The sequence below is a fragment of the Pseudomonas pseudonitroreducens genome (assembly GCF_021603645.1).
GTDB classification, from domain to species: Bacteria; Pseudomonadota; Gammaproteobacteria; order Pseudomonadales; family Pseudomonadaceae; genus Pseudomonas; species Pseudomonas pseudonitroreducens.
In genome coordinates this window covers 170171-628814 of sequence record NZ_BQHJ01000001.1, presented here as the reverse complement: position 1 = coordinate 628814, position 458644 = coordinate 170171, and the positions used below count along the sequence as shown (strand labels likewise).

At 64.6% G+C, this 458644-nt stretch carries 414 protein-coding genes, 18 tRNA genes and 4 pseudogenes (2 of these 436 cut by a window edge); 171 read left to right on the top strand and 265 right to left on the bottom strand.

Going from position 1 to position 458644, the window contains the following annotated elements; translation table 11 throughout:
- The 4 genes from L6D89_RS02955 to L6D89_RS02940 all read left to right on the top strand — a co-directional run.
- On the top strand, positions 1-953 hold the end of the coding sequence (locus L6D89_RS02955) for an acyl-CoA dehydrogenase (RefSeq protein WP_236198690.1). It extends 1540 nt beyond the left edge of the window; only the last 953 of its 2493 coding nucleotides appear in the window; its start codon lies off the left edge, out of view; its stop codon occupies positions 951-953.
- A 119-nt stretch (positions 954-1072) separates the two neighbouring features.
- Positions 1073-1489: a PA2816 family glutamine-rich protein gene (locus L6D89_RS02950; RefSeq protein WP_236170786.1), complete on the top strand. Its 417-nt coding sequence runs from the start codon at positions 1073-1075 to the stop codon at positions 1487-1489.
- Positions 1490-1560: 71 nt separating this feature from the next.
- Positions 1561-1971 carry a PA2817 family protein gene (locus L6D89_RS02945; protein ID WP_236170787.1) on the top strand — a complete coding sequence of 137 codons (411 nt, stop codon included), beginning with the start codon at positions 1561-1563 and terminating at the stop codon, positions 1969-1971.
- 144 nt (positions 1972-2115) lie between these two features.
- Positions 2116-2637, top strand: a complete 522-nt coding sequence (locus L6D89_RS02940) for a DUF3592 domain-containing protein (protein WP_236170788.1) — start codon at positions 2116-2118, stop codon at positions 2635-2637.
- Positions 2638-2691: 54 nt separating this feature from the next.
- Here the strand turns inward: L6D89_RS02940 and L6D89_RS02935 are convergent, their stop codons facing one another.
- The 6 genes from L6D89_RS02935 to L6D89_RS02910 form a co-directional block, all read right to left on the bottom strand.
- Positions 2692-3726 carry a TerC/Alx family metal homeostasis membrane protein gene (locus tag L6D89_RS02935; RefSeq protein WP_236198689.1) on the bottom strand — a complete coding sequence of 345 codons (1035 nt, stop codon included), beginning with the start codon at positions 3724-3726 and terminating at the stop codon, positions 2692-2694.
- A 33-nt stretch (positions 3727-3759) separates the two neighbouring features.
- The gene (locus L6D89_RS02930; RefSeq protein WP_236198862.1) at positions 3760-4440 is read right to left on the bottom strand and encodes an HAD-IB family phosphatase; all 681 of its coding nucleotides are present in this window, start codon (positions 4438-4440) and stop codon (positions 3760-3762) included.
- Between the two features lie 346 nt (positions 4441-4786).
- A tRNA-Gly gene (locus L6D89_RS02925) sits at positions 4787-4862 on the bottom strand.
- 74 nt (positions 4863-4936) lie between these two features.
- A tRNA-Gly gene (locus L6D89_RS02920) sits at positions 4937-5012 on the bottom strand.
- Between the two features lie 85 nt (positions 5013-5097).
- Positions 5098-5173 (bottom strand) — tRNA-Gly (locus tag L6D89_RS02915).
- A gap of 2 nt (positions 5174-5175) precedes the next feature.
- Positions 5176-5251, bottom strand: a tRNA-Glu gene (locus tag L6D89_RS02910).
- A gap of 215 nt (positions 5252-5466) precedes the next feature.
- On the opposite strand from L6D89_RS02910, the gene L6D89_RS02905 reads away from it, so the two are divergent.
- Together L6D89_RS02905 and L6D89_RS02900 are read left to right on the top strand one after the other, a co-directional pair.
- Entirely contained in the window at positions 5467-6237 is a 771-nt protein-coding gene (locus L6D89_RS02905; RefSeq protein ID WP_236198688.1) for a hypothetical protein, read from the top strand.
- Positions 6238-6276: 39 nt separating this feature from the next.
- A complete protein-coding gene (locus L6D89_RS02900) occupies positions 6277-6939 on the top strand; it encodes a glutathione S-transferase family protein (RefSeq protein ID WP_236198687.1) in 663 nt (220 codons plus the stop codon).
- A 56-nt stretch (positions 6940-6995) separates the two neighbouring features.
- On the opposite strand, the gene L6D89_RS02895 is transcribed toward L6D89_RS02900, so the two are convergent.
- Positions 6996-7478: a GAF domain-containing protein gene (locus L6D89_RS02895; protein WP_236170792.1), complete on the bottom strand. Its 483-nt coding sequence runs from the start codon at positions 7476-7478 to the stop codon at positions 6996-6998.
- Positions 7475-8371, bottom strand: coding sequence for an ATP-binding protein (locus L6D89_RS02890; protein ID WP_236170793.1), 897 nt, complete (start codon positions 8369-8371; stop codon positions 7475-7477). Before L6D89_RS02890 ends, L6D89_RS02895 begins: the two co-directional genes overlap by 4 nt.
- Positions 8372-8464: 93 nt before the next feature.
- On the opposite strand from L6D89_RS02890, the gene L6D89_RS02885 reads away from it, so the two are divergent.
- Positions 8465-10831 (top strand): ATP-binding protein, encoded by a 2367-nt coding sequence (locus L6D89_RS02885; RefSeq protein ID WP_373874922.1) that lies wholly within the window; start codon positions 8465-8467, stop codon positions 10829-10831.
- A gap of 1 nt (position 10832) precedes the next feature.
- Here the strand turns inward: L6D89_RS02885 and L6D89_RS02880 are convergent, their stop codons facing one another.
- The 3 genes from L6D89_RS02880 to msrB all read right to left on the bottom strand — a co-directional run bounded on the left by L6D89_RS02880 (position 10833) and on the right by msrB (position 12425).
- Positions 10833-11303 carry a MarR family winged helix-turn-helix transcriptional regulator gene (locus tag L6D89_RS02880; protein WP_236170795.1) on the bottom strand — a complete coding sequence of 157 codons (471 nt, stop codon included), beginning with the start codon at positions 11301-11303 and terminating at the stop codon, positions 10833-10835.
- The gene (locus L6D89_RS02875; protein ID WP_236170796.1) at positions 11303-11785 is read right to left on the bottom strand and encodes a glutathione peroxidase; all 483 of its coding nucleotides are present in this window, start codon (positions 11783-11785) and stop codon (positions 11303-11305) included. Before L6D89_RS02875 ends, L6D89_RS02880 begins: the two co-directional genes overlap by 1 nt.
- A 244-nt stretch (positions 11786-12029) precedes the next feature.
- The gene (msrB, locus tag L6D89_RS02870) at positions 12030-12425 is read right to left on the bottom strand and encodes a peptide-methionine (R)-S-oxide reductase MsrB (protein ID WP_236170797.1); all 396 of its coding nucleotides are present in this window, start codon (positions 12423-12425) and stop codon (positions 12030-12032) included.
- A 290-nt stretch (positions 12426-12715) separates the two neighbouring features.
- Between msrB and L6D89_RS02865 the strand changes: the two genes are divergently transcribed.
- The 3 genes from L6D89_RS02865 (at position 12716) to htpX (ending at position 15444) form a co-directional block, all read left to right on the top strand.
- The gene (locus L6D89_RS02865) at positions 12716-13927 is read left to right on the top strand and encodes a pyridoxal phosphate-dependent aminotransferase (protein WP_236170798.1); all 1212 of its coding nucleotides are present in this window, start codon (positions 12716-12718) and stop codon (positions 13925-13927) included.
- A gap of 28 nt (positions 13928-13955) precedes the next feature.
- On the top strand, positions 13956-14396 hold the full coding sequence (locus tag L6D89_RS02860) for a hypothetical protein (RefSeq protein WP_236198685.1): 441 nt from the start codon (positions 13956-13958) through the stop codon (positions 14394-14396).
- A 172-nt stretch (positions 14397-14568) separates the two neighbouring features.
- Positions 14569-15444 (top strand): protease HtpX, encoded by an 876-nt coding sequence (gene htpX, locus L6D89_RS02855; protein WP_236170800.1) that lies wholly within the window; start codon positions 14569-14571, stop codon positions 15442-15444.
- A gap of 56 nt (positions 15445-15500) precedes the next feature.
- On the opposite strand, the gene L6D89_RS02850 is transcribed toward htpX, so the two are convergent.
- Both L6D89_RS02850 and L6D89_RS02845 read right to left on the bottom strand, forming a co-directional pair.
- A complete protein-coding gene (locus L6D89_RS02850; protein ID WP_236198684.1) occupies positions 15501-16157 on the bottom strand; it encodes a thiopurine S-methyltransferase in 657 nt (218 codons plus the stop codon).
- 11 nt (positions 16158-16168) lie between these two features.
- Positions 16169-16363: a hypothetical protein gene (locus L6D89_RS02845; RefSeq protein WP_236198683.1), complete on the bottom strand. Its 195-nt coding sequence runs from the start codon at positions 16361-16363 to the stop codon at positions 16169-16171.
- A gap of 251 nt (positions 16364-16614) precedes the next feature.
- On the opposite strand from L6D89_RS02845, the gene L6D89_RS02840 reads away from it, so the two are divergent.
- Positions 16615-17385: a DODA-type extradiol aromatic ring-opening family dioxygenase gene (locus L6D89_RS02840; protein ID WP_236198682.1), complete on the top strand. Its 771-nt coding sequence runs from the start codon at positions 16615-16617 to the stop codon at positions 17383-17385.
- Between the two features lie 163 nt (positions 17386-17548).
- On the opposite strand, the gene L6D89_RS02835 is transcribed toward L6D89_RS02840, so the two are convergent.
- Positions 17549-19249: a DEAD/DEAH box helicase gene (locus L6D89_RS02835; protein WP_476748341.1), complete on the bottom strand. Its 1701-nt coding sequence runs from the start codon at positions 19247-19249 to the stop codon at positions 17549-17551.
- 338 nt (positions 19250-19587) lie between these two features.
- Here L6D89_RS02835 and L6D89_RS02830 point away from each other — a divergent pair, with 338 nt between their 5' ends.
- The 3 genes from L6D89_RS02830 to L6D89_RS02820 all read left to right on the top strand — a co-directional run bounded on the left by L6D89_RS02830 (position 19588) and on the right by L6D89_RS02820 (position 24032).
- On the top strand, positions 19588-20379 hold the full coding sequence (locus L6D89_RS02830; protein ID WP_236170804.1) for a crotonase/enoyl-CoA hydratase family protein: 792 nt from the start codon (positions 19588-19590) through the stop codon (positions 20377-20379).
- A gap of 257 nt (positions 20380-20636) precedes the next feature.
- Positions 20637-22277 carry a collagen-like triple helix repeat-containing protein gene (locus L6D89_RS32600; RefSeq protein ID WP_276574775.1) on the top strand — a complete coding sequence of 547 codons (1641 nt, stop codon included), beginning with the start codon at positions 20637-20639 and terminating at the stop codon, positions 22275-22277.
- Between the two features lie 87 nt (positions 22278-22364).
- A complete protein-coding gene (locus L6D89_RS02820; RefSeq protein ID WP_236198681.1) occupies positions 22365-24032 on the top strand; it encodes a ShlB/FhaC/HecB family hemolysin secretion/activation protein in 1668 nt (555 codons plus the stop codon).
- A 16-nt stretch (positions 24033-24048) separates the two neighbouring features.
- Here the strand turns inward: L6D89_RS02820 and L6D89_RS02815 are convergent, their stop codons facing one another.
- A complete protein-coding gene (locus L6D89_RS02815) occupies positions 24049-24810 on the bottom strand; it encodes a spermidine synthase (RefSeq protein WP_236198680.1) in 762 nt (253 codons plus the stop codon).
- A 410-nt stretch (positions 24811-25220) separates the two neighbouring features.
- On the opposite strand from L6D89_RS02815, the gene L6D89_RS02810 reads away from it, so the two are divergent.
- Both L6D89_RS02810 and loiP read left to right on the top strand, forming a co-directional pair.
- Complete coding sequence (locus L6D89_RS02810) at positions 25221-26567, top strand: class II 3-deoxy-7-phosphoheptulonate synthase (protein ID WP_236198679.1); 1347 nt, start codon at positions 25221-25223, stop codon at positions 26565-26567.
- A 129-nt stretch (positions 26568-26696) separates the two neighbouring features.
- Positions 26697-27458, top strand: a complete 762-nt coding sequence (gene loiP, locus L6D89_RS02805; protein WP_236198678.1) for a metalloprotease LoiP — start codon at positions 26697-26699, stop codon at positions 27456-27458.
- Positions 27459-27492: 34 nt separating this feature from the next.
- Here loiP and L6D89_RS02800 read toward each other — a convergent pair whose 3' ends face one another.
- From L6D89_RS02800 to L6D89_RS02790, 3 genes are all read right to left on the bottom strand, one after another.
- The gene (locus tag L6D89_RS02800) at positions 27493-28713 is read right to left on the bottom strand and encodes a winged helix-turn-helix domain-containing protein (protein ID WP_236198677.1); all 1221 of its coding nucleotides are present in this window, start codon (positions 28711-28713) and stop codon (positions 27493-27495) included.
- Between the two features lie 60 nt (positions 28714-28773).
- A complete protein-coding gene (locus tag L6D89_RS02795) occupies positions 28774-29244 on the bottom strand; it encodes a DUF3291 domain-containing protein (RefSeq protein ID WP_236198676.1) in 471 nt (156 codons plus the stop codon).
- 92 nt (positions 29245-29336) lie between these two features.
- The gene (locus L6D89_RS02790; protein WP_236198675.1) at positions 29337-29567 is read right to left on the bottom strand and encodes a DUF1127 domain-containing protein; all 231 of its coding nucleotides are present in this window, start codon (positions 29565-29567) and stop codon (positions 29337-29339) included.
- 96 nt (positions 29568-29663) lie between these two features.
- Between L6D89_RS02790 and L6D89_RS02785 the strand changes: the two genes are divergently transcribed.
- Positions 29664-30515 carry a LysR family transcriptional regulator gene (locus L6D89_RS02785; RefSeq protein ID WP_024764539.1) on the top strand — a complete coding sequence of 284 codons (852 nt, stop codon included), beginning with the start codon at positions 29664-29666 and terminating at the stop codon, positions 30513-30515.
- 3 nt (positions 30516-30518) lie between these two features.
- Here L6D89_RS02785 and L6D89_RS02780 read toward each other — a convergent pair whose 3' ends face one another.
- Positions 30519-31265, bottom strand: a complete 747-nt coding sequence (locus tag L6D89_RS02780) for a sulfite exporter TauE/SafE family protein (RefSeq protein WP_236198674.1) — start codon at positions 31263-31265, stop codon at positions 30519-30521.
- Between the two features lie 115 nt (positions 31266-31380).
- On the opposite strand from L6D89_RS02780, the gene L6D89_RS02775 reads away from it, so the two are divergent.
- From L6D89_RS02775 to L6D89_RS02765, 3 genes are all read left to right on the top strand, one after another.
- Complete coding sequence (locus L6D89_RS02775; protein ID WP_236198673.1) at positions 31381-32337, top strand: LysR family transcriptional regulator; 957 nt, start codon at positions 31381-31383, stop codon at positions 32335-32337.
- 62 nt (positions 32338-32399) lie between these two features.
- Positions 32400-32849: a MarR family winged helix-turn-helix transcriptional regulator gene (locus L6D89_RS02770; RefSeq protein ID WP_236170813.1), complete on the top strand. Its 450-nt coding sequence runs from the start codon at positions 32400-32402 to the stop codon at positions 32847-32849.
- 172 nt (positions 32850-33021) lie between these two features.
- Positions 33022-33450, top strand: coding sequence for an organic hydroperoxide resistance protein (locus tag L6D89_RS02765; RefSeq protein ID WP_236170814.1), 429 nt, complete (start codon positions 33022-33024; stop codon positions 33448-33450).
- Between the two features lie 78 nt (positions 33451-33528).
- Here L6D89_RS02765 and efp read toward each other — a convergent pair whose 3' ends face one another.
- Both efp and earP read right to left on the bottom strand, forming a co-directional pair.
- Positions 33529-34095 (bottom strand): elongation factor P, encoded by a 567-nt coding sequence (efp, locus tag L6D89_RS02760; RefSeq protein WP_045211459.1) that lies wholly within the window; start codon positions 34093-34095, stop codon positions 33529-33531.
- A gap of 42 nt (positions 34096-34137) precedes the next feature.
- The gene (earP, locus tag L6D89_RS02755; protein ID WP_236198672.1) at positions 34138-35265 is read right to left on the bottom strand and encodes an elongation factor P maturation arginine rhamnosyltransferase EarP; all 1128 of its coding nucleotides are present in this window, start codon (positions 35263-35265) and stop codon (positions 34138-34140) included.
- 161 nt (positions 35266-35426) lie between these two features.
- Here earP and L6D89_RS02750 point away from each other — a divergent pair.
- Together L6D89_RS02750 and oprI are read left to right on the top strand one after the other, a co-directional pair.
- A tRNA-Ser gene (locus L6D89_RS02750) sits at positions 35427-35516 on the top strand.
- A gap of 412 nt (positions 35517-35928) precedes the next feature.
- Entirely contained in the window at positions 35929-36180 is a 252-nt protein-coding gene (oprI, locus tag L6D89_RS02745; RefSeq protein WP_017517003.1) for an outer membrane lipoprotei OprI, read from the top strand.
- Positions 36181-36297: 117 nt separating this feature from the next.
- Here the strand turns inward: oprI and L6D89_RS02740 are convergent, their stop codons facing one another.
- The 3 genes from L6D89_RS02740 to L6D89_RS02730 all read right to left on the bottom strand — a co-directional run bounded on the left by L6D89_RS02740 (position 36298) and on the right by L6D89_RS02730 (position 38320).
- Positions 36298-37275 (bottom strand): L,D-transpeptidase family protein, encoded by a 978-nt coding sequence (locus tag L6D89_RS02740; protein ID WP_236170816.1) that lies wholly within the window; start codon positions 37273-37275, stop codon positions 36298-36300.
- 73 nt (positions 37276-37348) lie between these two features.
- Positions 37349-37627, bottom strand: coding sequence for a hypothetical protein (locus L6D89_RS02735; protein ID WP_236170817.1), 279 nt, complete (start codon positions 37625-37627; stop codon positions 37349-37351).
- Positions 37628-37714: 87 nt separating this feature from the next.
- Entirely contained in the window at positions 37715-38320 is a 606-nt protein-coding gene (locus L6D89_RS02730) for an arylesterase (protein ID WP_236198671.1), read from the bottom strand.
- Positions 38321-38330: 10 nt separating this feature from the next.
- Here L6D89_RS02730 and L6D89_RS02725 point away from each other — a divergent pair, with 10 nt between their 5' ends.
- From L6D89_RS02725 to greB, 3 genes are read left to right on the top strand one after another with little or no spacing between them, the layout of a single operon-like run.
- Complete coding sequence (locus L6D89_RS02725; protein ID WP_236198670.1) at positions 38331-39014, top strand: ABC transporter ATP-binding protein; 684 nt, start codon at positions 38331-38333, stop codon at positions 39012-39014.
- A 22-nt stretch (positions 39015-39036) separates the two neighbouring features.
- Positions 39037-41529 (top strand): ABC transporter permease, encoded by a 2493-nt coding sequence (locus L6D89_RS02720; protein WP_236198861.1) that lies wholly within the window; start codon positions 39037-39039, stop codon positions 41527-41529.
- A 41-nt stretch (positions 41530-41570) separates the two neighbouring features.
- Positions 41571-42068, top strand: coding sequence for a transcription elongation factor GreB (gene greB / locus L6D89_RS02715; RefSeq protein WP_205336493.1), 498 nt, complete (start codon positions 41571-41573; stop codon positions 42066-42068).
- 114 nt (positions 42069-42182) lie between these two features.
- Here greB and L6D89_RS02710 read toward each other — a convergent pair whose 3' ends face one another.
- Positions 42183-42503 carry a hypothetical protein gene (locus L6D89_RS02710; RefSeq protein WP_275094670.1) on the bottom strand — a complete coding sequence of 107 codons (321 nt, stop codon included), beginning with the start codon at positions 42501-42503 and terminating at the stop codon, positions 42183-42185.
- A gap of 181 nt (positions 42504-42684) precedes the next feature.
- On the opposite strand from L6D89_RS02710, the gene thpR reads away from it, so the two are divergent.
- Positions 42685-43203, top strand: coding sequence for an RNA 2',3'-cyclic phosphodiesterase (thpR, locus tag L6D89_RS02705; protein ID WP_236198669.1), 519 nt, complete (start codon positions 42685-42687; stop codon positions 43201-43203).
- On the opposite strand, the gene L6D89_RS02700 is transcribed toward thpR, so the two are convergent.
- Positions 43189-44088 carry a LysR family transcriptional regulator gene (locus L6D89_RS02700; RefSeq protein ID WP_236198668.1) on the bottom strand — a complete coding sequence of 300 codons (900 nt, stop codon included), beginning with the start codon at positions 44086-44088 and terminating at the stop codon, positions 43189-43191. The genes thpR and L6D89_RS02700 overlap by 15 nt on opposite strands.
- Positions 44089-44181: 93 nt before the next feature.
- On the opposite strand from L6D89_RS02700, the gene L6D89_RS02695 reads away from it, so the two are divergent.
- A complete protein-coding gene (locus L6D89_RS02695) occupies positions 44182-45210 on the top strand; it encodes a YeiH family protein (RefSeq protein ID WP_236198667.1) in 1029 nt (342 codons plus the stop codon).
- Positions 45211-45292: 82 nt separating this feature from the next.
- Here the strand turns inward: L6D89_RS02695 and L6D89_RS02690 are convergent, their stop codons facing one another.
- Together L6D89_RS02690 and L6D89_RS02685 are read right to left on the bottom strand one after the other, a co-directional pair.
- Positions 45293-45727 (bottom strand): DoxX family protein, encoded by a 435-nt coding sequence (locus L6D89_RS02690; protein WP_017517576.1) that lies wholly within the window; start codon positions 45725-45727, stop codon positions 45293-45295.
- 142 nt (positions 45728-45869) lie between these two features.
- Positions 45870-47294: an MltF family protein gene (locus L6D89_RS02685; RefSeq protein ID WP_236198666.1), complete on the bottom strand. Its 1425-nt coding sequence runs from the start codon at positions 47292-47294 to the stop codon at positions 45870-45872.
- 224 nt (positions 47295-47518) lie between these two features.
- Here L6D89_RS02685 and L6D89_RS02680 point away from each other — a divergent pair, with 224 nt between their 5' ends.
- The 5 genes from L6D89_RS02680 to L6D89_RS02660 all read left to right on the top strand — a co-directional run bounded on the left by L6D89_RS02680 (position 47519) and on the right by L6D89_RS02660 (position 52572).
- Positions 47519-48319, top strand: coding sequence for a TatD family hydrolase (locus L6D89_RS02680; RefSeq protein WP_236198665.1), 801 nt, complete (start codon positions 47519-47521; stop codon positions 48317-48319).
- Positions 48320-48455: 136 nt separating this feature from the next.
- Entirely contained in the window at positions 48456-49934 is a 1479-nt protein-coding gene (locus L6D89_RS02675) for a methyl-accepting chemotaxis protein (protein ID WP_236198664.1), read from the top strand.
- 109 nt (positions 49935-50043) lie between these two features.
- Positions 50044-50403, top strand: coding sequence for an Mpo1-like protein (locus L6D89_RS02670; RefSeq protein ID WP_236198663.1), 360 nt, complete (start codon positions 50044-50046; stop codon positions 50401-50403).
- 187 nt (positions 50404-50590) lie between these two features.
- Positions 50591-50995 (top strand): putative pterin-binding protein, encoded by a 405-nt coding sequence (locus L6D89_RS02665; RefSeq protein ID WP_236198662.1) that lies wholly within the window; start codon positions 50591-50593, stop codon positions 50993-50995.
- A complete protein-coding gene (locus tag L6D89_RS02660; RefSeq protein WP_373874926.1) occupies positions 50995-52572 on the top strand; it encodes a GGDEF domain-containing protein in 1578 nt (525 codons plus the stop codon). The genes L6D89_RS02665 and L6D89_RS02660 overlap by 1 nt, the downstream gene beginning before the upstream one ends.
- 5 nt (positions 52573-52577) lie before the next feature.
- On the opposite strand, the gene L6D89_RS02655 is transcribed toward L6D89_RS02660, so the two are convergent.
- The 6 genes from L6D89_RS02655 to L6D89_RS02630 all read right to left on the bottom strand — a co-directional run bounded on the left by L6D89_RS02655 (position 52578) and on the right by L6D89_RS02630 (position 59196).
- Positions 52578-53378, bottom strand: coding sequence for an acyl-CoA thioesterase (locus L6D89_RS02655; protein WP_236198660.1), 801 nt, complete (start codon positions 53376-53378; stop codon positions 52578-52580).
- Between the two features lie 111 nt (positions 53379-53489).
- Positions 53490-54260 (bottom strand): CHAD domain-containing protein, encoded by a 771-nt coding sequence (locus L6D89_RS02650; RefSeq protein WP_236170831.1) that lies wholly within the window; start codon positions 54258-54260, stop codon positions 53490-53492.
- Positions 54261-54329: 69 nt separating this feature from the next.
- Positions 54330-56345 (bottom strand): transglutaminase TgpA family protein, encoded by a 2016-nt coding sequence (locus tag L6D89_RS02645; RefSeq protein WP_236198659.1) that lies wholly within the window; start codon positions 56343-56345, stop codon positions 54330-54332.
- Positions 56342-57295: a DUF58 domain-containing protein gene (locus tag L6D89_RS02640; protein WP_236198658.1), complete on the bottom strand. Its 954-nt coding sequence runs from the start codon at positions 57293-57295 to the stop codon at positions 56342-56344. Before L6D89_RS02640 ends, L6D89_RS02645 begins: the two co-directional genes overlap by 4 nt.
- Positions 57296-57305: 10 nt before the next feature.
- On the bottom strand, positions 57306-58223 hold the full coding sequence (locus L6D89_RS02635; RefSeq protein WP_236198657.1) for an AAA family ATPase: 918 nt from the start codon (positions 58221-58223) through the stop codon (positions 57306-57308).
- A gap of 112 nt (positions 58224-58335) precedes the next feature.
- Positions 58336-59196, bottom strand: coding sequence for a LysR family transcriptional regulator (locus L6D89_RS02630; protein WP_236198860.1), 861 nt, complete (start codon positions 59194-59196; stop codon positions 58336-58338).
- Between the two features lie 132 nt (positions 59197-59328).
- Between L6D89_RS02630 and L6D89_RS02625 the strand changes: the two genes are divergently transcribed.
- A complete protein-coding gene (locus L6D89_RS02625; protein WP_236198656.1) occupies positions 59329-59775 on the top strand; it encodes a multidrug/biocide efflux PACE transporter in 447 nt (148 codons plus the stop codon).
- A 162-nt stretch (positions 59776-59937) separates the two neighbouring features.
- Here L6D89_RS02625 and pyrF read toward each other — a convergent pair whose 3' ends face one another.
- The 3 genes from pyrF to L6D89_RS02610 all read right to left on the bottom strand — a co-directional run bounded on the left by pyrF (position 59938) and on the right by L6D89_RS02610 (position 62964).
- Entirely contained in the window at positions 59938-60636 is a 699-nt protein-coding gene (pyrF, locus tag L6D89_RS02620) for an orotidine-5'-phosphate decarboxylase (RefSeq protein ID WP_236198655.1), read from the bottom strand.
- Between the two features lie 100 nt (positions 60637-60736).
- A complete protein-coding gene (locus tag L6D89_RS02615) occupies positions 60737-61660 on the bottom strand; it encodes a response regulator (protein WP_236198654.1) in 924 nt (307 codons plus the stop codon).
- Positions 61661-61662: 2 nt separating this feature from the next.
- Positions 61663-62964, bottom strand: a complete 1302-nt coding sequence (locus tag L6D89_RS02610) for a sensor histidine kinase (RefSeq protein ID WP_236198653.1) — start codon at positions 62962-62964, stop codon at positions 61663-61665.
- A 316-nt stretch (positions 62965-63280) separates the two neighbouring features.
- Here L6D89_RS02610 and eat point away from each other — a divergent pair, with 316 nt between their 5' ends.
- The 5 genes from eat to L6D89_RS02585 all read left to right on the top strand — a co-directional run bounded on the left by eat (position 63281) and on the right by L6D89_RS02585 (position 67945).
- Positions 63281-64645 carry an ethanolamine permease gene (gene eat, locus L6D89_RS02605; RefSeq protein ID WP_236198652.1) on the top strand — a complete coding sequence of 455 codons (1365 nt, stop codon included), beginning with the start codon at positions 63281-63283 and terminating at the stop codon, positions 64643-64645.
- Positions 64646-64699: 54 nt separating this feature from the next.
- Positions 64700-66073 (top strand): ethanolamine ammonia-lyase subunit EutB, encoded by a 1374-nt coding sequence (locus L6D89_RS02600; RefSeq protein ID WP_236198651.1) that lies wholly within the window; start codon positions 64700-64702, stop codon positions 66071-66073.
- A 12-nt stretch (positions 66074-66085) separates the two neighbouring features.
- Positions 66086-66862 (top strand): ethanolamine ammonia-lyase subunit EutC, encoded by a 777-nt coding sequence (gene eutC, locus L6D89_RS02595; RefSeq protein WP_236198650.1) that lies wholly within the window; start codon positions 66086-66088, stop codon positions 66860-66862.
- Positions 66863-66909: 47 nt separating this feature from the next.
- Complete coding sequence (locus tag L6D89_RS02590; RefSeq protein ID WP_236198649.1) at positions 66910-67080, top strand: DUF2897 family protein; 171 nt, start codon at positions 66910-66912, stop codon at positions 67078-67080.
- A gap of 100 nt (positions 67081-67180) precedes the next feature.
- The gene (locus L6D89_RS02585) at positions 67181-67945 is read left to right on the top strand and encodes a CPBP family intramembrane glutamic endopeptidase (protein WP_236198648.1); all 765 of its coding nucleotides are present in this window, start codon (positions 67181-67183) and stop codon (positions 67943-67945) included.
- Between the two features lie 149 nt (positions 67946-68094).
- Here L6D89_RS02585 and L6D89_RS02580 read toward each other — a convergent pair whose 3' ends face one another.
- The gene (locus L6D89_RS02580; protein ID WP_236198647.1) at positions 68095-68715 is read right to left on the bottom strand and encodes a TetR/AcrR family transcriptional regulator; all 621 of its coding nucleotides are present in this window, start codon (positions 68713-68715) and stop codon (positions 68095-68097) included.
- Between the two features lie 219 nt (positions 68716-68934).
- Here L6D89_RS02580 and L6D89_RS02575 point away from each other — a divergent pair, with 219 nt between their 5' ends.
- From L6D89_RS02575 to L6D89_RS02540, 8 genes are all read left to right on the top strand, one after another.
- On the top strand, positions 68935-70725 hold the full coding sequence (locus tag L6D89_RS02575; RefSeq protein ID WP_236198646.1) for an acyclic terpene utilization AtuA family protein: 1791 nt from the start codon (positions 68935-68937) through the stop codon (positions 70723-70725).
- Positions 70726-70920: 195 nt separating this feature from the next.
- Positions 70921-71796 carry an SDR family oxidoreductase gene (locus L6D89_RS02570; RefSeq protein WP_236170847.1) on the top strand — a complete coding sequence of 292 codons (876 nt, stop codon included), beginning with the start codon at positions 70921-70923 and terminating at the stop codon, positions 71794-71796.
- Positions 71797-71799: 3 nt separating this feature from the next.
- Entirely contained in the window at positions 71800-73416 is a 1617-nt protein-coding gene (gene atuC, locus L6D89_RS02565; protein ID WP_236198645.1) for an acyl-CoA carboxylase subunit beta, read from the top strand.
- A gap of 104 nt (positions 73417-73520) precedes the next feature.
- Positions 73521-74681 carry a citronellyl-CoA dehydrogenase gene (atuD, locus tag L6D89_RS02560; protein ID WP_038803742.1) on the top strand — a complete coding sequence of 387 codons (1161 nt, stop codon included), beginning with the start codon at positions 73521-73523 and terminating at the stop codon, positions 74679-74681.
- Between the two features lie 102 nt (positions 74682-74783).
- The gene (gene atuE / locus L6D89_RS02555) at positions 74784-75581 is read left to right on the top strand and encodes an isohexenylglutaconyl-CoA hydratase (RefSeq protein ID WP_236198644.1); all 798 of its coding nucleotides are present in this window, start codon (positions 74784-74786) and stop codon (positions 75579-75581) included.
- A 67-nt stretch (positions 75582-75648) separates the two neighbouring features.
- Complete coding sequence (gene atuF / locus L6D89_RS02550) at positions 75649-77637, top strand: geranyl-CoA carboxylase subunit apha (RefSeq protein ID WP_236198643.1); 1989 nt, start codon at positions 75649-75651, stop codon at positions 77635-77637.
- A gap of 232 nt (positions 77638-77869) precedes the next feature.
- Positions 77870-78691, top strand: a complete 822-nt coding sequence (locus L6D89_RS02545; protein WP_236198642.1) for an SDR family oxidoreductase — start codon at positions 77870-77872, stop codon at positions 78689-78691.
- A 330-nt stretch (positions 78692-79021) separates the two neighbouring features.
- Positions 79022-80851, top strand: coding sequence for a long-chain-acyl-CoA synthetase (locus tag L6D89_RS02540; RefSeq protein WP_236198641.1), 1830 nt, complete (start codon positions 79022-79024; stop codon positions 80849-80851).
- 93 nt (positions 80852-80944) lie between these two features.
- Here L6D89_RS02540 and L6D89_RS02535 read toward each other — a convergent pair whose 3' ends face one another.
- The 8 genes from L6D89_RS02535 to L6D89_RS02500 all read right to left on the bottom strand — a co-directional run bounded on the left by L6D89_RS02535 (position 80945) and on the right by L6D89_RS02500 (position 87583).
- Positions 80945-81514, bottom strand: a complete 570-nt coding sequence (locus L6D89_RS02535; RefSeq protein ID WP_236198640.1) for a hypothetical protein — start codon at positions 81512-81514, stop codon at positions 80945-80947.
- A gap of 126 nt (positions 81515-81640) precedes the next feature.
- Positions 81641-82354, bottom strand: coding sequence for a hypothetical protein (locus tag L6D89_RS02530; RefSeq protein ID WP_236198639.1), 714 nt, complete (start codon positions 82352-82354; stop codon positions 81641-81643).
- Complete coding sequence (locus L6D89_RS02525) at positions 82351-82944, bottom strand: RNA polymerase sigma factor (protein ID WP_236198638.1); 594 nt, start codon at positions 82942-82944, stop codon at positions 82351-82353. The genes L6D89_RS02530 and L6D89_RS02525 overlap by 4 nt, the downstream gene beginning before the upstream one ends.
- A gap of 280 nt (positions 82945-83224) precedes the next feature.
- Positions 83225-84664 carry an aminotransferase-like domain-containing protein gene (locus L6D89_RS02520; protein ID WP_024764499.1) on the bottom strand — a complete coding sequence of 480 codons (1440 nt, stop codon included), beginning with the start codon at positions 84662-84664 and terminating at the stop codon, positions 83225-83227.
- A 105-nt stretch (positions 84665-84769) separates the two neighbouring features.
- The gene (locus tag L6D89_RS02515) at positions 84770-85405 is read right to left on the bottom strand and encodes a response regulator (RefSeq protein ID WP_236198637.1); all 636 of its coding nucleotides are present in this window, start codon (positions 85403-85405) and stop codon (positions 84770-84772) included.
- A 153-nt stretch (positions 85406-85558) separates the two neighbouring features.
- A complete protein-coding gene (locus L6D89_RS02510) occupies positions 85559-86386 on the bottom strand; it encodes an OmpA family protein (protein ID WP_236198636.1) in 828 nt (275 codons plus the stop codon).
- Entirely contained in the window at positions 86383-86727 is a 345-nt protein-coding gene (locus tag L6D89_RS02505) for a DUF4398 domain-containing protein (protein ID WP_373874925.1), read from the bottom strand. Before L6D89_RS02505 ends, L6D89_RS02510 begins: the two co-directional genes overlap by 4 nt.
- 28 nt (positions 86728-86755) lie before the next feature.
- Entirely contained in the window at positions 86756-87583 is an 828-nt protein-coding gene (locus L6D89_RS02500; RefSeq protein ID WP_236198634.1) for a substrate-binding periplasmic protein, read from the bottom strand.
- 97 nt (positions 87584-87680) lie between these two features.
- Here L6D89_RS02500 and L6D89_RS02495 point away from each other — a divergent pair, with 97 nt between their 5' ends.
- Positions 87681-88631: an alpha/beta fold hydrolase gene (locus L6D89_RS02495; RefSeq protein ID WP_236198633.1), complete on the top strand. Its 951-nt coding sequence runs from the start codon at positions 87681-87683 to the stop codon at positions 88629-88631.
- A gap of 55 nt (positions 88632-88686) precedes the next feature.
- Here L6D89_RS02495 and fabV read toward each other — a convergent pair whose 3' ends face one another.
- The 3 genes from fabV to L6D89_RS02480 form a co-directional block, all read right to left on the bottom strand.
- A complete protein-coding gene (fabV, locus tag L6D89_RS02490) occupies positions 88687-89883 on the bottom strand; it encodes an enoyl-ACP reductase FabV (protein WP_236198632.1) in 1197 nt (398 codons plus the stop codon).
- A 214-nt stretch (positions 89884-90097) separates the two neighbouring features.
- Entirely contained in the window at positions 90098-91027 is a 930-nt protein-coding gene (locus L6D89_RS02485; RefSeq protein ID WP_236170862.1) for an electron transfer flavoprotein subunit alpha/FixB family protein, read from the bottom strand.
- Complete coding sequence (locus L6D89_RS02480; protein ID WP_026078867.1) at positions 91027-91776, bottom strand: electron transfer flavoprotein subunit beta/FixA family protein; 750 nt, start codon at positions 91774-91776, stop codon at positions 91027-91029. The genes L6D89_RS02485 and L6D89_RS02480 overlap by 1 nt, the downstream gene beginning before the upstream one ends.
- A 310-nt stretch (positions 91777-92086) precedes the next feature.
- Here L6D89_RS02480 and L6D89_RS02475 point away from each other — a divergent pair, with 310 nt between their 5' ends.
- A complete protein-coding gene (locus L6D89_RS02475) occupies positions 92087-93775 on the top strand; it encodes an electron transfer flavoprotein-ubiquinone oxidoreductase (RefSeq protein WP_275094671.1) in 1689 nt (562 codons plus the stop codon).
- A 107-nt stretch (positions 93776-93882) separates the two neighbouring features.
- Here the strand turns inward: L6D89_RS02475 and L6D89_RS02470 are convergent, their stop codons facing one another.
- The 5 genes from L6D89_RS02470 to L6D89_RS02450 all read right to left on the bottom strand — a co-directional run bounded on the left by L6D89_RS02470 (position 93883) and on the right by L6D89_RS02450 (position 97755).
- Complete coding sequence (locus tag L6D89_RS02470) at positions 93883-94461, bottom strand: DUF1285 domain-containing protein (protein ID WP_236198631.1); 579 nt, start codon at positions 94459-94461, stop codon at positions 93883-93885.
- The gene (locus tag L6D89_RS02465) at positions 94458-95069 is read right to left on the bottom strand and encodes a DUF4823 domain-containing protein (RefSeq protein WP_236198630.1); all 612 of its coding nucleotides are present in this window, start codon (positions 95067-95069) and stop codon (positions 94458-94460) included. The genes L6D89_RS02470 and L6D89_RS02465 overlap by 4 nt, the downstream gene beginning before the upstream one ends.
- Positions 95070-95133: 64 nt before the next feature.
- Complete coding sequence (locus tag L6D89_RS02460; RefSeq protein ID WP_236198629.1) at positions 95134-96027, bottom strand: radical SAM protein; 894 nt, start codon at positions 96025-96027, stop codon at positions 95134-95136.
- A 26-nt stretch (positions 96028-96053) separates the two neighbouring features.
- Complete coding sequence (locus L6D89_RS02455) at positions 96054-97022, bottom strand: GTP 3',8-cyclase MoaA (protein WP_236198628.1); 969 nt, start codon at positions 97020-97022, stop codon at positions 96054-96056.
- Positions 97023-97116: 94 nt separating this feature from the next.
- Positions 97117-97755 (bottom strand): TetR/AcrR family transcriptional regulator, encoded by a 639-nt coding sequence (locus L6D89_RS02450; RefSeq protein WP_236170868.1) that lies wholly within the window; start codon positions 97753-97755, stop codon positions 97117-97119.
- A gap of 84 nt (positions 97756-97839) precedes the next feature.
- Between L6D89_RS02450 and L6D89_RS02445 the strand changes: the two genes are divergently transcribed.
- Positions 97840-98973 (top strand): aminotransferase class V-fold PLP-dependent enzyme, encoded by a 1134-nt coding sequence (locus L6D89_RS02445; RefSeq protein ID WP_236198627.1) that lies wholly within the window; start codon positions 97840-97842, stop codon positions 98971-98973.
- Between the two features lie 264 nt (positions 98974-99237).
- Here the strand turns inward: L6D89_RS02445 and L6D89_RS02440 are convergent, their stop codons facing one another.
- From L6D89_RS02440 to L6D89_RS02380, 13 genes are all read right to left on the bottom strand, one after another.
- Positions 99238-100014, bottom strand: a complete 777-nt coding sequence (locus tag L6D89_RS02440; protein ID WP_236198626.1) for a TatD family hydrolase — start codon at positions 100012-100014, stop codon at positions 99238-99240.
- A 100-nt stretch (positions 100015-100114) separates the two neighbouring features.
- Positions 100115-100471 (bottom strand): PilZ domain-containing protein, encoded by a 357-nt coding sequence (locus tag L6D89_RS02435; RefSeq protein WP_009621447.1) that lies wholly within the window; start codon positions 100469-100471, stop codon positions 100115-100117.
- Between the two features lie 36 nt (positions 100472-100507).
- Positions 100508-101494, bottom strand: a complete 987-nt coding sequence (locus L6D89_RS02430; protein WP_236198625.1) for a DNA polymerase III subunit delta' — start codon at positions 101492-101494, stop codon at positions 100508-100510.
- Entirely contained in the window at positions 101487-102119 is a 633-nt protein-coding gene (gene tmk / locus L6D89_RS02425) for a dTMP kinase (RefSeq protein ID WP_236170872.1), read from the bottom strand. Before tmk ends, L6D89_RS02430 begins: the two co-directional genes overlap by 8 nt.
- 25 nt (positions 102120-102144) lie before the next feature.
- Entirely contained in the window at positions 102145-103239 is a 1095-nt protein-coding gene (mltG, locus tag L6D89_RS02420) for an endolytic transglycosylase MltG (RefSeq protein ID WP_236198624.1), read from the bottom strand.
- 6 nt (positions 103240-103245) lie between these two features.
- On the bottom strand, positions 103246-104061 hold the full coding sequence (pabC, locus tag L6D89_RS02415) for an aminodeoxychorismate lyase (RefSeq protein WP_236198623.1): 816 nt from the start codon (positions 104059-104061) through the stop codon (positions 103246-103248).
- The gene (gene fabF / locus L6D89_RS02410; protein WP_236198622.1) at positions 104061-105305 is read right to left on the bottom strand and encodes a beta-ketoacyl-ACP synthase II; all 1245 of its coding nucleotides are present in this window, start codon (positions 105303-105305) and stop codon (positions 104061-104063) included. Before fabF ends, pabC begins: the two co-directional genes overlap by 1 nt.
- Before the next feature lie 118 nt (positions 105306-105423).
- Positions 105424-105660 carry an acyl carrier protein gene (acpP, locus tag L6D89_RS02405; RefSeq protein ID WP_015477931.1) on the bottom strand — a complete coding sequence of 79 codons (237 nt, stop codon included), beginning with the start codon at positions 105658-105660 and terminating at the stop codon, positions 105424-105426.
- A gap of 192 nt (positions 105661-105852) precedes the next feature.
- Positions 105853-106596: a 3-oxoacyl-ACP reductase FabG gene (gene fabG, locus L6D89_RS02400; RefSeq protein ID WP_037014455.1), complete on the bottom strand. Its 744-nt coding sequence runs from the start codon at positions 106594-106596 to the stop codon at positions 105853-105855.
- 14 nt (positions 106597-106610) lie between these two features.
- Positions 106611-107549, bottom strand: a complete 939-nt coding sequence (fabD, locus tag L6D89_RS02395; protein ID WP_236198621.1) for an ACP S-malonyltransferase — start codon at positions 107547-107549, stop codon at positions 106611-106613.
- Between the two features lie 104 nt (positions 107550-107653).
- The gene (plsX, locus tag L6D89_RS02390) at positions 107654-108661 is read right to left on the bottom strand and encodes a phosphate acyltransferase PlsX (protein WP_276574774.1); all 1008 of its coding nucleotides are present in this window, start codon (positions 108659-108661) and stop codon (positions 107654-107656) included.
- 3 nt (positions 108662-108664) lie between these two features.
- Entirely contained in the window at positions 108665-108847 is a 183-nt protein-coding gene (rpmF, locus tag L6D89_RS02385) for a 50S ribosomal protein L32 (protein WP_009621425.1), read from the bottom strand.
- A 13-nt stretch (positions 108848-108860) separates the two neighbouring features.
- Positions 108861-109391, bottom strand: a complete 531-nt coding sequence (locus L6D89_RS02380) for a YceD family protein (protein WP_236198620.1) — start codon at positions 109389-109391, stop codon at positions 108861-108863.
- Between the two features lie 112 nt (positions 109392-109503).
- On the opposite strand from L6D89_RS02380, the gene L6D89_RS02375 reads away from it, so the two are divergent.
- Positions 109504-110082 carry a Maf family protein gene (locus tag L6D89_RS02375; RefSeq protein WP_236198619.1) on the top strand — a complete coding sequence of 193 codons (579 nt, stop codon included), beginning with the start codon at positions 109504-109506 and terminating at the stop codon, positions 110080-110082.
- Positions 110083-110164: 82 nt separating this feature from the next.
- Here the strand turns inward: L6D89_RS02375 and sppA are convergent, their stop codons facing one another.
- From sppA to rluC, 3 genes are read right to left on the bottom strand one after another with little or no spacing between them, the layout of a single operon-like run.
- Positions 110165-111160 carry a signal peptide peptidase SppA gene (sppA, locus tag L6D89_RS02370; protein WP_236198618.1) on the bottom strand — a complete coding sequence of 332 codons (996 nt, stop codon included), beginning with the start codon at positions 111158-111160 and terminating at the stop codon, positions 110165-110167.
- Positions 111160-111846: an HAD-IA family hydrolase gene (locus L6D89_RS02365; protein WP_236198617.1), complete on the bottom strand. Its 687-nt coding sequence runs from the start codon at positions 111844-111846 to the stop codon at positions 111160-111162. The genes sppA and L6D89_RS02365 overlap by 1 nt, the downstream gene beginning before the upstream one ends.
- Positions 111839-112795, bottom strand: coding sequence for a 23S rRNA pseudouridine(955/2504/2580) synthase RluC (gene rluC, locus L6D89_RS02360; protein WP_236198616.1), 957 nt, complete (start codon positions 112793-112795; stop codon positions 111839-111841). Before rluC ends, L6D89_RS02365 begins: the two co-directional genes overlap by 8 nt.
- Before the next feature lie 591 nt (positions 112796-113386).
- Between rluC and rne the strand changes: the two genes are divergently transcribed.
- Positions 113387-116584 (top strand): ribonuclease E, encoded by a 3198-nt coding sequence (rne, locus tag L6D89_RS02355; RefSeq protein ID WP_236198615.1) that lies wholly within the window; start codon positions 113387-113389, stop codon positions 116582-116584.
- A gap of 333 nt (positions 116585-116917) precedes the next feature.
- Here the strand turns inward: rne and murB are convergent, their stop codons facing one another.
- From murB to L6D89_RS02315, 8 genes are all read right to left on the bottom strand, one after another.
- Positions 116918-117937, bottom strand: coding sequence for a UDP-N-acetylmuramate dehydrogenase (murB, locus tag L6D89_RS02350; RefSeq protein ID WP_236198614.1), 1020 nt, complete (start codon positions 117935-117937; stop codon positions 116918-116920).
- Positions 117934-118398, bottom strand: coding sequence for a low molecular weight protein-tyrosine-phosphatase (locus tag L6D89_RS02345; protein WP_236198613.1), 465 nt, complete (start codon positions 118396-118398; stop codon positions 117934-117936). The genes murB and L6D89_RS02345 overlap by 4 nt, the downstream gene beginning before the upstream one ends.
- Complete coding sequence (gene kdsB, locus L6D89_RS02340) at positions 118398-119162, bottom strand: 3-deoxy-manno-octulosonate cytidylyltransferase (protein ID WP_236170884.1); 765 nt, start codon at positions 119160-119162, stop codon at positions 118398-118400. The genes L6D89_RS02345 and kdsB overlap by 1 nt, the downstream gene beginning before the upstream one ends.
- Positions 119163-119166: 4 nt before the next feature.
- The gene (locus L6D89_RS02335; RefSeq protein ID WP_009621404.1) at positions 119167-119352 is read right to left on the bottom strand and encodes a Trm112 family protein; all 186 of its coding nucleotides are present in this window, start codon (positions 119350-119352) and stop codon (positions 119167-119169) included.
- A 66-nt stretch (positions 119353-119418) separates the two neighbouring features.
- Positions 119419-120417, bottom strand: coding sequence for a tetraacyldisaccharide 4'-kinase (gene lpxK, locus L6D89_RS02330; RefSeq protein WP_236198612.1), 999 nt, complete (start codon positions 120415-120417; stop codon positions 119419-119421).
- On the bottom strand, positions 120417-120866 hold the full coding sequence (locus L6D89_RS02325; RefSeq protein WP_045211644.1) for an ExbD/TolR family protein: 450 nt from the start codon (positions 120864-120866) through the stop codon (positions 120417-120419). Before L6D89_RS02325 ends, lpxK begins: the two co-directional genes overlap by 1 nt.
- Positions 120863-121498: a MotA/TolQ/ExbB proton channel family protein gene (locus L6D89_RS02320; RefSeq protein ID WP_017519262.1), complete on the bottom strand. Its 636-nt coding sequence runs from the start codon at positions 121496-121498 to the stop codon at positions 120863-120865. The genes L6D89_RS02325 and L6D89_RS02320 overlap by 4 nt, the downstream gene beginning before the upstream one ends.
- Positions 121499-121569: 71 nt before the next feature.
- The gene (locus L6D89_RS02315) at positions 121570-123780 is read right to left on the bottom strand and encodes a DNA internalization-related competence protein ComEC/Rec2 (protein ID WP_236198858.1); all 2211 of its coding nucleotides are present in this window, start codon (positions 123778-123780) and stop codon (positions 121570-121572) included.
- Between the two features lie 152 nt (positions 123781-123932).
- Between L6D89_RS02315 and L6D89_RS02310 the strand changes: the two genes are divergently transcribed.
- A complete protein-coding gene (locus L6D89_RS02310) occupies positions 123933-124463 on the top strand; it encodes a DUF2062 domain-containing protein (RefSeq protein WP_236198611.1) in 531 nt (176 codons plus the stop codon).
- A 135-nt stretch (positions 124464-124598) separates the two neighbouring features.
- On the opposite strand, the gene L6D89_RS02305 is transcribed toward L6D89_RS02310, so the two are convergent.
- The 3 genes from L6D89_RS02305 to L6D89_RS02295 are packed head-to-tail and all read right to left on the bottom strand — an operon-like array spanning position 124599 to position 127802.
- Positions 124599-125846: a lipoprotein-releasing ABC transporter permease subunit gene (locus L6D89_RS02305; protein WP_236198610.1), complete on the bottom strand. Its 1248-nt coding sequence runs from the start codon at positions 125844-125846 to the stop codon at positions 124599-124601.
- 11 nt (positions 125847-125857) lie between these two features.
- Positions 125858-126556, bottom strand: coding sequence for a lipoprotein-releasing ABC transporter ATP-binding protein LolD (gene lolD, locus L6D89_RS02300; protein WP_017519266.1), 699 nt, complete (start codon positions 126554-126556; stop codon positions 125858-125860).
- On the bottom strand, positions 126549-127802 hold the full coding sequence (locus L6D89_RS02295; RefSeq protein WP_236198609.1) for a lipoprotein-releasing ABC transporter permease subunit: 1254 nt from the start codon (positions 127800-127802) through the stop codon (positions 126549-126551). Before L6D89_RS02295 ends, lolD begins: the two co-directional genes overlap by 8 nt.
- Before the next feature lie 124 nt (positions 127803-127926).
- On the opposite strand from L6D89_RS02295, the gene L6D89_RS02290 reads away from it, so the two are divergent.
- The 3 genes from L6D89_RS02290 to L6D89_RS02280 are packed head-to-tail and all read left to right on the top strand — an operon-like array spanning position 127927 to position 129553.
- Positions 127927-128502, top strand: a complete 576-nt coding sequence (locus L6D89_RS02290) for a PilZ domain-containing protein (protein ID WP_236170888.1) — start codon at positions 127927-127929, stop codon at positions 128500-128502.
- A gap of 14 nt (positions 128503-128516) precedes the next feature.
- A complete protein-coding gene (locus L6D89_RS02285; protein ID WP_236198608.1) occupies positions 128517-128834 on the top strand; it encodes a phosphodiesterase in 318 nt (105 codons plus the stop codon).
- Complete coding sequence (locus tag L6D89_RS02280; RefSeq protein ID WP_236170890.1) at positions 128831-129553, top strand: glycerophosphodiester phosphodiesterase; 723 nt, start codon at positions 128831-128833, stop codon at positions 129551-129553. The genes L6D89_RS02285 and L6D89_RS02280 overlap by 4 nt, the downstream gene beginning before the upstream one ends.
- A gap of 42 nt (positions 129554-129595) precedes the next feature.
- Here the strand turns inward: L6D89_RS02280 and sthA are convergent, their stop codons facing one another.
- The 4 genes from sthA to L6D89_RS02260 form a co-directional block, all read right to left on the bottom strand.
- Positions 129596-130990, bottom strand: a complete 1395-nt coding sequence (gene sthA, locus L6D89_RS02275) for a Si-specific NAD(P)(+) transhydrogenase (protein ID WP_236170891.1) — start codon at positions 130988-130990, stop codon at positions 129596-129598.
- A gap of 211 nt (positions 130991-131201) precedes the next feature.
- On the bottom strand, positions 131202-132230 hold the full coding sequence (locus L6D89_RS02270; protein WP_236198607.1) for an FAD:protein FMN transferase: 1029 nt from the start codon (positions 132228-132230) through the stop codon (positions 131202-131204).
- Between the two features lie 114 nt (positions 132231-132344).
- Positions 132345-133745 carry an amino acid permease gene (locus L6D89_RS02265; protein ID WP_236170892.1) on the bottom strand — a complete coding sequence of 467 codons (1401 nt, stop codon included), beginning with the start codon at positions 133743-133745 and terminating at the stop codon, positions 132345-132347.
- A gap of 108 nt (positions 133746-133853) precedes the next feature.
- Complete coding sequence (locus L6D89_RS02260; RefSeq protein WP_236170893.1) at positions 133854-135320, bottom strand: glyceraldehyde-3-phosphate dehydrogenase; 1467 nt, start codon at positions 135318-135320, stop codon at positions 133854-133856.
- Positions 135321-135460: 140 nt separating this feature from the next.
- Here L6D89_RS02260 and mfd point away from each other — a divergent pair, with 140 nt between their 5' ends.
- Together mfd and L6D89_RS02250 are read left to right on the top strand one after the other, a co-directional pair.
- Positions 135461-138925 carry a transcription-repair coupling factor gene (mfd, locus tag L6D89_RS02255; RefSeq protein ID WP_236198606.1) on the top strand — a complete coding sequence of 1155 codons (3465 nt, stop codon included), beginning with the start codon at positions 135461-135463 and terminating at the stop codon, positions 138923-138925.
- A 12-nt stretch (positions 138926-138937) separates the two neighbouring features.
- Entirely contained in the window at positions 138938-139600 is a 663-nt protein-coding gene (locus L6D89_RS02250; protein ID WP_236198605.1) for a CsiV family protein, read from the top strand.
- Positions 139601-139736: 136 nt separating this feature from the next.
- On the opposite strand, the gene L6D89_RS02245 is transcribed toward L6D89_RS02250, so the two are convergent.
- The 4 genes from L6D89_RS02245 to L6D89_RS02230 form a co-directional block, all read right to left on the bottom strand.
- Positions 139737-140474: an S-methyl-5'-thioinosine phosphorylase gene (locus L6D89_RS02245; RefSeq protein WP_236198604.1), complete on the bottom strand. Its 738-nt coding sequence runs from the start codon at positions 140472-140474 to the stop codon at positions 139737-139739.
- Positions 140475-140621: 147 nt separating this feature from the next.
- Positions 140622-141620, bottom strand: a complete 999-nt coding sequence (gene nagZ, locus L6D89_RS02240; RefSeq protein ID WP_236198603.1) for a beta-N-acetylhexosaminidase — start codon at positions 141618-141620, stop codon at positions 140622-140624.
- An 11-nt stretch (positions 141621-141631) separates the two neighbouring features.
- Positions 141632-142156 carry a L,D-transpeptidase gene (locus L6D89_RS02235; RefSeq protein WP_236198602.1) on the bottom strand — a complete coding sequence of 175 codons (525 nt, stop codon included), beginning with the start codon at positions 142154-142156 and terminating at the stop codon, positions 141632-141634.
- Positions 142157-142213: 57 nt separating this feature from the next.
- Positions 142214-142930, bottom strand: a complete 717-nt coding sequence (locus L6D89_RS02230; protein WP_236198601.1) for a TetR/AcrR family transcriptional regulator — start codon at positions 142928-142930, stop codon at positions 142214-142216.
- A gap of 251 nt (positions 142931-143181) precedes the next feature.
- On the opposite strand from L6D89_RS02230, the gene lexA reads away from it, so the two are divergent.
- Positions 143182-143796, top strand: a complete 615-nt coding sequence (lexA, locus tag L6D89_RS02225; RefSeq protein WP_026079098.1) for a transcriptional repressor LexA — start codon at positions 143182-143184, stop codon at positions 143794-143796.
- Positions 143797-143809: 13 nt separating this feature from the next.
- The gene (sulA, locus tag L6D89_RS02220) at positions 143810-144283 is read left to right on the top strand and encodes an SOS-induced cell division inhibitor SulA (protein WP_236170900.1); all 474 of its coding nucleotides are present in this window, start codon (positions 143810-143812) and stop codon (positions 144281-144283) included.
- Between the two features lie 44 nt (positions 144284-144327).
- On the opposite strand, the gene L6D89_RS02215 is transcribed toward sulA, so the two are convergent.
- The 6 genes from L6D89_RS02215 to fadB all read right to left on the bottom strand — a co-directional run bounded on the left by L6D89_RS02215 (position 144328) and on the right by fadB (position 151708).
- Positions 144328-144567 (bottom strand): hypothetical protein, encoded by a 240-nt coding sequence (locus tag L6D89_RS02215; RefSeq protein ID WP_236198600.1) that lies wholly within the window; start codon positions 144565-144567, stop codon positions 144328-144330.
- 112 nt (positions 144568-144679) lie between these two features.
- The gene (locus L6D89_RS02210; RefSeq protein ID WP_236170902.1) at positions 144680-145201 is read right to left on the bottom strand and encodes a DUF6586 family protein; all 522 of its coding nucleotides are present in this window, start codon (positions 145199-145201) and stop codon (positions 144680-144682) included.
- Positions 145202-145268: 67 nt separating this feature from the next.
- Complete coding sequence (gene topA, locus L6D89_RS02205) at positions 145269-147875, bottom strand: type I DNA topoisomerase (protein ID WP_236170903.1); 2607 nt, start codon at positions 147873-147875, stop codon at positions 145269-145271.
- Between the two features lie 92 nt (positions 147876-147967).
- A complete protein-coding gene (locus L6D89_RS02200; protein ID WP_236170904.1) occupies positions 147968-148231 on the bottom strand; it encodes a DUF1653 domain-containing protein in 264 nt (87 codons plus the stop codon).
- Positions 148232-148354: 123 nt separating this feature from the next.
- On the bottom strand, positions 148355-149530 hold the full coding sequence (gene fadA, locus L6D89_RS02195) for an acetyl-CoA C-acyltransferase FadA (RefSeq protein WP_236170905.1): 1176 nt from the start codon (positions 149528-149530) through the stop codon (positions 148355-148357).
- A gap of 30 nt (positions 149531-149560) precedes the next feature.
- Entirely contained in the window at positions 149561-151708 is a 2148-nt protein-coding gene (fadB, locus tag L6D89_RS02190) for a fatty acid oxidation complex subunit alpha FadB (protein ID WP_226045336.1), read from the bottom strand.
- Positions 151709-152183: 475 nt separating this feature from the next.
- Here fadB and L6D89_RS02185 point away from each other — a divergent pair, with 475 nt between their 5' ends.
- The gene (locus L6D89_RS02185) at positions 152184-152990 is read left to right on the top strand and encodes a hypothetical protein (protein WP_236170906.1); all 807 of its coding nucleotides are present in this window, start codon (positions 152184-152186) and stop codon (positions 152988-152990) included.
- Between the two features lie 5 nt (positions 152991-152995).
- Here L6D89_RS02185 and L6D89_RS02180 read toward each other — a convergent pair whose 3' ends face one another.
- Positions 152996-153430, bottom strand: coding sequence for a hypothetical protein (locus L6D89_RS02180; RefSeq protein WP_236198599.1), 435 nt, complete (start codon positions 153428-153430; stop codon positions 152996-152998).
- An 81-nt stretch (positions 153431-153511) separates the two neighbouring features.
- On the opposite strand from L6D89_RS02180, the gene L6D89_RS02175 reads away from it, so the two are divergent.
- A complete protein-coding gene (locus tag L6D89_RS02175; RefSeq protein ID WP_024766849.1) occupies positions 153512-153952 on the top strand; it encodes a universal stress protein in 441 nt (146 codons plus the stop codon).
- Between the two features lie 44 nt (positions 153953-153996).
- Here L6D89_RS02175 and L6D89_RS02170 read toward each other — a convergent pair whose 3' ends face one another.
- Together L6D89_RS02170 and L6D89_RS02165 are read right to left on the bottom strand one after the other, a co-directional pair.
- On the bottom strand, positions 153997-154683 hold the full coding sequence (locus L6D89_RS02170) for a DUF6901 family protein (protein ID WP_236198598.1): 687 nt from the start codon (positions 154681-154683) through the stop codon (positions 153997-153999).
- Positions 154684-154747: 64 nt separating this feature from the next.
- On the bottom strand, positions 154748-156658 hold the full coding sequence (locus L6D89_RS02165) for an ATP-binding cassette domain-containing protein (RefSeq protein WP_236170909.1): 1911 nt from the start codon (positions 156656-156658) through the stop codon (positions 154748-154750).
- Positions 156659-156865: 207 nt separating this feature from the next.
- Between L6D89_RS02165 and L6D89_RS02160 the strand changes: the two genes are divergently transcribed.
- Entirely contained in the window at positions 156866-158791 is a 1926-nt protein-coding gene (locus tag L6D89_RS02160) for a transglycosylase SLT domain-containing protein (protein WP_236170910.1), read from the top strand.
- Positions 158792-158855: 64 nt separating this feature from the next.
- Complete coding sequence (locus L6D89_RS02155; RefSeq protein WP_024766845.1) at positions 158856-159236, top strand: lysozyme inhibitor LprI family protein; 381 nt, start codon at positions 158856-158858, stop codon at positions 159234-159236.
- A 217-nt stretch (positions 159237-159453) separates the two neighbouring features.
- On the opposite strand, the gene L6D89_RS02150 is transcribed toward L6D89_RS02155, so the two are convergent.
- The 6 genes from L6D89_RS02150 to L6D89_RS02125 all read right to left on the bottom strand — a co-directional run bounded on the left by L6D89_RS02150 (position 159454) and on the right by L6D89_RS02125 (position 167231).
- A complete protein-coding gene (locus tag L6D89_RS02150) occupies positions 159454-160263 on the bottom strand; it encodes an MOSC domain-containing protein (RefSeq protein ID WP_236198597.1) in 810 nt (269 codons plus the stop codon).
- A gap of 161 nt (positions 160264-160424) precedes the next feature.
- Positions 160425-161354, bottom strand: a complete 930-nt coding sequence (locus L6D89_RS02145; RefSeq protein ID WP_236198596.1) for a chemotaxis protein CheV — start codon at positions 161352-161354, stop codon at positions 160425-160427.
- A gap of 113 nt (positions 161355-161467) precedes the next feature.
- Positions 161468-162388, bottom strand: a complete 921-nt coding sequence (gene yegS, locus L6D89_RS02140) for a lipid kinase YegS (protein WP_236198595.1) — start codon at positions 162386-162388, stop codon at positions 161468-161470.
- Between the two features lie 79 nt (positions 162389-162467).
- Complete coding sequence (locus L6D89_RS02135) at positions 162468-164027, bottom strand: FGGY-family carbohydrate kinase (RefSeq protein WP_236170915.1); 1560 nt, start codon at positions 164025-164027, stop codon at positions 162468-162470.
- 26 nt (positions 164028-164053) lie between these two features.
- On the bottom strand, positions 164054-165631 hold the full coding sequence (locus L6D89_RS02130) for a glycerol-3-phosphate dehydrogenase/oxidase (protein ID WP_236198594.1): 1578 nt from the start codon (positions 165629-165631) through the stop codon (positions 164054-164056).
- A 4-nt stretch (positions 165632-165635) separates the two neighbouring features.
- Positions 165636-167231: an FAD-binding oxidoreductase gene (locus tag L6D89_RS02125; protein ID WP_236198593.1), complete on the bottom strand. Its 1596-nt coding sequence runs from the start codon at positions 167229-167231 to the stop codon at positions 165636-165638.
- 157 nt (positions 167232-167388) lie between these two features.
- Between L6D89_RS02125 and gliR the strand changes: the two genes are divergently transcribed.
- Complete coding sequence (gene gliR, locus L6D89_RS02120; protein WP_236170918.1) at positions 167389-168417, top strand: AraC family transcriptional regulator GliR; 1029 nt, start codon at positions 167389-167391, stop codon at positions 168415-168417.
- A 245-nt stretch (positions 168418-168662) separates the two neighbouring features.
- On the opposite strand, the gene L6D89_RS02115 is transcribed toward gliR, so the two are convergent.
- Together L6D89_RS02115 and moaB are read right to left on the bottom strand one after the other, a co-directional pair.
- Positions 168663-169877, bottom strand: a complete 1215-nt coding sequence (locus L6D89_RS02115) for a molybdopterin molybdotransferase MoeA (protein ID WP_236198592.1) — start codon at positions 169875-169877, stop codon at positions 168663-168665.
- Entirely contained in the window at positions 169874-170413 is a 540-nt protein-coding gene (gene moaB, locus L6D89_RS02110) for a molybdenum cofactor biosynthesis protein B (RefSeq protein ID WP_081519428.1), read from the bottom strand. Before moaB ends, L6D89_RS02115 begins: the two co-directional genes overlap by 4 nt.
- Positions 170414-170483: 70 nt before the next feature.
- Between moaB and mobA the strand changes: the two genes are divergently transcribed.
- The 3 genes from mobA (at position 170484) to L6D89_RS02095 (ending at position 171605) form a co-directional block, all read left to right on the top strand.
- Positions 170484-171071, top strand: coding sequence for a molybdenum cofactor guanylyltransferase MobA (gene mobA / locus L6D89_RS02105; RefSeq protein WP_236170920.1), 588 nt, complete (start codon positions 170484-170486; stop codon positions 171069-171071).
- 91 nt (positions 171072-171162) lie between these two features.
- On the top strand, positions 171163-171384 hold the full coding sequence (locus tag L6D89_RS02100) for a YgdI/YgdR family lipoprotein (RefSeq protein ID WP_017519306.1): 222 nt from the start codon (positions 171163-171165) through the stop codon (positions 171382-171384).
- 144 nt (positions 171385-171528) lie between these two features.
- Positions 171529-171605: transfer RNA gene (locus L6D89_RS02095), tRNA-Pro, on the top strand.
- Positions 171606-171719: 114 nt separating this feature from the next.
- Here the strand turns inward: L6D89_RS02095 and L6D89_RS02090 are convergent.
- From L6D89_RS02090 to L6D89_RS02080, 3 genes are read right to left on the bottom strand one after another with little or no spacing between them, the layout of a single operon-like run.
- Positions 171720-172595: an NAD(P)-dependent oxidoreductase gene (locus L6D89_RS02090; RefSeq protein WP_236170921.1), complete on the bottom strand. Its 876-nt coding sequence runs from the start codon at positions 172593-172595 to the stop codon at positions 171720-171722.
- Positions 172596-172647: 52 nt separating this feature from the next.
- Positions 172648-172887 (bottom strand): glutaredoxin family protein, encoded by a 240-nt coding sequence (locus tag L6D89_RS02085; protein WP_275094673.1) that lies wholly within the window; start codon positions 172885-172887, stop codon positions 172648-172650.
- A gap of 28 nt (positions 172888-172915) precedes the next feature.
- Complete coding sequence (locus L6D89_RS02080; protein ID WP_236198591.1) at positions 172916-173473, bottom strand: TetR/AcrR family transcriptional regulator; 558 nt, start codon at positions 173471-173473, stop codon at positions 172916-172918.
- 178 nt (positions 173474-173651) lie between these two features.
- Between L6D89_RS02080 and L6D89_RS02075 the strand changes: the two genes are divergently transcribed.
- The 3 genes from L6D89_RS02075 to L6D89_RS02065 all read left to right on the top strand — a co-directional run bounded on the left by L6D89_RS02075 (position 173652) and on the right by L6D89_RS02065 (position 176623).
- Complete coding sequence (locus L6D89_RS02075; RefSeq protein WP_236198590.1) at positions 173652-174248, top strand: glutathione S-transferase family protein; 597 nt, start codon at positions 173652-173654, stop codon at positions 174246-174248.
- A 60-nt stretch (positions 174249-174308) separates the two neighbouring features.
- Positions 174309-175175, top strand: coding sequence for an MBL fold metallo-hydrolase (locus L6D89_RS02070; RefSeq protein ID WP_236198589.1), 867 nt, complete (start codon positions 174309-174311; stop codon positions 175173-175175).
- Between the two features lie 176 nt (positions 175176-175351).
- A complete protein-coding gene (locus L6D89_RS02065) occupies positions 175352-176623 on the top strand; it encodes an OprD family porin (RefSeq protein WP_236198588.1) in 1272 nt (423 codons plus the stop codon).
- 138 nt (positions 176624-176761) lie between these two features.
- On the opposite strand, the gene L6D89_RS02060 is transcribed toward L6D89_RS02065, so the two are convergent.
- Complete coding sequence (locus tag L6D89_RS02060; protein ID WP_236198587.1) at positions 176762-177970, bottom strand: ammonium transporter; 1209 nt, start codon at positions 177968-177970, stop codon at positions 176762-176764.
- Between the two features lie 404 nt (positions 177971-178374).
- On the opposite strand from L6D89_RS02060, the gene L6D89_RS02055 reads away from it, so the two are divergent.
- The 5 genes and pseudogenes from L6D89_RS02055 to dgt all read left to right on the top strand — a co-directional run.
- Positions 178375-178692 carry an ElaB/YgaM/YqjD family protein gene (locus tag L6D89_RS02055; RefSeq protein ID WP_045211754.1) on the top strand — a complete coding sequence of 106 codons (318 nt, stop codon included), beginning with the start codon at positions 178375-178377 and terminating at the stop codon, positions 178690-178692.
- A gap of 15 nt (positions 178693-178707) precedes the next feature.
- Positions 178708-179088: a phage holin family protein gene (locus L6D89_RS02050; protein WP_236170928.1), complete on the top strand. Its 381-nt coding sequence runs from the start codon at positions 178708-178710 to the stop codon at positions 179086-179088.
- Positions 179085-179429, top strand: coding sequence for a hypothetical protein (locus tag L6D89_RS02045; RefSeq protein WP_236198586.1), 345 nt, complete (start codon positions 179085-179087; stop codon positions 179427-179429). Before L6D89_RS02050 ends, L6D89_RS02045 begins: the two co-directional genes overlap by 4 nt.
- Positions 179430-179511: 82 nt before the next feature.
- Positions 179512-180678: an EAL domain-containing protein gene (locus L6D89_RS02040; RefSeq protein ID WP_236198585.1), complete on the top strand. Its 1167-nt coding sequence runs from the start codon at positions 179512-179514 to the stop codon at positions 180676-180678.
- Between the two features lie 69 nt (positions 180679-180747).
- Positions 180748-181371: pseudogene (dgt, locus tag L6D89_RS02035) on the top strand (dGTP triphosphohydrolase); the annotation flags it as partial.
- A gap of 162 nt (positions 181372-181533) precedes the next feature.
- Here dgt and L6D89_RS02030 read toward each other — a convergent pair.
- The 4 genes and pseudogenes from L6D89_RS02030 to L6D89_RS02015 form a co-directional block, all read right to left on the bottom strand.
- On the bottom strand, positions 181534-182898 hold the full coding sequence (locus tag L6D89_RS02030) for a deoxyguanosinetriphosphate triphosphohydrolase (RefSeq protein WP_236198584.1): 1365 nt from the start codon (positions 182896-182898) through the stop codon (positions 181534-181536).
- Positions 182899-182976: 78 nt separating this feature from the next.
- Positions 182977-183408: pseudogene (locus L6D89_RS32735) on the bottom strand (methyl-accepting chemotaxis protein); the annotation flags it as partial.
- Positions 183409-183516: 108 nt separating this feature from the next.
- Positions 183517-184203, bottom strand: a pseudogene (locus L6D89_RS32730) (PAS domain-containing protein); the annotation flags it as partial.
- 120 nt (positions 184204-184323) lie between these two features.
- On the bottom strand, positions 184324-186864 hold the full coding sequence (locus L6D89_RS02015) for an EAL domain-containing protein (protein ID WP_236198583.1): 2541 nt from the start codon (positions 186862-186864) through the stop codon (positions 184324-184326).
- A gap of 290 nt (positions 186865-187154) precedes the next feature.
- Between L6D89_RS02015 and L6D89_RS02010 the strand changes: the two are divergent.
- A pseudogene (locus tag L6D89_RS02010) lies at positions 187155-187889 on the top strand (deoxyguanosinetriphosphate triphosphohydrolase); the annotation flags it as partial.
- 27 nt (positions 187890-187916) lie between these two features.
- Here the strand turns inward: L6D89_RS02010 and L6D89_RS02005 are convergent.
- Entirely contained in the window at positions 187917-191504 is a 3588-nt protein-coding gene (locus tag L6D89_RS02005; protein WP_236198582.1) for a transporter substrate-binding domain-containing protein, read from the bottom strand.
- A gap of 65 nt (positions 191505-191569) precedes the next feature.
- Entirely contained in the window at positions 191570-192196 is a 627-nt protein-coding gene (locus L6D89_RS02000; RefSeq protein WP_236170933.1) for a response regulator transcription factor, read from the bottom strand.
- A gap of 790 nt (positions 192197-192986) precedes the next feature.
- Here L6D89_RS02000 and L6D89_RS01995 point away from each other — a divergent pair.
- Positions 192987-193403, top strand: a complete 417-nt coding sequence (locus tag L6D89_RS01995; protein WP_236198581.1) for a response regulator — start codon at positions 192987-192989, stop codon at positions 193401-193403.
- Here L6D89_RS01995 and L6D89_RS01990 read toward each other — a convergent pair.
- Positions 193384-193731 (bottom strand): YggL 50S ribosome-binding family protein, encoded by a 348-nt coding sequence (locus L6D89_RS01990; protein WP_236170935.1) that lies wholly within the window; start codon positions 193729-193731, stop codon positions 193384-193386. The two genes, L6D89_RS01995 and L6D89_RS01990, sit on opposite strands and share 20 nt — an antisense overlap.
- 255 nt (positions 193732-193986) lie before the next feature.
- On the opposite strand from L6D89_RS01990, the gene dacB reads away from it, so the two are divergent.
- Positions 193987-195423 carry a D-alanyl-D-alanine carboxypeptidase/D-alanyl-D-alanine endopeptidase gene (gene dacB, locus L6D89_RS01985; protein WP_236170936.1) on the top strand — a complete coding sequence of 479 codons (1437 nt, stop codon included), beginning with the start codon at positions 193987-193989 and terminating at the stop codon, positions 195421-195423.
- Between the two features lie 39 nt (positions 195424-195462).
- Here the strand turns inward: dacB and L6D89_RS01980 are convergent, their stop codons facing one another.
- Together L6D89_RS01980 and rlmKL are read right to left on the bottom strand one after the other, a co-directional pair.
- Entirely contained in the window at positions 195463-197874 is a 2412-nt protein-coding gene (locus L6D89_RS01980; protein WP_236198580.1) for a sensor domain-containing diguanylate cyclase, read from the bottom strand.
- 100 nt (positions 197875-197974) lie between these two features.
- The gene (rlmKL, locus tag L6D89_RS01975; protein WP_236170938.1) at positions 197975-200158 is read right to left on the bottom strand and encodes a bifunctional 23S rRNA (guanine(2069)-N(7))-methyltransferase RlmK/23S rRNA (guanine(2445)-N(2))-methyltransferase RlmL; all 2184 of its coding nucleotides are present in this window, start codon (positions 200156-200158) and stop codon (positions 197975-197977) included.
- Between the two features lie 495 nt (positions 200159-200653).
- Here rlmKL and rmf point away from each other — a divergent pair, with 495 nt between their 5' ends.
- A complete protein-coding gene (gene rmf, locus L6D89_RS01970) occupies positions 200654-200872 on the top strand; it encodes a ribosome modulation factor (RefSeq protein ID WP_081519407.1) in 219 nt (72 codons plus the stop codon).
- A gap of 103 nt (positions 200873-200975) precedes the next feature.
- On the opposite strand, the gene L6D89_RS01965 is transcribed toward rmf, so the two are convergent.
- Both L6D89_RS01965 and L6D89_RS01960 read right to left on the bottom strand, forming a co-directional pair.
- A complete protein-coding gene (locus L6D89_RS01965) occupies positions 200976-202001 on the bottom strand; it encodes a quinone-dependent dihydroorotate dehydrogenase (RefSeq protein ID WP_236170939.1) in 1026 nt (341 codons plus the stop codon).
- 53 nt (positions 202002-202054) lie between these two features.
- Positions 202055-202276 (bottom strand): DUF2835 domain-containing protein, encoded by a 222-nt coding sequence (locus tag L6D89_RS01960; RefSeq protein WP_236198579.1) that lies wholly within the window; start codon positions 202274-202276, stop codon positions 202055-202057.
- A 149-nt stretch (positions 202277-202425) separates the two neighbouring features.
- Here L6D89_RS01960 and L6D89_RS01955 point away from each other — a divergent pair, with 149 nt between their 5' ends.
- The gene (locus tag L6D89_RS01955; RefSeq protein WP_236170941.1) at positions 202426-203307 is read left to right on the top strand and encodes a DUF6685 family protein; all 882 of its coding nucleotides are present in this window, start codon (positions 202426-202428) and stop codon (positions 203305-203307) included.
- 6 nt (positions 203308-203313) lie between these two features.
- On the opposite strand, the gene L6D89_RS01950 is transcribed toward L6D89_RS01955, so the two are convergent.
- Complete coding sequence (locus L6D89_RS01950) at positions 203314-203724, bottom strand: helix-turn-helix transcriptional regulator (RefSeq protein ID WP_236170942.1); 411 nt, start codon at positions 203722-203724, stop codon at positions 203314-203316.
- A 124-nt stretch (positions 203725-203848) separates the two neighbouring features.
- Here L6D89_RS01950 and L6D89_RS01945 point away from each other — a divergent pair, with 124 nt between their 5' ends.
- Positions 203849-204061: a helix-turn-helix domain-containing protein gene (locus L6D89_RS01945; RefSeq protein ID WP_236170943.1), complete on the top strand. Its 213-nt coding sequence runs from the start codon at positions 203849-203851 to the stop codon at positions 204059-204061.
- Here L6D89_RS01945 and L6D89_RS01940 read toward each other — a convergent pair.
- Positions 204052-204582, bottom strand: a complete 531-nt coding sequence (locus tag L6D89_RS01940; RefSeq protein ID WP_236170944.1) for a hypothetical protein — start codon at positions 204580-204582, stop codon at positions 204052-204054. The two genes, L6D89_RS01945 and L6D89_RS01940, sit on opposite strands and share 10 nt — an antisense overlap.
- Positions 204583-204784: 202 nt before the next feature.
- Between L6D89_RS01940 and L6D89_RS01935 the strand changes: the two genes are divergently transcribed.
- Positions 204785-205000, top strand: coding sequence for a hypothetical protein (locus tag L6D89_RS01935; protein WP_138525895.1), 216 nt, complete (start codon positions 204785-204787; stop codon positions 204998-205000).
- Positions 205001-205486: 486 nt separating this feature from the next.
- On the opposite strand, the gene L6D89_RS01930 is transcribed toward L6D89_RS01935, so the two are convergent.
- Positions 205487-210349: an NAD-glutamate dehydrogenase gene (locus L6D89_RS01930; RefSeq protein ID WP_236198578.1), complete on the bottom strand. Its 4863-nt coding sequence runs from the start codon at positions 210347-210349 to the stop codon at positions 205487-205489.
- 304 nt (positions 210350-210653) lie between these two features.
- On the opposite strand from L6D89_RS01930, the gene L6D89_RS01925 reads away from it, so the two are divergent.
- The 8 genes from L6D89_RS01925 to L6D89_RS01890 all read left to right on the top strand — a co-directional run bounded on the left by L6D89_RS01925 (position 210654) and on the right by L6D89_RS01890 (position 219552).
- On the top strand, positions 210654-211526 hold the full coding sequence (locus tag L6D89_RS01925; RefSeq protein WP_236198577.1) for a DUF1353 domain-containing protein: 873 nt from the start codon (positions 210654-210656) through the stop codon (positions 211524-211526).
- Positions 211527-211587: 61 nt separating this feature from the next.
- Positions 211588-212547 carry an AAA family ATPase gene (locus tag L6D89_RS01920; protein WP_045211803.1) on the top strand — a complete coding sequence of 320 codons (960 nt, stop codon included), beginning with the start codon at positions 211588-211590 and terminating at the stop codon, positions 212545-212547.
- 1 nt (position 212548) lies between these two features.
- Positions 212549-213493, top strand: a complete 945-nt coding sequence (locus L6D89_RS01915) for a DUF58 domain-containing protein (RefSeq protein WP_236170947.1) — start codon at positions 212549-212551, stop codon at positions 213491-213493.
- Positions 213490-213987 (top strand): DUF4381 domain-containing protein, encoded by a 498-nt coding sequence (locus L6D89_RS01910; protein ID WP_236170948.1) that lies wholly within the window; start codon positions 213490-213492, stop codon positions 213985-213987. The genes L6D89_RS01915 and L6D89_RS01910 overlap by 4 nt, the downstream gene beginning before the upstream one ends.
- Positions 213980-215014, top strand: a complete 1035-nt coding sequence (locus L6D89_RS01905; protein WP_236198576.1) for a vWA domain-containing protein — start codon at positions 213980-213982, stop codon at positions 215012-215014. The genes L6D89_RS01910 and L6D89_RS01905 overlap by 8 nt, the downstream gene beginning before the upstream one ends.
- A complete protein-coding gene (locus L6D89_RS01900; RefSeq protein WP_236198575.1) occupies positions 215011-216771 on the top strand; it encodes a VWA domain-containing protein in 1761 nt (586 codons plus the stop codon). Before L6D89_RS01905 ends, L6D89_RS01900 begins: the two co-directional genes overlap by 4 nt.
- Positions 216768-218414: a BatD family protein gene (locus L6D89_RS01895; protein ID WP_236170951.1), complete on the top strand. Its 1647-nt coding sequence runs from the start codon at positions 216768-216770 to the stop codon at positions 218412-218414. The genes L6D89_RS01900 and L6D89_RS01895 overlap by 4 nt, the downstream gene beginning before the upstream one ends.
- A 37-nt stretch (positions 218415-218451) precedes the next feature.
- A complete protein-coding gene (locus L6D89_RS01890; protein WP_236198574.1) occupies positions 218452-219552 on the top strand; it encodes an alpha/beta hydrolase fold domain-containing protein in 1101 nt (366 codons plus the stop codon).
- 88 nt (positions 219553-219640) lie between these two features.
- Here the strand turns inward: L6D89_RS01890 and L6D89_RS01885 are convergent, their stop codons facing one another.
- Positions 219641-220057: a carboxymuconolactone decarboxylase family protein gene (locus L6D89_RS01885; RefSeq protein ID WP_236198573.1), complete on the bottom strand. Its 417-nt coding sequence runs from the start codon at positions 220055-220057 to the stop codon at positions 219641-219643.
- 114 nt (positions 220058-220171) lie between these two features.
- Here L6D89_RS01885 and L6D89_RS01880 point away from each other — a divergent pair, with 114 nt between their 5' ends.
- A complete protein-coding gene (locus L6D89_RS01880) occupies positions 220172-220969 on the top strand; it encodes a cyclase family protein (protein WP_236198572.1) in 798 nt (265 codons plus the stop codon).
- Positions 220970-221145: 176 nt separating this feature from the next.
- Here L6D89_RS01880 and L6D89_RS01875 read toward each other — a convergent pair whose 3' ends face one another.
- The 10 genes from L6D89_RS01875 to L6D89_RS01830 all read right to left on the bottom strand — a co-directional run bounded on the left by L6D89_RS01875 (position 221146) and on the right by L6D89_RS01830 (position 235675).
- Positions 221146-223527, bottom strand: coding sequence for an efflux RND transporter permease subunit (locus tag L6D89_RS01875; RefSeq protein ID WP_236170955.1), 2382 nt, complete (start codon positions 223525-223527; stop codon positions 221146-221148).
- Between the two features lie 14 nt (positions 223528-223541).
- Positions 223542-224558: a WD40/YVTN/BNR-like repeat-containing protein gene (locus L6D89_RS01870; RefSeq protein ID WP_373874921.1), complete on the bottom strand. Its 1017-nt coding sequence runs from the start codon at positions 224556-224558 to the stop codon at positions 223542-223544.
- 429 nt (positions 224559-224987) lie between these two features.
- The gene (locus tag L6D89_RS01865; protein ID WP_236170957.1) at positions 224988-226355 is read right to left on the bottom strand and encodes a DUF1329 domain-containing protein; all 1368 of its coding nucleotides are present in this window, start codon (positions 226353-226355) and stop codon (positions 224988-224990) included.
- 62 nt (positions 226356-226417) lie between these two features.
- Complete coding sequence (locus L6D89_RS01860; protein ID WP_236198570.1) at positions 226418-228385, bottom strand: DUF1302 domain-containing protein; 1968 nt, start codon at positions 228383-228385, stop codon at positions 226418-226420.
- Positions 228386-228872: 487 nt separating this feature from the next.
- On the bottom strand, positions 228873-231530 hold the full coding sequence (gene pepN, locus L6D89_RS01855) for an aminopeptidase N (RefSeq protein WP_236198569.1): 2658 nt from the start codon (positions 231528-231530) through the stop codon (positions 228873-228875).
- A gap of 149 nt (positions 231531-231679) precedes the next feature.
- Positions 231680-232507: a DUF2797 domain-containing protein gene (locus tag L6D89_RS01850; RefSeq protein WP_236198568.1), complete on the bottom strand. Its 828-nt coding sequence runs from the start codon at positions 232505-232507 to the stop codon at positions 231680-231682.
- The gene (locus L6D89_RS01845) at positions 232507-232767 is read right to left on the bottom strand and encodes a YeaC family protein (RefSeq protein WP_138525879.1); all 261 of its coding nucleotides are present in this window, start codon (positions 232765-232767) and stop codon (positions 232507-232509) included. Before L6D89_RS01845 ends, L6D89_RS01850 begins: the two co-directional genes overlap by 1 nt.
- Positions 232768-232938: 171 nt before the next feature.
- Entirely contained in the window at positions 232939-233811 is an 873-nt protein-coding gene (locus L6D89_RS01840; protein ID WP_236198567.1) for a rhomboid family intramembrane serine protease, read from the bottom strand.
- Entirely contained in the window at positions 233808-234788 is a 981-nt protein-coding gene (locus L6D89_RS01835; protein WP_236198566.1) for a metallophosphoesterase, read from the bottom strand. The genes L6D89_RS01840 and L6D89_RS01835 overlap by 4 nt, the downstream gene beginning before the upstream one ends.
- Positions 234788-235675, bottom strand: a complete 888-nt coding sequence (locus tag L6D89_RS01830; protein ID WP_236170963.1) for an NAD(+) kinase — start codon at positions 235673-235675, stop codon at positions 234788-234790. Before L6D89_RS01830 ends, L6D89_RS01835 begins: the two co-directional genes overlap by 1 nt.
- A gap of 112 nt (positions 235676-235787) precedes the next feature.
- Here L6D89_RS01830 and L6D89_RS01825 point away from each other — a divergent pair, with 112 nt between their 5' ends.
- Positions 235788-236726, top strand: coding sequence for a DUF1853 family protein (locus L6D89_RS01825; protein ID WP_236198565.1), 939 nt, complete (start codon positions 235788-235790; stop codon positions 236724-236726).
- On the opposite strand, the gene L6D89_RS01820 is transcribed toward L6D89_RS01825, so the two are convergent.
- The 3 genes from L6D89_RS01820 to L6D89_RS01810 form a co-directional block, all read right to left on the bottom strand.
- Positions 236714-237625: a 1-aminocyclopropane-1-carboxylate deaminase/D-cysteine desulfhydrase gene (locus L6D89_RS01820; protein WP_236198856.1), complete on the bottom strand. Its 912-nt coding sequence runs from the start codon at positions 237623-237625 to the stop codon at positions 236714-236716. The two genes, L6D89_RS01825 and L6D89_RS01820, sit on opposite strands and share 13 nt — an antisense overlap.
- A 43-nt stretch (positions 237626-237668) precedes the next feature.
- The gene (locus L6D89_RS01815) at positions 237669-239129 is read right to left on the bottom strand and encodes a coiled-coil domain-containing protein (RefSeq protein ID WP_236170966.1); all 1461 of its coding nucleotides are present in this window, start codon (positions 239127-239129) and stop codon (positions 237669-237671) included.
- A gap of 287 nt (positions 239130-239416) precedes the next feature.
- Positions 239417-241450, bottom strand: coding sequence for an NADPH-dependent 2,4-dienoyl-CoA reductase (locus tag L6D89_RS01810; protein ID WP_236198564.1), 2034 nt, complete (start codon positions 241448-241450; stop codon positions 239417-239419).
- Positions 241451-241666: 216 nt separating this feature from the next.
- On the opposite strand from L6D89_RS01810, the gene L6D89_RS01805 reads away from it, so the two are divergent.
- Positions 241667-242785: a carbon-nitrogen hydrolase family protein gene (locus L6D89_RS01805; RefSeq protein ID WP_236198563.1), complete on the top strand. Its 1119-nt coding sequence runs from the start codon at positions 241667-241669 to the stop codon at positions 242783-242785.
- A complete protein-coding gene (locus tag L6D89_RS01800; RefSeq protein ID WP_236198562.1) occupies positions 242782-243819 on the top strand; it encodes an AraC family transcriptional regulator in 1038 nt (345 codons plus the stop codon). The genes L6D89_RS01805 and L6D89_RS01800 overlap by 4 nt, the downstream gene beginning before the upstream one ends.
- Here L6D89_RS01800 and L6D89_RS01795 read toward each other — a convergent pair whose 3' ends face one another.
- From L6D89_RS01795 to leuC, 21 genes are all read right to left on the bottom strand, one after another.
- Complete coding sequence (locus L6D89_RS01795; protein ID WP_236198561.1) at positions 243820-244008, bottom strand: hypothetical protein; 189 nt, start codon at positions 244006-244008, stop codon at positions 243820-243822.
- Between the two features lie 62 nt (positions 244009-244070).
- Positions 244071-244147 (bottom strand) — tRNA-Asp (locus L6D89_RS01790).
- 96 nt (positions 244148-244243) lie between these two features.
- Positions 244244-244320 (bottom strand) — tRNA-Asp (locus L6D89_RS01785).
- Between the two features lie 15 nt (positions 244321-244335).
- Positions 244336-244411: transfer RNA gene (locus L6D89_RS01780), tRNA-Val, on the bottom strand.
- 203 nt (positions 244412-244614) lie between these two features.
- Positions 244615-245376, bottom strand: coding sequence for an SDR family oxidoreductase (locus L6D89_RS01775; RefSeq protein WP_373874920.1), 762 nt, complete (start codon positions 245374-245376; stop codon positions 244615-244617).
- Positions 245377-245378: 2 nt separating this feature from the next.
- Positions 245379-246590 carry an O-succinylhomoserine sulfhydrylase gene (locus tag L6D89_RS01770; RefSeq protein ID WP_236198559.1) on the bottom strand — a complete coding sequence of 404 codons (1212 nt, stop codon included), beginning with the start codon at positions 246588-246590 and terminating at the stop codon, positions 245379-245381.
- A 27-nt stretch (positions 246591-246617) separates the two neighbouring features.
- Positions 246618-248123: an amidophosphoribosyltransferase gene (gene purF, locus L6D89_RS01765; protein WP_236170971.1), complete on the bottom strand. Its 1506-nt coding sequence runs from the start codon at positions 248121-248123 to the stop codon at positions 246618-246620.
- A 106-nt stretch (positions 248124-248229) separates the two neighbouring features.
- Positions 248230-248772, bottom strand: coding sequence for a CvpA family protein (locus L6D89_RS01760; RefSeq protein WP_138525869.1), 543 nt, complete (start codon positions 248770-248772; stop codon positions 248230-248232).
- Positions 248773-248876: 104 nt separating this feature from the next.
- Positions 248877-249533 carry an SPOR domain-containing protein gene (locus L6D89_RS01755; protein WP_236198558.1) on the bottom strand — a complete coding sequence of 219 codons (657 nt, stop codon included), beginning with the start codon at positions 249531-249533 and terminating at the stop codon, positions 248877-248879.
- A 35-nt stretch (positions 249534-249568) separates the two neighbouring features.
- Complete coding sequence (gene folC / locus L6D89_RS01750; protein WP_236198557.1) at positions 249569-250849, bottom strand: bifunctional tetrahydrofolate synthase/dihydrofolate synthase; 1281 nt, start codon at positions 250847-250849, stop codon at positions 249569-249571.
- On the bottom strand, positions 250846-251721 hold the full coding sequence (gene accD, locus L6D89_RS01745) for an acetyl-CoA carboxylase, carboxyltransferase subunit beta (protein WP_038803623.1): 876 nt from the start codon (positions 251719-251721) through the stop codon (positions 250846-250848). Before accD ends, folC begins: the two co-directional genes overlap by 4 nt.
- Positions 251722-251962: 241 nt before the next feature.
- Complete coding sequence (locus L6D89_RS01740) at positions 251963-252586, bottom strand: phosphoribosylanthranilate isomerase (RefSeq protein WP_236198556.1); 624 nt, start codon at positions 252584-252586, stop codon at positions 251963-251965.
- 57 nt (positions 252587-252643) lie between these two features.
- Positions 252644-253501, bottom strand: coding sequence for a tRNA pseudouridine(38-40) synthase TruA (truA, locus tag L6D89_RS01735; protein ID WP_236198555.1), 858 nt, complete (start codon positions 253499-253501; stop codon positions 252644-252646).
- A gap of 19 nt (positions 253502-253520) precedes the next feature.
- Positions 253521-256409, bottom strand: coding sequence for a motility hub landmark protein FimV (locus L6D89_RS01730; RefSeq protein WP_236198554.1), 2889 nt, complete (start codon positions 256407-256409; stop codon positions 253521-253523).
- A 168-nt stretch (positions 256410-256577) separates the two neighbouring features.
- Positions 256578-257588 carry an aspartate-semialdehyde dehydrogenase gene (locus L6D89_RS01725; protein ID WP_236198553.1) on the bottom strand — a complete coding sequence of 337 codons (1011 nt, stop codon included), beginning with the start codon at positions 257586-257588 and terminating at the stop codon, positions 256578-256580.
- Between the two features lie 94 nt (positions 257589-257682).
- Entirely contained in the window at positions 257683-258870 is a 1188-nt protein-coding gene (locus L6D89_RS01720; protein ID WP_236198552.1) for a type IV pilus assembly protein FimV, read from the bottom strand.
- A gap of 257 nt (positions 258871-259127) precedes the next feature.
- Positions 259128-260240: an aspartate-semialdehyde dehydrogenase gene (gene asd / locus L6D89_RS01715; RefSeq protein WP_236170979.1), complete on the bottom strand. Its 1113-nt coding sequence runs from the start codon at positions 260238-260240 to the stop codon at positions 259128-259130.
- An 80-nt stretch (positions 260241-260320) separates the two neighbouring features.
- Positions 260321-261403, bottom strand: coding sequence for a 3-isopropylmalate dehydrogenase (gene leuB, locus L6D89_RS01710; RefSeq protein WP_236198551.1), 1083 nt, complete (start codon positions 261401-261403; stop codon positions 260321-260323).
- A gap of 88 nt (positions 261404-261491) precedes the next feature.
- Positions 261492-262256, bottom strand: coding sequence for a class I SAM-dependent methyltransferase (locus tag L6D89_RS01705; RefSeq protein ID WP_236198550.1), 765 nt, complete (start codon positions 262254-262256; stop codon positions 261492-261494).
- 35 nt (positions 262257-262291) lie between these two features.
- Positions 262292-262936, bottom strand: a complete 645-nt coding sequence (gene leuD / locus L6D89_RS01700; RefSeq protein ID WP_054909166.1) for a 3-isopropylmalate dehydratase small subunit — start codon at positions 262934-262936, stop codon at positions 262292-262294.
- A gap of 11 nt (positions 262937-262947) precedes the next feature.
- Complete coding sequence (leuC, locus tag L6D89_RS01695; protein WP_236198549.1) at positions 262948-264375, bottom strand: 3-isopropylmalate dehydratase large subunit; 1428 nt, start codon at positions 264373-264375, stop codon at positions 262948-262950.
- Between the two features lie 211 nt (positions 264376-264586).
- Between leuC and L6D89_RS01690 the strand changes: the two genes are divergently transcribed.
- Together L6D89_RS01690 and L6D89_RS01685 are read left to right on the top strand one after the other, a co-directional pair.
- Positions 264587-265480: a LysR family transcriptional regulator gene (locus tag L6D89_RS01690; protein ID WP_017520368.1), complete on the top strand. Its 894-nt coding sequence runs from the start codon at positions 264587-264589 to the stop codon at positions 265478-265480.
- A 112-nt stretch (positions 265481-265592) separates the two neighbouring features.
- The gene (locus L6D89_RS01685; protein WP_236198548.1) at positions 265593-268469 is read left to right on the top strand and encodes a sensor domain-containing protein; all 2877 of its coding nucleotides are present in this window, start codon (positions 265593-265595) and stop codon (positions 268467-268469) included.
- Between the two features lie 6 nt (positions 268470-268475).
- On the opposite strand, the gene L6D89_RS01680 is transcribed toward L6D89_RS01685, so the two are convergent.
- Positions 268476-269099, bottom strand: a complete 624-nt coding sequence (locus L6D89_RS01680; RefSeq protein WP_236198547.1) for a helix-turn-helix domain-containing protein — start codon at positions 269097-269099, stop codon at positions 268476-268478.
- Positions 269100-269210: 111 nt separating this feature from the next.
- Here L6D89_RS01680 and L6D89_RS01675 point away from each other — a divergent pair, with 111 nt between their 5' ends.
- The 3 genes from L6D89_RS01675 to L6D89_RS01665 are packed head-to-tail and all read left to right on the top strand — an operon-like array spanning position 269211 to position 271847.
- Positions 269211-270326: an NAD(P)/FAD-dependent oxidoreductase gene (locus L6D89_RS01675; RefSeq protein ID WP_236198546.1), complete on the top strand. Its 1116-nt coding sequence runs from the start codon at positions 269211-269213 to the stop codon at positions 270324-270326.
- Positions 270327-270346: 20 nt separating this feature from the next.
- The gene (locus L6D89_RS01670; protein ID WP_236170987.1) at positions 270347-270721 is read left to right on the top strand and encodes a RidA family protein; all 375 of its coding nucleotides are present in this window, start codon (positions 270347-270349) and stop codon (positions 270719-270721) included.
- Between the two features lie 58 nt (positions 270722-270779).
- The gene (locus L6D89_RS01665; RefSeq protein ID WP_236198545.1) at positions 270780-271847 is read left to right on the top strand and encodes a YkvI family membrane protein; all 1068 of its coding nucleotides are present in this window, start codon (positions 270780-270782) and stop codon (positions 271845-271847) included.
- Positions 271848-271942: 95 nt separating this feature from the next.
- Here the strand turns inward: L6D89_RS01665 and L6D89_RS01660 are convergent, their stop codons facing one another.
- Positions 271943-272389 (bottom strand): Hsp20 family protein, encoded by a 447-nt coding sequence (locus L6D89_RS01660; RefSeq protein WP_236170989.1) that lies wholly within the window; start codon positions 272387-272389, stop codon positions 271943-271945.
- A gap of 147 nt (positions 272390-272536) precedes the next feature.
- On the opposite strand from L6D89_RS01660, the gene L6D89_RS01655 reads away from it, so the two are divergent.
- Positions 272537-273283 (top strand): SDR family oxidoreductase, encoded by a 747-nt coding sequence (locus L6D89_RS01655; protein ID WP_236198544.1) that lies wholly within the window; start codon positions 272537-272539, stop codon positions 273281-273283.
- 116 nt (positions 273284-273399) lie between these two features.
- Here L6D89_RS01655 and L6D89_RS01650 read toward each other — a convergent pair whose 3' ends face one another.
- The 11 genes from L6D89_RS01650 to L6D89_RS01600 form a co-directional block, all read right to left on the bottom strand.
- Positions 273400-274359 (bottom strand): tRNA dihydrouridine synthase, encoded by a 960-nt coding sequence (locus tag L6D89_RS01650; RefSeq protein ID WP_236198543.1) that lies wholly within the window; start codon positions 274357-274359, stop codon positions 273400-273402.
- Positions 274360-274435: 76 nt separating this feature from the next.
- Positions 274436-274891 (bottom strand): acyl-CoA thioesterase, encoded by a 456-nt coding sequence (locus L6D89_RS01645; protein WP_236198542.1) that lies wholly within the window; start codon positions 274889-274891, stop codon positions 274436-274438.
- Entirely contained in the window at positions 274888-275538 is a 651-nt protein-coding gene (locus L6D89_RS01640; protein WP_236170993.1) for a bifunctional 4-hydroxy-2-oxoglutarate aldolase/2-dehydro-3-deoxy-phosphogluconate aldolase, read from the bottom strand. Before L6D89_RS01640 ends, L6D89_RS01645 begins: the two co-directional genes overlap by 4 nt.
- Positions 275539-275705: 167 nt before the next feature.
- Positions 275706-276545, bottom strand: a complete 840-nt coding sequence (locus tag L6D89_RS01635; protein WP_236198541.1) for an alpha/beta fold hydrolase — start codon at positions 276543-276545, stop codon at positions 275706-275708.
- Positions 276546-276557: 12 nt separating this feature from the next.
- Complete coding sequence (locus tag L6D89_RS01630) at positions 276558-277097, bottom strand: TetR/AcrR family transcriptional regulator (protein ID WP_236170995.1); 540 nt, start codon at positions 277095-277097, stop codon at positions 276558-276560.
- 169 nt (positions 277098-277266) lie between these two features.
- Positions 277267-277342: transfer RNA gene (locus tag L6D89_RS01625), tRNA-Glu, on the bottom strand.
- Between the two features lie 58 nt (positions 277343-277400).
- A tRNA-Ala gene (locus tag L6D89_RS01620) sits at positions 277401-277476 on the bottom strand.
- A 44-nt stretch (positions 277477-277520) separates the two neighbouring features.
- Positions 277521-277596, bottom strand: a tRNA-Glu gene (locus L6D89_RS01615).
- Between the two features lie 52 nt (positions 277597-277648).
- Positions 277649-277724 (bottom strand) — tRNA-Ala (locus L6D89_RS01610).
- Positions 277725-278004: 280 nt separating this feature from the next.
- Positions 278005-279489: a glutamate--tRNA ligase gene (gene gltX, locus L6D89_RS01605; protein WP_236198540.1), complete on the bottom strand. Its 1485-nt coding sequence runs from the start codon at positions 279487-279489 to the stop codon at positions 278005-278007.
- Positions 279490-279550: 61 nt separating this feature from the next.
- A complete protein-coding gene (locus L6D89_RS01600) occupies positions 279551-280471 on the bottom strand; it encodes a LysR family transcriptional regulator (RefSeq protein WP_236198539.1) in 921 nt (306 codons plus the stop codon).
- 109 nt (positions 280472-280580) lie between these two features.
- Between L6D89_RS01600 and L6D89_RS01595 the strand changes: the two genes are divergently transcribed.
- Together L6D89_RS01595 and L6D89_RS01590 are read left to right on the top strand one after the other, a co-directional pair.
- Positions 280581-281615: an HlyD family secretion protein gene (locus L6D89_RS01595; protein ID WP_236170998.1), complete on the top strand. Its 1035-nt coding sequence runs from the start codon at positions 280581-280583 to the stop codon at positions 281613-281615.
- The gene (locus tag L6D89_RS01590) at positions 281605-283164 is read left to right on the top strand and encodes an MDR family MFS transporter (protein WP_476748343.1); all 1560 of its coding nucleotides are present in this window, start codon (positions 281605-281607) and stop codon (positions 283162-283164) included. The genes L6D89_RS01595 and L6D89_RS01590 overlap by 11 nt, the downstream gene beginning before the upstream one ends.
- Positions 283165-283273: 109 nt before the next feature.
- On the opposite strand, the gene uvrB is transcribed toward L6D89_RS01590, so the two are convergent.
- Complete coding sequence (gene uvrB / locus L6D89_RS01585; RefSeq protein WP_236170999.1) at positions 283274-285289, bottom strand: excinuclease ABC subunit UvrB; 2016 nt, start codon at positions 285287-285289, stop codon at positions 283274-283276.
- Positions 285290-285473: 184 nt separating this feature from the next.
- Here uvrB and L6D89_RS01580 point away from each other — a divergent pair, with 184 nt between their 5' ends.
- Both L6D89_RS01580 and L6D89_RS01575 read left to right on the top strand, forming a co-directional pair.
- Entirely contained in the window at positions 285474-286670 is a 1197-nt protein-coding gene (locus tag L6D89_RS01580; protein ID WP_236171000.1) for an amino acid aminotransferase, read from the top strand.
- Positions 286671-286739: 69 nt separating this feature from the next.
- Positions 286740-286815 (top strand) — tRNA-Asn (locus L6D89_RS01575).
- 391 nt (positions 286816-287206) lie between these two features.
- Here the strand turns inward: L6D89_RS01575 and L6D89_RS01570 are convergent.
- The 9 genes from L6D89_RS01570 to L6D89_RS01530 form a co-directional block, all read right to left on the bottom strand.
- Positions 287207-287554: a ComEA family DNA-binding protein gene (locus L6D89_RS01570; protein ID WP_236198538.1), complete on the bottom strand. Its 348-nt coding sequence runs from the start codon at positions 287552-287554 to the stop codon at positions 287207-287209.
- A 193-nt stretch (positions 287555-287747) separates the two neighbouring features.
- Complete coding sequence (locus L6D89_RS01565; protein ID WP_236171002.1) at positions 287748-289736, bottom strand: polysaccharide biosynthesis protein; 1989 nt, start codon at positions 289734-289736, stop codon at positions 287748-287750.
- Between the two features lie 73 nt (positions 289737-289809).
- Complete coding sequence (locus tag L6D89_RS01560) at positions 289810-290835, bottom strand: MraY family glycosyltransferase (RefSeq protein ID WP_236171003.1); 1026 nt, start codon at positions 290833-290835, stop codon at positions 289810-289812.
- Positions 290832-291794, bottom strand: a complete 963-nt coding sequence (locus tag L6D89_RS01555) for a UDP-glucose 4-epimerase family protein (RefSeq protein ID WP_236198537.1) — start codon at positions 291792-291794, stop codon at positions 290832-290834. The genes L6D89_RS01560 and L6D89_RS01555 overlap by 4 nt, the downstream gene beginning before the upstream one ends.
- 55 nt (positions 291795-291849) lie before the next feature.
- Positions 291850-293001 carry a tetratricopeptide repeat protein gene (locus L6D89_RS01550; protein ID WP_236198536.1) on the bottom strand — a complete coding sequence of 384 codons (1152 nt, stop codon included), beginning with the start codon at positions 292999-293001 and terminating at the stop codon, positions 291850-291852.
- Complete coding sequence (locus L6D89_RS01545; RefSeq protein ID WP_236198535.1) at positions 292994-293299, bottom strand: lipopolysaccharide assembly protein LapA domain-containing protein; 306 nt, start codon at positions 293297-293299, stop codon at positions 292994-292996. Before L6D89_RS01545 ends, L6D89_RS01550 begins: the two co-directional genes overlap by 8 nt.
- A gap of 33 nt (positions 293300-293332) precedes the next feature.
- Positions 293333-293617: an integration host factor subunit beta gene (gene ihfB, locus L6D89_RS01540; protein ID WP_003091441.1), complete on the bottom strand. Its 285-nt coding sequence runs from the start codon at positions 293615-293617 to the stop codon at positions 293333-293335.
- A 199-nt stretch (positions 293618-293816) separates the two neighbouring features.
- A complete protein-coding gene (locus L6D89_RS01535; protein ID WP_236198534.1) occupies positions 293817-294416 on the bottom strand; it encodes an FMN-dependent NADH-azoreductase in 600 nt (199 codons plus the stop codon).
- 142 nt (positions 294417-294558) lie between these two features.
- Entirely contained in the window at positions 294559-294873 is a 315-nt protein-coding gene (locus L6D89_RS01530; protein WP_236171008.1) for a 3-phosphoglycerate kinase, read from the bottom strand.
- A gap of 55 nt (positions 294874-294928) precedes the next feature.
- Here L6D89_RS01530 and L6D89_RS01525 point away from each other — a divergent pair, with 55 nt between their 5' ends.
- From L6D89_RS01525 to L6D89_RS01510, 4 genes are all read left to right on the top strand, one after another.
- Positions 294929-295855 (top strand): PA3225 family LysR-type transcriptional regulator, encoded by a 927-nt coding sequence (locus L6D89_RS01525; RefSeq protein ID WP_236198533.1) that lies wholly within the window; start codon positions 294929-294931, stop codon positions 295853-295855.
- A 29-nt stretch (positions 295856-295884) separates the two neighbouring features.
- Positions 295885-296676, top strand: a complete 792-nt coding sequence (locus L6D89_RS01520) for an alpha/beta fold hydrolase (RefSeq protein ID WP_236171010.1) — start codon at positions 295885-295887, stop codon at positions 296674-296676.
- Positions 296677-296705: 29 nt separating this feature from the next.
- Positions 296706-297266 carry a peptidylprolyl isomerase gene (locus L6D89_RS01515; RefSeq protein ID WP_236171067.1) on the top strand — a complete coding sequence of 187 codons (561 nt, stop codon included), beginning with the start codon at positions 296706-296708 and terminating at the stop codon, positions 297264-297266.
- A 75-nt stretch (positions 297267-297341) separates the two neighbouring features.
- Positions 297342-299174, top strand: a complete 1833-nt coding sequence (locus L6D89_RS01510) for an ABC transporter ATP-binding protein (protein ID WP_236198532.1) — start codon at positions 297342-297344, stop codon at positions 299172-299174.
- 212 nt (positions 299175-299386) lie between these two features.
- On the opposite strand, the gene L6D89_RS01505 is transcribed toward L6D89_RS01510, so the two are convergent.
- The 3 genes from L6D89_RS01505 to zwf are packed head-to-tail and all read right to left on the bottom strand — an operon-like array spanning position 299387 to position 302224.
- A complete protein-coding gene (locus L6D89_RS01505; RefSeq protein ID WP_236198531.1) occupies positions 299387-300034 on the bottom strand; it encodes a bifunctional 4-hydroxy-2-oxoglutarate aldolase/2-dehydro-3-deoxy-phosphogluconate aldolase in 648 nt (215 codons plus the stop codon).
- Between the two features lie 17 nt (positions 300035-300051).
- Positions 300052-300768 (bottom strand): 6-phosphogluconolactonase, encoded by a 717-nt coding sequence (gene pgl / locus L6D89_RS01500; RefSeq protein WP_236198530.1) that lies wholly within the window; start codon positions 300766-300768, stop codon positions 300052-300054.
- Positions 300755-302224 (bottom strand): glucose-6-phosphate dehydrogenase, encoded by a 1470-nt coding sequence (zwf, locus tag L6D89_RS01495; protein ID WP_236171014.1) that lies wholly within the window; start codon positions 302222-302224, stop codon positions 300755-300757. Before zwf ends, pgl begins: the two co-directional genes overlap by 14 nt.
- A gap of 185 nt (positions 302225-302409) precedes the next feature.
- On the opposite strand from zwf, the gene L6D89_RS01490 reads away from it, so the two are divergent.
- Positions 302410-303267: a MurR/RpiR family transcriptional regulator gene (locus L6D89_RS01490; protein WP_236171015.1), complete on the top strand. Its 858-nt coding sequence runs from the start codon at positions 302410-302412 to the stop codon at positions 303265-303267.
- A 79-nt stretch (positions 303268-303346) separates the two neighbouring features.
- On the opposite strand, the gene L6D89_RS01485 is transcribed toward L6D89_RS01490, so the two are convergent.
- The 3 genes from L6D89_RS01485 to edd form a co-directional block, all read right to left on the bottom strand.
- Positions 303347-304183 carry a D-hexose-6-phosphate mutarotase gene (locus L6D89_RS01485; RefSeq protein ID WP_236171016.1) on the bottom strand — a complete coding sequence of 279 codons (837 nt, stop codon included), beginning with the start codon at positions 304181-304183 and terminating at the stop codon, positions 303347-303349.
- A gap of 239 nt (positions 304184-304422) precedes the next feature.
- Complete coding sequence (locus tag L6D89_RS01480) at positions 304423-305421, bottom strand: glucokinase (RefSeq protein WP_236198529.1); 999 nt, start codon at positions 305419-305421, stop codon at positions 304423-304425.
- 122 nt (positions 305422-305543) lie between these two features.
- On the bottom strand, positions 305544-307370 hold the full coding sequence (edd, locus tag L6D89_RS01475) for a phosphogluconate dehydratase (protein WP_236198528.1): 1827 nt from the start codon (positions 307368-307370) through the stop codon (positions 305544-305546).
- A 128-nt stretch (positions 307371-307498) separates the two neighbouring features.
- Here edd and gap point away from each other — a divergent pair, with 128 nt between their 5' ends.
- Positions 307499-308503 (top strand): type I glyceraldehyde-3-phosphate dehydrogenase, encoded by a 1005-nt coding sequence (gene gap, locus L6D89_RS01470; RefSeq protein ID WP_236198527.1) that lies wholly within the window; start codon positions 307499-307501, stop codon positions 308501-308503.
- 97 nt (positions 308504-308600) lie between these two features.
- On the opposite strand, the gene L6D89_RS01465 is transcribed toward gap, so the two are convergent.
- Complete coding sequence (locus L6D89_RS01465; RefSeq protein WP_024766417.1) at positions 308601-308783, bottom strand: DUF1289 domain-containing protein; 183 nt, start codon at positions 308781-308783, stop codon at positions 308601-308603.
- A gap of 153 nt (positions 308784-308936) precedes the next feature.
- Between L6D89_RS01465 and L6D89_RS01460 the strand changes: the two genes are divergently transcribed.
- Positions 308937-309716: a hypothetical protein gene (locus L6D89_RS01460; RefSeq protein ID WP_236198526.1), complete on the top strand. Its 780-nt coding sequence runs from the start codon at positions 308937-308939 to the stop codon at positions 309714-309716.
- A 61-nt stretch (positions 309717-309777) separates the two neighbouring features.
- Here the strand turns inward: L6D89_RS01460 and bglX are convergent, their stop codons facing one another.
- From bglX to L6D89_RS01430, 6 genes are all read right to left on the bottom strand, one after another.
- Positions 309778-312075: a beta-glucosidase BglX gene (bglX, locus tag L6D89_RS01455; protein ID WP_236198855.1), complete on the bottom strand. Its 2298-nt coding sequence runs from the start codon at positions 312073-312075 to the stop codon at positions 309778-309780.
- Between the two features lie 205 nt (positions 312076-312280).
- Positions 312281-313321, bottom strand: a complete 1041-nt coding sequence (gene scpB / locus L6D89_RS01450; RefSeq protein WP_236198525.1) for an SMC-Scp complex subunit ScpB — start codon at positions 313319-313321, stop codon at positions 312281-312283.
- 83 nt (positions 313322-313404) lie between these two features.
- On the bottom strand, positions 313405-314292 hold the full coding sequence (locus L6D89_RS01445; protein ID WP_373874924.1) for a segregation and condensation protein A: 888 nt from the start codon (positions 314290-314292) through the stop codon (positions 313405-313407).
- Positions 314293-314670: 378 nt separating this feature from the next.
- Positions 314671-315885, bottom strand: a complete 1215-nt coding sequence (locus L6D89_RS01440) for a tryptophan--tRNA ligase (protein WP_275094674.1) — start codon at positions 315883-315885, stop codon at positions 314671-314673.
- 61 nt (positions 315886-315946) lie between these two features.
- Positions 315947-316576 (bottom strand): L-threonylcarbamoyladenylate synthase, encoded by a 630-nt coding sequence (locus L6D89_RS01435; RefSeq protein WP_236171022.1) that lies wholly within the window; start codon positions 316574-316576, stop codon positions 315947-315949.
- A complete protein-coding gene (locus L6D89_RS01430) occupies positions 316573-317448 on the bottom strand; it encodes a PHP domain-containing protein (protein ID WP_236171023.1) in 876 nt (291 codons plus the stop codon). Before L6D89_RS01430 ends, L6D89_RS01435 begins: the two co-directional genes overlap by 4 nt.
- A gap of 169 nt (positions 317449-317617) precedes the next feature.
- Between L6D89_RS01430 and L6D89_RS01425 the strand changes: the two genes are divergently transcribed.
- The 7 genes from L6D89_RS01425 (at position 317618) to L6D89_RS01395 (ending at position 322285) form a co-directional block, all read left to right on the top strand.
- On the top strand, positions 317618-318211 hold the full coding sequence (locus L6D89_RS01425) for a septation protein A (RefSeq protein WP_236171024.1): 594 nt from the start codon (positions 317618-317620) through the stop codon (positions 318209-318211).
- A gap of 1 nt (position 318212) precedes the next feature.
- Positions 318213-318512 (top strand): YciI family protein, encoded by a 300-nt coding sequence (locus L6D89_RS01420; protein ID WP_152224716.1) that lies wholly within the window; start codon positions 318213-318215, stop codon positions 318510-318512.
- Between the two features lie 107 nt (positions 318513-318619).
- Positions 318620-319030, top strand: coding sequence for an SH3 domain-containing protein (locus tag L6D89_RS01415; RefSeq protein ID WP_236171025.1), 411 nt, complete (start codon positions 318620-318622; stop codon positions 319028-319030).
- Between the two features lie 13 nt (positions 319031-319043).
- Entirely contained in the window at positions 319044-319721 is a 678-nt protein-coding gene (locus L6D89_RS01410; RefSeq protein WP_236171026.1) for a response regulator transcription factor, read from the top strand.
- 170 nt (positions 319722-319891) lie between these two features.
- On the top strand, positions 319892-320347 hold the full coding sequence (locus tag L6D89_RS01405; RefSeq protein WP_236171027.1) for a Spy/CpxP family protein refolding chaperone: 456 nt from the start codon (positions 319892-319894) through the stop codon (positions 320345-320347).
- Between the two features lie 94 nt (positions 320348-320441).
- A complete protein-coding gene (locus L6D89_RS01400) occupies positions 320442-321779 on the top strand; it encodes a sensor histidine kinase (protein ID WP_236171028.1) in 1338 nt (445 codons plus the stop codon).
- Between the two features lie 26 nt (positions 321780-321805).
- On the top strand, positions 321806-322285 hold the full coding sequence (locus L6D89_RS01395; protein WP_236198524.1) for a hypothetical protein: 480 nt from the start codon (positions 321806-321808) through the stop codon (positions 322283-322285).
- Here the strand turns inward: L6D89_RS01395 and L6D89_RS01390 are convergent.
- On the bottom strand, positions 322266-322826 hold the full coding sequence (locus L6D89_RS01390) for a nitroreductase family protein (protein WP_236198523.1): 561 nt from the start codon (positions 322824-322826) through the stop codon (positions 322266-322268). The genes L6D89_RS01395 and L6D89_RS01390 overlap by 20 nt on opposite strands.
- A gap of 179 nt (positions 322827-323005) precedes the next feature.
- On the opposite strand from L6D89_RS01390, the gene L6D89_RS01385 reads away from it, so the two are divergent.
- Positions 323006-324460 (top strand): TrkH family potassium uptake protein, encoded by a 1455-nt coding sequence (locus L6D89_RS01385; RefSeq protein ID WP_236171031.1) that lies wholly within the window; start codon positions 323006-323008, stop codon positions 324458-324460.
- A 265-nt stretch (positions 324461-324725) separates the two neighbouring features.
- Here the strand turns inward: L6D89_RS01385 and L6D89_RS01380 are convergent, their stop codons facing one another.
- Positions 324726-325724, bottom strand: coding sequence for an AraC family transcriptional regulator (locus tag L6D89_RS01380; RefSeq protein WP_236171032.1), 999 nt, complete (start codon positions 325722-325724; stop codon positions 324726-324728).
- Between the two features lie 147 nt (positions 325725-325871).
- On the opposite strand from L6D89_RS01380, the gene L6D89_RS01375 reads away from it, so the two are divergent.
- On the top strand, positions 325872-326189 hold the full coding sequence (locus L6D89_RS01375) for an Mpo1-like protein (RefSeq protein WP_045210136.1): 318 nt from the start codon (positions 325872-325874) through the stop codon (positions 326187-326189).
- A 44-nt stretch (positions 326190-326233) separates the two neighbouring features.
- Here L6D89_RS01375 and L6D89_RS01370 read toward each other — a convergent pair whose 3' ends face one another.
- Positions 326234-327754 (bottom strand): glycosyltransferase family 39 protein, encoded by a 1521-nt coding sequence (locus L6D89_RS01370; RefSeq protein ID WP_236198522.1) that lies wholly within the window; start codon positions 327752-327754, stop codon positions 326234-326236.
- A 57-nt stretch (positions 327755-327811) separates the two neighbouring features.
- On the bottom strand, positions 327812-332128 hold the full coding sequence (locus L6D89_RS01365; RefSeq protein ID WP_236198521.1) for a DEAD/DEAH box helicase: 4317 nt from the start codon (positions 332126-332128) through the stop codon (positions 327812-327814).
- Positions 332129-332240: 112 nt separating this feature from the next.
- On the opposite strand from L6D89_RS01365, the gene L6D89_RS01360 reads away from it, so the two are divergent.
- Positions 332241-332609, top strand: a complete 369-nt coding sequence (locus L6D89_RS01360; protein ID WP_236198520.1) for a hypothetical protein — start codon at positions 332241-332243, stop codon at positions 332607-332609.
- A 298-nt stretch (positions 332610-332907) separates the two neighbouring features.
- Here the strand turns inward: L6D89_RS01360 and L6D89_RS01355 are convergent, their stop codons facing one another.
- A complete protein-coding gene (locus tag L6D89_RS01355; RefSeq protein WP_236198519.1) occupies positions 332908-334470 on the bottom strand; it encodes a sigma-54-dependent transcriptional regulator in 1563 nt (520 codons plus the stop codon).
- A 261-nt stretch (positions 334471-334731) separates the two neighbouring features.
- Here L6D89_RS01355 and phhA point away from each other — a divergent pair, with 261 nt between their 5' ends.
- From phhA to L6D89_RS01340, 3 genes are all read left to right on the top strand, one after another.
- A complete protein-coding gene (phhA, locus tag L6D89_RS01350; RefSeq protein WP_236198518.1) occupies positions 334732-335520 on the top strand; it encodes a phenylalanine 4-monooxygenase in 789 nt (262 codons plus the stop codon).
- 105 nt (positions 335521-335625) lie between these two features.
- On the top strand, positions 335626-335982 hold the full coding sequence (locus L6D89_RS01345) for a 4a-hydroxytetrahydrobiopterin dehydratase (protein WP_081518008.1): 357 nt from the start codon (positions 335626-335628) through the stop codon (positions 335980-335982).
- Positions 335979-337175 carry an amino acid aminotransferase gene (locus L6D89_RS01340; RefSeq protein ID WP_236198517.1) on the top strand — a complete coding sequence of 399 codons (1197 nt, stop codon included), beginning with the start codon at positions 335979-335981 and terminating at the stop codon, positions 337173-337175. Before L6D89_RS01345 ends, L6D89_RS01340 begins: the two co-directional genes overlap by 4 nt.
- Positions 337176-337353: 178 nt before the next feature.
- Here the strand turns inward: L6D89_RS01340 and L6D89_RS01335 are convergent, their stop codons facing one another.
- The 6 genes from L6D89_RS01335 to L6D89_RS01310 all read right to left on the bottom strand — a co-directional run bounded on the left by L6D89_RS01335 (position 337354) and on the right by L6D89_RS01310 (position 345365).
- Complete coding sequence (locus L6D89_RS01335; protein ID WP_236198516.1) at positions 337354-338376, bottom strand: transporter; 1023 nt, start codon at positions 338374-338376, stop codon at positions 337354-337356.
- Between the two features lie 185 nt (positions 338377-338561).
- Positions 338562-339692 carry a TIGR03364 family FAD-dependent oxidoreductase gene (locus L6D89_RS01330; RefSeq protein ID WP_236198515.1) on the bottom strand — a complete coding sequence of 377 codons (1131 nt, stop codon included), beginning with the start codon at positions 339690-339692 and terminating at the stop codon, positions 338562-338564.
- Positions 339693-339830: 138 nt separating this feature from the next.
- Positions 339831-340856, bottom strand: a complete 1026-nt coding sequence (locus L6D89_RS01325) for a putative 2-aminoethylphosphonate ABC transporter substrate-binding protein (protein ID WP_037012373.1) — start codon at positions 340854-340856, stop codon at positions 339831-339833.
- Between the two features lie 94 nt (positions 340857-340950).
- Positions 340951-342666 carry a putative 2-aminoethylphosphonate ABC transporter permease subunit gene (locus L6D89_RS01320; protein ID WP_236198514.1) on the bottom strand — a complete coding sequence of 572 codons (1716 nt, stop codon included), beginning with the start codon at positions 342664-342666 and terminating at the stop codon, positions 340951-340953.
- A 1-nt stretch (position 342667) separates the two neighbouring features.
- Positions 342668-343723 carry a putative 2-aminoethylphosphonate ABC transporter ATP-binding protein gene (locus L6D89_RS01315; RefSeq protein ID WP_236198513.1) on the bottom strand — a complete coding sequence of 352 codons (1056 nt, stop codon included), beginning with the start codon at positions 343721-343723 and terminating at the stop codon, positions 342668-342670.
- Positions 343724-344513: 790 nt separating this feature from the next.
- Positions 344514-345365: a LysR family transcriptional regulator gene (locus L6D89_RS01310; RefSeq protein WP_236198512.1), complete on the bottom strand. Its 852-nt coding sequence runs from the start codon at positions 345363-345365 to the stop codon at positions 344514-344516.
- A gap of 256 nt (positions 345366-345621) precedes the next feature.
- On the opposite strand from L6D89_RS01310, the gene wecB reads away from it, so the two are divergent.
- The 9 genes from wecB to L6D89_RS01265 all read left to right on the top strand — a co-directional run bounded on the left by wecB (position 345622) and on the right by L6D89_RS01265 (position 358785).
- Positions 345622-346776, top strand: coding sequence for a non-hydrolyzing UDP-N-acetylglucosamine 2-epimerase (gene wecB / locus L6D89_RS01305; RefSeq protein ID WP_236198511.1), 1155 nt, complete (start codon positions 345622-345624; stop codon positions 346774-346776).
- Positions 346773-348947: a cyclic di-3',5'-guanylate-activated glycosyltransferase NfrB gene (nfrB, locus tag L6D89_RS01300; protein WP_236198510.1), complete on the top strand. Its 2175-nt coding sequence runs from the start codon at positions 346773-346775 to the stop codon at positions 348945-348947. The genes wecB and nfrB overlap by 4 nt, the downstream gene beginning before the upstream one ends.
- Entirely contained in the window at positions 348944-352126 is a 3183-nt protein-coding gene (locus tag L6D89_RS01295; protein ID WP_236198509.1) for an NfrA family protein, read from the top strand. Before nfrB ends, L6D89_RS01295 begins: the two co-directional genes overlap by 4 nt.
- The gene (locus L6D89_RS01290) at positions 352126-353001 is read left to right on the top strand and encodes a DUF4434 family protein (protein WP_236198508.1); all 876 of its coding nucleotides are present in this window, start codon (positions 352126-352128) and stop codon (positions 352999-353001) included. Before L6D89_RS01295 ends, L6D89_RS01290 begins: the two co-directional genes overlap by 1 nt.
- A gap of 96 nt (positions 353002-353097) precedes the next feature.
- Positions 353098-354165 (top strand): GGDEF domain-containing protein, encoded by a 1068-nt coding sequence (locus L6D89_RS01285; protein WP_236198507.1) that lies wholly within the window; start codon positions 353098-353100, stop codon positions 354163-354165.
- A 247-nt stretch (positions 354166-354412) separates the two neighbouring features.
- Positions 354413-355834, top strand: a complete 1422-nt coding sequence (locus L6D89_RS01280) for a tyrosine-type recombinase/integrase (protein WP_057384140.1) — start codon at positions 354413-354415, stop codon at positions 355832-355834.
- A gap of 334 nt (positions 355835-356168) precedes the next feature.
- The gene (locus L6D89_RS01275; RefSeq protein WP_079743238.1) at positions 356169-356354 is read left to right on the top strand and encodes a helix-turn-helix transcriptional regulator; all 186 of its coding nucleotides are present in this window, start codon (positions 356169-356171) and stop codon (positions 356352-356354) included.
- A 2-nt stretch (positions 356355-356356) separates the two neighbouring features.
- Positions 356357-356683: a hypothetical protein gene (locus L6D89_RS01270; RefSeq protein WP_236198506.1), complete on the top strand. Its 327-nt coding sequence runs from the start codon at positions 356357-356359 to the stop codon at positions 356681-356683.
- Positions 356680-358785, top strand: a complete 2106-nt coding sequence (locus L6D89_RS01265) for a VapE domain-containing protein (RefSeq protein WP_236198505.1) — start codon at positions 356680-356682, stop codon at positions 358783-358785. Before L6D89_RS01270 ends, L6D89_RS01265 begins: the two co-directional genes overlap by 4 nt.
- Before the next feature lie 471 nt (positions 358786-359256).
- Here the strand turns inward: L6D89_RS01265 and L6D89_RS01260 are convergent, their stop codons facing one another.
- Entirely contained in the window at positions 359257-359616 is a 360-nt protein-coding gene (locus tag L6D89_RS01260) for a DUF2513 domain-containing protein (RefSeq protein ID WP_057387930.1), read from the bottom strand.
- A gap of 455 nt (positions 359617-360071) precedes the next feature.
- On the opposite strand from L6D89_RS01260, the gene L6D89_RS01255 reads away from it, so the two are divergent.
- The 5 genes from L6D89_RS01255 to L6D89_RS01235 all read left to right on the top strand — a co-directional run bounded on the left by L6D89_RS01255 (position 360072) and on the right by L6D89_RS01235 (position 362343).
- Complete coding sequence (locus L6D89_RS01255; RefSeq protein WP_057384143.1) at positions 360072-360992, top strand: hypothetical protein; 921 nt, start codon at positions 360072-360074, stop codon at positions 360990-360992.
- Entirely contained in the window at positions 360992-361318 is a 327-nt protein-coding gene (locus L6D89_RS01250) for a hypothetical protein (RefSeq protein ID WP_057384144.1), read from the top strand. Before L6D89_RS01255 ends, L6D89_RS01250 begins: the two co-directional genes overlap by 1 nt.
- Positions 361315-361512, top strand: coding sequence for a hypothetical protein (locus L6D89_RS01245; protein WP_236198504.1), 198 nt, complete (start codon positions 361315-361317; stop codon positions 361510-361512). Before L6D89_RS01250 ends, L6D89_RS01245 begins: the two co-directional genes overlap by 4 nt.
- A gap of 232 nt (positions 361513-361744) precedes the next feature.
- A complete protein-coding gene (locus tag L6D89_RS01240) occupies positions 361745-362110 on the top strand; it encodes a hypothetical protein (RefSeq protein ID WP_057384146.1) in 366 nt (121 codons plus the stop codon).
- 38 nt (positions 362111-362148) lie between these two features.
- Positions 362149-362343 (top strand): hypothetical protein, encoded by a 195-nt coding sequence (locus L6D89_RS01235; protein WP_145962118.1) that lies wholly within the window; start codon positions 362149-362151, stop codon positions 362341-362343.
- A gap of 399 nt (positions 362344-362742) precedes the next feature.
- On the opposite strand, the gene L6D89_RS01230 is transcribed toward L6D89_RS01235, so the two are convergent.
- Positions 362743-363177: a hypothetical protein gene (locus tag L6D89_RS01230; RefSeq protein ID WP_057384148.1), complete on the bottom strand. Its 435-nt coding sequence runs from the start codon at positions 363175-363177 to the stop codon at positions 362743-362745.
- 234 nt (positions 363178-363411) lie between these two features.
- Positions 363412-363488 (bottom strand) — tRNA-Arg (locus L6D89_RS01225).
- 92 nt (positions 363489-363580) lie between these two features.
- Here L6D89_RS01225 and L6D89_RS01220 point away from each other — a divergent pair.
- A complete protein-coding gene (locus L6D89_RS01220) occupies positions 363581-364057 on the top strand; it encodes a GNAT family N-acetyltransferase (protein WP_236173016.1) in 477 nt (158 codons plus the stop codon).
- 2 nt (positions 364058-364059) lie between these two features.
- Here L6D89_RS01220 and phnN read toward each other — a convergent pair whose 3' ends face one another.
- Complete coding sequence (gene phnN, locus L6D89_RS01215; RefSeq protein WP_236198503.1) at positions 364060-364623, bottom strand: phosphonate metabolism protein/1,5-bisphosphokinase (PRPP-forming) PhnN; 564 nt, start codon at positions 364621-364623, stop codon at positions 364060-364062.
- Positions 364624-365109: 486 nt separating this feature from the next.
- On the opposite strand from phnN, the gene amrZ reads away from it, so the two are divergent.
- Positions 365110-365442: a transcriptional regulator AmrZ gene (gene amrZ / locus L6D89_RS01210; RefSeq protein WP_017517196.1), complete on the top strand. Its 333-nt coding sequence runs from the start codon at positions 365110-365112 to the stop codon at positions 365440-365442.
- A gap of 129 nt (positions 365443-365571) precedes the next feature.
- Here the strand turns inward: amrZ and mgtE are convergent, their stop codons facing one another.
- Positions 365572-367014 carry a magnesium transporter gene (gene mgtE, locus L6D89_RS01205; protein WP_054907250.1) on the bottom strand — a complete coding sequence of 481 codons (1443 nt, stop codon included), beginning with the start codon at positions 367012-367014 and terminating at the stop codon, positions 365572-365574.
- A gap of 322 nt (positions 367015-367336) precedes the next feature.
- Between mgtE and L6D89_RS01200 the strand changes: the two genes are divergently transcribed.
- Positions 367337-367861 (top strand): DUF4124 domain-containing protein, encoded by a 525-nt coding sequence (locus L6D89_RS01200; protein WP_236198502.1) that lies wholly within the window; start codon positions 367337-367339, stop codon positions 367859-367861.
- Positions 367862-367927: 66 nt separating this feature from the next.
- Here the strand turns inward: L6D89_RS01200 and L6D89_RS01195 are convergent.
- The 25 genes from L6D89_RS01195 to L6D89_RS01075 form a co-directional block, all read right to left on the bottom strand.
- A tRNA-Arg gene (locus tag L6D89_RS01195) sits at positions 367928-368004 on the bottom strand.
- A gap of 98 nt (positions 368005-368102) precedes the next feature.
- Positions 368103-368179: transfer RNA gene (locus L6D89_RS01190), tRNA-Arg, on the bottom strand.
- Positions 368180-368288: 109 nt separating this feature from the next.
- Positions 368289-368379: transfer RNA gene (locus L6D89_RS01185), tRNA-Ser, on the bottom strand.
- 60 nt (positions 368380-368439) lie between these two features.
- Complete coding sequence (csrA, locus tag L6D89_RS01180) at positions 368440-368625, bottom strand: carbon storage regulator CsrA (RefSeq protein WP_003085981.1); 186 nt, start codon at positions 368623-368625, stop codon at positions 368440-368442.
- 186 nt (positions 368626-368811) lie between these two features.
- Complete coding sequence (locus L6D89_RS01175) at positions 368812-370047, bottom strand: aspartate kinase (RefSeq protein WP_054907248.1); 1236 nt, start codon at positions 370045-370047, stop codon at positions 368812-368814.
- A 101-nt stretch (positions 370048-370148) separates the two neighbouring features.
- Positions 370149-372773, bottom strand: coding sequence for an alanine--tRNA ligase (gene alaS / locus L6D89_RS01170; RefSeq protein WP_236173019.1), 2625 nt, complete (start codon positions 372771-372773; stop codon positions 370149-370151).
- Positions 372774-372894: 121 nt separating this feature from the next.
- Positions 372895-373899 carry a low-specificity L-threonine aldolase gene (ltaE, locus tag L6D89_RS01165; RefSeq protein ID WP_236198501.1) on the bottom strand — a complete coding sequence of 335 codons (1005 nt, stop codon included), beginning with the start codon at positions 373897-373899 and terminating at the stop codon, positions 372895-372897.
- Positions 373900-374085: 186 nt separating this feature from the next.
- A complete protein-coding gene (gene astE, locus L6D89_RS01160) occupies positions 374086-375078 on the bottom strand; it encodes a succinylglutamate desuccinylase (protein ID WP_236198500.1) in 993 nt (330 codons plus the stop codon).
- 50 nt (positions 375079-375128) lie between these two features.
- Complete coding sequence (locus L6D89_RS01155; RefSeq protein WP_054907334.1) at positions 375129-375410, bottom strand: hypothetical protein; 282 nt, start codon at positions 375408-375410, stop codon at positions 375129-375131.
- Between the two features lie 9 nt (positions 375411-375419).
- On the bottom strand, positions 375420-376751 hold the full coding sequence (gene astB / locus L6D89_RS01150) for an N-succinylarginine dihydrolase (protein ID WP_236198854.1): 1332 nt from the start codon (positions 376749-376751) through the stop codon (positions 375420-375422).
- 14 nt (positions 376752-376765) lie between these two features.
- Complete coding sequence (gene astD, locus L6D89_RS01145; RefSeq protein ID WP_236198499.1) at positions 376766-378232, bottom strand: succinylglutamate-semialdehyde dehydrogenase; 1467 nt, start codon at positions 378230-378232, stop codon at positions 376766-376768.
- 25 nt (positions 378233-378257) lie between these two features.
- A complete protein-coding gene (gene astA, locus L6D89_RS01140) occupies positions 378258-379277 on the bottom strand; it encodes an arginine N-succinyltransferase (RefSeq protein WP_236173024.1) in 1020 nt (339 codons plus the stop codon).
- Positions 379278-379288: 11 nt separating this feature from the next.
- Positions 379289-380305: an arginine/ornithine succinyltransferase subunit alpha gene (gene aruF, locus L6D89_RS01135; RefSeq protein ID WP_236198498.1), complete on the bottom strand. Its 1017-nt coding sequence runs from the start codon at positions 380303-380305 to the stop codon at positions 379289-379291.
- A gap of 168 nt (positions 380306-380473) precedes the next feature.
- Positions 380474-381694 (bottom strand): aspartate aminotransferase family protein, encoded by a 1221-nt coding sequence (locus L6D89_RS01130; protein ID WP_081517971.1) that lies wholly within the window; start codon positions 381692-381694, stop codon positions 380474-380476.
- 481 nt (positions 381695-382175) lie between these two features.
- Positions 382176-383159: a transcriptional regulator ArgR gene (gene argR / locus L6D89_RS01125; protein ID WP_236198497.1), complete on the bottom strand. Its 984-nt coding sequence runs from the start codon at positions 383157-383159 to the stop codon at positions 382176-382178.
- 37 nt (positions 383160-383196) lie between these two features.
- Entirely contained in the window at positions 383197-383961 is a 765-nt protein-coding gene (gene aotP / locus L6D89_RS01120) for an arginine/ornithine transport ATP-binding protein AotP (RefSeq protein WP_024766334.1), read from the bottom strand.
- Between the two features lie 17 nt (positions 383962-383978).
- Positions 383979-385091, bottom strand: coding sequence for a succinylglutamate desuccinylase/aspartoacylase family protein (locus tag L6D89_RS01115; RefSeq protein WP_236198496.1), 1113 nt, complete (start codon positions 385089-385091; stop codon positions 383979-383981).
- Positions 385092-385101: 10 nt separating this feature from the next.
- The gene (locus L6D89_RS01110) at positions 385102-385800 is read right to left on the bottom strand and encodes an ABC transporter permease (RefSeq protein WP_236173028.1); all 699 of its coding nucleotides are present in this window, start codon (positions 385798-385800) and stop codon (positions 385102-385104) included.
- A gap of 16 nt (positions 385801-385816) precedes the next feature.
- Positions 385817-386506: an ABC transporter permease gene (locus L6D89_RS01105; protein WP_054907238.1), complete on the bottom strand. Its 690-nt coding sequence runs from the start codon at positions 386504-386506 to the stop codon at positions 385817-385819.
- Between the two features lie 140 nt (positions 386507-386646).
- Complete coding sequence (locus L6D89_RS01100) at positions 386647-387426, bottom strand: ABC transporter substrate-binding protein (RefSeq protein WP_184593050.1); 780 nt, start codon at positions 387424-387426, stop codon at positions 386647-386649.
- 725 nt (positions 387427-388151) lie between these two features.
- Positions 388152-390107 (bottom strand): acetate--CoA ligase, encoded by a 1956-nt coding sequence (gene acs, locus L6D89_RS01095; protein ID WP_138522567.1) that lies wholly within the window; start codon positions 390105-390107, stop codon positions 388152-388154.
- Positions 390108-390257: 150 nt separating this feature from the next.
- Positions 390258-391538, bottom strand: coding sequence for a C4-dicarboxylate TRAP transporter large permease protein DctM (gene dctM, locus L6D89_RS01090; RefSeq protein ID WP_054907235.1), 1281 nt, complete (start codon positions 391536-391538; stop codon positions 390258-390260).
- Positions 391535-392173: a TRAP transporter small permease gene (locus tag L6D89_RS01085; protein WP_236198495.1), complete on the bottom strand. Its 639-nt coding sequence runs from the start codon at positions 392171-392173 to the stop codon at positions 391535-391537. Before L6D89_RS01085 ends, dctM begins: the two co-directional genes overlap by 4 nt.
- A gap of 45 nt (positions 392174-392218) precedes the next feature.
- On the bottom strand, positions 392219-393265 hold the full coding sequence (locus tag L6D89_RS01080; RefSeq protein ID WP_236173030.1) for a TRAP transporter substrate-binding protein: 1047 nt from the start codon (positions 393263-393265) through the stop codon (positions 392219-392221).
- Between the two features lie 216 nt (positions 393266-393481).
- A complete protein-coding gene (locus L6D89_RS01075) occupies positions 393482-394429 on the bottom strand; it encodes a LysR family transcriptional regulator (RefSeq protein ID WP_236173031.1) in 948 nt (315 codons plus the stop codon).
- Between the two features lie 344 nt (positions 394430-394773).
- Here L6D89_RS01075 and L6D89_RS01070 point away from each other — a divergent pair, with 344 nt between their 5' ends.
- Together L6D89_RS01070 and L6D89_RS01065 are read left to right on the top strand one after the other, a co-directional pair.
- Positions 394774-396921: an FUSC family protein gene (locus L6D89_RS01070; RefSeq protein ID WP_236198494.1), complete on the top strand. Its 2148-nt coding sequence runs from the start codon at positions 394774-394776 to the stop codon at positions 396919-396921.
- A 673-nt stretch (positions 396922-397594) separates the two neighbouring features.
- Positions 397595-397858, top strand: a complete 264-nt coding sequence (locus L6D89_RS01065; protein WP_024766324.1) for a DUF2790 domain-containing protein — start codon at positions 397595-397597, stop codon at positions 397856-397858.
- A gap of 58 nt (positions 397859-397916) precedes the next feature.
- Here the strand turns inward: L6D89_RS01065 and L6D89_RS01060 are convergent, their stop codons facing one another.
- A complete protein-coding gene (locus L6D89_RS01060; RefSeq protein ID WP_236198493.1) occupies positions 397917-399212 on the bottom strand; it encodes a phospholipase C/P1 nuclease family protein in 1296 nt (431 codons plus the stop codon).
- A gap of 221 nt (positions 399213-399433) precedes the next feature.
- On the opposite strand from L6D89_RS01060, the gene L6D89_RS01055 reads away from it, so the two are divergent.
- Positions 399434-401098 carry an MFS transporter gene (locus tag L6D89_RS01055; RefSeq protein ID WP_236198492.1) on the top strand — a complete coding sequence of 555 codons (1665 nt, stop codon included), beginning with the start codon at positions 399434-399436 and terminating at the stop codon, positions 401096-401098.
- A gap of 60 nt (positions 401099-401158) precedes the next feature.
- Here L6D89_RS01055 and L6D89_RS01050 read toward each other — a convergent pair whose 3' ends face one another.
- The gene (locus L6D89_RS01050) at positions 401159-402496 is read right to left on the bottom strand and encodes a DEAD/DEAH box helicase (protein ID WP_236173180.1); all 1338 of its coding nucleotides are present in this window, start codon (positions 402494-402496) and stop codon (positions 401159-401161) included.
- A 171-nt stretch (positions 402497-402667) separates the two neighbouring features.
- On the opposite strand from L6D89_RS01050, the gene L6D89_RS01045 reads away from it, so the two are divergent.
- The 4 genes from L6D89_RS01045 to L6D89_RS01030 all read left to right on the top strand — a co-directional run bounded on the left by L6D89_RS01045 (position 402668) and on the right by L6D89_RS01030 (position 404563).
- Positions 402668-403213, top strand: a complete 546-nt coding sequence (locus L6D89_RS01045) for a dihydrofolate reductase family protein (RefSeq protein WP_236173035.1) — start codon at positions 402668-402670, stop codon at positions 403211-403213.
- Positions 403210-403614, top strand: coding sequence for an NUDIX hydrolase (locus L6D89_RS01040; protein WP_236198491.1), 405 nt, complete (start codon positions 403210-403212; stop codon positions 403612-403614). The genes L6D89_RS01045 and L6D89_RS01040 overlap by 4 nt, the downstream gene beginning before the upstream one ends.
- A gap of 228 nt (positions 403615-403842) precedes the next feature.
- Positions 403843-404019, top strand: coding sequence for a hypothetical protein (locus L6D89_RS01035; RefSeq protein ID WP_236198872.1), 177 nt, complete (start codon positions 403843-403845; stop codon positions 404017-404019).
- Positions 404006-404563, top strand: coding sequence for a C40 family peptidase (locus L6D89_RS01030; protein WP_373874918.1), 558 nt, complete (start codon positions 404006-404008; stop codon positions 404561-404563). Before L6D89_RS01035 ends, L6D89_RS01030 begins: the two co-directional genes overlap by 14 nt.
- A 53-nt stretch (positions 404564-404616) precedes the next feature.
- Here the strand turns inward: L6D89_RS01030 and rarD are convergent, their stop codons facing one another.
- The 10 genes from rarD to mtnA form a co-directional block, all read right to left on the bottom strand.
- Positions 404617-405513 carry an EamA family transporter RarD gene (gene rarD / locus L6D89_RS01025; protein ID WP_236198489.1) on the bottom strand — a complete coding sequence of 299 codons (897 nt, stop codon included), beginning with the start codon at positions 405511-405513 and terminating at the stop codon, positions 404617-404619.
- Complete coding sequence (locus L6D89_RS01020) at positions 405510-406379, bottom strand: carboxylate/amino acid/amine transporter (RefSeq protein WP_236173039.1); 870 nt, start codon at positions 406377-406379, stop codon at positions 405510-405512. Before L6D89_RS01020 ends, rarD begins: the two co-directional genes overlap by 4 nt.
- A gap of 140 nt (positions 406380-406519) precedes the next feature.
- Complete coding sequence (gene rpsA, locus L6D89_RS01015) at positions 406520-408202, bottom strand: 30S ribosomal protein S1 (RefSeq protein ID WP_038803317.1); 1683 nt, start codon at positions 408200-408202, stop codon at positions 406520-406522.
- Positions 408203-408601: 399 nt separating this feature from the next.
- On the bottom strand, positions 408602-409291 hold the full coding sequence (gene cmk, locus L6D89_RS01010; protein WP_236198488.1) for a (d)CMP kinase: 690 nt from the start codon (positions 409289-409291) through the stop codon (positions 408602-408604).
- The gene (locus L6D89_RS01005; RefSeq protein ID WP_236198487.1) at positions 409291-411516 is read right to left on the bottom strand and encodes a bifunctional prephenate dehydrogenase/3-phosphoshikimate 1-carboxyvinyltransferase; all 2226 of its coding nucleotides are present in this window, start codon (positions 411514-411516) and stop codon (positions 409291-409293) included. The genes cmk and L6D89_RS01005 overlap by 1 nt, the downstream gene beginning before the upstream one ends.
- Entirely contained in the window at positions 411509-412621 is a 1113-nt protein-coding gene (hisC, locus tag L6D89_RS01000; protein WP_236198486.1) for a histidinol-phosphate transaminase, read from the bottom strand. Before hisC ends, L6D89_RS01005 begins: the two co-directional genes overlap by 8 nt.
- 87 nt (positions 412622-412708) lie before the next feature.
- A complete protein-coding gene (gene pheA / locus L6D89_RS00995) occupies positions 412709-413806 on the bottom strand; it encodes a prephenate dehydratase (protein WP_236173043.1) in 1098 nt (365 codons plus the stop codon).
- Positions 413806-414891: a 3-phosphoserine/phosphohydroxythreonine transaminase gene (gene serC, locus L6D89_RS00990; protein ID WP_236198485.1), complete on the bottom strand. Its 1086-nt coding sequence runs from the start codon at positions 414889-414891 to the stop codon at positions 413806-413808. Before serC ends, pheA begins: the two co-directional genes overlap by 1 nt.
- Positions 414892-414905: 14 nt before the next feature.
- Positions 414906-417680, bottom strand: a complete 2775-nt coding sequence (gyrA, locus tag L6D89_RS00985) for a DNA gyrase subunit A (protein ID WP_236198484.1) — start codon at positions 417678-417680, stop codon at positions 414906-414908.
- Positions 417681-417913: 233 nt separating this feature from the next.
- On the bottom strand, positions 417914-418990 hold the full coding sequence (mtnA, locus tag L6D89_RS00980) for an S-methyl-5-thioribose-1-phosphate isomerase (protein WP_236173046.1): 1077 nt from the start codon (positions 418988-418990) through the stop codon (positions 417914-417916).
- 155 nt (positions 418991-419145) lie between these two features.
- Here mtnA and L6D89_RS00975 point away from each other — a divergent pair, with 155 nt between their 5' ends.
- From L6D89_RS00975 to L6D89_RS00955, 5 genes are all read left to right on the top strand, one after another.
- Entirely contained in the window at positions 419146-420471 is a 1326-nt protein-coding gene (locus L6D89_RS00975) for a TRZ/ATZ family hydrolase (protein ID WP_236198483.1), read from the top strand.
- Positions 420472-420603: 132 nt separating this feature from the next.
- On the top strand, positions 420604-421302 hold the full coding sequence (gene ubiG / locus L6D89_RS00970; protein WP_017517979.1) for a bifunctional 2-polyprenyl-6-hydroxyphenol methylase/3-demethylubiquinol 3-O-methyltransferase UbiG: 699 nt from the start codon (positions 420604-420606) through the stop codon (positions 421300-421302).
- Entirely contained in the window at positions 421299-421976 is a 678-nt protein-coding gene (gene mupP / locus L6D89_RS00965) for an N-acetylmuramic acid 6-phosphate phosphatase MupP (protein WP_236173048.1), read from the top strand. The genes ubiG and mupP overlap by 4 nt, the downstream gene beginning before the upstream one ends.
- 118 nt (positions 421977-422094) lie before the next feature.
- Positions 422095-422838, top strand: coding sequence for a YciK family oxidoreductase (locus L6D89_RS00960; RefSeq protein ID WP_236173049.1), 744 nt, complete (start codon positions 422095-422097; stop codon positions 422836-422838).
- 266 nt (positions 422839-423104) lie between these two features.
- Positions 423105-424031, top strand: a complete 927-nt coding sequence (locus tag L6D89_RS00955; RefSeq protein WP_236198482.1) for a GGDEF domain-containing protein — start codon at positions 423105-423107, stop codon at positions 424029-424031.
- A 178-nt stretch (positions 424032-424209) separates the two neighbouring features.
- On the opposite strand, the gene rluB is transcribed toward L6D89_RS00955, so the two are convergent.
- Positions 424210-425631 carry a 23S rRNA pseudouridine(2605) synthase RluB gene (gene rluB, locus L6D89_RS00950; protein WP_236198481.1) on the bottom strand — a complete coding sequence of 474 codons (1422 nt, stop codon included), beginning with the start codon at positions 425629-425631 and terminating at the stop codon, positions 424210-424212.
- 120 nt (positions 425632-425751) lie between these two features.
- Between rluB and L6D89_RS00945 the strand changes: the two genes are divergently transcribed.
- The 4 genes from L6D89_RS00945 (at position 425752) to L6D89_RS00930 (ending at position 428534) form a co-directional block, all read left to right on the top strand.
- Positions 425752-426186 carry an NUDIX hydrolase gene (locus tag L6D89_RS00945; protein ID WP_236198480.1) on the top strand — a complete coding sequence of 145 codons (435 nt, stop codon included), beginning with the start codon at positions 425752-425754 and terminating at the stop codon, positions 426184-426186.
- A 150-nt stretch (positions 426187-426336) separates the two neighbouring features.
- Positions 426337-427764, top strand: coding sequence for a cytochrome-c oxidase, cbb3-type subunit I (gene ccoN, locus L6D89_RS00940; protein WP_169940076.1), 1428 nt, complete (start codon positions 426337-426339; stop codon positions 427762-427764).
- A 1-nt stretch (position 427765) separates the two neighbouring features.
- Positions 427766-427996 (top strand): cbb3-type cytochrome c oxidase subunit 3, encoded by a 231-nt coding sequence (locus tag L6D89_RS00935; protein ID WP_236198479.1) that lies wholly within the window; start codon positions 427766-427768, stop codon positions 427994-427996.
- Positions 427997-428267: 271 nt separating this feature from the next.
- Positions 428268-428534: a DUF2790 domain-containing protein gene (locus tag L6D89_RS00930; protein WP_236173051.1), complete on the top strand. Its 267-nt coding sequence runs from the start codon at positions 428268-428270 to the stop codon at positions 428532-428534.
- Positions 428535-428760: 226 nt separating this feature from the next.
- Here L6D89_RS00930 and L6D89_RS00925 read toward each other — a convergent pair whose 3' ends face one another.
- Positions 428761-430665, bottom strand: coding sequence for a potassium transporter Kup (locus L6D89_RS00925; RefSeq protein WP_236173052.1), 1905 nt, complete (start codon positions 430663-430665; stop codon positions 428761-428763).
- A gap of 244 nt (positions 430666-430909) precedes the next feature.
- On the opposite strand from L6D89_RS00925, the gene rimO reads away from it, so the two are divergent.
- The 3 genes from rimO to L6D89_RS00910 are packed head-to-tail and all read left to right on the top strand — an operon-like array spanning position 430910 to position 433123.
- Positions 430910-432232: a 30S ribosomal protein S12 methylthiotransferase RimO gene (rimO, locus tag L6D89_RS00920; RefSeq protein ID WP_236173053.1), complete on the top strand. Its 1323-nt coding sequence runs from the start codon at positions 430910-430912 to the stop codon at positions 432230-432232.
- A 53-nt stretch (positions 432233-432285) separates the two neighbouring features.
- Entirely contained in the window at positions 432286-432747 is a 462-nt protein-coding gene (locus L6D89_RS00915) for a YehS family protein (RefSeq protein ID WP_236198478.1), read from the top strand.
- 7 nt (positions 432748-432754) lie between these two features.
- A complete protein-coding gene (locus tag L6D89_RS00910; RefSeq protein ID WP_236198477.1) occupies positions 432755-433123 on the top strand; it encodes a DUF2784 domain-containing protein in 369 nt (122 codons plus the stop codon).
- On the opposite strand, the gene L6D89_RS00905 is transcribed toward L6D89_RS00910, so the two are convergent.
- On the bottom strand, positions 433071-434654 hold the full coding sequence (locus L6D89_RS00905; protein WP_236198476.1) for an ArnT family glycosyltransferase: 1584 nt from the start codon (positions 434652-434654) through the stop codon (positions 433071-433073). The two genes, L6D89_RS00910 and L6D89_RS00905, sit on opposite strands and share 53 nt — an antisense overlap.
- A gap of 173 nt (positions 434655-434827) precedes the next feature.
- Here L6D89_RS00905 and L6D89_RS00900 point away from each other — a divergent pair, with 173 nt between their 5' ends.
- Entirely contained in the window at positions 434828-435601 is a 774-nt protein-coding gene (locus L6D89_RS00900; RefSeq protein WP_236198475.1) for an SDR family oxidoreductase, read from the top strand.
- A 57-nt stretch (positions 435602-435658) separates the two neighbouring features.
- Positions 435659-436357 (top strand): tRNA (N6-threonylcarbamoyladenosine(37)-N6)-methyltransferase TrmO, encoded by a 699-nt coding sequence (tsaA, locus tag L6D89_RS00895; protein ID WP_236198474.1) that lies wholly within the window; start codon positions 435659-435661, stop codon positions 436355-436357.
- Positions 436358-436365: 8 nt separating this feature from the next.
- On the opposite strand, the gene L6D89_RS00890 is transcribed toward tsaA, so the two are convergent.
- Entirely contained in the window at positions 436366-436668 is a 303-nt protein-coding gene (locus L6D89_RS00890; protein ID WP_236173058.1) for a heme-binding protein, read from the bottom strand.
- Positions 436669-436728: 60 nt separating this feature from the next.
- Between L6D89_RS00890 and L6D89_RS00885 the strand changes: the two genes are divergently transcribed.
- The gene (locus L6D89_RS00885) at positions 436729-437142 is read left to right on the top strand and encodes a VOC family protein (RefSeq protein WP_169940869.1); all 414 of its coding nucleotides are present in this window, start codon (positions 436729-436731) and stop codon (positions 437140-437142) included.
- A gap of 178 nt (positions 437143-437320) precedes the next feature.
- Here the strand turns inward: L6D89_RS00885 and fpr are convergent, their stop codons facing one another.
- Positions 437321-438097, bottom strand: coding sequence for a ferredoxin-NADP reductase (gene fpr, locus L6D89_RS00880; RefSeq protein WP_045210043.1), 777 nt, complete (start codon positions 438095-438097; stop codon positions 437321-437323).
- Positions 438098-438320: 223 nt separating this feature from the next.
- Here fpr and L6D89_RS00875 point away from each other — a divergent pair, with 223 nt between their 5' ends.
- On the top strand, positions 438321-439247 hold the full coding sequence (locus tag L6D89_RS00875) for a LysR family transcriptional regulator (protein ID WP_236173060.1): 927 nt from the start codon (positions 438321-438323) through the stop codon (positions 439245-439247).
- 92 nt (positions 439248-439339) lie between these two features.
- Here L6D89_RS00875 and L6D89_RS00870 read toward each other — a convergent pair whose 3' ends face one another.
- Complete coding sequence (locus L6D89_RS00870) at positions 439340-439711, bottom strand: diacylglycerol kinase (protein WP_024765290.1); 372 nt, start codon at positions 439709-439711, stop codon at positions 439340-439342.
- Between the two features lie 107 nt (positions 439712-439818).
- Positions 439819-440469 (bottom strand): response regulator transcription factor ErdR, encoded by a 651-nt coding sequence (gene erdR, locus L6D89_RS00865; protein WP_236173061.1) that lies wholly within the window; start codon positions 440467-440469, stop codon positions 439819-439821.
- Positions 440470-440734: 265 nt separating this feature from the next.
- Between erdR and L6D89_RS00860 the strand changes: the two genes are divergently transcribed.
- Complete coding sequence (locus L6D89_RS00860; protein ID WP_236173062.1) at positions 440735-441619, top strand: DMT family transporter; 885 nt, start codon at positions 440735-440737, stop codon at positions 441617-441619.
- Between the two features lie 184 nt (positions 441620-441803).
- On the opposite strand, the gene L6D89_RS00855 is transcribed toward L6D89_RS00860, so the two are convergent.
- The gene (locus L6D89_RS00855) at positions 441804-442520 is read right to left on the bottom strand and encodes a tRNA-uridine aminocarboxypropyltransferase (protein ID WP_236198473.1); all 717 of its coding nucleotides are present in this window, start codon (positions 442518-442520) and stop codon (positions 441804-441806) included.
- Positions 442521-442822: 302 nt separating this feature from the next.
- On the opposite strand from L6D89_RS00855, the gene L6D89_RS00850 reads away from it, so the two are divergent.
- Together L6D89_RS00850 and L6D89_RS00845 are read left to right on the top strand one after the other, a co-directional pair.
- Entirely contained in the window at positions 442823-443230 is a 408-nt protein-coding gene (locus L6D89_RS00850) for a quorum-sensing-regulated virulence factor family protein (protein WP_236173065.1), read from the top strand.
- A 9-nt stretch (positions 443231-443239) separates the two neighbouring features.
- On the top strand, positions 443240-443455 hold the full coding sequence (locus L6D89_RS00845) for a DUF3820 family protein (RefSeq protein ID WP_045210039.1): 216 nt from the start codon (positions 443240-443242) through the stop codon (positions 443453-443455).
- 40 nt (positions 443456-443495) lie between these two features.
- Here L6D89_RS00845 and L6D89_RS00840 read toward each other — a convergent pair whose 3' ends face one another.
- A complete protein-coding gene (locus L6D89_RS00840) occupies positions 443496-445901 on the bottom strand; it encodes a phosphoketolase family protein (protein ID WP_236198472.1) in 2406 nt (801 codons plus the stop codon).
- A gap of 125 nt (positions 445902-446026) precedes the next feature.
- On the opposite strand from L6D89_RS00840, the gene L6D89_RS00835 reads away from it, so the two are divergent.
- Together L6D89_RS00835 and L6D89_RS00830 are read left to right on the top strand one after the other, a co-directional pair.
- Positions 446027-447448 carry an MBL fold metallo-hydrolase RNA specificity domain-containing protein gene (locus tag L6D89_RS00835; RefSeq protein WP_236198471.1) on the top strand — a complete coding sequence of 474 codons (1422 nt, stop codon included), beginning with the start codon at positions 446027-446029 and terminating at the stop codon, positions 447446-447448.
- A gap of 167 nt (positions 447449-447615) precedes the next feature.
- Positions 447616-448689, top strand: coding sequence for an LOG family protein (locus L6D89_RS00830; RefSeq protein WP_236198470.1), 1074 nt, complete (start codon positions 447616-447618; stop codon positions 448687-448689).
- A 51-nt stretch (positions 448690-448740) separates the two neighbouring features.
- On the opposite strand, the gene recX is transcribed toward L6D89_RS00830, so the two are convergent.
- The 3 genes from recX to L6D89_RS00815 all read right to left on the bottom strand — a co-directional run bounded on the left by recX (position 448741) and on the right by L6D89_RS00815 (position 450864).
- The gene (recX, locus tag L6D89_RS00825; RefSeq protein WP_236198469.1) at positions 448741-449205 is read right to left on the bottom strand and encodes a recombination regulator RecX; all 465 of its coding nucleotides are present in this window, start codon (positions 449203-449205) and stop codon (positions 448741-448743) included.
- 5 nt (positions 449206-449210) lie between these two features.
- Positions 449211-450266 (bottom strand): recombinase RecA, encoded by a 1056-nt coding sequence (gene recA, locus L6D89_RS00820; protein WP_236173070.1) that lies wholly within the window; start codon positions 450264-450266, stop codon positions 449211-449213.
- An 85-nt stretch (positions 450267-450351) separates the two neighbouring features.
- The gene (locus L6D89_RS00815) at positions 450352-450864 is read right to left on the bottom strand and encodes a CinA family protein (RefSeq protein ID WP_236198468.1); all 513 of its coding nucleotides are present in this window, start codon (positions 450862-450864) and stop codon (positions 450352-450354) included.
- 82 nt (positions 450865-450946) lie between these two features.
- Here L6D89_RS00815 and mutS point away from each other — a divergent pair, with 82 nt between their 5' ends.
- Both mutS and fdxA read left to right on the top strand, forming a co-directional pair.
- Entirely contained in the window at positions 450947-453520 is a 2574-nt protein-coding gene (mutS, locus tag L6D89_RS00810) for a DNA mismatch repair protein MutS (protein WP_236198467.1), read from the top strand.
- A gap of 65 nt (positions 453521-453585) precedes the next feature.
- Positions 453586-453909 carry a ferredoxin FdxA gene (gene fdxA, locus L6D89_RS00805; protein WP_015476292.1) on the top strand — a complete coding sequence of 108 codons (324 nt, stop codon included), beginning with the start codon at positions 453586-453588 and terminating at the stop codon, positions 453907-453909.
- 434 nt (positions 453910-454343) lie between these two features.
- Here fdxA and rpoS read toward each other — a convergent pair whose 3' ends face one another.
- The 5 genes from rpoS to truD form a co-directional block, all read right to left on the bottom strand.
- Positions 454344-455348 carry an RNA polymerase sigma factor RpoS gene (gene rpoS, locus L6D89_RS00800; RefSeq protein ID WP_236173182.1) on the bottom strand — a complete coding sequence of 335 codons (1005 nt, stop codon included), beginning with the start codon at positions 455346-455348 and terminating at the stop codon, positions 454344-454346.
- Between the two features lie 95 nt (positions 455349-455443).
- Positions 455444-456292: a peptidoglycan DD-metalloendopeptidase family protein gene (locus L6D89_RS00795; RefSeq protein ID WP_445009201.1), complete on the bottom strand. Its 849-nt coding sequence runs from the start codon at positions 456290-456292 to the stop codon at positions 455444-455446.
- Positions 456293-456364: 72 nt separating this feature from the next.
- Entirely contained in the window at positions 456365-457000 is a 636-nt protein-coding gene (locus tag L6D89_RS00790; protein WP_088418250.1) for a protein-L-isoaspartate(D-aspartate) O-methyltransferase, read from the bottom strand.
- Positions 457001-457025: 25 nt separating this feature from the next.
- Complete coding sequence (surE, locus tag L6D89_RS00785; protein WP_236173073.1) at positions 457026-457784, bottom strand: 5'/3'-nucleotidase SurE; 759 nt, start codon at positions 457782-457784, stop codon at positions 457026-457028.
- Positions 457772-458644, bottom strand: partial view of a tRNA pseudouridine(13) synthase TruD gene (truD, locus tag L6D89_RS00780; RefSeq protein WP_236173074.1) — the 3' portion only. 186 nt of this gene lie beyond the right edge of the window; only the last 873 of its 1059 coding nucleotides appear in the window; its start codon lies off the right edge, out of view; its stop codon occupies positions 457772-457774. The genes surE and truD overlap by 13 nt, the downstream gene beginning before the upstream one ends.

Below are 458644 nucleotides of genomic sequence, written 5' to 3'. Positions count from 1 at the left end.
GCGCCATCCGCTGCCATCCGTACGTCCTGAAGGAAATGGAACTGGCCCGCCGCGAGGATCAGGACCAGGCCGAGCGCGAGTTCGACGAACTGCTGCTCGACCATATCGGCTTCGCCGTCAGCAACGCCGCCAGCAGTCTGTTGCTGGGCCTGGGCTTCGGCAGCTTCGACCAGGTGCCGGGCGACCGCGTCAGCCGCCCGTACTACCGCGCGCTGAACCGTCTCGCCGCGTCCTTCGCCCTGCTCGCCGACTTCAGCATGATGATGCTCGGCGGTGAACTGAAGCGCCGCGAGCGCCTGTCGGCGCGCCTGGGCGATGCGCTGAGCCACCTGTACCTCGGCTCTGCCGCGCTCAAGCGCTACCACGACCTGGACAACCCGGATTACCTGCACCCGCTGCTGCACTGGGCCATGGAGGAGAACCTCGAGAAGGCCGAAGCCGCGCTGGCCGACCTGATCGACAACTTCCCCAACCGTGCCTTCGCCGGCCTGCTGCGCGTGCTGGTGCTGCCGCTGGGCCGCCGCCATCGCGGCCCGAGCGATGCGCTGGACGCCGAGATCGCCGACATTCTCGGCCGCCCGCTGAGCGACCCGGCGTTGCAGGCAATCCTGGCCGGCGCCCACCTGCCCACTGGCGCCGATGACCCAGTGGCCAAGCTGACCTTCGCCTATGACCAGCTCAGCGCCGCCGCCCCCTTGCAGAAGAAACTGCACAAGGCGCTCAAGGAGCACGGCGTCGATCCCAAGCCGGGGCAGTCGCCGATCGATGCGGCCGTCGCGGCAGGCGTGCTGGAGGCCGCTGAAGCGCAAACCCTGCATGCCGCCGAGCGCGCACGCCGCGCGGTGATCGACGTGGATGATTTCTCCAAGGAAGAGCTGGCCGGAAAGGCATCGGCCAGCGAGAAATCGGACAAGGAGAAACCAGCCGGCAAGCCGACCGCCACGGCGGAGTGATCCGCGGGCTTCACCCATGAGGGCGCCTTCGGGCGCCCTTTGCTTGTCCGACGCAGAGCAATGCCGGAAACACCGATCGGGTGCACACTGGCAGCATACCCGTCATGGAGAAACCTCCCATGCGCCGCTTGATCCTTCCACTGCTGGCCATCTTCTTCGTCGCAGCCGCCCAGGCCGACCCGTGGCTCTACCCCAGCCGACCTCGCCCGGCGGCCTCGCCCAGTCCGGTGATCGACCCCATCCAGCAACAACAGGACAGCCTGCGGCGCCAGCAGCAGCTGCGGCAGAACCAGCTGGACAGCCAGCGCCTGAACTACGAGGACCAGCGCCTGCAGATGCAGCAGCAGGACCTGCAGCGCCAGCAGGACAACCAGCGGCGCTGGAACGAACAACGCCGGCAGAGCGACCAGATGATCCAGCGGCAGAAAAACGAGCTGCAGCAGGACCAGCTGCAACAGCAGCAACGCCTCCTCGATCAGCAGCGTCAGCAGATCGATAACCAGCGCCGGCAGATCCAGATGCGTCCGCTCCGCTGATCGCCCGGCTGCAGCAGCGGCGAAACCCGATATAATCCCCGGCCGTTTGTACACAGCTCCAGAGGAATCCCATGGCCAGCGCCTATCTCGACCACCACATCGCCCTGCTCAACCACCTGCGCATGATCCTTGGCGCCCTGGGCGAAGCCGAGCAGGTTCCCGAGGACAACCACGGCCTGTTCCTCGAGCGCTTCGACGAGCTGCTGGTGGAACTGCCGCGCGATCCGGAAGGCGCCCAGTACCTGGGCCAGGATCTGATCAGCCAGGTCTTCCACCGCTATCCGCAGATCGCCCACCTGGTGCCACGCGACCTGCTGTGGTTCTTCGGTGGCGACTGCCTGCACTTCATGCCCGACGAAGAGCTGCAGATGTACCAGCAACTCGACGAGCGCCGCTTCGAAGCGGAAGAAAACGGCGAGCCCTTCGACTGGAACCGCGAGAAGCAGGTGCTCGCCCTGCCGGACGACGCGTCCAAGCACTGATGCCCCTCCGGCGCGGTGCCTGCCGCCGCGCCACGGACGTTCTGTCCAGCGCCCCGTCCCATCCGGTTGACAAACTGACAAGGACACCCCCGACGCCCGCCCGTAGCCTTTTGTTACTTTTTCAACACAAAGGCAGGGAACGTCATGCTCAGCTTCAAGATCTCGCAAGGGGCCCACGAAAAGGTCCGCCGCGTCTCCAGCATCATCTGCACCCTCTTCGCCATCGGGTTCGTCCTGGTGATGTGCTTCACCGCGATCGGTGATCACCTGCGCGCCAAGCGCATCCTGGCCGACCACTCGGTGGTCAGCGCACCGCTGGTACTCGACGAAGTCACCGAAGAGCGCGGCCGCCGCGGACGCACCAAGGAGATGTACCACTTCACCTATCAGTTCCAGGTGAAGGGCCAGCCCTACATCGGCCGTTTCGACGTCGCCGGCAGCAATGCCGACAACTACCCCGAAGGTACCGTGCTGCAGATCGCCTACTCCAACGCCAACCCGGCGCACTTCGACCGCCTCGAACGACTGCAGGGGCTGTCCGAAACCGGCGGCCTGTTCACCCGCCTGGGCGTTGGCGTGCTGGGAGCGGCGTTGATCGGCTTCGTCATCCACCTGCTGGCGACCCGACGGCTGTTCGTGCCCCGCGAGGAGCCGGCAGCGGCCTGAGCCGGACAGACAAAAAAGCCCGCGATTCGCGGGCTTTTTCATGGGGCTGTCGAGTCAACTTTCGCCGGTTTCGACCTCTTCCCGAGCCGGGAACAACAGACTGGCCAATATGCCCAGCGCCAGCACCACCAGCACCACGATCAGGCTGGTGTTGGCATCGATGCTGTAACCATGGTGGAACAACTGGTCCGTGGCATTCAGCCCCAGTTTGGCGGCGATGAAGAACAGCAACACCACGACCGATTTTTCCAGGTGAACCAGGTAGCGCTTGAGCGCTTCGAGAACGAAATACAGCGTACGCAGGCCAAGGATGGCGAACAGCATGGCGGAGTAGACGATCAGCGGCTCGCGACTGACGGCAATCACCGCCGGCACCGAATCGAAGGCGAACAGCACGTCCGAGACCTCGACTACCACCAGGCAGAGGAACAACGGCGTAGCGAAGATGGCGCCCTTGGCGGCCAGGCCGATGCCCCGGTTCTCTGGCTTGCGCGCCTCTGCTTCCACCTGTTGGCGCGCTACGAAGAAGCGCCCACCGAGCAGCTTCGGCCAGACCGGAAACAGCTTGCTGGCGAAGCGGTAGGCCAGGTGCCGGGAATAGTCTTCCTCTTCGTCATCATCGCCACCGCCCTTGAGCATCATCACGCCGGTCCAGGCGACGATCAGGCCGAAGAGGATTTCCACCCACGGGCCGAAAGCCAGCAGGCCGGTGCCGATGGCCACGAAGATGGCGCGGAACACGACAGCTCCGATGATGCCCCAGTAGAGCACCCGGTGGCGCAGGCCATCCGGCATCTTGAACCAGGCAAAGATGGCGATGAAGACGAACAGGTTGTCGACGCTCAGGACCTTCTCCAGCGCATAGCCTGTCAGGAACAGGCTGGCCACCTGGGCGCCGTGCTGGATGTAGAGGAAGCCGGCGAAGCCCAGGGAAATCGCGACCCAGAAGATCGACCAGGCCACTGCACCGGTCAGGGAAATGGGCTTGTTGTCCCGATGAGTCACCATGTCCAGCAACAGGGCGGCCAGGGCCAGCCCGACGAAAACCGCCATTGTCAGCGGGGGAAAGCCTATGTGTGTCTGTTCCACGATTGCAGTACTCGAAAAGGAATGTCGATCAGGTCAGGCGGACGGACGGCTCGGGCCGGAGGTGCGTCGCCAACGGGGATGGAAGACCCGCCAATGCGGGTCCTGTGCGGCGCGCAGCAGGGCATGGTCGCCCTGGGTATCGCCCCAGGCGCGCAGCCGGTAGGCGCTCAAGGGGCCGTACTTGGCCTGCAGGCGCAGCACCTTGTTCTCGGCCCGGCAGTTGCCGCCGAGGATGCGGCCGGTCAGCCGGCCATCGACGACTTCCAGCTCGGTGCCGATCAACCCCACGCCCAGGCGCTCTGCAAAGGGAAGCAGCACCAGCGCCGGCGAAGCCGAGCAGAGGGTCACTGCGGCGCCGGAATCCAACTCTGCGGCGACACCGCGCAAACCGCCGGGGCGCAACAGATAGCCCCAGATGAACTGGCAATAGGCCTGCGCGCGGGCCGACAGCCATTTCGCCTCGATGCCCCGCAGAAAAACCCGGATCAGACAGGCCTTGAGCTCATCGCGGCTGATTCGCCGACAAAGGAAAGCCAGGCCCGGCAGGACCATGGCCGGCAGGCGACGGAGGAATCCGAGCGTGCCGAAGGCGAACCACAGGAACGGCAGAAAGCTGTCGTGCCGCGTCAGGGTCCCGTCGAAGTCGAACACCGACAGGACGTTCACGTTGCCGGCACCCGGCAGATGCTCACGGCGATCCAGCCACTCCACCATCCGCGTCACCACCTCACCGGAACGACCAGCAATCCCCGGCCACCTCACCGACAGGCGAGGCGAACGGGCCCTGCTCCATCGCGGCGCGATCGAGCGCAGGCATTCTCGGGTGCCAGCCTGGCCCGACAAACGGGAATCCCCTCAGGGCTGCGTCAGAATCTTCTCCAATGCAGGCGCGCGAATGGGCCCGCAGGCGCCCGCTGGGCGGAAATCAGCGGCGACGGGGAAATCAATGGCGGGAGCGTGCTGGGCTTGCTGCGCGGCATCCGGCCCGGATGAGGCCCGGTGAATGGCACTTTTCGCCGCACAAACGAAAACGCCGCCCTGATGGGCGGCGTTTCGATTCTGGAGCGGGAAACGAGACTCGAACTCGCGACCCCGACCTTGGCAAGGTCGTGCTCTACCAACTGAGCTATTCCCGCATCAACTTGCTGTAACCCTCGGCTTTCGCCGCAGGTTAACGAAAACGCCGCCCTGATGGGCGGCGTTTCGATTTTGGAGCGGGAAACGAGACTCGAACTCGCGACCCCGACCTTGGCAAGGTCGTGCTCTACCAACTGAGCTATTCCCGCAGCAACTTGTTGCAACCTTCAGCTTTCGCCGAAGGGTAACGCCATTTCATCTTTCGGTCACTGCCAGAGGCAATGATCGAGAATCTGGAGCGGGAAACGAGACTCGAACTCGCGACCCCGACCTTGGCAAGGTCGTGCTCTACCAACTGAGCTATTCCCGCAATGGCGTCCCCTAGGGGACTCGAACCCCTGTTACCGCCGTGAAAGGGCGGTGTCCTAGGCCACTAGACGAAGGGGACGCGGCCCGGAACTTAACATCTTTCCGACTTCGTCGTTCCGGCTTATTCAGCGTTTCGCGTCGAAGTGGCGCGCATTCTAGGGAGGCTTTGAAGGGTCGTCAACCCTTCAGAGAAATTATTTTTAAATCAAAGACTTCTGGGCAAAAACCGAGCTGCCGCTATCAGCAGTATCACTAAGACATTACACTCGCGGAAAACATCCGGAGCACTCCACGGTGTCGCCAATCGTCATTACGGTCCTGGTTCTCGTCGGTATCGCCCTGCTGGTCGCCATCGGCTACATCAACTATCTGGTGGAAAACCGCAAGCTGGAGCAGGCGCGCCTGAAGGCCGATCTGTCAGACCGCTGCCGGCGCTGCGGCGATGTTTCCGAGTCCCTGCCCGGCCAGTTCATGTCGCCGGCACTCAAGCTGCTGCTCAGCAACTTCGAGCTGAACCTCAGCGAACGCCTGCTGGCCGTCGACAAACACAACGCCGCACTCAAGCAGCGTCTGGAAGAGTTGCGCAGCCTGGTGGCCAAGGGCGAGTCCATTCCGGTCAGGAATGCACCGCAGCCGATCCTCACCGAAGCCAAGGCCAAGGACGTGCGCTTCCTCTTCGAAGCGCTGCACGCCCAGCTCACCCGCTGCGCCCAGGACAACATGCTGCCGCGGGTGGAAGCGCAGAAATGGGTCAAGGAAATCCGCCACCTGCTCACCCTCCTCCATATAGAGTTCTTCGGCAATCTCGGCCAGCAGGCGCTCCAGCAGGGCCAGCCGCGGCAGGCACGCCTGGCTTTCGAGCGCGGCGCACAGTACCTGCAGAAGCAACCGGAAATCGGCCGCTACCAGGCGCAGCTCAAGCAGATGGAAACCCAGCTGGCCCACGCCAACGCCCTGGTACTGGAAACCTCCCAGCCCGCCGTGGATGAGCAGAGCGAACTGGGCGACGGCCTCAAGGCGCTGGATGAAGACGATATCTGGAAGAAGAAGAACCTTTACGACTGATCGACATCACCCCGGCCACCTTCGCCCCAGGAGCCTTGCATGAGCCTCGTCGTCTTCGGCGCCCCGCTGTCCCCCTTCGTTCGCAAAGTCCGCCTGTTCGCGGCCGAGAAAGGCTTCGACTACCAACTGGAGAACGTCAATCCGTTCAACCAGCCGGACTGGTACCGCGAACTCAACCCGCTGCGCCGCGTGCCGGCGATCCGTGACGGCGACTTCACCCTCGCCGACTCCAGCGTCATCTGCCACTACCTGGAAGACCGCGACCCGCAGCGTGCCCCGCTGTGTGGCAAGGACGCCCAGGCCCGCGCGCGGATCAACTGGCTGGAAAAGTACGCCGACTACGAGTTAGCGCCGCTGACCACCTTCACCGTGTTCCGCAATCGCCTGCTCAAACCGCTGATGGGCAAGGTCTGCGACGAAATGGCAGTAAAAGGCGCCATGCAGGAGAAGCTCCCCGAGCACTTCGACTACCTGGAGAAGTGCCTGGGACAGCAGCAATGGTTCGTCGACGACCGCTTCAGCCTCGCCGACATCGCCATCGCCTGCCAACTGGTGAACCTGCGCCACGGCGAGGAAGAATTGGACTCCCAGCGCTGGCCCAGGCTGGCCGCGCACTTCGAGCGCACGCTGGCCCGCCCTGCCCTCGCCGAGATCGTCCAGGGCGAGCTGCAGATCATCGCCAAGATCATGGCCAAGCGCTGATCTTCCCGCAGGAACGAAAAAGCCCCGCCTAGGCGGGGCTTTTTCATGGGCGCGGATCAGCAGTCGGAGAGGCGCAGGAAAATCTCCACCAGGCGTTCGATGCCGGCCTGATCTTCTTCACTGAAGCGACCGACCTTCGGGCTGTCCAGGTCCAACACGCCGATCAGGCGACCGTCCTTCACCAGCGGTACGACCAGTTCGCTGTTGGAAGCGCTGTCACAGGCGATGTGGCCGGGGAATGCGTGCACATCTTCGACACGCTGGGTTTCCCGAGTACGCGCCGCAGCGCCGCACACGCCCTTGCTGAAGGGAATGCGCACGCAGGCGACCTTGCCCTGGAACGGGCCGAGCACCAGCTCCTCGTTGCGATTCAGATAGAAGCCGGCCCAGTTCAGATCCGCCAGCTCGTTGAACAGGAACGCGGAAAACTGCGCAGCGTTGGCAATGAAATCGCGCTCATCGGCGAACAGCGACTCTGCCTGGGCGGCCAGCAGCGCGTAGCCGCCAAGGCCGGCGCCGGCCTGTTGCAGATCGATCATGGGGTCTCTCCTTCCAGCAATTGTCTGCCCACCCAGTAGCGGGCGAATTGATAGGCACAGCGGCCATTACGGTTGCCGCGCCCGAGCGCCCAGCGGATGGCTTCCTTCTCCAGGGCCTCGTCCCAGGTCCAGGCAGCGAGCCCGGACTTCTGCGCGAGCACCTCGACCCAGTGGCGCACCACGCTGAGGAAGTGCTCCTGGGTGAAGGGATAGAAGGACAGCCACAGGCCGAAACGGTCGGACAGGGCGATCTTGTCCTCGACGGCTTCATTGGGGTGCAACTCGCCGTCGACCATCTTCCAGTTCTCGTTGTCGCTCTGTTTTTCCGAGACCAGGTGACGACGATTGGAGGTGGCATAAAGCAGCACGTTGTCCGGGGCTTGTTCCAGCGAACCATCGAGCACGCTCTTGAGGACGCGGAAATCGCCCTCGCCGGCGTCGAACGACAGGTCGTCACAGAACAGCACGAAGCGCTGCGGCAGCCCCTGGATCTGCTCGACCACACGCGGCAGATCGGCCAGGTGGTCGCGCTCGATTTCGATCAGGCGCAACCCTTCGCCGGCCAGCTCCGCCAGCAACGCGCGCACCAGCGAAGATTTACCAGTGCCGCGGGCACCCCACAGCAACGCATGGTTGGCCGGCTGGCCAGCCACGAACTGGCGGGTATTGCGCGTCAGCTGTTCGCGCTGCTTGTCGACCCCCAACAGGTCATCCAGGCGCAGGTCGAGGCTGACCTTCAGCGGTTGCAGGTAGCCGCTGCGGCCGTCGCGATGCCAGCGCGCCGCCAGGCTGTGCTGCCAGTCCAGCGTTTCGCGCACAGCGGGCAGCAAAGGCTCCAGGCGCGCCATCAGCGCTTCGGCGCGGGCGAGAAAGTCGTTCAGGCGGGAATCCACGCGGGTCTCCATATTCTTCGGCGCGGCTCTTCGGCTCAAGAACCGGCAATTTCTTCGTCTTCGGCCTATCCCGACAGACGGTTCTGATGGGCTATGCTACGCCGCAGGAAAGCTTCTGCGAGGCGACGCTCCGCAACCATGGATATTGCGCTCACACATCGCCTCTCGTTCAAGCAGGCCAGCCTGACGGTGCTGGTGGCGTTCATCCTGGGCACCTTGCTGAGCCTCATCCAGGTAGGCGTCGATTATGCCAGCCAGGACGCCTCCATCAACCGCGAAGTGCGCGCCCTGCTGGACGTCAGCCACAACCCCGCCGCACGCATCGCCTACAACATCGACGCCGAACTGGCCCAGGAACTGGTGGTGGGCCTGCTGCGCTCACCCGCGGTGATCCGCGCCGAGATCATCGACAACGCCAACGTTCCCCTGGCCAGCGCCGACCGGCCGCCGGCGGAAAGCCACCTGCGGGGCCTGAGCGACTTCCTCTTCGGCCAGCAACGCACCTATGAGGAACCACTGTTCGTCGAGCATGCCCCTGCCGAGTCCCTCGGCGTGCTGCGCCTGGAAATCGACACCTTCGTCTTCGGCAACGACTTCCTGCGCCGCGCCGGAATGACCTTCATCTCGGGTTTCGTGCGCAGCCTGATGCTCTCGCTGATCCTGCTGGTGCTCTTCTACGCACTGCTGACCAAGCCGCTGGTGAGCCTGATCGACGCCCTCTCCCGCCACGACCCGCGCTCCCCCTCGCGGCTGCGCCTGCCCTGCCCGCGCGGCCATGAGCGCGACGAGATCGGCGTGCTGGTGGAAGTCACCAATCGCCAGCTCAACCGCATTTCGGTGGAAATGGAGCAGCGCCGCGAAGCCGAAGACCGCCTGACCCAGTACCTGGAAGAACTGGAAAGTATCGTCGCTGCGCGCACCGCCGAGCTGAAGGCGGCCAACGCACGCCTGACCCTGTCCAACCAGGAGCTTGAGCAGGCAAGGCAGACCGCCCTGGCCATGGCCCAGGCTCGCGGCAGCTTCCTGGCCAACATGAGCCACGAGATCCGCACCCCGCTCAACGGCCTGCTCGGCATGCTCGGGCTGGCCCTGGACGGCCCGCTGACCGCCGAGCAGCACCAGCAACTGTCCATTGCCCACGACTCGGGCAAGGTGCTGGTGGAGTTGCTCAATGACGTGCTCGACCTGTCCAAGTTCGAGGCCGGCCAGCTGGAACTGGAGCAGATACCCTTCGACCTCGGCACCCTGGTGGAAGACACCGCCAGCCTGCTGTCACAGAACGCCGGCCCGGCCGTGGAACTCACCTGCCTGATCAGCCCGCAGCTACCGGCGCAGCTCTCCGGCGACCCGACGCGGGTGCGCCAGGTGGTCAGCAACCTGCTGTCCAACGCCCTCAAGTTCACCCGTTTCGGCCGCGTGGATGTTCGCGTCGAGCCACTGGACCACGGTGTGCGCATCAGCGTGCGCGATACCGGTATCGGCGTGGCTCCCGACGCACTGCAGAAGATCTTCCAGCCTTTCACCCAGGCCGACGCCGGCATCGCCCGCCAGTACGGCGGCACCGGGCTGGGCCTGGCACTGACGCGCAAGCTTTGCGAAGCGATGCGGGGCGAACTGAGCGTGACGTCCGAGCCGGGCCGCGGCAGTGAATTCACCGTCACCCTGCCTTTGCCAGCGCTGGAGCCTGCGCCGCCAGCGGCCAGACTGCACGGCAAGCTGATCGTCCAGTGTCCCGCCAGCAGCGGCCTCGCGGCCCTGCTGCAGAACTGGCTACCGGAATGGGGCGTGGACTTCCAGCGCCTGGACATCGACGACAGCCTGGCCGGCGTGGAGCTCGATGCGCTGCTCTCGGACTGCCCGGATTGCCTGATCGTCCTGCGCCAGAACGTCACCAAACCGGTGCTGCTGGTCACGGCCTACGGCAACTTCCTCGAACCCGAACTGGCCCAGCGCCTCGCCCCCCTGCGCCAGCTGGCGCGCCCGCTGTCACGAGCGGTGCTCTACCAGGCCCTGAAACAGGCCTTCGAGCACCAGCCGCTGCCCTCATCGAAAACCCCGGGGGAAACGACGCCGGAGCAATTCTCCGCCCGCGTCCTGCTGGTGGAGGACAACCCCGTCAATCAGTTGGTCGCACGGGGCCTGCTGCAGAAGCTGGGTTGCCAGGTGGGCATCGCCACCAACGGCGAAGACGCACTGAAGCAACTCGCTGGCACCGACTTCGACCTGGTCCTGATGGATTGCAACATGCCGGTGATGGACGGCTACCAGGCCACCCGTGAAATCCGCGCAAGCGGACGCTGGCCGGACCTGCCGGTGATCGCCCTGACCGCCAACGCCCTGCCGGACGAACGCGAGCGCTGCCGTGCCGCCGGCATGGACGATTACCTGGCCAAGCCCTTCCACCGCGACGAGCTGGCGGCCATCCTCGAGCGCTGGGCCGGGCCCCGGCCGCGCGGCTGATTCAGGCGTCCAGCTTCGACAGCTGCAACAGCAGGCTGTCGAGTTGCTCGCGCAGGCCGTCAGTCACGCTCAGATCGATACCGCTGCGGCAGAGCAGCTCTTCACGCAAAGGCAGCACCTTCTCGCGCAGCGCCGCCCCCTGCACGGTCAGCCCCAGGTGCACTTCACGCTCGTCATGCCGCGCACGGCGGCGCTGCACCAGGCCCAGTTGTTCCAGGCGCTTGAGCAGCGGTGTAAGGGTGCCGGAATCGAGCATCAGACGCTCGCCGAGCGCCTTCACCGAAGGCTGCTCCGGCGGCTGGGCCTGCCACTCCCAGAGCACCAGCATGGCCAGGTACTGCGGGTAGGTCAGGCCGAGCGCCTCGAGCATCGGCCGATAACCACGGATCACCGCGCGAGACACGGCGTACAGGCGGAAGCACAGCTGGTTGTCCAGTTGCAGCTCGGACGGCAGGGATACAGCGTCTTTCATCACAGCAGCGCTTCGATCTCGGCGGACAGTTGCTCGGGCTTGGTGGTCGGGGCGAAACGCTTGACCAGTTGGCCGTCCCGGCCGATCAGGAACTTGGTGAAATTCCACTTGATGCCCTGGCTGCCCAGCAGGCCGGGCGCACGTTTCTTCAGTTGCACATACAGCGGATGGGCGTCCGCGCCGTTGACGTCGATCTTCTTGAACAGCGGGAAGCTCACGCCGAAGTTCAGTTCGCAGAACTGGCTGATTTCGCCCTCGCCACCCGGCTCCTGCTTGCCGAACTGGTTGCAGGGGAAGCCGAGCACCACCAGTCCCTTGTCCTTGTACTCACGCCAGAGCTTTTCCAGCCCCTTGTATTGCGGGGTGAAGCCGCACTGGCTGGCGGTGTTCACCACCAGCAGGGCCTTGCCGCCGAAATCGGCCAGGGTCTTCTGTTCACCCTTGATGGTGGTCACGGGAATATTCAGCAGTGCGTCGCTCATGGAACATGGCTCCGGGGGAAGTGGGAGATTGAAGAATAGTGATCAATTAAATTGCGTGCAATTCAATTGATCACGAATCAACCCTTGAATGCCCCGCCATCAGGATTCCCCCGTAGGAGCGAGCTTGCTCGCGAACCCGCCCAGCCCGGTTGCCGCCGGAAAATTCGTTCGCGAGCAAGCTCGCTCCTACAAAAACAAAAAATACAAAAAGCAAAAAAGGCCCGCTCGGTGGCGGGCCTTGAGGTCACTCTTTGGGCACCAGCTTCAACGACGCCGAATTGATGCAGTAACGCAGCCCGGTCGGCCGCGGGCCGTCGGGGAAGACGTGGCCCAGGTGCGCGTCGCACTTGCCGCAGCGCACTTCGATGCGGTGCATGCCGTGGCTGAAGTCTTCCAGTTCCTTGACCACCTCAGCGTCCACCGGCTGGAAGTAGCTCGGCCAGCCACTGCCGGAGTCGTACTTGGCGTCGGAGTCGAACAGCGCCGTGCCGCAGCACACGCAGTGGTAGATGCCAGGGGTCTTGGTGTCGTGATACTCGCCGGTGAAGGCACGCTCGGTGCCACCCAGCCGGCAAACGTGGAACTGCTCGTCGGTGAGCTCGTCACGCCAGGAGTCCAGGGGCTTTTCCAGCTTTTCCATCGATCTGCCTCCATTAATGGAAAAAATGCCCGATGCCTCCTTTTCCGGGAATCGGGCCGCACGTATGATGCGCGTGGTTAACGTCAGGTTCAGAATCTGCCGCACAGCGACATTCTCGCGATAGAAAAGCCTTAAAAACTCTACTTTTTCGAGAAATCCACTGCTTTCCTATCGATTTTCAGGGTCGATACCAGGGAAAAGCACTTCCGAACCCATCATTTGACGCCAGTCTGTCACCCGCGTTACAGCCTGCCAAGTCGCCGGCCGCGGACTATTTCGGAATCCAGAACATGCAGGTCACCAAATCGAACAAGCTCGCCAACGTCTGCTACGACATTCGCGGGCCCGTGCTCAAGCACGCCAAGCGCCTGGAAGAGGAAGGCCACCGCATCCTCAAGCTGAACATCGGCAACCCGGCGCCGTTCGGTTTCGAGGCGCCGGACGAAATCCTCCAGGACGTCATCCGCAACCTGCCCACCGCCCAGGGCTACAGCGACTCGAAAGGCCTGTTCAGCGCGCGCAAGGCAGTGATGCAGTACTACCAGCAGAAGCAGGTGGAAGGCGTCGGCATCGAGGACATCTACCTGGGCAACGGCGTGTCCGAGCTGATCGTCATGGCCCTGCAGGCGCTGCTCAACAATGGTGACGAGGTGCTGATCCCGGCGCCGGACTATCCGCTGTGGACCGCCTCGGTCGCCCTCTCCGGCGGCAAACCGGTGCATTACCTGTGCGACGAGCAGGCCGGCTGGTTCCCCGACGTCGCCGACATGAAGGCGAAGATCACCAGCAATACCAAGGCCCTGGTGCTGATCAACCCGAACAACCCGACCGGCGCGGTCTACTCGAAGGAAGTGCTGCTGGACATCGTCGAACTGGCGCGCCAGCACAACCTGGTGATCTTCTCCGACGAGATCTACGACAAGATCCTCTACGACGAGGCCCAGCACATCTCCACCGCATCGCTGGCGCCGGACGTGCTCTGCCTGACCTTCAACGGCCTGTCCAAGTCGTACCGCGTGGCTGGCTTCCGCTCCGGCTGGATCGCCATTTCCGGCCCCAAGCACAAGGCGCAGAGCTACATCGAGGGCCTGGATATCCTCGCCAACATGCGCCTGTGCGCCAACGTGCCGAGCCAGCACGCGATCCAGACCGCACTGGGCGGCTACCAGAGCATCAACGACCTGGTCCTGCCCGGCGGCCGCCTGCTGGAACAGCGCAACCGCGCCTGGGAACTGCTCAACGACATTCCCGGCGTCAGCTGCGTGAAGCCCATGGGCGCGCTGTATGCCTTCCCGCGCATCGACCCGAAGGTCTGCCCGATCCACAACGACGAGAAATTCGTCCTCGACCTGCTGCTTTCCGAGAAGTTGCTCATCGTTCAGGGCACTGCCTTCAACTGGCCCTGGCCGGATCACTTCCGGGTGGTTACCCTGCCCCGGCTCGATGATCTGGAACAGGCCATCGGGCGCATTGGTAGCTTCCTGAAAACCTATCGCCAATAAATCATCGCCAGTGAATCCCAGCGCATAAATGGATCTGCAGATCGACGACTTCTACAAAGACGCTGCGGCGGGCCTGCTGACGCTCTACCAGGCCTTCCCGCGCAAGATCGGCCTTTACGTCGAGGACCTGATCGGACGCGAAGAGCCCGACGAATTCGGCCTGCCCAGTACTCGCCATCAGAGTTGCCTGGGCGCGCTGCTGTGGCTGGCCGATGAAGGCTACCTGCGCTTCGAGGCAACCATTCGTTACGAAGCGCTGGACCAGGCCGTGCTCAGCGAAAAAGCCTTCATGCGCCTGACCCGCATCGTCCCCCACCCCGTGCGCGACGGCGATGAATTGCCGCCCAGTGTGCGCCGCGACCAGGCCACGCTGGCCAACCAGCTGCGCGAAGCACTGGCGAGCCGGCACGGGGAACGCATCGCGCGGCTGACCCGTCTACTCTTGGAGAGCGACCTGGGGCGCCCTTAACCCGGGCAAGCGACACAAGTTGAAATAGTCCCCGAGTTGAATCGCCTGGGGGCCAACCGTATATACCCCGCATACTATTCAGCGATCCCGTGCCCGACTGTGCCCGGCGATCCGGAAAGCCGCATTCCCATGCGGTTTTCACCCTTGTCACCGTGAGGAGAAGCTTTACGCCATGATGCGCATCCTGTTGTTCCTGGCCACCAACCTGGCAGTTCTGGTGATCGCCAGCATCACCCTGAAACTGTTGGGCGTGGACCGTTTCACCGGCCAGAATTACGGTAGCCTTCTGATTTTCTGTGCCGTATTCGGCTTCGCCGGCTCCCTGGTTTCGCTGTTCATCTCCAAGTGGATGGCGAAGATGAGCACCGGTACCGAGATCATCAGCCAGCCGCGCACCCGCCACGAACAGTGGCTGCTGCAGACCGTGGAAGAGCTGTCCCGCGAAGCCGGCATCAAGATGCCGGAAGTGGGCATCTTCCCCGCCTACGAGGCCAATGCCTTCGCCACCGGCTGGAACAAGAACGACGCACTGGTAGCGGTCAGCCAGGGTCTGCTGGAGCGCTTCTCGCCTGAAGAAGTGAAAGCCGTGCTGGCCCACGAGATCGGCCACGTAGCCAACGGCGACATGGTCACCCTGGCGCTGATCCAGGGCGTGGTGAACACCTTCGTGATGTTCTTCGCACGTATCTTCGGCAACTTCGTCGACAAGGCCATCCTGAAGAACGAAGACGGCCCCGGCATCGGCTACTTCGTCGCGACCATCTTCGCCGAGCTGGTACTGGGGGTGCTCGCCAGCATCATCGTCATGTGGTTCTCGCGCAAACGCGAGTACCGTGCGGACGAAGCCGGCGCTCGCCTGGCCAGCACCGGCGCAATGATCGCCGCCCTGCAACGCCTGCGCGCCGAACAGGGCGTGCCGGTACAGATGCCCGACACGCTGCAGGCCTTCGGCATCAACGGCAACCTCAAGCACGGCCTCGCCGGCCTGTTCATGAGCCACCCGCCGCTGGAAGACCGCATCGAAGCCCTGCGCGCCGCCGGCCGCTAAGTTTCGGCGCGACAAAAAAGGGCGACCCTCGGGTCGCCCTTTTTCATGCCTGAGATTCAGCCACGGCGCAGCGCGAATACCACCTCGTCCAGATGGCTGACCCCGCGCTTGAGGAACTTCGGATTCTCCGCCAGCACGTCGAGACGCTCCACCTCCTCCACGTCCCAGTCTTCGGCGAATAGCCTGTGCACTTCATCCGCCAGCACGGCAAAGGGCGGGCCATCCATTTCAGCCTGAGGGTATTCCAGGCTGACCAGCAAGCCACGCGCCTGCTGCGGCAGGATGCGCTGCAGATGCAGCGCATAGTCGGCACGCAGGTCCGAGGGCAAGGCGATCAGCGCGGCGCGGTCATACAGGGCCGAGCAGCCTGCTACCTGCTCGGCCGTGACGGCAAAGAAGTCACCCTGGAGAATCTCCAGGCGCTCATAGCTGTATCGGCGCAGCGAGCCCTCCTCGGTGACCTGCGGGGTGACACCCAGTTCGGCAAAGAAGTCGACGGCTGCTCGTTCGGCCAGCTCAACCCCCAACACGCGATATCCCCATTGCGCCAGCCAGAGCATGTCCAGGCTCTTGCCGCACAACGGCACCAGAACCTGCGACTCTTCGGGCACTCCGAGGCTCGGCCAGTGCCGCTGCAGCCCGGGGTTCACCGCCTGCTGATGGAAGCCGATTTCATTGCGCGCCCAGCGCGACTGCCAGAACTCATGTTGCATAGATCACCTGTTCAAATACTGCGAAAAGCACGCGGCAGCAACCAACGCCACCAGGCCGCCCGGCGTTCCCGGGCGCGCTCACCGGCTTCGAAAATCTTCAGGCGAACCTGATCGCCACGGACGCGTTGCACACAGATCTCGGTGCCGTCGTCCAGCTGGAGACAGTCACCGATTTCCAGCACCAGGGCTTGATCGACTTGCTGCATGGCCAAATTCGTTATCCGTATAGGAATTTTCCGCAAACTTTAACGCATTGGTTTACCCGCAACTTCAGAAAGCGCCCTATGGCGATTATCTGCAGCAGTCTGCAACTGAGTTCGCAAATCCACCGGTGGCGGTCCAGGCATCGAGAGCTGCACGGAAACATCTTTGAAATCGATCATTCCATTCAAAAACCTATACTGGTTTTCGATTTGTTCGCGCGGGAACATAGAGCCATCACGTAGCGAGGTTCGCCATGCTCCCTGCCCTGTTCATCTCCCACGGCTCCCCCATGCTGGCCCTGGACCCCGGCGCCAGCGATGCTCCGCTGAAGCGCCTGGCCCGCGAGTTGCCGCGCCCCAAGGCGATCCTGGTGGTCTCCGCCCATTGGGAAACCCCCGACCTGCGCATCACCGCATCACCGAAGCCGGACACCTGGCACGACTTCTACGGCTTCCCGCCGGAACTCTATGCCGTGCAGTACCCTGCCGATGGTTCGCCGGAGCTGGCGCAGCGCGTCGCCGAACTGCTGGCCGCGGACGGCCTGCCGGCCATCCTCGACCCGGAGCGCCCGCTGGACCACGGCGCCTGGGTCCCCCTGAGCCTGATGTACCCGGCTGCCGACATTCCCGTCGTGCAGCTGTCCCTGCCCAGCCGCCTCGGCGCGCCCATGCAGCAGCGCATTGGCCACGCCCTGGGTGCGTTGCGCGGGGAAGGCATCCTGCTGATCGGCTCGGGCAGCATCACCCACAACCTCGGCGAACTGGACTGGCATGCCGGCCCCGAGGTCATCACGCCCTGGGCCAAGGCCTTCCGCGACTGGATGGTGGAGCGCCTGGAGGCCGACGACGAATCAGCCTTGCTCGACTATCGCCGGCAGGCGCCCCAGGCGGTGCGCAACCATCCGCGTGACGAGCACCTGCTGCCGCTGTACTTCGCCCGTGGCGCTGGCGGCTCGGCAATGACGGTCGAGCACGCCGGCTTCACCCTTGGCGCGCTGGGGATGGATATCTATCGCTTCGGCTGACTGCTCTTATGCAGGAGCGAGCTTGCTCACGAGTCGCCCGACTGCGACGCTGCCGCGAGAAGTTCGCGAGCAAGCTTGCTCCTACAGGGCATGCATCGACCGATACCGGAAACGAAAAAGCCCCGCCAAGGCGGGGCTTTTTCATGCGCGGGAGACTGACGAATCAGTCTTCGCGGTAACGGCGCAGGCGCAGGGCCTTGCCAGCGACACGGGTGTCCTTGAGCTTGGTCAGCAGGCGCTCGAGGTTCTCTTCCGGCAGCTCGATCAGGCTGAAGGTCTCGCGAATCTGGATGCGACCGATGGCCTCGCGGGACAGGCCACCTTCGTTGAGGATGGCACCCAGCAGGTTCTTTGCCTGTACGCCGTCACGGGCGCCCAGGGCAGTACGGCAACGGGCCTTGCCTTCCGACGGCGGAGCCATCGGGCGGCGCTCGCCGCTGCGCTCCGGACGGTCACCGCGCTCGGGGCGATCGCCACGTTCGCTGCGCTCGTAACGCTCACCGCTGCGCTCGCGCGGGGCGGCCGGGGTCAGCGGTTGTTCGCGACGGACCGATTCCAGGTCCAGTGCCTTGCCTTCGGTCAGCTTGGCCAGCAGTACGGCGGCCAGGGTGTCCATGTCGGTACCCAGGCGACGGCACAGCTCGTCACGCACCGCCCCGCGGCTGGCAACGGCGTTGGCCAGCAACGGTTGCAGGCCGGTGGCCAGGCGGTTCAGGCGCGCTTCGAGAACGGTCTCGGCGTCCGGCAGGCGAACTTCGCCGACCTTCTGCCCGGTCACACGCTCGATCACCTGCAGCATGCGGCGCTCGCGCGGAGTCACCAGCAGCAGGGCGCGGCCTTCACGGCCGGCGCGGCCGGTACGGCCGATACGGTGTACGTAGGATTCCGGATCGTAGGGCATGTCCACGTTCAGTACGTGGGTGATGCGCGCCACATCAAGGCCGCGGGCCGCGACGTCGGTGGCGATGACGATGTCCAGCGAGCCGTCCTTCAGGGACTCGATCACGCGCTCACGCTGGGCCTGCGGCATGTCGCCGTTCAGCGCGGCAGCACGATAGCCCTGGCGCTCGAGCAGCTCGGCGATGTCCAGCGTAGCCTGCTTGGTGCGGACGAAGCCGATCAGCGCGTCGAACTGTTCGACTTCCAGCAGGCGCAGGATCGAGGCCGGCTTCTGGTCGGCGTGAACCATCAGGTGCACCTGCTCGATGCGGGCGACAGTCTGGGTCTTGGCGGCGATGCGGACGTGCTTGGGTTCTTTCAGGTGGCGTTCGGCGATGCTGCGGATCGAGGCCGGCAGAGTCGCGGAGAACAGCACGCTCTGACGGCTGGACGGCATGGCTTCGAAGATCACTTCGAGGTCATCCATGAAGCCGAGCTTGAGCATTTCGTCCGCTTCGTCGAGGACCAGGCTCTTGACGGTGGACAGCAGATTTTCGTCGCGGCGCAGGTGGTCGCACAGGCGGCCCGGGGTGGCGACCACGACCTGGGCGCCCTGGCGCAGGGCCTTGAGCTGCGGGCCCATGGGCGCGCCGCCGTAGACGGCAATCACACCGACGCCCGGCATCTGCTTGGAATAGGTTTCGAAAGCGGTAGCAACCTGCAGGGCCAGCTCGCGGGTCGGCACCAGCACCAGTACCTGCGGTACGCGGCGGCTCGGCTCGATCTGCGACAGCATCGGCAGCGCAAAGGCAGCGGTCTTGCCGGTACCGGTCTGGGCCTGGCCGATCATGTCGTGGCCTTCGAGGATCACCGGGATCGACTGGGCCTGGATCGGCGACGGCTCTTCATAACCGACAGCGGCAATGGCAGCGAGAACATTGGGGTGAAGACCGAGCGCGGCGAAGCCGGCGGTTTCCTGGGTCATGGGTTTTGCCTCTAAGTACATCCGCAAAGACCCAATAGCCGAGCTGCGCATGCCCTGTACGACGATAAAGTCACCCAGGCAGCTGGAAGCGGGGATTTGCGAAATGAAGATTGGAAGAATGCGTCAAGGAAGTCCGCACAGCGGACGCACAGCCCGAGCGTGAAAGCTGCGGAAAAATGCGGGATCCGAAACGAGGCCATCGTTTGGCCGGCGCGTATCATACCGGAAATTCCTGACCGATGTGTTTCTTTTCGGAACGCGACCGGCGAACGGTCGCCCCATAGACAAGGCCGGTGACGCCGGCTATACCGAGCAAGCCTACTCACCGGAGCCCGCCGATGACCGCCAGCAGCCAACCCCGCATCACCGTCGAACGCCATGACCACGTCCTGCTGCTCGGCTTGAACCGGGTGGAAAAGCGCAACGCCTTCGACCTGGACATGCTCACCCAGCTGGTTCTGGCGTTCGGCGAATACGAGCGCGACGACGATCTGCGCTGCGCCCTGGTATACGCCCATGGCGACCATTTCACCGCGGGGCTGGACCTGGCCAATATCGGCGAGACCTTCCGCACCGGCTGGAGCATGCCCGAAGGCTCCGCTGATCCGTGGGGCACTTTCGGCGGCCGGCGCCTGACCAAGCCTTTGCTGGTTGCGGCACAAGGTTACTGTTTCACCCTGGGCATCGAGCTGATGCTCGCCGCCGACATCAACCTGTGCGCCAGCAACGCGCGTTTCGCCCAACTCGAAGTGCAACGCGGCATCTTCCCGTTCGGCGGCGCTACCTTGCGCATGCATCAGGTCGCGGGCTGGGGCAACGCCATGCGCTGGCTGCTCACTGGCGACCCCTTCGATGCCCACGAGGCCTACCGCATCGGCCTGGTTCAGGAAGTCACTGCGCCAGAGGAGTTGATGCCGCGCGCCCTGTGGCTTGCACAGCGAGTGGCCGCCCAGGCGCCGCTGGGCATTCGCGCTACCCTCGCCTCGGCGCGCCGCAGCCTCGATGAAGGCGAGGAAGCGGCGGCGCGACTGCTGCCGGCCATGGCCAGCGAATTGCTCTCCACCGATGACGCAAAGGAGGGTTTGAACGCCATGCTGGAACGTCGCGAAGGCCGATTCCAGGGCAAATGAGTGCGCCCGAAAAATCCAAACCGGAACCATCGTGCGAAAAGCGCTATATCCAAGGTATTAAAAATGCCTGGCAAGTCGCCATAATCCTTTAGTTTTTACTTTAAAATCAAAAGCTTGCCATCCACAAAACGACTATATACAAGTTCCAATTTCGCGCCTGGAAACAAACCTCTAGAACTGACTCCAGAGCAGCTCAGCGACTCGCCGGATACCGACCGGACAGCCCGCTGACTGACGTTCTCATGGAGGAACTTCTCATGTCAGGCCCGATCCGTGTTTTCGCGCTTTCCCTTCTCGTCGTCGCCCTCTCCCTGCAAGGTTGCAGCAGCAAGGGCGGCAGCAGCCATCACTCTTCCGGCAGCAGCTCGGAACAACCCGCGGACAGCGGTTCCGGCGGCGATGGTTCCGGTGGCTCCGGCGGCACAGGCGGCACAGGCGGTACCGACGGCACTGGTGGTACTGGAGGAACCGGTGGCACCGACGGCACCGGAGGAACTGGCGGTACTGGCGGTACTGGCGGTACGGGCGGTACGGGCGGTACGGGCGGTGGCGGCACGGACGGCGGCGGCGGTACTGATGGCGGCGGCACCACTACTCCGCCGGCCAGCACCACCGGCAATATCCTGACCAACACCGGCGAAGCGGTCTCCAATGTCGGCGACACCGTCAGCACCGTAGGGGCGGTAGTGAAAACCGTCGACCTGCCGGTCCTGGGCAACGGCGTCACGCAGAATGCCGGCAGCCTGGTCCAGGAAGTCGGCGCCGGGGTGGACAGCGTCGGCACCGGCGTCACCAATGGCCTCGGCCAACTGGGCAACAACCCCAACGCCGTGGGCACTACCGTGGCAGGCGTAACCGGCCTGGTGAGCCATACCGGCGGCGCCGTGAGCAGCCTGGGCGACACCGTGGCGGCCATCGGCGATGCACCGGTGCTGGCCAACACTCCGCTCAATGGCCTGACCGGCCAGGTGGGCGGCCTGGTGGATGGTGTCGGCGGCAAGATCACCATGCTCGGCGACTCCCTCAGCGGTGCGGTCACCACCGGGCCGCTGAGCCAACTGACCACCCAGCTCAGCGGCACCACCGCCGGCCTGGTCGGCAACATCGAAGGAACCACTCGCGGCGTGGGCGCCGCCACCGGACTGGGAACGCCGGTGAACAACCTGTTGACCACCGTCGGCGGCGTTGTGACCCAGACAGGCAACCAGGTCGCCAGCCAGAATCCGGCGCTGGCCCCGGTCGGCGGAATCGTCAGCAATGCGGGTCAGGCAGTCAGTGCCGCCGGCGGCCTGGTCAACGGCAGCAACCCGGGCGGCGGTCTGCTCGGCGGTGTAACCGGCTCCCTGGGTGGCGCTACCGGTGGCAGTAATCCGGTGGGTGGCCTGGTCGGCGGCGTGACCGGCGCAGTCGGCGGCATCACCGGCTCCCTCGGCGGCGCTGCTGGCGGCAGCAATCCAGTGGGTGGCCTGGTCAGCGGTGTGACCGGCGCAGTCGGCGGTATCACCGGCTCCCTCGGTGGCGCTTCCGGCGGCAGCAATCCGGTGGGTGGCCTGGTCAGCGGCGTGACCGGCGCAGTCGGCGGCATCACCGGCTCCCTCGGCGGCGCAACCGGCGGCAGCAATCCGGTGGGTGGCCTGGTCAACGGTGTGGCTGGCACCCTCGGCGGTGTGACCAGCGGCCTGACCGGTGGCGGCGGCCTGGTCGCCGGGGCAGGCGTGGGCATCGGCAGCAACGCCCAGGGTTCGGGTGTGGCAGTCGGCGCCGGTGCCGGTACGACTGGCGGTACCAGCGGCCAGGGAGGCCTGCTGGGCAACACGCTAGGCGCCGTGGGTGGCGCGCTGGGAGGTGTGACCGGTGGACTGGGCGGTGGATTGGCGATCGGTACGCACAAGCAATAATCCGAATTACGCCCATACTGTAGTAACCAGGAGCCGCCCACGGCTCCTGGTCTTTTAATAAGAAGATCGGTCTCATGGAGGAGCCAGATGCGCCGACTCGCCGTCCTTCCCCTGTTGTTGGCTGCACCCTTCGCCTGGGCCGAGCGCCCGATCCAGCTTCCCGGCTCCGATATCGAACAGACCCTCCCCCGCCCCAATCTTCCCGATGGCGAACTTCGCCCCAAGGCTCCCAAGGTCACCACTCCACAGCCTGCGGCAAGCCAACCGGTGCAGATTCTCCAGCAACACGTGCGCATCAAGCGCATTGAACTGGCCGGCGGCAAGCACTACCCGGTCGCGACCTGGAAGCCACTGCTGGAACCGCTGACCAGACGCACCATCCAGGTCAGCGAACTGGTGGCGGCAGCCAAGGCCATCACCCAGCGTTATCAGGACGACGGTTACTTCATTTCCTTCGCCTATGTACCGAACCAGGACTTCAGCGGTGGCGTTGCGCGCATCGTTCTGGTCGAAGGCCACATCGCCCAGGTCCGCGGCAATGGCGATCTTGGCGTGCACCAGGCGCGGGTGGATCGCTGGATCGACCGGCTCAAGTCCGAGAAACCGCTAACCCGCGAAAGTTTCGAGCGCTTCAGCGTGCTGATGAGCCGGGTACCCGGCCTGCAGATGGCCATGGCGCTCAACCCGCCCACCACCAGCGATGGCGGCGCCGTGCTGGAGCTGGCCGGCAAGCAGAAGCGCTTCGACACCGGCATGAACCTCGACTCACGGCGCAACCAGCAGCGCGGCATCTTCAACGCCGAGGTGATGTCGATGCTCGGCTGGGGCGAGCAACTGCAGTACAGCTACCTGTATCCGCCGGGCGACGACCACGAGTACTACCGCGCCTGGAACTACAGCCAACTGCTGGGGGACAACGGTGTTCAGCTGCAGGCCGGCTACTCCAAGTACAACTCGCGCCCGGGCGACAACCTGCGCCTGGCGAACGGCCTGGAGTTCGAGCGGCACCGGCAGAACGAGCGCGTCAGCGCCGGCCTCGGCCTGCCGCTGATGCTGCGTCGCGACCTCACCTGGGACGTCACCCTGCGCGGCTATACGGTGAACGACTCCAGCCGATACGACCTGGTGTATCCGGATATCCCCTACCGCATCGAGCAGAAGAGCAAGCTGCGGGTGGTCGGCGTCGAGACCGTCGTCCAGCAGTTCGCCGAGAAGCGCGTGCGCGCCGGCAGCATGGCGGTCTACCAGGGGCTCAGCGGCATGGGCGCAGAAACGCCGGAGCCGGTGAAAAAGGACTTCACCCGCCTGCTCGGCTACGGTGCGCAGCAGGACCAGTTCGGCTCCAACTGGCAGGGCGTGGTGACTGCAGCCTTCCAGTGGAGCGACGACGTGCTGCCGGACTCCGAGCAGGTCACCTACGGCGGCGCCAACTTCGGCCGCGGCTACCCCGACGACCAGGCCACCGGCGACAAGGGTTGGGGCGCGTCCTATGAGGTGAACTATTCCTTCCTGCGGCAAAGCACGCTGCTCAGCCAGATCCAGCCCTACGTGGTCGCCGATACCGCCCGCACCCACTACAACCAGGACGGACTGACGGAAGCCAAGCTCGGCTCGGCGGCACTCGGTGTTCGCTTCTCCGACCGCAAGCACTACCTGGTATCGATGGAAGTGGCCAAGCCCTTCGGCGACCGCGCCCTGGACAACAACGAACGCAGCCCGCGGCTGAATTTCGCCTTCAGCTACCAGTTCCCCTGACGCCGACTACATCGAGTCATTGCGCCGGACGCAGTGACTCGATGTAGGTTCGCAGCGAATAGCCCAGCTTGGGTTCGAGCTGGCCAACGCGCTTTTTCAGGCCGCGCAGGTTCAGCTCCTGGTCCAGTTCGGCCGGCACGAAGACGATCACATTGCCCTCCGGCACCGGACACTCCCAGTAATGCCGGTTGAAGCGCCCGCGCAGCAGCGCGGCACCCAGTGGCCGGCCATCGTCGGTGCTCCACTGGTTGATCACCAGCCAGCCGCCCGGCCGCAGCCGCTCGCGGCAGGCGCCGAGGAAATCCCAGCCGATGTGCGCCGGCGCGGGGCCGGTGTCGGTATACAGATCGAGAAAGATCAGGTCCGCCGGCTCGCACTCGGCCAGTTCCTGCACGGCATCGCCGATGCGCAGGTTCAAGCGCTCGTCAGCCACCAGCCCGAGATGCTCACGGGCCAGGCGCGGGATGGACGGGCGCAGCTCGATGGCTTCCACATCATCCAGTGGCAGGTGCTTCAGGCAGGCCTGGGTCAGACTGCCGGCGCCGAAGCCGAGAAACAGCGCGCGGCGTGGGCGCGGATGGCACAGCGCACCGACCAGCATGGCGCGCGAGTAGTCGTACTCCAGCCAGCTCGGGTCACTCACCAGCACGCAGCTCTGCTCGACCTCGTCGCCGAACTCCAGGTAACGGAACGCACCGCTCTCGACGACGCGGATCACGCCGAAGTCATCGCGCTCCTCGACGATCAGCAACTCTTCGCTCAACAGTTCCTCGCTCATCACTGGCTCCGGGAGGAAACAGCCATGGCAATGCGGCTCGCCGGAGACGGCGAACGGCACGGATTGCCATTGAAATACAGGGGCTCGCGCACGCAATAATCCTTCGAATCAAGACGGCCACCCGCGACCGCCAGGTCGGCAAAGCCGCAAGAATAACAGCCCAAGAGGCACAACCGAGCATGCGCCAGCGTAGCGCCCTTCGCGAGTCCGCCAACCGTCACTGTCTTTCGTCGGTATTCCTGCGTCAGCGCACACCTGTGCGCTTCGCGCACGGCTGATCGCCCACCAGTGTTCCCCAGGACAAGGACGTCCCTTCTTTTCCAGCGCAAACCGCCACGGCGACCTCGCGCGGGGCAAATGCCGAGCTGATACCATGGGCGGATACCGTCCACAGCCGTGAAGACCCGCCGATGAGCCTGCCCTGGAGCCCCGATAGCTGGAGAAGCAAGCCGATCCAGCAACAGCCCGCCTACCCCGACGCCAACCGCGTGAGCGAAGTCGAGCGCACCCTCGCCAGCTTCCCGCCGCTGGTGTTCGCCGGCGAGGCGCGCGAGCTGCGTCGGCAGTTCGCCGAGGTCACTGCCGGCCGCGCCTTCCTGCTGCAAGGCGGCGACTGCGCCGAGAGCTTCGCCGAGTTTTCCGCGGCAAAGATCCGCGACACCTTCAAGGTCCTGCTGCAGATGGCCGTGGTAATGACCTTTGCCGCCGGCTGCCCGGTGGTGAAAGTCGGGCGCATGGCCGGGCAGTTCGCCAAGCCACGCTCCGCCACTGACGAAACCATCGACGGGATGACCCTGCCGGCCTACCGCGGCGATATCGTCAACGGCATCGGCTTCGACGAAAAGAGCCGCGTGCCGGACCCGGAACGCCTGCTGCAGGCCTACCACCAGTCCACCGCCTCGCTGAACCTGCTGCGCGCGTTTGCCGGCGGCGGCTTCGCCGACCTGCACCAGGTGCACCAGTGGAACCTGGACTTCATCGCCAACTCGGCGCTGTCCGAGCGCTACCAGCAACTGGCCGCGCGCATCGACGAAACGCTCGCCTTCATGCGCGCCTGCGGCCTGGATAGTGCGCCGCAACTGCGCGAGACCAGTTTCTTCACGGCCCACGAAGCACTGTTGCTGAACTACGAAGAAGCTTTCATTCGCCGCGACAGTCTCACCGGCGGCTGGTACGACTGCTCGGCGCACATGCTGTGGATCGGCGATCGCACCCGCCAACTCGACGGCGCCCACGTGGAAATTCTCCGCGGCGTCGGCAACCCCATCGGCGTGAAAGTCGGCCCGAGCATGGGCAGCGAAGAGCTGATCCGCCTGATCGACATCCTCAACCCGGATAACGATCCCGGCCGCCTCAACCTCATCGTGCGCATGGGTGCAGACAAGGTCGGCGACGGCCTGCCACGACTGATCCGTACCGTGCAACGCGAGGGCAAGCAGGTGCTGTGGAGTTCCGACCCCATGCACGGCAACACCATCAAGGCCTCCAGCGGCTACAAGACCCGCGATTTCGCGCGCATCCTCGCCGAGGTCCGGCAGTTCTTCGAAGTGCACCAGGCAGAAGGCAGCTACGCCGGCGGCATCCACATCGAAATGACCGGGCAGAACGTCACCGAATGCATCGGCGGTGCGCGCCCGATCACCGAGGACGGCCTGAGCGACCGCTACCACACCCACTGCGACCCGCGCCTGAATGCGGACCAGTCGCTGGAGCTGGCCTTCCTGATCGCTGAAACCCTGAAGCAGGTCCGTCGCTGAACCTGACCAGCGTCTCAGCGATCGCCAGAACCCCCTTCGCATAATTGACGATGCCGGGTCGCCTACCTAGAGTGGCGCCCCGCGCGGCAACCGCCACGCCATGGAAACCGTCAACCAAGGAAGATTCCGATGCAACTGCACCGCTCCCTGCTCGCCCTGCTGATCGGCGCCAGCGCCGCCCTTTCCGGCTGCCAGAACATGAACACCGACAGCCTCGTGCAGTCCGGCATGATGGCCATGAAAGCCGCTACCCTGAGCGACGCCGAGATCAAGCAGGTCGCCGACGAAGCCTGCGCCAAGCAGGACGCCGAAGCGCAGATCGCCCCGGCCTCCAACCCCTACGTCCAGCGCCTGGACAAGATCGCCGCCGCCCTGGGCAACCCGCTTGCCGGCACCGCGGTCAACTACAAGGTCTACCTCACCGACGACATCAATGCCTTCGCCATGGCCAACGGCTGCGTGCGCGTCTACTCGGGCCTGATGGACCTGATGAACGACAACGAAGTGGAAGGCGTGCTCGGTCACGAAATCGGCCACGTTGCCCTCGGCCACGTGAAGAAGGCCACCCAGACCGCCTACGCAACCGCCGCAGCCCGTGGTGCCGCCGCGGCCTCGGGCAATGCCACTGTCGCCGCCCTGTCGCAATCGCAACTGGGTGAAATCGGTGAGGCACTGGTCAACGCGCAGTTCTCCCAATCCCAGGAGTCGGCCGCCGATGACTACTCCTTCGACCTGCTGAAAAAGCGCAATATCCCGCTTGAGGGCCTGGCCACCGCCTTCGACAAGCTGGCCAAGCTCAGCGGCGGCAAGGAGAGCAGCATGTTCGACTCGCACCCCGGCTCGCAGCAGCGCGCGGACCACATCCGCAAGCGCATCGCCAGCGGCAAGTGATCCCGGACGGGCCTCTACGCAGGCCCGTTCTTTTTCAGGCCCGCGCCAGCAACACTTGCAGTCGCTCACCGGACGGCCGCCGGCAATTCACCGCCACTCGCTCCAGCCCCAGCCAGTTCGCCATCTCGCCCAGCTGCTGCGCCAAGGCGGCATGCCCCTCCTCGCCCAGGCCCTTTTCCTCTTCGTGGACGGCATGCACCACCAGCTTGCCTGCTGCACGATCTGAGCGCAGGTCGACCCGCGCAGCCAGGCGCTCGTCGAACAGGAATGGCAGCACGTAGTAGCCATACACGCGCTTGTGTTGCGGCGTGTAGATCTCCAGGCGATAGCGGAAGTCGAACAGCCGCTCTGTGCGAGCACGCTCCCAGACCAGCGAGTCGAAAGGTGACAGCAGGGCACTGGCGCGTACCTTGCGCGGAATAGCCGAGTCCGCCAGGCAATACGCCGGTGCCTGCCAGCCCTGGACCTGCACCGGCAACAAGTCACCCGCCTCGACCAGTTCGGCCAGCCGTGCCTTGCTGTCGGCGGGGTCCAGGCGGAAGTAGTCGCGCAGATCCTTCTCGGTGGCCACGCCCAGCGCCTGCGCCGAATGCAGCAGCAATTGTCGCTGCGCTTCGGCCTCGTCCGGCTCCGGCTGCCGCAGCAGGTCGGACGGCAGCACACGCTCCGGCAAGTCGTACAGACGCTCGAAGCCGCGCCGCCCGGCGACCGTCACCTCGCCCGCGGCGAACAACCATTCCAGCGCGTGCTTTTCATCGCTCCAGTCCCACCAGGGGCCGGCACGTTCTTCACGGGTGGTCAGGCTGCCGGCGCCCAGCGCGCCCTGCTCGCGAACGGCATCGAGCACCCGCTGCAGCACCGCCTGCCGCTCACGCCCGAAGCGCGCCAGTTGCTGGTAGATGCCGCGCCCTTCGGCTGCGCGGCGCATGCGCCAGCGCATCAGCGGATACAGTTGCAGTGGCAGCAGCGAGGCTTCGTGCCCCCAGTATTCGAACAGACGACGATGCCGCCCGCCGCTCCAGGCCGCTTCTTCCAGCAGCGTCGGCGAGTAGTTGCCCAGGCGCGAGAACAGCGGCAGGTAATGCGAGCGCACCAGCGCGTTCACCGAGTCGATCTGCAGCACGCCCAGGCGCTCCAGCAGGCTGCGCACATGCCGGCGCTGCACCTCCCCGCCGGGCTTGCGCAGGGTGAAGCCCTGGGCGGCCAAAGCCAGTCTGCGGGCCTGCTTGAGGGACAGGGATTCGACGCTCGGCATCATGAGCTCCAGGTCTGGGCGAGCCCTAGAGCCTAACGCCATTCGCAGCGCCTGGCTGCATCAGACGGATTCACCAAGCCGTTCGGGCATCGGGAAGGGGCGTGCAAAGGTGAAGACATCCGCCGAGGGGCCCTCCAGCCGCAGGCGCTCCAGGCGCTCGCGGGCCATGGACACGTCCGGCAACTCGCCGTCAGGCAGCCACCAGAGCGCCAGGCTGGGCGTACTCAGGCGCTCCATCCAGTCACGCTTGCTGCGCAGCACCTGCAGGTGCTCGCCGCTGTAGACGTACTCCTTCAACGCCTCGACGGACTCCCAGACGGACAGGTTGACGATGATCAGCGGGTCATCGAAGACGCGAATGGACGTGGCATCGCCCTCCTCCGTCTGTAGACGCCAGACGAAACCGGGGCTGCGCTCGGCGAGGGCGTTGATGTGATCGAGCTGGTCGACGAAGCCCTTCATCAGGGGCTGATCCAGTGGTGCGCGGGCCTTGGCGATGTTGACCTGAGCGAGGTGGTAATGGGTGGACATGGGCTTCCTTGTCATGACGCTGATCAGACTTGCAGGAGCGGGCGACACGGTGAGGATCCGTGCCGCCCGGCGGGTTCAACGGCGAACCGAACTCAACGACGAACATAGTCGGCCCAGAACGGGCGTTCGACTTCCTGCTGGATATCGGCGCGGCTCAGGCCGATGTCCTTGAGCGCTTCATCGCTCATGGTCGCCAGCTCACGGCGCTGGCGGGCCAGTTCGTGCCAATGCAGGACACGTTGCACGGCGCGCTTCCACAGCGGTGCGGCCGCAACTTTGTGGACATGGTAGGACGCTGCTACGAAACCGAGTTGACCTTTCATCTTGCTTCCTCCCTGTGGGGTTGGATGCAGTTTCCTGCTCGCGCTAAGATCAATCCAACGAATCATTCTTATGCGATCCATCTCGGAGATTGATGAATGAGCAGCTTCCCCAGTATCGACAGCGAACTGTTGCGCACCTTCGTCGCCATCGCCGACCACGGCGGCTTCACACGCGCGGCCGAGATGGTCAACCGCACCCAGTCGGCGGTGAGCATGCAGATGAAACGCCTGGAGGAAGACGTGCTGGAACGCAGTCTGTTCGAGCGCGACGGCCGCCAGGTGCGCCTGACGCCGGAGGGGCAGATATTGCTGGGCTATGCGCGGCGCATCCTGCGTTTGCAGGGCGAGGTGTTCAATACCTTCCGCCAGCCGCACATGGTCGGCTCGGTGAAGATCGGCACGCCGGACGACTATGTGATGCGCTTCCTGCCCAGCATCCTCTCGCGCTTCGCCGAGGCCTACCCGCTGGTACAGGTGGAAGTGCACTGCGATTCGTCCGCGCAATTGCTGATGCGCAACGACCTCGACTTGTCCATCGTCACCCGCGAGCCGGGTACCGAGATCGGCCAGTTGCTGCGCCAGGAAGACTTCGTCTGGATGGCCGCCGAGAGCTTCTGCCCGCAGGACCAGCGCCCGCTGCCGCTGGCGATGTTCAACACGGCCTGCTTCTGCCGCGCCTGGGCCTGCAACGCGCTGGAGGCAATGGAAGTGGATTACCGTATCGCCTACAGCAGCCCGAGCCTCTCCGCCCTGTTTGCCGTGGCCAACGCCGGGCTGGCGGTGACCGCACAACTGCGCAGCCTGCTCACTGGCAACCTGCGCATCATCGGCGAGGATGAAGGACTGCCGGTACTGCCCAACGCCAGCATCGTGCTGCTGCGCGGGCAGAAGATGACGCCGGTGACCGACAAGCTGGCGGAGTACATCGTCGAAGGCTTCAAATCCTGAGCCCTAGCGCACCGCCAACAGCACCGCACAGACGATCAGGAAAGCGCTGAAGGCCATCCGCAACTGACGCTCGGGTAGCGCGTGCGCCAGGCGCACCCCCGAGGAAATGCTCACCAGGCCGCCCAGTGCCAGCGCGCTGCCCATGCGCCAGTCCACATGGCCATGCACTGCGTAGGTGGCCAGCGCCACACCGGTACTGGGCGCCGCCAGCGCCAGCGCAAGGCCCTGGGCGATCACCTGGGTCAGGCCGAACACCGAGGTCAGCACGGGCGTCGCCAGTACGCCTCCGCCAACACCGAACAAGCCACCCAGGGAACCAGCTCCCAGCCCCAGCACGCCCATCCACGGCAGCCCATAGCGCGGCGTGCTGCCACCCTGCGGCACACGCTGGAACAGGCGCACCAGCAGATACAGCGCCAGCAGCACCAGGAAGACCACGAAAGCCGTGCGCATGCTGCGGGCATCGAGGTTCACCGCGATGCTCGAGGCAAAGAACGCGCAGACCAGGCTGGTCAGCGCGAGCACGCCGGCCTGGGCAAAGTCGATGCGATTGCGCTGGTGATAACGCCAGATCGCCAGCAGCACGTTCGGCACCACCATCACCAGCGCAGTGCCCTGCGCCAGCTGCTGATCCAGCCCGAACAGCACACCCAGCGCCGGAATCGCCAGCAGGCCACCACCGATCCCGAACAGCCCTCCCAGGCTGCCCAGCACGATGCCGAGCAGAAAGTCCACGACCAGATCCCACATGACGCACCTCCACAACAGTGCGCCCATGCTAGAAAACCCCGGCTGGATGGGAAACGCAAAGCGCAGCACAATGGCTGTGCTCTTTTCGCAAAAACAGCCAATAGCCAGCCAGCCCATGAACCCTTCCAGCCTCGAAGATCAGCTCGACCTCTACCTGGACGTCCTCGACCTCGGCAGCTTCTCCGCGGCCGCCCGCCTGCGCCAGCTCACCCCATCCGCCGTGGCCCGGCGCATGGATGCACTGGAGCAGGGGTTGGGCTCGATCCTGCTGGTACGCAGCACCCACAACGTGCGGGCCACGCCGGCCGGCCTGGCCTTCGCCGAGCGGGCACGGCGGATAGCCGGCGAACTGCGCCAGGCTCGAGCTGAAGCGGTGTCGCTGAGTACGGCGCCGGAAGGCCTGATCCGCATTGACGCTCCCGTCCCTTTCGGTCGCCGCCACCTTGCGCCGGCGCTGGCCGACTTCCTCACCGCCAACCCAGGCCTGGACGTGCAACTGCGGCTGATCGACAGCTTCACCGATACCCGCGGGGAAAACCTGGGTCAGGTCGACTTGGTGCTGCGCATCGGCACGCTGCCCGACAGCCGCCTGGTGGCTACCCGCCTGGCGCCCATGCGGCGGATCGTCTGCGCCAGCGCGGCCTACGTGCAGCAGCACGGCCGCCCCGTCTCGCCACTGGAGCTACCGGAGCACATCGGTCTCGACTGGGAAGGCCTCGCGCCACCGCTGGCCTGGCGCTTCCTCATCGACGGCAAACTGCAGCACCTGCGGCCGCGACGCTTGCGCATGACCGCCAACAACGCCGAAACACTGGTGGAAGGGGCGCTGCAGGGTATCGGACTGGCCCACCTGCCCACCTGGCTGTGCAGCGAGTACCTGATCAGCGGCCAACTGCTGCCCCTGTTCTGCGAGACAGGCCTTCCCGAGCCGGAGCCCGGAGTCATCCATGCATTGCGCCTGGAGCGCGGCACTCACCCGCGCAGCGAACGCCTGCTGGCCTTTCTCCTGCAGCGCTTCGGCTTCCCACCGCCCTGGGATGCGGCACTGGAGGAAGCGCTGTTCAGCAATTAACCATCGCGCTAAATTAAGGCGCAATCACTTCCCCGCTTCGAGCGCCCCGCCAGGAGCACGCCATGACCCAGCCAGACCCGACCTGCGAAGCCCTCAAGCTGGATAACCAGCTGTGCTTCGCCCTCTACTCCACGTCCCTGCAGATGACCAAGGTGTACAAGCCCTTGCTGCAGGAACTGGGGCTCACCTACCCGCAGTACATCGCCATGCTGGTGCTGTGGGAAGAAGACGGCATCACCGTGGGCGAGATCAGCTCGCGCATGCTCACCGACCCCGGCTCGCTCACGCCGCTGCTCAAGCGGCTCGAAGCCGAAGGCCTGATCACCCGCACCCGCAGCCAGGCAGACGAGCGCGTCGTGCAGTTGCGCCTGACCGACAAGGGCCGGGAACTGCGCCGACAGGCGGAGCGCATTCCGGCCTGCATCCTGGCCAGCAGCGGTCTAACGTTGGACAGTCTGAAGCGACTCCAGGAGGAGCTCGTGGACCTGCGCGGGCATCTGCAAGCCCCGTAAATCGGGGCTTATGCCCAAGCTGCAGGTCGCTTAGTCAGAAATCTTCCAGCAATTATCTTGCGCACTAAATTAAATAGAACTAACTTTCATCTCACGAACTGCTTAGCGCACAAGATATTAAGCAGCAAGACATTCTCAACCAGACTTACCTGACAGCGAACCGGAGACCACCATGCAAACCATCAAAGCCCTCTACACCGCCACCGCTACCGCCACCGGAGGCCGCGACGGCCGTGCCGTTTCCTCGGACGGCATCCTCGACGTGAAACTGAGCACCCCGCGTGAACTGGGCGGCGCCGGTGGCGAAGCCACCAACCCGGAACAACTGTTCGCCGCCGGCTACTCGGCCTGCTTCATCGGCGCCATCAAGTTCGTCGCCAGCCAGAGCAAGAAGCAGATTCCGGCAGACGCCTCGATTACCGGCAAGGTCGGCATTGGCCAGATTCCCGGCGGCTTCGGCCTGGAAGTGGAGTTGAACATCAATCTGCCGGGCCTGGATCAGGCCGAGGCCGAGGACCTGGTCGCCAAAGCCCACCAGGTCTGCCCCTACTCCAATGCCACCCGCGGCAACATCGAGGTGCGCCTGAACGTCAGCGTCTGACTCCAGCGCCGACAAATCAGAACGGCAGAAACGAAAAAGCCCGGCATCAGCCGGGCTTTTTTGTATCTCGAATCAGGCTCAGGCCTTGACGCGGGACTTGTACTCGCCAGTGCGGGTATCGATTTCGATCGAGTCGCCGATTTCGCAGAAGGCGGAAACCTGGACTTCAGCACCGTTCTTCAGGCGAGCGGTCTTCATCACCTTGCCGGAGGTGTCACCACGGACAGCCGGCTCGGTGTAGACGATTTCGCGAACGATGGTGGTCGGCAGTTCAACGGAGATGACTTTCTCGTTGTAGAAGACAGCTTCGCAGACGTCGGTCATGCCGTCTTCGATGAAGGTCAGCACGCCTTCCAGATCGCCTTTCTCGATTTCGTACTGGTTGAACTCGGTGTCCATGAAGACATACAGAGGGTCCGCGAAGTAGGAGTAGGTCACTTCCTTGCGATCGAGGATGATCGGCTCCAGCTTGTCGTCGGCCTTGAACACGGTCTCGGTGCCGGCACCGGTCAGCAGGTTCTTCAGCTTCATCTTGACGACCGCGGAGTTACGGCCGGACTTGTTGAACTCGGCCTTCTGGATGACCCAGGGGGCGCCATTGATGTTGGCAACCTGGCCAGCGCGGAACTCTTGTGCGGTTTTCATACGATTATCCGATTGGATTGGAGACAAAAATCAGGGGCCATATCATAGCCAATTTGTATAAAAACGCACCAGCCCCGCGGCAAGATCGGTTTGTTCGCTCAGGCGCCGCTGCCAATCGCCAATCCACGCCGACCACTCCGGCAGCCGCTTTTCAAGGTTTTGCCAGGCATCGCCGGCATTACCGCAACCGTTCCAGGCCAACCAGAACTCCCGCAGATCCGACCGCAGCGCCTCATCCATCCCTGCGCCGAACAGAGCCAGGAAAGCTTCCAGCTTCTCCAGGTGAACATCTTCCTCCTGCTGATAGATATGCCAGACGAAAGGCCGCCCGGCCCATTGCGCGCGGACAAAGGAATCCTCGCCACGCACCGCGTTGACGTCGCAGCTCCACAACAGCAGGTCATAGTCTTCCTGGCGCACGAACGGCAGCACCTGCACGCGCAGCGCATCACGCAGGTACTGCTCCCCTGCCGCCAGGCGCTTTCCTGCCCAGCGCTCGACATCGGCAAGCACCCTGCCCTCAGGCACCAGCAGCAAGGTCGCAGCGCCCCCCCTGGCCAGCGAGTCCAGCCAGCCACCCAGCGTGGCATTCTCATAGGCGAACAGGGAGATGCGCCGCTCACGGGCATGCGGCTGCACACCGAGGCTTTCCAGGAAACGCAGGCTGGCCACCGGATCAGCCTGGAAGGCATCGCGTTGCGCGAGCAGATCGGCTTCTCGCAGCAACCCACCGGTGGCGCCGGTGAAGCCGGGGAAATAGAAGTACTTCTGCAGTCCGCTGGCCTGCATCGACGGCAAGCCATGGCAGGACTCCACCCAACTCTCGGCGCTGAGGTACTCCAGATTCAGCCACAGGGTTGGCGTCTGGCGCCGACTCATCGCGTCTATATAGGCAGCCGGCATTTCGCAGGCGAAGGCTTCGATCACCACATCCGCCGCCGCAGTGTCCTGCCAGGGCTTCACCCACAGGCGAACCTCCACGCCGGATTGCTGCTGTAGCGCAGCCGTGGCATCGGCTGCCGGGCAGATGCGTACGAAGGCCGCCAGATCGTCGACCCACAGCCGCACGTGCTGCCTGTGCTCACCTGCCAACTGACGGGCCAACCGCCAGGTGACGCCGATATCGCCATAGTTGTCGACTACGCTGCAGAAGATGTCCCAGCTGGCCATGCGCATTCCCACGGATCCGAAGGCACCAGTGTACCCATGATCCGGGCCGTGCTCCTTAAGCCGATGAATCCCTTGAGAAAAATTTTCAAAAAAGATTTGCCAAGGAGGAAACCTTTGAGTAAAGTGCGCGCCTCGACAGACACAGCGCTGTCGAGAAATCTGGTGAGGTGTCCGAGCGGTTGAAGGAGCACGCCTGGAAAGTGTGTATACGAGAAATCGTATCGAGGGTTCGAATCCCTCCCTCACCGCCAGATTCATGAAAAAGCCCGGCTAAGCAATTAGCCGGGCTTTTTCGTTTTGCACTTCACACTTTCTTCACCTGTTGCGACCTAGTTGCAAGTTGTCTGTTGGACAAATGCACAACGGCGATTAAACAGTTGTTCGACCATTCTCGACAGTCATCTGACAGCCCGGTTCCGCAGGCTGGAAACCAGCCCCAGCCCCCGCCTGACACCTGTTGGAAACACTCCTTTGCCAGATTGGACAGTTTTTGCCCAAATCGGCCTCGGACAACTGCGAAGAGCGACGTAACATGAAAAAAAAGTGCCGTACTTGCGCTTGGTCAGTTTACTTACTACAAGTAATGGGTACTATGTAGTCCGGCTAATTTCCCAGTCATGGGAGATTGCTTTTAATGGAAATGTCCACCTTAAGGGGAACACGATGAACAACGTTCTGAAATTCTCTGCTCTGGCTCTGGCTGCTGTTCTGGCCACCGGTTGCAGCAGCCACTCGAAAGAAACCGAAGCACGTCTGACCGCTACTGAAGACGCCGCTGCTCGCGCTCAAGCCCGTGCCGATGAAGCCTATCGCAAGGCTGACGAAGCTCTGGCCGCCGCTCAGAAAGCCCAGCAGACCGCTGACGAGGCTAACGAGCGCGCCCTGCGTATGCTGGACAAAGCCAGCCGCAAGTAATAGATCTTCGGATCTGTTCGAAAAACCGACCCTTCGGGGTCGGTTTTTTTATGCCCGCAAGAAAGTAGCAGGCAAGAAAAAGCCCGCTCGCGGCGGGCTCTTTCGCTGGTGCAGAAGTTACTGCAGCGGCATCGCGTCCTGGTCGACAGTCGCGGCCACCGGAGCGCCCTGCACTTGCGGCTGGGCGATGGCAACCGGCAGACCATCTTCGGCGGCAACCACTTCACGCACCACGTTCCAGTCCATCTGCATCTGGCTGGCGATGTCTTCGCGCTTGAGCAGGGCGTTGATCACCGCGGTGTGCTTGTCGACCACGGACGGATCACCGTTGTCATCGATCGGCGCGTGAGCCTCGAGATAGATCTTGCCCTCACTGCGACCAAACTTGTACGGCTCGTTGATGATGCGCACCTTGGTGCCTACCGGAATCATCGAGAACAGTTGGGTTACGTCCCAGTTGTACATGCGGAAGCAACCATGGCTGGTACGGGTACCGATACCGAACTTCTTGTTCGAACCGTGGATCAGGTAGCCGTGGAAGCCCAGGCTCATCTTGTACGGGCCAAGCGGGTTGTCCGGGCCCGGCGGCACCACGGACGGCAGTGGATCACCATCGGCGGCGTGCTCGGCGCGGATCGACGCCGGCGGATACCAGGCCGGGTCCTTGGTCTTGGCGATCACACTGGTACTGCCCACCGGGGAACCCCAGCCTTCACGACCGATGCCCAGGGCGTAGGTGTAGACGACGTTCTTGTCCTTGGGGAAGTAGTACAGGCGGTACTCGGCGAGGTTGATTACCACGCCTTCGCGCGGACCGGCCGGCAGCACGAAGCGGGTCGGAATGATGATCTCGGTGCCCACACCCGGCAGCCACGCATCCACGCCCGGGTTGGCGGCAATCATCTCGGAGTAGCCGAGGCCGTATTTCTCGCCGAGGTCGGCGAAGGTGTCTTCGTATTTGGCCTTGATCACCTGGACCTGGCCGACGATATCGTCACCCGGCGCCGGCAGCGGCAATTCAATGGCGGAAACGGGGCCGGCCGAGAGCAGCGCGGCGAGGGACAGCGAGCAGGCGGCAATGACGCGCGACAACATCCGAGGATCCTTGACGTGGGCAATGAGCAAAGGGTGATCAGTTTACCACCGCAAGCCCCGTCAACGGGAGATATCAGACGAGCCAGGAGCTGCGCGCGCCGCGCTTTTCCTCTTCCAGTTGTTTCAGGCAGGCCGCGCAGATGCGCCGATCACGCAGCAACGGCTTCTCGGCGCCACGCCACAGTGGCTGCGCCGGCAGCAGGCTGCCGCAGAGCGTACGGTCGGCCGGGGTGCCCAGCTCCAGTTGGCGCGCGACAAGATGCACCCGGACCTCGCGGCAAGCGAACAGGTCGAGCTGCTCATCAGGCTCGATCAACTGGTAGGCAAAAAGGGTCCAGGTGGGGCGCGACATAGGGGGTTCCAGAAGGGTGCGCAAACATAGCCGAAAGGCCGGGCGCGGGGAAGCCTCGATTCTCTGGTTTATCAATGAAGTAGCGCATCACAGCAGCGGCTTGAGCGTCGGCCACACGTTGTCGAGCAGTTTCACCTGCGCCACCTGCGCCGGGTGGATGCCGTCGGCCTGCATCATATCCTGCACGCCCCCTACCCCTTCGAGGAAGAACGGCACCAGCGCAATCTTCTGCTCGCTCGCCACGCTATCGAAGACCTTGGCAAAAGCATCGGTGTAACGCTGCCCGTAGTTGGGTGGCAGACGCATGCCCAGCAGAATCACCTTGGCGCCCGCCTGACGCGACTGATCCACCATCGAGGCAAGATTCTGTTGCAATTGCGCCGGCGCCATGCCGCGCAGGCCATCGTTGCCGCCCAGCTCGATCACCACCAGCGCCGGTTTCTGCTCCGAAAGCAGCGCCGGCAGCCGCGCGAGGCCCCCCGCCGTGGTGTCGCCGGAGATCGACGCATTCACCACCTTGTAGCCGAAACCCTGCTCCTTCAGACGCTTGTCCAGCAGGCTCACCCAACCCTGGCTGGTATCCAGCCCCAAACCGGCGCTGATACTATCGCCGACGACCAACAGCGTCTGCGCCGCGGCCTGCTGCGTGATCAGAAGCAACGCCAGGCAGCCGCCCATTAGCCATGCACGCATCGGAATCTCCATGAGCGAACGCATTCTTACCGCGCGGAACCTTAGCAAGGTTGTTTCCAGCGCGGAAGGCAAGCTGACCATCCTCCACGACCTTTCCCTCGACCTCGCTCGCGGCGACAGCCTCGCCATCGTCGGCAGCTCCGGCTCGGGCAAGTCCACCCTGCTCGGCCTGCTCGCCGGGCTGGACCTGCCCAGCGGCGGCGATATCGTCCTGCTCGGCCACACCCTGGGCAACCTCGATGAAGACCAGCGCGCACGGGTACGCGCCGCCCACGTCGGTTTCGTCTTCCAGTCCTTCCAGTTGCTCGACAGCCTCAATGCGCTGGAAAACGTCATGCTGCCGCTGGAACTGGATGGCCGCAAAGATGCCGGCCAGCGCGCCCGCGAGTTGCTGGAGCGCGTCGGCCTCGGCCAGCGCCTGACCCATTACCCGCGCCAACTCTCCGGTGGCGAACAGCAGCGGGTCGCCATCGCCCGCGCCTTCGCCGCCGAGCCGGACGTGCTGTTCGCCGACGAACCCACCGGCAACCTCGACACCCACACGGGCGAGCGCATCAGCGACCTGCTCTTCGAGCTGAACCGCGAGCGCGGCACCACCCTGGTACTGGTGACCCACGACGAACGCCTCGCCCACCGCTGCCAACGCCAGATCCGCCTGGAAAGCGGCCACCTGATCGACCACGTCGAACCCTGACGGACGAGAGCCAATGAAGCCACTGTCGCTGTCCAACCTGTTCCGTCTGTCCCTGCGCCAGCTATGGCGCGAAGGGCGCAGCGGCGAACTGCGCGTGCTGTTCTTCGCCCTGCTGGTGGCGGTGGCGGCCAGCTCGGCGATCGGCTATTTCAGCGCACGCCTGAACGGCGCGATGCTGGTGCGCGCCGCCGAGTTTCTCGGCGCGGACCTGGTGCTCAGCGGCACCCAGCCGGCGCGCCAGGAGCAGATCGACAGCGGCCTCAAGCTCGGCCTGCAGCACGCGCAGAGCGTCGAGTTTTCCAGCGTGGTCGCCACCGATAACGGCATCCAGCTGAGCAGTGTGAAGGCCGTCGGCGACAGTTATCCGTTGCGTGGCAAACTGAAAAGCGCACCGGCGCCGCTGCAGCCGGAAGTCGAAGGCGGTCGCCCGGCCCCAGGCGACATCTGGGTCGAGTCGCGCCTGCTGGCGAGCCTCGACCTGAAGATCGGCGACAGCGTCGATATCGGCCGCAAGCCCCTGCGCATTGCCCGCGTACTGACCTATGAACCGGACCGCGCCGGCGACTTCTACAGCCTTACTCCGCGCGTGATGATGAGCCTGCATGACCTGGACGCCACCGGCGTGGTGCAGCCCGGCAGCCGGGTACGTTATCGCGACCTCTGGGGCGGTGCGCACAACGCGCTGCAAACCTACCGGCAGGCAACCCGGGACAACCTTGCCGCCAACCAGGAACTGCAGGATGCCCGCCACGGCAACCGGCAGATCGGCGATGCCCTGGGCCGCGCCGAGCGCTACCTGAATCTCGCCAGTCTCGCCGCGGTGCTGCTCGCCGGCGTGGCCGTAGCGCTATCGGCCAATCGCTTCGCCACCCGCCGCTTCGATGCCAGCGCGCTGCTGCGCTGCCTCGGCCTGTCGCGTCGCGAAGCCCTATTGCTATATGGCAGCCAGTTGCTCGTGCTGGGCCTGCTCGCCAGCGTCTGCGGCGCCTTCCTCGGCTGGCTGGCACAGCTCGGATTGATGCACCTGCTGGGCAACCTGCTGCCGCCGGAAATTCCCAATGCCGGTATCGTCCCCGCACTCGCCGGCATGGCGACCGGACTGGTCGCGCTGGCCGGCTTCGCCCTGCCGCCACTGGCCGCCCTCGGCCGCGTACCGCCCTTGCGGGTGCTGCGCAGCGACCTGCTGCCGGTTCCGATGCGTACCTGGGCCGCCTATGGCTGCGCCCTGCTCGCCCTCGGCCTGATCATGTGGCGGCTGAGCCTGGACCTGAAACTCACCCTCGCCCTGCTTGGCGGCGGCGCCATCGCCGCGGTGATCCTCGGCTTCATCCTGCTGCTCGCCCTGCGCGGCCTGCGCCGCGCATTGCAGGGCGCCAGCCTGTCGTGGCGCCTGGGCCTCGGCCAACTGCTGCGCTACCCACTGGCGGCCGCCGGGCAGAGCCTGGCCTTCGGCCTGATCCTGCTGGCCATGGCGCTGATCGCCCTGCTGCGCGGCGAACTACTGGACACCTGGCATGCACAACTGCCACCCAACGCCCCGAACCACTTCGCGCTGAACATCCTGCCGGCCGAGAAAGACGGCTTCGAGCAGCGCGTAAAGGCCTTGTCGCCCAACGCCGAAGACCTCTACCCGATGGTGCCGGGCCGGCTGGTGGCAGTGAACGGCAAGCCCGTCCACGCGATGAACGAAGACGTCCGCAGCGAGCGCGCCCTACACCGTGATCTCGGCCTGACCTGGTCAGCGCGCCTGCCACTGGGCAACCAGATTGTCGCTGGCGACTGGTGGAAGGCTAGCGACAAGAGCGAGCTGCCGGGCGTCTCGGTGGAAGAGAAGCTCGCCGGAAATCTCGGCCTGAAGGTCGGCGACCACTTGAGCTTCACCGTCGCCGGGCAAACCCGTGAAGCACAAGTCCGTAGCCTGCGCTCGGTGAAATGGGACAACTTCCAGCCCAACTTTTTCATGGTCTTCGAACCCGGCACCCTGACCGACCTGCCGGTGACCTATCTCACCAGTTTCTACCTGCCAGCCAACCAGGAGCGCCAGTTGATCGAACTGGCCCGCGCCTACCCCACCGTCACCCTGCTGCCGGTGGACGCGCTGCTTGCGCAACTGCGCAGCATCCTCGACCAGGTGACACTGGCGGTGGAGTACGTGCTGGTGTTCGTCCTCGCCGCCGGCTTCGTGGTGCTCTTCGCCGGCCTGCAGGCGACGCTCGATGAACGCCTGCGCCAGGGCGCGCTGCTGCGTGCACTGGGCGCCGAGCGCAGCCTGCTGATGCGCACGCGGCGCAGCGAGTTCGCCTTGCTGGGCGCGGTCAGCGGCCTGTTGGCGGCGCTGGGTTGCGAGCTGATCAGCTACCTGCTCTACCGGCTGGTGTTCGACCTGCCGTGGAGCCCGCATCCGTGGCTGCTGTTGCTGCCGGTGCTGGGCGCGCTGCTGGTGGGCGGCGCTGGCTTGCTCGGCACCCGCCGCGCGCTCAACGTGAGCCCGTTGCGCCTGCTGCGCGAGAGCTGATCGGGTAGACTGGCCCGATCACTTTCGTCGCACTGGATGCCATGAGCCGCTATCGTCCGCCCCGCCCCGCCGGTACCCCACTGATCACTCCCGAAGGCGAAGCGCGCCTGCGTGCCGAACTGCATGAGCTGTGGAACGTGCGCCGGCCGCAGGTGACCCAGTCGGTCAGCGAGGCTGCCGCACAGGGCGACCGCTCGGAAAACGCCGAGTACACCTACGGCAAGAAGATGCTGCGGGAAATCGACAGCCGCGTGCGCTTCCTGCGCAAGCGCCTGGAGAACTGCAAGGTGGTCAGCGAACGCCCGGCCAATCCGAACAAGGTCTACTTCGGCGCCTGGGTCACCCTGGAGGACGAGGACGGCGAGCAGGCCCGCTACCGCATCGTCGGCCCGGATGAACTGGACCTGCGCAACAACCACATCAGCATCGACTCGCCGCTGGCCCGCGCCCTGGTGGGCAAGGAGCTCGACGCCGAGGTAATGGTGCGCAGCCCCTCCGGCGAGAAGCTCTGGTTCGTAGTGGAAATCGAGTACCCCTGAGCAACGCAGGCACTGCACTTGTAGGAGCGAGCTTGCTCGCGAACCCGCCCGGCACTGGAGCTGCCGGGAAATCCGTTCGCGAGCAAGCTCGCTCCTACAGGCTTAACCTGGCGCTCAGAGCGACGGCGGGCGCCGGGTGATCAGACCCTGGCGGGCGACGCGGGTCAGCTCGTGGATGGCCGACTCGAGCTGCTCGGCCACCGGCGACTGGACGACAGCAAAGTCGAAACTATCGGAAGGGAAACGCGCGAGGTCGGCAAAGGTCGCGGCGAACTGGATCAGGAAGGTGCGCGAGCCGTTCCAGCGCTTGGGCCAGCCATCGAGGTAACGGACGAGGGTGGGCTGGTGATTGCCGCCCAGCAGAATCTTCGGATTGCGTCGCACCAGGCCCGTGGTGATCGGGGCCAGGCGCACATGCGGGTTGGGACAGGTCATGGTGTCACGTCTCCGCCTCAGGGGTCCTGCTGGACGCGGCGAGAGGCACACCGAACCAGCGCTTTAGCGGTATTTCGATGTCAGCCATCGCTGCATCCGCGCCCCGCAAGTTGCTACTTAAATCGGCGCTGTGCGGCATCCTAGAGAAGCCCCGGCAAAGCTGTCAAGGAGACTTCAGTCGATGACCACACCACCCCTGCGGCTGTTTTTCGCGCTGCCCTGCCCGCCCGAACTGGCGGCACGCATTTGCCTCTGGCGCGACAGCCTGCAGCTCGATGGCCAGCCCGTGGCCCAGGCCAACCTGCATCTGACACTGGCTTTTCTCGGCGCCGTGCCGCGCGGGCGCAAAGCGGAATTGCGCGCCATCGGCGAACGCCTGCCGCACCCGGGCTTCGACCTGGAGCTGGACCACCTCGCGCGCTGGAGCAATGGCATCCTGCACCTGGCGCCCAGCAGCGTGCCGGCGGCCCTGCACGAACTGGTGCACGCCCTGCGCGAAGAGTTGCGAGCAGGAGGGTTCGAGGTTGAACACCGACCGTTCCACCCGCACATCACCCTCGCCCGCCATGCCCGCAGCACGCCCTCCGCCACACCTTCCTTTCGCCTGCCCGCCCAGGCCGTGACGCTGTTCAGCTCGGAAAACAGCCCCACCGGCGTGCGCTACCGCGCCATCGGTGATTGGCCGCTAGACAGCGTCTGAAGCGGTCGCCCAGCCCTGGGCATAATCGAGGAAACGACGCAGGCCCGCCGTGGGGTACTTGTCGACGTGCAGCGCCCGGAAGAAAGTGCGCCGCAGCGGCCCCAGCGGATTATCGAGGCTCACCAGCTCGCCGCGCGCCAGCTCCGCCTGCACCACGCGCTGCGACAGGCAACCGATGCCGAATCCGCTGCCCACCAGATGCTTGATCGCTTCGGCGTTGCTCACCTCCAGGGGCGCGTTGACGCTCCCCAGGCGCGGCAATACCTGCTGCTCGAAGGTCACCCGGGTTCCCGAACCGGCTTCGCGCAGCACCCAGCGTGCGGCTGCCAGATCCTTCAGGCTGACGCGCCCGGCCAGTGCCAGGGGATGATCCGGCGCCACCACCAGTAACAGCTCGTCGGCCATCCAGGGGGTGAGCTGGATCTGTGGATGCTGGATCGGCGCTTCGATGAAAGCCACGTCCAGGCGGAACTCGGCCAGCGCCTCGAGCACTCCGCCGCTGTTGGCGACCTGCAGCTCCAGCCGGCTCTCGGGCAACTCGGCGAGAAACCCCGCCATGACCTGCGGCAGCAGGTAGCCGCCGATACTGCGGCTGGCGCCCAGGCTCAGCTGCACTGGCGCCGCCTCGAACAGGCTCTCCAGCTCGGCGCTCTGTGCCAGCAGCGCACTGGCCTTGGGGTAGAAGGCACGGCCGTTGTCATTCAGCGCCAGGCGCTTGCCACTGCGGTCGAACAGCCGCGTGCCGAGCGCGCGCTCCAGCTCCCGCAGCGCCTGGCTGGCGGCAGACTGTGAAAGCGCGATACGCGCCGCCGCCTGGGTGACGTTGCCCAGTTCGGCGATGGCAGTGAAGGTCGCCAACTGGCGAAGGGTGATGCGCGGGCCCATATCGATAAAACCGGTCAACCCAATAAGAACAATCCGTTTTTACACTAAGCGACGCCGCGGCACCATGGCTTCACCTTACACAAGGAGCCTGCAATGAACGCCCTCCGCCGCCTGCCTTACTTCGTCCCCGGCGCCCTGCTCTGCCTGGCCATCGCCTTCGGCTCGCGCCAGCTCATGGAAATCCCCGCGCTGCAGCATCTGGGGCTCGGCAGCCTGACCCTGGCGATCCTCATCGGTCTGCTGGCTGGCAACCTCGGCCTGGCCCGCTTCGGCAGCATTCGCCCCGGCATCGACCTCTCTCGTCAGCAACTGCTGCGCCTGGGCGTGGTGCTCTACGGTCTGCGCCTGACTTTCCAGGACATTGCCGCGCTCGGCCCGGCCGCGCTGATCATCGACGTGTTGATGGTCGCCAGCACCCTGACCGTTGCCTGGTGGATCGGCGAACGCTGGCTCAAGCTGCCCCGCGAAAGCGCCCTGCTGATCGGCGCCGGCAGCGCCATCTGTGGCGCGGCCGCCGTCATGGCCAGCAGCCCGGTACTCAAGGCACGTGCCGAGCACACCGCCGTAGCAGTGGCCACCGTGGTGCTGTTCGGCACCCTGGCAATGCTCCTGCACCCGATGATCTACGCCGCGCTGCCCAATCTGTTTGGCAGCGAGCAGGCCTTCGGCGTATTCACCGGCTCGACCATCCATGAGGTCGCCCAGGTGGTTGCCGCCGGCCGCGCCATGGACCCGGCCGCCGCGGACGCCGCGCTGATCAGCAAGATGTTGCGGGTCCTGCTGCTGGCCCCGGCCCTGCTGATCCTCGGCCGCGTCGGTTGCGCCGAAGCCGCTGAGCCCGGCGCGCGCCGCAAGCTGCACATTCCCGGTTTCGCCGTATTCTTCCTGCTGGTGACCGGCCTGCGCTCGCTGGGCTGGGTGCCGGAAAGCTGGCTGGCGCCGCTGCAGCAACTGGACGACGTGATGCTCGGTATGGCAATGGCCGCCCTGGGCCTGGCCACCCGCCTGGGTGATCTGCGCAAGGAAGGCCCCAAGCCGCTGCTGCTGGGCGCCGGGCTGTTCGTCTTCCTGCTGGTGGGCGGCGGCCTGATCAATGGCGGCGTGCAATATCTCTTCCACTGAATCGCGCTCCACTGATTCACGCTGACAAACAAAAAGGGCGGACACCTGAGGTGTCCGCCCTTTTTCGTTACCGCCTCGGCACTCAGCTGGACAGCTTGCGATCCAGGGAGAACGGGCCGGCACCGCTGATCAGCAGCGCGACGCTGATCATGATCAGGGTGAAGGCGTACTCGAAGCCGTTGGCGGTGATGAAGAAGCCATTGGCCAGGTGCACGCTGAATACCGCGACCAGCATGGCGACGATCAACGGGATGCTCGCCAGGCGCACCAGCAGGCCGAGGACCAGGGCCAGGCCGCCGAAGAATTCGGCGCTGCCGGCCAGGGCAGCCATCAGGTAGCCAGGAGTCACGCCGAGGGATTCCAGCCAGCCCGCCATGCCTTGCAGACCCGGGCCACCAAAGGCGCCGAAGAGTTTCTGCGAGCCGTGAGCCATGAAGGTCAGGCCAGTGGTGATGCGCAGCACGGCGATGCCGGCGCCAGCGTTGGTGGTCAGAATGGATTTGATCAGCGAGTTCATGGTGCGTCCTTATGCGAGCTCGGGTGGGAGCGAAGGGTTGCGTAGGAAGTTGGTGACAACCGTGGTTGCTTGGCGACCAATATAACCAGTTTTTACGATATCAAAAGCGCAAATTCGCGCTTATAACTATCGAATAAACCGATTATTTCTTGATTGCCGCCACGCTCTCACGTGGCTCGAGGCCATCACGTTCCCGCTGATATGCAAGATAGTACTTGTTGACGCTACTGACGTAGTTCACCACGCCCATCCCCAGTTGCTCGGCCGCCACGCGCTCGACCTGGAAGAACCACTGGTTGGGATTCAGGCCCTGGCGCTTGGCCTCCGCGCGCAGGCTTTGCACCCGCTCGGGACCGGCATTGTAGGCAGCCAGAACGAAGGCCATGCGGTCCCGCTCATTGATCCGCGGGCTGGAGAAGAAGCGCTTGCGCAGCATCGCCATGTACCGGCTGGCGGCCTGCACGTTGTTCTCCTTCTGGTGCACGGTATCCACGCCCACGGCGCGGGCCGCCGCCGGGGTGATCTGCATCAGCCCGGTAGCGCCGCCAGCGCCGCGCGCGCCGGCATTGAGATTGGATTCCTTGAAGCCCACGGCGGCCAGGGCCAGCCAGTCGACCTTGCTCTGCTCCCCGTAGCGCTGCAGGGTCGGGCGCACCGCTTCGAGACGCTTGCGGTCGGGAACCAGCAGCGGGTTACGCACCTGGTAGGCGCGGCGGTACAGGCGCTGGAAAGCTGCGTCCTGGTCCGCCGGGGCGCGATAGTCCTTGAGGAAGCGGTTGACGCTGGCGCGCAGCATCGGCGCATCACGGCGCACGTACCAGGCCATCGGCTCGCTGTTATCCAGCACCAGATGACGGTCGACACGCAGCTTGGTAAAGACCTTGCTCCAGCGCTCGGCGATGGGCTGCTCGACCACGGTGTAGTTGAAGATGCCGGCCTGGACCATCTCCAGCACGTCTTCCACGGCCAGGGACGAGTCGGTCCACTCCAGCACCAGTGGCGCCATGCGCTTCTGCGCCAGGCGCTCGTTGACCTTGCGCACGGCCTCGCCAGCGGCGCTGCCGGCCGGCAGTGTGATGGTGCGGCCGGCGAGTTGCTCCAGGCGCACGAACTTGCGGTTGCCCTGCTTGGTCACCAGCACCAGCGGCACGTCGGCTTTCCACGGCAGGCTGGGGCTGACGTTCTGCCCGTCGCGGGCCAGCAGGACTTCCCCGGGCGCGACCAGATCGCCTTCACCGCGCTGCAGCGCGCCGAGCAATTGATCCTTGGCCTTGGGAATGAACTTGATGGTGAGCGGCTTGCGCCCCGGGGCGCTGTCGTTGAGGTATTGCTCGAAGGCGCGCAGGCGACGGTATTCGACGCCGATCGGTTCGCCCTTGATTTCGCCAGAGCTGTTGCGGCTCTGGTTGACCAGAACCCGCAGGGTACCGCCGGAGCGAATGCTGGCGAGGTCGCGAGCGTCGCTGCTCTCCTGCTCCCAGTTTTCCGGCTGGGCCGTCAGGCGCGCAGCCGCTGGCAGTGGCGTCAGGGCCACGAGGCACAGCAGTAGCAGCAACAGTCGGGTCATCCAGCTCTCCGGGGGCTCGCACTCGGCGGTGGGCCGATTCGAGTGCGGTTTCGGTCGGAAGTTCCCGACCGCCAAGGGCGCGCAAGACTCTCACAGGAGGGGGCCAATACCAACCCGAAACTTCCGATAATTCTTCGGAATACTCCGCAACCTGCTGTTATGTAAGTATTTTCTCCAAAAAAGCGGTATTTGCTATGCTCCGCTTCCGGACAAAAGGAAGAAAAATGCAACTGATCGACATCGGCGTCAACCTCACCCACCCGAGCTTTTTGCCGGAACGTGAAGCCGTCCTCGCTCGCGCGGTGGAGGCCGGCGTCGTGCAGATGGTGCTTACCGGAACCAGCCTGGATGACAGCGAACAGGCCCTGGAACTGTGCCGGCAACTGGACGAAGAACAGCGTCTTTACTGCACCGCCGGTGTCCATCCGCATGAAGCCAGCCACTGGGACAGCAGCAGTGCCAGGGTGCTGCGCGGCCTGCTGGCGGAGGATCGGGTAAAGGCCGTGGGCGAATGCGGGCTGGACTTCAACCGCGACTTTTCGCCACGCCCGCTACAGGAGAAGGCTTTCGAAGAACAGCTAGGCCTGGCGGTGGAACTGCAGTTGCCGGTGTTCATCCACGAGCGCGACGCCGCTGAGCGCCTGCTGGCGATCCTCAAGGACTTCCGCGACCAGTTGCCGGCAGCCGTGGTGCATTGCTTCACCGGCGAGCGCCGCACACTGTATTCCTACCTCGACCTCGATCTGCATATCGGCATCACCGGCTGGATCTGCGATGAACGCCGTGGCACTCACCTGCAGGAACTGGTGCGGGAAATCCCCGAAGGCCGGCTGATGCTGGAAAGCGACGCACCTTATCTATTGCCGCGCACCCTGCGGCCAAAGCCCAAGAGCGGCCGCAACCAGCCGGCCTATCTGCCCGAGGTGCTGGCCTGTGTGGCCCTGCATCGGAGCGAGAGCGCAGAGCAGTTGGCGGCCCATACCACCGCGTGCGCGCGACGCTTCTTTGACCTGCCGGAAATTTGAACCGGCTCTCAAGATTGCCCTTCGTCGGCCGATAAGTCGGGAGCGGAAGGTGGCTTGATTCCCATCAATGGCCACCTTCATCCTTTTCACGACAATAATGGCGCCTTGCCACTATTCGACCGACAAGAAGAGATTTATGGCCGCCTGGATCCGCGATATTTCCCTCAAGTACAAATTCTGGGCCGTCAATGCGGTCGCCTTCATCACCACGCTGCTGCTGGTGCTGTTCGCCATGCACCAGGAGCTCGATGGGCGCAACCAGCAGGCACGCCAGGGTGCCGAAGCCCAGGCCCAGATACTCAAGAGCTGGCCGGCAGGCTCGGCGCTACCGACCTCGCCGACCCTCGTCGGCTTCGCCAGCGGCAGCGCCCCGCAGATCAGTGGAGTCGACGCTTCCATCCTCGCCCGCGCCAATGGTTGGGTCGATCTGCAAAGCGCCCAGACGCGTGCCGGCACGTTGGCCGGCGCCTATGTGCAAGACCTCGGCAACGGCCAGCGGGTTGCCGTGCTGGCTCCCGGAGCCGACTTCTGGAGCGTCTTCGAAGACCGCGCCCTGCCCTTCGCCGGCGCCGTACTGGTGCTGATGCTGGCCCTGCTGGCCGCCTCGCAGCTGCTGATTCGCTTCATCCTCACGCACCTGCTGACCCTGCGCGACGTCATGCTGCACGTGGAGAAGAGCGGCGACCTGGCCGCCCGCGTACCGCTGGAAAGCCGCGACGAAGTCGGCCAGATGGCCACCGCCTTCAATGCCATGCAGGCCGGCTACCAGCGCGTGGTCGGTACCGTTGCCCAGGCCGCCGGGCGCCTCGACGAAGGTGCGCGCAGCCTCGCCAGCAGCATGGGCCAGGTGCGCCAGGGCATGCTCGGCCAGCAAAGCGAGACGGATCAGGCCGCCACCGCGATCAACGAGATGTCCACCACCGTCCACCACATTGCCCAGCACGCCGCCGACACGCGCGACCAGTCGCAGGAAGCCGACCGTCTCGCCGGCAATGGCCAGCAGGTCGTCGGCCGCGTTGGCCAGTCGATCGCCGGCCTGTCCCAGGGCGTGCAGCAGACCGCCGAGATGATCCAGCAACTGGCCCAGGACAGTCACAAGATCAGCAGCGTGGTCAGCGTCATCCACGGCATCGCCGAGCAGACCAACCTGCTCGCCCTCAACGCCGCCATCGAGGCCGCCCGTGCCGGCGAGATGGGCCGCGGCTTCGCCGTGGTCGCCGATGAAGTGCGCAATCTCGCCAAGCGCGTGCAGGACTCCACCGACGAGATCACCCAGATGATCAACGCGTTGCAGTCCGGTACCCGCGACGCCGTGGAATTCATGCAGGAAAGCTCGATCAAGGCCGATGGCTGCGTCGAGGAAGCCCGTGAAGCCGGCGAAGCCCTGGCGGCCATCGCCTCCGCCGTGGCCTTGATGCGCGAGAGCAATACCCAGATTGCCGTGGCCGCCGAGCAACAGAGCCAGGTGGCGGAGGAAATGACCCGTTCGGTGGTTGGCATTCGCGACGTCACCGAGCACACCGTGCAGCAGACCGTCGAGTCGGCCGGCACCAGCCACCAACTGGCCGACCTCGCCGGCGAACTCAGCCGCGCCATCCGCCAACTGCGCCTGTAATCCCTATCACCCGCATAGCCTGTGCCCATTGGCGCAGGCTTCGGGGCAGCACCTAGACTGCTGACATTCCGCCCGCCTGCGCGGGCTTTTCAGTCTCGGGAGCTGCACCATGGGCAAACGTCATCCCAACCTCATCGCCTGGCAGTGGCAGGGCTACGCCGCCAACCACCGCAACCCGACCAACCTGGCGCTGCACATCATCGCCGTGCCGCTGTTCATCCTCGGCGCCCTGACGCTGCTCAGCGGGCTGTTCAGCCTGAGCCTGTCGGCCATTCTCCTGGGGGTGATCGGCATGGTCGCCTCGCTGGCCATCCAGGGCCGCGGGCACAAGCTCGAGGAGCAGCCGCCCGAGCCCTTCAGCGACCGCCAGGACGCCGTGGGCAGGCTGTTGACCGAGCAGTTCATCACCTTCCCGCGCTTCGTCCTGAGCGGCGCCTGGTGGCGCGCCTGGCGTAATCGCCGGCGCTGAGCCCGCCATAACAGCAGGGCGCGGCATTTCGGCCATTCAAGTACCCGGCAGGTTCGCCGATATAATCGACGAGATTTCGTCACGAGCTGTTGAGATGTCGGCTTTTCGCCATTTTATTGGCACTTTTGCCTGCCTGTTTATTGTCACGCCCGCGTACTCGGCCCCGGAATCGGTGGCCGAGCGCTACGTGCTGACGATCACAGTGAAGGACCAGCCGCAGCTCCAGCGCCAGTTCAGCCTGCGCGACCTCGAGGCGCTGCCGCAGACCGAACGTCGCTCCATGCTCCCGGACGAAACCCATGTCTACACCTGGCAGGGCGTGCGCCTGAGCACCCTACTCGACGGCTTCGAGCGCGGCGCGGCCCAACGCCTGCGGATCGAGGCGCTGAACGACTATTCCGCCCTGATTCCGCTGAGCGACCTCGACGCCTTCGACCCGATCCTCGCCTACCGCCGCGATGGCCAGACCATCGGCATTGCCGAGCGCGGCCCGCTGTTCGTCATCTATCCGATGCTCGATCACCCGGAGTTGCGGACCCAGGTCTACTTCAACCGCACCGTCTGGCAGGTCAGCCGCATTACCCTGGAGTGATCGCCGTGCCCCCGCAGCCTCCCAGGCGGCGCTATCGCCGCCTGACCATCATCATCCTCAGCAGCCTGATCGCGGCACTGACCGCCGGTGCCGGCGCGGCGCTGCTGATGGTGCACCAGCACGTTCGCCAACTGGCCCAGCCCGATGCCCACAGCGAGCTGTGGCAGGCCTACCAGTTGCGTGCGGAACTGGGCCGCTCGCTGCACAGTGCCCGCGAGGTGCTCGCCGGCAAAAGCAGCAGCGATGCCCTGGCAACGCGCATCGAAGTGCTCGCCAGCCTCCTGCCGCCGCTGCGCAATACGCCCGTCTACGGTTACCTGGTCGAGCCGCGCCCGGAAGTGCAGGCGACCCTGGAGACGATCCAGCGCCTCAGCGATGCCTGGCTCAAGCGCGCGCCCTGGGGCCAGCCAGCCGCGGCGAAACTCGTGGCCGGCGAGATGCTGCGCGAGCTGCCGCCCCTGCTCGAACCCGCGCACGAACTGGTGGTGGTCACCAATATCGCCCTGACCAACTACATGGACGCCGAGCGCCTGGACCTGCAGCGCGCCTTCAACCTGCTGGCCTGGGTGCTCTGCGGCCTGGGCCTGTGCAGCGTACTGCTGGCCTTGCGGGTGATCGCCAACTCGCGGCGCAAGCTCCTGCTCACCCAGCGTCTGCACGATCTCAACCAGTCGCTGGAGCAACGCGTCGAACAGCGCACCCAGGAATTGAGCGAGCGCAAGTCGCTACTGCGCTACATCCTCGATACCAGCCCCAGCGACGTGGCGCTGCTCAGCGACGAAGACTCCCGCGCCCACTATGTCAGCCCGCGTCTGTTGCAGCGCACCGGCATCCGCCCGCACGAACCCTTCACCCTGCATCGGCTGTTCGACGATCCCGACGAGGAAGCACGCTTCCGCCAGTCGCTGGCCGACCACGGTCAGCTGGACAGCTGGGAAACCCGCCTGGCGGGCAATCCACCCTACTGGGCGATTGTCTGGGCACGCAAGATGGAAGTGGATGGCCGGCCCGCCTCACTGGTGTGGAGCTTCGACATCAACCAGCGCAAGACCATGGAGCAGGAGCTGCGCCTGCTGGCCACCACCGATCCGCTGACCGGCCTGCAGAACCGCCACGCCTTCGTCAAGCGCGGCGTCGCCCTGCTCAAGAGCGCGCAACGCTATGACCGCCAGTGCGCGGCGCTGATGCTGGACATCGATTTCTTCAAGCCGATCAACGACACCCACGGCCACGCTTTCGGCGACGCCGTGCTGCAAGCCGTGGCGAAGGAGCTGATGCACGGGCTGCGCGAAGTGGACCTGCTCGGCCGTCTGGGGGGCGAGGAGTTTGCCGCGATCCTTCCGGAAACCGATCTGCAGCAGGCCTTGCAGGTGGCCGAGCGGGTGCGCAACAGCGTGCAGGCGCTGTCCTTCACCAGCGAAGACGGCAAGCGCGTGCGCCTGACCCTGAGCATTGGCGTGGCCGCCCGCCACGCCGGCGAACTGCGTCTGGAAGACCTGCTCGCCCGCGCCGACCGGGCCCTGTACCGGGCCAAGGCCGGCGGGCGCAATCGTACGGAAACCGCGCCCGGCCTCTAGCGCCGCTAACCGAAGATGGTCACCGTCTGCCGACCGATCGCCAGCAACTGGCCATCCGCCGACCAGGTCTGCGCCGCGATATGCCCGTAGCCGTCGCGGGCATGCTCGATGGTTGCCAGGTACTGGCACCAGCCGTTGGCCGGCATCGACGGCAGTGGCTGGACGAACTCCACGGTCCAGGTCAGCGAACTGGAGGGCGCCGGGGATTTCAGGTGCGGCAGGTTGGCCGGCGGCCAGGCATCGATCAGCGCCAGCAGGTGGCTGATCTCCATCGGCTCGTCGCCCACGTCATCGCCGCGAAAACGCATCCAGCCACCCATGTCGCGCTCGCGGCTGGCCGAGAACGGCATGTGTCCGACGGCCCAGCGCATGGCGATGTTCTGGGTGAAGGCCGGCATCAACTTGCGGATGTAGGGCAACTCCTGGCAGTCCTCGATGGCCTTGAATGCTGGCGGCGGCAGGCCCTCCATCTGCACGGTGGAGTCGCGCGCCACGCCGAAGCTGCCTTGCGCCAGCAGGACCACCTGGCCGTTCTGCACCGCACGGCAGAATACCTGGCTGACCGACTTGCCCTCCCGCAGCACCTCGGCCTCGAAGCTCACCGGCACTTCCACCTCGATCGGCCCGACGAAAGTGATCGCCAGCGAACGCACCGGTCGTCCGGCCTCGGCCACCGCCGCCATGGCCTCATAGGCCAACGCCGCTACCAGGCCGCCGAAGCTGGCGCGGCCCTGGGCCCAGGTGGCGGGGATGACGATGGACAGCGGCGCGGCGCGCACCGCCCGGAGCATTTCGCTGAAGGACATGATCAACTTCCTTGGGGCTTCTGGAGAGAGGGAGCTGGCTGCGATCTTAGGGGCACCACCCGCTCCGGCAAACCATCCAAAGCCTTGTCCCGCGCAGGAAATGCCCCGCCATCAACGGGCTCTATGCAGCGCCTTCTGCAGGGCGTCCAGGCTTTCGTCGGCGAGGCGCTCGGCAAGGTCGTGGCGAGCGTTCCAGTGCGGCTGCAGGGGCATCAGGTCGAGTTCGCGCTCGCTGCGGATCAGCCACTGCTCGTAGTCATGCCACTCGCCCAGCGCCGATTGCGCGTCCTTCAGCGGCGTCAGCAGGCGCTGCGGCACGGCGGATTCCTGCGGATAGGCCTCCAGCGAATAACGCACCCGCTTGATCAGCAGGCGCAGGCGATGGCGATCGTGGCTCGGGTCCTTGAGCGCGTCGCGCAACTTCTGCCATTCCCTGGCCAGGCGCTTCTCCACCTTGCCGTGCAGCCCCTTGAGCACACCATGGCGCTCGGAGGTACGCCAGAGTTGCGGCCAGCCATCCAGGCGCATCATCAGACGTTCCCACTGTGGGCTGGCGAGCAGCGTGGCATAGCCGGACAGCAGCGCCGGCCGACGCAGCGCCGCGGCGCGCTCGTAGCCTTCGGCCTCGAGCACCGGCAGCAGCACCTCCAGGTCACGCAGCGGCCCGCTGAGCCGCCCCATGTCGCCCAGGGCCTGCTCCAGCTCGTCGATCCCGGGCATGCCGCGCACCGGGTGCAGCAGGCTGCGCAGCCGGCGCACGGCGATGCGCAGATCGTGCAGCGCTTCAGGATCGGATTCGGCCTTCAGGCGGGAAGCGGCGGAGAACAGCGCAACCTCCTGCTCGATCAGATGGCTCACCAGGTAATCGCAGAAGGAAGTCACGGCAGGCTCCACTCCAGTGGGGGAAATATCAGGTTAGCCCCGGCCCGCGGAGCGGCAAGGGGCGTGATGTCACGTCGGTTTTCCGCGCCCTGCTCGCAGTCGCCAGGGCAGCTCCCGGCGCAGCCGTGCCAGGTGCGTGCGCAACTCGGCCGGCGACGCAGCCCTGCCACCATAGCGCTGCCTCTCGAAGGCCTCCAGATAACCGCGGATCGCTTGCGCGTGGGCCGGCAGGAGCTTGCTGGCGCGCCGGCAGAAGTCCCGCGCACCCTCGCCGGTTTCACGGTGCACCCCCAGCGGCGCCAGCATTCGCTCGAAGCGCTGGAAGCTGCGCAACTGCATATCAGCGGTGCGCCGCCAGGGCTTGAACAGCAGCAGCGCCAGCAGGCCCAGCAGCAATCCGCCGCCGCCCACCAGCAGTGCGCCGATCCACTCTCGATCCAGCCCACCGAACCAGCGCCGCAACAGGTCGCCCTGCTGTTCGCTCTGGTAGCCGAGCACCGAGGCCTGCCAACTGTAGTTGAGGTTGTCCCAGGCGGCGCGCAGCTCGTTGATGATCGAGATATTGCGATAACGCAGCGGCGAAAACGGGTCCTGCTCGAGAAAACTGCCCTCGCTGCTCATGGCCGCCTCCAGCCCCTGCTCGATGCGCTCGGGTGACACCGCGCCGGTGGGGTCGACCCGTGTCCAGCCTGCTCCATCCTGCCAGTACTCGACCCAGGCATGGGCATCGAACTGCCGCACACTCAGGTAGCTGCCCGACGAGCTCACCTCGCCCCCCTGATAGCCGGTAACCACCCGTGCCGGGATGCCAGCCGAGCGCAAGACGAAGGCCATGGCGCCGGCATAGTGCTCGCAGAAGCCGGCGCGCGTATTGAAGAGGAATCCGTCGATGCGCTCCGCTCCGGTATCCGCTGGCCTGAGGGTGTAGCTGAAGGGCTGTTCGCGGAAATACCGCAGCATCGCCTGAACCAGATCACCCGGCTGGGGGTAGCGCTCGTGCAGTTCCTGCGCCCAGGCGCGGGCCTGCGGATTGCCGGTCTTTGGCAGCGACAGGTTCAGCCGCAGCGCGCGGCTGCCATCGGTGGGTTCGAGCAGGGCCTGCGGCCAGGACGTGGCGCGGTACATGAGTGCCTGGCGTACCGGCGTGCGACGCTCCAGGTGGAAATCACTCATCAGCCGTGCGTCGCCCAACGAACTGCGCGCGACGTCGAGGGCGAACAGCCAGGGGCGGCCGTTGGGCTCCATGATCACCTGGTACTCCACTGCCTCGCCGCGCTCACGCCATTGCGGCGCGACATCACCGCGCTGGAACGCCGTCGTCCAGCGTACGCCGTCGAATCGTTCCAGTGTCAGGGCGCGCCAGTACAGTTGCGAATGCGGCGGCGGCGGCCCCTCGAAACTGGCGCGAAAGGCCAGCGCCGGAGACTGGCTCAGCTCCACCATGTCCCCTGGCGCCATGCTGTCGCTCAGCCCGGTCATGGCCTTATCGCCCGGCAGCGGCAACGACCACAGCGGCCCCATGCGCGGGAACAGCAGGAACATCAGCAACATCAGTGGCAAGGCTTGCAGCAGCAGAGCGGCAGCCAGGCGCAGGGTCGGCATCGGGCGCGCGGCAAAGCCGCTCTGCTGCAGGCCGATGGCCGAGGCCAGCAGCGCCAGCACCGGCAGCAGACTGAAGGCGGCGGCGAGAATGTCGTCCTGGAACAGGTAACTGGTGGTGACCGCGAAGAACCCCAGCAGGATGAGCACCCAGGCGTCGCGGCGAGTCTTGAGCTCCACCAGCTTCACCACGAAGGCCGCGATCAGCAGCACCACGCCGGCATCCAGGCCGATCAGCGAGCCGCGGGAAAACCAGACGCCCAGCCCTGCCGCCACCACGAGCGCCAGCTTGGCGATGCCGCTGGGGTAGTTGGCGCGCATGCGGAACACCTGGATGCGCCACGTCGCGCAGCCCAACCACAGCGCGACGATCCAGGCCGGCAGGTGTTCCAGGTGCGGAATGATCACCACCGCCTGGGCGACCAGCAGCCAGGTCAGCGCTACCCGGGGAATCGGCTGGGCCGCCGTGCCGGCCAGGCTGCTCATCGCTTCGTCCCGTGCAGCGCCAGGGCGCGCAGGCAGGCATCGCGGTGGGCCTCGTCCAGGCCAACCGGAAGCTGCGCATCCGGCAGACGCAGGCCGAAAGGCTGCTGGCGCAGCGACAGTTGCAGGACCCAGAAACACAGCCGTGACAGACGCCCTTCGGTGTCACCTCCGAGGCTGTCGAAATCCAGCCAGACATTGCGCCCGGCCAGCGCGGAGAAGTCCTTCACCAGCAACCCCTGGCCCCGCGAATAGGCCTTCCAGTGCAGGCGCCGGCGCGAATCGCCGGGCTGGTAGGGGCGCAGCCCCTGATAATCGTCGACGCCGCGACCGCTGGGGCGCACGCCCTCTTCATCGTTATCGGCCGGCGCGGCTTCCAGCGGCAAGTCGCCCGGCTGCGGGTGCGGATAGACCAGCACCGACTGGGCCAGATCCACCCAGCTCCAGGCCACCAGCAGGCCCAGCGGGAAACGGCTTTCCACCCGCAGGCGGCCGGGCCGCAGCCAGCCTCGCCGCTCCGCGCTCAGGCTGAGCAGCAATTCCTCGGCGTGCTCTGCCGCGACATCGGCGAACTGCATGCGCTCCGCCTCCCAGCCCAGGCCGATGGCCTGCCGTGCACGCCCCTCGCCTTCCAGGCGCACGCGGAACGCGGCCTGTTCGCCGACGAACACCGGCGCCGCGCCGAGCGCCGTGAGGCGCAGGCCGCCCAGGTTGCGGTAGGTGTGCAGGATGGCGACGATGAACAGCGACAGCAGGAGGAAGGTCAGGCCGTAGGCCAGGCTGTTCTGATAGTTGATTGCCGTGAGCAGCATCAGCAGCAAGGCAACGCCGAAGGCCATGCCCTGCCGGGTCGGGATGATGAAGATACGGCGCTGATTGAGCTGCAGCGATGGTGACGGCGGTATGCGCCGGGCTATCCAGCTCTGCCACAACGGCCTGACCCTGACGAACATTGCCTACTCCTCAGAGAGCCGGGACTTCACGCAGCAACCACTGCACCAGCGCGCCGCCGCCATGGCCGGCCGGGTCGGCCTGGTCACGCAGGCGGTGGCCGGCCACCGAAGGCAGCACGGCCTGCACGTCCTCGGGGATCACATAGTCGCGCCCGGCCAGCAGCGCCCAGGCGCGGGCCGCCGCCAGCAGCGCCAGGCTGCCGCGCGGTGACAGGCCGAGGGCGAAGGCCGGCTGCGTGCGTGTGGCTTCCACCAGGCGCAGCACGTAATCCACCAGGGCGTCGCTGGCCCGCACCGCCAGCACCTCGCCCTGCAGCGCCTGCAACTCCCGCGGGTCGAGCATCGGCTCCAGGCGTGGCAGCAGATCGCGGCGCGCCTCGCCCAGCAGCAGTGCCTTCTCGGCGGCACGGCCGGGGTAGCCCAGGGACAGGCGCATGAGGAAACGGTCGAGCTGGGATTCGGGCAGCGCGAAGGTGCCACCCTGGGTCACCGGGTTCTGCGTGGCGATGACGAAGAACGGCTCGGGCAGCGGGCGGGTCGCCCCCTCGATGGTCACCTGCCCTTCCTCCATGGCCTCGAGCAGCGCGCTCTGGCTCTTCGGCGTGGCGCGGTTGATCTCATCGGCCAGCACCAGTTCGGAGAAGATCGGCCCGGGATGGAAGACGAACTGCCCGGTGTCCTTGTCGAACACCGAGGTGCCCAGCACGTCGCCGGGCAACAGGTCGGAGGTGAACTGGATTCGCTGGAAGCCCAGGCCCAGCACCCGCGCCAGGGCGTGGCTGAGGGTGGTCTTGCCCATGCCGGGCAAGTCTTCGATGAGCAGGTGACCGCGGGCGAGCAGGCAGGTCAGCGCCAGCCTTACCTGAACTTCCTTGCCGAGCAGCACCTGATCGACTGCCTTCAGACAATTCTCCAGCTTGGCGCGCATCCTGACCTCACAATCTAGGAAAACTCCGATCCTACTGGTCCACGACAGAGCATCAAAGGCTTCGACACATTTAGTCCGGAAACTGTGATGTAGAGCTGTGATCCAGAGCGCCTCAGCGCCCCAGCAGACGTTCCGCCAGCCAACTTGCGGCGGGCCCCAGCCGGCGCTGTCGCGACCAGATCACGTCCACCGCCACTCGGCGCGGCCAGCCGGCGACCTTCAGCTCCTGCATACGCCCACTGGCGAAGCGTCCTACCATCCAGCTGGGCAATTCGATCCAGCCGAAGCCCAATACCGCCATGTCCAGCAACAACAGGTAGTTTGGCGCGCTCCAGCAGCGGCCGCCGAGCAGCGGCGCGGCGTCGTCAAGGAAGGTGTTCAGGCGTAGCGCCCGGTAGGCCAGCAGGTCCTCGCGTTCGATTCGCTCGCGGCTGGCCAGCGGATGGTTGCGGCTGACGAAGAGGCCGAACTCGGCCTGCTCGCTCAGGGTCGCCGAACCGATGTCCGGCGCGTACTCCGCCTGCGCTGCCAGCAGGCCGAGGCTGGCCCGGCCCTGAACGACCAGGTCGAGTACGTCGCTGTCTTCGGCGATCAGCCATTCGAACTCCAGGTCCGGATAACGCGCATCGATCTCCGCCAGTCGCGCCTCGAATTCGGCGGACTGATAGGTGTCCGACATCGCCAGGGTCACCCGCGACTCCAGCCCACCGACCAGCTGGTGGGCGAGTTGACCGAGGCGATCATTGGCCATCAGCACTTCCTCCACCCGTCCGAGCAGCGCATGACCGGCCTCGGTGAGCTGTGGCTGGCGGCTGCTGCGGTCGAACAGGGTCAGCCCGAGGTCGATCTCCAGACGGGCGATGGCCTCGCTGACGGTGGACTGGCTCTTGCCCAGCTTGCGTGCGGCGGCGCTGAACGAGCCCAGGCAGGCGGCCTCGGCGAAGGCCTGCAGGGATTCTGGGGAATATTGCATCATGGCGCTCTCTTCCATCGGTTAAGCCGATGGTATCCAACTTAGATCCAGCCGGTCGACCGATGATAATGGCGCCGGACCGACGGAGTCGGCCTTCTCGTGAATTGAGAGCTGCATGCCTGGAGATACCCCATGACACCCACTAAAACCCTGAAAGAGCGGATGTTCCACGCCGGCCTTTTCGAACTGCTGGCGGTCGTCATCTGCGCACCGACCCTGGCCTGGCTGATGGACAAACCGCTGGGCCACATGGGCGCCATGACCCTGATGTTCTCGGCCATCGCCACCGTGTGGAACATGCTGTTCAACGCCGCCTTCGACCGCGCGCAGAACCGCATGGGCTTCAGCCGCACCCTGTCGGTGCGCGTGCTGCACGCCTCGCTGTTCGAGCTGGGCCTGATCATCCTGCTGGTACCGCTGGCCGCCTGGTGGCTGTCGGTGAGCCTGCTGGAAGCCTTCATCCTCGACATCGGCCTGGTGCTGTTCTTCCTGCCCTACGCGCTGGTGTTCAACTGGGTGTACGACGTGCTGCGCGAGCGCTGGTTCGGCCGGGCGCAAATGGCCCAGGCCAACGGCTGACGCCCAGGGGAACACAGCCGTAGGATGGGTGGAGGCCCATCAACAAGGCCAACACGGAAGGCGATGGGTATCGCTTCGCTCCACACCATCCTACGAGGAGCATCCTCAAGGCATGAAAAAGCCCGCATCGCTGCGGGCTTTTTCATGTCCGAAAGAGCGCGATCAGGCCAGGCTGGCGGCGATCTCGGCGAGTGCCTTGGCCGGGTCGGCGGCCTGGCTGATCGGGCGGCCGATCACCAGGTAATCGGAGCCATTGTCCAGCGCCTGGCGCGGGGTGAGGATGCGCCGCTGATCGTCCTGGGCGCTGCCGGCCGGGCGGATGCCGGGGGTGACCAGTTGCAGCGCCGGGTGCGCGGTTTTCAGCGCCGGCGCTTCCTGGGCGGAACACACCAGGCCGTCCATGCCGGCCTTCTGAGCCAGGGCCGCCAACCGCAGCACCTGCTCCTGGGGTTCGACGTCCAGGCCGATGCCGGCCAGGTCCTCGCGCTCCATGCTGGTCAGCACGGTCACGCCGATCAGCAGCGGCGACGGGCCATTGAAGGCGTCCAGGGTCTCGCGGCAGGCACTCATCATGCGCAGGCCGCCGGAGCAATGCACGTTGACCATCCACACGCCCATCTCGGCGGCGGCGCGCACGGCCATCGCGGTGGTGTTGGGAATGTCGTGGAACTTCAGGTCGAGGAAGACTTCGAAGCCGCGGCTGTTCAGGGTCTCGACGATACCGGCGGCACAACTGGTGAACAGTTCCTTGCCCACCTTCACCCGGCACAGCTTCGGATCGAGCTGGTCAGCCAGCGCCAGCGCGGCTTCGCGGGTGGGGAAATCCAGGGCGACGATGATCGGGGTCTGGCAGGCGGACATGGGCTCTCTCGCGGGTATCGAAAAAATCGGCGCGCATTGTCGCAGAAACGCGCCGACTTCCGTAGCCCGCCCGGCAGGAATGCTGCGTCGCCGACGGCGATCAGGCACTCAGCCGCTCGCGCAGACGGCCGAGCATGCCCAGCAGGCTGCCCACTTTTTCCCGCTCACGATCCTCGCGCGGCACCTCGGCGATGCGCGCGACCTTCTGCTCCGGCTGGGCGCGCCAGAGCAGCGCCTGCTCGGCAGCGGCCTTCAGACCCTTCTCGAACAGGCCGCGGCGAATCGGCTTGGGCAGGTAGCGGAAGATCTGCGCCTGGTTGATCAGCGCCAGCAGGTCCTGGGTATCGCGGAACGGCGTGACGACGATGCTCAGCAGGCGCGGGTGGGCCTGGGCCAGGGACTTGAGCAGCGGCGCGGTGTCTTCGCCGGCGAGCTTGAGGTCGCTGACGAGGATGTCGATGGGCTCGCTGTTCAGCCGGAGGATGGCCTCGGCGAGGTTGCGCGCACGGTGTAATTGATGAGTGCCGGCGCTGCAGAACTCGCCGACGCACGCCAGGGTCTCGGCGTCCTCGTCCAGCAGCAGCACGTTGAGCGGCGCGACGACGCGGCTGATCGCCTTGGTATCGATGGGCTCGGCCGGCGCCTGGCGCTGGGCGATCTCGGCCGCCTGACGCAGGGTGAAGGCCATTTCCTGAGGGTCCCAGGGCTTGGTCAGGTAGCGGAAGATGCCGCCGCTGTTGAGCGCATCCACCGCGGCATCGAGGTCCGAATAACCGGTCAGGAGGATGCGCAGGGTGTCCGGGGCGATCTCCTGGGCCTGGGCAAGCAACTCGGCACCGGTCATCTGCGGCATGCGCTGGTCGCTGACGAGGATGTCGATGCGCTCCTCGCGCAGGCGCTGCAGAGCCTTGTGCGGATCGGTTTCCACCAGCACGTCATAGTGACGGCGGAACTGCATCGCGAGGCTGCGCAGGATGCGTTCCTCGTCGTCGACGAAGAGGATGCGGACAGGCTGCTGGCTCATTTTCAGGCGCTCCGTTTCAGTTCGCTGGCCTGCACGAGTGGCAGGCTGATGAGGAATCGCGTGCCGCGCCCCGGTTCGGACGCCACGCGGATACGGCCGCCGTGGTCCTGGACGATCTTGTAGCTGATCGACAGGCCCAGGCCCGTGCCCTGCCCCACCGGCTTGGTGGTGAAGAAGGGGTCGAAGATGCGCGCGCGCACCTCCTCGTCCATGCCCTTGCCGTTGTCCTGCACCGAGAGGTGCACATGGGTTTCGTCCGCCCAGGATTTCACCTGGATCAGGCCGAACTTCTCCATGGCCTGGGCGGCGTTGGTCAGCAGGTTGAGCAGCACCTGGTTGATCTGGCTGGCGGCGCAGGCGACCTTGGGCAGCGCGCCCAGCTGGGTGGCGACCTCGGCCTTTTCCTTGATGCTGTTGCGGGCGATCAGCAGTGCGCTGCGCACGCAGTCGTTGAGGTCGACTTCTTCACTGCGGGCGCGGTCCAGGCGGGCGAAGTCCTTCAGGCCGCCGACCAGTTCGCCGATCTGCGCCAGGCCGAAATCGGTGTCGCCGAACAACTGGTCAAGGTCGCCCACCAGTTGCTCCAGCGCGGCTTCTTCGCGTGCCTGTTCGAAGGCTGAGCGGGCGCGAGCCAGTTGCTCGGAGTCGCAGGCCGGGTCGTCCAGGCATTCGTTGAACAGGGTCTGCGCTTCGGTAAGGCCGAGCAGTGGCACCAGCAGTTCGCGTAGCAGCGCGACGTTGTTCTTCACATAGCCCAGCGGGGTGTTCAGCTCGTGGGCGACGCCGGCGACCATCTGCCCGAGGGAGGCCATCTTCTCCGACTGCACCAACTGCGCCTGGGACTCGCGCAGGTCCTGCAGCGTCTTGTTGAGCACGCGGTTGCGCTGGGCGACGCGCTGCTCCATGGCTTTCAGCAGATCGAGCACCGTGCCCAGGCCAAGGTAGCGTCCCTGCTCGTCCACCAGGATGAAGTCCTCGGTGATCGGGTAACTCAATTGGGCGGTGACCTGTTGCGAGGCTTCTTCGAGGCTCAGGTCGGCGCGCACCTTCAGTGGCTGCGCATTCATCACATCGCTGGCCGGACGGCGGCCCCAGAGGTCGCGGCCGAAGCGCTGCATGAAGATGTCCTGCAGGCCATTGCGGCTGACCAGCCCCAGCGGCATCCCGGCGGCATCCACCACCGGCAGCGAAAGGAAGGCGCGATGCTCGGCATCGAGGAAGCGATCGGCGACATCGCTGATGCTCAGTTCCGGTGCCAAGGGCGCTACCTGGCGCAACAGCTCGTGCAGGGCGCGGGTGGTCATCGGCGAATCTCCGGTCGCTGGAATGGGCGCCAGTAGACCAGCGGCAGATTGCCATCCTGTGACAGCCGTCGCGGCTCCGCGAAGCGTCACGCCGCGGTCATCGCCGTGCAACAAGCGCCGCGACGCGCACCTGAACGAATCGCTGCGCCCCCAATCGAGGCACGCCATGTGCGGCGAATGTTCACGAAACGACGCGAAACCTCGCTTTGCGACCTGATCTCCGGGCATGGCACGGCCACTGCACGAATCAGCGGGTCGTGTTTTTCATCCTCGTTCGGACTTTCTCTTCTCTGACTTTCTCTTCAGGAGACGTCGCATGAGCACGCAACTCAAACCCACCCTCGGCACCCTGCATCTGTGGGGCATCGCCGTGGGCCTGGTGATTTCCGGTGAGTACTTCGGCTGGAGCTACGGCTGGGGCGTGGCCGGCACCCTCGGCTTCCTGGTCACCACGCTGCTGGTGGCGACCATGTACACCTGTTTCATCTTCAGTTTCACCGAGCTGACCACCGCCATTCCCCATGCCGGCGGGCCCTTCGCCTACAGTCGCCGCGCCTTCGGCGAAAAAGGCGGGCTGGTCGCAGGCCTCGCCACGCTGATCGAGTTCGTCTTCGCCCCGCCGGCCATCGCCATGGCCATCGGCGCCTACCTCAACGTGCAGTTCCCCTCGCTCGATCCGAAGCACGCGGCGGTTGGCGCGTACCTGATCTTCATGACCCTGAATATCCTCGGCGTCAGCATCGCGGCGACCTTCGAGCTGATCGTCACCATCCTCGCGGTGGGCGAACTGCTGGTGTTCATGGGCGTGGTCGCGCCGGGCTTCAGCTTCAGCAACTTCGTGCTCAATGGCTGGGCCGGCTCCGACAGCTTCGGCGGCGCAGCGATCAGCGGCATCTTCGCGGCGATTCCCTTCGCCATCTGGTTCTTCCTCGCCATCGAGGGCGCGGCCATGGCCGCCGAGGAAGCGAAAGACCCGAAACGCACGATTCCCAAGGCCTACGTCAGCGGCATCCTCACCCTGGTGGTGCTGGCCATCGGCGTGATGCTGTTTGCCGGCGGCGCCGGCGACTGGAAGGCTCTCTCGGGGATCAACGATCCGCTGCCGCAGGCGATGAAGATGGTGGTCGGCGAGAACTCCGGCTGGCTGCACATGCTGGTGTGGATCGGCCTGTTCGGCCTGGTCGCCAGCTTCCACGGCATCATCCTCGGTTACTCGCGACAGTTCTTCGCCCTCGCCCGCGCCGGCTACCTGCCGCGCGGCCTGGCCAGGCTGTCGCGCTTCCAGACCCCGCACCGGGCGATCATCGCCGGCGGCCTGGTAGGCATCGCGGCGATCTACAGTGACGGCCTGATCGCCCTGCAGGGCATGAGCCTGACCGCGGCGATGATCACCATGAGCGTGTTCGGCGCCATCGTCATGTACATCATGAGCATGCTCAGCCTGTTCAAGCTGCGCCGCAGCGAGCCGAACCTGGAACGCAGCTTCCGCGCACCGGGCTTCCCGGTGGTGCCGGGCATCGCCCTGGCGCTGGCAGTGCTGTGCCTGGCGGCGATGGTCTGGTTCAACCTGCAGATCGCCGGAATCTTCCTGGCCTTCATGGCGGCGGGCTTCGTCTACTTCCAGCTCACTGCCGCCCATCGCGCCAGCGCCCCGGCGGACGCTATGCTGACGGGAGCCTGATCGCCATCCGCGCCCTGCCCCCTGGGCCGGGCGCGGAACAACCGGGACGTTCGCATGACCTACCAGACCACTGTCGGTAGCCTGACCTACCGCTTCGCCGACCTGAAGACGCTGCTCGCCAAGGCCAGCCCGGCGCGCTCCGGCGACTCGCTGGCGGGCCTTGCCGCGGACAGCTACGAAGAACGCATGGCGGCGAAGATCGCCCTCGCCGAGGTGCCGCTCAAACGCTTCCTCGATGAAGCGCTGATCCCCTACGAAGCCGACGAAGTCACCCGGCTGATCATCGACAGCCACGATGCCGCCGCCTTCGCAGCGATCAGCCATCTCACTGTCGGCGACTTCCGCGACTGGCTGCTGCTGGACAGCACCGACAGCGCCACGCTGACCGCCACGGCGCGCGGTATCACGCCGGAGATGGCCGCCGCGGTAAGCAAGCTGATGCGCAACCAGGACCTGATCCTGGCGGCGAAGAAGTGCCGCGTGATCACCCGCTTCCGCAATACCATCGGCCTGTCCGGCCACCTTTCGGTGCGCCTGCAGCCCAACCACCCCACGGACGACGTGCGCGGCATCGCCGCCAGCATGCTCGACGGCCTGCTCTACGGCTCCGGCGATGCGGTGGTGGGCATCAACCCGGCGAGCGACTCGCCAGCCACCCTGATGCAGCTGTGGCGAATGATGGACGAGTTGCGACAGCGCTTCGAGATTCCCCTGCAGAGCTGCGTGCTCACCCACGTCACCTCGCAGATCCAGGCCATCGAGGCCGGCGCGCCGATCGACCTGGTGTTCCAGTCCATCGCCGGCACGCAGAAGACCAACGACAGCTTCGGCATCAACCTCGCCCTGCTGCGCGAGGCCCACGAGGCGGCGCTGTCGCTCAAGCGCGGCACGCTGGGCGACAACGTCATGTACTTCGAGACCGGCCAGGGCAGCGCGCTGTCCGCCGGCGGCCACCATGGCGTCGACCAGCAGACCTGCGAGGCCCGCGCCTATGCCGTGGCCCGCGAGTTCCGCCCGCTGCTGACCAACACCGTGGTCGGCTTCATCGGCCCGGAATACCTCTACGACGGCAAGCAGATCATCCGCGCGGGGCTGGAGGATCACTTCTGCGCCAAGCTGCTGGGCGTACCCATGGGCTGCGACGTCTGCTACACCAACCACGCCGAGGCCGACCAGGACGACATGGACAACCTGCTGACCCTGCTCGGCGCGGCGGGCGTCACCTTCATCATGGGCATCCCCGGCGCCGACGACATCATGCTCAACTACCAGAGCACTTCCTTCCACGACGCCCTCTACCTGCGCAGCACCCTGGGCCTGCAACGTGCGCCGGAGTTCGACGCCTGGCTGGTGAAAATGGCGATTACCGAAGCCTCCGGCCAGTTGCGGCCAATCGGCCGCGGCCACGACCTGCTACGGGCCTTCTGAGGAACTGAAAGCATGGACCTGATCCACAGCGACCCGTGGGACGAACTGCGCGCACATACTTCCGCGCGTATTGCGCTGGGCCGCGTCGGCTCCAGCCTGCCGACCCGCGAAGTGCTGAAGTTCGGCCTGGCCCATGCCCAGGCCCGCGACGCGGTGCACCATCCGCTGGACTTCGCGGCGCTGCAGCAATCGCTGGTCGACGAGGGCTTCCGCGTCCTGCGCGCGCGCAGCGAGGCGCCGGACCGCCAGACCTACCTGCTGCGCCCGGACCTGGGTCGCGCCCTGCATCCGGACAGCCTGTGGCAACTCAAGGGCGAGAAAATCGCCGCGGAACTGGTCGTCGTGATTGCCGACGGGCTTTCCTCCTTCGCTGTCCAGCAACACGCACTGCCACTGCTGAGCGCGCTGCGCGAGCGCTTCGCCACTGACTGGCAGCACACCCCCGTGGTGCTCGCCGAGCAGGGCCGCGTGGCCATCGGCGACGGCATCGGCGCGGCACTGGGAGCGAAGCTCGCACTGGTGCTGATCGGTGAACGCCCCGGCCTCAGCTCACCGGACAGCCTGGGCCTCTACCTCACCTGGCAGCCGCAGGTGGGGCGCATGGACAGCGAGCGCAACTGCATCTCCAACGTGCGCCCCGAGGGCCTGCCCTACGCGCAGGCTGCCCACAAGCTCGCCCATCTGCTGCAACAGTCGCTGCGCATGCGCGTCAGCGGCGTGAAACTCAAGGATGACAGCGACCTGCCCGAAGCGATCAGTCTGAACCGGCGTGCGCCTGACAAGGTCTGAATCACAGCGTATCGTGATATTCCACTGCCACTGTCGGAGACGGGACCATGCCCTGGTATGCCTGGTTGATCATCGCCCTAGCCATGGGCTCCATCGTCGGCGCGCTGATGATGCTGCGCGATACCGCGAAAAAGCTCCCGCTGACCGAGGAGCAGCTCAAGCGTATCCACGAGCGCAACGCCGAGATGGACGCCAAGGAAGCTGAAGATAAACCCTGATAATCGCCTAACTGACTGACGCTTCAGTCAAAAACTGGCCGTAACGATGGTCAGCAGCGGTTGAAATTGCCTAGACTCGCCTCCTTCGATGGAGGAAAGAATGCTCAGGAAACTCCTGCCGCTGCTGCCAGTCGTGTTGTTGCTCTGCGGTTTCGGGCTCGGATTCGTCCAGCCAGTGGGGTTGCTGATCGGCGCTGTCTACATCGCCTGGACCCTCTACGGCGAGGCTCGCCTGCCGCGGCTGCTCTGGTGGCTGGTGTGCCTGGTGCTCAGTATCGCCCTGGCCGCGCACCTGTTGCCGGGCACTACCTCGTGGACGCTCTGGCCAGTGCGCCAGCTCAGCCCGGACGCTCCGGTCTACGCCCTGCACCTGTCCTGGGACAAGGCCCTGGTGGGTATCACCCTGCTCGCCTGGTGGCTGCGCCGCGATCCGGTGCCGATGGAGAAACGCTCCCCGGACTTCGCCGCCATCGTCATCGTCACCACGCTGTTCGCCGTGCCGCTGGTGGCCGTAGCGGGCGGCCTGGTGGTGTGGAACCCGAAATGGCCGCCCGGCTTCTGGCTGTGGATGCTGGTCAACGTCTGCGTGATCTCGCTGACCGAAGAGGCTTTCTTCCGCGGTCTGCTGCAAAGCGAACTAGTGCGCCGCTTCGGCGCCTTCGCCGGAGTGACGACCGCCAGCGTGCTGTTCGGCCTGGTGCACTGGCCGATCAATCCGTTGTTCGCAGTGGTCGCGGGCATCGCGGGCCTGGGCTACGGCCTGGCTTTCCACTTCAGCGGCCGCCTCGCAGTCCCCGTCCTGCTGCATGCCGCGGTGAACTGCCTGCACCTGCTGCTGTTCAGTTATCCGTTGCGGATTATCTGATTAGCTCGGTGCCCGCGTTGAGCGATCGCGGACGGAGTCCGCTCCTACCCAGAGCTCAACGCCGTGCGAGGGTGTCGCCGCAATGCCAATTTCTCCGGCACGCGTAGGAGCGGACTCCGTCCGCGATTGGCATCCCGCCCGCTCCGAACCTACTCGCGCATCACCAACAGCAACGCCTGCTCGGCCAGCTCATCCAGCGTCAGGCTGCCCTCGGGGCGGAACCAGGTGATCGACCAGGACAACGCCCCGGTGAGGAAGCGCCGCAGGATGAACGGGTCGCCCTGGCTAAAGCCGGCCAGGCGCGCCTCTTCCAGCACTTCCAGCCACATCTGCTCGTAGATGTCGCGCAGGCTGAGGATGTAGGCCTGGCCCTCTTCCGACAGCGAGCGCCATTCATAGACCAGCACCGCCATCGCCTCGCCGGTACCACCGGTGATCGACTGCAGCTCGCAGCGGATCAGCGCCAGCAGGCGCTCGCGCAGGGTGGACGCATCGGCCAGGGCGGCGCGCATCAGGGCGGTGTTGTAGAGGATGGTTTCCTCCATCACCGAGCGGAGGATTTCGTCCTTGCTCTTGAAATGGTGGAAGATGCTGCCGGACTGAATCCCCACCGCGCCGGCCAGGTCGCGCACCGTGGTGCGTTCGTAGCCCTTGCTGCGGAACAGATGCGCGGCAGTTTGCAGCAGCTTGCCGCGGGCGCTTTCCGGGTCGGTGATCTGCCCGGTCCCGACCAGCTCCAGCATTACTTCGCGGGCTTTGCGGTCATCCACGCTGTTCTCTCCCCATTGGCCCCATCGGCCGATCTGCTCAGGGCGATTCATCGAAACGCCCTGCAAGTACTTGTGTTGTCTGACGAAATGTAAGCCCGCGAGGACCAACCAAGCAAGCGCTTGGCCATCCAATGGTTGGGGTTGTCGTTCTTTCGGGGCTTTTCAACCAAGCGCTTGCTTGGTAATGTCGATCCATCACTCAGCGTCACGGGCAGAATAATGACCAGAACCGTACGTATCGGCTGCGCCTCCGCCTTCTGGGGCGACACCTCCACCGCCGCCGCCCAACTGGTGCGCGGCGCGCAGTTGGATTACCTGGTGTTCGATTACCTGGCCGAAATCACCATGTCGATCATGGCCGGCGCGCGCCTGAAGAATCCCGAGGCAGGCTACGCCACCGACTTCGTCGAGGTGATGACACCCCTGCTCGGCGACATCGCAGCGAAGAAGGTCCGCGTGATCAGCAACGCCGGCGGGGTCAACCCGCAGGCCTGCGCCAGCGCCCTCGCCGCTGCCTGCGAGAAGGCCGGCGTGGCGCTGAAGATCGCCGTGGTGCACGGCGATAACTTGCAGCCGCGCCTGGGTGAACTGGCGAAGGCCGGCATCCGCGAGATGTTCAGCGACGCGCCGATGCCGCCGATGTGCGTATCGATCAACGCCTACCTCGGTGCCCCCGGCATCGTCCAGGCGCTGAAGGCCGGCGCCGATATCGTCATTACCGGCCGCGTCGTGGATAGCGCAGTGGTCAGCGCCGCGCTGGTCCACGAGTTCGGTTGGGCCTGGAACGACTACGACAAGCTGGCCCAGGCCGCGCTGGCCGGGCACATCATCGAGTGCGGCGCGCAGTGCACCGGCGGCAACTTCACCGACTGGGAAAGCGTGCCGGACTACGAGCACATCGGCTTCCCGCTCGTCGAAGTGCAGGCCTCTGGCGACTTCGTGGTGACCAAGCCGCAAGGTACCGGCGGACTGGTGACGCCGCTGTCGGTGGGCGAGCAGATGCTCTACGAGATCGGCGACCCGCGCGCCTACCTGCTGCCCGATGTGATCTGCGATTTCACCCGGGTCCAACTGGCCCAGGTGGGCGACAACCGCGTGACCGTCAGCGGCGCACGTGGTCTGCCGCCGACCGGGCAGTACAAGGTCAGCGCCACCTACCCGGACGGTTTCCGTTGCACTGCCAGTTGCCTGATCGCCGGCATCGACGCGGTGAAGAAGGCCGAGCGGGTCAGCCAGGCGATCATCGCCAAGACCGAGGAAATCCTCATGGAACGCGGCTGGGGCCCGTACCGCGAGGTCAGCATCGAACTGCTCGGCAGCGAAGCCACCTACGGCCCGCACGGGCGCCGCGAGGACAGCCGCGAAATCGTGGTGAAGCTCGCCGTGCGTCACAGCCGCAAGGAAGCCCTGGTGTTGTTCTCCCGCGAGATCGCCCAGGCCGCCACCGGCATGGCGCCGGGCCTGACCGGCATCGTCGGCGGCCGCCCGACCGTGTACCCGGTGATCCGCCTGTTCTCCTTCCTGATCGACAAGAACGCCTGTGAGTTGACCGTGGAGATCGACGGCGAGCGCCAGCCAGTCGCCCTGCCCGCCATCGACCACTTCGACCCGGCCGCGCTGGCCGACGACATTGCCGTGCCGGCCGCCGAAGGCCCGGCCCAGGCCAGCGTGCCGCTGGTAAAGCTGGCCGTGGCGCGCTCCGGCGACAAGGGCAACCACAGCAACATCGGCGTGATGGCGCGCCGGCCCGAATACCTGCCGTGGATCGCCGAGGCGCTGAGCGAAGGCGCGGTGGCCGAGTGGATGCAGCACGTGCTCGACCCGCAGCTTGGCCGCGTCAGCCGCTGGCACCTGCCGGGCAGCCACAGCCTGAACTTCCTGCTGGAGAACGCCCTGGGCGGCGGCGGTGTGGCGAGCCTGCGTATCGACCCGCAGGGCAAGGCCTTCGCCCAGCAGTTGCTGGAATTCCCGGTGGCGGTGCCGCAAGCCATCGCCGATCAACTCCTGTAGGAGCGAGCTTGCTCGCGACCGCTTTTCGCCGGAGGCAATGACGTCAGGCGGTTCGCGAGCAAGCTCGCTCCTACAAAAGAACAGCGTTAGAAACGTAGGGCGCATAACGCCACCAGCGTTATCCGCCAATCGCAAACGGCGAATGAAGCGTTCCGCTTCATTCGCCCTACGGGATACCTCGGAGTCAGAACAACAATGAGCTACGACTCGATCTTCAAACCCGGCCTGTTCGACGGCCAGACCATCATCGTCACTGGCGGCGGCAGCGGTATCGGCCGTTGCACCGCGCACGAACTGGCAGCCCTCGGCGCCCACGTGGTGCTGGTCGGGCGCAAGGCCGAGAAGCTGGAGAAGACCGCCGGCGAGATCATCGAGGACGGCGGCAGCGCCAGCTGGCACAGCTGCGACATCCGCGACGAGGAAGCGGTGAAGGCACTGGTCGCTCAGGTCATCGCCGAGCGCGGGCCGATCCATCACCTGGTCAACAACGCCGGCGGCCAATACCCCGCGCCGCTCGCCTCGATCAACCTGAAGGGCTTCGAGGCCGTGGTGCGCACCAACCTGGTGGGCGGCTTCCTGATGGCCCGCGAAGTCTTCAACCAGAGCCTGAGCAAGACCGGCGGCAGCATCGTCAACATGCTCGCCGACATGTGGGGCGGCATGCCCGGCATGGGCCATTCCGGCGCCGCCCGCGCCGGCATGGAAAACTTCACCAAGACCGCCGCCATCGAGTGGGGCCACGCCGGCGTGCGAGTCAACGCCGTGGCGCCGGGCTGGGTCGCTTCCAGCGGCATGGACACCTACGAAGGCGCGTTCAAGGCGGTGATCCCGACCCTGCGCGAGCACGTGCCGCTCAAGCGCATCGGGACCGAGTCGGAAGTGGCCGCGGCCATCGTCTTCCTGCTCTCCCCCGGCGCCGCCTTCATCAGCGGCAACACCATCCGCATCGATGGCGCCGCCAGCCAGGGCAGCCGCGCCTTCCCGCTCTCCAAGGTGAAGCCGGGTCAGAGCCGTTCCTACAACGGTTTCCACCGTGCCTATCTTCCCGATGTGCTGAAGGACCAGGAGTAAGCCATGCCGATGATCCAGTCGGAAATCGACGCCCAGGGCGAAGACTTCGCCCGCAACCGCGAGGCCATGCTGGCCGCCGTGGCGAGCTTCCGCGAAGTCGAGCAGAAGGTGCTCGACAAGGCCGCCGAGGCCAAGCCGAAGTTCGACAAGCGCGGCCAGCTGCTGCCGCGCGAACGCCTGAACCTGCTGCTGGACGCTGGCGCGCCGTTCCTCGAGATCGGTTCCCTGGCCGGCTACAAGTTGCATGACGACAAGGACGGCACCCAGGCCGGCGGCGGCATCATCTCCGGCATTGGCTATATCGCCGGGGTGCGCTGCCTGGTGAGCGCCAGCAACAGCGCAATCAAGGGCGGCACCATCTCCCCCACCGGCCTGAAGAAGACCCTGCGCCTGCAGCAGATCGCCTTCGAGAACAAGCTGCCGGTGGTGGCGCTGACCGAGAGCGGCGGCGCCAACCTGAACTACGCGGCGGATATCTTCGTCGAGGGTGCGCGCGGCTTCGCCAACCAGGCGCGCCTGTCGGCGGCGGGCATACCCCAGGTCACCGTGGTGCACGGCTCGTCCACCGCCGGCGGCGCCTATCAACCGGGCCTGTCGGACTACGTGGTGGTGGTGCGCGGCAAGGCCAAGATGTTCCTCGCCGGGCCGCCGCTGCTGAAAGCCGCCACCGGCGAGATTGCCACCGATGAGGAACTGGGCGGCGCCGAACTGCACGCCCAGGTCGCCGGCACCGCCGAGTACCTGGCGGAGAACGACGCCGATGGCGTGCGCCTGGCACGGGAAATCCTCGCCGCGCTGCCATGGAACAACCAGTTGCCAGCCCGCGCCAAACTGACATGGGACGAGCCGCTGTACCCGGCGCAGGAACTGCTCGGCGTGGTCCCGGCGGACGCGAAGAAGCCCTACGACGTGCGCGAGATCGTTGCGCGCATCGCCGACGGCTCGCGCTTCCTCGACTTCAAGAACGAGTTCGACAGCCAGACCGTCTGCGGCCACCTGCACATCGAGGGCCACGCCTGCGGCCTGATCGGCAACAACGGCCCGATCACTCCGCAGGGTGCGGCCAAGGCGGCGCAGTTCATCCAGCTGTGCGAGCAGAGCAACACGCCGATCCTGTTCCTGCACAACACCACCGGCTTCATGGTCGGCACCGAGTCCGAGCGCCTGGGCGTGATCAAGCACGGCTCGAAGATGATCCAGGCCGTGGCCAACGCCACCGTGCCCAAGCTCACCCTGGTCGTCGGCGGCTCCTACGGCGCTGGCAACTACGCCATGTGCGGGCGCGGGCTGGACCCGCGCTTCATCTTCGCCTGGCCCAACAGCCGCACCGCGGTGATGGGCGGTGCCCAGGCCGGCAAGGTGCTACGCATCGTCACCGAGGAAAAGCACGCCAAGGAGGGCAAGGAAGCCGACCCGAAGATGCTCGACATGCTCGAACAGATGACCGCGCAGAAACTCGACGCCCAGTCCACCGCGCTCTACGGCACCGCGAGCCTGTGGGACGACGGGCTGATCGACCCGCGCGACACGCGCCAGTTGCTCGGCTACCTGCTGGATATCTGCGCGGAGGCGGCCGTGCGGCCGCTGAAGAACAACAGTTTCGGTGTTGCACGATTTTGACCATAGGGCGCATGACGCCCCAGGCGTCATGCGCCAAGCCGGCGAGTAAAGCGTTGCGCTTCATTCGCCCAACCTGAATTGAAAGATCCCACGGAGAACAAGAAATGATCTTCACCCAGGAACACGAAGAACTCCGCCGCACCGTGCGCAACTTCGTCGAACGCGAGATCAACCCCTACGTCGACGAGTGGGAAAAGGCCGGGCGCTTCCCGATCCACGAGGTCTTCAAGAAGGCCGGCGACCTAGGCCTGCTGGGCATCTCCAAGCCGGAGAAATTCGGCGGCATGGGCCTGGACTACAGCTACTCGGTGGTCGCTGCCGAGGAATTCGGCACCATCCATTGCGGCGGCGTGCCGATGGCCCTGGGCGTGCAGACCGACATGTGCACACCGGCCCTGGCACGCTTCGGCTCCGATGAGCTGCGCGAGGAATTCCTCCGCCCGGCCATCGCCGGCGAGATGGTCGGCTGCATCGGCGTCTCGGAAGTGGGTGCCGGTTCCGACGTCGCCGGGCTGAAGACCACTGCGCGCAAGGATGGCGACGACTACGTCATCAACGGCAGCAAGATGTGGATCACCAACTCGCCGTCCGCCGACTTCATCTGCCTGCTGGCCAACACCTCCGACGACAAGCCCCACGTCAACAAGTCACTGATCATGGTGCCGATGAAGTCCAAGGGCATCAGCATCAGCCCGCACCTGGACAAGCTCGGCATGCGCAGCTCGGAAACCGCCCAGGTGTTCTTCGACGACGTGCGCGTGCCGCAGCGCTACCGCATCGGCGCCGAGGGTTCGGGCTTCATGATGCAGATGCTGCAGTTCCAGGAGGAACGCCTGTTCGGCGCCGCCAGCGGCATCAAGGGCATGGAGTACTGCGTCAACGCCACCATCGACTACTGCAAGGAGCGCAAGACCTTCGGCCAGGCGCTGATCGACAACCAGGTCATCCACTTCCGCATGGCCGAGCTGATGACCGAGATCGAGTGCCTGCGCGCCCTCACCTATCAGGCCACCGAGCAGTACATCCGTGGCAAGGACGTCACCCGCCTGGCCTCCATGGCCAAACTCAAGGTCGGCCGGCTGTCCCGCGAGGTCACCGACGCCTGCCTGCAGTACTGGGGCGGCCAGGGCTTCATGTGGGAAAACCCGATCGCCCGCGCCTACCGCGACACCCGTCTGGTGTCCATCGGCGGCGGTGCGGACGAAATCATGCTGGGCATCATCTGCAAGCTGATGGGCACCCTGCCGGGCAAGAAGAAGGGCTGAGAGCAGCTACAGGCGGCAGGCTTCAGGCGGCAGGAAGAGCGCCGCTTTTGCCTCCCGCCTGAAGCCTGCCGCCTGTAGCATCTTTAAACGAGGAATTGCGGCATGAGTGAACTGCCGAACTGCGAAACCCTGCTGCTGGAACGTGACGGTGGCGTACTGCACGTCACCCTCAATCGTCCGGACAGCCGCAACGCCATGAGCCTGGCGATGGTCAGCGAACTGCGTGCGGTGCTCGCCGCGGTGCGCGACGACCGTGCCGTGCGCGCCATCGTCCTGCGTGGCGCTGGCGGGCACTTCTGCGCCGGCGGCGACATCAAGGACATGGCCGGCGCCCGCGCTGCCGGTCCCGATGCCTACGCCGCGCTGAACCGCGCCTTCGGCGGCCTGCTGGAGGAAGCCCAGGCGCAACCGCAGGTACTGGTCGCCGCGCTGGAAGGCGCGGTGCTCGGCGGCGGCTTCGGCCTGGCCTGCGTTTCGGACATCGCCATCGCCGCAGCGGACGCGCAGTTCGGTCTGCCGGAAACCAGCCTCGGCATCCTGCCAGCGCAGATCGCGCCCTTCGTGGTGAAACGCATCGGCCTGACCCAGGCCCGCCGCCTGGCCCTCACCGCCGCCCGCTTCGATGGCCGCGAGGCGCTGCGCCTGGGCCTGGTGCATGCCTGCGCGGACAACGCTGAAAGTCTCGGCGAGCAACTGACGGAAGCGCTCGATCAGGTCCGTCGCTGCGCGCCGGGCGCCAATGCCGCCACCAAGGCACTGCTGCTGGCCAGCGAAACCGAAGCCCTCGGCCCGCTGCTGGACAGCGCCGCCCGCCAGTTCGCCGACGCGGTGACCGGCGCGGAAGGCGCCGAAGGCACCATGGCCTTCGTGCAGAAACGCAAACCGAACTGGGCGCAGTGAGCCAACGCGCGCACCGAACAATCCCCTCTCCTTTCAGGGAGAGGGCGGGGAGAGGGAAACAGCCAGCATGCCCAGCTTCGACAAGATCCTGATTGCCAACCGTGGCGAAATCGCCTGCCGGGTGATCCGTACCGCCCACGACCTGGGCTACCGCACCGTGGCCGTGTACAGCCAGGCCGATGCCAACGCCCGCCACGTGCAACTGGCCGACGAAGCCGTGTGCATCGGCCCGGCGCCCGTGGGCCAGTCCTACCTGAAGGCGGAGGCGATTCTGGACGCGGCGAAACGCACCGGCGCCGGCGCCGTCCACCCCGGCTACGGCTTCCTCTCGGAGAACGCCGACTTCGCCCGCGCCTGCGAGGCCGCCGGCATCGTCTTCATCGGTCCCGGCGTGGAAGCCATCCACCTGATGGGCAGCAAGCGCCTGTCGAAGATCGCCATGCTCGAAGCCGGCGTGCCCTGCATCCCCGGCTACGAAGGTGCCGATCAGGATGACGCCACCCTGACCCGCGAGGCGGAACGCATCGGCTACCCGCTGATGATCAAGGCCAGCGCCGGCGGCGGCGGGCGCGGCATGCGCCTGGTGACGCGCGGCGAAGACCTTGCCGAGCAGCTGCGTACCGCTCGCTCGGAGGCGCAGAACGCCTTCGGCAGCGGCGAGCTGATCCTGGAGAAAGCCGTGGTGCAGCCGCGCCATGTGGAAATCCAGGTATTCGGCGACAGCCACGGCAATATCGTCTACCTCGGCGAGCGCGACTGCTCGGTGCAGCGCCGCCACCAGAAGGTCATCGAGGAAGCGCCCTGCCCGGTGCTGACCGAAGACCTGCGCGCCGCCATGGGCAGCGCCGCGGTGAAGGCCGCCGCCTCGGTGAACTACCTGGGCGCCGGCACCGTGGAGTTCCTGCTGGACGCCAGCGGCGCCTTCTACTTCCTGGAAATGAACACCCGCCTGCAGGTGGAGCACCCGGTCACCGAACTGGTCACCGGCCAGGACCTGGTGGCCTGGCAGATTCGCGTCGCCGAAGGCCATCCGCTGCCGCTGACGCAGGAACAGATCCAGCTCAAGGGCCACGCCATCGAGGTGCGCCTGTACGCCGAGGATGCCGGCCATGGGTTCCTCCCGCAGACCGGCCAGGTGCTGCGCTGGACGCCGCCTCAGCTGGACGGTATCCGCATCGATCACGGCCTGCGCGAAGGCCAGCCGGTGACGCCGTTCTACGACCCGATGCTGGCCAAGGTCATTGCCTACGGCGCTACCCGCGACGAGGCCCGGCGCAAGCTGGTGCGCGCCGTCGAGGACTGCGTGCTGCTGGGAGTGACCGGCAACCAGCGCTTCCTCGCCAACCTGCTCAAGCACCCGGAGTTCGCCGCCGGCAAGGCCACCACCGCGTTCATCGGCGAGCAGTTCGCCGGCGACCCGAGCCTGGCCCCGCGCCAGCCGCAACCACTGGAACTGGCCTGTGCCGCCGCCCTGCTCTACCAGGCTTCGGCCAGTGATCGTGCGCACCAGCCGGGGCTGTCCGGTTGGCGTAGCGCGGGCAGCGCTCCGTGGCGTTTCGCACTCAAGCATGGCGAGGAGAAATTCGTCGTCGAACTGGAAGTCCGCGAGCACGGCGTCCAGCCGACATTGCTGGCCCGCATCGGTGAATCCGAAATCGATCTTCGCCTGCTCGGTGCGGAGAACGGCGAGGCGGTTTTCGAAGCCGATGGCGTTCGCCGCCGCCTGCCCTTCCACCAGGAAGGCGCTCGCCTGTGGCTGTATGGCGCGGACGGCAACCTCGAACTGCTGGACGTCACCCATGAACCGGCAGGTGCCGCCGCTGGTGCGGGCTCCGGCACGGTGAAGGCACCGATGGATGGCGCCATCGTCGACGTACTGGTGAGCGAAGGTACGCGCGTCAGCAAGGGTCAACTGCTGCTGGTGCTGGAAGCGATGAAGATGGAGCACCCGCTCAAGGCCGGCGTCGACGGCGTGATCCGCCGCGTGCAGGTATCCAAGGGCGAGCAGGTGAAATCGCGGCAGTTGCTGGTGGAGGTCGAGGCCGAAGACGCCTGAAGCGCTTTTCGCTTTTCGCTTTTCGCTTTTCGCTTTTCGCTTTTCGCTTTTCGCTTTTCGCTTTTCGCTTTTCGCTTTTCGCTTTTCGCTTTTCGCTTTTCGCTTTTCGTAGGAGCGAGCTTGCTCGCGAACCAGGGCCCTGCAACAGGGAATTGTTCGCGAGCAAGCTCGCTCCTACAGACGCCGTCAGCCCCACCGCTGACGACTCATAACAAGAACTAGGAGCCCCCAAATGTCCCTTTCCGGCAAAACCCTCTTCATCACTGGCGCCAGCCGTGGCATCGGCCGCGAAATCGCCCTGCGCGCCGCGCGCGACGGCGCCAACATCGTCATCGCCGCCAAGAGCGCCGAGCCCCACCCGAAACTCGAAGGCACCATCTTCAGCGTCGCCGAGGAAGTCGAAGCCGCCGGCGGCAAGGCCCTCGCGCTGCAACTCGACGTGCGCGACGAGAACGCCGTGCGCGAGGCCATGGCTCGCGCCGCCGAACACTTCGGCGGGATCGACGCGGTGGTGAACAACGCCGGGGCGATCAAGCTGGTCGGTGTGGAACGCCTGGAGCCCAAGCGCTTCGACCTGATGTACCAGATCAACACCCGCGCCGTGATGGTCTGCAGCCAGGCCGCGCTGCCCTACCTGAAACAGAGCAAGGGCCATATCCTCAGCCTGTCGCCGCCGATCAACCTGGCCGGCAAGTGGTTCGCCCAGCACGGCCCCTACACCGTCACGAAGTACGGCATGAGCATGCTCACCCTGGGCATGCACGAGGAGTTCAAGAAGTACGGCATCAGCGTCAACGCACTGTGGCCGAAAACCATGATCGCCACCGCCGCCATCGAGTTCGAGCTGGGCAGCCGCGATGCCTTCAAGCGTGCGCGTACCCCGGCGATCATGGCCGACGCCGCCTACGCCATCCTCTCCAGCCGTGAACGCAGCATCAGCGGGCGCCTGCTGATCGACGAGGACATCCTGCGCGAACAGGGCCAGAGCGACTTCGAGCAGTACCGTTTCGACCCGAACGGCGGCAGCCTGGTACCCGACCTGTTCCTCGACTGAGCACACTCACGGACCTTTTCGTAGGGCGCATAACGCGGAACGCGTTATCCGCCGTTTGCCACACCTAGGCTAACGGCGGATAACCACAAGCGGTTATTCGCCCTACCAACCCTCCCACCATGGGCACCGTGTCGCCATTTACCAATCGACACAATCCCGCCCTGGCCGTCCGGCCATAGCTTCCTAGACTGCGAGGAACGCCTCGCCGGCGTTTGCCGATCTGCCCTGTGCCACGCGCGCATGGGCCATAGGCGGGCGCCGGGCAGCGGCCTAGAGTCGCCCGAAGCGTCTGCACGCCACAGACAACAATGACAACAAGGGCACGCTTCAATGACCCACGCCGACATCATTACCCCGACCCGCTTCCTCGCCCACCTGCCCGCCACCCTCGGCCGCGTGCCGCGCATGCTGCGCGGGCTGTACTACACCGGCATCCGCAACCGCGAGAAGAATCTCTCCCTGGGCTGGGCCCTGGAGCGCGCCGCGCGCCTCTACCCGGACAGCCCGGCGCTGATCGATGAACGCCGGCGCCTGTCCTACGCCCTCTTCAACGGCTGGGCCAACCGCCTGGCGCGGGCCTTCCAGGCCGAGGGCGTGGGCCACGCCAGCGTGGTCGCGGTGATGCTGGAGAACCGCGCCGAACTCATGGTGGTGCTCGCCGCGCTGGCCAAGCTCGGCGCCATCGGCGCGCTGGTCAACACCACCCAGCGCGGCCAGGTGCTCAGCCACAGCCTGAACCTGGTCAAACCAAGCCATTTCGTGGTCGGCGAGGAGCTGCGCGAGGTCTTCGAAGACGTTCGCCCGGCCCTGGAGAACAGCGGCGGGCGCTGCTACTGGATCGCCGACGAAGACGAGTCGCCATCAACCCAGGCACAGGTCCCGGCCGGCTGGCAGGGGCTGATGCGCCTGGCCCAGGAGCAGGACTCGAACAACCTCGCCGAAACCGCGCGAGTGCGTCTGAAGGACGCCTGCTTCTACATCTACACCTCCGGCACCACCGGCCTGCCCAAGGCCTCGATCATGAGCCATGGCAAATGGATCAAGGCCTACGGTGGCTTCGGCCATTCAGGGCTCGGCCTGAGCAACAGCGATGTGCTCTACCTGACCCTGCCCTGCTACCACAACAACGCCGTCACCGTCTGCTGGAGCGCCGTGCTGGCCGGTGGCGCGGCCATCGCCTTGCGTCGCAAATTCTCCGCCAGCGCCTTCTGGAAGGACGTGCAGACCTACCAGGCGACCTGCTTCGGCTACATCGGCGAACTCTGCCGCTACCTGCTCAACCAGCCCGAGTGCGCCGAGGAGCGCGGCAACAGCCTGACCTGCATGATTGGCAACGGCTTGCGCCCGTCGATCTGGAACGAATTCAAGGAACGCTTCGGCATCGAGCGGATCACCGAGTTCTACGCCTCCAGCGAAGGCAATATCGGCTTCACCAACGTATTCAACTTCGACAATACGGTGGGCTACTCGCCGGCAACCTACGCGATCGTCCGTTATGACCTGGAGAACGACCAGCCAGTGCGCAACGCCAGGGGCTTCATGGAAAAGGTCGACAAGGGCGAAGCCGGCCTGCTGATCAGCGAGATCAGCGCCAAGTGGCCCTTCGATGGCTACACCGACCCGGCCAAGAGCGAGGCGGTGATCTACCGCAACGTATTCAAGGAAGGCGATACCTGGTTCAACACCGGCGACCTGATGCGCGACATCGGCTTCAAGCACACCCAGTTCGTCGATCGCCTGGGCGACACCTTCCGCTGGAAGGGCGAGAACGTCTCCACCACCGAGGTGGAAAACGCCCTGGGCGCCTTCCCCGGCGTGGAGGATGCGGTGGTCTACGGCGTGGAGATTCCCGGCACCAACGGTCGCTGCGGCATGGCCGCACTGCGCCTGGCGGACGGCGCCAGCCTGGACACGACAGAGCTGGCGGCGCACCTGGACCGCGAGCTGCCGGCCTACGCCGTGCCGCTGTTCCTGCGCCTGCTGGCCCAGGTGGAGACCACCGGGACCTTCAAGTACAAGAAGACTGACCTCAAGCGCAACGCCTACGACCCTTCAACCGTGACCGAGGCGCTGTTCGTGCGGTTGCCCGGTGAGACCGACTATCGGGAGCTGGATGGGGCGTTGTTCGAGGCGATTCGCGGTGGCGTGCACCGCTTCTGACGACCTCTTCGTGTAGGAGCGAGCTTGCTCGCGAACGAGCCTTCATGAAGAGCGTCACGAGCAAGCTCACTCCTACAAGGGCAGACGCCGCGATCAGTTACGGAACTTGAACTGCAACTCGGCGCCACGGATATCCGAGTGCCAGCTGTCTTCATTGGCCTCGCGCTCATTGGGTTCGCGCTGGATCAGGCGGCCCCCGACTTCGAACGGGCTCTGTCCGGTCTTTTCGCCGAACATGGGCGGCAGGATCGGCTTGTCCTCGGTCACGGTGATCGGATCGTCCGCTTGCAACTCGTGGACGAGGTCCTTGGGCAGGCGCAGGTCGAGCTTCACCGGGGGCAACGGCTGCTTGACCGCCGGATCGACCGGCTTGCGCACCTGCGCCGGGGTCTTCGAAGGCGCCTTAGCCTCGGGCTTGATCGACGCCTCGACGGCCGGCGCCTTGGGCGACGCCACGGCCTTGGCGGCAGCAGGCTTGGCCTCATTTTCGCGCGGCTGCTCAGCGGCTGGCTCGGGCGCGGGCGTGCTGGCCGGGGCCGCTGCTGGGGCAACTGCCGGTGCGGGCGCTGGAGCCGGAGCGGCTACCTTGTCCTTGTGCTCGTCACCACAGGCGGCGAGCAGCAGGGACAAACTGGCGACAACGAGAATTCGATACGTCTTCATGGAGCGGGCCGTCAGAAAAACCGCGCAATGCTGGCGCGAGATGCGTGGCAGAGCAAGTGTCTAGCCATGACAAAGCGTTACTTCATTCAGTCTGACAGACACGGGCTGAACCCGGCCTGTCATTGGTCAAGGGTTGTCAGACAGTTCCTTCAGAGCCTTGTCGATATCCAGCTCCGGGAAGCGCTGCCGCAAGCTCTCGCGCACACGCTCAGCCTCCTCCTTCTGCCCCTTGTCCTGCAAGTCGCGCAGGTGCAACAGGCTGGTACGCGGCTCATCACCCTGCACCGCCAACGCTTGCAGCTTCCCTTGCACCTGCCTGCCTGGCTGGGCCTGGGCATCATGGAGCTCGCGCGCTTCGGCCAGAGGTTCAGCCTGCGCGCTGTCTACCGCCATTTTCTTGCTCATGGGCGCAGGTTTGGCGAGTTCCTCCATCGCCGCCCCAGCAGCGCTATCCATCTGCGGCACAGCCATGCTCGGCGCCGCATAGGGTGCGGCGGCCGGAGCCGCAGGCGGCGCCATGGCCGGTGCGGGAACCGGCGCGCGCAGCATTGCCGGGGAGACCGGTGCATCGAAGCGCTCCGGCGCCTCTTGGTAAGTACGCAGGGTCAGGCTCAGGCCGATTCCCAGAGTCGCCAGGCCGGCCACGGCAACGCCCCAGCGCTGGCGGCTGCCGGCACCCAGCAACCACTGGTGCAGTCGCTGGGCGAAACTCGGGGGCTTCTCCTGCAAGGCGGCGCGAGCGGCAGCCAGGATGCGCGCGTCCACTTGCGCCGACGGCTGCTCTTCGCTGTGCCGGCGGTAGTGCTCAAGCAGGTCCTGCTCGTGCGGATCGCGATTCATCGACTCACCTCCTCGGTCACCGACGGGTCGGACAACAACCGCCGCAATTTCTGCAGGGCGTAGCGAAGTCGGCTCTTCACGGTTTCCGCCGGAGTTTTCGTCAGCTCGGCAATTTCGTTCAGTTCCAGATCGCCATGGGTGCGCAGTAGGAAGACTTCGCGCTGCTCCACCGGCAAAGACTCCAGTGCGCCCTGCAGGCGCTGCTGGTCGCGGGCAAGGCTCAGCTCGCGTTCGGGGTCGGTGCTTTCGCCGTTCAATGCATCGCCATGCAACTGCTCGTCAAAGCTTTCCTGGCGCCCCTGGTGGCGGCCCAGCTTGCGCCAGTGGTCAATCAGGCGGTTACGGCCGATCTGGTACAGCCAGGTCTTGAAGCTGGCGGCGCCGAAGGGCTGGCTGTCGCTGCGGATCAGGCTCAGCCAGGTTTCCTGGAACACTTCTTCGGCCTGGGCATTGTCGCCGCACAGGCCGCAGAGGAAGCGGAACAGGCCTAGGCGATGACGAGCGTAAAGCTCGCCGAACGCTTCGACGTCGCCTTGTCGGTAACGCTGCAGCAGAGCGACGTCGTTTTCATCCGTGAGGGGTCTCTTCAACTCTCTCGATCCGTAGCGTTGCGGGTGGTGGCTGGCTTCTCGCCAGCGACCGAGTATCGCCGATGGCGCAGGCACGGGTGTAACGCAGTGGTCATTCGGCAGCGTGGCGATCGGCACGGCAGCGGTCTCGTCGAGGGTTTCAACTTGCTTGGACGAGACGATGTGGGAAAACGGGTTAACCGCAGAAAAGCTTTACGTAGGAGCGGACTGCGTCCGCGATGGCATCCGGCGCGCAGCGGACCTACGGCGGACAGAGTCCGCTCCTGCGCATGCAGGGCAATTACGCAGCGATCAGTTCTTCCTGACACAGCTGGCACGCCAGCATGCCCAGGGTCATGATCGCCCGCTCCGCCTCGCGGTCCCACGGGATGCCGCAGGTCAGGCGCAGGCAGTTGTTGAACTGCTCGGTGTTACTGAAGATCAGCCCCGGCGCGATGCTGATGCCCTGCTCCAGGGCGCGGACGTGCAGTTCCTTGGTGTTGACCTTGGCCGGCAGGCTGACCCAGAGGATGAAGCCGCCCTTGGGCCGGGTCATCTGCGTGCCCTCCGGGAAGTACTGCTGTACCGCCAACTGGTAGGCCGTCATGTTCTTGCGGTACTCCTGACGGATGTAGCGCAGATGCCGGTCATAACCGCCGTTCTCGAGATACGCCGCCACGCCCATCTGGGTGACGGTGCACGCCGAGTGCGTAGTAAAGGTCTGCAGGCGGCGAATCTCCTCCTGGTAGCGCTCGGCGATGATCCAGCCGATGCGCACGCCAGGGGAGATGGTCTTGGAGAAACTCGAGCAGTACACCACCCGGCCGTCACGGTCATGGGCCTTGAGTGCCTTGGTCTGTCCCTGGTCGAACATCAGCTCGCCGTAGATATCGTCCTCGATCACCCCGATGTTGTGCTCGGCGGTGAGCTTGAGCAGCGCCTTCTGGCGATCCTCCGGGATGGTGCCGCCCAGCGGATTGCTCAGGCGCGCGGTCAGCACCAGCGCCTTGATCGGCCACTGGTTGGCGGCCAGTTGCAAGGCTTCCAGGCTGATGCCGGTGAGCGGGTCACTGGGAATCTCGATGACCTTCAGGCCGAGGATATCGGCCAATTGCAGCAGCCCGTAGTAGCTCGGCGATTCGGTGGCGATCAGATCGCCCGGCCGGGTCATCACGCGCAGGGCCATGTGGATGGCGTCGACGCAGCCGTGGGTGATGGTCACCTGGGTCGGATCGACCACCACACCGGCATCGCGCATGCGGATCGCCACCTGGCGGCGCAGCGGCTCGTAGCCGGGGCTGAACATGTAGCTGAAGGCCCGCGGGCTGGAGAAGCGGGTGACCTTGGCCAACTGCTGGTGCAGCGCGCGGACCGGCAGGTAATCCACATGCGGCACCGCGGCGCCCAGCGGGAACACACCCTCGCGGCGCGCCTCGGCGAGCACCTGGTTGATGATGCTGCTGCGGGTGACCAGACCGGGGCGTTCGACGCGGGCGATGTCCGGCGTCGAGGCAGTCAGTGCCGGTGTGCGATGCACGTAGAAGCCGGACTGCGGACGCGCGCGGATCAGGCCCTGATCCTCGAGGGTGGCGTAGGCCTGGAGCACCGTCGCATGGCTGACGTTGAGCTGGGTGCTCAGCTTGCGCACGGACGGCACGCGCTCGCCCGGCTGGTAGACACCACGACGGATGTCTTCCGCCAGTTGCTGGGCGATGCGCTGGTACAGCAGCAGATTGGACATGACGGCCATCCCTCGGTCATTGAACCGAAACAGTAGCCAAAAAGTGCAAACTGTTCCAGAACAGTCGTCAGCATTCCATCCGATACAGTTGCGCGCCCGCTTGCTTCAGATCTCGCCCAGCCAGTCCAGCAGCCCCGCCACCACCAGTTGCGCATCGGTGGTCAGGCCGAGTTTCTGCATGGCATTGCGCTTGTGGGTGCTGATGGTGGAGACGCTGCGGTTGGTCCGCTCGGCGATTTCCCCCACCGTGGCACCATGGGCCAGGCGGCGGATGATATCGACTTCGGTTGGGCTCAACGGCTTGCCGGTATGACGCGGCGGACGCAGCATCGGGTCGATGTAGGTCTCGCCCTTGCGGATGCGGGCGAAGGCGTCATCCAGCAGGCTCAGCGGATTGCGCTTGCAGACATAGCCCACCGCGCCGCACTTCACCGCTGCGGTCGCCAGTAGTGGCGCCCCCATGACCGAATAGACCAGTACAGGTACATCCGGATGGTGGCGCTGCAACCATTCGATCAGGTGCACGCCATCACGCCCGCGAGCGCCGGGCAGCGCCAGCTCGACGATGGCCAGATCAACCTCGGGATGGGCACTGAGGACGTCCAGCAGGCTGTCGGTGTCGCTGACGAAGGCTTTCACCTGAGCCAGTTCGCGTTCCAGCAGATAGCGTTCCAGGCCCCAACCGATCATCGGTTGCGGGTCCGCCACGATTACATTGAAAAGCTTCTTTTCCAGTGACATCAGATTCTCTCGTTTACGGCTCCCCTTGAGGGGATTAGTCGCACCCGGCCATTTTCGCCAAGCTGCCACTCGAAAGAATTCGAGATGCCCCAGATGAAAAACCCCGGAGCCGAGGCGTCCGGGGTTTTCCTGTGTCGGGATATTGCGCTGCGCTCAGCGTTCGGCGCCGAGTTGGCCCTTCTCGTCGGAGAAGACGATCTCCACTCGGCGGTTCTGCGCACGCCCCAGCGACGAGGCGTTGTCCGACACCGGATATGCCTCGCCGTAGCCCTGCACCTTGACGCGCTTGTCGTCCACGCCCAGGTCAGTCAGCGCATCAGCCACGGCCTGCGCGCGGTCCCGGGACAGTTGCAGGTTCTGCTCGCGATCGCCTTCGGCGTCGGTGTAGCCCTCGATGCGGATGACCCGCCGCGGGTTGAGCTGGAGGAACTGCACCACCTTGAGCACGGTGCGGTTGGCCGCAGGCTTCAGGTCCGCCTCACCGCTGTCGAACAGCACATCGCCGAGCGTCAGCACCAGGCCGCGTTCGGTTTCGTTGGTGGCCAGGCTGACCATCTGCTGCTCCAGCCACTTGCTCTGTTCCTGCACGTTGAGCAGGCGCGCCTCACGCATCGCCAGTTGCAGGCGCTCGCGCTCCAGCTGCTGCTTGCCCAGGCGCTCCTGGTTCAGCGCCAGATTGCTGTGCTCGCGGGCGATCTCGCTGTAGCGCTGGCTGAGGTAGGAGTACTGCAGTACGTCATCGCTGCTGCCCCAGTAGTTGGACAGGCGCTCGGCGCGGGCCAGCGACTCGCCGGCACGGATCACGTCCTTGGGCGCGCTGCGCAGCACCGAGGAGTCTTCCTTCACCGCCTGGAACTGCTGGCGGGCCTGCTCCAGGGATTTCTCGCTGAGCTGGCTGTTGGCACAACCGGCCAGCAGTGCGACGACACCCAAGGCGCCGATCCACGATGCGCCACGGCGCAACAGTTGCACGGAAGTCATTGCACTTCTCCCAACTGTTTGCGCAGGCGATTGATGCTCTTGCTCTGCTCGGACAGTTGTTCGGTGCTCTTGCGCGTCAGCTCCTTGGCCTCGGCCAGGCGCGCATCGAGCTCGGCCTGCTCGGCGAGCTGCCGCGCCTTCTTGTGCGAGCCGACCGCCAGGGCCCCCTTGGCAGCCTGGTACTTGTCCTCGGCGAGCTTGAGCTCGGCGACGTCATCGGTCGCACCTACGGCCTTGGCCTGTTCCAGCGCCTGCTCGGTGAGACGCATCTGTTCGTTGGGTGCCGGGTCGTTCGTCGCACAGCCGGCCAACGCAAACAAAGCCAGGCCGGCGACCATCATCCGTCGATTGATCACGAAATCTATTGTCCTACTCGGTGGGAGTGCTGGCAGGCTGCAGCTGCTGGGCCTTCCAGCGGGCCAGGTTGTCCTGCAGCAGGCGCTGCGGGATTCCGGCGGCCGTCAATTCTGTCATTTTTTTCGCCAGTTGTCCGCGCAGCCACGGGTCGTTGCAGGCCGAGTTGTGCGCGACGGTCAGGTACAGACCCTCGCTGGAGATCGGCGGTTCCAACGGCTGCAGGTCGTCGGCCATGCCGAGGGTATCGGCGACCGCGAGGCCGGGGTAGTGCTCGTAGATCACATAATCCGAGCGCTTGAGCAGCAGTTTCTGGAACGCCTGGGTCAGGCTCGGCACTTCCTCCAGCGTCAGTTGCTCCTTGGCGAAAGTGTCGAAATCCGGGCCGAAGCTGTTGTTCACCAGGGTTCCGCCCTTCAAGCCGCGCAGGTCGTCGCGACCGGCGTAGGGAGTCGCAGCATCCTTGCGCATCCATACCACGTTGTCGGTGGTGAGGAAGGCCGGATGGATGTAGTCCATGGTCTCCAGCCGCGGCGGCGTGAGGAAGGCGCCGGCGATCAGGTCGACCCGGCCCAGCCGCGCCTCTTCCTGCGCACGCGCCCAGGAGCCGGTATAGATCACCCGGATGCTCACCCCGATCGCCTTGCCGATCTGCTCCAACAGGTCGGCATTGGCGCCGATCAGGCGCTCCGGCTGCGCAGGGTCGCGCCACAGGTAGGGCGGGTATTCCGGATTGCCGGTAGCGACCAACCGCTCGCACTTGCCGGCCGCGAACCCACCCAGTGGAATAGAGAAAGTCACCAGCAACAGCGCTGCACGGATCAGCGTGGAGCAATCAGGCATCGGTAGTCTCACTCGCCAGAAGAAAGAACGGCCATGCTTAGAGCCGCAAAATGCTAGCGTAAAGCACACCGACCCGATTTGGTAATAAGGACTTCTCATGAAGAAAGCCCTTCTGGCCCTTCTCCTGGCGCTAGCCGTCGCCGCCGGCGTGCTCTACGCCTTCCCCTCCACCCTGCTGGCGACGGCACAGTACGTCGAAGCCGCCCGCGCCCGGCTGTCGACCAACAGCCTGCAGGTCGACGACCTGGACATCACCTACTACGAGGGCGGCCCGGAAAAAGCCCAGACCATCCTGCTGATCCACGGCTTTGGCGCCGACAAGAGCAATTGGCCCCGCTTCGCCCGCTTCCTGACCAGGGACTACCACGTCATCGCCGTCGACCTGCCCGGCTTTGGCGACAGCAGCCGGCCCGCGAACATCAGCTATGACGTTGGCACGCAGGCCGAACGCCTGGCCGACTTCATGCGCGAACTGGGCATCGGCCGTTTCCACGTGGTCGGCAATTCCATGGGCGGACATATTGCCGCGCTGCTCGCCGCGCGACATCCGCAGGAGGTGCTGTCGGTCGGTCTGTTCGATAACGCCGGGGTCATGGCGCCGCACCAGAGCGAACTGTTCGAGCGCCTGCTCAAGGGTGGCGACAATCCGTTGGTGCTGCGCAGGGTGGAGGACTTCCCCGCCCTGCTCGACTTCGTCTTCGTGCAGAAGCCACCGCTGCCGTCGCGGCTGCGGGACTACCTGGCAGAACGCTCGCTGGAGCGCAGCACGTTCAACGGCATGGTCTTCCAGCAGTTGCGCGAGCGCTACATCCCGCTGGAGCCGGAGCTGCCGAGGATCACCGCGCCAACCCTGCTGCTGTGGGGCGATCGCGACCGCGTACTGGACGTTTCCAGCATCAACGTAATGAAACCGCTGCTGAAGAAGCCCAGCGTTGCCATCCTGCGCGATTGTGGCCACGTGCCGATGATCGAGCGCCCCGAGGAAACCGCTCGCCTTTACCTGGACTTCCTCAAGCAGAGCCACGGGCCGGTCACCGCGGCGAACTGATCGCCGGCGACAAACAAAAACGGCGCCCTCGGGCGCCGTTTCTGCTGGTGCGAACTCAGAGCTGGATCAGATTCGGAATCTGCACATCCGGGTTGACGTCCTGCTCGTAGTCCACGCCGGCGATCTCGAAGCCGAAGAGACGCAGGAACTCGGACTTGTAGCCAGTGAAGTCGGTCAGCTGGTACAGGTTCTCGTTGGTCACCTTGTTCCACAGATCCTTCACGGTGTCCTGCACGTCCGGCTGCAGTTCCTTGTAGTCGGCACGCAGGCGACCGTCGGCGTCCAGGTGCGGCTCGGCGCCGTACAGGCTCTCGCGGAACAGGCCGTCGACCTGCTCGATGCAGCCTTCGTGGGTACCCTTCTCTTTCATCACCTTGAACAGCAGCGACAGGTACAGCGGCATCATCGGAATGGCCGAGCTGGCCTGGGTAACCACCGCCTTAAGTACCGAAACGCGGGCATCACCACCGGTGGCGGCCAGCTTCTCGCGAATGCCCAGGACCTTCTGGTCCAGGTCCTTCTTGGCGGCGCCGATGGAGCCGTTCCAGTACAGATCGTGGGTGATCTCTTCGCCCAGGTAGGTGAAGGCGGTGGTCTTGGCGCCGTCGGCCAGCACACCGGCTTCCTGCAGCGCGTCGATCCACATCTGCCAGTCTTCACCGCCCATCACCGCCACAGTGTTGGCGATCTCGGCCTCGGTGGCCGGCTCCATCACGCTTTCCTTGATCACTTCCTTGTCGGTATCCAGGCCACGGAAGTTGACGCTCTTGCCGACCGGCTTGAGCACGGAGTTGAAGACCTCGCCGGTCTTCGGATGGGTACGGCGCGGCGCGGCCAGGCTGTAGACCACCAGGTCGACCTTGCCCAGGTCCTGCTTGATGGTGTCGATGGTGACTTGCTTCACTTCATCGGAGAAGGCGTCGCCGTTGATGCTGCGTGCATAGAGGCCCTTGGCCTTGGCGAACTTCTCGAAGGCAGCCGAGTTGTACCAGCCGGCGGTACCCGCCTTGGTCTCGCTGCCGGGGCGCTCGAAGAACACGCCCAGGGTGTCGGCGCCGGCGCCAAAGGCGGCGCTGATGCGCGCGGCCAGGCCGTAGCCGGTGGAGGAACCGATGACCAGGACCTTCTTCGGACCGTTGGCGATGGGGCCGTGCGCCTCGACGTACTCGATCTGTTCCTTGACGTTGGCTTCACAGCCGGTCGGGTGGGTAGTGACGCAGATGAAGCCACGCACGCGCGGTTTGATGATCATGAAAACCTCGGTAGCCAGGTGTCGATTGAACACATTCAGGAACTGGAGACGTCGCGCATTGTAGATGAGACACCTTCGCCCGTGGACTTCTGCGCAAAGATTCGTGACCAATGGGTCACCAGCGCGGCGAAGCGACCATTTCCCGAGGAAAATCAGGAACCTGAAATGAAAGAACCCGCCACGGGGGCGGGTTCCTTCACTGAGCGAAAAAGGCTTAGACGGCCTTCTCCAGCTCCGGTACGGCTTCGAACAGGTCGGCGACCAGGCCGTAGTCGGCGACCTGGAAGATCGGCGCCTCTTCGTCCTTGTTGATCGCAACGATCACTTTCGAATCCTTCATGCCCGCCAGGTGCTGGATGGCGCCGGAGATACCAACGGCCACGTACAGCTGCGGAGCAACGATCTTGCCGGTCTGGCCGACCTGCATGTCGTTCGGCACGAAGCCGGCGTCAACGGCAGCGCGGGAAGCACCGACGGCAGCGCCCAGCTTGTCAGCCAGGGAGTAGAGGATCTTGAAGTTGTCGCCATTGCCCATGCCACGGCCGCCGGATACGACGATCTTGGCAGCGGTCAGTTCCGGACGATCGGACTTGGCCAGCTCTTCACCGACGAAGGCGGACTTGCCGGCATCGGCCGGGCCGGAAACGGCTTCAACAGCGGCGGAGCCACCTTCGGCAGCAACTGCGTCGAAGCCGGTGCCACGCACGGTGATGACCTTGACGGCAGCCGAGGACTGCACGGTAGCGATGGCGTTACCGGCATAGATCGGACGCTTGAAGGTGTCGGCGCTGACGACTTCGATGATCTCGGAGATCTGGTCGACATCCAGCAGGGCGGCAACGCGCGGCAGGAAGTTCTTGCCGTTGGTGGTGGCGGCGGCCAGCACGTGGCTGTAGCCCTTGCCCAGCTCAGCGATCAGCGGAGCAACGTTCTCCGGCAGTTGGTGAGCGTAGGCGGCGTTGTCGGCGACCAGCACCTTGGCAACACCAGCGATCTTGGCAGCGGCTTCAGCCACGCCACCGACGTTCTGGCCTGCGACCAGGACGGCGATGTCGCCACCAATCTTCTGCGCCGCAGCGACAGTGTTCAGAGTGGCGGCGCCCAGGGCGCCGTTGTTGTGCTCAGCGATTACCAGGATAGCCATCAGATTACTTTCGCCTCGTTCTTCAGTTTCTCGACCAGTTCGGCAACGGACTTGACCTTGATGCCAGCGCTACGGGCAGCCGGAGCTTCGACTTTCACGGTCTTCACGGTGGAAGCGGTGGAAACGCCCAGGGCGTCCGGGGTCACCACGTCCAGCGGCTTTTTCTTCGCTTTCATGATGTTGGGCAGCGACGCATAGCGCGGCTCGTTCAGGCGCAGGTCGGTGGTGACGATTGCCGGCAGGTTCAGGGCAACGGTCTGCAGGCCGCCGTCGATTTCACGGGTGACGTTGACCTTGTCGCCAGCGACTTCGACCTTGGAGGCGAAGGTGCCTTGCGCGTAGCCGGTCAGCGCAGCCAGCATCTGGCCGGTCTGGTTGTTGTCGCTGTCGATGGCCTGCTTGCCGAGGATGACCAGCTGCGGCTGCTCTTTGTCGACCAGGGCTTTCAGCGACTTGGCGATGGCCAGGGAGCTCAGCTCTTCATTGGTTTCAACGAGGATGGCGCGATCAGCACCCAGAGCCAGCGCGGTACGCAGTTGCTCCTGGGCAGCGGTCGGGCCGACGGAGACCGCAACGATCTCGGTGACGACGCCTTTCTCTTTCAGGCGTACAGCCTCTTCCACGGCGATTTCGCAGAAGGGGTTCATGGACATTTTGACGTTGGCGAGATCGACGCCGGAGTTGTCCGCCTTGACGCGGACCTTGACGTTATAGTCAACCACTCGTTTGACAGCTACAAGAACCTTCATGGATTCCTCGTTTTTCTCCGGTGAATAGGAATGTCGCCAGACAGGCCTGGCCGGTAGTGCACGCCATCTGCGACTACATCCAGCGCAACGCGACCGCAAAACCGCAGGTATCTTGACCGCATCGACCGGGCGGGTCAATACACGAAAATACCCCTTCATAAGCCGCGGACCCCGATTCTATCAGGGTTACGCGCGATTCAAACAAACGTTTGTATTGCCCTCGATAAAGGGTTTAGATATAGCAACAGGTCTAGCTATAATGCGCCCCGCTCTTACTGGGTGGGGGCACGCCCATCCCAATACCTACAAAATGCCCAGAGCCTTGATTCAGGAGAGATCGATAGTGGAACGCGAATTTATGGAATTCGACGTCGTCATCGTCGGCGCCGGCCCTGCCGGTCTGTCCGCCGCTTGCCGACTGAAACAGAAGGCCGCTGACGCCGGTCAGGAAATCAGCGTCTGTGTGGTCGAGAAGGGTTCCGAAGTGGGCGCCCACATCCTCTCGGGCGCCGTGTTCGAGCCCCGCGCGCTGAACGAGCTGTTCCCCAACTGGAAGGAACTCGAAGCGCCGCTGAACACCCCCGTCAAGCGCGACGACATCTATGTGCTGAAGAGCCCGGAAGCGGCGGCCAAGGTGCCGAACTTCTTCGTGCCCAAGACCATGCACAACGAAGGCAACTACATCATCTCCCTGGGCAACCTGTGCCGCTGGCTGGCCCAGCAGGCCGAAGGCCTGGGCGTCGAGATCTACCCAGGCTTCGCCGCCCAGGAAGCGCTGATCGACGAGAACGGCGTAGTGCGCGGCATTGTCACCGGTGACCTGGGCGTCGACCGCGAAGGCAATCCGAAAGAGGGTTACTACACCCCGGGCATGGAACTGCGCGCCAAGTACACCCTGTTCGCCGAAGGCTGCCGTGGCCACATCGGCAAGCAACTGATCAAGAAGTACAAGCTCGACAGCGAAGCCGACGCCCAGCACTACGGCATCGGCATCAAGGAAATCTGGGACATCGATCCGTCCAAGCACGAGCAGGGCCTGGTGGTACACACCGCCGGCTGGCCGCTGAACGATGACAACCCGGGCGGCTCCTTCCTCTATCACCTGGAGAACAACCAGGTGGTGGTCGGCCTGATCATCGACCTGTCCTACACCAACCCGCACCTGTCGCCGTTCGACGAGTTCCAGCGCTACAAGCACCACCCGGTGATCAAGCAGTACCTGGAAGGCGGCAAGCGCGTGGCCTACGGCGCTCGTGCCATCTGCAAGGGCGGCCTGAACTCGCTGCCGAAGATGGTCTTCCCCGGCGGCGCGCTGATCGGCTGCGACCTGGGCACCCTGAACTTCGCCAAGATCAAGGGCAGCCACACCGCGATGAAGTCCGGCATGCTGGCCGCCGACTCGGTTGCCGAAGCCCTGTTCGCCGGCCGCGAAGGCGGCGACGAGCTGAGCAACTACGTCGAGGCCTTCAAGGGCAGCTGGCTGTATGACGAACTGTTCCGCAGCCGCAACTTCGGCCCGGCGATGCACAAGTTCGGCGCCATCGGTGGCGGTGCGTTCAACTTCATCGACCAGAACATCTTTGGCGGCAAGATCCCGTTCACCCTGCACGATACGACCCCGGACTACGCGACCCTGAAGAAGGCCAGCGAAGCGCCGAAGATCGATTACCCGAAGCCGGACGGCAAACTCAGCTTCGACAAGCTCTCCTCGGTGTTCCTCTCCAACACCAACCACGAGGAAGACCAGCCGATCCACCTGAAGCTGACCGACCCGAGCATCCCGGTTGGCAAGAACCTGCCGCTCTACGACGAGCCTGCGCAGCGTTATTGCCCGGCCGGCGTGTACGAAGTGGTGAGCAACGACGACGGCAGCAAGCGCTTCCAGATCAACGCGCAGAACTGCGTACACTGCAAGACCTGCGACATCAAGGACCCGGCCCAGAACATCACCTGGGTAGCCCCGGAAGGCACCGGCGGTCCGAACTACCCCAACATGTAAGGCGTTGGCGGTAACGAAAAAGGCTCCCTCGGGAGCCTTTTTCTTTGCAAGCTAAGTACTTGTAGCGGTGAATCGCGCGGACTACTGTTCGCGTTCAGACCGCCAGGTCACGGCTGCGGCGCGATGGGGAAGAACTCCCCCGAACTCCAGACGCCCAGCCAGTCGACACCGTCGATCTCGCGCGGAACGGCCAGCTCCACCAGCTGGTAGAACACGTTGCGATGGATCAACGCTTCCAGATTCACCCGGACCAGCACGTAGGGCGACGGCTCCTGGGTCTGCGGATCGAGTTCCACGCGAATCGGATGCGCGGCATCGGCCACTACCTCATCCTCGACATTGGTGGTGAAGCGCAGCACCTGCTGCTCGCCCTGCCCTTCGACCGTCAGGGTCACCGCGACGAAAGGCGCGTCATCGACAGTGATCCCGCACCTCTCCACCGGTGTGACCAGGAAGTAATCGTCGCCATCGCGGCGGATGATGGTGGAAAACAGCCGCACCATCGGCTTGCGACCGATCGGCGTGCCCAGGTAATACCAGGTGCCGTCGCGAGCGATGCGCATGTCGATATCGCCGCAGCAATCCGGATTCCACAGATGCACCGGCGGCAGCCCCTTGTCCTTGCTGGCGGGAATCTGCGCCAGCAGGTTGCCGGCCCGGTCCGATTGAGTCTGTGGATCAGTCATTGGTACTCCTCTCGCGTCTTCACCCCCAGCAGGCTGCGGGCATAGTCTTCCAGCGGCCGCCCGATCAGGTCTTCGGGGCTGGCGTCATAGAATGTCAGAAAACCGCCGCGGCTGCGGATAGTCGCACTATCGACCAGGTAGCGGTTGTCGGTCTCGATCAGCATCACCTGGATCACGCTGCGGTCGCGGCCCACGGCGTTGTCGGTGTCCTCATATTCCTCGTAGGTGCCGACATTGTCTTCCCCACGGGCAAAGCGGGTATACAACAGATAATTGGCACCCGCCGCGCGCGCTTCCTGCATCGCCCCCTCCAGCCCCAACGGGCTCTTGGCCCGACGCACCAGCGGGAAGTACTGGACGAAGCCCTTGAACGCCTCCTCCGCCACCACGTTAGGCCGTGCGTAAGGGTGGCCTGGCGGTACGAACGGACCCTGGGCGATATAGATGAAGGAGTCCTGCTGCAGGCGCCAGTTCGAGGTACGGCGGGTCTGGCTGTGATCGAGGAAGCCCGAATCACGCAGGTAATAGTCGGTGCCATCGGCCAGGTCACTGGGATTCATGCAGCCGCCCAGGCTGGCGAAGGCAAGGATCAACATCAGGTAGCGCATGGGAAATCTCCGGAGCCGGCGACGAAAAACCGGCATTCGGACAGGCAATGCAGCTTCCGCGCCATCACAGGCCGCGCTGCCATTCCTGGCGCAGATGCGCGCGCTGCGGCTGCTCGATGGCCTGGCGAACCTGGTCGAGCAACCGAGCCTTGTCCGCTCCCAGCGTGCCCTTGAGCACCAGGTAGTTGGACGCATGATCGCTGCGGAACACCGTGTCGCGCAGCTCCAGCGCACTCAGCAGGCGTTCGACCTCGACGAACAGTTCCGCCTGCGACAGCGGCTGGAAGTCCGGGAAGCCTGCTCGATAACGCTCCTCGCCGGAGGGGAAGCTCACCACCAGGGTGGAGAGGAATTCCGGCTGCGCTTCGTTCATCAGGCGCGCCGAGTTGTCAGCGTGCTGGACGCTCAGCGTACTGCCGCCCAGGCCGTTGAGAATCATCACCGAGCGCTTGATCCCGGCCTCGCCCAGCTTCTGCAGGGCATCCAGCGTGGAGGCATAAGTCTCGCCCTTGTTCACCCGCGCCAGCACTTCGTCGTCGCCGGACTCGGCGCCCACATAGGCCATGCGCAGGCCCGCATCGGCCAGCTCCTTGAGTTCCTCCACCGACTTCTTGCGCAGGTTGCGCGGCAGACAATAGCTGGAGACGCGGTCCACCTCAGGCATGTGCTCACGGATCGCGCGCAGGATGTTGAGCAGGCGCCGTGTCGGCAACACCAGCGCATCGCCGTCGGCGAGGAACACGCGCTGGACGATCAGCCGCTCGCCACAGCGGCGAATCTCCTCCAGCACCTCGGCCTCATCGCGGGCGCGGAATTTCTTCTGAGGTTGCGTGTACATCTCGCAGAAGCCGCACTGGTTCCACGAACAGCCGTTGGTGACGGGAAGAATGAGCGAGTGCGCCTCGCTCGGCGGCCGGAACACCGGCTCGATGTAGGAAATGGGGAATTCGTTGGGCATGGGCTAATCAGGTCTTGAGGGCGATCTCAGCCGCCGATGATCTTCATGATGGTGACGCCACCGGAAAAGGCGACTTCCTGCTTGTCCGCCAGGGCGCTCACCAGCAACCGCTGCAGGGCCGGTAGCGCCTGGTGGCGCGGCTTGTCCAGCAGGTCGCCGATGTAATGGCGATTGCTTGACGACAGGCAGCCATGCAGCCAGCCGGTGGAGGACAGGCGCAGCCGCGAACAGGTCCGGCAGAACGGCACGCTCTCGTTGGCGATCACGCCAAAGAAGCCGCGCCCCGGCACTTCGTAGCGCAGCGCGGTGGCATCCACCGGCGCATCGGCCTGGACGTAGGGATGGCGTTCGCCGATCAGCTCCAGCAGCTCCGGCATGCCGATGAACTGCTGGTTGAAGGCATTGGAATCACGGGCCAGATGGCCCATGCGCATCAGTTCGATGAAGCGCAGCTCGAAGCCGTGCTCCAGGCAGTAGTCCAGCAGCGGCACGACCTGGTCGAGGTTCTGTCCGCGCAGCGGGACCATGTTGAGCTTGATCTTCAGGCCCGCCGCGCGGGCCTCGTCGAGCCCCTTGAGCACCGAGCCCAGATCGCCGCCACGGGCGATGCGCCGGAAAGCGTCGGCATTCAGGGTATCGAGGGAGACATTGAGACGGCGGATGCCGCAGTCCAGCAGCAGCGGCAGCTTCTTCGACAGCAGCTGGCCATTGGTGGTGATGGCAATGTCCTGCAGGCCGAGACGACTGACGCCGTGCAGGAAGGCATCGAGTTTTGGACTGACCAACGGTTCGCCGCCGGTAACGCGCAGGCGCTCGATACCAGCGGCCTCGATCAGAAAGGCAACCCCGCGCACCAAAGACTCCGCCGACAACTCGTCCTGCGCAGCGACCAGACGCTTGCCATCCGGCACACAGTACGTGCAGGCGTAGTTGCAGGCGGCGGTCAGGCTGACGCGAAGATTGCGGAAGCGCCTGCCCTGGCGGTCGACGATCATGCTCGGCTCCGGTGGGTATCACTCATGCAAGTATATCCCCACCCTCACCGACCGCCCTGTCGCACGAACGACGATGGGTGACGCGAATGCCGACTCAGGCGGCAGGTGTATCGCCGTCGCGCTTGCGCTTGTTGCCCATGCGCACGCCGATGTCCATGAGGAACTGGAAGAAGCCCTCCTGGTCCTCCAGCACCTCGCGCCAGAACGGCGAGTGGTACAGCGCCACGGCGCCATGCACCAGCGCCCAGGCTGCACAGTAGTGGAAGTAGGCCGGCACATCTTCCAGCTTGCCCGCCGCGATGCGCTCCTTGATCAGTTGGCTCAGGCGCTCGAAGTTGGACTCGCGGATCTTGTGCAGTTCCTCGATCATCTCCGGGACCTGGCTGGTCTTCACCACCTTCTCTTCCAGGCGGTCGAACAGGCGGTAGCGCTGCGGGTCGCGCATGCGGAACTCGAAGTAGGCGCGCGACAGGCGTTCCTTGTCGCGGGCGACGTCTTCGGAGTGGAACAGGTCGGCCAGATCGCGCTCATAGTCCAGCATCAGGCGCAGGTAGATCTCCGCCTTGGACTTGAAGTGCTTGTAGATGGTGCCTTTGCCGATGCCCACGGCATCGGCGATCATTTCGACCGTGACACTGTCTTCGCCCTGTTCGAGGAACAGCTTGAGGGCGGTGTCGAGGATTTCCTGTTCGCGACGACGGAATTCGCGAACCTTGCGCGGCTCTTTCTGCATAAAAAGACTGTTCGGTCAAAAATAGTCAAAATTCGAAGCCGCGTATTATGCCTATTCAGCGCCAAATTGCACGGATCATCCGACATGATTAGCTTTTCTTCCGAGTTTCCCCAACAAACCGGCCTGCGCTACCTGAACCACGCGGCAGTCGCCCCCTGGCCCCAACGCAGCGCAGACGCCGTCGCCGCGTTCGCCCGGGAGAACATCCTGCTGGGTGCGCGCGACTACCCGCAGTGGCTGACCGTCGAGAAGCGCCTGCGCGAGCGCCTGATGCGCCTGGTGAATGCCCAGACCACCGGTGACATCGCCCTGGTGAAGAACACCTCTGAGGCGCTGTCGTTCGTCGCCTTCGGCCTGGACTGGCGTGCCGGCGACCAGGTAGTGATCAGCGATCAGGAGTTCCCTTCCAACCGCGTTGTCTGGGAAGCGTTGAAACCTCGTGGCGTGGAAGTCATCCAGGTGAGCCTGGACGGCGATGATCCGGAAGGCGCCCTGCTGGCCGCCTGCACCCCGCGCACGCGCCTGCTGTCGATCAGCGCCGTACAGTACGCCAGCGGACTGCGCATGGATCTGGAACGCCTCGGCGCCGGATGCCGCCAGCGCGGCGTGCTGTATTGCATCGATGCCATCCAGCAACTGGGCGCCCTGCCCTTCGACGTCCAGGCCTACGACTGCGCCTTCGCCATGGCCGACGGCCACAAATGGATGCTCGGCCCGGAGGGCCTGGGTGTGTTCTATTGCCGCGCCGCCGAGCGCGAGCAACTGGCACTGCAGGAATACGGCTGGCACATGCTGGAGAACGCCGGTAATTACGACCTGGCCGACTGGCAGCCTGCGCGCAGCGCCCGGCGCTTCGAGTGCGGCAGCCCGAACATGCTCGGGGCAGTGGCGCTGGACGCCAGCCTGAGCCTGCTGGAGGACGTTGGCATGGCGACGGTGGGCGAGCTGGTCCAGGCGCGCGTCCAGCAACTGCACGACGGCCTTGGCCGCATCAGCGGCGCTTCACTGCACAGCCCGCTGGACCCGACCCGGCGCGCCGGCATCCTGACCTTCAGCCTGGCCGGCTGGGACAACACCCGCCTGCTGGAACGCCTGCGCGCCGAGCAGGTGGTGTGCATCCAGCGCGGCGCCGGCATCCGCTTCTCGCCGCACTTCTACACCAGCGAGGCGGTAATCGAGGAAACTCTGGGGTTGATCGGGGTTCTGGCGGGGCAATAACCCAGGCACGGCCGAGAAAGCTGCTCAGCGCAGTGTGATGTATTCCAAATCCGTTTAAAAAACACCCGGCCCCCTGTGGCAGCCGCGGCATCTTGACCAATACTTGTAGATACCGGTGCGCGGCATCTCCCCCCAAGTGCCCCGCCGGTGAAGGTACCGAGGATCGCGTACCTTATTGTTACACTCCTAATGGTCTTGACCCGGATTCATCCCCCAGAACCCGGGTTTTTTTTGCGCGTCATAAAAGTATCGGCGCCGGGGCAATCAACCTGCCAGCGGGAACAGTCGACGGAAGTTGGCGGTGGTCTGCTCGGCGAGGGTCTCGAAACTCACGCCACGCAGTACAGCCAGATACTCGGCCACTTCGCGCACGTACTCGGGCAGGTTCGGCTTGCCGCGGTGAGGAACAGGGGCGAGATAGGGCGAATCGGTCTCCACCAGCAGGCGGTCAACGGGTACCTGACGCGCCACATCGCGCAGCTGTTCGGCATTGCGGAAAGTGACGATGCCCGATAGCGAGATGTAGAAGCCGATATCCAGAGCCGCCTTGGCCATTTCCCAGTTTTCGGTGAAGCAGTGCAGTACGCCGGCCTGCGGCAGCGCTGCCTCGCGCAGCAGTGCCAGAGTATCGGCGCGGGCCTCGCGGGTATGCACGATGACCGGCTTGCCGGTGACCTTGGCGGCCTCCAGGTGCAGGCGGAAGGCTTCCTGCTGCAACTCGGCGGCTTCGGGCTCGTAGTGATAGTCCAGGCCGGTCTCGCCGATGGCCACCACACGCGGGTGGTTCAGCTCGCCCAGCAGCCAGTCCAGCGCCGGTGCGGCACCGGGCTCCAGGTCCAGCGGATGGACGCCCACCGAGCAATGCACATCGGTGTAGCGCTCGGCCAGGTCCTTCACTGCCTTGGCATTGCCCGCACTCACGCCGATACACAGGAACTGGCTGACGCCACGCGCGCGGGCGGCGTCCAGCGCGGCATCCAGCGAGCCGTCGTGGGCGGCAAGATCGAGGCGATCGAGGTGGCAGTGGGAATCGACCAGCATGAAACGTTCTCCGGAAATGACGAAGCGCCCCTGAGGGCGCTTCGTGTTTGCAACCTGTATGGCCTGCCATTCTCGCATGGCATGGGCTACAGGGCATGGGCTACATGGTATGGGTCGGGCGGTCCGACTTCAGCGCGCCGGCGAGGTAGGTCTCGATCTTGTTGCGCGCGGTATTGTCGCCATCGTTGAACTGCACGCCGATACCGGCGGCGCGGTTGCCCTGGGCGCCCTTGGGCGTGATCCAGACCACCTTGCCGGCGACCGGGATCTTCTCCGGCTCATCCATCAGGTTGAGCAGCATGAAGACCTCATCGCCCAGCTTGTAGGTCTTGTTGGTCGGAATGAACAGCCCACCGTTGCGGATGAACGGCATGTAGGCGGCATACAGCACGGATTTGTCCTTGATGGTCAGGGACAGGATTCCGTTACGCGGACCCAGATTTGGTGGCAAGCTCATTCAGCTGTCCTGGCAGATTTTTCCGATGGCCGGATTCTAGCCCGGCCCGGGGAGACTTGCCCACTGTACGAGCAAGGCTTCGAGAAGCAAGGCACGGTTGAGGTTGGCTTTATTGAGGACTTTCTGCCGTTGCAGCAGCAACCAGTCCTGCATTGCCAGCACCTTGGGCTGTGTCGATTTCTCGGCGAGATACTGCACGACCTTGCGCATGTCGGTCAGGCCCAGCCCCTCTTCATCGCGAGCCAGCTGGTAGCGCAGGATCAACAGAGACCAGTCGCAGAACCAGTCGAACAGTAATGGCAAAGGTACAGCATTCCAGCTTTCGGCCAGCTGACCTGGCGCAACCTGCTGCTTGAGCAGCTTCTTCACCCCTTCAACCACCTGTGCGCGTTGCTCGCGTACGCCTTGGCCGTGCAGCCGCAGCGCGGTGAGCGGCGAGCCGCCAGCCAGCACCAGCAGCTCGTCCAACGCCTCCACCGACTCGTCCGGCAGAGAGCCCGCCAGCCACGCTCGAGCCTGCTCGGCAGATGGCTGCGGGCAGGCCTGCTGTACGCAGCGGCTCTTGATGGTCGGCAACAATCGGCTGGGCTGGTGGCTGATCAGCAGCAGCACGGTATCGCCGGACGGCTCCTCAAGGCTTTTCAGCAACGCGTTGGCGGCATTCAGGTTCATCGCCTCGGCCGGTTCCAGCAACACCACTTTGCGCCCACCCAACTGCGCGGTTTGCACCACGAAACCCACCAGTTCACGGACCTGATCGACGCGAATGGGCTTTTCCGCCTCCTCCGGCTCCAGCAGGAAGTAATCCGGGTGGGTGCCGGCCGCGAGCAGCAGGCACGCCTTGCACTGCCCACATGCCTTGCCGCCTTCGGGACGTTGGCAGAGCAGCAGGTGCACGAGGTTCTCGGCCAGCACGCGCTTGCCGATACCGGCCGGGCCATGCAGCAGGTAGGCATGAGCATGCCGTGGACGACCGCTGAGCTGCTGCCAGAGGCCCTGCTGCCAGGGATAGATGTCAGCCATTCAGGCGCTCCAGCAGGGTCGGCAACAGTCCGTCCAGATCACGCTGCACCTCGGCCAGCGACTGCGCGGCATCAAGGATGTGATAGCGCGTCGGCTCGGCGCGGGCGCGCCCCAGGTAGGTATTGCGCACCGCCTCGAAGAAGTCGCGACCTTCCTGCTCGAAGCGGTCCAGCCGGCCACGGGCGGCCGCGCGGGACAGGCCGATTTCCACCGGCAGGTCGAAGACCAGGGTCAGGTCGGGGCGCAGGCCGCCCTGGACAAAGCTTTCCAGTTGCGCGATGCGCTCCACCGGCAGGCCACGGCCGCCGCCCTGGTAGGCGTAGGTGGCGTCCGTGAAACGATCGCAGAGCACGACGGCGCCACGCTCCAGGGCCGGGCGGATTACCTCGGCGATATGCTGCGCACGGGCAGCGAAGACCAGCAGCAGTTCGGTATCCACCGCCATCTTTTCGTCGCTGGGGTCCAGCAGCAGCTCGCGGATGCGCTCTGCCAGCGGCGTGCCACCGGGCTCACGGGTCAGCTGCACTTCGATGCCGCGCTCGCGCAGGCGCTCGGCCAGGTACTCGCGGTTGGTGCTCTTGCCCGCGCCTTCGGGGCCTTCCAGGGTGATGAACAGGCCGGTCACTCGGCTCACTCCTTGTGTTGTCGGGCTACTGCGCCGCAGGCGTCTCTGCGGCGGGAGTGTCTGCGTCCGGCGACTGCGCCGGCTGCGGCACGGGCGCCGGGCTGGAACGGTAGTCGGCGCGACGCTTGATCTGGAACTCCTGGACGGCCTTGTTGTGGTCGTCGAGGTTGTCGGAGAAGGTATGGCTGCCATCGCCGCGGGCGACGAAGTACAGGCTCTGCCCCGCCACCGGGTTGAGCGCTGCATGGATCGCTTCGCGGCCGGGCAGCGCAATAGGCGTCGGCGGCAGGCCGGCAACCACGTAGGTGTTGTAGGGCGTTGGCGCGCGCAGGTCGGCGCGGGTGATCTTGCCGGCGTAACGCTCGCCCATGCCGTAGATGACGGTCGGGTCGGTCTGCAGCAGCATGTTCTTCTGCAGGCGACGCACAAAGACGCCGGCGATCTGGCCGCGCTCCTGGGGCACGCCGGTTTCCTTCTCCACCAGCGAAGCCATGATCAGCGCCTGGTAGGAATCCTTGTAGGGCAGGTCTTCGCTGCGCTTGCCCCACTCTTCGGCAAGGATGCTATCCATGCGCTGATAGGCGTGCTTGAGGATATCGACATCCTTGCTGCCGCGGACGAAGCGGTAGGTATCGGGGAAGAAGCGCCCTTCGGGGAATACCCCGGGCTTGCCCAGCCTGGCCATGACCTCGGCGTCGCTGAGGCCGCTCAGGGTCTGCTCCAGCTTGGGCTGGCGGGCGAGCAGCTCGCGCACCTGGTGGAAGTTCCAGCCCTCGACCAGGGTCAAGCCGTACTGCACGACATCACCCTCTCGCCACAGGTCGAGCAACTGGGCAGCGGTCATGCCGGGCGTCAGGCGGTATTCACCACTGTGCAACGCCTCGCCGGCCAGGTTGAAGCGCCAGTACAGGCGCATCCAGAAACCACCGTGCAGGACGTCTTCGTCCTCCAGGCGGGTCAGCAGGCGACCGGGGGTGGCACCGCTGGGAGCATCGAGCAGACGCTCCTCGGTGAGCTGGAGCGGTTGCTGCAGCGCACGCTGCTGCTCCCAGGCCGCCAGGCCCAGCACAAGCCCGGCCAGCAGCAGGCCGCCTTCCAGCAGCACCAGCAATTTGCGCATCACGTATCAGGAATCCAGAAGTTCGCGGAGTTGGCCCTGCAGTTTACGGGTCAGCGCCCCGACCGGCCAAGCGAACTCGGCCACACCGCGCACCGGCCAGATACCGTAGAGACTGTTGCAGAGAAAGACCTCATCGGCGCGCGCCAGTTCGCTGTACTCGATGTCGCCGACGATAACCGGCAACCCCAGGTCGCGCGCGCGCTCGAGAATCTCCGCGCGCATTACGCCAGCAACGCCGCAGCGGCTGAGCTCGGCGGTGATCAGCTCACTCTGGCGGACCAGGAACAGGTTGCTGAACACGCCTTCGACGATGCGCCCGGAAACATCGCGCATCAAACCTTCGGCGAATGCCGGATCGCTCCATTCGGCGCGAGCCAGGACCTGCTCCAGGCGATTGAGGTGCTTGAGGCCGGCCAGCAGGGGCTGCTCGGCCAGGCGGGTGGCGCAGGAGAAGAGCCTTACGCCCTCCTCCCGGTTCTTCGCCGGGTAAGCCGGTGCGGGCGAGGCCAGCAACAGTCGACGCACCTGGGCGTCGGCCTGTGGCGCGTAGCCGCGCGCGCCTTCGCCGCGGGTCAGCATCAGCTTGGCGACACCATCACCGAGCAGGGCGGAGAAACGCAGGATTTCATCTTCGACGAGATCTAGCGAGACCGGCAGGGACAGGCGCCTGACGCCCTCTTCCAGCCTCGCCCGATGGCGCGCCAGCAGGCGCGGGCGGCCTGCGGACACGCGAATGGTCTCGAACAGCCCGTCGCCGTAGGCTAGTCCGCGATCACGCGCGGACAGCACCTCGGCGCCCTGGCCGTCGATCCAGCTCAGCATCAGCCGTGGAACCGGCGGAACACCAGGGAACCGTTGGTGCCACCGAAGCCGAAGGAGTTGGACAGGGCCACCTCGATCGGACGCTCCTTGGCCTGGTGGGCGACCAGATCGAGGTCGCAGCCTTCGCTGGGGTTGTCCAGGTTGATGGTCGGCGGGGCAACCTGATCACGCAACGCAAGCACGCAGAAGATCGCCTCGACCGCACCGGCAGCACCCAGCAGGTGGCCGGTCATGGACTTGGTCGAGCTCATCGACAGCTGGTAGGCGTGGTCGCCGAAGATCGATTTCACCGCGGCGATTTCCGCGATGTCGCCGGCCGGCGTCGAGGTGCCATGGGCGTTGATGTAGTCGACCTGCTCGGGGTTCAGCCCGGCATCGCGCAGCGCGGCTTTCATGCAGCGGGCAGCACCGGCGCCATCTTCTGGCGGAGCGGTCATGTGGAAGGCGTCACCGCTCATGCCGAAGCCGACGACCTCAGCATAGATGCGCGCGCCACGCGCCTTGGCGTGCTCCAGCTCTTCCAGTACCAGCGCGCCTGCGCCGTCGGAAAGCACGAAGCCGTCGCGATCCTGGTCCCACGGACGGCTGGCCTTGGTCGGCTCGTCGTTGCGAGTGGACAGTGCACGAGCGGCGCCGAAGCCGCCCAGACCGAGACCACAGGCCGCCATTTCGGAGCCGCCGGCAACCATCACGTCAGCGTCACCGTAGGCAATATTGCGCGCGGCCATGCCGATATTGTGGGTGCCGGTGGTGCAGGCGGTGGTGATGGCGTAGTTGGGGCCCTGCAGACCGAGGTTGATCGACAGGAACCCGGAAACCATGTTGATGACCGAGCCAGGGACAAAGAACGGCGAGATGCGCCGCGGGCCCTGTTCGAACAGCGAACGACAGGTGTTTTCGATGTTGGTCAGACCGCCGATGCCCGAACCGATGGCAACGCCGATGCGCTCCCGGTTGGCGTCGGTGACTTCCAGGCCGGAATCGCGCACCGCCTGGTAGCTGGCAGCCAGGCCGTACTGGATGAACAGGTCGAGTTTGCGAGCTTCCTTGGCGGACATGTATTGCTCGACGTCGAACCCTTTCACCGAGCCGCCGAAACGGGTGGCAAAGGCGGACAGATCCATGTGTTCGATCGGGGCGATACCGCTGCGCCCGGCGAGAATGCCTTCCCAACTGCTCGGCACATCCACACCCAGGGGCGACAACATTCCCATGCCAGTGATGACTACGCGTCTACGCGACACTGTGACTTCCTCTCATGTGTTTCACGGCAATAACGCCGGCTGATGCCGGCGTTAAAGAAAAGCCGCACGCCTTTGCAGGCCGTGCGGCTTCTTTCGTCGGGGAACCGACGACTACGTCTTATGCCTGGTGGGCAACGATGTAGTCGATGGCTTCCTGAACGGTGGTGATCTTTTCGGCTTGCTCGTCGGGGATTTCGGTCTCGAATTCCTCTTCCAGAGCCATCACCAGCTCAACGGTGTCAAGGGAGTCGGCGCCCAGGTCTTCGACGAAGGAAGCGCTGTTGGTAACCTCTTCTTCCTTAACGCCGAGTTGCTCAGCAACGATCTTCTTGACGCGTTCTTCGATGGTGCTCATACCTTGTTTTCACTCCTATGGACAATCCGTACAGCTGGGCTGCGGGTAAGTGTATAGAAAGGGTTTTCTGCATTTCAAGCTGAACGCTGACGCCCCTTCCCGGCAATCCAGATGCTCTGTCTATTCCAGCGTCACGACGCTTGGAGAATTTTAGACAGCGCATATGACATCGCCACGAAGGAACTCGTCACATCAGCTCATGTACATTCCGCCATTCACCGGTACCGTGGCACCCGTTACATAAGCTGCGCCCTCGGAAGCGAGGAATGCTACCACTTTGGCGATCTCTTCGGCTTGCCCCAGTCGACCCAGCGGAATCTGGCCGAGCAGTGCTTCACGCTGGGCTTCGGGCAACTCACGAGTCATGTCGGTGTCGATGAAGCCCGGAGCAACCGCGTTGACAGTGATAGCACGGGAACCGACTTCGCGCGCCAGGGCGCGGGTGAAGCCTTCCAGGCCGGCCTTGGCGGCCGCGTAGTTGGTCTGCCCGGCATTGCCCATGGCACCCACGACGGAGCCGATATTGATAATGCGACCCCAGCGCGCCTTGGTCATGCCGCGCAGGACGGCTTTCGACAGACGGTAGAGGCTGTTGAGGTTGGTGTTGACCACATCGAACCACTCATCGTCTTTCATGCGCATCAGCAGGTTATCGCGGGTGATGCCTGCGTTATTGACGACGATGGCCGGGGCACCGGATTCTTTCTGGATGGCTTCGACTACAGCGGTCACGGACTCGTCGTTGGACACATCCAGGACCATGCCCGAACCCTGGATGCCATTTTCCTTGAGGTACTCGGAAATCTTCTGTGCGCCGGATTCGCTGGTGGCAGTGCCGACCACGGTGGCGCCCATGCGGCCCAGTTCCAGTGCGATGGCCTGGCCAATACCACGGCTCGCACCGGTAACCAGGGCAACCTTGCCTTGCAGACTCATGCCTTATCTCCTGTTCAAGCCAGAGCCGCGCGGGCCGCGCCGAAGGCGTCCGCGGAATCCAGGTTGTGGGTGGTCACGCCCTTGGCGCAACGCTTGTTCAAACCAGCCAGCACCTTGCCCGGACCGCATTCGACCAGGTCGGTGACGCCTTTCTCGGCCAGCAACTGGACGCTCTCGACCCAACGGACCGGGCTGTACAGCTGCGCCAACAGGTCGCGCTTGAGCGCAGCCAGATCAGCCGGAACCTGGGCCGTGACGTTCTGCACCAGGGCGATCTGCGGCATCTGCCACTGAACGGCTTCGACAGCCTCGGCAAAGCGCTCGGCAGCCGGGCGCATCAGCTCACAGTGCGACGGCACGCTGACCGGCAGTGCGACAGCGCGCTTGGCGCCGCGAGCCTTGCACGCCTCGATGGCGCGCTCGACGGCCTTGGCCGCCCCCGCGATCACGACCTGACCAGGGGCGTTGAAATTCACGGCACTGACCACTTCACCCTGGGCAGCCTCGGCGCAGGCTGCAAGCACATCAGCGTCTTCCAGACCGAGAATGGCGGCCATGCCGCCGGTACCGGCAGGAACGGCTTCCTGCATCAATTGGCCACGGCGCTCGACCAGCTTCACCGCGTCGGTGAAGGCCAGGCTGCCCGCGGCAACCAGCGCGGAGTACTCACCCAGGCTGTGCCCGGCAACATACGCCGGCTGCACGCCACCTTCGGCCTGCCACAGACGCCACAGGGCGATGGAAGCGGTGAGGATGGCGGGCTGGGTCTTGTCGGTCTGATTCAGGCGCTCTTCGGGGCCTTCCTGTACCAGGGCCCAGAGGTCATAACCCAAAGCAGCGGAAGCTTCGGCAAAGGTATCGCGCACAATGGCGTGCTGGGCACCCAACTCGGCAAGCATGCCGAGCGACTGCGAACCTTGGCCGGGGAATACGAAGGCGAGGGATGCGGACATTGCAACAGGTCCCTTTTGTCTGTGTCGTCAAATGGATAACGCCGGCGAGAGCCTGGCGCACTGAACTGACAGTTGGATGACGGTCTGACGACCGCGGTCACACATTAGAGCAGATGTTCCAGGCGACCATGCAGCCGCTGGGGCAGATTCTCGCGAACTTCAAGCAGCGCCCGGCGCAAGGCGCTCTGGATGCCCTCTTCTTTCGCACTGCCGTGACTCTTCACCACGATACCCTGCAAACCCAGGAAACTCGCACCATTGTGCTGCGAAGGCGTAAGGTCGCCGCGCAGGCGGCGCAGGAAAGGCATCGCCATCAGCCCGACGGCCTTGGCCGGCAGACTGGAGTTGAACAGCTCTTCGAGCCGAGCCGCGACCATCGCAGCCAAACCCTCGCTGGACTTGAGCAGGATGTTGCCGACGAAGCCGTCGCAAACCACCACATCGGCCAGCCCGCGATACAGGCCATCACCTTCTATGTAGCCGATGTAGTTCACCCCTTGCGCCTGCTGCAGAAGACTGGCGGCAAGCTTCACCTGCTGATTGCCCTTGATGTCTTCCGTGCCGACGTTCAGCAGTGCGACCCTGGGATTCTGCTTGCCCAGCGCCTCGGCAGCGACAGCGCCCATTACCGCGAACTGGTAGAGATGCTCGGCGCTGCAGTCGACATTGGCCCCGAGGTCGAGCAGATGGCAATGGCCGGTTTGCGTCGGCACGGCAGTCACCATCGCCGGACGATCGATGCCAGGCAAGGTCTTGAGCAGGTAGCGCGACAGCGCCATCAACGCACCGGTGTTGCCGGCACTGACACACGCATGGGCCTTGCCATCCCGAACCAGTTCGAGGGCAACACGCATGGAGGAGTCGGGCTTGCCACGCAACGCCTGTGACGGACGCTCGTCCATCGTGACAATTTCGCTGGCGTGATGGATATGAAGACACTGGCGCTCGGCCGAGGACAGGCCGCGCAGGTGTTCTTCTATCAGAGGAGCTTGGCCGACGAGGACCAGCTGGAGGGAAGCATACTCGGCCAGAAAGGAAATGCAGGCCGGAACAATGCAGTGGGGACCGTAGTCCCCACCCATTGCATCAATCGCGATGATTGGTGCGGACAAAGATTACTCGTCAGAGCCTTTGTCTACGACCTTGCGGCCGCGATAGAAACCGTCCGGGGAGACGTGGTGGCGCAGGTGAACTTCACCGGTGCTCTTTTCCACGGACAGAGCGTTCGCGTCCAGGGCATCGTGCGAACGACGCATGTCACGAGCGGAACGGGATTTTTTGTTCTGCTGAACAGCCATGATTGATTAACTCCTAAACGTTTGGGTCACGCTTCAACTGCGCCAGTACGCTGAACGGATTGGGCCGCTCTTCGACGTTCTCGCTCGGTTCGGGCGCTGTAGCGTATCCCACCGGCTGCTGGCAATCCTCAGGATCATGGACCGGCACGATGGGCAAGGCGAGCAGCAACTCGTCCTCGGCCAGCGAGGTCAGGTCGATGGGGTCATCCCCCACCTCCAATGCATCGTAGCCACTGGGCAGATCATCGATCGACTTGCCTTCCGGGATGATGACGTAATCGTACTCACCACCCACATGGAAGTTGGCCGCCTCGAGACAGCGCTGGCATACCATGCTCACCTCGGCGTCGAGTTCGACGTGCATGACCGCCAGCTTCTGCTCATCACGGAAGAAGGAAAACTTCGCGTGAATCTTGCCATCACTGCTGGTCAGTTGCTCGTTGAGACGTGGCATCTTGGCGATCGGCAGCTCACCTTCGAGGGTGGCGGCGCGCTCTACCAATTTGCGCGGATCAACGTGAGGTGGTATCGGTCCATTCAACATAAGCGCGCCATTATAGGGATGCACCCGAAGCTGTCAAAGGAAATTAGCCATAAACCGCTGTATGGACAGCCCTTTTCGCTAGAATCGCGGCGACGCTCCGAAGGAATTATCCATGTTACCCCTGATCCTTGCTTCCAGCTCGCCTTACCGCCGCGAACTGCTGCAGCGCCTGCGCCTGCCGTTCGAATGTGCCAGCCCCGACATCGACGAAACAGCCCTGCCCGGCGAAGACGCCGAGCAACTGGTGCGCCGACTGGCGCAAAGCAAAGCGCACGCCCTCGCCCAGCGCTACCCCGCACACCTGATCATCGGCTCGGACCAGGCCGCAGTGAATGGCAGCCGGGTTCTCGGCAAACCGCACGATATCGAGCGCGCCACCGCACAACTGAAGGACGCCAGCGGCAGGAGCGTCAGCTTCCTCACCGGCCTCTGCCTGCTGAACAGCCAGAGCGGCCAGGCCCAGGTCGCCTGCGTGCCGTTTACCGTGCATTTTCGCGAACTCGACGAAGCACGCATCCGCCGCTACCTCGAAGCCGAACAGCCCTTCGACTGCGCCGGCAGCTTCAAGGCCGAAGGCCTGGGCGTCAGCCTGTTCCGCGCCACCGAAGGCGAAGACGCCACCAGCCTGATCGGCCTGCCGCTGATTCGCCTGGTGGACATGCTGCTTGCCGAACAGGTACCCGTGCCCTGAAAAAAAGGCCTGACCCGCAAGGCCGAAACGAAAAGGCCCGGCAATCGCCGGGCCTTTTCCTTCCTTATATAAGGAAGAGCATTCAGCGCAGCGCCGGCCCCTGGAAGCCCATCCACATTGCCAGGCGCTCGGCGACACTGGCGCCCAGCTTCTTGGTAAAGCGATCGAAGGCGGTTTCCTGGACGGTGTAGTCCACGATCTCCTTCTCCTTGATGATCTCGCGCGCCACGTAGCTGGAGCTACCCAGACCATCGATCAGACCCAGTTGCAGCGCCTGCTCGCCAGACCAGATCAGTCCGGAGAACAGCTCCGGATGCTCCTTGTCCTTCAGGCGGTCGCCGCGTCCCTTCTTCACCACATCGATGAACTGCTTGTGAGTGGTGTCCAGCACCTGCTGCCAGAAGGCGGTTTCATCCGCCTTCTGCGGCTGGAAGGGATCGAGGAAAGCCTTGTGCTCGCCCGAGGTATAGATGCGACGATCCACGCCCAGCTTCTCCATGGTGCCAACGAAGCCGAAAGTCGCCGCCGTCACACCGATGGAGCCCACCAGGCTGGCCTTGTCGGCGTAGATCTCGTCGGCCGCACTGGCGATGTAGTAGGCACCAGAAGCCCCCAGATCACTGATGACCGCGTAGACCTTGATATCCGGATGCTCACCGCGCAACCGCTTGATTTCATCGTAGATATAGCCGGACTGTACCGGGCTTCCGCCCGGGCTATTGATACGCAGGACGATACCCTTGGTGCCGGCATCCTCGAACGCGGAACGCAGCGCACCGACGATATTGTCGGCACTGGCCGCCTCGTTGTCGGCGATCATTCCCTTCACCTCGATCAGCGCCGTATGGCTGGCGCTGCGCGACGCGGACTTGGACAAGCCACTGAAGGGACTGAACAGCGCGAGCGCACCGAACAGATAAACGAAGGTCAGCAACTTGAAGAAGATGCCCCAGCGCCGCGACCGGCGCTGCTCCTGGACGCCAGCCAGCACAGCCTTCTCCAGCAGCTTCCAGCTCTTCTCGTCGCTCGCCGCGGTTTGTGCAGCCTTGCTATCGTCCGCCTTCCATTCATCCGACATCAGTTGCCTACCTCGAGCACTGGTTTGACCGAACGCCCGGCGAGCCAGGCGCGCAATTCATTGAAATGATTCACTTCCAGCGCCGGAGCATACTCCCGAAGGATCTCCAGCGACTGAGCACCATAGCCCACCGCCACCGAATCCATGCCAGCGCGGCGCGCCATCTCCAGATCGAAGGGCGAATCGCCCACCATCAGCGCGTCACGGGCATCGACTCGGCAATGCTCGAGAATCTCATGCAGCATGCGTGGATCCGGCTTGCTCGCCGACTCATCGGCAGCACGGGTGATATCGAAGAAGTCCGTCCAGCCCTGCCCCGCCAGCACGCGATCCAGGCCACGGCGATTCTTCCCGGTAGCGACCGCCAACTGGTAGCCCGCATCGCGAAATTCGAGCATGGCCTCGGCAACACCAGGGAACAGCGGAGAAGGCTGCACTTCCAGGCTCAGATAGTGATTGCCGTAATCGAGACGGAAGCGATCCAGCGGCTCGCCTTCCTCTACCTCCGGATACAGCGTCTGGATGGCTTCCGGCAACCCCAGACCAATGATTCCCTTGATCGCCTCCTCGCTGCGTTCGGGCAGAGCGGAATTGACCGCCGCCACGCGCATCGCCTCGACGATACGGCCGATGGAATCCACCAGCGTGCCATCCCAATCGAAGATCAGCAGGGAATACTCACGCATCCAGGCGCTCCACGGTACGCAGCCAGATATCGTCCACCGGCGCCTCCAGCTCAAGCACCGAACCATCAGGCATCGGCACCCGCAGGAACGCGGAATGCAGGAACAGACGCTTGCCGCCCAGCTCGCGGATTTCGCGGGAGAAATCCTCGTCGCCGTACTTGGGATCGCCCGCAATGGAATGGCCGGCATGCTTGGCATGCACACGGATCTGGTGAGTACGGCCGGTAATCGGGCGCGCCTCCACCAATGTGGCAAAGTCACCGAAACGGCGCAGCACCTTGAACTCGGTCAGCGCTTCCTTGCCCTCGGGATTCACTTCCACCACGCGCTCACCGGAGCGCAGATTGTTCTTCAGCAGCGGCACAGCGATCTGCTTCTTCGCCGCCGGCCAGTTGCCGCGCACCAGAGCGTGGTAGCGCTTGTCCACAATACGCTCGCCGCGCAGGGCGTCGTGAAGGTGACGCAACATGCTGCGCTTCTTGGCAATCATCAGCAGGCCGGACGTATCACGGTCCAGGCGATGCACCAGCTCCAGGTCCTTGCACTCCGGGCGCAGTTGACGGAACGCCTCGATGACCCCGTAGTTCAGCCCACTGCCGCCGTGCACGGCGATACCGGTGGGCTTGTTCACCACGATCAGCGCCTTGTCTTCGAAGACAATGGCAGCCTCCAGGCGCTCGAGCAGCCCCTGGGCCAGCGGCACCGGCTCATCACGCTCGGCCAGGCGCAACGGCGGCACGCGCACCACGTCGCCAGCCTGCAGCTTGTACTCGGGCTTGATGCGCCCCTTGTTTACCCGCACTTCACCCTTGCGCAGGATGCGGTAGATCAGCGTCTTGGGCACGCCCTTGAGCTGAGTGCGAAGGAAATTGTCGATTCGTTGGCCGGCATACTCCGGCGCGACCTCAAGCAGCTGAACGCCGGAAGTCGGAGGGGCGGGATTTGTCATCCGGATATAATAACAATTTTTCATTCAATTGAAGCACTTAATCATTGCTGCTATATTCGGGAGGCCGCCAAAAGTGGCCAGGCCTGCGGATGATCGCGTAATCGCCATCCCCAACCGCCTGCAAACACATTGAAAGGACACCAGGCAGTCCCCGGAAGCGTTGCAACGGCCCGAGCGATTCTCGCGCCGACAGCGCCTCGAAACCCAGGCCTTGAGACATGACCACGGCAGCCAAGGTCGCCGTGATAAAAGCCAACCCCGCTCCCGGATTCAGCGAGTGGCACCCGGCTCTTAAGGAAATGTGCAGGGCGGAGATGCACAACTGTCGGATTGCGTTGCGTTCATGCCTTGAACGCCTGCCTTGAACGTAGACGCACTATATCGTCCGCATCTGACAGTCGATTCCTCCTCCTGATGAGTGCTTGTTCTTACACAACAAGCAGGAAACGTAGTCGCGGCACAGCAGATTTATCCTGCTGCCGCTGGACACGGGAATGGTCCGCCGTTCCTGAGTACGTGCCTTAGCACCGACCGTGAGAGTCGTGTGTGCCGATCGCCGTTTCCGGTGGCCCCGGAAACCATTGGTACTACATGAAAAGAATGCTGATCAACGCAACTCAACCCGAAGAGTTGCGTGTAGCGCTGGTAGACGGCCAACGCCTGTTCGACCTGGACATCGAGTCCGGTGCGCGTGAACAGAAGAAGGCCAACATCTACAAAGGCCGTATCACCCGCATCGAGCCGAGCCTCGAGGCCGCATTCGTCGACTTCGGCGCCGAACGCCACGGCTTCCTCCCCCTCAAAGAAATCTCCCGCGAATACTTCAAGAAGAATCCTGAAGGCCGCATCAACATCAAGGACGTCCTGAGCGAAGGCCAGGAAGTCATCGTCCAGGTCGAGAAAGAAGAGCGTGGCAACAAGGGCGCCGCCCTGACCACCTTCATCAGCCTCGCCGGTCGTTACCTGGTACTCATGCCCAACAACCCGCGCGCCGGTGGCATCTCCCGCCGCATCGAGGGTGAAGAGCGCAACGAACTGCGTGAAGCCCTGAACGGCCTGACCGTTCCCGGCGACATGGGCCTGATCGTCCGCACCGCCGGCCTGGGCCGCAGCTCCGAAGAGCTGCAATGGGACCTGGACTACCTGCTGCAACTGTGGGGCGCCATCAAGGAAGCCTCCGGCGAGCGCAGCGGTCCGTTCCTGATCTACCAGGAAAGCAACGTCATCATCCGCGCCATCCGCGACTACCTGCGCCAGGACATCGGCGAAGTGCTGATCGACAGCCTCGACGCCCAGGAAGAAGCCCTCAACTTCATCCAGCAGGTCATGCCGCAGTACGCGAGCAAGGTGAAGCTGTACCAGGACAGCGTTCCGCTGTTCAACCGCTTCCAGATCGAGAGCCAGATCGAAACCGCCTTCCAGCGTGAAGTGAAGCTGCCGTCGGGCGGCTCCATCGTCATCGATCCGACCGAAGCCCTGGTGTCCATCGACATCAACTCGGCGCGCGCCACCAAAGGCGGCGACATCGAGGAAACGGCCCTACAGACCAACCTGGAAGCGGCCGAGGAAATCGCCCGCCAGCTGCGCCTGCGCGACATCGGCGGCCTGATCGTCATCGATTTCATCGACATGACCCCGGCGAAAAACCAGCGCGCCGTGGAAGAACGCGTTCGCGAAGCCCTGGAAGCCGACCGTGCACGCGTGCAGGTTGGCCGTATCTCGCGCTTCGGCCTGCTGGAAATGTCCCGTCAGCGCCTGCGTCCGTCCCTGGGCGAGACCAGCGGCATCGTCTGCCCGCGCTGCAACGGCCAAGGCATCATCCGTGACGTCGAATCGCTGTCCCTGGCCATCCTGCGCCTGATCGAGGAAGAAGCCCTGAAGGACCGCACCGCCGAAGTTCGTGCGCGCGTGCCGTTCCAGGTTGCCGCCTTCCTGCTCAACGAGAAGCGCAACGCCATTACCAAGATCGAGCTGCGTACCCGCGCACGCATCTTCATCCTGCCGGACGACCACCTGGAAACTCCGCACTTTGAAGTTCAGCGCCTGCGCGACGACAACCCCGAACTGCTGTCCGGCCATGCCAGCTACGAGATGGCCCCGGAAGAGCACGAGGAAGTCCAGCCGGTCAGCGCCACCCGCACCCTGGTTCGCCAGGAAGCCGCCGTGAAGACCGTTTCCCCGCAGACGCCCGCTCCGCAGCAGGTAGCTGCAGAAGCACCGGTCGCCGAAGCCGCCAAGCCAATGCCCGAGCCGAGCCTGTTCCAGGGCCTGGTGAAGTCGCTGGTCAGCCTGTTCGCCGGCAGCAAGCCTGAGCAGGCCCCGGTTGCCGCCGCTACCAAGCCGGCCACCGAGCGCAGCGAAAGCCAGGGCGAGCGCCGCAATGGCCGCCAGCAGAACCGTCGCCGCGACGGTCGTGACGGCGGTCGCCGTGATGACGAACGCAAAGAACGCGGTCGTCGCGACGAGCGTGGCGAGCGCACCGAGCGCCCGGCCCGCGAAGAGCGTCAGCCGCGCGAAGACCGTCAACCGCGTGAAGACCGCGCCGAGCGTCAGCCGCGTGAAGAGCGCCAGCCCCGCGAAGAGCGTGCCGAGCGTCAACCGCGTGAGGAACGCCAGCCGCGTGAAGAGCGCGCCGAACGTCAGCCCCGCGAAGAGCGCCAGCCGCGTGAAGAACGCGCCGAGCGCCAACCGCGCGAGGAGCGTCAGCCCCGCGAAGAGCGCGGCGAACGTGCCGAGCGTCAACCGCGTGAAGAACGCCAGCCGCGCGAAGAGCGTCAACCGCGCGGTGAGCGTGGTGAGCGCGCCGAGCGCCAGCCCCGTGAAGAGCGTCAACCGCGTGAAGACCGTCAGGCTCGCGACGCTGCCGCCCTTGAGGCCGAAGAGCTGCCGAACGAGGAACTGCTGGAGCAACAGGATGACGAAGGCTCGGATGACGAGCGTCCGCGTCGCCGCTCCCGTGGCCAGCGTCGCCGCAGCAACCGCCGCGAGCGCCAGCGTGAGGCCGGCGTGGATGGTGTTGAAGGTGAAGTGACTGGCGCCGAAGGCACCGAGCAGGCTGCTTCCGACACTCCGTCGCCCGCCGCCATGGTCGCTGCCGCCGCTACCGCCGTTGCCGTAGCCGAAGCTGCTGGCGAGCAGGAGCAACCGGCCGCCGAAGCCCAGGTCGAGACCGTTGCGGTCGAGTCTGGCGTCGTCGAGGCCGTTCGCACCGAGAGCGCCCTGGAGCAGACCATCGAGTTCCTGGCCAAGCCCAGCGAACAGGCTGTCGAGCCGGTCGAGACCGTTGAAGTGGTGGCTACCGAACCGACCATTGCCGAAGAAGCGCCGACCCCGGCAGCTGAAGCCGTGATCGAAGCCGTCGCTCAACTGGTCGAAGAGCCCAAGGCAGAAGCTCCGGCTGCTGCCGAAGAAGCCCCGGCTGCTGCTCCGGCGCCTGCTGAAGAGGCCGCCCCGGCCGTTCCAGCCAACGCTACTGGCCGTGCTTCCAACGACCCGCGCGAACGCCGCCGTCAGGAGCGCCTGGCCCGCGAAGCCGCCGCTGCTGCAGCTGCCGCACCGCAGGTCGAGCAGGCTCCGACTGTCGAAGCGGTAATCGAGGAAGCTGCCGTCGTCGAAGCTGAAGTCGTGGCCGAACCCGCTGCCGACGTCACTGCCGAGACCGTTGCGGCCGAAGCGGTGAATGAAGCCGAAGCCCAATCCGTGGAGCAGGCCGAGCCGGCTGCCGAACAGGTTGAAGGCGATAAGGCCGAGGAAGAAGCAGGCACCGTGGTTGAGAAACACCACAGCTGATAGCTTCCGAGCATGAAAAAGGGGATGCCTGGGCATCCCCTTTTTTTTGTGCCGGAGGCAGGTTCGCGAGCAAGCTCGCTCCTACAGCGGCGCCTCACACTCATCCTCGAACGAAACTGCTCTTCGTAGGAGCGAGCTTGCTCGCGAACCCCTTGATGCGGTGTTCGCCGGAAATCGATCGCGGACAGAGTCCGCTCCTACGCTCAGTCCGAATCCGCAGCTCGGAGCACACTGCGAACAAGCTCGCTCCTACAAAACGCCGCCCTCTCTTGCGCTGGGGAACAGGCACAAAAAAGGGATGCCGAAGCATCCCTTTTTCCATCTGAAGCCACCTCAGTAGAGATTCGGCTCCATCTCCAGCTCCACACCAAAGCGCTGCCGGATGTCATCCCGGATACGCAGCGCCAGGTCATGCAACTGCGACCCGGTAGCGCCGCCGTAGTTAACCAGGACCAACGCCTGCTGCGCGTGGACGCCAGCAGCACCTTCGCGGAAGCCCTTCCAGCCCGCCTTGTCGATCAGCCAGCCAGCCGCCAGCTTGCTCTGGCCATCACCCTGCGGGTAGGCCACCAGGTCGCTGTAGCGCTGACGCAGAGCCACTGCCTGATCCGCGGAGACCACCGGATTCTTGAAGAAGCTGCCGGCATTGCCCAGCACGGCAGGGTCCGGGAGCTTTTCGCGGCGAATCGTGCTGATCACTCGCGACACGTCAGCCGGCGTCGGCGCAGTAACGCCCTCGTCGGCCAGGCGCTGACGCACCGGTCCGTAGTCCAGGTGCAATTTCGCCGCACGACTCAGAGCGAAGCGCACCCGCAGAATCAGCCAGCGGCCCGGCTCGCGCTTGAAGCGGCTTTCACGGTAGGCGAATGCACAATCCTCCAGGCCGAACTCGCACAGCTCGCCGCCCTGGCGATCCAGCGCGGTCAGGCCGACGAACACGTCCTTGATCTCGACACCATAGGCACCGATGTTCTGCATCGGCGCAGCACCCACGGTGCCGGGGATCAGACTGAGATTTTCCAGCCCGCCAAAACCCTGGGACAGGGTCCAGCGCACGAAGTCGTTCCAGACTTCCCCTGCCTCGGCCTCGACCACCACATGCTCGCCATCGTCGTCGAGGACACGGATGCCGCGAGAAGCCATGCGCAGCACCAGCGCATCGATATCACGGGTCAGCAACAGGTTGCTGCCGCCACCGACGACCATCAATGACAAACCTTTCTCGGCGGCAACCGCGATACTGGCGCGCACCTCGTCATCGTCATGGGCCTGGGCGAACCAGCGCGCAGCGACGTCGACACCAAAGGTATTGTAGGGCTTGAGGGAAACGTGTTCTTGCAGTTGCAGCGTCACAGGCGCCTCTTCACTTCCATGAGCAGCCCGTCGCAGGCCCGCTCCACCAGATCCAGCACCTGCTCGAAGCCATCCTCGCCGCCGTAGTACGGGTCGGGTACTTCATCCATTGCGCCTTCGTAGCGGCGCAGGAACAAATCCACATCAGCCTTGCCGCTGCCGGCCTGCAGGCGTTTCAGATCACGCAGGTTGGCATTGTCCATGGCGAGGACCAGGTCGTAGCGGGCGAAGTCCGCGACGCAGACCTGCCGCGCCCGCAGGCCGGACAGGTCATAGCCGCGGCGCAGCGCGGCGGCGCGAGTACGCGCGTCCGGCGCCTTGCCGACATGCCAGTCGCCAGTGCCGGCCGAGTCGATCTCCACCCGATCCTCAAGGCCCGCTTCAAGGACCTTGTGGCGGAACACGCCCTCGGCAGTGGGAGAACGGCAGATATTGCCCAGGCAGACGAACAGGACCTTCATCAGGCCCCCAGGATGCGCCGCACGCGCTCCAGGTCTTCCTGGGTATCGACGCCGGCCTGCGGCGCTTCCAGGGCGTCGGCCACATGGATGCGCACGCCGTGCCAGAGTGCGCGCAGCTGCTCCAGGCATTCGGTGTCTTCCAGCCAGCACGGGCCCCAGGCCACGAAGTCACGCAGGAAGCGTGCGCGGTAAGCGTAGATGCCGATGTGCCGGCGATATGGCACGTTCGCCGGCAGGCTGTCGCGATCAACCGCGAAGGCATCACGCGCCCACGGCAGTGTGGCACGACTGAAGGTCAGGGCCAGGCCATTCTTGTCGCTGACCACCTTGACGATGTTCGGATTGAACAGCGCCGCCGGATCGTGAATTTCCTCACACAGCGTGGCGATCCCCGCCTCCGGGTGCGCCGCCAGGTTGGCGGCCACCTGGTCGATGATCGACGGCGGCACCAGCGGCTCGTCGCCCTGCACGTTGACCACGATGGCGTCGTCGGCCAGGCCCAGTGCGTCAGCCACTTCCGCCAGGCGGTCGGTGCCGGAGTTATGCTCGGCGCGGGTCAGTACCACCTGAGCGCCAAAGCCCTGGCAGGCATCGAAGATGCGCGCATCGTCGGTGGCGACCACCACCTGGGTGGCAGAGCTCTTGCCGGCCTGCGCCCAGACGTGCTGGATCATCGGCTTGCCGGCGATGTCCTGCAGCGGCTTGCCGGGCAGGCGGGTGGAGGCATAGCGGGCGGGAATGACGACGGTATAGGCCTGGCTCATGGCGTCATTTATCCAGACGTTCATCGACATTCAGGGTACGCGCCTCGCCTTCGAGCATCACCGGGATACCGTCGCGCACCGGGTAGGCCAGGCCGTCCGCCTTGCAGATCAGCTCCGACTTGTCGTCGGTGAGCTTGAGCGGGCCCTTGCACAGCGGACAGGCGAGGATATCGAGGAGTTTCGGGTCCATGGTGCATTCCTTGAACATGAAAGAGTGAAAGGATCGAAAGCAGGCGGCACAGAGGCGACGACTGACTCAGCGGGCGACCAGGCGCTCTAGCTGGGCGTCGAACCAGGCAACGAAGGCCGGCGACGGCCGCGCTTCGACAGCGAGGTACCACCAGTCGGGCGCGGCGAAGGACCGGCACTTCACCGCATCCTTCTCGGTCATGACCAGCGGCAGTTCCGGCGTGAAGCGCAGCTGCTCGGCGGTAAAGGCCGCATGGTCGGGGAAGGGATGCGGAATCGGCCGCCAGTTTAGCGCCTCGAGCGTTGCGAAGAAACGCTGCGGGTTGCCGATCCCGGCCAGGGCATGCAGCGACTGACCGGCGGGGAAATGCTCGACGCCACGGTGTTCGCCGCTGGCCAGGTTGATCAGGGCAGATGGTCGCAGGGCGAAGGCGAAGGCTCCCGGCGGATCGCCAGGCGCGCCGTTGTGCAGCACCGCATCGACTTCTGCCAGCCGCTCGGCGGGTTCGCGCAGCGGCCCGGCAGGCAGGCAGCGACCGTTGCCCAGGCCTCGCGCCGCATCGATCAGCACCAGTTCCAGGTCGCGAGCCAGACGATAATGCTGCAGACCATCATCGCAGAGGATCAGGTCCAATGGCTCTTCGGCCAGCAGCGCGCGCACAGCGCTGGAGCGATCCGGGTCGATCATCAGCGGCACGCCGCAGCGGCGCACGATCATCAGAGGCTCGTCGCCCGCCTCCGCTGCCGACTGCTCGGCACGCACGCGCCAGGGCGTCTGTGGTGGATTGGCACCGTAGCCGCGGCTGACCACGCCGACCTTCAGCCCGCGGGCACGGCAGTGCTCGATCAGCCAGAGGATCATCGGGGTCTTGCCAGTACCACCGACGGTGATGTTGCCGACCACAATGATCGGCACCGGCGCGCGGTAGGCCGGCTTGGCGCCGGAAAGGAAGTCCTGCCGGCGGGCCTGGGCGACTCGCCGGTAGAGCAGTTCGAGGGGCCTGAGCAGGGCAAGGGCCGGGTGGCCCTTGTACCAGGCATCGAGCAGGCGATCGGAGAACGCCATCAGGGGGTCTTCTTGTCCGCCCGGGACTCGATGGTGGTGATGCGCAGGTGGGTGAAGCCCAGCTTGCCCGCGGCATCCATCGCGGTGACCACGGACTGGTAGTCCACCTTGCCATCGGCGGTGATCACCACCGGCAGGCTGTTGTCGCCGGCGGATTCACGCTGCATGGCGTTCATCAGGTTTTCCAGGTCGTCGCGCGCCAGGCTCTGGCCGTTGAGCGCGTAGTGACCTTCGAGGCTGATGGAGATTTCCAGTTGCTTGATCTCGGTGGCTTCGGGCGGCGTGCCGCTGACCGCCTCGGGCAGTTCGACCTTGAGCTGCGACGGCTTGGTGAACGAGGTGGCGACCACGAAGAACAGCAGCAGCACGAAAATCACGTCGATCAGCGACGCCAGGTTGATGAAGACGTCCTCGCGGGCCGCTCCGCCCGCTCTGCGGCGGAATTTCACGCTTTGCCTTCCTCGACGAAATCGACTTCGCGGTCGCCCTGGGTCACTTCCACCAGCTTGATGGCTTCCTGCTCCATGGCGATGACCAGTTCATCGACGCGGCGCAGCAGGTAGCGGTGGAAGAACACTGCAGGGATCGCCACGATCAGGCCGGCCGCGGTGGTGATCAGCGCCTTGGAGATACCGCCGGCAAGCATCGGCGCATTGGCCATGCCGTCGCCCATGAAGGCGCTGAAGATCTGGATCATGCCGAACACGGTGCCCAGCAGCCCGAGCAGAGGCGCCATGGCGGCGATGGTGCCCAGGGCGTTGAGGTAGCGCTCCAGCTCGTGGATCACGCGGGACGCGGCTTCCTCGATGCACTCCTTCATGATCTCGCGACCGTGCTTGGAGTTGGCCAGGCCGGCGGCGAGGATTTCACCCAGCGGGGAAGATGCGCGCAGGTCCTTGAGGGCCTGGCTGTTCATCTTCTTGTCCTTGATCTGCTTCCATACCTGGCCGAGCAGCTGCGGCGGAGCCACACGGCTCAAGCGCAGGGTCCAGAGACGTTCAGCGACGATCGCCATGGCAGCGACGGAGCTCAGCAAGATCGGCAGCATCATCCAGCCGCCAGCTTTGACCAGTTCCCACACAGTGGTGAATCCCCTGAAAAAAAGTGGCGCCACTCTAGCACAGGGGCCGTGGCGAGCCGACCGCCCAGGGCTCAATTTTCCTGCCAGAAATGTGCGCCTTCCCGCACTCCCCGGAGCTCGCCGTGGGTGCCGAGCATCAAGGTCAGCGCCCCCTGCTCGGCAGTATCCTGAATCCGCATGCCCTGCGCGCGGAAGCGCTCGACGACCGATGGATGCGGATGGCCGTAGGAGTTGTTGGCGCCGCGGGAGATGATCGCCGTGGACGCCCGGATGGCTCGTAGGAAGGCCGCCCCGGAAGAGCTGCGGCTGCCATGGTGGCCGGCCAGCAGCCAGTCGATGCGCTCATTCGGATGCTCGGCCAGCCAGGCCAGTTCGGCAGCTTGCGGCAGGTCGCCGGTGAGCAGGATGCGTTCGCCGTTGGCTTCGACCTCCAGCGCGCAGGAGCGATCGTTGCTCTCCCTGGCGCCCGCCCACGCCCAACTCGACAGGCGAATACCATCGATAGCCCAGTCCTCGACGCGACAGGGCCCTGCCTGCAACTCGGGCGCCAGCCTTTCCGGCTCACCGCTGATGACCCGTGTCGGCCGCAGGGCTCGCCTTACTGCCACTGCCCCGCCTGCGTGGTCGTTGTCCGCATGACTGAGCATCAACATGTCCAGACGACCGATGCCCAGGCTCCGCAGCGTCGGCACCACGACGCGCTCGCCGATATCGAAATCACCATTGCGCGCACCGGTGTCGTAGAGCCAGGCCTGGCTGCGAGTGCGGATCAGTACCGAAAGCCCCTGCCCCACGTCCAGCACGCGGATCTCGGCCTGCCCCGGCGCTGGCAGCGGGATTTTCGGCCAGAACACCGGCAGGAACAGCGCCAGGCCCAGGGCGCGTAATGGCAGCCCTGCCGGTGCGAGCAACAGGAGCGCGCCCAGCATTGCCAGCGCCACCGCCCAGACCGGTGCCGCCAGCGGCTGCCAGGCCGGCGCCAGCTCGGCCATCCAGCCCAGCAGGCGGAACAGCAATTCCAGCAGGCCTCCCGCTACCCACAGCAGGGCTTCGCCCACCCACGGAATACCCAGCGCCAGACTCCCCAGCAGGGCCAGCGGCACGACAACCAACTCTACCCAGGGTACCGCCAGCAGATTGGCAACCACACCCGAAACACTCAACGGCAAGCCGAGGGCAATGGACGCAGGCAGCAACCCGACCGCCATCAGCCACTGCGCGCGCAGCCAGGTGCGCCACGCGGTCCAGCGTCCCAGGCGCCCCGAAAAGCCGAAGATGAGCAGCGCCACCGCTGCGTAGGACAGCCAGAAGCCCGGCAACAGCACCACCAGCGGCTCGACCAGCAGCACCGCCAGCAAGGCTCCGCACAAGGGCGCCCATAGGCCCCGGTGGCGGTAGCGCAAGCGCCACAGCAGGACGATGGACACCATGATGCAGGCGCGTTGCAGCGGCACATCGAAACCCGCCATCAGGCTGTAGGCCCAGGCGCCGGCAGCAGCCAGCAGGCAGGCGCTGGGCAGCCAGGGCAGACGCGCGGGCCAGCAGCCGTAGCGGGCCAACCCGGCGACCAGCGCATAGAGCAGGCCGGCAAGCAGTGAGATGTGCGAGCCGGAAATCACCATCAGGTGCAGCGTTCCGGTGTCCTGCAGGATTTGCCAGTCAGCCGTGGTCAGCCCGGAGGCATCACCCAGCACCAGGGCGGCGAGCGCCCCGGAGCGGCCATGGGCATCCACCGCCAGCAGGCGTTGTCGCCAGGCCTCGCGCCAGGCGCTCGGGCCGCTGGACGTTTCCAGGCGCTGCCCGTCCTTGACGCTGCCGGTGGCACCGATCCGCTGGGCGGTAAGCCAGGCCTCGTAGTCGAAGCCCGCGCCGTTGACCATGCCGTGGGGGCGCTTGAGCTTCACTGCCAGCCGCCAGCGCTCGCCGCCTTCCACCGGCGGCCCGCCAAACCAGGACAGGCGCAGCGTGGCGGGGACCGTTGCGCGTGGGCTGGAAACCTCGGCGAGCACGAAGCGAACCGACGCCCCCGAGTTATCCGGAAGCCCCTCTACCCTGCCCTCCAGCCACAGCGTGCGGCCGTCCAGTTCCGGCGCCAGACGGTCGTCCAATGCCCACTGCGCCGACTGGCAGGACCAGGCGAAGCCCAGCAGGAACAGCCCGATGAAATAGCCGCGGGTAAACAGCAGAGGCAGCGCGAATGCAGACAGAAGCAGCAGCACCCAGCCCGGAGGGAGCACCGGCATCCAGCGCAACACCAGCAGCCCGAGCGCCAGCGCGAACATCCCGGTACGAGGCAAAGGACTCCTCCCTGATGCCCCGCGGAACCGCCGATCCGATTGGCCTGTGGCAGTTACACACGGACATAGTTGGCAACGAATGACTGTCACCTAGCTAGGCATAATGGGCCGTCGTCCGTCTGCCAGAGATTTCCTTCATGCCGCGCCGAATCTTCAAGCGCTACATGCCGGATCCGGAGAGCATCAGGAACCACAAGGGCCTGCGCTTTCTCGGACCGCTGATCCAGTCGCCCAACCTCTGGCACCTGAATCGCCGCTCCGTGTCCCGCGCCATGGGCATGGGGCTGTTCGCCGCGTTCATCCCGATCCCGCTGCAGATGCTGCTGGCCGCCTCGCTGGCGGTCTGGGTGCGAGCCAACCTGCCGATCTCGGTGGGGCTGGTCTGGCTGACCAACCCGATCACCATGCCGCCGGTTTTCTACTGCACCTACAAGATGGGCGCCTGGGTCATGGGCATCCCGGCGCGCGCCCTGCCCGAGCACCTGACCTGGGAATGGATCAGCGGCGAGTTGTCGCTGCTCTGGCAGCCCTTCCTGCTGGGCTCGGTGATCTGCGGCATCCTGGTCGGCATCCTCGGTTACCTGCTCACCGAGGGGTACTGGCGCTGGTGGATCGGCCGCAGCTGGCGGCGGCGCCGGGCGCTGCGCAACCTGCAGCGCGAGCTCTAGGCCCGTCCTTGTAGGAGCGAGCTTGCTCGCGAACCGCCCAACGCTGGCCCAGCCGGTCGGATTGTTCGCGAGCAAGCTCGCTCCTACAAAAAGAAAAAGCCGCCCCGAGGGGCGGCTTTTTCATGGGCCGGTGAATCACTCGTAGCGCAGCGATTCCGCCGGCTGGGTCGAGGCCGCGCGCCAGGCCGGGTACAGCGTGGCGAGGAAGCTCATCGACAGCGCCGCGACGCAGATCAGGACGATATCGCTGATCTGCGGGTCGGACGGCAGGTAATTGATGAAGTAGATGTCCGAGTTGAACACATGGGTGCCGGCAATGCGCTCCAGGGTCGAGACGATAGCGGTAACGTTGTAGGCCGCCAGTACGCCCAGCACGCAGCCGATGACGGTGCCGATCAGGCCGATCACCGTGCCCTGCACCATGAAGATCGCCATGATCTGCTTCGGCGTGGCGCCCAGGGTACGCAGGATGGCGATATCCGCGCGCTTGTCGGCCACCACCATGATCAGCGTGGCGATGATGTTGAAGGCAGCGACCGCGACGATCAGCAATAGCAGCAGGCCGATCATGGTCTTTTCCATCTTCATCGCACTGAACAGGCTGCCCTGGGTGTGGGTCCAGTCCACCGAACGGTAGCCCTCGCCCAACTGCTTGGCGATGGATGCGCCGACTTCCGGCGCCTGGAACAGGTCTTTCAGGGCGATGCGCACGCTCTGCACCTGGCCCGGCTGCCAGCGCAGCAGACTGGCGGCGTCGTCCACGTGGATCAGCGCCAGGGTGCTGTCCAACTCGGCGCCGACCTTGAAAATGCCGACCACGTTCAGGCGCTGCATGCGCGGGGTGATGCCGCCGGGGGCGGTGCTCGGCTCGGGGACGATCAGCAGGAGACTATCGCCGACGTTGACGTGGAAGCGCCGCGCGGTGATCTCGCCGATGACCACACCGAACTCGGTGGCCTTGAGATCGTCGAGACTGCCGCGCACCATGTGCTGGCCGATGATCGACACCTGGGTTTCCAGCGCCGGATCGACGCCATCCACCTCGATGGGCTGCATCATTCCTTTATAGGAGAGCATGCCGTCGACTTCGGTATAGGGCACCGCGCCGACGATCTTCGGGTTCTGCTTCGCCACTTCGGCCACGTGCTGCCAGTCGTCCAGCGGGCCGCTGGCCTGCTGCAGCACGGCGTGGGGGACCATGCCGAGGATGCGCGAGCGCATTTCCTTCTGGAAGCCGTTCATCACCGAGAGCACCACGATCATCGCCAGCACGCCCAGGGCGAGGCCGATCATCGAGGTCAGGGAGATGAACGAGATGTAGTGATTGCGTCGCTTGGCCCGGGTGTAGCGGGTGCCGATGAAGACGGACAGGGGTCTGAACATTCCGGTATCCCTCAGGCGGCGACCAGCCGACCCTCCTCCAGGCGCAGCACACGGTCCATCTGCTGGGCGAGGTGGGTGTCGTGGGTCACCACCAGGAAGGCGGTGCGCAGCGACTGCGACAGTTCCAGCATCAATTCCTGGATACCGTGGGCAGTGTGCTGGTCGAGGTTGCCGGTGGGCTCGTCGAGCAGCACCAGCTTGGGCGTATTCACCAGCGCCCGGGCGATGGCCACGCGCTGGCGCTCGCCGCCGGACAGCTCCGACGGCTTGTGGCTCAGGCGATGGCCCAGGCCCACGCGCTCCAGCAGCGCGGTGGCGCGCTGACGTGCTTCGGGGATCGGCGTCTTGCCGATCAGCAGCGGCATGCAGACGTTCTCCAGCGCGGTGAACTCCGGCAGCAGGTGATGGAACTGGTAGACAAAGCCCAGAGCACGATTGCGCAGCAGGCCGCGCTGCTTCTCGTTCAACGCCGACAGTTGCTCGCCAGCCAGCCAGACACTGCCGGTACTGGGTGTATCCAGACCGCCAAGCATGTTCAGCAGAGTACTCTTGCCCGAGCCGGAGCTGCCGACGATGGCGACGCGCTCGCCAGGCAGCAGCTCAAGCTGCACGCCGGAAAGCACTTCGACCGACTGCGGGCCTTCCTCGTAGCGCTTGCCCAGGTCGCGGCAGCTCAGGACGGCCTGGTCGTTGGGGGTCGGCTTACTCATAACGCAGGGCCTCCGCGGGCTGGGTGCGGGCCGCACGCCAGGCCGGATACAGGGTGGCGAAGAAACTCAGGATCAGCGCGGCGCTGCACACCAGGATCACGTCCTCGCTCATCAGTTGCGAAGGCAGGTAATCGATGAAGTAGACGTCCGCGTTGAGGAACTTGTGGCCCAGCAGGCGCTCCAGCAGGGCGATGGCGGAGCTGACGTTGAGCGCCGCGAGGATGCCCAGCAAGCCGCCGATGAAGGTACCGATCACGCCGATCACCGTACCCTGGACCATGAAGGTCGCCATGATCTGCCCCGGCGTGGCGCCCAGGGTGCGCAGGATGGCGATGTCGGCCTTCTTGTCGGTGACGACCATGACCAGCGTGGAAATGATGTTGAACGCGGCGACCGCAACGATCAGCAGCAGCAACAGGCCGATCATGGATTTCTCCATGCGGATCGCCTGGTACAGGTTGCCGTGGCTGCGCGTCCAGTCGCGGGCGAAGTAGTCGTTGCCCTTCAGCGTCCGGGCGATTTCCCAGGCGGTGCGCGGCGCCTGGAACAGGTCGTCGAGCTTCAGGCGCAGGCCTTCGACCTGGCCTTCCTTGAGGCGGCGCATGCGCGCGGCGTCGTCGATGTGGACCATGGCGACGTAGCCGTCCAGCTCACCGGCGCCAACGTGGAAGGTGCCAACCACGGTGAAGCGCTTCATGCGCGGGAACATGCCGGCCGGGGTGACCGAAACTTCGGGGGCGATGAAGGTGACCTTGTCGCCCAGCTTCACGCCGAGGTTCTTCGCCGCCTTGTCGCCGATCAGGATGCCGAACTCGCCGGGCTTGAGGCTCTGCAGCGAACCTTCCTGGAAGAACTGGTCGATGATCGAAACCTTGCTCTCCTCGTTCGGATCGACCGCATTGATCAGCACTTTCTGCACCGTGCCGCCGGCACTGAGCAGGCCCTGCATCTGGATGAAGGGGGCGACCTCCAGCACATTCGGGTGCTGGGTCTTGATCTGCCCGGCGATGCCTTGCCAGTCGGAGATGGGCTGGTAGGACTCGACCGTGGCGTGGGGCACCATGCCCAGCACGCGGGTGCGCATCTCGTGGTCGAAGCCGTTCATCACCGAAAGCACCACGATCATCACCACCACGCCCAGCGCGAGGCCGATCATGGAAGTGAGCGAGATGAAGGAAACGAAGTGGCTGCGGCGTTTGGCGCGTGTGTAGCGCGTTCCGATGTAGACGGAAAGGGGTCTGAACATGTGTGGCCGAATGAGAAGGTGAAGAGTGCGTCGGGCGTCAGTTCCATCTGGCGTGCGACTTCCGTGTGGCGAGGCTCGGCAGGCGGCTTTACACTCAGACCATCACTGCCGCCGTGGGTTCGCCATGTCCACTCCAGACGCGGATGACCGCCGCGAATACTATCGTATTGAAGACACGCTCGCATTGGAATTTCGCCCGCTGCGCGAGGACGAAATCCAGTCGCAAGAAGTGCTTCAGGATGATTCCGCGCTGTTCAATCTGCTCAGCGACCTGCACCTGACCGACTTCGAGTCGCAGCACCTGCTGCGCCATATCAACGAGCGCGATCGCCCGCTGGCCAGCTACCTGAAGGTGATGAACAAGCGCATCGACCTGATCGCCCAGGCCCTGACCCAGAGCCTGCTCAGCGAGATCGGTCCGGCGCGCCAGGTGACGCTGTCCGAAGGCGGCATCAACTTCCGCGATGGGCAGCCGCTGCCCGTGGACCAGTTGCTTGCACTCAAGATCGTCCTGCTGCCGCAGGGATTGGGCCTGCTGCTGCGCGCCAAGGTCACCCACTGCGCGCAACAACCCGAGGGCGACTACGAGATCGGCACCGAATTCGAGATGCTTGGCGACGCCCAGCGCCAGTTGCTAGCCCGTCATATCCTGCAGCGCCAGGCACTGGAACGCCGGCAGGCCAAGGCCCGCGAAGAATGAACCCAGGGAAAACCATGCGCCACCTGTTGCTCCTGTTGAGCCTTGTCACCCCGCTGCCACTGCTGGCGGATACCATCGAAATACCGGTGGGTGCCCAGGGTGACCCGCACATCGTGCTGCCGACCCGTGGTGAGAGCCAGAAGGCCGTGCTGGAACGCTTCGGCTTGCCGGACGAGGAACACCCGGCAGTGGGCAAGCCGCCCATCTCGCGCTGGGACTACCGCGAATTCAGCGTCTATTTCGAAAGCGGAGTGGTGGTCGATGCCGTCCGCCAGCACCGCTCGCATTACATCAAGGACCTTTCACCCCAGACTCCCAAGGAGCCTCAGTGACTCTGATCTATGGCCATCGCGGCGCCAAAGGCGAAGCACCGGAAAATACCCTGAACAGCTTCCTGCGCTGCCTGGAACACGGCGTGAAGCGCTGCGAACTGGACCTGCACCTGTCCCGTGACGGCGAGCTGATGGTGATCCACGACCCGACGCTCAAGCGCACCACCGGCCGCCGCGGCAAGGTCTCCGAGCAACTGGCGGACGATCTGGTGAGCATGGACGCCCGCGAAGGCGGCCCGGGCTGGCTGCGCCCCTGCCCTATCCCGCGCCTGGCAGAGCTGTTCGAGCGCTGCGAGTTCGAGCACTGGCAGCTGGAAGTGAAAAGCGCGTCGAAGGATCGTGCTGGCCGCACCGTGCAGGCAATTCACCAGTTGGTGGGCCGCTTCGGCCTGCGCGACCGCATCACCGTCACCTCGAGTTCGCGCACGGTATTGCGCGCCCTGGAAGAGCTGGCGCCGGACCTGTCACGCGGACTGGTAGCCGAGTACGCCTGGCTCGACCCGTTGAAGGTCGCCGCGCACTACGGCTGTGATCTGCTGGCGCTGAACTGGATGCTGTGCACCCCGGAGCGCTTGCTGAAAGCGCAGAAGCAGGGGCTGCATGTGTCGGTGTGGACGGTCAACGAGCCGGCCCTGATGCGCCGGCTCGCCGATTTTGGCGTGGATAGCCTGATCACAGACTTTCCCGGTTTGGCCACTGCCACGATCGGGAATCGCTGAGCAGGTTCCCCCCGACCGGCTCAGGCCGCCGGTCGGGGTATTTCAAAAAATCCGGTTCAGGCCGTCGAACGCCGCTACGCGGTAGGCTTCGGCCATGGTCGGATAGTTGAAGGTGGTGTTGACGAAGTACTTCAGCGTGTTCAGCTCACCGGGCTGGTTCATGATCGCCTGACCGATGTGGACGATCTCCGAGGCCTGGTCGCCGAAGCAATGCACACCGAGGATTTCCAGAGTCTCGCGGTGGAAGAGAATCTTCAGCATGCCCACCGGCTCGTTGGAGATCTGCGCGCGGGCCATGCCCTTGAAGAAGGCCTTGCCCACTTCGTAGGGAATCTTCGCCGCGGTCAGTTCGCTCTCGTTCTTGCCGATCGAGCTGATCTCCGGAATGGTGTAGATGCCGGTCGGCACGTCGTTGACGAAGCGCCAGCCATCATGCTCGACGATGTTACCGGCAGCCGAACGACCCTGGTCATAGGCGGCACTGGCCAGGCTCGGCCAGCCGATCACGTCGCCGGCGGCGTAGATGTTCGACACGGAGGTACGGTAGTTCTCGTCCGTCTCGATCTGGCCACGGCTGTTGACCTTGATACCGATGTTCTCCAGGCCCAGGCGGTCGGTGTTACCGGTACGACCGTTACACCAGAGCAGGGCATCCGCCTTGATCTTCTTGCCCGACTTCAGGTGCAGGATCACCCCGTTGTCCAGGCCTTCCACGCGCTCGTATTCCTCGTTGTGGCGGATCAGCACGTTGTTGTTGCGCAGGTGATAGCTCAGCGCATCGGAAATCTCGTCGTCGAGGAAGCTCAGCAGTTGGTCGCGGGTGTCGACCAGGTCCACCAGCACGCCCAGGCCACTGAAGATCGAGGCGTACTCGCAGCCGATCACACCAGCTCCGTAGATGATCAGGCGACGCGGGGTGTGGCTCAGCGACAGGATGGTGTCGCTGTCATAGACGCGCGGGTGGTTGAAGTTGATGTCCGACGGACGATACGGGCGCGAGCCGGTAGCGATGACGAACTGGTCGGCCACCAGGCGCTCCACGGCGCCGCTGGGAGTCACGACCTCAACGGTGCGCTCGTCGACGAAGCTGGCGGTGCCGTTGAACATGTCGATGCGGTTGCGCGCGTAGTAGCCGGTGCGCGAGGAAACCTGCTTGGAGATGACCTTCTCGGCGCTTTTCAGCACGTCCGGGAAGGAGAACCAGCGCGGCTCGCCGATCTGGCGGAACATCGGGTTGGTGTTGAACTCGATGATCTGCTTCACCGAGTGACGCAGCGCCTTGGACGGGATGGTGCCCAGGTGCGTGCAGTTGCCGCCGACCACGCGACGGCTGTCCACCACCGCCAGCTTGCGCCCGTACTTGGAAGCGTTCATTGCCGCCCCCTCGCCTGCCGGGCCCGTGCCGAGAATCACCACGTCGTAGTTGTAGACAGCCATGCGTACTCCTTCAGAACAGGCCGGGGCGCCCGCTTGGCGCTCCCGGCGAAGCCCCGGCACCACATGCGCCGAGGCGGATCGAAATCATTGGCGCAGCTTAGCCCTGCGGCAAAAGGCTGCACATTAGCGGTTGGTCGGCAGGTAGGCGAATTTTGCCGCCACTACATGCCTTCATCCTCCCGGCGGACCGCCATCATGCCCGGCGGAGCTTTCATTCAGGCGACGGGAACAGCGCCTCGAAACGCGTCGTCGCGCGGGTCACGAAGCCCTCGCCCTGGCGCACGATGAAGAAAGCCGCCAGACCGTTGCGCTCGGCAAAGGTATAGCCCTCCTCCGGCCCCAGTACCATCAGCAGGGTCGACAGGCCATCCGCGTGCAGGGCCTGCGCATCCGCTACGGTGACTGCCGCCAGCGCATGCCGGACTGGCGTGCCGGTGCGCGGGTCGAAGGTGTGCGAATAGCGCTGCCCGCCCTCTTCGAAATAATTGCGGTAGTCACCGGAGGTGGACAGGCCGATGCCATCCAGCGCCACCGAACGCTCCACTTGCCGCTCGCGCTCGCTGCTGGGAACTTCCAGGGCGATGCGCCAGGGCGTGCCGTCGGGCTTGTGCCCCACAGCCTTGAGCTCCCCGGTGATTTCCACCAGGTAGTCGGTCAGACCCAGCTCGGCCAGGCGCGCGCTCACCTGATCCACCGCATAGCCGGCAACGATGCTGTCGAAGTCCAGCTGCGCATCGACGTCCTTGCACAGCTGATCGCCTTCCAGGCGCACATGCTGATGGCCAACCCGGGCACGTTCGCGCGCCAGCGCCGAGGCGTCCGGAACCTTTTCAGTGCGCGACTGCGGGCCGAATCCCCAGAGGTTCATCAGCGGCTCGACGGTGAGGTCGAAGGCGCCGCCGCTCTGCTGCGCAAGCTGCTCGCCGTAACTCCAGAGCTTGCGCATGTCCACTGGCAAGGCCATGCAACTGCCGGCCGGGCGGGCGTTGAAGCGCGAAATCAGGGAGTCCTCGCGGTAGGTGGAGAACTGTTCGTCCAGCCTCTCCAGAATCGCGTCGACCTCGGCCTTGAGCTTTGCGGTGTCCGGCGCCTTGCCCGTGGTCACGTACTGCACCGTGTAGCTGCTGCCCATGGTCGGGCCGCCAAAGCGTTCGACCGACTGCCCGCACCCCGCCAGGACAGTCACCAGCACCATCAACAGCCAGCCTCCACGCACCACTCGGCACCTCCTGCCGTCCATCATCCACCCGGCGCCGGGCATTCTACCGCAAGCGTTTGGCCGCACTGTTTCCGCTGCGGCAAAGGTGCATTACCAAAAGAAAACGGGAGCCGAAGCTCCCGTTTCTCAACCGGTTCAGGCGTCAGCCTTGACCGGGGCCTTGCGCTTGAAGACGAAATAGCACCCAGCCATCAGTACGATCCACACCGGGATCGCGTACACCGACACGTCGATGCCCGGGATCTGCAGCATGATGCCCAGGATGAACACCACGAAGGCCAGGCACAGCCAGTTGCCGAAGGGGTACCACAGCGCGCGGAAGAATGGCTGCACGCCCTTGGCGACCATGGCCTTGCGGAACTTCATGTGGGCCAGGCTGATCATCGCCCAGTTGATCACCAGGGCGGCGACCACCAGGGACATCAGCAGCTCCAGCGCCTGGTGCGGGATCACGTAGTTGACCACCACGCAGGCCAGGGTGATGAAGGCCGAAACGCCGATGGCCAGCAGCGGTACGCCACGACTATCGACCTTGGCGAAGGCGCGTGGGGCATCGCCCTGCTCGGCCAGGCCGTAGAGCATGCGGCTGTTGCAGTACACGCAGCTGTTGTAGACCGACAGCGCGGCAGTGAGCACCACGAAGTTGAGGATGTTGGCGGCGTACTCGCTGCCCAGCAGCGAGAAGACCTTCACGAACGGGCTGCCGCTGTAGGGATCGCCGGCGCTGTTGATGCTCTGCAGCAGGGCATCCCAGGGGTACAGCGAAAGCAGCACGGCCAGGGCGCCAATGTAGAAGATCAGGATCCGGTAGATGACCTGGTTGATCGCCTTGGGGATCACCTTCTTCGGCTCGGAGGCTTCGGCGGCGGTGATGCCGACCAGCTCCAGGCCACCAAAGGAGAACATGATGATCGCCAGGACCATCACCAGCCCCTTCCAGCCATTGGGGAAGAAGCCGCCGTGGGTCCACAGGTTGCTCACCGAGGCCTGCGGGCCGCCGGTGCCGCTGACCAGCAGCCAGACGCCAAGCAGGATCATGCCGATGATGGCGACGACCTTGATGATCGCAAACCAGAACTCGGTCTCGCCGAAGGCCTTCACGTTGAACAGGTTGATGGCGTTGATCAGCACGAAGAACACTGCCGCCGTCGCCCAGGTCGGGAAGTCCGGCCACCAGAACTGGATGTACTTGCCGACCGCCGTCAGCTCCGACATGCCAACCAGGATGTACAGCACCCAGTAGTTCCAGCCAGACATGAAGCCGGCAAACCCGCCCCAGTACTTGTGCGCGAAGTGGCTGAAAGAACCGGCCACAGGTTCCTCGACGATCATCTCGCCGAGCTGGCGCATGATCAGGAAGGCAATGAAGCCGCCGATGGCATAGCCGAGGATCATCGACGGGCCGGCAGATTGCAGGACGCCGGCAGAGCCCAGGAACAGGCCGGTACCGATGGCGCCGCCGAGGGCGATCAGCTGGATGTGGCGGTTCTTCAGACCGCGCTTCAGCTCGCCTTCATGCAGATGTTGTCCATCCATTTGAAGTCTTTCCAGGTTCAGGAATTGGCAGGTTTTATTGATGTTTATGGTGGAGCCAGTAACGAAAAACGGGAGCCCGAGAGCTCCCGTTTATCTAGACCGCCTGGATCAGCGCGGGAAAGCCGGCGGGTTCACACCAGCCATGTCTTCCATCACGCGGACGACCTGGCAGCTGTAGCCGAACTCGTTGTCGTACCACACATAGAGGACAACGCGGTTGTCGTTGGCAATGGTCGCCTCGGCATCGACGACGCCCGCATGGCGGGAGCCGACGAAGTCGGTGGAAACCACTTCCTGCGAGGAAACGAAATCGATCTGCTTCTGCAGGTCCGAGTGCATGGCCATCTGGCGCAGGTACTCGTTGATCTCTTCGCGGGTGGTGGCCTTTTCCAGGTTCAGGTTGAGGATGGCCATGGAGACGTTCGGCGTCGGAACGCGAATGGCATTGCCGGTCAGCTTGCCTTTCAGAACCGGCAGAGCCTTGGCGGCAGCGGTAGCGGCGCCAGTCTCGGTGATCACCATGTTCAGCGGCGCGGCACGGCCACGACGGCTGCCCTTGTGGAAGTTGTCGATCAGGTTCTGGTCGTTGGTGAACGAGTGAACGGTTTCGACGTGGCCGTTGACGATGCCGTACTGGTCGTTGACAGCCTTCAGCACCGGCACGATGGCGTTGGTGGTGCAGGATGCAGCGGAAACGATCTTGTCGTCAGCGGTGATGTCGCCGTGGTTGATGCCGTGCACGACGTTCTTCAGCGCGCCCTTGCCCGGAGCGGTAAGGATCACGCGGTCGATACCCGGGCACTTCAGGTGCTGGCCCAGGCCTTCGGCGTCACGCCACTTGCCGGTGTTGTCCACCAGCAGGGCTTTCTTGATGCCGTACTGGGTGTAGTCGATCGACGCCGGGTCGTTGGAGTAGATCACCTGGATCAGGTTGCCGTTGGCAGTGATGGTGTTGTGTTCCTCGTCGATGGTGATGGTGCCATCGAACGGGCCATGCACGGAGTCACGGCGCAGCAGGCTGGCGCGCTTGACCAGGTCGTTCTCGGCGCCCTTGCGGACGACGATGGCGCGCAGGCGCAGGCCGTCGCCACCACCGGTCTTCTCGATGAGGATGCGCGCGAGCAGGCGGCCGATACGACCGAAGCCGTACAGGACGACGTCGGTGCCTTCGCGGGCGCCGCCATTCTGCTTGCCGACCACGTCAGCCAGCTCGTCCTTGGTGAACTGCTCGATGCTGCGACCGTTACCTTCGCTCTTGAACTTGGCGACCATCTTGCCCAGGTCGACGGAAGCGGCGCCCAGCTTGAGCTCGCTCATCGCCTTGAGGATCGGGAAAGTGTCGTGAACCGACAGCCCGCCTTCTTCGGCCAGGCGGTGACGGGCGAAACGGTGCGCTTTGAGAATCGCGATCACCGAACGGTTGATCAGGCCACGGCCGTAGATCGAGGTCACCACGTTGTTGTTACGGTAGAGTTGGCCGATCAGCGGAATCATGGCTTCCGCGAGGGCTTCACGATCGATCCACTCACCGAGACACTGGTCGGGCTTCTGGGTCACGGGCAATACCTTCCACATGTAGGAGAAGAAAAAAGGGGCTACATTATGACGGTGTGAACCTTCTCCGGCAATCCGCGACCGTCGCATGACTGACATCCGTCAATCGGGATAGTTACAATCCGGCCGGTCAAATTCCTCGACCGGAGCCACGACTGCCCGTGTCCGTATTGCGCATTCCTACATTGCCGACTGCTGCCGGCAAGCAATCCTGGGGCAACCTCCCCGGGGCCGCCCTGAGCCTGGCCATTGCAGAAGCGGCCGGCCCAGCCAAACGTTTCACCCTGTTGCTGACCGCCGACAGCCAGAGCGCCGAGCGCCTGGAGCAGGAGCTGCGCTTCTTCGCGCCGGACCTGCCAGTGCTGCAACTGCCGGACTGGGAAACCCTGCCCTACGACGTCTTCTCGCCGCACCAGGACATCATCTCCCAGCGCGTCGCTGCCCTTTACCAACTGCCCGAGCTGCGCCGCGGCGTACTGGTGGTGCCCATCACCACCGCTCTGCACCGTCTGGCGCCGGCCAAGTTCCTGCTGGGCAGCAGCCTGGTGCTGGACGTCGGCCAGAAGCTCGACGTCGAGCAGATGCGCAGCCGCTTCGAAGCCGCCGGCTATCGCTGCGTGGATACCGTGTACGAGCACGGCGAGTTCGCCGTGCGCGGCGCGCTGATCGACCTGTTCCCGATGGGCAGCGAACTACCCTACCGAATCGACCTGTTCGACGACGAAATCGAGACACTTCGTACATTCGATCCGGAAACCCAGCGTTCCATCGACAAGGTGGAGAGCATCCGCCTGCTGCCGGCGCGCGAGTTCCCGCTGCGCAAGGAAGCGGTGACCGGCTTCCGCGGTCGCTTCCGCGAGCGCTTCGACGTCGACTACCGCCGCTGCCCGATCTACCAGGACCTGGCCAGTGGCCTGACACCCTCCGGCATCGAGTACTACATCCCGCTGTTCTTCGAAGATGGCGAGACATCGACGCTGTTCGACTACCTGCCACAGGACACCCAGGTGTTCTCCTTGCCGGGCATCGAAACCGCCGCCGAGCAGTTCTGGACCGACGTACGCAACCGCTACGAAGACCGCCGCTACGACCCGGAGCGCCCGCTGCTGCCGCCCGCTGAAGTCTTCCTGCCGGTAGAGGACTGCTTCGCCCGCCTGAAGAACTGGCCGCGTGTGGTGGTCAGCCCCGAGCCCATCGAGACCGGCGTCGGCCGCGAGCGCTTCCCTGCCGAGCCGCTGCCGGAGCTGGCCATCGAGGCCAAGGCCAGCGAGCCGCTGGCGCGCCTGCGGCAGTTCATCGAGCAGTTCGACGGACGCATCCTCTTCACCGCCGAATCTGCCGGTCGCCGCGAGGTGCTGCTGGAACTGCTGGCGCGGCTGAAGCTGCGCCCGGTCGAGGTCGAAGGCTGGCCGGGCTTCCTGGCGCACAAGGACCGCCTGGCGATCACCATCGCACCGATGGACGAAGGCCTGCTGCTGGACGCCGACAAAGGCCAGCCAGGTATCGCCCTGGTGGCCGAGAGCCCGCTGTTCGGCCAGCGCGTCATGCAGCGCCGGCGTCGCGAGAAGACCCGCGACGGTGGCGAGAACGTCATCAAGAATCTCACTGAGCTGCGTGAAGGCGCGCCGGTGGTGCACATCGACCACGGCGTCGGCCGCTACATGGGCCTGATCACCCTGGAGATCGACGGCCAGAACGCCGAATTCCTCGCCCTGCAATACGCCGACGAAGCCAAGCTCTACGTGCCGGTAGCCAACCTGCACCTGATCGCCCGCTACACCGGCAGCGACGACGCCCTGGCACCGCTGCACAAGCTGGGCTCGGAGACCTGGCAGAAGGCCAAGCGCAAGGCCGCCGAACAGGTCCGCGACGTCGCCGCCGAACTGCTCGACATCTATGCCCGCCGCGCCGCGCGCAAGGGCTACGCATTCAAGGACCCGCAGGTCGACTACGCCACCTTCTCCGCCGGCTTCCCCTTCGAGGAAACCCCGGACCAGCAGACCGCCATCGAAGCGGTGGTCGCCGACATGCTCTCGGAAAAGCCGATGGACCGCCTGGTCTGTGGCGACGTGGGCTTCGGCAAGACCGAAGTAGCCATGCGCGCGGCCTTCGTCGCGGTGCACAGCGGCAAGCAGGTCGCCGTGCTGGTGCCGACCACCCTCCTCGCCCAGCAGCACTACAACAGCTTCCGCGACCGCTTCGCCGACTGGCCGGTGACGGTCGAGGTGATGAGCCGCTTCAAGTCTGCCAAGGAAGTCGAAGGAGCCGTGGGTCAGCTCGCCGAGGGCAAGGTCGACATCGTCATCGGCACCCACAAACTGTTGCAGGACGATGTGAAGTTCAAGAACCTCGGCCTGGTGATCATCGACGAAGAGCACCGCTTCGGCGTACGGCAGAAAGAGCAGCTCAAGGCGCTGCGCAGCGAGGTGGACATCCTCACCCTCACCGCCACGCCGATCCCGCGTACCCTGAACATGGCGGTCGCCGGCATGCGCGACCTGTCGATCATCGCCACGCCGCCGGCGCGCCGGTTGTCCGTGCGCACCTTCGTCATGGAAGAGCAGAAGTCGGTGATCAAGGAAGCCCTGCTGCGCGAGCTGCTGCGCGGCGGCCAGGTGTACTTCCTGCATAACGAAGTGAAGACCATCGAGAAGTGCGCCCGCGACCTCGCGGAGCTGGTTCCCGAAGCGCGCATCGGCATCGGCCACGGGCAGATGAACGAGCGCGACCTGGAACGGGTGATGAGCGACTTCTACCACAAGCGCTTCAACGTGCTGGTGGCCTCGACCATCATCGAGACCGGCATCGACGTGCCCAGCGCCAACACCATCCTCATCGAGCGCGCCGACAAGTTCGGCCTGGCCCAGCTGCACCAGCTGCGCGGGCGCGTCGGCCGCAGCCACCACCAGGCCTACGCCTACCTGCTGACCCCGCCGCGCAAGCAGATGACCCCGGATGCCGAAAAGCGCCTGGAAGCCATCGCCAACGCCCAGGACCTTGGCGCCGGCTTCGTGCTGGCCACCCACGACCTGGAAATCCGCGGCGCCGGCGAACTGCTCGGCGATGGTCAGAGCGGGCAGATCCAGGCAGTGGGCTTCACGCTCTATATGGAAATGCTCGAGCGCGCCGTAAAGGCCATCCGCAAGGGCGAGCAGCCGAACCTGGAACAGCCGCTGGGCGGCGGCCCGGACATCAACCTGCGCGTGCCGGCGCTGATCCCGGAAGACTACCTGCCGGACGTCCACGCCCGCCTGATCCTCTACAAGCGTATAGCCAACGCCGCCGACGAAGACGGCCTGCGCGAGCTGCAGGTGGAAATGATCGACCGTTTCGGTCTGCTGCCGGAGCCGGCGAAGAACCTTATCCGTCTGACTTTGCTGAAACTGCAGGCGGAAAAGCTCGGGATCGTCAAGGTAGATGCCGGCCCCCAGGGAGGCCGGGTAGAATTCGCCGCCGATACCTGCGTCGACCCGCTGGTGCTGATCAAGATGATCCAGAGCCAGCCCAATCGGTACAAATTCGAAGGGGCCACCCTCTTCAAATTCCAGGTGCCGATGGAGCGCCCGGAAGAACGCTTCAACACGCTGGAGGCGCTGCTCGAGCGCCTCACGCCACAGACTCACTAAGGATTCCGTGCAATGCGCCTGTTCCAACCCCTGCTGCTGTCGCTGGCACTGCTGTCTCCGGCGGCCTTTGCCGAGCCTTACCAGGTAGAGCTGATCCTCTTCCAGCAGTCCGGCGACGTCGTGCTCGCCAGTCGCCCTGCCCCGGATGACTGGGCCAAGGGCGCGCAACCGCCTGGCCCGGATAGCTCGCGGCCCACAGCTATGGACGCCCAGGTCGCCAAGCTCAAGCAGAACGAAGGCTTCCAGGTGCTGATGCACAAGGCCTGGCGCCAGGAGATCGATGCCAACCCGGTCAAGGTTTCCCTGACCGAGGGCGCCCAGCGTGACGGCCACTTCCCGGTGGAAGGCACCGTCACCCTTAGCCAACAGCGCTTCGTGAACACCCAGACCGACTTCTGGATCAACCAGTTCGGCCAGGACGGTCTGCTCGCCGCCAGCCAGCACATGGTCCAGGAAGCCAGCCTGAAGAACAGCGTGCTGACCTACCTCGATCACCCCAGCCTGGGCATGTTGATCAAGGTCACCCCGCTCAATGCCAAACCCGCCTCCGCCCCGCCGCCCGGCATGGAAGACGAGGCGCCGACCGGCCCTGACGCGCCCCAGCAGCAACAGGCGCCGGCCGCCCCGGCAGATGGCGGTTTCGACGCTCCGCCGCCGGCACAGCCCGCGCAATAACGAAAAAGCCCGGCACTCTGCCGGGCTTTTTACTTTGCTCTTCGTAGGAGCGAGCTTGCTCGCGAATCCGCAAGGCGCGGTGCCAAGCGGTTCGCGAGCAAGAACTAGGCGTCCCCCTCGCTCCTACAGTATTGGCTCAGCTCACCAGCACGCGCCCCAGCACCTCACGCACCTTGCCGATGCCTTCGTGCAGCGCCTGCTCGATTTCGGCCATGGTGATGATGCCGCTGGACTTTCCAGCCGCCGGGTTGACCACCAAGGACAGGCACGCGTATGGCAGGTCCAGCTCACGGGCCAGCGCCGCCTCGGGCATGCCGGTCATGCCGATGATGTCGCAACCGTCGCGCTCCAGCTTGGCGACTTCTGCCACGGTCTCCAGGCGCGGGCCCTGGGTCGCGGCATACACGCCATGGCTGCTGTACGCATAGCCCAACGCCTGCAGGGCGGCGATCAGCTTGAGGCGCAGCGGCTCGTCGTAGGGATGGCTGAAATCGATGTGAGTGACATGCTCGATGTCGCCGGCAAAATAGGTGTGCTCGCGCCCCCAGGTGTAATCGACGATCTGGTGCGGCACACACAGGTGACCACTGCCCATGGCGGCGTGAATGCCGCCCACGGCGTTCACTGCCAGGATGGCTTCGGCACCCGCCTGCTGCAGCGCCCAGAGGTTGGCGCGGTAGTTCACCTGGTGCGGCGGGAAGCGATGCGGATGACCATGACGGGCGAGGAACAGCACCTCGCGCCCGGCAAACTCGCCGCGCTGGATGGCCGCCGAGGGCGCACCGTAGGGCGTGTCCAGCTCGATTGCGTCCTTCAGGGTCAACCCTTCCAGCTGGGTCAGGCCGGTACCGCCGATGATGGCGTAGACAGTCATGCTTCTATCCTCAAATTATCCCTGCGATCGCGCGAGCTAGAGCAGAACAAGGCGGAAGGATGGATCGGACGCGGAGTTGACTTCAGGTCAATGAGCAGTCTGAACCAGCCTTCCAACGCAGTTATGCCGACGCGCAGCAGATCGCTATCAATCGATCAGTTGTGCGGCACGCAGCTCACCTACGGCTTGTTGCCAGCGCGGCAGCTGCTTGTATTCGATGCCCGGCCAGGCTTTGGCACGCATGCGCTCAAGGCGCTGCGGCGCGCTGACCTTCAGGCGTTGCAGGGCGCTCAGGGCCAGTTCGGCGGAGGCGCGGTCATTGCACACCAGCCCCATATCGCAGCCGGCACGCAGGGCGGCCTCGATGCGGTTGGCGGCATCGCCGACCACATGGGCGCCAGCCATGGACAGGTCATCACTGAAGATCACCCCGTCGAAGCCCAGCTCGCCACGCAGAATGTCCTGCAGCCAGCGACGGGAGAAGCCGGCCGGATTCGGATCGACCTGCGGGTAGATCACGTGAGCCGGCATCAGCGCATCCAGCTCGCCGGAAAGACGCTGGAATGGCACCAGGTCGACGGCACGAATCTGCTCCAGCGTGCGCTCGTCCTCGGGGATCCCCACATGGGAGTCGACTTCCGCCCAGCCATGGCCAGGGAAATGCTTGCCGGTAGAGGCCATGCCGGCGGCGCGCATGCCACGGATGAACGCTCCAGCCAGCGCAACGGCACGCTCGGGATTGCCTTCGAAGGCGCGGCTGCCGACCACGGCGCTGCGCTGGTGGTCCAGATCCAGCACCGGAGCGAAGCTCAGGTCGAGCCCCACCGCCAGCACCTCGGTCGCCATCAACCAGCCGCACTGCTCAGCCAGTCGTTCGGCGTTGGGGTTATCGGCGATGGCACGCATTGCTGGCAGACGCAGGAATCCCTGGCGCAGGCGCTGCACCCGACCACCCTCCTGATCCACCGCGAGCAGCAGGTCGGGGCGCACCGCGCGGATGGCGGCCATCAGCTCGCGCACCTGGCGCGGCGACTCGATGTTGCGGGCGAATATGATCAGGCCGCCGACTTCCGGCTGGCGCAGGATCTGGCGGTCCTCGGCAGTGAGCCAGGTGCCGCCGATGTCGAGCATCAGTGAGCCTTGCATGTACATTCCTTTCAATTCAATTGCGCCACGCGCCACTCGGGGCAGGCGGCTTCTTCGATTCGGACCCGGCAATGGAGGGGAACCCTGGGAAAGAGTTCCAGCAGGTCGTCGTTGCGCAGACGGATACAACCGTGGGACAGCGGCGTGCCCATGGGCTCGCAGTCCGGCGTTGCGTGCAGGTAGATGTAGCGGCGGAAGGTATCGACCTCGCCCATCCGGTTGCGGCCCGGCTCACAGCCGCTGAGCCAGAGGATGCGCGAAAGGATCCAGTCGCGGCCGGGAAACTCATCGTGGAGCCCGGCCGTCCAGACCTCGCCGGTCCAGCGTCGCCCTTTCAGCACCGCACCTTTGGGCAGCCCCTCGCCGATGCGCGCGCGAACCTGGTGCAAGCCGCGCGGCGTGCATCCGGAACCATTGCATTCCCCAGCGCCGTTGGCGGCGCTGGATACAGGGAAGCGCACGACAAGACGCCCCGCGGCAAAGCCGTAGAGCATCTGGTCAGCAAGGGAAATATGGAGAGGATCGAGATCAGCCATGGCCGGCTACTGTAGCCGATCAGGCCGATACAGCCCAGCGCAAGGCCGGGCCTAGGTTCAAACCTTGGCGGGTGCGGGCGCGCTGCTGGATTTGCTGCGTGGCTTGAGCTGCGCACCAGCCAGCGAAGGATCACTGACGCCACTGTCGGCACGCATCCCGGCGGCCAGGAACGGCACCATCAGACGCATCACCTGCTCGATGGAAGTGTTCACGCCGAAATCGTTCTCGGCCATGGCGCGCAGGGCCTTGATACCGGACATGCTGAACACCGCGGTACCCAGCATGAAATGCACGCGCCAGAACAACTCCAGCGGCGGCAGGCGCGGGGCCGACTCATTCACCAACAGCATGAAACGGCGGAAAACCTTGCCATAGACTTCTTCAAGGTATTTGCGCAGGTGCCCCTGGCTCTGGCTGAACGCCAACCCCAGCAGGCGCATGAAGATCGACAGGTCATTGCCGCTGCGAGGCTTGACGGCCATGGCCTGGACGACGAGCAGTTCCAGCAGTTCTTCCAGGGTGGCACGCGACGCATCGGGCTTGGCCTGGCGGCGATCCAGCTCCTTTTCGAGGCTGGCGCAGAACGGCCCGAGGAAACGCGAGAAAACCGCCTGAATCAGCGCCTTCTTCGAGCCGAAGTGATAATTCACCGCCGCGAGGTTCACCCCCGCCTTGCTGGTGATCAGACGCAGGGAGGTTTCGGCGAAGCCTTTCTCCGCGAACAGCTGTTCCGCAGCATCCAGGATGCGTTCGACGGTTTCCGACTGGGCCATGGCTACTCCGCCTGACAAACACTTGTTTGAAACATACGTTTCAGCGTCTTGTATTGTCAAGCAAAGTGCGATGGATTGTTACCAATATCATGGCAATGCGACGAGACACCTTATTAGCAGCAAGACGCTTGCCAACGCCCAAAGGTTACATGCACGAACGTCCCACTGACAGCCGCACGCGATAAAAGCATTGCCAGCCCGCCATCACTGTATATAATTCCAGTCACTGTATAAAAAGCCAGAGTATGGACATGCTGAAGCTCACGCCGCGCCAAGCCGAGATCCTCGCCTTCATCAAACGCTGCCTGGAAGCCAACGGCTACCCGCCCACCCGTGCGGAAATCGCCCAGGAACTCGGCTTCAAGTCGCCCAACGCCGCCGAGGAGCACCTGAAGGCCCTCGCCCGCAAAGGCGCCATCGAAATGACCCCGGGCGCCTCCCGCGGCATCCGCATTCCCGGCTTCGAACCCAAGGCTGCTGCCAATGACGATGAACTGCCGATCATCGGCCGCGTCGCCGCTGGCGCCCCGATCCTGGCCGAGCAGAACGTCGACGACACCTGCCGGATCAATCCCACCTTCTTCAACCCGCCAGCCGACTACCTGCTGCGCGTACGCGGCCAGAGCATGAAGGATGTCGGCATCATGGACGGCGACCTGCTCGCCGTGCACGTCACCCGCGAGGCGCGCAATGGCCAGATCGTGGTCGCCCGCCTGGGTGAAGAGGTAACGGTGAAGCGCTTCAAGCGTGAAGGCAGCAAGGTCTGGCTACTCGCCGAAAACCCGGAGTTCGCCCCCATCGAGGTCGACCTCAAGGAACAGGAACTGGTCATCGAAGGCTTGAGCGTCGGCGTGATCCGTCGCTGAACAGGAGACATCCATGCAGTACCCGCAGCCGCAGAACCTGCCGCAACTCCCGCTCTTCCAGGAAGCACTCTGGGCAAGCGGTACTGCTCCCCTGCTCCCGGAGCTGATGGAAGACGAGCCCACCGCCGACGAGAGCGCCTTCAGTGAAATCGCCCTGCGTGGCCTCCCCGGTCAATGCCTGACGCTGCTGGCGCCGATGCTCCGCGAGCTCAGTGAAGAGAGCGACTCGCGCTGGCTGACATTGATCGCCCCACCGTCGAGCCTGACTCCGGATTGGCTGCGCAAGGCAGGCCTGAACCGCCAGGGCATCCTGCTGCTGCCAGCCCGCGATCAGGCCGCCGCCCAGGCGCTGGCCTGCGAGGCGCTGCGCCTGGGCAATAGCCACACCGTGGTGAGCTGGCTGAATCTCAGCGCCAAAGCGCGCACGCAACTATCCCGCGCCGCCGTCGCCGGCCAGGCGCAGAGCCTGAATATTCGTCTGGGATGATCTGATCGGGAAGCTTCGCCGCGAGCGCGGCGAAGCGGCAGAACTCAGTGCAGTACGCGCGGACCTTCGTCGTCCACGCCCATGTCTCCGCCCTCGGCGAGACGGCCAGCCATCTGCACACCGACATTGAACATCGCCTTGGCGATCTCGATATGCTGACCCTGCAGGAAGCCCTTGGCATCGGCGGAGAACTCCAGGGTCACCAGCGCCTCCTCCTCGTCCGCGCGACGCAGCACGATACGCCCGTCAGGCAGCTCGACAATTTCCAGAAATGAGGTTGGCATAGCGACGTTCTCCACAGCAGAACGCGTAGTGTAACAGCCACATCCGCCGCACCCTAGCCAAAGCTTTCACGGACCGACCGGAAGGCCGGCTCCGCGTGAGTCAGGGTGAGGGTCAGAGTTCGGTGAGCGATGCGCGGAAGCGCAGCACCAGTTCCTTCAGGGATTTGCGCCAGGTTTCCAGCTCGTCGTTGCCCAGCTCGATCGGCGCTTCGTCGTCGACATTCACCGCCTGGATCAGCGGCTGGGTCGGATCGACCTTGGCTTTCTTCGGTTCGCTCGGCGGCTGGAACAGCGCGGCATAGGCAGCCAGCAGGCGACCCAGCCAGGCTTCTGGCGACTGCGCCAGCTCGACCATTTCCGCCAGCTCAGGGCTTGGAGCGGCGGCCAGAACCTCGGCGTTCAGCAGCATCTCGACGCGCGGCGCACCGGCCTGAGGTAGGCGGTAGTAACCGGCGATCTCATGGGCCACACCCAGCACGGCACCATAGAGATGGAACAGCGCCGCTTCGCGCTCGGCCTGGATGCGCGCCTGGGCATTCATCGCACGCGCCGTTTCGGCGCTGCGCCAGGCTTCCAGGGCAAGACCGGCGAAGAACAGCTTCTGGTTGGTGCGGGTATAGAGTTCGTTCGCCATGACCGGGCCCTCTGCAGTCGACTTCGGCAGTATAAGCACGCCCCGCCTCGGCGGGGCGCGCCTTCCATCAGCGCTTGTCTTCGACCTTCCACTTGCCGCCGTCGAAGAAAGCACGCCAGCCGGTGGGCTTGCCGTCGACCTCGGACTGCACGTACTGCTCCTTGGTCTTGCGGCTGAAGCGGATCACCGCCGGGCGGCCATCCGGATCTTTTGCCGGCGCGGCGAGCAGGAAGTGGTACTTCGGATCCAGCTCTTCCTTGTGCGGGATCAGCTCGGCCACCAGCGGAGCGCGGGTCTCGCGGTTCTTCGGGAACTGGCTTGCAGCCAGGAACAGGCCGGAAGCGCCGTCACGCAGTACGTAGATGTCGTCCACCTTCTCGCACTTGAGTTCCGGCATGCGGATGGCGTCCATCTTCGGCGGTGCAGGCTCGCCATTCTTCAACAGCTTGCGGGTATTCTTGCAGGTCGGGTTGGTGCAACCGAAGAACTTGCCGAAACGGCCGGTCTTGAGCTGCATCTCGCTGCCGCACTTGTCGCATTCCAGGCTCGGGCCTTCGTAACCCTTGATGCGGTACTGGCCTTCTTCGATCTCGTAGCCGGCGCAATCCGGGTTGTTGCCACAGATGTGCAGCTTGCGCTTCTCGTCGACCAGGTAAGCATCCATCGCGGTGCTGCAGATCGGGCAGCGATGCTTGCCACGCAGCACGCGGGACTCGGACTCGCCCTCGTCATCCGCGGCGATCTCGTCACCCGGAATCAGGTTGACGGTCGCCTTGCAGCGTTCTTTCGGCGGCAGGCTGTAGCCGGAGCAGCCGAGGAATACGCCGGTGGAAGCAGTACGGATCATCATCGGCCGGCCGCACTCGCGGCAGGGGATGTCAGTCAGGGTCGGCTGGTTGGCGCGCATGCCGTCGTTGGCAGCCTCGGCCAGGTCGAGCTTCTTGCGGAAGTCGCCGTAGAACTCGTCCAGCACGTTTTTCCAGTCGCGTTCGCCCTGGGCCACGTCATCGAGGTTCTCTTCCATGCCGGCGGTGAAGCCGTAGTCCATCAGGTTGGAGAAGCTCTCGTTGAGGCGGTCGGTGACGATGTCGCCCATCTTTTCCGCGTAGAAGCGGCGGTTGTGGGTGGTGACGTAGCCGCGCTCCTGGATGGTGGAGATGATCGCCGCATAGGTGGACGGACGGCCGATGCCGCGCTTTTCCAGCTCCTTGACCAGGCTGGCTTCGGAGAAGCGTGCCGGCGGCTTGGTGAAATGCTGGCTCGGGTCGAGCTTGAGCAGCTTCATCGCGTCGCCCTGGTTCATGACCGGCAGGACGTCGTCCTCGCCCGGCTTGCTCTGCTGCGGCAGCACCTTGGTGTAGCCGTCGAACTTGAGGATGCGGCCCTTGGCGCGCAGCTCGAAGTCACCGGCAGCGGCGCTGACGGTGGTGGACAGGTACTCGGCCGGCGGCATCTGGCAGGCCACGAACTGACGCCAGATCAGGTCGTAAAGGCGCTCGGCGTCGCGCTCCATGCCCGACAGCTGGGTCGGACGCAGGTTGACGTCGGAAGGACGAATCGCTTCGTGCGCTTCCTGGGCGCCTTCCTTGCTGGAGTAGAAGTTCGGCTTGGCCGGCAGGTATTTCTTGCCGAACTCGCTGTCGATGAAACCGCGCACCATATCGATGGCGTCGGCCGACAGGTTGGTCGAGTCGGTACGCATATAGGTGATGTAGCCGGCTTCGTAGAGACGCTGGGCCATCATCATGGTCTTCTTCACACCGAAGCCCAGGCGATTGCTCGCGGCCTGCTGCAGGGTGGAAGTGATGAAAGGCGCCGAGGGCTTGCTCGAGGTCGGCTTGTCTTCGCGCTTGGCGATGCTGTAGCTGGAAGCCTTGAGCTTCTCCAGGGCGGCCATGGCCTGCGCTTCATTGAGCGGCTTGAAGGCTTCGCCCTTCTCGCGCACCACCTCGAAGCGGACCTTGTCGTTCTTCGGCGTGCCGAGGTCGGCATGCACTTCCCAGTATTCTTCCGGCACGAAGGCGCGGATCTCGCGCTCACGCTCGACCACCAGCTTCACCGCCACCGACTGCACGCGGCCAGCGGACAGGCCGCGAGCGATCTTGGCCCACAGCAGCGGGGAGACCATGTAGCCCACCACGCGGTCGAGGAAGCGGCGCGCCTGCTGGGCATTCACGCGGTTGATATCCAGCTCGCCGGGCTGGGAGAAGGCCTCCTGAATGGCCTTCTTGGTGATTTCGTTGAAGACCACGCGTTTGTAGCGCGAGTCATCGCCACCGATGGCCTCGCGCAGGTGCCAGGCAATGGCCTCCCCTTCGCGGTCCAAGTCGGTTGCGAGATAGATGGTGTCGGCGTCCTTGGCCAGGCGGCGCAGTTCCTCGATCACCTTTTCCTTGCCGGGAAGGATCTCGTACTTGGCCTTCCAGCCGTGCTCCGGGTCGACGCCCATGCGGGTGACGAGCTGGCGCTTGGCCTTCTCTTTTGGCGACAGGGCCGGCGCTTCGGCAGCCGTCTTGCGTCCTTTGGCCGCAGGCTCCTTCGACGCGGACGAGCCGCTGGTGGGCAGGTCGCGGATGTGGCCGATGCTCGACTTCACCACGTACTGGTTGCCCAGGTACTTGTTGATGGTCTTGGCCTTGGCCGGTGATTCCACGATGACCAGCGATTTACCCATGGATCGGAAGATTCCTGCGTCGAAAAGATGAATTTACAAGGAGGGAGGCGCTTGGAGCGGCACCGCTATATATAGTGGCGGTCGCGCCAAGGTCAAGCTTGGGTTTCGCCGGACGGGCCAGTCTGGAGACCCAGCGGATCGTCTTCGGCATTGACCAGGGCGAATCGCGGAACCTTCTCGCCATTCACTTCCACCGCCTCGGTGAACATGCTCAATGGGCGCACCCAGAGGCCGAACTCGCCATACAGCGCCTGGTAGATCACCAGCTCTTCTTCGGTCTCCGAATGCCGGGCAACGCCGAGCACGCGGTATTGCTGTCCCTTGTAGTGTCGATACAGTCCGGGCTGCAAGTGCATGTCGGTTCTCCCTCGGCCGGCCAAAAGGCGGCGATTGTGCTGATTGCGCGACCGCCGGGCAATCCCCACCCGACAAAAACGAAAGCCGGGGCACAAGGCCCCGGCTCTCCCATCGACGAAAGCTTAGACGCGTTCGAAGACGGTGGTGATGCCCTGACCGAGACCCACACACATGGTGGACACGCCCAGGGTGCCGCTGTTCTGCTTCATCACGTTCAGCAGGGTGCCGGAGATACGCGCACCGGAGCAGCCGAACGGGTGACCCAGGGCGATGGCGCCGCCGTGCAGGTTGACCTTCTCTTCCATCTTGTCGAGCAGCTTGAGGTCCTTCAGCACCGGCAGGGCCTGTGCAGCGAAGGCTTCGTTGAGCTCGAAGAAGTCGATGTCGTTGATGGTCAGGCCGGCGCGCTTGAGCGCCTTGTTGGTCGACGGAACCGGGCCGTAGCCCATGATCGCCGGATCAACGCCCGCCACGGCCATGGCGCGAACCACGGCCATCGGCTGTACACCCAGGTCCTGGGCGCGCTGGGCGCTCATGACGATCATGCAGGAAGCGCCGTCGGTGATCTGCGAGGAAGTACCCGCGGTCACGGTGCCGCCCTTGGGGTTGAACGCCGGTTTCAGGGCGGCCAGGCTTTCCAGGGTGGTTTCCGGACGGATGGTTTCGTCGAAATCGAAGATCTTCAGGAAGCCGTTCTCGTCGTAACCTTCCATCGGGATGATTTCGTCTTTGAACTTGCCTTCCTGGGTCGCTTTCCAGGCCAGCTGGTGCGAACGCACACCGAACTTGTCCTGCGCCTCGCGGGTGATGCCGTGCATCTTGCCCAGCATCTCGGCGGTCAGACCCATCATGCCCGACGCCTTGGCGGCGTACAGGGACATGTGCGGGTTCGGATCGACGCCGTGCATCATGCCGACGTGGCCCATGTGCTCCACGCCGCCGATGACGAAGACGTCACCGTTGCCGGTCTGGATCGCCTGCACGGCGGTGTGCAGGGCGCTCATGGACGAACCGCACAGGCGGCTGACGGTCTGGCCGGCGCTGGTGTGCGGGATCTGGGTCATCAGCGACGCCATGCGCGCGATGTTCCAGCCCTGCTCCAGGGTCTGGTTCACGCAGCCCCAGATCACGTCCTCGACTTCTGCCGGGTCGATCTTCGGGTTGCGCTCCAGCAGCTTGCTGATCAGGTGCGCGGACATGTTCTCCGCGCGGGTGTTGCGGTGCATGCCACCCTTCGAACGGCCCATCGGGGTGCGGCCGAAGTCGACAATGACGGCGTCTCTCGGATTCAGGCTCATAAATTCACTCTCGCTCTATTCGTTGCGCACTCAACCGAAGAACTTCTGGCCGTTCTTGGCCATTTCACGCAGCTTCGCGGTCGGGTGGTACAGCGCACCCAGGTCGGCGTACTGGTCGGCCAGTGCGACGAATTCGGCCACACCGATGGAGTCGATGTAACGCAGGGCACCGCCACGGAAGGGAGGGAAGCCGATGCCGTAGATCAGGCCCATGTCGGCCTCGGCAGCGGTCTCGACGATGCCGTCTTCCAGGCAGCGCACGGTTTCCAGGCACAGCGGGATCATCATGTAGTTGATGATGTCCTCGTCACTCAGCTCACGCTGTTCGGTGACGATGGACTTCAGCAGCTCATAAGCCTGCGGGTCGGTGACTTTCTTCGGCTTGCCGCGCTTGTCGGTCTCGTAGGCGTAGAAGCCCTTGCCGTTCTTCTGGCCCAGGCGGTTGGCGTCGTACATCACGTCGACGGCGGTCTTGCCTTCTACGGCCATGCGGTCCGGGAAGCCTTCAGCCATCACGTCACGGCCGTGGTGGCCGGTGTCGATGCCGACCACGTCGGACAGGTAGGCCGGGCCCATGGGCCAGCCAAACTTCTCCATGATCTTGTCGATACGTACGAAGTCCACACCGAAGCCCAGCAGCTTGGAGAAGCCGCCGAAGTACGGGAACAGCACGCGGTTGACCAGGAAGCCCGGGCAGTCATTCACCACGATCGGGTTCTTGCCCATCTTCTTGGCGTAGGCCACGGTGGTGGCGACGGCGACGTCGCTGGACTTCTCGCCACGGATGACTTCTACCAGCGGCATCATGTGCACCGGGTTGAAGAAGTGCATGCCGACGAAGTTTTCCGGACGCTTGAGTGCCTTGGCCAGCAGGTTGATGGAGATGGTGGAGGTGTTCGACGCGAGGATCGCATCTTCCTTCACTACACCTTCAACTTCAGCCAGAACGATCTGCTTGACCTTCGGATTCTCGACCACGGCTTCGACAACGATGTCGACGTTGCCGAAATCGCCGTAGGACATGGTCGGGCGAATGGCGTTCAGGGCCTCGGCCATTTTCGCCGGGGTCATGCGGCCTTTTTCGACGCGCTTGCCGAGCAGCTTGGAGGCCTCGTTCAGACCCATCTGGATACCCTCTTCGCGGATATCCTTCATCAGGATCGGAGTGCCCTTGGAAGCGGACTGGTAGGCGATGCCGCCACCCATGATGCCGGCGCCGAGTACGGCAGCCAGTTTCACGTCCTTGGCGATCTCGTCGTACTGCTTGGCCTTCTTCTTCAGGTCCTGGTCGTTCAGGAACAGGCCGATCAGGCTCTGCGCGACCGAGGTCTTGGCCAGTTTCACGAAGCCCTGGGCTTCGATTTCCAGCGCCTTGTCACGACCGAAGTTGGCGGCTTTCTGGATCGACTTGATGGCTTCGACCGGAGCCGGGTAGTTCGGGCCGGCCTGGCCAGCAACGAAGCCCTTGGCGGTTTCGAAGGCCATCATCTGCTCGATGGCGTTCAGCTTGAGCTTTTCCAGCTTCGGCTGACGGCGGGCCTTGTGGTCCAGCTCGCCGGCGATGGCGCGCTTGACCAGGTCCAGAGCGGCGGCTTGCAGCTGCTCGGGAGCCACGACGGCGTCGACGGCGCCGACTTTCAGCGCGTCTTCAGCCTTGTTTTCCTTGCCCGAGGCAATCCACTCGACTGCGTTGTCGCAACCGATGATGCGCGGCAGGCGAACGGTGCCGCCGAAGCCCGGGTAGATGCCCAGCTTCACTTCCGGCAGGCCGACCTTGGCGGTGGCGCTCATGACACGGAAGTCGGCAGCCAGGCACATTTCCAGACCACCGCCCAGGGCGATGCCGTTGATCGCGGCTACGGTCGGAACGTTCAGGTCTTCGAAGTCGCTGAAGATCTTGTTGGCTTCGAGGTTGCCCGCCAGCAGCTCTTCGTCAGGCAGCTTGAAGTTGTCGACGAACTCGGTGATGTCGGCGCCGACGATGAACACGCCTTTGCCGCTGGTCACGATCACGCCCTTGACGGACGCATCGGCCTTGATGGTATCCACTGCTTGACGCAGTTCATTCAGGGTGAGTCGGTTGAACTTGTTGACGGACTCGCCCTTGAGGTCGAAATTCAGTTCGACGATGCCGCTCTCAAGAGCCTTAACCGTGATGGCTTTACCTTGGTAAATCATCAACTGATCTCCACGCTAGGGAAGCTTGAAATCACACGTCGGACACCGTGTATCGGGACGGCCCGGCAGTCGCCGAGGATAGTCCCAAAGCTTGCGGCACACCCGCCGACGCGATAGCCGGGGCGTTCTGATCGAGTCACTGCACGGGGCAAACGCTCGATTCATACGCCCGTTTGATTTGGGTGCGCCCACCTTCTAGGAAAAGCCAGGGCTTGTCAATCGGCGAGACGTAACAGTCGCAAAGCGGCCGGGGCGTCTGGCCCGGAGCATTCAGCGCAGCCCTGACGCGCTATTCACCATGCCTATCGTGACAATTGCTACCTGGCACCGTCGTCCCGACAGCCACTGGTCAAACCCCATGGCCCGCGCTAGAGTCGGGCGCAATGGCGATCTGCCTTCTGCCAACGCCGGCAGGCGCCTGGAACCTGTGCAAAACAAAACAACAAGAAGCCCATGGCTCCAAGGAGTTGGAACGATGTCCAGCCGTCCGCTCGTGCGTCTGCTGTCTGCGCTCGCGCTTACCGCCCTGCCCCTCATCGCTGCCGCCGACGCTGCCAGCGACCTGCTCAATGTCCACCAGACCCGCCTCGCCGCCCAGCGCAGCCTTGGCGACTTCTTCATGTTCAACGCGATGGAAGGCGACCAGAAGTACGCCAAGATGGTCGAGGCCTCATCGCAGAGCGCCACGGACGCCCTGGGCCAGCTCGGCGACATGCCCGGCAACGAATCGAAGAAGCTCAAGACTGAACTGCAGGATGAATGGAAGGCCTACGCAGCTCAGTTGCGCACCCTCACCGGCGCGCTGGACAAGAGCGGCTATACCGACCTGCAACCGGTGGCCGACCTCGCCGCGCAGAACCGCAAGCTGCTGGATACCGCCGAGCAGCTCTACGCGAAAATCCAGGAGGAAAGCGGCAGCAAGGTCCCGCCGCTGACCCAGCAGACCCGCGAGCAGAGCCTGCTGATGCAGGACATCGCGGTGGACTACGCCTCGCGCAACGCCTCGGTGGGCGCCAGCTTCTTCGGCGGCGGCGAGGAACGCCCGCTGGATGACCTGGCCAACCGCTTCGCCATCAATCTGGTGAAACTGCAACAGGCGCCGCAGACCACGCCGGAGATCGGCCAGGAGCTGCGCGGCGTGGCGATCAAGTGGCGCTATATCGAAAAATCGCTGCAGAACTACAACCAGAACAGCGTGCCCTTCCTGATCAACAAGTACTCCGACCGCATCATCGAAGACCTGGAAAAGGTTTCCGGCCTCTACGCTGCGCAGCAGAGCTGATCCGCTCAGGCATGCTGCTTGATGAAATCGGCGACCCGCTGCAGGTCGCCGGCATCGCCCCGTTCCCCCCAGTACAGTGCCAGGAACTGCGGCGTCGCCTCGACCATGTAGACGTCCCTGGGCAGGCCGGCCAGCGCCTGGGCCAGCTCGGGCGGAGCACTCGCTTCGCGCCAGCGATCCAGCCATACGCCCGGCTCGCTCTGCCAGTAGCACCAGGCATCCCGGTTCCTGCCCCGGGCCCGGTGGTACTGCGCGCACTGCCGCGGCGGCTGCCGTTCCAGCCAGTGCGGCCAGTCCTGCTGCGCCATCTGCATGGCCAGCCCCAGGCGCCGCGCCTGCAGGCGCAGGTCCATCTGCCCGCGTTGGCCGCGCGACGGGATCAGCCAGGTCAGCGGGCTGAGCACCAATGCGATGAGAAGAATTACCATCCACGTGGTCATATCGGTTATACCGGTCAAACAGGTCAAGCACGGCCATTGGGGCCATACTGATTGATAACGAGTCCCCCGGAGGAGACGCTCATGCCCTACCAACACATTCTGGTCGCCGTCGACCTTACCGAAGAATGCGATCCGGTGATGAAGCGGGCGGTCGCATTGGCCAAGGCCAACGATGCCCGGCTCTCGGCGGTGCATGTGGTCGAGCCCATGGCCATGGCCTTCGGCGGCGACGTGCCGATGGACCTGTCGATGCTGCAACAGCAGCAGTTCGACCAGGCCAAGGAACGCCTGCACCAGTTCACCCTTACCTACGCCGAAATCACCAGCTCCCAGTGCCACCTGGTTTACGGCCAGCCGCGCCAGGAAATCCACCGCCTCGCCGATGAGCAGGACTGCGACCTGATCGTCGTCGGCAGCCACGGCCGCCACGGCCTCGCCCTGCTGCTGGGCTCCACCGCCAACGACGTGCTGCACGGAGCGCCTTGCGACGTTCTCGCTGTGCGCCTGCAGAAAACCAGCTGAGCCAACTCAAGTGAGACAGCGGGCCCTGCGGGGCCCGCCTGGTTTCAGGCGCCGAGCATGTCCCCGCTCATCAGCAGCGGCCGCACCTTCTGCAGTTGCGCCTCCAGCGAATAGCTCATGCTCGATGCCATGGAGAAGAAACTGAGGAAAGCCTTCAGGTTCGAGTCGCCCTCGCAGGTCTCGTGGATTCGCTGCCAGAACGCCTGGTTCACCAGTTGCAACTGCTGGAACTGCTTCACCAGCCCCTTCAGCTCCCAGTCGGCGTGCCGGCCTTCGCGGAAATTGAAGTACTGCCGCATCAGGTAGAGCGACACCGCGCGCAGGATGAACTCCTGGTTACTGGCGAATGGCAGGTGCTGTTGCGCCATCGGCTTGAGCCGGCCCAGCAGCGGACAGGCGCTGGTGGCCATGATCACGCCGAGCAGCGCGCGCAGGCCTTCCTCCAGTCCCGCATGCTTGATGTATTCGCGCTCCGGCGTGCGGACCTGCACCGAGACCTTCTTGAACGCCGGCAGACCGCGGAAATCCTCGATCACCCGGTGCAGATCCACGGCTGCCGGGCAGTGGCTGTACTGCGCCGGGTTCAGTGGGCAATTGCTGCAACGGTTGTTCTCCAGGCGCGTCCAGCGTGGCGTCTGGGCCGCGGCGTGCGGGTCGTACTGGCGCTCCAGTTCGATGCGATAACTGAACTCGTGCTCATCATCCAGGGTGATGCGGTACTCGATTGCCATGCGGCCATTCCTAGCAGTCTTTGATCAGCGATACGCACACGGGCACCTCGCCTGACCGACCGGATTATTCTTCCAGTTCGGCCCAGCGCTCGATCAACCGGTCCAGCTCTTCCTGCAGGGAAGCCAGGCGCGCCAGAGCGGCCTGGGCCTCGTCCTGCGGGCGCTGGTAGAAGTCCGGCGACGCGGTTTCTTCCTGCAGCGCGGCCAGTTGGCCTTCCAGGGCGTCGATCTGCCCGGGGATGGCTTCCAGCTCGCGCTGCAGCTTGTAGCTGAGTTTCTTTTTCGGCGCGGCTTCCGCCGGCGCAGCCACAGCTGCCGGTTGCTCGGGTGCGGGGGCAGCAGCGGGCTTGTCGGCCTTTTCCTCACCCACGCCAAGCAACTTGGGCGAGCCGCCCTGGCGTAGCCAGTCCTGGTAACCGCCGACGAATTCGCGCACGCGTCCTTCACCTTCGAACACCAGGGTGCTGGTGACCACGTTGTCGAGGAAAGCCCGGTCGTGGCTGACCATCAGCACGGTGCCATCGAAGGTCAGCAGCACTTCTTCCAGCAGTTCCAGGGTTTCCACATCCAGGTCGTTGGTCGGTTCGTCCAGCACCAGCAGGTTGGCCGGCTTGCTGAACAACTTCGCCAGCAACAGGCGTGCCCGCTCGCCCCCGGAGAGCGCTTTCACCGGGGTCCGGGCGCGTTGCGGGGAGAACAGGAAATCGCCCAGGTAGCTGAGCACGTGGCGATTCTGCCCGTTGATGGTGATGAATTCGCGACCTTCGGAGATGTTGTCGATAACGGTCTTTTCCGGCTCCAGCTGGTGACGCAACTGGTCGAAATAAGCCACTTCCAGTCGGGTGCCTTCCTTGACGCTGCCGGATGTCGGCTGCAGGTCGCCCAGCAGCAGCTTGAGCAACGTGGTCTTGCCGGTGCCGTTGGCGCCGAGCAGGCCGATACGGTCACCGCGCTGCAGCACCAGGGAGAAATCACGGATCAGCGCCGGGCCGCCCGGATGGGCGAAGCCGGCCTTCTCGACGACGATCACCTGCTTGCCGGACTTCTCGGCCGTCTCCATCTGGAAACTGGCCTTGCCCTGGCGCTCGCGGCGCTCGGCGCGCTCGTTGCGCATGGCCTTGAGCGCGCGTACACGGCCCTCGTTACGGGTACGGCGGGCTTTGATACCCTGGCGAATCCACACTTCTTCCTGGGCCAGGCGCTTATCGAACAGCGCGTTGGCAGCCTCTTCCGCCGCCAGTTCCTGCTCTTTATGGACGAGGAAGCTGGCGTAGTCGCCATTCCAGTCGATCAGGTGGCCGCGGTCCAGTTCGAGGATGCGGGTGGCCACGGCCTGCAGGAAGGAGCGGTCGTGGGTGATGAACAGCACGGCGCCAGGGAAGTCCGCCAGGGCGTTTTCCAGCCAGGCAATGGCGCCGATGTCCAGGTGGTTGGTCGGCTCGTCGAGCAGCAGCAGGTCGGGCTCGGCCACCAGTGCCTGGGCCAGCAGCACGCGGCGACGCCAACCGCCGGAGAGCTCGGCGAGGGTCTTGTCGGCCGGCAGTTGCAGGCGGCTCAGGGTGGTATCCACCAGTTGCCCGAGGCGCCAGCCATCGCGGGCTTCGAGGTCCTGCTGGACGCGTGCCAGCTTGTTCAGGTCCTCTTCGCTTTCGATGTGCATGCTCAGATGGTGATAGCGCGCGAGCAGTTCGCCGACTTCGGCCAGGCCTTCGGCAACCACGTCGTAGACAGTCCGGTCGTCGGCACGTGGCAGTTCCTGCGGCAACTCGCCGATCTTCAGCGCGGGCGCGCGCCAGATGTCGCCGTCGTCGGGCTTCTGCTCGCCCTTGACCAGCTTGAACATGCTCGACTTGCCGGTGCCGTTGCGGCCAATGACGCAAACCCGCTCACCCCGAGCGATCTGCCAGGACACCTTATCCAGCAGCGGAGTGGTGCCAAAGGCGAGGGACACATCGGTGAACTTGAGCAGGGTCATTGGGTATCTCCACAAACAGGGCGCGCAGTTTAAGGGAAAGTGCGCAAAAGTCAGAGGGTCGCACACAATCTCGCAAGGCGAGACTGGCGTCCGCCTTTGTGCGGCGTAACCGTGGCGGCGCTTTCGCCCCCCTCGCGCAACAGGCTAAGCTAGGTGGCAGCGGGCGCGCGTCATCCAGCGCCCACCGATCATCTTCCCGGAAGAGCCATGCGCGGTCGCCTTTTCTCACTGTTTTCCTGCCTGATCCTCAGCCTGTCCGCTTCGACAGCCAACGCAGCGTCCCTGCCCCAGCAGCGCCAGATGTACGACGAGGCGCAGAAGGCACTGGCGCGTGGCGACAGCGGCCCGTATTTCAGCTACCAGTCGGCACTGGCCGATTATCCGCTGCAGCCGTACCTGGCCTACGACGAGCTGACCAACCGCCTGAAAAGCGCCAGCAACGCCGAAATCGAACGTTTCATCGAGCAGCACGGCGACCTGCCGCAGATCAACTGGCTGAAACTGCGCTGGATGCGCCAACTGGCCGATCGCGGCGACTGGAACACGTTCGTCCGTTATTACGACCCGAAGATGAATTTCACCGAGCTGGACTGCCTCTACGGCCAGTACCAGCTGGGCCACGGCAACAAGGCCGAGGGCTACGCCACCGCCGAGAAGCTCTGGCTGGTGGGCAAGCCGCAGCCCGACGCTTGCGACACGACCTTCGCCATGTGGCAGGCCGATGGCCAGCTCACCGAGGAAAAGGTCTGGAAGCGCCTGAAGCTGGCCGCCGAGAAAGGCAACTATAGCCTCGCCACGGTGCTCTCCAAGCGCCTGCCAACCCTGGGCAGCCAGGGCGCGCTGATGGTCAATGTCGCGCAGAACCCGGCGCAGCTGAGCCAGACCACCCGCTTCGGCGCCCGCGACCACGCCACTGCCGACGTGGTCGGCCTCGGCCTGCGCCGCCTGGCCAAGCAGGACCCGGAAAAGGCCATCAACCTGCTGGACTACTACAGCTCGGTGCTGCCCTTCTCCAGCGACGAGAAAGTCTCCATCGCTCGCGAGATCGGCCTGAGCCTGGCGCGTCGCTATGACCCGCGCGCCCTGCCGATGATGGTCAAGTACGACCCGCAACTGCGCGACGACACCGTCACCGAATGGCGCCTGCGCCTGCTGCTGCGCCTGGGTCGCTGGGAAGAAGCCTACGAGCTGACCCGCGCGCTGCCGCCGTCACTGGCCGAGACCAACCGCTGGAAGTACTGGCAGGCGCGCTCGCTGCAACTGGCGCAGCCGCAGAACAAGCAGGCCATCAGCCTGTACCAGCCGGTGGCTGGCGAACGTGACTTCTACGGATTCCTCGCCGCGGACCGGATCAACGCCCCTTACCAGTTGAATAACCGCCCGGTATCGCTGGACGCGGCGACAATGCAGCGCGTACGCAACGCACCGAGCACCCGCCGGGCCCTGGAGTTCTACGCCCGTGGCGAGATCATCAACGCCCGCCGCGAGTGGTACCACGCCGCCCGCCACCTGAGCCACGACGAACTGCTGGCCCAGGCCAAGATCGCCTACGACATGCAGTGGTACTTCCCGGCCATCCGTGCCATCAGCCAGGCCAAGTACTGGGACGACCTGGATATCCGCTTCCCCATGGCCTACCGCAACACCCTGGTGCGCGAGGCACGCAACCGCGGCCTGCACTCCAGCTGGGTGTTCGCCATCACCCGCCAGGAAAGCGCCTTCATGTCCGATGCACGCTCGGGCGTTGGCGCCACCGGCCTGATGCAGCTGATGCCGGCCACCGCCAAGGAAACCTCGCGCAAGTTCGGCATCCCGCTGGCTTCGCCGCAGCAACTGATAGTGCCGGATGTGAACATCCAGCTCGGCGCTGCCTACCTGAGCCAGGTGCACGGCCAGTTCAACGGCAACCGCGTGCTCGCCACCGCCGCCTACAACGCCGGCCCCGGCCGCGTACGCCAGTGGCTGAAGGATGCGCGCCACCTGGCCTTCGACGTCTGGGTCGAGACCATTCCGTTCGATGAGACCCGTTCCTACGTGCAGAACGTGCTGTCCTACGCAGTGATCTACGGGCAGAAGCTCAACGCGCCGCAGCCCATCGTCGACTGGCACGAACGCTTCTTCGACGAACTCTGACATCCTCCACCGCCCGGCACTCGCCGGGCGGCTTTCATCTCCTCAAGGAAAAAAGGAAATTTCCATGCGCAAGACCGTTCTCTCCCTCTCCATGCTTGCCGCCGGCCTGCTCAGCGCCGATCTGGCCCTGGCTGCCTGCGAGAAGCCGCGCAACGCCTTCGACAGCGTGTATTGCCTGAGCACCGAATACGCCCAGGTTGACCGCGAGCTGAACAATGAATTCGGCACCCTGCGCAAGATGCTCAACGACGGCCAGAAGGCCGCGCTGAAGAAGAGCCAGATCGCCTGGATCAAGGATCGCGATGCGCAGTGCAGCTACGAGCGCGACGGCGGCTACTTCGTCAACCTGCAATGCGCCGTGGACAAGACCAACGAGCGCTTGGCCGTGCTGCGCGAGCGTGAGCGCGAGTGCCAGAGCACCGGTTGCGTCGACAGCAAGCTGTAAGGCGCTGACGGCGAACACCCCCTGCAGGAGCGAGCTTGCTCGCGAACAGATTTTCCGGCGGCACAGGCGTCGGGCGAGTTCGCGAGCAAGCTCGCTCCTACAAGTTGGGGCTGCGCACAACCCTAGGCGCGATGTGCCTATGCGCGCTACTCCAGAACTTCCATACCCACATGCAGTTACGTAGGGCGTTCAACGCTCCGCGTCGTACGCCGGTCCGTTATTCCAGCACTTCCACCGGCATGCCCAGCTTGAGCTCACCGCGGTTTTCCGCCAGCAGGTTCTGACCGAACAGCGCCTCGCCATTGACGTTGCGATAGCCCAGCAGGGTCGCCAAAGGCTCGCGGGCGGCATCGCGCTCGCCGGTATGCGGGTCGATGGTGGTGAGGATGCAGCGCGAGCAGGGCTTGGCGACCTTGAAAGTGACATCACCGATGCGGATGCGCTTCCAGCCGTCCTCGGCGAACGGTTCGGCGCCGGCCACCACCAGGTTCGGGCGGAAGCGCAGCATCTCCAGCGGGCGACCAACCTTGGCCGACAGGTCGTCCAGCGAGCCCTGGCCGATCAGCAGCAACGGGAAGCCGTCGGCAAAATGCACGTGTTCGCCAGGCTCGGCGTAGGCGGTATCCACCTGCCGTGCACGCTCCTCGGGAATCTGCACCAGGCGCACATCACGCTGCAGGAAAGTGCTCAGCCACTGCGCCGCCGCATCACCGGCATCGGGCACCTGCAACATGTCGCGCCAGATCAGCACGCCACGCAGGTTGTCATCGCGCCCCGGCACATCCACCAGCAGGTCGTCCATGCCCGGTGCGCGCAGGCGCAATACCTGGAAATCGTCCTGCCAGCGCGCCTCGATACGGCCCATCTGCGGCAGCAGGCGCTGGGTCAGGAAGCGCCCATTGGCAGAGTCGACCACCATCCAGCGTCGATCCCCTTCCAGGCCCAGGGCGTCCAGGCGGACGGACTCCAGAGGCTCATAGGCGGTGGATTTGACCGGGTAGCGGTAGAGCTCGCTGAGGGTGTACATCGGAGGCTTCCTTTCGTGCAGGCGAAAGCGACCTTATACGGTGTGGAACGGGCGTCTAGCAATGGCAACGAACTTGTAGGAGCGAGCTTGCTCGCGAACGCTTTTTTCCGGAGGCAACGGCATCAAGCGGTTCGCGAGCAAGCTCGCTCCTACGAAAGCAGCTAGGCAGGGACTTTCTGCAAGCGACGGCGCACCACTTCGACCAACTGGTCCGGCTGGAACTTGGAGAGGAAATCGTCGCAGCCGACCTTCTTCACCATGGCATCGTTGAAACTGCCCGACAGCGACGTATGCAGCACCACGTAGAGATCGCGCAGGCGCGGATCGCTGCGGATCTCGGTGGTCAACCGATAACCGTCCATCTCCGGCATCTCGGCGTCGGTAAAGACCATCAGCAGCTTCTCGTCCATATCCAGGCCTTCGTCCGCCCAGCGCTTGAGCTGCTGCAGCGCGCGCAGGCCGTCAGTGGCCACGTGCAGGCGCAGGCCGAGCTGGCCGAGCGTATCGCGCAGCTGGGTGATGGCGACGCTCGAGTCATCCACCACCAGCACTTCGCGGCCACGGGTCTGGCTGAGCAGTGTGTCGTCCAGGCGGTCGCTGGAGACACGGGTATTCATCGGCACGATCTCGGCCAGCACCTTCTCGACATCGATGATCTCCACCAGGCGGTCTTCCACCTTGGTGATCGCGGTCAGGTAATGCTGGCGACCGGCGCCACCGGGCGGCGGCTGGATCGACTCCCAGTTGAGGTTGAGGATGCGCTCCACCCCGCCCACCAGGAAGGCCTGCACCGAGCGGTTGTACTCGGTGACGATGATGGTGCTGTTGGCATCCGGGGTCAGCGCGCGCATGCCGATGGCACGCGACAGGTCGATCACCGGCAGGGTCTGGCCACGCAGGTTGATCACCCCGCAGATCATCGGGTGGCGCTGCGGGATCAGGGTCAGACGCGGCAGCTGCAGCACCTCCTGCACCTTGAACACGTTGATCGCGAACTGCTGCCGCCCGGCGAGGCGGAAGACCAGGATTTCCAGGCGGTTCTCGCCTACCAGTTGGGTGCGTTGATCGACAGTGTCGAGAATACCGGCCATGCCTGCTCCAGATTCGAAATGAGTCGTGCGGGAGAGCTATCGGCCGTATCGTTGCCAACAAGATACTGGCCGTGCGCCATCATGCACGACTTGCCCGATCCGGACCAGCGCGATCAGCCCGGCTCAGCGGCCAGGCGCCCAGTGGCGGAAAGCAACGGCGAATCCGCCGGCAGGTGCATCCTGAGCGCTGCCGGGCGTATCTCGAAGCGCAGCTTGCGGCCTTCCAGCGGTTCGCCATCGAGGTTGACGTCCAACCCTTCGCGGGCCTCCACCTCGACCCAGGGCACCCGCGCGCGGACGAATACGTCCTGGGTGCCGAAGCCGCTACCGAGCAGTGCGCCGAGAGTGCCGACCATGTCCTGCGGCGTCGGCAGGATGCTCACATCCAGCAAACCGTCGTCCGCCGTGGCCTGCGGGCAGAGCACGTGTCCGCCGCCGGCCTGGCGGCCATTGCCGATGCCCAGCGCAAGGAATTCTCCCTCCCACTCAAAATCCGGCCCGGTGAAGCGCCCCTGAGCGGCGTGCACCTCGGAAAAGCGCGTCAGCCCCGTGAGCAGGTAGGCAGCCCCGCCGAGCAGCTTCTTCAGGTCTTCCGGGGTGTTGGCGGTAACCTTCGAACCGAAGCCGCCGGTGGCCATGTTGAGGAAGAACTGCCCGTCCACTTCGCCCAGGTCAATGGGCCGCGCCGGTATGTCCAGCAGCGCCAGCGCGGCGGCCGGCTCCAGCGGCACGCCGGCGGCACGGGCAAAATCGTTGGCGGTGCCCAGCGGCAGGATCGCCAGGCTGGCCTTGCCGCCGGCCTGGACCAGCGCTTCGGCGACGTCGCGCACGGTGCCGTCGCCACCGCCGGCGATCAGCGTGGTGTATCCCGCCGCCAGCCCCTCCTCCACCAGGCGCCGGGCGTCGCCGCCTTCCCAGGTCACCCGCACATCCAGTGCTCGCCCCGCTTCGCGCGTGGCCAGCACGGCGGCACGCACCTCTTCGTTGGCGGCTTGCTTGCCGTGCAGGATCAGCAGGGCCTTGGCTTGCGTCATGGCGGGTTTCCTCCCGGTGAGTCCATTGGATATGGACTCAGACTAGCGCGAAGACATTTCCTCCCACTTGATTTGCCGCTCAGGCCGGGTAGCCGGTGATCTCCCGAATGCTCTGATACAGCGGCTTGAGCTGCTTGTACATGCGCTGATAGACCTCGCCGTAGAGCCGCTCGTAGGTACGCTGCGCCTCGGGGCGCGGGTGGAACACGTCGCCAACGCGGGTCATGGCGGCGATGGCGCTGCTGAAGTCCGGATAGAGCTTGAGGCCCACCGCACAATCGATGGCCGCACCCAGGCCGGACGCTTCGTAGACGTGCGGGCGCTCCGCCGGCAGGCCGAAGATGTCGGCGGTGAGCTGCATCGCCGCGTCGCTCTGCGAACCGCCGCCAGCCACGCGCAGACGCTGGATACGGGTACCGGAGCGCTTCTCGATGCGCTCCTTGCCCTGGCGTAGCGCGTAGGCCAGCCCTTCGAGGATGGCGCGATAGATGTGCGCGCGGGTGTGCACGTCACCGAAGCCGATGATCGAGCCCTTGGCTTCCAGGCCCGGCTCGCGGATGCCCGGCGTCCAGTAGGGTTGCAGCATCAGGCCCATGGAGCCGGCGGGCACGCTGTTGACCAGTTCGTCGAAGAGCTTTTCCGGCTCGATGCCCAACGCCTCGGCGCGCTGCATCTCGCGCAGGCCGAACTCGCGCTTGAACCAGCTGACCATCCAGAAGCCGCGGTAGATCATCACTTCGGTGTTGAAGTGATCGGGAATCGCCGCCGGGTAGGGCGGGATCAGCGGGATGGTTTCCAGGTAGCGCGAACGGGTGGTGTTGATGGTCGCGGTGGTGCCATAGGACAGGCAGGCTACGGTCGGATCGATGGCACCCGCACCAAGCACTTCGCAGGCCTTGTCGGCGCCCGCGGCGATCAGCGGCAAGCCTGCGGGAATACCTGTCAGGCGACTGGCCTCGGCGGTGATCTCACCCAGTTTCTCGCCAGGCTTGAACAGCTCCGGCAACTGCTCGCGACGCACGTCCAGCACCTGCCATTTCCAGTCGCGCGGCGCGGCCCATTGCAGCTTCTTGTAGTCGAATGGCAGGTAGGCCACGCTGCAGGCCACCGAATCCACGTAGCGCCCGCACAGGCGCTGGGTGAGGAAGCCGGAAAGCAGCAGCACCTTGTGTGTGCGCTGGTGGATGTCCGGTTGCTGCTGGGCGACCCAGTTCACTTCGGCCTGGGTGCGGAAGTAGTCCACCGCGCCCTGCGCGCCCACCAGTTTGAACAGCCAGCCCCAGGGCCCCTTGATCGACTCGCCCAGTTCGGCGCGACGCTGGTCCAGCCAGATGATCGCCGGGCGCAACGCCTGGCCGGCTTCGTCAACATGGATCACGGTACCGCGCTGGGTCGTCAGCGACACGCCAAGGATGCGGCTGCGGTCGATGTCCACGCTGGCCCACAGGCGCTTGCAGGCCTCGCCCAGCTGTTCCCAGTAGTAGTCCGGGTGCTGCTCGGCCCAGCCGGGCTGCGAGGAAAAATAAGCTTCCAGTTCGACCTTGCCCTTGCCCACCAGGTTGCCCTGGAGATCGAAGAGCAGCGCGCGCACGCTCTGGGTGCCGTTGTCGATGGCCAGCAGGTAGTTGTTGTTATTCATGGGCTCTTGATCAATGAGGGCTTCGGTCAATGCGGAAGGCTGTAGCAGCGACGCCACAGCGCCAGGTAGTCCTGTTCTTCGCGTTTCCAGCGTGCGTCGTCCCAGCCCAGGCGTGGCTGGCACAGGGCACGGATTCCTGGCAGTTCATGGGCGCCGCCGTCGGCCAGCAACAGGCCGATGCGGGTGCGGCGCAACAGCAGATCGTCCAGGTGCAGCACCAGTTCGCCTTCCGCCGCCCAGGCCAGCTCGGCCCAGAGCGAATCGGTGTGGCCGATGCACTCGCTGCCCACGACGCCCAGCACCCGTGCCAGTTCCGGCAGGGCGCGACCATGGCGACCGCGCAGACGGTTTTGCTGGGGAGGCGTCAGGCCAGGCAGGGCGACATTCTCCACCGGCGCGAAGACCTGTTCGCCAGCGGCTTCCAGCGGCCGCGCCAGCATCGGCGCACAGGCCGCGAGCACCTCCAGCGCCAGCAGGCGGAAGGTGGTGAGCTTGCCGCCAGCCAATGTCACGCAACCGGGCTCGACCCACAGCGCATGCTCGCGTTTTTCGTCCGACGGCTTGAGTGACGGCGCGCCATCGCTGACCACCGGGCGCACGCCGGCCCAGGTGGAGCGCACATCTCCGGCAGTGATCTGCGCCGCCGGGAACTGCTGCGCACAGGCCGCCAGCAGGTATTCCACTTCCTCACGGCTGATGGCAGCGTCGTCATCCAGCGTGGCGCGATGATCGAGGTCGGTGGTGCCGACCACAGTCGCGCCTTCCCAGGGGAAGACGAACACCGGGCGCTTGTCCTGGCCATGCATGAAACTGAAGGCGTGGGCGACCGGCAGGCGCCAGGCCGGCAGCAGCAGATGGCTGCCGCGCAGCGGGCGGATGTGCTCGCTACCGTGCTTCTGGCGCAAGGCATCGGCCCAGGCACCGGTGGCCAGCGCCACGGCGCGAGCGCGGAAGGTGAAGCGCTCGCCGCTCTCGCTGTCCTCGGCGACCAGCCCCTGAACACGGTCGTCACGGCGATCGAGCTCGATCACCTTCAGGCCGTTCAGGGCCTCGCCGCCCTCGGCGCGCGCCTCACCGAGCACGCGCATCACCAGGCGCGCGTCGTCGGTCACTGCGTCCTGGAAACGGGTGCCGCCCAGCAACCGGTCCTCCTTCAACCCAGGCGCCAGGTAACGCAGCTCTTCCAGGCGATGGAACAGATGGTTGCGGCGCCCGGCCAGAGCGTCGTACAACGACAGCAAGGTGCCGAACACCCGCGGGCCGGGGAAGCCGCCCTGGTAGTGCGGCATGATGAAGCTCAGCGGATCGACCAGCCCCGGCGCCTCGCCCAACAGGCGCTGGCGTTCGCGCACCGAGTCGCGGGTCAGGCCGAACTGGCCCTTGGCGATATAGCGCAGGCCGCCGTGGACCATCTTCGAGGAGCGGCTGGAGGTGCCCCAGGCGAAATCGCGCTGCTCCACCAGCAGGCAACGCCAGCCGCGTCGCGCGGCTTCACGCAGGATGCCGGCGCCGGTGATGCCGCCACCGACCACGATCAGGTCCCAGTCGCGCGCCGCCAACTCCGGCAGCGCCTGCGCGCGCCAGGATGCGTTCCAGGCAGGCATGGGCTCAGTCCTTGAGCAGCGTGCCGGGGTTCAGCCGGCCGGACGGATCAAAATGCCCGGCCAGCGCCTTGATCGCCGCCATGCCCAGCGGGCCCTTCTCCACCGGCAGGTACGGGGCGTGATCCTTGCCCACGCCGTGCTGGTGGCTGATGGTGCCGCGATTGTGGGCGATGGTCTGGCTGGCGGCGTGCTTGAGCTTGCTCCAGCGTTCGTGAGTCGCCGCGTAGGTCTGCGCCGGGCGGAACACGTAGGTGGTGTAGATGCTCGAACCCTCGCCGTAGACGTGGGACAGGTGGGTGAACACGTGCACGCGCTCGCCCTCGGCGGCCAGGCCTTCGCGCAGGCTGGCCTCGATGCGGTTGAGCAGGTTGTCGACGTTGGACCAGTCGGTGGCGGTTTCCAGGGTGTCCACCACGTAGCCGTTCTCCCACAGCGCCTCGCGCAGGTAGGGGAAGCGGAAGCGGTTCTGCGCCCACTTCTTGCCCAACAGGGTGCCGGTGAACACGCCGCCGAAGCCCTTGAGCAGGCGCCGCGCGGCACGCAGCGAAGTCGCGTTCTGCGCGCGGTCGCCGGTAACGCCGAAGGTCAGCATGCACTTGCCCTCGGCCGCGCCACGCAGCTTCAGGTAGCGCTCCAGCCAGGCGATCTGCCCCGGATGCCCAGCCAACGCGAGCTGGGTAGTCGTTTCAACGGCGTTCGAGAGGCGCAGCATGGACAGCGGCACACGTGCCTGTACCAGGGTGCGGATGCCTTCCAGCGCCTGCTCCCAGGACGGCAGGAACACGGCGTAGAAGCGCTCGTCGTCGGCGATGCGCGTTACCCGCACCTTCACCGAGGAAAGAATGCCGAAGCGGCCTTCGGAACCCATCACCACTTCGCGCAGGTCCGGGCCGGCGGAAGATGCCGGGAAGGTCGGGATCTCCAGGCTGCCGGCGAAGGTTTCCAGGGTGCCGCCGGCGAACAGTTGCTCGATCCGCCCGTAGCGCAGCGACTGCTGGCCACTGGAGCGGCTGGCAACCCAGCCGCCGAGGGTGGAGAGTTCCCAGGACTGTGGGAAGTGGCCGAGGGTATAGCCACGGGCGCGCAGTTGGCTTTCCACCTGCGGGCCATTGGCGCCGGGGCCGAAGGTGGCGATCAGGCTCTGCTCGTCCAGCTCCAGCAGGCGGTTCATGTGTTCCAGGGAAACAGTCAGCACCGCCTTGTCGGACGCCGGCGGGTTGATATGGCCGGCGACCGAGGTGCCGCCGCCGTAGGGGATCACCAGGCAGTCCCAGAGCTCGGCGAACTTCAGCAACTCGCGAATCTGTTCGGCGGTCTGCGGGTAGGCGACGCCATCGGGGAATACGCCGAACTCGCCTTCGCGCATCGCCAGCCAGTCCGGCAGGCTCTGGCCACGGGCGTGCAGCAGGCGGTCGCGAGCTTCGCGCACCACCAGCGGATGCTCGGGCAGGCGCGAGGTTGGCACCTTGGCCAGCACCTGCTCCAGCGTCGCGTCCGGCAGCGTCAGGCCCGGGCCGACCAGTTCGGCGAGAAAAGCGCGTCCGTTGTCGGACAGTTCCACCACCGTCGTTTCTTCACCCCAGCCGTTCCAGCGTCGCATGCCCGCTCCTTTTATTCAGGGTCTTTGTCTGCAATTTCGATTGCTATTTCGGTGCCGCTTGATGGCTGCCTATACTAGCCAGCCGCCCTGCCCTGTCACTGTCGGATCAAGACAGGCGCAGTTGCCGATCGAGACACCCAGAACAAGAACGAACGCCATGCATTCCCTCGGCTATACCTCCGTCCCCGCACTGCTGAAATACCTGCGCCACGCCGAGTCCCTCGGCATGGACCTGGACGTCGCCCTCAAGGCCGCGGGGCTTGAGCGCTCGCAACTGAGCGACAACAGCCAGCGCCTGCCCAGCGAGGCTCACGAACGCCTGCTGCAGCATCTGTGCGCGCATTCCGGCGACCCGCTGTTCGGTCTGCACTCCGCACGCTTCGTGCAGCCGGGCTCGTGGAGCGTGCTGGGCTACATCACCATGAACTGCGCCAACCTGGGCGAAGCCATGGGCCGTATCATTCCCTACGAGAAGCTGGTCGGTGACATGGGCGTCAGCCGCCTGGAACCGGGCGCAGACCATATCAAGCTGATCTGGAACTGCCGCCACGAGGCCGCACAGATCCGCCGGCACATGGTGGAGAACGTGCTGGCGTCCTGGTTGCTGTATGCGCGCTGGATCGCCGACACCAATGGCTCGCCGCAGGAAGTCTGGTTCGAGCACGCGCAGCCCGAAGGCACCGATGTTGCCGAGTACGAGCAGTTGTTCGGCTGCCCGGTGCGCTTCGAACAACCCTTCAGCGCCCTGCTGGTACCCCTGCAACTGCTGAGCTACCCCCTGCGCCAGGCCGACGCCAACCTGCTGCGCACCCTGGAAGAGCACGCCCTGGCGCTGATGGCAGAGCTGGACGACGACGAGCCGCTACCGCTGCGGGTGAAGAACGCCCTGCGCCTGCTGCTCAAGGACGGCCTGCCGCGCAAGGAGCGTGTCGCCGAACGTTTCGAGATGACCGTGCGCACCCTGCAGCGCCACCTGCAGCAGGCCGGCACCAGCTACCAGCAGATCCTCGACGAACTGCGCCAGGAACTGGCCGAGCACTACCTGGTACACAGCGACCTGCCGATCCAGGACATCGCCCAGTACCTGGGCTTCACCGAATCACGCTCGTTCCACCGCAGCTTCAAGGGCTGGACCGACCAGACGCCGGGCGAGTATCGCCAGCAGCATAAAAAAACGCCGGTCTGAAACCGGCGCTCTTCATGGAGCGGGCATGATTCCCTGCGTCCGCACGGTGGGCGGCTTTGCGCAGGAGCGGACTCCGTCCGTGACGGCTGACCGGCCGGCCCTGCCGGCCGAATTGCGGAGGAATCCTCTCCTGCGCCCCCATCGATAATCACCGGAAATCTGTAGGAGCGAGCTTGCTCGCGAACGCTGCCGGACCCCCAGGCATCAGGCGGTTCGCGAGCAAGCTCGCTCCTACAAATACGGGATCAGTCGAAGAGTTCGCTGAACGGAATGAAGGCCAGCCAGTCGCCTTCGGCCACCGTCGTCCCTTCACGCACTTCCGCCAATCCTTCCGCCCAGGCTGCGCTGCGCAGCACGCCGGAGCTCTGGTTGGCATAGGGCACCGCGCGCCCGCCCTCCAGGCGCGCACGCAGGTACTCGCGGCGATTGCCCGGCTTGGTCCAGTTGAACCCGGCGGGCACCTGCAGGCGCAGCGGCTCGACCTTCTGCATACCGAGACGGCGCATCAGGTAAGGCCGCGCCAGCAGCGCGAAAGTCACCAGGGTGGAAGCGGGATTGCCCGGCAGGCCAATCACCGGCACCTGCTGGTAATGCCCAACGGTCAGCGGCTTGCCCGGCTTGATCGCCAGCTTCCACAGCGCCAGCTCACCGGCTTCGCGCAGGGCCGCGCCAAGGAAGTCCGCCTCGCCGACCGACACGCCGCCAGTGGAGAGAATCAGATCGACGTTCGACAGACCGGCCAGTGCGGCACGGGTGCGTTCGAGGTCATCGGGCAGGATGCCGGCGTCCACCACCTCGCAACCGAAGCGCAGCAGCCAGGTGCGCAGCAGATGCCGGTTACTGTTGTAGATCTGCCCCAGCGCCAGCGGTTGGCCCGGTTCGACCAGCTCGTCGCCGGTGGACAGCAGCGCCACGCGCGGGCGGCGGCGCACTGTCAATTCGGCGTGGCCGAGGGACGCGGCCAGACCGATCTCGATGGGGCCGATGCGCGTGCCGGTGGGCAGCACGCAGTCACCCTTGCGGGTTTCCTGGCCTTGCGGGCGGATGTGCTGGCCGATCTCCAGCGCCTCGAGGAAGCGCACACGGCCATCCTCCAGCACCTCGGCGTTTTCCTGCATTTCCACACAGTCGGCGCCTTGCGGCACCGGCGCGCCGGTGAAGATGCGCACGCAGGTGCCCGGTTGCAGCGGTTCACCGGCCTGACCAGCGAATATCTTCTGGCTTACCGGCAGCGCTTTGCCCTGCCAGTCGGACAGGCGCAGCGCGTAGCCGTCCATGGCACTGTTCGGCCAGGGCGGCAGGTCCAGGCCGGCCAGCAGCGGCTCGGCCAACACGCGGCCATCGGCGTCGGCCAACGGCAAGGTTTCGCACTCGGCGATCGGAGACTGTTCGGCCAGCGCCAGCAGGCGCGCCAGGGCGTCTTCGACCGGCAGCAGGCCGGGCTTGTCGCAGCAGCTCATCCGCGGCTCTCGCAGGGCGCCGCCTTCTTCAGGTGCGGAACGAAGTTGCACGGGCGATGGCTGGCATCCAGCTGCTCACCGAGAATGCCGTCCCAGGCTGTGCGGCAGGCATTGGTCGAGCCCGGCAGGCAGCAGACCAGGGTGCCATTGGACAGGCCGGCCAACGCGCGGGACTGCACGGTGGAGGTACCGATGTCAGCCACGGAAATCTGCCGGAACAGTTCGCCGAAGCCATCCACCACCTTGTCCAGCAGGCAGGTCACGGCTTCCGGGGTGCTGTCACGGCCGGTGAAGCCGGTACCGCCGGTCACCAGCACCACCTGCACTTCGTCCTCGGCGATCCAGGTCGCGACCTGGGCGCGGATGCGATAGAGGTCATCCTTGAGCAGGACGCGGGCGGCCAGATTGTGCCCGGCGGCCTTCAGGCGGTCGACGAACAGCTGGCCGGAGGTGTCGGTTTCCAGGGTGCGGGTGTCGCTGACGGTGAGGACGGCGATGTTCAGCGGGACGAATGGCTGCTCGGCCTTGTGGCTCATGATGAGGGCCCTTGCTTGTGAGGTGGGAATGCGCGGTGTTATATCACAGGCCCGCCCCGGAGACCCTGACATGCCACAAGCCCCGCTGCCCCCCTGTTCCGCCCTGATTCTTGCCGGAGGACGCGGCCAGCGCATGGGCGGCCAGGACAAGGGCCTGCTGGAATGGCAGGGCCGCCCGCTGGTGAGTTACGCCGCCGCCCTCGCCCGCCCGTTCAGCGATGACCTGATCATCTCGTGCAACCGCAACGCAGACGTCTATGCAGGTTTCGCCGACCGCCTGGTGCAGGACGACAGCACGGATTTCCCGGGCCCGCTGGCCGGCATCCGCGCGGGCCTGGCCGTCGCTCGCCACAGCCACCTGCTGGTGCTGCCCTGCGACGCGCCACAGCTGGACGCTGAATTGCTCGAGCGTCTGCTGCGCGCATCTGCCGCAGCGCCGGGTGTCGTACACATGCTGCGCTGTGGCGCCCAGTGGGAGCCGTTGTTCAGCATCATCCCGGTGGCCCTGCGCGCACAGATAGAAGACGCCTGGCTTCAGGGGGACCGCAGCCCGCGCCACGTATTCGCGAAGCTGGGCCTGCACGCGGTGGACTGCCCGGCCGGCGACCCGCGCCTGGCCAATCTGAACACCCCGGAGCTGCTCTATCACGCTCGATAGCGACATATTCGGAAATTTTCCGGGAACTATGCCGAGAAGCACCCGGTCAGACTTTTCGTACCTTTATGTTCGCTCATCAGGAGATTCACCAATGAACAAACGGATGCTTCCCGCCTTCCTGCTCGCCCTGGGTTTTGGAGTGCTCGCTGGTTGCTCCACGCCGTCCGTCATCACCCTGAACGATGGTCGCGAGATTCAGTCGGTCGACAAACCCAAGTACGACGAAGAATCCGGCTTCTATGAGTTCGAACAGCTGGATGGCAAAACCGCCCGCGTGAACAAGGATCAGGTACGGACCGTCAAGGACCTCTGATTCGCCCGGTGGTGAAAACGCCCCGCAGCTCCTGACCGGTCTGCGGGGCGTTCGCGTTTTACCGGGAAGCAAAAAATATTTTCAAATATTTTTCGCTAACCCCTTGTGCATCAAAAGTTTTTCGGTAGAATGCGCGCCAACAAACGGAGCGTAGCGCAGCTTGGTAGCGCGTCTCGTTCGGGACGAGAAGGTCGCTGGTTCGAATCCAGTCGCTCCGACCAAATCCCGAAAAACCCGCCTGACGGCGGGTTTTTTATTGCCTGCGATTTTTCATGCAGGCCAATCTTCAGGCACAAAAAAGCCCGTCCAGCCGGACGGGCTTTTTCATGGGCGAATCAGAGCTGCCCAGACTTGCGCAGCGCCACCTGCGACAACGCGCTCCAATCCAGTTCGCCGTCGCCGTGGGCGATGGCTTCCAGCAGGTTATCGCGCAGGATGCTGGCAAACGGCAGCGGCACGTGCTGCTCCTGCCCTGCCGACAGCGCCAGTCCCACGTCCTTCAGACCGAGCACCAGGCGGAACGCCGCCGGATCGAAGCGCTGCTCGGCAATCAGCGCACCGTAGTTGCGGTATACCGGCGCGTTGAACAGGGTATTGCCCATGATCTCCATGAACTCGCCCGGCGCCACGCCGTAGGTCTTCACCAGGGCCGCACTCTCGCCCATCGCCTCGATGGCACTGGCAATCATGAAGTTGCCGGCGATCTTCACCGCCACGGCGCGCAGCGGATCGTCGCCCAGCGGCCAGGTCTTCTGTCCCAGCACGTCGAGCACCGGCTGCGCCTTGGCAATGGCGGCCTCGGGGCCGGCGACCAGGATGTTCAGCTTGCCGGCAGCGGCAACATCGGTGCGCCCGAACACCGGCGCCGCGACGAACTCGACGCCCTGCTCGCGGTGCAATTCGACCAGTTCACCGACGAGGGCGGTAGACAGCGTGGCCATGCTCAGGTGCACCAGCCCGGCCTTGGCCGAGGCCAGGGCGCCACTGTCCAGCAGGACGGCGCGGGTGGAGTTGTCGTCGGCGAGCATGGAAATCACCAGCTCGACGTCGAAAGCCTGCACAGGCGTAGTGGCGGCAACGGCACCCAGCGCCACCAGTGGCTCGGCGGCGCCGGGCGAGCGATTCCAAACGACGACCTGGTGGCCGGCCTTGATGAGGTTGGCAGCCATGGCAGCGCCCATGCCGCCCAGTCCGAGAAATCCGATCTTCATTGCATTGCGCCTCGTATCGGCTGATTGAGGAGAGGGAAAGCCGCCATACGCGTCAGCGGCTGAGGAAAGTAGCGACTTGTTCGGCGTCGAAGGGCCAGTTCAGCTCGGCGCCGGAATCGCAGCGGCGCAGCACGGGAATGCTCAAGCCATATTGCTCGACCCACTCCTCGCGATCGGCGATGTCCACCAGTTCGACCAGCAGGCCGTGTTCGACGAAGGGCATGAGCACCGCTTCGGCCACTTCGCACAGGTGGCAGCCAAGGGTGCCGAAGAGTTGGCATTCGGGGGGCATGTGAGACTCCAGGGGCGATTGCATGGGGTCAGACTCCGGCGTGCTTGAGCAGCGTATCGGCCATGGCGCGGGCTTCTCGCCCCTGCTGCGCCGGGCCCTGCATGTGCGCCATCACCAGCACGCCTTCGAGCAGGTATTGCAGCTGGCGGGCCAGCGCCTGAGGTTGTGCGGCGCCCAGGCGTTCCAGCTGGGTTGTGAAGAAGCGCCCGAGGAAAGCCTTGTGCTCGGCGGCCTGCTGATGGATGGGGTGGCCGCGGTCGTGGAATTCACCGGCCGCATGGATGAAAGCACATCCGCAGAAGTCCGGGCTGTCGAGCACCTCCTGCAGGCCATCGAAGATCGCCAGGATCGCCTCGCGGGGCGCGAGGATGCGTTCGGCCACCTCCATGCGCTCGACCATACGTGCGTGGCGCTCTTCCAGCGCCGCCATGATCAGCTCGTCCTTGGACTTGAAGTGCTTGTACAGCGTCATCTTCGCGACGCCCGACTCGGCAAGGATCCGATCGATGCCGGTGGCGTGGTAGCCCTCGCGGTAGAACAGGACCTGGGCGGTGTTGAGCAGCAGCTCGCGTTTGCTGGATGCCATGGCATTACCTCCTGACCGCACATTATGCGCGAGGCTTGCTGCCCATGGGGAGCCGGACAGTTGCCGGAAGCGGCAGCGCGGATGTCGATTGGCGAGCGGTCATTTTGCTTGAACTATACAGACCTGTCTGTCTAATATCTATCTCGCTGTCCCCACAACAATGCACAGGGCTCTCGCCATGAAACTCCACGACGTCGCGCTTTCCGGTAACTGCTACAAGGTTCGTCTGTTCCTCGGGCTCATCGGCCAGAAGGCTGAATGGGTGCAGGTGGACCTCCAGGGTGGCGCACACAAGCGCCCGGCCTTCCTGGCGATCAATCCGCGCGGCCAGGTGCCAGCACTGGAAGACGGCGAACTGCGCCTGGGCGACTCCCACGCCATCCTGGCCTACCTCGCACGGCAATACGGCGAGCCGCACTGGTCCCCCCAGGACGCCATGACCCAGGGGCGCATCGCCAACTGGCTGAGCTACTCGGCCAACGAGGTACAGCACGGCCTGGCCCTGGCACGGGTGATTCTGCTGTTCAAGCGCCCGGGCGACCTGGGCACAGCCCAGGCCAAGGGCCGTCATGCCCTGGAACTGCTGGATGCGACGCTGGCCGACCACCGCTGGCTGGCGCAGACCGAAAAACCGAGCATCGCCGACATTGCCGTCTATCCCTACGTCGCACTGGCGCCGGAGGGCGGCCTGGAACCGTCCGCCTATCCCTATGTGCAGGATTGGCTGGCACGTGTGCGCGCCCTGCCCGGCTATGTCGCCCAACCCGCACTCTGACCCTGTACGCCGCCGCTCTCGCGGCGGCGCACCTCTGCGCTGCAAGAAAAGGAAATTCCAATGCGTCTGCCATCCCTGCTGCTGGCCGGGCTGTTCGCCCTCGCCGGCCTGACCGCCGAGGCCGCCGAGCTGCGCTTCTCGCTGATCCGCACTTCCGGCGTCACTACCCTGGACGCCTTCACCGTGGCCGGCGGCGACTGGACGCAAAAAGTCCCGCTCAACCACACCGCGGTACTGATCCAGCACCACGCCGCGACGTTGTTGTTCGACACCGGACTGGGCAGCCAGGCAGACGCGCAGTTCAAGCAGGACATGCCCTGGTGGGACAAGCCGCTGTTCCAGTACGAGGGCCTGAAACCCGCACGAGACCAGTTACTGGGCAGCGGCATACGTATCGACCGGATCATCCTGTCCCACGCCCACTGGGACCACGCCTCGGGTCTGGCTGACTTCCCGGACGTGCCGGTGTGGGCAACCTACGAAGAGATCAACTACGCCCACATCGCCCAGCCGCCAGCCGTGTTTCCCAGCCAATTCCGTCATCCGCTGAAGTGGCAGCCGTTCCAGTTCGAGTCCGGCCCCTTCCTGAGCTACGACCGCAGCCTCGATCTGTTCGGCGACGGCAGCCTGGTACTGGTGCCGATGCGCGGCCACACACCCGGTTCGGTTGGCCTGTTCATCACCCTGGATGATGGTCGCCGCTTCTTCTTCAGCGGCGACACCACCTGGCGCCTGTCCGGCTTCACCGGCCCCCACGAGAAGTTCTGGGTCAGTCGCAAACTGGTGGACAGCGACCGCGAGCAGACATTGGCCGAAGTGGCTCGCGTGCACGAACTGATGCTTGCCTATCCAAAGTTGACCGTAGTGCCAGCCCACGACGCGCAGGTGCAGGACAAGCTCGGCTACTACCCCCAGTGGATTCAGTGAAAGCCGCGCCAGTCGCCGCTCAGCGCTTCAATAGCCAGCTCACTAATCAGCGACTAAGGTCTAAGAGTCGTCAACATTCGGTAATGATTTAGTAGATAGGCTGTAACAGATCGACATGCCGGCCTGATCCACCCGGTATCACCGAACTGCCCCAAGCGCTCGAGGAGACAATAACAATGAGCAAGACCCCGATCGCCCGTGCCGTGGCTTTGTCCACGCTGGGTACCAGCTTTATCCTTCCGACACTCGCCCACGCTGACTTCATCAAGGACAGCAAGGCCACCGTCGAACTGCGTAACTTCTACTTCAACCGCGACTTCCGCCAGGACAGCCCGGCCCCGAGCCAGAACAAGGCCGAGGAATGGGCACAAGGCTTCATTCTCAAGTACGAATCGGGCTACACCGACGGCACCATCGGTGTCGGCGTCGACGCCCTGGGCACCCTGGGCCTGAAACTCGACTCCTCGCCGGACCGCAGCGGCACTGGCCTGCTGCAGCGCTCGCGCAGTGACGGTCGTGCTGAAGACAGCTATGGCGACCTGGGCATCACCGCCAAGCTGCGCGCGTCCAAGAGCACCCTGAAGGCCGGCACCCTGCTGCCGAAGATGCCGGTGGTGCAGTACAACGATACCCGCCTGCTGCCGCAGACCTTCAGCGGCTTCGCCCTGAACTCCGCGGAACTCGACGGCCTGACCGTCGATGGCGGCCGCCTCTACCAGGTGAACCAGCGTGACTCCTCCGACTACGAGGACATGACCATTACCGGCGGTGGCAAGCGCAACATCAAGCTCGGCGATGCCACCACCAGCAACAAGTTCCTCTTCGGCGGCCTCACCTACAAGTGGACCGACAGCCTCAGCACCAGCTACCACTACGGCGGCCTGGAAGACATCTACAAGCAGCACTACCTGGGCCTGATCCACGTGCTGCCGATTGCCGACAAGCAGTCGCTGAAGTCCGACATCCGCTGGGCCAAGTCCGACGACGACGGCGGCAGCAACGTCGACAACAAGGCGCTCAACGCCATGTTCACCTATGCCCTGGGCTACCACGCGTTTGGCGTCGGCTACCAGAAGATGAGCGGCGACACCGGCTTCGCCTACATCAACGGCACCGACCCCTACCTGGTGAACTACATCCAGATCGGCGACTTCGCCAACAAGGACGAGAAGTCCTGGCAGGCGCGCTATGACTACAACTTCGCCGGCCTCGGCATCCCCGGCCTGACCTTCATGACCCGCTACGTGAAGGGCGACAACATCGACCTGATCACCACCTCCGGCGAAGGCAAGGAATGGGAACGCGACACCGACATCGCCTATGTCTTCCAGGATGGCCCGCTGAAGAACCTCGGCGTGAAGTGGCGCAACGCAACCATGCGCACCAACTACACCAACGACTACGACGAGAACCGTCTGATCGTCAGCTACACCATGCCGCTCTGGTAACCCGCACTGCATAACGAAAAAGCCCGGCATCCGCCGGGCTTTTTCTTTCTCTTTCGTAGGAGCGAGCTTGCTCGCGAACCTCTCGACCGCCACTCCGGCGCGAAACGTTCGCGAGCAAGCTCGCTCCTACAATATCCTTCAGTCCTGACTGAGCGCCCCGATCTTGTGGATCGACAAGTCGGCGCCGTAGTACTCCTCCTCCTTCGTCAGGCGGATGCCTACCGTCGACTTCACCAGGCCGTACACCAGCAAGCCACCCGCGAAGGCTAGCGTCACCCCGAGCAGCGTGCCGATCGCCTGGCTGGCCAGGCTGACCCCACCCAGGCCACCCAGCGCCTGCTGACCGAAAATACCGCAGGCGATACCGCCCCAGGCGCCACACAGACCGTGCAGCGGCCAGACGCCCAACACGTCGTCGATCTTCCAGCGCACCTGGGTCGCCGTGAAGGCCCAGACGAACAGTGCACCTGCCACCATGCCGGTGGCCAGGGCACCGATGGGGTGCATCAGATCGGAACCCGCGCATACCGCCACCAACCCAGCCAGCGGACCGTTGTGCAGGAAGCCCGGGTCATTGCGGCCGACCAGCAGCGACGCCACGGTGCCGCCGACCATCGCCAGCAGCGAGTTCACCGCCACCAACCCGCTTGCACCTGCCAGGGATTGCGCACTCATCACGTTGAAGCCGAACCAGCCGACGATCAGGATCCAGGAGCCCGCCGCCAGAAACGGAATGTTCGACGGAGCGAAGGCCACCAGTCGCCCCTCGCGATAACGGCCATTGCGCTGACCGAGCAGGACCACCGCCGCCAGCGCCAGCCAGCCGCCAAAGGCGTGCACCACCACGGAGCCGGCGAAATCATGGAAGGCCGCGCCGAACTCGGCCTTCAGCCAGCCCTGAAAACCGTAGTTGCCATTCCAGATCAGCCCTTCGAAGAAGGGATAGACGAAAGCCACGATCAGCGCGGTGGCGACCAACTGCGGGCCGAATTTCGCCCGCTCGGCAATGCCACCCGAAATGATCGCGGGAATCGCCGCGGCGAAGGTCAGCAGGAAGAAGAACTTCACCAGCGCGTAGCCGTTTTCAGTCGTCAGTTGCGCCGCCGGTTGCAGAAAGGTAACGCCATAAGCGATCCAGTAGCCCACGAAGAAGTAGGCCAGAGCCGAAATGGCAAAGTCCGAGAGAATCTTCGACAAGGCGTTGACCTGATTCTTCAGGCGCACCGTGCCCACTTCCAGGAACGCGAAGCCTGCGTGCATGGCCAGCACCATGACCGCGCCCATCAGGAGGAACAGCGTGTTGGAGCCGTGGACCAGCGTCTCTACGGCACTATTGAGGTTTTCCATCGCTACAGGCAGCCCCGGAGGTCAAGGGGAAAGCACCAAAACGGCTCGCGGCCACCCCGCACCGCACCACACTGAAGCAGTGGCGCACCACAGAGGGGCCGAGCGCTGACCCAGAATGGCCCGGAAGCCATTCGAGCAGCGTTGCAATTTCCTGTACTTCCTTATGTTTTTCAGTGGTTTGAGCTTCGATTCCCGGCCTTTCCAGGCATCGGGAACGCCCCGCCGTGGGGCGCTCCGCTCTCCATGCGCACCAGAGAAATGCAAGCGGCATACCACCAGCGAAACCAATAGCAGCTAGGCTTCAACTCTCACGCGAGAGCGGCCCCATGGTGAATTTATGAGAAACTTTCCAGCGAGCCTGGGGCTCGAAAACTAGGAACCTCAACCCGCACAAGGAGCATCACATGCCTCGCAAGACCGCAGTGAACGCCGCCAAGGATGAACTCCTGGCCGAATTCCAGGCCCTCGTCAGCGACACCGAAAAACTCCTGCAGAGCTCGGCCGACCTGGCCGGCGCCGAAGCCGACCAGATGCGCGCGCAGATCCACGAAAGCCTCAAGCGCGCCCGCGACGCCATCTATTCCACCAAGGACTCCGTGCGCGACCAGGGCAAGGCCGCCGTGGACGCCACCGAAGACTACGTCGGCGATCATCCATGGCAAGCCGTGGGCATCGCCGCTGGCGTCGGCTTCCTGCTCGGTCTGCTGGTCAGCCGGCGCTGATCGATGAGCGACGGAATGGACGCCGGACCGAAGTCTTCGGCCAACTCCCCTTCCCCGCGGCGCTTCGGCGCCGCGGTCCTCGGTCTGCTGCACGGGCATGTCGAGCTGCTCGGTGTCGAACTGCAGGAGCAAAAGACCCGCACGGTTCAGATGCTGCTGATGGCCGGACTCGCGCTGGTCTTCGCCCTGCTGCTGCTGGTCGCGCTGTCAGTGCTGGTGCTGATCATCTTCTGGGACAGCTACCGCCTGCAGGCCGCCATCGGCCTTTGCCTCTTCTACATCGGCGGCAGCCTGTTCTGCGCCTGGCGCCTGCACATGCTGGTCAGCGACGAGAGCTCGCCATTCAGCGCCACCCTCGAAGAACTGGCCCGCGATCGGGAGCGCCTGTTGCCATGAGCGAAATGCCGGACGCCCGCAACCTCAGCCGTGCAGAACTGCGCAAGGCCATCATCCGCCTGCGCCTGGAAATGCAGCGCCAGCAAATCCGCCAGGAAGGCGAACTGCTGTTGCAGCCCTTGAAACAGGCGCGCAGCCTCGGCCAGAACCTGCGCAGCGGCCTGAGCGGCAGCACTCCGCTCTGGGGCGCTGGCGGAGCAGCCGCACTGGCATTGCTGCTCGGCCGCAAACGCCGCTGGGTACGCCTGCTGCGTGTCGGCATCGCCCTCGCACCGCTGATCCTGCAAATGCGCAGCAAACCCGAGCCCAAGGACCCGCCCGCGCCCTCGACACCTCTCTGAGGTCTAGACTGGCCACATTCTTGCAAAGTGACAGTGAGCTGCGCTCCAGCGCTTTCCTGTCACGCCACTAAGGATGTGTCCCTTGATCGACGGGCAACCCATCGCCTGCTTCCAGCCCTTCATCGACACCGCGACCGGCCTGATCGCTGGCGTCGAAGCACTGGGCCGGCTGCGCCAGGACAACGGCGACCTGCACTCGGTCGGCCCACTGTTCTTCAACCCGCGAGTCGGCCTGGCCGAACTGCGCCGCCTCGACCGCCAGATCCGCGATGCCGCCCTCGCCCGCATCCATGAGGCCCCCAAGGACTGGTTCCTCAGCCTGAACATCTCTCCACGCTGGATCAGCCGCCTGCGCCCCAATCAACCGCTGCCCAGCCTCAAGCAGCTACAGCAGCAAGGCGTACCTCCGGAGCGTGTGGTCTTCGAGATCACCGAACTGGGCGGCGCCCACCAGCGCCTGCCGGAAGTGGTGGCGCGCTACCGCGATGCCGGTGCACGCATCGCCATCGACGACTTCGGTGCCGGCTACTCGCAGCTGGACCGCGTGCTGGCGCTGCAGCCGGACATCCTCAAGCTGGACATGCGCCTGTTCCAGGAAGCCGCCCGCGGCGGCCCCAGCGGCGAAGTGGTGAAAGCCCTGGCGCAGATGGCCGAGAAGACCGGCTGCTGGATCATTGCCGAAGGCGTGGAAACCGAAGAGGAAATGGACTTTGCCCTGGAGTGCGGCGCACGCTACGTGCAAGGCTACCTGTTCGCCAAACCGGCGCTGGACTTCCCCGCCAGCGATGCGTTCCGCGACGCCTTCGCGCAGCGCCGCGATCACTACGTGCATCGCAAGCTGCAGGAGCGCGCCAACCTCATCCAGTTACGCCAGCAACTCGCCGAACTGATGAACATGCTGCGCCCCTGGGCCGAAGGCGGCGCCATGCTCAGCAGCCTGCCACCGGCACCGGAATCCTTCAGCCGCCTGCTGCGCATCTACCAGTGCGACCGCCACGGCACCCAGACGTCGCCGAACCTGGAATGGAACGGCCTGTTCTGGAAGGAGAACCGACGCTATCTGGGGCACAACTGGTCGTGGCGCCCCTACTTCTACCAGTTGCTCGCCGAGGGCTGGGAAGAGCGCCGCCTGACACTCTCCAACACCTACCGCGACGCCACCACCAACCAGTACTGCATGACCGCCGGCCAGTTCATCGACCAGGGTCGACGACTTCTGCTCATCGACATCGACGCCGAAGGCCTCTAGCGCCGCGATTGAGATTGCCGGCGCGAACAGCTAGCGTTGCCGGTAACTCTCTCGATCGCGGAACGTAGAATGGATTGGCACACCCTGCTCCCCCGGGAGCGCCTCGGCAAACCGGTGCATAGCAGCGCCGAACTCGGCCGCAGCGCCTTCCACAAGGACCACGACCGCATCATCTTTTCCGGGGCCTTCCGCCGTCTGGGACGCAAGACCCAGGTGCACCCGGTGTCGAGCAATGACCATATCCATACCCGCCTGACCCACTCGCTGGAGGTCGGCTGTGTCGGCCGCTCGCTTGGCATGCGCGTCGGCGAGATCATTCGCGACCGCCTCCCGGAATGGTGCGATCCGGCGGACATGGGCGTGATCGTGCAGTCCGCATGCCTGGCCCACGACATCGGCAACCCGCCCTTCGGCCACTCCGGCGAGGACGCCATCCGCCACTGGTTCCAACAGGCCGCCGGACGCGGCTGGCTGGATGGCATGAGCGAAGTGGAAAGCTCGGACTTCCTGCATTTCGAAGGCAACGCCCAGGGCTTTCGCGTTCTCACTCAACTGGAATACCACCAGTTCGACGGCGGCACGCGGCTGACCTACGCCACCCTTGGCACCTACCTGAAGTATCCCTGGACGGCGCGGCACGCCGACTCGCTGGGCTACAAGAAGCACAAGTTCGGCTGCTACCGCAGCGAGCTGTGGCTATAGTAAACAGCCAAAAATGATATTTTTTGAAAATCAACAGCCAAAAAGTTATAAGTGCAACTATTTTGGCATGAGAATTAAATTTGATAATCAAAAAAAGAATAAGGAGGGCTTTGCTGAACTTGAACATACCACCATTGGCGAGAGCCAATCCACCTAAATTCGCTCACCGCCCATACCACTAAACTGTCGAGCCAAATGCACGGCGTAGTTATCAGTCATGCCACTCACGTAGTCCAGAACCTGCATAATCGCGGAGTAGTCCTTTGAAACATTTTCGCGAGCGTTTATAGCAACCAAGTCAAGTCCCATTAAATCGACTACTCGCTTGGTCTTTGAATCAGCGACTCCGCCATTCCTAGCAAAACTTAGAGCAGCCGAACAGCTAACTTGCAACAACGTTGATATCGTGCTATAAGCCCCTATTTCAAGCTCAACTTTACGCGGATGTTGGAAAATTTCCTCGCGTGCAAGAATTTTGGCAGAGTTTACGCAATCACGCACATTACTACTACACAGTTCAAATATACCAAGAGCCTTCCCAGCCATAATTTCATCATAATTACTCATAAAAGCAGCCACCCCTGCATCTACGAATGCAGAGATAACCTTACCGCGAGCCATAGATAATCTACGCCCTAGCTTCATGCCTTGAGTTTCTTTTGCCAACTGGTCCCGTTGTTGCTCACCGAGAACGAGGCACAAAATATCAAAAACCTTATCCCATTCGAGAATACCCATCTCCACACCATCCTCCAGATCAAGGATGGCGTAGCAAAAGTCATCTGAAATCTCCATCAAGTTAGCTAATGGATGGCGGCAACGCCAGCCATTACCAAGCTTTAACAGCCCCGTCGCATCCGCCACCTCATCGAAAAAACCAAGTTCCGAGCAGTAAACACCATATTTATTTTTAACAGGTCGCAACTGATTAACTGCATCACCTGCCATCCATGGATACTTTATAAAAGCCCCCAACGATGCATAAGTTAGACGCATACCCCCATCATACGGATGATACTCTGAAGTTGTTAACACTCGGAACCCTTGGGCGTTCCCTTCAAATCTACGAAAGTCAGTAGCCTCATTGAAAGGCAAGCACTCAATCATCTTCGCACCTACGTCATTAGTGAACCAATGACGTATTGCCTCTTCACCAGTGTGTCCAAAAGGCGGGTTACCAATATCGTGAGCGAGACATGCCGTTTGTACGATATCGCCAATATCAGAAGCTGAATAGTAATCAGGTATTAGCTTTTCCTTCAAAAGCTCCTGCCCAACTCGGACTCCGAGCGTCCTACCTACACAAGCCACCTCCAAACTATGGGTCAGGCGATTATGCACATGGTCATTGGTCGCCAGAGGATGTACCTGAGTCTTTCTTGCAAGGCGTCTGAACGCACCTGAGAAAATGACTTTATCGTGGTCCGAATGGAAGGGGGAACGACCAAGTTCCGACTTCGGGGGGCGTCCACCTAATCGAGTAGTATTCAACAACTTATCCCAACTCATTCTGTCCATAGCACCTCCGGGCGAAGGAACAACACACAAAAAATCACAAGCCATTGACATCAGCAAAACACAAACTCACAAGACCAATCAGTTACCCAACCTATTAGCAAAACGCTCTACCGCCTCAACCACTTGTTGAGCCCCCTCCTGAATTTCACATATAACATTTCCTGCCTCAGCAGAAAGCTCAAGACCTTGTACCGCATGCATTTTACCCTGCTCTATGATTCGAACAGCCTCTTCCGCCATTTTTTGGTTTTTAGAAACCACATCGACAATTTCTTTCGTCGCCTTCGTAGTTCTGGATGCAAGCTGTCTTACCTCATCAGCAACTACAGCAAACCCCCGTCCCTGCTCACCAGCCCTTGCCGCTTCAATCGCAGCATTGAGTGCAAGCAAATTAGTCTGATCAGCAATCCCCCCAATACTTTTTACAATCCCACCAACCAATTGAGACTGTTGATCTAGTGCACGAATACCCTCTACAGCCGCTTCCATTTGAGCAGCCAACTCCTGCATTACCCTCATTGTATCCTGAACCACTCCGCTACCACGCCGTGCACTTTCATCAGTATTCCTCGAAGTACCATAAGCTATATCAGCCGCCTCAGACACTGCCTGCTCGCGGTTAACTTGCTCAGTAATGACAGTTGCAAACTTAACCACCTTATATAGTCTTTTATAAGAGTCCGAAACTGGACTATACGAGGCTTCCAGCCACACAACCCGACCATAGCTATCTATACGCTTAAAGCGACCCGCCAAAAACTCTCCCCTTCGGAGCCTCTCCCAAAAACCCTCATATTCTTTAGAGGATGACTCTGCAGGCTCACAGAAAATCCTGTGGTGCTTTCCTTTTATTTGCTCTGAGCTGTAACCCATTGCACTTAAAAATCTATCATTTGCAGTTAAAACCATACCATCTAGATCAAATTCAATAACTGCAGTTGAACGTTGCAAAGCCCCAATCAAATTCTCATGCTCACAGGACTCCTCGATAGTTCGGGTAAGGTCAGTGGCATACACTGAGAGATGAGAAAGCACCCCCGTTGAGCTTCTAATTGGCTGAATAATCACACGCAACCATGCCTCCTCCCCATTCCCCCTACAAGCTTGAAGAGCACCAACCCAATGCTTCCCAGACTGAACAGCATTCTTCATGCGGTTAAAATGATCTGTATTCCGAGCAAAATCTGGAACCAAGTCAAAAATTGGCCTCCCAGCCAATTTTTCAGCCGAATACATCATTTCACGTAAAAAATTACCATTACCCTCTATAATAACACCTTGAGAACCCAATCGAAGCACTAACATTTCATCATCAAGACTTTTCCTAACCTGCTCCAACGAAAAAAGCTTTTCACTAACTTCCTCAAGCTTTTCTTTTAAATCCTTACCCTTGAAAAACATATCATCACCCACGTGAAAACTAAATTAGTTACAGAGATTGGAAACCCATTCTTCTAATTCTCTGGGAGCAAGCGGCTTTGAAAGAAAGTACCCTTGAGCAACATGATAACCCTGCTCCTTGAGAACCTTGTATTGCCCCAGCTCTTCAACGCCTTCAGCGACAACTTTTAAACACAAACTATCACCTATCCTAAGCACAGCCTCACTAAGTGCTCTACTTGTCTCATCTGTTTCCAATTCAAGAACAAAACTCTTATCTAGCTTTACCTCTTGAATCGGAAGCTTCCTAAGATAGCTTAAACTAGAGTAGCCCGCACCAAAATCATCCATCGCCAACTTAATCCCTTTTGAGCTGACATCACCCAACACCTTCATAGTATTAGGATTCGTATCAAGCAAAACACTTTCCGTTAGCTCCAAAGTCAAATCGCCAACCTTTAAATCATGCTGCGATAGAGTCCTCAGTATCATCCCACCAAGATCTAAATTATGAAAATTACTTGGCGACAAATTCACAGAAACGGCAGGTATTTTCAGCCCTTTTCGCCTCCAGCTTGCAAGCTGACGACAAGCTTCCCTTACAGCCCAAGCACCTAAGTCCCCTATCAGGCCACACTCTTCAGCAAGAGGAATAAACCTCGAAGGAGAAACTTCTCCAAACTTTGAGTGCCGCCACCTAGCCAAAGCTTCAACACCATAGAGCGTCCCGTCACCCACATTAATTTGCGGCTGATAGTGCAACTTAAGCTCACCGCCATCTATTGCCAACCGCAATGCACTTTCCAACTCCTGCCTTTCTAGAGCCAATTGATTCAGTTCAGGACTAAAGAAACTAAACCTACCTCTCCCGCTTCCTTTTGCTTGATACATGGCCATATCAGCACGATGTATCAAAGTCGCCATATCATGACCGTCTTGCGGATACACACTAATCCCTATGCTGGCGGACGGCGACAAAACAACCCCACCAATACTAATCGGCCTTGATATAGACTTCTTTATTTCCTCAACAATCTCAGTAACATGTTCACTACCACAGTTTGGTAGAGCCACAACGAATTCATCTCCAGACAGCCGCCCTACGATATCAGACGCTCGGCGATTGCATAATAATCTTTCAGCAATAGCCCTAAGCAACACGTCACCCGCAGGGTGCCCAAGCGAATCGTTAACTTGCTTGAACCGATCCAAATCTATAAACAGGACCGACATTGAGCTTCTTGATCTCCTTGCATCAACCAAAGCATGGTCTGCTTTAGCGTGCAATAGACTGCGATTGGGGAGTTCGGTAAGGCTATCATAAAACGCTAACTGTCGTATGTTCTCCCTATCCTCTTCACGCTCCATCGCAAGAGCACAAAGCGGCGAAGCAACCTCCATCATCATTTTATGAAGACCTGAAGGAACCCGACGCACTGAGTAATAAAAAACAAGTACACCAATAACATTTCCCTTTGTATTCTTGACAGGCGTAGACCAAGAGCTTTTAATCCCCAACCTCAAAAAGTCTTCTGACAAGCCATCCCATATTGGATCTTGCTCAATATCTTTCGTAACAATAGACTCACCATAGTAAGCAGCCTTGCTGGAAGAACCGACACAATTCTTTACCTGCATCCCCTCTAACAGCCTTGCATACTCAACCGGCAGACTCGGGGCCGCCAGCGGATGCATGACCCCATCCTCATCAACCTGTATAACAGCTATCTTTATATCAGGCTCAACCAATTCAATTTCCCTACATACCAGATCCATTACCTCCTCTAGAGGATTCTCCCGCACCATGGCATCCAGTATAGCACTTTGAATAACCTCGTGTATCTTTGACCCCGTCACATCAGCAAGCACAGTGACAGTATTAACAAGCTCGCCACCAGCACTCAAGATAGGACTAATTGCAATATTCGACCATATACGCTCACCACTTTTAAGACGCGTCAACTCCTCAACTTTAAAAGACAACCCGGCCTTCAACCTAGAGTGGACCTCCTCAATTCTCGCCTCACTCAAATGCGGTACTATCAGAGCAGCAGGCCTTAAGCCATCAACCTCGTCAGATGAATAACCAAAAATACGCTCAAACCCTTTATTTACAAAGACAATCTTCCATTCATGATCGGTAATAACAATTGCATTGTCCGTCTCATTCGCAACCATTGATAGTAGCTTGGTGCGTTGACGCTCTTTACGCCTATCAGTAACATCTTTCACAAAAGCAGTATAAACAACCAGACCTTCACTTTCGACGCGAGAGATCGACATAGCTCCCCAACGCTGAGAGCCATCCTTTCTATGAATCGGGACTTCTCGCGTACTGCCAACAATTTTATTGACACCCGTCCGACGATTTTCATTTATGTAATCATCGTGATCAGATTGCATCCCTAAAGGAACGAGCATCTTCACATTACGCCCTAGCACTTCATCCCTGCTATAACCCCACAGAGTTTCCGCCGCACGATTAAAAAGAACAACATTGTTCTCAGTATCAATAACAACAACACCATCTACAGCTTGCTCAAGTGTCTGAGTAAATATCTTTGAAAGATTATGTGCAATAGGCATTTAGATACTACCGATGAGCTACTCAAAAAGCATCCTAGCAACGGAGTTCTAGCAGGCTTAGCCCGCAGCCCCCCCCCACAATGCACTCATAGCTTAAGGCCATTAAAATTACAAGTCATCAAATGCTCTCGAACATCTATACCTTGCCAATCAAATCCTGACCACATGGACAGAAAAAGCATTTGGCAAAATCTTACCCACTGAAGCATCAAACCCTAAGAAACTGAATCCAAAGAAAAATCTGCCGGAAAATACCTATTTATGTGTACCCCGCAATCAATATAAGAAGTGGTTGTGTAATTACCAAGAGCGAGCTGCCGCTACTCGAGCAGATCACCCACAAGCTGGGCATGCCGCAAGTGGAGAACGAACGCTGGGCACGCCATCCGCTGGTCTATCTGATGGAGGCGGCGGACGACATCTGCTACGGCCTGATCGACCTGGAAGACGGCCTGGAAATGGACTTGCTCGATTACGCGGAAGTCGAGTCGCTGCTGCTCGATCTGGTCGGCGACGACCTGCCGGAAACCTATCGCCAGCTCGGTCCCCGGGATTCGCGCCGGCGTAAGCTGGCCATCCTGCGCGGCAAGGCGATCGAGCACCTGACCAATGCTGCTGCCCGCGCCTTCGTCGAACAGGAGAAGACCCTGCTGGCGGGGAATCTGCAAGGTGACCTGGTGGAACATATGCATGGTCCGGCCAAGCGCTGCGTGCAGCGGGCCAAGGGCATGGCACGGGAGAAAATATTCCAGGACAAGCGCAAGACGTTGCACGAGATCGGCGCCTACACCACCCTGGAAATCCTGCTGAACTCGTTCTGTGGCGCAGCGCTGGAGCAGTACGGCCAGAATACGCCGTCCTTCAAGAACCAGCGCATCCTCGACCTGCTCGGCAACAACGCCCCCGACCCGGACTGGACGCTCTATCGCGCATTCCTTCGGGTCATCGACTTCATCGCCGGGATGACCGACAGCTACGCGACCGAGATGGCGCGCGAGATGACCGGCCGCTCCAGCCCGAGCTGAAGCGGCGCACAGTCCAGAGGTTAGGGGCTAGGCGGCCAGCTTGCGCAGTTGCTGCAGCAAATCGTCCTGCAAGCTCGCCATCTCCTGCTCCACTGCCAGCGCCCGATTGCGCAGCTCCTCGCTGTCGAGCGCGTCCCGGCAGCCGTCTTCGAGCTTGCTACAGAGCTCCTGCAGCCTGTCCGCATTGACCAGTCGAGCCGCGCCCCTCATGCGGTGGGCCAGATCGCCCAACTGCTTCCAGTCCCCCGCCTCCCAGAGCGGGCGGACCTGGTCGATATCGACTCGATTGCTGCTGTGCAACTCCTCCAGCAGGCGGCGAATCAGGCCAGGATTGCCACCTGTCATTTCCCTCAGGGAGGACAGATCGAATCCAGCGACCAGCTCCTCTTCCACAGTCTCCTGGTCTTGCCGGGCAATCGAAATCTTCGCGACGGCAGCCAGCCGCGCGCGCAGGTTATCCAGGCCGATGGGTTTGAACAGGCAATCGTCCATGCCAGCCCGCCGGCAGTTCTCTATCTCGTCGGGCTGGGCGTTGGCCGTGAACCCGAAGATCGCGCAGGGTTCGGCCTCCATTTCGCTTTCAAGCTCGCGAATTCGCCGAGCCAGGTCATAACCATTGAGCACCGGCATGTTGCAGTCGGTGATCACCAGGTCGAAATCACCCGGATGCCATTGCTGGAGTGCCTGGGAACCGTCGGATGCCACTTCGACCCGATGGCCCAGGTGTTTCAGTTGCTGGGTCAACAGCATCCGGTTGGCAGCATGGTCATCGACCACCAGTACCTTCAGCGACTGGCTTGTCGCCGGGACCATCACGGCCTGGCTCACAGCACATTCGGGAAGGCTTTCCAGGGTCTGCAGCAAGAGGCGAACCGTGACCGTGGTGCCCTCGCCGGGCCGGCTTTCCATGCGCACCGTGCCCCCCATCATCTCCGCCAGCTTGCGGCAGATGGTGAGTCCCAGGCCCGTGCCGCCGCGACTGGCACTGCCGCCACGGGCGACCTGGCTGAAGGGTTCGAACAACTGGCGCTTTTCCTCCGCGGAGATACCGATCCCGCTGTCCTGCACGCTGACCTCAAGGGCCAGACGTTCGCCGGCAACACGCTCGCCATGGACACGAATCTTCACGTAGCCGAAGTCAGTGAACTTGATGGCGTTGCTGACCAGGTTCGACAGTATCTGCTTGAACCGCAGCGGATCGATCAACACATCGCAGGCGGCCTCCGCCTCGATTTCCATCCGCAGCTCCAGCGCCTTCTGCCGCGCCAGCCCATCGAATACGCGCGCTACGGACTCAACCAGCTCGCGCAGGTGGGCGCGTTCCGGCATCAGCGTCAAACGCCCGGACTCGATCTTCGCCACGTCGAGAATGTCGCCGATCAGCGTGAGCAGGGAATGCGCCGAATCATAGGCCACCTCGACCGGCTCGCGATCCCAATGCCCCTGGTCGGCCCGGGTCAGCGCCAGCTCCAGCATGCCGATCACCGCATTCATCGGCGTACGGATTTCATGGCTCATGGTGGCCAGGAAAGTACTCTTCGCCCGGTTCGCTTCTTCGGCCTGCTCCTTCGCTGCCTCAAGCTGGTGGTGCAGCCGCTCGCGCTCGGTGACATCGATCCAGCCGGTCACCACGCCGGAGATTTCGCCAGCCGGCCCGCGGTAAGGCGTGGCCCAGTAATGTATCTCGCGAACTTCATTGTGAATCTGCAGGATCAGATCGGAGGCCACCTTGCCGTCCTGACCCATGGCATGCTGATGAATTTCCTGCAGCGCCTCGGCATCGCTCGACTGCAACCAGGGGCAATCGACGATTCTCGAACCTTCCGCCGATTCGCGAGGCATCCCGGTCTCCTTGAGGAAACCGATATTGCAGGTGATCAGGCGCCCCTCGTGATCACGCACCGCCACGGGCTGAGGAATGCCATCGATCAGCGCACGCTTGAACTCGAGGCGGTAGCTGAGTTCTTTCTCCGAATCCCGCCGACGGCGCACCTTGCGCCACAGCCAGCAGTTCCACAGCAGCACGATGAACAACGCCAGTGCCGCTGCCCAGGCAAGCTGAATGAACTGCTGGCGGTAGCCCTGCCAGATGCTGTCCGGCCTTTCCACACTGGCCGACCAGCGCGTGGTGATATTGCTCAAGTCCTCGGGCGAGATGGCCAACAGCGCCTTGTTGAGAATACTGAGCAACTCCGGGTCCGCCTGGGACACTGCCAGCGAAAACTGTCCAGGCTCGCTGTCCAGAGCCAGGGCAATCTTGAGATCCGGGTAATAGCGGGAGATCAGATAATTGGCCGACGACAGCAGGTGAATGCCGGCGTCCACCTTTCCTTCACTGATCATGGGCAGGTCGTCGACATTGTTCTCGACTTCCAGCAGTTTTACCTGCGGGTAGCGGGCGCGCATGAAGTCCGCGATGACCGAACCTCTGGGAACAGCGACACGGTGGCCATCGAGGTCATCCAGGCTGTGCAGCCAATCACTACCGCCAGGCACCACGACTACGAAGGACGCCGTCATGTAGGGGCGAGTGAATCCCAGCCACTCCTCGCGTCGGATGGTCGGTGTCAGTGCCGCAATCACATCGGCCTTTCCCGTACGTAGCTGCTCCAGCATCGCCGTGACGCTTGGCTGCGGACGCACATCGAATTCGACCCCGGTACGGCTCTGGATAAGCTCCAGCAAGTCGGCAGCGATGCCACGGAACTGACCCTGGGCATCAAAGAACGAAACGGGAGCCAACGCCTGGTCAATCACGACCTTCGGCCGCGGATGGCGCTCCACCCAGCGCTGCTCCTGGGGGGTCAGGATGAGCTGCTGGCCAGCGATCGCGCTGATACCACCAGAACTCCAGCGTCGCTGAATGGCCGTTTCTGCCTGCCGCGGGATGGCGTCCAGGGTACGATCGATGATGCCCAACAGTGTCCGGTCGGATGCATTCAAGGCAAAACTGAAACCCTGGCCGTTGAAGCTGGCAAAGTTGAGCAGTTTGAGATTGGCCAGATAGCCCTGGCTGATCAGGTACTGGGCACTGAAGGCATCGCCGACGAACAGATCCGCCTGGCCGAAGGCAACCGCTTCCAGCGCGCGGCGCACCGACTGGTAGCTTTGTACCGTGGCGCCGGCCAGGTATTTGTCGCGATCATCCGCCGGGTAGTAGTCGCTGACCACGGCAATACGCTTGCCAACCAGTTGCCCGTTGCTTTCCAGGCGCGTGCTTTCCGGCCCGATGATGACCGGCTGGTTGGAAAAGTACGGTACGGAAAGCACAACGTCCGGCCGTGCGGCTTCGTATCCCGTGGCGCGACTCAACAGATCGATATCACCGCGAGACAACGCCGCTACAGCGGCATCGCGGTCGGGATAACGTCGTACTTCGATGCGGACATTGAGCGCATCGGCAATGACGCCGACGACATCGGCCGTGATGCCCTCCAGATCAGTCCCGCTGCCGGTAATATCGAAGGGGGCATAGTCCGGCGCGGTCACGCCCAGCCTCAGCGTGCGTTTGTCTCTGAGCCATTGCCAGTCGGTGTCGCTCAGTTGCACCTTGACTGGCTCGTCGCTCGAACGAGCCAGCAGGTTGATCGGGGTCCACTCGCGCTGCTCCGCCATTACCCATCCGCAACAGATGAGTAACAACACACCGACAAGAAAGCGGAAGCGGCACATCACACACCTCAGACCAATGCATTCCGCTTGGCAAACTCGATCAGATCGACCAGCGAGTGGGCATTGAGCTTCAGCAGCAGCCGGGTCTTGTAGGTGCTGACCGTCTTGTTGCTGATGAACATCTGCTCGGAGATTTCCTTGTTCGAATAGCCGTTCGCCAGGTACTGGAGTACGGCCATTTCGCGATCAGACAGACGCTGGATAAGCTCCTGATCGTCCATCTGGCCATTGTTGCGGCGCGTCTGGCGCACCGCCGTGCTGGGGAAATAGTTGTAGCCGGCGACCACGGCATTGACCGCGCTGATCAACTCCGCCAGCCCGCCCTGCTTGCAGACGAAACCCGATGCACCTGCCTGCATGCAGCGCATGGCGAACAAAGAGGCGCTCTGCCCGGTCAGCACCAGTACCTTGAGTGGCAACTCGAAGGCGGAGATACGGCTGATCACCTCCAGGCCATCAAGGCGAGGAATGCCGATATCCAGAACAACCAGGTCGGGGATCAGGTCCTTGACAAGCGAGAGAGCATCCACGCCGTTGTCGGTCTCACCAACGATGACATGGCCTTCCTTTTCCAACAGCACGCGCATCGCCATGCGAATGACTGGGTGATCATCGACAATTAGAACTTTGCTCATCATCTTCCTCCCTCAGACCCTTCGATAAAATGTCCTTCGGTAAGATATATGTAGAGCAGGCCATGTCGATATTAACCACCCTCGATTTTAGCTATTAGAGGGTTTTCCTACGCAACATCTAAATAATTCCTACAAGTAATCTTAAATATTTTTACGCCATATCTAATTCGACAAGAATTTTCTGATGAAGAACAGCAGAAAAGCTGACCGGGATTCCTGAGAATCCTTGACCCTGACGCCGCATTTCCCGCCTACCGACCTTGCAATATGCACCTGCTCAATCCGCACACTCTGACCTTTGACACGCCAAATGCGGACGCCGCAGCCCGACGCAGGGCTGACCGAGGGCAATTGGATCGCTCTGGAAAGGGCGTCCCAGAAGCACCCTCTGCGCTCGCTGGTGATTGGCCTCCCCCTCGAATGGCTGACTTTCATCACATTCACGGCCGGTGAGCGTCCTGCCAACCCCATCCCCCATTTCCCTCCCAAGCCAGATTAGCTAGAGAACAGTCATGGGCCTTCCTCTATCGCCTATAACGCTGGGCTTCACAGCACGCAGCCAGCCCCAAGGAAAACAGGATGAGAACACTATTAAAACAACTACCGAAGACCAGAAGAGCCTGTTCCGCAAACACAAATAACATTCGCCAAGCAATAAGACTGGCGCATCGCCCGACAGCCAAAACCACAGAATATCCGAACCAGTACCAATAGAGACAACTCATAGCTGTCGCAACTTTCCATATTGGTAGATACCGCTCTTCACCGGTAATTTCCTGGAGCCTATTTCGTGCAGGACAACAAATTCAGCATTCTGATTGTCGAAGATCACCCTTTCCAGCTGATTGCCACGCAGATGCACCTGAACAGGTTGGGCTTCTTCAGATTGACACCTGCTCTTGATGCCGACGAGGCGCGTGAAGAGTGCACACGCCGTGATGAACCTTTTGACCTGCTGCTCTGCGATATCAACCTGCCGAACACCAACGGCATCGAACTGCTCAGCGAACTGGTCGAGGCAGGCCATATTCGCCAGGCGGTCTTCCTGAGTTGCCGCGAAGCTGGTGAACTGCAGGCCCTGCAGAAGGACCTGCGCGAGCAGGGCCTACCCGTCCTCGCCTGCCTGGCGAAGCCGCTCGATCAGTGGGCGCTGCTGCATGCGCTCGAGGCGGATAGAGGGCTCAGCCTCACCGAGCCGAGGAATTGACCGGCTGGTCCGGATACCAGGCATCGATCAGCGGGCTGAGGTTGAAACCAGCGAGCTCCGGCTGCTGCTTCAGCCATCCGTCGATAAACTCCCGCTGCTCGGCACTCACCGAGCCGCGCCGAGCCAGGCAGATGAATCCATACTCATCGCAGCCGCTGTAGACCAGATCGCTGGGCTCGACCGCGACAGCCGCAAAGCGCTGCATGAATTCGCCGATTGCCGCTTCGCCCAGCCCTTCCCTGTACTGGAAGCTCAACTCGAAGCCGAGTTCCTGGAACTCATCGACACACAACTTCTTGCGTAAACGACGGGAACGCTGGGTAGCCATATGACTCTCTCCTCGGGAGGGCTTTCGCCGCTCGATATACGACTGTGACAGGAACATATCCGGGACTTGCGCAGTTAATCTCCCGAGGAGCTTCTCCGAGACGACTGGCATTCGAAGGCCTGCGCATCCTGGAACGGCTTGCGGCATAATGTGCCGCAGCTCCCGATCCAACAGGGAGTATTTCATCTGTAGTGTTGCGCTTCATCTTTTCATTTTATCAAGTCAATGCCCGACCACTGGGATGTCATCTTTTCTATGTTCAAGTCTCTGCGTGTCCTCGCTCTCGCTACTTTATTGCCCCTCGCCTTGCCAGCCGTTGCCCAGATCAATGGCACCTTGCCCGAACGCGTACAGAAAGCGCTGAGGGCCAGCAAACTCACAGACGATGCCCTGTCGCTGGTGATGATTCCCCTGGAAGGCCCTGGTAACGCTACCTATTTCAACGCCGACGTCTCGGTGAACCCGGCGTCGACCATGAAGCTGTTCACCACCTACGCCGCCCTGGAAATGCTCGGTCCGACCTATCAGTGGCAGACCGAGTTCTACACTGATGGCCAGCTCAAGGATGGCACCCTCAATGGCAACCTCTACCTCAAGGGCGGCGGCGATCCGAAGCTGAACCTGGAGAAGCTCTGGCTGATGATGCGCGACCTGCGCGCCAACGGCGTGCGCAAGGTCACCGGCGATCTGGTGCTGGACCGCAGCTACTTCAATATTCCGCAATTGCCGGTGTTCAATGACGACGGCGGCGACGACAACAAACCCTTCCTGGTCGGCCCCGACTCGCTGATGGTCAACCTGAAGAGTGTGCGCCTGGTTATCCGCACCGAAGGCAGCAAGGCCACCGTGCTGATGGACCCGCCGCTGGCAAACGTGCGCATCGACAACCAGATCCAGGTGAGCAAGGCCGCTGCCTGCCCGGCCTGGCCGAAACTGCGCTTCAACCCGGTCACCCAGTTCGACGGCACCTCGCTGGTTGCCACCGGACAGATTCCCCAGGGCTGCAGCGCACAGACCTACATGTCGCTCCTCGAGCACCCCGCCTACACCGCCGGGGCCGTGCGCGGCATCTGGCAGGAACTGGGCGGCAGCATCCTCGGCAAGGACCGCGAAGGCACCGTGCCGAAGAACGCGACCCTGGTGGCCCGCGCCATGTCGCCGGACGTCGTGGAAATCATCCGCGATATCAACAAGTTCAGTAACAACACCATGGCCCGCCAGCTGTTCCTCTCCGTTGGCCGCCAGTACCGCAATGGCGCCGATGCAGACGACGCACAGGCAGCCCAGCGAGTGATCCGCCAGTGGCTTGCGCGCAAAGGCATCACCGCGAGCCACCTGGTGATGGAGAACGGCTCAGGCCTGTCCCGCGACGAACGCGTCAGTGCCCGCGAAATGGCGGCCATGCTGCAGGCTGCCTGGCACAGCCCGTACGCCGCGGAATACATTTCCTCGCTGCCGATCGTGGCGAAGGACGGCACCATGCGCAAACGTCTGCGCGGCACACCCATGGCTGGCGAAGCCCACGTGAAGACCGGAACCCTGAACACCGTGCGCGCCCTCGCCGGATTCAGTCGGGACGCCAACGGTCGCACCTGGGTGGTGGTGGCAATCCTCAACAGCAACCGGCCGTGGGGCGCCTCGTCGATCCTCGACCAGGTGCTGCTCGACCTCTACAGCAGCACCAAGCGCTGATCCAATGACGAACCCCGGCCACTGGCCGGGGTTTTCGTTTCAGGCTTCGACCCGCTCCAGGCGATCCCGACCCAGGCGCTTGGCGCGATACACCGCGCGATCCACCTTGCGCATCAGGTCGTCCGCACTTTCTCCCGAGCACCAGGACGCCACGCCGAAGCTCGCCGTGACCACGCCGACGCCTTCCATCGGCTGGCCACGCAGCGCCTGCCACAGCGCCTCGGCCAACTGCCAGGCCTGGTCCGTCGTGCTGCCCGGGCAAAGCACCACCAGTTCCTCGCCACCCAGGCGGCAGAACACATCGACCTTGCGCAGGCGCTGCGCAATACGCTGGCACAGGGTGACCAGCACCACATCGCCGGCCTCGTGGCCGAACTGGTCGTTGATGTCCTTGAAGTGGTCGATATCGAACATCACCAGCGACAACGGCTCGCCGCTACGCAAGCAGCGCGCCATGGCCTGATCCAGCTGCTCCTTGAAGTAGCGGCGGTTATGGATGCCGGTGAGGGCATCGGTGACCGACAGGCGCCGGAGCTCCAGTTCGGCCTCCTTGCGCCGGGTGATGTCGGTCGCGATGCCCAGGTAACCCGTGGTGTTGCCGGCCGAATCACGGACACCGGTGATGATCAGGTTGATCTTCAGCTGCCGGCCATCGCGGCGCACACATGTCCATTCGTGTTCCTCGTGTCCCTCGCCCACCAGCGCGCCTACCACCTCGAAGCCGCGAATCTCGCGCCCGAGGATACTCGACAGGTCCTGCGCACGGCGGCGGATCTCGTCCTTGACGAAGACATTCTCCGGCACCGGCCGCCCGATCACCTCCTGGGCGCTGTAGCCGAACATCCGCTCGGCCCCCACGTTGAAGCTGCGCACGAATCCACGCAGGTCGGTCGAGACAATGGCAACCTGGGTTGCCGCATCGAGCAGGCCATGCAGGCGGCTGTTTACTTCGCCCAGTTCCAGTTCCGCAGCCTTGCGCGAACTGATATCGGTCTGGGTGCCGATCATGCGCCGCGGGGCTCCGTCGTTATCACGCTCCACCACCTGCCCACGATCGAGTACCCAGAGCCAGCGCCCGCTCTTGCAGCGCAGCCGGTGCTCGCTCTGGTACAGCGAGGATTCGCCGCGAAGGTGCCGGCGCAGCGCGTCGCAGCGCGCGTCCTTGTCGTCCGGATGAACCCGGCTGAGGCTCTCGTCGGTGGTCGCCCCCACTTCGCTGTCGCGGTAGCCGAGCATGGCTTTCCAGGCGTGGGAATAGAACACATTGCCGGTATCCAGGCTCCAGTCCCAGACGCCATGACCGGCACTGTCCATGGCGAAGTGCAGGCGCGCCTGGTTCTCCTGCAGCTCCAACTGGTTGGCCCGCAGCTCGGCGGTTCGCTCGCCCACCAGTTGCAGGGCTCGCTGGCGCTGACCGAGCAAGGTCAGGACGTAGCTAGCCAGCAACACGGAGGTCAGCCCACCGGCGAACACTACCCAGAGCTGCGGGTGTCCCTGGTTGCGCCGCAGAAAGTCGCTGGAAGGCTCGACACGCACGAGGTAGTCGCGGCCAGCGAAAGGCAGATGGCGCTCCGCGACCAGCCCGGCTGTCTGGTCGGCCGTCAGCGGGCTACGGTAGAGCGGTACATCCGGCCGGGGATCACCGGCATCGCGCAAGGTCAGCGCCATCTGCTCGCTACGGCCCTCGGTTCCCTGTTCGATGAGCAACCGGTAACTGATCGCCGCCAGCAGGATGCCCTGGATACCGACGCGAGTCTCCGCGGTCGGGCTCGGCGTCGCACTGTTGCGGTAGAGCGGCGCCGCCAGCAACAAACCGGTGGAGTCCGCAGGAGGGGCACCAGGCAGGACGACCGGCATCGAAGCGGCCACCGAGCGTGACTTCACCACCCGCTGTGTCAGTTCCCGCCCCGGCAGCGTGGAGTTGAGATCCAGGCCGAGCGGCATCTCCTCCAGATACTCGGAGGCACCGTAGAGAACCGGAAAATAGCGATCGCGAACCTGGGCAGGAATCGGCTGCCCCTGCAGGTTCAGTTCAAACAGCATGTAGTCGAGCATTCCGGCCGCGTGCGCGCTGGCCTCGAAAGCTTCGCGATTGCGTTGTTCCACGCGCGGCAGCCAGGCATACCCCAGCGTGTCACCCAGCAAGGGACTGACGAAATGTTCGAATTCCTCGCGGGAAACCGTCCTGGAGTTTTCGAAGAAGCGCTGGATCGACTCCAGCTCGCTCAGTTGCATCGACAGCCGCTCGCGTACCCGGTCGATGCGCTCATTGGCGGTAAGGGCGAACTGCTGCTCCAGGGCCATGCGGGCATTGCGCCACACATTCCAGCCCAGCAGGGCCGTCAGCAGGAGGCCAACCACCAGTACGACACCGGCAGCGCGCAGGGCCTTCTTCTGGCTGGCGACTCCCTGAGCGGCGGGCAACTGCTCGTAGGCCGGCAATTGAGTCATGTAGGGTCCCGTTCTCAGGGTGACTCAGTTTTTATAGCAGCCGATGGCCATTTGCCCAGCGCTGGTGCGACGCACGGCCCTTGCCGTGCGCCGCCCGGGTTCAGCGCACGGTGATGCGCCAGGCGCGGTGGATCTTGCTGTTGCGGGCGAAGTCCTGGTCCAGCGTCTGGGCGCTGATTTCCTCGACCTGGTAACGCGTCGCCAGCCCTTCATCCAGCTCGAACTTGCGGAAGTTGTTGGAGAAGTACAGCACCCCACCCCTGGCCAGGCGCGCCATGGCCAGGTCGATCAGCTCGACATGATCGCGCTGAACGTCGAACACGCCTTCCATGCGCTTGGAGTTGGAGAAGGTCGGCGGGTCGATGAACACCAGGTCATATTCGCCGCGGTCCTCGCGCAGCCACTCCATCACGTCGCTCTGCACCAGGCGTTGCTTGTCGGAGAAGCCGTTGAGCGACAGGTTGCGCCGCGCCCAGTCCAGGTAGGTCTTGGACAAGTCGACGCTGGTGGTGCTACGCGCATCGCCCTTGGCCGCATGCACGGTTGCCGTGGCGGTGTAGCAGAACAGGTTGAGGAAGCGCTTGCCGGCAGCCTCGCGCTGAATGCGCAGGCGCATCGGGCGGTGGTCGAGGAACAGGCCGGTGTCGAGGTAGTCGGTGAGGTTGACCAGCAGCTTCACGCCGCCCTCTTCGACTTCCATGAAACGGCCTTCGGCGTTCTGCCGTTCGTACTGCTTCTTGCCGGTCTGGCGCTCGCGCCGCTTGATCACGATGCGCTCGGTGGGAATGCCCAGCGCCTGCGGTAACGCGGCGAGTGCATCGAGCAGGCGGGTCTGGGCCTTCTCCGGGTCGATGGACTTGGGCGCGGCATATTCCTGCACGTGCGCCCAGTCACGATAAAGGTCCACGGCCAGGGCGTACTCGGGCATGTCGGCGTCATACACCCGGTAGCACTCGATCTTTTCCTTGCGCGCCCACTTGCCGAGCGCCTTGACGTTCTTCTGCAGCCGGTTGGCGAACATCTGCCCGCCTTCGCTCAGGCGCGCCTGCTCGATCACGGCGGCACCCTGGGTCGGCGACGACTCACTGCGGTCACCGCGGTCACCGGTGACAAACTGGCGTGGATCGATGTCCAGCATGATCAGCTTGCAGGGCAGTGCGCCGTTGAAGAAGGCGTACTGCTTGTGGCTGCGGATGCCCATGCGCTTACCCAGCTCCGGCGCGCCAGTGAACACGCCGGCGCTCCAGCCCAGGCAGCTCTGGCGCAGGCGCTCGCCCAGGTGCTGGTAGAGATACAGCAGGCTGGCTTCGTCACCCAGACGCTCGCCGTAGGGCGGGTTGCAGATGATCAGGCCCTTCTGGCCCTTGTCCGGACGCGGCTCGAAAGTGGCCAACTCGCCCTGGTAGATCTTCACCCACTCGGCCAGGCCGGAGCGCTCGATGTTGTTGCGCGCAGGCTGGATCAGGCGCGGGTCGGCTTCATAACCGCGAATCCACAGTGGCGTCTTCGCCAGGCCTGTTTCAGCGCGCTGCTGGGCTTCCTCGATAAGCTTCTTCCAGATTGCCGGCACGTGACCCAGCCAGTTGCTGAAGCCCCAGCGCTCGCGCTTGAGGTTAGGTGCAACGTCGGCGGCGATCAGGCCGGCCTCGATAAGGAAGGTACCGACGCCACACATGGGGTCGGACAGCGCGCCGCCTTCAGCGGCGATCTTCGGCCAACCGGCACGGATCAGCACGGCAGCCGCCAGGTTCTCCTTCAGCGGCGCAGCGCCCTGCTGCAAACGGTAGCCACGCTGGTGCAGGCTGTGGCCGGAGAGGTCCAGCGACAGCACGGCCTGACCACGGTCCAGGTGCAGGTGCACGCGGATATCCGGGTTGACCTTGTCCACGGTCGGCCGCTTGCCGAACTCGGCGCGCAGGTTGTCGACGATGGCGTCCTTCACCTTCAGCGCGCCGAAGTGGGTGTTGTCGATGCCCGAACCCTTGCCGCTGAATTCCACCGCCAGGCTACCGCCGGCATCCAGGTGGTCGCCCCAGGACACGGCATTGACGCCCAGGTAAAGATCTTCGGCGTTGCTCACCGGGAAGCGCGACAGCACCAGCAGCACACGGTTGGCCAGGCGCGACCAGAGGCACAGGCGGTAGGCCGTCTCCAGGTCGCCCTTGCCGCGAATGGCCGAAACCTGGGCGCGCGCATCGGTCAGCCCGAGTGCCTGGGCTTCCTCCAGCAACAGGCCATCGAGCCCTTTCGGGCAGGTAAGGAAGAGATCGTGCAAATCCGCCATGCAAATAATTCCCGGGCCGCAGCCCTTTCAGCAAAGCCGCTTACGGCCTTGTCGGCCACCTTTTGTTCATTCGCGTTGTCATTCGCGTGAACTCAAAGGTGACCCGTGTATTCATTTTCAGGGATGGACCCGCGTCCCGGCCTGCGGCCTCGCGTCGCAGAAGGTCATCCCACTCGTCGGAACGAGAGAAAGTCGCATCTAGATACACTTTCCCCTTGATCCTCGCCAAGCTCCCGCCCCTGGCGGGTTAAGCCGTACTGGCATTTTGCAACCCGGACAAACCTTATGGCTTGAACCCATAAGAGTTACGTCCTTATGACAAATTGGTCATTCACAGCCCCGGAACCTTTCGATAGAACTCGGGGTAATCCTTCACCGCAACGGTGTCGGGCGGGGCGCGTCACGCCGGCAATGCGCCCCATTGGCGGAATTTTCCGCCCGGCCTCCCTGGGGGGCCAACGGGACATAACAGTCAACAAGTGAGGGCAACACCCTATGAGAAGACTTAAGCGTGATCCGTTGGAAAGAGCCTTTTTGCGCGGTTATCAGCACGGCATTACTGGAAAATCTCGCGACCTCTGTCCGTTTACCCATCCCACTACCCGGCAATCCTGGCTCAACGGCTGGCGTGAGGGCCGCGGCGACAACTGGGATGGTTTGACCGGCGCCGCCGGTATTCAACGAGTGAACCAATTGCAGCACGCAACAGGCTGAATCCAGGGTCACCCACGACTTCCCCAAGCCGCCCCATCCGGGCGGAAAAGGGCGCAAGCCCAAGGGCTCCGAAAGGAGCCCTACTTATTTCTGCTACCTGTACTTATGCCCGCTTGGCCGCCGCAATGGCGTCCACTGCTTCGCGGATCAGCGCCGGGCCCTTGTAGATGAACCCGGAATAGATCTGTACCAGGCTCGCACCTGCGGCGATCTTCTCCGCTGCGTGCGCGCCCTCGGTGATGCCGCCGGCGGCGATGATCGGCAGGCGACCGCCCAGCTCAGCAGCCAGCACCTTGACGATATGCGTACTCTTCTCGCGCACCGGAGCGCCGGACAGGCCGCCAGCCTCGTTGCCGAATGGCAGGTGCTCGACGCCTTCGCGGCCCAGGGTGGTGTTGGTGGCGATTACTGCATCCATGCCCGATTCGATCAGCGCAGCCGCGACCATCGCGGTTTCCTCGTCGCTCATGTCCGGGGCAATCTTGATCGCCAGCGGCACTCGGCGGCCATGCTGCACCGCCAGGTCTTCCTGGCGCTGGCGCAGTGCTTCGAGCAACTGCTTGAGCGAATCGCCGAACTGCAGGCTGCGCAGGCCGGGGGTATTCGGCGAGCTGACGTTGACGGTGACATAGCTGGCGTGGGCGTAGACCTTGTCCAGGCAGATCAGGTAGTCATCCACCGCGCGCTCGACCGGGGTATCGAAGTTCTTGCCGATGTTGATCCCCAGCACGCCCTTGTACTTCGCCGCCTTGACCCGCTCGATCAGGTGATCGACACCGTGGTTGTTGAAGCCCATGCGGTTGATGATCGCGGTGGCCTGCGGCAGGCGGAAGATGCGCGGCTTGGGATTGCCCGGCTGCGGACGCGGGGTGACGGTACCGATTTCGACGAAGCCGAAGCCAAGCTGGGCAAAACCGTCGATGGCGTCGCCGTTCTTGTCCAGGCCGGCGGCCAGCCCCACGGGGTTGGCGAACTCAAGGCCCATCACCGTCACCGGCAGGCTCTTCGGAGCCTGCGTCAGCAAGCCGTTGAGGCCCAGACGACCACCGGCACCAATCAGGTCGATGGACAATTCATGGGAGGTTTCCGGGGAGAGCTTGAACAGGAGCTCGCGGGCCAGGCTGTACATGGTCGGGCATCGGTCGGCAAAATGGGGCGCTATTATAGCCAGCCCGCCCTCGCTCAGGCGAGGCGACGCAGCGCCAGCAGCCGCCCGGAATCATCGAATTCCAGCTCGAAACTGCCGTGAACTCCACAGTGAGTGACGAATGGACGCAGATGATGCGCCGGCAGATTGACTCGCCGACCATCGCGACTGACCACTTCGACCCGGTTGGCATGCCCGCGATAGAGGGCCTGCAGCCGATCCACCGGCAGGGAAATATCCAGCACAACGCAAGCCATGGAGGCCTCCAGCAAGTGAAGGAAAGAATTTTGCCACAACGCATGCGCCCAATGGCGCCAGGGTTTTCTATGCTTAGGGCAATTCGCCGCGCATCGGGCCCGGCGCTTCCTGCACTGACCAGCCGGCCATCGGGAGTCTTGCGTCGTCCATGAGTCAACCACCTCGCCCCCGCAGCGTGACCAGCCGGTTGGCCGCCCTTGCCCAGCGCCTGGGCATCGGCAGCGCCGACGGGAAGAACGTCGCCGAGCGAAGCCGGAGCCTCTCGCTACCCTTCGAGCCCCTGCCCGACTGGCCCGCCGGCCTCGGCTGGCAGTCCGGGCCGCCACTCCATCGACTGATCGATCTGCCTCGTGGTGCGCTGTCTGGCCCCGTGCAGGAAGACAAGGCCCGTATTCACGCCGTGCTCAAGCGGCTGGTAGCCAGCCACCGCGAGGAGCATCCCGCCGTCGACGTGCGCAGTATCGATGGCCTGTGCTGCCGCGGCCTGCTCGACAGCCCGCTGGCAGGGCTGGAGGAACTCTCCAATTGCGAGCAGTGCCGCAAGGTGAGGATCATCAGCTACAACGACTTCACCAAGGTGCTGGGCGTGGCCCTGCCCGGGTTCGAGCGCAAGGCGCAATTGCAGTTGCGCAGCGCCGGCTGGCATGGCACGCGGTTGTTCTGGGACGACGACAACCACCCCTGCGAACTGGCCAATGCGGTGGTCTATGCTCGCCGCCGCGGGCTGGAGATCATCCTGCCGGCGAGCATCCAGCGCTTCGAGCTGCAAGCTGCCGCGCTGGATGAACTCGAGCGCGACTTCCACATGCTGGCCATGCCGGCCAAGGCCTGGAGCGATGCCGCCTTCATGGCGCTGCTGCTGGAAACCGGCATGCCCTACGCGCGCTTCGCCCTGTTCAACTCGGAAACCCCGGAGAGCCTGCTGCTGCCCAGGGACCATCCACAGTCGGATGCCTTCGGCCGCGGCCTTCGGGAAGCCGGCGCAGCGGACGTCGTCGGCTATCTGCGCCACGTCGGCAAGGCGGACTGAGGCGTACTACTCCTCGGGGATATCCTCGCGGAGTTGCCGCTCTTCCTCGTCCAGGCTATCCAGCACCGCGTGGTGCCGGGCCTGCCACTCTTCCAGTGTCAGGCCGAGCGTCGCCAGCAACTGCGGGTTGCTCCTGACCAGGTAGACCGCCGCGCGCTGGGCCGAATCCTCGACCTTCCAGCTCACCTCAGCCGGGTCCAGTGGCCCTTCATAGGTGATCCAGCGGCTGAAATCCGGGTATACGCTGCAAACCTTCTGGAAATCGAGGTCACGCATACGCTGATTGCCGTACTCGATGTTCTCCACGTCCTTGGCCTTCATACCAACCACTTCAGCGAAGGCGCGGCGCGACAAGCCTGTCAACGAACGCAGTGCGCGTAGTCTTTCTCCTGCAGTGAACAGGAAACGTTTCTTCATCATGCGTCATCCATCTCCGAGACTGCCAAAGCCCGGAAAAACACCCCAATAACTAGGATAAATTCGCTGTCCATGCCGAAGCAGAAACCATGGATCAGAGATGCTGGATGGTGCGGGAGACGACATGAATGAGGAAAGTGGATTCGACCCGGACCTGGTCACGGGCGGCTATTACGTGACGCCGCAGCGCTTTGCACAGCTGATCGGCCTGAGTGACCGTCAGGCCATTGTGCAGCGCTGGATCGAGCGGGGTGACGTCCCCAGCCTGCGCATTGGCGGCCAGCTCCTGGTGGACCTGGGCGCCCTGCTGCTGATGGCCCAGCCGGATCAGTCCTGATCCGCTTGCTGGGCGGCCTGCAATGCCGGCACGGCGGGAATGCCGATATCCACGCAGAGTGCCAGGACACGCTCGAGGTCGTTGCGATAGACCAGCACGCACTGCAATTCGGTATCCAGCGGCTCACTGAAGTCCACCAGCACATAGCCACCCTTCTCCGGGTACAGCGCGCCGAGCTGGGTCTGGATGCGGTTCAGCGCAGCCAAGGGCTCTGCCTTGCGCAGTTGCTTGGCCTGCAGCACGAAGCTCACGCTCGGGTCGAAGGAAGCACGAATCTCGCCGAACAGCTCCTCGTAGCTGTCGCCCATGAACAGCACGATTTCCGGCAGGCTGCCCACCACTACCCATTCGCCCAGCGGGATGGGGAAGTCGTCGTCGTAGTTGATATCCGCATTGGCGGCGAGGAAGGCTGCCGGATCGGCATAGGCCTGCGAGGCCTCGCCGGCGATCTGCTGGATCTCGTCCTCCCCCAGGCAGCCGGAGCTGATCAACGTAAGGAGTTCGACGAGTTGCGCTTTCATTGGGGGGAGTCCTGAAGAGAAGTGAACAGCCAGGAAGGATATCTGGATTAGCGGAAAAACGCCGTAGTTGGGGAACCTTCTGACAGACCGATCGGTCGGAAGTCGCCAGAAGCGATAACCACTATTGAACGGGATGATTTCTGCTCGCCTCGAGCGGTTGATAGCCTGACAACCATCCCGAACCAGCCTGCGTGTGAGAACCATGAACCGTGCCCTTGCCCTCCTCTCCCTGACCCTGCCCCTGTGGCTGGTGGGCTGTGCCAGCCAGCCGGCGCCGCAGCATGAGCCCTACAGCGATGAGCAAGTGAAGTCCTTCGCGCTGAAGATGCTGGGCGCCAGCAACATGTCCGACGAGTTGTACGCCAAGTACCGCCGGGCGCTCACCGAGCCGCGCGAGGATGGGCGGAGCGGGAGCTGATTTCAGCTCGGCGCCGTTTCTGATTACCTCCGCGAGACGCTCTTGCAGGCCGGCCCTGCCTCCTGCTCTTCTGATCGGGAGTGCCTGCGCTGCCTTGGCGCAGGTGCAGAGCCCGTCCTTCTTCCTTGCGGGTGGCCTCGCAACCTAGGCGATGGCCTCGCCACTCCGTCCGCTTTCTGCTCCGCGAAAAGTCCTTTCGGTTACTCAGGCTTCTGAACAGGGTGCTTCGACACACTCCGCGGATTTTCTGGAAGCCTTTGGTAGCCGAATCCCTATGAAACGTTCGCGAGCAAGCTCGCTCCTACAGCCCAGCCAAACATCGGAGCGCTCTTCGTAGGAGCGAGCTTGCTCGCGAACATGCCCCGCCGCCGCACTAGCAGGCCCGCAAATCCAAGCAAAAAAAGCCCCCGACCACTGGATCACCGCCGAAAAAAAGCCCCGCACTTGGCGGGGCTGGAGCATCAAAAGGTCAATCAGGCGTGAGCATCACACGGGGCAAACGCCCTGCTGGTTGCTCTGCGCCAGGTCAAGCAGCTCGCGATTGGCCACGGCGTACATGGCGTAGTCGGTGCTGGTGGAGGCGCGCAGGTCGGTGAGCATGGCGCGCCAGCGAGCCACCATCGGGGCGTGCTGCTCCAGCCAGAGCGCTACGCGCGCGTCGATCTCCGCCGGGCCATCCTGCATCTGCAGCACGGAGACGGTGATCGCCCGCTGCTGCCAGTCCAGGTCGTCGCGGAAGGCCTCGCGAGCCAGTGCCTGCCAATTGTTCTCCACCGGCAGGGAGCTGATCTGCTGCAGGTACCAGGTCAACTCCAGCTCGCTGCCCAGGGCAAAGTAGGCACGTGCCACGTCGGCCGGGTCACGGCCGGTGACGTCCGCCGCTTCGACGATCGGCAGCAGGGTATAGAGGTGGCTGGTGCCGGCCACCATGCGCGCCAGCAGTTCCGGTACGCCAGCGTCGACGTAGGCCTGGTAGCGCGCCTGCCACAGTTCGCGGGTCGGCCCTTCGAGCAGTTCGTTGAGCTTCAGGCCAAGGGCGGCGATGCGCGGACCGAAATGCGCCACGTCACGCGCGGCGTCCTGCTCGTTACGGCGGCTGCGCAGGAACCAGCGCGTCGCGCGGCGGCCAAGGCGCATCAGCTCGTCCATCAGCGTCAGTTGCACTTCCGCCGGCACCTGGTAGTCCAGCGCCTCGATCTGGCGGAACCAGTGCGGCAGGTGGAACACATCACGCACGATCACGTAGGCACCCGCCACGTTCGCCGGCGTCATGCCGGTGGACTCCTTCAGGCGCTGCACGAAGGTAATGCCCATGTGGTTGATCAGGTCGTTGGCGATCTGCGTGCTGACGATCTCGCGCTTCAGGCGGTGCCGTCGCATGGCCGGACCGAAGGTATCGACCAGGGTCTGCGGGAAGGCCGTTTCCATGTCGCGGGTCAGGTAGTCATCGTCCGGTACCAGCGAGCCCAGCAGTTGTTCCTTCAGATCGATCTTGCTGTAGGAAATCAGCACGGCCAGCTCGGCGCGTGTGAGCCCCTGGCCGGCGGCGATGCGTTCGGCAATCCCTTCGTCGCTGGGCAGGAACTCCAGCGCGCGATCCAGCTTGCCACGGCCTTCCAGGTCACTCATCAGGCGCTTGTATTCGGCGATGCGCTCGCGGGCGCGGCGCTCCGCCAGGGACAGTGCCTGGGTCTGCTTGTAGTTGTTGCCCAGCACCAGGTCGGACACCTGGTCGGTCATTTCCGCCAGCAGCTTGTTGCGCTGCTTGCTGGTCATGTCCCCGGCGGTCACCACCTCGTTGAGCAGGATCTTGATGTTCACCTCGTGGTCGGAGCAATCCACACCACCGGCGTTGTCGATGAAGTCGGTGTTGCACGCGCCGCCATTGAGGCCGAACTCGACCCGCGCCAACTGCGTCATGCCGAGGTTGCCGCCCTCGCCCACCACCTTCACCCGCAGTTCGCGACCGTCGACGCGCAGGCCGTCGTTGGCCTTGTCGCCGACGTCGGCGTGGGTTTCGTCGCTGGACTTGACGTAGGTGCCGATGCCGCCATTCCACAGCAGGTCCACCGGCGCCTTGAGCAGCGCGTGGATCAGCTCGGTGGGAGTCAGGCGTTCGGCGTCGATGTCGAAGCGCGCGCGCACTTCCGGGGTCAGGGTGATGCTCTTGGCGCTGCGCAGGAAGATGCCGCCGCCGGCGGAGATCAGCGAGGCGTCATAGTCGGCCCAGCTGGAGCGCGGCAGGTTGAACAGGCGCTGGCGCTCGGCGAAGCTCGCCGCCGCATCCGGGTTGGGGTCGAGGAAGATGTGCAGGTGGTTGAACGCCGCGACCATCTGCAGCTTGTCCGACATCAGCAGGCCGTTGCCGAACACGTCGCCAGCCATGTCACCGATGCCGATGACGGTCACGTTGTCCTTCTGCACGTCAATACCGCGCTCGCGGAAGTGACGCTGTACCGACACCCAGCCGCCACGGGCAGTGATGCCCATGCCCTTGTGGTCGTAGCCGGCGGAACCACCGGAGGCGAAGGCGTCGCCGAGCCAGAAGTTGTAGTCGGCGGAGATGCCGTTGGCGATGTCGGAGAAGGTCGCGGTGCCCTTGTCCGCCGCCACCACCAGGTAGGGATCGTCCGGATCGTGGCGCACCACGTTGGCCGGCGGCACGATCTGGCCTTCCTTGATGTTGTCGGTGATGTCCAGCAGCCCGGAGATGAAGATGCGGTAGCAGGCGATGGCCTCGGCCTGGATTTCATCACGCGTGCCACCCAGCGGCAGCCGGCGCGGGATGAAGCCGCCCTTGGCACCAGTCGGCACGATTACCGCGTTCTTCACCTGCTGCGCCTTCACCAGGCCCAGCACTTCGGTGCGGTAGTCTTCCTCGCGGTCGGACCAGCGCAAGCCACCACGGGCCACGTCGCCGAAGCGCAGGTGCACGCCTTCCACGCGCGGGCAGTAGACGAAGATTTCGAATTTCGGCGTGGGCCGCGGGATTTCCGGGATGGCCTTGGGATTGAACTTGAAGCTGAAGTAGCTCTTGTTCTGCCCGCTCGCGTCCGGCTGGTAGAAGTTGGTGCGCAGGGTGGCCTTGATCAGGTCCAGGTAGCGCCGCAGGATGCGGTCCTCGTTGAGTACCTGGACGTTGTCCAGCGCCGCGAGAATCGCCTGTTCCAGCTTCTGCTGCTTGTCTTCCAGGTCCTCGGCGGTGAGCTTGCGGGCCAGGTAGAAACGGGTCTTGAACAACCGCACCAGTTCGCGGGCGATGTCCACGTGGGCGTTCAGCGCGCTGGCGATGTAACCCAGGTCGAAGCCCAGGCGGATCTGCTTGAGGTAGCGCGCGTAGGCACGCAGCAGCGCCACGTCGCGCCAGGGCAGGCCGGCGGTCAGCACCAGACGGTTGAAGGCATCGTTCTCGGCATCGCCGTTGACGATGTGGACGAAGGCGTCCTGCAGGGTTTCGTTGAGTTCCTGGATGTTGACGTCCAGGCCCTCGGCGTAGGTGAAGGCGAAGTCGTGGATCCAGTACTCGCGGCCATTGGTGTGGCGCAGGCGGTAGGGGAACTCGCCGAGCACGCGCAGGCCGAGGTTCTCCAGGATCGGCAGGACGTCCGACAGCGCCAGCGGCGTGTCGGCGTGGTAGAGCTTGCAGTGCAACTGCTGCTCACCCTGGGCCAGCGGCTGATAGAAGCTCATCACCAGCGGGCGGCTGTCGCCCAGGCTGGACAGGTGCTGCAGGTCCACCACGGCGAAGTGCGGGGCGAAGCGCTCGCGGTAGCCAGCCGGGAAGCCCTTGGGGAAGTCTTCCAGCAGGTTGTTGCCCTGCCCTTCGCCGAAGTTCTCCAGCACCAGCGCGGCGTAGTCGTCCTGCCAGGAGCGGCAGGCCTGGATGGCTTCCTGCTCCAGCTGGGCGGCATCGACGTCGATGCGCACTTTCGGGTCGACGCGCAGGATGAACTGCACGCGGGCCAGGGTGGATTCGGAGAAGAAGGTCCAGAACTCGCAGTCGCTGGCCTTCAGGCGCTCCATCAGCACCTGCTGGATCTTCATCCGCGTTTCGGTGGAATAGATGTCGCGCGGCACGTAGGCCAGGCAGTAGGCGAAGCGGCCGTACGGGTCCTTGCGCAGGAACAGGCGGATCTTGTTGCGCTCCTGGATCTGCACGATGGACATGGCGGTGGCGTAGAGCTCATCCACCGGGGTCTGGAACAGGTCGTCACGCGGCAGGACCTCGAGAATCTGCGCGAGCTCCTTGCCCAGGTGTGCCTTGCTGTCGAAGCCGGAGTTCTTCAGCACAGCGGCGACCTTGCCGCGAATGAACGGGATGTCGAACACGCTCTCGGCATACACCGCCGAGGTGTACAGGCCGAGGAAGCGGAACTCGCGGACCACCTTGCCCTTGGCGTCGATCTCGCGGATCGATACGTAGTCCGGGTAGGCCGGGCGGTGCACGCGGCTGGGCTGGGAGGCCTTGGCGAAGGACAGCAGCACCGGCTCGCGCAGGTAGGCCACCGCGTAGTCCTCGATGTGCAGGTCGTCCTTGTTCAGGCCGGCGCGCAGCAGTTTGGTCAGCCCGAGGAAGGCCTTGTCGTCGTACACCAGGTGGCCGCCGTCGGCCTCGTCGTGCACGGTGAATTCCTCATAGCCGAGGAAGGTGAAGTGGTTAGCCAACAACCATTCGAGGAAGGCGCGCACTTCGGCGGTCTCTTCCGCGCGGGCCTTGGCCTTGGACTTGCCCAGCCAGGCCAGCAGCTCCTCAGCCTTGCTGCGCATGGCGGGGAAGTCGGCGACCGCCAGGCGCACTTCGCCGAGCACTTCCAGCAGGGCCTTTTCCAGGGTGCGCAGTTCACCGGCCTGGGACACACGATCGATCTCCAGGTACATCAGCGATTCCTGGTGCACGTCCTTGCCGGTGCTGTTCTTGGGCAGGATCTCCAGCAACTCGCCCTTGGCATTGCGCCGCACGCTGAGCACGTTGGTCTGCAAGGTGTGGATGCTGTAGCCGCGGCGATTCAGCTCCATGCGCACCGAGTCGACCAGGAACGGCTGGTCCGGGTGCAGCACCTGCACGGCGGTGTGGGTCGACTGCCAGCCGTGCTTTTCATAGTCGGGGTTGTACACCGCCACTTCGGGCTGGGCGGGGTCGAAGCGTTCCAGCAGGCGCCAGGAAGACAAGGTGCAACCGACCAGGTCGGACAACCTGCGCTGGGTCAATTCGTCGAGTGAGATGAAGCCGAAGAACTGCTCGGCGAACAGGGCCACTTGTGGCAGACCCTTGTCGTCGACGTGCTGCGCCAGGGCCGCTTTCAGTTGTTGCTGGAAGTCGGCTTTGCTGGCTGCGGTGAAGAACGCCATGTTGGTACTCCGCTGGGCTCGAATTATTGGATTGAGCGTAGAACGCATATCGTCTTGTGTCGGGCCACAGGTATAGCCGGGCAGTGTGACCCTCGATTGACAGCCCCGACCGGGCGGTCACCGATCCCTCCGAGCTTATCGGGACTGGGCCGCCGCTGGCTTACGGGGCTGCGACATATTCGTTCAACGGCATGCAGCCGCCACGCTCAGGGGAAACGACAGAATTTGCGGCACGATCGTTCCGTAACTGCCCGCAGAAATATCAAAGCGCTATCATGGCAACCCCTCGCCTGGAATGGACGCCATGCAACGCCACCCTCCCCTGCGCCGCCCGCTGCTGCGCCACCTCGACAACCTGCTGGTCACCCTGCTAGGCGCGGCACTGCTCGTGCTGGCCTGGCTGTTCCTCGATGAGGCCGTGCGGCCGTTGCTGGTCGGCGCGGTTCCGGTCTATCTCGGCGTCCTCCTGCCGCGCATCGTCGGCCGGGGCGAACGTCTGCGTCGGGTGCAGGCTGCGCGGGAACGCTCGGTGGACGAGTGGGGCTTCTGCAGCCGCGACCGCAACGGCCCGTGGATCAACTACATCGACTTCCCACTGGTCCGCGAGGACCCGCTGTTCAAGGAGCGCTACTTCTATAGCGAGTGGCTGGTGGTGCACGACGGGCGCATCGTCATCAACCCCGGCCCCGCGCATGTCGACCTGAGCGCCGGCACCGTGAGCTACGACTTCGGCTGCACCCGCACCTACGCCTGGGACGGCTGCTCGCCGAAGGTGCCCTTCTACTGGATCGCGACCCTCGGCACGCCGGACTGGTGGGAGCACCTGGAAAGCGTGCAGTGCCTGCGCCATGGCCAGCAGAAGGAGCGCGTGATGTTCTGGCCGGTGGCGCACCATGCCAGCCTGGTGCATGACGCGCTGTACCAGTTCCTCAACGTCGCCCCGGTGACCAAGGCCGAGGCGGACGAACTGTTCCACCGCATGCTGCTGGAGGCCGGTATGCCGCGCCTGGTGGCCTGGGTCTACCGCTTCGCGGTGGTCCATGGTGGCGCGCGCGACATGCGCCACCAGCTCAACCGCGACAGCTCCCTGCGCCTGCTGACCCCGTTGCCCGGCGACCGGGCGTCGCAGGAACCGCTAGCGCCGCACAAGGCTCGCAGCGCAGCGCTGCAAGAGTGACGGCCGATGCAGTAAAGTAGGCGGCCCGACAGCCCCACCCTTCGTCCAGGAAATCCACGCGATGGAACATCGTGAGTCGCTCCTTGCACTGCGCCAGTATCTCTCCAGCCAGATCCTCGGCCAGGAAAAGCTCATCGAGCGGCTGCTCATCGCCCTGATCGCCGACGGCCACCTGCTGGTCGAAGGCGCGCCAGGCCTGGCCAAGACCAAGGCGATCAAGGACCTCGCCGAGGGCCTGGAAGCCGAGTTCCACCGCATCCAGTTCACCCCCGACCTGCTTCCGGCCGACATCACCGGCACCGAGATCTATCGCCCGGAGAACGGCAGCTTCGTGTTCCAGCAGGGGCCGATCTTCCATCACCTGGTACTGGCCGACGAAATCAACCGGGCGCCGGCCAAGGTACAGTCCGCCCTGCTCGAAGCCATGGCCGAGCGCCAGGTCAGCGTGGGCCGCAGCACTTATGACCTGCCGCCGCTGTTCCTGGTGATGGCGACGCAGAACCCCATCGAGCAGGAAGGCACCTACCCGCTGCCCGAGGCCCAGCTCGACCGCTTCCTAATGCATGTGAAGATCGGCTACCCGGAAGCCTCCGTGGAACGCCGCATCCTCCAGCAGGCCCGTGGCGAAGCGCTGCACGGCGAGACCAAGCCGGAGCGCCGGGTCACCCAGGAAGCCATCTTCGCCGCCCGCCACGAAATCCTCGGCCTGTACATGGCCGATGCCGTGGAGGAATACCTGGTGCAGCTGATCATGGCCACGCGCACCCCGGCCAAGTACGACGCCGAGCTGGCCGAGTGGCTGTCCTATGGCGCCAGCCCGCGCGGCTCCATCGCCCTGGACCGCTGCGCGCGTGCCCACGCCTGGCTGGCCGGGCGCGACTTCGTCAGCCCCGAGGACATCCAGGCGATGCTCTTCGACGTGCTGCGCCATCGCCTGATCCTCACCTTCGAGGCGGAAGCCGCCGGGATCGACCAGGACCGCGTGGTCCAGCGCATCCTCGACGTGGTTGCCGTCGCCTGACATGCACAATGTCCTGGCGCCCGGCGTCGCGGTTTCCCTTGGCGAGCTGATCGAGATTCGCCACCGCCTGCGCGAAGTCCAGCTGTTCTCCACGCCCTCGCGGCGCAGCCCGTTGATCGGCCTGCACCATTCGCGCCTGCGCGGCCGCGGCGTGGACTTCGACCAGGTGCGTGTGTACCAGGCCGGCGACGACGTGCGCACCATCGACTGGCGCGTCACCGCGCGCAGCCAGGAGCCGCACACCAAGCTGTTCCATGAGGAGCGCGAGCGACCGGTATTCGTCCTGGTCGAGCAGAGTGCCCGGCTGTTCTTCGGTTCCGGCCTGTGCTTCAAGTCCGTGCTTGCCGCGCGAGCCGCCGCTTTCATCGGCTGGGCGGCGCTGGCGCACAACGACCGCATCGGCGGGCTGGTGTTCACCGACAGCGAATGCCACGAGATCAAGCCCAGGCGCAGCAAGCAGAGCCTGCTGCAGTTGTTCAACCTGATCGTGCGGGCCAACAACACCCTGCTCGCCGGCTCCAACCTCAGCCACAGCGGCGACGGTTTCGGCATGGCCCTGCGCCGCGCTCGCGAGGTGCTGCGCCCCGGCAGCCTGATCATGGTGATCTGCGACGAGCGTGCGCTCAGCGAAGTGGCCGAGCAGCAGCTGTCACTGCTGGCGCGGCACACCGACCTGGTGATGCTGCCGGTCTCCGACCCGCTCGACCACGCCCTGCCCGCCGCCGGGCTGCTGAGATTCGCCGAAGGCCAGGCACAGCTGGAACTGGATACCCACATCGACGAACAGCGCCTGGCTTACCGCGCCCTCGGCGAGGCCCGCCGCGAACGCTGGCAGCGCCTCGCCCTGCGCCTGGGCGTACCGCTGCTGCCCTTGACCACCCAGGAAGAACTGGTGGAACAACTGCGCAACCTGCTGGAACAGCACCAGCCGGGATACGCCAAATGAATCCGCTCGATCAGTTGCAACCACTCATCGAGCCGGCTGCGGTGCCCTGGTGGCCGCCGGCGCCAGGCTGGTGGTTGCTCGCCGCGCTGCTGCCGCTGCTGCTCTGGGCGCTGTGGCGCAATCGCCGGCGCTGGCTGCCCAGGCGCAGGGCCAAGGTCGTCACCGATGTGCCGCTGGACCCGCTGCGCGAAGCTGCACTGGAGGAACTCAAGCGCCTGCCGCGCCCTTACGACCGCGCGCCGGCCGGCCCCTGGCTGCAATCACTGAACGGCCTGCTCAAACGCCTGTCGCGGGCGCGCTGGCCGGACAGCCACAGCCACACCCTGAGCGGCCGTGCCTGGCTGGCCTTCCTCGATACCCGCTGTCCGGCCGCCGGCCTGACCCGCTGGATGATCCTGGTGGAAGGCGGCTACCGCGCCGAGTGCAAGCTGGACGACAAGGCCATCGACGGCCTCGCCGCCTCCGTGGAAACCTGGGTGCGCAAGCATGTTTGAGTTCGCCTGGCCGTGGATTTTCCTGCTCGCCCCGCTGCCCTGGGTGATGCGCTTCATCCTGCCGCCGGCCGACAACGGCGAGGCGGCGCTCAAGGTCAGCTTCCTCCAGGAACTCGAGGGCCTTGCCGGCCGTCGCGCCCGTGCGCGCTTGCCGGCCTGGCGCCAGCAGGCGCCCTTCGCCCTGCTCTGGCTGTGCCTGCTGCTGGCCGCTGCGCGCCCGCAATGGGTCGGCGAGCCGCTGCCGATTCCGGCCACCGGCCGTGACCTGCTGGTGGCGGTAGATGTTTCCGGCTCCATGGATTACGCCGACATGACCTGGGACGGTGCCGAAGTCAGCCGTCTGGACCTGGTGAAGAAGCTGTTCGGCGACTTCATCGAAGGCCGCCGGGGTGATCGCGTCGGGCTGATCCTCTTCGGTACCCGCGCCTACCTGCAGGCGCCGCTCACCTTCGATCGTCACACCGTGCGTGTCTGGCTGGACGAAGCGCTGATCGGCATCGCCGGCAAGGACACCGCCCTGGGCGATGCCATCGGCCTGGCGGTCAAGCGCCTGCGCCAGCGCCCGGCCGAGAGCCGCGTGCTGGTGCTGATCACCGACGGCGCCAATACCGCCGGCGAGATTTCCCCACAGACCTCCGCCAGGCTCGCCGCCGAAGAACAGGTGAAGGTCTACACCATCGGCATCGGCGCGGATCCCAAGCAGGGTGGCGTCGCCGGGCTGTTCGGCCTCAATCCGGGGCTGGACCTGGACGAGCCGGCGCTCAAGGCCATCGCCGAAAGCACTGGCGGCGAGTACTTCCGCGCACGCAACGGTGAAGAGCTGCAACGCATCTCCGACAGCCTCGACCAGCTCGAGCCGGTGGAACAGAAGCCGACCCAGGCACGTCCGGCCATCGCGCTGTACCGCTGGCCGCTGCTGCTGGCCCTGCTGATCAGTGCGGCGCTAGTCGTGGGCACGCTGTGGCCGCCGGAAGACTGGCGCTGGCCGGCCTGGGTCGCGCGTCTGCAGAAGGAGCGCCGGCCATGAACGGCATCTGGCCGCACCTGCTGCACCCGCTCTGGTTGATCCTGCTGCCGCCGCTGGGCTGGCTGCTGTGGAAGCTCTGGCACCGCGAACGCCGCGCCGGGCGCTGGCAATTGCTGCTGCCGCAGGCCTTCCATCCCTGGCTGCTGGCGGGTGGCGGCGGCCGGCACGAGCGCCGCCCGTGGATCTACCTGGGCATCGCCTGGCTGCTGGCGCTGCTCGCCCTGCTCGGCCCAAGCTGGCAGCAGGTGGAACAACCGACCATGGAGCGCAGCGACCCACTGGTGGTGGTGCTGGAACTCACCCCGCAGATGCTCGCCACCGACCTCAAGCCGACCCGCCTGGAACAGGCGCGGCACAAGTTGCTCGACCTGCTGCAGAGCCGCAGCGACGCGCAGACCGCCATCGTCGTCTACGCCGGCAGCGCCCACACGCTGGTGCCGCTGTCCAATGACCTGGGCACCGCGCGCAACCTGCTCGACGCCCTCAAGCCATCGATCATGCCCGAGCCGGGGCAGCGCGCCGACCTCGCCGTGGCCCAGGCGCGGCGCCTGCTGGACAACGGTGCCGAGGGCAACGGCCGGATCCTGCTGATCACCAGTGCGCTGGACGCCCGTGAGCGCCAGGGCATTCGCCAGGCGCTCAAGGGCAAGGGCAAGGACCTGCTGCTGCTCGCCGTGGGCACGCCCGGCGGCGCGCCCATCGCCCAGGAGGACGGCACCTTCCTCAAGGACGACCAGGGTAACATCCTGGTGCCACGCCTGGACGAGAACTCGCTGCGCGTCTTCGCCACCGACATGGGTGGACGCTTCCAGCGCCTGCGCGCCAGCAGCAGCGACCTGCGCTCCCTCGGTCTGCTGGACAGCACCCAGGGCCTGCAGGTGAGCGAAGAAGACGCGCTGCTGCGTCTGCAACGCTGGGCCGACCAGGGCTACTGGCTACTGCTGCCGCTGCTCCTGCTCGCCGCCTGTGCCGGCCGCCGCGGCTGGTTGTTCAGCCTGCCGCTGTTGCTGCCCCTGCTGTGGGCGCCGCCGCAGGATGCCAACGCCTTCGAGCTCAACGATCTCTGGCTGCGCCCGGACCAGCAGGGCCAGCGCCTGCTCGACGCCGGGCGTCCCGCCGAGGCCGCCGAGCGCTTCGACGACCTCCGCTGGAAAGGCCTGGCGCTGTACCGCGCCGGCGATTATGTCGACGCCGCCCAGGCCTTTGCCCAGGGCGACGAGGCTGCCGACCACTACAACCGTGGCAATGCCCTGGCGAAACAGAACGAGCTGGAGGCTGCCATCGACGCCTACGATCAGGCACTGGAACGCAACCCCGAGCTGGAGGCTGCCAAGCGCAACAAGGCGCTGCTTGAAGACCTGCTGCGCCAGCGCAAGGAAAACCCCGCCGGCGACGGCACCGACCAGCCCCCCCAGCAGAACCAGGACCCCGCCCAGAGCAGCGATCCCCAGGCCGCCAAGCCGCAGGACCAGCAGCAGGAGGAAGAACACTCCAGCGAACGCGACTCGCAGCCAGCGCCGGCTGCGAAGAACCCATCGCAGGAAGCCGACCGCCCCTCTGCCAGCCAGAGCGACAAACCCGGCGAGAACGCCCGCGAAGAACAGGAAACCAACCCGGAAGATGCCGGTCCACTGGGGGACGAGCGCCGTCAGGCCCTGGAACAGTGGCTGCGGCAGATACCCGACGATCCGTCCGAGCTGTTGCGCCGCAAGTTCTGGTACCAGCAACAGCAGCAGCGCCAGGAACCCAACCCATGAAAAGGCTGATCTGCCTGACCCTGCTCTGCCTCGCCGCCTTCCGCGCCGAGGCCAGCTTCACCGCCAGCGTCGACCGCGCGCGCCTGACCGCGGGCGAGAGCGTCGAACTGACACTGGAGTCGGACGACCCCACGCTGTTCGGCAAGCCCGACTTGAAGCCGCTCGATGAGGCCTTCGTGGTGCTCGGCACCCGCCAGGTCAACCGCCTCACCACCCTCAACGGCAAGGCCCAGGCCACCACGCGCTGGATCATCACCCTGCAGCCGCGCACTGAAGGCAAGGTGGAAATCCCGCCGATCCACCTGGGCGGCAACGCCAGCGAGCCGATCGGCCTCGAAGTACTCAAGGCCGAAGACAGCGCCGAGGGCCAGAAGCTCGCCCCGGTGTTCATCGACGCCAGCGTCGACCGCGAGGAAAGCTGGGTGCAGGCGCAGGTGATCCTCACCCTGCGCATCTACCATTCGGTATCGCTGTACGACGACAGCAGCCTCAGCCCGTTGCGCATGAACGATGCCCGGGTCGAGCAACTGGGCGAGCCGCGCACCTATGAAAAGGACATCAACGGTGTTCGCCACGGCGTGATCGAAGTGCGCTACGCGATCTTCCCGCAGAAGAGCGGGACCCTGGAAATTCCCGGCCAGACCTTCAAGGCCACCCAGGTCGCGCAGCGCCGCAATGACGATGACTACAATCCGTTCGGCCCGCAGCCGGGCAAGCAGGTGCTGGTCACCTCGCCGAGCATTCCACTGCAGATCGACCCCAAGCCCGCCGATTACCCGAAGGACGCACCCTGGCTGCCCGCCCGCTCGCTGAGCCTGAGCGAAACCTGGAGCCCGCAGCCCGAGGAAGCCAAGGCCGGTGAAGCGCTGACCCGCAACATCATGCTGCGCGTGGAAGGTCTCTCCAGCGCCCAGCTACCACCGCTGCCGATCCCCCTTCCCGAGGGCCTGCGGCATTACCCGGACCAGCCGCAACTGGCCAACGAAAGCAGCGACCAGGGCATGATCGGCAGCCGCGAGGAGCGCGAAGCGCTGATCGCCGACAAGGCTGGCCCGGTGGAACTGCCGCCAGTGGAAATCGTCTGGTGGAACACCCAGGAGCGCCGCGTCGAACGCACCAGCCTGCCTGCGCGCACATTGCAGGTCGCGGCGAACGCACAGCTGGAGGAACACACCGAAGCCCCCGCCGCGCCCAGCGAGACAATCGTCAGCGATGCGCTGCTATGGCCCTGGCAACTCGCCTGTGCCTTGCTCAGCCTGACCACCCTGCTCGGTTTCGCCCTCTGGTGGCGGGCCCGTAGCCAGCCAGCGGTGATCCGCGTTGCGCAGGCCGGCCCGAGCACGCGCACGTTACTCGACGAGCTGCGCCGCGCCTGCCAGGCCAACGACTCGCACGCCACCCGCCAGGCGCTGGACGCCTGGGCGCGCCAGCAACCGGAAACCCTGGCTGACATGGCGGCTCGCTTCGTGCCCCTGTCCGATGCCCTGGATGGCCTCAACGGCGCGCTCTACAGCGACAGCGAAGGCGGCCGCAACTGGCAGGGCGAGGACCTCTGGCGCGCCATCCGCACCCTGCCCGGCGCCGATCCGGACGCGCCGCCGGCAGCGGAAGCCAGCAGCCTGCCACCGCTCTATCCACGCTGACGGCTATGCTGGAGGCATCCCCGCCAGAGGTGCCTCCATGCCCGCCCCCCGGCTGATTCCAGCGCTGGCCGCCGGCCTGCTGCTGATCTGCAACCCTCTCCTGGCCGGCCCGCTGCACGCAGCCGAGGCCCTGCCGCCGACGCAGCCGCTGCAAGGCCCCGGTGGCTCCAACTACGCCCACGCCGACGTGCGCCAGTGGCACTTCAGTGCCGAGGGCAACGAATACTGGGTGTTCACGCCGCAGCGCCCTGCCCCTTCCAGCGCCCCCGTCGTGGTCTTCACCCACGGCTGGAGCGTCATGCAGCCCGACCTCTATCGCGCCTGGATCGAGCACATCGTCCGGCGCGGCGCCATCCTCATCTATCCGCGCTACCAGGCGACACTGAAGACGCCGGCGGCAGAGTTCCTGCCCAACGCCGCCGATTCCGTGCGCCGCGCCATTGCCGATCTGCAGGCAGGGAAGCTGGGGGTGAAGCCGGAACTGGAGCACGTCGCCTACGTCGGCCACTCGGCGGGCGGCCTGATTGCCAGTGGGCTGGCGGCCTCCTGGCAACGCCTCGGCGCTCCCCGGCCACGCGCGCTGATGGCCGTGGAGCCGGGCAAGAGCAGCGGGCCGCGCTGGCGCCAGGTACCGCTGGAGCCGCTGGCGAACATTCCTGCCGGCACGCTGCTGCTGGCGATCTGCGGCGACGAGGATGAGCGCGTCGCCTGCGATGACGCGCGGCGCATCTATGCGGAAAGCACCCAGGTGGCGCCGCGCGACAAGGACCTGCTCATGCTGCGCAGCGACCGTCACGGTAGCCCGCCGCTGCTGGCCAACCACGCGGCACCGACCGCACCGCGCTTCGACCCGCGCTACCCGCCGAGCGACTCTTCCAGCTGGCTGCTCAACCGCGTGCAGGAGCGAGTGAAGCAGCGACTGAAACAAGGGCAACCCTCGGCCCACAACGCCCTGGCGACCGATGCGCTGGACTGGTTCGGGCCGTGGAAGCTGTTCGATGCGCTGTGCGATGCGGCCTTCTACGGCCAGGACCGCGATTACGCACTGGGCGGCGGGCCGGCGCAGCTGTCCATGGGGCGCTGGAGCGATGGCACGCCGGTGAAGGCGATGCAGCAGTTGTCGGCGCCAGCGCCCTGACAATCCATCGCCGGCCCAGATTCGCGAGCAAGCTCGCTCCTACAGGGGAGGTCGCTCTTTGTAGGAGCGAGCTTGCTCGCGAACAGTCTCAACCGCCGCTGTTCTCCATCACCGCTCCCTTGAACACATCGTCCAGCGGCACCTGGTAACCGATGGCGAGGCGGTTGGTCTCGTTGGCCATGGCGACCACCGCCATCAGCTCGCCGAGCATGGCGTCGTCCATCCCGGCCTTGCGCGCCGCTGCGCCGTGGGAGCCGATGCAGTAGTTGCAGTTGTTGGTGACACTGACGGCGACATAGATCAGCTCCTTCACCAGCGGGTCCAACTGTCCCGGTCCCATCACTTGCTTGAGGCTTTCCCAGGTGCGCTTGAGGGTCTGCGGATGATTGGCCAGGGCTTTCCAGAAGTTGTTCACCCAGTCGATCTTGCGGGTCGCCATGATGTCGTCGTAGACGGCACGGACTTCGGGGCTGGCTTCGGCGTATTCGATGAGCTGGAAGGACATGGTTGCTCCCTGACTGTTTTGGAATAAGAAAATCAGAATTCAGAATTGGATGATTGGACAAGCGATGGAGAAAGATAAGGCGTTCTCTCCCATCCCCGTCAAGGAATCAGACCCATGCAACGCTTCCCCGCCCTGCTCTTTGCCGCCGCCCTGCTACCTGCCGCGAGCCAGGCCGCCCAACCCGGCCTGTGGGACACCTACGCCAGCCTCAGGCAGCACGACTGGGTCGACCTGACCCACGCGTTCGACAGCAATACGCCGCACTGGAAAGGCTTCGAGCCCATGGGCCGCAAGACGCTCTACACCGTGGACAAGGATGGCTTCCAGGTGGAGCTGTACAGCCACGTCGGCCAATGGGGCACCCATGTCGACCCGCCAGTGCACTTCCACAAGGGGCTACGCAGCGTTGACCAACTCGACGTGAAGGAACAGTTCCTGCCGCTGGTGGTGTTCGATATCCACGAGCAGGTGGCGAAGAACCCGGACTACGTGCTGAGCCTGGCCGATGTGAAGGCCTGGGAGGCCAAGCATGGGGCGGTGCCGCAGGGTTCCTTCGCCGCGCTGCGCAGCGATTGGTCGCAGCGCTGGCCGGACCAGGCGAAGATGCAGAATCAGGACGCCAAGGGTGTCGCGCACTATCCGGGCTGGAGCAAGGAGGCCCTGGTGTACCTCTACGAGACGCGCAAGATCACCGCGTCCGGCCACGAGACCACCGACACCGATCCGGGCATCGCCACCAGCAAGGACGACTATTCGCTGGAGTCGTACATCCTCGGTACCAACCACTACCAGATCGAGCTGCTCGCCAACCTCGACAAGGTACCCGAGGCCGGCGCGCTGGCGGTGGTGAGCTTCCCGAAGATCGCCCAGGGCACCGGCTTCCCGGCGCGGGTGTTTGCCATCCTGCCGTGACCCATCGATAGGCCGGCGTGAAGCGGCACCGATCGCGGACGGAGTCCGCTCCTACGTGATCTCATGCATCGTAGGAGCGGACTCCGTCCGCGATAGATCCCCGACGGCTCCGAACTCGGTCCGGCGCCAAAAAAAACGCGGCCCGAGGGCCGCGTTTTTTACTGCTCGAGCGTCGATCAGTGAACCAGGATCGAAGCCTTCTTCTGACGCACCTTCTCCGGGTTGATCAGGAAGCGCGCCAGCGCCGGCAGCAGCCACAGGGCGCCGAACATGTTCCAGAGGAGCATGAAGGTCAGCATCAGGCCCATGTCGGCCTGGAACTTGATCGCCGAGAAGATCCAGGTGGCGACGCCGATGGCCAGGCACAGACCGGTGAAGAGCACCGCTTTACCGGTGGACTTCAGCGTCTCGTAGTAGGCCTCCTGCAGGGACAGGCCCTGGCGCAGGAAGGACTCCAGGCGGGTGTAGATGTAGATGCCGTAGTCCACGCCGATACCCACGCCCAGCGCGATCACCGGCAGGGTCGCGACCTTCACGCCGATGCCCAGGGTGGCCATCAGCGCGTTGCCCAGCACCGAGGTGAGGATCAGCGGCAGCACGATGCACAGGGTCGCGGCGAAGGAGCGGAAGGTGATCAGGCACATGATCGCTACGCAGATGTACACCAGGATCAGGATGGTCAGTTCCGAGTGCTTGATCACATCGTTGGTAGCAGCCTCGATACCGGCGTTACCGGCGGCGAGCTTGAACTTCAGGTCATCCTTTTCGTTGGCCTTGGCGAAGTCCTGCACGACGGCCACGGCGCGGTCGAGAGTCTCGGCCTTGTGGTCGTTGAGGAACACCAGCAGGGGCGCCAGCGAGCAGTTGCTGTTGAACAGACCTTCCGCGCGGCTGATGGAGTTGTTCAGCACGTCCTGGTTGCGCGACAGCGACTCCCACTTCAGGTTGCCTTCGTTCATGCCCTTGATCATCTGCTTGGAAACAGTGACCAGGGAGATGGCCGACTGCACGCCCTGGGTGTTCTCCAGGCGCCAGGCCAGCTCGTCGATGGCGGACAGGGTCTTGTGGGTGGAGCAGCCTTCGGCCTCGGACGCCACCATCACCACCAGCACGTCGGAGCTGGTCGAGTAGTTGCGGATGATGAAGTCGTTGTCCAGGTTGTAGCGCGAGTCCGGACGCAGTTCCGGAGCGCCCTGGTCAAGGTCACCGATCTTCAGGTGATGGCCCTGCCACATGCCGCCGGCGAACATCGCCAGGGCGATGACCACGGAGATCGGTGCCACGGACGGGCTGGCGAAGTTGGACAGCGCGCGCCAGAAGGGATGGTCGCGCACGGCGTCTTCCTTGCTTCGCTGCACCGCCTTCTTGCTGATGCCGATGTAGGAAATGGCGACCGGCAGCAGGATCAGGTTGGTGAACACGATCACCGCCACGCCGATGGAGGCGCCGATGGCCAGTTCGCGGATCACGCCGATGTCGATCACCAGCAGGGTGATGAAGCCGACGGCGTCCGCGAGGATGGCGATCATGCCCGGCAGGAACAGCTGGCGGAAGGTACGGCGGGCGGCCAGTAGCGGGGTTTCCGCGTCACTGGACTGCAGGGCGATACCGTTGATCTTCTGCACACCGTGGGAAATACCGATGGCGAAGATCAGGAACGGCACCAGCATCGAGTACGGGTCCAGCCCGAAGCCGATCAGGTGCAGGATGCCCAACTGCCAGATCACCGCCACCAGCGTGGTGGACAGCACGGCGATGGTGGAGCGCACGCACTTGGTGAACCACAGCAGCAGCACCAGGGTGATGACGAAGCAGATGCCGAAGAAGCCGACCACCATCAGCAGGCCGTCGATCAGGTCACCGACCTTCTTGGCGAAGCCGGTGATGTGGATCTTCACGTTGGGGTTCTGCAACTGGTACTTGTCGCGGATCTTCTCTTCCAGTTCATGGGAGAACTGGCGGTAGTCCAGCTTCATCAGCTTGCCCTGGTCCTTCGGGTCCGGGTAGACCTCCAGCAGCGGCACGTCGACGATGCTCGACTTGAAGTTGTTGGCCACCAGGCGGCCGATCTGGCCGGACTTGAGCACGTTGTTGCGCAACAGGTCGAGGGCCTTGGCGGAACCGTCGTAGGTCTGCGGGATCACCTCGCCACCGGCGAAGCCTTCCTCGGTCACTTCGGTCCAGCGCACGCTCGGGCTCCACAGCGACTTCATGCCGGAGCGGTCGACGCCGGGGATGTAGAACACCTCGTCATGGATCTGCCGCAGCGTCTCCATGTATTCCTTGGTGAAGATGTCGCCGTTCACCGCTTCCACCGAGATGCGCACGGTGTTGCCGAGGTTGGCCAGGTCGTTGCGGTGCTCCAGCATGTTCTGGATGAACGGGTGCTGCAGCGGAATCATCTTCTCGAAGCTGGTGGACGGGCGCACCTGCGTGGCCGACCAGGCGAGGAAGACGGTCACCAGCAGGCACGCGATGATCACGAACGGCCGGTGGGTGAAGATGATGCGTTCCAGGAAAGTCGCCTTGTCCTGTTGATGCTTGTTCAGAGCGTTCATTGCGGCTCCCCGGCTTATTGTTGTTCTGTCAGCTCGGCGCCGGTCGCCGAAGCCAGGTGGATACCGCCCTGGCCGACCAGCACCAGGTTGCCATTGCCGGCCGCGCTAACGCCCGCGAGGGACAGGCGATCCGGACGGTTGACGACGCTGAAGCTGACGCCGTCGTCCTTGCTCTCCAGCACGCTGCCGCCATGGCCGACGACGACGATGGTGCCGTCATCCAGCAGGCTGCCTTCGGAAAGGCCGAACTCCAGCTCGCCGCCATTGGCGGTGGGCAGGCTGACCTGCTGCCAGGTGCTGCCGAAATCGGTGGAACGGAACAGGTGGCCGCGCAGGCCATAGGCCAGGACGGTGCCAGCGTGGGTGGTGCCGGTGGCGCCGAACAGCGAGCCCTCGTAGGGACCCTGGAGTTTTTCCCAGGTCTCGCCCCAGTCCTTGGAGCGGAACATGCTGCCCGCCTCGCCGACCACGAACAGGCCGGAATCCTTCACCGCCGTGATGGCGTTGAGGTGGAACTGGTCTTCGTTGTCCAGGCGGTCGCTGACGTCTTCCCAGCTCTTGCCGCCATCGGTGGTTTCCAGCAGCGCGCCATAGGCGCCCACGGCCACACCGTGGTTCTCGTCCTGGAACCAGATATCCAGCAGCGGCGCTTCGCGCTTGAGGTCTTCGAACTGGCGCACCCAGGTGGTGCCGCCATCGGTGGTGGCCAGGACCTGGGCGTCATGGCCGACGGCCCAGCCCTTCTTGTCGTTGACGAAGAACACCGAGGTCAGCAGCTGGCGGGTCGGCACGGTGGCCTGAGTCCAGTTCTTGCCCGCATCGTCGGAATAGAGGATGTGCCCGTGGTCCCCCACCGCGACCAGGCGCTTGCCAGCATGGGCGATGCTCAGCAGCAGGCTGCTGGAAGCCTTGGCGGACATGATCGAGTTGGAATCACTGGCGGCGTCCGTGGCGGCAACGGCGTGCAACGGAGCCAGGGACATCATCAGGAAGGAAAACGCGCCGAGCAGGGAAACCGTCTTGCGCGACATCGGGAAGGAGCTTCGCACTCCCGACACGGGCTGCTCGCTCGAAGTGCGCCACAGGGGCTCACGCATATGCCTTTACCTCTTTTTCTTATGCAGGCGGTATGTAGTTTGGAGCTATATAGCCAGCCTTTTCCGGGGCTGACAATTAACCGCACGTTATCTTTTGTTAAGCCCCGGCTGCCTCACTCGAAAGGATGAGTGCATTTTGCCATCCCGGCCGAAAGGCGCGCGGCTGGCGGCCTCCAGCGGGTGGAGCGGTAACACTTTCACACCCTCAGGCTTTCGCGCAGGCATGAAAAAGCCCCGCCAAGGCGGGGCTCTGTGTGCAGGACCGGGGGCGACGCCCAGTCCTTGCTCGCGAACGTGTCAGTCGGCAGCACCGACGCTGGGCGGTTCGCGAGCAAGCTCGCTCCTGCAAGCCTGAAGGCTGACTCAGCGGGTGCCGCGGCGACGCAGTGCGGACGGGCTGAAGTAGGAGTCGTCCGGTACGGCCTGGCTGAAGTCGATGGTGGTCGGCTCTTCGTTGTCCAGGTTCTGTACGTGGTAGCGACGGGCCTGCAGGTCGTGGAAGGTATCCAGAGCGGTCCAGGTGGTGGGCAGCTCGTAGTAGTTCTTCAGGTAGGCCAGCGAGACGCGCCACAGTTCGCCGCGACCGTCGTACTGGTCGACTTCGGCGGCACCCCAGCTGTCCTCGTCGAGGAACAGTACGCGCTTGGAATAGATGTGGCGTGCGCCCGGCTTCAGGGTGCCTTCCACGATCCACACGCGGTGCAGTTCGTAGCGGGTGTATTTCGGGTTCAGGTGGTTGGGGGTCAGCAGATCCTTGTACTTAACCTCAGGGCTGGAAACCTTGTAGTTGTTGTACGGGATGTACATTTCCTTTTTGCCGATCAGCTTCCAGTCGTAGCGGTCCGGCGAGCCGTTGAACATGTCGGTGTCATCAGCGGTACGCAGGCCGTCGGCAGCGGCGATCGGGGTGTCGTAGGCCAGGTTCGGCGCACGGCGCACGCGGCGCTGGCCGGCGTTGTAGCCCCAGGCCTGACGCGGTTCCTTGACCTGATCGAGGGTCTCGTGGACCAGTGCGGCACCGCCAGCCAGGCGAGCCGGGCTCTTGGTGAACGACAGGTAGTAGAACAGCAGGTTGTTCAGGTCGGCAAAGCTCTTGCCCTGGATGTAGTACTTGAACAACGCTTCCTGCTGCGAGGTCACCAGCGAGTAGTCGCCGTTGCGCTGCACGGCCACTTCCGAGGCGCGACGCACGACGTAGGTGCCACGGTAGCGGGCGATGTGGTTCCACACCGCTTCCACGCCGTTCTGCGGGATCGGGAACGGGATGCCGCCGAAGGCATCGACGAAGCCGTTGCCGCCCTCGGCCAGCTTGGCGCTGGTGGCGTTCTTGAAGGTGTTGTCATACACCCACTGCGGCGCCGAACCACTGCGGCGGCTCGGGTACACCGGCATCTGGAAGGTGTCCGGGTAGGTGGCGAACAGCGCCAGGGTGCCCGGGGTCAGGTTGGCCTTGTACTGGTCAAGGTTGGCCTTGGTGATGGTGTACAGCGGCTTGTCGGCGGCGAACGGGTCGATGTGGTGCTGGCCCGGCTTGTAGCCGGCCGGCGCCTGGGTGATGCCACCGGTCCAGGCCGGGATGGTGCCGGCGGCGTTGCCGGCCTTTTCCGCGCCCAGCGGAGTCAGGTTCGACTGCAGCTTGGCCGCATCCTGCGGGGACACCGCCGCCAGGGCGCTGCCGGCGGACAGGGCCAGGGCCACGGCGGCGCCGACCAGGGTACGCATGTTGCGCATGTTGCTTCTCCGTGAGGTGCGCACGGCGGGTACTTCTGACGCCCGCCGCACGCTTGTCGTTATCAGAAGGAGTACTTGACGTTGAAGCCGACGTTGTCGCGGTCGCGGCCAGCGTTGTTCTGCCCGGCACCGTAGAACTCGGTGTACTGCAGTTCGGCTTCCAGGGCGTTCAGGTAGGTGGCCTTGACGCCCAGGGTGTAGGCCTTGCGGCCTTCGATGAAGTTGCCGGTCTGGTAGGAGTTGCCTTCGAAGTCGTCCTTGTAGACGGCATAGGGCGAGATGTTCACGCCGGCGAAGACGTCGTTCCAGGTACCCGACAGCAGCAGGGTGTAGCCGTAGGCGTTCTTGTTCACCTGATCGTCGCGGTCGTAACCGGAGATGTAGGCGCCGTTGCCGCGGCCGGAGTAGTAGCGGGTGCTGCCATCGTACGCGGTGTACTGCAGGTCGCTGCCGCGCAGGTGTTCGGAGGCGAGTTCCGCCACACCCATCAGCGAGTCGAAGGACAGCGACGGGCCGAAGTTGTAGATGGTGCCCAGCGAGGTATTGAAGGCCTCGACGCGCTCGTAGTTGTGGATCTGGTCGCGAATCGAGACGTCACCGCCACCGATGTTCACGGTCTTGCCACTGGCCAGCGCCGGAGCCTGGACCAGCAGGTCGCCGAGCAGGTCGTTGGTGGTGGCAATGCCGATCGGCAGGTTCGGGCGGTAGGCCAGCTCACCGAACACCGAGGCGTCGCCCACGGTGGTGTTGAAGCTGAAGCCGTACATGCGGATGTTTTCCACATATTCACGGCGGGCGTTGACCTGGTTGGCCACGTCCACGGAGGTCGCGCCGTTCACCAGGCTCAGCACCTGGCCGGCCAGGGCGTTGCCGCTGCCTGCGGCGCTCACCAACTGGTCGTAGGAGGTGAAGCCACCGACGCCGGCGAGCTGGTCGAGATCCACGCCAGCGTAGTCGCTGTTCAGGTCGGCGTAGATGGTCGGCTCTTTGGAGTGGTAGTTGACGAAGTAGAAGCCGAACTCGGTGGAGTTCAGCTCTTCAGCCACGTAGTGGAACGCCACCCCGAACTGGCCATCGTTCTTGGCGTTGATGTCCTTGCCGACATTGGCGACCTTGAACACACCGTTGGAATCCAGGTACTGAGTGCCCTGCAGGCCGCCCACATGACCTGCAGAGAGCTGCGGGTAAAGGCTCTGGAACAGCGGGTTGGAGAGCGCGCCAACGGTGGTGTAGGCGGTGTTGCCGCCATCGGCGAACAGGTCGGTCTCGGAGAAGAAGGTGCCAACCGGGTCGATGCGGGTCTCTTTCCAGTTCCACTGGTAGAAGGTGTCCATCGACAGGTTGTCGGTCAGGCCGATGTTGAAGCTCACAGCCTCCACCGGCATCAGCACTTCCTTCAGCTCGGAGCCTGGCAGGCGGAACTTGGCGGCGTCCACCGGGTTGGTGGTGTTGACGCCACCGCGGTAGAAGATGCCCTCGCCCCAGTTGAACACCTGGCGGCCCAGGCGTGCGGTCAGCGGGTGATCGGCGACGTCCCAGTTACCGTAGACGTAGGCATCGAGAATCTCGGCGCGGTTACCAGAGGCATCGCGGGTTTCGCTGGTGAAGCGGTCGCTGTTGGGGTACGTCTGGCTCGGCTGCGCCGGATGGTTGTTGTCGTAGTAGTCGTTGCGCTTGTCCATGATCTGGGTGTCATAGAAAGCCGAGCCACGTACGAACAGACCGTAGTTCTTGTAGGTCGCTTCCAGGTCGGAAGTGATCTTGTACACCTCGGAAACCAGACCAGTATCGAAGTTGCGGTTGCCGTCGTTGCCGTTGATGTCGTTGTTGGTCTTGTCCTGGCCCTGCACGCGCCACAGGGCGCCGTAGGACACGGTGCTGTCCAGCGAGCCGGTGACTTCGTTATCGAGGAAGCTGAATTCGACGGCGGTCGCCTGGGCGGACATCAGCAGCGGCAGGATGCCTGCCAGGGCGAAGCCCGCACGAGCAGGCGCATAACGCAAGACGGGCTTGCGAACTGGGATTTCCATTAGGACTCACTCCATGGACTGATCATTCTTTGGCGGTGCCGCCACTGCGTGCGGTTCACCGTTTTCAGCCGTTATTCCACGGCCTTGTTGTCGTCGATCTGAAGGAAACTCCCCCAAGGTGCTCGACACGCCTCCCGCCCCATCGGACGGGCAAAGGCTAAGCGGGGTCCGTCGGTGCAACCCCAGTGCCAAGAGCACCAATAACTGGATTCTGCTTACAAAAAATAAAGAATCAGCGCGCTACTTTTTGTGACTGGTCATTCACTGACCAAATCAGGTGGCCGATTGCGCCATTTACCACACCCCATGGCGCAATCCGCCCCTGAAGGCGCGACGCAGACACATCGGCACTTTTCGCTCAATAGCGCAAAGCGATAAGCAAGACGCCAGTCAATTTCGATAGGTAACAAAAAGGTGTTACCAACAAAAGTTGGTAACACCTTTTCGAAAGTGCCATGCGCCCCTGGAACGGGGCGCGGAGGGTGTGTTACGCGAGGCTCTTGCTGACCACCTCGTAGACATCGCTGGACAGCTCGCCGGACGCCAGAATGCGCTCCAGTTCGGCCTTCATCAGCGCCTGGCGCTCAGGCGCGTACTTGCGCCAGCGGGTCAGCGGCGTCAGCAGGCGCGAGGCGATCTGCGGGTTGAGCGCGTTGAGGGTGATGATCTGGTCGGCGAGGAAGCGGTAGCCGGCGCCATCCGCGCGGTGGAAGTTGACCGCATTCTGGTTGGCAAAGGCGCCGATCAGCGCGCGGATCTTGTTCGGGTTCTTCAGGGTGAAGGCCGAATGCTTCATCAGCTCCTGCACACGCTCCAGCCCACCCGGGAGGGTGCAGCCGGCCTGAACGCTGAACCACTGGTCCATCACCAGCGGGTCGTCCTTGAAGTAGTCGGCGAACATCGCCAGCGCCTCGGCCTTCTCCTTCTCGAAGGAAGAGTTGACCAGCACGGCGAGCGCGGTCAGGCGCTCGGTCATGTTGTCGCAATCCTTGTACTGCTCCTGGCAGGCAGCGAGCACTTCGGCCTTGCCGCTCTGAATGAGGTAGGACAGCGCGATGTTCTGCAGGCTGCGACGGGCAATGTGCGAGGCCTCGGCAACGTAGGCAGTCTCGCGGGATTGCGTGCGGTTGGCCTGGTAACGCTCCCACAGCTGCTCATGCAGCGCCGCGCCGATCTGCTGGCGGGCGAACTCACGGGCCGCGTGGATCGCCTCGACGTCAGCCACGTCGCTGATCTCGGTGAGGTAGGCCTCGCTGGGCAGCGAGAGCATCTCGGCGACCATGGCCTGATCCAGGCCGGTGTCCAGCAGCAAGGTACGGAAGGCGGTGACCAGACGCTGGTCGAGCACCAGCTTCTCGCCACGCTGGTGCTGGCCGATCAATTCCTGCAGGACCTGCACGGCCAGTTGCTGGCCGGCTTCCCAGCGATTGAAGCCGTCCTCATCAAACTGCATGAGGAACATCAACTGGTCGCGGTCGTAGGGGAAGCTCAGCTTCACCGGCGCGGAGAAACCACGCAGCAGCGACGGCAGCGGCTTCTCGGCGAGACCGACGAAGGTGAAGGACTGCTCGGCCTCGGTGATCTGCAGTACGCGATCGCTGCCATGGGCGTGCTCTTCACCTTGCAGGCGCAGCGACAAGGCGTTGCCCAGCTTGTCGATCAGGCCCATCTGCACCGGGATGACGAAGGGCTGCTTCTCGCTCTGCCCCGGGGTCGCCGGGCAGCTCTGGCGGAAGGTCAGGGTGTAGCTCTGCGCGGCCGCGTCATAGCGCTCTTCCACCGCCAGGCGCGGGGTGCCGGACTGGCTGTACCAGCGCTTGAACTGGGTAAGGTCGACGCCGTTGGCGTCTTCCATGGCCTTGACGAAGTCGTCGCAGGTCACGGCCTGGCCGTCATGGCGTTCGAAGTACAGGTCGGTGCCCTTGCGGAAGCCATCGGCGCCCAGCAGGGTATGGATCATGCGCACGACTTCCGAGCCCTTCTCGTAGACGGTCAGGGTGTAGAAGTTGGAAATCTCGATGAAGGAATCCGGGCGCACCGGGTGCGCCATCGGGCCGGCGTCCTCGGCGAACTGGTTGGTGCGCAGGAAGGCCACATCCTCGACACGCTTGACCGTGCGCGAGTTCATGTCGGCGGAGAACTCACTGTCGCGGAACACGGTGAAGCCTTCCTTGAGCGACAGCTGGAACCAGTCGCGGCAGGTCACGCGGTTGCCCGACCAGTTGTGGAAGTACTCGTGGGCGACCACGCCCTCGACGCGTTGGTGCGCGGCGTCGGTGGCGGTCTCGGCCTTGGCCAGCACGCAGCTGGAGTTGAAGATGTTGAGGCCCTTGTTCTCCATGGCGCCCATGTTGAAGTCGTTGACCGCGACGATCATGAAGATGTCCAGGTCGTACTCGCGGCCATAGACCTTCTCGTCCCAGCGCATCGAATTCTTCAGGCTGTCCATGGCGTGCTGGACCTTGTCGATGTTCTCCGGCTCGACATAGATGCGCAGGGTGACTTCGCGCTCGCTCATGGTGGTGAACTGGTCTTCCACGCACCACAGGTCGCCGGCAACCAGGGCAAACAGGTAGGCCGGCTTCTTGAACGGGTCCTGCCAGGTCGCCCAGTGGCGGCCGCCCTCTTCCGCGCCGCTGGCTACCGGGTTGCCATTGGAGAGAAGCACCGGGTACTTGTGCTGCTCGGCGGAGAGCGTAGTGGTGAAGCTGCTCATCACGTCCGGGCGGTCGAGGTAGTAGGTGATCTTGCGGAAGCCCTCGGCCTCGCACTGGGTGCAGAACATCTTGCCGGACTTGTACAGGCCTTCCAGCGCGGTGTTGCTTTCCGGGTGAATGCGCACGGTGCTGTCGACGGTGAAGTTCATCGCCGTCGGCTGCAGGGTAAGGTGATTCTCGTCGACCTGATAGTCGCCGGCTTCCAGAGCGCGATCATCCAGCGCAACGGAGAGTAGCTCCAGCTGCTGGCCGTCCAGTACCAGCGGCGGCAGGCCGTCGCCACGCTCAGGGTTGCGGCGCATCACCAGCTGGGCGTGGACCAGGGTGTGGTCCTCGTACAGCTCGAAGGTCAGGTTGGTCTCGTCGATCAGGTACTCGGGAGCCTGATAATCCTTGAGGTAGATGACTTTCGGTTGCTCGGTACGCATGGCTTTTGGCCCCTTGGCAGGCGGCCGGCGCGATGGGCCGGCCGGAGGAATCTGGTACTGACTCTAGCGAGCTAGAACGAAGCGGGCGAGTCGCGCACGCATCTATCCCTAGATGCGTGCCACGAGCCGGAAATTCAATGCAGTGTCGATCAGGCGCTGATGGCCAGCTGGTACGCGGTGAATTTGCGCACGTTGATCACGCCGGTATCGAAGATCAGGTACTGGCCCTTGATACCCTGCAGGCTACCTTCTACCACGGGCGTCTTGTCCAGATCGAAGCTGGTGATCTTGGCCAGATAGGCCTCCACCGGATAGCGGATCTCGATAGGCTCCATATCGATCACCGGCTGGATCGCCTGCAGGCCGAAGCGCTGCTGCAGGGCGACGATACCCTCGGCGCAGGCGTCGAAGATCTGCTCGCGGATAGCCACCAGGTCCAGCGGTTCGGCCTCGCCCTTGAGCAGCGCACGCCAGTTGGTGCGGTCAGTGACCTGGCTGCGCAGCAGGTCCTCGACGAAGCCGGACTGCTGACGGGTCGCCACACGCATGATCGGCAGCGCCTGGCGCGCACCCTGGTCGATCCAGCGGGTCGGCACCTGGGTGGCGCGGGTGATGCCCACCTTCGCCCCCGAGGAGTTGGCCAGGTAGACCACGTGATCGGTCATGCAGAAGCGCTCGCCCCACTCCGGCTCGCGGCAGGAGCCATCTTCGTAGTGGCACTTCTCCGGGCTCATGATGCAGCTGTCGCACTGCGCCAGCTTCGTGAAGCACGGGTAGCAGTAGCCCTGGGCGAAGCTCTTCTTGGTCTTGCGCCCACAGTGGCAGCAATTGATCTCGCCCAGATACTCCAGGCGCACCGTCTTGCCGATCAGCGGGTTGACCGGGACCTGTGCATCGCCCAGGCGAAAGGCGTACTGCACGGGGCTTTCCAGGCGCGCCGACATCTTGTCCAGGGCGCCGCGTCCAATCTCCTGCATCAGTGCAGCGAGTTGGAAGAGAAGATCATGTTCGGGATCGGCTCGGCGTGGGACGCGCATTCCTGCGGGCCCATGTAGCCGGTACGCTGGTCCTCGGGCAGGTTGTCCATCTCCCAGGCGATCATGGCCTGCAGCGACAGCTCCTTCTGCTCCTGGGACAGCTTGCGGCCGTCGGGCCATTTGCCGATTTCCACGGCCAGCTTGAGGCTCTCGTAGATTTCCGGGGTGATGTTCTCGATCATTTCGGCGAAGGACGACATGAGCCGGCTCCTGCAAGGGAAAAACGAAGCGGGCATTCTACCGGGCCGAGCGCCCGGGCGCACGAACGCTGGTCAATTAGGGCGATAGCTGTTCGTAGGATGGGTGGAGCCTAAGCGATACCCATGCTGTTGGTGCACTGATCGATGGGTATCGCTGCGCTCCACGCCATCCTACGGCGCAGGCGCATGTCGCCGTGCCAGCAGCCCTCCAATCAGGCCGCTCAGGCAACCTGCAATCAGCCCGCCTACATGAGCGCCGTTGGCAATGGAGCCGAAGCCGAGCAGGTCGATCACACCCGACAGGCACACCAGCAGCCAGATCAGCATCATCGCCACCACGCCCCTGGGCAGGTTGTAGGCCGGCGTCGGCGCCATGCGCTGGAAGATCCAGCAGTGGCCGAGCAGGCCGTAAAGCACGCCGGACAAGCCGCCGAACAGGCTCGGGCCGCTGACGCCGTACTGCACGACGTTGGAGATGAGGCCGAAGCCCAGGCTCAGGCCCAGCAGCAACCAGGGCCCCTGGCGGTACTCGATGCGCCGGCCCAGCTCCCAGTACCACATGGCGTTCATCGCCAGGTGCAGCCAGCCGAAGTGGATCAGCATGGGGGTGAACAGGCGCCACCACTGCCCCTGCGCCAGCGAATCGGACAGCGGGTAGAACAGCGCGCGATCCTCGCCGACCATCTGGAAGTTCTGGAAGGTGAACCAGCGCAGCGTCTCCGGGGAAGTACCGAGCAAGGTCACGGCGGCCACCACGAAGGTCACCAGCAGCACCGCCGCGGTCATGCGGCTCATCTTCAGTTGCTGGACGAACCCTGGCCCGCGGCGCTGCGGCTCGGCCTGCACGGTGAACTCCGGATCACCCTGCGGATAGCGCTCGTACAGGCTGCGAACCTGCTCGGCCAATTGCGCGTTGGGCACCCAGAGCACCTGTTCGCCGGACTCCTCGCTGACCCGGAACGGCACATTCAGCCGGCGCAACAGGCCGACGAACGCCCCCAGATCGACCGCCGAAGGCAGCCGCATCGCTTCGATAGCGCTCACTCTTCGCCCTCCGGACGCTTCACATCCACCCACACGAACTTGTTGCGGTCCAGCCGCGTTTCCTCGTCCAGCCGATAGGCCGCGAGCTTGCCGTACATCACCGCGCTGTAGTCCAGGCAGGCCAGGTTCGGGCGGATCGGCGCCGGCGTGCCACGCCGCCAGTAGTGGCCGACGAACAGCAGTGGCTCATCCGCACCGTAGGTCAGCAGGCGCGACTTCTGCTCTTCGCTCAGACGTTCGCTGGCCACTTCGTCGGGCAGCGCGTCGGGCTGGAACACGATGTCGCCGTAAGTTTCCGGCGCACGGTCTTCTTCCCAGAACTTGGTGCGGAAAAACGCGCGGGTAAAACCATCGCTGCCGGTCAGGGTCAGGCCGTTGGGCAGGCGCATGTCCGTGCCGCGCAGCAGGCGGTCGCAGGCCTGCTGGGCGAAACTGCCCGGCTCGGCGGTGGCCATCAGGAAGGCCTCGTCGATGCGCCCGTCCGGGAACTGCCGGCGCAGGGCGTCGATCACGCCATGGTCCCAGCAGGCGTGGACCATGCGGAAACGCCCGGCATCAAGGAACAACGGCATCTCCTGGAACCAGCCGAGGAAGTCGCGCCAGTCCGCCGGGTGGCCTTCGAACTGCTCCAGCGTCTCGCGAATCAGCCGGGCGTGGCGCGGCGTGTGCTCGCGCACATACTGGCGGCCACTGCCCGGCGCGGCGGGCATGGACCAGCCGAGGGCGTTGAACTCATGGTTGCCCATGATGCACAACGCTTCGCCGCCGGCGACCATGTCGTGCACCCGGTGCAGCGCCTCGCGAATACGCGGACCACGGTCGATGATGTCGCCTAGGAACAGCGCCTGGCGCCGCGCATGTCGCCACACGCCGCCCTGCAGACGGTAGCCGAGGCGCTCCAGCAGGTGGTCGAGGGTATGCGCGCAGCCGTGGATATCGCCGATCAGGTCGTAGCCGCGTGCGGGGTCGAGTTCCATCACTCGCTGCTCCCGAGGCGGCTGCCCCAGCCCAGCTTGGTCCGGCAGACCTCGTAGTAATTGTGGTCGATGGGATGGATCAGGCGCAGCTTCTGCGGCTTCTTGCTCACCGTGACGGTGTCGCCCGGCGCGCAGGTGAAGTGGTTCTGGCCGTCGCAGGAGACCTGCGGGTAGATCTGCATGTTCGGCGAGACGACGATCTTCAGCTCACTGTTGCCGTCGACCACGATGGGCCGGCTGGAGAGCATGTGCGGGTACATCGGCACGACCACGATGGCATCCAGCTTGGGATGCATGATCGGCCCGCCGGCGGACAGCGCGTATGCAGTGGAGCCGGTCGGGGTGGCGACGATCAGACCGTCGGCCTTCTGGCTGCAGACGAACTGGCCGTCGATGTACAGCTCGAACTCGATCATCCGCGTGGACTTGCCAGGGTGCAGCACTACGTCATTCAGCGCATCGCCCTGACCGATGGATTCGCCATGCCGGCGCACCAGGGCATCGAGCAGGAAACGGCTCTCGACGATGTACTGGCCGCCAAGCACCTCGGCGACTTTCGTCTCCAGCTCGTCGGGGCGGATATCGGTGAGGAAGCCCAGGCTGCCACGGTTGATCCCCAGTACCGGCACCTTGTGCCGCGCCAGGGCGCGTGCGGCGCCGAGCATGCTGCCGTCGCCACCGACGACGATCACCAGATCGCAGATCTCGCCCATGATCTTTCGTGAGCAGGTCTGCAGGCCATGGCCCGGCAGGACCTCGGCAATGGTGTCCTCGAGGATCACATGCAGGTGGCGCTCGGTGAGGAATTTCTTCAGCCGACGGATGGTTTCCAGGACCTGGTTGCTACCCAGGCGGCCGATAATGCCGATATTGCGAAAGGGTTCCATGGGACTCCGGACGGCGTTGCGCTACTCGAATGGCGGAATTATGGGCGAAACGCGGAAGCAGCGGCAAACGCCAGCGTGGCCGCTGCGCCGGCATACCGGCTAGGCTTCAGGCATGACCGACTTCACCGCCCTGCTCGACGAGCTGCTCATCGACCTGCGCCAGCCGCAGGTCCGCGATCTCGCCTGGACGCTGCTCTCCCCGCCGCTGCTGCAGCCCGGCAGTCCCGCGCTGCGCCACCCGCTGGCTGCCAGCCGCTGGTATTCGCGGCCCGCGCTGCTGGCGGACTGGCTGCGCAGCCAGGAGCAAGCGCCCGGCGAATTGCTCGCGCAGCTCGAATCCGCGCCGCACCAGCGCCTGGGCCGCTACTACGAACGCCTCTGGCAATATGCCCTGGAACACGCACCAGACCTGCGCCTGCTGGCCGCCAACCTGCCGGTGCGCGATAACGGCCAGACACTCGGTGAGCTGGACCTGCTGCTGCAAGACGACGACGGCCTGCATCACCTGGAACTGGCGATCAAGCTCTACCTCGGCCCCAGCGACGACGGCCCCGACTCCTGGCTCGGGCCGGGCGCCGAGGACCATCTGCTGCGCAAGATCGAGCACTTCTACCAGCATCAGCTGCCGCTCTCCTCCACCGCCGAGGGGCTGGCCGTGGTACGCGAATACAGCGACGCGGCGCCATCACCCGGCCTGTGGCTCGGCGGTTACCTGTTCTACTCCTGGCCGACGCCCTGCCCGCCCCCCGCGGGGGCCAGCGACAACCACCAGCGCGGCCGCTGGCTGCACCGGCGTGCCTGGCCGGCCTACCACGCACAGCACCCGCAGGGTTGGCAGGCGCTGTCGCGCAAGGGCTGGCTATCTCCGGCCGCCGAAGATGAATGCTGGAGCACAGAGCGCTTCAGCACCTGGCTGGCCGAGCTACCGGAAGACGGTTTCCCGCAGATGCTGGTACGCCTGGAGCAACGGCACGGTCGCTGGCGCGAGCAGGAACGCCTGTTCCTGGTGGGCGACCGCTGGCCGCGGGTGCACAGTGGCTATTCGCGCTGAGCAGCCAGCGCTATCAATTCCTCCTCCAGCGCTCGCCGCCCCTGCAGACCGCCACTGTGGATCGCGACGATGCGAGCGCCGCGCTCGATGCGCCCTTCTGCGACCTCATCGCGCAACGCCAGCAACAGCTTGCCGGTGTACAGCGGTTCCAGCGGTACGCCGCACTCGGCCTCGGTCGCCAGAATGAAGCGCGCCAGCGTCGGGTCGATCCGCGCAAAACCACCACGACTGGCGTCGACCAGACGGTAGCCGGCATCGGGCACACCGCCTGCCCTCAACAGCTCAGGCACCTGCGTTTCGACGCCATGCCCCGGCGGCACCGCCAGGGCACCGACCACGCAATGCTTGCCCTGCTCGCCGAGCACCAGGCCGGCCAGGGTCGTGCCGGTGCCGCAGGCCACCCAGAGCTGCTGATAGTCGTCCCAGCCGAGAGCATCGAGCTGCTGGCGAACCTGCGCGACCAGGGGCGCACAGCCTTGCGCACCGGCGAGGCCGCCACCGCCCTCGGCCACCGCCAGCAAATGTGGGTAGCGCTCGCGCCAGGGTGTCCAGAAACCAGCGTCGTGACGCCGGCGATAGCCGCCGTAGCCGAGCCAGTGGAGCTCCATGCCAAGCTGGCGCAGATCGGCCACCGTCGGGTTGTCCTGCTCGTCACCGCGTAGCAACCCGACGGTCTCGAAGCCAAAGCGCGCGCCAGCCGCTGCCACCGCATGCAGGTGGTTGGAATGGGCGCCACCCAGGGTCATCACGCCACTCAGGCCGAGATCGGCCGCCTGCTGGAGGTAAGGCGCGAGCTTGAACCATTTGTTGCCGGAGACCAGCTCATCGACAAGGTCCAGGCGCAACAACGCCAGCTCGACGCCAGCGCGGTCGAGCCAATCCAGATGGATGCGTTGCAGGGGGGCATCAGGGCGCCAGCCGGGGAACCGCAAGGCGCCCCGTTCAGCCGCTGGTGACGCTGCGCAGCCGGCCGGCAGTCTTGTGTCGGGAGCAGCAATTGCTGTCGCCTTCGACGAAGCGGCCGGGAGTTTCCACGCGATCGATGGGCATGGCGCAACGCTCGCCGTTGGACAGCCGTCCTTCACAGGCGGGTTGCTGGTAATGGGCGAGCCAGCTGCGGTACTGGTCTTCGGCGACGAAGCACTTGGCGGCGGCGTAAGCCATGGGATTTTCCTGGTAACGGGCGACATCCTGCAGCGACAGGGTCAAATGACCGGCGCCGGGATGGTACACCACGAAGATCACCCCCATGCCCGCCAAGCGCTCCAGCACCGAGCCATCCGCCGCCTTGGCCGACAGGGCGTCGAGCTCCAGGCGCAGGCCTTCGGCGCCCTGCTGCAGTTGTGCGGCTATCTGGCGCAGCTGGGCGGTTTCCTCGCGCAGTTGCTCGGCCTCCTGGCGCAGTTGCTGGTTCTCCTGCTGCAACTGCTGGTCCAGCTCATTGCGGTAGCCCAGCTCGACGTCGCGGACGGAAATCTGCTCCTTGTAGCGAGCCTCCAGACTGGCCATGCGAGTGCGTGACTCTTCCTCGATCTGCTGACGCAGCTGTTCCAGCTCGTCGCGGCCGCTCTGTTCGATATGCCGCAACTGCGCCGTCAATTCCTCACGACCACGCTGGAAGCCATTGGCCTGGCCGTCCAGTTCACGGCGCAAGCCGGCGTTGATTTCTTCCTCACGCTTGAGGCCTTCACGCACGGCAGCCAGTTCGGCCTGCAGTACCTTGACCTGCTCCTGCGCGCCGAGCTTCAGGCGGCTGAGCTCCTGCTCATGCTGCTGGCTGATCTGCGACAGGCGAGCCTCATGCTGGCCGAGCAGTTCGGCGGTCTTCTGCTGGTGTTCCTCGAGCATCGCGCGGGCCAGCTTCTCGGCCTCCTCGCGAGATTCCTCGGTCGGTGCGTACCACTGATGCTCGTCGGCCATCTGCAGGCGCGCCAGCTCCACGGCGGCAGGCTCTTCCTCCACCAGCACGCCGAGGTTGTTGCGCTTGACCGCCTCGCGCAGTTGCACCAGATGGTTCTGAGCGGCATCCAGGCTCGGGTCCCACAGGTGCATCTGGTGCCAGGACACCGGGCACTGGCTGCGGCAGGCCAGGCGAATGGGGCCTGCGCCCATGTCGGGGCCGCGTCCGGCGCGGTCGGCGAGATTGCGCAGCGGCAGGTTCCAGCCGCGGTCGGCTTCGCCCTTCTCGTCGAAGTCGAGATAGAAGAACACCACGGCCTTGACCAGCAGGCGCGGGTTGATCAGCACATAGGCAAGCTGCATCTGCTGATCGGCGTATTCCGACATCTGCACGACGTTGTCGAGCAGCGCCTCGAATTCGGGGTAGAGCATTTCCCTGCAGACGCCACGGTCATTGAAGAAGACCACGGCTTCCACCATTTGAGGCTTCTTCTGCATGCTCATCGATTGACCTCTGGGCTGGTGCGGGAGGAAGTCTGAAAAAAGGGTCTGTCAGAAATGCAGCACCCAGACAGCGGGAAAATCCCGACATCCGAGCAAGTCTAGGGGAATTAATGTCGCAGGCAATGTGACTGGGTTGGCACCCGACCCGGCGGTCAGGCCGGGCGGTTAACTGGCTGGATAATTCTGTGACGCGGTTGGATTTTCGGGGCGATATCCGGGCCCGGAAGGGAACTTTTCCGGGCCCGGTTTTGCGACTCAAGTCTCAGCCGACTGAGCGTTCAGCAGAATCAGAGCTCGGCAGCGAGGCGCGAGCCCTGGTTGATGGCGCGCTTGGCATCCAGCTCGGCAGCCACGTCGGCGCCGCCGATCAGGTGCACGTTCTGGCCGGCAGCGACCAGCCCCTCATGCAGCTCGCGCAGGGGGTCCTGGCCGGCACAGACGACCACGGTGTCCACCGGCAGCACCTGCGGTTCGCCGCCGGCGATGCTGATGTGCAGGCCGTCGTTGTCGACCTTGAGGTACTCGACACTGTTGAGCATCTGCACCTGCTTGTTCTTCAGCCCGGCGCGATGGATCCAGCCGGTGGTCTTGCCCAGGCCGTCGCCGACCTTGGACTTCTTGCGCTGCAGCAGGAACACCTGGCGCGCCGCCGCGTGCGGGTGCGCCTGGATACCGGCGATGCCGCCACGGGCTTCCAGGTTCTCGTCGATACCCCATTCCTGCCAGAAGGCATGGCGGTCCAGGCTGGTGGATTCGCCGGCATGGGTGATGTATTCGGAGACGTCGAAACCGATGCCGCCAGCGCCGATCACGGCGGCAGTCTTGCCGACCGGTTTGCGTTCGAGGATGGCATCCAGGTAGCTGATCACCTTGGCGTTGTCGATGCCCGGGATCGCCGGGGTGCGCGGCACGATGCCGGTGGCCAGGATGATCTCGTCGAAGCCGCCCTTGACCAGGTCATCGACGCTGACGCGGGTATTCAGGCGCAGGTCGACCCCGGTGGTTTCCACCTTGCGCTTGAAGTAGCGCAGGGTCTCGTAGAACTCTTCCTTGCCGGGTACACGCTTGGCGACGTTGAACTGCCCACCAATCTCGCCGGCGGCGTCGAACAGGGTCACCTCATGGCCACGCTCGGCCGCCACGGTGGCAGCAGACAGGCCCGCCGGGCCGGCGCCGACCACGGCGACCTTCTTCACGTGCGTGGTCGGGATGTAGTTCAGCTCGGTCTCGTGGCAGGCACGCGGGTTGACCAGGCAGCTGGTGAGCTTGCCACCGAAGGTGTGATCCAGGCAGGCCTGGTTGCAGCCGATGCAGGTGTTGATCTCGTCGCTGCGGCCTTCGGCGGCCTTGTTGACGAAGTCCGGGTCGGCGAGGAACGGACGGGCCATGGAGACCATGTCGGCGTCGCCCTCGGCCAGCACCTGTTCGGCCACTTCCGGGGTGTTGATGCGGTTGGTGGTGATCAGCGGGATTCCGATCTCGCCGCGCAGCTTGGCGGTGACCTTGGTGAAGGCCGCGCGCGGCACCTTGGTGGCGATGGTCGGGATACGCGCTTCGTGCCAGCCGATACCGGTGTTGATGATGGTCGCGCCGGCCTGCTCGATGGCCTTGGCCAGCAGGACGATCTCGTCCCAGGTGCTGCCACCTTCCACCAGGTCGAGCATCGACAGGCGATAGATGATGATGAAGTTCGGGCCTACGGCCTCACGCACGCGGCGGACGATCTCCACCGGCAGGCGCATGCGGTTCTCGTAGCTACCACCCCAACGGTCGGTGCGGTGGTTGGTGTGGGCGGCGAGGAACTGGTTGATGAAGTAGCCTTCCGAACCCATGATCTCGACGCCGTCGTAGCCGGCCACCTGGGCCAGGCTCGAGCAATTGACGAAGTCGGCGATCTGCTTCTCGATGCCCTCTTCATCCAGCTCGCGCGGTTTGAACGGGTTGATCGGCGCCTGGATGGCGCTGGGCGCGACGGACTTGGGGCTGTAGGCGTAGCGGCCGGCGTGGAGGATCTGCATGCAGATCTTGCCGCCCGCCTCGTGCACCGCCTGGGTGACGATCTTGTGCTTCTCGGCTTCTTCCGGGGTGCTCAGCTTGGCCGCGCCGGAATACACACCGCCTTCCTCGTTCGGGCCGATGCCGCCAGTGACCATCAGGCCAACGCCGCCGCGAGCGCGCTCGGCGAAGTAGGCCGCCATGCGCTCGAAGCCCTGCGGCTTCTCTTCCAGGCCGGTGTGCATGGAGCCCATCAGGGTGCGGTTGCGCAGGGTGGTGAAGCCCAGGTCCAGCGGTGCGAGCAGGTGCGGGTAAGTGGCGGTCATGTTTCCTCCGGCATTCACGATGATGCCGCCCCCTCAGCCGGCGGCCGTGGAACGGCAAGGCATGGGGAGCGGTCGGTATGGGGCAGACTCTAAGGAGCGCACCCTCGCCGCTCAATGATCGAAAATGACAAGTTACTGACCAAAGATGACACGCCGTCTTGGCAACACCCGGCCCAACCCCTACCCTGTGGTGCATCCCATGAGTACCTGTCCTTTATGCGCAAGCTGATCTTCCTCGTCCTGGTGATCCTCTTCGCCGGCTATGCCGGCTGGGCCGAGCGTCGCCCGGTGGGCCACTACCTGTCCGACCTGCGCAGCCAGGTCTCGCTCAACCAGGGCCAACCGTCCGAGCGCGGCAACCTGCTGGGCGTGCAGCCCGAGCTCTATACCCAGGACTACCAGAGCGTCGAGCGCCTGCGCCTGAAATTCCGCGCCTACCTGGCCAAGGCCCGCGACGAAGGGCTGATCAACCCGCGCACCGTGGTGGTCTTCCCCGAGCACATCGGCACCTGGCTGGTGGCCGCGGGCGAGAAGCCCGAGGTCTACCAGACCGAGCACATCGCCGAGGCCATGGAATGGATGGCCGCCAGCAACCCGCTGAAACTGGCACGCGGCTGGCTCGGCGCCAAGGGCGAGGACCGCATGGCCGACGCCCTGTTCCGCATGAAGGCAGTGGACATGGCCCACGACTACCAGACGCTGTTCGGCGGGCTGGCCAGGGAATTCGGCGTGACCATCGTCGCCGGCTCCATCGTGCTGCCCAACCCGCGCATCGTCGAAGGGCAGATCCGCACAGGCAACGGTCGCCTCTACAACGTTACTCAGGTCTTTGGCAGCGACGGCCTGCCGCTGGGCAAGCCGCAGCGCAAGCTGTTCCCCATCGACGACGAGAAAGGCTTCACCCGTGGCGGCGACCCGGATGACCTGCAGGTCCTGCAGACCCCGGCCGGACGCCTGGGCGTGCTGGTCTGCGCCGACAGCTGGTACCCGGTGAGCTACCAGGCTCTGGCCGCGAACAAGCCCGACATCATCGCAGTCCCGGCCTTCCTTACCGGCAACGGCAACTGGAACAAGCCGTGGAAAGGCTATAACGGCGGCGCGACGCCGGACGACGTGCGCATCAAGCCGGGCGAACTCACCGAAGGCGAAGCCTGGGAGCGCCTGGCCCTGGCCGGCCGCCTGGGTGAAAGCGGCGCCCATGCCGGCATCACCGTATTCATGCGTGGCCACCTATGGGACCTGGGCAGCGACGGCCGCAGCCTGGTGGTCAGCGGCGGCAGCCACACCCTGGCGCCCGAAGGCCCCGGCGCGCGCCTGATCAACCTCTGGCTATGAACCGCCCAACCATGCGCCTCGGCGACCTGTCAGTGGGTTTTGTCCACAGCCTCGCCGATGCGCTGGAAGAAAGCGGCGTCGCCGCGCACCCCCTGCTTCAACAATACGGGCTGGACGCCGCACGCCTGGGCGAACCCGGCGCGCGTCTCTCCATTCCTCGCTACATGCGCCTGGGCCATGCGGCCATCCAGCAGAGCGGCGACCCCGCCCTGGGACTGCGCATGGGCCAGTTGAGCCGACCGAGCCAGAGTGGCCTGGCCGGCGTGACCGCCGCGCAGGCACCGAACCTGCGCGCCGCCGCTCGTGCACTGATCCGCTTCGAGCCGCTGTACGCACAGAACTACCGCGGGCAGAGCAGCTTCATCGAGGACGCCAGTGGCGCCTGGCTGCGCTTCTACTCCATCAGCCCGTACAACGCCTACAACCGCTTTGTCGTGGACTCTGTGCTGGCTGGCTGGGTCAGCATGCTCGGCAGCATCGGCGCACAGCCGCTGCGCCCGGAGAAGATCGAGATCGAATACCCGGCGCCGGCCTGGGCATCACGCTTCGAGGAGATGCTCGGCTGCCCGGTGGAATTCGGTGCCGAGCACAACCAGTTGCGCCTGGACCAGTCGGCCCTGGCGCGCGGCAATCCGGACCACTGTCCGAGCACCTGGCGGCAATTGCTGGATATCTGCGAGAAGGAACTGGAGCAACTGACCCGCACACGCAGCCTGCGCGAGCGTGTCGCCCAGTTGCTGGGCCCGATGCTCAACGGCCGCGAGCCGGACCTGGAGGAAGTCGCCGCCCGCCTCAAGCTGCCAACCTGGACACTGCGCCGCAAGCTGGCGGAGGAAGGCACGCAGTTCCGCAGCATCCTCAACGACACCCGCCGCGACCTGGCGATGATCTACATCCGCGACACCGACCTGGCCTTCGGCGAGATCGCCTATCTGCTCGGTTTCGCCTCCGCTGAGGCGTTCCAGCGCGCCTTCAAGCGCTGGAGCGGGCAGACGCCCGGGGAATTCCGCCGCGCCCAGCGCCACAGCGCCTGATCACATCTCCGTGGCGTCGTCGGCCGGCTCCGGCAGATCCTGTTCCACGGCGTGCAGTTCGAGCAGCTCTTCCTGATAGTCGTCCATTGGCTTTCTCCTGACCGTTCGATCCGGTTTTAGCAAAGACCATGGGAAAAAAGCTAGACGCTGAAAGTGAACGACCTGTGACAGCGTCTTACAGAACAGCACCAGGAATTTTCGGACGGAAACGAAAAAGCCCCCAGGTATCGCTACCTGAGGGCTTTCGAATATGGCGCAGCGGACGGGACTCGAACCCGCGACCCCCGGCGTGACAGGCCGGTATTCTAACCGACTGAACTACCGCTGCGTGTCGGTTGGACTTTCGTCCGGTACAGCAACCTCCTTGCGCCTGGAGTGAATCACTCGACAAGCTGGTTCGGGGTAGGAACCAAGGAGGGGGAAATGGCGCAGCGGACGGGACTCGAACCCGCGACCCCCGGCGTGACAGGCCGGTATTCTAACCGACTGAACTACCGCTGCGCGTAACTGCGAGAGTGGTGGGTGATGACGGGATCGAACCGCCGACCCTCTGCTTGTAAGGCAGATGCTCTCCCGGCTGAGCTAATCACCCTTCGTCTCGAAGTGGGGCGCATTCTACAGCCGGCGAATCCTAAGTCAATGCCCTGATTGAAATTTTTTTCATTTCCCGCAAAAAAAGTTCGGTGTGCGGTCAGCGACCTCGGTGCAGCTCGCGAACAGCCCACCCCCGGAGTCGGAGAGCCACAAAAGAAAAAGGGCGACCCGCGGGCCGCCCTCCTCTTCCACGCTCGACTCTCAGTCGAGGTAGATCATCTTGCGCGTCATGCCGCCATCGATCACCAGCTCCTGGCCGGTGACGAAGCCGGCGCCGTCGCCGATCAGCCAGGATACCGCTGCTGCGACGTCCTCCACCGTACCAACGCGACCGACCAGGTGCTGGTCATGATCCAGCTCGGTCAGCGGCTCGGCCTCGCGCTCGCGCAGGTCACGGGCATCAATCCAGCCGGGAGAAATCGCGTTGACGCGGATATCCGGCCCCAGGCTGCCGGCCAGGGCATGGGTCAGCGACAGCAAGCCGCCCTTGCTCGCTGCGTAAGCTTCGGAGTTCGGCTCGGACTGGTGCGCACGGGTCGAAGCAATGTTGACGATTGCACCGCTGTGCGCACGCAGGTACGGCGCACAGTGCTTGGCCAGCAACATCGGCCCGGTGAGGTTCACCGCCAGGGTGCGGTTCCACTCGTTCAGCCCGAGGCTCTCCAGGGCGGTGTTGTGCGGCCTGGCGATGGCCGCATTGCTCACCAACGCGTCCAGGCGGCCGAACTGACCGATCAGCTCGGCAACGGCCGCGGCAACCTGCCCCTCATTGGCTACATCCAGCGCGATGAAGCTGGCACGCTCGCCCAGCGCCGCAGCCACCTTCGGGCCACGCTCGCGGTCGATGTCCGCCAGCACCACCTGCCAGCCCTCGGCGACCAGCCAGGCGCTGATGCCCAGACCAATGCCGTGCGCCGCCCCGGTTACCAGGACGACGCGGCCGTTGCCAAGGATGTCCGCCATGCTCACAGCGCAGCCAGGCCTCGCGCCAGGTCGGCCTTGATGTCGTCGACATCCTCCAGGCCCACGGCGACGCGGATCAGGTTGTCACGGATACCGGCGTTCTCGCGCTCGGCCGGCGACAGGCGACCGTGGGAGGTCGTAGCCGGGTGGGCGATGGTGGTCTTGGTGTCACCCAGGTTGGTGGTGATGGAGATCATCCGGGTGGCATCGATGCAGCGCCACGCCGCGTCCTTGCCGCCCTTCACCTCGAAGCTCACCACCGCGCCGAAGCCCTTCTGCTGACGCTTGGCCAGTTCGTGCTGCGGATGACTGGGCAGCCCGGAGTAGTAGACGCGCTCGACGCCCGACTGTTGCTCCAGCCATTCAGCGACTTGCTGGGCCGAGGCACTGTGGGCCTGCATGCGCACGCGCAGGGTTTCCAGGCCCTTGATGAAGATCCAGGCGTTGAACGGGCTGAGGGTCGGACCGGCGGTGCGCAGGAAGCCGACGACGGGCTCCATCTGCGCGCGGCGACCCGCCACCACGCCGCCCATGGTGCGACCCTGGCCGTCGATGTACTTGGTCGCCGAATGGATCACCACATCCGCACCCAACTTCAGCGGCTGCTGCAATGCCGGGGTGCAGAAGCAGTTGTCCACGGCGAGCAGCGCGCCCTTGGCATGGGCGATCTCGGCCAGCGCGGCGATATCCACCAGCTCGGCCAAGGGGTTGGACGGCGATTCGACGAAGAACAGCTTGGTGTTCGGCTTGCACGCCGCCTCCCAGGCTTTCAGGTCGCTCAGCGGCGGATAGTCCACCTCGATACCGAAACGCTTGAAATACTTCTCGAACAGGCTGATGGTCGAGCCGAACACGCTGCGCGAGACCAGCACGTGGTCACCAGCGCTGCACAGACTCATCACCAGGGACAGGATGGCCGACATGCCGGTGGAGGTAGCCACCGCCTGCTCGGCGCCTTCCAGCGCAGCGATGCGCTCCTCGAAGGTGCGCACCGTGGGGTTGGTGTAGCGCGAATAGACGTTGCCCGGCACTTCACCGGCGAAACGTGCAGCCGCGTCGGCGGCGCTACGGAACACGTAGCTGGAAGTGGTGAACAGGCCTTCGCCGTGCTCGCCTTCCGGGGTGCGGCGCTGGCCGGCGCGCACCGCCAGGGTGTCGAAACCGACGCCCTCGAGGTCGCTGTCCAGCCGGCCGGCTTCCCAATCCTGAGCCATGCCCTGCTCTCCCTATTCGTTTCTAGATCAGTCGTTATACAGATCGATGATGGCGCTGACGGCGGCGACCTTGGTCTTGGTCGCATCGTTGCGCGCCTGCTCGATCTTGTTCAGATAGGCCTCGTCGACGTCGCCGGTGACGTACTCGCCATTGAACACGGCACAGTCGAAGTGCTCGATCTTGATCTTGCCGCCCTCGGTGGATTCGATCAGGTCCTGCAGGTCCTGATACACCAGCCAATCGGCGCCGATCAGCTCGCCGACTTCCTCGGTGCTGCGGTTGTGCGCGATCAGCTCGTGGGCGCTCGGCATGTCGATGCCGTAGACGTTGGGGTAGCGTACGGCGGGAGCGGCGGAGCAGAAGTAGACGTTCTTCGCGCCGGCCTCGCGGGCCATCTGGATGATCTGCTTGCAGGTGGTGCCGCGCACGATGGAGTCGTCCACCAGCATCACGTTCTTGCCGCGGAATTCCAGCTCGATGGCGTTGAGCTTCTGGCGCACCGATTTCTTGCGCGCGGCCTGGCCGGGCATGATGAAGGTACGGCCGATGTAGCGGTTCTTCACGAAGCCTTCGCGGAACTTCACGCCCAGGCGGTTGGCCAGTTCCAGCGCGGCGGTGCGGCTGGTGTCCGGGATCGGGATGACCACGTCGATGTCGTGGTCCGGACGCTCGCGGAGGATCTTGTCGGCCAGCTTCTCGCCCATGCGCAGGCGGGCCTTGTAGACCGAGATGCCATCGATGATGGAGTCCGGACGCGCCAGGTAGACGTGCTCGAAGATGCACGGCGAGTACTGCGGGTTGGCCGCGCACTGGCGGGTATAGAGCTTGCCTTCCTCGGTGATGTACACCGCTTCGCCCGGCGCGAGATCGCGAATCAGGGTGAAGCCGAGGACGTCCAGCGCCACGCTTTCCGAGGCAATCATGTATTCCACGCCGTTCTCGGTGTGACGCTGGCCGAAGACGATCGGGCGGATCGCATGGGGATCGCGGAAACCGACGATACCGTGACCGGTGATCATCGCCACCACGGCATAGCCGCCGACACAACGGGCATGCACGCCGGCAACGGCGGCGAACACGTCTTCCTCGGTGGGCTGCAGCTTGTTGCGCACCGCCAGCTCATGGGCGAACACGTTGAGCAGCACTTCCGAGTCGGAGTTGGTGTTCACGTGGCGCAGGTCGGACTCGTAGATTTCCTTGGCCAACTGCTCGACGTTGGTCAGGTTGCCGTTGTGCGCCAGGGTGATGCCATACGGCGAGTTGACGTAGAACGGCTGGGCCTCGGCGGAACTGGAGCTGCCCGCAGTGGGGTAGCGCACGTGGCCGATGCCGATCTTGCCGACCAGGCGCTGCATGTGACGCTGCTGGAAGACGTCACGGACCAGGCCGTTGTCCTTGCGCAGGTACAGACGGTCGTCCTGACAGGTGACGATCCCCGCAGCGTCCTGGCCACGATGCTGGAGAACGGTGAGGGCGTCATACAGCGCCTGATTGACGTTCGACTTGCCCACGATACCGACGATGCCACACATGCGACGCAACCCCTAGTTGGTGTTCAGGCTAAAACAATTCCGTATTCGGCAGTATCCACCGGACCTGCCATAGCGGCGACGGCTACCCGTCGCCTCTGCCCGCCCGTCATTGGGCCGGCAGCAAAGACCCCACTCCGGATGGCGGAGTGATGGTCACGCCGGACATCCACTGCCCGGCAAAAGTCAGGATGAAGTTCTTCGACCAGTCGGCGACCATCAGGAAATGCGGCATCAGCACCGATTGCTGCCACCACGGATCCTGTTGCACCGGTGCAAGGCTCAGCAGGCCGACCAGAAGAACCACCAGCAGCACGCCTCGGGCGCCACCGAACACCATGCCGAGCACTCGGTCGGTGCCGGACATGCCGGTCACCCGCACCAGCTCGCTGATGAGGAAATTGACGAGTGCGCCGAGCAGCAGCGTGACGACGAAAAGAAGAGCGCAAGCGGCGATGACGCGCCCCGAGGGCAGCTGAATGTAGGGTGCGAGATGCTCGGCCAGCGCGCCGCCGAACATCCAGGCGACCGCACCGGCTACGATCCAGGTGACCAGCGACAGGGCTTCCTTGACGAAACCACGGCTCAAGCTGATCAGGCTGGAAATGACGATGATGCCGATCATCGTCCAATCGACCCAGGTAAATGCCACGTTGCGGCCCAGAAACGGAAAGGCCCCGCATTTTAGCAGAGGCCTTCGATTTAGAAGAGCCCCAGTTTGCCATGGGGCTGATTGAGTGAAGCTAACGAACCAGCTCAGCCACGTTCAGGCTGGAAGCGCACCACGAAGCCGTTGAGCTTCTGCTGCTTGCCCAACTGATCGCGCAGGCGGTCCGCCTCGGCGCGTTCGACCACCGGGCCGACGAACACCCGGTTCATGCCGTCGAAGCTGCGCACGTAGGCGTTGTAACCCTGGCTGCGCAGGGACTTCTGCAATTCATCGGCGCGGGCGCGATTGGACAGGCTGGCCAGCTGTACCGACCAGCTCACCGGCAGATTGTTGCTGTCCAGGCGCTGCGCTGGCTGCTGCGCCGGTGCGGCCGCAGCGGCAGCCTGAGGCGCTGGCTGAGCAGGTTTGGGTGCGACGGGCTGCGGGGCCGGAGCCTTGGGTTGTGGCGCTTGCGCCTGCTGGGTCGGCAGGCTGGCGATAGGCGCGGCAGGCGCCTGCGCCGGCGCAGCTTCGGCCGGTGGCACGGCATTCTCCGCATCCTCGGCCTGCGGCTCGGGAACCTCGGTGGGCTGCACTTCGACCGTGGGCATGGCCGGCGGCTTGGGCATCACGGGCGCCTCGACGACCACCTGGCGCACATCGTCCTCGCGGGAGAACAGCATCGGCAGGAAGATGACCGCCAGCGCCAGCAGCACCAGCGCTCCGACTACCCGCTGCTTGAGCCCCTTATCGAGCAACGCCATGCACAACTCCCCTTAGGTGTACTTGATTGAGCAGCTTATTGAGCAGCCTTGGCGAGCCACTCCAGGGCATCCGCCACGCTGTAGAACGATCCGAACACCAGAATCTCGTCATCGGTGCCCGCTGCATCGCACTGCGCTACCAGCGCCGCGGCAATGTCGCCATGGCAACTGACCTGCGCCCCGCGCGCCTGAAGCGCGGCTTCCAGTTCCTCGACAGGACGACTGCGGCCGGTGGGCAGTGGTGCAACGGCCCAATCCTGCACCAAGCCGAGCAGCGGTTCCAGTACGCCGTCGAGATCCTTGTCCGCCAACAGGCCGAATACCGCATGGCGCACGCCTTGGGGCGGCGCTGCACGCAGACGGCTGGCCAGGTATTGCGATGCGTGCGGATTATGCCCGACGTCGAGCAGCAAGTGGCGCTCTTCGCCGTGCCATTGCACGGTGCGGCGATCCAGGCGCCCGGTAACACGAGTGCGCAGCAGCGCGGCGACCAGTTGCTCGGACTGCCACGGCAGGTTCAGCAGGGCGTAGACCTGCAAGGCCAGTGCAGCGTTCTCCATTGGCAGGTCAAGCAGCGGCAGATTGTGCAGAGACAACGCCTCGCCCGATGCGGAGCGACCACGCCAGTGCCAGTCGCCCTCGCCCATCGCCAGGTCGAAATCGCGGCCGCGCAGGACCAGCGGCGAACCCAGTTGGCGAGCCTGCTCCAGGATCGGTGCCGGCGGCTCCAGGTCGCCACACACGGCGGGCTTGCCGGCGCGGAAGATGCCGGCTTTCTCGAAGGCCACGCTTTCGCGGGTGTCGCCCAGCCAGTCGGCATGATCGATGCCGATACTGGTGACCACGGCGACATCGGAGTCGATCAGGTTGACCGCATCCAGGCGTCCACCCAGGCCGACCTCCAGCACCACGGCATCGAGGTTGGCGCGTTCGAACAACCAGAAGGCCGCGAGGGTGCCCATCTCGAAGTAGGTCAGGGAGATATCGCCACGCGCCGCCTCGACGGCGGCGAAAGCCTCGCAGAGCGCCTCATCGCTGGCCTCAAGACCATCGATGAGCACGCGCTCGTTGTAGCGCAGCAGGTGCGGGGAGCTATAGACCCCAACGCGCAGGCCCTGCTCGCCGAGCATCGCCGCGAGGAAGGCGCAGGTGGAACCCTTGCCGTTGGTACCGGTGACGGTCACCACGCGGGGCGCGGGACGCCCCAGGCCAAGCCGGCCGGCTACTTCACGGGAGCGATCCAGCCCCATGTCGATTGCCGTGGGGTGGAGTTGTTCGAGGTAGCTGAGCCAGTCGGCAAGGGTGCGTTGGGTCATCCTGCGAGCGCGGTACTTGGAGTGTGGGTGAACTTGGCGAGCACCTTGGCCAGGCGCGGACGCAGCTCGGCACGGTGAACGATCATGTCGATGGCGCCGTGCTCCAGCAGGAACTCGCTGCGCTGGAAGCCTTCGGGCAGCTTCTCGCGGACGGTCTGCTCGATCACCCGCGGGCCGGCGAAGCCGATCAGCGCGCGCGGCTCGCCGACGATCACGTCGCCGAGCATCGCCAGGCTGGCGGAAACGCCGCCGTAGACCGGGTCGGTCAGCACGGAGATGAACGGAATGCCTTCTTCGCGCAGGCGAGCCAGTGCAGCGGAGGTCTTGGCCATCTGCATCAGCGAGATCAGGGCCTCCTGCATGCGCGCACCGCCCGAGGCCGAGAAGCAGATCATCGGGCAACGGTTTTCCAGGGCGTAGTTGGCAGCGCGCACGAAGCGCTCGCCGACGATGGAGCCCATGGAGCCGCCCATGAAGGAGAACTCGAAGGCGCTGACCACGACCGGCATGCCCATCAGCTTGCCACTCATGGAGATCAGCGCGTCCTTCTCGCCGGTGTCTTTCTGCGCAGCGGTCAGGCGATCCTTGTACTTCTTGCTGTCACGGAACTTCAGACGATCGACCGGCTCCAGCTCTGCGCCCAGCTCCTCGCGACCTTCCTCATCGAGGAAGATATCGATGCGCGCGCGGGCGCCGATGCGCATGTGGTGATCGCACTTGGGGCAGACGTCGAGGGTCTTTTCCAGCTCCGGACGGTACAGTACCGCCTCGCAGGACGGGCACTTGTGCCACAGGCCTTCCGGGACCGAGCTCTTCTTCGCCTCGGAACGCATGATGGAAGGGATCAGCTTGTCTACCAGCCAGTTGCTCATGCTCTCGTCTCCAGTGCAGGGACGCGGCGCGATGGGTTGCGCGTGCCCCTGAGCAAATTCATCGTCGCGGTTCCGAGCTCAAGGCTGGAACCCCTCGCAAACAAAGGCGCCGCCCGAGGGCGTCGCCATGAATACACCACTGGGTCGCCGGCGACAGCCACCGACGAGTCCCAAACGCTGCCGTGCAGCGATTGGGTAGTGGACGGCGGCAGGCCGCTCGTCGTCACATGAAGATTCCGCGTCACGCCACCGAACGACACTGGGCGATGAAGTCGCGGATCTTCTGCGCATCCTTGATGCCTTTGCTTGCCTCCACCCCGCCGCTCACGTCCACGGCATAGGGGCGCACCTGGGCGATCGCCTCGGCCACATTGGCGACCGTCAGGCCGCCGGCCAGGATCAACGGACGCTGTACGTCCTGCGGCACCAGTGACCAGTCGAAGGCCAGCCCGGTTCCGCCAGGGACGCCCTCCACATAGGTATCGAGGAGGAAACCGCTGGCCTGCGGATAGTTCGCGATCTGCGCCGCCACGTCGTCGCCCGGTTTCACGCGCAAGGCCTTGAGGTAACGCTTGTGCCAGCCCGCGCAGGCCTCCGGCGTTTCGTCGCCATGGAACTGCAGGACGTCCAGCGGCACCGCATCGAGGATTTCCCCCAGCTCGCAGCGACTGGCATCGACGAACAGGCCGACGGTACTGACGAAGGGCGGCAACGCCGCAACGATTGCCCGCGCCTGCTGGATGCTCACTGCCCGCGGACTCCTGGCGTAGAACACCAGGCCGATGGCGTCAGCGCCCGCTTCGGCGGCCGCCAGGGCATCCTCGACTCGGGTAATACCGCAGATTTTGATGCGAACGGCAGACAAGATGCAGCAACCTTCAGGCAAGTGATCGATCGATGGTAGCAAATGACCCTGGCAACGTCAGCCAACGACATCCGGCAAACTTGAAAGGAAATGTGGCCCCAGGTAGCGCTCGGGCAACACGAACTCCTCCGGGTATTCCACGCGCACCAGGTACAGCCCGTAAGGGTGCGCGGTGACACCCCCGGCACGGCGATCTCGCGCCTCCAGTACTTCGGCTGCCCACTCCACCGGCCGCTCACCGGCGCCGATGGTCATCAGCACACCGGCGAAGTTGCGCACCATGTGGTGCAGGAAAGCGTTGGCGCGAATATCCAGCACGATGAAGCGGCCGTGCTCGATCACCTCGAGGTGATGCACGGTTTTCACCGGCGACTTGGCCTGGCACTGTACGGCGCGGAACGAGGTGAAATCATGGGCGCCGACCAGTGCCCGGGCCGCTTCGCGCATGCGCGAAGCGGCCAGCGGACGGTGGTTCCAGGTGACCTCCTCGGCCATGTGGGCCGGGCGGATCTGGTCGTTGTAGATTACATAGCGGTAGCGCCGTGCCATGGCGCTGAAGCGCGCATGGAAATGTGCCGGCATCACCTTGGCCCAGGTCACGCTGATATCGTTGGGCAGGTTGGCATTGGTGCCCATGACCCAGGCGATGAGCGAGCGCTCGGCGGTGGTATCGAAATGCACCACCTGCCCGCTCGCGTGCACCAGCGCGTCAGTGCGCCCCGCACACATCAACGAAACGGGGTGATCAGCCACCCGGGACAGGGCCTTTTCCAGCGCCCCCTGCACGGTTGGCACACCATTCTCCTGGCGCTGCCAGCCGCGATAACGCGAGCCTTTGAATTCGACGCCCAGGGCAATCCTGGAAACGCCAACGGCGGCCGAATCGGCCGCCGCTGAGAGTACTGCTTCAATCATCTATATGGAGCCTTCCGGCTCAGGCGATACGCCCGAGCAGTTCACGCGCTTCCTGCTGCTGGTTGTCGTTACCCTCGGTGAGTACTTCGTCGAGGATGTCGCGGGCGCCTTCAGTGTCGCCCATGTCGATGTAGGCACGCGCCAGGTCGAGCTTGGTAGCCGCTTCGTCAGCGCCGGAGAGGAAGTCGAAATCGTCCTCGTCGTCGGCAGCCTCGCCCGGCAGGTCCAGGTCGCCAGCGGCGAAGCTGTCTTCAACCGGCGGTGCGACTGGCGCTTTGGGTTCGTCGTTCTGCGCGGAGAGGCGATCCAGTTCGGCGCTCACTTCGTCCAGTTGCGCAGCGAAGCTGTCATCGGCCTTGGCCGGCAGCGGCTGGTCATCCGCCAGGGACAGGTCGAAGTCATCCGGCAGGTTATCGACCTGAGGTGCCTTGCTGTCGATATCCAGGCTGAACTCCTCGGGGCTCACGCCGGACAACGAGGCAGTGTCATCGTCCAGGCTCAGCAGGAAGTCATCTTCCGCCGAAGCCAGGGTGGAATGCGCGTCCTTCTCCAGGTCGTTATCCAGGTCCAGGGAGAAATCGCTCAGATCGTCGACCAGCGATGGAGCCTCGACCTTGGCAGCCGGCTCTTCCGGCAGGTCCAGGTCGAAGGCGAAGTCATCCTCGACCTTGTTCGCGCTCGGCGCCTCGGCCGGCGAGTTGCCCAGGCTCAGGCTGTCGTCCAGATCGAAGCTGCCGAAGGACAGCTCATCGCTCGTCTGTGCGGCCGGGGTGGCCGGCTTGTCTTCGCCCAGGTCGAGGTCATCGAGCGCCAGGTCGAAGGCATCGTCCAGATCGCCGTGGGGCTGAGCAGCAGGCTCTGCAGCGGCGCTGGGGGTATCGATGGCGAAGTCGTCCAGGCTGAAGCCGTCGAGGTCATGCTCATCATCGGCAGCCGCCGCGGCAGCAGCCAGCCCGCCACCTACGGCAGCGAGGGTGACCATGCCCGGGTAGCGGGATTTCAGTTGCTCGACCTGCGGTTCGGCGCCGCCGATTTCGCGCAGCTCGTTTTCCTGGCGGGCGAAACCTTCGCGGTCACCGATCTCGGCATAGACCTCCATCAGCTTCAGACGCAGGTCAGCACGTTGCGGCTCGTCGTAGATGGCGCCCTGGAGCAGTTCGGCGGCCTGGTTGAAGCGGCCGTAGGCAATGTAGATATCCGCTTCGCCGAGCGCGTCGCTGGTCTGCGCGGCGACACGCTCGGGCGCAGCTTGCGCCGGGGCGGCGACTTCGGCGGCCTGCGGTACGTCCAGGGTGTCGAGTTCGCTGCCGGCGAGGGCCAGGTCATCGTCCAGGTGCTGCTCGTCGTCACCGGCGTAGGCAGCAAGGCTTTCCTGCTCCTTGGCGGCGCGACGGCGGGAAATGATCATCAGCAGGACCAGCAGCGCCAGCAGCGCGCTGCCGGCGATGGCGCCCAGCCAGATCGGGTTGGCCAGGATCTCGTCGATGAAGCTGGTCTCGGCCTGCTCGACCGGCGCCGCGACGGGAGCGGGAGCAGGTTGCGGCTTCTGCGCCTCAGGCGCGGGGGCCGGCGCAGCAGGAGCCGGGGCCGGCGCCGGAGCCGGTTGTGCTTCGGCAGCCGGGGCTGGCGGCGTGCCCGCATCCCCGCCCGGGGTCGGTGCAGCCGGTTGTTCTGCTACCGCAGGAGCCGGCGGAGTAGCCGGTTGGGCGGCCGAATCGGCACCCGGCACCGGAGCAGGCACGGCAGCCGCGCCATTGGCGGCGGACTTGTCGCTGCCCAGTTCGTTCTGCAGCTTCGCCAGCTGCGCATCCTTCAGCGCGATGAGTTTCTGCAGCTTGTCCATCTGGCTCTGCAGATCGGTCATGCGGCTGGTCAGCTCGTCGTTCTCGCGACGGGTGCTGTCGAGACTTTCCTTGGTGACGGCCAGCTTGTCAGCGACGGCCTGACCGTCCTTGCTGCCCTTGTCGCCACCCTTGGCCTTGCCGTTTTCGCCGGAAAGCAGACGCAGGCTGTCCTTGCTATCAGCCTGGGCCGGGGCGTTACCGGCATTGGCGCGCGGAGTGGCGTCCAGCTGGCGAGCGCCGCCAGTGGGCAAGCTGCGGCCTTCACGCCAGGCGGTGTATTGCTGGTTGACCTCGGTGACCGCTGCCGGCTGGGTGCGCGCCTTGATCTGCTCCGCATCGGGCAGGCGCAGTACCTGGCCACTCTTCAGGCGGTTGATGTTGCCGCCAAGGAAGGCATCGGGGTTGAGGTCCTGGATCGCCAGCATGGTCTGCTGCACGGAAACGCTGCCATCCGGGCGCGCACGCGCGGCGATTTCCCAGAGGGTGTCGTTCTTGCCGGTACGGTACTCGTTGCCTTCCAGGCGACGAGACGGCGCAGGCGCCGCAGCGGGGCGCGGCGCGGCAGCGGCCGACGGGCGCGGTGCTGCCGTGGCGGCCGGACGCACCACCGGAGCCGGCGCCGCCATCGGCGCGCGCGGCACCGCGGCAGCGGTCTGCGGGGAGTACAGCGGCGGGTCCAGCAGCACGGTGTATTCACGCAGCAACCGGCCATTGGGCCAGAGCACTTCCACGAGGAAGTTGAGGTAGGGTTCCTGCACCGGCCGGTCGGAGGTCACGCGAATGACGCTCTTGCCGTTCGGCTTGACGATGGGAGTGAATTTCAGCCCGGTCAGGAAGTACTGACGGTCGACGCCGGCCTTGCTGAAGTCTTCCGGCGAAGCCAGCTTCGGGATTACCTCGGCCGAGGACAGGTCACGAACTTCGACCAGTTCGATCTCGGCGTCCAGCGGCTGGTTCAGTGCCGAACGCAGGTGGATGTCTCCCAACCCCAGCGCATGCGCCATGCCCGAGGTCAGTGCCGAAGCAGCTGCGATTGCCTGCACCAGTTTACGAAGCCGGACCATATATTAATCCCTTGTTTTAATAGCTTTTTTCTGGATTAGAACGACGTCTATCGGGCGCCGCTGCCCACTACACCCTCCGTTTTCACGGTGGTGCTCTCCCCTGTCAGCGACGTTCCCGGCCAGTATTGCCAAGCTAGAATACTTCTTCAAATATTCGGTAAGTATCTTTTACAGATAGTGTTTTATCAACAATTCGCCCAAGTTCACAGCATTTAGGGCTGCGCCTTTTCTCACATTATCTGACGCAATCCACAAATTCAGTTCGCACGAATCTGTCAGACCGGTCCGTAGGCGACCGACGTAGACACTATCCTCCCCCTGTGCATCGCCGATGACAGTCGGGTAGTCGTCTTCCACCACCTCGATGCCTTCGGCTGCCTCCAGCGCGGCACTGACGGCGGACAGCGAGATCGGTGCCGCAGCCTTGATGGACAGCATCAGGGCATCACCGAAGAACACCGGTGCCAGGCTGCAGGCCACGCTCAGGCCGCCCTTCAGTTCAGGGAACAGTACCGAGAGCTCTGCCGCGATGCGCCGCTCGACCGCGGAATAACCCTGCGCATCGACAGCGCCCAATTGCGCCAGCATGTTGAAGGCGAACTGGCGATCCAGCAGGCGCGGCTCCAGCGGGCGGGCATTGAGCAGCTCGGCAGTCTGCCGCGCCAGTTCCTGCACACCCTCGCGCCCCAGGGCGGAAGCGGACAGGCAGGCGGCCACATTCACCTGGCGAAGCTCCAGCACGCCACGCAGCGCGGCAAGCACTTCGGCAACCTCGGCGGCCGGTGCCGCCGGAGCGGCAATCAGCGCGGGAAGCGACAGGGTTTCGACGGCATCGCCGTTCACGCAGGCCTGGGCCAGCAGTGCAGCGGTGTTGTTCAGCGAGGCACCACTGAGATCGATCACGCTGCAGCCGGCCGCGCCGGCACGGGCAGCACAGTCGGCGGCGGCTTCGGCGCCCACGGAGAGGAAGGCCAGGCGCACCTTGGCGAAGTCGAACTCATCGAGTTTGGCGACCCGGATGTTGCGCCCACGGAAGGCTATCGACTTGCCGGCGGATTCACCGCTGGCCAGCAGATACAGATTGGCGACGGGGAAGTCGCGCTCTTCCAGCAGTTCGACCAAAGCCTCGCCAACGAGTCCTGTGGCGCCAACTACGGCAATGTCGAGTGTTTCAGGCATCGGGGTCTCACAATCGGTGGGAAAAGTAGCGCAGCACTTTACTGCCCCCACCGGCGGCGAAGCAATCGAGGGCCCCGCCGCCTATCGCCGCAGCTCAGGGGTGCGGCGCGCCATCCGCCGCCTGGGCGGTCAGCGGTGCGGATGCCTGGGCGACTTCCGCCGCAGCCTGGGGGTTGCCCGCAGGTGAAGCGACCTGGGCCTTGGCGCGATCCTGCTCGGCCAGACGCGCGATCAGCCCGGCGATCTGCGAGTCCTTCAGCTCGATCAGCTTGTTCAGCTTCTGGGTCTGGCTTTCCAGGTCGGAAATCCGGCTGCGCAGCTCCTCGCCCTCGCGGCGCGCACTGTCCAGACCCTCCTGGGCCACAGCAAGCTGCTCGGCGTCGACCTTGCCCTTGTCCTTGCCTGGCTGGCCGGAGACCAGGCGCAGGTTGTCGCGCTCTTCCGCCTTTGCCGGCGCACTCCCCGCCTCGGCCTTGTGCGTGGCGTCGAGTTGCCGCCCCAGCTGGGCCGTTTCCGGATTGCGCTTGGCCTTCCACTGCGAATTCTGGGTTTCCACATGCGCCACTGCCTGGGCATGGGTCTGCTCACGAACCTGCTGTTCGCTGGGCAGACGCAGCACCTGGCCGACCTTGATGCGGTTGATGTTGCCGTCGACGAAGGCATCCGGATTCATCCGCTGGATCGCCGCCATGGTCTGCATGACCGAAACACTGGTGGACGGGCGATTGCGCGAGGCGATGTCCCACAGCGCGTCATTGCGCTGGATCCGATAGCTGTCCGCAGCCGGCGCGCTGGCCACCGACGGTGCCAGCGGCTGCGCTTGCGCTGCGCGCACCGCGGCAATCGGCGCAATGGCCGGCGGCACCACCGGGCTGGCCGCATAGGTCGGCGGGTCCAGCAACAGGGTGAATTCGCGCACCAGACGCCCCTGCGGCCAGACAACCTGCAGGACGAAATTCACGTAGGGCTCGCGAATCGGCTTGGACGAGCTGACATGAATGACGCCACGGCCATTCCCGCCAAGGTCGGGCGTGAACTTCAGCCCGCTGGTGACCACATTGCGATCCACCCCCAGGCGCTCGAAGTCTTCTGCCGAGGCGAGGCTGACCACGACTTCCTCGGAGCTCAGGTCTGCCGTACCACGCAGGTCGATACTGGCCGAAAGGGTCTGCCCCAGCGCCGCGCGCGAGGAAATGTCGCCCAGTTCCAGTGCGCCCGCCATGCCCGGCATGAAGGCTGCCGCCACCGCCGTCGCCAACCACAATCTGTGTAACCGAGCCATTTTCTCCCCCGCTGCTTGCTTGCCGTCGGCCGGCACGAAAAGGCGCGCCGAAACCTGTCCCCATGGACGGGCTGCGAGGATAGCGACTGGTTCCCGGTGGCTTTTCCGGGTGCGTCACAGAAACTGGCGCCAAAGGACCGGCAGCCAGACGGACTGGCGTTTTTGTGCGGCGGTTCACCTACACAACCGGAACTTCTCGTGCTCCAGAAAGCACAACGCCGGCACTGGGCCGGCGTTGCGAGGTCACGCGGGGTGGATCAGCGCTCCAGCAGGATACGCAGCATGCGGCGCAGCGGCTCGGCAGCGCCCCACAGCAGCTGGTCGCCGACGGTGAAGGCGCCGATGTACTGCGAGCCCATGTTGAGCTTGCGCAGACGGCCGACCGGAACGCTCAGGGTGCCGGTAACGGCCGCCGGAGTCAGTTCGCGCATGCTGATTTCACGCTGGTTGGGGATCAGCTTGACCCACGGGTTGTGCTGGCTGATCAGGCCTTCGATGTCGGCCATCGGCACATCCTTGTTCAGCTTGATGGTCAGCGCCTGGCTGTGGCAACGCATGGCGCCGATGCGCACGCAGATGCCGTCGACCGGGATCGGGTTCTTGAAGCGACCGAGGATCTTGTTGGTCTCGGCCTGGCCCTTCCACTCTTCGCGGCTCTGGCCGTTGGGCAGTTCCTTGTCGATCCACGGGATCAGGCTGCCGGCCAGCGGCGCACCGAAGTTCTCGGTGGGCATGGCGTCGCTGCGAATGGCCTCGGCGACCTTGCGGTCGATGTCGAGGATGGCGCTGGACGGGTTGGCCAGGTCATCGGCGACGGAGGCGTTGATGGCGCCCATCTGCTTGATCAGCTCGCGCATGTTCTGCGCGCCGGCGCCCGAGGCCGCCTGATAGGTCATGGCGCTCATCCACTCGACCAGGCCAGCCTCGAACAGGCCACCCAGGGCCATCAGCATCAGACTGACGGTGCAGTTGCCGCCGATGTAGTTCTTGGTGCCGGCATCCAGCGAGTTGTCGATGACCTTGCGGTTGACCGGGTCGAGAACGATGACCGCGTCATCCTGCATGCGCAGGCTGGAAGCAGCGTCGATCCAGTAACCCTGCCAGCCGGCTTCGCGCAGCTTGGGGAAGACTTCGCTGGTGTAGTCGCCGCCCTGGCAGGTCAGGATGACGTCGAGGGTTTTCAGTTCCTCGATGCTGTAGGCGTCTTTCAGGGGGGCAATGTCCTTGCCAATGGACGGACCTTCGCCACCCACATTGGAGGTGGTGAAGAACACCGGCTCGATCAGGTCGAAGTCCCGCTCTTCCAGCATCCGCTGCATGAGCACCGAACCCACCATGCCACGCCAACCGATCAGACCTACACGCTTCATCGCTACTACACCTTCAAATATTTAGAGGGCCGTCGTTCCCGCCTTCCTACAAAAGTGCGGGAACGAGCGAGCCGAACAGATTACAGATTCCGCAGAGCCGCGACTACCGCATCGCCCATTTCGCGGGTACCGACCCTGGTGCAGCCTTCGGACCAGATATCCCCGGTACGCAGAGCCTGGTCGAGCACCAGGCTCACGGCCTTCTCGATGGCGTCGGCGGCAGCACCTTCATTGAAGGTGTAGCGCAGCATCATCGACACCGAGAGGATGGTCGCCAGCGGGTTGGCGATGCCCTTGCCGGCGATGTCCGGCGCGGAACCATGGCAAGGCTCGTACATGCCCTTGTTGTTCGAGTCCAGCGAGGCGGAAGGCAGCATGCCGATGGAGCCGGTGAGCATGGAAGCCTCATCCGATAGGATGTCGCCGAACATGTTGTCAGTGACCATCACGTCGAACTGCTTGGGCGCGCGGACCAGCTGCATGGCGGCGTTGTCGACGTACATGTGCGACAGCTCGATATCCGGGTAGTCCTTGGCGACTTCCTCAACCACTTCGCGCCACAGCTGGCTGGAAGCCAGGACGTTGGCCTTGTCCACCGAGCAGAGCTTCTTGCCACGCACGCGGGCCATGTCGAAGCCGACGCGGGCGATGCGGCGGATTTCGCTTTCGCTGTACGGCAGGGTGTCGTACGCCCGGCGCTCGCCATTCTCCAGCACGCGCTGCTCGCGCGGTTGGCCGAAGTAGATGCCGCCGGTCAGCTCGCGGACGATGAGGATGTCCAGGCCGGCGACCACTTCGGGCTTCAGGCTGGAGGCATCGGCCAGTTGCGGGTAGAGGATGGCCGGGCGCAGGTTGCCGAACAGGCCCAGTTGCGAACGGATCTTCAGCAGGCCGCGCTCGGGGCGGATGTCACGCTCGATCTTGTCCCACTTCGGGCCGCCCACGGCGCCCAGCAGCACAGCGTCGGAGTTGCGCGCGCGCTCCAGGGTCTCGTCGGCCAGCGGTACGCCGTGTTTGTCGATGGCGGCACCACCGATCACATCTTCGGTCAGCTCGAAGCCCAGGGCGAACTTGTCGTTGGCCAGCTCCAGCACCTTGACCGCTTCGGCCATGATTTCCGGGCCGATACCGTCGCCGGGAAGAACCAGAATCTGTTTGCTCATGAAATGTTTTCCTTCGGAAAAAGCTGCGGGCCGCAGGCTTCAGGCCACAGGCTTTTTCTTACTGCCTGTAGCCTGCCGCCTGCAGCCGTTATTTGATTGCCCAGAGCACCAGCACGTCGGTGCTGAAAGAACCCTCGGCGTCGATCTCGAAATACTCGCGCACCTCGTCGCCCATCGAAAGCTGCAGGGCACGAATGGCCTGGCGCATCACTTCGGGCGTACGCATGCGCTCGACCCAGGAGGTGAACTCCAGGCGCAGGCGCTGGCGCTTGGCAGCGGTCACCGCAAGCCCAGCCTCGCCCACTAAGCGCGCCCACTCCGACGGCGAGTAGTCACGCACGTGGCTGGTGTCGCGCAGGACCTCGACAGTCTGCAGATAGGTGTCCGGCAGAGGCAAGCCGGGCGCTGCGACATCGATGAAGCAGGCCACGCCACCCGGCTTGAGCACCCGGCGCACTTCGCGCAGCGCCTGGCCAACATCCCGCCAGTGGTGCGCGGAATAGCGGCTGAAGACGAAGTCGAACTCGCCCTCTTCGAACGGCAACTGCTCGGCGGCGCCACAACGCGTGGCGATGTTGCCCAGGCCGCGCTCGGCGGCGGCCGAAGCCACCACGTCGAGCATCTGCTGGGACAGGTCGTAAGCCACCACTTCGCCAGCCAGCGGCGCGACGTTGAAGCTCACGTGCCCTGCCCCGCACCCCAGGTCCAGCACGCGCGCACCGGTAGTCGCCGACAGTCGCTCGCGCAGCTGGGCGAATTCCTCGCCCTGGGCGTGTACGGCACTGGTCAGGTAAGCGCTGGCCTGGGCGCCGAACTGGCGCTGGACCACTTGCTCGTGACGACTCTCGGTCATGACTGTCTCCTTGGCTTGCGGCTGCTGCGGCGCCATCAGGCGTCGCGGAACAACCAGGGCTGCTGCTGTTTATAACCACCTTCGAAACTGCGGATGGCGTCGGCGTCCTGCAGGGTCAGGCCGATGTCGTCCAGGCCGTTGAGCAGGCAGTGCTTGCGGAACGCGTCCACCTCGAAGCTGTACTGCTTGCCGTCCGGACGGGTCACGGTCTGCGCGGCGAGGTCGACGGTCAGCTGGTAACCCTCGGTGGCTTCGCACTGGGCGAACAGCTCGTCCACTTCTTCGTCCTTCAGGATGATCGGCAGCAGGCCGTTCTTGAAGCTGTTGTTGAAGAAGATGTCGGCGAAGCTCGGCGCGATCACGGTGCGGAAGCCGTACTCGTCCAGCGCCCACGGCGCGTGCTCGCGGGAGGAGCCGCAACCGAAGTTCTCACGGGCCAGCAGCACGCTGGCGCCCTGGAAGCGCGGGAAGTTGAGGACAAAGTCCTTGTTCACCGGACGCTTGGAGTTGTCCTGGTTCGGCTGGCCGACGTCCAGGTAGCGCCACTCGTCGAACAAATTCGGGCCGAAGCCGGTGCGCTTGATCGACTTGAGGAATTGCTTGGGAATGATCTGGTCGGTGTCGACGTTGGCGCGGTCGAGCGGCGCGACGAGACCGGTGTGCTGGGTGAATGCTTTCATCTCTGGTCTCCTCAGGCCTGCATCAATTCACGTACGTCGATGAAACGACCGGTCACCGCAGCCGCGGCGGCCATCGCCGGACTCACCAGGTGGGTACGACCACCGGCGCCCTGGCGGCCTTCGAAGTTGCGGTTGGAGGTGGAAGCGCAGTGCTCGCCGCTCTCCAGGCGGTCCGGGTTCATCGCCAGGCACATGGAGCAGCCCGGTTCACGCCACTCGAAGCCGGCTTCGATGAAAATCTTGTCCAGGCCTTCCTGTTCGGCCTGGGCTTTCACCAGTCCCGAGCCCGGTACGACCAGCGCCTGCTTCACGGTAGCGGCGACCTTGCGGCCCTTGGCCACGGCGGCGGCGGCGCGCAGGTCTTCGATGCGCGAGTTGGTGCAGGAACCGATGAACACGCGGTCCAGCTGGATATCGGTGATCGCCTGGTTGGCGTTCAGGCCCATGTACTTGAGGGCGCGGGTGATGGAATCGCGCTTGACCGCATCCGCCTCGGCAGCCGGGTCCGGCACGTTCTGGTCGACGGCCAGGACCATCTCGGGCGAAGTGCCCCAGCTGACCTGCGGCTTGATGTCCTCGGCACGCAGCTCGACGATGGTGTCGAAGTGCGCATCGGCGTCGGAAACCAGGTCGCGCCAGGCTTCGACGGCCTTGTCCCAGTCGCTGCCTTGCGGCGAGAACGGACGACCCTTCACGTATTCGACGGTCTTCTCGTCGCACGCCACCATGCCGACGCGGGCGCCTGCCTCGATGGACATGTTGCAGATGGTCATGCGGCCTTCCATGGACAGGTCGCGGATGGCGCTGCCGGCGAACTCCAGGGCATGGCCGTTGCCGCCCGCGGTGCCGATCTTGCCGATCACTGCGAGGACAATGTCCTTGGCGGTCACGCCGAAGGGCAGTTTGCCTTCCACGCGAACCTGCATGTTCTTCATCTTCTTGGCGACCAGGCACTGGGTGGCGAGCACGTGCTCCACTTCGGAGGTGCCGATGCCATGGGCCAGCGCGCCGAAGGCGCCGTGGGTCGAGGTGTGCGAGTCGCCGCAGACCACGGTCATGCCCGGCAGGGTCGCGCCCTGCTCCGGACCGACCACGTGGACGATGCCCTGGCGAATGTCGTTCATCTTGAATTCGAGGATGCCGAAGTCATCGCAGTTCTCGTCCAGGGTCTGGACCTGGATGCGCGACACTTCGTCGGCAATGGCCGCGAGGCCGCCCTTGCGCTCGACCTGGGTGGTCGGCACGTTGTGGTCCGGGGTGGCGATGTTGGCATCGATGCGCCACGGCTTGCGGCCGGCCAGGCGCAGGCCTTCGAAAGCCTGCGGCGAGGTCACTTCGTGAAGGATGTGACGGTCGATGTAGATGAGCGACGAACCATCGTCACGGCGCTTCACCTCGTGCATTTCCCAGAGTTTGTCGTAGAGCGTCTTGCCGGCCATCAGAGAGTCCTCATCAGCGTCTTTCTATGCCCCTTGGGCTTGTGGGGATGATCCTATGGAAAGGTACCGAATAACTCAAATTCATATTTTTCATCCGAAGGATTCCCATAAGGAATGCGACAAGTTATAAGCTTCAAGCTGCAGGCAAAAACGCTCCGCCCGCTGTTGCCTGCAGCCTGACGCCTGACGCCTGACGCCTGGAGCCGCCCCGATGGACCTGACCAGCCTCAACACCTTCCTCGCCATCGCCGAGTCCGGCAGCTTCTCCGAAGCCGGCGAGCGCCTGCACCTGACCCAGCCGGCGGTGAGCAAACGCATCGCCGCCCTGGAAAACCAGCTGGGCGTGCGCTTGTTCGACCGGGTTGGCCGCGAAGTAACGCTCACCGAGTCCGGTCGCGCCCTGCTGCCGCGCGCCTACCAGATTCTCAGCGTGCTGGACGATACCCGTCGGGCACTGACCAACCTCAATGGCGAGGTGAGCGGTCGTCTGGTCCTGGCCACCAGCCACCACATCGGCCTGCACCGCCTGCCGCCGTTGCTGCGCGCTTTCACCAAGGCCCACCCGCAGGTGGCACTGGACATCCAGTTCTGTGACTCGGAAGTGGCCTACGAAGAGATTCTCCATGGCCGCGCCGAACTGGCCGTGATCACCCTCGCCCCGGAAACCGCCGAACCCGTGCGCGCCGTGCCGGTATGGGACGACCCGCTGGACTTCGTCGCCGCCCCGGAGCACCCGCTGTCCGTGCAGGGCCCGGTGTTCCTCGCCGATGTGGCGCGGCACCCGGCGGTATTCCCCGGCGGCAACACCTTCACCCACCACATCGTGCGGCGCATGTTCGAAGCCGAAGGCCTGACGCCGAACATCGGCATGAGCACCAACTACATGGAGACCATCAAGATGATGGTTTCCATCGGCCTGGCCTGGAGCGTCCTGCCGCGCACCATGCTCGATGACAGCGTCGTCCGCCTGCCGCTGCAGGACATCCAGCTCAGTCGCCAACTGGGCTACATCCTGCACACCGAGCGCACCCTATCCAACGCCGCGCGGGCCTTCATGCGCCTGCTCGACGCCCAGGCGGCCGGGCTTGCGCCTGTCGCGGCCTAACCTCTATTGTTCTGACAGAACTAGAAGAAGGGGCCCGAATGCCCGTCCGCACGCCACCTCGCGTTAGCCGGCCTCGATTGACCGGCGCCGCCAGCCATCGGGGAAGCGCCGCATGAACCGCGCCCCGCGTACGCCCCCGTTCGCCACCGACGGCCAGGACCAGTTCGCCAAGGCCTTTCATACCGCGCCTGACGCCATGGTCATCACCGACCGCGACAGCGGTAAATTCCTCGAATTGAATGCCAGCTTCGTCGACCGCTTCGGCTGGAGTCGCGAGGAAGCGCTTGGTCGCACGTCCGTGCAGCTTGGCCTGTGGCGCAGCCTCGACGAGCGCCAGCGCATGCTCGAGCGGATGGCCGCCGAACAGCAGCTCGACGGCTTCGAAGTCACCTTGCTGACGCGCACCGGGGAGATCCGCAGTGCCCGCGTCTACGGCTGCCAGATCGAACTGGACGAGCAGCCCTGCCTGGTCCTGACGGTACGCGACATCACCCACGTGCGCGCCCAGGAACAGGCCCTGCGCGACAGCCAGGAGCGCCTCGACCTGGCCCTGGATTCCGCTCAACTGGGCATCTGGGACTGGCACATTCCCAGCGGCCTGCTCTACGGCTCGGCCCGCGCTGCCGTCCTGCACGAATTGCCTGATCGGGATTTCCACGGGCCCTTCGGCGAATTCTTCGCCTGCGTCGACAAGACCGACCGCCAGCGCATGCGCCAGGCCTACGCACGGCTGGCCCGCGGGCCGGAGAATGACTACCAGTTCACCTACCGTGCCCAGCTCGACTCGGGCGAAGTCCGCTACCTGGAAAGCCGCGCACGCCTGTACCGCAATGCCCACGGCAAGCCGTTGCGCATGGCTGGCACCCTGCTCGACATCACCGAGCGCGTACTGCGCGAGCGCAGCCTGCAGGCCTCGGAGGAAAAGTTCGCCAGCCTGTTCCAGGGCAGCCCGGACCCGATCTGCGTGTCCAGGGTGCGCGACGGCGAATTCGTCGAAGTGAACCCCAGTTTCTGCAGCACCTTCGGCTGGCTCGCCGAGGACATCATCGGCCGCTCATCCCACCAGGTCGCCTTCTGGGCCGACCACCACCAGCGCTCGCGACTGTTCGAGCAACTGATGCGCGACCACTCGCTGCAGAACGTCGAGGTGCAGTTCCTCACCCGCGAGGGCCAGACCATCACCTGCATGGTCGCCAGCCGGCTGATCTGGGTCGACCGCCAGTTGTGCATTCTCTCCAGCTTCCGCGACGTCACCCGGCGCCTGCAGGCCGAGGCGGCGCTCAAGGCCAGCCAGGAAAAGTTCGCCAAGGCGTTCCACTCCAGCCCTGACGCCATCACCATCACCGAACGCGAGACGGGCCGCTACATCGAGGTCAACGAAGGCTTCCACCGCCTCACCGGTTACCGCACCGACGAAGTGATCGGGCAGACCGCCCTGGGCATCAACATCTGGGCCGACCCGGACGAGCGCCTGAACATGATCGCCGCGCTGAACCGCGACGGCTTCGTCCACCACCTGGAAATGCGCGGCCGCCACCGCGACGGCACGATCAAGACGGTGGACGTGTCGGTGGAGCCGATCGAGCTGGGCGGCGTGAACTGCCTGCTGCTGACCGCCCGCGACACCAGCGAACTGCGCGAGGCCGAGGCGCGCATTCAGCACCTCGCCTACCACGACGCCCTGACCGACCTGCCCAACCGCGCCCTGCTGATGGACCGCCTCAAGCAGCAGATCGCCCTGCTGCAACGCCACAGCCTGCGCGGCGCGCTGCTGTTCCTCGACCTCGACCACTTCAAGCACATCAATGACTCGCTCGGCCACTCGGTCGGCGATTCCATCCTGCAGATGGTCACCGCGCGCCTGGAAGCCAGCGTGCGCCAGGAAGACACCGTGGCGCGCCTGGGCGGCGACGAGTTCGTGGTGCTGATCACCGGTATCGAGGGCAGCCGCCTGGAGACCGCGCAGCAAGTGCGGCAACTGGCGGAAAAGCTGCGCGACCTGCTGGCCGAGCCGATGCTGCTGGACGGCCACCGCCTGCAGATCACCCCGAGTATCGGTATCGCGCTGATCCCCGATGACGGCGCGACCCCCGACGACCTGCTCAAGCGCGCCGACATTGCCATGTACCGTGCCAAGGACGCCGGGCGCAACACCGTGCAGCTGTTCCACGAATCCATGCAGCAGGCCGCCAGCGAGCGCCTGCGCCTGGAGAACGGCCTGCGCATGGCCCTCGCCCGGCGTGAGTTCAACCTGCACTACCAGGCGCAGGTGGACACCCGCGATTCGCGCATCGTCGGTGCCGAGGCGTTGCTGCGCTGGCGCCACCCGACTCGCGGCCCGCAATCGCCGGCCAGCTTCATCCGCGTCCTGGAAGACAGCGGACTGATCGTCGAGGTCGGCCAGTGGGTCATCGAGGAGGCCTGCCGCACCGGCGCGCAACTGCTCGCCGAGGGCCGCATCGACATCGAGAATTTCAGCCTGAGCGTGAACATCAGCCCGAGGCAGTTCCGCCAAAGCGACTTCGTCGAGCGCCTGCTGGCGCTGCTGCACAAGACCAGACTGCCAGCCAGCCTGCTGAAACTGGAGATCACCGAGGGCATCGTGATCCAGCAACTGGACGACACCATCGCGCGCATGGAGCGCCTGCGCGAGGTCGGCGTGCGGTTCGCCATGGACGACTTCGGCACCGGCTATTCATCGCTCACGTACCTCAAGCGCCTGCCGGTGGACAGCCTGAAGATCGACCAGAGCTTCGTGCGCGACGCCCCCAACGACAGCAACGACGCGGAAATCGTCCGCGCCATCATCGCCATGGGCCACAGCCTCGGCCTGGAACTGGTGGCCGAAGGCGTGGAAACCCCCGAACAGCTGGCGCTGCTGACCGAACAGGGCTGCCACCTGTACCAGGGCTACCTGTTCAGCCGCCCGGTGCCGCTGGAGGACTTCATCGCCCTGCTGCCCCGGCGCGACTCACAACAGGCGACCTGAGGCCCGCTACTCGGCGGGCCGCAACTCCGACATCACCACCATCACCTGGGCCTCGTCGGCTTCACCGTCGTTGAGGTAGAGGTGGCCGACGCTGCTGTCGAAGTACGCCGTCTCACGCGGGCCGATGCTTACCGACTCGCCCGTCTCGAACTGGATGCGCACGCGGCCGGTCACCACCATGGCGAACTCCTGGCCGGGGTGGCGGACGTAATCATCGAACTCGCCCACTTCGCGGGCAAAGATGCGCGCGTACAGCGGCGTCATGCTGCGCTGCGGGAAATCACCGGCGATGGGGTAGTACTCGTAGCCCCCGGTGTCGTAACCGGCAGCGTCATCGACACGGGTCTTCACGAACGTCTTCAGTCCCGCCAGCGCTCCGACGGGCGGCAATGGGCGGAACAACTGGGCGATATCCACCTGCAAGGCGCGGGCGGCGGCGGCCAGCTTGTCATAGCTCACCGCGACCTGCGCCAACTCCATCTTCGACAGAGTGGAAACCGCCACCCCAGACAGGTCGGAGAGCTGTTTCAGGGTCAGCTTCTGTTGCTTGCGAACCGCCCGCAGGCGCGCACCGACTTCGTCTCGATCCAGTTGCTGGGGTTTGGCTAGTATCTGCGCGGTTTCGCTCATGGGACATCTCGTGAGGGGGCCGACGAAAGTTTACCGGGCCTTGCCTTTGGCGCAAAAATTCTCATATCTTAGATTTCTCACATAAGAGAATACCGGCAGAAGGCCCTTGCAGTGAGCCATTTCGATTTCGTCATCATCGGTGCCGGCATTGCCGGTGCTTCTCTCGCCTACCGCCTGAGCGAGACCCACAAGGTGTTGGTGGTGGAGCGCGAAGAGCAGCCCGGCTATCACGCCACCGGGCGCTCCGCGGCAATGTTCATGGAGGCCTACGGCACGCCGCAGATCCAGGCGCTGACCCGCGCCAGTCGCGCCTTCTACGAGAATCCACCGGCAGGTTTCAGCGAGCACCCGATCCTCACCCCGCGCGGCTGCCTGTACGTCGGCGGCCCCGAGGACATCGAGCGGCTGAACCAGGCCGAAGCCACGCCCGGTGTCGAGCGCATCAGTACCGAACAGGCGCTGGAGCTCCTCCCGGTGCTGCGCGCCGACGCGATCATCGGCGCGCTCTACGAGGCAGATGCGCGCGATCTCGACGTCCATGCATTGCACCAGGGCTACCTGCGCGCGCTGCGCCAGCGTGGCGGCGAGTTGCGCTGCAACCGCGAGTTGCTCTCCGCCCGATACGCGAATGATGGCGGCTGGACGCTGCAACTCAGCCATGGCGAAGTCATACAGGCCGCGCAACTGGTCAATGCCGCCGGCGCCTGGGCCGACCATGTGGCCGAGCGCTGCGGCATCCGCCCCGTCGGCCTGCAACCCTGCCGGCGCACCGCCTTTACCTTCGCCGTGCCGGAAGGTGTCGATGTCAGTCGCTGGCCGACCGTCATCGGCATCGATGAAAGCTTCTACTTCAAGCCGGACGCCGGCCAACTGCTCGGCTCGCCCGCCAATGCCGATCCGGTGCAGGCCCAGGACGTGCAGCCCGAAGAGCTGGATATCGCCATCGGCGTGCACCACATCGAAGAGCACACCACCCTGGCGATCCGCCGGCCGAACCACAGCTGGGCCGGCCTGCGCTCATTCGTCAGTGATGGCGACCTGGTGATCGGCAGCGATGCCCGGAACCCGGCGTTCTTCTGGCTGGCCGCCCAGGGCGGCTACGGCATCCAGTCCGCCGACGGCGTCTCGCGCCTGGCCCAGTCGCTGCTGCTCGGCCAGCCGCTCCCCGAATCCCTGCGCCTGGAAGGCGTCGACCCCCAGCGCCTGAGCCCGGCGCGCCTGCGTTGAATTCCCCCGGAGACTTACCCATGAGCGATATCCAGCGTTTTCCCAGCACCCTGCCCTTCCCTTTCTCCCGCGCCGTGAAGGCCGGTGGCTTCCTGTTCCTCTCCGGCCAGGTGCCGATGACCGCCGACGGCCAGGTGGTGAAGGGTGACATCCAGACCCAGACCGAAGCGGTGATGACCCGCATCGCCGAGAGCCTGGAAGCCTGCGGCGCGAACTTTTCCCAGGTGGTGAAGGCCACCGTGTGGCTGTCCGACATGACGCACTTCGCCGGCTTCAACGAGGTGTACAAGCGCTACTTCGACCAGGGCCTGCCGGTACGCTCCTGCGTGGCTTCGGCCCTGGCGCTGGGCGTGGATGTCGAGGTGGAAATCCAGGCCTACGTCGGCGCAGCGTGACCCCTTTCGGCCCCGCCGCGAGCAGGGCCGCTCGCATAACAACAACAGAGTCTCGATCATGAAAACCAGTCTCAAGCTCGGCGGAGCCTACATCGGCCTGGTGGTGGGCGTCGGCTTCGCCTCGGGCCAGGAGATCCTCCAGTTCTTCGGCGGCTTCGGCATCATGGGCCTGGCTGGCGCGCTGGTGGCGCTGGCGCTGTTCGCCTTCCTACTGATGAACCTCTACCAGATCGGCAGCCGCCTGCAGACCCAGTCGCACAAGGAAGCCATGGAGTACATCTGTGGCAAGCCGCTGGGCCGCGTCGTCGACCTGATGCTGACGTTCTTCCTGTTCGGCACCATGGTGGTGATGTTCGCCGGCGCCAACTCCTCCTTCGAACAGCAACTGGGCATCGGCCACTCCATCGGCGGCATCGTCCTTGGCGTGCTGACCATCATCACCGTGTGCCTGGGCCTGAAACGGGTGATCACCCTGATGAGCCTGATAACCCCGGTACTGATGATCATCGTGGCGATCATCGCCATCTACGCGCTGACGCATATCCACAAGCCGCTGGCGGAACTGGAGCAGATTGCCCAGGCCGTGCCGCATCCGGCGCCCAACTGGCTGCTCGGCGCGCTGCTCTACGTCTCCTACAACGTCGCCGCCACCGCGGCGGCCGTGGTGGTGATGGGCGGCAGCGTGGCGAACCTGCGCACCGCGGCAATGGGCGGAGTATTCGGCGGTATCGGCGTCGGCGTGCTGATTCTCGCCATGGCCCTGGTGATGCTGGTGCAGATCGACGTGATCGGCGGCAGCGCCATTCCCACCCTGCTGCTGAGCAACAACATCGCGCCCTGGTTCGGCGACGTGATGCTCGCCCTGCTGCTGGTGAAGCTGTACTGCACCACCAGCGGTTTCGCCTACACCCTGGCCGCACGCTGCGCCGCCTATGGCGTGCCGTTCCGCGCTGCCACCGTGGTCGCGGTAGTACTCGCCTTCATCGCCAGCCAGGTCGGTTTCGTCAAGCTGGTGGGCCTGGTCTACCCGGCCATGGGCTACCTGGGCTTCGTGCTGATGGCGGCCATCGTCATCGCCTGGTGGCGCAATCGTTCGGCACCATTGCCGGACCAGCAGAAAGCCTGATCGGCAGCCGATCGAGGTACCAACGAAAACGCCCGTCTCCTGCGAGACGGGCGTTTTGCTTTGCGGCTACGGCCCGGCTAGTACCGGGGCGCCTCTCAGCCTTCGATGGCCGGGTTCTGGCCGTTGATGGCGATCCGCTTGGGCTTGGCCTCTTCCGGAACGATGCGTACCAGCTCGACACTGAGCAGGCCGTTCTTCAGCGATGCGCCCTGGACCTCGATGTGATCGGCGAGGCGGAACGACAGCTTGAAGGCGCGCTGGGCAATGCCCTGGTGCAGGTAGGTGACGCTCTCGGAAGCCTTTTCGCGCTTGCCGCCATGGACGGTCAGCACACCGCGCTCCACCTGCAGCTCCAGGTCTTCCTCCTGCAGGCCGGCGGCGGCGATGACGATGCGGTACTGGTCGTCACCATGCTTCTCGACGTTGTAGGGCGGGTAGGAACTGCCGCTTTCACTGCGCAGGGCGGATTCGAACAGATCATTGAAACGATCGAAGCCAACGGACTGGCGGAACAGCGGGGCGAGGGAAAGGACGTTGCTCATTGCGAATCTCCTGAAAATTTCAGCAAGGTATGATCGGGAGCCTGACATCAGAACTCCGGTGCGGGACCCGTCTTCGGCCTCCCGCAGGAACATAGATTGGGCTGCCCGAATCCATTTCAAGCCCCCTTCGCCACAGGATGATTTTCCATGGACAAGGTCATGCTGATCACTGGCGCCAGTCGCGGCATCGGCGCTGCCACCGCGCTGCTCGCTGCCGAACGCGGGTTCGCCGTGGCGCTCAACTATCGCCGCGAGCAGGAAGCGGCCCAGGCGCTGGTCACACAGATCACCAGGGCCGGCGGCAACGCACGCGCCTTCGCCGCTGACGTGGCGAACGAGGAAGACGTGCTGCGACTGTTCCGCGAAGTGGACGAACACTTCGGCCGTATCGACGCACTGGTGAACAACGCTGGCATCCTCGAGCGCCAGATGCGCCTCGAAGAGATGGACGTGGCACGCCTGCAGCGGGTGTTCGCGGTGAATGTCACCGGCACCTTCCTCTGCTGTCGCGAGGCGATCAGACGCATGGCGCGCAAGCACGGCGGCAACGGCGGAAGCATCGTCAATGTCTCGTCGATGGCTTCGCGCCTGGGCTCGCCCAACGAATACATCGACTACGCCGCCGCCAAGGGCGCGGTGGACAGCCTGACCATCGGCCTGGCCAAGGAAGTGGCCGCTGAAGGTATCCGCGTGAACGCCGTACGACCAGGGCTGATCAGGACCGAGATCCACGCCAGTGGTGGCGAGCCGGGCCGCGTGGAACGCCTGCAATCGGCGATTCCGCTGGGGCGCGGCGGCGAGGCCGAGGAAGTGGCGCGAGCGATCCTGTTCCTGGCCTCGAACGAGTCGAGCTACTCCACCGGCAGCTTCGTCGACGTCAGCGGCGGCCGCTGATTCGGCGTAATCGTGGCGCACGCTTTTGTAGGAGCGAGCTTGCTCGCGAACCGCTCAACACCGATGTGTTGGGAGGAACCGCGTTCGCGAGCAAGCTCGCTCCTACGAAGAGCAGATCAAGCGGCTGCTTCGATCTCGACCTGGAGCATCCGATCCAGCACTTCGCAATCGCTCTCGCGGCGCACCTGGGCGAACAGCTCCACGGCTTCGGGATAACTGCGGGTGAGCATCCCCAGCCACTGCTTCAGCCGCCCCGGCGCATAGCGGGGCGCCAGCTTGCGCCGGGCCTGGCGCCAGAAGTCGTCGAGCAGCACGCGCACCTCGGACCAGGGCATCGGCACCACCTCGCGGCCATCGCGCCAGGCAGCGATCTGCCGGGCGAGATCGGGGCGGGAAACCAGCCCGCGGCCGAGCATGATGTCGGCCACACCGCTGATGGAGCGACAACGGTGGTAATCCTCGAGGGTCCAGACTTCGCCATTGGCGAACACCGGCACCTTTACCGCATCGGCGACCTTCGCCACCCATTCCCAATGTGCCGGCGGCTTGTAGCCGTCGGCCTTGGTCCGCGCGTGGACCACCACGTGGGCGGAGCCGGCGTCGGCCAGGGCGCGGGCGCAGTCGATCGCGCCATCCGGGCTGTCATAGCCCAGGCGCATCTTCGAGGTCACCGGGATGTGCGCCGGCACCGCACGGCGCACGGCCTCGATGATGCTGAACATCAGCTCGGGCTCCTTCAGCAGCACCGCGCCGCCACGGGAACGGTTCACCGTCTTCGCCGGGCAGCCGAAGTTCAGGTCGATCACCGGGGCACCCAGCTCGCAGGCCTGCACGGCGTTTTCCGCCAGCAGTTGCGGGTCGGAACCGAGCAGTTGCACACGCATCGGCACGCCGGCGCGGGTCCTGCTGCCGTGCGCCAGCTCCGGCGCGAGCGCCAGGAAGGACGACGGCGGCAACAGTCGGTCGTTGATGCGGATGAATTCGGTGACGCACCAGTCGATGCCGCCGACGCGAGTCAGCACATCGCGCAGGATGTCATCTACCAGCCCCTCCATCGGGGCCAGGGCGATCTGCACGGGAAAATCTCGGGCAATGGCGAAGGCCGCGGATTGTAGGGAATGCGCCGCGCCGGGAAAAGCGCGGCGCGACGGATCACGCGCCCGCTGCGACGCTTGCCGCTGGCAACAAGGCGCGGCCGTAGCCTTCGATGAACTCGACGGGCATGCGCTTGGGCTTGCCGCTGGACAGCTCGATGCAGACGAAGGTGGTCTGTGCGCGCAGCAGCGTCACAGCATCGGCGGGGCGCACCAGCTGGAAGTGGCGGGTCATCTTCAGGCGCTGGTCGGACTCGACGATCCAGGTCGCCAGCTGCAACTGATCGCCTTCGTAGGCGGCGGCCAGGTAATCCACCTCATGGCGCACCACGGCCATGGCACGATCCAGCCGGCGGTACTCGGCCAGGTCCAGCCCCAGGCTCTGGGAGTGGCGCCAAGCGCAGCGTTCCAGCCAACTGACGTAGACAGCGTTGTTGGCGTGACCGAGGCCGTCGATGTCCTCGGACTTGACCTCGATATCGATGACGAACGGGTCGGGCAACTGCCAACTCATGAAGCATGCTCCAGGCTTGCGGCCAGCGCGATCGCCTCGGCGGCCAATTGGGTGATCTGGTCCCAGGCGCGGGCGCGGACCAGGCTGGGCGGCGCGATCCAGGTACCGCCGACGCAGGCGACGTTGGGCAGGCGCAGCACGTTGAGCAGGTTCTCCTGGGTGATGCCGCCAGTCGGACAGAAGCGGATGCCGGCGAAGGGCGCCTTCAGGCTCTTGAGCATCTTGATCGCGGCGTTGCCATCGGCGGGGAACAGCTTCAGCGAGCGGTAGCCGTACTCGAGCGCAACGAGCACTTCCGACGGCGTCATCACGCCCGGCAGGAACGGCAGCTTGGCATCGTCGGCGGCGGCCACCAGCCGCGGCGTGCAGCCGGGGCTGACGGCGAACTGGGCACCGGCGTCGCGGGCTTCCTGGAACTGCTCGGTGTGGATCAGGGTGCCGGCACCGACGATCATCTCCGGTAGCTCGCGGCGGATCTCCGCGACCGCATCCAGCGCCTGCGGCGTCCGCAGGGTCACTTCCAGCACGCGCACGCCACCGTCATACAGCGCGTGCGCCAGGTCAGCGGCGAGCGCCACATCGTCGATCACCAGCACCGGCATGACCGGGCGCGCCTTCTGCAGCACCCAATCCAGCGACAGATTCATGCTTCCCCCCCATCGACCGCCCGCATGCGCAAGACCTCGCGCCCAGGCCGGGGCGGCCGGAAATGCCCGAAAGTCTACGCCAGCACGGCAAACCTGACGACCCGCAACGGGCCATCATTCAACGAAAACGGCGGTCGGTAGCCGCCGTTATCAGCCTGCTGAATGTTTCAGGAAACCAGCGCCAGGGGGAGTGGCATCTCGGCTTCCTCCAACAGTTCGAGGATCGCCTCAGTGACTACGGCATCCGCCAACACACGGTGGTGTCCGCCGGCGGGCAGGCGCAACAGTCGGCTACGCGGCCAGGCCTGGTGAATGGCGGCGGCCTCGCCCACGCGCACGTACTGGTCATCCTCGGCGTGCACCACCAGGCCGGGGAAATCCAGCTGGTAGCGCGCGACGTCCAGTTGCCTGGCGGCAATTCCCGTGCGCCCCTCGATCATGCGGATGAAGCGCGAACGTGCGAGCGGCGGCAGCCCGACCATTCTGGAGAAGCCGCGCAGGACGCCAAGCACATTGCTCGGTGCGCCGATGGTCACCAGCGTCTCGGTGCGCAAGCCCATCTGCGTCGCCAGCAGGGCACTGGCACCGCCCATGGAATGACCGATCACGGCACGCAGCGGCGGCAGCTCGCCAGCCGCTTCCAGGAGGGCGCGGGCGAACAGCACGATATCCGCTTCCTGTCCGGGCGAGCGACCATGGCCTGGGCCATCGAGGGCAATCACGCCGTAACCGGCGCCCACCAGCTTCTCGATCAGCGTGGCGAACTGGGTGGGCCGTCCTTCCCAGCCGTGCATCAGCAGCACGGCCGGACCCTCCCCCCAGCGCAACGCGGACAGGCCAAAGCGCAAGGTGACGCGCTCGGAGCTGGCCAGCAACGGCAGCTCCCAGTCGCGCGGCGAATACCCGTTGGGCGTCACGAACAACTGCCGCATGCGCTGCGCCGCCCATTCCGGCGCGACGCGCCCCAGGGTGGCATTGATGCCTCGAACCCAGTTGAGACCATTCATTTCCGCACCTCCTCAGATCACCGCCTTCTTCGCGGCACGCAGGACACGATCGGACAGGTCTCCGCTGCCCAGGGCTCGGGCCAGCGCCAATCCGCCAATCATCAGGGCCATGTCGCTGAGCACGGAGTCGATTTCCTCGGGGCGGCCAGCCAGCGCCGCGACCATCAGCTCCACGTGTTCTTCCAGGGTCTGGCGGAATTCTTCCGGCAGATTGGCCACCTCGTTCAGCGAACTGGGGATCGGGCAGCCTTCCTCTTCGGTATCACGATGCTTGCGCGACAGGTAGAACTGCGCCGTCAGCGCCCGCCGCTCGGCGAAACTCAACTGCGGATCGAAGCGCTTGAGCCCTTCGCGGCGCTTGGCGAGCAGTTGCCGGAACGCCTCGAGCATCAGCGCGTCCTTGCTCTCGAAGTGCGAATAGAAGCCCCCCACCGTCAGCCCTGCCGCCGACATCACCTCGCCCACGCTGGGGCCCACTGGGCCGCGCTGCAGCAACGCGCTGGTGGCAGCGGACAGAATGCGTTCGCGGGTCTGGGCTTTCTTGTCGCTCATGGCTGGGTTCTCGCTCGGGGAAATATTATGGATAGAATATTATTCTCATAATAAAAATCGGCAAGCAGAACGCATGACCACTGGTCGGAGGAAAACTTTTCGGAAGGGAAAAAACAAAAGGGCCACTGAAAGTCTCAGTGGCCCTATAGGCATCGCAGAGCGATAAAAATGGCGTCCCCTAGGGGACTCGAACCCCTGTTACCGCCGTGAAAGGGCGGTGTCCTAGGCCACTAGACGAAGGGGACATATCCTTCGAAGAAACCCACCAGGCGGTGGATTCTGGCTTCATCCCGTTTGGGAAATTGGTGGAGCTAGACGGGATCGAACCGTCGACCTCTTGCATGCCATGCAAGCGCTCTCCCAGCTGAGCTATAGCCCCAGATGACTCTGGCTGACGACGCGAACGCATCGTCGCTGGAATAGTGGCGTCCCCTAGGGGACTCGAACCCCTGTTACCGCCGTGAAAGGGCGGTGTCCTAGGCCACTAGACGAAGGGGACGCAAAACCTTCGATTTCAGCTCCGCTCGGACAAGCGAAGCCTACTGGTAATTTGGTGGAGCTAGACGGGATCGAACCGTCGACCTCTTGCATGCCATGCAAGCGCTCTCCCAGCTGAGCTATAGCCCCAAAGTACCGCTGGATCTACCGTTCCGCTTCGCTCTGTCAGTTCAGTTCGTCGCTGGAACGGGGCGCATCTTAGGGGCGAGGCGAACCCCTGTCAACAACATTTTTTCAGATTTCTTATTTTTTTCTCCCACAGAACAATCACTTAAGTGACCACCCCGGTTTTCGGCCAGCGAAATCCGCGGCTCGCCTGCCCTCCTCCGGTACGTCCACAATCAACGATGCCGGTATGAAAAAGGCCGGAGCTTTGCAGCATCCGGCCTTTTTCAGTGTAGGAAAGAACTCAGGAGCCGATGGCGTCGCGAATCTTTTCCCACTCCTTGGCTTCTTTCTTCGACGCACCGCCCAGCAGCTCCAGGGCCTGGCGCAAGCGATAGCGCGACAGGTCGGCGCCGAGGATTTCCATGGCGTCGAGCACCGACACCGAACTGGCCGCGCCGGTGATCGCCGGGAACATCAGCGGCATCACATCACGCAGCTTGAGGCCCAGGTGCTCGGCCACGGCCTGGATGGTCGCGGTGATGCGGTCCTTTTCCCACTGGCGCAGCGCTTCGAGCTTCCACAGCACCAGCTGCAACACCTGGCGGACCTGGGTGGCATCGAGTTTCTTGTGCTCGAACAGCTTGGCGTCCAGCTGCACGCCGCCGCTGAAGAAGAAACCGGCCAATGGAGCGATCTGGCTGAAGTTCTCCACGCGGCCTTGCACGTGCGGGGCGATCTTCATCAGGTACTCGGGATTGAGCGCCCACTTCTGCACTTCCTTGGCGAAGTCCTCCACGGTCAGCTCACGGATCCACTGGCCGTTCAGCCAGGAGAGCTTCTCGATGTCGAAGATCGGCCCGCCCAGCGACACGCGGGACAGGTCGAAGTGCTCGATCATCTCCGCCAGGCTGAACTTCTCGCGCTCGTCGGGCATGGACCAGCCCATGCGGCCGAGGTAGTTCAGCAGCGCCTGGGGCAACAGGCCCATGCGCTCGTAGAAGGTGATCGACGTGGGATTCTTGCGCTTGGACAGCTTGCTCTTGTCCGGGTTGCGCAGCAGCGGCATGTAGCAGAGCACCGGCTGTTCCCAGCCGAAGTACTCGTACAGCTTGATCAGCTTGGGCGCCGACGGCAGCCACTCTTCGCCGCGGAGGACGTGGGTGATCCCCATCAGGTGGTCGTCGACCACGTTGGCGAGGAAATAGGTGGGCAGGCCGTCGGCCTTCATCAGCACCTGCATGTCCATGCGGTCCCACGGGATTTCCACGTCGCCACGGAGCATGTCCGGCACCACACAGACGCCCTCGGTCGGCACCTTCATGCGCACCACGTGGGACTCGCCGGCGGCGATGCACCGGGCCGACTCCTCCTTCGGGATGTGCATGCAGTGGCCGTCGTAGCGCGGGGTTTCCTTGCGCGCCTGCTGCTCGGCGCGCAGGGCGTCGAGACGCTCGGAGGAGCAGAAGCAGGGGAAGGCGTGGCCCTTCTCGACCAGTTCGTCGCTGTACTGCTTATAGATGGCGCCGCGCTCGCTCTGCCGATACGGGCCGTGCGGGCCACCGACGTCCGGGCCCTCATCCCACTCGATCCCCAGCCAGCGCAGCGCGTCGAAGATCTGCTGTTCCGATTCGCGGGTCGAGCGCACCTGGTCGGTGTCCTCGATGCGCAGAATGAACTGACCGCCGTGCTGGCGGGCGAAGCAGAGGTTGAACAGCGCGATATACGCGGTGCCGACGTGCGGGTCGCCGGTGGGAGACGGCGCGATACGGGTGCGGACTGTGGTCATGAAGGCTCTCGTGTGCAGCAATTCTTCGTGTGAAGCGGACAGCGCGCGACGGCGCGCGCGCTCATGGGTGCGATGGTATCAGGCGGGCCGCCTTCGGCTCCAGCCAGCGGCCGGGATCAATGGGCAGGTTATTGATCAGGAAGTCGAGGAAAGCCTTCACCTTCATCGCCTGGAAACGCCGCGACGGGTACACCGCGTACAGTTCGCCCACCGGTAGCTGGACCTGCGGCAACACGCGCACCAGACGGCCACTGGCCAACTGCTCGTCAACGATCAGTTCGGGCAGCGAGGCGATTCCTGCACCCGCCAGCACCGCTTCGCGGGCGAAGGTGATGTTGTTGCACGACAGCACCCGGTGGCACGGTACCGTTTCCCCGCGCAACGGCCAGTAGCGTTGCGAATCGGCCTGCAGCAGTACCGCGCGATGGCCAGCCAGTTCCTCGACGGTTTCCGGCCAGCCATGCAACTTCAGGTACTCGGGGCTGGCGCACAGGCAGCGGTTGGTGGTGAGCATGCGTCGGGCAATCAGGGTCGAGTCTTCCGGCTGGCCAACCATGATGACAATGTCCACGCCCTCCTCCAGCGGATCGACATTGCGCGAGGTCAGCTCGACCTCGGCGGTGATCTGTGGATAAAGGTTCATGAAGTCGCCCAGCACCTTGGCCAGGTACATCTGGCCGAATTCGATGGGCGCGCTGATCCGCAACAATCCCGAAGGCGCCTGCTGCAACTGCATCACCGCCTGCTCGGCCTCGGCGAAGTCATGCATGATCTGCCGGCAGCGGTCGTAGTAGGCCTGGCCCACTTCGGTCAGGCGCAGCTTGCGCGTGGTGCGGTTGATCAGGCGCACACCCAGGCGCTCTTCCAGCAGCGCGATACGCCGGCTCACCGTCGACTTCTGCATGCCCAGGCTCTGCGCCGCCTGGGTAAAGCTGTGCAGTTCCACGACGCGAGTGAAGATCAGCGCATCATCCAGCCCCATGATTGTTCCCTATAAGCAACAAAGTTTCCGAAGTGTAGCGGCTACGTGCCGCCACGGAACACTGTTACATTGGCAAACATTTTTTGGCCAACCAAACGCTCGTTTACCTATGCCCGCACAATTACAACGCCGCCTGACCGTGTTCTTCGTCATCCTCGCCGTGGTCGCCCTCGCCTTCCTGGCCCGCTGGTACTTCATCGGCCGCTTCGTCGAGACCACCGACAACGCTTACGTGCAGGGCGAAATCACCCGCATTGCCAGCCAGCTCGGCGCGCGCGTCGATGAGGTGCTGGTGCAGGACAACCAGCACGTCGAGAAGGGCCAGTTGCTGGTGAAGCTGGAAGCCGCTGACTTCCAGCTCGCGCTGGACCGCGCCAAGGCCACCCTGGCGACCCGCGAGGCGGAGCTGGAACAGGCGCGCAGCAAGCTCAAGGGCCAGACCAGCATGATCGCTGCCAGCGCCGCCGATGTGAACGCCAGCCAGGCCACCCTCGGCCGCACCGAAGTCGACCTCGGCCGCGCCCAGGCACTGCGCAAGCCCGGCTATGTCTCGGAAGAGCGCGTCACCACCCTGGCTGCCGATTCCAATGTGGCCCGCTCCCAGGTGGCCAAGGCCCAGGCTGATCTGCAAGCCCAGCGCGTACAGCGCGAAACCCTGGGTACCGACATCCAGCGCCTGCAGGCGCAGATCGAGAGCGCCCGCGCCGACATCACCCAGGCCGAGATCAACCTCGCCCGCACCGAGATTCACGCGCCGGTCAGCGGCCTGGTCGGTCAGCGTGGCGCCCGCGTCGGCCAATACGTGCAGGTTGGCAGCCAGTTGCTGTCGCTGGTGCCGGACGACGGCATCTGGGTCCAGGCCAACTTCAAGGAAACCCAGATCGGCAAGATGCGCCCCGGCCAGACCGCCAAGCTGGTGTTCGACTCCTTCCCCGACCAGCCCATCGACGGCCAGGTGCAGAGCCTGTTCGCCGCGTCCGGTGCGCAGTTCAGCCTGCTGCCGCCGGACAACGCCACCGGCAACTTCACCAAAGTGGTGCAGCGCATTCCGGTCAAGATCACCTTCGCCGACGACAACCCGCTCAAGGGCCTGATCCGCCCGGGCATGTCCGTCGAGGCCGAGGTCGAGCTGCGTGTCCGCTGATGCCCTGGTGCGGCCGGTCGGGGAACCGACCCGCCGCGACTGGATCGCCGTGTTCAGCGCCATGCTCGGCGCGTTCATGGCGGTCCTCGACATCCAGATCACCAACTCCTCGCTGAAGGACATCCAGGGCGCGCTGGCCGCCACCCTGGAGGAAGGTTCGTGGATCTCCACCTCCTACCTGGTGGCGGAAATCATCATGATCCCGCTCACCGCCTGGCTGGTGCAGTTGCTCTCGGCGCGCCGGCTGGCGTGGATGATCTCGGTCGGTTTTCTGTTTTCCTCGCTGCTCTGCTCGTTCGCCTGGAACCTGGAGAGCATGATCGTGTTCCGCGCCATGCAGGGCTTCACCGGCGGCGCGCTGATTCCCCTGGCCTTCACCCTGGCGCTGATCAAGCTGCCGGAGCACCACCGCCCCAAGGGCATGGCGCTGTTCGCCATCACCGCCACTTTCGCGCCCTCCATCGGCCCGACCCTGGGCGGCTGGCTGACCGAGAACTTCGGCTGGGAATACATCTTCTACATCAACATCCCGCCGGGCCTGCTGATGATCGCCGGGCTGCTCTACGGCCTGGAGAAAAAGCCGCCACACTGGGAACTGCTGAAGAGCACCGACTACGCCGGCATCGTCACCATGGCCATCGGCCTGGGCTGCCTGCAGGTGTTCCTGGAAGAAGGCCACCGCAAGGACTGGCTGGAATCGAACCTGATCGTCAGCCTGGGCAGCATTGCCCTGGTCAGCCTGATCCTCTTCGTGATCCTGCAGACCTCACGGCCCAACCCGCTGATCAACCTGGGCATCCTGCGCAACCGCAACTTCGGCCTGTCGAGCATCTCCAGCATCGGCCTGGGCATGGGGCTGTACGGCTCGATCTACGTGCTGCCGCTGTATCTCGCGCAGATCCAGGGCTACAACGCCATGCAGATCGGCGAGGTGATCATGTGGATGGGCGTGCCGCAGCTGTTCCTCATCCCGCTGATTCCCAAGTTGATGAAGATCATCGAGCCGCGCCTGCTGTGCGCCGTCGGCTTCGGCCTGTTCGGCATGGCGAGCTTCTTCTCCGGCGTGCTCAACCCGGACTTCGCCGGCCCGCAGTTCAATCAGATCCAGCTGCTGCGCGCTCTCGGCCAGCCGATGGTGATGGTCACCATCTCGCTGATCGCCACCGTCTACCTGCAACCGCAGGACGCCGGTTCGGCCTCCAGCCTGTTCAACATCCTGCGCAACCTCGGCGGCGCCATCGGCATCGCGCTGCTGGCAACCCTGCTGGATAGCCGCGCCAAGGTCTATTACGACTACCTGCGTGAAGCAGTGGTGCCGGTGAACGGTGCAGTGGACGAGCGCCTGGCGCAGCTGACCTCGCAGCTGGGAACGCAGCAGGCGGCGCTGGGCAAGATCAGCGAGATCGTCCACCAGCAGGCAGCGATCATGGCCTACAACGACGCCTTCCATGCCATCGGTATCGTGCTGGCAATCAGCATGGTGGCGGTGCTGCTGACGCGCCCGCTGCCCGCCGGGATGGGCGCAGGCGCGGGGGCCGGGGCGCACTGAGAGGCTTCAGGCTTCAGGCTTCAGGCTTCAGGCTTCAGGCTTCAGGCTTCAGGCATGAGCTCACCTACGCTTTTGCCTGTCGCTTGTAGCCTGAGGCCTGCCGCCGCCCCTAGCCCATCGACACCATGCGGTCGCGCAACTTGCCGATCTCGTCGCGCACACCGGCCGCGGCCTCGAACTCCAGGTCGCGGGCCAACTGGTACATGCGCTCTTCCAGCTGCTTGATGCGCTTGCCGATCTCGTCCGGCGTGCGCAGTTCGTTCTCGTAGCGGCCGCTCTCCTCCGCCACTTTCGCCAGGCTGCGGCGCTTACCCTTGGCGCCCGGCACCACGGCACCTTCGAGAATGTCCTTGATGTCCTTCTTCACGCCCTTGGGCACGATGCCGTGCTTGGCGTTGAACTCCAGCTGCTTGGCACGGCGACGCTCGGTCTCGTTGATTGCCCGCTGCATCGAGCCGGTCATGTTGTCGGCGTAGAGAATCGCCTTGCCGTGCAGGTTCCGCGCGGCACGGCCGATGGTCTGGATCAGCGAACGCTCGGAACGCAGGAAACCTTCCTTGTCCGCATCGAGGATCGCCACCAGCGCCACTTCGGGCATGTCCAGGCCTTCGCGCAGCAGGTTGATACCCACCAGCACATCGAACTTGCCCAGGCGCAGGTCGCGGATGATTTCCACCCGCTCCACGGTATCGATATCCGAGTGCAGGTAACGCACGCGCACGTCGTGGTCGCCCAGGTAATCGGTGAGGTCTTCGGCCATGCGCTTGGTCAGGGTGGTAACCAGCACGCGCTGATCGACTGCCACGCGCTTGCCGATCTCGGAGAGCAGGTCATCCACCTGGGTGGTCGCCGGGCGGATTTCCACTTCCGGGTCGACCAGGCCGGTGGGGCGCACTACCTGCTCGATCACGCGACCAGCATGCTGGTCCTCATAGGGGCCGGGAGTCGCCGAGACAAAGATGGTCTGCGGGCTGATCGCCTCCCACTCCTCGAAGCGCAGCGGCCGGTTATCCAGCGCCGAGGGCAGGCGGAAACCATATTCCACCAGGGTTTCCTTGCGTGAACGGTCGCCCTTGTACATGGCGCCGACCTGGGGAACGCTGACGTGGGATTCGTCGATCACCAGCAGGGCGTTGTCCGGCAGGTAGTCATAGAGTGTCGGCGGCGGCTCGCCGGGGCCACGCCCGGATAGGTAGCGCGAGTAGTTCTCGATGCCATTGCAGTAGCCCAGCTCGAGGATCATCTCGAGATCGAAGCGGGTACGCTGCTCCAGGCGCTGCGCCTCCACCAGCTTGTTGTTGCTGCGCAGGTAATCCAGGCGCTGCTTGAGTTCGGCCTTGATGTGCTCCACCGCCTCCAGCAACGTCTCCCGCGGGGTGACGTAGTGGCTCTTGGGGTAGAAGGTGAAGCGCGGCAGCTTGGTCAGCACCTCGCCGGTCAGCGGATCGAAGGCGGCGATGTTCTCCACTTCGTCGTCGAACAACTCGACGCGAATGGCCTCCAGGTCCGATTCCGCCGGGAAGATATCGATCACGTCACCGCGCACGCGGAAGGTAGCGCGGGCGAAATCCATGTCGTTGCGGGTGTACTGAAGACTGGTCAGGCGGCGCAGCAGCTCACGCTGGTCCATCTTGTCGCCACGATCCAGGTGCAGGACCATCTTCAGGTAGGACGCCGGGTCACCCAGGCCGTAGATCGACGACACGGTGCAGACGATGATGGCGTCCTTGCGCTCCAGCAGCGCCTTGGTCGCCGACAGCCGCATCTGCTCGATGTGGTCGTTGATCGAGGAGTCCTTCTCGATATAGGTGTCCGAGGACGGCACATAGGCCTCGGGCTGGTAGTAGTCGTAGTAGGAAACGAAGTACTCGACGGCATTGTTCGGGAAGAAGGTCTTGAACTCGCCGTAAAGCTGGGCTGCCAGGGTCTTGTTCGGCGCCAGCACCATGGTCGGACGCTGCACCTGGGCAATGACGTTGGCGATGCTGAAGGTCTTGCCGGAGCCGGTCACCCCCAACAGCGTCTGGTGCGACAGCCCTGCTTCCAGTCCTTCCACCATCTGTCGGATGGCTTCGGGCTGATCGCCGGCGGGCTCGAATCGCGAATCCAGCTGAAAAATCGACATGGGAACCTCGCATTGGCGTGTGACGCTTCGGTCGCCAAAGCGTCATACCAGTCGAAAAGCATGCGCGACAACTCGCCGCCTGCCATAGAGGCCTATATAATACCGGCCCGTCGACGCAACCCCCAGCGCCGTGAGCGGGTGGGTTGTAATTGCACTTCACTCCCGCCTTAGAGCTGCTGCCAAAATGAGTCTGTTCTCCGCTGTCGAAATGGCCCCCCGCGACCCGATCCTGGGCCTGAACGAAGCTTTCAACGCCGATACCCGCCCGGGCAAGATCAACCTGGGCGTGGGCGTGTATTACAACGAGGAAGGTCGCCTCCCGTTGCTGCGCGCCGTACAGGCCGCGGAGAAGGCCCGCATCGAGGCTCACGCCCCGCGCGGCTACCTGCCGATCGAAGGCATTGCCGCCTACGATTCGGGCGTGCAGAAGCTGCTGTTCGGCGCTGACTCCGAGCTGCTGGCCGAAGGCCGTGTGGTCACCACCCAGGCCGTTGGCGGTACCGGCGCGCTGAAGACCGGTGCCGACTTCCTCAAGCGCCTGCTGCCCAACGCCACCGTCGCCATCAGCGACCCGAGCTGGGAAAACCACCGCGCTCTGTTCGAAGCGGCCGGCTTCCCGGTGCAGAACTACCGCTACTATGACGCCGCCACCAACGGCGTGAACCGTGCCGGCCTGCTGGAAGACCTCAACGCCCTGCCCTCGCAGTCGATCGTCGTGCTGCACGCCTGCTGCCACAACCCGACCGGCGTCGACCTGACCATGGACGACTGGAAGCAGGTCCTGGACGTGCTCAAGGCCAAGGGCCACGTACCGTTCCTCGACATCGCCTACCAGGGCTTCGGTGACGGCATCGACGAAGACGCCTCCGCCGTGCGCCTGTTCGCCAAGTCGGGCCTGAACTTCTTCGTCTCCAGCTCGTTCTCCAAGTCGTTCTCGCTGTACGGCGAGCGCGTTGGCGCCCTGTCGGTAGTGACCGACAGCCGCGAGGAGTCCACCCGCGTCCTGTCCCAGGTCAAGCGCGTGATCCGCACCAACTACTCCAACCCGCCGACCCATGGCGCCAGCGTCGTCGCCGCCGTGCTGAACAGCCCGGAACTGCGTGCAGTCTGGGAAGAAGAGCTGGGCGAAATGCGCACCCGCATCCGCGCCATGCGCGTAGCCATGGTCGAGCAACTGGCTGCCCTGGGCGCCAAGCGCGACTTCAGCTTCGTTGCCCAGCAGCGCGGCATGTTCTCCTACTCCGGCCTGACCGCCGAGCAGGTTGAACGCCTGAAGAACGAGTTCGGCATCTACGCCGTCGGCACCGGCCGCATCTGCGTCGCCGCGCTGAACAACGGCAACCTGGACACCGTCACCCGCGCCATCGTCCAGGTGCTGTAAAAAAATCAGGGGAAGTCATCGGCACATTGTTGACTTCCCCTTTTTAATCAGTAAGATACGCACCGTTGTTCCGCGATAGCTCAGTCGGTAGAGCAAATGACTGTTAATCATTGGGTCCCTGGTTCGAGTCCAGGTCGCGGAGCCAAAATTCAAAGCCCTCGGCACACGCCGGGGGCTTTTTTATTGGGCGCTGGACTCTCTCCAGGGACTGCGTCCCAGGTGATTCCCCCTTCGGGGCCGCGCTGAAGCGCGTTCGGCTAGCGCCGTCGAGTCCAGGTCGCGGAGCCAAATTCAAAGCCCTCGGCACACGCCGGGGGCTTTTTTATTGGGCGCTGGACTCTCTCCAGGGACTGCGTCCCAGGTGATTCCCCCCTTCAGGGCCGCGCTGAAGCGCGTTCGGCTGGCGCCGTCGAGTCCAGGTCGCGGAGCCAAAATTCAAAGCCCTCGGCACATGCCGGGGGCTTTTTATTGGGCCAAGGAATGCCACCCAATAAAAAGCCGGTCATCGACCGGCTTTTTATCCCATCAGGCAAGGCTCAGAGCGAAATCCTGTCGCGGTTCTTGTCCAGCGTATTCTTGCCGATGCCTTTCACTTCCAGCAGCTGATCGACCGTGGTGAACGGACCGTTGCTGGCGCGATAGTCGACGATGGCCTGCGCCTTGACCTTGCCGATACCCTTGAGGGATAGCTGCAGTTCCTCGGCGGACGCCGTATTGATGTTCACAGCTCCAGCCTGGGCGGCAGGCGCCTTGGCCGCCGGAGCCGGGGCCTCGGCTACAGGCTTGGTCGCGGGCTCGGTCTTCGTGGCGGCCTGGACGCTGCCGCCGAAAGCGAGACTGGCGGACAGGATCATGCCTGCGATGGTAAGCAGATTCTTCTTCATGGATTGCTCCTTAACATGAAAGCCTTCTGGGCAGGCACGATTGCGCTGCCCGGAAAACATAGCGTCAGGAATATCCACGAAACCGCCGGTTTAGAGAGTCGGCGGCAATTTCCGGCGCCGCCGACAGATCAGCAAGAAAGGACTGACAACGCTAGCAGATGCAGTAATTGAAACTTCTGCTAGGGGCCCGGGCTCAGGGCTCCATCCGCCGCTGCTGATGGATCAGGTCGACGATCTCGCCCTCGGGGCAATAGCCGCTGACGGTTTCCCGCAACAGTTGCCGCACCCGTGCGTAATTGCCCTGGTCTACCGCCCTGAGCAGATCGGCCAGGACCAGCTTGAAGCCCTCCCAGGGCATCAGCTCCTCGTTGGCCTTCATGATCATCGGGTGTTCGGTGGCGCTGACGTTGTCACCAATCAGCAGCTCCTCATAGAGCTTCTCGCCAGGCCGAAGACCGCTGAACTCGATGGAGATGTCGCCGTGCGGTACCCGCTCCGAGCGAACACTCAGCCCGGACAGGTGGATCATCCGCTCGGCCAGTTCGAGAATCTTCACCGGCTGCCCCATGTCGAGCACGAAGACGTCGCCACCGCGCCCCATGGAACCGGCCTGGATCACCAGCTGGGCCGCCTCGGGAATGGTCATGAAATAGCGCGTGATCCCCGGATGGGTCACGGTGACCGGGCCGCCGCGCTTGATCTGCTCGCGGAACAGCGGAATGACCGAGCCGGACGATCCCAGCACATTGCCGAAACGCACCATGGTGAAACGGGTCTTGTTGACCTGATGCACCCCGGGCCTGTCGCCGAACAGCACTGGCGCAGACTCCTGGCTGAGGGCCTGCAGGATCATCTCCGCCAGTCGCTTGGTGCTGCCCATGACATTGGTCGGACGCACCGCCTTGTCGGTGGAGATCAGCACAAAGTGCTCGACACCGGCCTGCACAGCCACCTGGGCGGTATGCAGGGTGCCCATCACATTGTTCAGCACGCCCTCGGAAATGTTGTGCTCGACGATGGGCACGTGCTTGTAGGCCGCAGCGTGATAAACAGTGGCGACCTTCCAGGTGCGCATGACATCCAGCAGGCGCTCGGCGCTGCGCACCGAACCCAGGATCGGCACCAGTTGCACCGCGAGGGACTCGCGCTTGATGCGGTTCTCCAGCTCCTGGTGCACCCGGTAGAGGTTGTATTCACTGTGCTCGAACAGCACCAGCACGGTTGGCGATGAACCGAGGATCTGCCGGCACAGCTCGGAACCGATGGAACCGCCTGCACCGGTCACCATCACCACTTCGCCACGGATACAGTGCTCGAACAGCTCTTTTCGCGGCTCGACCGGGTCGCGTCCGAGCAGGTCGGCGATATCCACTTCCTGGATGTCGTCCACCCGCACGCGGCCGTTGGCCAGGTCGATGAATCCGGGAACGCTTCGCACGTGAACCGGATAGGGCTCGAGCAAGCCGAGGATTTCGCGGCGGCGCGCGCGCGTCGCGGAAGGAACCGCCAGCAGCACTTCCTGCACGCCGGTCTCGTCGATCATCTGCTGAATGTGCTTGGGCTTGTAGACGCGCAGGCCGGCGATGACGCGATTGGCGATCTCGTCATCGTCATCGATGAAAGCCACCGGACGCATCGCACGGCCGAGGCGCAACGCGGCCACCAGTTGATTGCCCGCAGACCCCGCACCGTAGACGGCGACCTTGGGCAGGCCATCCTGTTGCTTGAGGAAAGGAACGGCCTGAACCGTGCTGTACCAGTCGCCCATGAAGTACTGGCGCATGGCCAGACGCAGCCCGCCGATCATCAGCAGGCTCAGCCACCAGTAGTTGAGTACCAGGGAACGCGGTACCGCTTCGATCACCGAGCGATTCCAATAGACCACCAGCGACAGCAGCAACGCCGAGATGGTCACCGCCTTCCAGATCGCAATCAGCGCGTCATTGCCCAGATAGCGCATGACGGCCCGGTACATGCCAAAACGAATGAACAGCGGAATCGCCACGGCCGGCGCCGCCAGGAACAGCCAGCCATGCACGCGGAACGGGTACTCCAGATCGTCAGTACCCAGCCGCACGATGAAAGCCAGCCACAGCGCGAACCACACCAGACAGATGTCGGTGGCGACCTGCAATAACCGTTTATGTCGTCTCGGAAGCCTCAGCAGGCGTTCTCGGAGCATCAGCGCTTGTCCTTAATCCCGAGCGGAGGAAATCGCCCCCACCCGCTACATTGACCACCAAATCCGGCGGAGTTCAGCTCACATCCTGTTCATCCGGGCGCCCAGCCCCCAGATGAGCTACGACAAGCACCAATGGAGCATAGGCCACAATCAGCGCCAGCAAACCCGGAACATGCCCCAGCGCGACCAGCAATGCCAGTGGCAGAAGCCACAGCAGGTTGATCAAGGTTACCCACAGCGACACCTTCAGGTGGCTGCCAAAACGCCGCGATGCGCGCTGGTACGCGTGGCTGCGATGCGCTTCGTAGACGCGCTCACCGCGCATCAGGCGATGGCACAGGGTGAAGGTCGCGTCCACGACGAAAACGCCAAGCAGGATCAACCAGCTCCAGACCAGCGGCGGTGCCACCGCCGCCGCCTGCAGCGCCAGCCCACCCAGGACCAGGCCGAGGAACCCGCTACCCGCGTCCCCCATGAAGATTCGCGCGGGGGGGAAATTCCAGACCAGAAAGCCAGCCGCCGCCATGCCCAGGATCAACGGCAACCACAGCAATTGCGACGCTCCGACGACCCATCCACAAAGCGCTCCGCCCAGGCAGACGCTGATGGCCTCCAGGCCCGCGATGCCGTCGATGCCGTCCATGAAGTTGTACAGGTTGAGCAGCCAGACCAGGAACACCAGCCCCAGGAAGTCGCCCAGCAACCCCAGATCCAGCATTCCCCAGGGCGTTGCCAGCGCGGGCACTCCCCCCAGCCAGCCAAGCAGCCAGAGCGCGGCGACAAAATGCCCGAGCAATCGCCAGCGCGCCGGAATATGGCGGTGATCATCGAGGAAGCCAATGGCCGCAACCAAAGCGCCGGCCGGCAGCAGGGCCAACAGGCTACGGCCATCCACGGCCCCCAGAACGCCGGCCAACGGCAGGCAACCGAGGAACCCCAGCACGATGGCCACCCCGCCGCCGCGCGGCGTGGGGATCCGGTGCGAGCTGCGGGCATTGGGAATATCCATGATGCTGCGCGCCAGCGCATAACGACGCACGCCGGCGGTCATCGCCCAGGACGCGATAAATACCGCTGCCAGCAGAACTCCCATGCTCATCGCTTCTGCTCCTGAGCGCATGCCCGCGCCGTTTCCCGCAGCGCCTGCTCGACACTGACCGGCGGAGTCCAGTCCAGACGATTGCGCGTCGCGGCAATATCCACCTGCAGCGACCCCAACAAGCGCTGGACCTGCTGGCTACGCCCTGTCAGTGCCCCCACCAGGCGCAGCAGCGCAGCGGGAACCGGAAGCAGCCGCGGACGCACCCCCAGGGCCTTGCTCAAACCACGACACAGTTGCGCTGTAGACAGGTCCTCGCCATCGCTCACCAGGAACACCTGCCCCGCGGCTGCGGGGTGGCGGCAGCACAGCAGCAGCAGATCGACCAGATTGTCCCGCGCTACAAGGCTGCGGCGATTGTCGATGGCGCCAAAGGGCAATGGCAGGCGCCGCTGTAGGGCGCGCATCAGACTGGCGAAATTGGCTTTCACGCCTGGGCCATAGATCAGCGGCGGGCGCACCACGACCACTTCCAGGCCGCTCTGCCGGGCGATGGCGAACAAGGCCTGCTCGGCCTCGAGCTTGGATTGAGCGTATGGGCCCTGCGGTTGCGGCTCTGCATCGGCGGTAAAGGGGCGACCGGGCGCGGTCTGCTCGCCATTGACCTTGATCGAACTGACGAACACGAAACGCCTGACACCTGCCGCCACTGCCTGCTCTGCCAGATGCCGGGTCGCCTCGACGTTTACCGCGCGAAACTCGGCGAGAGGATCGGCGGCCTGCTCGTCCATGACGTGAACCCGGGCAGCGCAATGAATCACTGCGTCGATCCCGTGCAGCGCCTGCTGCCACGACTGAGCCACGCTCAAGCCGTCGATGAGCGCCACGTCGACGCCCTCGGGGAATTGCGCAGCCAGGCCACGCTGGGCGACGCGAACCTGTACGTTATCTTCCTGGCACAAGCGCGCCAGCACGCCTTGGCCGACAAATCCGCTCGCGCCCGTGAGTAGAAACTTCAATCCAGCACCTGCAGAACCTGACGCCGATGGCGTCTTCCATGTTTGAGCGAACGCGTCAGAGCGGCGAAATGACCGGCCGCAGCGCATTCCAAGCGTGGCAGCTGGGGCATTGCCAGTGCAGTTCGCGACCGGCAAAGCCACACTTGCCGCATCGATAGCGCGGCATTGTCTTATACAACCCAATGATTATTGGAGCGATTTTTCCCGTCGCCGAGTGTTTTTCCGTTTCGCTCCCAACCACTTCCAGGTATTCGCCCACTCCCTGCCAGGAGGGATGGCGCTCGACCCGCTCCAGCAGGCTTTCGCGCCAGGTTGGCGAACTGGCTGACTGCTCGCTTTCGGCCAGCAATGCAAGGATCGCCGGCGGTACTTCCTCGCCCACCGCCAGCTCACGCAGGCAGGCCAGCAGCTCGGGCCGTGCAAGGCCGTCATGGCGCCGCAGCAACGGCACGATCTCCCCCAGGAAGGTCTTGGCGTCACGCGCCAATTCGCCGATGGTGGCAACGGCCGCCGGCTGATCCTTGCGCCACAGCTCGCAGTCCAGGCGCATCAGCAGCGCCCGCACGCAGCGTTTGTCGACGCGCCGTGCTTCACGCAGCAACTCCTGCATGGCACTGCGATCGCCGCCCTTGCCCTTTGCCTGGGCCAGCTCGCAGTAGTAATTGGCCAGTGCAGCGCTCAATTCGGGCCTGCTCGGCACCAGCCGGGCGGCCAACTCGATGGCGCGGGACCAGTTCTTCTCGCGCTCGCAGATCAAGCGCTGCTCATCCAGCGCTTCAAGGGAAATGGGCTCGTCACGCTGCTGCGTCAGCTCGTCGAGCAATTCCTCAGCGCTGCCCAGCAAGCCGCCGGCGATGTAGTCTCGCGCCAACTCCAGACGCACCTGGGCGACCAGCGCGCCGTCCTCACCGGCACGACCCAGCAGGTCCTGGTGGATGTGGATGGCTTTTTCGATATCGCCGCGGCGGCGGAACAGGTTGCCGACGTGCAGGTGGCTTTCCAGCGTCTCGGGGCTGACCACGAGCCCCTGCGACAGGCTCTCCAACGCGTCGTCGGAGTGCCGCTCCAGCAGGTTGTGCATGCTGTGCACACGAGCCCGGAGGTTCTCTGGCGGGGCAGTCCCGGCCCGGGAAAGAGAGCGACGCCCCATCCACCAGCCGATGGCCAGGGCGCAGAAGAAGAACAGCGTGGCGATGACGCTAGGCATGGTCCGTCAGCGACTTTTCACGCAGCGCGTCATTCTCCTTGCGGAAACGGGTGACTTCGGAGCGCAGGCCGGTCATGCGGACGTGCGCCTTCGCGCGGAAGGGAATGCTCAGCAGCAGGCCGATCGCGCCGCCGACGATGAAGGCAAGGGTGATGAAGACCACCAGCGGCCACTGCGGCGATTGCCAGCCTAGGAAGGTCAGTTGTGCAGGCTGCAGGTTTTCCAGGACGAAAACCACGACGACGGCGGCCAGGATGACCAACGCCAGAATCAGCAGGAAACGTTTTGCCCGAAGCATGGACACTCCTTCTTGAAGACGGATACCCCGGGGTCACTCGGGTTCGTTGACGCGGTCGCGCAGCTCCTTGCCGGGCTTGAAGTGCGGGACGAACTTGCCGTCCAGGCGCACCGACTCACCGGTTTTCGGATTACGCCCCACGCGCGGTGCGCGGTAGTGCAGAGAGAAGCTGCCGAACCCCCGGATTTCGATGCGATCCCCCGTCGCCAGAGCCTGGGACATTTGCTCAAGCATGGTCTTGATCGCCAGCTCCACATCCTTTGCGGAAAGCTGCCCCTGATGGGTGACGATTCTCTCGATCAACTCCGACTTGGTCATGGTTTTCCCTTCTTTTTCAAGCGGCTAGATCAGCTCTAGGTTCTTTTAGCATGCTGATCATGCTTTGAACAGCCCGAACGGAAAGGATGTGTTTTCACCCGGTCAAGTGGTTGGCAAATAAAAAATGGCCGAGCCCCGGGGAGGAGATCGGCCACGGTCGCGCCCAGGAGCGGAAGGACGCGCAAGGGAGAAACGAAAGTCAGGCGACGCTGGCGAGTTGCGCCTTGGCCTTGGCCAGGCCCTTCTCGGCGAATTCGCCGCCCATGTTCAGGCCTTCGGCGTGAATGAAGGTCACGTCGTGGATGCCGACGAAGCCCAGCGCCTGGCGCAGGTACGGCTCCTGGTGATCCAGCGCACCACCGGCGTAGACACCGCCGCGGCTAGTGAGCACGAAGGCACGTTTTCCGCTGAGCAGACCCTGCGGGCCGGTCTCGGTGTACTTGAAGGTGACGCCGGCGCGCAGCACGTGGTCCAGCCAGGACTTCAGGGTGCTGGGGATGGCGAAGTTGTACATCGGCGCGGCCAGCACCAGTACGTCGGCGGCCTGCAGTTCGGCGGTCAGCAGATTGGAGCGTTCCAGTGCGGCACGCTCGATCGCGCTGTGCTCCTGCGCCGGCTTCATCCAGCCGCCCAGCAGGTTGGCGTCCAGATGCGGCACCTGGTCGACGGCCAGGTCGCGGATCTGAATGTCGTCGGCCGGGTGGGCGAGTTGCCACTGAGCGATGAAGTCGCGGGTCAGTTGGCGGGAAACGGAACCTTCCTGACGAGCACTGCTTTCGATTACCAGAACGCGGGACATGGACTGGACCTCCATCGGTCGTTGAATGTGTCGATGGAGGCCATCCTAAAGATGAACAAATCGATAAAAAAGCGCAAATATTCGCTTCTAATTATCGAATAAATTGATTTCTCGCCGAGTTGGTTCTAGTCTTGTCCCGGAGTCAGGACGGATTGCAGGTCAGCTTGATACGCAGCTTGATCACTGCGCGGCTGAAGCTGGAAGTGAGGTTCGCCTCCTTGCCCGGCGCCATGGTGGCCTTGCGCACATGGGGCGTCTCGGGCCCGTTGACGAACACTGCCGTGCAAGTCACCGGCTGCTGGCCGCCGTTGCGCAGGATGATCGCCCCCATCTGGTCACCGATATCCTGGGTTTCGACATCCACCTCGGTACCATTGAGGCTCTTCTGCACTTCGATGGGATAAGCCAGGGCGGTCAGCGGCAACATGGCCAGAACGGCACAACAGAATTTTTTCATGGCGGTCTCTTGTTGGTCTTCTGCGGACCGCCAGAGTAGACAAGAGGAAGCGAGGATGAAAGCGCCCCGCGTTACCCTGGATCAGTGGAGAACCCTGCAGGCCGTGGTCGATCACGGCGGCTTCGCCCAGGCGGCGGAAGCCCTGCACCGTTCGCAGTCGTCGATCAGCTACACCGTGGCGCGCATGCAGGAGCAGCTCGGCGTGCCGCTGCTGCGTATCGACGGGCGCAAGGCCGTACTCACCGAGGCCGGCGAAGTACTGCTGCGCCGCTCGCGGCAACTGGTCAAATCCGCCGGCCAGCTGGAGGAGCTGGCCCACCACATGGAACAGGGCTGGGAGCCTGAGGTGCGCCTGGTCGTCGACGCCGCCTACCCCACCGTGCGCCTGGTGCGTGCGCTTTCCGCCTTCATGCCGCAGAGCCGCGGCTGCCGCGTACTGCTGCGCGAGGAAGTGCTCTCCGGCGTGGAGGAAGCCCTGGTGCAGGGTCATGCCGATCTCGCCATCAGCGGCCTGAACATTCCCGGCCATCTGGGAGCGGATCTCTCCATCGTCGATTTCGTCGCCGTCGCCCATCCCGATCATCCGCTGCACCGCCTGCAACGCGAGGTCACCCACCAGGACCTGGAAACCCAGATGCAGGTGGTGATCCGCGACTCCGGTCGCCTGCAACCGCGCGACGTCGGCTGGCTCGGCGCCGAGCAGCGCTGGACCGTGGGCAGCCTGGCTACCGCCGCCACCTTCGTCAGCAATGGCCTGGGCTTTGCCTGGCTGCCGCGGCACATGATCGAACGCGAGCTACGCGATGGCCAGCTCAAGCCACTGCCGATGAAACAGGGCGGCGTGCGCGAGAGCCGCTTCTATCTTTACCCGAACAAGGAAAAGCCCCTGGGCCCGGCCACGCAGATCCTCGTGGAGCTGCTGACCACCTTCGCCAACGTGCCACTCGACGCCCATTTCGCCGCCCCGGAAAGCCCGGCCTGATTACAGGCCGCCCGAAAAAGGAGCCCGTCATGCCGTTCTTCGATCACGCCGGTCACCGCCTGCACTACGAGGAAAGCGGATTCGGCACACCGGTACTGCTGGTGCATGGGCTTGGCTCCAGCACCCGCGACTGGGAATACCAGGTGCCGGAACTGGAGAAGCGCCATCGGGTGATCGCCCTCGACGTGCGCGGCCACGGCCAGTCGGACAAACCACGCCAGCGCTACAGCATTGGCGCCTTCGCCGAGGACGTGATCGCCCTGCTCGACCACCTGAGTCTCGGCCGCGTGCATCTGGTAGGGATCAGCATGGGCGGCATGATCGGCTTCGAGCTGGCCACCCGCTGGCCGGAGCGGCTGGACAGCCTGACCATCGTCAACAGCGCCCCGGAAGTGAAGCCACGCAGCCTGCGTGAATACCTGGAAGTGGCGCGTCGACTGTTCCTCGCCCACGTACTGGGCCTGGACACCGTGGGCAAGGCGCTGGGCAGGATGCTCTTTCCCAAGCCCGAGCAGAGCGCGCTGCGCCACAAGATCCAGCAGCGCTGGCCGCAGAACGACAAGCGCGCCTACCTCTCCAGCCTGCACGCCATCATCGGCTGGGGTGTGCAGGAACGCCTGGCGCGCATAACCTGTCCAACCCTGGTGATCAGCGCCGACCGCGACTACACCCCGGTATCGCTCAAGCAGGCCTATGTCGGGCGCATGCCCAACGCGCGCCTGGTGGTGATCGAGGACTCGCGCCACGCGACGCCGCTGGACCAGCCGGAACGATTCAACACCACCCTGCTCGACTTTCTCGAGCAGGTCGACCATCCCTAGAACCTTCAGGAAACATCCGCCAAATGACCCTGTTCAAACGCTTCCTGCTCGCCGCCTGCTCCCTGGTCCTGGCCGGTTCGGTATTCGCCGCCGACAGCAACAACCCGCACGTGCTGCTGTCGACCACGTCCGGTGAAATCGAAATCGAGCTGTACGCCGACAAGGCGCCGATTTCCGTGAAGAACTACCTGTCCTACGTCGACAGTGGCTTCTACAACGGAACCATCTTCCATCGCGTGATCCCCAACTTCATGATCCAGGGCGGCGGTTTCACCGAAGCCATGAAGGAGAAGGACACCCAGGCACCGATCAAGAACGAGGCCGACAATGGCCTGCTCAACGAGCGCGGCACCCTGGCCATGGCGCGCACCAGCGACGTCAACTCCGCCACCAGCCAGTTCTTCATCAACCTGACCGGCAACGACTTCCTCAACCATGGCGCCCGCGACTTCGGCTACGCCGTGTTCGGCAAGGTCGTACGCGGCATGGGCGTGGTCGACCAGATCGCCGGGGTGAAGACCGGCAACCGCGGCATGTTCCAGGACGTACCGACCACCCCGGTGGTCATCCTCTCCGCCAAGCGTCTGTGATTCTGCGCAATCACGGCTGACGGAGGCCATTCAAGGCGGGGCCAGGACGGCCCCGCCGACAACCCGAGAGCTATCATGCTTTACCGTCGTTTCGAGCGTCTGATCGATCCCTTCCGCGACGTACCCGAGCGCATGCCGCCGTCCGACGTCATCCGCTTCTACGTCTATTACCTGCGCCAGGTCTGGCCGGTCTTCCTCGCCCTGCTCGTCGTCGGCCTGATCGCCGCACTGATCGAAGTTGCGCTGTTCAGCTACCTGGGGCGCATCGTCGACCTCGCGCAAGGCACCGCCCCTGCCGACTTCTTCACCCGGCACGGCCGCGAACTGATCTGGATGGCCGTGGTGGCGCTGATTCTGCGCCCGGTATTCTTCGGCCTGCACGACATGCTGGTGCATCAGAGCATCAACCCCAGCATGACCAACCTGATCCGCTGGCAGAACCACCGCTACGTGCTCAAGCAGAGCCTGGGCTTCTTCCAGAACGACTTCGCCGGGCGCATCGCCCAGCGCATCATGCAGACCGGCAACTCGCTGCGCGATTCCGCCGTGCAGGCGGTCGACGCGATCTGGCACGTTCTCATCTACATCATCAGTTCCCTGGTGCTGTTCGCCGAGGCCGATTGGCGACTGATGATCCCGCTGTTGCTCTGGATGGTCGGTTACATCGGCGCGCTGGGCTACTTCATTCCACAGGTGAAGCACCGCTCGGTGGTCGCCTCGGACTCGCGCTCGAAACTCATGGGCCGGATTGTCGACGGCTATACCAACATCACCACCCTCAAGCTGTTCGCCCATACGCGCCAGGAAGAGGACTACGCCCGCGAGGCCATCGACGACCAGACCCGCAAGGCCCAGCGCGCCGGACGCGTGGTGACCTCCATGGACGTCACCATCACGGTGTTCAACGGCCTGCTGATCGCCGGCACCACGGGCCTGGCCCTGTGGCTGTGGACCCAGTCGCTGATCTCGGTGGGTGCCATCGCCCTGGCCACCGGCCTGGTCATCCGCATCGTCAACATGTCCGGCTGGATCATGTGGGTGGTCGGCGGCATCTTCGAGAACGTCGGCCAGGTGCAGGACGGCATGCAGACCATCGCCCTGCCCCGCCAAGTGGTCGACGCCCCTGGCGCCAGGCCGCTGCTGGTGAAGCATGGCGAAGTGCGCTTCGACCAGGTGGACTTCAGCTACGGCAAGGGCGGCGGCCTGATCAGCGGCCTGGACCTGACCGTGCGCCCCGGCGAGAAGATCGGCCTGGTCGGGCCGTCCGGCGCTGGCAAGTCGACCCTGGTCAACCTGCTGCTGCGACTCTACGACCTGGAAGGCGGACGCATCCTGATCGACGGCCAGGACATCGCCCAGGTAACGCAGGAAAGCCTGCGCGCGCAGATTGGCATGGTCACCCAGGACACTTCGCTGCTGCACCGTTCGATCCGCGACAATCTGCTCTATGGTCGCCCGGACGCCAGCGAGGCGGAATTGCAGGACGCCATCCAGAAGGCACGCGCCTCGGAGTTCATCCCGCAGCTGAGCGACGCCGAGGGCCGCTCCGGCCTCGACGCCCATGTCGGCGAACGCGGGGTGAAGCTCTCCGGCGGCCAGCGCCAGCGCATCGCGATCACCCGCGTACTGCTCAAGGACGCGCCGATCCTGATTCTCGACGAAGCCACTTCAGCGCTGGACTCGGAAGTGGAGGCGGCGATCCAGGAAAGCCTGGAGACGCTGATGCAGGGCAAGACAGTGATCGCCATCGCCCACCGCCTTTCCACCATCGCGCGCATGGACCGCCTGGTGGTGCTGGAGCACGGCCGCGTGGTCGAGAGCGGCAGCCATGCCGAGTTGCTGGCCCATGGCGGGCTCTATGCGCGACTTTGGCGGCACCAGACGGGCGGGTTTGTCGGGGTGGATTGAAGCCCGGGAGTCACGCCCGGTCCTTTCGCAAACAGCCCGCGTCGGGGTTTGTTCGCGAGCAAGCTCGCTCCTACAGGAAGCAATCCTGCGCCGGGTTCGCCTTTTTGTAGGAGCGAGCTTGCTCGCGAACCCGCACGGCAAACCTGCTCAACCACAGAAGCCCCCATAAAAAAGCCCGGCACAAGGCCGGGCATGTCCAAATCCAGGACAGCTCAGTGTGTATCCAGTAGTGCCAGCGCCTCGCGGCTCAGGCGCTCGACCGTGGCCCAGTCGCCACTGTCGATGGCCGCCTTGGGCAGCATCCAGCTGCCGCCCACGCACATCACGTTGGCCAGGCGGTAATAGTCATTCAGGTTGTCCGGGCCGACGCCGCCGGTGGGGCAGAAACGGATGTCCGGGAACGGCCCGCCGAAAGCCTTGAGCGCCTCCACGCCGCCGGCGACTTTCGCCGGGAACAGCTTGAAACGACGCAGGCCATGACGGTACGCCGCCATGATTTCCGAAGCAGTGGCCACGCCCGGCAGCAGCGGTACCGGTCGAGTCGCCGCGTACTGCAGCAACTCATCGGTGCAACCGGGGGTGACGATGAACTTCGCCCCCGCCTCTTCTGCCTGGGCAAAGGTTTCCGGGTCGAGGACGGTGCCGGCGCCGACGATCAGTTCCGGGCGCTGCTCGCACAACTGGCGAATCGCGGTCAGGCCCAGCGACGTCCGCAAGGTCACTTCCAGAACGGTGATACCACCCGCCGCCAGGGCATCCGCCATGGGCAGGATGTCCGCCTCGCGGTCGATGGTGATCACCGGCAGGATGCGCGCGCGCTGCGCCAGGGCATCGATCTGCTGGATGTGTTGTTCAGACATTGCGGTAACTCCGTGCCTCAGGGGCACCAGTGGATCGAAAGAGGTGAACGCAGGAATGCATTGATTGGCATGCGTTGGTCATCGTTGTCGCTGAGCGCCTGGCTCAACGTGGCTAGCTTGGATTCGCCCTGGATGGCCAGGATCTGCACCCGCGCGCCCTGCAGCACGGCGCGGGTCAGGGTCAGGCGCTGGTGCGGCACGGTCGGCGCCCACATCGACAGGCAACGACGCGTACCGGCCGGGTCGAGCGCCTCGACCAGGTTGCTGCTGCCGGGGAACAGCGACGCGGTATGACCGTCGTCGCCCATGCCCAGCACCAGCACATCGATGGGCAGCGTCAGTTCATGCAGATGGCGATCGGCTTTGTCCGCCGCTTCCTCCAGGCTGCTCGCCGGCTGATACAGGCCGATGAACTGCGCCTTGGCCGCCGCTCCCCGGAACAGGTGACGGCGCAGCAATCCGGCGTTGCTGTCCGGGTGCGACTCGGGCACCCAGCGCTCATCAGCGAGGCTCACGGCCACCTTCGACCAGTCCAGCACCGCACCGCTCAGGGCTTCGAGAAAGGCCACCGGGCTGCGCCCGCCGGACACCACCAGCAGCGCGCGGCCGCGTTCGATCAATGCCTCGCGCAGCGCGTCGGCTACCGCTTCGGCGAGGCCGCGAGCCTGCTCGGCGGCATTGTTCCAGGTTTTCCAGGCCATGCCTTCAGCCAGTTTGGGTTCAAAGATCGCCATACCAATCCCTCCCGTCGCGGGCGATCAGGGCAACCGCAGCCTGTGGTCCCCAGCTTCCGGCCGGATAGGGCTTGGGCTCCTCGCCCAGGCGGCCCCAGCCGTCGATCAGGCCGTCGCACCAGGTCCAGGCGGCCTCGATTTCATCCTTGCGAACGAACAGGTTCTGGCTGCCTTGCGTGACTTCCAGCAGCAGCCGCTCGTAGGCGTCCGGCGTCCGCGCGGTCTGGAAGGTTTCAGAGAAATTCAGTTGCAGCGGGCCGGTGCGCAGTTGCATGCCCTTGCCCAGGCCCTGGTCCTTGGTCATCACCTGCAGGGAGATGCCTTCGTCCGGCTGCAGGCGGATGATCAGCCGGTTGCTGATCAGCGAACGCTGCTCAGGGGCGAAGATGTAGTGCGGCGGTTCCTTGAAGTGGATGACGATCTGCGACAGCTTCTGCGGCATGCGCTTGCCGGTACGCAGGTAGAACGGTACGCCGGACCATCGCCAGTTACGGATGTCCACCCGCAGGGCGACGAAGGTCTCGGCATCGCTGTTGGTGTTGGCGTTTTCCTCGGCGAGGTAGCCAGGCACCGCCTTGCCGTCGATGTAGCCGGCGGTGTACTGGCCACGCACCACGCGGGTCGCCAGTTGCTCCGGGGCGATGGGCTCGAGCGCGCGCAGCACCTTCACCTTCTCGTCGCGGATGCTGTCGGCGGTGAGGTCCGCCGGCGGGTCCATGGCGATCAGGCAGAGCAGTTGCAGCAGGTGGTTCTGCACCATGTCGCGCAGCTGGCCGGCCTTGTCGAAGTAACCCCAGCGGCCTTCGATGCCGACCTTCTCGGCCACGGTGATCTCCACATGGGAGATGTGGTTCTGGTTCCACTGGGTCTCGAACAGGCTGTTGGCGAAGCGCAGTGCAATGAGGTTCTGCACCGTCTCCTTGCCCAGGTAATGGTCGATCCGATAGATGCGATTTTCCGGGAAGAAGCGCGCTACGGCGTCGTTCACCGCACGGGACGACTCCAGGTCGTGACCGATGGGCTTCTCCAGAACCACCCGGGTGCGCTCGGCAAGACCGGCGGCGGCAAGGTTCTCGCAGATGCTACCGAACACCGAGGCAGCGGTAGCGAAGTAGGCAACCAGAGTCTTCTCGTCACCCACCAGCTCGGCCAGCGCCTGGTAGGAGCCGGCATCGAGGAAATCCAAGCTCAGGTGATGCAGGCGCGCCTGGAAGCGCGCCCAGACGGTTTCGTCCCACTCCTTCGCCGGCACGGCCTGGCGCAGGCGGCGCTCGATGGTCGCCAGGGGCTCTTCGCTGGCGCCGTCGTCACGGGCCAGGGCAAGGATTCGGGTATCGCGGTGCAGCAGGTCTTCGCGGTCGAGCTGATAGAGCGCCGGCAGCAGCTTGCGCAGGGCGAGATCACCCAGGGCGCCAAACAGTGCGAGAGTGCAGGGCAGAACGCGGACTTCAGGCATTTGTTGTTACCAACCAAATTTTGAACGATAGTTAGCCTTCTACGCCGGCATTAAGACAAATATGTAGTAATTAAACAACATATTTTTCCAGCCTCGCGCCGTTGTTGGTCGCCTGCCGGCCTGAAGTTAGGATAGCGCCGCTGGCCGGCCCTATCCGGTCAACCGTCGATTACCAAGGAGCACGGATGAAGAACCTGCTGGAGCAGATCCAGAGCCGACTGGAAGAGCTGAACAAGGCCGAGCGCAAGGTCGCCCAGGTGATCCTGCACGACCCGCAGCAAGCCACGCGCTTCAGCATCGCCGCGCTGGCCCAGGCGTCCAGCGTCAGCGAGCCGACGGTGAACCGTTTCTGTCGCTCCTTCGGCATGAGCGGCTACCCGGAGTTGAAGATCCAACTGGCGCAGAGCCTGGCCAGCGGCGCAGCCTTCGTGACCCAGGCAGTGGCCGCCGACGATGGCCCGGAGGCTTACACCCGCAAGATATTCAGCAGCACCATCGCTTCGCTGGACAGCGCCCACAAGCTGCTCGACCCCAAGCTGATCGACCGCGCCGTGGACTTGCTGATCCAGGCCCGGCAGATTCACTTCTTCGGCCTCGGCGCCTCCAGCTCCGTGGCGCTCGATGCGCAGCACAAGTTCTTCCGCTTCAACCTGGCAGTGTCGGCCCACAGCGATGTGCTGATGCAGCGCATGATCGCTTCGGTGGCACATACCGGCGACCTGTTCGTGGTGATCTCCTACACCGGGCGCACTCGCGAGCTGGTCGATGTGGCACATCTGGCGCGGCAGAACGGCGCCTCGGTACTCGGCCTCACCGCCGCGAACTCGCCACTCGCCCGCGCCAGCACCCTGAGCCTGGACATTCCGCTGCCGGAGGACACCGACATCTATATGCCGATGACCTCGCGGATCATCCAGTTGACCGTCCTCGACGTGCTCGCCACCGGCGTGACCCTGCGCCGCGGCGTGGACTTCCAGCCGCACCTGCGCAAGATCAAGGAGAGCCTGGTGCCGACGCGCTACCAGCTCGACGAGGAAAGCTGAGGCCGCCTGCGAGGGCTGAGCGGAATGGTAGGAGCGAGCTTGCTCGCTCCTACAGGGAAGTCGGCGTAATCCGGCCGGGTCAGACCAGCCCGGCGCGCAGATTCAGCAGCATCCGCTCGCCCTGGGCGAGGATCAGCCCGCCGGCGCGGTAGCCGGCGGCGCCGATGCAGAGGAAGCGTTCCGCCTCGCCCGGCTCCACCTGCTCGACTGTCCGGCTGCCCGGGTGCCAGATGACACTGCCGGCACTGGTGTTCTTGTCGATGCGCAGGCGGCGTTGCCAGCCGGCATCCTCCAGCACCAGGGAGCCGGTGTTGTAGAGCACCTGCTTGACCGCGCCCCGCGGCGCCCAGGTGTTGGGCAGGCCGCTGGCCTTGCCGTCCAGCTCCATCCCGTGGACCACCGAGCGACGCAGCGAACCCACGCGCCAGTAGGGCTGCAGGGCGAAGCTGAACAGGCAGTCGCTGTCGTCCTCGTGGTAGCTGGAGAGTTCGATGTCCAGGTCCTGGCCCAGGCGCGCTTCCAGGCGCACATGCCAGTCCTCGATATCCAGCTGCCAACTGACTACCGCCTTCTGATCGTCAGCCCAGGCGTCGAGCATCCGCCATTCGCGTTGGCGCGCCCAGCCATGCTGAGGCCAGTCGGCCTCCGTTGGATGGCTGCCAAACCACGGCCAGCAGACCGGAATACCGCCACGGATCGGCGCCGTGCTCAGGCTCGGCCACTGGCTGGAGCACCACAGCAGCGGGCGCGCGCCGCGCGGCTGGAAGTGCAGCAATTGCGCGCCCTGGCGGCTGAACACGGCCTGGCATTGCGGGTGATCGATGAGCAACAGGTCGCGACGCTGGAAGCGCACCCAGTCGAAGGGCCGCTTGGCCCGCATGGAATGAAAAAAGCGCTGCAGCGGATGCTCGAGCATGGTCCGAATGTCCTGATCCAATCCCTGCCCGGACATTCCGGGGCGTGAAGATCTCTGTAGTTTCACTACATCTTACAGAAAAGGCCGCGATTCTACTCGCAAAGCCTAGTCACGCGCAGCGCCCACGCCAATGAAAAAGGCCCGTCATCGGGATGCAACAGATTTGCACCAACCGTTCACCAGAGCGACCCGGCAGCCCTGGGGACATCACAAAGGGGAGCCTGAAATTAAAGGAGCGCTCAGCCCTGGTTTCGCAAGGCCTGCTCAAGAGCGACGCCGGCACCGAAAAGGCCCGGATGATCCGCCGTCATGACCCACACCGGAACCGGCTCGAGATAAGGTCCGCTGGTCTTGCCGCGGGTGCGGAACGCCTCGACGAAGCCGCTGCGCTGGAAGCGTTCGAGGAAGCGCGGGACGATGCCCCCGGTGATGTACACGCCGCCCAGCGCGCCGACCGTCAGCACGGCGTTGCCGGCGACCCGCGCCAGCCAGACGAAGAAGTGCTCGAGCACCGCGTCGGCGTAGGCATCGCCGGCCATGGCGCGCTCGCCGATCTCGGCGGCGGTGGCGCATTTCGGTTCCACGCCATCGAGCTGGCAGCTCATGCGGTAGAGGTTTTCCAGGCCACTGCCGGAGAGCACGCGCTCGGCGGAGACGTGGCCGTATTTCTCGCGCAGCAGTTGCCAGATCGCGAAGTCGCGCTCGGAAGTCACCGGCAGGTCGACGTGGCCGCCCTCGCAGGGCAGCACTTCCCAGCCACCGTTCGGCAGCGGCATCAGGCTGCCAACTCCCAGGCCGGTGCCGGGGCCGATGATCAGCCTGGCGCGGCCTTCCAGCACCTTGCCGGGGCGCACCTGCACCAGATGCTCTTCCGACAGCCGCGAGGCCGCCCAGGCCATGGTGCTGAAGTCGTTCACCAGCAGCAGGTGGCTCAGGCCCAGCTCGGCACGAAAGGCATCGCGCTGGATGACCCAGTGGTTGTTGGTGAACTTGAAGTCGCCGGCGCCGACTGGCCCGGCACAGGCCAGGCAGACATTTTCGACGGCGGAGAGCGGCTGGCCGATACGCTGCAGGTAATCGCGCACGGCATCTTCCGGGCGCGGATAGTCAGCGCAGGCCAGGACCTCGATGGATTCGAGGACTTCACCGCGCCACAGTGCGAAGCGGGCATTGGTGCCACCGATATCGCCGACCAGGGCGAAACCGTTCGAGGCGGAGTGAGCTTTGCTGGAGTTCATTGCGGGCTCGGGCCTGGAAGTTGGGTGAAAGGGTGTGGCGCGGAATCATGCCAGCATAGGCCAGCACCGAAAACGCCCCGCGCGATGGACAGGCAGTCCCTTCGCACGGGGCGCTGCAACAGTCAGCTCGGACCGTTCAGCTCAGCCGTGAAGCTGCAGGCGCCCTGCTCCGCCGGGCTGAAGGCGTTGCGCATGAAGGCGAACAGCTCGCGGCCCATGCCCAGGTTATCAATGGCCGGAGTCTCGACGAGCGGGCGAGCTTCCCATTCCGCCGCATCCACCAGCACACGCAGTTCACCGGTGGTGCCGTCGACGCGCACTACGTCGCCGTCGCGCAGCTTGGCCAACGGACCGCCATTGAGCGCTTCCGGGGACACGTGGATGGCCGCCGGCACCTTGCCGGACGCGCCGGACATGCGCCCGTCGGTGACCAGCGCGACCTTGAAGCCGCGGTCCTGCAGCACGCCGAGGAATGGCGTGAGCTTGTGCAGCTCCGGCATGCCATTGGCGCGCGGACCCTGGAAACGCACCACAGCCACCAGGTCGCGCTCCAGTTCGCCGGCCTTGAAGGCGGCCGCCAGGCTCGACTGGTCGTGGAAGATGCGCACCGGCGCCTCGACGATCTGGTGCTCCACAGCAACGGCGGAGACCTTCATCACGCCGCGGCCGAGGTTGCCTTCCATCAGGCGCAGACCGCCTTCCGGGGAGAAGGGTTTGTCGATGGGGCGCAGGATGTTCTCGTCGAGGCTCGCCGCCGGGCCTTCGCGCCAGACCAGCTTGCCGTCGTCGAGGAAGGGTTCCTGCAGGTAGCGGCGCAGGCCCTTGCCCATCACGGTCTGCACGTCTTCATGCAGCAGGCCGCCATCGAGCAACTGGCGGATCAGGAAGGACATGCCGCCCGCCGCCTGGAAGTGGTTGATGTCGGCCTGGCCGTTGGGATAGATGCGCGCCAGGGTCGGCACGATCTCGGAGAGGTCGGCCATGTCCTGCCAGGTCAGCTGGATGCCGGCGGCCTGGGCGATGGCAAGCAGGTGCAGGGTGTGGTTGGTCGAGCCGCCGGTAGCCAGCAGCGCCACCACCGAGTTGACCATGGCCTTCTCGTCGACGATCTCCGCCATGGGCACGAACTGGCCGTTTTCCGGCGTCAGGCGTGCGGCCTGGCGGGCAGCTTCGCGGGTCAGCTCGTCGCGCAGCGGGGTGTTCGGGTTGACGAAGGAAGCACCCGGCAGGTGCAGGCCCATCACTTCCACCAGCAACTGGTTTGTGTTGGCGGTGCCATAGAAGGTGCAGGTGCCCGGCGCGTGGTAGGAGGCCATTTCCGAAGCCAGCAGCTCCTCGCGGGTGGCCTTGCCTTCGGCGAACAGCTGGCGCACCGCGGCCTTCTCCTTGTTGGAGATGCCGGTGGGCATCGGCCCGGCGGGCACGAACACCACCGGCAGGTGGCCGAAACGCAGTGAGCCGATCAGCAGACCGGGAACGATCTTGTCGCACACGCCAAGGCATAGCGCGGCATCGAACATGTTGTGCGACAGCGCGATGGCGGTGCCCATGGCGATCACGTCGCGGCTGGCCAGAGACAGTTCCATGCCCGGCTCGCCCTGGGTCACGCCGTCGCACATGGCCGGCACGCCGCCGGCGAACTGGCCGACCGAACCGATCTGCCTCAGGGCGTCCTTGATCAGCTCGGGGAAGCGCTCCAGCGGCTGGTGCGCGGAGAGCATGTCGTTGTAGGCGGAGACGATGGCGACGTTGGCCTGGTTCATCAGCCGCAGCGCCTGTTTGTCGGAATCACCACAGGCCGCAACGCCGTGGGCGAGGTTGCCGCAGGGCAGCGTGCCGCGGTGCGGGCCCTTGGTGGCGGCTGCCTTGACCAGGTCGAGGTAGCGCTGTCGCGTGGCCGCGCTGCGGGCCTGGATACGCTGGGTGACTTCAAGCACACGGGGGTGCATGGCAGCATTCTCCTACAGACTATCAGTTGTTGTTTTTACAACATAATTGTTTATTCCAAGGCGTTTACTTTTCAACGGCGTGGAAATTTAATGGTTTTTACCACAACAAAAGAAAAGAGACGACCTCAATGACTATACGCCTGGCAATCAACGGATTTGGCCGCATCGGTCGGAACATACTCCGCGCGCTCGACTCGGGCGGCTATCGCCAGCACCTGCAAGTGGTGGCGATCAACGACCTCGGTGACGCCGCGATCAACGCCCATCTGCTGCAGTTCGACAGCGTGCACGGACGCTTTCCCGGCCAGGCCGAGCATGACGCCGAAAGTCTCAGGGTAGAGGGCGACGTGATTGCCGTCACGGCCATCCGCGATCCGGCGCAGCTGCCGTGGAAGGCGCTGGGAGTGGATATCGTGCTGGAATGCACCGGCCACTTCACCTCCCGCGACAAGGCTGCCGCACACCTGCAGGCCGGCGCGCGCCAGGTGCTGATCTCGGCGCCGGGCCAGGGCGTCGACGCCACGGTGGTCTTCGGCGTCAACGAAGGCATCCTGCGCGCCGAACACCAGATCGTCTCCAACGCTTCCTGCACCACCAACTGCCTGGCGCCGGTGGCCCAGGTGCTGCAGCGCGAGCTGGGCATCGAGCATGGGCTGATGACCACTATCCACGCCTATACCAACGACCAGAGTCTCTCTGACGTCTACCACAGCGACCCTTACCGGGCGCGCTCGGCCACCCAGTCGATGATCCCGACGAAAACCGGCGCCGCCGAAGCGGTGGGCCTGGTGCTGCCGGAACTGGCCGGCAAGCTGACGGGCCTGGCGGTGCGGGTGCCGGTGATCAACGTCTCGCTGGTGGACCTCACGGTGCAGGTCGGCCGCGAAACCAGCGCGCAGGAAATCAACGAACTGATGGAGCGGGCCAGCGAGCTTTCGCCGATCCTCGGTTTCAATCGCCTGCCGTTGGTCTCGGTGGACTTCAACCATGACCCGCGCTCGGCCATCTTCGACGCCAGCCACACGCGGGTGAATGGGCGGCTGGTGAAGGTGATGGCCTGGTACGACAACGAGTGGGGGTTTTCCAACCGGATGCTGGATACGGCTCGGGTGATGGCTGCGGCGCGGGGGTGAAGCGAGGTTCGCGAGCTAGCTCGCTCCTACAGGTCTGCAGTCCGGGCTCTTCGTAGGAGCGAGCTTGCTCGCGAACGGCCGCCACGCCGAACGCCGATCAGCGATACAGCCGCTTCCCCTGCGCCTCCAGCACCAGCAGGCGCATGTCGGCCTCGGCGCGGATCGCTTCCTGGCCGAGATGATCGACGCGCTTCCACGCCTTGATTTCCTCGCGGCTGCGGCCACAGCCCAGGCAGATACCTTCTTCGAACTCGCAGACCTTGATGCACGGACTCTTCACGGACTTCCTCTCGACTCGATGGGTGAACGTCAGTGGGCCTGCACAATGGACACCGAGGCGGCGCCAAGGTCCAACTCGATTTCCCCATCGGCGCCATCAATCCGGCCAATCGACGCGCTAGAATCCGCCCTCCACGCCTTTCCGATCCCGTCCATGCTCGCCCTCAAGCTCTCCCTGGTCCCGCTGTTCCTGCTGCTGGTCTCGCTCTCCGGGCGCCGGTGGGGTCCGGCGGTGGCCGGTTGCCTGGCCGCCCTGCCCGCCATCGCCGGGCCCATCCTCTACCTGATCAGCGTGGAGCATGGCCGCGAGTTCGGCGCCCACGCCGCACTGCTCGCGCTGGCCGCGATCTTCGCCGCCGAGGCGTTCAATTTCACTTACGCCTGGATCTGTCGGCGCCATGGATGGCCGCTGGCATTGACCGGCGCCATGCTTGCCTGGCTGGTGGCCGGCTGGGCACTGACACAACTGCCTGCCCTGCCCGTCTGGGCGCTGCTCGCGGCGGCCGTGGGCGCGTTGACCAGTCAGCTATTCATGCCGCGTGCCGAGCCGAGCGCCGCCATCGCTCCACTGGGCCGCTTCGAACTGGGCCTGCGCATGCTTACCGGCGCGCTGCTGACGCTGGCCGTCACCGCCCTCGCCGGCTGGGCTGGCCCGAGCTGGAGCGGATTGCTGGCGGTGTTTCCGTTGCTTTCCATCGTGCTCTGCGTGTCGTCGCAACGCCTGCATGGCGCAGGCTTCGTCATCGCCCTGCTGCGCGGCATGGTCAGCGGGCGCCCGGCCTTCGCGGCGTTCTGCCTGTGGCTGGTGTTGCGCCTGCCGGACAACGAAACTCTGCCCAGCTTTGCCGAGGCGGCGCTGCTGGCCGTGCTGGTACAGGGCGCAGTGCGCTGGCTGATCGGCTGGCGATCGCGGAGGCTCGGCAATGCCGCCTGACAAAGAAAAACGCCACGGCTGAACCAGCCGTGGCGTTTTCGTTTGCAGCAGCGGTTGACGCTTAGAGCAGGGTGAAGCTCTGTTCCTTCACGTTGTCCGAATCCAGGCCGACGTAGACCTTGAACTCGCCCGGCTCCGAGGCGTAGCGCAGCTGGCTGTCGTAGAAGCGCAGGTCTTCCTCGCGGATCGGGAACTGCACCACCTTCGACTCACCCGGCTGCAACAGGATCTTCTCGAAGCCCTTGAGCTCCTTGACCGGACGACTGATGGACGCGGCGACGTCACGCAGGTACAGCTGCACGGTGGTTTCGCCGGCGACCTTGCCGGTGTTCTTCACGGTCACACTGGCGGTCAGCTGGTCACCCTTCTTCAACTTGCTGCCCGACAGCTTCACCTCGGAGACGCTGAAGTCGGTGTAGCTCAGGCCGTAGCCGAACGGGTACAGCGGGCCGTTCTCCGAGTCGAAGTAGCGCGAGGTGTACTTGTTCGGGTGCTCGTGGTCGAACGGGCGGCCGGTGTTCAGGTGGTTGTAGTAGATCGGCACCTGGCCCACGGAGCGCGGGAAGGTCATGGTCAGCTTGCCCGACGGGTTGTAGTCGCCGAACAGCACGTCGGCGATGGCGTTGCCGCCCTCGGTGCCGCTGAACCAGGTTTCCAGCACGGCGTCGGCGTTGGCGCTTTCCCAGCGCAGGTCCATCGGCCTGCCGTTCATCAGCACCAGCACCAGCGGCTTGCCGGTGGCCTTGAGGGCCTTGAGCAGCTCGATCTGGCTCTGTGCGATATGCAGGTTGGTCTTGCTCGAGGCCTCGTGGGCCATGCCCTGGGACTCGCCGACTACGGCCACCACCACGTCGGCCATCTTCGCCTTCTCGACGGCTTCGTCGATCATGGCTTTCGGGCTGCGCGAGTCGACCTTCACGTCATCGCTGTACTCGTTGAGGTATTTGACGATCTCCGGATCGTCGGTGACGTTGGCGCCCTTGGCATAGAGCAACGCGGCATGGCCACGGGTGGCGGCGCCCATGCCTTCGAGCACGGTCACGGCCTGGAAGGCCTTGCCGGCGGCGGACCAACTGCCCATCACATCACGCTTGCTGTCGGCCAGCGGGCCGATCAGGGCGATCACGCCGTCACGCTTGAGCGGCAGCACACCGCCCTGATTCTTCAGCAGGACCATGCCCTTGCGCGCGATCTCGCGGGCGTCGGCGCGGTGCAGACGGTCTTCGGCGTCGGTGTCGACCGGGTCCTTGCCCTGCAGGTAACGGTACGGGTCCTGGAACAGGCCCATGTCCCACTTGGCGGCGAGCACGTCGCGGCAGGCGCGGTCGATCTCGTCCTGGCTGATCAGCCCGGCCTTGAGCAGCTCGGGCATGTGCTTGCCGTAGAGGTCGTCGTTCATGTTCATTTCGACGCCGGCGTTGATCGCCGCCTGGGTGGCGTCGCGCTCGGTGGCGGCTACGCCGTGCTTGATCAGCTCCAGCACTGCGCCGTGGTCGCTGAGGGTCAGGCCCTTGTAGCCCCACTGCTTGCGCAGCAGGTCCTGCAGCAGCCACTTGTTGGCGGTGGCCGGCACGCCATTGATGCTGTTGAGCGAGACCATCACCGCGCCGGCGCCGGCGTCGATGGCCGCGCGGTACGGCGGCAGGTAGTCCTGGAACATGCGCTGCGGGCTCATGTCCACGGTGTTGTAGTCGCGGCCGCCTTCGCCGGCGCCGTACAGGGCGAAGTGCTTGACCCCGGCCATGATGGTTTGCGGCTGGTTCAGGCCCTTGCCCTGGTAGCCCTTGACCACCGCGGCGGCGACCTTGCTGGTCAGCCAGGCATCTTCGCCGAAGCCTTCGGAGACTCGACCCCAGCGTGGATCGCGGGCGATGTCGACGGTGGGCGAATAGGTCAGGTTGAGGCCGTCGGCGCTGGCCTCGATGGCCGAGACGCGGGCGCTGCGTTCGATGGCGGCGAGGTCCCAGCTTGCCGCCAGGCCCAGGCCGATGGGGAACACGGTACGGTGGCCGTGAACCACGTCGTAGGCGAAGAACAGCGGAATCTTCAGACGGCTCTTCATCGCCGCGTCCTGCAGGTCGCGGATACCCGGACGGACCACGGTGTTGAACACCGCGCCGGTGGTGCCCTCGGCGATTTCCTTCAGCAATACCGGCTTGGGATGGTCCGGCCCGACACTGACCAGGCGCAGCTGGCCAATCTTCTCTTCCAGCGTCATGCGCTGCATCAGGCTGTCGAGGAAGACTTCCTTGGACTGGCCGGCCAGCGGCACGGCGGGTGCGGCGGCAGGCGCCTGGGCGGCGGAAAGCGAAGCGCTGCTCAGGCCCAGCAGAAGGCCGAGCCAGCAGATACGGCTGATTGGAGTTCTTTTCATATGGGTACTCAGCGGCCTGCGCGAGGCGCCAGGTCACTGTGGAATGTTGTCGAGAGACGTCGTCAGGGCGGTTGATCGGGCGGCATCCCCGGGTGTTGCCGCCTGCGCCTTGCAAACGCGGCACATAAGGTCGTCGCGCCGAAGGCGGAAGTCAATCACCGAACGGCTGGAAAACGCCGCTGAATGGAACTCAATGGTCGCGATTGAGCCGGTTGAACTCCATTTCCTCGCGCATGGCCTCGCGCAGCGCGCGTTCCTCGTCCCACTCATCCTCCGGCGCGGCGGCCGGTGGCTGGGGCGCGGGCTCAGGCAGCGCGGCAGGCTCTACCGGCGCAGCATGCTCGGCAGCGCCGGCATCCTCGTTGTCGGACGCGACTTCGGGCAGGCCGTGGACGCCGCTGAAATCGGCATCCACACCGCTGTCTTCGTCGTCACTCGGCGGGCGGTCGATGAGGTCGTCGAAGTCGGTTTTCAGGCCCTGCTCCATCTCGTCCAGCTCGGCGAGCAGGCTGCGGAAACTGGTCTCTTCCTTCGGCTCTTCCGGCGGCGCGGGCTCCGGCTCCTCGCCGGCATCACGCACCGCCTGGTCGGCCAGGGCCTGCAGGGACGGCGGAATGTAGTCCTCGTCGTATTCCTCGGGGCTCGGCAGGCTGGCGACCGGCGCCATGTCCTCGAGGATCGGCTGCGGCTCGGGCTCCATCAGCTTCAGCTCGGCCAGCGGCGGCAACTCCTCCAGGCTCTTCAGGTTGAAGTAGTCGAGGAAGGTCCGGGTGGTGGCGAGCATGGCCGGGCGGCCGGGGACTTCGCGGTAGCCGACGATGCGGATCCACTCGCGTTCCATCAGCGTCTTGACGATCTGGGTGTTCACTGCGACGCCACGGATTTCCTCGATCTCGCCACGTGTAATCGGCTGGCGGTAGGCAATCAGCGCCAGGGTCTCCAGCAGCGCACGGGAATAGCGCTGCGGGCGCTCTTCCCACAAACGGCCGACCCACGGCGCGAACTTCTCGCGCACCTGCAGGCGGTAGCCAGTAGCAACCTCCTTCAGCTCGAAGGCCCGACCGGAACAGGACAGCCCCAGCACCGCCAGCGCGTCGCGGAACTGCTGTGGCTCCGGCCGTTCGGCTTCCTCGAACAGCTCGCCAAGGCGCTCCAGCGACATGGGCTTGCCGGCAGCCAGGAGGATGCCTTCGAGCAGGGTCGCCAGTTCTTGCGGGTCGGAGAGGTTCATCGGAGCGCTCGGGTCAGATAGAAGGATGGGCCGTTCAGGCGGGAAAGCTACTCAAAGCGCGCCGCCAGGGCAACGCTGGCGGTTCAGCGCGGCTCTTCTTCCGGCTCGCCGTCCAGTTCCTGATCGAGCGTCGACTCGTCCTCCGGACCATCGAAATGGCCATCCTCGAAGGTCAGCTCGGCCGGTGCTTCCTCGCGGGGTTCGAAGACGTCTTCGTCGCCTTCTTCCAGCACCTCCTCCGACGCTTCGCCGAAGCGCGCGGCGCCTTCCTGCACTTCGCTGCGGGCGCGCACGTGGATGGGGGCGAAAGCTTCGTTCTGCACCAACTCCACCAGTTGTTCCTTGACCAGCTCCAGCACCGCCATGAAGGTCACCACCACGCCAAGCTTGCCTTCCTCGACCCGGAACAGCGTGATGAATGGCACGAAACCCTCGCCCTTCAGGCGTTCGAGAATCTCGCTCATGCGCTCGCGGGTAGAGAGCATCTCGCGGGTGACCTGGTGGCTCTCGAACAGGTCGGCGCGGCGCAGCACCTCGGCCATGCACAGCATCAGCTCCTGCATGTCGACTTCCGGCAGCAACCGGCGCGCCCGCGCATCCGGCGCAGCGATGGTCGGCACCACGTAGTCACGGCCCAGGCGCGGCAGCTCGTCGAGGTCCTCGGCAGCCTTCTTGAAGCGTTCGTATTCCTGCAGGCGACGAATCAGCTCGGCACGCGGGTCGTCCTCTTCCTCCTCGGCCTCGGCCGAGCGCGGCAGCAGCATGCGCGACTTGATCTCGGCGAGCATGGCGGCCATCACCAGATACTCGGCGGCCAGCTCCAGGCGCACCGACTTCATCAGCTCGACGTAGCCCATGTACTGGCGGGTGATCTCCGCAACCGGAATGTCGAGGATGTTGATGTTCTGCTTGCGGATCAGGTAGAGCAGCAGGTCGAGCGGGCCCTCGAAGGCTTCGAGGAAGACTTCCAGGGCATCCGGCGGGATGTACAGGTCCTGCGGCATCTCCGTCAGGGCCTCGCCGTAGACGAGCGCCAGCTGCACCGGCACCTGGTATTCAGGGGCGGCGGCAGGGGCTTCCGGCTCGGTCAGGTCACTCATCGGCCACTCGTCAGGCTCAGGGGGGGAAAGCGGCATTATCCCTGCTTTTGCCAGCCGTGCGAGGGGCTTTTGGCGGATTCGCAGCGCACTCGGCACGCCTGTGCGTAGGAGCGGACTCTGTCCGCGATCGGCTTCCAGCGCGATACGGCCCTGGCATTACTGTAGGAGCGAGCTTGCTCGCGAACCAACCGCTCGCGTCGGAGCCAGGTTCGCGAGCAAGCTCGCTCCTACAAGAAGCAAATGCGCTGCCTATCGGTAGGACAGCCCCATCGCATGCCGCACCTCCACCAGCGTCTCCCGCGCCGCCTCGCGAGCGCGTTCGGCGCCTTCGGCGAGGATGCTGCGCACCAGTTCGGGGTTGTCCTCGTAGTCCAGCGCGCGGGCCTGGATCGGCGCCAGTTCGTGGCGGATCGATTCGATCAGCGGGCGCTTGCAGTCCAGGCAGCCGATGCCTGCGCTGCGGCATCCCTCCTGCACCCACTGGCGACAGCCATCGTCGGAATAGATCAGGTGCCACTGCCACACCGGGCAACGCTCCGGCTCACCTGGATCGTGACGGTGCACGCGCGCGGGGTCGGTGGGCATGCGCGCGACTTTCTCCTCGATCACCTCCGGGCTATCGCGCAGGGCGATGGTGTTGTGGTGCGACTTGGACATCTTCTGCCCGTCCAGCCCCGGCATCTTCGGCGCATGGCTGGTGAGGGTCTGCGGCTCGGGCAGCAGCACGCGGCTGGTGCCTTCGAGGTAGCCGAACAGTCGATCGCGGTCGCCCAGGGTCAGGCTCTGCTGCTCCATGAGCAGCGCCCGGGCGGTTTCCAGGGCTTCGCCGTCACCCTGCTCCTGCCAGGCCCGACGCAGGCTGCTGTAGAGCTTGCCGGTCTTCTTGCCCAGGCGGGCGATGGCGGTCTGGGCGCGGTCCTCGAAATCCACCTCGCCACCGTACAGGTGGTTGAAGCGGCGGGCGATCTCGCGGGTGAACTCGACGTGGGCGAACTGGTCCGAGCCCACCGGCACGAGACCGGCGCGATAGATCAGGATATCCGCCGCCTGCAGCAGCGGGTAACCGAGGAAGCCGAAAGTGGAAAGGTCCTTGTGGACCAGCTTCTCCTGCAGTTCCTTGTAGGTCGGCACGCGCTCCAGCCAGGACAGCGGGCAGATCATCGACAGCAACAGGTGCAACTCGGCGTGCTCGGGGACCTGGGACTGGACGAACATCGTCGCGGCGCTGGGGCTGATGCCCACCGCCAGCCAGTCGATGGCCATGTCGCGCACGTGCTGGCGGATGCTGGCGGTCTCGTCGTACTCGGTGGTCAGGGCGTGCCAGTCGACAATCGAGAAGTAGCATTCGTACTCGTGCTGCAGCTTCACCCAGTTCTGCAGCACACCGTGGTAATGCCCCAGGTGCAGGCGCCCGGTGGGGCGCATGCCGGACAGCACACGACGCAGGGATTCGACGCTGGTCAAGCGATCAACCTCGCGGGTTCGGCGATGGAACGGGGGAGTATAGCCAGCACGCCGGGCGTGCTCAGGCGTTGACCATGAAGGGCTCCGGGTCGCCACAACCGACCCGCACGACCACCGGGTCTTCGTCGGTCAGGGCGATCACCGTGGAGGCTTCGCCGCCGCCAAAGCCGCCGTCGATGATGAGGTCGACCACGTGCTCCAGTTGATCGCGCATTTCATAAGGGTCGTTCAGCGGCTCCGTCTCCCCCGGCAGGATCAGGCTGACGCTCATCAGCGGCTCACCCAGCTCCTCCAGCAGCGCCAGGGCGATCGGGCAGGCCGGTACCCGCAAGCCGATGGTACGGCGCTTGGGGTGCAGCAGCATGCGCGGCACTTCGCGCGTTGCGTTGAGGATGAACGTGTAGGGGCCGGGCGTATGCGCCTTGAGCAGGCGGAACAGGCCGGTATCGACCTTGGCATAGAGGCCGAGCTCCGACAGGTCGCGGCAGACCAGGGTGAAGTTGTGCTTGTCGTCCAGCCGGCGGATGTGGCGGATGCGTTCCACCGCGGACTTCTCGCCGATGCGGCAGCCCAGCGCATAGGACGAGTCGGTGGGATAGGCGATCACGCCCCCCTGGCGGACGATCTCCACCGCCTGCTTGATCAGGCGCGCCTGGGGGTTTTCCGGATGGATCTGAAAGAACTGGCTCATGGCGTCTCCTTGATCCCGATGGCGTTCTCGGCGCTGGCGAAGCGCGGCCAGAGCGGTGGCAGGTCTTCCGGCACGCTCCGGTAGAGGCCCAGCTCCGACCAGTCGCTGGGGCCGTGGAAGTCGCTGCCGGCAGTGACCATCAGGCCGAACTCGCGAACCAGGATGCTCAGCACCCCGACCTGTTCGGCCGGCTGCGGGCCGTTGCAGACTTCCAGCGCATGGCCGCCGGCGGCAATGAACTCCGCCACCAGCTTGCGTCGCTTGGTGCGGGTAAAATCGTACTGGTACGGGTGCGCCAGGCTGATCCAGGCGCCCGCCGCGCGCAGCGTGCCGACTGCATCCGCAAGGCTCGGCCAGTGCTGCTTGACGTCGCCCAGCTTGCCGGCGCCCAGCCACTTGCGGAAGGCTTCGGCGCGATCCTTGACGTGCCCCTGGCGCAGCAGGAACTCGGCGAAGTGCGGGCGAGCCGGGGCGTTCTCGCTATCGCCCAGCTCAGCCTGCACCGCCCGCGCGCCCTCGAAGGCACCGGGCATGCCCTTGGCCTCCAGGCGTCGGCCGATCTCCTCGGCGCGGGTCCAGCGCGCGCGGTGCAGGTCATCCAGCGCCCTGACCAGCGGCTCCGACTGGGCGTCGAAACCATAGCCGAGCACATGGATGGTCGCTCCGCCCCAGGTGCAGGACAGCTCGACGCCGTCGACCAGCTCCATGCCCAGTGCCTGTGCCGCGCTACGTGCTTCGGGCAGGCCGTCGAGCGTGTCGTGGTCGGTCAGCGCCAGCACGCGCACGCCGCGCCCGTGGGCGCGCTCGACCAGTGCCGTCGGGCTGAGCTGTCCGTCGGACGCGGTACTGTGGCAGTGCAGGTCAACTCGCATGCGGTATCCAGGTGGGGCGATGGGATAACTTTCTGTATAGACGCTTTGCTGCCAACACGATCACGGCAATCGCTTGAAACCATGATATGACGCAGCGTTGGGCGGATGGCCCTTTCAGTTCACCCGCAGGTTGGTATTATGCCGGCTCAACTGGGCTCTGGCTGCCGTAATGAAGCAATTCATCGATTTCATTCCCCTCATCCTCTTCTTCATCGTCTACAAGCTCGACCCGCGCAACGTCGAATTCGCCGGCCAGAGCTTCTCGGTCGGCGGGATCTACAGCGCCACGGCCGTGCTGATCGCCACTTCCGTGGTGGTCTATGGCGCCCTGCTGATCAAGCAGCGCAAGCTGGACAAGGGCCAGTGGGTGACGCTCGCCGCCTGCCTGGTGTTCGGTGGCATGACCCTGGCCTTCCACAGCGAGACCTTCCTCAAGTGGAAAGCGCCGGTGGTGAACTGGCTCTTCGCCCTGGCTTTCGCCGGCAGCCACTTCATCGGCGACCGCCCGCTGATCCAGCGCATCATGGGCCACGCGGTGAACCTGACCGATTCCCTCTGGGCGAAGCTGAACATCGCCTGGGTGCTGTTCTTCCTGATCTGCGGCTGTGTCCAGCTGTTCGTCGCCTTCACCTTCCAGAGCATCTGGGTGGACTTCAAGGTGTTCGGCAGCCTGGGCATGACCCTGCTGTTCCTGATCGGCCAGGGTGTATTCCTGGCCCGCCACATGCACGATGAACCTACCGGCGAAAAACCCAAGGACTGACATGCTCTACGCGATCATTGCCCGTGATATCACTGCATCCCAAGAACGCCGCCTGGCAACCCGTCCGGCGCACATCGCGCGCCTGGAGCAACTGAAGGAAGAGGGCCGCCTGGTACTGGCCGGCCCGCACCCGGCCATCGACAGCAACGACCCGGGCGCTGCCGGCTTCACCGGCAGCCTGATCGTCGCCGAGTTCGAGTCCCTGGCCGCCGCCCAGGCCTGGGCTGACGCCGACCCGTACCGTGCCGCCGGCGTCTACGCCGACGTCGTGGTCAAGCCGTTCAAGAAAGTCCTGCCCTAACAGCGCGCGAGCGTTGCACCCCGCGGCACGGAGCGCCACGGGGCATCGCAGCCGGACACCGCCGGGAAGGCCATGGACGGCGGCACGTCATCGAACAAGGAGTCCCGATGCGCCGTTTGCCCCTGCTCGCCTGCCTCGCCCTGCCACTGCCCGCCCTCGCCGAAGAGCCCGTCACGGAGCAACCGGCACAAACCGCTGTCCAAGAAACGGCCCAAGCACCGGACGCCGGTCCTGAACTGGAACAGCGCCTGGCCGAAAGCGAACGGCAGCGTGCCGAACTGGCCGCGCAGCTCGCCAACCCTGACAACAGCCAGGATGAAGCGCGCATCGCGCGCCTGACCCAGGAAAACCAGCGCCTGAAGCTGCAGCTGCGCGAGGCCCAGGCCAACCAGCCGCCGCGCCTGCTCAGCGAGCAGCAGACCTGGTACGTAAGCGGTGCCGGCACTGCCCTGCTGGCGTTCATCCTCGGCATGCTCAGCCGTGGCCGGCGCCGTTCGCGCCGCGAATGGATCAACTGAAAGAAGCCTCTCCATGAGTGAACTGCTGCTGATCGACGACGACGTCGAACTCTGCGAACTGCTGACGACCTGGCTGGCCCAGGAAGGCTTCAGCATCCGCGCCGCCCACGATGGCGCGCAGGCCCGCGCCGCGCTGGGCAGCCGCGCGCCGGACGCGGTGGTGCTCGACGTGATGCTGCCCGACGGCAGCGGCCTGGAACTGCTCAAGTCATTGCGCAGCGACCACCCCGACCTGCCGGTACTGATGCTCTCCGCACGCGGCGAGCCGCTGGACCGCATCCTCGGCCTGGAGCTGGGCGCCGACGATTACCTGGCCAAGCCCTGCGACCCCCGCGAGCTGACCGCCCGCCTGCGTGCCGTGCTGCGCCGCAGCCACCCGGCGCAACCCGCCGCGCAACTGGAGTTGGGCGACCTGGCGCTGAACCTGTCGCGCGGCGTGGCCAGCATCGGCGCGGAAGAAATCAGCCTGACGCTCTCCGAGAGCCGCATTCTCGAAGCCCTGCTGCGCCAGCCCGGCGAGCCGCTGGACAAGCAGGCGCTGGCCCAGCTCGCACTGGGCCGCAAGCTGACCCTGTACGACCGCAGCCTGGACATGCACGTCAGCAACCTGCGCAAGAAGCTCGGCGGCCACCCCGATGGCCGCCCGCGCATCCTCGCCCTGCGCGGGCGCGGCTACTTCTACGCGCCCTGAGCAGCGCCACGCTTCCGACCCGGGCCGCTCTGGTCCGGGCTTTCGTAAAGATTCCAGCAGGGCTTCACCTAATCTTTACCGAAGCTTTACGTGGGACTGACTGCCCTTGACCTTGCCGACCCTAGACTGGGCTCATCCGGTAACGACCGGCCCCTGAAAGGAGAAACACCATGCGCAAGACCCTGACCGCCCTGCTGATCGCCGCCGCCCTGCCGACCGTCGCGCTGGCGGCCACTCCCGCGCCGACCGACGCACCGCCGCCGGCCCCGTTCATGAAAGACCACGGCCCGGGCATGCACCGCGGCGAACACGGCGGCCCGTTCCGCGAGCTGAACCTGACCCAGGACCAGCGCCAGCAGATCGGCAAGCTGATGGGCGACTCGATGAAAGATCGCCGCGCCATCACCGAGAAATACTGGAACAAGCTGCCTGAGGCCGACCGCAAGGCCATGCAGGAAGAGCTCAAGGCCAACCACGACAAGACCGACGCCAGCGTCCGCGGCATCCTCACTCCCGAGCAGCAGAAGAAGTTCGACGAGTTGAAGAAGCAGCGCGAACAGCGCAAGGCCGAATGGGCGGAATTCCAGACCTGGAAGGCCCAGAAGGACGGCGCCAAGACCAACTGATTCGCTCCAGCAAACGCAGGCGCCGGGTTTTATCCCGGCGTCTTGCCGTGGAGCCCCTGACAACGGATAGACCATGCGGCTGAACAGGAAGACCATGCGTTCACTCTTCTGGCGGATCCTCGCCGCCTTCTGGCTCGCCCTGTTGCTGGTGGCCGGACTGTCGATCCTGCTGGGCCGCGCGCTGAACCAGGACACCTGGGTCATCGCGCGCTATCCGGGGCTGCACGACATCGCCAGGCAATGGACCCTGCTGTACGAGACCAAGGGCCCGGATGCCGCGCAACAACTGCTGGAAAGCCGGCGCAAGGATTATGAGCTCTCGGTACAGGTGCTCGACGAAACCGGCCAGCGTCTGGTCAATGGCACCTACCTGCCACGCCCGCCGCGCCCACGCGACAACAGCTTCGACCGTGAAAACCTGCCGCGCTTCCCCTGGCGCCAGTTGAGCCAGGAATACACCAGCAGCCGCACCGACCAGACCTACCTGTTCATCTACCGAATTCCACACCCGACGCTGCAGGCCTGGCACCGCAGCAGCCTGCTCTGGCCACTCAGCGCGCTGGGTATCGCACTGGTAGTACTGACCGTATTCAGCCTGCTGCTGACGCTGTCCATCACCCGCCCGCTGAATCGCCTGCGCCGCGCCGTGCATGACCTCGGCCAAACCAGTTATCAACAGGACAGCCTCGCCCGCCTCTCACGCCGTGGTGACGAACTGGGCGTGCTGGCCCGCGACTTCAACCGCATGGGTGCCCGCCTGCAAGGGCTGATCGGCAGCCAGCGCCAACTGCTGCGCGACGTATCCCACGAACTGCGCTCACCGCTGGCGCGCCTGCGCATCGCCCTGGCCCTGGCCGAACGCGCCGGCCCCGAGCAGCGCGCCGCCATGTGGCCGCGCCTGGAACAGGAGTGCGATCGCCTGGAAGCGCTGATCGGCGAAATCCTCGCCCTCGCCCGCCTCGACGCCGAACCGGGCCCGACCAGCCGCATCGAGCTGCTGCCGTTGTTCGAGCGCCTGCGCAGCGATGCGCAACTGCTCTACCCCGAGCAGCACGTCCAGCTCGACATCGCGCCACAACTGGCCGTCGACGGCTGGCCAGACATGCTCGAACGTGCCCTCGACAACCTGCTGCGCAACGCCCTGCGCTTCAATCCAGCTGAACAGCCGCTGGAAGTGCAGGCGCGGATCGATGGAGAGCGCCTGCACATCAGTGTGCGCGACCACGGCCCCGGCGCCAGCGACGAACACCTGGCGCAGATGGGCGAACCCTTCTTCCGCGCTCCCAACCAGAGCAGCCCCGGCCATGGCCTGGGCCTGGCCATCGCCCGTCGCGCCATCGAGCGCCACCACGGACGGCTGCGCCTGGCCAACCATCCCGACGGCGGCTTCCTCGCGAGCATCGACCTGCCGCTGCGCCGCCAGGCCGCCTGAGTCGAGCGCACTTTCGGAGAGTGACCATGAGCCTTCCCGCCTTCGCGACCCCGATTCCCGCTCTGCAACGACCGCTTCCGCCGGCAGCCCTGCTGCGCAGCGAGCCCTACGACGATCCGCAATACCTGGTGCTGGCGGTGGAGCTGGCGCGGCTCGCCGAACAATGGCGCGCACGCTGGCCCGGCTTGCGCCTGAGCCTGCCGCAGAACGGCACCTGGCCGCTGGAAAGCTGGCCGGATGCGCTGGGCGAAGCACTGGACGCATTACTGGAAGCGGCGCTGATGCGGCATCCACATGCCAACCTGAAGCTGTCGCTCGGTTCGGCGCACGGCTCCCTCAGGCTGGACCTGCAAGGCCACGACCCGCAGGCGCGGGCGTGGCTGGCGGAAGCGCTGCCTGCCGCTCGCCGGTTGACTAGCTGGCAGGGCGGGCACCTGCTCTGGCGTGCCCGCGACGGTGGCTGGAAAGTTCGCCTGGAACTGCCGCTCAGCCCCGCCAGGCGCTGACGAACCCTGCCGGGTCCAGCGGCGCCGGGCGGCGCAGTTCGCCGATCGGCGTGCCGAGGTAGATGAAGCCGACGATACGCTCGTTCTCCTCCAGGCCCAGGCCTGCGCGCACCAACGGATCGAACGCCATCGCGCCGGTGCGCCACATCGCCCCCAGCCCTTCGACGTAGGCGGCCTGGATGATGCCGTGAGCGGCACAACCCGCCGCCAGCCACTGCTCGATCTCCGGCACCTTGGGGTGATCCTGCAGGCGTGCCACGGCCACTACCAACAGCGGAGCGCGCAGCGGCATGGCGCGAGCCTTGTCCAGCGCCTCAGGCTTGCCATCGGGCTCATTCGCCGCCACGGCCCGGGCGAACAGCTCACCCAACTCCTTGCGCGCCTCGCCTTCCACGGTAATGAAGCGCCAGGGGCGCAACTGCCCGTGGTCCGGAGCGCGCAAGGCGCTGCGGAACAGCCGGTCCAGTTGCTCGGCAGACGGTGCCGGCTCGCTCAGGCGGGCATGGGACACACGGTTGAGCAACGCGTCGAGAGCCTCCATGGGCTGCCTCCAGTCAATCTCGAAAGCCGCCATTGTAGACGCAAAGGGTTCGCATTTGCCCAGCAAAGGCAACGCAAGCCTTACCCGCTCAACTTGTAAAGAGGAACGCGGTCACGCGGTTTACTCTCGCCAGACGGCAGGTAAAATGGCCGATTCCTTTTCGTTTCAGACCTCAGCGCATGGCCCTGCCGACACTACGCACACTCGGATTCATCATCGGCATCTTCGTGATCACGCTGGCGGTCGCCATGCTGGTCCCCATGGCCACGCTGCTCTACTACGGCCGCGCCAACGAACTGCATCCCTTCATCTGGTCGGCAATCATCACCTTCACCTGCGGGCTGGGCATGGTCATCCCCGGCCGCCCGGAGCAAGTGCACCTGCGTCCGCGCGATATGTACATGCTCACCGTGTCGAGTTGGGTGATCGTCTGTTTCTTCTCCTCCCTGCCCTTCATGTTCGCCCGGCATATCAGTTTCACCGACGCGATTTTCGAGAGCATGTCCGGCATCACCGCCACCGGTTCGACCGTGCTTTCCGGGCTGGACAAGATGTCGCCGGGCATCCTGATCTGGCGCTCGCTGCTGCACTGGCTCGGCGGTATCGGCTTCATCGCGATGGCGGTGGCGATCCTGCCGATGCTGCGCATCGGTGGCATGCGCCTGTTCCAGACCGAGTCCTCGGACCGCTCCGACAAGGTCATGCCGCGCTCGCACATGGTGGCCAAGTACATCGTCGGGGTTTACGTGGCCATCACCATTGCCGGCACCCTGGCCTTCTGGTGGGCCGGCATGGGCCTGTTCGACTCGCTCAACCACGCCATGTCGGCAATCTCCACCGGCGGCTTCTCCACCTCCGACCAGTCACTGGCCAAATGGCACCAACCGGCGGTGCACTGGGTCGCGGTGGTGGTAATGATCCTGGGCAGCATCCCCTTCGTACTCTATGTCGCCACCCTGCGCGGCAACCGCAAGGCACTGATCCGTGACCACCAGGTGCACGGTTTCCTCGGTCTGCTGGTGTTCACCTGGCTGGTGATGGGCACCTGGTACTCGGTGAACTCCGACCTGCCCTGGCTGGACGCCTTCCGCATCGTTGCAGTGAACGTCACCTCGGTGGTCACCACCACCGGCTTCGCCCTGGGTGACTACAGCCTTTGGGGCCACTTCTCGATCATGCTGTTCTTCTACCTGGGCTTCATCGGCGGTTGCTCCGGTTCCACCGCCGGCGGGATCAAGATCTTCCGCTTCCAGGTCGCCTTCACCCTGCTGCGCGCCAGCCTCTACCAGCTGATCCACCCGCGCGCGGTGATCCGCCAGAGCTACAACGGCCATCGCCTGGACGAAGAGATCGTGCGCTCGATCCTGACCTTCTCGTTCTTCTTCGGCGCTACCGTCGGCGCGCTGGCACTGGGCCTGTCGTTCCTCGGCCTGGACTGGATGACCTCGCTGACCGGCGCCGCCAGCACCGTGGCCGGCGTCGGCCCGGGCATGGGCCCGATCATCGGCCCGTCGGGCAACTTCGCCTCGCTACCGGACGCCGCCAAGTGGCTGCTCTGCGGCGGCATGCTGGCGGGGCGCCTGGAGATCATCACCGTGCTGGTGCTGTTCACCCCGGCGTTCTGGCGGCACTGAGCGGCCCTGCATGTGCAGGATGAACACACCGTAGGATGGCGTGGAGCGCAGCGATACCCATCAATCCCGGCCGCCAACGGCATGGGTATCGCTGCGCTCCACCCATCCTGCTGACTATTCAGCCTGGCGTTCTGGCGGCATTGAGCGCGGCGATCAGCCCCCTGTAGGAGCGAGCTTGCTCGCGAACGAGTCTCCCGGCAGCTCCGGCCTCAAGCGGTTCGCGAGCAAGCTCGCTCCTACAACCAGCCGCTTGGCGCCGGAGGCATCACAACTCCTCGCGATACTCCCCCGGCGTCTTGCCGAACCAGCGGCGGAAGGCGCGGAAGAAATTGCTCGGCTCCGAGAACCCCAGCAGGTAGGCAATTTCCAGCAGCGTCATGCGCGGCGTGGCGAGGTATTGCTGGGCCAGTTCGCGGCGGGTGTCGTCGAGCAGTTGCTGGTAGCTGCTGCCCTCTTCCTGCAGGCGCCGCTGCAAGGTGCGCTCGGACAGGTGCAGCGCCTGCGCCACGCTCTCGCGCTTGGGCTCGCCCTGCGGCAGCAGGCGGCACAGCACCTGGCGTGTCTGGTGGCTGAATCGGCTGCTGACGAAGCGTGCCAGGTATTCCCCGGCAAAGCGGTCATGCAGGCGCGCCAGCTCTTCATTGGCGGTGGGCAGCGGCGCGCTCATGTCCTCGTGGGAAAACAGCATCGCGCAATCCGCATGGCCGAAACTCAGCGGCGCCTGGAACAACTCGCGGTAGGGCTCAAGGTTCTGCGGTGCCTCGCCGGCCAGGCGCACTTCCAGTGGCTTGATCGCTCGCCCGGTGATCCAGCGCAGCATGGCGGTCAAGCTGGCCAGCGAGCACTCCGCACTCTGCCGTGGCACCGGCAGGCGATCGCCATGGACCACGATGCGATACAGGCAACCTTCGGGCAGACGGCGGAAGGTCAGGTCGGCGCCCTCGGCGATGATCCGCTGGTAGCGCTCCAGGCGCTCGAAGCCCTCGCCCAGGTTGCGACTGGACATCAGCGCGTAGCCGACCACGGGGAACGCCGGAGTGTGCACGCGGGCAATGTTCAGGCCGATGGCCGGGTTGCCGGACAGCTCCACGGCGCGGTTCCACAGCTGGCTCAGGGCGTCCTGCGGGAAGCGCGCATCGGGATCGTCGAGGGCCGCGAAATCCAGCCCCAGTTCGGTGAACAACGCGCGGCAGTCGAGGCCTTCCAGCTCCAGCGACTGGACGATCCCCCGCACCCAGCTCGACAGGGTTGTACGCTCAGGCATGCATATTCTTCTGGTTATGGTGGTGGTCCGCGCCGGACCGCTTGGGCGCAGGCGGCACACGGGGATACTAAACTGGCACCCTATGTCATCCGCAAGTCTGAAGGTGGCAGCCTACACTGGCGCCATCACAACAACAGGAGGTGCGCCATGAGCACCCAGACCGCCGATCGATTCCAGAGCTTCGCCGAGTTCTACCCGTACTACCTGCAGGAACACAGCAATGCCGTATGCCGCCGTCTGCATTACGTGGGCAGCCTGCTGGTGCTGTCGATCCTCGCCTACGCCATCGTCAGCGGGCACTGGCTGTGGCTGCTGGCCATGCCATTGGCCGGCTACGGCTTCGCCTGGGTCGGCCACTTCGTATTCGAGAAGAACCGCCCGGCGACCTTCAAGTACCCGCTGTGGTCGCTGATGGGCGACTGGGTGATGCTCAAGGATGCCTTCACCGGGCGCATCCGTTTCTGAGCCTTCAGACCACAGGGTAAGCCGTCAACCAAGGGCAGCAGCCTTCAGCGCGCGGCATTACGCTGCGCCGTGCGCTCGAAGAGGATGGCCTGCACTTCGCCGCCGGCATGCTGCGCCACCCGCCGCCAGGTAGCCGGCACGTCGGGAATCTCCTGGTCGTTGTAGCGGCTCATCACCAGCCAGACACGGCCCTCGTCCTGCGGCAGATCGGCCAGGCGGTCGACGAAGGCATGCTGGCGGTCGTCGATCAGCGAACCGAAGCCATAGCGTCCCGGCCGCCCCGAACTGCCGTCCGCCGTCGGTGCGGTGTAGAGCAAGGGTTCCTGGCCGGTATGGTTGTAGTAGCGGAAGGTCAGGTACCAGAGGATGTCATCCACCACCACCCGGTCGCCGGCACGGTAGTGCGCGTTGACGTAGGCCGCCATGCCATCGAACTGCTCGTCCGGGTCGACCGCGATCGCGCGCCCCACCCCGATCCCCTGCAGCCCCAGCAGGGTCACCAGCAGCGCGGCGCCGAGCACACGGCGCTGCTGCAGCAGGCGATCCAGGGCCAACGCCAGCAGTAGCGGCAGGCCCAGGGCGAAGGCAGTGAGATAGCGTTCGACGAATACCGGGGAGAGGAACGAAACGCCATACAACAGCAGCAGCGGCAAGCCGCAGTACAGGGCCAGCAGCACGCCACCGCGCTGCCGGCTGTCATCCGTACGCAGCACCAGCAGTGTTACCGCAACCACCAGCAACGGCGCGCCGAGCAGCACGGGCCAGGACAACGCGTTGCCGTCGGACTGCGCCAACCACTGCCAGAGCATCGAGGGCAACGAGCGTGCATCCACCGGCGGCTGCCAGCCGACGTCGCCCCCGGCCTCCAGCACCGCCATATGCCGAATCAGGTCCAGCAGCCCGGGCAACCAGGGCAGGAACAGTGCGGCGATGGCCAGGTTGGCCAGCCACCAGTCGCGGCGCCGCAGCGGGCTGTTCGGCAGCGTCGCCAGCCAGAGCCACTGCACCAGTGCGCCGAACAGGCTGAAGTAATGGGTGTAGAAGGCCGCCGTCATCAGCGCGGCATACATCAGCAGATAGCGCCGCCGCCCCTCCTCCAGCCAGTAGAGCAAGGCCAGGGTGGCCGCCAGCAACCAGCAGCCGAGCAGCGAGTACATGCGCACTTCCTGGCTGTAGCGCACGGCCGTGGGCAGCAGCGCCAGCAACAGCAGGGCGATGAATGCAGCGCGCGCCGACGCCAGCCGCCACATCAACCAGCCGCCGAGAAACACCGCGAGCGTGCCGAACAGCGCGCTGAACAGGCGCAGCGACAGAACGCCCTCGCCCACGACCTGAACCCATCCGTGGAGGAAGAAGAAGTACAGCGGGGGATGCACGTCATGGGCGGCGTGCTGCCAGAGTTGCAAGGGCGAATAGCGGGCGAGGAACAGGCTGGAGCTTTCATCGCCCCACAACGCCGAATCGGACAGGCCATACAGGCGCAGGCACAGGGCGAGCGCCAGCAGCGGCAGGAACCACCACTGGCGCAACAGGGCAGGCAGACTCGGCGGCTCGCGGGACAGCATCACACCCTCGCAGGAAAGACTGGCGTGCCGCTGAGTGTAAGCCAAGCACGGCCGGGATCAGCGACGGATCAACAGCTCCCGCGCCCGCGCCTGGTCCTCCGGCGCCAGTTCCGCCAGCCATTCCACTTCACTGGCGATCAGTGCGCCCACCGGCACACCATCACGGTAGAGCACGCGGTTGCCGCTCACCGCCGGCACCTTGCGCCCAGGCAGCAGCGTGCCGGCGAGGTTCAGCGGGTCCACCGCGCAAACCACCAGCCACTCCCCGTTCGCCTCCCGGCGGCGCACTTCACGCAGCAGGCCAACTGCTTCCGGCAGGGCAAACTGCTCACCAGTCAGCCCGGCGACGAAGCGTCCGCCACGGATTTCCCCGCGCGCCTCCAGGCGGTGATAGACCCGCAGCAGATCGCGCCACGGCGGCAACCAGTCGGCTTCACGATCGAGCAGGCGCCAGCAGACCACGCCATAGCGACGCAGCAGGGTCATGGCGACGTGCTCGAGAACTTCTGCCGGCAGCCGCGCGCCCGGCTCCAGGGTGGAGCGGCGCAGCAATGCCCAGCGCCCCGCGTCGGCCATGCCGAACAGTGGCGTACGCGAACGACGCTGCGGGTGCCGGCGCGCCGCCGGCATCAGCAAGGCGCGCAGTCCGGCGAAGCTGTCGGCATTCACTCGGCCCGCCGCCACCAGTTCGCCCAGCACGGTTTCCAGCTCGCTGCGCAGCAGGTGGCTGTCGCTGGCCAGTTCCTCGAAGAATGACGCGCCGTGCTCCTTGAGCACGGCGAGCACCTTGTTGGCCTTGGCCGGCAGCTCGCTCTCCACTGGCGCGACGCTCAATGCGCTCCAGTGCGCCATCTGTGCGCGCGGCAGCAGCACGATGGGCGTACTTTTCAGCGGTCCACCGCGTGCCTTGCCTGGGCTGCGACCGGGCAAGCGCGCCCAGACGATGCGACCGGCGCGGCACAGGTCGTCCAGCCAGTTGATCCCGTAGTCGGCCACCCGGCTGGGCAGGATGTCGCTCTCCCAGGCGGACGCGGCAGCCTGGAAGCCCTCCAGTTGACTGAGCACGCCGGCCAGGGATTCCGCGCCGCGCACCCGCGTGCCCGTGGAAACCCGCTGCCAGTCGAAGAGGAAGCGCATGAAGTCGGCGCGCTGCACCGGCTCGATTTCCCGGCGCAAGCGCTTCACCGTGTAGCGATGGATACGCGCCAGCAAATGGCGCTCGCACCACTCCTGTTCTTGCCCGCCCGGGGTGAAGCGGCCGCGCAGTACGTAACCCTCGCGTTCGAGACTGGCCAGGGCGACGCCGGCATCGGCGGTGGAAATCCCCAGGTCGGTCGCCAGTTCGCACAACAGGCGCGGACCGAAGCCGGTCAGGCGCGCCCGCACCAGTTCGACCTGCGCCTCATCGATCGCGCAGGGCTGAAGCAGTGATGGTGGCAACTCCAGCACCGGCTTCATCGCGACCTGCGGGTGCAGCGCCAGCCACTGGCTGAGCCGCTCCGCCGCCACCCAGACATCGCCCACCGGCAACGCCAGGCGCGTTGCCCTGCCGGCCTTGGCCAGCGACTTGAGCAGCAAAGGCCAGCCCTCGTTGGCTTGCGCCTCGCTGTCGCGGATGCCGCCCAACCCGCTCAACGCCTCGTGTATCTCGTCGGCGTCACGGGCTTCCGGCCAGGCCTCGGCGCGCACCGCATCGATGGCCTCGGCATCCAGCGCGCCAAGGTCGTCGGCGCTTTCCGGATCAGTCCAGCGGCGGCTCTGTACGGCCTGGGTGCGGCGCTCTTCCAGTGGCGCGTCGTCGAGGAAGGCATAGGGGCTGGCGGACAGCACTTCTGCCGCCAGCGGCGACGGCGCCGGCAGGTCACGCGCCAACAGGCTGACTTCGCCGCGCTCCATGCGCCGCAGCAAGGCCAGCCAGCCCTGGCTGTCCATGGCCTCGTGCAGGCAGTCATCGAGAGTCTGCGCCACCAGCGGGTGATCGGGAATCTCGCGCTCGCCGACGATGTTTTCCAGGCACGCCACCTGATCGGGGAATACCGAGGCCAGCAGGTCTTCGCTGCGCATGCGCTGCAACTGCGGGGCGACTTTACGGCCGCCGCTGTAGCGCGGCAGGGCCAGCGCCGTGGTGGCGTTCCAGCGCCAGCGCACGCCGAACAGCGGCGCATCGAGCAGCGCCTGGATCAGTACGTGCTCGGCACTGTTGGAGTGCAGGTAGCGCCAGACTTCGTCCAGCGGAAAGCTGTGGCTGGTAGACAGCGAAAGAATGATCGCGTCCTCGGTCGCCGCGGCCTGCAATTCGAAGTTGAAGGTGCGGCAGAAGCGCTTGCGCAGCGCCAGGCCCCAGGCGCGGTTGAGGCGGCTGCCGTAGGGCGAATGGGTCACCAGTTGCATACCGCCGGATTCATCGAAGAAGCGCTCGAGGATCAGGGTCTCCTGCGTCGGCAACGCACCGAGGGCGTGGCGCGCGCGGGCCAGGTATTCCACCAGTTGTCGCGCCGCCGCGTCGTCCAGGCCGAGCAGGCCCCGCAGCCAGTCGATGGCCCGCGCCAGCGGCTCGGGATCGTTCTCGCCCCGGGCCAGCAGCTCGTCCAGCTGGCCACGCAACCGCGCAACGCTGGTGGACAGCTCATCGCTGCGCCCCGGCGCTTCGCCGAGCCAGAACGGAATGTTCGGCGGCTGGCCCTGGGCATCCTCGACGCGCACGCGGCCCGGTTCGACGCGCAGGATGCGGTAGGAAATATTACCCAGCTGGAACACGTCGCCGGCCAGGCTTTCCACCGCGAAGTCCTCGTTCACCGTACCGACGGTCAGGCCCTGCGGTTCCAGCAGCACGGCGTAGTCGCCAGTGTCGGGAATGGTGCCGCCGGAGGTCACGGCGGTCAGCTTGGCGCCGCGCCGGCCGCGCAGGCGCTGGTGGACCGCGTCGCGGTGCAGGTAGGCGCCACGCTGACCGTTGCGACTGGAGTAGCCCTCGGCAAGGGTACGCAGCAGGGCATCGAACTGCTCGCGGCTGAGGTCGGCGTAGGGCTGTGCGGCGGTGAACAGTTCGAACAGCGCGTCCTCGCGCCATTCCTGGCAGGCCACTTCCGCGACCATCTGTTGCGCCAGCACATCCAGTGGCGCGTGGGGAATGCTCAGCGCGTCCAACTCGTTCTGCCGCACGCTGTCGAGCAGCGCCACGCACTCCACCAGGTCGTCCCGCGAGGTGGGGAATAGCCGCCCCTTGGGCGTGCCGCCAACGCTGTGGCCGGAGCGGCCGACACGTTGCAGGAAAGCGGCGATGGAGCGCGGCGAGCCGATCTGGCAGACCAGTTCGACGTCACCGATATCGATGCCCAGCTCCAGCGAAGCGGTAGCCACCAGCACCTTCAGCTGCCCGGCCTTGAGCCGTCGCTCGGCGCCCAGGCGCAGCTCTTTCGACAGACTGCCGTGGTGCGCCGCCACCCAGCCGGCGCCAATGCGCTCGGCCAGGTGCCGGGTGATCCGCTCGGACAGCCGCCGGGTGTTGACGAACACCAGCGTGGTGCGGTGTTCGCCGGCCAGCTCGGCGAGGCGGTCGTAGACCTTGTCCCAGACATCATGGGACATCACCGCCTCGAGTGGCGCCGCCGGCACTTCCAGGTTCAGGTCGCGCCGGCGGCTGTAGCCGATATCGACGATGCGGCAGGCCGGGTGACGACCGACGAGAAAGGCCGCCACCGCCTCGATGGGCTTTTGCGTGGCGGACAGGCCAATGCGCACCAGCGGTGCTTCGCACAGGGCCTGCAGGCGCTCCAGTGACAACGCCAGGTGGCTGCCGCGCTTACTCGCGGCGAGCGCGTGGATCTCGTCGACGATCACGCTGCGCGCGCCGACCAGCATTGCGCGACCAGAGTCCGAGCCAAGCAGGACGTAGAGTGATTCGGGGGTGGTGACCAGGATATGCGGCACCCGCTTGCGCATCGCCTCGCGCTCTTTCGAGGTGCTATCGCCGGTGCGCACCGCGGTGCGGATGTCCACTTCCGGCAGGCCCATCTCCACCAGCGTCGCGCGAATCCCGGCGAGCGGCTCTTCGAGGTTGATGCGGATGTCGTTGGACAACGCCTTGAGTGGCGAGACGTAGATCACCGTGGTGCGATCGGGCAGCGCACCACCGTTCGCCAGCCCCTCGCGGACCAGCGCGTCGATGGCCGACAGGAACGCCGTGAGCGTCTTGCCCGAGCCGGTAGGCGCCGCCACCAGCGTCGACTCGCCGGCCTGGATCGCCGGCCAGGCCTCAACCTGCGCCTGGGTCGGCGCGCTGAAATGCGCACGGAACCAGGCCGCCACCGCCGGGTGGAAGGCGGACAGCACATCGGCTCGCTTGGCGCGGGAAGAGGTTCGAGGGGCAGTCATGCAGTCCAATATGGTGGTCCGCGAAGCCCGTCACAAGGACCACTGATCGCGCCTCGCCGCGGGCCGCGGCAGCCGTTACTCTTCCCCCACCCACCCGGCGGAATGACACTCGATGAGCGACCGTGATCGCGATTACTACTGGGAGCAGGTCAGGCAGCAGAACCGGCAGAAGCCCCCAGAGGAGCCGAAGCGCAACTGGCGCATGTTGCTGAAACCGCTGTTGTGGTTCCTGATTCCCCTGCTGATCCTCGCTGCCGGCACGGCTCTGTGGCGCAACCCCGCCAGCCAGCTCTGGCTGCATGAACGCTGGGTACTGTTGCAGATACGCCTGGGCATGACGCCTGAAGGCCTGCAGGCCACGCCCACCGCCACACCCTATAGCGACAGTCCGCGCAAGCTGTCCGACTGCATCAAGCCGGGCAACGTGATCGACGAAGAAGTGCGGGCGTGTGTGAAGGGCTATCGGCCGAAGACCTGGTGATTGGCTGCCGACGGATGGCGGGCATGACGGTCCGCTCCGCCGTATCGGCTTTTGCAGGAGCGAGCTTGCTCGCGAACCGCGCCAGTATCCCTCGCCGGCCTGATACGGGCGGTGCGCGTACCGTCGGCGCGTGGCTATCGATGGGTATCGCTGCGCTCCACGCCATCCTGCGCACGTGCTTCGCCGTGACTTCCGTGAGGGGGAAGCCGGAGCGCCGACAAAGTCTGCTTCCAAAGAGGCGCACTGGTGCCAGGTGGTTCGCGAGCAAGCTCGCTCCTGCGAAGAGCTGACCAACGCCTCAGGGCTCCTCGTTGTGCCCCAGCCCATGGGTCCGCAACTTGTTGGCAATGGTGGTATGCGACACCCCCAGGCGCTTGCCCAGTTGGCGGCTGCTCGGGTGCTCCCGATACAACCTTTCCAGCACCGCTTTCTCGAAACGGCCGACGATGGCGTCCAGCCCGCCTTCCAGGGAGAAATCCCCCAGCGGGTGCGCCGCGCCGTAGTCCGGCAGGCGGATGTGCTCGGGGCGGATGGTGCCGCCTTCGCACAATGAAACCGCCTGGAACAGCGCGTTCTCCAGCTGTCGCACGTTGCCCGGCCAGTGGTAGCGGCCGAGGCGGTCCAGCGCCTGGGGCGAGAGCCTGGGCAGCGCGCAGCCGATCTGCCGGCTGGCCTGGTCGAGGAAGTGCTCCACCAGCGGCTCCAGGCCATCCAGGCATTCGCGCAGCGGCGGAATGTGCAGCGAGAGCACGTTGAGGCGGTGGTAGAGGTCCTGGCGGAACTCGCCTTTGGTGCACAGTTCGGACAGGTCCACCTGGGTCGCGCAGATCACCCGCACATCCAGGTACACCTCCTCGTCGCTGCCCACCCGACGGAAGCAGCCGTCCTGCAGGAAGCGCAGCAGCTTGGCCTGCAGGCGCGGGCTCATCTCGCCGACGCCGTCGAGGAACAGCGTGCCGCCCGCGGTGAGTTCCAGCAGGCCGAGCTTGCCCTCCGGGCGTGCGCCCTCGAAGGCGCCGGGGCCGTAGCCGAACAGCTCGGTCTCGGCCATGGATTCAGGCAGGCCGGCACAGTTCAGCGCCATGAACGGCGACTGCCCGCGCGGGCTGGCGAGGTGGCAGGCGCGGGCCAGCAGTTCCTTGCCGGTGCCGGTCTCGCCCTCGATCAGCAGCGGCGCATCCAGCGGCGCCATGCGCCGCGCTTCGCGCACCACGGCGGCCATCACCCGCGAGCTCTGGAAGATGCTGTCGAAGCCGCGCAACTCCAGGCGCCGCACGTTGTAGATGCGCTCGCCGACGCGGTCGGCACGGTGCAGAGTGAGCACGGCGCCCGCCAGCGCCTCGCTCTCGTCATGTTCGGATTGCAGCGGCGCGATATCGGCAAGGAACACATCGCCTTTCACCTTCACCCGCAGGCCATTGATCCGTGCCTTGTTGGCCCGCACCAGTTCCGGCAAGTCGAGGTCTTCGGCGTAGCGCGACAGCGGGATACCCGGCACCTCGTCGACGCGCACGCCCAGCAGCTGCGCCGCAGCGCGATTGGCGGCGACTATCTGCCCGGCCATGTCGATCGACAGCACCGGGAACTCCAGCGCCGCCAGCAGCGCATTCAGCTCCAGGTGGCGGCGCTCGCTGGGCATCAGGCCGACGCGCTTGACGCCGAACACGCCGGGCACCGCTTCGAGCTTGGGCTTGAGCGACTGGAACTGCAGGTTGATCAGGTTCGGGCAGAGCAGGTAGATGGCGTTGCCCTGCTCGCCGCCGACCTCGCCACGATTGACGTTGATGCCGTAGTCGACCAACAGGTTGAGGATGTCGCGCAGGATGCCGACGCGGTTCTGGCAGTGCACTTTGATACGCATGGCGGGCCCGTGGTTGTCGTTGTGGTGGGCACTCCGGCTCGATTTTTTCGCAAGGCGGCCGGAAATTACCGTCAAGAATATGTGACACCCTGCCGCACCTTCAAGCCATGGCCGGATGCCTGCGCCGCTTTGCGTAATCTTTTCTTTACGGATTCCCCTCTGCGGCGTCTGCAAACCTCGCGTGGAGGGGGCTGTTCGCCGGCACCAGACGCGCTAATTGTGGGTCTATCACAACAACGAGGCCCAGATGCCGGAGGCCCCATGAAGACAACGCAGTACGTGGCCCGCCAACCTGATGAAGATGGCTTTAACCACTACCCGGAAGCCGAGCATCAGGTCTGGAACACGCTGATCACCCGCCAGTTGAAAGTGATCGAGGGTCGCGCATGTCAGGAATACCTGGACGGCATCGAGCAGCTCGGCCTGCCCTTTGATCGCATCCCGCAACTGGGCGAAATCAACCAGGTACTCCAGGCCACCACCGGCTGGCGCGTGGCGCGGGTGCCGGCGCTGATTCCCTTCCAGACCTTCTTCGAGCTGCTGGCCAGCCAGCAATTCCCCGTCGCGACCTTCATCCGCACCCCGGAAGAGCTGGACTACCTGCAGGAGCCGGACATCTTCCACGAGATCTTCGGCCACTGCCCGCTGCTGACCAACCCCTGGTTCGCCGAATTCACCCACACCTACGGCAAGCTCGGCCTGGCCGCCAGCAAGGAAGAGCGCGTGTACCTCGCCCGTCTGTACTGGATGACCATCGAGTTCGGCCTGCTGGACACCTCGCAAGGCCTGCGCATCTACGGCGGCGGCATCCTTTCGTCGCCCAGGGAGACGGTCTACAGCCTCTCCAACGAGCCCGAGCGCCAGGCCTTCGACCCGCTGGAATGCATGCGCACGCCATACCGCATCGACATCCTGCAGCCCCTGTATTTCGTGCTCCCCGAGCTCAAGCGCCTGTTCGAGCTGGCCCATGAAGACATCATGGCGCTGGTGCGCGAAGCCATGCGCCTGGGCCTGCATGCGCCGAAGTTTCCGCCGAAACAGGCCGCCTGATCCGCTGCAATCGATGCCATCTGTGCCTAGGATGAGACGTGCTCGCGAGCCTAAGATGGTTCGCGAGCGCACTCCTATGCCACCCCACGACAAGGAGAACCTTTCATGACCGCACTCACCCAAGCCCATTGCGAAGCCTGCCGCGCCGACGCCCCGAAGGTGTCCGACGAAGAACTGGCGGTGCTGATCAAGCAGATCCCGGACTGGAACATCGAGGTCCGCGACGATCACATGGAGCTGGAGCGGGTCTTCCTGTTCAAGAACTTCCGCCATGCCCTGGCCTTCACCAACGCGGTGGGTGCCATCGCCGAGGAAGAAGGCCACCACCCCGACCTGCTGACCCAGTGGGGCAAGGTCACCGTCACCTGGTGGAGCCACGAGCTGAAGGGCCTGCACCGCAACGACTTCATCATGGCCGCACGCACCGACGAGCTGGCCGCGACAGCAGAGGGACGCAAATGAGCCATTTCGCCAAGGTCACCCGCGTACCGGGCGACCCGATCCTGGGCCTGCTCGAAGCCTATCGGGCGGACCCCAACCCCGCGCGGCTCGACCTTGGCGTGGGCGTCTACAAGGACGCCCAGGGCCTCACGCCGATCCCGCGCGCGGTGAAGCTCGCCGAACAGCGCCTGGTGGATAGCGAGACCACCAAGAGCTACGTCGGCAGCCATGGCGACGCGCTGTTCGCCGCGCGCCTGTGCGAGCTGGTGCTGGGCGTTACCTCACCGCTGCTGGCCGACTCGCGTGCCGACGCTACGCAGACTCCCGGCGGCACTGGCGCCCTGCGCCTGGCGGCGGAGTTCATCGCGCATTGCCTGCCGGGGAAAAATATCTGGCTGAGCGACCCGACCTGGCCGATCCACGAAACCCTGTTCGCCGCTGCCGGCGTGCCGATCAAGCATTACCCCTACGTCGGCGCGGACAACCGCCTCGACGCGGAGGCCATGTTCGCCATGCTGGAGAAAATCCCCCAGGGCGACGTGGTGCTGCTGCACGCCTGCTGCCACAACCCCACCGGCTTCGACCTGGATCACGCGCAGTGGCAGCGGGTGCTGGAGATCGTCCGCCGCCGCGAGCTGCTGCCGCTGCTGGACTTCGCCTACCAGGGCCTGGGCGATGGGCTGGAGGAGGACGCGTATTCCGTACGCCTGCTGGCCGAGAGCTTGCCGGAAGTGCTGATCACCAGCTCCTGCTCGAAGAACTTCGGCCTCTACCGCGACCGCGTCGGCGCGCTGATCGTCTGCGCCGAGAACGCCGACAAGCTCACCGATATCCGTAGCCAGTTGGCGCTGTTCGCCCGCAACCTGTGGTCCACCCCGCCAGCCCACGGCGCCGAAGTGGTCGCCACCATCCTCGGCGATCCGGAGCTGAAGAACCTGTGGCTGGCCGAACTGGACGGCATGCGCGGGCGCATCGCCGAGCTGCGCATCGGGCTGGTGGAAGCGCTGCGGCCCCATGGGCTGGCGGAGCGTTTCGCGCACATCGCCATCCAGCGCGGGATGTTCTCCTACACCGGCCTGCAGGCCGAGCAGGTGCGCATCCTGCGCGAAGAACACAGCATCTACCTGGTCAGCAGCGGCCGCGCCAACATCGCCGGGCTCGACGGCGAGCGCCTGGACCACCTGGCGGCAGCCATCGCCCGCGTCTGCCGCTGACGCCGTTTTCTTCCCCCTCGACCGGCCTGTGAGCCGGTCTTTTTTGCCTGGGCGAGGTTTGGCCCGAACGTAGGAGCGGACTCCGTCCGCGATGTGCTGCCGGCCAGCTCGGAGCAGCCGGAAATCGATCGCGGACGGAGTCCGCTCCTACGCATATCTCAACATCGCTGCCGAACGGTCAGTAATCGTCGCGCTTGCGAAACGCCCAGCGCCCGGCCAGGCCGGTGAAGCTCGCCACCAGCACCACCAGAATCCAGAATCCTTCCGGGTCGCTGGAGAAGGGAATGCCGCCGACGTTCATGCCGAAGAAGCCGGCGATGATGTTGATCGGCAGCGCCAGCACCGTGACCACGGTGAGGGTGAACAGCGTGCGGTTGCTCTGCTCGTTGATCTTCGCGGCGATCTCTTCCTGCAGCAGCTTGATGCGTTCGCCCAGCGCGGTGAGGTCGTTGATCACCAGGGAGAATTCCTCGGTGGCCTCGCGCAGCACGCGCACGTCGTCGTCCTTCAGCCACAGCGGTGGGCGATTGAGCAGGCGCATCAGCGAGCCCGGCTCCAGCGCCAGCAGGCGTTGCAGGCGCACCAGCACCCGGCGCATGCCGCCCAGGTCGGCGCGGCTGGCGGAGAGGCGCGAGGACAACAGCTGGTCCTCGATGCGGTCGACGCTGATGCTGGTCTCGCGGACGATGCGGGTGAGGATTTCGCCCTGGTCGCGCAGCAGGTGGACCAGCAGCTCCAGCGGCGAGTTGAAGCTCTCGCCGTGCTTCACCGAAGAACGCAGCGTATCCACCGAGCGCAGCGGCTGCGCGCGGGCCGTCACCAGCACGCGGCCACGGGCGCAGACCCACAGCGTGGCGACGTCCGAGGACATGCGGCTGCTGAAGTCGAAGACCACGTCGTTGACCACTGCCAGCAGCGCACCGTCGACATGCTCGATGCGAGTGGAGCGCGAACCTTCGCGGAGGGTCTCGAAGAAGTAGTCGGGCAGTTCCAGGTGCGACTTCATCCAGCGCTCGCAGGCCGCGTGCGCCAGGTTCAGGTGCAACCAGAGAAACTCATCCGCCGCGCGCGGCTCCTGCAGGCGCTGCAGCGCGGTGGGCGAGTCGATTTCCAGGCCGGGCTGGCCGGGACGGAAGCTGAAGCCATAGAGGAGACCGAACAGATCGGAATCCTGATGGCTCTGGACGATGCTGTGGTTCATGAAGGCTGCGGTTCTTGAGGCCGGATTGCGGACTTGAAACCGGCCCTGTAGGAGCGAGCTTGCTCGCGAACCCGCACGGCACGGACTGTTCGCGAGCAAGCTCGCTCCTACGAAGAGCAGCTCACGCCCGCCCTCTGGTGTTATCAGAGGCCCATGAACGACGGATGACAGCCATGTGACAGACCTCAGCCAAACAGCGCCGCCACGGTGCGCTCGCCCAGCGCCGGGCCGATGCTCATGCCGACACCGGTGTGCATCAGCACGGCGGTGATGCCGTCGGCGGCCTGCAGCACCGAGAACGGCCCCGGCCCGCGCGAGCCGTAGACGCCCTGCCAGCGCTCGACCACTTCCACGCGCATTCCGAGAGTGTCCTCGGCCAGTTCCAGCATGAGTCTGTCCACCGCCTCGGCATTGAACGGCGCGGCGTCGCTGCCGTAATGGTGGGAGTCGCCGATGATCAGCTCGCCATGGGGCGTCGGGCTGACCAGCAGGTGGATACCCTGCTCTTCCAGTTCCGGCGTCTCGCGGCGAATCTGCTCACGCACCGCGTCGGCCTCGGGCAGGTCGGCAAAGGCACCGTAGTGCACGCAACTCAGGCCGGTGAGGATCGAGTGGGCGAGGCCGAAATCGACCTGCGGGCGGGCACGCAGCATTTGCAGGCGGCACACCTGCGGCTGCAGCGGCGCGATGACCTCGGCCAGCAGCGTCTGGTAGTCGTGACCGGAGCAGACGATCACCTGCCCGGCGGTGAAGCTGCCCGCCGTGGTGCGCAACACGCCGCTGTCGACGTCACGCACCAGGGTGGAGAAATGGAACGCCACGCCGTGCTCGCGGCGCAGGTAATCGATCAGGCTTGGCAGCGCTTCGCGGGAGTACAACTGCTGGTCGTCGAAGCCCAGCAGCGCGGCACGGTGATGGCGGAAGTGGCCCTGGTAGAGGTCGTTCAGCTCGCTGCCGCGCAGCAGGCCCACGCGGTATTCCAGCTCCTTCGCGCGGCCGGCGCAGAAGGCTTCCAGCAGATGCTCCTCGGCCTCGGTGCGGGCGAACAGCAAGGAACCGTTGCGCCGCAGGGAGAACCCGGCGCCTTCCGCCCACTGCGCCCAGATCGGCCGGCTGGCGCGGGCCAGCGCGGACATCACGCCCGGCGGCTGGCCGGTAACCAGCGCCTGGCCGAAGTTGCGTACCGAGGCGCCCAGTGGCGTGGCGGTGCGCTCGAAGACACGCACGGACAGGCCGCGGCAAGCAGCGGCGTAGGCGTGGGAAAGGCCGAGGATGCCGGCGCCGACGATGGCGACGTCGCAGTGGGTGTGGGTCATGGGGAAATCCTTCTTGCGAGATGCCCTCGCCACGGCCGTGAAGGCGCGTGGGGCGAAGGTCTGACGGGGTAGCCGCGCCGGCGCCAAGGCAGCGCCGGCACAGCGCCCTCTTCCGACGCGGGAAGAGGGCTCAGGCGCTTACTTCTGCGCCACTTTCTCCGACTTGCCGTCATAGCGCTTGCGCCACTCGGCGAGGATCTCGTCGCGGTTCTTCGAGGCCCAGGCGAAGTCGTTCTTGATCAGGCGCTGCTCGTAGTCGGCCGGCAGTTCGGTCTGCGGCTTGGCAATGCCCGGCTGGGCCAGCACGGCGAAGTTTTCCTTGTACAGTTCCATGGCCTTCGGGCTGGCGGAGAAGTCGGCGAGTTTCTTCGCCGCGGCTTCATGCTGGGTACCCTTGACGATGCCGGTGGCTTCGATTTCCCAGCCCAGGCCTTCCTTCGGCAGGACGATGTCCAGCGGCGCGCCCTGGCGCTTGAGCTGCACGGCTGGGTACTCGAAGGAGATGCCGATCGGGAATTCGCCGGCGGCGGCCAGCTTGCACGGCTTGGAGCCGGAGTGGACGTACTGGCCGATGTTCTCGTGCAGGGCATCCATGTAGGCCCAGCCCTGCTTCTCGCCGAAGGTCTGCAGCCAGGCGGAAACGTCGAGGAAGCCGGTGCCGGAGGATGCCGGGTTGGGCATGACGATCTTGCCCTTGTATTCCGGCTTGGTCAGGTCCTGCCAGCTCACCGGTTTCTCCAGGCCCAGCTTCTCGGCCTCGACGGTGTTGAAGCAGATGGTCGCGGCCCAGACGTCCATGCCGACCCACGCCGGCGGGTTGGCCGGGTCGCGGTAGTTCTTGCCGATGGCGTCCAGGTGCTTGGGCGCGTACTTCTCCAGCATGCCCTGCTGGTCGAGGATGGCCAGGCTGGAAGCGGCCAGGCCCCACACGGCGTCGGCCTGCGGGCGGTCCTTCTCGGCCAGCAGCTTGGCGGTGACGATGCCGGTGGAGTCGCGCACCCACTTGATCTTGATGTCCGGGTTCTCGGCTTCGAAGGCCTGCTTGTAGGCGGTCAGTTGCTCCGGTTCCAGAGCGGTGTAGACGGTCAGTTCGGTGTCGGCGGCGTGGACCTGGGCGGCGAAACCGGCAACCACGGCGGCGGCGAGGGCAAGACGTTTGAACATGTGGAGCTCCTTGGCAGTGTTTTTTCCCCGCGCGGGGCGGGTGTTGTCAGGGGTTGAGCCCTCGCCGAAACGGGGGCGACAGCGTCCAGCGGTGTTACGGGTTCGCGCCCTTCCTCCAGGCCTGGGAGCGGCGCAGCAGGCCGCGCGAGGCGCCGGCCAGCAGCAGCGACACGGCCGCGGAGGTGAGCAGGATCAGGGTGGACATGGCGGCGGCGCCGCCGACGTTGCCGGAGTCGTCCATGTTCAGCACGGCGACGGCGGCGAGGATGGTGTCCGGGTTATAGAGGAAGATCGCCGCAGAGACCGTGGTCATCGCCGAGACGAACAGGTAGCGGGTGATATCCAGCAGCGCCGGCAGGCAGATCGGCACGGTGACGCGCAGGTAGTGGCGCCACAGCGGCATCTTCAGCGACAGCGCGGCGGCCTCGAACTCGCCGTCGAGCTGGCGCAGCGCGGCGGTGGCGGTCATCTGCGCGGTGGTCAGGTAGTGGGCGATGGTGCACACCACCAGCAGCGCCATGCTGCCGTAGAACACATGCAGCGGGTTGCCCGGCAGGTTGAAGAAGAACACGTAGCCCAGGCCCAGCACGAGGCCCGGCACGGCCATCGGCACGAAGCAGAGCATGCGCAGCAGTTGGCTGAGCCAGCGCTGCTCGCGGGTCTTCTCGATCAGGTAGGCGCCGGTGAAGATCAGCGCGCTGCCGATGATCGCGGTGCACACGGCCATGGTCAGGCTGTTGCGGTAGGCCAGCCAGCCACCGCCGGCGGTGGTGTTGAAGTCGTAGTGGTTCAGCGACAGCGACAGGTTATAGGGCCAGAACTTCACCAACGAGGAGTACACGGCCATGCCCAGCACGCCCAGCAATACCGCGCTGATCAGCACGACGATGGCGAGGAAGGCGGCATCACGGCGGCGCGACGGCTTCGGGTGATAGACCTGCGCGCGGCCGCTCATGGCATCGCCCTGGCGACGGCGCAGCCAGGTGTCCACGGCGAAGCTGAGCAGCGCCGGCAGCAGGAGGATCATGCCGATCTGCGCGCCACGGCCGAACTGCTGCTGGCCGACCACCGCCTTGTAGGCCTCCAGCGCCAGCACCTGGTAATCACCGCCCACCACGACCGGCACGCCGAAGTCGGTGATGGTCAGGGTGAACACCAGGCAGAAGGCGGCGAACACACCCTGCCGCGAGGCCGGCCAGGTGATGCTGCGGAAGGCTTTCCACGGGCCGGCGCCCATGCTGGAGGCAGCGTCGAACAGGCGCGCATCGGCCAGCGACAGAGCGGACAAGAGGATCATCAGCGCATGGGGGAAGGTGTAGATCGCCTCGCCGAGGACGATGCCCCAGAAGCCGTAGATGTTGTCCGGCAGCAGGTGGCGCAGCAGGCCCTGGTTGCCGAACAGGTAGATCAGCGCGATACCCGGCAGCATCGACGGCGCCAGCAGCGGCAACAGGGAAATCCCGCGCCACAGGCCCTTGGCCGGGATCAGCGTGCGTTGCAGCGCGTAGGCGAACAGATAGGCCGCCGGCACGACGATGCACGCCACGCTGACCGAGACCTTCAGGCTGTTGCCCAGCAGCCAGTGGAAGTTGTCGCTGCGCAGCAGCTCGCCCATGGCCGCCAGGCCGCCGCCCTGCCCCGCCTCGCCGCTGAAGCCGCGCCAGAAGATGGCCAGCAGCGGCATCAGTACCGCAAGGGTGAGCAGGACCAGCAGCAGGTACTTACCGCCACGGACGAACAGGCGATCACCCAGATCGCCGCGAATCTTGCCGACGGACAGCGTCGGGCTGTGCTTCACCACGGCTTCCATTTCAGGCGAACACCTGCAGGCTGCGCGGCGGCAACGACACCCAGATATCCGGGGTGCCCAGGCGCGGCATGTCCTCGGGCGCCAGCTCGGCGAGCAGCGCATGGCCCGGCAGTTGTTCCAGCTCGAAGCTCATGCGGCAGCGGTTGCCGAGGAAGGTGATCTCGCGGATCTGCGCGCGGAACAGGTTTTCCTGGTGTACGGCAGGGTTCACGCTGATCGCTTCCGGGCGGCAGAACAGCCGGCCCGAGGCGCTCTGCGCCTGACTGTGCAGGCGCAGGTTGAGGCTGCCGACACGGGCATGGCCGTCGCTGCCGCGCTCGAAGGGCAGCCAGTTGCCCTGGCCGACGAACTCGGCGACGAAGGGCGTGCTCGGGGTGCTGTAGATCTCCTGGGCGGTGCCGTATTGCTCGATGCGCCCGTGGTTCATCACCGCGATGCGATCGGCCATCAGCATGGCCTCGTCCTGGTTGTGGGTGACCATCACGGTGGTGATGCCCAGGCTCTTCTGCAACTGGCGCAGCTCGCCACACAGATGCTCGCGGACACGGGCGTCGAGCGCCGACATCGGCTCGTCGAGCAGCAGCAGCGACGGGCTCGGCGCCAGCGCGCGGGCCATGGCGACGCGCTGCTGCTGGCCGCCGGAGAGCTGGCCGGGGTACTTCTTCTCGCTGCCGGTCAGGCCGACCAATTCAAGCATCTCGGCGACACGACGGCGGGCTTCTTCCTTGCTCGCGTTGGTCAGGCCATAGGCAATGTTCTGCTCCACCGTGAGGTTGGGGAACAGCGCATAGGACTGGAACAGGATGCCGTAGTCCCGCGCCTGCGGCGGCAGCTTCGACACGTCACGCTCGCCCAGGTGCAGGCTGCCGTCGTCCTGTTGTTCGAGACCGGCGATGCAGCGCAGCAGCGTGGTCTTGCCACAACCGGAGGGCCCGAGCAGGCAGACCAGCTCACCGGCCTTGACGTCCAGCGACACGCCGTCGAGAGCGACGAACTGGCCGAAACGCTTGCGGATGTGGCGCACGCTGAGCGGCGTGCCGGCGATGGTGGGATGCATGGCGGTACCTCGTTTTCTTGTGGTCCACGCTGCGTGTGCCGCGGCGTGAAGGAACGAGGTCCATGCTAGGGATGGATTGCGACGGCACTATTGCTAAAGGGCCAAGTGCACCGATAGATCCATAGGCAGATTTGGGTATGGGGGCGAAAAAATTTTCGTAGATGGCCCCGTACTTGAGCCGACTTGTAGGAGCGAGCTTGCTCGCGAACCGCCGGGCACCGTGCCGTGCAGGTTCGCGAGCAAGCTCGCTCCTACAGGAAATGCATGCTTCGCGCTCCGGTTCTGGCTCCGCACTTGGACGACTTCCAGAGAAGCGCCCACACACTCCGGACCGCCCCGTTCAACGAGGGTATTTTTCGCCTAAGCGAAAAACCGGATGTCCGGGGCAAGACCTTTGCTTCCTTTGGGTGGGGCGGCCATCCGTGGTTTGCCAAAGGAGGTCGCCCGAGGGGGCGAAAGACAAAGTACACGCGTACGCCGAAGCAGCGCTGGAACACCCAAGCCAACGCAGCAATCCTGCAACACCAGAGCAAAAGAAAGCGTCGGCCCTACCGACGGATCGCGGGCATGGCCCGCTTGTGCCTGATCGGTCCGTGCACCGCTCAACCCTCACCCTAACCCTCTCCCAGGGGGAGAGGGGACCGTTCGGTGCAGGATGAATCTTCGGCGCCAGCCGGCTCGGGCTGCTCCCTCTCCCTGAGGAGCGGGGCGCGCAGCCAGGGCTGGGGTGAGGGGGGCATTGGTACGGACTCCCCAGGAAAAGACAGTTGCTCCTACAAGGGAATCGGTTCTATGCCTGCGCCAACGCCAGAAACGCACTCGGCAAGCGCGCCTGCCGCCGATCCTTCAGGCAATACAGGTACTCGTCGATCAGGCTCGCGCCCTTGATCTCCAGCACGCACAACTGCGGGTTATCCGGTACCTCCTGGCGGGCGATGATGCTCACGCCCAGGTTGCGGATCACCGCCTCGCGGATCGACTCGCGGCTGCCGATCTCCAGCATCGAGGCCGGCACCACGCCCGCCTGCTGCAACATCGCTTCGGTCAACTGCCGTGTGGTGGAGCCCGCCTCGCGCATCAGCAGGCAATGCTGGCGCAGATCACCCAGGCTGACCGACTGCAGCGCCGCCAGCGGGTGGCTGCGATGTACCGCCAGTACCAGCGGATCGCTGCCCAGCACCACGCGGGTCAGGCGCGCGTCGTCCACCTGCTGCGAAGACGCCGCCAGGTCGACCCGGCACTCGATGAGCGACTCGAGCACCTGCTGGGAGTTGCCGATTTCCACCGACACCTCGATCTGCGGGAAGCGTTCGCGAAATGTCTTGATCAGCCCGAGCACGTAATAAGGAGAGGTGGCGCCGATGCGCAACGCGCCCTGCATCTGCCCGCAATTGCGCAGGTAGAACTCGATGTCGGCCTCCTGCTGCAGCAGCGCCTCGACCATCGGCAGCAGGCGCGTGCCCTCGTCGCTCAGGGTCAGGCGACGGCCGCCGCGATAGAACAGCTCCACCGCGTACTGGCTTTCCAGGTTGCGGATCTGGGTGGTCACGGTCGGCTGGCTGAGACCGAGTTTCTTTGCCGCCTGGGTGATGCTGCCCAGCTTCGCCACCCGGTAGAACGCTTTCAGTTCCGCGCTCAGCATCGACCAATCCGCCTTTTCGAAAAATTCATCAACAGTTTTTCTCGACGCTGCCGGCAAACCGGCGCCAGCCCACTGACAACGCGGCCTGCAGCCAGGAAAGAGAACACCCAAAAAGGTCAATGTACCTGACCTGTATCACTGGCAACACCCATTGTCGCTGGACAGCCTGGACTTGAGCGACTTTCATTGCCCTTGGAAAAATCCCCACACGGAAAACCGAAGGCGGCCCCACAAGGGTGCGCCCAAGGAGCAATTGATGAAGTACAAAGTCACCATGGTTTTCGGTACCCGTCCGGAAGCCATCAAGATGGCCCCCCTCGCCCGCGTCCTCCGCCGTACCCCGGAAATCGAACTGCGCATCTGCTCCACCGGCCAGCATCGCGAGATGCTACAGCAAGTGCTGGACTCCTTCGAACTGGAGGTCGACGAGGACCTCGACGTCATGACCCAGGGCCAGACGCTGAACAGCCTGTCCCTGCAGATGATGGGCAAGCTGGACGACAGCTACGACCGCCATCGCCCGGACATCGTGCTGGTGCATGGCGATACCACCACCAGCTTCATCGCCGCCCTCACCGCCTTCCACCGGCAGATCCCGGTGGGCCACGTCGAGGCCGGGCTGCGCACCGGCAACATCCACCAGCCCTGGCCGGAAGAAGCCAACCGCCGCCTCACCGCGGTGATCGCCGACCTGCACTTCCCGCCGACCAAGGCCTCGCGCGACAACCTGCTGCGCGAAGGGGTGAACATCGACCAGATCGAGGTCACCGGCAACACGGTGATCGACGCCCTGCTGTGGATGCGCGAACACCTGCGCGAGACCAACTGGACACCCGCTGCCGATTCTCCCCTGGCCAGGTTCACCGGCGACCGCCGCGTGGTGCTGATCACCGGCCACCGCCGGGAGAACTTCGGCAAGGGTTTCGAACGCATCTGCCTGGCCCTGGCCGAGCTTGGCCAACGCTTCCCCGATGTCGACTTCGTCTACCCCGTGCACCTCAACCCGCAGGTGCAGAACGCCGTCTACGGCCTGCTCTCGGACAAGCCGAACATCCACCTAATCGCCCCGCAGGACTACCAGCACTTCGTCTGGCTGATGGACCGTGCCTATTTCATCCTCACCGACTCGGGCGGCATCCAGGAAGAAGCCCCGGCACTGGGCAAACCGCTGCTGGTGCTGCGCCGCGTCACCGAGCGCCCCGCTGTGCTGGAAGGCGGCACCGTGGTGCTGGTGGGCACCAACACCGGGCGCATCGTCAGCGAAGCCAGCCACCTGCTGCGCGACGAGGAAGTCTACGAACAGATGAGCCGGGTCTTCAGCCCCTACGGCGACGGCCACGCCAGCGAGAAGATCGTCGCCCGGCTGCTGTCCTGGTTCGGTGAATCACGCACGCCAAGCGAGTTCGAATGAGCCTCGAACTGGTCGATATCCTCACTTACGTTCTGTATGCCCTGAAGTACCTGGCGATCGTCCTGGCCGCGCTGATGTTCCTGCTCGGCCTGGATGACCTGTTCATCGACCTGGTGTACTGGGGGCGGGTGCTGGTGCGACGCTTCCGCATCTACAACCGCTTCGACCGGGCCGACGAAGAGCGCCTCTTCGCCGCAGCGGAGAAGCCGCTGGCGATCATGGTGCCGGCCTGGAACGAGGTCGGCGTGGTCGGCGAGATGGCGCGCCTGGCCGCCTCGACGCTGGACTACGAGAACTACCAGATCTTCGTCGGCACCTACCCCAACGATCCGCAGACCCAGGCGGACGTGGACGCGGTGTGCCTGCACTACCCCAACGTGCACAAGGTGGTCTGCGCGCGCCCCGGCCCCACCAGCAAGGCCGACTGCCTGAACAACATCATCGACGCCATCCTGCGCTTCGAAGCCGACGCCAGGATCGAGTTCTCCGGCTTCATCCTGCACGACGCCGAAGACGTCATCTCGCCGCTGGAACTGCGCCTGTTCAACTACCTGCTGCCGGCCAAGGACCTGATCCAGATTCCGGTCTACCCCTACGCCCCGGAGTGGACCGGCTTCACCGCCGGCCACTACGTCGACGAGTTCGCCGAGAACCACGGCAAGGACGTGCCGGTGCGCGAGGCGCTGACCGGCCAGGTGCCCAGCGCCGGCGTCGGCACCTGCTTCAGCCGCCGCGCGATCGCCGCGCTGCTGGAAGACGGCGATGGCATCGCCTTCGATGTGCAGAGTCTCACCGAGGACTACGACATCGGCTTCCGCCTCAAGCAGAAGGGCATGAAGTGCATCTTCGCCCGCTACTCCATCACCGACCCGCAACTGGCCCTGAAAAGCACCTGGGTACCGGGCATGGACCGGCGCTTCTCCCAGGTCATCTGTGTGCGCGAACACTTCCCGCGCACCTGGCAGCACGCCATCCGGCAGAAGTCCCGGTGGATCACCGGGATCGTCTTCCAGGGCACGCGCAACCTGGGCTGGAGCAGCAAGGGCATGCTCAACTACTTCCTCTGGCGCGACCGCCGGGGGCTGATCGCCTATTTGCTGAGCTTCCTGGTCAACCTGCTGTTCCTGGTGCTGATCACCATGTGGCTGATCACCACGCTGTCGCCCAACGCCTGGCGCTTCCCGTCGATCCTGGAAGGCAGCCAGTTGCTGGTGGTGCTGCTGTTCCTCAACGGCCTGATGCTGCTCAACCGGCTGTTCCAGCGTTTCTGGTTCGTCACCCGTTTCTACGGCATCTTCGAGGGCCTGCTGTCGGCGCCGCGGATGATGTGGAGCAACTTCGTCAACTTCTTCGCCAACCTGCGCGCGCTCAAGCAGGTGATGGAAATGGGCGACTCGCGCCGCGTCGCCTGGGACAAGACCACCCACGAATTCCCCGCCCTCGCCGGCCCGCAGCGCACACCACTGGGGCAGCGCCTGAAGGAAAAGGGCCTGATCACCGAAGAACAGCTGCAGTCGGCACTGACCAGCCCGGTGCGCCGGCGCCTGGGCCGCGAACTGCTGCTGCGCGAGCTGATCACCAGCACACAACTGGTGGAAACCCTGGCCGAGGAACTGGGCGAGGAATGGGCACCGCTCAACCCCTTCACTCTCGATGCGAAGCTGATCGAAGCGCTGCCGCGCAAGCTGGCGCTGCGTTATGCCGTGCTGCCGGTGGCCGTGGATGGCGACACCCTGGTGCTGGCCAGCGAACAGCAGATCAGCCAGGTCTCGCTCGGTGCCATCAGCCGCCACCTCAAGCGCCCGGTGCGCGGACGCCTGGCCCCGCAGGGACGAGTCACCCTCGGCCTGCGCCACTGGTACGGCGGGCGCCACCAGAGCGAGGAAACCCGCGCCATCGTCGACGTGCTCCGTCAGCGCAATGGCGATGAAGCCCTGATGGAGCGCCTCTGTGGCCACGTGGTGATGTTCGGCACCCTGCTGCAGGTACGCGGGATGGTGCCGCCCAGCCTGTTCAACCAGGCCCTGATCGACTTCGACCCCGAGCAGGACTCGCTCGGCGAACACCTGATCAAGCGAGGCATCATCACCCAGCAGGTGCTCGAGGAAGCGCTCAAGGAACAGGCCAGCGAACAGCACGAGGCCTATCGCATCGCCCGGGAGGCCGTGTGAAACCGCAACAACCCCTGCTTTATGGCCTGATCCTGGCGAGCATCGCCGCACCGCTGGCGCAAGCCGCCGATGACCAGCTCACGGAGTTCCAGCGCTTCCGCAGCTTCCCCTACCTGGACAAGGGCTACAAGGAAGCGAAAAAGAACAACTGGGCGGAAGTCGAACGGCTGATGCGCCACTTGCTCGACCGCGTGCCGAACAATACCGAGGCACGCTCCCTGCTGATCCAGTCCCTGGCCAAGCAACAGCGCTTCGCCGATGCCGAGAAGGAAGCCCAGGCCCTTGCGGGTACCGATGCCGGCGCCGAAGCGCTGACCAATCTGCGCCTGGACCTGATCGAGAATGGCCCGCCGCCCGAAGCCCAGGTCAACCAGTGGCTGGCCCATGCCGATGCCAACGAGCGTGTGCGCCTGTGGCAGGCCTACAGCCTCAAGCTCGGCCAGACCCAGGGCGCGGCCAAGGCGCTGGAATGGCTCGGCACCGTGCCGCCGGGCAGTGACGGCCGTGTACTGCGCGAGGCGCGGGCGAACTGGGCCGAGCAGCTGCGCGACTGGGATACCACCATCGCCCAGTTGGCACCGCTGGCCGCCGCCCACCAGCTCTCCACCGTGGACTGGAACCGGCTGGCCAACGCCTATGCCCAGCGCCTGGAAGAGAAGCCGCTGGAACAACTGCTGCAACAGGCACCGGACCCCGACTCGGCACGCAAGGCGCGGCTGGCAATCATCGATCGCGCGATTGCCGTCGAGCAGACAGAAGTGGCCAAGCGCTGGCTGCTGACCCTGCCCGCGCAGGATCGCAACGACCCGACGCGGCAGGCGCAATTGCTGGAGGTCGCACGCGACAGCAGCGACGCCGCGCTGGTGGAAAAGCTCAGTGACGCGCAGAACCGTCCCTGCCTGGAAACCACCGAGTGGCTGTCACGCCATGACCAGGCCGCAGCGCTGGCAAAGCTGCAGCAATGCAAGCCGGCTGACGATCCGAAGACCTGGCTGGTATTGGCGCAACGTCTGGAGGCTACCGAGCTGCTGGAAAACACCCGGCTGCCCGAACCCTGGGACACCGCCCGGCGCGACCAACTGGTGGACAGCTGGCGCCGCCAGGGCCGTACCGACCTGGCGCTGGCCTGGCTCTCACGCCAGCCGCAGAAACCCGATACCGTGCGCCAGCGCGCCGAGCTGCTGCAGGCCCGTGGCCGCACCGGCGAAGCGGCCGCGCTGTGGGAACAGCGCTACCGCCAGACCGGCGACCTCAAGGCGCTCGACCAGGCCAGCTATCTCGCCCTCAACGCCGGGCGCACCGAGCGCGCCAAGCAGTTGCTGGAAAGCGCCTACGACCGCCGCGGCGGCAACCTGCCGCCAACGCTGCTGCAGCGTCTCGCCGGCATCCACGCACGCAGCGATACGCCGCTGGACGTTGCCCGTATCGAAGCCCTGCTGCCCAAGGCCGACCCCGTCTCGCGCGGCTACCTGCTCGGGCGCCTGGCCGAAGCCGGGCGCTGCGACGCACTGCAACGCTACCTGAGCCCGGATTCCAATACCCCCGGCGAACTGCGCGCCCTCGGCCGCTGTGCCATGCCCGCACGCCCCGGTGAAGCGGTGGTCTACTACCAGGCCGCGATCGCCCATGGCGACAAGCAAAGCCAGCTGCCACTGGCCTACGCACTGGAAGCTGCCGGCGATCCGGCAGGTGCACTGCGCATCTTCCAGGCGCTGCCGGCCAGCGAACTCAACGACAACGCGCGCCTGACCGCCAGCCGCGCCGCCCTGGTCACCGGAGATAACGCCGCTGCCGAACACTTCTGGCAGCAGTCGAAGAAAAACAGCGCCGACGACTGGGCGCTGGGCGCGAACATCGCCGATGCTCGCGGGGATTACCCCGAAGCGCTTTCCCGGCACCGCGAGGCCCTGCAGCACGAACCCAACGGCCAGCATTTCTATAATGCCGCGGGCAGCGCACAGAAAGCCGGCGACAAGCAACAGAGCAAGCTCTGGCTGGCGGAGGCAGTACGTCGAGAACCGAATAACCCGCGTTTCCGCGCCGACTACGGCATGCGCCTGGCCGGCACCGACACGCCGGAAGAGCGGCGCAGCGCGATCCCCTACCTGGAACGCGCCACCCGCGACTACCCCGAGGACTTCCGCCTGGGCGAAACCCTCGCCTGGCGCTACGACGAGGCCGAGGACAGCTTCGCCGCCCGCCGCGAGCTGCGCCGGGTGATCGACCTGGAACAGGAGCCCGTCGCCGCCGACGACGACTACGGCAGCCTCGAAGCCCGCCGCTACCGCCAGCGCCGCGCGCACCAGACGCTGTCCCAGCGCGACAACCTGACCATCGCCAGCACCTGGTCGCCCGCCGGCGTCACCACGGTGCCGATCCTCAATGGCGACACCCAGACCGGCAACCGCCGCCGCGCACAATCGCAGAACCTGCAGACCTTCATCTGGGACCACGCCCTGGGCGAGGAACCGACCCGCAACGGCAGCACCCTCTCGGTGTATGGCCGGGCAATCGCCGGCAACGAGGGACGCAAGAAGTACACCCAGACCCTCGCCGCCGGTTTCGGCCTGCGCTACAAGCCTTTCGGCGACTACAACCTCAACCTCTACAGCGAGCTGTACAAGCAGAACACGGTGAAGGACGACGGCGATGCCGACTACGCCTTCGACGGCATCCGCTTGCACGAGATCGGCACACCCGAGAAGTTCGAGCGCTACATCCGCCAGCGCGACAAGTACGGCCAGACCTCCACCGACTTCCTGCTGCGCGCCACCGCCTCATTCCTCGACCAGGGCGAGTACCGCAACGACTGGCGCGTGGACGAGAGCGACTGGGACGAACGTTTTCTCTACACCGACTTCGCCTGGTGGACTCACGCTGGCGATCACCAGTGGGTCTCGCGCTACCAGCAAGGGCACACCTGGAAGCTGCCGGTGGACTCGCCGCAAACCATCATGCCGTACGGTTTTGCCGAGTTCTCCGCGCAGGACCCGAGCAACGACTGGCGCCAGGACCTGCGCAGCGGCGTCGGCCTGCGCTGGCAGTACTGGTATGGCGAGGACCGCTACAACGCCTACCGCGCCCACGTCACCGTGCGCACCGAGTACCAGTTGGGCATGGCGGGCAATCTCTATGAAAAGGCCAACGGCTGGCTGGTGGGACTCGAGGTGAACTTCTGATGCGCCGGCTGCTGATCACCCTCGCCCTGCTCTTCTCCACGCTTGCGGCACAGGCCGACGACCGCCTGTTCTATCAGCCACTGAATGTCGACGCCTCCCTCAGCGACGCGCAGTGGCAGCAGATCTGGCGCGCCAGCGCGGCCCAGGGCGCGAAGACCCTGATCGTGCAATGGACCGCCTATGGCGACTCCGACTTCGGCGGCGCCAGCGGCTGGCTCGCACGCTCGCTGAAAAGCGCCCACGACAACGGCCTGCAACTGGTATTGGGCCTGTACATGGACCCGGCCTACTACCAGCGCCAGAGCGAACTGGACGCTCCCGGCCTGGAGGCCTACTGGCAACATCAACTGGGGCGCTCCCTGGCGCAGCAGCGGCAGCTGGACCAGCAGTGGAAGCTGCCGGTCGCCGCCTGGTACCTGCCAATGGAGCTGGACGACTGGCACTTCCAGGCAGTCGAACGTCGCCAGGTACTGCAACGCCAGCTCAAGGACTTCGCCGGCCAGTTGAAGGCCCCGCTGCAATTGAGCGCGTTCTCCGGTGGCAAGCTGGCGCCGCAGGTGTATGGCGACTGGCTGGGACAGATCGCCGGGCTGGGCGTGCAGGTCTGGTGGCAGGACGGCGCCGGCACCGGCGCGCTGCCCGAGCGCGTGCGCCAGGCTTACGCTGCCGCCCTGCCCTGCCCGGTCGGCATCGTCCGCGAAGCCTTCCGCCAGACCAGTGCCACCGGCCAGACCTTCCGCGCCGAGCCTGCCGCACCGTCCAGCGCCTCCACTGGCTGTCACGCCAGTGCCGTCTTCGAAGTGCGCTATCGGCCCTGGGGAACCCCCCTGCTGGACAACCAGCGGGCCCGAGCCGGCACTGCCCTGCACCCCTGAGACCCGCCCCTGCGCGCGAGCTGCCGGAGACCGCGCGGGGGCAACCGAGTTCGTCTATGCTCGCGCGAGCGATCCCGCACCCGTACAGGACCGTTCATGTTCAAGACCATCGAATCGGAAGTCGTGAAACAGCACGTTTCACCCGAACTGCGCGCCGAGTTCCTGCAACATGATTTCGAGCGATTGAAAGGCTTCAGCCTGCTGGTATTCGGCGTCAGCATCGGCATCTGGCTTCTCTTCGACCTGATCGTCAGCTTCCAGACCGGCCAGGGTTTCAGCTACATCTCGCTGCTGTTCCTCGCCGCCTTCGTCATCCTTTTCGCCCTCACCGCCGTGGCCCGCCGCGCGCTGCACTTCTACCTGATCAACTTCGCCTTCGTGGTGACCTTCACCTGGGGAGCGCGCCTGCTGATCGAAGGCATACCCAGCGACGTCCGCCAGGCCTGGCTGGTGATCTGCGCCTCCACCGTGCTCTACAGCGCGACGGTACTACCGTTGAACCGCCCGGCCTTCTACGCGGTACTGGCCATCACCTGGGTGCTGCTCAACCCGTTCCTCGGAAACGTGCCCGAGTTCAATGTGCGGCACAGCATGCTGATCTGTTATCCGATCTTCATCAGCGCGCTCACGGTGTACATCTTCCACCACCTCAGCCAGGCCAAGCTGCACAACTACGCCATGGCCCGCCTGCTGCTGGACCAGGCCTACATCGATACCCTGACCGGCATTCCCAATCGGCGCTCATTCATGGCACGGGTGGGCAAGCGCCTGGAGGAAGACGGCGAACAGCGCTACCTGGCAATGATCGACATCGACCATTTCAAGCGAGTCAACGACACCTACGGGCATGACATCGGCGATGAAGTGCTGACTCGCGTCGCACTGGCGATCAAGCAGCAAATGGGCGACTTCGAGTTCGCCCGGCTCGGCGGCGAGGAGTTCGGCCTCTATCTCTGGGGCCTGAGCACCGACCAGGCGCAGGCGCGAGTCGAACAGCTGCGCCAGGCCACTGCCGACCTGCCTGGCCACCCCAGCGTGACCATCAGCCTGGGTCTCGCCCATCTGAGCCTGGAGGGCAGTCTCAGCGAAGCACTGATCAAGGCCGACAAGGCGCTCTACAGCTCCAAGCACAATGGCCGCAACCGAACGACCTATTCGCCCTGAGAAACGAAAAAGGCCCGCATAGGCGGGCCTTTTCATGCTGGTGTCCCGGAGAGGGGTCGAACCTCCAACCTTCCCCTTAGGAGGGGGACGCAGCGCTGTTTCATGTTGTTTCAACGAATCACGCAAATTCACGAAAAACCCATAGCCCACGGGCCATACAGCTGACCACATTGTTTTCCCTCGTTTCACTGGATAGCATAACTTTGCCTGAGAAACGGGGAACGAACGGGGAAAACGGGGAACAGCCATGGCCAAACGCACTCGCCTCACAGAGATGGAGGCTCACGCAGTCAAGAGCCGGCAATCCGAGCCGGTAGGATCACGGGGAAAGGGAACGCTGCTACTTGAACGCAAAGCATCTGGAGCAATCCTGGCTTTCTACCGTGAGCGAACAGCTGCGACCGACAAACGTCTCCAACTCGGCATCCTGGCCAAGAAACCGCAGCCAGGCACCAGCGAACAAACCCTGAACGAGCTACGCGCTGAAGCATTGCGGGTTGCCACCGAGGCCGGGGCTGCCGGCGGCCTGGAAAAGTACCTGGAACTGAAAGCTGAGCGGGAAGCCGCCGCCGAGGTAGAGCGCGAGCTACTCAAAAAGAAAGCCGAAGACGAAGCCAGACGCGGGACATTCGGGGAAATGCTTGACGCCTACGCGGACCACCTGGAGCAGTCAGGCAAGGCAAGCGCTCGCAAGGTGCGTTCATTGTTCCGCGTCAACGTCAGTGAGTTCCGCCCTGCCCTTGCGGCGAAATACGCGAACGAAGTTAAGCCCGAAGAGATTTCAGAACTACTGTCAGCTGTGCTGGAGCGGACTCCGAAACCTCGCGGGATTGGCCACAAGGCTAAAGCTCCAACTACGAATATGCGCAGCACTACCGACGAATTGCGTCGTTACCTGCGCACAGCCTTCAATCACGCCGCTGCCTCTCATCTTGCTGTTGGGAAGAAGGGAAAAAGCGCCAGCAAATGGTTTGCCGTAACCAGTAATCCCGCTGCGCTGATTCCCACCATCGAAGACGCCAAGGGCGGTAACACCGAATCACTAGAACCTGCCGAACTAGGGGAACTGCTGCGTCTTCTGGATACGCTGCCCGAACAAAAGCAGGCCATCGCCAAGACCCTGATCTATCTCGGTGGACAGCGCATCAAGCAGTTGCTCGCCGTTCGCTGGGAAGACATCGACGACGCGACCATTTGCCTGCTGGATGCCAAAGGCCGGAAAGCAGAGGCATGGGAGCATCTACTGCCGATCACGCAACGCGTCGGTGAAATCATCGCGCCCCTGCTTGCCGATCAGAGCGGTCCAGGCCCATTCGCAGTCCACAAAGACACCGTGTCACGCATCTTCAGCGATGCCAGCAAAGTATTGGTGGTCGCCGGCAAGACCAGCCCCTTCAACTGGCAACGAGTCAGAGCAACGTGTGAAACGCTGCTGGCAGCCAATGGAGTTTCAACGGATGTCCGTGCCTGGCTTTTGTCGCACGGGAGGACCGGCGTACAGGCCAAGCATTACGACCGCAACTCTTACTTGCCGGAGAAAACTGCCGCATTGCAAATGTGGGGCACCTATCTGGATGGCCTGGTATCCGGCGAGCAGGATACCGACAAGAACATCATCGTTTTGGCGAAGCGGCGCAAGGTTGGCAGCCGAGATTATGAGCAAGAGTGAAGGTCAGTGAGACCGTTCGTCGGTTGATGTTTCGGCAATCAGTTATACCGAGTGAGACAGCGTGAACCAAGATTAACGGCAGTGAGCACCAGTTAAAAACCATTAAAAATCAGTCATTTGCGACGGCAATCAGCACCGGATATCTTGAAACAAGAAAGCCCAGCCAAATGGCTGGGCTCTCAAAGAAATAGGGGCTCGGCGTTGTCTAGACGCCAAGCCCCCGGTCTGAATTGCCGGGGCAAATCAGAGCGCTGGACACGCCTGATAATGCTGCGTCATTGACCATCATCGGTCAACCTGTTGCGCAGCGCCTCGGCCCCTGAGGGTCAAGGAAATGCAACAACCAGAAAAATACCTCTCCGAAAAAGCCGTCTGCGACCGCGTTGGAGTCAGTCGCTGCACTCTTTGGCGCTGGCAACAGGAAGGCACCTTCCCGAAGCGTCGCCAGATCGGACCGCGCCGCGTCGCCTGGTTAGAGTCCGAGCTGAACACGTGGTTTGCATCTCGTCCCGAGGTGTAATCATGGCCGCTCACTGGATCCGGCAGGAAGCCGGGAACACCCGAGGTGCGTCCGCGCGATGCAGCTCTAGAAAGATTCGCCGCGTCCTGCAGCATTATGCAGACTTGGTGATCTGCCCACGAATGGCGCAACACGCAAGCGTCGGCGCCCTGAACCTCCAGCGCCTGGCAGCAGCCCAGCGCGTGATCTGCACCGATCCCAGCTATGCCCTGGACCTCTGCCAAATGGCAGGCAGCGCGCCGCGTGAACTGCCTTTCGCTTTCACCGCGCTGGATGCCTGGCGCATGGTCGTGGACGCGATGCATGCGCGTATGGGGGTGGCCGCATGAGCACTCCTAACAGCCAGTTCGCCAGCTACATGGAGCCCGTTGCGCGCCTGCTGCTGGGCACGCCCAACATCGACCAGAGCACGCCCGATAATCTGCGCTTCGGCAGCCGTGGCAGCCTGTCCGTGGACCTGAAGCAAGGCGTCTGGCATGACCATGAAAGCGGCCATGGTGGTGGTGTCCTGGACCTGATCGAGCGCGAGACGGGCAAGGCTGGCCGCGCCGCCATCGAGTGGCTAGAGCGCCAGGGTATCCACCAGCCCGCGAACGATAAAGAATCGAAGTCCACCATCAAGCCACGCGCCAAGATCGTGGCCGCCTACGACTACGTGAGCGAGGCCGGAGAATTGCTTTTCCAAGTCTGCCGCATGGACCCAAAGGACTTCCGTCAGCGCAAGCCGAACGGCAGCGGCTGGTCCTGGTCCGTGAAGGGCGTGCAGCAGGTGCCCTACCGTCTGCCGCAGATGCTGGAACAGCCAGACTCCCTGGTGTTCGTTGTCGAGGGTGAGAAGGACGCCGACGCGCTGACCGCAGCTGGCCTGGTGGCCACCTGTAACGCCGGGGGCGCCAACAAGTGGCCGAACGCCTTGGCGCCGCACTTCGCCGGCCGCCACGTCGTCATCCTGCCCGACAACGACGACGCCGGCCGCAGTCACGCTGCCATGGTTGCTGGCAAGCTGGCTGGCGTGGCCGCATCCGTTCGCGTCTTGGAGTTGCCAGGCCTGCCGCAGAAAGGCGACGTGTCCGACTGGTTAGACGCTGGTCACGATGCCGCCGAGTTGCTGGCGATGGCCGAGAACCTGCCGCCGCCGGCAAACGACAACGAAGCGCAGCCGCTGGACAAACCGCTGGATGCTCCAGAAGCCATCTATCACCCCGACCAAATCAGCTGGAAGCGCGACAAGGAAACTGGTGAGTGGGCATTCCACCAAGCCAAGGGCACAGCCGAGAACCTGGCGCGCCTGGTGCGAGCCTATGGCGTGCGCATCCGTTACAACGAGCTGTCGCGCGACGTGGAAATCAGCGTGAACGGCAAGCTGCCAGCTGGCGACCTGGCGCGCAACGTGTCGCTGTCCACCGTCGAGGACCTGTGCCGTATCAACGAATATCCCTACACCGCTGCCGCTGGCCACCTGGATAGGATAGCCGCGCAGGACGCCTACAACCCCGCGCTGGATTGGGTGAAGTCGCAGCCGTGGAACGGCGGCGAGAACATCCGCGCCCTGTTCGACTGCCTTACCCTGGCCGACAAATCGAAGGCAGAAGTCAGCTGGACACTGTTCCGCAAGTGGTTCCTTGGCGCCGCTGCCATCTTGAGCGGTAGGGCTCGCAAGTTTGAACACGTCCTGGTCCTGGTCGATCCCATGGGCGGTATCGGCAAAACCCGATTCTTCAACACCCTGAGCCCGAAGGACTTGCAGGCCGATGGCATCACGCTGAACCCAGACGACAAGGACAGCGTGCTGCAGGTGGTCAGCAAATGGCTGGTGGAGCTGGGCGAAATCGGCGCCACCTTCAGCAAGTCCGACATCGAGAGCCTGAAAGCCTTCCTGAGCCGCGACACTGACGAACTGCGTCCTGCCTATGCGCGCGCCGCCAACCGCTACCAGCGCCGCACGGCATTTTTCGGCAGCGTGAACAACGTGCAGTTCTTGATGGACGACACCAACAACCGCAGGTTCTGGCCAATTCAGGTGGTCGGCGTGGACTATCAGCACAACATCGACGTGCAGCAGGCATGGGCAGAGGCGCTGGCTCGCGTCGAGGCTGGCGAAACCTGGCACCTGGACCAGGACGAGAACCGCGCCATCGGCGAGCACAACGAAGCATTCCGCAGTAAGGACCGCGTAGAGGAAATGATTTTGTCCCTCTACGATCCCGCCGCCATTCGCAGCCGCTACCTATCCGCCAGCGACGTGCTGAACGAAATTGGCGTGCAGAACGCCAAAGTGGGCGACACCAGAAAGGCCGGCACCATCCTCCGCAAGCTGTTCACCTGCAAGGTCAGCCGTGGCGTGACCGTCTACCACATGCCACCTGCCGCGATGGAGGCGCGTCGCCTGGCTGTGGTGGGCAGCGACCGATATGCAGACCGCCCCTTCTAATCTCAGACCATGCGCCGGCACCGACTGTCGGCGCAGCAGGCTGCGAACCAGAACTGTTGGCCACCAGCAGGAACACGACAGCCCCGCCACCAAGCGGGGCTTTTTCATGCTATCGCGTGGTGGGATAGGGCGTGAGTGGTGGGATAGTGGTTGGATAAATCCAGCTATCCCACCACGCCTGAAACCTTTGAGATAGAGCACCTGAAAGGCAAAGTGGTGGGATGTGGTGGGATAAAGTCAAAAACAAACGTGTGGGGTATGTGGAAGCGTTCTGAAAAGCGAAATTCGATACCCCACACGCTCTTTAGAGAAATATCCCACCACATCCCACCACATCAGTCTCTAGCCAGCGTGGTACTAGGGCTAGAGGCGTGGTGGGATACGTTTTTCTATCCCACCACCATCCCACCATCCCACCACACTCCTGGCAGCCCCATCTGAGCCCAGCGAATTACCAGCGAGCTGCAGGGGCTAGTTGCTTATCACCCAGTCCAAGGCGTATTTACCAAGGGCCTTCACGGCATCGAAAGTAAGCTCTATGCCCTTATCCTGAGCGGTGCTCTTGATCCTCTCCCACACAGCCTTACTGCGAATTGTGTCGAGCAGATCGTAACCAGCCCACGTCAGCCCTTGGGCAATGATCTCGTCGCCATCGCTCGAACTCGCATCTACCCCCTGAACAAATCCAGCCCGCCACAAAAGCACTGCGTGGGCGCCCTTGTTCGAATCTTCGGACTCATTCGGACCGTAGTTGATGGACTCAAACTTGGCAGGGTCTAACGACTCCACCTCTATCAGCACATCCCGGATTACATCCCAGTTCCGCCGCATAGCCGTCTCCATGGTTATTTAGGTCAGCCGTCCCACGGTAATCCGCTGACAGTCAGCTGTGCAATCAATGCACTGCCAACGCCTGATGATCTGGCAGCGCGCTGGTGAGGCACTGGGGGAAGTGCTGGGGTGGCGTTGGCTGCACGCTGATCGTCGCGCCTGCGAGGCATGGGTCCTTCCTGGCACCCAGGGCCTCACGGGGGCAAGGTCCCCGCCGCATTCGATATCTGGGTGGCCATTCAAATCGAGATTATTGATTACTTCAGAACGTAATCCCCGCTCATAAATCGAAAACCTTCATAGTCTTGGAAAAACCCAAGAGGAACCAACGCCGGCACCTTCGGAAAATGGGCGCACCTCCTAGGAAGTTCTGGAAATCCCACAAGAGGAACGCTGGCAAATAACCCGGCAACCTTTCCAGCAACTACCGTCCATGACCCGAGGCCACGCCCAAAATGCCAATTCGCAAACTGCTCCAAGACGCCAGCCGCCAATCGGCTGCCAATGCCATCTACGACAACGCCGGCAACGTCCGCCACGTTGTCCCCAAGGCTCCAGCTAGCGTGCTCTATCGCAGCATCCGCGAGATGAGCCTTCCGCCGTTCCTGGCCCAGCAGGGGCTGCACCAGGTGCGCGTCCCGCTGGGCACCGAGGCAGGAAAGAAAACTACTTTCAGCAGCGTGCTGCTTCAGGCCAGCCGCGTATCGCAGGCCGGCGCCCGCATCATTTTGGTGAACGAAGCTGATGACGCCCAGCAGATTCCCGGCGGTGGCATCGCCCTGGTGAAGCGCAACGCCGGCCTTACCTTGGTCGAGGCTGCGAATTTCGCTGTTGTGGCTGATGGCGCCGATGTGGCCGACAGCGCGCTGCCGGTCTACCGCGACATGATCGACCTGGACACCATGCCGGCCTACGGCTTCCGCGTCGCTCTGTCCCGCGCCGAGCAGAAGGCATACGAAGAAGGCCAACTCTCCGACCACGCCCTGGTCAGCATCGCCCTTGGCATCGCCCGCGTCGCCGACCAGGCGCTGGTGGCCGCGATCAGCGCCAGCGCCCCGACCACCTTCAGCCTTGGCGCTGCTGCTGCGCTGGGCATCGAGTTCGCTGAACTGCGCGCCCTTGTTGGCACCACTGCCTTTGGTGCCTCAGTCGGCCAAGACGGCACCCTGCGCGCCGCTGGCGTGCTGGCCGAGCTGACCCCTGTAACCGCTGAAACCATCGTGGGCAGCTTCAGCCGCGCCGCCGTCGCGGTGCATGAAGACATCCGCCTAGTGGCCGAGCGAACCAACAAGCAGGGCGAGCTGATCCTTACCTGCTGGATGAACGCTCAGGCCCTGCTGCCGCTGCCGGGTGCGTTCTGGAAGGTTGGTGCGTGATGCTGCGCGCCAAGCGCAAGGAAGGCGAGGCGGTGGAATCCACCGCCCTGCCGGCTGAAGTCCTGGCCGCCCTGGAAGGCGCGAGTTTCCATCAGCGCCAGCCTGGCGACGACGGCGAACCACGCATTGTTGTGCAGCCTGCTGGCCTGAGTGGCTGGGTTCACGGCGACAACGACGCCGAGCGCCTCTCCAGAGCATTCCCTGAACTGACCGAAGCTCAACTGCAGCGCGCCTGCCGCTACCTGGCCAGCCTGGTGAGAAATCATTCGCGCATGGTCGATAACGGCGGCGAGACGAAGCGTAGCAGCTGGGTGAACCGCTGGTGACGATGATGAAGGCGACCGAGAAGAAACCCGACAACCGCCGCAAGCTGTGCGTGCTGGCGACCCCTGAAATCATGGCAGCCATCCGCGCCGAACAACGCCGAGCGGAGAAGGCTACCGGCTACGGCGTGAGCATGACTCGCGTAGCGCAGCGCGCCCTTGAACAAGGCTTGGGCCTGGCAGCTGCAGAGGCCTAGCAACTGAATCGCCTTCCTCAGAGGCGGTTTCCCCGGTGGCCCCTACCGGGTTGGACAGAAGTGGGGCACCCATTCGCAAGTCGCGGCATCAGCCGAGACCTGCACAAGAGACACCTCCCTCGGGTGAACCCCAGGTTAGCCGCGCCCCTGGTTGACGCAATGCGCGGCGCAAATCCCCTCAGAGTCTCGCCGGGTGCTAGCCCGCCCCGGCGTTTTTTTAGAGTGCTGACGCATGAACTCTACCGACATCACCCTGGCCGCACTGTTTGACCTGCAGGTGCAAATGGAAGGCGACGCGGCGAAGCTGCTACGCGACGCCCAAGCCATCAAAACTGTGCTGAAGCGGCAGCCGCTGGACGCTGCTCTGCCTGAACTGCTGGCCGAGCTGCGCCGCACTTCGGACACCCTCAAAACAACCGCCACGCGCTGCCGCAGCGCCTTGGTGGAGCACGCCGATGCCGAGCACGCAAAGGAAATGGCCAGCCGCCCTAAGTGGAAGCCGAGCCGCCACGCCAGCCCTGGACAACGCGCGCGCCGTGACATGTTTAAACGCGGCTGCCTGGCTGGCGACTTCGGCGCGCCGAGATTCGGCCTGTGAGCACGCAACGACCCTCTCCAACACAGAGACCATCCCAAATGAGTAGCGCCCCCAAAATCACCACGGTATTCCTTCTGCAACCGCACGCCACTCCGACAGAACGTAACAATGCTTTCGGCACCGGCATCGAACTATTGCACCAATCCATAGAACAGCTGGTGCTGGCTGGACGCGGTGACGTTGGACTGGAAGTACTCGACCTAATTCACCGCGCTGGTGAGTCAGTCGAATGAACATGCAGCAGGAAATGGCCGATATCATCGCCCTGGCGCGCCGTATCGAAGATGACTGGCGGCTGCCTACTGCAGACCGTCAACGAGGCGAGAGCATCCGCAAACTTTGCGAGTCGATGAAGCCGACAGCCTTCGCACTACGGGACTATGACCTAGACCCATCCGAACCGATACCGCCGAGGCCTGGAGAGTGAGCACGAAGAAATCGACCATGTTGAAGCGGTGCGGCGTCACCGATGAAGGTGACGCCGCACAGTGGGATGACTTAGTTCTGCAATTGCTGGGGCCGAAGATGCCCAACGACCCAGTTAACCGGCGCAGATATCACGCTTTAAAAATTGCCACTGCCGCCCTGCGCCTGGCAGGCGAGCCCAGCCTAGCGGCGCAGGTCCCGCCGACTTAGTTAGTCTGGAGCACTGACACGATCAGATTGCAAAGCCAGAGGTAGTTGGGATACTCATCGTCCCGCGAAACAACCAAACGACCATCCTCAAACACGACATCCGAGCCTGGGCTATGCAGGAATACGGCCCTCACTTCCTGCTTACCGGCAATGTCCGTTACCGAAACGATGTACTTCGCAACCACACCGTTGCCCGTCAAGTATGGCAGGGCAGTGATTCGGAATGGACGCCCAAAAATTGCACCGGACTCAACAGCACCATCCTTCACCTCACCATCAAACGTAATTGCTGACTTAAGCCGACCTGGCCCCAACTCGCGCCAATGAGCCCGAATGTCAGCAAAGCTCTGCAGCGCATCAATGAACTGCTTTTGAATCCGCAGAATGTTGGAAGCAGCAGCGTCAGCATTATCGAAGAGCGCATGAGTCATAGTTGCCTTCCTGTTGGCGTGGATGACTCACGGAGCATGCCCAATCCCACACCACCTTGCAAAAGGATGGTGAAACAGCTGGCCTCGGTGACGATGGCAAAGTCGGGACAACAAAAAAGCCGCCTATTTGGCGGCTTCATTTTGCCCATTCGCGAAACGGGGAACGAGCGGGGAAAATTCTTTCAAACCCGAACATCAGGGCAGATGAAAAAACTCTTAACCAATTGATTTTATTGGCGTCCCGGAGAGGGGTCGAACCTCCAACCTTCCCCTTAGGAGGGGGACGCTCTATCCAATTGAGCTACCGGGACAATCGGGTCGGCATGTTAACCACCGACGGGCGATTTGTCATGCCGCCGCCACCGTCGCGATCCATAATTTCGCCGTCAGCCGGAGAATCCCCATGACCACAGACGACGGTGCCCTGCCCGATTCCCCCTTCGCAACCTTCGATGTGCGCGTCGCCACGGTCGATGATGCGGCGGCCCTCGCCCCGCTGCTTCGGCAACTGGGCGCGCGCGATCCGCTGCCCGACAGCGCCTTGCTCGCGCTCGCGCTGGGCAACCAGCAACCCTCGCGGGTGACTCTGATCGCCGAGCGCGATGGCGCCTTGCTCGGCACCTGCACACTGCACCTGATCGAGCACATCGCCCATGGCTTCGCCCGCTCGGCGATCCTCGAAGACATGGTGGTGGACAGCCGCGCACGCGGCCAGGGCATCGGCCAGGCGCTGATCGGCCGGGCCGTGGAGTGGGCGCGGGACTGGAAGTGCTACAAGCTGGCGCTATCCAGCCACCAGGATCGGGAAATGGCACACCGCTTCTATGCGGCGATGGGGTTTGCGCCCCATGGCGTCAGCCTGTCGCTGAGCCTGGACTGATCTCAGCCAGCCTGCACGTCCGGCGGAGCGATCAGGTCCAGCAGGCGGCCTACGGTGACCTCCAGGGACACCGAGTTATCCAGCTCAACGAGCGGCCCGGGCAGGCCGTCGGCAAAGTGCGTATTGCGCGCCAGGCGTTCCTCGATTTCCGCCAGCGTCTCCCGCCCGCGCTTGAGCAGGCGCTGGCGCAGCACCTCGGGATCGACCTTCAACAGCACCGCGATCAAGCGCGGATAACGGCGACGAGCCTCGGGCAGGTATTTGCGCGAACCATTGACCAGCACGTCATGGCCGGCGGCGAGCCAGTCATCGATCTCGCGGGGAATACCGTAGTGCAGGCCATTGGCCCGCCAGCTCATGGCAAAGGCACCGGAGCGCTCCAGGCGGGCGAACTCGTCGACGCTCACCGAGTGCGCCTCCTCCCCCCGCGCCTCGGCGGAGCGGGTGATGACACGCCGGACGATCCGGCAATTCATCGCCGCCAGCGGAGCGCTGGCGGCCTGCAACACGCTGTCCTTGCCGGAACCCGAAGGGCCCATCAGGAAAATCAGTCTGCCTGGGGTCATGAAACTCTCGGTGCGCCGGCGGCTCGGCGCTACTTCAATTCTGATCCGCGGGGCGGATAATACTCCGAGCCTTGTGCGATATCAGTGAAAACACGATATCGCGGCCCGCTGAGCCCGGCGGCCCCTGACTCGTCACCGGGCGCTGTGCCATCATGCTCATCCGCGACGAATTGCCCCCATCGGGCTGCCCAACGGCAGGCAGGCGCACAGTACATATCGACTACGCTGACTGAAACGGGCACATCGCCATCCTCCCTTTAACTCCCATCCAAAGAAGGGTCTGCCTAGGCGGTCTCATTTCGGACGATTGGTGCTGGCATTTAGCCTTCACCCGAGACACAATATGCCGAAGGTTTGACGTCAAGTTATTGGATAATTTTTCAAAAGCTTTGACGACGCGCTGAACGGCCACTGGAAATCGCTGTCAAAGGGCCTGAAACAACGCTGACCCATGGCATCGGCCTCCCTGACTTACAGGTTTAAAGTATGCGCCCATTGAAACAGGCAACCCCCACCTACTCCAGCCGTACTGCTGACAAATTCGTCGTACGTCTGCCCGAAGGCATGCGTGAGCGTATCGCCGACGTCGCCCGCAGCCACCACCGCAGCATGAACTCCGAGATCATCGCGCGTCTCGAACAGAGCCTGCTGCAGGAAGGTGCCCTGCAGGACAACCTGGGCATCCGCCTGGACAGCCCGGAACTCAGCCTGCACGAACGCGAACTGCTGCAGCGCTTCCGCCAGTTGACCCATCGTCAGCAGAACGCGCTGATCGCCCTGATCGCGCACGATGCCGAGATGGCGCAGAACGACGCCTGATTCGTTCGCGACACCCGAAACAGCCGGCCTGCAGCCGGCTTTTTCATGCCCGCGATTTGCTCTTCTCCAGAGCTGGCGTGCGGGCACAAAAAAGCCGCCTCGCGGGCGGCCTTTTCGGCGGAGCTGGCGCTACATCAGGAACAGCGTGGCCAGCCCGAGGAAGATGAAGAAACCACCACTGTCGGTCATCGCAGTGATCATCACGCTGGAGCCCATCGCCGGGTCGCGCCCCAGGCGCAACAGCGTCATCGGAATCAACACGCCCATCAGCGCGGCGAGCAGCAGGTTCAGCGTCATGGCGCCGGTCATCACCGCGCCCAGCTCCCAGTTGCCGTACAGGTAGAAGGCGACCAGGCCGATCACTCCGCCCCACACCAGGCCGTTCACCAGAGCCACGCCCAGCTCCTTGCGCAACAGACGGTTGGCGCTGCTGGTCTGGATCTGGTCCAGCGCCATGGCGCGGACGATCATGGTGATGGTCTGGTTACCGGAGTTGCCGCCGATGCCGGCGACGATGGGCATCAGCGCGGCCAGCGCCACCAGCTTCTCGATGGAACCTTCGAACAGGCCGATCACCCGTGAGGCAATGAAGGCGGTGACCAGGTTGGTAGCCAGCCAGGCCCAGCGGTTGCCGACCGATTTCCAGACCGAGGCGAAGATGTCTTCCTCTTCGCGCAGACCGGCCATGTTCAGGACTTCGCTTTCGCTTTCCTCACGGATCAGGTCGACCATCTCGTCGATGGTCAGACGGCCGATCAGCTTGCCGTTCTTGTCCACCACAGGAGCGGAAATCAGGTCATAACGCTCGAATGCCTGCGCGGCGTCGTAGCCGTCCTCGTCAGGGCTGAAGGTCACCGGATCGGTGGCCATGACTTCCGCCACGTCCTTGTCCGGATCATTCACCAGCAGGCGCTTGATCGGCAGCACACCCTTGAGCACACCGTCGTAGTCGACCACGAAGAGCTTGTCGGTATGCCCCGGCAGCTCCTTCAGACGGCGCAGGTAGCGCAATACCACTTCCAGGCTGACATCGTCGCGGATGGTGACCATCTCGAAGTCCATCAACGCGCCGACCTGGTCTTCCTCGTAGGACAGCGCCGAGCGCACACGCTCGCGCTGCTGCTGGTCGAGGGTTTCCATCAGCTCGTGGACCACGTCGCGCGGCAGTTCCGGCGCCAGATCCGCGAGTTCGTCCGCGTCCATGTCGCGGGCGGCGGCGAGAATCTCGTGATCGTCCATGTCGGCGATCAGGGTTTCCCGCACCGAGTCGGACACTTCGAGGAGGATGTCGCCGTCGCGCTCGGCCTTGACCAGCTGCCAGACCGTCAGGCGGTCGTCCAGCGGAAGGGATTCGAGGATGTGGGCGATGTCGGCCGGGTGCAACTCGTCCATCTTGCGCTGCAATTCGGCAAGGTTCTGGCGGTGCACGAGGTTTTCGACGAGGTCTTGATGCTGGCCTTCCTGACGGTGCGTCAGGTCTTCCACCAGCTTGTGCTTGTGCAGCAGGTCGACCACCTGGTTGAGGCGGTCCTGCAGGCTTTCCTGCGGCTTCTTGGCTTCTACTTCGGTCATAGCACGCTCCACCCCCAGTGGCAGAACGGGCCAGAGGGGATCAATACATCAGGTCGTGTGTACGCAATCGGGGTTCTGAGTAACTACTGGGTAAGTCCATGGTGGTGTCCCATGCGCCCATCGAGGGCAGATGCGGGAAATGATAACACTCCAAGGTGCATTAGGCGTTACAAAATGGCGGCCAGAACAATCGCTTGCGGGCGAAAGTTCACTGCCGAATCACTGCCCGGTTCGACGCCCGAAAGCTCCCACAGGACACCCGGCTACGACTGACAACGTTGACTCCTAGGCTCCAGGCAGGCCCGCCAACCTGGAGCAAACCATGCGCCTGCCTGCCCTGTTCTGTTCACTCCTGACTTCACTGCTACCGACCAGCGAGGCTGCCTCGGTGTTCCGCTGTACCGCAAGCGACGGCAGCGTGCTGTTCAGTCAGTATGGCTGCCCTGCGGAGCGACAGGAGGAAATCCAGCAAGCAAACAACCCCACGCCGGGCAGCGGCGAACCGGTAGCGATGGCGACAGCGAAGGAATCCACCGCGCAGAAGCCCGTGGCGCGCAGCAAGAACCATGGCAAGGAAGCCGAGCAGGAGTCGGTCGTAGTCGTTGGCGAACAGCAGAACGGCTGCGGCAACCGCATCACCGGCAGTATCCGGCGCAAGGCAATCATCGAGGGCCGCGTGAAGACAGGAATGACCCGAGGAGATGTGGAGAGCGCCCTGGGCAGGCCGGACAGGATCAGCCAGCACAACGAAACGCTGCGCTACCACTACGAGGCGGACAAGAAGCGCGGCGCGCGCAGCGTGACCTTCGACGAGGATGGCTGCGTGATGGGCAAGGCAAAGCGCTGACTACGCCATCCTGCTTTTTCGAAGGCAAAGAAAAAGGGCCTGCATTTCTGCAGGCCCTTTCGTATATGGCGCACTCAGGAGGATTCGAACCTCCGACCGCTCGGTTCGTAGCCGAGTACTCTATCCAGCTGAGCTATGAGTGCGTCGTCGGTAAAGTTTAACCAGATTCACCAACTGGTTGCAGCTAATGGCTGTTCAGCCCTTTCGCCACTGAAGCCCCGCCTTCGCGTTGCCTCGTATATGGCGCACTCAGGAGGATTCGAACCTCCGACCGCTCGGTTCGTAGCCGAGTACTCTATCCAGCTGAGCTATGAGTGCGCTGATGAGGGCGCAAATTCTAGTGCGATTTTTCTGACCTGTCAACAAGATTTTTCAATCTTTTCAGTAACTTACGCTACCGGACAACTCATCGCACCAGAGGATGCAATGGCGGAGAGGGGGGGATTCGAACCCCCGACACCCTTTTGAGGTGTACTCCCTTAGCAGGGGAGCGCCTTCGGCCACTCGGCCACCTCTCCGCAACACGGGGCGCATGATATCCATGTTTTCCCCGTTTGCAAAGAAAAATTTTAGAAAAATTAATGGTTTGGTTCTTGGTCTTTCTCTTTCTGGATGCGCTGGTAGATTTCCTCACGGTGCACAGCAACTTCCTTCGGCGCATTCACACCGATACGCACCTGGTTTCCTTTGACGCCCAGTACAGTCACGGTGACGTCATCACCGACCATCAGGGTCTCTCCGACCCGGCGAGTCAGAATCAGCATTCCTTTCTCCTTACGTGTTACGGGATAAGCAGTCTGCAAAAAAAGAAATGGTGGCAGATTCGCATAGATCAAGTGCACGAATCCTTCACCCAAGTATTGACCAGTCCTGCCGGAAAGAAAGTTCCTGTCAGACAGTCAAAAACGACAAAAGGCGCGGGGTAGCCGCGCCTTTCGGTAGTTCTCGCCTTACTCGCCCTGTCGGGCCGGGGCGTCGAGTTCGAAAGCGGTGTGCAGGGCACGGACCGCCAACTCGAGGTACTTCTCTTCGATCACCACGGAAACCTTGATTTCCGAAGTGGAGATCATCTGGATGTTGATGGTTTCCTTGGCCAGTGCTTCGAACATGCGGCTGGCGACGCCGGCGTGGGAACGCATGCCCACGCCAACGATGGAAACCTTGGCGATGTTGGTGTCACCGGTGGCTTCGCGCGCACCGATGCTGGTGGCGGTCTGCTTGAGGATTTCCAGGGCGGCCTGGTAGTCGTTGCGGTGCACGGTGAAGGTGAAGTCGGTGGTGTTATCGTGCGCGACGTTCTGCACGATCATGTCGACTTCTACATTGGCGGCACTGATCGGGCCGAGAATCTTGAAAGCAACGCCGGGGGTATCCGGTACGCCACGGATGGTCAGCTTGGCTTCGTCGCGGTTGAAGGCGATGCCGGAGATGATCGGCTGTTCCATGGATTCCTCTTCATCAAGGGTAATGAGGGTGCCCGGACCCTCCTGGAAGCTGTGCAGCACGCGCAGCGGGACGTTGTACTTGCCGGCGAATTCCACCGAACGGATCTGCAGCACCTTGGAGCCGAGGCTGGCCATTTCCAGCATCTCTTCGAAGGTGATCTTGTCCAGGCGGCGCGCTTGCGGCACGACGCGCGGATCGGTGGTGTAGACGCCATCGACGTCAGTGTAGATCTGGCACTCGTCGGCCTTCAGCGCCGCAGCCAGGGCCACGCCCGTGGTGTCGGAGCCGCCGCGGCCGAGGGTGGTGATATTGCCGTGCTCGTCCACGCCCTGGAAGCCGGCGACCACGACGACGCGGCCAGCCTTCAGATCTGCGCGAATGTTCGCATCATCGATGCTCAGGATACGCGCCTTGGTGTGGGAACTGTCGGTCAGGATACGGACCTGGTTACCGGTGTAGGAAACCGCCGGCACGCCGCGCTTCATCAGCGCCATGCTCAGCAGGGCAATGGTCACCTGCTCGCCGGTGGAGACCATCACGTCCAGCTCACGCGGAATCGGCTGGTCCATGATCTGTTTCGCCAGACCAATCAGGCGGTTGGTCTCGCCGCTCATGGCGGACACCACTACGACGATGTCGTCGCCCGCTTCACGGAATTTCTTCACCTTCTCGGCTACCTGCTCGATTCTCTCGACGGTGCCGACGGAGGTCCCTCCAAACTTCTGTACGATCAAAGCCATTTCAAAAGCCGCCTGATTCCTGAAGGGCGCCCATTAAACATGCATCACCGCATGCTGCCAAGGCCCGCCGGACGCGCTGCGGGCCCCGTATTTCAGGGCCTTTAGAGGCCCTGTTCGACAAACTTGAGTGCCAGTGCCAGAGCCTCGTCCAGCTTGCCGGCATCGACACCACCGCCCTGGGCCATGTCCGGGCGACCACCGCCCTTCCCGCCCACGGCCGCAGCGGCCTGCTTCATCAGATCGCCAGCTTTCAGCTTGGCGGTCAGGTCCTGGGTCACGCCGGCCACCAGCACGACCTTCTCCTCGAACACGCCGCCCAGCAGGATTACGCCGCTGCCCAGCTTGTTCTTCAGTTGGTCGACCAGCGCCAGCAGCGCCTTGCCGTCGAGGCCATCGAGACGGGAAGACAGCACCTTCACGCCAGCAACGTCGACAGCGGAACCCGCCAGGTCGTCGCCGGCCGCGCTGGCGGCCTTGGCCTTGAGCTGTTCCAGCTCCTTTTCCAGCTGACGGTTGCGCTCGATCAGACCGGAGAGCTTGTCCAGCAGGTTGTCGCGGCTGCCCTTGACCAGACCGGCCGCTTCCTTGAGTTGCTCTTCGGCGCCGTTCAGGTACGCCAGCGCAGCAGCGCCGGTGACTGCTTCGATACGACGCACGCCGGAAGCCACACCGCCTTCGCTGGTGATCTTGAACAGGCCGATGTCGCCGGTACGGGACACGTGGGTGCCGCCGCACAGCTCGACGGAGAAGCTGCCGCCCATGCTCAGCACGCGCACCTGGTCACCGTACTTCTCGCCGAACAGCGCCATGGCGCCCTTGTTCTTGGCGGATTCGATGTCGGTCTCTTCGGTCTCCACCTCGGAGTTCTTGCGAATCTCGCTGTTGACGATGTCTTCCAGCTGCTTCAGTTGCTCGGGCTTGATCGCCTCGAAATGGCTGAAGTCGAAGCGCAGGCGCTGGCTGTCGACCAGCGAGCCTTTCTGCTGGACGTGATCGCCCAGCACCTGGCGCAGCGCGGCGTGCAGCAGGTGGGTAGCGGAGTGATTCAGCGCAGTGGCCTGGCGCACGGAGGCGTCGACTTCGGCCTTGACCGCCGCGCCAACGCTCAGGCTGCCCTGGGCAACCACGCCGTGGTGCAGGTGCGCGCCGCCGGCCTTGGTGGTGTCGCGCACGTCGAAGCGCACACCGGCCCCCTGCAGGTAGCCGCTGTCACCAACCTGGCCGCCGGACTCGGCGTAGAACGGAGTCTGGTCGAGGACGACGACGCCCTCCTCGCCTTCGCTCAGTTGCTCGACGGCCTTGCCATCCTTGAACAGGGCAATGATCTGGCCGGCGCCGGAAACACCCTGGTAGCCGAGGAAGCGGGTGTCGCCATCCACTTTCACCAGGCTGTTGTAGTCCATGCCGAAGGCGCTCGCGGAGCGGGCACGCTCGCGCTGCGCCTCCATCTCACGCTCGAAGCCTTCCTCGTCGAGGGTCAGGCTGCGCTCGCGGGCGATGTCGTTGGTCAGGTCGACCGGGAAGCCGTAGGTGTCGTACAGCTTGAACACCACGTTGCCGGGGATGACGCTGCCCTTGAGCTCGGACAGGTCCTGCTCGAGGATCTTCAAGCCCTGCTCCAGGGTCTTGGCGAACTGCTCTTCCTCGGTCTTCAGCACGCGCTCGATGTGCGCCTGCTGCTGCTTGAGCTCGGGGAAGGCTTCGCCCATCTCGCCGACCAGCGCGGCGACGATCTTGTGGAAGAAGGTGCCCTTGGCGCCCAGCTTGTTACCGTGGCGGCAGGCGCGACGGATGATGCGGCGCAATACGTAGCCACGGCCTTCGTTGGACGGCAGCACGCCGTCGGCAATCAGGAAGCCGCAGGAACGGATGTGGTCGGCGACCACTTTCAGCGACGGAGCGTCGTCGTTGGCGCAGCCGATGGCGTCGGCTGAAGCCTTCAGCAGGCTCTGGAACAGGTCGATTTCGTAGTTCGAGTGGACGTGCTGCAGCACGGCGCTGATGCGCTCCAGGCCCATGCCGGTGTCCACGCTCGGCGCCGGCAGCGCGTGCATCACGCCGTCCGCGGTGCGGTTGAACTGCATGAAGACGTTGTTCCAGATCTCGATGTAGCGGTCGCCGTCTTCTTCCGGCGAGCCGGGCGGGCCGCCCCAGATGTCGGCGCCGTGGTCGAAGAAGATCTCGGTGCACGGGCCACAGGGACCGGTATCGCCCATCGCCCAGAAGTTGTCGGAAGCGTAAGGCGCGCCCTTGTTGTCGCCGATACGGACCATGCGCTCGGCGGGAATGCCGACTTCCTTGGTCCAGATATCGTAGGCCTCGTCATCGGTGGCGTAGACGGTGACCCAGAGCTTGTCCTTGGGCAGGTTCAGCCACTTGTCCGAGGTGAGGAATTCCCAGGCATAGGTAATGGCATCGCGCTTGAAATAGTCGCCGAAGCTGAAGTTGCCCAGCATTTCGAAGAAGGTATGGTGGCGCGCGGTGTAGCCGACGTTTTCCAGGTCGTTGTGCTTGCCGCCGGCACGCACGCACTTCTGGCTGGTGGTGGCGCGGGTGTAGGCGCGCTTCTCCAGGCCCAGGAAGCAGTCCTTGAACTGGTTCATGCCTGCGTTGGTGAACAGCAGGGTCGGGTCGTTCGCGGGGATCAGCGAGCTGGACGCTACGCGGGTGTGCCCCTTCTCTTCGAAGAAGCGGAGGAAGGCTTCACGGATTTCAGCGCTTTTCATAGGTTCTTCCACGGAAAAATGCGGCCACGAATCGCCGGCAAAGGGCCGCATTATATCGGCCCCGCATCAAGGTTGTAGTGTCTTTGCGCGATAGTTAACGCCTATCGCGCAATAATTTCTGTCAGGAACGACGAAAGGCGGCGAATGCTTCGACGATTCGAGGAATATCCGCGCTTTTCACGTCGAGGTGGGTGACCAGGCGCAGGCGCGCCGCCGGACTGACGCGGATGCCGCGCTCGGCCAGGTGCTCGCCCAGCGCGCCGGCCTGCTCGCCAAGGTCGACGTAGACCATGTTGGTCTGTACCGGCTCGATGCTGTAGCCCAACTCGGCAAGGCCCCGGCCCAGCGCTTCGGCATTGGCATGGTCATCAGCCAGGCGCTCGACCTGCTGATCCAGCGCATACAGCGCCGCCGCTGCCAGGCCACCGGCCTGGCGCATGCCGCCGCCGACCATCTTGCGCAGCCGACGCGCGCGGCCGATCAGCTCGGCATCGCCGCAGAGCACCGAGCCCACCGGCGCACCCAGACCCTTGGACAGGCACACAGAGACGGAATCGAAGTGGCGGGTGATCTCACGGGCATCCACACCCAGCTTCACCGCCGCGTTATACAGGCGCGCGCCGTCCAGGTGCAGCGCCAGGCCGCGACGGCGAGTCATTTCCCGCGCAGCCGCCAGGTAGGTCAGCGGCAGGACCTTGCCCTGCATGGTGTTTTCCAGCGCCAGCAGGCGGGTACGGGCAAAGTGGAAATCGTCCTGCTTGATCGCTGCCTCGACCTTGGCCAGGTCCAGCGAGCCATCGGCTTCGCCGTCGATGGGTTGCGGCTGGATCGAGCCCAGCACGGCGGCGCCGCCACCTTCATATTTATAGGTGTGCGCCTGCTGGCCGACGATGTATTCGTCGCCGCGGCCGCAATGGGCCATCAGGCCGAGCAGGTTGCTCATGGTGCCGGTGGGCACGAACAGCGCGGCAGCGAACCCCAGGCGCTCGGCCAGGGTCGCTTCCAGGCGGTTCACCGTCGGGTCTTCGCCGTAGACGTCATCACCCAGCTCGGCCCGCGCCATCGCCTCGCGCATGCCGGCGGTGGGCAGGGTCACGGTGTCGCTGCGAAGGTCGATGATGGACATGGCGGAGCTCCTTGGGCATCAGGCGGAAAAGGCCCGATGCTAAGCGCTCGCCGGAGGTGGAACAAGGGCGGAGTGACTGTAGGATCAAGGGGGGCGCCCAGCCCTTGCTCGCGAACCGCCCGAGACTGAAGTCGCCGGGAATATGTGTTCGCGAGCAAGCTCGCTCCTACGAAGGGCAAAAAGCGCTTAGAGTTCGGTGGGGACTACCAGGATACCGGCGCGCAGGCCGTTCTTCACCCGCGGGTTGGGGAAGATGATCCGCGCGCCCTGCTCTTCCACGATCCAGCGGGTGCCGCCGATGTCTTCGGCGAGCAGGAAGCCATGGTCCAGCTCGGTGAAGTTGTCCACCGCGTCGTCCAGGTGCAGGCGAAAATGGTCGCTGTGCTTGATCACTTCGCGGGAAACGGCGAACAGCTGCAGGCCGTCGAGCTGCGCACCGTCTGCCTCCTGGCCGCTGATCACGCCTTCGAGCATGGCTTCCAGGCGATCCAGGTTCACCGCCTGGTTCTGCCCGAACGGCCGCGCCTTGCCCAGCTCCAGGGTAAAGGCCTCGGCGCCCAGGTGGCTGTAGGTGTAGGCGCTGAAGGTGATGCCCGGCTTGCTCTGCAGCAGCACGGCGTCGATGCCGGCGCTGCGCAGACGCGCCAACTCCTCGCGGGAGTGCTCGCGGCCGCTGGCCCAGGGATACAGCGCGAACTGCTCGATCTTCGAGCCGCGAATGGCGGTGTGCAGGTCGTAATGCAGGCGCGGGCGGCCGTCACGGGCGAAGAACGCCGCGGCCAGACGCTCCAGCTCCGCAGCACGCAGCGCTTCATTGCCGCTGCCTTCTTCGTGGCGACCGCAGAACAGGCGATTGATGTCCTGTTCCAGGTAGCGCTCGCCGCGGCGCATGGCCTCGGGGTTGCCGAGCAGGAACAGCACCCGCGCCGCCGGCTTCAACTCGCCACGGGCGATGCGGTGCACCAGGCGGTCGAGCAACTCGATGGGCGCGGTCTCGTTGCCATGGATACCCGCCGAAAGCAGCAGGTCGCGGCCATTGTCCCGCGCTACCGGCGGAGTGATTTCAAGGGCGCCTTCGGCCAGCCAGTGCAAACGGGTGCCGTCTGCGGTGAGCTGAATCTTTTCCGTCGGCTCACGGCCGGCGAGGGTCAGTTCGAGCAGTTTGCCCAGAGCTAGCATGCGGACGCCTCCATCATTCCCCGCGGCCGGAGCGGCTGCGGACTCCGCGATCAGTGGTGATGGTCACATCCACAGTCTGGACCATGTTCGTGGACTTCGGCGGCTTCCAGCTCGAGGCTCAGGCCCAACTGGTTCACCGCCTGCGGGCGCACCACCAGCAGCGGGATCTCGGCGTCGTCCTCATGGGAGTCGGCGTAGATCACCAGGCCGCCCTTGCCGTCGGCCTCCAGCCACAGCTCGCGCCCTTCCAGGCGGATGGCCAGGCGCGCGGTGTGGGTCTCGCGGCGTTCGCCCTTGTTGTCTTCAAGAATCAGCGGGAGGCTTTCGGTCATGTCATTCACTCAGTTCAGCTGGAAGGGATAAACCGAGCCCAGTTTAAGGATCTGAGTCAATTCATCCAACGCCGTCCGGCACTCGACGAGCAGTTGCGGGTCGGCCAGGTCGGACTCGGCCAGGCGATCGCGGTAGTGATTGTCGACCCAGCTGACCAGGGTGTCGTGCAGGGTCGGGGTCATGATCACGCCGGGATTGACCGCCGCCAGCTCGGCGTCGTTCAGCGCTACGCGCAGGCGCAGGCAGGCGGGGCCGCCGCCGTTCTGCATGCTCTGCTTGAGGTCGAACACCTTCACCTCGCGGATCGGGCCGTCCTCGGCGGTCAGGCGCGACAGGTAGTTCCACACGCGCTCGTTCTTGCGGCATTCCTCCGGGACGATCAGCAGCATGTTGCCGTCGGCGCGGGTGAGCAGCTGGCTGTTGAACAGGTAGGACTTCACCGCGTCCTCGACCGTGACCTGGTCGCGCGGCACGCACACGGCGCGGAAGCGGCCGCCACGGCGGCCCAGCTTGTCGTGCAGTTCGGCGAGGACGCGCTCGGTATCGAGGAAGGCGTCTTCGTGGTGGAACAGCACCTCGCCGTTGCCCACGGCGATCACATCATTGTGGAACACGCCCTGGTCGATCACCGCCGGGTTCTGCTGGGCATAGACCACGCCGTCATCGCTCAGGCCGTGCAGGCGGGCGACCGCCTGGCAGGCTTCCAGGGTCTGCCGCGCCGGGTAGCGCTGCGGCGCCGGGAAGCGGCTGTCGAAGGCACTGCGGCCGAACACGAAGAACTCCACGCCGGCTTCGCCGTAGGACTTGCAGAAGCGAGTGTGGTTGGCCGCGCCCTCGTCGCCGAACTGGGCGACCGCCGGCAACGCGGCGTGGTGGGCGAAGCGCTGTTCGTCATTGAACATCGCCGCAAGGATGCGGCTGGTCTGCGGATGCTCGATGGAACGGTGGAACTTGCAGTTCAGGTTGGCGGCGGTGAAGTGCACACGGCCATCGGCGGTGTCGGCACTGGGGCTGACGGTGGCGGCGTTGGCGGTCCACATGCAGGACGCCGAGCTGACCGCGGCCAGCAGCGGCATGGCCTCCTTGGCCGCCTTGGCGATGACTTCGGCGTCAGTGCCGGAGAAGCCCAGGGCACGCAGCGAGGCGACGGCCGGGCGCTCCTGCGGGGCGAACACGCCCTGCTTGAAGCCCAGTTCCATCAGCGCCTTCATCTTCGACAGGCCCTGCTTCGCCGCTTCGCGCGGGTTGGACGCCGCCTGGCTGTTGCTCTGCGACGCCACGTTGCCGTAGGACAGGCCCCCGTAGTTGTGCGTCGGTCCGACCAGGCCGTCAAAGTTCATTTCATAGGCGGTCTTCACAGGCTCACTCCCGGAGTCAGGGTTGCAGGCAGGCTCAGGCTGTCGCTTTCCAGCGAGGCGACCGGGTACGCGCAGTAGTCGGCGGCGTAGTAGGCGCTCGGGCGATGGTTGCCAGAGGCGCCGATGCCTCCGAACGGCGCGCTGCTGGCGGCGCCGGTCAGTTGCTTGTTCCAGTTGACGATGCCGGCGCGGCTTTCGATGAGGAAGTCCTCATAGCGCTCGCGGGAATCCGACAGCAAACCGGCGGCCAGGCCGTATTGGGTAGCGTTGGCTTCGCGCACAGCGGCGTCGAAGTCGGCGTAGCGGATCACCTGCAACAGAGGGCCAAAGAACTCTTCGTCCGGGCGCTCGGCCACGGCAGTCACATCGAGGATGCCGGGGGTCAGCAGCGCGGCAGTAGGCAACGGCTGGGTCATAGCCAGCAGCGGCTTGGCGCCCTTGGCCAGCAGATTGTCCTGGGCCTTGATCAGGTGTTCGGCGGCGCCGAGCGAGATCACCGAGCCCATGAAGGGCGCCGGCTGCTCGTCGAAGCGGCCGACCTTGATGGTCGAGGCCACGGCCACCAGACGCTCCAGCAGCGCGTCGCCCCAGGTGCCTTGCGGCACCAGCAGGCGGCGCGCGCAGGTGCAGCGCTGGCCGGCGGAAATGAAGGCGGACTGGATGATGGTGTAGACGGCGGCGTCGACGTCCTTCACCTCGTCGATAACCAGCGGGTTGTTGCCGCCCATCTCCAGCGCGAGGATCTTCTGCGGGCGGCCGCCGAACTGGCTGTGCAGCAGGTTGCCGGTGCGGCTGGAGCCGGTGAAGAACAGGCCATCGATGTCGTCGTTGCTCGCCAGCGCCGCGCCACTGTCGCGGGCGCCCTGGACCAGGTTAATCACGCCAGCGGGAATGCCCGCCTCGATCCAGGCCTGCAGGGTCAGCTCGGCGACTTTCGGAGTCAGCTCGCTGGGCTTGAACACCACGGCGTTGCCCGCCAGCAGCGCCGGCACGATATGGCCGTTGGGCAGGTGACCGGGGAAGTTGTACGGGCCGAACACGGCGACCACGCCGTGCGGCTTGTGGCGCAGCACGGCGGTAGCGTCGGCCAGCGGGCCGCTCTTCTCGCCGGTGCGCTCACGGAAGGCCTGGACCGAGATGGCGACCTTGTTGACCATGCTGGTCACTTCGGTGGCGGCTTCCCACAACGGCTTGCCGGTTTCTTCGCCGATGGCGCGGGCCAGTTCCTCGGAACGGCCTTTCAGCGCAGCAGCGAAGCGTTCCAGCACGGCGACACGCTCTTCCACCGGGCGACGCGCCCAGGCTGGGAAAGCATTGCGCGCGGCGGCAACGGCGGCGGCAACCTGCTGCTCGGAGGCGGCACGACCGGACCAGACCACGGCCTGGCTGACCGGGCAGAGCGATTCCAGCGGCTCGCCTTCGCCCGCCAGCCACTGGCCGGCAATGTAGTGGGTATTCATCATCAGGCTCCCCTGACGCCGGGCGGCGTCAGTTGCGTTTTCCGGAGAGGGGCACCGCGCGGACCGAAGCCCCGGCGGACAGGCGCAGGCGCTTGGCGGTCTGCGCATCGACCACCAGCGAACCGGCGGCCAGGCGCGCGGGCGCGGCGGTGATGCGGCACTCCTCGCGCTTGCGGTTGTGGATCAGGAAGGGCTCGGCGTCATCGCCCGGCGTGCCGATGGCCAGCACCAGGTTCTGGCTGTCGGCGATGGCGCGAATCTTCTCGGTCGGAGCCTCGATGGCGGGGCCGGCGTCGAAGATGTCGACGTAGCCCTGGTAGCTGAAGCCCTCGGCCTTGAGCATGGCCAGCGCCGGCTCGGTATCCGAGTGCACGCGGCCGATCACCGAGCGCGCTTCCTCCGAAAGGAAGCAGGTGTAGAGCGGGAACTTGGGCATCAGCTCGGCAATGAAGGCCTTGTTGCCCACACCGGTCAGGTAGTCGGCCTGGCTGAACTCCATCTTGAAGAAGTGCCGGCCCAGGCTTTCCCAGAACGGCGAGCGCCCGGCGGTATCGGACATGCCGCGCATCTCGGCGATCACCTTGTCGCCGAACAGCTCGCGGAACTCGGCGATGAACAGGAAGCGCGCCTTGGACAGCAGCCGGCCATTCAGGCCGGCGCGGTGGTCGGCATGCAGGAACAGCGAGCACAGCTCGGACTGCCCGGTCAGGTCGTTGGCCAGGAACAGTGTGGGAATCTCGCGGTGGATACCCAGCTCCTGGGAGGCGCTGACGGTCAGACCGACGCGGTAGTTGTACCAGGGCTCGCGCAGGCCGACGGCGCCGGCGACGGCGGAAATACCCACCACCTTGCCCTCGTCGTTTTCCAGCACGAACAGGTAATCGGCATCGGCGCGTTCGGCTTCGCCACGGAAGGCCTTCTCGGCCCAGCTCACGCGGTGCTGCAGGCGCTGCTCATTGGCCGGCAGCGTGGTCAGACCGGTGCCGGTGCTGCGCGCCAGGTCAAAGAGAGCCGGCAGGTCGGCGCTGGTTACGGGACGGACGATCATGCTCTCTCCCCTCAGATCGCAACCAGGCGCACGCTGGCGCCCTCGCCGATGCCCAGGGCTTCGGCGGTTTCCTGATTCAGGGTGACGGGCTTGCCCGGTACCCAGTCGAGTTCGGCGACGACGGCGCGGAAGTCCTGCAACTGGCCGTTGGTCACCAGGTAGCCACGGTTGCCTTTGCCGCCTTCGCCAATGCGCACCGGCACCTGCCGGCTCTGCGCGATGGAGCGGATGCTGCTGGTGCGGGCGTGCAGCGCCGGGCCGCCGTCGAAGATGTCGACGTAGTTGTCGGATTCGAAGCCGTCGCGCATCAGGATATCGAAGGTGATCTGCGCACGCGGGTGCACCTGGCCCATGGCTTCCTGCGCGTCGTCCGGGAGCAGCGGCACGTAGATCGGGTAGTGCGGCATCAATTCGGCGAGGAAGGTGCGGCTCTTCAGGCCCGAGAGCTTCTCGGCCTCGGTGTAGTCGAGGTCGAAGAAGTTGCGCCCGATGGCGTTCCAGAACGGCGACTGGCCCTGGTCGTCGCTGTAGCCGACGATCTCCACCACCACCGCGTCGGCGAAGCGCTCCGGATGGCTGGCCATGAACAGCAGGCGGCCGCGGGAGTTGAGCTCGGCGATCGGCGTGTTCACCAGTTCGCGCTCGACGTAGAAGCTGGTCAGCAGGCTGTTGCCGGTGAGGTCGTGGCACAGCGAGAGGACATGGATCTTGTTGTGGATCTTCAGCTCGCGGGAAGCGTGCACGAAGGTCTCGTTGCGGAAGCTGTAGAACGGTTCGGAGAAGCCAGCCGAAGCCACGATCGCCGAGCAGCCGACCAGGCGGCCGGTCTCGCTGTCTTCCAGCACGAAGAAATAGCTCTCTTCACCGTTGAAGCTCACTTCGGCGGCGAACGAGGCCTCCGAGGCGAGGATCTTCTCGCGCAGGCGTTCCGCGTCGTCCGGCAGCGACGTGACGCCGACCGGGCTGTCCGCGGCGAGACGCTGCACTTGCTGCAGGTCGGCCACTTGGGCGGGGCGCATCACCAGCATGGCGTCACTCCTCTAACCAGACAAAAGTTTCATGATTCTTGGTTTCTGAATCACGGGCGCGACACAGCCTGCGCCGCGCACATCAGGGAATTCGAAAACACCGGCCGGGACGATCCGGCCGGCAGAGCGGCGAGGTGCGAGCCCCGCCGCTTCAGCGTAGCCGGGGGATCAGCCGCGGGTCAGCTTGGCGATGGCGCGCTCGAGGCGATCCAGGCCTTCGTCGATATCGGCATCCGGGATCACCAGGCTGGGCGCGAAACGCACCACGTCCGGGCCGGCCTGCAGGACCATCACACCTTCCTTCTCGGCGGCGTTGAGCACGTCCTTGGCCTTGCCCTTGAAGGCGTCGTTGAGCACCGCGCCGATCAGCATGCCCATGCCGCGCACCTGGGTGAAGATGCCGTACTCGGCGGCGATCTTCTCCAGGCGGACCTTGAAGCGCTCGTGCTTGGCCTTCACGCCTTCGAGCACTTCCGGGGTGTTGATCACGTCGAAGGCGGCGCCAGCGACCGCACACGCCAGCGGGTTGCCGCCGTAGGTGGTGCCGTGGGTGCCGACGACCAGGTGCTCGGCGATCTTCGCGGTGGTCAGCATGGCGCCGATCGGGAAGCCGCCGCCCAGGCCCTTGGCGCTGGAGAGGATGTCCGGGTTCACGCCGTAGTACTGATGGGCGTAGAGGTAGCCGATCCGACCGAAGCCGCTCTGCACTTCATCGAAGATCAGCAGCGCGTTGTTCTCGTCGCACAGCTTGCGCACGCCTTCCAGGTAGGCCTGGTCGGCCGGCAGCACGCCGCTCTCGCCCTGCACCGGCTCGATGATCACGGCGCAGGTCTTGTCGGAGATGGCCGCCTTGAGGGCTTCCAGGTCGTTGAACGGGATGTGGGTGATGCCTTCGACCTTCGGGCCGAAACCATCGGAATACTTGGCCTGGCCACCGACGTTGACGGTGAACAGGGTGCGGCCGTGGAAGCTGTTGACCATCGAGATGATCTCGTACTTCTCGGGGCCGTAGACGTCATGGGCGTAACGGCGCGCCAGCTTCAGCGCAGCCTCGTTGGCCTCGGCGCCGGAGTTGGCGAAGAACACGCGCTCGGCGAAGGTAGCGTCGATCAGCTTCTTGGCCAGGCGCAGGGCCGGCTCGTTGGTGAACACGTTGGAGACGTGCCAGATCTTGCCGGCCTGCTCGGTCAGCGCCTGCATCAGCGCCGGGTGGGTGTGGCCCAGGGAGCTCACCGCGATGCCGCCGGCGAAGTCCACCAGCTCTCGGCCGCTCTGATCCCAGACTCGCGAGCCTTCGCCACGCACCGGAATGAAGGCAGCCGGCGAATAGTTGGGAACCATGACCTGGTCGAAGTCGGAGCGTTGGACCTGAGCTTGCGGAGCGGACATCGGTGTTCTCCTGCCTGGTGAGGCGGCTATCGATGAATGGATTGTAGGGACGATCAGCGGGCCGTCATTGCCGCCATGCGACAACTTGTTATAGCGCCAACCCGCGAATTGCCGAGGCTTACGGAAATGCGACAGAAAGCGTCGGGAAGGCGCAGTGTAAGGCCTGCGAACTGCTGCGGGTACCAACGCGCGTGGAATTTGTTCGCTCGGCGAACGAGCGAAACGGGAATAAGGCGGCAGAGGCTTTTCATGTAGGAGCGAGCTTGCTCGCGAACGCTCTTACCGGCCACATCGGCGTCGGCGGTTCGCAAGTTCGTAGGATGGGTGGAGCGCAGCGATACCCATGCTGCCAGCGCACCGGACCAACAGGGGCCGGACGAACGATTACGCGTTGACCTTCGAGCTCTTAGAGACGATGTCGTTTGAAGCCACCCTATTGACGGGTATCGCTGCGCTCCACCCATCCTACAGAAGCACGGGGTCAGCCGCGCTCGGCGACCACCGGGGCGGCTTCGGCGGCGCCCTGGCCGCGGCGCTGGTTGCGGTCTTCGCGCGGGGTCACGCCGAAGAAGTTGCGGTAGGCGCTGGAGAAGTGCGGGCCGCTGGAGAAGCCGCAGGACAGGCCGATCTGGATGATCGACTTGCTGGTCTGCATGAGCATCTGCCGCGCGCGGTTCAGGCGCAGTTCCAGGTAGTACTGGCTCGGCACACGGGTCAGGTATTGCTTGAAGATGCGCTCCAGCTGGCGGCGCGAGACGCACACGTGCTGGGCGATCTCGTCGGTGGTCAACGGCTCTTCGATGTTCGCCTCCATCAGCAGCACCGCCTGGGTGAGCTTCGGGTGGCTGGAGCCGAGACGGTTCTTCAACGGGATGCGCTGGCGTTCGGAACCTTCGCGGATGCGCTCCACCACCAGCTCTTCCGACACCGCGCCAGCCAGTTCCGCGCCATGGTCGCGGGACAGCACGGCCAGCAGCAGGTCGAGCACCGCCATGCCGCCACAGGCGCTGAGGCGGTCGCGATCCCACTCGAACAGGTGGTTGGTGGCGATGACCTTGGGGTAACGCTCGGTGAAGTCGTCGTGCCAGCGCCAGTGCACGGCAGCGCGATAGCCGTCGAGCAGGCCGAGTTGCGCCAGCGGGTAGATGCCGGCGGACAGCGCGCCAATGCTCACGCCACTGCGCGACAGCTGCTTGAGCGCGGCGCCCAGCGGCGCGGAGATTGTCTGGGGAATCTCGTCGGCAACCAGGAAGATACGCTGGCACTGTTCCAGCACACCGCTCCAGGGCTGCCCCGGCAGGCGCCAGCCGTCCGCTTCGGCCACCGGTTCGGCGCTCATGAACACCGGTTCGTAGAGCGCTTCAGGGTGCAGCCGGCGGGCGACCCGCAGGGCCTCCTCGGCCAGCGCGAGGGTCAGCGCCCGCGTGTGCGGCCAGAGCAGGAATCCGATGCGTTGTGCGGTCATGCGGCAGGTTCACCCAACGGTGCGAATGACAGACAGCTTACTTCAAGCTGCCGGAAAGGAACTGCTTGAGGCGTTCCGATTGCGGATTGGCGAGGACTTCCCTCGGGCAGCCCGTCTCTTCCACCAGCCCCTTGTGCAGGAACACCAGCTGGTTGGAGACCTCGCGGGCGAAGCCCATCTCGTGGGTCACCACCACCATGGTGCGGCCTTCCTGGGCCAGGTCCTGCATGACCTTCAGCACTTCGCCGACCAGCTCGGGGTCGAGCGCCGAGGTCGGCTCGTCGAACAGCATCACTTCCGGCTCGACCGCCAGCGCACGGGCAATCGCCACGCGCTGCTGCTCGCCGCCGGACATGTGTGCGGGATAGGCGTCCTTGCGGTGCGCCACACCAACTTTCGCCAGGTAGTGCTCGGCCTTTTCCAGCGCCTCTTTCTTCGACACGCCCAGTACATGGACCGGCGCTTCGATGACGTTTTCCAGGGCGCTCATGTGCGACCACAGGTTGAAGTGCTGGAACACCATCGACAGGCGCGAGCGCATGCGCTGCAGCTGCTTGGCGTCGGCGGCCTTGAGCGCACCGTCCTTGTTCGGGGTGAGCTTGAGCTCTTCGCCGTTGAGCAGGATCTTGCCGGCGTGAGGCTGCTCCAGCAGGTTGATGCAGCGCAGGAAGGTGCTCTTGCCCGAGCCGGAGGAGCCGATGATGCTGATCACGTCGCCTGCCTTGGCCGCCATGGAGACGCCCTTGAGCACCTCGTGGGTTCCGTAGCGCTTGTGCAGGTCCTGGATTTCAAGTTTGTACATGGTGTCGGTTCTCGAATTCAGTCGTTGATCAGCCGGCCCTTGCGGAACGGCTCACGCCCGGCCACCTTGGCCAGCCAAAGCCCCGGCTGGGCGTAGCGCCCACGCTCGATGGCGAACAGCACGCCGGAAGTGCCGGCGCGAACGGTGCTGACCTGGTCGTTCAGCGGGTCGACCACTTCGAACAGCGGGTCGCCCTTCTCCACCCACTCCCCCGCCTTGCGCAGGTAGCTCACGACACCGACGTGGGGCGCGTAGAGGTATTCGGTGCCTTCGAACGGCATGCCTTCGCAGCACTCGGCCGGCGCCGCCGGCCAGTCGCCAGCGATCAGACCCTGCTCGGCCAGGAAGCCGAGGATGGCTTCGCAATTGTCCTGCGCCTGGTCGACGCGGGTATCACCCACGCCGCCCAGCTCGACGGTGGTCGCCAGGCACGCCAGCGGAATCGCCGCCTGCGGGAAGGCTTGTGCCAGGCGCAGCCAGGGCAGCGAGCAGGATTCATCGAAGGAACTGCCACCGGAGTCTTCGGCGAGCAGCGCCACGCCGGCCTTCAGGCGCGCGGCCAGGGACTTCCAGCGCGGCCAGTGCTGCGGGATCGCGTAGACATGGATGGCGGCGTCGAAGTCGCAATGCAGGTCGAGTACGACCTCGGCATCACAGGCGTGGCGCAGCAGGATGCGCTGCATGCCCTGCAGCTCGGACGAAGCCGGCGGCAGTGCATCGAGGCCGTCGCGCATGGCCTGGCGGATCAGTTCGACGTTGGCGGCTTCGTCAGCACCCAGCTTGTCGCCGACACGCTCGGCAACCAGAGCGCTCAGCTCGACGAAATCGCGGTTGAAGTTCTTCCCGCTACCGAACTCGAAACGGCCCAGGTGGCTGGCCTGCAGGGTCTGGCCCAGGCCGATGGGGTTGGCCACCGGTACCAGTTCGACGACACAGTTGAGCTGCCCGCGCGACTCCAAGTCGGCCAGGCGCTGCTTGAGTTCCCAGGCGGTGCGCATGCCCGGCAGCTCGTCGGCGTGCAGGCTGGACTGGATGTAGACCTTGCGCGGGCCCTTGCCGTAGCGGAATACGCTCAGGCGACGTTCGCTGCCCAGGCTGCTCCACGGCAGCAGATGATCGATACGTTCCACAGTCGTTTCCTCAGTGCTTGCGCGGCGCGAGATAGGCCAGCCAGCGGCGCTCGGCCAACTTGAACAGGCGCACCAGGGTGAAGGTCATGATCAGGTAGAAGATGCCGGCGGTGATGAACGCCTCGAACGGCAGGTAGTACTGCGAGTACACGGTGCGCGCGGCGCCGGTGATATCTACCAGGGTGACGATGGACGCCAGGCTGGTGGTCTGCAGCATCATGATCACTTCGTTGCTGTACTGCGGCAGCGCGCGACGCAGGGCCGAGGGCAGCAGGATGCGGCGGTACATCTTCAGGCGCGACATGCCCATGGCCTTGGCGGCTTCGATCTCGCCATGGGGTGTGGCGCGAATGCTGCCGGCGAGGATCTCGGCGGTATAGGCGCTGGTGTTGATGGCGAACGCGGCGCAGGCACAGAAGGTGGCGTTGGACAGCCACGGCCAGAGGAAGCTTTCGCGTACCACGGCGAACTGCGCCAGGCCGTAATAGATGAGGAACAGCTGCACCAGCATCGGCGTGCCGCGGATCACGTAGGTGTAGAGCCACGCGGGCAGGTTCACCGCCGGGTTCTTCGAACAGCGCATCAGCGCCAGCGGCACGGCTGCCAGCAGGCCGAAGAACAGCGAGATCGCCAGCAGCTTGAGGGTCACCAGCAGGCCGCTGAAGTAGAGCGGCAGGCTGTCCCAGATGACGGTGTAATCAAAGATCATGCGAGGGCTCCCGGTCTCAAAGCTCGGCGACTTTCACGCCGACCGAATAGCGGCGTTCGAGCATGCGCAGCAGCACCAGGGAAACGCTGGTCACCACCAGGTACAGCGCCGCCACGGCGAGGAAATAGGTGAAGGGTTCGCGGGTGGCGTCCGAGGCCTGCTTGGCCTTGAACATCATGTCCTGCAGGCCGACCACGGAGATCAGCGCGGTGGCCTTGACCAGCACCAGCCAGTTGTTGGTGAAGCCCGGAATGGCCAGGCGGATCATCTGCGGCACCTGGATGCGGAAGAACACCTGCAGCGGGCTCATGCCATAGGCGAAGCCGGCCTCGCCCTGCCCTTTCGGGATCGCCATGAAGGCGCCGCGGAAGGTTTCGGACAGGTAGGCACCGAAGATGAAGCCCAGGGTGCCGACGCCCGAGGCGAAGGGGTTGAGATCGATGTAGTCGTCATAGCCGACCATCGGCGCGACCCAGTTCACCGCGGCCTGGCCGCCGTAGAAGATCAGCAGGATCAGCACCAGGTCCGGCACGCCGCGGATCACGGTGGAATAGAGGTCGCCGCACCAGGCCAGCCACTTCACCGGCGACAGGCGGATGGCCGCGCCGAGCAGGCCCAACGCGATTGCCAGGGCCATCGACAGCAGGGACAGCTGAAGCGTCAGCCAGGCACCATCGACGATGGTGGCTCCGTAGCCATTGAACATAGTTTCGCACCTCTAGACCGGAAGCCGCCCGCAACCGCACGGACGCTGCAGGGCACCCGCCACCTGACGGATCGCCCCCAATAAAAAAGTGGCACAAACATCAGGACCGGGCCTGGGTCTGTGCCACTTCTGGACGTGGATCAGTTCTCGCCGTAGACGTCGAACTTGAAGTACTTGTCCTGTACTTCCTTGTACTTGCCGTTGGCACGGATGCCGGCGATGGCCGTATTGAATTTCTCGGCCAGGGCGGTATCACCCTTGCGCACGGCGATGCCGGCGCCACCACCGAAGTACTTCGGATCGTTGTATTCCGGACCTACGAAGGCATAACCCTTGCCGGCGTCGGTTTTCAGGAAGCCATCGTCGAGGTTGACCGAGTCGGCCATGGTCGCATCGATGCGGCCGGAGACCAGGTCCATGTTGGCTTCGTTCTGCGAGTTGTAGCGCACCACTTCGATGCCGGCCGGGGCCAGGACGTCGGTGGCGTAGCGGTCATGGGTGGAGGCGCGCAGCACACCGACCTTCTTGCCCTTCAGGTCGACCAGCGGGTCGTTCAGGGTAACGCCTTCCTTCATCACGAAGCGCGCGGGGGTGTGGTAGTACTTGTTGGTGAAGTCGACGGACTTCTTGCGCTCGTCGGTGATGGTCATGGACGAGAGAATGGCGTCGATCTTGCGGACCTTCAGCGCCGGGATCAGGCCATCGAACTCCTGCTCGACCCAGGTGCACTTGACCTTCATCTCTTCGCACAGTGCGTTGCCGATATCCACGTCGAAACCGGCGAGCTTGCCGTCAGGAGTCTTGAAGGAGAAAGGCGGATAACCGGCTTCGATGCCGATGCGGACCGGCTTGTCGTCAGCGTGGGCAACCAGGGAAAGCGCGGACAGGGCCAGCGCACCGAGAAGTGCAAACTTCTTCATCAGTAACTCCTTCGAGGGTAGGACTTCGATTGGCAGGAGAAAGGGGTTGGCCCAGGCTGCCCGTGCAGAAGTGAAGGTTATTGTTCGTCTGCGCATTGCCGGCGCGATTCTTGTGAAAAGCGCGCCTACCGGGGTGAGCGGCATTCTAGCGACAGCCCCGGAGCGGTTATTTCTTCAATGCGACAAGTAATTATAGAAGCGCCGGAGACAGAGCCCCGGCGGCTTGACGGCGCGGATTTTACGTGATCCGAAAGCAGGTAGTAAAACCCAATTTACCTGCAGTAATTGGGCCACAAATATCAAACACCAGGTATTACGCGAGGTGCGCGATATTGACTCATTCCGCGCGGACAGAAAAGACGCACCGAATCCGTGCGAACTGTTTCCTGACGCCTCATTTTGTCGCAGGGAAATGTTACCAGTGGGCAGGAAGCACACTGTAGGGCGGATAACCCGGAACGGGTTATCCGCCGATACCCCGCCGACGGATAAGGCGCGTTATGCGCCCTGCGAGCTATCGCCCTCCGCGGAAAGCGAACTCGTAGGATGGGTGGAGCTTGCGATACCCATGCTGTCGATGCGTACGGAATTGATGGGTATCGCTGCGCTCCACGCCATCCTACATTCGTGCTCCGCGAGAGCTTCAGCGCAGGCAGGCGCCCGGCATAAAGACGCAGGAATGAAAAACGCCCCGGCAAACGGGGCGTTTTTCATGGAGCCGCAGATCAGGCTGCGCGCATAGCCTGGTGCGTGTCGATCAGGTGCTGCACCACACCCGGGTCGGCCAGGGTGGAAATATCACCCAGGGTGTCGTACTCGGCCGTGGCGATCTTGCGCAGGATGCGGCGCATGATCTTGCCCGAGCGGGTCTTCGGCAGGCCGGGCGCCCACTGGATCACGTCCGGAGTGGCGATCGGGCCGATTTCCTTGCGCACCCAGGCACGCAGTTCCTGACGCAGTTGCTCGTTGGTTTCCTCACCGGCATTCAGGGTGACGTAGACATAGATGCCCTGCCCCTTGATGTCGTGCGGTACACCAACCACCGCGGCCTCGGCAACTTTCGGGTGGGCCACCAGGGCGCTCTCGATCTCGGCGGTGCCCATGCGGTGGCCGGAGACGTTGAGCACGTCATCGACGCGGCCGGTGATCCAGTAGTAGCCGTCCTCGTCGCGACGGGCGCCGTCGCCGGTGAAGTACATACCCTTGAAGGTCTTGAAGTAGGTGTCCACGTAGCGGTCGTGGTCGCCGTACAGGGTACGTGCCTGGCCCGGCCAGGAGTCCAGGATCACCAGGTTGCCCTCGGTAGCCCCTTCCAGGATGTTGCCCAGGTTGTCCACCAGCGCCGGCACCACGCCGAAGAACGGCTTGGCGGCGGAGCCCGGCTTCAGGCCGTGGGCGCCCGGCAGCGGGGTCATCAGGCAAGCACCGGTTTCGGTCTGCCACCAGGTGTCGACGATCGGGCAGCGCGACTGGCCGACGGTCTCGTAGTACCACTGCCAGGCTTCCGGGTTGATCGGCTCGCCGACCGAACCGAGCAGGCGCAGGCTGGAGCCATCGGCGCCTTCGACTGCCGCCTTGCCCTCGGCCATCATCGCGCGGATGGCGGTCGGCGCGGTGTAGAGGATGTTGACCTTGTGCTTGTCGACGATCTTCGCCACGCGGGAGATGTCCGGATAGTTCGGCACGCCCTCGAACAGCACGGTGGTCGCGCCATTGGCCAGCGGGCCGTAGACGACGTAGGTGTGGCCGGTGACCCAGCCGATGTCGGCGGTGCACCAGAAGACTTCGCCCGGACGATAGTCGAACACCCGCTCGTGGGTCAGCGAGGCGTAGACCAGGTAGCCGCCGGTGGTGTGCAGCACGCCCTTGGGTTTGCCGGTGGAACCGGAGGTGTAGAGGATGAACAGCGGGTCCTCGGCGCCCATTTCCTTCGGTGCGCAGGTGGAGCCGGCGACCTTCATCAGGTCCTCGAACCACACGTCACGGTGCTGGTTCCACTTGATGGGAGAACCGGTGCGCTTGCAGACGATGATCTTCTGCACGCTGTTGGTTTCCGGGTTGGTCAGCGCGTCGTCGACGTTGGCCTTGAGCGGGGTCTTCTTGCCACCGCGCAGGCCTTCATCCGCAGTGATCACGACTTTGGAGCGGCAGTCGATGATGCGGCCGGCCAGGGCTTCGGGGGAGAAGCCGCCGAACACCACGGAGTGGATCGCGCCGATGCGGGCGCAGGCCAGCATGGCGACCACGGCTTCCGGGATCATCGGCATGTAGATGGTCACCACGTCGCCACGGTGCACGTCCTGGCCACGCAGGGCGTTGGCGAACTTGCAGACCTGCTCGTGCAGTTCGCGGTAGGTGATTTCCTTGTGCTCGGAAGGATCGTCGCCTTCCCAGATGATGGCGAGCTGGTCGCCGCGCTCGGCCAGGTGACGGTCGAGGCAGTTGTAGGAGAGGTTCAGGGTGCCGTCAGCGAACCACTTGATGTCCACGTGGTGGTCATCGAAAGAGGTCTGCTTGACCTTGGTGAACGGCTTGATCCAGTCGATGCGCTGGGCCTGTTCGCGCCAGAAGCCGTCGGGGTTGACCACCGACTGCTGATACAGCTTCTTGTAGGTGGCCTCGTCGGTCAGAGTGGTCGCGGCCACTTCGGGACGCACGGGGTACACGGATGCCGCTGTCATGGCGTTTTACCTCGGTGAAGAGTGTTGTTTTTGTTGCCCTAAGTTGTAACGGCGACACCCTTCCCCAGGCCATTCGACCATGGTCTTACCAATCCTTAGTCGTAGTGATGGGCCCCATCAGCCTTACTGCCATGGGGCCGCGACAACCTGTCACATGCCCAGCGCGTGGGGCAGCGCCAGCGAGATGTAGGGCACGTAGGTCACCAGGATCAGGAACAGCAGCAGGATCATCAGCCACGGCAGCGCCGCGCGGATGGTCGAGCCCAGCGGCAACCCGGTGACCGCCGAGGTGACGAACAGGTTGAGCCCCACCGGCGGGTGCACCAGGCCGATCTCCATGTTCACCACCATGACGATCCCCAGGTGGATCGGGTCGATGCCCAGGCGCATGGCGATGGGGAAGAAGATCGGCGCCAGGATCAGCACGATGGCCGAAGGCTCCATGAAGCTGCCGGCCACCAGCAGCACCACGTTGACCATCAGCAGGAAGCCGATCGGCGTCAGCCCTTCCTGCATCACCCACTCGGTGATCTGCTGGGGAATCTGCTCGGTGGTCAGCACGTGGGCGAAGAGCATGGCGTTGGCGATGATGAACATCAGCATGATGCTCAGCCGCCCCGACTCCACCAGCACCTTGGGGCAATCGCGCAGGCGCATGTCCTTGTAGACGAACAGCGCGACGAAGGCCGAGTAGACCGCCGCCACCGCCGCCGCCTCGGTGGGCGTGAACAGCCCGGAGTAGATGCCGCCGAGGATGATCACCAGCAGCAACAGCCCCCAACCGGCGCGACGTGCAGCGGACAACCACTCACGCAGGCTGGCGCGCGGCTGCGCCGGGAGATTCTTTACCCGCGCGACGATGTAGATCACCACCATCAGGATCACGCCCAGCAGCAGGCCCGGCACCACGCCGGCGACGAACAGCTTGCCCACCGAGGTCTCGGTGGCGGCGGAGTACACCACCATGACGATCGACGGCGGAATCAGGATGCCCAGGGTCCCGGCGTTGCAGATGATCCCGGCGCCGAACTCGCGCGGGTAGCCCGAACGCACCATCCCGGCCACCGCAATCGAGCCCACCGCCGCCACCGTTGCAGGTGACGAACCGGACAGCGCGGCGAACAGCATGCACGCCAGCACCGCGGCAATCGCCAGGCCGCCACGGATGTGGCCGACGCAGGCGTTGGCGAAATCGATCAGCCGGCGGGCCACGCCGCCGGTGGTCATGAAGGCGCCGGAGAGCAGGAAGAACGGGATCGCCAGCAGCGTGTAGGCCTCGGAGGTCTCGAACAGCTTGATCGCCAGCGAGCGCACCGAGTCCGGGCTGAACAGCAGGATCGTCAGTGCGCCGGAAAGCCCCAGGGAAATGGCGATGGGCACGCCGATGAACATGAAGACGAACAGCAGGAGGAACAACATCATCACGGTCATGGACGATTCTCCGCGGCTTCTTCGCCAGCCAGTTTCGAGGCCTCCGCGGCCTCGTCGGCGAGGCCCAGGCCGAGCTGGCGGCCGCGCAACAGGTTGACGAGGATTTCCAGGTAACGCAGGAGCACCAGGCCGAAGCCGATGGGCACGATCACCGCGATGTAGGCCTGGAGGATGCCGAAGTGGTCGAGGTCTTCGGCGCCGATGCCGGCGATGAACAGGGTCTTCACCCAGTCGAAGCTGGCGACCATGAACAGCCCGGCGTAGCCCAGGCAGCAGAGGCAGGCGAGCACGCCGATGCAGCGTTGCACCGGGCGCGGCGCCAGCTTCACCAGCGCATCCACGCCCAGGTGGCCGGCGGTACGCACGCCATAGGCGATGCCGAAGAAGATCAGCCAGCCGAACAGCGCCTTGGTCAGCGCGTTGCTCCAGGACATGTCCTGGGCAGCGCCGAGGATCGCGTCGCCGATGGCGTAGAACGGTGCCTGCACGGCGGGCAGGCGATCCCCCAGGTCATAGAACAGGGTGAAGACGTTGGTCATCACCACGTAGACGAAAGTCACCAGCGTCATGGTCGCCAGCAGGAAGGCGATGGCGCCCTCCTCGAAGTGGTTCCAGACGCGCACGAGTCGATTCATGGAATAAGCTCCAGAAAGCCCCGCCATCCAGCGGGGCCGGACGGATCAATGGGGACGATTGGAGGCTTCGGCGGCCTGGAGGAAATCGGCGCCGACGTTGTTGCGGAATTTCTGCCACACCGGCTGCATCGCCTCACGCCAGTCGGCGCGCTGCTGCGCGGTGAGTGCGTGGATCTCGCTGCCGCCGCTGGCGAGGATGCGCTGGCGGGCGTCACGGTTCAGGCGCTCGGCTTCCAGGTTCACCTGCACGGTGACCTCGGCCATGATCTTCTGCAGCTCGTCGCGGATGTCGGGCGGCAGGCCGTTCCAGAACTTCGCGTTAGTGATCACCATGTAGTCCACCAGCCCATGGTTGGACTCGGTGAAGTACTTCTGCACCTCGTTGACCTTCTGGCTCTCGTAGTTCGACCAGGTGTTCTCGGTGCCATTCACCACGCCGGTCTGCAAGCCCTGGTAGACCTCGGCGAAGGACATCTTGCGGGAGATCGCACGCAGCTCGCGGAACTGCTCGTTGAGCACATCGGAGGCCTGCACGCGGAACTTCAGCCCCCGCGCATCGCCCGGCTCGAGCAGCAGGCGGTTGGCCGACAGCTGCTTCATCCCGTTGTGCCAGTAGGCCAGGCCGAGGATGCCCTTGCCCTGCATGCTGGTCAGCAGGCTCTGGCCCTGCGGGCTGCGCTGGAAGTTGTCGACGGCCTGGATGTCGTCGAAGAGGAACGGCAGGTCGAAGATCTGCACCTTCTTGGTGTACTGCTCGAACTTGGCCAGGGACGGCGCGAGCATCTGCACGTCGCCCAGCAGCAGTGCTTCCATCTCCTTGCCGTCGCCGAACAGCGAGGAGTTCGGGTAGACCTCCACGCGCACCCGGCCGGGCAGGCGCTCTTCAGCCAGGCGCTTGAACATCAGCGCGCCTTGCCCCTTGGGCGTGTTCTCCGCGACCACGTGGGCAAACTTGATCACTATGGGTTCATGAACAGTCGGTTCATGAATAGTCGGTTGATTGGCAGCCTGCGGTTCATCGGCAGCCTGTGTGGCAGTAGCGCAGGCCAACGCCAGGACGGCGAGCAACGCCCGCCCCGTCGATCCAAACATCGATCCAAACATCGCGTCACCCTCAATTTGTTCTTGTGCTTGCGAGGTGAGCCTGGCGGCAGGCTCGCAGGGAGACTGACGCAAATGCTGGCGTTCGGAGAATTCGTCTTTTCCCAAAGCCGCGTTCGACACAGCGGAACGCAAGGCGCGAAAAGAAACGCCCGGCGATGGCCGGGCGCGGAAGGATTCGCGGGTTCAATGCTGCCGGATAGCGTGTCAGCCAGGCTGTCGGGTGCGGTGTTCGAGCATCATCCGCTCGTGTTCCTCGAGCATGCCGGGCACGCAGTCGCGGAGGAATTCCACCCAGGTGCGGATTTTCGCATCCAGGTACTGGCGCGACGGATACAGCGCATAGACGTTGAGGTGGAACAGACTGTAGTCGGGCAGCACGCGCACCAGGCTGCCGTCCTTGAGTCCTTGCACGGCGGAATACACCGGCAGCGCGCCAATGCCCATGCCGGCACGCACCGCCTCGGTCATGGCGTCGGCGGTGTTGACCTGGAAGTGGCTGTGGTTGATGCCGACCATTTCCTGGCCGTCGGGGCCGTCGAACAGCCACTTGTCCAGCGACATCACCGAATTCACCAGGCGCAGGCAACGGTGATCGGTCAGCTCCGCGAGCTGCTTGGGCATGCCATGGCGCGCCACGTATTCGGGGGACGCGCAGAGCACGCTGTAGGTCTTGCCGATGCGCTTGGAGACGAAGCCCGAATCCGGCAGCTCCTGGGCGATGACCACGGAGATGTCGTAGCCCTCGTCGAGGATGTCGGTGATGCGGTTGGCCAGGGTCAGGTCGAAGGTAACCTCCGGGTAGATCTCGCAGTACTGCGAGATCGCACGGATCAGGTAGTGCTGGCCGATGCCGGTCATGGCATGCACCTTCACCTTGCCATGGGGCCGGGCGTGAGCGTCGCCGGCCTCGGCCTCGGCTTCCTCGATGTAGCCGAGGATCTGCTGGCAACGCTGCAGGTAGCGCTGGCCGGCTTCGGTGAGGGCGATGCGGCGGGTGGTGCGGTGTAGCAGGCGGGTACGCAGGTGCGCTTCGAGCTTGGCCACCGTCCGCGAGACGTAGGCGGTGGTGAGGTCCATGCGCTGGGCGGCAGCGGTGAAGCTGCCGGTCTCGGCGACACAGACGAAAGCACGCATGTTGTGCAGCAGGTCCATCATTTCTCCTGAGAGCCTGTCCACGCCACGGCGGGCGGCCTCTGCAACGGCGCTCGAACGAGCAACGCCTTGTTACAGATTCATGACAGGCGGCGAATTGTCGCACACCTGTCGCGACGGGATTATTGTCCTTTCAGGCAACAATAATTCATCCAACCGTCAGCTTATCCTGCCCCCCGGCGCACTTCTAGAATCGCCCTCCCCAACGCGGTCTGCCGCGACACCCCAGGATTCGCACCCGTGCTCCGCCTTTCGTGCAACGTGCCTCCCACTCCTCTGCACCTCGAACTACAGGGTCCTCAAGGCCCGATCCAGCCTCACCACCGCCTGCCGAGATAAGCCTGATGAGCAGTCTATCCGTGCGCCTGCCCAAGGCCGCCGCGGTGCGCTTCGCCCTGTCCGACTGGGCGCACACCGATGGCGTCACCTGGATGTTCATCCTCAAGACGCTGATCACCGCCTTCACGGCGCTGTGGCTGGCCTACCGTCTTGAACTGCCGCAGCCCAACACCGTGCTGGTCAGCGCCTTCATCGTGCTGCAGCCGCAGAGCGGCCAGGTACTGGCGAAGAGTTTCTACCGCATCCTCGGCACGCTGGCCGGGCTCACGGTGATGGTCACCTTCATTGCCCTGTTCGCCCAGGAGCGCGTGCTGTTCCTGCTCTGCGTGGCGATCTGGGTCGGCCTGTGTACTGCCGGTGCGGCACGCTATCGCGACTTCCGCGCCTACGCCTGCCTGCTCGCCGGCTACACCGCCGTGATGATCGGCATCCCCGCCACGCTGCACCCCGAAGGCGCCTTCATGCAGGCGCTGTGGCGGGTGATCGAGATCACCCTGGGGATTCTCTGCACCGGCGTGGTCAGCGCCATCGTCCTGCCGCAGACCAGTACCGCCGCCCTGCACAACGCGCTGAACACCCGCTTCGGTGACTTCGCCGGCCTCGCCAGCGCCGGCCTGAATGGCACGCTGGAGCGCGAGCGCTTCGAGCAGGCCAGTGCGCGCATCGCCGCCGAAGTGGTGGGCCTGGAAAGCCTGCGCAACGTCACCGCCTTCGAAGACCCGCACATGCGCCTGCGCAGCGGCCGCCTGGCACGACTGAACAGCGAGTTCATGCAGTTGACCACACGCTTCCACGCCTTGCAGCGCCTGCTCGACCGCCTGCGCGAGCGGCAGGCCAGCAACGTGCTGGAAGTGCTGATGCCGTGCCTGATCGACGTCAGCGAACTGCTCGCCAGCTGGCACGGCCGGCCGCTCAGCGAAGCGGACGCCGAGCGCCTGAGCGTGCAGCTGGAACTCTGCAAGCATCACCTGATGCCACGTATCCGCGAGGCTCGCGCCAGCCTCGGCCACACCTGCCCGCGGGAAGCCGACCAGCTGGATTTCGAGACCGCCGCCGAACTGCTGTTCCGCTTCGTCGACGACATGCACAACTACGCGCAGACCCACGCCTCGCTCGCCGCGCACAAGCACGAGCGCGAGCAGTGGAAGGAGCGCTTCACGCCCAAGGCCAACGCACTCGCCGCAGCGGTTGCGGGCTTTCGCTGCGCGCTGCTGGTGATCGTCGGCGGGGTGTTCTGGATCGAAACATCCTGGCTCAGTGGCGCCACCTTCGCGCTGACTTCGGTACTGATCGCCGCACTGTCCTCCGCCTCGCCCAATCCCAAGCGTCTGTCACTGCAACTGACCCTCGGCACGCTGCTCGGCGCCACGTTGGGCTTCATCCTGACCTTCCGCGTGCTGCCGCACATCGACGGCTTCCCGCTGCTGTGCTTCGTGCTCGCACCGGTGTTCACCCTGGGTGCCTTCCTGATCACCCGGCCGAAGTGGAGCGGCTACGGCGTCGGCCTGCTGGTGTGGTTCTGCATCGCCTCGCTGCCGGCCAACCTCGCGCGCTACGACGCCTACACCTTCATCAACGAATACCTGGCGATGCTGCTGTCCATGGGCATGGCGGTGGTCGCGGCGATCGTCATCCTGCCGCCGAACCGGCCATGGTTGTGGGAGCGTCTGGAAGCCGAGCTGCGCCTGCGCGTGGTACGGGTGATCAGCGATCCGCTGAAGGGCCTGTCGTCCAACTTCGAGAGTGGCACCCGTGATCTGCTCAATCAGGCCTACGGGTTATCCACAGGGCGACCTGACGTGCAGCGTCGCCTGTTGCGCTGGACTTTCCAGGTGCAGGAGATCGGCCTGTCGATCATCGAGTTGCGCCGCGAACAGGAAGCCCTGCCGAAAGAGCCCTGGTACGCCGAGCGCATGCCCTGGCGGCGGGCTATCCGCGCGCTGGGCCGAGCGCTGATCCGCTTGTTCATCCAGCCCAGCGAAAGCAACCGCCAGCGCGCGCTGGCTGCCGTGGAGCACGCGATCCACGCGACCCGCACTACCGACGATCGCCGCCCGCCGCACTTCGATTCCTCGCCCTTGCGCCGCGTGTGCAGCTACCTGCACTTCATCCGCACCTCGCTGCTCGACCCACAGTCGCCGCTGCGCGATTGAGCGGGTCGGGTTCGCGAGCAAGCTCGCTCCTACAAAAAACCCGACGCCCACCTGTAGGAGCGAGCTTGCTCGCGAACCGCACGGCACGGCACCGAACTTCAGATCGTTTCGTAGGAGCGGACTCCGTCCGCGATCGGCTGATCCAATCGCCAGGTTCAGCCTGAGAGCGGCATGCCAGACATCGCGGACGGAGTCCGCTCCTACGAGATACCTCTGCGCTTGGGCCATCCCTCACCCTAGCCCTCTCCCAAGGGGAGAGGGGACCGTTCGATGCAGGATGAAACGTCGGCAACAGCCGGCACGGAGGGCTCCCTCTCCCCCTGAGAGAGGGCAGGGGTGAGGGGAAAGCATCGACACGGGCTTCCCGAGAAAGACAGTTGCCCCTACGCCCCCTGCAACTGCATCCCGAAATTGCCAGAACCTGCGACCACCCGCCGCAAGAGCACCCCTGCAACCCGCATCAATCCTGGATTGTTGCCTCTGAGTACGAAGTCTTGTTGGCGCCTGGATATATGACTCAGGTCAGGTAAATCCTATTATTTCCGTGCTGTTACAGCGCGCGCCGCAACACCACCCAAGACCCGTAATCAACCCCAACGATTCCCGACGCAGCCACCCGCTGAACGTCACGGACCCGTCACGTCCGGACACCGGGAACAAGGCAGGTAAATTCATGAAAGCTGTAGTCATCCTGGCCATGCTGGGCTTCTCTTCGCTCGCCCTGGCCGAGCAGGTGAACGCCGCCGACCAGGCGCCAAGCGCGGCCGTGGAGCAGTACACCTACGACATGAAACTGGACGTCGCCCACGTCATCTCGACCACCGACGTGTCCAACGAGTGCGGCATCGTGCCGGCGCGCATGACCTACGAAGATACCCAGGGTCAGCGCCACACCGTCGAATACCAGGTGTGGGGCAACGGCTGTTCCGGCGGCTAAGCGACTTGTGCAGTTGCGCCGGGGCCCACGCAGCCCCGGCTTGACTGCCAGCCCTGCCTTACGGCTGCAGCGCCGCTTTCGCAATATTGCGACTGTGTGCGCCGAAGTGCCGGATCAACTGCAGAATCTGCTCATCCAACGCCTCATCGTGCCGGAACGGTTCCGGTGAGTTCCCCGCGCTGAAATCCCCCGCCGGCGCCTTCTCGTTTTCCAGCCAATGGCCGATCGCCGCGTCGAACGCCGCCGCATGGGCATGGGACTCGCTCGCCACCACCTCGCGCAGATACTCCGTCAAATACGGTGGATAACCGCCATCGGTACTGACATCCGCATAGGCCGCCAGCAACGGCGACTGCCCGCCCAGGCGCAGCGTCTCGCGCAGCCAGTCCACCTGATAACGCTCGACGCCCGTATGCCGGTCCGCCACGCGCTGGATCGCGGCCTGCTTGTCGGCATCGAAACCGGCGATGGACTTGCCCGCCGTCCACAGCATGCTGGTGGTCGTCTCACCGGGCAGCGGCGTCGAGTGATACGGCTGGGTCATGTCCTGGATGTAATGCATCGCCCAGCCGAGGAAACGGTAGCCCCAGTACGGGTGGCCCTTGTCGAAGGCGAAGCGCGCCAGGCCGTAGAACTGGTAAGCGCGCCACTCCGGCCAATTGCGCTCCAGGTACGGCGCGCCGGTGAAGATGATCGCGTCCTCGTGGTAGAAGCCCATGTGGAACGGCGCCTGGGAGCTGAATTCATAGCGCGGGTCGCCGAACGGCTGAGTGCCGAAGCCATAACGCTGGCCAGCCTCGCCGGGGTTGTCGCTGAACAGGTTGATATCGTGGCCGAAGTCCGGCTCGTCGGCGGCGCTGGCCAGCACATCGATTGCGGGAATCTTCTCGCCCGCCTGCAACTGCACGAAGCGCCACTGGTTCCAGCCGGACAGGTTGCGGAACACCAGCACCTCCGCCGGTTGCAGCGCGACGTGATTCGGCAGTTCGCCGCCGGGTGGCGGCTGCACCGCGGTGGCCAGCTTGATCTCGGGGTTCAGGCGCAGCGCCATGAGGAAGGCCTGGCGCAGGTCGTCGCGGCCGTCTTCGCTCAGGCGCAGGTCATCCGGGCGCGGCGGGTACTGGCGGAAGTGCTCGCGAGCGTAGGCTTCCTGCTCGTCCAGCAGCTTTACCAGGCCGGCGCGCTGCTGGCTGATGAAGCTTTCCAGCGGTTCGACCTCGACCTCGGGGGCCCGGGCAACCGCCGGTAATTGCTGCAGGGCGATATAGCTGCCCAGGGTGTGATTGGACCAGGCCCAGAGGCTTTGCGGCAGGGCCAGCAGGCCGGCCAGCAGGCAGGTGGAAAGTCGCTTCATCGGCTCTTCGCTCTTATTTGGCAGTGCAATGTGGAAAATTCCGACGCAGCCTAACAATCCAGAACCGCGCAGGCACTGTCGAAGCTTGCCAGCGCGTGTCACCGATAACGCCACGTCTGACCATCATCAATGGCGCATACCGACTCAGCCACTACACTTCCCCGGCATGGATAGGCACCGGTTCCACGCGCGTGCCAGCCACTCGAAATAAGGGCGTCCCCATGCTGCAGTCCGTTTCACCCAAGCAAGACCTCCCCCTCAAGCCCGATCCAGCAGAACCCCGCAGCGGCGTCCTCGCGCCCTTCAGCATCGCCGCGTTCCGCATCATCTGGATCTGCAACCTGTTCGCCAACCTGGGCACCTGGGCGCAATCGGTGGCCGCCGCCTGGGTCGTCACCGAGGCCCACGCGAGCCCGCTGATGGTGGCGATGATCCAGGTCGCCTCGGCGCTGCCGCTGGTGCTGCTGTCGATCATGTCCGGTGTGCTGGCCGACAACCACGACCGCCGCAAGATCATGCTGGTGGGCCTGACGGTGGAACTCTCCGGCGCCGCGCTGGTGACGGTGCTGGCGTTCATGGGCTATCTCGACCCGCTGATGCTGATCGTGTCGATCCTCTGGCTGTCGCTGGGCAGCTCGATCACCATTCCCGCCTGGCAGGCGGCGGTGAACGAGCAGGTGCCGCCGCGCATGCTCGGCGATGCGGTGCTGCTCAACAGCGTCAACTACAACGTCGCCCGCGCCGTCGGCCCGGCCATCGGTGGCCTGCTGCTGTCGGCCACCGGGGCCTCCTGGGTATTCCTGTTCAACTGCATCTGCTATGCCGCGCTGATCTGGGCGATCTGGCAATGGCGCCGCGACGTGCCCAAGCGCACCCTGCCGCCGGAGCACATCTTCGAAGGCGTGATCGCCGCGCTGCGTTTCACCCAGTACTCCAGCGTCACTCGCCTGGTGATGCTGCGCTCAGCGGTCTTCGGCCTGTCGGCGAGCGCAGTCTGGGCTTTGCTGCCGCTGCTGGCACACCGCAACCCGGACGGCAGTGCCTCGGTGTACGGCTACATGCTCGGCGCCCTCGGGCTCGGTGCCATCGTCGCCAGCACGGTCGTGAGCAAGGCACGGCAATGGCTGGGCAGCAGCCGGCTGATCAGCTTCGCCGCCGCGACCCTGGCACTGGTCATGCTGACCCTGGGCTGGGTCGACAATCTCTGGGTGATCTTCCCCGCGCTGGTGCTCGGCGGCGCCTGCTGGATCGCCGCTGTCGCCACCTACAACTCGGCCGTGCAGATCCTCGTGCCCGACTGGGTCAAGGCGCGCGCCCTGGCGCTCTATCAGACGGCGATCTACGGCGGCCTGGCGGCCGGCTCCTTCCTCTGGGGTCACTTCGCCGAAACCATGGGCGTGCAAGGCGCGTTGATTGCCGCCGGCTGCCTGCTGCTGATCTCCGTGGCATTGCTCTACAACTCGCGCCTGCCGGAGCTCAACTCCGCCAGCATTGCCCGCGCACCGGGCGGCGTACCGGGCCAGCCGACCTTCGTGTTCAACCCCGAGCGGGGTTCGGTGCTGGTCTCCATCGAGTACCGGATACCAGCCGAGCGCACCCGCGACTTTGTCCGCGCCGCCAAGCCGCTGCGCCGCCTGCGCCTGCGCAACGGCGCGGAACGCTGGGCGCTGTACCGCGACGTGAGCAACCCCGAGATCTGGCAGGAACTGTTCCTGGTGGACAACTGGATCGGCCACCTGCGCATGCTCGACCGCCTCACCCTGGAGGACAAGACCATCATCGACAACGTGACCAGCCTCCACGACGGCGACGCGCCACCGGTGATTCGCCACGGAGTGAGTTACGAGTCGAGTAGCTATGAAGCGCCACCGGAGACACTGGGCTGACCGGCGCAGAAACAAAAACGCCTCTCGGTCAGGAGAGGCGTCTGGCGTGACGCGGAAGGCTTATTCCGCTGCCGGCTTCTTGCGCTTGAGCGGCGCCAGGCCATCCTGGCTCACGACCTTCGACGGGCCGGCCTTGGGGCGGGCGGCTGGCTTTTTCTTCGCCCCCGCCTTGCTGCCGGTCTTCTTCGCGTCATCCTTTTTCTTCTTGGTGCCGGCCGCCTTGCCGGACGCCTTGACCTTCTTCGGCCCCTTGTAGGTGGCCTTCAGCTCATTGATGACACGCAGCTCGAAGCGCAGCTTGAGGTAGCGCTCGATGCTCGACATCAGGTTCCAGTCGCCATGGCCGACCAGCGAGATCGCAGTGCCGCCGGCGCCCGCGCGACCAGTACGGCCGATGCGGTGCACGTATTCGTCGCCCCGACGCGGGATATCGAAGTTGATCACCAAATCCAGGCTGTCAACGTCCAGGCCACGGGCTGCCACGTCGGTGGCAACGAGGATTTTCACCGCGCCCTGCTTCAGGCGCTCGATGGCCAGCTTGCGGTCCTTCTGGTCCTTCTCGCCATGCAGCACGAAAACCTTGTGCCCGGCGGCGATCAGCCGGCCAGTCAGGCGGTCGGCGGCGACGCGGGTGTTGGTGAAGACAATGGCCTTCTCATAAGTCTCGTTGGTCAGCAACCATTGCAGCAGCTGTTCCTTGTGGCCGACGTGGTCGGTCAGTATCACCTGCTGGCTGACATCTTCATTCAGCTCGCTGACGCGGTTGAGCTGCAGGAACTCGGGCTCGCGCAGGACCTTCTCAACCATCTCGTGCAGGCCGCTGCCAGTGGTGGCGGAGAACAGCAGGGTCTGGCGCTCGGCCGGGCACTGTGCGGCGAGCTTGAGGACGTCCTCGGAGAAGCCCATGTCGAGCATGCGGTCGGCTTCGTCGAGGATCAGCACTTCCACATCGCCCAGCGGCAGGTTGCCGGCGTTGAACTGCTCGTTCAGGCGGCCCGGCGTGCCGATGATGATTTCCGGGTTCTTGCGCAGGCGTGCGCCCTGCACCTTGAAATCTTCGCCGCCGGTGATCAGGCAAGCCTTGATGTAGGTGAACTGGGCGAAGCGCTCGACTTCCTTGAGAGTCTGCTGGGCCAGCTCACGGGTCGGCAGCAGGATCAGCGCGCGAGCGCCGCTCTTGGGCTTTTCCTCGGTGAGCAGGCGATGCAGCAGCGGCAGGACGAAAGCGGCGGTCTTGCCGCTGCCGGTCTGCGCCGTTACCCGCAGGTCGCGCCCCTCCAGGGCCTTCGGAATGGCCGCCGCCTGGACCGGGGTCGGCTCGGTGAAGGACAGAGAATCGAGCGCCTTCAGCAGGCGTTCGTGCAGGGCGAATTGGGAGAACAAGGCAGACCTCGATATCACGTAAAGACCAAATAGCTGCATAGCTTAATGTTTGCCGAGCCCGCGCGCTGGAAATATTGCCAGCCGCCTGCGCGCGGGCGGTGCCGCGTCAATAACCCGACAAACGTAGCGGCGCCCTTCGAAAGGCGATGCCATGCTCTGATGGGCCTGACAAAAAGGAGAAAACAGGTGCCATCGACTCTCATCTATTATGTGGCCGCCAGCCTTGACGGCTATATCGCACGCCCGGACGGCAGCGTGGACTGGCTCGAAGGTTATGGCAGCGAAACCGACGACCATGGCTACCACGCGTTCTACTCCAGCATCGACGGCCTGCTCATGGGCCGCGCCACGTACCTGTTCTGTCTGAAACAGGGGGAATGGCCCTATCCGGACAAGCCCGCGCTGGTGATGACCCGCTCCAACCACCTGCCCAAGGCCGCCCCTCAGGTGGAACTGGAACATTACGCGCCGGTGGACGCCCTGGCTTCGCTGGAGGCACGCGGCTGCGAGCGCATCTGGCTGGTCGGCGGCGGCAGCCTGGCGGGTAACTTCCTCGCAGGAGGCTTGCTCGACGAAGTGATCGTCAGCATCATTCCGCACCTGCTCGGTGCCGGCATTCCGCTGTTCAGCATCGGCCTCGAGCAACGCCTGCAGCTGCTGGAGCAGCGCAGCTTCCCTAGCGGCATCGTGCAGATGCGCTACCAGGTTCTGAAGGAAACGCCCTCGCCATGACCGCCACCATTCGTATCGCCGCCGCTTGTCTGCTGGATGACGCCGGACGCCTGCTACTGGTACGCAAGCGTGGCACCCAGGCGTTCATGCTGCCCGGCGGCAAGCACGAGCCCGGCGAAACCTCGGTCCAGGCCCTGCTGCGCGAACTGGGCGAAGAGCTCGACCTGCACCTGGCGACCGCTGCGCTGACTCCTCTGGGCCAGTTCCAGGCCAACGCCGCCAACGAACCGGACATGCGCGTGGACGCCGAGGTCTTCATCGCCGCCCTGCCCCACGCCGTCCAGCCTGCCGCCGAGCTGGAAGAGCTCGCCTGGCTGGACCCCACCGGCGATTACCCGCACAACCTTGCCCCGCTGCTGCGCGAGCAGGTCCTCCCCGCTCTGCTGGCCCACCTGCACTGACTCGCACGGCTCAATTACCTGCATTTCGTCGGGTTTTTCCTTAAGAAACGTTAAGCGCCTGGCTTTTGGCCATTAACCCGCCGGCTTTCCGTCGCGCGGCCGCAAGCCCCGTTTTATAGGGCTTCCGGCTATAAGGTCAGGCCGTGACTGATACGTCAGAGCACATGTCACGCAGCGTCCTACAAGTCACAGGGTATTTGTCAGAATCGACGGACGGTACGAACTGTCATGAAAAGTCGTTCAGAATGCGTGGAATTTTTGAGCGGACCAAAGGAAACCACGCCGATAACAATGGCGATCCAGCGGAGTCTGGGCGATATCAACCAGCAAGAAGACATGCCGAATGCGAAGTACCCTTTTGACATGCCTTTCCATAGGCTTGGCGACCCTGTTGGCCGCCACTGAGGCAACCGCCTCCTCCAAGATCACGCGCACCTATCAACCCGCACCGGTTGATCTGCGAGTCCCGGTCCAGGGCAGCGCCCTGCTGACCTTCAACGCCAAGCAGGTCAAGCCGACCAAGAGCGAGGCGCACCAGGTTACCCAGCGCGCCTACAGCATGATCGGCACGCCTTACCGCTGGGGCGGCACTTCGCCCAAGCGCGGCTTCGATTGCAGCGGCCTTGTGAACTACGTGTTCCAGAACGTCGACGAAGTCGACCTGCCGCGTACCGCGCAGCAGATGTACAGCATGCGCGGCAACTCGAAAGTGGCGCGTGGCGACCTGCAGCCCGGCGATCTGGTGTTCTTCCGCATCCACAACCGCCGCAATGTCGACCATGTCGGCATCTACGTCGGTGACAACCAGTTCGTCCATGCACCGCGCCGCGGCCAGAAGGTCCGGGTCTCCGACCTCGGTGGCGACTACTGGAAGAAGCATTACACCGCTGCCCGCCGCATCCTGCCGGAAACCCTGGCGAAAGCCGACGTCGGCGGCCGCTACGATTGATACTGAGCGCTCTCCGCAAGGAGAGCGCCTATCCCTCGCCTCTCTCCCTTCGATTACAGGCCGCGACGTGCCTGCCGGCGCAAGAGTCGCGCGCTATCCCAACCGGTCAGCAGCACGGCGATCCAGATCGGCCCGTAGGTCCAGATCTGCACCGGATTGAACGCCTCGCCGAGGAACAACACGGCGATGGCGAACAGCAGCACCGGCTCGACATAGCTCAGAATCCCGAACAGCCCCATGGGCAGCAACCTGCTGGCCGCCATCATCGCGCCGAACGCCAGCGCACTGATCAGCCCCAGCAACGGCAGCAGCGCCCACAGGCGGGGTACCTCCTCCAGCACCTTGCCGCTATCGGTCAGCCACAGCGCCGCCAGGGCGAACGGCAGCAGTACGATCATCTCGAAGACAAAGCCGGACAGCGAATCCACCGCCATCTTGCGGCGCAGCATGAAGTACGGCGGATAGCCCAGCGCGGTGATCAGGGTGAACCAGGAGAATGCACGGGTCAGCCACAGCTCATGCAGTACGCCCGCCAGCGCGAAGGCCACCGCGATGGCCTGCAAGGTGGTCAGGCGCTCGCCGTAGAACACCCGGCCGCAGAGCACCATGGTCAGCGGCAGCAGGAAATACCCCAGCGACAACTCCAGCGTGCGCCCGACCATCGGCGCCCAGATGAAAACACCCCACTGGATCAGCATCATCGCCGCCGTCAACGGGAAGCAGGCCAGCAGCCAAGGTTCGCGCAGCAGGCGCCGCCCCGCCTCGCGCAGCACGCCACCCTGGCGCGTGAACAGCACCAGCAGCAGGACCATGGGGATCGACCAGACCACCCGGTGAGCAATCACCTGGATGCTGGTCAGTGGCTCCAGCGAATGGATGTAACCCGGCAGGGTCACGAAAAGCACGGAGGATGCCAGGGACAGCGCTACGCCACGTCCGGAGATATTCATGCGAAACGCTCCTTGCGACGGTGCAGGCCAAAACGGTTGACTCCCAGCGACGCGACGATCACCACGCCGCCCAGCGCCAGGCGCGGCAAGTCGGCAGCCTCGTTCCAGATCAGCAGGTTGATCAGCAGGCCCACCGGCACATGCAGGTTGTTCATCACCGCCAGCGTGCCGGCATCCACCATAGTGCCGCCCTTGTTCCACCAGAACTGTCCCAGCGCAGTGGCCAGCAGGCCCATCCACACCAGCACTCCCCATTGCAGGTCAGTGGACGGCAGCTTCTGCGGATTGCCGAACAGCAGCCAGCCCGGCAGCGCGATTAGCAGCGCGCCAACAAAGAAGTAACCGAAGCGGCGGTATTGCGGGATGTCCGAGGGGTAGCGCCGCACCAGGTGCTTGTAGAACACCTGCCCCGCCGCGAAGGTCGCGTTGGCCACTTGCAGCAGGAGGAAGCCCTGGATGTAGTCGCCACTGACGCCGTCGTAGCGGATGATCCCGGCGCCCAGCACCGCCACGGCGGCCGCCAGCAGCGCCCAGGCATTGAAGCGGCGGTTCAGCGCATCGTCGATCAGCGCCACATGCAGCGGCGTCAGCACGGTGAACAGCAGCACTTCCGGCACCGTCAGCACACGGAAGCTCTGGTAAAGGCAGACGTAGGTAATGCCGAACTGCAGCGCGCCCGCCAGCATCACCCCCGCGATGAAGCGCGGATCGACACCGCGCCAGCGGGTCAGCGGCAGGAACACCAGGCCAGCCAGCACCACGCGGGTCAGCACAGCGAAATAGCTGTCGACCTGCCCGGCAAGGTATTCGCCGATCAGGCTGAAGGAGAACGCCCAGAGGACGGTGACGAAAAGCAGGTAAGGCATGGAAAAGGCGACCGGAACGGGGCAGGCAACATAGCGCCAGTCTCAGCGTAGGAAAAGCGCTGCGCGCCCGCGCCCTGCGAAAGGCAGAAACGAAAAAGGGCGACCGAAGTCGCCCTTTTCCTTGGATGGTGGATCAGGGATTAGCCCTGGTTCTCCATCTGAGCACGGATCAGATCACCGATGGTGGTCGGACCAGTGGCTTCTACGTCTTGCTTGTGACGCAGTTCTTTCATCGCATCTTTCTCGTCATCAACGTCTTTCGACTTGATGGAGAGGGAGATGACGCGGCTCTTACGGTCGATGCTGATGATCTTGGCTTCGACTTCTTCGCCTTCTTTCAGAACGTTGCGAGCGTCTTCAACGCGGTCACGGCTGATTTCGGAGGCTTTCAGGATGCCTTCGATTTCGCCGCCCAGGCTGATGACAGCGCCTTTGGCGTCCACTTCTTTCACGGTGCCGCGAACGATGGTGCCTTTCTCGTTGAGCGAGGCGTAGTTGGAGAACGGATCGTCTTCCAGCTGCTTGATGCCCAGGGAGATGCGCTCACGCTCCGGATCAACGGAGAGGATGACGGTTTCCAGCTCGTCGCCCTTCTTGAAGCGGCGAACGGCTTCTTCGCCAACTTCGTTCCAGGAGATGTCGGACAGGTGAACCAGACCGTCGATGCCGCCTTCCAGGCCGATGAAGATACCGAAATCGGTGATCGACTTGATGGTGCCGGAGATCTTGTCGCCCTTGTTGAAGCGGCTGGAGAAGTCTTCCCACGGGTTCGACTTGCACTGCTTGATGCCCAGGGAGATACGACGACGCTCTTCGTCGATGTCCAGAACCTGAACTTCCACTTCGTCGCCAACCTGAACGACTTTCGACGGGTGGATGTTCTTGTTGGTCCAGTCCATTTCGGAGACGTGTACCAGGCCTTCCACGCCCTCTTCCAGCTCGGCGAAGCAGCCGTAGTCGGTGAGGTTGGTGACGCGCGCGGTAACGCGGGTGCCTTCCGGGTAACGGGCTTTGATGGCAACCCATGGGTCTTCGCCCAGTTGCTTCAGGCCCAGGGATACGCGGTTGCGCTCGCGGTCGAACTTCAGAACCTTGACATCGATCTCGTCGCCAACGTTGACGATTTCCGACGGATGCTTGATACGCTTCCAGGCCATGTCGGTGATGTGCAGCAGACCATCGACGCCGCCCAGGTCAACGAACGCACCGTAGTCGGTGAGGTTCTTGACGATACCTTTGACCTGCTGGCCTTCCTGCAGGGATTCCAGCAGAGCTTCGCGCTCGGCGCTGTTCTCGGCTTCCAGCACGCTGCGGCGGGAAACGACAACGTTGTTGCGCTTCTGGTCCAGCTTGATGACCTTGAACTCGAGCTCTTTGCCTTCCAGGTGAGTGGTGTCACGCACCGGACGCACATCGACCAGCGAACCCGGCAGGAACGCGCGGATGCCGTTGACGTCGACGGTGAAGCCACCCTTGACCTTGCCGTTGATGACGCCTTTGACCACTTCGTCGGCAGAGAAAGCAGCTTCCAGAACGATCCAGCTCTCGGCACGCTTGGCTTTTTCGCGGGACAGCTTGGTTTCACCAAAGCCGTCTTCTACCGCGTCCAGCGCGACGTGGACTTCGTCACCCACATTGATGGTCAGTTCGCCCTGTTCGTTGTAGAACTGCTCGACCGGGATGACGCCCTCGGATTTCAGACCGGCATGGACGGTGACCCAGTCACCATCGATGTCGACCACGATGCCGGTGATGATTGCACCCGGCTGCATGTCGAGGGATTTCAGACTTTCTTCAAAGAGTTCTGCGAAGCTTTCGCTCATGTCTATACCTGTAGTCAAAGGCTTGTAAGCCCGATTCCGCGCCACCAGCAGACACGGTCAAGTGATGAAAAAGAAGCCAGCAGGATCAAGACTGGTATCCCGCCGGCCCCCTGTTGCACCCGCCGAAACGGATGCTCCACATTCAGATTTTAAGGGAACGCTTCGCCCAACGTGGACGAAACCCTCCCGATATAAGGTCTGGAATGGTAGCAACGGATGCAGCCTGCGTCAATTGGCGGCCCCAGTTTCCAACGCCCTTCGCGATTCCAGCATCAATCCTTTCATTTTCGCCCGGCCTCAGGAGATGGGGGAGCCGCCCGTCAGCTCCATCCTGGGCAACAGCCCGCTTCCGGAAAGAAAAATCCCCAGCGTGGCTGGGGATTTTCGTTTGCCGTTCGACTAGTCAGCCAGCCCCAGCCGCGAAACCTCGGCGAGAATACTCTCCACCACTTCATCGATGCTCATCGAGGTGGAGTCCACCAGGATGGCACCATCGGCGGGCTTGAGCGGTGCAACGGCACGCTGGCTGTCGCGCTCGTCGCGGGCGCTGATTTCCTCGGCCAGCTGCGCCTGGTCGCTGTCGATGCCCTTGTTCTTCAACTGCAGGTAGCGGCGGCGGGCACGCTCCTCGGCGGAAGCGGTGAGGAAGATCTTCAGCGGAGCGCTGGGGAAGACCACGGTGCCCATGTCGCGGCCATCGGCGACGAGGCCCGGGGCTTCGAGGAAGGCGCGCTGGCGTTGCAGCAGTGCATCGCGCACCGCCGGCAGCGCGGCGACCTGGGAGGCGCCAGCGCCGACCTGTTCGGTGCGGATCACGTCGGTAACGTCGTCGCCTTCGAGGATGATGTGCTGGCCCTGGCCGCCCTTGGCGTGAGTGAACTGCACGTCGAGATGCGCCGCCAGAACCTTGAGCGCTTCCTCATTGGTCAGGTCGATACCGTGGTTGCCGGCGGCGAACGCCAGCAGGCGGTACAGCGCACCGGAGTCCAGCAGGTTCCAGCCCAGGCGCTTGGCCAGCAAGCCGGCAACGGTGCCCTTGCCCGAGCCGCTGGGACCGTCGATGGCGAGGACTGGCCATTCGCCGTTCATCAGTTCTTCTCCTCGGCGACACGGATACCCGCCCCGGACGCCAGCCCGAGGAAGTTCGGGAAGGAGGTCGCCACGTTGGCGCAATCGTGGATGCGGATCGGCGCGCCGGCACGCAGCGAGGCCACGCTGAAGGACATGGCAATACGGTGGTCGCCGTGGCTCCAGACTTCGCCGCCGCCGTAGCTGCCGCCATCTATGATGATGCCGTCCGGGGTCGGCTCGCACTTCACGCCCAGGGCCAGCAGGCCGTCGGCCATGACCTGGATGCGGTCGGATTCCTTCACCCGCAGCTCTTCCGCGCCACGCAGCACAGTACGACCTTCAGCACTGGCGGCGGCGACGAAGAGCACCGGGAACTCGTCGATGGCCAGCGGTACCAGGTCTTCGGGAATGTCGATGCCTTTCAGGCGGGCCGAGCGCACACGGATATCGGCAACCGGCTCGCCGCCCACTTCACGCTGGTTTTCCAGGGTGATGTCGGCGCCCATGAGCTTGAGGATGTCGATGATGCCGGTACGGGTCGGGTTGATGCCGACGTGCTCCAGGGTCAGGTCGGAGCCTTCGGCGATGCTCGCGGCAACCAGGAAGAACGCAGCCGAGGAAATGTCGGCCGGGACTTCGATCGAGGTGGCGCTGAGCTTGTGGCCGGACTCGACGCGCGCGGTGGCGCCTTCGACGTCGACCGGGTAGCCGAAGCCGCGCAGCATGCGCTCGGTGTGGTCGCGGGTTGGAGCCGGCTCAGTGGTGGAGGTTTCGCCAGCGGCGTAGAGGCCGGCGAGCAGCAGGCAGGATTTCACCTGGGCGCTGGCCATGGGCATGTCGTAGTGCATGCCGGTGAGCTTCTGGCCACCACGGATGGTCAGCGGCGGGCGGCCTTCCGGACCGGTTTCGATCACCGCGCCCATCTCGCGCAGCGGCTTGGCGACGCGGTTCATCGGGCGCTTGGAGAGCGAGGCGTCGCCGGTCAGGGTGGTGTCGAACGGCTGGGCAGCGAGCAGGCCGCTGAGCAGGCGCATGGAGGTGCCGGAGTTGCCCAGGTAGATCGGGCCGGGCGGCGTCTTCAGGCCATGCAGGCCGACGCCATGCACGGTCACGCGGCCGTGGTGCGGGCCTTCGATGACCACGCCCATGTCGCGGAACGCCTGGATAGTGGCGAGGGCGTCTTCACCCTCGAGGAAACCTTGCACCTCGGTCGTGCCTTCGGCCAACGAGCCGAGCATGATCGAGCGGTGGGAAATGGACTTGTCGCCCGGTACGCGAACACGTCCGGAGAGGCGGCCACCCGGCTGGGCCAGGAAAATCAGGTCATTGTTGTGCATGGCGTCCACATAGGCCCGGCGGGCCAGGATTTTGCTGAAATGCTCGCGAGCAACCCGGGCGCGGGTGAAGACGCCCATCAGTTGTTGCCCGTCCCCATGGTCGACGGCCTCGCGCAGATCATCGAGGTCGTCACGGAATACATCGAGGATGCGCAGCACCGCCTCGCGGTTGGCGAGGAAGATGTCGTGCCACATCACCGGGTCGCTGCCGGCGATCCGCGTAAAGTCGCGGAAGCCGCCAGCGGCATAGCGGAAGATTTCCAGATTCTCACTGCGTTTGGCCAGCGAGTCGACCAGCGTGAAGGCCAGCAGGTGCGGCAGGTGACTGGTCGCCGCGAGGACTTCGTCGTGGTGCTCGACGGCCATCTGCTCGACATCCGCGCCCAGCTCACGCCAGAGCGCTTCGACGCACTGGATCGCGTCAGCGTCGGCATTATCCAGCGGCGTGAGGATGACTTTATGACGGCGGAACAATTTCGCGTTGGCCGCTTCCACCCCGCTCTGTTCGGAGCCGGCGATTGGATGGCCAGGAATGAAGCGCACCGGCATGCCACCGAACACGGCTTTCGCCGCGCGCACGACATTGCCCTTGGCGCTGCCCACGTCGGTGAGGATGGCGTTGCCGATGTCGAGGGTGGCGAGCTCGCCGAGGACTTTCTCCATCGCCAGGATCGGCACGGCGAGCTGGATCACGTCGGCTTCGCGGCAGCCCGCTGCGAGACTCTCCTCGCAGCGGTCGACCACGCCCAGCTCGACCGCCAGGCGGCGGGTTTGCGGGTCACGGTCGACGCCGACCACTTCTTCGAACAGCCCCTTCTCGCGGATACCCTTGGCGAAGGAGCCGCCGATCAGGCCGAGCCCCACCACGACGAGGCGGCGAAGCTTGTGCGGCTGAACATCAGGCACGGGCGAGCACCTTCGCCAGCGCTTCGAGGAAGCGGGCGTTCTCGGCCGGCAGGCCGATGGAAATGCGCAGGTGCTGTGGCATGCCGTAGCCCCCCACCGGGCGGACGATCACGCCTTCGGCGAGCAGGGCCTGGTAGATCGGGCCGGCATCGCGCTTGAGGTCCACGGCGATGAAGTTGCCCTTGGAGGGAATCCAGTGCAGGTCCAGGGCGCGCAGGCCGCTTTCCAGCTGGGCCATGCCCTCGTCATTGATCCGCTTGCCTTCGGCCAGGTACTGCGCGTCGTCCAGCGCGGCGCAGGCAGCGGCCAGGGCCAGGCTGTTGACGTTGAACGGCTGGCGTACGCGGTTGAGCACGTCGGCGACCTGCGCCGAGGAGATCGCGTAGCCAACGCGCAGGGACGCCAGGCCGTAGGCCTTGGAGAAGGTGCGCGAGACCAGCAGGTTCGGGTAGCGGGCCAGGTACTTCAGGCCGTCCGGCAGCTCTTCACCTTCGGCGTACTCGATGTAGGCCTCGTCGAGTACTACCAGGACGCTCTCCGGCACCTGCGACAGGAAGCGCTCCAGCGCGTCCGGGCCGAACCAGGTACCGGTGGGGTTGTTCGGGTTGGCGATGAAGACCACGCGGGTGTTGGCATCGATGGCCGCCAGCATGGCTTCCAGGTCATGGCCCCAGTCTTTCGCCGGCACGACCTTGCCCTGGGCGCCGACGGCCTGGGTGGAGATCGGGTAGACGGCGAACGCGTACTGGCTGAACACGGCATTCAGGCCAGGCGCCAAGTAGGCACGGGCAACCAGGTCGAGAATGTCGTTGGAGCCGTTGCCCAGGGTGACCTGCGCGGTTTCGACGCCACAACGGGTAGCCAGGCGAGACTTCAGCTCGAAGCCGTTGCCGTCGGGGTAGCGGGTCAGTTCGGCCAGTTCGGCGCGGATGGCGTCGAGGACCTTGGGGCTCGGGCCCAGCGGGTTCTCGTTGCTGGCCAGCTTGACGATGCCGGCGGGGTCGAGCTTCAGCTCGCGGGCCAGTTCATCGACCGGCTTGCCCGGCACGTAGGGGGAAAGCTTCTGCACGCCCGGCTGGGCCAGGGCAAGGAAATCACACGACATATCAAGGCCTCAGGCTACAGGCCTCAGGCTGCAGGCTTAGACGCTCTTCACCGCCTGTAGCCCGCAGCCTGCAGCCGGCCGCCGTAATTAAAGAACCGCTTTCGGATACGAGCCCAGCACCTTCAGGGCAACGGCTTCGCTGTTGATCTTTTCCAGCACGTCCTTGATCAGCGGGTCCTTGTGGTGGCCGACGAAGTCGATGAAGAACACGTAGGTCCACTTGCCGCTGCGCGACGGACGGGTCTCGATGCGGGTCAGGTCGACACCGTTGCTGTGGAACGGCACCAGCAGCTCGTGCAGCGCGCCCGGCTTATTGCGCATGGAGACGATGATGGAAGTCTTGTCATCGCCGGTGGGCGGCACTTCCTGGTTGCCGATCATGAGGAAGCGCGTGGAGTTGTCCGGGCGGTCTTCGATCTTCTCGTGCAACTTGTCCAGGCCGTACAGGCTGGCGGCCATGTCGCCGGCAATCGCCGCACTGTTCCACTCGCTCTTCACCCGCTTGGCGGCATCGGCGTTGCTGGAGACCGCCACGCGCTCGACATTCGGATAGTGCGCGTCCAGCCACTTGCGGCACTGGGCCAGGGACTGGGCGTGGGAATAGATGCGGGTGATGTTGTTGGTCTTGGTGTTCTCGCCCACCAGCAGGTGGTGGTGGATGCGCAGCTCCACCTCGCCGCAGATCACCAGGTCGTGCTCGAGGAAACTGTCGAGGGTGTGGTTGACCGCACCCTCGGTGGAGTTTTCCACCGGCACCACGCCGAAGTTCACCGCACCGGCGGCAACTTCGCGGAACACTTCGTCGATGGCGGCCATCGGCGTGCTGATCACCGCATGACCGAAGTGCTTGAGCGCGGCGGCCTGGGTGAAGGTGCCTTCCGGGCCGAGGTAGGCCACTTTGAGTGGCTGCTCCAGGGCCAGGCAGGAGGACATGATCTCGCGGAACAGACGCGCGACTTCCTCGTTGTCCAGCGGGCCCTTGTTCAGCTCCATGATGTGCTTGAGCACCCACGCCTCACGCTCGGGCCGGTAGAACACCGGCTTCTCGCCTTCGGGCAGGGCGGCCATCTTCACGCGCGCCACGTCGGTGGCGCAGCGCGCACGTTCGCTGATCAGCTCGAGGATCTTCTCGTCGAGGCTGTCGATGCGTACGCGCAACGCCTTGAGCTGGTCAGCGTCGCTCATCAGCCGTGCTCCTTCTCGAACTCGGCCATGTAACCAACCAGGGCTTCGATGGCGTCCAGGCCCAGGGCGTTATAGATGGAGGCACGCATGCCGCCCACCGAACGGTGACCCTTGAGGTTGAGCAGGCCGCGCGCGTCGGCACCTTCGAGGAAGGCCTTGTCGAGCTTCTCGTCGGCCAGGCGGAACGGCACGTTCATCCAGGAGCGGGCGCCGGGCTGGATCGGGTTGGTGTAGAAGTCGCTGCTGTCGATGAAGCCGTACAGCATGTCCTTCTTGGCACGGTTGCGCTGCTCCATGGCATCGACGCCGCCCTGCTCCTTCAGCCACTGGAAGACCAGGCCGGAGAGGTACCAGGAATAGGTTGCCGGGGTGTTGTACATGGAGCCGTTATCGGCAGCGACCTTGTAGTTGAGCATGGTCGGGCAGATGCTGCGGGCGCGGCCCAGCAGGTCTTCGCGAACGATCACGACCACCAGGCCGGACGGGCCGATGTTCTTCTGCGCGCCGGCGTAGATCAGGCCGAACTTCGACACGTCGATCGGGCGGGAGAGGATGTCCGAGGACATGTCCACCACCAGCGGGACGTCACCGACTTCCGGAATCCAGTCGAATTCCAGGCCGCCGATGGTCTCGTTGGACGCGTAGTGCAGGTAGGCCGCGTCCTTGGACAGGTTCCACTCGTTCTGGCCGGGGATCGCGAAGTAGTCGTACTTGGATGCGCTGGCGGCGACGTTGACGTTGCCGTAGCGACGAGCCTCTTCGATGGCCTTCTTCGACCAGATGCCGGTTTCCACGTAGTCCGCCACGCCGTCTTCGGGCAGCAGGTTCAGCGGAATCTCGGCGAACTGCTGGCTGGCGCCGCCCTGCAGGAACAGCACCTTGTAGTTCGACGGCACGCCCATCAGGTCGCGCAGGTCCTGCTCGGCCTTCTCGGCGATGGCCACGTAGTCGTCGCTACGGTGGCTCATCTCCATGACCGACAGGCCCTTGCCCTGCCAATCCAGCAGTTCGGCGCGGGCGCGCTCCAGTACCTCGGTGGGAAGCGCCGCGGGACCGGCGCAGAAGTTAAAGGCTCGCTTGCTCACATCCACTCTCGCTATCAGTCTTCGCTGGCCTGCGGGGCTTCTTCAGCCGCAGCTTCGCCTGCTTCTTGGTTCTCGTCCGCCACTTCGCCGTCGACGATCTCGCCATCGATGACGTCGTCTTCCACGACAGTCGGCTCCTGCACCCGCTCCAGGCCTACGACGGTTTCGTCGGCAGCCAGCTTGATGAGGATCACGCCCTGGGTGTTACGGCCAGCGCCGCGAACTTCGTCGACACGGGTACGCACCAGGGTGCCCTGGTCGGAGATCAGCATGATCTCCTCGCCGTCCAGCACCTGCACGGCGCCTACCAGGTTGCCGTTACGCTCGTTGATCACCATGGCGATCACGCCCTGGCCGCCACGACCGCGACGCGGGTAGTCGGCCAGCGGGGTGCGCTTGCCGTAACCGCGCTCGGAGGCACTGAGAATCTGCGCTTCGCGGCACTCGGGAATCAGCATGGAAATGATCCGCTGGCCTTCGCCCAGGCGCATGCCGCGCACGCCACGGGCGTTACGGCCCATGATGCGCACCTTGCTTTCCTTGAAGCGGATCACCTTGCCGGCGTCGGAGAACATCATCACGTCCTTCGAACCGTCGGTGATGGCGGCGGCGATCAGCGAATCGCCCTCTTCCAGCTTCAGGGCGATCAGGCCGTTGGAACGCGGCTTGGTGAACTGGATCAGCGGGGTCTTCTTCACGGTGCCTTTCATGGTGGCCATGAAGATGTACGCGCCGGTCGGCTCGTCCTGGCTGAAGTCGGCGTCGTCGCCCTCTTCGGCCTCTTCGGCTTCCACCACTTCGGCGACCTGCTCGGCGACCACGTCGTCATCGTCGTTCTCGTCACCGGCGAACTGGGCGCGCACGGCTTCCAGGTCGATCTGCAGCATCGCGGTGATGCGCTCGCCTTCGTCCAGCGGCAGCAGGTTCACCAGCGGACGGCCACGAGCGGTACGCGAGGCTTCCGGAATCTCGAAGGTGCGCAGCCAGTAGACCTTGCCTTTGCTGGAGAACAGCAGCAGGGTGGCATGGCTGTTGGCGACCAGCAGGTGTTCGATGTAGTCCTCGTCCTTCACGCCACTGGCCGACTTGCCTTTGCCACCGCGACGCTGGGCCTCGTAGGCGGCCAGCGGCTGGGACTTGGCGTAGCCGCCGTGGGAGATGGTGACCACGCGCTCTTCTTCGGTGATCAGGTCGGCGATGGTCAGGTCCATCTGCGACGCGACGATCTCGGTGCGGCGGGCATCGCCGAACTCGGCCTTGACCTTCTCCAGCTCCTCGCGGATGACTTCCATCAGGCGCTCGGGGTTGGTCAGGATGCGGATCAGCTCGCCGATCAGGGTGAGGATTTCCTGGTACTCGGACAGGAGCTTCTCGTGCTCCAGGCCGGTCAGGCGGTGCAGGCGCAGTTCCAGGATGGCCTGGGCCTGTTCCGGCGACAGGAAGTACTTGCCGTCACGCAGGCCGTACTGCGGGTCCAGGTCTTCCGGACGGCAGGCGTCGGCGCCAGCGCGCTCGACCATGGCTTCCACCGCGCTGGATTCCCAGCCGGTGGCGATCAGGCGCTCCTTGGCCTCGGCCGGGGTCGGCGAGGTCTTGATCAGCTCGATCACCGGGTCGATGTTCGACAGGGCGACCGCCTGGCCTTCGAGGATGTGGCCGCGCTCGCGGGCCTTGCGCAGTTCGTAGACGGTCCGGCGGGTCACCACTTCACGGCGGTGACGGATGAACACCTCGAGCATGTCCTTGAGGTTCATCGTGCGCGGCTGGCCATCGACCAGGGCCACCACGTTGATGCCGAAGACGCTCTGCAGCTGGGTCTGGGCGTAGAGGTTGTTGAGCACGACCTCGCCCACTTCGCCGCGGCGCAGCTCGATGACCACGCGCATGCCGTCCTTGTCGGACTCGTCACGCAGCTCGGTGATGCCTTCGATCTTCTTCTCTTTCACCAGCTCGGCGATCTTCTCGATCAGGCGGGCCTTGTTCAACTGGTAGGGCAGCTCGGTGATGATGATCTGCTGGCGGTTGCCGCCCTTCTCCATGTCCTCGATGGTGGCGCGGGCACGGATATAGATGCGGCCACGACCGGTGCGATAGGCCTCGATGATGCCCGCACGGCCGTTGATGATGCCGGCGGTCGGGAAGTCCGGGCCGGGGATGTACTGCATCAGGTCGTCGATGGACAACTCGGGGTTGTCCATCAGCGCCAGGCAGCCGTCGATCACCTCGGTGAGGTTGTGCGGCGGAATGTTGGTCGCCATGCCCACGGCGATGCCGCTGGAACCGTTGACCAGCAGGTTCGGGATCTTGGTCGGCATGACCGCCGGGATCTGCTCGGTGCCGTCGTAGTTGGGCACCCAGTCGACGGTTTCCTTGTCCAGGTCGGCCAGCAGCTCGTGGGCCAGCTTGGACATGCGCACTTCGGTGTATCGCATGGCCGCGGCGTTGTCGCCGTCCACCGAACCGAAGTTGCCCTGGCCGTCGACCAGCATGTAGCGCAGCGAGAAGGGCTGGGCCATGCGGACGATGGTGTCGTACACCGCGGTGTCGCCGTGCGGGTGGTACTTACCGATCACGTCACCGACCACACGGGCGGATTTCTTGTAGGGCTTGTTCCAGTCGTTGCCCAGTTCGCTCATGGCGTACAGGACGCGGCGGTGCACGGGCTTCAAGCCATCGCGTGCATCGGGCAGGGCACGACCGACGATCACGCTCATGGCGTAATCGAGGTAGGACTGTCGGAGTTCGTCTTCGATGTTGACCGGGAGGATTTCTTTGGCCAGTTCGCCCATGAGAAGCCTGGTTCCTTTTTCAAATGGGTCTCCGTCATGCCCGTCCTGGGCCTGGCGGAGCGCGGTGCGCTATCAAAGCGCCACCGACTCTCTACAAATCAACGACTTGGCCGTTGATCCGCGATGCTGTGGGGGCCGGAAAAATGCCCCATCAAGAACCGTCGGAGCTTACCACAAGCCAGGGTCAAACCCTACCCTCGCCCAAGCCCCTCGATGAATTGCCGCAGGCCCCGTCAATGCAGGCGCTTGCGGCTCATCAGCTGGGCCATGCGCTCGGTGTCCGGACGCTCGACGACACCGCGTTCGGTCACGATGGCATCGATCAGGTCCGCGGGAGTCACATCGAACACCGGGTTATAGGCATCCACGTCAGCGGCGATGCGTTTGCCGCCGATTTCCAGGAGTTCGCGACCGTCGCGCTCTTCGATCGGGATGTCCTCGCCGCTTTCCAGCCCCATGTCGATGGTCGAACTGGGCGCCACCACCATGAAGCGTACCCCGTGGTGCATGGCGTTCACCGCCAGCTGGTAGGTGCCGATCTTGTTGGCCACGTCGCCGTTGGCGGTAATGCGGTCGGCACCGACGATGACCCAGGTGATGCTTTCGGTCTTCATCAGGTGCGCTGCGGCGGCGTCCGCATTCAGAGTGACCGGTACGCCCTCGTTCGCCAGTTCCCAGGCGGTGAGGCGCGCACCCTGCAGCCAGGGGCGGGTTTCGTCGGCGTAGACGCGTTCGATCAGCCCTTCCAGATGCGCCGCGCGCAGTACGCCCAAGGCGGTGCCGAAGCCGCCGGTGGCCAGGGCGCCGGTGTTGCAGTGGGTGAGGATCTTCTGCGGGCCGCCGTGGTGTTTGCGGATCAGGTCCACGCCCAGCTGGGCCATGGTCAGATTGGCCTCGCGGTCGCTTTCGTGGATCGCCACGGCCTCGGCCTCCAGCAGCGGCAGAGGGTCTTCACCGGGCTTCAGGCGCTCCAGGCGGTCGCGCATGCGATTCAGCGCCCAGAACAGGTTGACCGCCGTCGGCCGCGACTCGGCCAGCACGGTGAAGTCTTCTTCCAGCGCCGTGCGCCAGTCGCCGCCGGCGGCCACGCGGGCGCGCAACCCCAGCACCAGGCCGTAGGCAGCGGCAATACCGATGGCCGGCGCGCCGCGCACGACCATCTGGCGGATGGCATCGGCAACGCCGTCGGCGGTCTCATAGGACAGCCAGGTTTCCTCCAGCGGCAGCAGGCGCTGGTCCAGCAGTCGGAGAGTGCCCTTGCGCCAATCAATGGCCGTTACCCGTTCGGCCGCCAACAGTCGCTCACGCATGGAACACCTCTTCAATTCGAATGGAATCGCGGGCCTATCCCGGCCCCCAGGACATCGCCCCGCCCAGGCGGGGAAAACAGCCGAGTATACCGAGCCTGTGGCGGTGGCGCTCGGCTATACTCGGGCCCTTTATCATCGCGCCCAGGATGCGCTTCATGCCCACCGCCAAAGTCCCGCTCGACCTGCTGCTCTTCCCCACCTGGATCGTCCCCGTGGAGCCCGCCGGCATCGTCCTGCGCGATCATGGCCTGGGCATCCGCGATGGCCGCATCGCCCTGCTCGCCCCGCGTGACGAAGCCTTGCGCCACCCCGCGACGGAGACCCGCGAGCTGCCGGGCATGCTGCTCTCCCCGGGCCTGATCAATGCCCACGGCCACGCGGCAATGAGCCTGTTCCGCGGCCTGGCGGACGACCTCGCGCTGATGACCTGGCTGCAGGAGCACATCTGGCCGGCGGAGGCCAAGTGGGTCGGCGAGGACTTCGTCCGCGACGGCACGGAGCTGGCCATCGCCGAACAGCTCAAGGGCGGCATCACCTGCTTCTCGGACATGTACTTCTTCCCGCAGGTTGCCTGTGAGGTCGTGCACAAGGCCGGGGTTCGCGCGCAGATCAGCGTGCCCGTGCTGGACTTCCCGGTGCCCGGCGCCCGCGATGCCGATGACGCCATCCGCCAGGGCCTGGCGCTGCGCGACGACCTCAAGCACCACCCACGCATCAAGGTCGCCTTCGGCCCGCACGCGCCCTACACGGTCAGCGACGACAAGCTGGAAAATATCCTGATGCTCGCCGAGGAACTGGACGCCGGCATTCATATGCACGTCCACGAGACCGCCTTCGAAGTCCAGCAGGCGCTGGAGAAGCACGCCGAACGCCCACTGGCCCGCCTGCACCGCCTGGGCCTGCTCGGCCCGCGCTTCCAGGCTGTGCACATGACCCAGGTGAACGACGAGGACCTGGCCATGCTGGTGGAAACCAACAGCTCGGTGGTGCACTGCCCGGAATCCAACCTCAAGCTGGCCAGCGGCTTCTGCCCGGTGGAGCGCCTGTGGCAGGCCGGTGTCAACGTCGCCATCGGCACCGACGGCGCGGCCAGCAACAATGACCTCGACCTGCTCGGCGAAACACGCACCGCCGCCCTGCTGGCCAAGGCCGTGGCCGGCCAGGCCACCGCGCTGGACGCCCACCGCGCCCTGCGCATGGCCACCCTGAACGGCGCCCGCGCGCTGGGCATGGAGCAGGAAACCGGCAGCCTGGAGCTGGGCAAGTCCGCTGACCTCACGGCTTTCGACCTCTCTGGTCTGGCCCAGCAACCGGTGTACGAGCCAGTTTCCCAGCTGATCTATGCCAGCGGCCGCGACTGCGTGCGCCACGTCTGGGTCGGCGGCAAGCAACTGCTGGACAACGGCAAGCTCACCCGCCTGGACGAAGAACGACTGATAGCCGTGGCCGGCGAGTGGGGTCGCAGGATCGCCGGCGCCTGAGCCCTGGCCCTGCTTTCGCAGCGCCGGCTCGGGCCGCCGCTGCGACAATCTGTCATGCCGCGCCCCATCCATTCCATGAAGCTGGCATCATAGTCAGTCTTCGTTTCCGGCTTTTTGATCAATAGGGACACCATGAGCAACGTCGACCACGCCGAGATCGCCAAATTCGAGGCCCTCGCCCACCGCTGGTGGGACCGCGAAAGCGAGTTCAAGCCCCTGCACGACATCAACCCGCTGCGGGTCAACTGGATCGACGAGCGCGTCAGCCTCGCCGGCAAGAAGGTGCTCGACGTCGGCTGTGGTGGCGGCATCCTCAGCGAAGCCATGGCCCAGCGCGGCGCCACCGTCACGGGAATCGACATGGGTGAAGCGCCCCTGGCGGTCGCCCAGTTGCACCAGCTGGAGTCCGGCGTGCCGGTGGAATACCGCCGCATCACCGCCGAAGAACTGGCCGAGGAGATGCCCGAGCAGTTCGACGTGGTGACCTGCCTGGAAATGCTCGAGCACGTGCCGGACCCGGCCTCGGTGATCCGCGCCTGCTACAGGATGGTCAAGCCCGGCGGCCAGGTGTTCTTCTCCACCATCAACCGCAACCCGAAGGCCTACCTGTTCGCCATCGTCGGTGCGGAATATGTGATGCGCCTGCTGCCGCGCGGCACACACGATTTCAAGAAATTCATCCGCCCCTCCGAGCTGGGCGCCTGGTCGCGTGATGCCGGCCTGGCAGTCAAGGACATCATCGGCCTGACCTACAACCCGCTGACCAAGCACTACAAGCTGGCCAACGACGTCGACGTCAACTACATGATCCAGACCCTGCGGGAGGAGTGAATCGCATGCTCAGAGCGGTTCTCTTCGACATGGACGGCACCCTGCTGGACACCGCACCGGACTTCATCGCCGTGTGCCAGGCGATGCTCGTCGCCCACGGCCGTGCACCGATCGACGACCAGCGCATCCAGGACGTGGTCTCCGGCGGCGCCCGCGCCATGGTCGCCGCGACCTTCGACATGGACCCGGAAGCGCCTGGCTTCGAGCCCCTGCGCCAGGAGTTCCTCGACCGCTACCAGGAGCATTGCGCCGTCTTCACCCGCCCCTATGACGGCATGGCGGAACTGCTCGAAAGCATCGAGCGCTCGCGCCTGATCTGGGGGGTGGTGACCAACAAGCCGGTGCGCTTCGCCGCGCCGATCATGGAACAGCTGGGCCTGGCCGAGCGTTCCGCGGTACTGGTCTGCCCGGACCACGTGACGAAGAGCAAGCCGGACCCGGAAATGCTCCTGCTGGCCTGCAGCCAGCTGAATATCGACCCGTCCGAAGTACTGTTCATCGGTGACGACCTGCGCGACATCGAATCGGGCCGTGCCGCCGGGACCAAGACCGCGGCGGTGCGCTACGGCTACATCCACCCGGACGACAACCCTGCGCACTGGGGCGCCGACGTCATCGTCGACCATCCCCGCGACCTGCTGGCGGTTCTCGACCGCGCGCTCTGCAGCTGCTAGCGCAGCGGCGGCAGGCGGCAGGCGGCAGGCCAGAATGATGTCCCGTATTTTCTATAAACCTGCAGCCTGAAGCCTAAAGCCTAAAGCCTAAAGCCTGCAGCCCTCCGAAGGAGCCCCCATGTTCGATTATTCCGCCCGCCCCGACCTGCTCAAGGGTCGCGTGATCCTGGTGACCGGCGCCGGCCGCGGTATCGGCCGGGCCGCCTCGCTGGCCTTCGCCGCCCACGGCGCCACCGTATTGCTGCTGGGCAAGACCGAAGACTACCTCAACGAGGTCTATGACCTGATCGTTGCCGCCGGCCACCCGGAACCGGTGGTCATCCCGCTGAACCTGGAAACTACCCTGCCGCACCAGTACGACGAGCTGGCGGCCATGGTCGAGCAGGAGTTCGGCAAGCTCGACGGCCTGCTGCACAACGCCTCGATCCTCGGCCTGCGTTCACCCATCGAGCAGATTTCCACCGACAACTTCACCCGCGTCATGCAGGTGAACGTCAACGCCATGTTCAGCCTCACCCACACCCTGCTGCCACTGCTCAAGCTCTCCGAGGATGCCTCGGTGGTCTTCACCTCCAGCAGTGTCGGGCGCAAGGGTCGCGCCTACTGGGGCGCCTACGCCGTGTCGAAGTTCGCCACCGAGGGCCTGATGCAGGTGCTGGCGGACGAGTGCGAGGACATCACCCGCGTACGTGCCAACAGCGTCAACCCCGGCGCCACCCGCACCGCGATGCGCGCCCACGCCTACCCTGGCGAGAACGCCTTCAACAATCCGCTGCCCGAAGACATCATGCCGGTCTACCTATACCTGATGGGCCCGGACAGCAAGGGCGTGAACGGCCAGGCTTTCAACGCGCAGGACTGATTTCGACCTCGCACATGCGGTACTGACGTACCAGCGGCGTCGACCTGCAGCCCAGCAACGACGCCGCCTCCCGCCATTTTTCTGGCTCCATCGCACCTTCCCCTCCGGCAAAGTGCCACTATTTCGCCAGACTTCTGGCGAAACCTTCCTCCCTCCGGGAACCCTGACCACCATCGGTCGGTCAATACCGCGTCTTTTCAGGCCTTTCCGCGCCCTGGCACGGAAATCGCTCTGTCCCTGCAAACGCCGTAAAAATGGTCACCGCCATGGTTCCTCCCAAGCAGTCCAACACCATCGATTTCGATGCTGCCAAGCTCCAGCGCGCAGCCAGCCAGGACAGCCGCACTCTTTCGCGGAGCCCGCTGGACCTGCTGGAACTGCGCCAGCAGCTGAACCTGCAATTGCAGGTGAGCCTGGAGGCTGACCGCATCCTTGCGGTGTTCTTCCGCGAGATCCAGCAGATGCTGCCGGTGGAGTACCTGGCCTATTTCCACGCTGGCGCCGACCTGCGCCTGGAGTTCGGCGAAGCAGCCAAGCATTGCGCCGACTACCGCCTGACCCACGCCAGCGAATACCTCGGCGAAATCAGCTTCCGCCGCGCGCAACGCTTCTCCGAAGGTGAACTTGCACAGCTTGAGTCGCTGATGGCCTGCCTGCTCTACCCACTGCGCAACGCCCTGCTCTATCGCGCGGCCGTACAGTCGGCGCTGCGCGACGCGCTGACCGGCACCGGCAACCGCATTGCCATGGACCAGACCCTGGGCCGCGAGGTCGAAGTCGCGCGACGCCATCTGCTGCCGCTGTCGATCCTCATGCTCGACCTCGACCATTTCAAACTGATCAACGACGAGCACGGCCACAGCGTCGGCGACGACGCCTTGCGCGCCGTGGCCACGGCGCTGAAGAACAGCCTGCGCAACGTCGACATGGTGTTCCGCTTCGGCGGTGAGGAATTCCTCGTACTGCTCTCCAATACCCCCGGCGCCGCCGCGGTGCAGGTGGGCGAACGGCTGCGCACTGCCGTGGAGGAGCTGAACCTGGCCGCCGGCGGCAAGCGCTTGCCGCTGTCGATCAGCCTGGGCTGCGCGACGCTCAATGGCGGCGAGTCGGTGGACGATCTCCTGCGCCGCGCCGACAGCGCGCTTTACGAAGCCAAGCGCGACGGCCGCAACCGCCTGGCCTGCGCCAGCTGAACCAGCAAAAGCCCCTGTAGGAGCGAGCTTGCTCGCGAACGGATTTCCCGGCAGCTCTGGCGTCAAGCGGGTTCGCGAGCAATAACTAGGCGTCCCCCTCGCTCCTACAGAAGACTTCCGGTAAATCGCAGGCAAGAAAAAAGGGCTCCGAGGAGCCCTTTTTCTTTAGCGCTGACGCTTAACGCTTGAAGCCCGGGCGCATGCCGTCACCGGCAGCCTGCGGGCGGCGCTTGGCGATCGGCTTGCGCACCGGCTTGCCGGGACGCTCAGCCAGCGGGGCACCCTTCTCACGCGCCGGACGGTCGCTCGGCGCCTTGCGCGGCGCGCGGCCTTCACCGGCATCGCTGCGCGGGCCACGGGCCGGACGATCAGCACCGTCGCGCGGCTTGCGCGGGGCGCGGCTGTCGGCCGAATCGCTACGCGGGCCACGGGCCGGGCGGTCACCGGCATCACGCGGAGCGCGAGCAGGACGCTCACCACCCGCATCACGCGGCTTGCGCGGGGCACGGCTGTCAGCGGAATCGCTGCGCGGGCCACGGGCCGGACGATCACCGGTATCACGCGGAGCGCGGGCCGGACGGTCAGCGCTGTCGCGCGGTGCGCGCGCCGGACGCTCATCACCATCACGCGGGGCACGAGCCGGACGCTCACCAGCCGCCGGGCGCGGAGCGCGCTGCGGACGCTCGCCTTCGGCGCGCTCGGTGCGGGTGCGCGAACCACGGCCGGGACGCTCGCTGGGCGCGAGCTTCTTGCCGAGCTTGCGCTCCTGGCGCTCGACCTTTTCCTTCGTCTTGGTGGAAACGGCCGGCAGGGCGACCGGGGTCAGGCCGACTTCCTCGCTGAGGATGTCCAGCTCGCGCTGGCCCATTTCACGGTAGCGCCCCATGGTCAGCTCGGAGGTCAGGAACACCGGTCCGAAGCGCACGCGCTTCAGGCGGCTGACGATCACGCCCTGGGATTCCCACAGGCGACGAACCTCGCGGTTACGGCCTTCCATTACCACCACGTGGTACCAGTGGTTGAAGCCTTCGCCGCCGGGCGCTTCCTGGATGTCGCTGAACTTGGCAGGGCCGTCTTCGAGCATCACGCCGGCTTTCAGGCGTTCGATCATCTCTTCGTCGACTTCGCCGCGCACGCGCACAGCGTATTCGCGGTCCATCTCGTAGGACGGGTGCATCAGGCGGTTGGCCAGTTCACCGTCGGTGGTGAACATCAGCAGACCGGTGGTATTGATGTCCAGGCGGCCGACGTTGATCCAGCGGCCACTGCGCAGGCGCGGCAGGCGGTCGAACACGGTCGGACGGCCTTCCGGATCGTCGCGGGTGCAGACTTCGCCCTCGGGCTTGTTGTAGATCAGGACGCGGCGCACATGCTCTTCGATCTTCTCGCGCTTGAGCAGGCGGTCATCGACGGCGATGGCATCGCGGTCGCCCACGCGCTGGCCAAGGGTGGCAACGGCGCCATTGACCTTGACCCGGCCTTCCTCGATCCAGGCCTCGACGTCGCGGCGCGAGCCCACGCCCATGCGGGCCAGGACCTTCTGCAGCTTTTCGCCTTCCGGAGCGGGGGTCAGTTCGGTGTTTTCGTGCTGGTCGTTCATCTCGGCACCTCCCGGTGTGTCGTGCAACGAAGAAAAAGGTCGCGCATCATACGCGCTTGTGCGCGGCAAAGCACCGCCCGCAGTCGGGAAAGACTAGTCGACTTACAGGGGAATGAAGCCATGCAGCACGAAGACGACTTCACCGGCGCCAAGCTCGCGCTGTTCCACGCCGGCCAACTGGTGGTCTACAAGCGCGACGACAAGCCTGGCATTCCCTACCCCGGCTGCTGGGACTTCCCCGGCGGCGGCCGCGAGGCCGGCGAAACTCCGGCGCAATGCGCGCTGCGCGAGTTGGAGGAGGAATTCTCCCTGCGCCTGGACGAACAACGCATCGAATGGCAGCGCCGCTACCCCGCCACCCACGGCCCGGCGCCCTGGGCCTGGTTCCTGGTGGCGCGGCTGCAGCAGGCGGAGTTCGAGGCCATCCGTTTCGGCGATGAAGGCCAGTACTGGCGCCTGATGCGCGTCAGCGAATACCTCGCCGAGGAACAGGCGGTGGGTTACCTGCAGGAACGCCTGCGGCATTTCCTCGCAGGGCGTATGGACATCGCCTGAATCCGCGCGCCGGGCCGCTGATACGCATTTGAGCAGCCCATCTGAATCTGTTTCCCCCGCCCGCATTTTCCTAGATTGCCCGCTCACCGGAGCGCCCTGGTTTTCCACCAGTGGTGCGCCCGGACGTTCTGTCACAAGCGGGAATCCAGCATGAACACGAGAAGCACGGAGCAGGCGTACAACTACAAGGTGGTTCGCCAATTCGCCATCATGACGGTGGTCTGGGGCGTCGTCGGCATGGCCATGGGGGTACTGATCGCCTCCCAACTGGTCTGGCCGCAACTGAACCTGGACCTGCCGTGGACCAGTTTCGGGCGCCTGCGCCCGCTGCACACCAGCCTGGTGATCTTCGCCTTCGGCGGTTGCGCGCTATTCGCCACCAGCTACTACACGGTGCAACGCACCTGCCAGACGCGGCTGTTTTCCGACAGTCTCGCAGCCTTCACCTTCTGGGGCTGGCAGGCACTGATCGTGGTAATGATGATCAGCCTGCCGCTGGGCTACACCACCACCAAGGAATACGCCGAGATCGAGTTCACCGGCGCGGTGTGGATGGCGATTGTCTGGGTCGCCTACGCGGTGGTGTTCTTCGGCACGCTGATGAAGCGCAAGACGCCGCACATCTATGTGGGCAACTGGTTCTTCGCCGCCTTCATCCTGGTCACGGCAATGCTGCACATCGTCAACCACCTGGCCATTCCGGTGGACTGGTTCAAGTCCTACCCGGTCTACTCCGGCGCCACCGACGCCATGGTGCAGTGGTGGTACGGGCACAACGCGGTGGGCTTCTTCCTCACCACCGGATTCCTCGGGATGATGTACTACTTCGTGCCCAAGCAGGCCGGGCGCCCGGTGTATTCCTACCGGCTGTCCATCGTCCACTTCTGGGCGCTGATCACCCTGTACATCTGGGCCGGCCCTCACCATCTGCACTACACCGCCCTGCCCGACTGGGCGCAGAGCCTGGGCATGGTGATGTCGCTGATCCTCCTGGCGCCGAGCTGGGGCGGGATGATCAACGGCATGATGACCCTCTCCGGCGCCTGGCATAAGTTGCGCACCGACCCGATCCTGCGCTTCCTCGTGGTCTCCCTGGCGTTCTACGGCATGTCGACCTTCGAGGGCCCCATGATGGCGATCAAGACCGTCAACGCCCTGTCTCACTACACTGACTGGACCATCGGCCACGTCCATGCCGGCGCACTGGGCTGGGTGGCGATGATTTCCATCGGCTCGCTCTATCACCTGATTCCCAAGGTCTTCGGTCGCGAACAGATGCACAGCATCGGTCTGATCAACGCTCACTTCTGGCTGGCCACCATCGGCACAGTCCTCTACATCGCCTCGATGTGGGTCAATGGCATCACCCAGGGCCTGATGTGGCGGGCGGTGAACGCCGACGGCACACTTACCTACTCCTTCGTCGAGGCACTGCAGGCCAGCCATCCCGGCTTCGTGGTGCGGATGACCGGCGGGCTGATGTTCCTCAGCGGCATGCTGCTGATGGCCTGGAACACCTGGGTCACCGTGCGCCAGGCGCGCCCGGAAGCCATGCGCGTCGCCGAGCGGATGGTCTGAGATGACGCTGTGGCTGGGACTGATCGGCCTGCTGGCGCTGTACTTCGGCGTCGGCTGGAGCCTGCGGGCGCACCGCCAGCGCGGCATCGAAGTGGCCAGCATGCTGCCCTTCGCCGATGACGACGACGCGGCCCGGCGCATGGAGAAAGCCACCGGGCGCAGCCGAACTGGCTGCGCCTGCCCCGGCCAGTGCCGCGGCGACTGCGAGCACTGGCGCGACTGGCAGCCCTAGCGCGGCACTTTGCGGGCGTACCTGCGACAGAGCGCCACATCACCCTCGTCAATTTTCATTAGCAAGCACATCAATTTCCCGGCGGCGACCACGAGGAGGAATATCACTCCCGTGCCCCGCCACCTGATGGACGCCTGAAGCATCGTCCCCTGTCCTGTCTGGACCCCAGGACAGACATCATCGATGCCAGTGCTCCCCGGTGGGGCTTTCCATCCCACTCAAGGATCCCTGACCGGGTCCTTCACCGAGCGTTTTATCGAGGGAATAAAGAATGAAGCTTGCCTCTGTCGTGTCGGCTGTCATCTCCAGCCTCGCCCCGATGGCTTTTGCCCAGGACGCAATCAAGAACCCCGGCGCCGATCTGCCGGCCACCGAATACCACTACGGCATGTCCCTGGACGTCGACAAGGTCCTGCACCGCACCGACAACTCCGGCAAGGTCGGCATCGTGCCGGCGTACATGGTCTACCAGGATCACGAAGGCCAGACCCACAAGGTCCGCTTCCTCGAATGGGGCGGCAGCACCAGCCAGGGCTGACCGCCAGCGAACATCGCCTCCCTGCCGTCTTGGCCAAACCCCGCGAGCCAGTGGTGGCGGCCGGGGGGCGATCCAGAGTCCACATGCAGGAGCGAGCTTGCTCGCGAACGGATTCCCCGGCAGCACCAGCGCTGGGCGGGTTCGCGAGCAAGCTCGCTCCTACGAGGTGTACGTCGCGCCAACGAAAAAGCGCGCCCAATGGCGCGCTTTTTCCTGCATCGGCAGATCAGATTTCCACCTGCGTCCCCAACTCGATCACCCGGTTCAGCGGCAGGTTGAAGTAGCGCAGGTTGCCGTTGGCATTCTTCAGCAGGAAGGCGAACAGCGCCTCGCGCCAGCGCGCCATGCCGATCAGCTTCGAGGGGATGACCGTCTCGCGGCTGAGGAAGTACGTGGTGCGCATCGGGCTGAAGTCCAGCTCGTTGAGGTGGCACAGCTTAAGCGCCTGCGGAATGTCCGGGTCCTCGATGAAGCCGAAGTGCAGCACCACGCGGAAGAAGCCCTCGCCGTAGGCGTCCACCTCGAAGCGGCGGTCCGGGGCAACCCGCGGGCTGTCTTCGTTGACCACGGTGAGCAGGACGACCTGCTCGTGCAGCACCTGGTTGTGCAGGAGGTTGTGCAACAGCGCGTGGGGCACGGCGTCGGTGCGCGCGGTGAGGAACACCGCGGTGCCCTGCACACGGTGCGGCGGCTGCGAGCGGATGCTGGAAATGAACAGCGGCAGCGGCAACGAACCTTCGTCCAGGCGATCCACCAGCAGTTGGCGGCCGCGCTTCCAGGTGGTCATCAGGATGAACAGGCCGATACCGGCGATCACCGGGAAGGCACCGCCCTGGACGACCTTGGGCAGGTTGGCGGCGAAGAACAGGGTGTCGACGAACAGCATCATCAGGAAGAACGGGATCGCCAGCCACAGCGGCCACTTCCACATCAGCCAGATCACCACGCCCATCAGCAGGGTGGTCATCAGCATGGTGCCGGTTACCGCCACGCCGTAGGCCGAGGCCAGTGCAGCGGAGGATTCGAAGCCCAGCACCAGCAGCACCACGCCGACCATCAGCGCCCAGTTCACCATGCCGATGTAGATCTGCCCCTGCTCGTGGCTGGAGGTGTGCTGGATCACCATGCGCGGCACGTAGCCGAGCTGGATGGCCTGGCGGGTCAGGGAGAAGGCCCCGGAAATCACCGCCTGCGAAGCAATCACCGTGGCCGCGGTGGACAGCGCCACCAGGGGCACCAGCGCCCAGCTCGGCGCCGTCAGGTAGAAGGGGTTACGCGCCGCTTCGGCGTTGACCAGGATGGTCGCACCCTGGCCGAAGTAGTTGAGCACCAATGCCGGCAGCACCAGGGCGAACCAGGCGCGGGCGATGGGCTTGCGGCCAAAGTGGCCCATGTCGGCATAGAGCGCCTCGGCACCGGTCAGCGCCAGCACGGTGGCGCCGAGGATCGCCACGCCAATGCCCGGATGGGAGATGAAGAAGTTGACCGCCCAGCCCGGGTTCATCGCCTTCAGCACTTCGGGTTGCTGGGCCACGCCATAGATGCCCAATGCGGCCAGGGCGAGGAACCAGGCCACCATCACCGGGCCGAAGAGGATGCCGATGCGTGCGGTACCGTGCTTCTGGATCAGGAACAGACCGACCAGCACGATCAGCGACAGCGGTACGACCCAGTGCTCCAGGCCGTCGAAGGCGATCTCCAGGCCTTCGATGGCGGACAGCACCGAGATCGCCGGGGTGATCATGCTGTCGCCATAGAAGAGCGCCGCGCCGATCAGGCCGGCGATCACCACCATTGCCTGCAGCTTGTGGCGGCCGGTGGCGGCGCGACGAGCCAGCGCGGAAAGGGCCATCACCCCGCCCTCGCCCTGGTTGTCGGCGCGCAGCACGAAGATCACGTACTTGATCGACACCACCCAGATCAGCGACCAGAAGATCAGCGACAGCACACCCAGAACACCATCGTGGTTGGCCTGCACGCCGTATCCGCCGACGAACACTTCCTTGAGGGTATACAGCGGGCTGGTGCCGATATCGCCGTAGCACACGCCCACGGCACCGACCATCAGGCCGACGGCGGAGCTGGAATGGGGCTGCTCATGCTCAACGGTGCCGGCGCTTGCATCGGACATGTAACAAAATTCCTCAAAAAAATTCGGCGCATCCTGCTCCGACCCTTTCGTCGATGCAAGAGCCGGGTTCGATGGTTCTGAATGACTATAGAGCCTGTTGCCCGGAATTACCGGGCGAACCGGGCCGTCCGGCGGCGTGCGACAGCTTGTCCCAGAGAGGCTGGTCAAGTGCGCGGGACGCCGCTAGAATTGCGCACTTTTTGATCAGAGGCGCCGCCAGCGCGCCCTTCGAGGTTAGCCGCACATGTCCACCGCCACACCCAAAGTAGGATTCGTCTCGCTCGGATGCCCGAAAGCGACTGTCGATTCCGAACGCATCCTCACCCAACTGCGCATGGAAGGGTACGAAATCGTCCCCACCTACCAGGACGCAGACGTGGTGGTGGTGAACACCTGCGGCTTCATCGACAGCGCCAAGGCCGAATCCCTGGACGCCATCGGTGAAGCCATCGCCGAGAACGGCAAGGTGATCGTCACCGGTTGCATGGGTGTCGCCGAAGACAGCATCCGCGACGTGCACCCCAGCGTGCTGGCCGTCACCGGCCCGCAACAGTACGAGCAAGTGGTGAATGCCGTCCACGAGGTGATCCCGCCCAAGGCCGAGCACAACCCGCTGATCGACCTGGTGCCGCCGCAAGGCATCAAGCTGACCCCGCGCCACTACGCCTACCTGAAGATTTCCGAAGGCTGCAACCACAGCTGCAGCTTCTGCATCATCCCGTCGATGCGCGGCAAGCTGGTCAGCCGCCCGGTGGGCGACGTGCTCAGCGAAGCCCAGCGCCTGGTGAAAGCCGGCGTGAAGGAACTGCTGGTGATCTCCCAGGACACCAGCGCCTACGGCGTGGACCTGAAGTACAAGATGGATTTCTGGGACGGCCAGCCGGTGAAGACCCGCATGCTGGAGCTGTGCCAGGCGCTCTCCTCGATGGGCGTGTGGGTTCGCTTGCACTACGTCTATCCGTACCCCAACGTCGATGATGTAATTCCGCTGATGGCCGAGGGCAAGCTGCTGCCCTACCTGGATATCCCCTTCCAGCACGCCAGCCCGAAAGTGCTCAAGTCCATGAAGCGCCCCGCCTTCGAGGACAAGACCCTGGCGCGCATCAAGAAGTGGCGCGAGATCTGCCCTGAGCTGACCATCCGCTCGACCTTCATCGTCGGCTTCCCCGGCGAGACCGAGGAAGACTTCCAGTACCTGCTGGACTGGCTGACCGAAGCCCAGCTCGACCGCGTTGGCTGCTTCCAGTACTCCCCGGTGGAAGGCGCTCCGGCCAACGACCTGGGCCTGGACGTGGTGCCGGACGATGTGAAACAGGACCGCTGGGAGCGCTTCATGGCGCACCAGCAGGCCATTTCCGCCGCCCGCCTGCAGCTGAAGATCGGCAAGGAAATCGACGTGCTGATCGACGAAGTGGATGACGAAGGCGCGGTCGGCCGCTCTTACGCCGACGCCCCGGAAATCGACGGCGCCGTGTACATCGACAGCTTCGACGTGAAGCCGGGCGACAAGGTGCGTGTGCGCATCACCGACGCCGACGAGTACGACCTCTGGGCCGAACTGGTCTGATCCGCAAAAGCCCCGCTGATGCGGGGCTTTTCATTTCTGCTATTGGAAAGCCCATGACCAACAACGACGTACTGCGCAGCCTGCGCTACCTGCTGGACATCCGCGATGCGCAGGTCGCCGAGATCACCGCGCTGGCCGGTTTCAACCTCAGCACCGAAGAGGTCGGCGCCTTCCTCGCCCGCGACGACGAACCGGACTTCAAGCCGTGCAGCGACCGCGTGCTGGCGCACTTTCTCGACGGCCTGATCGTGTATCGCCGTGGCCGCGACGAATCGCGCCCGCTGCCGCCGGTGGAACTGCCGCTGACCAACAACATCACCCTGAAGAAACTGCGCGTGGCCTTCGAGCTGCGCGACGACGACATCCTGGCGATTCTCGACAGCGTCAGCTTCATCGTCACCAAGACGGAACTGGGCGCGCTGTTCCGCAAGCCCGGCCACAACAACTACCGCCCCTGTGGCGACCAGTTGCTGCGCAACTTCCTCAAGGGCCTGACGCAGCGCCAGCAGCGCTGAGATCGACATGCTCTATCGCCTGGCAGCCGACGCCGTTGTCCTGTTCCATCTGGGCTTCATCCTCTTCGTGCTGCTCGGCGGCCTGCTGGTGTTGCGCTGGCCGCGCCTGGCCTGGCTGCACCTGCCGGCGGCGGCCTGGGGCATGGCAGTGGAATTCCTCCACCTCTATTGCCCGCTCACGCCGCTGGAGAATCACGTCCGCACCCTGGCCGGCGACCACGGCTACAGCGGCGGCTTCATCGAGCATTACCTGATCCCGCTGATCTACCCCGCCGGCCTGACCGAGGCGACCCAGGTCGTTCTCGGCCTGGTGGTGGTGGCGGTCAATCTGCCGCCTTACCTGCTTCTGCTGCGCCGGGCACTGCGCTCGCGCTGAGCGACTGGCCCATCGGCAGGTAGGCCAGGCTTGCTTCCTTGTTCTTCGCGTGGCCCAGGCGCTGGCCATTATTGAGCTTCGATTCGATCAGCCGGTGATCTGCCGTCAGCCAGTTCAGCGGCTGTGCGCCGTCGTGCGTCACCTGGGAAATGATCAGCGTGCGCGCCGGGTCCCAGTCCTCGCCGGTACGCTGGCGCAGCCAGGCGAACAGAGCGTCGCTGTCGCCCTGTGGATAACCGGAGTGGATATAGAGGAACGGATGCGCTTGCCGTTCGCCACGACGCTCCAGGTACATCGGCAGACGTGCGTCGTCATCGCCGAGAATCAGCACCCGCCACTGCGACCAGGGCGCGACCTGCTCCGCCGCGGCGCGCACCTCCCCGGCGAACAGCGGAACCCCGCCGCCGCCATTGCTCCACGGATAGGCCACGCCCAGCACCAGCAGCATCACGCCTGCGCCCGCCCCCACCACCCGCGGCCAGGCGCGCCCCAGGCCGGCGAGCCCGCGCTCATGCCGCCGCTCGATCACCCACCACGCACCCAGCAATTGCGCGAACGGCACCAGCGGAAGCACGTAGTAACTGCGCCGGCCACCGCTGGCAGTGAAGAACGCGAACAGCAGCAGCAACGCCCAGACCAGCCAGCGCGCATTGGGCTGCAGTTGCTTCCTGCGGCGCGCTGCGAACCACAGGCCAAGTACCCATAACGGCGCCCAGGGCAGCGTGTAGGCGGGAAGGTAAAGCAGGTAGGTATAGATCGGCCCCTCGTGGTCGAAGGGCTGGAAGAAGCGCACCACGTTCTCGCGGAATACCAGTGCCAGTCCGCTCTCGCCATAGCTGGGCTGGCCATAGAAGTGCGACAGCACGAAGGGAATCGCATACACGCCGCCGGCCACCACCAGCGCCGCCAACAGCCGCAGGTTCAAATGTCGGCGCCAGCGCCCCTCGCTGAGCAGGTGCGGCAGCAGCACCAGCCCCGGCAGGACGAAGCCGATCAGCCCCTTGCACAGCGAGGTCAGCGACAGGATCAGGAAGAACCCCAGGTAGCTCCTGAATCGCGTGTCCTCCGGGTCACGCCAGTACCAGGCCAGCGCCGCCAGCACGCCGAACACCGTGAGCATGTCCGCCGTCGCCACCCGCGCCCAGAACAGGAAGTAGAAGGTGGTTGCCAGCAGCCAGCCGGCCAGCACACCCGTGCCCTTGCGCAGCAGGCGCTCGCCCAGCCACCAGGTCAGCCAGATGCTGCCCAGCCCGGCCAGCACGGTGCTGAGGCGCAGCGTCCAGTGATTGAGACCGAACAGGCTGGCCGGCGCGGTAATCAGCCAGTAGGACAGCAGTGGCTTGTCGTAATACGGCGCGCCGCGCAAGTAGGGATCGAAGTAGTCGCCCGACTGCAGCATCTGCAGCGAGATATCTGCCCAGCGCACCTCCGGGCCCCAGACCTCGCGCCAGCCCAGCCCGAACAGCAGCAACACCAGCGTGACGCCCAGCAATAGCGCCAACGCCTTGCGATCTTTGCTCCAACCCAGCATCACCCAGCCCCCGGCCTCTCGAACGTGCGCGGGACACTAGGGCAGCGATGGTTATGTGCAGGTTAAGAAAATGCAGCCATCGCGTAATGCGCCGGCATTTCCCGATTGGATAGTGCTCGGAGTGCCTCGGCGATCCCGCTAGGGTGTGGCGAAAAACCAGCCAGGAGAGGCTCATGCACCCGTACTTTTCCCTTGCCGGACGGACCGCGCTGGTCACCGGCGGCACCCGCGGCATCGGCCGGATGATCGCCCAGGGCCTGCTCGAAGCCGGCGCCAAAGTGATCATCTGCGCCCGTGACGGCGCCGCCTGCGCCGATACTGCTGCCGAACTGTCGCAGTACGGCGAGTGCATCGGCCTGCCGGCCAACCTCGCCACCGAGGAAGGCGCCCGTGCCCTGGCCCTGGAGCTGAACGAGCGCCTGGACCACCTCGACATCCTGGTGAACAACGCCGGTACCACCTGGGGCGCGCCGCTGGAAAGCTACCCGGCCGCGGGCTGGGAAAAGGTCATGCAGCTCAACGTCACGGCCGTGTTCAGCTGCATCCAGCAACTGCTGCCACTGCTGAAGAAGGCCGGCAGCGCGCAGAGCCCGGCGCGGGTGATCAACATCGGCTCGGTGGCCGGCGTCACCTCCCACGGCGAGAACGCCTATGCCTATGGTCCGAGCAAAGCCGCGCTGCACCAGCTGTCGCGCATGCTTGCCCGCGAACTGGTGCAAGACCACATCAACGTCAACGTCATCGCCCCCGGTCGCTTCCCCAGCAAGATGACCCGCCACATCGCCAACGATGAGCAGGCCATGGCCGAGGATACCGCCGTGATCCCCATGCGCCGCTGGGGTCGTGAAGAGGAAATGGCCGCCCTGGCAATCAGCCTGGCCAGCGCCGCCGGCGCCTACATGACCGGCAACATCATCCCCATCGATGGTGGCTTCCACCTCGGCTGAAGCCCGCTGCAAAGGGAATCAGGTACCATGGCGGCCCCTGCAACAGCCTGTGCCGCCATGTCCCACACCCTCTCGCCCATCGGCTACGTCCGCTCCTGCTTCAAGGAGAAGTTCGCCATCCCGCGCCAGCCGCAACTGGCTCCGGCCGCGACCGGCGTACTGCAACTGCTGCCGCCGTTCGACACGGGCGACGCGGTGGAGGGCCTGGAGCAGGTCAGCCACGTCTGGCTGATCTTCCTCTTCCACCAGGCGCTGGAAGACAAGCCACGGCTGAAGGTGCGCCCGCCGCGCCTGGGCGGCAACCAGTCGATGGGCGTCTTCGCCACCCGCGCCACCCACCGCCCCAACGGCCTCGGCCAATCCGTGGTGAAGCTGGAAAAGGTCGAGCCCGGCCGGCTCTGGCTGTCCGGCATCGACCTGCTCGATGGCACGCCGGTAATCGACATCAAGCCGTACGTGCCCTACGCGGACATCGTGGTCGATGCACGCAACGCCATCGCCGACGCCCCGCCCGCCCCCATCGCCGTGCACTGGAACGACGAAGCCCTGCGCCAGGCCCATGAACACGGCCTGCGTCTTGGCCAGCCGGTACGCGAACTGGTCGAACAGTGCCTCGCCCAGGACCCGCGCCCGGCCTACCAGAAGCCGCCGCCCGAGCGCCGCTACGGCGTGCGCCTGTGGGACCTGGATGTGCACTGGCACTACCCCACCGACGGCGAAATCTGCGTGTTGGACGTGCAGCGCGCCGCCGACTGAAACCTGCCTCAGTCCACCGGGTTGAGGGCGATCACGTCGCTCTCGAAACACTCCTGCTCGACGATCAGCGGCTCCACCAGCGGGCGGCTGTCGCGGAAGTGCGCGGTCTGCGTGTGCGCCTCGTAGGCCGCGTCGTCGCGGTAGATCTCGTAGAGGTAGATCACGTCCGGATCGAGGCGATCCTGGGACACATCGAAGACCAGGCAGCCCGGCTCGCTGGACACGGAAGCGGCAGCGTTGGCCTTGATGGCGTGGAGAAAATCCTCGGCGGTGCCGGGCTTCACACGGGTCTTGATGAACAGACTGTACACAGGGCGCTCCTTTTGTTTTAAATTTAAAATCAAATTGTATACAAAAAAGGAACCACGTCCATGTCCGATCTCCCCGCCCGCCCCGGTCGCCTCAACGGCCTGCGCCATCTAGCCCTGCTGGTGCCGAACCTGGAAGAGTGCGAGCGCTTCTACGTCGATGTGCTCGGCATGGAAGTGCTGAACCGTGCCAACGAGGACCTGGTGTACCTCACCTGCGGCAACGACAACCTCTCGCTGGGCCGCGGCTTCGGTGCCGCCAACGGGCTGCAGACCATGGATCACTACGGTTTCGTGGTGGACAGCGTGGAAGAGCTGGAAGCCTGGTACCAATACTTCAAGGCACGCGGCGTGACGCTGCTGGACCGCCCCTTCGACCATGGCGACGGCGCGCGCAGCTTCCACCTGCTGGACCCGGCGGGGAACAAGGTGCAGCCGCTGTATCACCCGGCGGTGTCCGGCCAGCGCCTGGCATGAGGCACCTGTAGGAGCGAGCTTGCTCGCGAACGCAGACGCTCCGTGCCTTGCAGGTTCGCGAGCAAGCTCGCTCCTACAAAGAGCCGCCTCTCAGGGTGGAATCCAGGCACAAAAAACGCCGCGATCCCTTGGGGAATCGCGGCGTTCTTGGTTTGAACGGCGCTGCTGACTGCTCGGCTTACTTCTCGACGAAGGCGCGCTCGATCAGGTAGTCGCCGGGCTCGCCCATGCGCGGGGAGATCTGCAGGCCGAAGCCGTTCAGCACTTCGCTGGTCTCGTCGAGCATGCTCGGGCTGCCGCAGATCATCGCGCGGTCGTCCTGCGGGTTCATCGGCGGCAGGCCGATGTCGGCGAACAGCTTGCCGCTGCGCATCAGGTCGGTCTGGCGGCCCATGCTGTGGAACTCTTCACGGGTCACCAGCGGGCAATAGATCAGCTTCTCTTTCACCATGTCGCCGAAGTACTCGTGCTCCGGCAGAACCTTGGTGATGAAGTCCGCGTAGGCCAGCTCGCTGACCCAACGCACGCCATGGACCAGGATGACCTTCTCGAAGCGCTCATAGACTTCCGGGTCCTGGATCACCGAGAGGAACGGCGCCATGCCGGTGCCGGTGCTCAGCAGGTACAGGTGCTTGCCGGGCTTGAGGTCGTCCAGCACCAGGGTGCCGGTGGGCTTGCGGCTGACCATCAGCTCGTCGCCTTCCTTCAGGTGCTGCAGGCGCGAAGTCAGCGGACCGTCCGGGACCTTGATGCTGAAGAACTCCAGGTGCTCTTCGTAGTTCGGGCTGGCGATACTGTACGCGCGCATCAGCGGACGACCGTTGACTTCCAGGCCGATCATCACGAACTGACCGGTCTTGAAGCGCAGACCCGGGTTACGGGTGGTCTTGAAGCTGAAGAGGGTGTCGTTCCAGTGGTGCACGCTGAGAACGCGCTCGGTGTACAGGTTGCTCATCAAGGACTCCTAGGAGAAACGTGGCGCACCCCAGCAGATCCCGGACGTAGCGCAATTGCGCGACATTTTATAGGCGGCGACAATATCCGCAAAATAAATTATCTGGATATTGCTAATCCAAAACGCAGATAAGGCCGCATCATGTCGCCGCAAAAGGATACCTTCCGGGCATTTCAGCACCGGGGCGACGAAATGTCGCGCAGCCTTTTCGGAGCCATCGCCCATGAAATTCACCCTGCGCCAGCTCGAAGTCTTCGTCGCCGTCGCCCAGCAGGAAAGCGTCTCCCGCGCCGCTGCCGGGCTGTCCATGTCGCAATCGGCCACCAGCACGGCGCTGGGCGAGCTGGAGCGACAGTTCGACTGCAAGCTGTTCGACCGCTCCGGCAAGCGCCTGACCCTCAACGCCCTTGGCCGCCAGTTGCTACCCCAGGCCGTGGCCCTGCTCGACCGCGGCAGCGAGATCGAGAACATGCTCAACGGCAAGAGTGCCTTCGGCTCGCTGGACCTGGGCGCCACGCTGACCATCGGCAACTACCTCGCCACCTTGCTGATCGGCACCTTCATGCAGCGCCAGCCCGACTGCCGGGTGCGCCTGCATGTGCACAACACCGCCCACGTGGTGCAGCGCGTGGCGCACTACGAACTGGACCTGGGGCTGATCGAGGGCGACTGCCAGCACCCGGACATCGAGGTGCAGCCGTGGATGGAAGACGAACTGGTGGTGTTCTGCGCACCGCAACATCCGCTCGCCCGTGAAGGCCGCGCGAGCCTGGAGCGGCTGACGGAGGAAGCCTGGATCCTGCGGGAACAGGGCTCGGGCACGCGCCTGACCTTCGACCAGGCCATGCGCCACCACGTGGAACCGCTGAACGTACGGCTGGAGCTGGAGCACACCGAGGCGATCAAGCGCGCGGTGGAGTCGGGATTGGGGATCGGCTGCATCTCGCGCCTGGCCCTGCGCGACGCGTTCCGCCGCGGCAGCCTGGTGCCGGTGGAAACCCCGGACCTGGACCTGCGTCGGCAGTTCTACTTCATCTGGCACCGGCAGAAGTACCAGACCGCGACCATGCGCGAGTTCCTCGAACTGTGCCGCAGCGAAACCGCCGGGGTGACGCGCAGCGACGATATCGTCCTGCCGATGATTCCCTGAGTTGGGCTTTTAGTAGGAGCGAGCTTGCTCGCGAACGCTTCACGCCGGCGACAACCGTGTCAGGCGGTTCGCGAGCGAGCTCCTACAGGCCGTCAGCCGAGCAGGATGCCCGCCCAGGTCACGGTGATGATGGTCAGCGCGACGAACTGGGCCGCACTGCCCATGTCCTTGGCGTTCTTCGAGAGGGGATGGCGTTCCAGCGAGACGCGATCCACCACCGCCTCGATGGCAGAGTTGAGCAGTTCGACGATCAGCGCCAGCAGACACACTGCGATCATCAGCGCACGCTCGCCACGGGTCACGTCGCAGAAGAACGACAGCGGGATCAGGATGACGTTGATCAGCACCAGTTGGCGGAAGGCCGCTTCACCCTTGAAGGCGGCGGCGAAACCGGCCAGGGAGTAGCCGGCGGCGTTGAAGATGCGTTTCAGGCCGGTCTGGCCCTTGAAGGGGGAGGCGGACACGTGTGGTTCTCACAGGCAAAGGTCGCGGCACTCTATACCAGCGATCGTCAAAAAGGAGTCAAGGCCATTACAGAATGTGACAGCCTCTGATCCGGGTTGTGACGGCCTCAGGCCCCCGGCACCGATTCCATCTGCGCCAGCAGCAGCGCCGCCTGGGTGCGGGTGCGCACATTCAGCTTGCGGAAGATCGCCGTCACGTGGGCCTTCACCGTGGCTTCGGAAACGCTCAGCTCGAAGGCGATCTGCTTGTTCAACAGGCCTTCGCAGACCATGGTCAGCACGCGGAACTGCTGCGGAGTGAGGCTGGCCAGACCGGCGCTGGCGGCGCGCACGTCTTCGCTCATCTCGGTCACCGCGTCCACCTGCGGCGGCCACCAGACATCGCCATCGAGCACCGCGCGCACAGCCTGCTGCAGCACGCTCAGTTCGCTGGACTTGGGAATGAAACCACTGGCGCCGAACTCGCGGGAGCGCTGCACCACGGCGGCGTCTTCCTGGGCGGAGACCATCACCACCGGAATCTGCGGGTACTGCCCGCGCAGCAGCACCAGCCCGGAGAAGCCGTAGGCGCCGGGCATATTCAGGTCCAGCAGCACCAGGTCCCAGTCGGCCTTCTCGTTCAGGCGCGCCTCCAGCTCCGCGATACTCGCGGCCTCCGACAGTCGCGCCTCGGGGCCGAGACCAATGGTCAGGGCCTGGTGCAGGGCACTGCGGAACAGCGGGTGATCGTCAGCGATCAGGATCTCGTAGGAAGCCATGAATTTTCCTTGAAGGCCGCGCCGAAGTCCGCCGTGGATAACAGCCAGACTTGCGCAGGAAAGGTCGGAGCACGGATAGAGCACTACTCGACGCATTGTACGCAAAGACCAGCCCTGGTGTCCGCCGCGAATACATCGCCGGACAGTACTTACAGCGTGGCCTGAACGCCCTTGCCACTGTGCCCGCCGACAGTCCGCGCCCCTTTCCAAAGGCCCGGCGTTACGGCAGAGTTCCGCTTTTTTTCCTGCCCGTTACGAGAACAAGATGAAAAGCCATGCGCTGCGCGCCGATTTCCTGATGCTGTTCACCGCGATGATCTGGGGGGTGTCCTTCGTCGCGCAACGCCTCGGGATGGATGCCATCGGCCCGTTCCTCTATACCGGCCTGCGCTTTACCCTCGGCGCCGTGGCGCTGCTGCCGCTGCTGGCCTGGTCGAGCAAGCGCGGTGCCCAGCCGTTCAACCGCGGCATGCTCCTCGCAGGGCTGGCCATCGGTACCGCGCTGACCGTGGGGATCAACCTGCAACAGGTCGGCCTGATGTTCACCAGCGTGACCAACTCCGGGTTCATCACCGGCCTGTACGTGATCATCGTGCCGCTGCTCGGCCTGCTGATCGGCCATCGCGCCGGCATGGGCACCTGGCTGGGCGCGGCGCTGGCCGTGACCGGCATGGCGATGCTGAGCATCGGCCCGGGCTTCCACGTCGCCTCAGGTGACTGGCTGCAACTGACCGGCGCCTTCGTCTGGGGCGGCCACGTGCTGCTGGTGGGCCTGTTCGCCAGCCGCTACGACCCGATCCGCCTGGCCTTCCTGCAGTTCGTTACCTGCGCGGTGGTGAGCATGATCCTGGCGCTGGTGTTCGAGGAAATCCACCTCGATGCCATCGTCCAGGCGGCTCCCGCGCTGATCTACGGCGGCCTGTTCGGCGTCGCCACCGGCTTCACCCTGCAGGTCATCGCGCAGAAGCACGCCATCGCCTCCCACGCGGCGATCATCCTCTCGCTGGAAGCGGTATTCGCCGCCATCGCTGGCGCACTGTTCCTCGACGAGACGCTGCATCTGCGCGGTTACTTCGGCTGCGCGCTGATGCTGGCGGGCATGCTGGTGGCGCAGTTGTGGCCGAAGAAGGCCGAGGTGAAGGCGGTCTGAAGCGCCCCCGCTTCTACACACGAAGCACGTACGTGTCGACTGTCGTAGGAGCGGACTCTGTCCGCGATCGACTCAACCCCGCTCCGACCGACCAGTTGGCGCCAGCCCCACCCTATCGCGGACGAAGTCCGCTCCTACGATCGCCCCATTGCCGGAGTAACCCTGGAAAAGCGTGTCAGTGAATTCAGCGCTCGGTAAACGGCCTCAACGCCTGGTGCGCCGGGCTCTGCTCGTCCAGCGGCTGCTGGCGCTTGGAACCCAGGTAGCGCTCGCTGAACACGTCCAGATAGGCATCCAGCGCATCGCCGGCGCGGCGGTCGCCGGCCAACCCCAGGCACAGCGCCGCGACTTCGGCGGTGCACAGATGCTCGTCGAACTTGGAACGGCGCAGGCGATAGCGTGACAGGGCATCGGGAGTGATGCTCAGCACCGGGAAGCGGTCCAGATAGGGGCTCTTGCGGAACATCTTGCGCGCCTCGTTCCAGGTGGCGTCGAGCAGGATGAACAGCGGGCGCTTGCCGCCCTGCGGCGCCACCGTGGTGACTACGCGCTCTGGCTGGACGAATTCACCGGGGAACACCACATAGGGCTGCCACTGCGGATCGTCGAGCAGCGCCAGCAGCGCCGGGTCGACCTCGATCCGCGACCAGCCGAAGGCCCAGGTCTCGGGCACGGTTTCGGCAATCAGCCAACCCGTATTGCTGGGCTTGAGCGGCTCGGTATCGAACATCACCAGGCACATCGCCGAGTTTGACTCGACCTGCGGGCGCAGGCTGCACATGCAGTAGTTCGGCCGCAGACGGCAACCAGGGCAGCGCGGCGAACGTGAACCACGGGCGAAGAACGGCTTGAGGCAGCGCGCCAGGCGTGCATCGCGCAGGCGGGCGACGGCGTGGCTCATCGGGCCACCGGAAAATGGAAAGTCGGACGGTACATCGAAGGCTCGATTGGGACGGCGGTTGCGGACCGCCGATTGTACCAGAGCCACAATCTGCCTCCCTGCGCGCGCTCGAGTGGCGATAAAAGCTTCGAAACCTTTGCGCCATCCATTGACGAGGTTGGCCGCCCGGCAAGCCGGGCAGCGGCCTGCGGCAATGGAATCTCGGCAGGAGAGCCATTTTCGGGGACAATAGGCGGCTGTAATGACCAGCGAACCCGGAAGGCTCGCCACGGTCGAATCGGCACCATTGTCAGGAGATGCCCATGCTGCGCCTCACCGCCCTCGCCCTCTGCCTCGTTCTTCCCGTCGCGCACGCCGCGTCGAAGAAGGACTTCGAACTGACCCAGACCCTGGAAAAGGTCGCCAAGGAAAGCAGCGAAGGCACCCCGCGCGCCATCAACGAAGACATCCTCGACCAGGGCTACACCGTCGACGGTCCGCAGCTGATCAACCACCTGAGCGTGCGCGCCAGCCATGCCGAGCGCATGCGCGAGAATCCCGACAGCGTACGCAGCCAACTGGGCGACAGCGTCTGCAGCAACACCGCCTACCGCCAACTGCTGGCCGAGGGCGCGATCCTCACTTACAGCTTCACCGAGTACAAGACCAACGCTCCGGTCGCCACCGAGCGCTTCGACGCCGGCAGCTGCAAGATCAAGCTGAAGAAATAAGCCGCGCCGATGCTCGACAAGGAAATGCTGCTGAAGATCGCGCGCACGCCGATGCCCTTCGGCAAGTACCAGGGACGCATGCTGGTGGACCTGCCGGACGAGTACCTGCTGTGGTTCCACAAGAAGGGCCAGTTCCCGGCCGGCGAACTGGGCCGTCTGATGCAACTGACCCTGGAACTGAAGATCGACGGCCTCGACGACCTGATCAAGGCGCTCAAGCGCTGAGGCCCGTGCAACCGCCCTGAGGCGGTTGCGCCAGCGTCGATCAACGCAGCACTGCGGGGTTTTCCTTGCCGGCCACTGCCGCCGCTTCGTCCGGCGTCAGCAGGGCGCTACGGGGCACATCCAGCAGCCGCGCGCAGGCCGCCAGCACATGCGCCCAACTGCAGCGGTTGGCGAACAGCATGCCAGCCTCGTCCAGCGTCCCGCCCTGGTTGCGATATCCCAGGACTGCCGTCTTCAGTGCATCCGGCAGAATCGGCCAGAGGTGCCCACGCGCCACTTCCGGGCGCATGTGGGTGAGCAGCACGCGGCGCTCATAATGATCAGGGAACAGCCGCATGGCGATGGACTCGTCCGCCAGCGCCTGCAGCTCCCAGTTATCGCGCGGCGCGCGGAAGCGGCCAGGCTCCTGTAGATAGACCAGTCGGTATGGATAGCCGGCTTCTTCCAGACGCAACGCGGCGCGACGCATCTCGGCCAACTGGTAGCTGCCATTGGCGATCAGCAGCAGCGGCTCGGCGCCTGGGTGTTCGTCCATCAGGATCGCACCATCACGCGCCAACTGCTCAGCCTGGGCCTGGGTGAATACCGCTGGCCGCTCGCGCTTGGGCGCGACGATGCAAGCCAGTTGCCCACGGCTGCGGTAGATATCCGGCAGCAGGGCGAGATGGCTGTTGTGGTCAGCCGGGAAGACCACCCGCACCATGTCGCTCATCTCGCCCAGCAGCGCTTCGCAGAATGTGGTGTCCTGGTGCGACTGCTGGTTCTTGCCGTTCTCCCAGGTGTGCGAGGTCGCCACCAGCGGCCAGCCGAGCCATCCCGCCGGGCGCCCGGCTTCCTTTTGCTGGCGGGCGAAGATCAGCGTCTGGCGCACCGCCCCGAGCATTTTCACGCAGAAGGCCTCGTAGCTGGCCACCAGGTTCAGTCCGCCCTGGTTGGCCAGGCAGGCGGAGACCACCGCCTCCTCGTTGAGCGCGGTGATGATCCGGCCATCCACCGCCTCCAGTTCGCTTTCCGGCTCGCTCACCCGGTGCCGCAGCGCCTTCAGTACTCCGCCCAGGCGGTTGCTCGCCAGCTCGTCCGGGTTGCCGACGCGGGCGCGCAGGTCCGGGTTGGCGTTGCAGAGGTCGACATAGAAGCGATCCAGCGCCGCCATGGGCGAGCACTCGTCATTACGGTAATGCAACGGTGGAATCGAAGGTTCGATGGGCCGCCGCACGGCCAGCGGGTTGTCCCGCTCCAGCACCCGGCCGCTGCGCGAAGCGGCGAACAGACCGCAGGCTTCGGCGAGCTCTTCCGGTTCGACCCACAGCGGCGCCGCATGCTGGTTGAACAACTCGCGCGCCTCGGCGTCGTTGCTGGGGTTACCGGGCAACGGCAGGTTGTGAGCAGCGTTACTGCCGGCGCCGTAGAAGCCATAACCCTTGGTGGTCTCGGCTATGCCGTAGGGAATCGGCAGCGGATAACGCAGGATGCCGCGCTCCTTCTCATCGACGCGGTGTTGCAGGCGCTCTTCCATTTCCCACAGGGCGCAGACGAAGGCCGCCGGATCGCGACCGTCGAAGCTCACCGGGTCGAAGCCGCAGCGCCGCAGGTGCAGCTTGAAGCCCTCCAGCCCTTCGTGGGTGCCCAACTCGGTGCGCTGCTCGATGCGCCGGCCATTGGCGATCATCACTGGCAACGCCGTGCCGCAATCCTCGGCACGCCACCAGCGGGGAATCCAGTCACTGCCACGCTGTTCCTCGGCGGCGCCGTCGGAGAGGAAGGCCACCAGGGTTTCGCCCGGCAATGGCATGTGTGCATACATCAGTTCGGCGAAACCGAGATAACCGCCTTCGGCGATACCGCCGGCAGTGTGCGGATTGACATGGCTGCCCAGTGGCGCGGCAACCTTGCCTTCAGGCGCCTGGGCGTAGCTGTAGAAATCCTGCACCAGCCGGTCCAGCCCGGCCTCGCCGTTTCCGTAGGCAGCGGCCTGCTCCGGATGCAGATTGCCGGTCAGCACATTGAGCGCATCGATCGCCGCCACACAATGCCCCTGCCCCATCAGCCAACCGCGGGTCTTGCCGCTCAGGGCATTCAGGGCGAGGTAGCCGGCATAGGCTGGCACCATGTTCAGCGCACCGCCGGTATGCCCTTCCGGCTGGGACTTGAAGTCCTCGGCCTGCAAGGGCGCGCCATCGAGGCGCACACGTCTGGCGTAGGTCATGTGGGCCACCAGCCAGAGGCCGGCGCAGGTCAGCCGATCCAGCGCGCCAAACAGCCGGTAGACACTGGCCAGGTCCGGCTGCAGGCCGTACTGGACCAATTGATGAGCAACACGAAAGACCGCCGCCTGGGTCTGCACGCTATGCTGAAGCGGACCACGGCCGCGCAGCCAGCCGGCATATTCGGGCTCGGCTGCCGCATGGGCGGCAAGCTCCTCGGGGCTTGGCAGGATCTGTGACATATCGGCTCTCCCTTGGCTATGGCAGAAAGTCTAGGTCGCCACAGATCGGACGGGCGCTGACATGTATCAACGACCGCCCCGACCATTCGGGCAAGGCTGAAAGAGAATTCCGACAAGGAGATGACATGGCGCTTCTCACCTTCATCGGCGCGATCCAGGAAGTCACCGGCTCCTGCTACCTCCTGGAGACCCGCGACGGCGTCCGCGTGCTGCTCGAATGCGGGATGCGCCAGGGGCGCAGCGGCAACAAGGGCACCCGCGACAACGAGGCGAGCAACCGCACGCCGTTCCCCTTCGACCCGAAGGAGCTCGACGCGGTCGTTCTCTCCCACGCCCATCTGGACCACAGCGGCCTGCTGCCACGCCTGGCGAAGGAAGGCTACAAGGGGCCGATCTACGCCACCGAATCCTGCTGCGACCTGCTGGAGCTGATGCTGATGGACTCGGCGCACCTCCAGGAAAAGGACGCCGAGTGGGAGAACAAGTGGCGCTCGCGCCTGGGCAAGCCGCCCGTCAAGCCGCTGTACACCATCGAAGATGCTTCCCGTGCATTGAACCAGCGCCGCCGCGTCAGCTACGGCAGTACGGTGGATGTCGCACGCGGTATTCGCGTGACCTTCCACAACGCCGGACACATCCTCGGCTCGGCCATCGTCGAACTGGAGATCCATGAATTCGGCTCGACCCGCCGCCTGGTTTTCTCGGGCGACCTGGGCAGCACCTGTTCGCCGCTGATGCGCACGCCGACGCCGCTCGCTCGCGCCGATGTGGTCCTGCTCGAGTCCACCTACGGCGACCGCGATCACCGTGACGCCAACGAAACCCTGCTGGAACTCGCCGGCATCCTGCAGCGCGCGCAGAACGAGGGCGGCAACGTGTTGATCCCGTCCTTCGCCGTAGGCCGTACCCAGGACCTGATCTACTACCTCGGGCGCTTCTACCAGGAAGGCCGCCTGCCGCAGCAGGTCGTCTACCTCGACAGCCCGATGGCGGCCCGGGCCAACAACATCTACCTGCAACACATCGGCGAGATCGCCGACGTCGACCGTGAATACATGCGCGGCACCGGCACCGCCAAAGTCGGCGATTGGCTGCCGATCCTGCACACGACCCAGAGCGCCGATGAATCGATGGCGCTGAACCGCATCAAGAGTGGAGCCATCATCATCGCCGGCAGCGGCATGTGCACTGGCGGACGCATCGTCCACCACCTCAAGCACAACCTCTGGCGCAAGGAATGCCACATCGTCTTCCCCGGCTTCCAGGCCAAGGGCACACTGGGCCGCGCCATCGTCGATGGCGCCGAAAGCGTACGTATCCTGCGCCAGCGCATCAGCGTGAAAGCACAGATACACACCCTCGGCAGATTCTCTGCGCACGCGGGACAATCACAATTAATTCAGTGGGTTGGCCACTTCGAGCACAAACCCGAGCTATACCTGATACATGGCGAGCGAGAAAAGATGGATGTACTCAAGGGTGCACTCCAGGATCGCCTGAACTGGACGGCCAATATTCCGGAGCCCGGAGACCGGATCGCCATCTGACATCGATGGCCCACCGACTGTCACACCCCGTGTGCCAGACTGGGCGGCCCTGCTGCTGAACCCTGTGCGTGCGGCGAAGCGCCAATGCACCTCTGCCAGAGCCACCTTACGTGGCCAGCGCCGCCCATGGACAGGCGATCAGGGGTTGATGAACAAGGAGTATCAACATGCCCTATGAGCCCGACGACTACCTCTCCAGACACTTCCAGACCAGCGGCACTGACCTCGCACAAAAGATCGAGGAACTGGCCGAACTGGCTGCACCTGGCAACAGCCAGAACCTGCCGCTGTACCGCGAAATGCTCACCACTGTCGCTCGCATGGCCCAGGCCGACCGCAACCGCTGGGACGCCAAGATCATGCTGCAGACCCTGCGCGAGATGGAGCACGCCTTCAGCACCCTGGAGCAGTTCAAACGTCGCCGCAAAGTCACCGTATTCGGCTCGGCCCGCACGCCAGCCAACCATCCCATCTATGCCCTGGCCCGCGAGCTGGGCGAAACCCTGGCGCGCTACGATCTGATGGTCATCACCGGTGCCGGTGGCGGCATCATGGCCGCGGCTCACGAGGGTGCCGGGTTGGAAAACAGCCTCGGTTTCAACATCACCCTGCCCTTCGAGCAGCACGCCAACCGCACCGTGGACGGAACCAGCAATCTGCTGTCATTCCACTTCTTCTTCCTGCGCAAGCTGTTCTTCGTCAAGGAAGCCGATGCCCTGGTGCTCTGCCCCGGTGGCTTCGGCACGCTGGATGAAGCGCTGGAAGTGCTGACCCTCATCCAGACCGGCAAGAGTCCGCTGGTGCCGGTGGTCCTTCTCGACCAGCCGGGCGGGCATTACTGGGACCACGCCCTGGAGTTCATCAAGGAACAACTCGAAGACAACGGTTACATCCTGCCCAGCGACATGAGCCTGATGACGCTGGTGCACAGCGCCGAGGAAGCCGCCGAGGAAATCGCCCAGTTCTACAGCAACTTCCACTCCAGCCGCTGGCTCAAGGATCGCTTCGTGATCCGCCTGAACCACCCGCTGAGCGTCCGTGCCTTGCAGTTGCTGGAGCGCGAGTTCGGCAATCTGTGCGTGAGCGGCGGATTTCACCAGCAGCCCTACAGTGAGTCGGAACTGGACGAGCCGGAATTCGCCCATCTCACCCGCCTGGCCTTCGCCTTCAATGGCCGCGCTCAGGGGCGTTTGCGGGAGCTGCTGAACTTCATCAACCAGCCGGAAAACTGGGAGCGCTGATTTCCCGGCCCGGAAAACGAACAAGGCACCCGATTGGGTGCCTTGTTCGTTTCAATCATCGGATCGTCGACCACTCAGCAGCCGGCTGATGGCCTCCATCGAGTAGCCTCGATAGCTCAGAAACCGCCCCTGCTGGGCCCTCTCGCGAGCGTCCTGTGGCAGTCGGGCAAATTTGCGGCGCCAGACCTCACGCAGGTTTTCGTTCCAGTCGACGCCCGACTCACTCAGTGCAGCGTCGATCTCGCCGCGCGGCAAACCGCGCTGCGACAGCTCTTCGCGAATCCGCATCGGACCGTAACCGGCCCGCGCACGGCTGGCGATATAGCTCTCCAGATAGCGGCTTTCATTGAGCAGCCCCTCCTCGGCCAGACAGTCGAGGGCGGGGTCGATCAGATCCTGCGTGGCGCCGCGTTGCCGCAGCTTGCGCGAGAGCTCTGCCCGGCCATGCTCGCGTCTTGCCAGCAGGTCCATGGCCACCCGTCGCACGGCGACGGGGTTATCGAGCTCAACGGCCATCGCGATCAGAGATCGGCTTCAGCTTCTGCTTCGGCTTCCGCCGCAGCGAGCTCGGCCTTGGTCGGCGGCGTCTGGTTGGTCAGCAGTTGCTCGCGAATGGCCTTGTCGAGGGTGTTGCAGATCTCGGTATTGTCTTCCAGGAACTTGGCGGCGTTGGCCTTGCCCTGACCGATCTTGCTGCCCTGATAGCTGTACCAGGCACCGGACTTCTCGATCAGGCCCAGCTGTACACCCAGGTCGATGATCTCGCCGGTGCGGTAGATGCCGCGGCCGTACATGATCTGGAACTCGGCCTGACGGAACGGCGGAGCGACCTTGTTCTTCACGACCTTGACGCGGGTTTCGCTACCGACCACCTCGTCGCCTTCCTTCACCGCGCCGGTACGGCGGATATCCAGGCGGACGGAGGAGTAGAACTTCAGCGCGTTACCACCGGTAGTGGTTTCCGGGTTGCCGAACATCACGCCGATCTTCATGCGGATCTGGTTGATGAAGATGACCAGGCAGTTGGCGTTCTTGATGTTGCCGGTGATCTTGCGCAGCGCCTGGGACATCAGGCGGGCCTGCAGGCCGACGTGCTGATCGCCCATTTCACCTTCGATTTCGGCCTTGGGTACCAGGGCCGCCACGGAGTCGACGATGATCACGTCAACGGCATTGGAGCGCACCAGCATATCGGTGATTTCCAGGGCCTGTTCGCCGGTGTCCGGCTGGGAAACCAGCAGATCGTCAACGTTGACACCCAGCTTGCCGGCATAGTCCGGGTCCAGGGCGTGTTCGGCGTCGACGAAGGCACAGGTGGCACCGATTTTCTGCGCCTGGGCGATGACCGACAGGGTCAGGGTGGTCTTACCCGAGGATTCCGGGCCGTAGATTTCAACGATACGGCCACGCGGCAGACCGCCGATACCCAGCGCGATATCCAGACCCAGCGAGCCGGTGGAGATGGCGGGGATAGCCTGGCGCTCATGGTCGCCCATGCGCATGACCGCGCCTTTGCCGAATTGGCGTTCGATCTGTCCCAGGGCCGCGGCCAGGGCGCGCTTCTTGTTGTCGTCCATTGAAGTCCTCGCGAAGTCAGGCGGCCGGGCGGCCACGAACAACTGTATAAGTAGCCAGTATTATTCCACAGGGCAAGCCGCTCGCCTACCCCTGAAGCGGATTTTCCCCATCCGCCAGTCGCAACAGCCCTTCCAGAGCGGTTGCCACGGTCTGCCGGCGTACAGCTTCCCGATCACCGGCATACAGACGCCGTTCGCTGAACACCTGTTCTCCTTTCCTCCAGGCCAGCCAGACGGTGCCCACCGGCTTCTCGGCAGAACCGCCATCCGGTCCGGCAATACCGCTGACGGCTACGGCAATATCCGCCCCACTGCGAGGCAAGGCGCCGGCAACCATGGCCTCGACGACCTCCCGACTCACTGCACCGACTTTGGCGAATAGTTCCGCCGGCACATCCAGCTGGCGGGTCTTCTGGTTATTCGAGTAAGTGACATAGCCTGCCTCGAACCAGGTGGAGCTGCCGGATATCCGCGTGATCGCCTCTGCAATCCCGCCACCGGTGCAAGATTCCGCAGTGGTAACGCGCAGCTGCGTCGCGGCAAGTCGCGCACCCAGGCGGGCGGAGAGTTCGGTAATCGAGGAATCGGTAAGGGGCACAGTGCGCTCCGGGGTTAAAGAAGGCGAGGTGGATACCGTACACTAGGCGCTTTTGCATGTTGAAGCCGGACAGCCAGAAGCCATGAGTCAGAGCGACCTCTCCGCCCACACACCAATGATGCAGCAGTACTGGAGGCTGAAGAACCAGCATCCAGATCAGTTGATGTTCTACCGCATGGGCGACTTCTACGAGCTGTTCTACGAGGACGCCAAGAAGGCCGCCAAGCTGCTGGACATCACCCTGACTGCACGCGGGCAGTCTGCCGGCAACTCCATTCCCATGGCCGGCATTCCGTTCCATTCTGCAGAGGGCTACCTGGCCAAGCTGGTCAAGCTCGGCGAATCGGTAGTGATCTGCGAACAGATCGGTGATCCGGCCACCAGCAAGGGGCCAGTGGAGCGCCAGGTCGTACGCATCCTGACTCCCGGTACAGTCAGTGACGAAGCGCTGCTCGACGAGCGCCGCGACAACCTGATTGCCGCCGTGCTGGGCGATGAGCGCCTGTTCGGCCTGGCCGTGCTGGACATCACCAGCGGCCGTTTCAACGTCCAGGAAATAAAAGGCTGGGAAACCCTGCTGGCCGAACTGGAGCGCCTGAATCCCGCCGAGCTGCTGATCCCCGACGACTGGCCCCAGGGCCTGCCAGCAGAGAAACGCCGTGGCTCGCATCGCCGCGCGCCCTGGGACTTCGATCGCGACTCGGCGAAAAAGAGCCTGTGCCAGCAATTCGGCGTGCAGGACCTCAAGGGCTTCGGCTGCCAGGAACTGACCCTGGCCATCGGTGCCGCAGGCTGCCTGCTGGCCTACGCCAAGGAAACCCAGCGTACCGCCCTGCCGCACCTGCGCAGCCTGCGTCATGAACGCATCGACGACACCGTGATCCTCGATGGCGCCAGCCGCCGCAACCTGGAGCTGGATACCAACCTTGCCGGCGGCCGCGACAATACCCTGCAATCGGTAGTCGATCGCTGCCAGACCGCCATGGGCAGCCGCCTGCTGACCCGCTGGCTGAATCGCCCATTGCGCGACCGTGCCGTCCTCGAAGCCCGCCAGGACTCTATCGCCTGTCTGCTGGAGCGTTATCGCTTCGAGACCCTCCAGCCACAGCTGAAGGAAATCGGCGATGTCGAGCGGATTCTCGCCCGAATCGGCCTGCGCAACGCCCGCCCGCGTGATCTCGCCCGACTGCGCGACGCCCTTGCCGCGCTGCCGCAACTGCAGAACGGCATGCTTGAACTGGAAGCCCCGCACCTGGGCGAACTGGCCAGCAGCATCCGCACCTACCCGGAGCTGGCCGACCTGCTGGCCCGGGCCGTGATCGAGAACCCGCCAGCGGTGATCCGCGACGGCGGCGTCATCGCCCGCGGCTACGACGCCGAGCTGGACGAGCTGCAGATGCTCAGCGAGAACGCCGGCCAGTACCTGATGGACCTGGAAACCCGCGAAAAGGCTCGTACTGGCCTGCCGAACCTGAAGGTTGGCTACAACCGCATCCACGGTTACTACATCGAACTGCCCCGTGTGCAGGCCGAACAGGCTCCCGCTGACTACATCCGCCGCCAGACCCTGAAGGGCGCTGAGCGCTTCATCACGCCGGAGCTGAAGGCTTTCGAGGACAAGGCGCTGTCGGCCCAGAGCCGCGCCCTCGCCCGTGAGAAGCAACTCTACGAAGAACTGCTGGAACTGCTGATCGGCCAACTGGCGCCGCTGCAGGACACAGCTGCCGCACTGGCCGAACTGGACGTGCTGACCAACCTCGCCGAACGTGCACTGAATCTCGACCTGAACCGCCCCCGCTTCGTCGAAGAGTCCGGCATTCTCATCGAGCAGGGCCGCCATCCGGTGGTCGAGCAGGTACTGGACACGCCGTTCGTCGCCAACGACCTGAATCTCGACGAAGACACCCGTATGTTGGTGATTACTGGTCCGAATATGGGCGGTAAATCGACCTATATGCGGCAAACAGCGCTTATCGTGCTGCTGGCACATATCGGCAGTTTCGTCCCGGCCGCACGCTGTGAGCTGTCCTTGGTGGACCGCATCTTCACCCGCATCGGCTCCTCCGACGACCTTGCCGGCGGCCGCTCCACCTTCATGGTGGAAATGAGTGAAACCGCGAACATTCTGCACAACGCCAGCGACCGCAGCCTGGTGCTGATGGACGAAGTGGGCCGTGGCACCAGCACTTTCGACGGACTGTCGCTGGCCTGGTCCGCCGCCGAACATCTGGCGAAGCTGCGTGCCTTTACCCTGTTCGCCACCCACTATTTCGAGCTGACCGTGCTGCCGGAAAGCGAACCGGCTGTAGCAAACGTGCACCTGAACGCCACCGAGCACAACGAGCGCATCGTCTTCCTGCACCACGTCCTGCCCGGCCCGGCCAGCCAGAGTTACGGCCTGGCAGTGGCGCAACTGGCGGGCGTACCGGGTGCGGTAATTCAGCGCGCCCGCGAGCATCTGTCACGCCTGGAAACCACCAGCCTGCCCCACGAAGCACCGCGCACCACCGACCCGAAAAGCCCGGCACCACTGCAAAGTGACCTGTTCGCCAGCCTGCCGCATCCGATCGTCGAAGAGCTGATGCGTGTCAGCCCCGATGACCTGACACCACGTCAAGCTCTCGAATTGTTATATGCATGGAAGATGCGGGTCTGACGGACCGCGGGACAAGCTGCTAGAATCGCGCGCGCTTAGCCGCCCGCCTGAGGAGAAAATTAGAAATGACCTTCGTCGTCACCGACAACTGCATCAAGTGCAAATACACCGACTGCGTGGAAGTATGCCCGGTGGACTGCTTCTACGAAGGCCCGAACTTCCTGGTCATCCACCCGGATGAGTGCATTGACTGCGCCCTGTGCGAACCGGAATGTCCGGCACAGGCGATCTTCTCCGAAGACGAAGTCCCGGATGGCATGCAGGAGTTCATCGAGCTGAACAAGGATCTGGCCGATGTATGGCCGAACATCACCGAGAAGAAGGATTCCCTGCCGGACGCCGAAGAGTGGGATGGCAAGCCGAACAAGATGCAGTACCTGGAGCGCTGAGTTCTACTGCTTCCAGAAATAGAAAAGGCCCGCCTGGTGCGGGCCTTTCTGCATCTGGGATTCCACTTTTCTGCGGGCAAAAAAAGGGGCGGGATAACCCGCCCACTCTTTCTTCCCTTCTTCATCATCCTGATGAACCGCATCCTGCGGTGGCTCCTGACCGGCATCCTTACCGGCCTGCGTCTTTCCGTGTACGCAGGGGTGATATTACCCGCCTACCGTGCCGCGGCAACTGGGTCACTTCCGCGCACCCGACCATCCCCGCGCCTCCGATATAAAATAAAATCTTTAAAAAACAACATGATATAGATATTAGTCGCCGAGGCTGGCGACATTTCAAGCTGAACACTCACACACTGTGTAAGCGAATGCTTACATCGCGACGCATAAAAAAGCCCGGAATCATCCGGGCTCCTTTATTGTCGGCCAGTGCGCTACTGGAACAGTGCGTCGCTCGACAGGCCATTCTTCTCGAGGATCTCCCGCAGACGCTTGAGGGCTTCGACCTGAATCTGCCGGACCCGCTCGCGGGTCAGACCGATTTCCTGGCCGACCTCCTCCAGGGTGCTGCTTTCGTGGCCGCGCAGGCCAAAGCGGCGAATCACCACCTCGCGCTGCTTGTCGGTCAGTTCCGACAGCCACAGATCGATGCTCTCGCTGAGATCGTCGTCCTGCAGCAGTTCACAGGGGTCGGTGGGACGGTCATCGGTCAAGGTATCGAGAAGGGTCTTGTCCGAATCCGGACCGAGAGAGACATCCACCGAAGTGACCCGCTCGTTCAGACCGAGCATCCGCTTCACCTCGTCGACCGGCTTCTCGAGCAGATTGGCGATTTCCTCGGGCGACGGCTCGTGGTCCAGCTTGTGGGTCAGTTCGCGAGCAGCCCGCAGATAGACGTTGAGCTCCTTCACCACGTGGATCGGCAAACGGATGGTGCGGGTCTGGTTCATGATGGCCCGTTCGATGGTCTGACGAATCCACCAGGTTGCGTAGGTGGAGAAGCGGAAACCACGCTCGGGATCGAACTTCTCCACCGCGCGGATCAACCCGAGGTTACCCTCTTCGATCAGGTCGAGCAGGGAGAGACCGCGGTTGACGTAACGTCGCGCGATCTTCACCACCAGACGCAGGTTACTTTCGATCATTCGCCGCCGACCGGCTGGGTCGCCCTTCTGCGCGAGACGCGCAAAGTGGACTTCCTCTTCCGGAGTCAGGAGCGGCGAGAAACCGATTTCATTCAGATACAGCTGGGTCGCGTCGAGCGCGCGGCTGTAGTCGATGTGCTTGTGTTGCTTGAGAGAGGAGAGTGAGGTGGCTTTAGGAGTGACTCGAAGCGATACCTGCTCTTCGGCAAGCGACTCTTCAAGGATGATGCCAGGCTCCAGCAGGAGCACTTCATCATCTACGTCAAACTCCGGCCCTTCTTTTTTAAGTGCCATGTCGTTATCCCTTGCTGAGTTCGACAACAAGCCCAGGTGCGTCCTTATCCTTAGGACACCTAGGCCCGCTCACCCACGCAGGGGAACAGCCAGCATCAACGACTTGGCAGGTATTGCAGCGGATCTACAGGTTTACCCTGGCGGCGAATCTCAAAGTGCAGCTTCACCCGGTCAGTCCCTGTGGAGCCCATCTCGGCAATGTTCTGCCCGACTTTGACCTGTTGCCCTTCCCGCACCAGCAACCTCCGGTTGTGGCCGTAGGCGCTTACGTAGGTATCACTGTGCTTGATGATCACGAGTTCGCCGTAGCCCCGCAAACCACTACCGGCGTACACCACCGTGCCATTAGACGCAGCCAGGACAGGCTGGCCCAATTGCCCGCCTATATCAATCCCTTTATTCAAACTGCCGTTTGATGCAAAACGCCCAATCAGAGTGCCATTGGTTGGCCATATCCAGCCCCCCGCAGCCCCTCCTGCCACTGCCGGAGTTCCGCCAGTGGCGGGCGGCTGCGCGGGAGTAGTAACGACGGGAGTGGTCGGTTTGCTGGCGCTCGCAGGCGTGGATGTCGGTTTGTTGACGACTACCGGGGCGACAGGCGTTGTGTTTTTCGCGACTGATGGCGTTGTCGACGAGCCGCCATCGAAGCGGATGGCCTGACCCGGGCGAATGGTGTACGGCGCCGAGATGTTGTTGCGCGCGGCAAGGGCTTTCCAGTCCCAGCCGTAACGGAAAGCGATGGAATAGAGCGTGTCACCGGGACGCACCACGTACTGGCCGCTGGTGACAGTCGGCTTCTGCTGGGCGTTGCGGTCCACCACGGTCGTGGTGCTGCGCGAAGTCGAAGAACAGGCCGCCAGCAGGGAACAGACGGCAATCGCCACCACAGCGTGGCCCAGGCCCTTGATCCAGTTCCGTTGATACAGGGTCGCTGTCAAGCTCACCCATCCCCCTTATCCATGAATTGACGTCCAGCCTCACTGGCCGGCAGTTACCGCAGTCTTGCCCGCTTGCTCTCAGCCTAGCGGACCGTTGAGCAGCGGTACGAAGCGTACGGAGTCCAGCACCTGGCGCTGGAAGCCATCCTCGGTGCGGACAATCAGCATCAGCTGCTGCACCTCGCCGCCACCGACCGGAATTACCAGTCGCCCCCCTGGCGCCAACTGGTCCAGCAATGCCTGCGGGACCTCGGCCGCTGCCGCAGTGACGATGATGCCGTTGTAAGGCGCCAGGGCGGGCCAGCCTTCCCAGCCATCGCCCCAACGAAAGACAACATTTCTCAGGTTTAGCTCCGCAAGTCGTTCCTTGGCGCGGTCCTGCAGGGCCTGGATGCGCTCGACGGAGAACACCCGCTCCACCAGCTGCGACAATACGGCGGTCTGGTAGCCAGAGCCGGTGCCGATCTCCAGCACCTTGTCCAGCGGGCCGGCGGCCAGCAGCAGTTCGGTCATCCGCGCCACCATGAAGGGCTGCGAGATGGTCTGGTTGTGCCCGATGGGCAGCGCGGTGTCTTCATAGGCGCGGTGCGACAGCGCCTCGTCGACGAACAGGTGACGCGGTGTACGGCGGATCACTTCGAGTACGTGGGCGTTGGACAGGCCCTCTTCGTACAGACGCTGGATCAGCCGCTCACGGGTACGCTGGGAGGTCATGCCGATACCGCCGCGGCGCGACAATTCATTGGCCATGGTCGAGCCCTCCGAGCCAGTCGCCAAGGACATTGAACGCCTCCCGGAAGGTCCGGTCCATCTGCAGCGGCGTAATCGACACGTAGCCTTGCATGACGGCGTGGAAATCAGTGCCCTCGCCTCCGTCTTCGGCATCGCCGGCAGCGGCAATCCAGTAGCCTTCCTTGCCGCGCGGATTGACCACCTTGACCGGCGGCTTGGCACGAGCACGGTGCCCCAGGCGAGTCATCTGGATGCCCTTGATGCGCTCCAGCGGCAGGTTGGGGATATTCACGTTGAGCACGGTGCGCGGCGGCAAGTCGAGCTTCTCGTGGGACTCCACCAGCAGGCGGGCGAAGTGCATCGCGGCCGGCAGATTGTCCGTCAGCCGCGAGCACAACGAGAAGGCGAAGGCCGGGCGGGACAGGAAGCGCCCCTCCAGGGCCGCTGCCACGGTACCCGAATAGAGCACGTCATCGCCCAGGTTGGCACCGAGGTTGATGCCCGAGACGACCATTTCCGGCACTTCTTCGAGCAGGCCGTTGAGGCCCAGGTGCACGCAGTCGGTCGGGGTACCGTTGAGGCTGATGAAACCATTGCCCAGGCGATGGGGATGCAGCGGCCGATCCAGCGTCAGCGAACTACTCGCTCCGCTACGATCGGCTTCCGGGGCGATCACGATGCAGTCCGCATAATCGGACAGCGCGTCGTGAAGCGCGGCGATACCGGGTGCAGTGACCCCGTCGTCGTTGGCAATCAATATGCGCATGGGCTTTCCGTCTGCCCTGCCGGCACGAGGTCGATCAGCTCGCGCACTACCACGGTGGCGAAGCAGCCAGCCGGCAGGACGAATTCCAGTTGCAGAATGTCAGGGGCGGGATAATGCCATGTAAGGCCCGGGATGGGGAGGCGCAGAATGCGCCGTTCGTGCGCCATGTCCGCACTGGCGAGCCACTGGCAAAGCGCCATCTCAGCCTGCTGGACAGCGCGCTCCATGTCTCCGGGATGGTTCGTCGCCGGGGAATCGCCCTCGCCCCACATCGGCCCGGTGGGATGCAGATCCAGCGCCGCGAGGCGTGGATCAGAACATTCTGCTTCGCCAGCGGGGAAGAAACTGCGGCTGTCGGTGAACGCCAGCAGATCGCCGACCTGCGCCTGGTTCCAGGTTCCTTCTGCCACGCGGCGTGCCAGTACCTGGTTGAAAACGTAGCTACGCGCCGCCGAAAGCAACCGCGAACGCATGTTGCGATGTTCCGGCAGCTTGCCGCGCTCGGCGAAGCCCCGGGCGTCAAAGACGTTGCCACCGTCATGGCCGAAGCGCTGGGTGCCGAAGTAGTTCGGTACGCCCAGGGCCGTGATCGCTTTCAAGCGCGCCTCGAGCTGTTCGTGATCCGCCTTCAACTCAGTCAGGCGCAAGGTGAAGCCGTTGGCCGAATGCGCGCCCCGCTGCAGTTTGCGGCGGTGGCGGTTGCGTTCGAGAATACGCAGGCTGTCGTCCTCGGCGGCGGCCAGGTCCGGATCGGACTTGCCAGGCAGGTGCAGGCTGAACCACTGGCGGGTCAGCGCCTGGCGGTCCTTGAGCCCGGCGTAGCTGATCATCTTTACCGGCACACCGGCAGCGCGCGCCAG

Bases quoted from the DNA above. Each gene is read 5' to 3' on its own strand.
- L6D89_RS00935 (WP_236198479.1), top strand. From the start codon at position 427,766: ATGACGCTGTGGCTGGGACTGATCGGCCTGCTGGCGCTGTACTTCGGC.
- L6D89_RS01595 (WP_236170998.1), top strand. From the start codon at position 280,581: ATGCCCGCACAATTACAACGCCGCCTGACCGTGTTCTTCGTCATCCTC.
- dctM (WP_054907235.1), bottom strand. From the start codon at position 391,538: ATGACCGTGATGATGTTGTTCCTCCTGCTGTTCGTCTTCATGTTCATC.
- L6D89_RS02635 (WP_236198657.1), bottom strand. From the start codon at position 58,223: ATGCGCGCCAAGCTGGAGAATTGTCTGAAGGCAGTCGATCAGGTGCTG.
- purF (WP_236170971.1), bottom strand. From the start codon at position 248,123: ATGTGTGGCATCGTCGGTATCGTGGGCAAGTCGAACGTCAATCAGGCG.
- L6D89_RS00860 (WP_236173062.1), top strand. From the start codon at position 440,735: ATGAAAAGCCATGCGCTGCGCGCCGATTTCCTGATGCTGTTCACCGCG.
- kdsB (WP_236170884.1), bottom strand. From the start codon at position 119,162: ATGAGCCAGGCCTATACCGTCGTCATTCCCGCCCGCTATGCCTCCACC.
- L6D89_RS02145 (WP_236198596.1), bottom strand. From the start codon at position 161,354: ATGGCCGGTATTCTCGACACTGTCGATCAACGCACCCAACTGGTAGGC.
- earP (WP_236198672.1), bottom strand. From the start codon at position 35,265: ATGGCCAGCTGGGACATCTTCTGCAGCGTAGTCGACAACTATGGCGAT.
- L6D89_RS02820 (WP_236198681.1), top strand. From the start codon at position 22,365: ATGCGCCGACTCGCCGTCCTTCCCCTGTTGTTGGCTGCACCCTTCGCC.
- L6D89_RS01385 (WP_236171031.1), top strand. From the start codon at position 323,006: ATGGCCCTGCCGACACTACGCACACTCGGATTCATCATCGGCATCTTC.
- L6D89_RS02865 (WP_236170798.1), top strand. From the start codon at position 12,716: ATGCAGGTCACCAAATCGAACAAGCTCGCCAACGTCTGCTACGACATT.
- L6D89_RS02645 (WP_236198659.1), bottom strand. From the start codon at position 56,345: ATGAGCAGCCTGGCCGGCACGGCGGCCCAGCCGATTCCCCGGGTAGCG.
- L6D89_RS00855 (WP_236198473.1), bottom strand. From the start codon at position 442,520: ATGAGCCACGCCGTCGCCCGCCTGCGCGATGCACGCCTGGCGCGCTGC.
- L6D89_RS02115 (WP_236198592.1), bottom strand. From the start codon at position 169,877: ATGAGCTGCTGCGACAAGCCCGGCCTGCTGCCGGTCGAAGACGCCCTG.
- L6D89_RS02250 (WP_236198605.1), top strand. From the start codon at position 138,938: ATGCGCCTGTTCCAACCCCTGCTGCTGTCGCTGGCACTGCTGTCTCCG.
- L6D89_RS01075 (WP_236173031.1), bottom strand. From the start codon at position 394,429: ATGGACCTGCTGCACAACATGCGTGCTTTCGTCTGTGTCGCCGAGACC.
- L6D89_RS01335 (WP_236198516.1), bottom strand. From the start codon at position 338,376: ATGAACCACAGCATCGTCCAGAGCCATCAGGATTCCGATCTGTTCGGT.
- L6D89_RS01600 (WP_236198539.1), bottom strand. From the start codon at position 280,471: ATGGGGCTGGATGATGCGCTGATCTTCACTCGCGTCGTGGAACTGCAC.
- nfrB (WP_236198510.1), top strand. From the start codon at position 346,773: ATGAGCCTCGAACTGGTCGATATCCTCACTTACGTTCTGTATGCCCTG.
- L6D89_RS02815 (WP_236198680.1), bottom strand. From the start codon at position 24,810: ATGAGCGAGGAACTGTTGAGCGAAGAGTTGCTGATCGTCGAGGAGCGC.
- L6D89_RS02305 (WP_236198610.1), bottom strand. From the start codon at position 125,846: ATGTTCAGACCCCTGTCCGTCTTCATCGGCACCCGCTACACCCGGGCC.
- pheA (WP_236173043.1), bottom strand. From the start codon at position 413,806: ATGAGCGACGCTGACCAGCTCAAGGCGTTGCGCGTACGCATCGACAGC.
- L6D89_RS00960 (WP_236173049.1), top strand. From the start codon at position 422,095: ATGTTCGATTATTCCGCCCGCCCCGACCTGCTCAAGGGTCGCGTGATC.
- L6D89_RS01175 (WP_054907248.1), bottom strand. From the start codon at position 370,047: ATGGCTTTGATCGTACAGAAGTTTGGAGGGACCTCCGTCGGCACCGTC.
- L6D89_RS02375 (WP_236198619.1), top strand. From the start codon at position 109,504: ATGTTACCCCTGATCCTTGCTTCCAGCTCGCCTTACCGCCGCGAACTG.
- L6D89_RS01800 (WP_236198562.1), top strand. From the start codon at position 242,782: ATGAACCGCCCAACCATGCGCCTCGGCGACCTGTCAGTGGGTTTTGTC.
- L6D89_RS01155 (WP_054907334.1), bottom strand. From the start codon at position 375,410: ATGACCGAAAGCCTCCCGCTGATTCTTGAAGACAACAAGGGCGAACGC.
- L6D89_RS01870 (WP_373874921.1), bottom strand. From the start codon at position 224,558: ATGTCGCGCAAGACGGTTTCCCTGCTCGGCGCGTTTTCCTTCCTGATG.
- yegS (WP_236198595.1), bottom strand. From the start codon at position 162,388: ATGACGCAAGCCAAGGCCCTGCTGATCCTGCACGGCAAGCAAGCCGCC.
- L6D89_RS01635 (WP_236198541.1), bottom strand. From the start codon at position 276,545: ATGAATGGTCTCAACTGGGTTCGAGGCATCAATGCCACCCTGGGGCGC.
- L6D89_RS01425 (WP_236171024.1), top strand. From the start codon at position 317,618: ATGAAGCAATTCATCGATTTCATTCCCCTCATCCTCTTCTTCATCGTC.
- L6D89_RS01530 (WP_236171008.1), bottom strand. From the start codon at position 294,873: ATGAAAAAATTCTGTTGTGCCGTTCTGGCCATGTTGCCGCTGACCGCC.
- L6D89_RS01560 (WP_236171003.1), bottom strand. From the start codon at position 290,835: ATGAGCATGGGAGTTCTGCTGGCAGCGGTATTTATCGCGTCCTGGGCG.
- L6D89_RS02165 (WP_236170909.1), bottom strand. From the start codon at position 156,658: ATGACCCTGCTCAAGTTCACCGATGTGTCCCTCGCCTTTGGCACCACT.
- L6D89_RS01705 (WP_236198550.1), bottom strand. From the start codon at position 262,256: ATGACCGAGAGTCGTCACGAGCAAGTGGTCCAGCGCCAGTTCGGCGCC.
- edd (WP_236198528.1), bottom strand. From the start codon at position 307,370: ATGCACCCCCGTGTGCTTGAAGTCACCCAGCGTATCCAGGCCCGCAGC.
- L6D89_RS01510 (WP_236198532.1), top strand. From the start codon at position 297,342: ATGCTTTACCGTCGTTTCGAGCGTCTGATCGATCCCTTCCGCGACGTA.
- mgtE (WP_054907250.1), bottom strand. From the start codon at position 367,014: ATGACCGAAGTAGAAGCCAAGAAGCCGCAGGAAAGCCTGCAGGACCGC.
- asd (WP_236170979.1), bottom strand. From the start codon at position 260,240: ATGAAGCGTGTAGGTCTGATCGGTTGGCGTGGCATGGTGGGTTCGGTG.
- L6D89_RS01895 (WP_236170951.1), top strand. From the start codon at position 216,768: ATGAAAAGGCTGATCTGCCTGACCCTGCTCTGCCTCGCCGCCTTCCGC.
- L6D89_RS01725 (WP_236198553.1), bottom strand. From the start codon at position 257,588: ATGCCTGAAACACTCGACATTGCCGTAGTTGGCGCCACAGGACTCGTT.
- surE (WP_236173073.1), bottom strand. From the start codon at position 457,784: ATGCGCATATTGATTGCCAACGACGACGGGGTCACTGCACCCGGTATC.
- L6D89_RS01990 (WP_236170935.1), bottom strand. From the start codon at position 193,731: ATGGCTACCCAGCGTTCCCGTCGTTTACGCAAGAAGTTGTGTGTCGAT.
- L6D89_RS01330 (WP_236198515.1), bottom strand. From the start codon at position 339,692: ATGACCCACACCCACTGCGACGTCGCCATCGTCGGCGCCGGCATCCTC.
- L6D89_RS02530 (WP_236198639.1), bottom strand. From the start codon at position 82,354: ATGAATCGCGATCCGCACGAGCAGGACCTGCTTGAGCACTACCGCCGG.
- atuD (WP_038803742.1), top strand. From the start codon at position 73,521: ATGATCTTCACCCAGGAACACGAAGAACTCCGCCGCACCGTGCGCAAC.
- L6D89_RS01905 (WP_236198576.1), top strand. From the start codon at position 213,980: ATGTTTGAGTTCGCCTGGCCGTGGATTTTCCTGCTCGCCCCGCTGCCC.
- L6D89_RS02070 (WP_236198589.1), top strand. From the start codon at position 174,309: ATGCGTCTGCCATCCCTGCTGCTGGCCGGGCTGTTCGCCCTCGCCGGC.
- truA (WP_236198555.1), bottom strand. From the start codon at position 253,501: ATGATTGAAGCAGTACTCTCAGCGGCGGCCGATTCGGCCGCCGTTGGC.
- L6D89_RS02005 (WP_236198582.1), bottom strand. From the start codon at position 191,504: ATGGCGGAGCAGCGCGAGTGGACCCCGATCAACCTGCTGGCTCGTTCG.
- L6D89_RS00905 (WP_236198476.1), bottom strand. From the start codon at position 434,654: ATGCTGGGTTGGAGCAAAGATCGCAAGGCGTTGGCGCTATTGCTGGGC.
- fabV (WP_236198632.1), bottom strand. From the start codon at position 89,883: ATGATCATCAAACCGCGCGTGCGTGGCTTCATCTGCGTCACTACCCAC.
- L6D89_RS02270 (WP_236198607.1), bottom strand. From the start codon at position 132,230: ATGGACGGCAGGAGGTGCCGAGTGGTGCGTGGAGGCTGGCTGTTGATG.
- L6D89_RS02380 (WP_236198620.1), bottom strand. From the start codon at position 109,391: ATGTTGAATGGACCGATACCACCTCACGTTGATCCGCGCAAATTGGTA.
- L6D89_RS02770 (WP_236170813.1), top strand. From the start codon at position 32,400: ATGACCCAGCCAGACCCGACCTGCGAAGCCCTCAAGCTGGATAACCAG.
- L6D89_RS01250 (WP_057384144.1), top strand. From the start codon at position 360,992: ATGCTGCGCGCCAAGCGCAAGGAAGGCGAGGCGGTGGAATCCACCGCC.
- L6D89_RS02285 (WP_236198608.1), top strand. From the start codon at position 128,517: ATGCGCCACCTGTTGCTCCTGTTGAGCCTTGTCACCCCGCTGCCACTG.
- L6D89_RS02475 (WP_275094671.1), top strand. From the start codon at position 92,087: ATGCCCAGAGCCTTGATTCAGGAGAGATCGATAGTGGAACGCGAATTT.
- L6D89_RS01630 (WP_236170995.1), bottom strand. From the start codon at position 277,097: ATGAGCGACAAGAAAGCCCAGACCCGCGAACGCATTCTGTCCGCTGCC.
- L6D89_RS02435 (WP_009621447.1), bottom strand. From the start codon at position 100,471: ATGAGCTTGCCACCAAATCTGGGTCCGCGTAACGGAATCCTGTCCCTG.
- L6D89_RS02780 (WP_236198674.1), bottom strand. From the start codon at position 31,265: ATGTGGGATCTGGTCGTGGACTTTCTGCTCGGCATCGTGCTGGGCAGC.
- L6D89_RS01055 (WP_236198492.1), top strand. From the start codon at position 399,434: ATGCTGCAGTCCGTTTCACCCAAGCAAGACCTCCCCCTCAAGCCCGAT.
- L6D89_RS02765 (WP_236170814.1), top strand. From the start codon at position 33,022: ATGCAAACCATCAAAGCCCTCTACACCGCCACCGCTACCGCCACCGGA.
- L6D89_RS02335 (WP_009621404.1), bottom strand. From the start codon at position 119,352: ATGGACCCGAAACTCCTCGATATCCTCGCCTGTCCGCTGTGCAAGGGC.
- L6D89_RS00900 (WP_236198475.1), top strand. From the start codon at position 434,828: ATGCACCCGTACTTTTCCCTTGCCGGACGGACCGCGCTGGTCACCGGC.
- L6D89_RS02480 (WP_026078867.1), bottom strand. From the start codon at position 91,776: ATGAAGGTTCTTGTAGCTGTCAAACGAGTGGTTGACTATAACGTCAAG.
- L6D89_RS01880 (WP_236198572.1), top strand. From the start codon at position 220,172: ATGCAACGCTTCCCCGCCCTGCTCTTTGCCGCCGCCCTGCTACCTGCC.
- L6D89_RS01340 (WP_236198517.1), top strand. From the start codon at position 335,979: ATGAGCCATTTCGCCAAGGTCACCCGCGTACCGGGCGACCCGATCCTG.
- folC (WP_236198557.1), bottom strand. From the start codon at position 250,849: ATGACCCAACGCACCCTTGCCGACTGGCTCAGCTACCTCGAACAACTC.
- L6D89_RS01230 (WP_057384148.1), bottom strand. From the start codon at position 363,177: ATGACTCATGCGCTCTTCGATAATGCTGACGCTGCTGCTTCCAACATT.
- L6D89_RS02295 (WP_236198609.1), bottom strand. From the start codon at position 127,802: ATGTTCAGACCCCTTTCCGTCTACATCGGAACGCGCTACACACGCGCC.
- L6D89_RS01265 (WP_236198505.1), top strand. From the start codon at position 356,680: ATGAGCACTCCTAACAGCCAGTTCGCCAGCTACATGGAGCCCGTTGCG.
- L6D89_RS02670 (WP_236198663.1), top strand. From the start codon at position 50,044: ATGGGCAAACGTCATCCCAACCTCATCGCCTGGCAGTGGCAGGGCTAC.
- L6D89_RS02080 (WP_236198591.1), bottom strand. From the start codon at position 173,473: ATGGCATCCAGCAAACGCGAGCTGCTGCTCAACACCGCCCAGGTCCTG.
- L6D89_RS01130 (WP_081517971.1), bottom strand. From the start codon at position 381,694: ATGTCCGCTCCGCAAGCTCAGGTCCAACGCTCCGACTTCGACCAGGTC.
- L6D89_RS01545 (WP_236198535.1), bottom strand. From the start codon at position 293,299: ATGCTTCGGGCAAAACGTTTCCTGCTGATTCTGGCGTTGGTCATCCTG.
- L6D89_RS01810 (WP_236198564.1), bottom strand. From the start codon at position 241,450: ATGACCGCCACTTACCCGCACCTGCTCGCACCGCTGGACCTGGGCTTC.
- lpxK (WP_236198612.1), bottom strand. From the start codon at position 120,417: ATGGCGTTCTCCGATCGCCTGCTCGATGCCTGGTACAAGGGCCACCCG.
- L6D89_RS01280 (WP_057384140.1), top strand. From the start codon at position 354,413: ATGGCCAAACGCACTCGCCTCACAGAGATGGAGGCTCACGCAGTCAAG.
- L6D89_RS02135 (WP_236170915.1), bottom strand. From the start codon at position 164,027: ATGAATAACAACAACTACCTGCTGGCCATCGACAACGGCACCCAGAGC.
- L6D89_RS02630 (WP_236198860.1), bottom strand. From the start codon at position 59,196: ATGCAATATTCCCCAGAATCCCTGCAGGCCTTCGCCGAGGCCGCCTGC.
- pepN (WP_236198569.1), bottom strand. From the start codon at position 231,530: ATGCGTACCGAGCAACCGAAAGTCATCTACCTCAAGGATTATCAGGCT.
- acpP (WP_015477931.1), bottom strand. From the start codon at position 105,660: ATGAGCACCATCGAAGAACGCGTCAAGAAGATCGTTGCTGAGCAACTC.
- L6D89_RS01850 (WP_236198568.1), bottom strand. From the start codon at position 232,507: ATGCAGGAGATTGGACGCGGCGCCCTGGACAAGATGTCGGCGCGCCTG.
- L6D89_RS02730 (WP_236198671.1), bottom strand. From the start codon at position 38,320: ATGCGTGCATGGCTAATGGGCGGCTGCCTGGCGTTGCTTCTGATCACG.
- L6D89_RS02455 (WP_236198628.1), bottom strand. From the start codon at position 97,022: ATGATCGTCGACCGCCAGGGCAGGCGCTTCCGCAATCTTCGCGTCAGC.
- L6D89_RS01100 (WP_184593050.1), bottom strand. From the start codon at position 387,426: ATGAAGAAGTTTGCACTTCTCGGTGCGCTGGCCCTGTCCGCGCTTTCC.
- L6D89_RS00930 (WP_236173051.1), top strand. From the start codon at position 428,268: ATGAAGCTTGCCTCTGTCGTGTCGGCTGTCATCTCCAGCCTCGCCCCG.
- L6D89_RS01565 (WP_236171002.1), bottom strand. From the start codon at position 289,736: ATGCTCCGAGAACGCCTGCTGAGGCTTCCGAGACGACATAAACGGTTA.
- gap (WP_236198527.1), top strand. From the start codon at position 307,499: ATGACTATACGCCTGGCAATCAACGGATTTGGCCGCATCGGTCGGAAC.
- L6D89_RS01915 (WP_236170947.1), top strand. From the start codon at position 212,549: ATGCACAATGTCCTGGCGCCCGGCGTCGCGGTTTCCCTTGGCGAGCTG.
- L6D89_RS02230 (WP_236198601.1), bottom strand. From the start codon at position 142,930: ATGGCCCAGTCGGAAACCGTCGAACGCATCCTGGATGCTGCGGAACAG.
- L6D89_RS01235 (WP_145962118.1), top strand. From the start codon at position 362,149: ATGAGTAGCGCCCCCAAAATCACCACGGTATTCCTTCTGCAACCGCAC.
- L6D89_RS02470 (WP_236198631.1), bottom strand. From the start codon at position 94,461: ATGACTGATCCACAGACTCAATCGGACCGGGCCGGCAACCTGCTGGCG.
- L6D89_RS02460 (WP_236198629.1), bottom strand. From the start codon at position 96,027: ATGCCCAACGAATTCCCCATTTCCTACATCGAGCCGGTGTTCCGGCCG.
- L6D89_RS01485 (WP_236171016.1), bottom strand. From the start codon at position 304,183: ATGCTCGAGCATCCGCTGCAGCGCTTTTTTCATTCCATGCGGGCCAAG.
- L6D89_RS01405 (WP_236171027.1), top strand. From the start codon at position 319,892: ATGCGCAAGACCCTGACCGCCCTGCTGATCGCCGCCGCCCTGCCGACC.
- scpB (WP_236198525.1), bottom strand. From the start codon at position 313,321: ATGAACCTCTCCGACCCGCAAGAACTGGCGACCCTGCTCGAAGGCATC.
- eutC (WP_236198650.1), top strand. From the start codon at position 66,086: ATGGACCTGATCCACAGCGACCCGTGGGACGAACTGCGCGCACATACT.
- rlmKL (WP_236170938.1), bottom strand. From the start codon at position 200,158: ATGGCGGATTTGCACGATCTCTTCCTTACCTGCCCGAAAGGGCTCGAT.
- L6D89_RS02090 (WP_236170921.1), bottom strand. From the start codon at position 172,595: ATGAAGATCGGATTTCTCGGACTGGGCGGCATGGGCGCTGCCATGGCT.
- L6D89_RS01240 (WP_057384146.1), top strand. From the start codon at position 361,745: ATGAACTCTACCGACATCACCCTGGCCGCACTGTTTGACCTGCAGGTG.
- L6D89_RS02880 (WP_236170795.1), bottom strand. From the start codon at position 11,303: ATGAAAGACGCTGTATCCCTGCCGTCCGAGCTGCAACTGGACAACCAG.
- L6D89_RS02210 (WP_236170902.1), bottom strand. From the start codon at position 145,201: ATGGCGAACGAACTCTATACCCGCACCAACCAGAAGCTGTTCTTCGCC.
- L6D89_RS01580 (WP_236171000.1), top strand. From the start codon at position 285,474: ATGAGTCTGTTCTCCGCTGTCGAAATGGCCCCCCGCGACCCGATCCTG.
- ihfB (WP_003091441.1), bottom strand. From the start codon at position 293,617: ATGACCAAGTCGGAGTTGATCGAGAGAATCGTCACCCATCAGGGGCAG.
- recX (WP_236198469.1), bottom strand. From the start codon at position 449,205: ATGGCCGTTGAGCTCGATAACCCCGTCGCCGTGCGACGGGTGGCCATG.
- L6D89_RS01070 (WP_236198494.1), top strand. From the start codon at position 394,774: ATGAGCAGTCTATCCGTGCGCCTGCCCAAGGCCGCCGCGGTGCGCTTC.
- L6D89_RS32600 (WP_276574775.1), top strand. From the start codon at position 20,637: ATGTCAGGCCCGATCCGTGTTTTCGCGCTTTCCCTTCTCGTCGTCGCC.
- L6D89_RS01460 (WP_236198526.1), top strand. From the start codon at position 308,937: ATGCTCGCCCTCAAGCTCTCCCTGGTCCCGCTGTTCCTGCTGCTGGTC.
- L6D89_RS01570 (WP_236198538.1), bottom strand. From the start codon at position 287,554: ATGAAGAAGAATCTGCTTACCATCGCAGGCATGATCCTGTCCGCCAGT.
- L6D89_RS01035 (WP_236198872.1), top strand. From the start codon at position 403,843: ATGAAAAGTCGTTCAGAATGCGTGGAATTTTTGAGCGGACCAAAGGAA.
- L6D89_RS01355 (WP_236198519.1), bottom strand. From the start codon at position 334,470: ATGCGTATCAAAGTGCACTGCCAGAACCGCGTCGGCATCCTGCGCGAC.
- L6D89_RS01885 (WP_236198573.1), bottom strand. From the start codon at position 220,057: ATGTCCTTCCAGCTCATCGAATACGCCGAAGCCAGCCCCGAAGTCCGT.
- L6D89_RS02940 (WP_236170788.1), top strand. From the start codon at position 2,116: ATGCTCAGCTTCAAGATCTCGCAAGGGGCCCACGAAAAGGTCCGCCGC.
- L6D89_RS02625 (WP_236198656.1), top strand. From the start codon at position 59,329: ATGACACCCACTAAAACCCTGAAAGAGCGGATGTTCCACGCCGGCCTT.
- L6D89_RS01825 (WP_236198565.1), top strand. From the start codon at position 235,788: ATGACCGACTTCACCGCCCTGCTCGACGAGCTGCTCATCGACCTGCGC.
- L6D89_RS01505 (WP_236198531.1), bottom strand. From the start codon at position 300,034: ATGTCTGAACAACACATCCAGCAGATCGATGCCCTGGCGCAGCGCGCG.
- L6D89_RS02170 (WP_236198598.1), bottom strand. From the start codon at position 154,683: ATGGCAATCGAGTACCGCATCACCCTGGATGATGAGCACGAGTTCAGT.
- L6D89_RS00840 (WP_236198472.1), bottom strand. From the start codon at position 445,901: ATGTCACAGATCCTGCCAAGCCCCGAGGAGCTTGCCGCCCATGCGGCA.
- L6D89_RS02485 (WP_236170862.1), bottom strand. From the start codon at position 91,027: ATGGCTATCCTGGTAATCGCTGAGCACAACAACGGCGCCCTGGGCGCC.
- fpr (WP_045210043.1), bottom strand. From the start codon at position 438,097: ATGAGCAACCTGTACACCGAGCGCGTTCTCAGCGTGCACCACTGGAAC.
- astB (WP_236198854.1), bottom strand. From the start codon at position 376,751: ATGAACTTTGACGGCCTGGTCGGACCGACGCACAACTACGGGGGCCTG.
- mtnA (WP_236173046.1), bottom strand. From the start codon at position 418,990: ATGCGTGAGCGACTGTTGGCGGCCGAACGGGTAACGGCCATTGATTGG.
- L6D89_RS01270 (WP_236198506.1), top strand. From the start codon at position 356,357: ATGGCCGCTCACTGGATCCGGCAGGAAGCCGGGAACACCCGAGGTGCG.
- L6D89_RS01720 (WP_236198552.1), bottom strand. From the start codon at position 258,870: ATGGCTCGGTTACACAGATTGTGGTTGGCGACGGCGGTGGCGGCAGCC.
- aruF (WP_236198498.1), bottom strand. From the start codon at position 380,305: ATGCTGGTGATGCGCCCCGCCCAAGTGGCCGACCTGCAGCAAGTGCAG.
- L6D89_RS01965 (WP_236170939.1), bottom strand. From the start codon at position 202,001: ATGTACAGCCTGGCCCGCGAGCTCCTGTTCAAGCTCTCCCCGGAAACC.
- L6D89_RS01370 (WP_236198522.1), bottom strand. From the start codon at position 327,754: ATGCTGTCCCGCGAGCCGCCGAGTCTGCCTGCCCTGTTGCGCCAGTGG.
- L6D89_RS01775 (WP_373874920.1), bottom strand. From the start codon at position 245,376: ATGGCGGACATCCTTGGCAACGGCCGCGTCGTCCTGGTAACCGGGGCG.
- L6D89_RS02945 (WP_236170787.1), top strand. From the start codon at position 1,561: ATGGCCAGCGCCTATCTCGACCACCACATCGCCCTGCTCAACCACCTG.
- fadB (WP_226045336.1), bottom strand. From the start codon at position 151,708: ATGATTTACCAAGGTAAAGCCATCACGGTTAAGGCTCTTGAGAGCGGC.
- gliR (WP_236170918.1), top strand. From the start codon at position 167,389: ATGCATTCCCTCGGCTATACCTCCGTCCCCGCACTGCTGAAATACCTG.
- L6D89_RS02710 (WP_275094670.1), bottom strand. From the start codon at position 42,503: ATGACCTGTCCCAACCCGCATGTGCGCCTGGCCCCGATCACCACGGGC.
- L6D89_RS01690 (WP_017520368.1), top strand. From the start codon at position 264,587: ATGGACCTGACCAGCCTCAACACCTTCCTCGCCATCGCCGAGTCCGGC.
- L6D89_RS02685 (WP_236198666.1), bottom strand. From the start codon at position 47,294: ATGACCCGACTGTTGCTGCTACTGCTGTGCCTCGTGGCCCTGACGCCA.
- L6D89_RS01200 (WP_236198502.1), top strand. From the start codon at position 367,337: ATGCGCCTGCCTGCCCTGTTCTGTTCACTCCTGACTTCACTGCTACCG.
- L6D89_RS02505 (WP_373874925.1), bottom strand. From the start codon at position 86,727: ATGATGGTCGCCGGCCTGGCTTTGTTTGCGTTGGCCGGCTGTGCGACG.
- L6D89_RS02465 (WP_236198630.1), bottom strand. From the start codon at position 95,069: ATGCGCTACCTGATGTTGATCCTTGCCTTCGCCAGCCTGGGCGGCTGC.
- L6D89_RS02860 (WP_236198685.1), top strand. From the start codon at position 13,956: ATGGATCTGCAGATCGACGACTTCTACAAAGACGCTGCGGCGGGCCTG.
- accD (WP_038803623.1), bottom strand. From the start codon at position 251,721: ATGAGCAACTGGCTGGTAGACAAGCTGATCCCTTCCATCATGCGTTCC.
- L6D89_RS02495 (WP_236198633.1), top strand. From the start codon at position 87,681: ATGAAGAAAGCCCTTCTGGCCCTTCTCCTGGCGCTAGCCGTCGCCGCC.
- L6D89_RS01910 (WP_236170948.1), top strand. From the start codon at position 213,490: ATGAATCCGCTCGATCAGTTGCAACCACTCATCGAGCCGGCTGCGGTG.
- L6D89_RS02900 (WP_236198687.1), top strand. From the start codon at position 6,277: ATGAGCCTCGTCGTCTTCGGCGCCCCGCTGTCCCCCTTCGTTCGCAAA.
- L6D89_RS01930 (WP_236198578.1), bottom strand. From the start codon at position 210,349: ATGGCGTTCTTCACCGCAGCCAGCAAAGCCGACTTCCAGCAACAACTG.
- zwf (WP_236171014.1), bottom strand. From the start codon at position 302,224: ATGCCTGAAGTCCGCGTTCTGCCCTGCACTCTCGCACTGTTTGGCGCC.
- L6D89_RS02610 (WP_236198653.1), bottom strand. From the start codon at position 62,964: ATGACCACCCGCGCCCTGCACGAGCTGTTGCGCCAGGTAGCGCCCTTG.
- L6D89_RS01525 (WP_236198533.1), top strand. From the start codon at position 294,929: ATGAAAGCGCCCCGCGTTACCCTGGATCAGTGGAGAACCCTGCAGGCC.
- L6D89_RS01935 (WP_138525895.1), top strand. From the start codon at position 204,785: ATGAACCGTGCCCTTGCCCTCCTCTCCCTGACCCTGCCCCTGTGGCTG.
- L6D89_RS02790 (WP_236198675.1), bottom strand. From the start codon at position 29,567: ATGAAAGGTCAACTCGGTTTCGTAGCAGCGTCCTACCATGTCCACAAA.
- L6D89_RS02810 (WP_236198679.1), top strand. From the start codon at position 25,221: ATGAGCCTGCCCTGGAGCCCCGATAGCTGGAGAAGCAAGCCGATCCAG.
- L6D89_RS01040 (WP_236198491.1), top strand. From the start codon at position 403,210: ATGACCGCCACCATTCGTATCGCCGCCGCTTGTCTGCTGGATGACGCC.
- L6D89_RS00915 (WP_236198478.1), top strand. From the start codon at position 432,286: ATGACCAACAACGACGTACTGCGCAGCCTGCGCTACCTGCTGGACATC.
- recA (WP_236173070.1), bottom strand. From the start codon at position 450,266: ATGGACGACAACAAGAAGCGCGCCCTGGCCGCGGCCCTGGGACAGATC.
- efp (WP_045211459.1), bottom strand. From the start codon at position 34,095: ATGAAAACCGCACAAGAGTTCCGCGCTGGCCAGGTTGCCAACATCAAT.
- htpX (WP_236170800.1), top strand. From the start codon at position 14,569: ATGATGCGCATCCTGTTGTTCCTGGCCACCAACCTGGCAGTTCTGGTG.
- L6D89_RS02185 (WP_236170906.1), top strand. From the start codon at position 152,184: ATGTCCAGCCGTCCGCTCGTGCGTCTGCTGTCTGCGCTCGCGCTTACC.
- L6D89_RS02585 (WP_236198648.1), top strand. From the start codon at position 67,181: ATGCTCAGGAAACTCCTGCCGCTGCTGCCAGTCGTGTTGTTGCTCTGC.
- rluB (WP_236198481.1), bottom strand. From the start codon at position 425,631: ATGAACGACCAGCACGAAAACACCGAACTGACCCCCGCTCCGGAAGGC.
- L6D89_RS02100 (WP_017519306.1), top strand. From the start codon at position 171,163: ATGAACAAACGGATGCTTCCCGCCTTCCTGCTCGCCCTGGGTTTTGGA.
- atuC (WP_236198645.1), top strand. From the start codon at position 71,800: ATGCCGATGATCCAGTCGGAAATCGACGCCCAGGGCGAAGACTTCGCC.
- L6D89_RS02775 (WP_236198673.1), top strand. From the start codon at position 31,381: ATGAACCCTTCCAGCCTCGAAGATCAGCTCGACCTCTACCTGGACGTC.
- L6D89_RS01535 (WP_236198534.1), bottom strand. From the start codon at position 294,416: ATGTCCCGCGTTCTGGTAATCGAAAGCAGTGCTCGTCAGGAAGGTTCC.
- L6D89_RS02830 (WP_236170804.1), top strand. From the start codon at position 19,588: ATGACCGCCAGCAGCCAACCCCGCATCACCGTCGAACGCCATGACCAC.
- L6D89_RS02885 (WP_373874922.1), top strand. From the start codon at position 8,465: ATGCTACGCCGCAGGAAAGCTTCTGCGAGGCGACGCTCCGCAACCATG.
- L6D89_RS02520 (WP_024764499.1), bottom strand. From the start codon at position 84,664: ATGTCCAATCTGCTGCTGTACCAGCGCATCGCCCAGCAACTGGCGGAA.
- L6D89_RS01640 (WP_236170993.1), bottom strand. From the start codon at position 275,538: ATGAATCTGTCGCTGGATTGGGTGCTGCAGAAGGCGCGCCCGGTCATG.
- L6D89_RS01255 (WP_057384143.1), top strand. From the start codon at position 360,072: ATGCCAATTCGCAAACTGCTCCAAGACGCCAGCCGCCAATCGGCTGCC.
- L6D89_RS01875 (WP_236170955.1), bottom strand. From the start codon at position 223,527: ATGAACGCTCTGAACAAGCATCAACAGGACAAGGCGACTTTCCTGGAA.
- L6D89_RS02800 (WP_236198677.1), bottom strand. From the start codon at position 28,713: ATGCCGAGCGTCGAATCCCTGTCCCTCAAGCAGGCCCGCAGACTGGCT.
- L6D89_RS02345 (WP_236198613.1), bottom strand. From the start codon at position 118,398: ATGAAGGTCCTGTTCGTCTGCCTGGGCAATATCTGCCGTTCTCCCACT.
- L6D89_RS02735 (WP_236170817.1), bottom strand. From the start codon at position 37,627: ATGTCGCGCCCCACCTGGACCCTTTTTGCCTACCAGTTGATCGAGCCT.
- L6D89_RS02130 (WP_236198594.1), bottom strand. From the start codon at position 165,631: ATGCCTGCCTGGAACGCATCCTGGCGCGCGCAGGCGCTGCCGGAGTTG.
- topA (WP_236170903.1), bottom strand. From the start codon at position 147,875: ATGGGTAAATCGCTGGTCATCGTGGAATCACCGGCCAAGGCCAAGACC.
- L6D89_RS01755 (WP_236198558.1), bottom strand. From the start codon at position 249,533: ATGGCGTTGCTCGATAAGGGGCTCAAGCAGCGGGTAGTCGGAGCGCTG.
- L6D89_RS02740 (WP_236170816.1), bottom strand. From the start codon at position 37,275: ATGTTGTCGCGCGTCATTGCCGCCTGCTCGCTGTCCCTCGCCGCGCTG.
- L6D89_RS01520 (WP_236171010.1), top strand. From the start codon at position 295,885: ATGCCGTTCTTCGATCACGCCGGTCACCGCCTGCACTACGAGGAAAGC.
- L6D89_RS02160 (WP_236170910.1), top strand. From the start codon at position 156,866: ATGCGCGGTCGCCTTTTCTCACTGTTTTCCTGCCTGATCCTCAGCCTG.
- L6D89_RS02895 (WP_236170792.1), bottom strand. From the start codon at position 7,478: ATGATCGATCTGCAACAGGCCGGCGCCGGCCTTGGCGGCTACGCGCTG.
- L6D89_RS02000 (WP_236170933.1), bottom strand. From the start codon at position 192,196: ATGAGCAAAGTTCTAATTGTCGATGATCACCCAGTCATTCGCATGGCG.
- L6D89_RS01980 (WP_236198580.1), bottom strand. From the start codon at position 197,874: ATGACTCAATTGCCGGCCTACGAGCAGTTGCCCGCCGCTCAGGGAGTC.
- fadA (WP_236170905.1), bottom strand. From the start codon at position 149,530: ATGAGCCTGAATCCGAGAGACGCCGTCATTGTCGACTTCGGCCGCACC.
- leuB (WP_236198551.1), bottom strand. From the start codon at position 261,403: ATGAGCAAACAGATTCTGGTTCTTCCCGGCGACGGTATCGGCCCGGAA.
- L6D89_RS01655 (WP_236198544.1), top strand. From the start codon at position 272,537: ATGGACAAGGTCATGCTGATCACTGGCGCCAGTCGCGGCATCGGCGCT.
- L6D89_RS02150 (WP_236198597.1), bottom strand. From the start codon at position 160,263: ATGTACACCCTCAGCGAGCTCTACCGCTACCCGGTCAAATCCACCGCC.
- L6D89_RS01260 (WP_057387930.1), bottom strand. From the start codon at position 359,616: ATGCGGCGGAACTGGGATGTAATCCGGGATGTGCTGATAGAGGTGGAG.
- astD (WP_236198499.1), bottom strand. From the start codon at position 378,232: ATGATGAATACCCACTACATTGCCGGCCAGTGGCTGGCGGGCGAAGGC.
- L6D89_RS02215 (WP_236198600.1), bottom strand. From the start codon at position 144,567: ATGCCAACCTCATTTCTGGAAATTGTCGAGCTGCCTGACGGGCGTATC.
- leuC (WP_236198549.1), bottom strand. From the start codon at position 264,375: ATGGCCGGCAAGACGCTCTACGACAAACTCTGGGAAATGCACGAGGTG.
- rpsA (WP_038803317.1), bottom strand. From the start codon at position 408,202: ATGAGCGAAAGCTTCGCAGAACTCTTTGAAGAAAGTCTGAAATCCCTC.
- ccoN (WP_169940076.1), top strand. From the start codon at position 426,337: ATGAACACGAGAAGCACGGAGCAGGCGTACAACTACAAGGTGGTTCGC.
- leuD (WP_054909166.1), bottom strand. From the start codon at position 262,936: ATGAAAGCATTCACCCAGCACACCGGTCTCGTCGCGCCGCTCGACCGC.
- L6D89_RS01380 (WP_236171032.1), bottom strand. From the start codon at position 325,724: ATGCCTGAGCGTACAACCCTGTCGAGCTGGGTGCGGGGGATCGTCCAG.
- L6D89_RS01940 (WP_236170944.1), bottom strand. From the start codon at position 204,582: ATGAAAGCGCAACTCGTCGAACTCCTTACGTTGATCAGCTCCGGCTGC.
- rne (WP_236198615.1), top strand. From the start codon at position 113,387: ATGAAAAGAATGCTGATCAACGCAACTCAACCCGAAGAGTTGCGTGTA.
- L6D89_RS01865 (WP_236170957.1), bottom strand. From the start codon at position 226,355: ATGCGCAACATGCGTACCCTGGTCGGCGCCGCCGTGGCCCTGGCCCTG.
- L6D89_RS01550 (WP_236198536.1), bottom strand. From the start codon at position 293,001: ATGCCTAGCGTCATCGCCACGCTGTTCTTCTTCTGCGCCCTGGCCATC.
- L6D89_RS02045 (WP_236198586.1), top strand. From the start codon at position 179,085: ATGAGCGAAATGCCGGACGCCCGCAACCTCAGCCGTGCAGAACTGCGC.
- L6D89_RS01290 (WP_236198508.1), top strand. From the start codon at position 352,126: ATGCGCCGGCTGCTGATCACCCTCGCCCTGCTCTTCTCCACGCTTGCG.
- L6D89_RS02725 (WP_236198670.1), top strand. From the start codon at position 38,331: ATGAGCGAACGCATTCTTACCGCGCGGAACCTTAGCAAGGTTGTTTCC.
- L6D89_RS02675 (WP_236198664.1), top strand. From the start codon at position 48,456: ATGGCCGCCTGGATCCGCGATATTTCCCTCAAGTACAAATTCTGGGCC.
- alaS (WP_236173019.1), bottom strand. From the start codon at position 372,773: ATGAAAAGCGCTGAAATCCGTGAAGCCTTCCTCCGCTTCTTCGAAGAG.
- L6D89_RS02310 (WP_236198611.1), top strand. From the start codon at position 123,933: ATGCCGCGCCGAATCTTCAAGCGCTACATGCCGGATCCGGAGAGCATC.
- L6D89_RS02365 (WP_236198617.1), bottom strand. From the start codon at position 111,846: ATGCGTGAGTATTCCCTGCTGATCTTCGATTGGGATGGCACGCTGGTG.
- L6D89_RS01315 (WP_236198513.1), bottom strand. From the start codon at position 343,723: ATGCATCCCACCATCGCCGGCACGCCGCTCAGCGTGCGCCACATCCGC.
- greB (WP_205336493.1), top strand. From the start codon at position 41,571: ATGAGCCGCTATCGTCCGCCCCGCCCCGCCGGTACCCCACTGATCACT.
- L6D89_RS01670 (WP_236170987.1), top strand. From the start codon at position 270,347: ATGAGCGATATCCAGCGTTTTCCCAGCACCCTGCCCTTCCCTTTCTCC.
- L6D89_RS00945 (WP_236198480.1), top strand. From the start codon at position 425,752: ATGCAGCACGAAGACGACTTCACCGGCGCCAAGCTCGCGCTGTTCCAC.
- L6D89_RS01390 (WP_236198523.1), bottom strand. From the start codon at position 322,826: ATGGAGGCTCTCGACGCGTTGCTCAACCGTGTGTCCCATGCCCGCCTG.
- L6D89_RS02515 (WP_236198637.1), bottom strand. From the start codon at position 85,405: ATGTCACTGGAAAAGAAGCTTTTCAATGTAATCGTGGCGGACCCGCAA.
- thpR (WP_236198669.1), top strand. From the start codon at position 42,685: ATGACCACACCACCCCTGCGGCTGTTTTTCGCGCTGCCCTGCCCGCCC.
- L6D89_RS00975 (WP_236198483.1), top strand. From the start codon at position 419,146: ATGCCCACCGCCAAAGTCCCGCTCGACCTGCTGCTCTTCCCCACCTGG.
- L6D89_RS01480 (WP_236198529.1), bottom strand. From the start codon at position 305,421: ATGAACTCCAGCAAAGCTCACTCCGCCTCGAACGGTTTCGCCCTGGTC.
- L6D89_RS01325 (WP_037012373.1), bottom strand. From the start codon at position 340,856: ATGTTCAAACGTCTTGCCCTCGCCGCCGCCGTGGTTGCCGGTTTCGCC.
- fdxA (WP_015476292.1), top strand. From the start codon at position 453,586: ATGACCTTCGTCGTCACCGACAACTGCATCAAGTGCAAATACACCGAC.
- L6D89_RS00875 (WP_236173060.1), top strand. From the start codon at position 438,321: ATGAAATTCACCCTGCGCCAGCTCGAAGTCTTCGTCGCCGTCGCCCAG.
- L6D89_RS02445 (WP_236198627.1), top strand. From the start codon at position 97,840: ATGATTAGCTTTTCTTCCGAGTTTCCCCAACAAACCGGCCTGCGCTAC.
- argR (WP_236198497.1), bottom strand. From the start codon at position 383,159: ATGACCGCACAACGCATCGGATTCCTGCTCTGGCCGCACACGCGGGCG.
- L6D89_RS02500 (WP_236198634.1), bottom strand. From the start codon at position 87,583: ATGCCTGATTGCTCCACGCTGATCCGTGCAGCGCTGTTGCTGGTGACT.
- L6D89_RS01345 (WP_081518008.1), top strand. From the start codon at position 335,626: ATGACCGCACTCACCCAAGCCCATTGCGAAGCCTGCCGCGCCGACGCC.
- erdR (WP_236173061.1), bottom strand. From the start codon at position 440,469: ATGGCTTCCTACGAGATCCTGATCGCTGACGATCACCCGCTGTTCCGC.
- L6D89_RS02030 (WP_236198584.1), bottom strand. From the start codon at position 182,898: ATGGACAGAATGAGTTGGGATAAGTTGTTGAATACTACTCGATTAGGT.
- L6D89_RS02175 (WP_024766849.1), top strand. From the start codon at position 153,512: ATGCCCTACCAACACATTCTGGTCGCCGTCGACCTTACCGAAGAATGC.
- L6D89_RS02845 (WP_236198683.1), bottom strand. From the start codon at position 16,363: ATGCAGCAAGTCGATCAAGCCCTGGTGCTGGAAATCGGTGACTGTCTC.
- astA (WP_236173024.1), bottom strand. From the start codon at position 379,277: ATGATCGTCCGTCCCGTAACCAGCGCCGACCTGCCGGCTCTCTTTGAC.
- L6D89_RS01310 (WP_236198512.1), bottom strand. From the start codon at position 345,365: ATGCTGAGCGCGGAACTGAAAGCGTTCTACCGGGTGGCGAAGCTGGGC.
- L6D89_RS01730 (WP_236198554.1), bottom strand. From the start codon at position 256,409: ATGGTCCGGCTTCGTAAACTGGTGCAGGCAATCGCAGCTGCTTCGGCA.
- L6D89_RS02615 (WP_236198654.1), bottom strand. From the start codon at position 61,660: ATGAGCCAGCAGCCTGTCCGCATCCTCTTCGTCGACGACGAGGAACGC.
- L6D89_RS01845 (WP_138525879.1), bottom strand. From the start codon at position 232,767: ATGTCGTCCTTCGCCGAAATGATCGAGAACATCACCCCGGAAATCTAC.
- dacB (WP_236170936.1), top strand. From the start codon at position 193,987: ATGTTCAAGTCTCTGCGTGTCCTCGCTCTCGCTACTTTATTGCCCCTC.
- oprI (WP_017517003.1), top strand. From the start codon at position 35,929: ATGAACAACGTTCTGAAATTCTCTGCTCTGGCTCTGGCTGCTGTTCTG.
- sppA (WP_236198618.1), bottom strand. From the start codon at position 111,160: ATGTCGGATGAATGGAAGGCGGACGATAGCAAGGCTGCACAAACCGCG.
- L6D89_RS02535 (WP_236198640.1), bottom strand. From the start codon at position 81,514: ATGAAGACGTATCGAATTCTCGTTGTCGCCAGTTTGTCCCTGCTGCTC.
- atuF (WP_236198643.1), top strand. From the start codon at position 75,649: ATGCCCAGCTTCGACAAGATCCTGATTGCCAACCGTGGCGAAATCGCC.
- L6D89_RS01430 (WP_236171023.1), bottom strand. From the start codon at position 317,448: ATGCGAGTTGACCTGCACTGCCACAGTACCGCGTCCGACGGACAGCTC.
- phhA (WP_236198518.1), top strand. From the start codon at position 334,732: ATGAAGACAACGCAGTACGTGGCCCGCCAACCTGATGAAGATGGCTTT.
- rpoS (WP_236173182.1), bottom strand. From the start codon at position 455,348: ATGGCACTTAAAAAAGAAGGGCCGGAGTTTGACGTAGATGATGAAGTG.
- L6D89_RS02125 (WP_236198593.1), bottom strand. From the start codon at position 167,231: ATGCGACGCTGGAACGGCTGGGGTGAAGAAACGACGGTGGTGGAACTG.
- L6D89_RS02785 (WP_024764539.1), top strand. From the start codon at position 29,664: ATGAGCAGCTTCCCCAGTATCGACAGCGAACTGTTGCGCACCTTCGTC.
- L6D89_RS02575 (WP_236198646.1), top strand. From the start codon at position 68,935: ATGACCAGAACCGTACGTATCGGCTGCGCCTCCGCCTTCTGGGGCGAC.
- L6D89_RS01665 (WP_236198545.1), top strand. From the start codon at position 270,780: ATGAAAACCAGTCTCAAGCTCGGCGGAGCCTACATCGGCCTGGTGGTG.
- L6D89_RS01770 (WP_236198559.1), bottom strand. From the start codon at position 246,590: ATGGCTCAGGATTGGGAAGCCGGCCGGCTGGACAGCGACCTCGAGGGC.
- mobA (WP_236170920.1), top strand. From the start codon at position 170,484: ATGCCACAAGCCCCGCTGCCCCCCTGTTCCGCCCTGATTCTTGCCGGA.
- L6D89_RS01365 (WP_236198521.1), bottom strand. From the start codon at position 332,128: ATGACTGCCCCTCGAACCTCTTCCCGCGCCAAGCGAGCCGATGTGCTG.
- amrZ (WP_017517196.1), top strand. From the start codon at position 365,110: ATGCGCCCATTGAAACAGGCAACCCCCACCTACTCCAGCCGTACTGCT.
- wecB (WP_236198511.1), top strand. From the start codon at position 345,622: ATGAAGTACAAAGTCACCATGGTTTTCGGTACCCGTCCGGAAGCCATC.
- L6D89_RS00790 (WP_088418250.1), bottom strand. From the start codon at position 457,000: ATGACCTCCCAGCGTACCCGTGAGCGGCTGATCCAGCGTCTGTACGAA.
- L6D89_RS01415 (WP_236171025.1), top strand. From the start codon at position 318,620: ATGCGCCGTTTGCCCCTGCTCGCCTGCCTCGCCCTGCCACTGCCCGCC.
- L6D89_RS00885 (WP_169940869.1), top strand. From the start codon at position 436,729: ATGTCCGATCTCCCCGCCCGCCCCGGTCGCCTCAACGGCCTGCGCCAT.
- L6D89_RS01020 (WP_236173039.1), bottom strand. From the start codon at position 406,379: ATGCCTTACCTGCTTTTCGTCACCGTCCTCTGGGCGTTCTCCTTCAGC.
- L6D89_RS02510 (WP_236198636.1), bottom strand. From the start codon at position 86,386: ATGACTTCCGTGCAACTGTTGCGCCGTGGCGCATCGTGGATCGGCGCC.
- L6D89_RS01805 (WP_236198563.1), top strand. From the start codon at position 241,667: ATGCGCAAGCTGATCTTCCTCGTCCTGGTGATCCTCTTCGCCGGCTAT.
- phnN (WP_236198503.1), bottom strand. From the start codon at position 364,623: ATGACCCCAGGCAGACTGATTTTCCTGATGGGCCCTTCGGGTTCCGGC.
- L6D89_RS02950 (WP_236170786.1), top strand. From the start codon at position 1,073: ATGCGCCGCTTGATCCTTCCACTGCTGGCCATCTTCTTCGTCGCAGCC.
- L6D89_RS02290 (WP_236170888.1), top strand. From the start codon at position 127,927: ATGTCCACTCCAGACGCGGATGACCGCCGCGAATACTATCGTATTGAA.
- pabC (WP_236198623.1), bottom strand. From the start codon at position 104,061: ATGCTGAGCTGGATCGACGGCCAGGGCGCCGAGGTGCTGTCCGCGCGT.
- L6D89_RS02440 (WP_236198626.1), bottom strand. From the start codon at position 100,014: ATGCTGGTCGATTCCCACTGCCACCTCGATCGCCTCGATCTTGCCGCC.
- L6D89_RS02050 (WP_236170928.1), top strand. From the start codon at position 178,708: ATGGACGCCGGACCGAAGTCTTCGGCCAACTCCCCTTCCCCGCGGCGC.
- L6D89_RS02265 (WP_236170892.1), bottom strand. From the start codon at position 133,745: ATGGATGGACAACATCTGCATGAAGGCGAGCTGAAGCGCGGTCTGAAG.
- L6D89_RS01680 (WP_236198547.1), bottom strand. From the start codon at position 269,099: ATGAGCGAAACCGCGCAGATACTAGCCAAACCCCAGCAACTGGATCGA.
- L6D89_RS02640 (WP_236198658.1), bottom strand. From the start codon at position 57,295: ATGTTCGTCAGGGTCAGGCCGTTGTGGCAGAGCTGGATAGCCCGGCGC.
- L6D89_RS00925 (WP_236173052.1), bottom strand. From the start codon at position 430,665: ATGTCCGATGCAAGCGCCGGCACCGTTGAGCATGAGCAGCCCCATTCC.
- L6D89_RS02060 (WP_236198587.1), bottom strand. From the start codon at position 177,970: ATGGAAAACCTCAATAGTGCCGTAGAGACGCTGGTCCACGGCTCCAAC.
- loiP (WP_236198678.1), top strand. From the start codon at position 26,697: ATGCAACTGCACCGCTCCCTGCTCGCCCTGCTGATCGGCGCCAGCGCC.
- L6D89_RS00835 (WP_236198471.1), top strand. From the start codon at position 446,027: ATGGCGCTTCTCACCTTCATCGGCGCGATCCAGGAAGTCACCGGCTCC.
- L6D89_RS02875 (WP_236170796.1), bottom strand. From the start codon at position 11,785: ATGAGCGACGCACTGCTGAATATTCCCGTGACCACCATCAAGGGTGAA.
- L6D89_RS01685 (WP_236198548.1), top strand. From the start codon at position 265,593: ATGAACCGCGCCCCGCGTACGCCCCCGTTCGCCACCGACGGCCAGGAC.
- L6D89_RS00955 (WP_236198482.1), top strand. From the start codon at position 423,105: ATGGTTCCTCCCAAGCAGTCCAACACCATCGATTTCGATGCTGCCAAG.
- L6D89_RS01955 (WP_236170941.1), top strand. From the start codon at position 202,426: ATGAGTCAACCACCTCGCCCCCGCAGCGTGACCAGCCGGTTGGCCGCC.
- L6D89_RS01110 (WP_236173028.1), bottom strand. From the start codon at position 385,800: ATGATCTTTGATTACACCGTCATCTGGGACAGCCTGCCGCTCTACTTC.
- rimO (WP_236173053.1), top strand. From the start codon at position 430,910: ATGTCCACCGCCACACCCAAAGTAGGATTCGTCTCGCTCGGATGCCCG.
- pgl (WP_236198530.1), bottom strand. From the start codon at position 300,768: ATGGCGATCTTTGAACCCAAACTGGCTGAAGGCATGGCCTGGAAAACC.
- L6D89_RS01400 (WP_236171028.1), top strand. From the start codon at position 320,442: ATGCGTTCACTCTTCTGGCGGATCCTCGCCGCCTTCTGGCTCGCCCTG.
- tsaA (WP_236198474.1), top strand. From the start codon at position 435,659: ATGTCCCACACCCTCTCGCCCATCGGCTACGTCCGCTCCTGCTTCAAG.
- L6D89_RS01645 (WP_236198542.1), bottom strand. From the start codon at position 274,891: ATGAGTTGGCAGTTGCCCGACCCGTTCGTCATCGATATCGAGGTCAAG.
- L6D89_RS01065 (WP_024766324.1), top strand. From the start codon at position 397,595: ATGAAAGCTGTAGTCATCCTGGCCATGCTGGGCTTCTCTTCGCTCGCC.
- L6D89_RS01920 (WP_045211803.1), top strand. From the start codon at position 211,588: ATGGAACATCGTGAGTCGCTCCTTGCACTGCGCCAGTATCTCTCCAGC.
- L6D89_RS02835 (WP_476748341.1), bottom strand. From the start codon at position 19,249: ATGACCCAGGAAACCGCCGGCTTCGCCGCGCTCGGTCTTCACCCCAAT.
- L6D89_RS01835 (WP_236198566.1), bottom strand. From the start codon at position 234,788: ATGGAACTCGACCCCGCACGCGGCTACGACCTGATCGGCGATATCCAC.
- rpmF (WP_009621425.1), bottom strand. From the start codon at position 108,847: ATGGCTGTTCAGCAGAACAAAAAATCCCGTTCCGCTCGTGACATGCGT.
- L6D89_RS00850 (WP_236173065.1), top strand. From the start codon at position 442,823: ATGCTGCGCCTCACCGCCCTCGCCCTCTGCCTCGTTCTTCCCGTCGCG.
- sulA (WP_236170900.1), top strand. From the start codon at position 143,810: ATGCAGTACCCGCAGCCGCAGAACCTGCCGCAACTCCCGCTCTTCCAG.
- L6D89_RS01960 (WP_236198579.1), bottom strand. From the start codon at position 202,276: ATGGCTTGCGTTGTGCTGGATATTTCCCTGCCGGTGGATCGGCTGCAG.
- pyrF (WP_236198655.1), bottom strand. From the start codon at position 60,636: ATGTCCGCCTGCCAGACCCCGATCATCGTCGCCCTGGATTTCCCCACC.
- L6D89_RS01815 (WP_236170966.1), bottom strand. From the start codon at position 239,129: ATGAGCATGCAGAAGAAGCCTCAAATGGTGGAAGCCGTGGTCTTCTTC.
- L6D89_RS01490 (WP_236171015.1), top strand. From the start codon at position 302,410: ATGAAGAACCTGCTGGAGCAGATCCAGAGCCGACTGGAAGAGCTGAAC.
- L6D89_RS01950 (WP_236170942.1), bottom strand. From the start codon at position 203,724: ATGAAGAAACGTTTCCTGTTCACTGCAGGAGAAAGACTACGCGCACTG.
- L6D89_RS01395 (WP_236198524.1), top strand. From the start codon at position 321,806: ATGAGCCTTCCCGCCTTCGCGACCCCGATTCCCGCTCTGCAACGACCG.
- L6D89_RS01220 (WP_236173016.1), top strand. From the start codon at position 363,581: ATGACCACAGACGACGGTGCCCTGCCCGATTCCCCCTTCGCAACCTTC.
- L6D89_RS02075 (WP_236198590.1), top strand. From the start codon at position 173,652: ATGAAACTCCACGACGTCGCGCTTTCCGGTAACTGCTACAAGGTTCGT.
- lolD (WP_017519266.1), bottom strand. From the start codon at position 126,556: ATGAGTAAGCCGACCCCCAACGACCAGGCCGTCCTGAGCTGCCGCGAC.
- L6D89_RS02930 (WP_236198862.1), bottom strand. From the start codon at position 4,440: ATGGTGGAGTGGCTGGATCGCCGTGAGCATCTGCCGGGTGCCGGCAAC.
- ltaE (WP_236198501.1), bottom strand. From the start codon at position 373,899: ATGTCCATCATCGACCTTCGCAGCGACACCGTGACCCTGCCCACCGCC.
- L6D89_RS01945 (WP_236170943.1), top strand. From the start codon at position 203,849: ATGAATGAGGAAAGTGGATTCGACCCGGACCTGGTCACGGGCGGCTAT.
- mutS (WP_236198467.1), top strand. From the start codon at position 450,947: ATGAGTCAGAGCGACCTCTCCGCCCACACACCAATGATGCAGCAGTAC.
- L6D89_RS02200 (WP_236170904.1), bottom strand. From the start codon at position 148,231: ATGCACTTGCAGCCCGGACTGTATCGACACTACAAGGGACAGCAATAC.
- L6D89_RS01320 (WP_236198514.1), bottom strand. From the start codon at position 342,666: ATGGAAGCCGTGGTGAAGCACAGCCCGACGCTGTCCGTCGGCAAGATT.
- msrB (WP_236170797.1), bottom strand. From the start codon at position 12,425: ATGGAAAAGCTGGAAAAGCCCCTGGACTCCTGGCGTGACGAGCTCACC.
- L6D89_RS02450 (WP_236170868.1), bottom strand. From the start codon at position 97,755: ATGCAGAAAGAGCCGCGCAAGGTTCGCGAATTCCGTCGTCGCGAACAG.
- L6D89_RS02795 (WP_236198676.1), bottom strand. From the start codon at position 29,244: ATGTCCACCCATTACCACCTCGCTCAGGTCAACATCGCCAAGGCCCGC.
- L6D89_RS02680 (WP_236198665.1), top strand. From the start codon at position 47,519: ATGCAACTGATCGACATCGGCGTCAACCTCACCCACCCGAGCTTTTTG.
- L6D89_RS01375 (WP_045210136.1), top strand. From the start codon at position 325,872: ATGAGCACCCAGACCGCCGATCGATTCCAGAGCTTCGCCGAGTTCTAC.
- L6D89_RS01060 (WP_236198493.1), bottom strand. From the start codon at position 399,212: ATGAAGCGACTTTCCACCTGCCTGCTGGCCGGCCTGCTGGCCCTGCCG.
- L6D89_RS02545 (WP_236198642.1), top strand. From the start codon at position 77,870: ATGTCCCTTTCCGGCAAAACCCTCTTCATCACTGGCGCCAGCCGTGGC.
- L6D89_RS01890 (WP_236198574.1), top strand. From the start codon at position 218,452: ATGCCCGCCCCCCGGCTGATTCCAGCGCTGGCCGCCGGCCTGCTGCTG.
- aotP (WP_024766334.1), bottom strand. From the start codon at position 383,961: ATGTACAAACTTGAAATCCAGGACCTGCACAAGCGCTACGGAACCCAC.
- L6D89_RS02850 (WP_236198684.1), bottom strand. From the start codon at position 16,157: ATGCAACATGAGTTCTGGCAGTCGCGCTGGGCGCGCAATGAAATCGGC.
- L6D89_RS01660 (WP_236170989.1), bottom strand. From the start codon at position 272,389: ATGAGCAACGTCCTTTCCCTCGCCCCGCTGTTCCGCCAGTCCGTTGGC.
- L6D89_RS02055 (WP_045211754.1), top strand. From the start codon at position 178,375: ATGCCTCGCAAGACCGCAGTGAACGCCGCCAAGGATGAACTCCTGGCC.
- L6D89_RS01830 (WP_236170963.1), bottom strand. From the start codon at position 235,675: ATGGAACCCTTTCGCAATATCGGCATTATCGGCCGCCTGGGTAGCAAC.
- hisC (WP_236198486.1), bottom strand. From the start codon at position 412,621: ATGTCGTGTGATTTCCTTGCCCTGGCCCAGCCGGGCGTGCAGAAGCTT.
- L6D89_RS02235 (WP_236198602.1), bottom strand. From the start codon at position 142,156: ATGGCTGATCTCGATCCTCTCCATATTTCCCTTGCTGACCAGATGCTC.
- nagZ (WP_236198603.1), bottom strand. From the start codon at position 141,620: ATGCAAGGCTCACTGATGCTCGACATCGGCGGCACCTGGCTCACTGCC.
- L6D89_RS02260 (WP_236170893.1), bottom strand. From the start codon at position 135,320: ATGTGGAAGGTATTGCCCGTGACCCAGAAGCCCGACCAGTGTCTCGGT.
- rarD (WP_236198489.1), bottom strand. From the start codon at position 405,513: ATGAATATCTCCGGACGTGGCGTAGCGCTGTCCCTGGCATCCTCCGTG.
- L6D89_RS01275 (WP_079743238.1), top strand. From the start codon at position 356,169: ATGCAACAACCAGAAAAATACCTCTCCGAAAAAGCCGTCTGCGACCGC.
- L6D89_RS02015 (WP_236198583.1), bottom strand. From the start codon at position 186,864: ATGCCTATTGCACATAATCTTTCAAAGATATTTACTCAGACACTTGAG.
- cmk (WP_236198488.1), bottom strand. From the start codon at position 409,291: ATGAACGGCGAATGGCCAGTCCTCGCCATCGACGGTCCCAGCGGCTCG.
- L6D89_RS01435 (WP_236171022.1), bottom strand. From the start codon at position 316,576: ATGAGCCAGTTCTTTCAGATCCATCCGGAAAACCCCCAGGCGCGCCTG.
- L6D89_RS02695 (WP_236198667.1), top strand. From the start codon at position 44,182: ATGAACGCCCTCCGCCGCCTGCCTTACTTCGTCCCCGGCGCCCTGCTC.
- mltG (WP_236198624.1), bottom strand. From the start codon at position 103,239: ATGCGCAAATTGCTGGTGCTGCTGGAAGGCGGCCTGCTGCTGGCCGGG.
- rmf (WP_081519407.1), top strand. From the start codon at position 200,654: ATGAGAAGACTTAAGCGTGATCCGTTGGAAAGAGCCTTTTTGCGCGGT.
- L6D89_RS00910 (WP_236198477.1), top strand. From the start codon at position 432,755: ATGCTCTATCGCCTGGCAGCCGACGCCGTTGTCCTGTTCCATCTGGGC.
- uvrB (WP_236170999.1), bottom strand. From the start codon at position 285,289: ATGTCGATTTTTCAGCTGGATTCGCGATTCGAGCCCGCCGGCGATCAG.
- gltX (WP_236198540.1), bottom strand. From the start codon at position 279,489: ATGACCACAGTCCGCACCCGTATCGCGCCGTCTCCCACCGGCGACCCG.
- eat (WP_236198652.1), top strand. From the start codon at position 63,281: ATGAGCACGCAACTCAAACCCACCCTCGGCACCCTGCATCTGTGGGGC.
- L6D89_RS02085 (WP_275094673.1), bottom strand. From the start codon at position 172,887: ATGCCCCCCGAATGCCAACTCTTCGGCACCCTTGGCTGCCACCTGTGC.
- L6D89_RS02590 (WP_236198649.1), top strand. From the start codon at position 66,910: ATGCCCTGGTATGCCTGGTTGATCATCGCCCTAGCCATGGGCTCCATC.
- ubiG (WP_017517979.1), top strand. From the start codon at position 420,604: ATGAGCAACGTCGACCACGCCGAGATCGCCAAATTCGAGGCCCTCGCC.
- L6D89_RS01285 (WP_236198507.1), top strand. From the start codon at position 353,098: ATGTTCAAGACCATCGAATCGGAAGTCGTGAAACAGCACGTTTCACCC.
- atuE (WP_236198644.1), top strand. From the start codon at position 74,784: ATGAGTGAACTGCCGAACTGCGAAACCCTGCTGCTGGAACGTGACGGT.
- L6D89_RS00830 (WP_236198470.1), top strand. From the start codon at position 447,616: ATGCCCTATGAGCCCGACGACTACCTCTCCAGACACTTCCAGACCAGC.
- L6D89_RS02430 (WP_236198625.1), bottom strand. From the start codon at position 101,494: ATGGCTGACATCTATCCCTGGCAGCAGGGCCTCTGGCAGCAGCTCAGC.
- acs (WP_138522567.1), bottom strand. From the start codon at position 390,107: ATGACAGCGGCATCCGTGTACCCCGTGCGTCCCGAAGTGGCCGCGACC.
- L6D89_RS02570 (WP_236170847.1), top strand. From the start codon at position 70,921: ATGAGCTACGACTCGATCTTCAAACCCGGCCTGTTCGACGGCCAGACC.
- L6D89_RS00845 (WP_045210039.1), top strand. From the start codon at position 443,240: ATGCTCGACAAGGAAATGCTGCTGAAGATCGCGCGCACGCCGATGCCC.
- L6D89_RS02245 (WP_236198604.1), bottom strand. From the start codon at position 140,474: ATGACTGTCTACGCCATCATCGGCGGTACCGGCCTGACCCAGCTGGAA.
- L6D89_RS02655 (WP_236198660.1), bottom strand. From the start codon at position 53,378: ATGTCCTTCAGCGAAATGCTCCGGGCGGTGCGCGCCGCGCCGCTGTCC.
- moaB (WP_081519428.1), bottom strand. From the start codon at position 170,413: ATGAGCCACAAGGCCGAGCAGCCATTCGTCCCGCTGAACATCGCCGTC.
- L6D89_RS01410 (WP_236171026.1), top strand. From the start codon at position 319,044: ATGAGTGAACTGCTGCTGATCGACGACGACGTCGAACTCTGCGAACTG.
- gyrA (WP_236198484.1), bottom strand. From the start codon at position 417,680: ATGGGCGAACTGGCCAAAGAAATCCTCCCGGTCAACATCGAAGACGAA.
- L6D89_RS02840 (WP_236198682.1), top strand. From the start codon at position 16,615: ATGCTCCCTGCCCTGTTCATCTCCCACGGCTCCCCCATGCTGGCCCTG.
- astE (WP_236198500.1), bottom strand. From the start codon at position 375,078: ATGCTAGCTCTGGGCAAACTGCTCGAACTGACCCTCGCCGGCCGTGAG.
- L6D89_RS01085 (WP_236198495.1), bottom strand. From the start codon at position 392,173: ATGAATCGACTCGTGCGCGTCTGGAACCACTTCGAGGAGGGCGCCATC.
- L6D89_RS01860 (WP_236198570.1), bottom strand. From the start codon at position 228,385: ATGGAAATCCCAGTTCGCAAGCCCGTCTTGCGTTATGCGCCTGCTCGT.
- fabD (WP_236198621.1), bottom strand. From the start codon at position 107,549: ATGTCCGCATCCCTCGCCTTCGTATTCCCCGGCCAAGGTTCGCAGTCG.
- L6D89_RS01105 (WP_054907238.1), bottom strand. From the start codon at position 386,506: ATGTTCAATGGCTACGGAGCCACCATCGTCGATGGTGCCTGGCTGACG.
- fabG (WP_037014455.1), bottom strand. From the start codon at position 106,596: ATGAGTCTGCAAGGCAAGGTTGCCCTGGTTACCGGTGCGAGCCGTGGT.
- csrA (WP_003085981.1), bottom strand. From the start codon at position 368,625: ATGCTGATTCTGACTCGCCGGGTCGGAGAGACCCTGATGGTCGGTGAT.
- L6D89_RS01080 (WP_236173030.1), bottom strand. From the start codon at position 393,265: ATGTTTGGATCGACGGGGCGGGCGTTGCTCGCCGTCCTGGCGTTGGCC.
- L6D89_RS02690 (WP_017517576.1), bottom strand. From the start codon at position 45,727: ATGAACTCGCTGATCAAATCCATTCTGACCACCAACGCTGGCGCCGGC.
- lexA (WP_026079098.1), top strand. From the start codon at position 143,182: ATGCTGAAGCTCACGCCGCGCCAAGCCGAGATCCTCGCCTTCATCAAA.
- L6D89_RS01925 (WP_236198577.1), top strand. From the start codon at position 210,654: ATGCAACGCCACCCTCCCCTGCGCCGCCCGCTGCTGCGCCACCTCGAC.
- L6D89_RS01360 (WP_236198520.1), top strand. From the start codon at position 332,241: ATGAGCGACCGTGATCGCGATTACTACTGGGAGCAGGTCAGGCAGCAG.
- L6D89_RS01900 (WP_236198575.1), top strand. From the start codon at position 215,011: ATGAACGGCATCTGGCCGCACCTGCTGCACCCGCTCTGGTTGATCCTG.
- sthA (WP_236170891.1), bottom strand. From the start codon at position 130,990: ATGGCTGTCTACAACTACGACGTGGTGATTCTCGGCACGGGCCCGGCA.
- L6D89_RS01420 (WP_152224716.1), top strand. From the start codon at position 318,213: ATGCTCTACGCGATCATTGCCCGTGATATCACTGCATCCCAAGAACGC.
- L6D89_RS02155 (WP_024766845.1), top strand. From the start codon at position 158,856: ATGCGCAAGACCGTTCTCTCCCTCTCCATGCTTGCCGCCGGCCTGCTC.
- L6D89_RS02700 (WP_236198668.1), bottom strand. From the start codon at position 44,088: ATGGGCCCGCGCATCACCCTTCGCCAGTTGGCGACCTTCACTGCCATC.
- L6D89_RS02540 (WP_236198641.1), top strand. From the start codon at position 79,022: ATGACCCACGCCGACATCATTACCCCGACCCGCTTCCTCGCCCACCTG.
- L6D89_RS02315 (WP_236198858.1), bottom strand. From the start codon at position 123,780: ATGTTCGCGCTGGCGCTCGGGCTGCTGGTGTTGCGCTGGATGCCGGTG.
- L6D89_RS02065 (WP_236198588.1), top strand. From the start codon at position 175,352: ATGAGCAAGACCCCGATCGCCCGTGCCGTGGCTTTGTCCACGCTGGGT.
- L6D89_RS02180 (WP_236198599.1), bottom strand. From the start codon at position 153,430: ATGACCACGTGGATGGTAATTCTTCTCATCGCATTGGTGCTCAGCCCG.
- rluC (WP_236198616.1), bottom strand. From the start codon at position 112,795: ATGACAAATCCCGCCCCTCCGACTTCCGGCGTTCAGCTGCTTGAGGTC.
- L6D89_RS02600 (WP_236198651.1), top strand. From the start codon at position 64,700: ATGACCTACCAGACCACTGTCGGTAGCCTGACCTACCGCTTCGCCGAC.